The 350,557-nt window shown below is 60.8% G+C and carries 291 protein-coding genes, 1 tRNA gene, 1 other RNA gene and 1 pseudogene (1 of these 294 cut by a window edge); 110 read left to right on the top strand and 184 right to left on the bottom strand.

The window, feature by feature from the left end:
* Positions 1-163 precede the first annotated feature (163 nt).
* Positions 164-742 (bottom strand): TetR/AcrR family transcriptional regulator, encoded by a 579-nt coding sequence (locus GTP46_RS04560; protein WP_161005424.1) that lies wholly within the window; start codon positions 740-742, stop codon positions 164-166.
* Between the two features lie 94 nt (positions 743-836).
* A complete protein-coding gene (locus tag GTP46_RS04555) occupies positions 837-1,397 on the bottom strand; it encodes a helix-turn-helix domain-containing protein (RefSeq protein WP_161005423.1) in 561 nt (186 codons plus the stop codon).
* 44 nt (positions 1,398-1,441) lie between these two features.
* On the opposite strand from GTP46_RS04555, the gene GTP46_RS04550 reads away from it, so the two are divergent.
* Entirely contained in the window at positions 1,442-1,891 is a 450-nt protein-coding gene (locus GTP46_RS04550) for a GNAT family N-acetyltransferase (RefSeq protein WP_161005422.1), read from the top strand.
* Here GTP46_RS04550 and GTP46_RS04545 read toward each other — a convergent pair.
* The 15 genes from GTP46_RS04545 to GTP46_RS04475 all read right to left on the bottom strand — a co-directional run bounded on the left by GTP46_RS04545 (position 1,888) and on the right by GTP46_RS04475 (position 23,433).
* Positions 1,888-4,113 (bottom strand): DUF3141 domain-containing protein, encoded by a 2,226-nt coding sequence (locus GTP46_RS04545; protein WP_161005421.1) that lies wholly within the window; start codon positions 4,111-4,113, stop codon positions 1,888-1,890. The genes GTP46_RS04550 and GTP46_RS04545 overlap by 4 nt on opposite strands.
* 114 nt (positions 4,114-4,227) lie before the next feature.
* Positions 4,228-6,060 (bottom strand): translational GTPase TypA, encoded by a 1,833-nt coding sequence (typA, locus tag GTP46_RS04540; protein ID WP_161005420.1) that lies wholly within the window; start codon positions 6,058-6,060, stop codon positions 4,228-4,230.
* Between the two features lie 89 nt (positions 6,061-6,149).
* A complete protein-coding gene (gene truB / locus GTP46_RS04535) occupies positions 6,150-7,076 on the bottom strand; it encodes a tRNA pseudouridine(55) synthase TruB (RefSeq protein ID WP_161005419.1) in 927 nt (308 codons plus the stop codon).
* Entirely contained in the window at positions 7,076-7,480 is a 405-nt protein-coding gene (gene rbfA, locus GTP46_RS04530) for a 30S ribosome-binding factor RbfA (RefSeq protein ID WP_161005418.1), read from the bottom strand. The genes truB and rbfA overlap by 1 nt, the downstream gene beginning before the upstream one ends.
* Before the next feature lie 72 nt (positions 7,481-7,552).
* The gene (gene infB, locus GTP46_RS04525) at positions 7,553-10,414 is read right to left on the bottom strand and encodes a translation initiation factor IF-2 (RefSeq protein ID WP_161005417.1); all 2,862 of its coding nucleotides are present in this window, start codon (positions 10,412-10,414) and stop codon (positions 7,553-7,555) included.
* 46 nt (positions 10,415-10,460) lie between these two features.
* Positions 10,461-12,026, bottom strand: a complete 1,566-nt coding sequence (nusA, locus tag GTP46_RS04520) for a transcription termination factor NusA (RefSeq protein ID WP_161005416.1) — start codon at positions 12,024-12,026, stop codon at positions 10,461-10,463.
* Positions 12,023-12,511 (bottom strand): ribosome maturation factor RimP, encoded by a 489-nt coding sequence (rimP, locus tag GTP46_RS04515; protein WP_161005415.1) that lies wholly within the window; start codon positions 12,509-12,511, stop codon positions 12,023-12,025. The genes nusA and rimP overlap by 4 nt, the downstream gene beginning before the upstream one ends.
* A gap of 241 nt (positions 12,512-12,752) precedes the next feature.
* Positions 12,753-14,960: a pseudouridine synthase gene (locus GTP46_RS04510; protein WP_161005414.1), complete on the bottom strand. Its 2,208-nt coding sequence runs from the start codon at positions 14,958-14,960 to the stop codon at positions 12,753-12,755.
* Positions 14,947-15,642 carry an SMC-Scp complex subunit ScpB gene (gene scpB, locus GTP46_RS04505; protein WP_161005413.1) on the bottom strand — a complete coding sequence of 232 codons (696 nt, stop codon included), beginning with the start codon at positions 15,640-15,642 and terminating at the stop codon, positions 14,947-14,949. The genes GTP46_RS04510 and scpB overlap by 14 nt, the downstream gene beginning before the upstream one ends.
* A gap of 244 nt (positions 15,643-15,886) precedes the next feature.
* Positions 15,887-16,912: a glucokinase gene (locus tag GTP46_RS04500; protein WP_161005412.1), complete on the bottom strand. Its 1,026-nt coding sequence runs from the start codon at positions 16,910-16,912 to the stop codon at positions 15,887-15,889.
* A 198-nt stretch (positions 16,913-17,110) separates the two neighbouring features.
* Positions 17,111-18,067 (bottom strand): VTT domain-containing protein, encoded by a 957-nt coding sequence (locus GTP46_RS04495; protein ID WP_161005411.1) that lies wholly within the window; start codon positions 18,065-18,067, stop codon positions 17,111-17,113.
* 25 nt (positions 18,068-18,092) lie between these two features.
* The gene (locus tag GTP46_RS04490) at positions 18,093-19,691 is read right to left on the bottom strand and encodes an ABC transporter ATP-binding protein (RefSeq protein ID WP_161005410.1); all 1,599 of its coding nucleotides are present in this window, start codon (positions 19,689-19,691) and stop codon (positions 18,093-18,095) included.
* Positions 19,688-20,749 (bottom strand): ABC transporter permease, encoded by a 1,062-nt coding sequence (locus GTP46_RS04485; protein WP_161005409.1) that lies wholly within the window; start codon positions 20,747-20,749, stop codon positions 19,688-19,690. The genes GTP46_RS04490 and GTP46_RS04485 overlap by 4 nt, the downstream gene beginning before the upstream one ends.
* The gene (locus tag GTP46_RS04480) at positions 20,746-21,666 is read right to left on the bottom strand and encodes an ABC transporter permease (protein ID WP_161005408.1); all 921 of its coding nucleotides are present in this window, start codon (positions 21,664-21,666) and stop codon (positions 20,746-20,748) included. Before GTP46_RS04480 ends, GTP46_RS04485 begins: the two co-directional genes overlap by 4 nt.
* Before the next feature lie 3 nt (positions 21,667-21,669).
* Positions 21,670-23,433: an ABC transporter substrate-binding protein gene (locus GTP46_RS04475; protein WP_161005407.1), complete on the bottom strand. Its 1,764-nt coding sequence runs from the start codon at positions 23,431-23,433 to the stop codon at positions 21,670-21,672.
* Between the two features lie 374 nt (positions 23,434-23,807).
* Here GTP46_RS04475 and GTP46_RS04470 point away from each other — a divergent pair, with 374 nt between their 5' ends.
* The 4 genes from GTP46_RS04470 (at position 23,808) to GTP46_RS04455 (ending at position 35,740) form a co-directional block, all read left to right on the top strand.
* Entirely contained in the window at positions 23,808-26,597 is a 2,790-nt protein-coding gene (locus GTP46_RS04470) for a TonB-dependent receptor (protein ID WP_229258793.1), read from the top strand.
* Between the two features lie 201 nt (positions 26,598-26,798).
* A complete protein-coding gene (locus GTP46_RS04465; protein ID WP_161005406.1) occupies positions 26,799-29,597 on the top strand; it encodes a TonB-dependent receptor in 2,799 nt (932 codons plus the stop codon).
* Between the two features lie 387 nt (positions 29,598-29,984).
* Complete coding sequence (locus GTP46_RS04460) at positions 29,985-32,825, top strand: TonB-dependent receptor domain-containing protein (protein WP_161005405.1); 2,841 nt, start codon at positions 29,985-29,987, stop codon at positions 32,823-32,825.
* Positions 32,826-33,073: 248 nt separating this feature from the next.
* A complete protein-coding gene (locus GTP46_RS04455; RefSeq protein WP_308495413.1) occupies positions 33,074-35,740 on the top strand; it encodes a TonB-dependent receptor in 2,667 nt (888 codons plus the stop codon).
* A gap of 41 nt (positions 35,741-35,781) precedes the next feature.
* Here the strand turns inward: GTP46_RS04455 and GTP46_RS04450 are convergent, their stop codons facing one another.
* Together GTP46_RS04450 and aroG are read right to left on the bottom strand one after the other, a co-directional pair.
* Positions 35,782-38,676: a TonB-dependent receptor domain-containing protein gene (locus GTP46_RS04450; RefSeq protein WP_161005404.1), complete on the bottom strand. Its 2,895-nt coding sequence runs from the start codon at positions 38,674-38,676 to the stop codon at positions 35,782-35,784.
* A 268-nt stretch (positions 38,677-38,944) separates the two neighbouring features.
* Positions 38,945-40,024, bottom strand: a complete 1,080-nt coding sequence (gene aroG / locus GTP46_RS04445; RefSeq protein WP_161005403.1) for a 3-deoxy-7-phosphoheptulonate synthase AroG — start codon at positions 40,022-40,024, stop codon at positions 38,945-38,947.
* Positions 40,025-40,578: 554 nt separating this feature from the next.
* Here aroG and GTP46_RS04440 point away from each other — a divergent pair.
* Positions 40,579-43,152 (top strand): TonB-dependent receptor, encoded by a 2,574-nt coding sequence (locus GTP46_RS04440; protein WP_229258792.1) that lies wholly within the window; start codon positions 40,579-40,581, stop codon positions 43,150-43,152.
* A gap of 112 nt (positions 43,153-43,264) precedes the next feature.
* On the opposite strand, the gene tldD is transcribed toward GTP46_RS04440, so the two are convergent.
* Genes tldD through GTP46_RS04425 form a run of 3 tightly spaced genes read right to left on the bottom strand, consistent with a single transcriptional unit; the run spans position 43,265 to position 49,759 of the window.
* Positions 43,265-44,725 (bottom strand): metalloprotease TldD, encoded by a 1,461-nt coding sequence (tldD, locus tag GTP46_RS04435; RefSeq protein WP_161005401.1) that lies wholly within the window; start codon positions 44,723-44,725, stop codon positions 43,265-43,267.
* Positions 44,726-44,768: 43 nt separating this feature from the next.
* Positions 44,769-45,566 (bottom strand): carbon-nitrogen hydrolase family protein, encoded by a 798-nt coding sequence (locus tag GTP46_RS04430; protein ID WP_161005400.1) that lies wholly within the window; start codon positions 45,564-45,566, stop codon positions 44,769-44,771.
* Positions 45,567-45,568: 2 nt separating this feature from the next.
* Positions 45,569-49,759 carry a YhdP family protein gene (locus GTP46_RS04425; RefSeq protein WP_161005399.1) on the bottom strand — a complete coding sequence of 1,397 codons (4,191 nt, stop codon included), beginning with the start codon at positions 49,757-49,759 and terminating at the stop codon, positions 45,569-45,571.
* Positions 49,760-49,847: 88 nt separating this feature from the next.
* Here GTP46_RS04425 and glnE point away from each other — a divergent pair, with 88 nt between their 5' ends.
* The 3 genes from glnE (at position 49,848) to GTP46_RS04410 (ending at position 56,574) form a co-directional block, all read left to right on the top strand.
* On the top strand, positions 49,848-52,583 hold the full coding sequence (gene glnE, locus GTP46_RS04420) for a bifunctional [glutamate--ammonia ligase]-adenylyl-L-tyrosine phosphorylase/[glutamate--ammonia-ligase] adenylyltransferase (RefSeq protein ID WP_161005398.1): 2,736 nt from the start codon (positions 49,848-49,850) through the stop codon (positions 52,581-52,583).
* Between the two features lie 67 nt (positions 52,584-52,650).
* Positions 52,651-53,112, top strand: a complete 462-nt coding sequence (locus GTP46_RS04415; RefSeq protein ID WP_161005397.1) for a cache domain-containing protein — start codon at positions 52,651-52,653, stop codon at positions 53,110-53,112.
* Between the two features lie 528 nt (positions 53,113-53,640).
* Complete coding sequence (locus tag GTP46_RS04410; protein WP_161005396.1) at positions 53,641-56,574, top strand: TonB-dependent receptor domain-containing protein; 2,934 nt, start codon at positions 53,641-53,643, stop codon at positions 56,572-56,574.
* 90 nt (positions 56,575-56,664) lie between these two features.
* Here the strand turns inward: GTP46_RS04410 and gap are convergent, their stop codons facing one another.
* Both gap and tkt read right to left on the bottom strand, forming a co-directional pair.
* Positions 56,665-57,675, bottom strand: coding sequence for a type I glyceraldehyde-3-phosphate dehydrogenase (gene gap / locus GTP46_RS04405; protein ID WP_161005395.1), 1,011 nt, complete (start codon positions 57,673-57,675; stop codon positions 56,665-56,667).
* Between the two features lie 47 nt (positions 57,676-57,722).
* Positions 57,723-59,717: a transketolase gene (tkt, locus tag GTP46_RS04400; RefSeq protein WP_161005394.1), complete on the bottom strand. Its 1,995-nt coding sequence runs from the start codon at positions 59,715-59,717 to the stop codon at positions 57,723-57,725.
* Between the two features lie 122 nt (positions 59,718-59,839).
* Here tkt and GTP46_RS04395 point away from each other — a divergent pair, with 122 nt between their 5' ends.
* On the top strand, positions 59,840-60,565 hold the full coding sequence (locus GTP46_RS04395) for a 16S rRNA (uracil(1498)-N(3))-methyltransferase (protein WP_161005393.1): 726 nt from the start codon (positions 59,840-59,842) through the stop codon (positions 60,563-60,565).
* Positions 60,566-60,639: 74 nt separating this feature from the next.
* On the opposite strand, the gene GTP46_RS04390 is transcribed toward GTP46_RS04395, so the two are convergent.
* Positions 60,640-63,561: a TonB-dependent receptor domain-containing protein gene (locus GTP46_RS04390; RefSeq protein WP_161005392.1), complete on the bottom strand. Its 2,922-nt coding sequence runs from the start codon at positions 63,559-63,561 to the stop codon at positions 60,640-60,642.
* 890 nt (positions 63,562-64,451) lie between these two features.
* Between GTP46_RS04390 and GTP46_RS04385 the strand changes: the two genes are divergently transcribed.
* Entirely contained in the window at positions 64,452-66,089 is a 1,638-nt protein-coding gene (locus tag GTP46_RS04385; protein ID WP_161005391.1) for an NAD(P)/FAD-dependent oxidoreductase, read from the top strand.
* On the opposite strand, the gene GTP46_RS04380 is transcribed toward GTP46_RS04385, so the two are convergent.
* Entirely contained in the window at positions 66,086-67,453 is a 1,368-nt protein-coding gene (locus GTP46_RS04380) for a sensor histidine kinase (protein WP_161005390.1), read from the bottom strand. The two genes, GTP46_RS04385 and GTP46_RS04380, sit on opposite strands and share 4 nt — an antisense overlap.
* 317 nt (positions 67,454-67,770) lie before the next feature.
* On the opposite strand from GTP46_RS04380, the gene GTP46_RS04375 reads away from it, so the two are divergent.
* The gene (locus tag GTP46_RS04375; protein WP_161005389.1) at positions 67,771-70,476 is read left to right on the top strand and encodes a TonB-dependent receptor; all 2,706 of its coding nucleotides are present in this window, start codon (positions 67,771-67,773) and stop codon (positions 70,474-70,476) included.
* Between the two features lie 43 nt (positions 70,477-70,519).
* On the opposite strand, the gene corA is transcribed toward GTP46_RS04375, so the two are convergent.
* Both corA and GTP46_RS04365 read right to left on the bottom strand, forming a co-directional pair.
* Positions 70,520-71,488 carry a magnesium/cobalt transporter CorA gene (corA, locus tag GTP46_RS04370; protein WP_161005388.1) on the bottom strand — a complete coding sequence of 323 codons (969 nt, stop codon included), beginning with the start codon at positions 71,486-71,488 and terminating at the stop codon, positions 70,520-70,522.
* Between the two features lie 70 nt (positions 71,489-71,558).
* Positions 71,559-72,344: an SDR family NAD(P)-dependent oxidoreductase gene (locus GTP46_RS04365; RefSeq protein ID WP_161005387.1), complete on the bottom strand. Its 786-nt coding sequence runs from the start codon at positions 72,342-72,344 to the stop codon at positions 71,559-71,561.
* A 91-nt stretch (positions 72,345-72,435) separates the two neighbouring features.
* On the opposite strand from GTP46_RS04365, the gene GTP46_RS04360 reads away from it, so the two are divergent.
* Positions 72,436-73,377, top strand: a complete 942-nt coding sequence (locus tag GTP46_RS04360; protein ID WP_161005386.1) for a GlxA family transcriptional regulator — start codon at positions 72,436-72,438, stop codon at positions 73,375-73,377.
* On the opposite strand, the gene ntrC is transcribed toward GTP46_RS04360, so the two are convergent.
* The 4 genes from ntrC to glnA all read right to left on the bottom strand — a co-directional run bounded on the left by ntrC (position 73,374) and on the right by glnA (position 78,036).
* Positions 73,374-74,888, bottom strand: coding sequence for a nitrogen regulation protein NR(I) (gene ntrC, locus GTP46_RS04355; protein WP_161005385.1), 1,515 nt, complete (start codon positions 74,886-74,888; stop codon positions 73,374-73,376). The two genes, GTP46_RS04360 and ntrC, sit on opposite strands and share 4 nt — an antisense overlap.
* A gap of 15 nt (positions 74,889-74,903) precedes the next feature.
* Positions 74,904-76,016: a nitrogen regulation protein NR(II) gene (gene glnL / locus GTP46_RS04350; RefSeq protein WP_161005384.1), complete on the bottom strand. Its 1,113-nt coding sequence runs from the start codon at positions 76,014-76,016 to the stop codon at positions 74,904-74,906.
* Positions 76,017-76,026: 10 nt separating this feature from the next.
* The gene (locus tag GTP46_RS04345) at positions 76,027-76,509 is read right to left on the bottom strand and encodes a DUF4124 domain-containing protein (RefSeq protein ID WP_161005383.1); all 483 of its coding nucleotides are present in this window, start codon (positions 76,507-76,509) and stop codon (positions 76,027-76,029) included.
* 111 nt (positions 76,510-76,620) lie between these two features.
* Positions 76,621-78,036, bottom strand: a complete 1,416-nt coding sequence (gene glnA / locus GTP46_RS04340; RefSeq protein ID WP_161005382.1) for a type I glutamate--ammonia ligase — start codon at positions 78,034-78,036, stop codon at positions 76,621-76,623.
* 238 nt (positions 78,037-78,274) lie between these two features.
* Between glnA and GTP46_RS04335 the strand changes: the two genes are divergently transcribed.
* Positions 78,275-78,733: a rhodanese-like domain-containing protein gene (locus GTP46_RS04335; RefSeq protein ID WP_161005381.1), complete on the top strand. Its 459-nt coding sequence runs from the start codon at positions 78,275-78,277 to the stop codon at positions 78,731-78,733.
* Between the two features lie 5 nt (positions 78,734-78,738).
* On the opposite strand, the gene GTP46_RS04330 is transcribed toward GTP46_RS04335, so the two are convergent.
* The 7 genes from GTP46_RS04330 to GTP46_RS04300 form a co-directional block, all read right to left on the bottom strand.
* Positions 78,739-80,079: a TAXI family TRAP transporter solute-binding subunit gene (locus GTP46_RS04330; RefSeq protein ID WP_161005453.1), complete on the bottom strand. Its 1,341-nt coding sequence runs from the start codon at positions 80,077-80,079 to the stop codon at positions 78,739-78,741.
* 137 nt (positions 80,080-80,216) lie between these two features.
* A complete protein-coding gene (locus tag GTP46_RS04325; RefSeq protein ID WP_161005452.1) occupies positions 80,217-83,345 on the bottom strand; it encodes a transglycosylase domain-containing protein in 3,129 nt (1,042 codons plus the stop codon).
* A 354-nt stretch (positions 83,346-83,699) separates the two neighbouring features.
* Positions 83,700-84,485 (bottom strand): competence/damage-inducible protein A, encoded by a 786-nt coding sequence (locus GTP46_RS04320; protein WP_161005380.1) that lies wholly within the window; start codon positions 84,483-84,485, stop codon positions 83,700-83,702.
* Positions 84,486-84,487: 2 nt separating this feature from the next.
* Complete coding sequence (locus GTP46_RS04315) at positions 84,488-85,300, bottom strand: EI24 domain-containing protein (RefSeq protein ID WP_161005379.1); 813 nt, start codon at positions 85,298-85,300, stop codon at positions 84,488-84,490.
* Positions 85,300-86,280, bottom strand: a complete 981-nt coding sequence (locus GTP46_RS04310) for a sterol desaturase family protein (protein WP_161005378.1) — start codon at positions 86,278-86,280, stop codon at positions 85,300-85,302. Before GTP46_RS04310 ends, GTP46_RS04315 begins: the two co-directional genes overlap by 1 nt.
* A complete protein-coding gene (locus GTP46_RS04305; RefSeq protein WP_161005377.1) occupies positions 86,277-87,242 on the bottom strand; it encodes a polysaccharide deacetylase family protein in 966 nt (321 codons plus the stop codon). Before GTP46_RS04305 ends, GTP46_RS04310 begins: the two co-directional genes overlap by 4 nt.
* A complete protein-coding gene (locus GTP46_RS04300) occupies positions 87,242-88,213 on the bottom strand; it encodes a YVTN family beta-propeller repeat protein (protein ID WP_161005376.1) in 972 nt (323 codons plus the stop codon). The genes GTP46_RS04305 and GTP46_RS04300 overlap by 1 nt, the downstream gene beginning before the upstream one ends.
* Before the next feature lie 91 nt (positions 88,214-88,304).
* Between GTP46_RS04300 and GTP46_RS04295 the strand changes: the two genes are divergently transcribed.
* Positions 88,305-88,661, top strand: a complete 357-nt coding sequence (locus GTP46_RS04295) for an FKBP-type peptidyl-prolyl cis-trans isomerase (RefSeq protein WP_161005375.1) — start codon at positions 88,305-88,307, stop codon at positions 88,659-88,661.
* Positions 88,662-88,667: 6 nt separating this feature from the next.
* Here the strand turns inward: GTP46_RS04295 and GTP46_RS04290 are convergent, their stop codons facing one another.
* Positions 88,668-89,426 (bottom strand): hypothetical protein, encoded by a 759-nt coding sequence (locus GTP46_RS04290; RefSeq protein ID WP_161005374.1) that lies wholly within the window; start codon positions 89,424-89,426, stop codon positions 88,668-88,670.
* A 174-nt stretch (positions 89,427-89,600) separates the two neighbouring features.
* Between GTP46_RS04290 and GTP46_RS04285 the strand changes: the two genes are divergently transcribed.
* Positions 89,601-89,918 carry an HU family DNA-binding protein gene (locus tag GTP46_RS04285; protein ID WP_371869558.1) on the top strand — a complete coding sequence of 106 codons (318 nt, stop codon included), beginning with the start codon at positions 89,601-89,603 and terminating at the stop codon, positions 89,916-89,918.
* Positions 89,919-90,086: 168 nt separating this feature from the next.
* Positions 90,087-90,338, top strand: coding sequence for an acyl-CoA-binding protein (locus GTP46_RS04280; RefSeq protein ID WP_161005373.1), 252 nt, complete (start codon positions 90,087-90,089; stop codon positions 90,336-90,338).
* Positions 90,339-90,380: 42 nt separating this feature from the next.
* Here the strand turns inward: GTP46_RS04280 and GTP46_RS29625 are convergent, their stop codons facing one another.
* Both GTP46_RS29625 and GTP46_RS04270 read right to left on the bottom strand, forming a co-directional pair.
* Complete coding sequence (locus GTP46_RS29625; protein WP_229258791.1) at positions 90,381-91,142, bottom strand: PEPxxWA-CTERM sorting domain-containing protein; 762 nt, start codon at positions 91,140-91,142, stop codon at positions 90,381-90,383.
* A gap of 116 nt (positions 91,143-91,258) precedes the next feature.
* Complete coding sequence (locus GTP46_RS04270) at positions 91,259-91,537, bottom strand: polyhydroxyalkanoic acid system family protein (RefSeq protein WP_161005372.1); 279 nt, start codon at positions 91,535-91,537, stop codon at positions 91,259-91,261.
* A gap of 220 nt (positions 91,538-91,757) precedes the next feature.
* Between GTP46_RS04270 and fdxA the strand changes: the two genes are divergently transcribed.
* The 7 genes from fdxA to GTP46_RS04235 all read left to right on the top strand — a co-directional run bounded on the left by fdxA (position 91,758) and on the right by GTP46_RS04235 (position 98,800).
* The gene (gene fdxA / locus GTP46_RS04265; RefSeq protein WP_161005371.1) at positions 91,758-92,081 is read left to right on the top strand and encodes a ferredoxin FdxA; all 324 of its coding nucleotides are present in this window, start codon (positions 91,758-91,760) and stop codon (positions 92,079-92,081) included.
* 33 nt (positions 92,082-92,114) lie between these two features.
* Positions 92,115-93,182: an NAD(P)/FAD-dependent oxidoreductase gene (locus GTP46_RS04260; protein ID WP_161005370.1), complete on the top strand. Its 1,068-nt coding sequence runs from the start codon at positions 92,115-92,117 to the stop codon at positions 93,180-93,182.
* 232 nt (positions 93,183-93,414) lie between these two features.
* Positions 93,415-94,650 (top strand): polyhydroxyalkanoate depolymerase, encoded by a 1,236-nt coding sequence (locus GTP46_RS04255; protein ID WP_161005369.1) that lies wholly within the window; start codon positions 93,415-93,417, stop codon positions 94,648-94,650.
* A gap of 87 nt (positions 94,651-94,737) precedes the next feature.
* Positions 94,738-95,412: an electron transport complex subunit RsxB gene (rsxB, locus tag GTP46_RS04250; RefSeq protein ID WP_161005368.1), complete on the top strand. Its 675-nt coding sequence runs from the start codon at positions 94,738-94,740 to the stop codon at positions 95,410-95,412.
* The gene (nth, locus tag GTP46_RS04245; protein ID WP_161005367.1) at positions 95,409-96,056 is read left to right on the top strand and encodes an endonuclease III; all 648 of its coding nucleotides are present in this window, start codon (positions 95,409-95,411) and stop codon (positions 96,054-96,056) included. Before rsxB ends, nth begins: the two co-directional genes overlap by 4 nt.
* 95 nt (positions 96,057-96,151) lie before the next feature.
* A complete protein-coding gene (locus tag GTP46_RS04240; RefSeq protein ID WP_161005366.1) occupies positions 96,152-98,323 on the top strand; it encodes a protein kinase domain-containing protein in 2,172 nt (723 codons plus the stop codon).
* A gap of 36 nt (positions 98,324-98,359) precedes the next feature.
* Complete coding sequence (locus GTP46_RS04235; protein WP_161005365.1) at positions 98,360-98,800, top strand: hypothetical protein; 441 nt, start codon at positions 98,360-98,362, stop codon at positions 98,798-98,800.
* On the opposite strand, the gene GTP46_RS04230 is transcribed toward GTP46_RS04235, so the two are convergent.
* Positions 98,797-100,296 (bottom strand): sigma 54-interacting transcriptional regulator, encoded by a 1,500-nt coding sequence (locus GTP46_RS04230; protein WP_161005364.1) that lies wholly within the window; start codon positions 100,294-100,296, stop codon positions 98,797-98,799. The genes GTP46_RS04235 and GTP46_RS04230 overlap by 4 nt on opposite strands.
* 203 nt (positions 100,297-100,499) lie before the next feature.
* Here GTP46_RS04230 and GTP46_RS04225 point away from each other — a divergent pair, with 203 nt between their 5' ends.
* Entirely contained in the window at positions 100,500-102,446 is a 1,947-nt protein-coding gene (locus GTP46_RS04225) for an MAC/perforin domain-containing protein (RefSeq protein WP_161005363.1), read from the top strand.
* Between the two features lie 37 nt (positions 102,447-102,483).
* On the opposite strand, the gene proB is transcribed toward GTP46_RS04225, so the two are convergent.
* From proB to rplU, 4 genes are all read right to left on the bottom strand, one after another.
* Complete coding sequence (gene proB, locus GTP46_RS04220) at positions 102,484-103,602, bottom strand: glutamate 5-kinase (protein WP_161005362.1); 1,119 nt, start codon at positions 103,600-103,602, stop codon at positions 102,484-102,486.
* Positions 103,603-103,764: 162 nt separating this feature from the next.
* On the bottom strand, positions 103,765-104,874 hold the full coding sequence (gene obgE / locus GTP46_RS04215; protein ID WP_161005361.1) for a GTPase ObgE: 1,110 nt from the start codon (positions 104,872-104,874) through the stop codon (positions 103,765-103,767).
* Between the two features lie 102 nt (positions 104,875-104,976).
* Complete coding sequence (rpmA, locus tag GTP46_RS04210; protein WP_072784890.1) at positions 104,977-105,234, bottom strand: 50S ribosomal protein L27; 258 nt, start codon at positions 105,232-105,234, stop codon at positions 104,977-104,979.
* 40 nt (positions 105,235-105,274) lie between these two features.
* A complete protein-coding gene (gene rplU, locus GTP46_RS04205; RefSeq protein WP_161005360.1) occupies positions 105,275-105,586 on the bottom strand; it encodes a 50S ribosomal protein L21 in 312 nt (103 codons plus the stop codon).
* A 247-nt stretch (positions 105,587-105,833) separates the two neighbouring features.
* On the opposite strand from rplU, the gene ispB reads away from it, so the two are divergent.
* The gene (ispB, locus tag GTP46_RS04200) at positions 105,834-106,811 is read left to right on the top strand and encodes an octaprenyl diphosphate synthase (RefSeq protein ID WP_161005359.1); all 978 of its coding nucleotides are present in this window, start codon (positions 105,834-105,836) and stop codon (positions 106,809-106,811) included.
* A gap of 86 nt (positions 106,812-106,897) precedes the next feature.
* Here the strand turns inward: ispB and arsC are convergent, their stop codons facing one another.
* The 4 genes from arsC to GTP46_RS04180 all read right to left on the bottom strand — a co-directional run bounded on the left by arsC (position 106,898) and on the right by GTP46_RS04180 (position 111,438).
* On the bottom strand, positions 106,898-107,245 hold the full coding sequence (arsC, locus tag GTP46_RS04195; protein WP_161005358.1) for an arsenate reductase (glutaredoxin): 348 nt from the start codon (positions 107,243-107,245) through the stop codon (positions 106,898-106,900).
* 41 nt (positions 107,246-107,286) lie between these two features.
* Positions 107,287-109,608: a TonB-dependent receptor gene (locus GTP46_RS04190; protein ID WP_161005357.1), complete on the bottom strand. Its 2,322-nt coding sequence runs from the start codon at positions 109,606-109,608 to the stop codon at positions 107,287-107,289.
* A 122-nt stretch (positions 109,609-109,730) separates the two neighbouring features.
* Positions 109,731-111,089: a metal-dependent hydrolase family protein gene (locus tag GTP46_RS04185; protein WP_161005356.1), complete on the bottom strand. Its 1,359-nt coding sequence runs from the start codon at positions 111,087-111,089 to the stop codon at positions 109,731-109,733.
* Between the two features lie 37 nt (positions 111,090-111,126).
* Complete coding sequence (locus GTP46_RS04180; RefSeq protein WP_161005355.1) at positions 111,127-111,438, bottom strand: Fic family protein; 312 nt, start codon at positions 111,436-111,438, stop codon at positions 111,127-111,129.
* A 67-nt stretch (positions 111,439-111,505) separates the two neighbouring features.
* Here GTP46_RS04180 and GTP46_RS04175 point away from each other — a divergent pair.
* The 3 genes from GTP46_RS04175 (at position 111,506) to GTP46_RS04165 (ending at position 112,852) form a co-directional block, all read left to right on the top strand.
* Positions 111,506-111,582: transfer RNA gene (locus tag GTP46_RS04175), tRNA-Pro, on the top strand.
* Positions 111,583-111,614: 32 nt separating this feature from the next.
* Positions 111,615-112,337, top strand: a complete 723-nt coding sequence (locus GTP46_RS04170) for a hypothetical protein (RefSeq protein ID WP_161005354.1) — start codon at positions 111,615-111,617, stop codon at positions 112,335-112,337.
* On the top strand, positions 112,334-112,852 hold the full coding sequence (locus tag GTP46_RS04165; RefSeq protein WP_161005353.1) for a phospholipase D family nuclease: 519 nt from the start codon (positions 112,334-112,336) through the stop codon (positions 112,850-112,852). Before GTP46_RS04170 ends, GTP46_RS04165 begins: the two co-directional genes overlap by 4 nt.
* Before the next feature lie 5 nt (positions 112,853-112,857).
* Here GTP46_RS04165 and GTP46_RS04160 read toward each other — a convergent pair whose 3' ends face one another.
* On the bottom strand, positions 112,858-115,068 hold the full coding sequence (locus GTP46_RS04160) for a glycoside hydrolase family 3 protein (protein ID WP_161005352.1): 2,211 nt from the start codon (positions 115,066-115,068) through the stop codon (positions 112,858-112,860).
* 105 nt (positions 115,069-115,173) lie between these two features.
* Positions 115,174-118,146 carry a sensor histidine kinase gene (locus GTP46_RS04155; RefSeq protein WP_161005351.1) on the bottom strand — a complete coding sequence of 991 codons (2,973 nt, stop codon included), beginning with the start codon at positions 118,144-118,146 and terminating at the stop codon, positions 115,174-115,176.
* Between the two features lie 180 nt (positions 118,147-118,326).
* Here GTP46_RS04155 and GTP46_RS04150 point away from each other — a divergent pair, with 180 nt between their 5' ends.
* Positions 118,327-118,914, top strand: a complete 588-nt coding sequence (locus GTP46_RS04150; RefSeq protein WP_161005350.1) for a flavodoxin family protein — start codon at positions 118,327-118,329, stop codon at positions 118,912-118,914.
* 48 nt (positions 118,915-118,962) lie between these two features.
* Here the strand turns inward: GTP46_RS04150 and GTP46_RS04145 are convergent, their stop codons facing one another.
* On the bottom strand, positions 118,963-119,868 hold the full coding sequence (locus GTP46_RS04145; protein WP_161005349.1) for an alpha/beta fold hydrolase: 906 nt from the start codon (positions 119,866-119,868) through the stop codon (positions 118,963-118,965).
* A 136-nt stretch (positions 119,869-120,004) separates the two neighbouring features.
* On the opposite strand from GTP46_RS04145, the gene GTP46_RS04140 reads away from it, so the two are divergent.
* Together GTP46_RS04140 and solA are read left to right on the top strand one after the other, a co-directional pair.
* The gene (locus tag GTP46_RS04140) at positions 120,005-120,640 is read left to right on the top strand and encodes a response regulator transcription factor (protein WP_229258790.1); all 636 of its coding nucleotides are present in this window, start codon (positions 120,005-120,007) and stop codon (positions 120,638-120,640) included.
* Between the two features lie 90 nt (positions 120,641-120,730).
* Positions 120,731-121,909: an N-methyl-L-tryptophan oxidase gene (gene solA, locus GTP46_RS04135; RefSeq protein WP_161005348.1), complete on the top strand. Its 1,179-nt coding sequence runs from the start codon at positions 120,731-120,733 to the stop codon at positions 121,907-121,909.
* 33 nt (positions 121,910-121,942) lie between these two features.
* Here the strand turns inward: solA and GTP46_RS04130 are convergent, their stop codons facing one another.
* Positions 121,943-122,953, bottom strand: coding sequence for an AraC family transcriptional regulator (locus GTP46_RS04130; protein WP_161005347.1), 1,011 nt, complete (start codon positions 122,951-122,953; stop codon positions 121,943-121,945).
* A 131-nt stretch (positions 122,954-123,084) separates the two neighbouring features.
* On the opposite strand from GTP46_RS04130, the gene GTP46_RS29620 reads away from it, so the two are divergent.
* Genes GTP46_RS29620 through GTP46_RS04120 form a run of 3 tightly spaced genes read left to right on the top strand, consistent with a single transcriptional unit; the run spans position 123,085 to position 126,751 of the window.
* Positions 123,085-124,077 carry a 2Fe-2S iron-sulfur cluster-binding protein gene (locus tag GTP46_RS29620; protein WP_371869552.1) on the top strand — a complete coding sequence of 331 codons (993 nt, stop codon included), beginning with the start codon at positions 123,085-123,087 and terminating at the stop codon, positions 124,075-124,077.
* 3 nt (positions 124,078-124,080) lie between these two features.
* Entirely contained in the window at positions 124,081-125,160 is a 1,080-nt protein-coding gene (locus tag GTP46_RS29615) for an alkane 1-monooxygenase (RefSeq protein WP_229258788.1), read from the top strand.
* The gene (locus GTP46_RS04120) at positions 125,150-126,751 is read left to right on the top strand and encodes a GMC family oxidoreductase (protein WP_161005346.1); all 1,602 of its coding nucleotides are present in this window, start codon (positions 125,150-125,152) and stop codon (positions 126,749-126,751) included. Before GTP46_RS29615 ends, GTP46_RS04120 begins: the two co-directional genes overlap by 11 nt.
* Before the next feature lies 1 nt (position 126,752).
* Here GTP46_RS04120 and hppD read toward each other — a convergent pair whose 3' ends face one another.
* From hppD to GTP46_RS04100, 4 genes are read right to left on the bottom strand one after another with little or no spacing between them, the layout of a single operon-like run.
* Entirely contained in the window at positions 126,753-127,820 is a 1,068-nt protein-coding gene (gene hppD, locus GTP46_RS04115) for a 4-hydroxyphenylpyruvate dioxygenase (protein ID WP_161005345.1), read from the bottom strand.
* Position 127,821: 1 nt separating this feature from the next.
* The gene (gene phhA, locus GTP46_RS04110) at positions 127,822-128,676 is read right to left on the bottom strand and encodes a phenylalanine 4-monooxygenase (RefSeq protein WP_161005344.1); all 855 of its coding nucleotides are present in this window, start codon (positions 128,674-128,676) and stop codon (positions 127,822-127,824) included.
* On the bottom strand, positions 128,663-128,971 hold the full coding sequence (locus GTP46_RS04105) for a 4a-hydroxytetrahydrobiopterin dehydratase (RefSeq protein WP_161005343.1): 309 nt from the start codon (positions 128,969-128,971) through the stop codon (positions 128,663-128,665). The genes phhA and GTP46_RS04105 overlap by 14 nt, the downstream gene beginning before the upstream one ends.
* Position 128,972: 1 nt before the next feature.
* Positions 128,973-130,160, bottom strand: coding sequence for an amino acid aminotransferase (locus GTP46_RS04100; RefSeq protein ID WP_161005342.1), 1,188 nt, complete (start codon positions 130,158-130,160; stop codon positions 128,973-128,975).
* 128 nt (positions 130,161-130,288) lie between these two features.
* On the opposite strand from GTP46_RS04100, the gene GTP46_RS04095 reads away from it, so the two are divergent.
* Entirely contained in the window at positions 130,289-130,804 is a 516-nt protein-coding gene (locus tag GTP46_RS04095; protein ID WP_161005341.1) for an Lrp/AsnC family transcriptional regulator, read from the top strand.
* Here the strand turns inward: GTP46_RS04095 and GTP46_RS04090 are convergent.
* The 7 genes from GTP46_RS04090 to GTP46_RS04060 all read right to left on the bottom strand — a co-directional run bounded on the left by GTP46_RS04090 (position 130,797) and on the right by GTP46_RS04060 (position 142,387).
* On the bottom strand, positions 130,797-132,506 hold the full coding sequence (locus GTP46_RS04090) for a glycoside hydrolase family 9 protein (RefSeq protein WP_229258787.1): 1,710 nt from the start codon (positions 132,504-132,506) through the stop codon (positions 130,797-130,799). The two genes, GTP46_RS04095 and GTP46_RS04090, sit on opposite strands and share 8 nt — an antisense overlap.
* 56 nt (positions 132,507-132,562) lie before the next feature.
* A complete protein-coding gene (locus GTP46_RS04085; protein ID WP_161005339.1) occupies positions 132,563-134,275 on the bottom strand; it encodes a methyl-accepting chemotaxis protein in 1,713 nt (570 codons plus the stop codon).
* Positions 134,276-134,442: 167 nt separating this feature from the next.
* The gene (locus GTP46_RS04080; protein WP_161005338.1) at positions 134,443-135,237 is read right to left on the bottom strand and encodes an isocitrate lyase/PEP mutase family protein; all 795 of its coding nucleotides are present in this window, start codon (positions 135,235-135,237) and stop codon (positions 134,443-134,445) included.
* A 12-nt stretch (positions 135,238-135,249) separates the two neighbouring features.
* Positions 135,250-137,619, bottom strand: coding sequence for a DNA polymerase II (locus GTP46_RS04075; protein WP_161005337.1), 2,370 nt, complete (start codon positions 137,617-137,619; stop codon positions 135,250-135,252).
* A 189-nt stretch (positions 137,620-137,808) separates the two neighbouring features.
* The gene (locus GTP46_RS04070; RefSeq protein WP_161005336.1) at positions 137,809-140,310 is read right to left on the bottom strand and encodes a TonB-dependent receptor; all 2,502 of its coding nucleotides are present in this window, start codon (positions 140,308-140,310) and stop codon (positions 137,809-137,811) included.
* Between the two features lie 144 nt (positions 140,311-140,454).
* Positions 140,455-141,669 (bottom strand): acyl-CoA dehydrogenase family protein, encoded by a 1,215-nt coding sequence (locus GTP46_RS04065; RefSeq protein ID WP_161005335.1) that lies wholly within the window; start codon positions 141,667-141,669, stop codon positions 140,455-140,457.
* Positions 141,670-141,682: 13 nt separating this feature from the next.
* Positions 141,683-142,387: a histidine phosphatase family protein gene (locus GTP46_RS04060; RefSeq protein ID WP_161005334.1), complete on the bottom strand. Its 705-nt coding sequence runs from the start codon at positions 142,385-142,387 to the stop codon at positions 141,683-141,685.
* An 85-nt stretch (positions 142,388-142,472) separates the two neighbouring features.
* Here GTP46_RS04060 and GTP46_RS04055 point away from each other — a divergent pair, with 85 nt between their 5' ends.
* Positions 142,473-143,381: a LysR family transcriptional regulator gene (locus tag GTP46_RS04055; RefSeq protein ID WP_161005333.1), complete on the top strand. Its 909-nt coding sequence runs from the start codon at positions 142,473-142,475 to the stop codon at positions 143,379-143,381.
* Here the strand turns inward: GTP46_RS04055 and GTP46_RS04050 are convergent, their stop codons facing one another.
* From GTP46_RS04050 to GTP46_RS04040, 3 genes are read right to left on the bottom strand one after another with little or no spacing between them, the layout of a single operon-like run.
* Positions 143,382-143,972: a PqiC family protein gene (locus GTP46_RS04050; RefSeq protein ID WP_161005332.1), complete on the bottom strand. Its 591-nt coding sequence runs from the start codon at positions 143,970-143,972 to the stop codon at positions 143,382-143,384.
* A complete protein-coding gene (locus GTP46_RS04045) occupies positions 143,969-145,585 on the bottom strand; it encodes a PqiB family protein (RefSeq protein ID WP_161005331.1) in 1,617 nt (538 codons plus the stop codon). Before GTP46_RS04045 ends, GTP46_RS04050 begins: the two co-directional genes overlap by 4 nt.
* Complete coding sequence (locus tag GTP46_RS04040; RefSeq protein ID WP_161005330.1) at positions 145,578-146,822, bottom strand: paraquat-inducible protein A; 1,245 nt, start codon at positions 146,820-146,822, stop codon at positions 145,578-145,580. Before GTP46_RS04040 ends, GTP46_RS04045 begins: the two co-directional genes overlap by 8 nt.
* Before the next feature lie 91 nt (positions 146,823-146,913).
* On the opposite strand from GTP46_RS04040, the gene GTP46_RS04035 reads away from it, so the two are divergent.
* Complete coding sequence (locus GTP46_RS04035) at positions 146,914-147,639, top strand: type 2 periplasmic-binding domain-containing protein (protein WP_161005329.1); 726 nt, start codon at positions 146,914-146,916, stop codon at positions 147,637-147,639.
* A 69-nt stretch (positions 147,640-147,708) separates the two neighbouring features.
* On the opposite strand, the gene GTP46_RS04030 is transcribed toward GTP46_RS04035, so the two are convergent.
* Together GTP46_RS04030 and GTP46_RS04025 are read right to left on the bottom strand one after the other, a co-directional pair.
* Positions 147,709-148,935, bottom strand: a complete 1,227-nt coding sequence (locus GTP46_RS04030) for a M20/M25/M40 family metallo-hydrolase (RefSeq protein WP_161005328.1) — start codon at positions 148,933-148,935, stop codon at positions 147,709-147,711.
* A gap of 10 nt (positions 148,936-148,945) precedes the next feature.
* Entirely contained in the window at positions 148,946-150,154 is a 1,209-nt protein-coding gene (locus tag GTP46_RS04025; RefSeq protein ID WP_161005327.1) for a urate hydroxylase PuuD, read from the bottom strand.
* A 120-nt stretch (positions 150,155-150,274) separates the two neighbouring features.
* On the opposite strand from GTP46_RS04025, the gene GTP46_RS04020 reads away from it, so the two are divergent.
* From GTP46_RS04020 to GTP46_RS04010, 3 genes are all read left to right on the top strand, one after another.
* Positions 150,275-151,213: a LysR family transcriptional regulator gene (locus GTP46_RS04020; RefSeq protein WP_161005326.1), complete on the top strand. Its 939-nt coding sequence runs from the start codon at positions 150,275-150,277 to the stop codon at positions 151,211-151,213.
* A 72-nt stretch (positions 151,214-151,285) separates the two neighbouring features.
* On the top strand, positions 151,286-153,046 hold the full coding sequence (locus GTP46_RS04015) for an allantoate amidohydrolase (protein ID WP_161005449.1): 1,761 nt from the start codon (positions 151,286-151,288) through the stop codon (positions 153,044-153,046).
* A gap of 74 nt (positions 153,047-153,120) precedes the next feature.
* Positions 153,121-155,325 (top strand): prolyl oligopeptidase family serine peptidase, encoded by a 2,205-nt coding sequence (locus GTP46_RS04010; protein ID WP_161005325.1) that lies wholly within the window; start codon positions 153,121-153,123, stop codon positions 155,323-155,325.
* On the opposite strand, the gene GTP46_RS04005 is transcribed toward GTP46_RS04010, so the two are convergent.
* The 10 genes from GTP46_RS04005 to aptA are packed head-to-tail and all read right to left on the bottom strand — an operon-like array spanning position 155,314 to position 169,208.
* The gene (locus GTP46_RS04005) at positions 155,314-156,666 is read right to left on the bottom strand and encodes a tetratricopeptide repeat protein (RefSeq protein WP_161005324.1); all 1,353 of its coding nucleotides are present in this window, start codon (positions 156,664-156,666) and stop codon (positions 155,314-155,316) included. The genes GTP46_RS04010 and GTP46_RS04005 overlap by 12 nt on opposite strands.
* On the bottom strand, positions 156,663-158,333 hold the full coding sequence (locus tag GTP46_RS04000; RefSeq protein ID WP_161005323.1) for a putative bifunctional diguanylate cyclase/phosphodiesterase: 1,671 nt from the start codon (positions 158,331-158,333) through the stop codon (positions 156,663-156,665). Before GTP46_RS04000 ends, GTP46_RS04005 begins: the two co-directional genes overlap by 4 nt.
* A gap of 59 nt (positions 158,334-158,392) precedes the next feature.
* A complete protein-coding gene (locus GTP46_RS03995) occupies positions 158,393-159,619 on the bottom strand; it encodes a Zn-dependent hydrolase (RefSeq protein WP_161005322.1) in 1,227 nt (408 codons plus the stop codon).
* 10 nt (positions 159,620-159,629) lie between these two features.
* Positions 159,630-161,024, bottom strand: a complete 1,395-nt coding sequence (gene hydA / locus GTP46_RS03990) for a dihydropyrimidinase (RefSeq protein ID WP_161005321.1) — start codon at positions 161,022-161,024, stop codon at positions 159,630-159,632.
* A 10-nt stretch (positions 161,025-161,034) separates the two neighbouring features.
* Positions 161,035-162,519 carry an NCS1 family nucleobase:cation symporter-1 gene (locus GTP46_RS03985; protein ID WP_161005320.1) on the bottom strand — a complete coding sequence of 495 codons (1,485 nt, stop codon included), beginning with the start codon at positions 162,517-162,519 and terminating at the stop codon, positions 161,035-161,037.
* Between the two features lie 50 nt (positions 162,520-162,569).
* The gene (gene preA, locus GTP46_RS03980) at positions 162,570-163,865 is read right to left on the bottom strand and encodes an NAD-dependent dihydropyrimidine dehydrogenase subunit PreA (protein WP_202414119.1); all 1,296 of its coding nucleotides are present in this window, start codon (positions 163,863-163,865) and stop codon (positions 162,570-162,572) included.
* A gap of 13 nt (positions 163,866-163,878) precedes the next feature.
* Positions 163,879-165,234 (bottom strand): NAD(P)-dependent oxidoreductase, encoded by a 1,356-nt coding sequence (locus tag GTP46_RS03975; protein ID WP_161005319.1) that lies wholly within the window; start codon positions 165,232-165,234, stop codon positions 163,879-163,881.
* 16 nt (positions 165,235-165,250) lie between these two features.
* Positions 165,251-166,744: a CoA-acylating methylmalonate-semialdehyde dehydrogenase gene (locus GTP46_RS03970; protein ID WP_161005318.1), complete on the bottom strand. Its 1,494-nt coding sequence runs from the start codon at positions 166,742-166,744 to the stop codon at positions 165,251-165,253.
* Between the two features lie 20 nt (positions 166,745-166,764).
* A complete protein-coding gene (gene ald, locus GTP46_RS03965; protein ID WP_161005317.1) occupies positions 166,765-167,880 on the bottom strand; it encodes an alanine dehydrogenase in 1,116 nt (371 codons plus the stop codon).
* A gap of 11 nt (positions 167,881-167,891) precedes the next feature.
* On the bottom strand, positions 167,892-169,208 hold the full coding sequence (gene aptA / locus GTP46_RS03960) for an omega-aminotransferase AptA (protein WP_161005316.1): 1,317 nt from the start codon (positions 169,206-169,208) through the stop codon (positions 167,892-167,894).
* A 177-nt stretch (positions 169,209-169,385) separates the two neighbouring features.
* Between aptA and GTP46_RS03955 the strand changes: the two genes are divergently transcribed.
* Both GTP46_RS03955 and GTP46_RS03950 read left to right on the top strand, forming a co-directional pair.
* Positions 169,386-170,813 (top strand): aminotransferase-like domain-containing protein, encoded by a 1,428-nt coding sequence (locus tag GTP46_RS03955; protein ID WP_161005315.1) that lies wholly within the window; start codon positions 169,386-169,388, stop codon positions 170,811-170,813.
* On the top strand, positions 170,801-171,460 hold the full coding sequence (locus tag GTP46_RS03950) for a TetR/AcrR family transcriptional regulator (protein ID WP_161005314.1): 660 nt from the start codon (positions 170,801-170,803) through the stop codon (positions 171,458-171,460). Before GTP46_RS03955 ends, GTP46_RS03950 begins: the two co-directional genes overlap by 13 nt.
* Here the strand turns inward: GTP46_RS03950 and GTP46_RS03945 are convergent.
* On the bottom strand, positions 171,420-172,355 hold the full coding sequence (locus GTP46_RS03945) for a choice-of-anchor A family protein (RefSeq protein WP_161005313.1): 936 nt from the start codon (positions 172,353-172,355) through the stop codon (positions 171,420-171,422). The genes GTP46_RS03950 and GTP46_RS03945 overlap by 41 nt on opposite strands.
* Positions 172,356-172,417: 62 nt before the next feature.
* The gene (locus GTP46_RS03940) at positions 172,418-173,500 is read right to left on the bottom strand and encodes a choice-of-anchor A family protein (RefSeq protein ID WP_202414118.1); all 1,083 of its coding nucleotides are present in this window, start codon (positions 173,498-173,500) and stop codon (positions 172,418-172,420) included.
* A 68-nt stretch (positions 173,501-173,568) separates the two neighbouring features.
* On the opposite strand from GTP46_RS03940, the gene GTP46_RS03935 reads away from it, so the two are divergent.
* The 5 genes from GTP46_RS03935 (at position 173,569) to GTP46_RS03915 (ending at position 176,658) form a co-directional block, all read left to right on the top strand.
* A complete protein-coding gene (locus GTP46_RS03935) occupies positions 173,569-174,135 on the top strand; it encodes a GNAT family N-acetyltransferase (protein WP_161005312.1) in 567 nt (188 codons plus the stop codon).
* A gap of 103 nt (positions 174,136-174,238) precedes the next feature.
* Positions 174,239-174,493 carry a hypothetical protein gene (locus GTP46_RS03930; protein ID WP_161005311.1) on the top strand — a complete coding sequence of 85 codons (255 nt, stop codon included), beginning with the start codon at positions 174,239-174,241 and terminating at the stop codon, positions 174,491-174,493.
* Complete coding sequence (locus tag GTP46_RS03925) at positions 174,490-175,419, top strand: sensor histidine kinase (protein ID WP_161005310.1); 930 nt, start codon at positions 174,490-174,492, stop codon at positions 175,417-175,419. Before GTP46_RS03930 ends, GTP46_RS03925 begins: the two co-directional genes overlap by 4 nt.
* Positions 175,416-176,177 carry a LytR/AlgR family response regulator transcription factor gene (locus GTP46_RS03920; protein ID WP_161005309.1) on the top strand — a complete coding sequence of 254 codons (762 nt, stop codon included), beginning with the start codon at positions 175,416-175,418 and terminating at the stop codon, positions 176,175-176,177. Before GTP46_RS03925 ends, GTP46_RS03920 begins: the two co-directional genes overlap by 4 nt.
* A gap of 55 nt (positions 176,178-176,232) precedes the next feature.
* A complete protein-coding gene (locus GTP46_RS03915; RefSeq protein ID WP_161005308.1) occupies positions 176,233-176,658 on the top strand; it encodes a VOC family protein in 426 nt (141 codons plus the stop codon).
* Here the strand turns inward: GTP46_RS03915 and GTP46_RS03910 are convergent.
* Genes GTP46_RS03910 through xapA form a run of 7 tightly spaced genes read right to left on the bottom strand, consistent with a single transcriptional unit; the run spans position 176,655 to position 185,062 of the window.
* Positions 176,655-177,875 carry a nucleoside deaminase gene (locus tag GTP46_RS03910; RefSeq protein WP_161005307.1) on the bottom strand — a complete coding sequence of 407 codons (1,221 nt, stop codon included), beginning with the start codon at positions 177,873-177,875 and terminating at the stop codon, positions 176,655-176,657. The two genes, GTP46_RS03915 and GTP46_RS03910, sit on opposite strands and share 4 nt — an antisense overlap.
* Positions 177,875-178,282, bottom strand: a complete 408-nt coding sequence (locus tag GTP46_RS03905; protein ID WP_161005306.1) for a cytidine deaminase — start codon at positions 178,280-178,282, stop codon at positions 177,875-177,877. Before GTP46_RS03905 ends, GTP46_RS03910 begins: the two co-directional genes overlap by 1 nt.
* A complete protein-coding gene (gene deoA, locus GTP46_RS03900) occupies positions 178,279-179,604 on the bottom strand; it encodes a thymidine phosphorylase (protein WP_161005305.1) in 1,326 nt (441 codons plus the stop codon). The genes GTP46_RS03905 and deoA overlap by 4 nt, the downstream gene beginning before the upstream one ends.
* A 4-nt stretch (positions 179,605-179,608) precedes the next feature.
* A complete protein-coding gene (locus GTP46_RS03895; RefSeq protein WP_371869550.1) occupies positions 179,609-181,993 on the bottom strand; it encodes an aldehyde dehydrogenase family protein in 2,385 nt (794 codons plus the stop codon).
* A 27-nt stretch (positions 181,994-182,020) separates the two neighbouring features.
* The gene (gene deoC / locus GTP46_RS03890) at positions 182,021-182,983 is read right to left on the bottom strand and encodes a deoxyribose-phosphate aldolase (RefSeq protein ID WP_161005304.1); all 963 of its coding nucleotides are present in this window, start codon (positions 182,981-182,983) and stop codon (positions 182,021-182,023) included.
* Positions 182,980-184,173, bottom strand: a complete 1,194-nt coding sequence (locus GTP46_RS03885) for a phosphopentomutase (protein ID WP_161005303.1) — start codon at positions 184,171-184,173, stop codon at positions 182,980-182,982. Before GTP46_RS03885 ends, deoC begins: the two co-directional genes overlap by 4 nt.
* Positions 184,174-184,222: 49 nt before the next feature.
* Complete coding sequence (gene xapA, locus GTP46_RS03880) at positions 184,223-185,062, bottom strand: xanthosine phosphorylase (protein WP_161005302.1); 840 nt, start codon at positions 185,060-185,062, stop codon at positions 184,223-184,225.
* Between the two features lie 224 nt (positions 185,063-185,286).
* On the opposite strand from xapA, the gene GTP46_RS03875 reads away from it, so the two are divergent.
* Genes GTP46_RS03875 through GTP46_RS03865 form a run of 3 tightly spaced genes read left to right on the top strand, consistent with a single transcriptional unit; the run spans position 185,287 to position 188,260 of the window.
* Positions 185,287-186,417, top strand: a complete 1,131-nt coding sequence (locus tag GTP46_RS03875; RefSeq protein ID WP_161005301.1) for a carbohydrate kinase — start codon at positions 185,287-185,289, stop codon at positions 186,415-186,417.
* Positions 186,418-186,421: 4 nt separating this feature from the next.
* Positions 186,422-187,336, top strand: a complete 915-nt coding sequence (locus GTP46_RS03870; protein WP_161005300.1) for a pseudouridine-5'-phosphate glycosidase — start codon at positions 186,422-186,424, stop codon at positions 187,334-187,336.
* Between the two features lie 21 nt (positions 187,337-187,357).
* Positions 187,358-188,260 carry a LysR family transcriptional regulator gene (locus GTP46_RS03865; RefSeq protein WP_161005299.1) on the top strand — a complete coding sequence of 301 codons (903 nt, stop codon included), beginning with the start codon at positions 187,358-187,360 and terminating at the stop codon, positions 188,258-188,260.
* Here GTP46_RS03865 and pcp read toward each other — a convergent pair.
* The 4 genes from pcp to GTP46_RS03845 are packed head-to-tail and all read right to left on the bottom strand — an operon-like array spanning position 188,250 to position 192,885.
* A complete protein-coding gene (gene pcp / locus GTP46_RS03860) occupies positions 188,250-188,900 on the bottom strand; it encodes a pyroglutamyl-peptidase I (protein ID WP_161005298.1) in 651 nt (216 codons plus the stop codon). The genes GTP46_RS03865 and pcp overlap by 11 nt on opposite strands.
* Before the next feature lie 40 nt (positions 188,901-188,940).
* On the bottom strand, positions 188,941-189,897 hold the full coding sequence (locus tag GTP46_RS03855) for a DUF979 domain-containing protein (protein WP_161005297.1): 957 nt from the start codon (positions 189,895-189,897) through the stop codon (positions 188,941-188,943).
* Complete coding sequence (locus tag GTP46_RS03850) at positions 189,894-190,580, bottom strand: DUF969 domain-containing protein (protein WP_161005296.1); 687 nt, start codon at positions 190,578-190,580, stop codon at positions 189,894-189,896. Before GTP46_RS03850 ends, GTP46_RS03855 begins: the two co-directional genes overlap by 4 nt.
* A gap of 7 nt (positions 190,581-190,587) precedes the next feature.
* Positions 190,588-192,885, bottom strand: a complete 2,298-nt coding sequence (locus GTP46_RS03845; protein WP_161005295.1) for a TonB-dependent receptor — start codon at positions 192,883-192,885, stop codon at positions 190,588-190,590.
* Between the two features lie 458 nt (positions 192,886-193,343).
* Here GTP46_RS03845 and GTP46_RS03840 point away from each other — a divergent pair, with 458 nt between their 5' ends.
* The 4 genes from GTP46_RS03840 to GTP46_RS03825 all read left to right on the top strand — a co-directional run bounded on the left by GTP46_RS03840 (position 193,344) and on the right by GTP46_RS03825 (position 198,004).
* Positions 193,344-194,339, top strand: coding sequence for a BMP family lipoprotein (locus GTP46_RS03840; protein ID WP_161005294.1), 996 nt, complete (start codon positions 193,344-193,346; stop codon positions 194,337-194,339).
* An 86-nt stretch (positions 194,340-194,425) separates the two neighbouring features.
* Positions 194,426-195,955, top strand: a complete 1,530-nt coding sequence (locus GTP46_RS03835; protein ID WP_161005293.1) for an ABC transporter ATP-binding protein — start codon at positions 194,426-194,428, stop codon at positions 195,953-195,955.
* Complete coding sequence (locus tag GTP46_RS03830) at positions 195,952-197,025, top strand: ABC transporter permease (protein WP_202414117.1); 1,074 nt, start codon at positions 195,952-195,954, stop codon at positions 197,023-197,025. The genes GTP46_RS03835 and GTP46_RS03830 overlap by 4 nt, the downstream gene beginning before the upstream one ends.
* A gap of 7 nt (positions 197,026-197,032) precedes the next feature.
* The gene (locus GTP46_RS03825) at positions 197,033-198,004 is read left to right on the top strand and encodes an ABC transporter permease (protein WP_161005292.1); all 972 of its coding nucleotides are present in this window, start codon (positions 197,033-197,035) and stop codon (positions 198,002-198,004) included.
* Here the strand turns inward: GTP46_RS03825 and GTP46_RS03820 are convergent.
* From GTP46_RS03820 to GTP46_RS03805, 4 genes are all read right to left on the bottom strand, one after another.
* A complete protein-coding gene (locus GTP46_RS03820) occupies positions 198,001-198,414 on the bottom strand; it encodes a c-type cytochrome (RefSeq protein ID WP_161005291.1) in 414 nt (137 codons plus the stop codon). The genes GTP46_RS03825 and GTP46_RS03820 overlap by 4 nt on opposite strands.
* A 383-nt stretch (positions 198,415-198,797) precedes the next feature.
* On the bottom strand, positions 198,798-199,265 hold the full coding sequence (locus GTP46_RS03815; protein ID WP_161005290.1) for a helix-turn-helix domain-containing protein: 468 nt from the start codon (positions 199,263-199,265) through the stop codon (positions 198,798-198,800).
* The gene (locus GTP46_RS03810; protein ID WP_161005289.1) at positions 199,262-199,570 is read right to left on the bottom strand and encodes a type II toxin-antitoxin system HigB family toxin; all 309 of its coding nucleotides are present in this window, start codon (positions 199,568-199,570) and stop codon (positions 199,262-199,264) included. Before GTP46_RS03810 ends, GTP46_RS03815 begins: the two co-directional genes overlap by 4 nt.
* Positions 199,571-199,646: 76 nt before the next feature.
* The gene (locus tag GTP46_RS03805) at positions 199,647-200,225 is read right to left on the bottom strand and encodes an NUDIX domain-containing protein (protein WP_161005288.1); all 579 of its coding nucleotides are present in this window, start codon (positions 200,223-200,225) and stop codon (positions 199,647-199,649) included.
* Between the two features lie 68 nt (positions 200,226-200,293).
* On the opposite strand from GTP46_RS03805, the gene GTP46_RS03800 reads away from it, so the two are divergent.
* Positions 200,294-201,049: a DeoR/GlpR family DNA-binding transcription regulator gene (locus GTP46_RS03800; RefSeq protein ID WP_161005287.1), complete on the top strand. Its 756-nt coding sequence runs from the start codon at positions 200,294-200,296 to the stop codon at positions 201,047-201,049.
* Positions 201,050-201,167: 118 nt separating this feature from the next.
* Complete coding sequence (locus GTP46_RS03795; RefSeq protein WP_161005286.1) at positions 201,168-201,989, top strand: transporter substrate-binding domain-containing protein; 822 nt, start codon at positions 201,168-201,170, stop codon at positions 201,987-201,989.
* Here GTP46_RS03795 and GTP46_RS03790 read toward each other — a convergent pair whose 3' ends face one another.
* From GTP46_RS03790 to puuE, 10 genes are all read right to left on the bottom strand, one after another.
* Positions 201,990-203,048, bottom strand: a complete 1,059-nt coding sequence (locus GTP46_RS03790; protein ID WP_161005285.1) for a S1/P1 nuclease — start codon at positions 203,046-203,048, stop codon at positions 201,990-201,992.
* Positions 203,045-204,268 carry a phospholipase D-like domain-containing protein gene (locus GTP46_RS03785; RefSeq protein ID WP_161005284.1) on the bottom strand — a complete coding sequence of 408 codons (1,224 nt, stop codon included), beginning with the start codon at positions 204,266-204,268 and terminating at the stop codon, positions 203,045-203,047. Before GTP46_RS03785 ends, GTP46_RS03790 begins: the two co-directional genes overlap by 4 nt.
* Before the next feature lie 9 nt (positions 204,269-204,277).
* On the bottom strand, positions 204,278-205,963 hold the full coding sequence (locus GTP46_RS03780; protein ID WP_161005283.1) for a bifunctional metallophosphatase/5'-nucleotidase: 1,686 nt from the start codon (positions 205,961-205,963) through the stop codon (positions 204,278-204,280).
* Positions 205,964-206,118: 155 nt separating this feature from the next.
* Complete coding sequence (locus tag GTP46_RS03775) at positions 206,119-208,506, bottom strand: TonB-dependent receptor (RefSeq protein WP_161005282.1); 2,388 nt, start codon at positions 208,504-208,506, stop codon at positions 206,119-206,121.
* Positions 208,507-208,952: 446 nt separating this feature from the next.
* On the bottom strand, positions 208,953-210,377 hold the full coding sequence (locus tag GTP46_RS03770) for an amidohydrolase family protein (protein WP_161005281.1): 1,425 nt from the start codon (positions 210,375-210,377) through the stop codon (positions 208,953-208,955).
* Between the two features lie 14 nt (positions 210,378-210,391).
* Entirely contained in the window at positions 210,392-211,699 is a 1,308-nt protein-coding gene (guaD, locus tag GTP46_RS03765; protein WP_161005280.1) for a guanine deaminase, read from the bottom strand.
* Between the two features lie 30 nt (positions 211,700-211,729).
* Positions 211,730-212,764, bottom strand: a complete 1,035-nt coding sequence (gene xdhC / locus GTP46_RS03760; RefSeq protein WP_161005279.1) for a xanthine dehydrogenase accessory protein XdhC — start codon at positions 212,762-212,764, stop codon at positions 211,730-211,732.
* A gap of 1 nt (position 212,765) precedes the next feature.
* Positions 212,766-215,099, bottom strand: a complete 2,334-nt coding sequence (gene xdhB / locus GTP46_RS03755; protein WP_161005278.1) for a xanthine dehydrogenase molybdopterin binding subunit — start codon at positions 215,097-215,099, stop codon at positions 212,766-212,768.
* Between the two features lie 11 nt (positions 215,100-215,110).
* The gene (xdhA, locus tag GTP46_RS03750; protein WP_161005277.1) at positions 215,111-216,580 is read right to left on the bottom strand and encodes a xanthine dehydrogenase small subunit; all 1,470 of its coding nucleotides are present in this window, start codon (positions 216,578-216,580) and stop codon (positions 215,111-215,113) included.
* 7 nt (positions 216,581-216,587) lie between these two features.
* Positions 216,588-217,541 carry an allantoinase PuuE gene (gene puuE, locus GTP46_RS03745; RefSeq protein ID WP_161005276.1) on the bottom strand — a complete coding sequence of 318 codons (954 nt, stop codon included), beginning with the start codon at positions 217,539-217,541 and terminating at the stop codon, positions 216,588-216,590.
* Positions 217,542-217,650: 109 nt separating this feature from the next.
* On the opposite strand from puuE, the gene uraH reads away from it, so the two are divergent.
* From uraH to GTP46_RS03715, 6 genes are all read left to right on the top strand, one after another.
* Complete coding sequence (gene uraH, locus GTP46_RS03740) at positions 217,651-218,004, top strand: hydroxyisourate hydrolase (RefSeq protein ID WP_161005275.1); 354 nt, start codon at positions 217,651-217,653, stop codon at positions 218,002-218,004.
* Between the two features lie 20 nt (positions 218,005-218,024).
* Positions 218,025-219,518 carry a tetratricopeptide repeat protein gene (locus GTP46_RS03735; RefSeq protein WP_161005274.1) on the top strand — a complete coding sequence of 498 codons (1,494 nt, stop codon included), beginning with the start codon at positions 218,025-218,027 and terminating at the stop codon, positions 219,516-219,518.
* Between the two features lie 243 nt (positions 219,519-219,761).
* Complete coding sequence (locus tag GTP46_RS03730) at positions 219,762-221,042, top strand: HlyC/CorC family transporter (protein WP_161005273.1); 1,281 nt, start codon at positions 219,762-219,764, stop codon at positions 221,040-221,042.
* A 131-nt stretch (positions 221,043-221,173) separates the two neighbouring features.
* On the top strand, positions 221,174-222,904 hold the full coding sequence (pilB, locus tag GTP46_RS03725) for a type IV-A pilus assembly ATPase PilB (RefSeq protein ID WP_161005272.1): 1,731 nt from the start codon (positions 221,174-221,176) through the stop codon (positions 222,902-222,904).
* A gap of 10 nt (positions 222,905-222,914) precedes the next feature.
* On the top strand, positions 222,915-224,129 hold the full coding sequence (locus GTP46_RS03720) for a type II secretion system F family protein (protein WP_161005271.1): 1,215 nt from the start codon (positions 222,915-222,917) through the stop codon (positions 224,127-224,129).
* Between the two features lies 1 nt (position 224,130).
* Positions 224,131-224,778 (top strand): response regulator, encoded by a 648-nt coding sequence (locus tag GTP46_RS03715; protein ID WP_371869548.1) that lies wholly within the window; start codon positions 224,131-224,133, stop codon positions 224,776-224,778.
* Here GTP46_RS03715 and GTP46_RS03710 read toward each other — a convergent pair.
* Complete coding sequence (locus tag GTP46_RS03710) at positions 224,775-225,566, bottom strand: sensor histidine kinase (RefSeq protein ID WP_161005270.1); 792 nt, start codon at positions 225,564-225,566, stop codon at positions 224,775-224,777. The two genes, GTP46_RS03715 and GTP46_RS03710, sit on opposite strands and share 4 nt — an antisense overlap.
* Positions 225,567-225,722: 156 nt before the next feature.
* Between GTP46_RS03710 and GTP46_RS03705 the strand changes: the two genes are divergently transcribed.
* The 4 genes from GTP46_RS03705 (at position 225,723) to GTP46_RS03690 (ending at position 228,245) form a co-directional block, all read left to right on the top strand.
* Positions 225,723-226,595, top strand: coding sequence for a prepilin peptidase (locus GTP46_RS03705; RefSeq protein WP_161005269.1), 873 nt, complete (start codon positions 225,723-225,725; stop codon positions 226,593-226,595).
* A complete protein-coding gene (gene coaE, locus GTP46_RS03700; RefSeq protein ID WP_161005268.1) occupies positions 226,592-227,200 on the top strand; it encodes a dephospho-CoA kinase in 609 nt (202 codons plus the stop codon). Before GTP46_RS03705 ends, coaE begins: the two co-directional genes overlap by 4 nt.
* 106 nt (positions 227,201-227,306) lie before the next feature.
* Positions 227,307-228,062: a cell division protein ZapD gene (gene zapD, locus GTP46_RS03695; protein ID WP_161005267.1), complete on the top strand. Its 756-nt coding sequence runs from the start codon at positions 227,307-227,309 to the stop codon at positions 228,060-228,062.
* Between the two features lie 9 nt (positions 228,063-228,071).
* On the top strand, positions 228,072-228,245 hold the full coding sequence (locus GTP46_RS03690; protein WP_161005266.1) for a DNA gyrase inhibitor YacG: 174 nt from the start codon (positions 228,072-228,074) through the stop codon (positions 228,243-228,245).
* Here the strand turns inward: GTP46_RS03690 and GTP46_RS03685 are convergent.
* The 3 genes from GTP46_RS03685 to argJ are packed head-to-tail and all read right to left on the bottom strand — an operon-like array spanning position 228,230 to position 230,740.
* A complete protein-coding gene (locus tag GTP46_RS03685; protein ID WP_161005265.1) occupies positions 228,230-228,634 on the bottom strand; it encodes an NUDIX domain-containing protein in 405 nt (134 codons plus the stop codon). The genes GTP46_RS03690 and GTP46_RS03685 overlap by 16 nt on opposite strands.
* Complete coding sequence (locus GTP46_RS03680) at positions 228,631-229,500, bottom strand: ATP-binding protein (RefSeq protein WP_161005264.1); 870 nt, start codon at positions 229,498-229,500, stop codon at positions 228,631-228,633. Before GTP46_RS03680 ends, GTP46_RS03685 begins: the two co-directional genes overlap by 4 nt.
* A 1-nt stretch (position 229,501) precedes the next feature.
* On the bottom strand, positions 229,502-230,740 hold the full coding sequence (argJ, locus tag GTP46_RS03675; protein WP_161005263.1) for a bifunctional glutamate N-acetyltransferase/amino-acid acetyltransferase ArgJ: 1,239 nt from the start codon (positions 230,738-230,740) through the stop codon (positions 229,502-229,504).
* Positions 230,741-231,025: 285 nt separating this feature from the next.
* Here argJ and GTP46_RS03670 point away from each other — a divergent pair, with 285 nt between their 5' ends.
* The 3 genes from GTP46_RS03670 (at position 231,026) to GTP46_RS03660 (ending at position 234,737) form a co-directional block, all read left to right on the top strand.
* Positions 231,026-232,243: a porin gene (locus GTP46_RS03670; protein ID WP_161005262.1), complete on the top strand. Its 1,218-nt coding sequence runs from the start codon at positions 231,026-231,028 to the stop codon at positions 232,241-232,243.
* Positions 232,244-232,259: 16 nt separating this feature from the next.
* Positions 232,260-232,667: a type 2 periplasmic-binding domain-containing protein gene (locus tag GTP46_RS03665; RefSeq protein WP_161005261.1), complete on the top strand. Its 408-nt coding sequence runs from the start codon at positions 232,260-232,262 to the stop codon at positions 232,665-232,667.
* 84 nt (positions 232,668-232,751) lie between these two features.
* Positions 232,752-234,737, top strand: coding sequence for a sensor histidine kinase (locus tag GTP46_RS03660; protein WP_161005260.1), 1,986 nt, complete (start codon positions 232,752-232,754; stop codon positions 234,735-234,737).
* On the opposite strand, the gene GTP46_RS03655 is transcribed toward GTP46_RS03660, so the two are convergent.
* Positions 234,734-235,915: a sensor histidine kinase gene (locus GTP46_RS03655; protein ID WP_161005259.1), complete on the bottom strand. Its 1,182-nt coding sequence runs from the start codon at positions 235,913-235,915 to the stop codon at positions 234,734-234,736. The genes GTP46_RS03660 and GTP46_RS03655 overlap by 4 nt on opposite strands.
* Positions 235,916-235,986: 71 nt before the next feature.
* Positions 235,987-238,770 carry a preprotein translocase subunit SecA gene (gene secA / locus GTP46_RS03650; protein WP_161005258.1) on the bottom strand — a complete coding sequence of 928 codons (2,784 nt, stop codon included), beginning with the start codon at positions 238,768-238,770 and terminating at the stop codon, positions 235,987-235,989.
* Positions 238,771-238,950: 180 nt separating this feature from the next.
* Between secA and GTP46_RS03645 the strand changes: the two genes are divergently transcribed.
* Positions 238,951-239,436: a DciA family protein gene (locus GTP46_RS03645; protein WP_161005257.1), complete on the top strand. Its 486-nt coding sequence runs from the start codon at positions 238,951-238,953 to the stop codon at positions 239,434-239,436.
* A 6-nt stretch (positions 239,437-239,442) separates the two neighbouring features.
* Here the strand turns inward: GTP46_RS03645 and lpxC are convergent, their stop codons facing one another.
* From lpxC to GTP46_RS03630, 3 genes are all read right to left on the bottom strand, one after another.
* Positions 239,443-240,378: a UDP-3-O-acyl-N-acetylglucosamine deacetylase gene (gene lpxC / locus GTP46_RS03640; RefSeq protein WP_161005256.1), complete on the bottom strand. Its 936-nt coding sequence runs from the start codon at positions 240,376-240,378 to the stop codon at positions 239,443-239,445.
* 18 nt (positions 240,379-240,396) lie between these two features.
* Positions 240,397-241,239 carry a DMT family transporter gene (locus tag GTP46_RS03635; protein ID WP_161005255.1) on the bottom strand — a complete coding sequence of 281 codons (843 nt, stop codon included), beginning with the start codon at positions 241,237-241,239 and terminating at the stop codon, positions 240,397-240,399.
* A gap of 132 nt (positions 241,240-241,371) precedes the next feature.
* The gene (locus tag GTP46_RS03630; protein WP_161005254.1) at positions 241,372-242,145 is read right to left on the bottom strand and encodes a helix-turn-helix transcriptional regulator; all 774 of its coding nucleotides are present in this window, start codon (positions 242,143-242,145) and stop codon (positions 241,372-241,374) included.
* An 80-nt stretch (positions 242,146-242,225) separates the two neighbouring features.
* Between GTP46_RS03630 and GTP46_RS03625 the strand changes: the two genes are divergently transcribed.
* The gene (locus GTP46_RS03625) at positions 242,226-243,002 is read left to right on the top strand and encodes a class I SAM-dependent methyltransferase (RefSeq protein ID WP_161005253.1); all 777 of its coding nucleotides are present in this window, start codon (positions 242,226-242,228) and stop codon (positions 243,000-243,002) included.
* Between the two features lie 52 nt (positions 243,003-243,054).
* On the opposite strand, the gene GTP46_RS03620 is transcribed toward GTP46_RS03625, so the two are convergent.
* The 18 genes from GTP46_RS03620 to rnpB all read right to left on the bottom strand — a co-directional run bounded on the left by GTP46_RS03620 (position 243,055) and on the right by rnpB (position 263,328).
* Positions 243,055-243,558: a peroxiredoxin gene (locus GTP46_RS03620; RefSeq protein ID WP_161005252.1), complete on the bottom strand. Its 504-nt coding sequence runs from the start codon at positions 243,556-243,558 to the stop codon at positions 243,055-243,057.
* A gap of 77 nt (positions 243,559-243,635) precedes the next feature.
* A complete protein-coding gene (gene ftsZ, locus GTP46_RS03615) occupies positions 243,636-244,862 on the bottom strand; it encodes a cell division protein FtsZ (protein WP_161005251.1) in 1,227 nt (408 codons plus the stop codon).
* A gap of 135 nt (positions 244,863-244,997) precedes the next feature.
* Positions 244,998-246,230 (bottom strand): cell division protein FtsA, encoded by a 1,233-nt coding sequence (ftsA, locus tag GTP46_RS03610; RefSeq protein WP_092278992.1) that lies wholly within the window; start codon positions 246,228-246,230, stop codon positions 244,998-245,000.
* A 13-nt stretch (positions 246,231-246,243) separates the two neighbouring features.
* On the bottom strand, positions 246,244-247,047 hold the full coding sequence (locus tag GTP46_RS03605; protein WP_161005250.1) for a cell division protein FtsQ/DivIB: 804 nt from the start codon (positions 247,045-247,047) through the stop codon (positions 246,244-246,246).
* A gap of 7 nt (positions 247,048-247,054) precedes the next feature.
* Entirely contained in the window at positions 247,055-248,026 is a 972-nt protein-coding gene (locus tag GTP46_RS03600; protein WP_371869545.1) for a D-alanine--D-alanine ligase, read from the bottom strand.
* A 2-nt stretch (positions 248,027-248,028) separates the two neighbouring features.
* Positions 248,029-249,420 carry a UDP-N-acetylmuramate--L-alanine ligase gene (gene murC / locus GTP46_RS03595; RefSeq protein ID WP_161005249.1) on the bottom strand — a complete coding sequence of 464 codons (1,392 nt, stop codon included), beginning with the start codon at positions 249,418-249,420 and terminating at the stop codon, positions 248,029-248,031.
* Positions 249,417-250,484 carry an undecaprenyldiphospho-muramoylpentapeptide beta-N-acetylglucosaminyltransferase gene (gene murG, locus GTP46_RS03590; RefSeq protein ID WP_161005248.1) on the bottom strand — a complete coding sequence of 356 codons (1,068 nt, stop codon included), beginning with the start codon at positions 250,482-250,484 and terminating at the stop codon, positions 249,417-249,419. Before murG ends, murC begins: the two co-directional genes overlap by 4 nt.
* Positions 250,481-251,701, bottom strand: coding sequence for a putative lipid II flippase FtsW (gene ftsW, locus GTP46_RS03585; protein WP_161005247.1), 1,221 nt, complete (start codon positions 251,699-251,701; stop codon positions 250,481-250,483). The genes murG and ftsW overlap by 4 nt, the downstream gene beginning before the upstream one ends.
* Before the next feature lie 2 nt (positions 251,702-251,703).
* Positions 251,704-253,236 (bottom strand): UDP-N-acetylmuramoyl-L-alanine--D-glutamate ligase, encoded by a 1,533-nt coding sequence (murD, locus tag GTP46_RS03580; RefSeq protein ID WP_161005246.1) that lies wholly within the window; start codon positions 253,234-253,236, stop codon positions 251,704-251,706.
* Complete coding sequence (gene mraY / locus GTP46_RS03575; protein ID WP_161005245.1) at positions 253,236-254,405, bottom strand: phospho-N-acetylmuramoyl-pentapeptide-transferase; 1,170 nt, start codon at positions 254,403-254,405, stop codon at positions 253,236-253,238. Before mraY ends, murD begins: the two co-directional genes overlap by 1 nt.
* A gap of 2 nt (positions 254,406-254,407) precedes the next feature.
* Positions 254,408-255,793, bottom strand: a complete 1,386-nt coding sequence (locus GTP46_RS03570) for a UDP-N-acetylmuramoyl-tripeptide--D-alanyl-D-alanine ligase (RefSeq protein WP_161005244.1) — start codon at positions 255,791-255,793, stop codon at positions 254,408-254,410.
* Positions 255,793-257,349, bottom strand: a complete 1,557-nt coding sequence (locus tag GTP46_RS03565; protein ID WP_161005243.1) for a UDP-N-acetylmuramoyl-L-alanyl-D-glutamate--2,6-diaminopimelate ligase — start codon at positions 257,347-257,349, stop codon at positions 255,793-255,795. Before GTP46_RS03565 ends, GTP46_RS03570 begins: the two co-directional genes overlap by 1 nt.
* Positions 257,346-259,121 (bottom strand): peptidoglycan D,D-transpeptidase FtsI family protein, encoded by a 1,776-nt coding sequence (locus tag GTP46_RS03560; protein WP_161005242.1) that lies wholly within the window; start codon positions 259,119-259,121, stop codon positions 257,346-257,348. Before GTP46_RS03560 ends, GTP46_RS03565 begins: the two co-directional genes overlap by 4 nt.
* Positions 259,118-259,393, bottom strand: coding sequence for a cell division protein FtsL (ftsL, locus tag GTP46_RS03555; protein ID WP_161005241.1), 276 nt, complete (start codon positions 259,391-259,393; stop codon positions 259,118-259,120). Before ftsL ends, GTP46_RS03560 begins: the two co-directional genes overlap by 4 nt.
* The gene (gene rsmH / locus GTP46_RS03550; protein WP_161005240.1) at positions 259,390-260,352 is read right to left on the bottom strand and encodes a 16S rRNA (cytosine(1402)-N(4))-methyltransferase RsmH; all 963 of its coding nucleotides are present in this window, start codon (positions 260,350-260,352) and stop codon (positions 259,390-259,392) included. The genes ftsL and rsmH overlap by 4 nt, the downstream gene beginning before the upstream one ends.
* An 11-nt stretch (positions 260,353-260,363) precedes the next feature.
* Entirely contained in the window at positions 260,364-260,792 is a 429-nt protein-coding gene (gene mraZ / locus GTP46_RS03545; protein ID WP_161005239.1) for a division/cell wall cluster transcriptional repressor MraZ, read from the bottom strand.
* 682 nt (positions 260,793-261,474) lie between these two features.
* Positions 261,475-262,959 (bottom strand): glycerol kinase GlpK, encoded by a 1,485-nt coding sequence (gene glpK / locus GTP46_RS03540; protein WP_161005238.1) that lies wholly within the window; start codon positions 262,957-262,959, stop codon positions 261,475-261,477.
* An 11-nt stretch (positions 262,960-262,970) separates the two neighbouring features.
* An RNA gene (rnpB, locus tag GTP46_RS03535) (RNase P RNA component class A) lies at positions 262,971-263,328 on the bottom strand.
* Between the two features lie 118 nt (positions 263,329-263,446).
* On the opposite strand from rnpB, the gene GTP46_RS03530 reads away from it, so the two are divergent.
* The gene (locus tag GTP46_RS03530; RefSeq protein ID WP_161005237.1) at positions 263,447-265,150 is read left to right on the top strand and encodes a thiamine pyrophosphate-binding protein; all 1,704 of its coding nucleotides are present in this window, start codon (positions 263,447-263,449) and stop codon (positions 265,148-265,150) included.
* Between the two features lie 12 nt (positions 265,151-265,162).
* Here the strand turns inward: GTP46_RS03530 and GTP46_RS03525 are convergent, their stop codons facing one another.
* The 3 genes from GTP46_RS03525 to GTP46_RS03515 all read right to left on the bottom strand — a co-directional run bounded on the left by GTP46_RS03525 (position 265,163) and on the right by GTP46_RS03515 (position 267,396).
* A complete protein-coding gene (locus tag GTP46_RS03525; RefSeq protein WP_161005236.1) occupies positions 265,163-265,690 on the bottom strand; it encodes a hypothetical protein in 528 nt (175 codons plus the stop codon).
* A 69-nt stretch (positions 265,691-265,759) separates the two neighbouring features.
* A complete protein-coding gene (locus GTP46_RS03520; RefSeq protein WP_161005235.1) occupies positions 265,760-266,863 on the bottom strand; it encodes a porin in 1,104 nt (367 codons plus the stop codon).
* A 224-nt stretch (positions 266,864-267,087) separates the two neighbouring features.
* Positions 267,088-267,396, bottom strand: coding sequence for a hypothetical protein (locus GTP46_RS03515; protein WP_161005234.1), 309 nt, complete (start codon positions 267,394-267,396; stop codon positions 267,088-267,090).
* A 470-nt stretch (positions 267,397-267,866) separates the two neighbouring features.
* Between GTP46_RS03515 and GTP46_RS03510 the strand changes: the two genes are divergently transcribed.
* The 10 genes from GTP46_RS03510 to GTP46_RS03465 all read left to right on the top strand — a co-directional run bounded on the left by GTP46_RS03510 (position 267,867) and on the right by GTP46_RS03465 (position 278,893).
* Complete coding sequence (locus tag GTP46_RS03510) at positions 267,867-268,781, top strand: MerR family transcriptional regulator (RefSeq protein ID WP_371869544.1); 915 nt, start codon at positions 267,867-267,869, stop codon at positions 268,779-268,781.
* Between the two features lie 70 nt (positions 268,782-268,851).
* Complete coding sequence (gene ftsY, locus GTP46_RS03505) at positions 268,852-269,892, top strand: signal recognition particle-docking protein FtsY (RefSeq protein WP_161005232.1); 1,041 nt, start codon at positions 268,852-268,854, stop codon at positions 269,890-269,892.
* Between the two features lie 10 nt (positions 269,893-269,902).
* Entirely contained in the window at positions 269,903-270,559 is a 657-nt protein-coding gene (locus tag GTP46_RS03500; protein ID WP_161005231.1) for a cell division ATP-binding protein FtsE, read from the top strand.
* A complete protein-coding gene (gene ftsX, locus GTP46_RS03495; RefSeq protein ID WP_161005230.1) occupies positions 270,556-271,476 on the top strand; it encodes a permease-like cell division protein FtsX in 921 nt (306 codons plus the stop codon). Before GTP46_RS03500 ends, ftsX begins: the two co-directional genes overlap by 4 nt.
* Before the next feature lie 243 nt (positions 271,477-271,719).
* Positions 271,720-272,607, top strand: a complete 888-nt coding sequence (gene rpoH / locus GTP46_RS03490) for an RNA polymerase sigma factor RpoH (RefSeq protein WP_371869543.1) — start codon at positions 271,720-271,722, stop codon at positions 272,605-272,607.
* A 152-nt stretch (positions 272,608-272,759) separates the two neighbouring features.
* On the top strand, positions 272,760-273,257 hold the full coding sequence (locus GTP46_RS03485) for a hypothetical protein (protein WP_161005229.1): 498 nt from the start codon (positions 272,760-272,762) through the stop codon (positions 273,255-273,257).
* A gap of 11 nt (positions 273,258-273,268) precedes the next feature.
* Positions 273,269-274,999, top strand: coding sequence for a gamma-glutamyltransferase (gene ggt, locus GTP46_RS03480; RefSeq protein ID WP_161005228.1), 1,731 nt, complete (start codon positions 273,269-273,271; stop codon positions 274,997-274,999).
* 60 nt (positions 275,000-275,059) lie between these two features.
* Positions 275,060-275,737, top strand: a complete 678-nt coding sequence (gene lepB, locus GTP46_RS03475) for a signal peptidase I (protein WP_161005227.1) — start codon at positions 275,060-275,062, stop codon at positions 275,735-275,737.
* A 58-nt stretch (positions 275,738-275,795) separates the two neighbouring features.
* The gene (locus tag GTP46_RS03470) at positions 275,796-276,536 is read left to right on the top strand and encodes an ABC transporter ATP-binding protein (RefSeq protein ID WP_161005226.1); all 741 of its coding nucleotides are present in this window, start codon (positions 275,796-275,798) and stop codon (positions 276,534-276,536) included.
* Complete coding sequence (locus tag GTP46_RS03465) at positions 276,533-278,893, top strand: CPBP family intramembrane glutamic endopeptidase (protein WP_161005225.1); 2,361 nt, start codon at positions 276,533-276,535, stop codon at positions 278,891-278,893. The genes GTP46_RS03470 and GTP46_RS03465 overlap by 4 nt, the downstream gene beginning before the upstream one ends.
* Here GTP46_RS03465 and GTP46_RS03460 read toward each other — a convergent pair.
* Positions 278,881-279,687, bottom strand: coding sequence for an NAD-dependent epimerase/dehydratase family protein (locus tag GTP46_RS03460; protein ID WP_161005224.1), 807 nt, complete (start codon positions 279,685-279,687; stop codon positions 278,881-278,883). The genes GTP46_RS03465 and GTP46_RS03460 overlap by 13 nt on opposite strands.
* A 22-nt stretch (positions 279,688-279,709) precedes the next feature.
* Positions 279,710-281,272, bottom strand: a complete 1,563-nt coding sequence (gene garD, locus GTP46_RS03455; protein ID WP_161005223.1) for a galactarate dehydratase — start codon at positions 281,270-281,272, stop codon at positions 279,710-279,712.
* Positions 281,273-281,554: 282 nt separating this feature from the next.
* Here garD and GTP46_RS03450 point away from each other — a divergent pair, with 282 nt between their 5' ends.
* The 5 genes from GTP46_RS03450 (at position 281,555) to GTP46_RS03430 (ending at position 290,484) form a co-directional block, all read left to right on the top strand.
* The gene (locus GTP46_RS03450; protein ID WP_161005222.1) at positions 281,555-282,253 is read left to right on the top strand and encodes a FadR/GntR family transcriptional regulator; all 699 of its coding nucleotides are present in this window, start codon (positions 281,555-281,557) and stop codon (positions 282,251-282,253) included.
* 209 nt (positions 282,254-282,462) lie between these two features.
* Positions 282,463-285,189 (top strand): TonB-dependent receptor plug domain-containing protein, encoded by a 2,727-nt coding sequence (locus GTP46_RS03445; RefSeq protein WP_161005221.1) that lies wholly within the window; start codon positions 282,463-282,465, stop codon positions 285,187-285,189.
* Positions 285,190-285,252: 63 nt separating this feature from the next.
* On the top strand, positions 285,253-286,041 hold the full coding sequence (locus tag GTP46_RS03440; RefSeq protein WP_229258786.1) for a rhamnogalacturonan acetylesterase: 789 nt from the start codon (positions 285,253-285,255) through the stop codon (positions 286,039-286,041).
* The gene (locus GTP46_RS03435; RefSeq protein WP_371869541.1) at positions 286,038-288,635 is read left to right on the top strand and encodes a pectinesterase family protein; all 2,598 of its coding nucleotides are present in this window, start codon (positions 286,038-286,040) and stop codon (positions 288,633-288,635) included. The genes GTP46_RS03440 and GTP46_RS03435 overlap by 4 nt, the downstream gene beginning before the upstream one ends.
* Before the next feature lie 10 nt (positions 288,636-288,645).
* Positions 288,646-290,484 (top strand): glycoside hydrolase family 28 protein, encoded by a 1,839-nt coding sequence (locus GTP46_RS03430; protein WP_161005220.1) that lies wholly within the window; start codon positions 288,646-288,648, stop codon positions 290,482-290,484.
* A 126-nt stretch (positions 290,485-290,610) separates the two neighbouring features.
* Here the strand turns inward: GTP46_RS03430 and GTP46_RS03425 are convergent, their stop codons facing one another.
* From GTP46_RS03425 to GTP46_RS03395, 7 genes are all read right to left on the bottom strand, one after another.
* Positions 290,611-292,167: a glycoside hydrolase family 43 protein gene (locus GTP46_RS03425; RefSeq protein ID WP_161005439.1), complete on the bottom strand. Its 1,557-nt coding sequence runs from the start codon at positions 292,165-292,167 to the stop codon at positions 290,611-290,613.
* A gap of 2 nt (positions 292,168-292,169) precedes the next feature.
* A complete protein-coding gene (locus GTP46_RS03420) occupies positions 292,170-293,048 on the bottom strand; it encodes an SMP-30/gluconolactonase/LRE family protein (RefSeq protein ID WP_161005219.1) in 879 nt (292 codons plus the stop codon).
* Positions 293,036-294,613 (bottom strand): aldehyde dehydrogenase (NADP(+)), encoded by a 1,578-nt coding sequence (locus tag GTP46_RS03415; protein WP_161005218.1) that lies wholly within the window; start codon positions 294,611-294,613, stop codon positions 293,036-293,038. Before GTP46_RS03415 ends, GTP46_RS03420 begins: the two co-directional genes overlap by 13 nt.
* Before the next feature lie 83 nt (positions 294,614-294,696).
* Positions 294,697-295,608 (bottom strand): 5-dehydro-4-deoxyglucarate dehydratase, encoded by a 912-nt coding sequence (gene kdgD / locus GTP46_RS03410; RefSeq protein WP_161005217.1) that lies wholly within the window; start codon positions 295,606-295,608, stop codon positions 294,697-294,699.
* A gap of 142 nt (positions 295,609-295,750) precedes the next feature.
* A complete protein-coding gene (locus GTP46_RS03405) occupies positions 295,751-296,494 on the bottom strand; it encodes a FadR/GntR family transcriptional regulator (RefSeq protein WP_161005216.1) in 744 nt (247 codons plus the stop codon).
* Between the two features lie 140 nt (positions 296,495-296,634).
* On the bottom strand, positions 296,635-297,438 hold the full coding sequence (locus GTP46_RS03400; protein WP_161005215.1) for an HDOD domain-containing protein: 804 nt from the start codon (positions 297,436-297,438) through the stop codon (positions 296,635-296,637).
* Between the two features lie 7 nt (positions 297,439-297,445).
* Positions 297,446-298,849, bottom strand: a complete 1,404-nt coding sequence (locus GTP46_RS03395; RefSeq protein ID WP_229258784.1) for an MFS transporter — start codon at positions 298,847-298,849, stop codon at positions 297,446-297,448.
* 85 nt (positions 298,850-298,934) lie between these two features.
* Between GTP46_RS03395 and GTP46_RS03390 the strand changes: the two genes are divergently transcribed.
* On the top strand, positions 298,935-300,254 hold the full coding sequence (locus GTP46_RS03390) for a porin (RefSeq protein WP_161005213.1): 1,320 nt from the start codon (positions 298,935-298,937) through the stop codon (positions 300,252-300,254).
* Between the two features lie 67 nt (positions 300,255-300,321).
* On the opposite strand, the gene GTP46_RS03385 is transcribed toward GTP46_RS03390, so the two are convergent.
* The 4 genes from GTP46_RS03385 to GTP46_RS03370 form a co-directional block, all read right to left on the bottom strand.
* The gene (locus GTP46_RS03385) at positions 300,322-300,903 is read right to left on the bottom strand and encodes a TerD family protein (protein ID WP_161005212.1); all 582 of its coding nucleotides are present in this window, start codon (positions 300,901-300,903) and stop codon (positions 300,322-300,324) included.
* 20 nt (positions 300,904-300,923) lie between these two features.
* The gene (locus tag GTP46_RS03380; protein WP_161005211.1) at positions 300,924-301,619 is read right to left on the bottom strand and encodes a TIGR00266 family protein; all 696 of its coding nucleotides are present in this window, start codon (positions 301,617-301,619) and stop codon (positions 300,924-300,926) included.
* 24 nt (positions 301,620-301,643) lie between these two features.
* Positions 301,644-302,219, bottom strand: coding sequence for a TerD family protein (locus GTP46_RS03375; RefSeq protein ID WP_161005210.1), 576 nt, complete (start codon positions 302,217-302,219; stop codon positions 301,644-301,646).
* A 99-nt stretch (positions 302,220-302,318) separates the two neighbouring features.
* On the bottom strand, positions 302,319-303,368 hold the full coding sequence (locus tag GTP46_RS03370) for a DUF475 domain-containing protein (protein ID WP_161005209.1): 1,050 nt from the start codon (positions 303,366-303,368) through the stop codon (positions 302,319-302,321).
* A gap of 101 nt (positions 303,369-303,469) precedes the next feature.
* On the opposite strand from GTP46_RS03370, the gene nhaR reads away from it, so the two are divergent.
* The 3 genes from nhaR (at position 303,470) to GTP46_RS03355 (ending at position 306,677) form a co-directional block, all read left to right on the top strand.
* Positions 303,470-304,372, top strand: a complete 903-nt coding sequence (gene nhaR, locus GTP46_RS03365) for a transcriptional activator NhaR (protein ID WP_161005208.1) — start codon at positions 303,470-303,472, stop codon at positions 304,370-304,372.
* Between the two features lie 145 nt (positions 304,373-304,517).
* A complete protein-coding gene (locus GTP46_RS03360; RefSeq protein WP_161005207.1) occupies positions 304,518-305,855 on the top strand; it encodes a hemolysin family protein in 1,338 nt (445 codons plus the stop codon).
* 18 nt (positions 305,856-305,873) lie between these two features.
* Positions 305,874-306,677 carry a substrate-binding periplasmic protein gene (locus GTP46_RS03355; RefSeq protein ID WP_161005206.1) on the top strand — a complete coding sequence of 268 codons (804 nt, stop codon included), beginning with the start codon at positions 305,874-305,876 and terminating at the stop codon, positions 306,675-306,677.
* On the opposite strand, the gene GTP46_RS03350 is transcribed toward GTP46_RS03355, so the two are convergent.
* From GTP46_RS03350 to GTP46_RS03325, 6 genes are all read right to left on the bottom strand, one after another.
* Positions 306,674-307,711 carry an AI-2E family transporter gene (locus tag GTP46_RS03350; RefSeq protein ID WP_161005205.1) on the bottom strand — a complete coding sequence of 346 codons (1,038 nt, stop codon included), beginning with the start codon at positions 307,709-307,711 and terminating at the stop codon, positions 306,674-306,676. The two genes, GTP46_RS03355 and GTP46_RS03350, sit on opposite strands and share 4 nt — an antisense overlap.
* A 4-nt stretch (positions 307,712-307,715) precedes the next feature.
* Complete coding sequence (locus tag GTP46_RS03345; protein ID WP_161005204.1) at positions 307,716-308,309, bottom strand: SCO family protein; 594 nt, start codon at positions 308,307-308,309, stop codon at positions 307,716-307,718.
* Positions 308,310-308,527: 218 nt separating this feature from the next.
* Positions 308,528-309,424, bottom strand: a complete 897-nt coding sequence (gene cyoE / locus GTP46_RS03340) for a heme o synthase (RefSeq protein ID WP_161005203.1) — start codon at positions 309,422-309,424, stop codon at positions 308,528-308,530.
* Between the two features lie 13 nt (positions 309,425-309,437).
* Entirely contained in the window at positions 309,438-310,592 is a 1,155-nt protein-coding gene (locus GTP46_RS03335) for a COX15/CtaA family protein (RefSeq protein WP_229258783.1), read from the bottom strand.
* A 7-nt stretch (positions 310,593-310,599) separates the two neighbouring features.
* Positions 310,600-311,223, bottom strand: a complete 624-nt coding sequence (locus tag GTP46_RS03330; RefSeq protein ID WP_371869540.1) for an SCO family protein — start codon at positions 311,221-311,223, stop codon at positions 310,600-310,602.
* Positions 311,207-311,938 (bottom strand): SURF1 family protein, encoded by a 732-nt coding sequence (locus tag GTP46_RS03325; RefSeq protein WP_161005437.1) that lies wholly within the window; start codon positions 311,936-311,938, stop codon positions 311,207-311,209. Before GTP46_RS03325 ends, GTP46_RS03330 begins: the two co-directional genes overlap by 17 nt.
* Positions 311,939-311,970: 32 nt before the next feature.
* Between GTP46_RS03325 and GTP46_RS03320 the strand changes: the two genes are divergently transcribed.
* A complete protein-coding gene (locus GTP46_RS03320; protein ID WP_161005201.1) occupies positions 311,971-312,177 on the top strand; it encodes a twin transmembrane helix small protein in 207 nt (68 codons plus the stop codon).
* A 41-nt stretch (positions 312,178-312,218) separates the two neighbouring features.
* Here the strand turns inward: GTP46_RS03320 and GTP46_RS03315 are convergent, their stop codons facing one another.
* The 7 genes from GTP46_RS03315 to GTP46_RS03290 all read right to left on the bottom strand — a co-directional run bounded on the left by GTP46_RS03315 (position 312,219) and on the right by GTP46_RS03290 (position 318,045).
* Entirely contained in the window at positions 312,219-313,088 is an 870-nt protein-coding gene (locus GTP46_RS03315) for a cytochrome c oxidase subunit 3 (protein WP_161005200.1), read from the bottom strand.
* 21 nt (positions 313,089-313,109) lie between these two features.
* Complete coding sequence (locus GTP46_RS03310; RefSeq protein ID WP_161005199.1) at positions 313,110-313,304, bottom strand: DUF2970 domain-containing protein; 195 nt, start codon at positions 313,302-313,304, stop codon at positions 313,110-313,112.
* Entirely contained in the window at positions 313,305-313,841 is a 537-nt protein-coding gene (locus GTP46_RS03305; protein WP_161005198.1) for a cytochrome c oxidase assembly protein, read from the bottom strand. It abuts the gene before it with no gap.
* A 1-nt stretch (position 313,842) separates the two neighbouring features.
* Positions 313,843-313,950 carry a cytochrome oxidase small assembly protein gene (locus GTP46_RS29610; protein ID WP_229258782.1) on the bottom strand — a complete coding sequence of 36 codons (108 nt, stop codon included), beginning with the start codon at positions 313,948-313,950 and terminating at the stop codon, positions 313,843-313,845.
* A gap of 2 nt (positions 313,951-313,952) precedes the next feature.
* Positions 313,953-315,542 (bottom strand): cytochrome c oxidase subunit I, encoded by a 1,590-nt coding sequence (gene ctaD / locus GTP46_RS03300; protein ID WP_161005197.1) that lies wholly within the window; start codon positions 315,540-315,542, stop codon positions 313,953-313,955.
* Positions 315,543-315,557: 15 nt separating this feature from the next.
* Entirely contained in the window at positions 315,558-316,781 is a 1,224-nt protein-coding gene (coxB, locus tag GTP46_RS03295) for a cytochrome c oxidase subunit II (protein ID WP_161005196.1), read from the bottom strand.
* 340 nt (positions 316,782-317,121) lie between these two features.
* The gene (locus GTP46_RS03290) at positions 317,122-318,045 is read right to left on the bottom strand and encodes a methyltransferase domain-containing protein (RefSeq protein ID WP_161005436.1); all 924 of its coding nucleotides are present in this window, start codon (positions 318,043-318,045) and stop codon (positions 317,122-317,124) included.
* A 96-nt stretch (positions 318,046-318,141) separates the two neighbouring features.
* Here GTP46_RS03290 and GTP46_RS03285 point away from each other — a divergent pair, with 96 nt between their 5' ends.
* Together GTP46_RS03285 and trmL are read left to right on the top strand one after the other, a co-directional pair.
* On the top strand, positions 318,142-318,996 hold the full coding sequence (locus GTP46_RS03285; protein WP_161005195.1) for a ComF family protein: 855 nt from the start codon (positions 318,142-318,144) through the stop codon (positions 318,994-318,996).
* Positions 318,997-319,015: 19 nt separating this feature from the next.
* Positions 319,016-319,486, top strand: a complete 471-nt coding sequence (gene trmL, locus GTP46_RS03280; RefSeq protein WP_161005194.1) for a tRNA (uridine(34)/cytosine(34)/5-carboxymethylaminomethyluridine(34)-2'-O)-methyltransferase TrmL — start codon at positions 319,016-319,018, stop codon at positions 319,484-319,486.
* A 16-nt stretch (positions 319,487-319,502) separates the two neighbouring features.
* Here trmL and GTP46_RS03275 read toward each other — a convergent pair whose 3' ends face one another.
* The 5 genes from GTP46_RS03275 to GTP46_RS03255 are packed head-to-tail and all read right to left on the bottom strand — an operon-like array spanning position 319,503 to position 323,233.
* Entirely contained in the window at positions 319,503-320,477 is a 975-nt protein-coding gene (locus GTP46_RS03275) for a DMT family transporter (RefSeq protein WP_161005193.1), read from the bottom strand.
* A gap of 58 nt (positions 320,478-320,535) precedes the next feature.
* Complete coding sequence (locus GTP46_RS03270) at positions 320,536-321,273, bottom strand: AraC family transcriptional regulator (protein ID WP_161005192.1); 738 nt, start codon at positions 321,271-321,273, stop codon at positions 320,536-320,538.
* Positions 321,270-321,557 (bottom strand): hypothetical protein, encoded by a 288-nt coding sequence (locus GTP46_RS03265; RefSeq protein ID WP_161005191.1) that lies wholly within the window; start codon positions 321,555-321,557, stop codon positions 321,270-321,272. The genes GTP46_RS03270 and GTP46_RS03265 overlap by 4 nt, the downstream gene beginning before the upstream one ends.
* Positions 321,554-322,033 (bottom strand): D-glycero-beta-D-manno-heptose 1-phosphate adenylyltransferase, encoded by a 480-nt coding sequence (rfaE2, locus tag GTP46_RS03260; protein ID WP_161005190.1) that lies wholly within the window; start codon positions 322,031-322,033, stop codon positions 321,554-321,556. The genes GTP46_RS03265 and rfaE2 overlap by 4 nt, the downstream gene beginning before the upstream one ends.
* An 18-nt stretch (positions 322,034-322,051) precedes the next feature.
* Positions 322,052-323,233, bottom strand: coding sequence for a PilT/PilU family type 4a pilus ATPase (locus GTP46_RS03255; protein WP_161005189.1), 1,182 nt, complete (start codon positions 323,231-323,233; stop codon positions 322,052-322,054).
* A gap of 110 nt (positions 323,234-323,343) precedes the next feature.
* On the opposite strand from GTP46_RS03255, the gene GTP46_RS03250 reads away from it, so the two are divergent.
* The 3 genes from GTP46_RS03250 (at position 323,344) to GTP46_RS03240 (ending at position 325,618) form a co-directional block, all read left to right on the top strand.
* The gene (locus GTP46_RS03250; protein WP_161005188.1) at positions 323,344-324,279 is read left to right on the top strand and encodes a hydrogen peroxide-inducible genes activator; all 936 of its coding nucleotides are present in this window, start codon (positions 323,344-323,346) and stop codon (positions 324,277-324,279) included.
* A 56-nt stretch (positions 324,280-324,335) separates the two neighbouring features.
* A complete protein-coding gene (ubiA, locus tag GTP46_RS03245) occupies positions 324,336-325,190 on the top strand; it encodes a 4-hydroxybenzoate octaprenyltransferase (protein ID WP_161005187.1) in 855 nt (284 codons plus the stop codon).
* A gap of 86 nt (positions 325,191-325,276) precedes the next feature.
* A complete protein-coding gene (locus GTP46_RS03240; protein ID WP_161005186.1) occupies positions 325,277-325,618 on the top strand; it encodes an ElaB/YgaM/YqjD family protein in 342 nt (113 codons plus the stop codon).
* On the opposite strand, the gene prfH is transcribed toward GTP46_RS03240, so the two are convergent.
* Positions 325,619-326,239, bottom strand: coding sequence for a peptide chain release factor H (prfH, locus tag GTP46_RS03235; protein ID WP_161005185.1), 621 nt, complete (start codon positions 326,237-326,239; stop codon positions 325,619-325,621). It abuts the gene before it with no gap.
* Positions 326,236-327,399 (bottom strand): annotated as a pseudogene (locus GTP46_RS03230) (RNA ligase RtcB family protein); the annotation flags it as partial. The pseudogene GTP46_RS03230 and the gene prfH, both read right to left, overlap by 4 nt.
* Positions 327,400-327,460: 61 nt before the next feature.
* Between GTP46_RS03230 and GTP46_RS03225 the strand changes: the two are divergent.
* From GTP46_RS03225 to GTP46_RS03215, 3 genes are all read left to right on the top strand, one after another.
* The gene (locus GTP46_RS03225; protein WP_161005184.1) at positions 327,461-327,943 is read left to right on the top strand and encodes a hypothetical protein; all 483 of its coding nucleotides are present in this window, start codon (positions 327,461-327,463) and stop codon (positions 327,941-327,943) included.
* Between the two features lie 68 nt (positions 327,944-328,011).
* Complete coding sequence (locus tag GTP46_RS03220; RefSeq protein ID WP_161005183.1) at positions 328,012-329,274, top strand: parallel beta-helix domain-containing protein; 1,263 nt, start codon at positions 328,012-328,014, stop codon at positions 329,272-329,274.
* Entirely contained in the window at positions 329,271-330,407 is a 1,137-nt protein-coding gene (locus GTP46_RS03215) for an SO2930 family diheme c-type cytochrome (protein WP_229258781.1), read from the top strand. Before GTP46_RS03220 ends, GTP46_RS03215 begins: the two co-directional genes overlap by 4 nt.
* 6 nt (positions 330,408-330,413) lie before the next feature.
* Here the strand turns inward: GTP46_RS03215 and GTP46_RS03210 are convergent, their stop codons facing one another.
* From GTP46_RS03210 to GTP46_RS03190, 5 genes are read right to left on the bottom strand one after another with little or no spacing between them, the layout of a single operon-like run.
* Entirely contained in the window at positions 330,414-330,698 is a 285-nt protein-coding gene (locus GTP46_RS03210; protein ID WP_161005182.1) for an alpha/beta hydrolase family protein, read from the bottom strand.
* Positions 330,699-330,738: 40 nt separating this feature from the next.
* Positions 330,739-330,984: an alpha/beta hydrolase family protein gene (locus tag GTP46_RS03205; RefSeq protein ID WP_161005181.1), complete on the bottom strand. Its 246-nt coding sequence runs from the start codon at positions 330,982-330,984 to the stop codon at positions 330,739-330,741.
* Entirely contained in the window at positions 330,926-331,153 is a 228-nt protein-coding gene (locus GTP46_RS03200) for an alpha/beta hydrolase family protein (protein WP_161005180.1), read from the bottom strand. Before GTP46_RS03200 ends, GTP46_RS03205 begins: the two co-directional genes overlap by 59 nt.
* A gap of 21 nt (positions 331,154-331,174) precedes the next feature.
* Positions 331,175-331,999, bottom strand: coding sequence for a pyrroline-5-carboxylate reductase (gene proC / locus GTP46_RS03195; protein ID WP_161005179.1), 825 nt, complete (start codon positions 331,997-331,999; stop codon positions 331,175-331,177).
* Positions 332,000-332,002: 3 nt separating this feature from the next.
* Positions 332,003-332,707 (bottom strand): YggS family pyridoxal phosphate-dependent enzyme, encoded by a 705-nt coding sequence (locus GTP46_RS03190; RefSeq protein ID WP_161005178.1) that lies wholly within the window; start codon positions 332,705-332,707, stop codon positions 332,003-332,005.
* Between the two features lie 60 nt (positions 332,708-332,767).
* Between GTP46_RS03190 and GTP46_RS03185 the strand changes: the two genes are divergently transcribed.
* The 4 genes from GTP46_RS03185 to GTP46_RS03170 all read left to right on the top strand — a co-directional run bounded on the left by GTP46_RS03185 (position 332,768) and on the right by GTP46_RS03170 (position 338,046).
* Positions 332,768-333,811: a type IV pilus twitching motility protein PilT gene (locus tag GTP46_RS03185; RefSeq protein WP_161005177.1), complete on the top strand. Its 1,044-nt coding sequence runs from the start codon at positions 332,768-332,770 to the stop codon at positions 333,809-333,811.
* A 73-nt stretch (positions 333,812-333,884) separates the two neighbouring features.
* Positions 333,885-335,021, top strand: coding sequence for a PilT/PilU family type 4a pilus ATPase (locus tag GTP46_RS03180; RefSeq protein ID WP_161005176.1), 1,137 nt, complete (start codon positions 333,885-333,887; stop codon positions 335,019-335,021).
* Positions 335,021-335,506, top strand: coding sequence for a glutathione peroxidase (locus GTP46_RS03175; protein WP_161005175.1), 486 nt, complete (start codon positions 335,021-335,023; stop codon positions 335,504-335,506). Before GTP46_RS03180 ends, GTP46_RS03175 begins: the two co-directional genes overlap by 1 nt.
* A 38-nt stretch (positions 335,507-335,544) precedes the next feature.
* Positions 335,545-338,046 carry a putative bifunctional diguanylate cyclase/phosphodiesterase gene (locus GTP46_RS03170; protein ID WP_161005174.1) on the top strand — a complete coding sequence of 834 codons (2,502 nt, stop codon included), beginning with the start codon at positions 335,545-335,547 and terminating at the stop codon, positions 338,044-338,046.
* Here GTP46_RS03170 and glcF read toward each other — a convergent pair.
* From glcF to GTP46_RS03155, 3 genes are read right to left on the bottom strand one after another with little or no spacing between them, the layout of a single operon-like run.
* Positions 338,038-339,270 (bottom strand): glycolate oxidase subunit GlcF, encoded by a 1,233-nt coding sequence (gene glcF / locus GTP46_RS03165; RefSeq protein WP_161005173.1) that lies wholly within the window; start codon positions 339,268-339,270, stop codon positions 338,038-338,040. The two genes, GTP46_RS03170 and glcF, sit on opposite strands and share 9 nt — an antisense overlap.
* Complete coding sequence (glcE, locus tag GTP46_RS03160; RefSeq protein WP_161005172.1) at positions 339,260-340,324, bottom strand: glycolate oxidase subunit GlcE; 1,065 nt, start codon at positions 340,322-340,324, stop codon at positions 339,260-339,262. Before glcE ends, glcF begins: the two co-directional genes overlap by 11 nt.
* A 2-nt stretch (positions 340,325-340,326) precedes the next feature.
* Positions 340,327-341,805 (bottom strand): FAD-linked oxidase C-terminal domain-containing protein, encoded by a 1,479-nt coding sequence (locus tag GTP46_RS03155; protein WP_161005171.1) that lies wholly within the window; start codon positions 341,803-341,805, stop codon positions 340,327-340,329.
* Between the two features lie 104 nt (positions 341,806-341,909).
* Between GTP46_RS03155 and GTP46_RS03150 the strand changes: the two genes are divergently transcribed.
* Both GTP46_RS03150 and GTP46_RS03145 read left to right on the top strand, forming a co-directional pair.
* Positions 341,910-342,467 carry a suppressor of fused domain protein gene (locus tag GTP46_RS03150; RefSeq protein WP_161005170.1) on the top strand — a complete coding sequence of 186 codons (558 nt, stop codon included), beginning with the start codon at positions 341,910-341,912 and terminating at the stop codon, positions 342,465-342,467.
* 5 nt (positions 342,468-342,472) lie between these two features.
* The gene (locus GTP46_RS03145) at positions 342,473-343,027 is read left to right on the top strand and encodes a cob(I)yrinic acid a,c-diamide adenosyltransferase (RefSeq protein WP_161005169.1); all 555 of its coding nucleotides are present in this window, start codon (positions 342,473-342,475) and stop codon (positions 343,025-343,027) included.
* Here GTP46_RS03145 and GTP46_RS03140 read toward each other — a convergent pair whose 3' ends face one another.
* The 4 genes from GTP46_RS03140 to GTP46_RS03125 form a co-directional block, all read right to left on the bottom strand.
* Positions 343,028-343,762, bottom strand: a complete 735-nt coding sequence (locus GTP46_RS03140; RefSeq protein WP_161005168.1) for a M48 family metalloprotease — start codon at positions 343,760-343,762, stop codon at positions 343,028-343,030.
* Positions 343,763-343,848: 86 nt separating this feature from the next.
* On the bottom strand, positions 343,849-345,720 hold the full coding sequence (dxs, locus tag GTP46_RS03135; RefSeq protein ID WP_161005167.1) for a 1-deoxy-D-xylulose-5-phosphate synthase: 1,872 nt from the start codon (positions 345,718-345,720) through the stop codon (positions 343,849-343,851).
* Positions 345,721-346,611 (bottom strand): polyprenyl synthetase family protein, encoded by an 891-nt coding sequence (locus tag GTP46_RS03130; RefSeq protein ID WP_161005166.1) that lies wholly within the window; start codon positions 346,609-346,611, stop codon positions 345,721-345,723.
* Positions 346,608-346,871, bottom strand: a complete 264-nt coding sequence (locus tag GTP46_RS03125; protein ID WP_161005165.1) for an exodeoxyribonuclease VII small subunit — start codon at positions 346,869-346,871, stop codon at positions 346,608-346,610. Before GTP46_RS03125 ends, GTP46_RS03130 begins: the two co-directional genes overlap by 4 nt.
* A gap of 300 nt (positions 346,872-347,171) precedes the next feature.
* Here GTP46_RS03125 and GTP46_RS03120 point away from each other — a divergent pair, with 300 nt between their 5' ends.
* The 3 genes from GTP46_RS03120 to GTP46_RS03110 are packed head-to-tail and all read left to right on the top strand — an operon-like array spanning position 347,172 to position 350,069.
* Entirely contained in the window at positions 347,172-348,272 is a 1,101-nt protein-coding gene (locus GTP46_RS03120) for an aromatic ring-hydroxylating oxygenase subunit alpha (RefSeq protein WP_161005164.1), read from the top strand.
* Positions 348,273-348,281: 9 nt separating this feature from the next.
* A complete protein-coding gene (locus GTP46_RS03115) occupies positions 348,282-349,205 on the top strand; it encodes a DMT family transporter (RefSeq protein WP_161005163.1) in 924 nt (307 codons plus the stop codon).
* Positions 349,206-349,217: 12 nt separating this feature from the next.
* Positions 349,218-350,069, top strand: a complete 852-nt coding sequence (locus tag GTP46_RS03110; protein ID WP_161005162.1) for a sulfurtransferase — start codon at positions 349,218-349,220, stop codon at positions 350,067-350,069.
* Positions 350,070-350,182: 113 nt separating this feature from the next.
* Here the strand turns inward: GTP46_RS03110 and GTP46_RS03105 are convergent, their stop codons facing one another.
* Positions 350,183-350,557, bottom strand: partial view of a ZIP family metal transporter gene (locus GTP46_RS03105; protein WP_371869557.1) — the 3' portion only. It continues 336 nt past the right edge of the window; only the last 375 of its 711 coding nucleotides appear in the window; the start codon falls outside the window, past its right edge — the gene reads right to left on this strand; its stop codon occupies positions 350,183-350,185.

Genomic DNA, 350,557 nt, shown 5'->3' with positions numbered 1-350,557 from the left:
CACAACCAAGCACTGATCGCTCTCGCAAGGCGGCGCTGCGACGTGATGTACGCCATGATGCGAGACGGGACACTTTATTGCCCTGCACCTCTCGCAACTGCTTGACGAAGTACATAGGGACACCCCCCAGGTGAGTGGCAGACCTTCGTCGCGCGCATGCAGATCATGCTGCAGCGATCATCAGCGCCGCCTGCCGTGCGGCGGCGCTGATGTGATCCGAAACCGCAGCATCCTGCATCGAACGCGCCGCGATGACAGCCCCAGACAACAAACTCATCAACGCCCACGCACGCTCGGTGCGCAGGGCCGCTGTTGCGTGCGGCATCTTCAGGGCAACTTGCTCGATCACGACCATCATCTGCCTCTGATACATGCCGCGCGCATCATCGCCGGCTCGCATGATTTCCGGACCCAAGCTTTGCAAAGCACACGCCTGGCCCAAGTCACAAGTACGCTTGACGCCCAGGTAAAAATCGACAAAATGGACTATCCAATCAGCGCCGTACTCCAGCTGGAAGCCGGCAACGCCCTGAGCCAGTTCATCCATCCCATCGATAACCGCCCGCTCGAATGCCTCGGTTTTGGAGCGGAAGTGGCTATAGAATGCCCCCGAGGTGACTCCTGCCGCCTTGGCCAGTCCATCGACACCAATGCCGCTGTAACCATGCCGCCGAAAACCGCGTCCGATCCCGGACAGCAAACGCTGGCGCGCTTCTTCGCGTTGTTCATCGCTGTATTGCATAGATCACCCACACCATAAAGATAACGTACGCTATTTTACCGTGCAAGATGGCTCCGCGCCGCCCAAATCTCCCTCGCAACGACAGTCCACAGCGCTAACAAGGCAGCGTCACCAGACTGACCAGGTAGCGCGCCGGGGCGGCGCCGGGATTTTCGTAGACGATGGGCTGGCCTTCGCGGAAGGCCACGCAGTCGCCGGTCTGCAAGTGCCATTGCTGCTCGCCGGCAGTGACGATGATTTCGCCTTCCAGCAGCCAGACTTGCTGGTGGATGTCGGCGCTGTGCGGCGATTGTTCGTACGACACGCGCCGGCCCGGCGGGAATACTACTTCGACCAGCTGCATCGGCGAACGCGCGGCAGGCGACAGCTGGCGACGTGTATAGCCGGAGGCGGGATCGGTCCACACTGGCTGCTGTTGGCGCCGGCTCAGCGGCAACGGCGCGGCATCATCGCTTTCGAACAGCGAAGCCAGTGTCACGCCCAGCGCACTGGCCAGCTTGTCCAGCACGGTGGCGGTGGCGCTGCTCTCGCCGCGCTCGATCAGGGAAATGTTGGATCGGCTGACGCCGCTCCGTTCGGCTAAGGCCGCTAGCGACAGCCCGCGCGCATTGCGCAAAGTCAGCACGCGATTGGCAATGAGTTGATTGATGTCCATGAAATCCATTATACTGGATTTATTATCCAATAAAATGCCATATCATGCCGACCGCCTTTGAAACGCCCGACCAGCCAGAGGTCCACACGCTAATCGCCGAGCTGGACGCTTACCTGTTGGCGCTCTACCCGCCCGAATGCGTCTATGCATTAGACGTGCAAACGCTGCTGCAGCCCAACATCCGCTTCGCCGTGGCGCGCAATGCGCAAGGTGCGGCGATTGGCTGCGGCGCCGTCGTGCTGACCGATGCGTATGCCGAGATCAAGCGTATGTACGTGCGTCCAGCCGCGCGTGGCACTGGCGCAGCACGGGAATTGATGGGATTGTTGGAAGACACGGCGCGCACGGCAGGCTGCCCGCAAATGGTGCTGGAGACAGGTCCGCAGAACCCGGAAGCACTGGCCCTGTACACCCGACAAGGCTTTGAACGCTGCGGACCGTACGGCGATTATCCGGACGATCCGCTCAGCCTTTTCATGCAGAAGAAGCTTTAAGCAGCGGACGGCGCGGCGCCTTTCTTCTTGCGCACTACCGCCAGCGTCGGTGCCTGCGGGCCGAAGATGGCGGCGATACGGTCGAAGCGCGTTGCCGCATCGCCAGTCAGGGTGCCGGAGGCGCCTGCCACCTGGCGCACAATACCCAAGGCCGTGGCCCGCGCTTCCGGCTCTTCCGGCAGCAGCAGCGGCAGATCGTTGAGCGCCGCTTCCTCGTTCACCTGCAGCATCAGGTACTGCTCGCGCAGTATCTTCTTCAGCAAGGTCACACTCATGACCTTGTCATCCGAGGTACGCAAGTGCAGCTGGCGTATGGTGGCAAAAGCGCGCTCGTCGGCCGCGCTCATCTCCGGACTACGGAAGATGTACAGCAAGCCACGGATAATACCCTCGGTCACACCGCCCTCTTTCGTGCGCAGCGCCAGCGCCGCGCGGTTGGCGGTGATGGCAGCTTCGCGCGCAATGTCGCGGCCGATGCGGCGCGGCTTGCCGCCGTCGGTGCTCAAGCCCACCAATGCCTGCAGCACCGGCGAACCGTACACACTGAGGAAGATGTTTTCGGTGGCCTGGTCGCGCGCGTCCCGGTAGCGGTCCAGCGCCTCGACGATCTGCTTCGACCACGCTTCCTGCATCTGCAGGAACACATTGTCCTGACCGACCGGACGGCGCTCAGCGCGCACCTTCTCGGCCAGCGCCGGGATCTGGTTCAGCAGCGGATTTTTACTGGAGAACATGGTGTAGCGCATGCGCAGCGGATGCGACTCGCGCAGCTGTTCCGCGCTGGTCTCGGTCACCATGCTCTTCACCAGCGGGCTGGCAAAGGTCTGGTACAAGCCCTTGTTGATTTCCGAAACGCGTGCCACGGTAGCGAAGCGGCGCTCATCTTCCACATCGTTGCCGCCCAGCGCGCGCAGCGCATCGAGATTGCGGCGCTCGAAGCGCATCACGTAATCGCCCGCAGCCAGGTCGCCCGAGGCGATTTCGGCTTGCAGCATTTCCTCGTCCTTGTCGAGGAATACCGCCTCGTACAAGCCGGGCGGCATGATGTCGATCATGTCCATGGCGGCCGTGAATTCCTCGTGCTCCTTGTTGGCCACCGAGGCCGAAACGAAGATGCCCAAGTGGCCTATGCTCTGGTGCATGGAGTAGATGATGGTCTGGCCGCCGGAGACCAGCGCCGCATCGTCCTCGTACAGATCCAGCACCCAGCCCAGCGCCTGCTGCGGCGGCGTGATGTCATCGCCCCAGGAGCAGAACACCACGATCGGCGACTTCACATTGCGTAGGTCGATACGGTGGCCGGCGCTGTCGAGCAATGCCGCATCGCTCAGGCGGTTGCCGACGAACAGCGAGTCGGCGATGTACTGCATCTCGCCAGCGTTCAGCAGCACCGGATTGCCCCACCATTTTTCAAAGTCCAGGAAGCGGTGCGCTTCGGTGTCGATCTTGGAGTAGACGTTGTAGTTCTTGCTCCACATGGTATTGGCCGGATTCATCTTCTCAAAGTTCTCGACCAGCTGTGCACCGTCGAAGATGCCGTTGCCGAGATCGCCTGCCAGCGCCGTCATCCACGTACCGCCGAGGACGCCGCCGAGGTAGCGCAAAGGATTTTTGCCGCGCACACCGGCCCAGTACGACAGCGGCGCACCGGCCAGTACCAGCGGCCCAACCAGATCGGGATTCAGGGCGCTGGTCATCATGATTTGCCAGCCGGCCTGGCAGTTGCCGATCAGCGCAGGCTTGCCGTCCGCTTCCGGATGCAGCTCCGCCACTTTGGCGATGAACTTCGCTTCGGCGCGGCACACATCTTCAATGGTCTGGCCCGGCACGGGATGCGGCAGGAAGCCGACGAAATAGCATGGGTGCCCCGCCTTGAGCACCACGCCGATTTCACTGTCGTGCTTCATGCCGCCAATGCCAGGACCATGGCCGGCGCGCGGATCGAACACAATGAATGGACGCTTGGTCGGATCAGGCTGAACGCCATCCGGCTGCAAGATGTGCAGCAAGCCGTAGTTGACCGGACGTTCGAGGTGACGGCCATCCATCACCACGTCAAATTGGAAAGTGAGTACGTGGGGAGCGGTTTGCTCAGCGCGATGATTACGCTCGTCGCCGCGTTCGCGCAGCACATCCATGAACAGGATGGAGCGCTGGGCAGCGTCAACCCAGTAGTCGGTTGCCTGCTGGGCAAGGTTGAAGGGATTACTGAACCAATTCACGTGATCCTCCGGTGCGTTGATGTTGCCATGCACCAAAGTACCGCAGGAGAAAGGAAAAGGCAAATGAAAAAAGCCGCCCAAAGGCGGCTTCTTGCACTGACAGCGACTGGCGAATTACGCGTCGCGGGAAGCTTTCTTACGCTCGTGCTCTTTCAGGAAGCGCTTGCGCAGACGGATCGATTTAGGGGTGATTTCCACCAGTTCGTCGTCGTCGATGAATTCCACTGCGTATTCCAGCGACATCTGGATTGGCGGCACCAGACGCACGGCTTCGTCGGTACCCGACGAACGCACGTTGGTCAGCTGCTTGCCCTTGATCGGGTTCACAACCAGATCGTTGTCGCGCGAGTGGATACCGATGATCATGCCTTCGTACACTGGGTCGTTGTGGACCACGAACATACGGCCGCGATCTTGCAGTTTCCAGATAGCGTAAGCAACAGCAGCGCCGTCGTCTTGCGAGATCAGCACGCCGTTACGACGGCCGCCCAGTTCGCCTTTGGTATTGTCGACTGGTGCGTACGCGTCAAACACGTGCGACATCAGGCCGGTACCACGGGTCAGGGTCATGAACTCGCCCTGGAAGCCGATCAGGCCACGGGCTGGAATACGGTATTCCAGACGCACACGGCCTTTGCCGTCCGATTCCATGTTTTGCAGGTCGCCACGACGACGGCCCAGTTCTTCCATCACACCGCCCTGGTTGGCTTCTTCAACGTCAACCGACAGTTGTTCAAACGGCTCGTGGCGTACGCCATCAACCATTTTGAACACCACGCGTGGACGCGATACAGCCATCTCGAAACCTTCGCGACGCATGTTTTCGATCAGGATGGTCAGGTGCAGCTCGCCGCGACCCGAAACTTCAAAGGTGGTGTCGTCTTCGGTTGGAGCAACGCGCAGAGCAACGTTGGCTTTCAGTTCTTTGTCCAGACGATCGCGCAGCTGACGCGAGGTCACGAACTTGCCTTCGCGGCCAGCCAGTGGCGAGTTGTTGACCATGAAGTTCATGGTCAGGGTCGGCTCGTCAACGGTCAGCATCGGCAGCGCTTCTGGGGTATCGGTTGCGCACAGCGTCGAACCGATACCGATTTCGTCGATACCGTTGATCAGGCAGATGTCACCAGCAACAGCTTCGTCTACCAGCACGCGCTCCAGGCCCTTGAAGTTCAGTACCTGATTGATGCGGCCTTTGATCGGGGTAGCGCCTGGGCCATTGATGACCAGAACGTCCTGGCCGACCTTGACGGTACCGCGGTTGACGCGGCCAATGCCGATCTTGCCAACGTAGGACGAGTAGTCCAGCGAGGTGATTTGCATTTGCAGCGGGCCTTCTGGATTATCGTCACGGACTGGCACGTGTTCCAGGATGGCGTCGAACAGCGGCTTCATGTCGCCCGAACGTACGTCTTCGGTCAGGCCGGCGTAGCCGTTCAGACCCGATGCGTAGACGATAGGGAAGTCCAGCTGCTCGTCGGTTGCGCCCAGTTTGTCGAACAGTTCGAAAGTCTGGTTGATGGCCCAGTCAGCGCGCGCGCCCGGACGGTCAACTTTGTTCACGACCACGATCGGCTTCAGGCCCAGGGCCAGTGCTTTACGGGTCACGAAACGGGTCTGTGGCATTGGGCCTTCTTGGGCATCCACCAGCAGCAGAACCGAGTCAACCATCGACAGAACACGTTCCACTTCGCCGCCGAAGTCGGCGTGGCCTGGGGTGTCAACGATGTTGATGTGGGTGCCTTCGTACTCAACCGCGCAGTTCTTCGACAGAATCGTAATGCCGCGCTCTTTTTCGAGGTCGTTCGAGTCCATCACGCGGGTATCAACCGCTTGGTTTTCGCGGAAGGTGCCGGACTGGCGCAGCAGTTGGTCAACCAGGGTGGTTTTACCGTGGTCAACGTGGGCGATGATTGCAATATTGCGAATTGCGCGTTTAGTAGTAGACATGGTCGTTATCTTGGGGAAAAACTGCGGGTAACGTACGGGAGGTACGTAAAGCCGGCTAGTATAGCATGTTGCGACGCAACTTTATCGCTTTATTCGGCGACAAAGGCGATTAAACGTTCCGGGGCCAGGATGCTGTATTCGCCGAGGATGGCGGTACCAAGCAGCTTATCATCCAGATAAACCCGCACCCTGCCCTGCTCCTGCGGTACTTGAATGCTTGGCTCCTTGCCCAGCGGCAGACGCTGGCCGTTGAGGAAGCGCTTGGCCAGATCAGCATTCAAATACACTGCCGGGAAGCTGGTCAGCAAAGCATCCACTGGCGACAGCAGCGACAACGGCGCTTCATGTGCGACCAGTTCATCGAGCGTGATCATGTGCTCGGTAGTCAGGGCGCCGACTTGGGTGCGGCGCAGTGCGTTCAAGTGGGCGCCGCAGCCGAGCGCTTCGCCGATATCTTGGCCCAGCACGCGGATGTAAGTGCCCTTGCTGCAGGTGACCGACAACTTCAGGAACGGCGCTTCATACGAGATCAATTCCAGCTTGTGGATGATGACGTTGCGCGCTTCGCGCTCCAGCGTAATGCCGGCGCGGGCGTACTCGTACAGCGGCTTGCCGTCGCGCTTCAGGGCCGAGTACATCGGCGGCACTTGGGCGATCGGGCCGCGGAATTTTTCCAGCACGGCGTGGATCTGCTCCAGCGTGACGTTGACGTCGCGTGTGTCCACCACCTCGCCCTCGGTGTCACCGGTGTCGGTGGTCTGGCCGAGATGAACGATGGTGTCGTAAGTCTTGTCGGCTTCCAGCAAGTCCTGCGAGAACTTGGTGGCCTCGCCAAAGCACAGCGGCAGCAAGCCGGTGGCAAACGGGTCGAGGGTGCCGGTGTGGCCGGCCTTCTTGGCGTTCAGCACGCGCTTGGCCTTGATCAGGGCGTCATTGCTCGAAAAGCCAACTGGCTTGTCGAGCAGCAGCACGCCGTCCACCAGATCGCGGACGCGCTTGGTACGAGCTTGATTCATTACGCTTGGCCGTCTTCTTCCTGGCCGTCGTCGAGCGAGCGGGTGCTGTTGGCTTGGTCGATCAGCGCCGACATTGCCATGCCGCGCGCGGCCGAGGTGTCGTGCACAAAGTGCAGCTGCGGCAGCGTGTGAATGTGCAGGCGCTTGCCCAGCATATTGCGCAGGTAACCGGCCGCCGCGTGCAAACCTGCCAGCGTGTTCTTCACGGTTTCCGCATCGTCCTTCAGCATGGTGAAGAAGATTTTGGCGTGGGCGTAGTCCGGCGTCAGTTGCACTTCGGCCAGCGTAATCATGCCGACGCGTGGGTCTTTCAGTTCGAATACGATCAGTTCCGACAAGTCTTTCTGGATCTGATCGGCCACGCGCTGACCGCGCTGTGGGATAGTTTTGCTATGTTTTGCCATGATGATTCCATAAACGGCAAGTGGACGGGAAGGCCCGTCCACTTTACCAGATACTGCTGTGCTACCCCGAAATTACAGGGTACGCGCGATTTCCTGCACTTCGAACACTTCCAACGTATCACCCACTTGGATGTCGTTGTAGTTCTTCAGCGACAGGCCGCACTCCAGACCGGCGCGTACTTCTTTGGCGTCGTCCTTGAAGCGTTTGAGCGAGTCGATCTCGCCAGTCCACACCACGATGTTGTTGCGCAGCAGGCGTACCGACGAGGAACGCTTGACCACACCATCGGTCACCAGACAGCCGGCCACTGCGCCAACTTTGGACACCAGGATGACCTGGCGAACTTCGACCTGGCCAATCACGGTTTCGCGTTTTTCTGGCGCCAGCATGCCCGACAGAGCCGATTTGATCTCATCGATCGCATCGTAAATGATGTTGTAGTAGCGAATGTCCACGCCGTTCGACTCGGCCAGCTTGCGTGCCTGTGCATCGGCACGGGCGTTGAAGCCGATGATGACCGCTTTCGAGGCCACCGCCAAGTTGACGTCCGACTCCGTGATGCCACCGACCGCTGCGTGCACGATTTGTACGCGCACTTCCGAGGTCGACAGTTTCTGCAGCGAGCTGACCAGCGCTTCTTGCGAACCTTGCACGTCGGTCTTGATGATCAACGGCAGGTTTTTCACTTCGCCTTCGGCCATCTGGTCGAACATGTTTTCCAGTTTCGCCGCTTGCTGTTTCGCCAGTTTCACGTCGCGGAACTTACCTTGACGGAACAGGCCGATCTCACGGGCTTTACGCTCGTCAGCCATGACCATGACTTCTTCACCGGCTTGCGGCACTTCGGTCAGACCCTGGATTTCGACCGGGATCGATGGACCGGCTTCGGTAATCGGCTTGCCGTTTTCGTCCAGCATGGCGCGAACACGGCCATACGACGAACCAGCCAGAATCACGTCGCCGCGCTTCAGCGTACCGGACTGTACCAGCACGGTTGCAACCGGGCCCTTACCTTTATCCAGACGACCCTCAACCACCAGACCACGGGCTGGCGAATCGATCGGTGCTTTCAGTTCCAGTACCTCGGCTTGCAGCAGCACTTGCTCCAGCAGGTTGTCGATACCTTCACCGGTCTTGGCCGATACCGGCACGAATGGCGATTCGCCACCGTATTCTTCCGGCACCACGCTCTCAGCAACCAGCTCTTGCGTCACACGGTCAACGTTGCCGCCCGGTTTGTCGATCTTATTGATCGCCACCACCAGAGGTACGCCAGCCGCTTTCGCGTGAGCGATCGCTTCTTTGGTTTGCGGCATCACGCCGTCGTCGGCTGCCACCACCAGAATAACGATGTCGGTGGCTTTCGCACCGCGGGCACGCATGGCCGTAAAGGCTTCGTGACCCGGCGTATCCAGGAAGGTGACGATGCCGCGTGGGGTTTCCACGTGGTAGGCGCCGATGTGCTGGGTAATGCCGCCAGCTTCGCCCGACGCCACTTTGGCACGGCGGATGTAATCCAGCAGCGAGGTTTTACCGTGGTCGACGTGACCCATAACGGTCACCACCGGAGCGCGCGATACCGCTTCGAAGTGGGCGTGCTCACCTTGGTCAGCCAGAATTGCTTCTGGATCGTCTTCTTCGGCGGCGTGGGCTTTGTGGCCCATTTCTTCCACCACGATCATCGCGGTTTCTTGATCCAGCACCTGGTTGATGGTGCACATCTGGCCCAGCTTCATCAGCTGTTTAATGACCTCGGATGCCTTGACGGACATCTTGTGCGCCAGTTCGGCCACGGTGATGGTTTCTGGTACGTGCACATCTTTAACGATGGCTTCAGTCGGGGCCTGGAAGTTGGTTTCGCGATCATCCGATTGATGATGGCGACGACCACCCTTGCCACCGCGCCAGCTGTCGCGGCCGGTGCTTGGGCCGGTGCTACCACCACGGCCTTTGTTACCGCCCGGCGCGCCGCGTTTCTTGGCGTCGTCCTGCCAGGTCGACGAGACGTTAGCCGATTTGATCGACTTCTTGTCTGCGCCGGCCACGGCTGGTTTCTTGTCGCCTGGCTTATCGCCCGGCTTGGCCGTAGCGGTGGTCGCTGGCTTGTGCAGCGTGCCTTCCGCCACTTTCGGCTTGACCGGAGCTGGTGCTGGCTCAGGGGCTTTGATGGCGCGGCGTGGCGCGTTCATCATGGCCTTGATCTGGGCTACTTCATCAGCCACAGCTTGGCGTGCGCGCTCGGTGGCAGCAGCTTGTTCAGCGGCTTCCTTGGCAGCAGCGGCGGCTTTCTTCTTGGCTTCGTCCGAAGCGGCTTTTTGCTTGGCTTCTTCAGCAGCAGTGTCCACGGTCGGCGCGGCAGCAGGAGCGGCAGCAGCAGCGGCCTTGGCGGCAGCAGCTTTCTTGGCTTCTTCTTCGGCTTCCTTCTTGGCGGCAGCTTCAGCAGCTTCGGTGGCTTTGGCTTGGGCGGCTTTGTCCGCTTCCAGCTTGGCCAGACGCTCTTGCTTCTCGCGCAGTTCCGCTTCCTGACGTGCGATCAGTTCTGCTTGCTTGCGTACTTCTTCTTCGCGGCGAGCGGTTTCAGCCGGGTCGATCACCTGCGCGGCCGGAGCGGCAGGCGTGGTGGTCAGCGGCTCATCGCGCTGTACGAAGGTACGCGTTTTCTTGACGGCGACCTGAATCGTGCGGGCTTTGCCATTGGCATCGGCCTGCTTGATCTCGGTGGTTTCCTTGCGCGTCAGCGTAATTTTCTTCTTCTCTTCAGCACCGGCGCCGTGGGTACGACGCAGGTGGTCGAGCAGCTTATCCTTATCATCTTTCGACAATGGATCTGACGTCGAACTTTTCTCGACGCCGGCAGAACGCAGCTGCGTCAGCAGCAAGTCTGCAGGCATCTTCAGTTCGGTGGCAAATTGGGCTACGTTGTTACTCGCCATTCAGTCCTCTTTTCTATGTGTCGCGGAGATGATAAAAATAATCAAATTAAGCCTTTGCAGATTCAGTCAAACTCCAGGCCTTGGCTTGCAAGCCTTTGGCGCGGTCGTCGTACTTCGCATCAACCAACTTCATCTCATCGTCGGTCACATCTTCAAATTCACTCGTAATCAGTGCACGTGCACGGTCAGACGACAGGGCCAGAATGGCGCCGAACTCGTCATAAGCCAGGCCGGCAAACGCTTCTACCGTTTTGATACCAGCCAGGCCCAGCTTGCCAGCGGTGATGCGGTCCATGCCTTCCAGACCGACCAGCGCCTCGTCCATGCCTTCCAGGCCTTCTTCCGAAGCGATGGCTTCGGTGACCAGGGCGTCACGGGCGCGGGTGCGCAGTTCGTTGACGGTATCTTCGTCAAACGATTCGATTTCCAACATTTCGGAGATCGGCACGTAAGCGATTTCTTCCAGGCTGGCAAAGCCTTCTTCCACCAGGATGTCGGCCACTTCCTGGTCGACGTCCAGTTTTTCCATAAACAGCGCGCGGATAGCGGCGGTTTCCTGGGCTGCCTTGTCGGCCGATTCCTCGGCCGTCATGATATTGATCTTCCAGCCGGTCAGGTCGGAAGCCAAGCGTACGTTCTGGCCGGAGCGGCCGATGGCGATCGCCAGGTTCTCTTCGTCCACCACCACGTCCATCGCATGCTTCTCTTCGTCAACGACGATCGAGGACACGTTGGCTGGCGCCAGGGCGCCGATGACGAACTGCGCTGGATCTTCGGACCACAGCACGATGTCCACGCGCTCGCCGCCCAGCTCGCCGGTAACAGCTTGTACGCGCGAACCGCGCATACCAACGCAGGTACCGATCGGATCGATACGCTTGTCAGCGGTGTAGACAGCGATCTTGGCGCGCACGCCGGCGTCGCGGGCTGCCGATTTAATGTCCAGCATGCCTTGCTCGATCTCTGGCACTTCCAGTTCAAACAGCTTCATGATGAACTCTGGCGCGGTACGCGACAGAATCACTTGCGGGCCGCGCATATTGCGGTCAACGCGCAGGATGTAAGCACGAACGCGGTCGCCGATACGCAGGTTCTCTTTCGGGATCATCTGGTCGCGTGGCAGGCGGGCTTCGATCTTGCCCGACTCAACGATCGCATCGCCACGTTCCATACGCTTGATGGTGCCGGTCACCAGCGAGTCGCCGCGTTCCAGGAAGTCCGCCAGGATTTGTTCGCGTTCAGCATCGCGCACGCGCTGCAGCACCACTTGCTTGGTGTCTTGCGCAAAGCGGCGGCCGAATTCCACCGATTCAATCGGCTCTTCAATGTGGTCGTCCACTTCGATGTCAGCGATTTGTTCTTTCGCTTCGAAGTGCAGGATTTCTTGGTCCGGCAATTGCAGGCCCGCTTCGTCAGGCACCACATGCCAGCGACGGAAGGATTCGAACTCACCCGACTCGCGGTCGATCGAAACGCGGATGTCGACTTCACCCTCATACCGTTTCTTCGTGGCTTGCGCCAACGCGAATTCCAGTGCGCCGAAAACTACATCTTTATCGACGTTCTTCTCACGCGCCAGCGCGTCTACCAATAACAAAACTTCGCGACTCATGCTTTGCGTCCCTTAAAATCCACCTGTGGCACCAAGCGTGCCTTATCCACATCGGCGAGCGTAAAATCCAACTGCGCCGGACCTTCATTGCTTTCAAATTCCAACGACAAATTCTCGCCCTCAGGTTCCAACAGGACACCCGTGAACGATTTCCGGTTGTTCGTACCCGGCATGGCTGCGCGCAGTTTAATGACTACTTCGCAACCGGCAAAACGTGCAAAATCCGACAGCTTGCGCAGCGGACGATCCAGACCCGGCGAGGAAATTTCCAGACGCTCGTAAGGAATGTTCTCGACCGTCAACAAGTGCGACAGCTGATGGCTGACCGTGGCACAATCTTCCACGGTAATCAGGCCTCTTGCTTCGGCATCTTCCGCGCTGAAATCGATAAACACGCGCAGCAGTCCACGCTCGGCCCGTTCAACATCAACCAGCTCATAGCCCAGACCGGCGACGGTCTTTTCAATTAATTCCATCAGCTGCAAGAAAATTCTCCAGTTCAAGACCTGTTTATGCGGTGCATAAAACAAGCCTGTAAAAACGGTTCAACAAAAAAAAAATGGGCATCTGCCCATCTTTCTAAAACACCCAGCCAGATGAAGAGTTCCAGAGCAGTTTTGCATCCTTGAACTTCTACTAGGCTGGATATTATAACCTTATATGAACTTCGCTGCAATGCCGCACGGGCAGCATGGCAGACTTACAACAAGGCTAAAGAAGCTTTAATCAACCCTTGCGACGGCGCGGCATACCGTGATCTGCGGCGCCACCACGGGGCTGCTGGCCGCGGCGCGGCGCGCCATTGGTAGCGCCAAAACCGAAGGTGGTTTGCAGCGGATCCGGCTGGCGTGGACCACGGCTTGGCCCTTTGGCCTGCTGATCGCGGCCCTGGCCTTGACCACCTTGACCCTGACCACCCTGGCCGCGACTCTGACCGCCTTGGCCTTGACCTTGCGGACGGCCACCCTGGCCTTGCGCGCGCGGAGCCGGCGCTTCACCCAGCGGACGGCCACCGGCGTAAGCACCGATACCCTGCGGACGACCACCCGGACGGCTCGAAGTCTGGCCTTGGCCACCTTGACCACCTGGACGACCTTTGCCGCCACGGTTGCCATTGCCACCATTGCCGCCATTCCCACCGCCGTTGCCACCGAAGCCACCTTGGCCACGACCACCGCTGCGCGGCTGCTTGGCGAACGGCAGCGCGTTCGCGTTACTCAGGTCAGCACGATTAAAGTTCGGCTCATCGTCATCATCTTCGTCGCCATCGTAGACATCACGATCGTCACGACGCTCGGCGCGCTCAGCGTGCTGGTCGCGCTGTCCATTGCGACCGCGCTTTTCCGGCCCCTTGTTCTGGGCCGGCTTGGCTTGCTGCTGCGGCTTGCCTGCTGCAGGCTGCTGCTGCGACACCGGCTTGGCGCCGTCACTGACTTTTTTCTCGATGCTGTAGGCAGCCATCAGGCCGCGCACTGCATTTTCTTCCATCTCTTCCCAGCGGCCGCGTTTCAGGCTGCTTGGCAGGGTCATGGCGCCGTAGCGGGTACGGATCAGGCGCGACACGGTCAGGCCGATCGCTTCAAACATGCGGCGCACCTCGCGGTTACGGCCTTCGCCGATAATCACGCGGTACCACTTGTTAATGCCCTCGCCACCGCCGTCGGCGATTTTGGAGAATTGCGCCATACCGTCTTCCAGCTCAACGCCGGCCAGCAGTTTCTGGCGCATGCCCTCTTCCAGTTCGCCCAGCGTACGCACTGCGTATTCACGGTCGATGCCGTAGCGTGGGTGCATCAGGCGGTTAGCCAGGTCACCGGAGGTGGTGAACAGCAGCAGGCCTTCGGTGTTGAAGTCGAGGCGGCCAACGGCCAGCCATTTACCGGCCTTCATGGTCGGCAGGCGATCGAACACCGATGGACGGCCATCCGGATCATCCATCGAGACGATCTCGCCAGCTGGCTTGTGATAGATCAGCACGCGCGGCGGCTTCTTGCTCACGCGGCGCTGGATCAGCTTGCCGTTGATGCGCACGGCATCGGTCGGCAAGATGCGCTGGCCGATGTGGGCTGGCTCGCCGTTGACCGACACGCGGCCGGACACGATCAGCTCTTCCATGTCGCGGCGCGAACCGAGACCGGCTTCGGCCAGTACTTTGTGCAGCTTCGGCGCGTCGTCTTCCGAGGTCAGGTCGCGGCGGACTTGCTTGGCTGGCTGACGGCCTTTGCCATCTTCGCTATCGAAGGCGTCCGAGGTGACGTAGGAGAAGGCAGCATCAGCATCATTGCCCTTGGCGCCACCGGCGTTCTGGCCACCGCGCTGCTTGCCCTTCTTGTTGTTCTTACCGTTGCGCTGGTTATTGTTATTGCGTTGCTCGTGGCGTGGCTTGCTCTCACGCGCCACCGGTTCAGCGCCACCCTCGACAGCCGGGGCAACATCACCTTCAGCAGCAACCACTGGCTCAGGACGCGGCATCGACGCTTCACGCAGCGCACGCTGTTCGCGCATCTGGCGCGGACCGCGTGGGCGCTGCTGGCGTTCGCCACGCTCAGCGCGTTCACCGGTTTCAACTGGTGCAGCGGCAGGCGCTTCGGCAGCAGCCGGCGCTGACGCGACTACGGCAGCAGCTTCAGCGGCTGGCGCAGCAACTTTCTTGGCGCGCGGCTTCTTGGCAGGCGCTTCGCCCTCGACAGCAACAACGGCTTCGGCAGCGTCAGCCTTCTTGGCGCGCGGCTTTTTCACTGGCGCCGGTGCATCGGCAGCGGCAACTTCAGCCTCGGCGGCTTTGGTCTTGCGCTTAGGCTTGGCGGCAGGCGCTTCGCCGGCAACTGCTTGCGCAGCATTATCAGCCTCAATTTGGGCTTTGGTGCGGCGCTTAGGCTTGGCTACAACTTCAGCTGCGTCGCTGACTGTCTCAGGGGTATTAGGTTTGTTCATTATTCGTTTCTTGGTTGTGCTCAGCGTCAACCGTTAAATCTGGCGCGGGGCCGGTTTCTTGCTCAGCGCTCTCTTGCGCCGCTTTTTCAAAGTTCTCTTGCAGAGCCGCTTCCAGGGTTTCCATGGCGTTCTGACCATCACTGATTTGCTGCAAAGGCGGCAGCTGGGACAGCGAATTCAAGCCCAAATCATCCAAAAACTGCTTGGTGGTGCCCAGCAAAGCCGGGCGGCCAACGACATCACGGTAACCAATGGCGTCCACCCAGCCACGGTCCTCCAGCATCTTGATCGTCTGCGAGTTGACGGCTACACCGCGTATCTCCTCAATATCGCCGCGCGTCACCGGTTGGCGATAAGCGATGATGGCCAGCGTTTCCAGCGTTGCCCGCGTGTAGCGGGCCGGTTTTTCCGGATTCAGCCGGTCGAGATACAACTTCATCTCGGGACGGCTCTGGAAGCGCCAGCCGGTCGCCAGGCTGATCACCTCAACGCCCTTGCCGGCCCAATCGAGCCGCAATTCTTCCAGCAATTCCTTGATCGTATCGGCGCCAACGCCGGGACCGCGCGGCCTGTCTTGGTCGTCCAGTTCGACAAACAGTTTTTTCAGACTGTGGATCGATAACGGCTCACGAGCGCATAGCAAGGCGGTTTCGAGGACTTTTTTAGCCTCAAGATTATCCATAAGCAAAATCGAAAGAAATCAATCACATTCAGTGAGGCTGGTGGGAGTTACTCGCTGAAGCTGCTTTTCCGACGCCAAGGCCTATGCGCACCTGGCGGGAGAGAGGGACATGCCGGCAACGGCCTAGACCGTTGCTTTCTACGTGAAACGTGGGCAGGAAGCCAGACGTTTCATCCAACACCGCGAATTGTACCTGATAAAACCGCAAAACGCGCATTTCGACGTCATCGAAATGTAACCGAGCTTACGCGGCGGCAAGACGATCCGACAAAATTGCCGAAACACCAACGAAGGCGGGGTACTCTGCGGTGATCACAAAAGTCGGCACCGCCGACAGGTATTTATTGAAACGGCCTTTGGCTTCGAAGCGGGCACGGAAGCCGGAACGATCGAAACGCTCGCCCAGTTTCGGCACGATGCCGCCGCCGATGTAGATGCCGCCCTGCGCGCCCAAGGTCACGGCGATATTGCCGGCGATGGTGCCCAGCATGCAGCAAAAGGCTTCGATCACGTCATCGCACAGCGAGCATTCGCCGGCCAGCGCACGGCGCGAGATTTCTGCGGCGCTCAGTTTTTCCGCCGGCAGGTCGCCGTGATCGGCCAGGGCGCGGTAGATCAGTTCGATACCGGCGCCGGACATCAGGCGCTCGGCCGATACGTGTTCAAATTCTTTCCAGGCGAATTGCAGGATCGCCACTTCGGTCGGATTGGCCGGCGAGAAGGTCACGTGACCACCTTCGCTCAGCAGCGCGGTCCAGCCATCCTTGCCCGGAATCAGGCCAGAAACGCCGAGGCCGGTGCCGGCGCCGATCAGGCCCAACGGGGTACCCACCACACCGACGCCACCGCCGACTTGATGTTTTTGGGTTGCCGACAGTTGCGGCAGCGAGCTGGCCAGCGCGGTAAAGTCATTCACCACCACCAGGGTGTCGAAATTAACTTCGCGGCGCAGCGCCTCAATCGAGAATGCCCAGTGGTGGTTGGTCATGCGCACCATGTCGCCGGTGACCGGGTTGGCAATCGCAATCGCGCCATTCCGGATGCCAGTGACGCCGGCTTGGGCTACGGTTGGCGACGCCAGGTACGCAACCAAGGCGGCGGCCAGGGTCGGGTAAGCGGCGCACGCCAGCACTTCGATCGCTTCAATCTTGCCCGGGGCGGTTTCCAGCGCAAAGCGCGCATTGGTCCCGCCGATGTCCGCCAGCAGACGCGGGCCACCAGGGAATGCAGTGGTCAGGGAGGGAGGCGTTTGTACGGACTGAGCTGTCATGATGGATCGAAATTAGTTGAGGCCTAAGCTTAAGGTATTTTGCCTGCAGCAGGCAAGCGATGTTTGTAGTTTTAGTACAGTTTGCTACACAACTTTGCATTACGGGAAATTTCGCCCGTAGTATGACTACCAGCCATAAAATTGGAATCGATTCCAATCTTACCCTAAAAATACGCCGCACAAGGCGGCGCAATCTGTTTAAGCCGAGGCCGTATTATCTTCCGGCAGCGATTCAGTGGGAGCGCGGAAGGCCGCGTTCCATGCTTCCAACCCGCCATGCAGCGGACGGGCCAGATGGTAGCCGTGGCCGATCAAGCCTTTCGCCACATGGGCGGCGGTGACGTCGTTCGGGCAGCTGCAGTACACGATGATATGGCGGCCCTTGTCCAGCGCAATGATCTCGGCGTTCGGGTCGCCGCCGTTGAACAGCAGTGCGCCCGGCACGGCCGGATCCAGCATCTGTGCCGTCACGCTGCGGGCGTCCACCAGGATGGGCTCGCCGCCCTGCTCCAGCAGTTGCTTCAGATCGTCAATCGTAATGCGCTCAATATCGACCGACTGATGGAATCGCTTGCGCTCCACATATTTGAACGACACAAACAACAGCAGCAGCACGCCCAGCACGATCAGCGCGGTGGTGCCCATGGTGCTCAGGATATCCAGCACCTGGTCCACACTGGTGTGGAAGAAGGCGCCGATGGCGATGCCTGCACCGCTCCAGACCAGCCCACCCAGCACGCTGAAGCCGAGGAACACGCTGGTGCGTGTGCCCATGGCGCCGGCCAGCGGCGGTGCGATGGTATTAAAGCCGGGGATGAATTTAGCGACGATCAGCGCTTTCGGGCCCCAGCGGTTGAAGTTGTCTTCAGTCTGGCTGACGCAATAATCGGGCGACAGCGAAATTTTGCACAGCAGCTTGAGGATGCGCTTGCCATAGTAGCGCCCGGCGCGGAACCAGAAATAGTCGCTGATCAGGCAGGCAACCAGCGCCACGCCCAGCACAGCCGGCCAGTGGGCGTCGCCATCAACCGACATGGCGCCGGCCACGATCAAAACCGGGAACGCAGGAATAGGCAAGCCGATCTGCTCGACCAGCACTATCCCGAACACGATCAGGACGCCATATTCTTGCAGCAGGAGGATTAAATTCGCCATTCAGATATCTTAACTTAAAAACCGCTTAACTGCTGCCGGGGATAGCGGACAGCAAGGCCCTGGTGTAAGGGTGTTGTGGGTTGCGGTACAACGCGTCCGCGTCGGCCAGCTCGACTACCGCGCCGTGCTGCATCACCATGACTTGATCCGCCAGGTATTTCACCACCGCCAGGTCATGCGATATGAAGATGTATGACAGCCCCAGCTCGTCCTGTAAATCCTGCAAAAGATTGAGCACCTGCGCTTGCACCGACACATCCAGCGCGGAAACCGATTCGTCGCAGACCAGGATTTCCGGCTGCATGGTCAGGCAGCGGGCAATGGCGATGCGCTGCCGCTGGCCACCGGAGAACTCGTGCGGATAGCGTTTGAAGGCGGCAGCTGGCAAGCCGACTTTGTCCAGCAGGCCCAGCGCGATGGCGGTGCGCTCGCGGTCGTCGGCGCCGATGCGGTGGATGCGCATCGGTTCGAGCAGGATGTCACCGACCGTGAAGCGCGGGTTGAGCGAGGCGTAGGGATTCTGGAAGACGATCTGGATGCGGCGTTTGTAGGCCTGGAAGTCGCGCGCGGACATGCTGAGCAGGTCCTCGCCGTCGAACAGCACGCTGCCGCCGCTGGCTTGATGCAGGCGCAGCAATGTCAGGCCGACGGTGGTTTTGCCGGAGCCGGATTCGCCCACCACGCCGAGGGTTTTGCCGCGCGCGAGGGTGAAGGAGACGTCTTTGACAGCGTGGAATTCGCGCTTGCCGAACCAGCCCTGGCGTTGCGTGAAGGTCTTGCTTAAATTGCGCACCTCCAGCAGCGGCCCGCCATCGTGGCGCGAGCGTCGGGGCGGCGTGTCGAGCGTGAGCCGGCAGTCCAGCAGCGCCCGCGTGTAGGCATCGGCCGGCTCGGTCAGCACTTGCTGCGCCGGCCCAGCTTCCCTCACTTCGCCGTTGCGCATCACCACCACCTGATCCGCAATCTCCGCCACCAGACCCAGATCATGCGTAATGAACAGCACCGACATCGCATGCCGCTTTTGCAGTCGCGCGATCAACTCCATGATTTGCTTCTGGATCGTCACATCAAGCGCCGTGGTCGGTTCATCGGCAATCAGCAGTTTGGGCTCGCAGGCGATCGCCATCGCGATCATCACGCGCTGCTGCTGGCCGCCGGATAGCTGGCTCGGATACGCAGCTATCCTGACTTCCGGCTCGGGTATGCCCACCTCTTCCAGCAACTCCAGCGTGCGGCGGCGCGCCTGCGCGCGGCTCATTTTCATGTGCAGCACCAGCACTTCCGCAATCTGCGCGCCGACCGTGAACACCGGATTCAGCGACGACATCGGCTCCTGGAAAATCATCGCAATCTCTTTGCCGCACAGCGCGCGGCGCTGCTTGCCGTCCAGCGCCAGCAAATCGCGGCCGTCAAACTGGATATCGCCTTCGATGATGGCCGAGGCAGGATCCAGCAAACCCATCACCGCCAGCGAGCTGACCGACTTGCCGCTGCCGGACTCGCCCACCAGCGCCACAGTGGTATTGCGCGGCACGCTGAATGAAACGCCCTTCACAGCCTCCACGGTTTGCTTGCGGTCGAGGCGGAAGGCCACACGTAAATTGCGTACATCAAGCAGTGTCATGCTTTCACCTTGGGATCAAGAGCATCGCGCAGGGCGTCGGTGAACAGGGAGAAGGCGGTGACCAGCAGCGCCATCGCAACAGCAGCGGCAGTCAGCTGCCACCAGCGGCCGAGGATGAGTTCGTTCTGCGCCTCGTTCAGCATGCTGCCCCACGAGACCACGCCGACCGGCACGCCAAAGCCGAGGAAGCTCAGGATCACCTCGGCCTTGATGAAGCCGACCCCCAATATCGACATCTGCACCAGCGCCACATGGCTGACATTCGGGAAGATGTGACTGAACATCTTGCGCCAGTGCGAAGCGCCGATAGCGTCGGCAGCCAGCACATATTCACGCGCCTTGTGCTTGATGTACTCGGCGCGAATCAGGCGATAAGGACCGGTCCAGCCGGTCAGGCCGAGAATCAGCACGATGGTCAGCACGCCTTTCTGCTGCAGCACTGCCGCCACCGCGAGGATCATCAGCACGGATGGAATGGCCGTGAAAATGCTGTAGAACCAGTTGAAAAAATCATCCACCACGCCGCCGCAATAGCCGGACAGCGCGCCAAACAAGGTACCAAGGCCGACCGCCAGCAATGCCGCCACCAGCCCGACCACGATCGAAGTCTCGCTGCCCTTGATGGTTTTCTTGATGACGTCATGCCCCCACTTGTCGCCACCAAACGGCAGGCTCGCGCGCCGCGCCATGCCCGCCGCCGCACCGCCCTCGCCCGCTTGCGCCCGCAGCTGCGCAAGATCATCGGCCAAGGGATCAACCACGCCATACATCTCCACGCCGCCACGTAAAGCACGGATGTCATCGGCAATCGGATCGAACGGATTATCCGGCAAGGCTTGCTGCTGCGCGGATGGTGCAACCACTGCAGCTGCACCGCCAACAAACGACGGCGGCGCATAATTCACGCCGACCTCCTCTTCCCAATCGGCGACTATCAAGCCGCTGGCGGACAGCACCACCATCAACAGGAACGCCATCACCACGGCCAGCGCCACCATCGCCACCCGATCCGCGCGCAAGCGCCGCCACGCCAATGCCCACAAGCCCTGCGCCATCATGACAGCTTCACCCGCGGATCCACTGCCTGGTACAGCAAATCCGTCAACAGATTGAACACCATCGTGGCCACCGCCACGTACACCGTAATCGCTTTAATCACCGGAAAATCGCTGCGTTCCACTGCCAGAATCACCTCGCGCCCGATGCCTGGAATGCCGAAGAAGCGCTCCAGCAAAAACGCACCGATCAGCAGTGCTGGCAGGTTCGACATCACATACGTCAGAATCGGAATCGCCGCATTGCGCAGCACATGTACCCACATCACGCGCCGCTCGCTCACACCCTTGGCGCGCGCGGTGCGCACATAATCCTGCCCGACCTCATCCAGCACAAAACTGCGAAACAGCCGCAAGGTCGGTGCAACCGACACCGCCAGTCCTATCAGGATCGGCAACACCGCGTACCGCAGCCCGTCCCAGCCCTGCACCGGGAACAAGCCCAGCTTGTACGCCAATCCATACTGGAACACGATGATGTAGACCAGAATGCTGACCGACATGCCCACCGTGCAGGCAATCATCACCGCGCGATCCGTCAGCGAGCCGCGCACAAACGCAATCGCCAACGCCAGCGCGATGCCGATCAAGGTCTCCAGCACGGTCAACGGCACCAGCACCGTCAGCGACGGTCCCAACCGCGTGGCGATGATGTTGGATACCGGCTCACTGGTCGCCCAGCTCAAGCCAAAATCAAACGTCACAATCTGTTTGATGAAGATCCACAGCTGCACGTAGTAAGGCTGGTCCACGCCCAGCTGGCGGCGGATGTTGGCGATGCTGTCCGCATTCGCCATCTTGCCGGCCAAAACATAGGCAGGATCACCGCCCACCCAGTTGAACAGCACAAACACCAGCACCACCACACCCAGCATGGTCGGCAGCATCTGCCACAGGCGGCGCACTATGTAAGCCAGCATCTCTTAATCCTTGATGTCGATGTACTTCCATTCCTGATGCAGGATGGGATGTTTTTTATACCCCAGCACTTTCGGCTGTGCCAGCATATTGCGGTAGCGCGAGAAGGCCGGCATCACCGCCGCCTGCGCTTCCAGCTGGCGCGCCATCTTGCGGTACAGCGCGTCGCGCTCCGCCCCCGGCGGCATGCTGTGGCTGGCCTCAAACCATGCGTCGAACTGGGCATCCTGGTAGCAGCCGTTGTTGTTCTGGCCGATATTCCCGCCGTAGAACAGCTGCATGAAATTATCGCCATCTGGATAATCGGCCAGCCACTGGTAGGTGCGAGACTGGATTTTGCACAGCGTCTCGGCCTTCTGTATATCGCTGAAAATCATGCGCTGGTTGTTCATGCGGATGCCGAGCCGCTTGTATGTCTTGCGCCACAGCTCGGCCATCAGCACGCCGTTGGCTTCGTTGCGCGAGGTGTAGGTAATGAGCAGCGGCTTGCCGTCCGGCTGGGTGCGCCAGCCGTCGGCGCCTTTCTTGTAGCCGTAGCGGTCCAGCAGCTTGTTGGCGAGCACCGGGTCGTAGCGCAGCAAGGGCTGGTAGTCAGGATCATGGCCGGCCACGCCGGAAGGAATCGGAAAATGCAAACGCTGCGCCTCGCCGTTCAGCACCAGCCGGATTTCCTCATCGACGTCATGCGCCATGGCGATGGCGCGGCGCAGGGCAATCTTCTCCTTGCTGAAACCACCGACCACCGGATCGCGCATATTCCAGTAGTAATAACTGAGCTCAGGATCGACGATGCGCGACAGCTGAATGCCACGCGCCGCCAGCTCCGGCCGCAACTGGCCATCCACCAGCGCTTTTGGCGACAGCGCGCCCTCCAGCCAAAACACGTCCGCGCCGCCGCTGATGAAGGACAGCCAGCGCGACTGGTCTTCCAGCTGCACGCTGATCTCAATGCGGCCGATCTGCGGAATCTTCTTGCCCTGCATCTGCTGCACGATACGCTCATCGCCTGGCGCGCTGGGCGTGAAGTCCCACAGCTCGGGCCGATGGCCGGTATTCTCTTCCAACACGATGCGGCTGCCACGTATCCACTGCCCCAGCTGGTAGACGCCGGTGCCGACCGGATGGCCCGCCACCTCGCCTTTGCTGTCGCCGTACTGTTCCACCACCTCATGGGCTACGGCCGCCAGCGGCGCGTAGGCCAGGATCATGCCGAGGTTGAAATCGGTATGCGTCAGGTGGATACGCAGTGTGTACGGATCGATGATTTCCAGCCCGGCCACCGACGCGCTGTAATCGAAGCGGCCGCTCTTTTGCGCCTGCGCCGCCAGCGCATCCAGGCCCACCACTTTGCCCTCCAGCAGCCAGGCATTGGGCGAGGCCAGGCGCGGATCGAACAGGCGCTTCCATGAATAGACGTAATCAGCCACGGTCAGCTCGCGCGGCTTGCCGCCGAAAGCTGGATCGGGCGTGAAATGGCTGCCTTGTTTCAGGCGGATCAGATAGGTTTTGCCGTCCGCCGACACTTCCGGCAAGGCGGCCGCCGCTTCCGGCGCCAGCTGCACCGGCCGCGCCAGGTAGTCGTAGGTGTACAGGGTTTCGAAGATGGCTTCGGTGATGTGGCCGGTGTAGTAATCGCGCACCAGCGCCGGGTCGAAACTGGCCTCGGCGGCCGGCAAAATATAGCGCAAGGTCTTCACCGGCGCTGCCGCAACCCAGCTCGTCGCGACCATCAGCAAGGTCGCGGCTGCGGCAAATCTCAAGCACTGCATAACCATCCCCACGCCGCAAAAGTGGACTTCACAATACCGCACTTTTTGCTTGGCAGGAATGCCACAAAATGCCCCACTTTGGTGCAGTCAAGCGTATTTTGTGATGCGGCGCAGCATATTTACACGGAAAATCGCAGCACGCCTTGCGTTGCGGCGCACCATGTCTTTACAAAAAGTCGTAACTTTTTTACACAAACCGTTGTTTTTACGCGTCAAAAATCGCAATTTTGTTTGACAAGCAAGTTCCAGCGGTGTTCTGATGCGCCCCTTTCCGAAAGTACTTTATTAGTAGATATTTCGGAAAGATAAGACTTGGCGGCGGTTTTTCCCCATTTCCGGCGCCAGACTGAAGTTATTTTCTTGGAGTTTTTGCAATGATGATGGAAACGGTTTTATCCCGCTCCGTGCGCCTGATGTTCTCGGGCTCCGTAGCAGCAGCACTGGCCATGCCAGCCTTCGCCCAAAACGCCGAGCCTGCGGGCCAGATCCAGCGCGTTGAAATCACGGGTTCGAGCATCAAACGCGCGTCCGCCGAGACCGCCTCGCCGGTGCAAATGATCACCCGCGACGAACTGATGAAGTCCGGCAAAACCACCGTGGCTGAGTTCCTGCAATCGCTGACCGTGGACGGCGCTGGTTCGCTGCCATCCGGTTTCGGCACCGGCTTCGCTGCCGGCTCGACCGCCATCTCGCTGCGCGGCCTGGGCGCGACCTCGACCCTGGTACTGCTGAACGGCCGCCGCATGGCGCCTTTCGCCCGTGCTGACGACGGCCAGAAGAGCTTCACCGACCTGTCGACCATCCCGATGCAACTGGTTGAGCGCATCGAAGTACTGAAAGACGGCGCTTCCTCGACCTACGGCGCCGACGCTATTGCCGGCGTGGTCAACATCATCCTGCGCAAAGACTTTGAAGGCGTGACCATCAAAGCCGACACCGGCGCATCGCGCTACAGCGACAACAAGCAAAACAACATCGCTGTCACCGTCGGCAAGGGTAACCTGGACGACGACAAGTACAACCTGGTGTTCAACGTCGAGTACAAAAAATCCGACGAACTGGCCGCAGCTGACCGCAAAGACCGCGGCTGGATCGGTCACGGCGACATCCGTCCTTGGGGTTACCAGCAAAACACCCAGTACATGGGCGGCTACATCACCCCAGGCGCCTCGTCGGCCACCCCGACCGGCGCACTGCGCGATCCGAAGACCGGCAACTACGTGTCGCTGGGCGGCTGCTCGCAGTTCTCGCAGACCGTCAAGCAAGACCCGGCAGGCGGCTGCCTGTGGTCGCAAGACCAGTTCCGCGACCTGCAACCGAACGTTGAATCGCTGAACCTGTACACCCGCGGCACCCTGCAAGTGAACTCCGACCTGCAGGTGTACACCGAACTGGGCTACGCGACCCGCAACAGCTCGTTCATGCTGGCGCCGGTCTCGGCCACCCCGAACGTGACCTTCCCGGCCACCGCCGCCAACCCGAACGGCATCATCCTGTACAGCAATGACCTGCTGATGGCCGGTTCGCACCCGCAAAACAGTTTCGGCACCGCCACCCGCCTGCGTTACTCGATGTGGGACCTGGGTCCGAGCAACCACATCGCCAACAACGACTTCAGCCGCATCGTGCTGGGCGCCAAGGGCAGCAACTTCGGCTGGGACTGGGATACCGGTTTCACCCACTCGGAATCCAAGCTGTACATCGAGTGGACCAACCAGCTGAACATGAAAGTGCTGAAATCGGCACTGGGCGACCCGACCAGCCAGTACTTCCCGTACTACATCGGCTCGCAAGCCTACAAAAACCCGGCCTCGCTGTACGCCGCGCTGCGCATGAATGCGTCGTCGAACTCGACCACCAAGCTGGACATCGTCGACTTCAAGGCCTCACGTGAACTGTTCGCCCTGCCAGGCGGCAATCTGGGCCTGGCGATCGGCGGCGAACACCGCCACGAACAGCTGGACAACCCATCGCTGACCGGTTCGGAAGACGGCTCGACCAACATCTCCTACGTGGCCGCCAAGGGCGACACCAAGGTCTCGGCCATCTACGCCGAGGTGCTGGCGCCCGTGCTGAAAACCGTGGAACTGAGCGGCGCGCTGCGTTACGACCACTACAGCAACTTCAACTCGACCACCCCGAAACTGGGCGCCAAATGGACCCCGGTGAAGAGCTTCGCATTGCGCGGCACCTACACCGCCGGCTTCCGTGCACCAGGCGTGGCTGAAGCCAATGCCGACAGCCAGTCGACCGGTACCGCGTCGGTCGTCGACCGCGTCCGCTGCCCGGACGGCAAAACCCCGGCCGCAGGCGGCGCCACCACCCTGGATTGCAACATCCAGATCGGCGCGGTGAAAGTGGGCAACCCGAACCTGTCGCCGGAGAAGTCGAAAGGCTACACCCTGGGCCTGGTCTGGGATCCGCTGAACGACACCAACCTGTCGTTGGACGCCTGGAAAATCCGCCGCACCAACGAGATCAACCCGCTGTCGTATGTTGAAGCGGCCGCCCTGCCAACCGCAGTTCGCGCTGACAACAACCTGGTCGTCAATGGCGTGGTGATCCCGAACACCGGCACCCTGCTGATCTCCAAGGCACCGTACCAGAACTCCAGCTACACCGAAGTTAAAGGTATCGACCTGGACGTGAAACAGCGCCTGCGCCTGGGCGAGTACGGCAAAGCCACCATCAACCTGGTGTGGTCGCACACCGCGTCGTGGGTACGTGCTGACAAAGCCCAGGTATTCCAGTTCGCCGGCACCCACGGCAACTGCGATACCTCGGATTGCGCCGGTACGCCGAAAGACAAGATCAACCTGATCACCAGCTGGGACAAAGGCAACTGGAACGTTTCCGGTACCGTCAACTACCGTTCCGACCTGAAGAACATCCGTTACGAAGGCGCGCCTTGCGCGGTGCTGTTCGCCAACGGCCAGCCTTCGCCGAACGGTGCTTGCCGCCTGCCATCGTTCACCACGCTGGACCTGTCGACCCGCTACAACTGGAGCAAATCGCTGCAGCTGTACGCCTCGATGAACAACGTGCTGGACCGCATCGCCCCGCTGGACGCGCTGACCTACGGCGGCATGAGCTTCAACCCGATGGACGCTTCCGGCGCCACCGGCCGCTACGTCAAAATTGGCCTGCAGTACAAGTTTGACTAAATATAATTAGTCGGCCAATAAGAAAAGCAGCGGGCAACCGCTGCTTTTTTTTCGCCCTTAGCACAAACGTGATAATTATTTACATAAAACCGCATAAAATTTGACAAGAGTGGTCTCCAAGTGGTTTCATATCGGCCCTCGTGAGAATTGGTGAGATTCCGTCCTCATGAGTTTGAACCACTTGAGAGAGCACATTGCAACATGATTAAAGAAACAATCCTGTCCCGTTCGCTGCGCGTGATGTTTGCCGGCGGACTGGCCATGACCCTGGGCCATGCCTTCGCCCAGGACGCCACTGAACAACCGATGCAGCGCGTGGAAATCACCGGCTCCAGCATCAAACGTATCGCCGCCGAATCCTCGCTGCCGGTGCAATCGTTCAGCCAGAAAGACATTAAAAAGTCGGGCGTCACCACCGTGACCGACTTCATCCAGCAAATCCCGGCCATGCAGGGCTTCTCGGTGGCGGCCGACTCGGTCGGCGGCGGCGGCGGCGGTGTCACCACCGCCTCGATCCACGATATCGGCGCCTCCTACACCCTGGTCCTGCTGAACGGCCGCCGCATTGCGCCGTCCAACTCGGGCACCACCATCGACCTGAACTCGATCCCGCTGTCGGCCATCGAGCGCGTGGAAGTGCTGACCGACGGCGCCTCGGCCCTGTACGGCTCCGATGCGATTGCCGGCGTGGTCAACTTCATCTTGAAAAAAGGTGCGGCCCCGTGGGAGATCAACGCCAAGTACGGTTCGCCGCAAAAAGCTGGCGGCAAGAGCAACTCGATGAGCCTGAGCAAGGGCTTCGGCGACGTCGATGAAGACGGCTACAGCGTATTCGTCTCGCTCAGCCACGACGAGCAAAAGCAGCTGAAAGCCTCACAGCGCGACTTCGCCAAGACCGGCATGATTAACTTCACCGATCCAAAAACCGGCAAGGCGCTGCAATTCCTGAACGGCTCCTCGCGCGCGATCCCGGCCAACGCCGCGATCAAGTACAACGGCGCCGACGGCGCTGCGCACACCGTCAACCTCAACCCGTACGCCCTGATCAACGGCAAGTGCGCGACCGCCAACGTCGACGCCTTTGGCGATGGCCAGTGCTACTACGATTACACCTCGACCATCGAGATCAATCCGGAATCGAGCCGCGACTCGCTGTTCAGCTCGGGCAGCCTGAAACTGGGCAACAGCGGCTTCAAAGCCTTCTTTGACGCTGCCTACACCGAAGCCAAGATCACCGCCCGCATCGCACCGTATCCAGCCGACTTCTCGCTGTCGACCAGCTCGCCGCTGTTCGGCAAATACCTGCAACCGTACCTGACGCCTGAACAGCTGAACGGCGTCACCTCGGTGGCGGTCAAATACCGCCTGTACGAAATGGGCGACCGCGGCTACGAGTACGGCACCAAGGCCACCCACCTGGTGGCCGGCCTGGACGGCTCGGCCTTTGGCTGGGACATCAACGGCGCACTGACCTGGTCGCGCAACAAGCAGGAACAGAAATACCTGTCCGGCTTCCCGCTGGCGGACAAGTTCCAGGCCCTGCTCGACAGCGGCAACTTCGACCCGTTCGGCTACGCCCAGGGCGCCATGCCGCAAGCCATGCGCGAGCAGCTGAACAGCACCGGCTTCACCGGCCTGTACAACACCCAGACCGTGACCATGAAGGGCGCCGATGCCCACGCCTCGCGTCCAGTGTTTGAACTGCCAGGCGGCACCGCCATGATCAGCGTGGGCGCGGACTACCGCGTCACCAGCTTCCGCACCGACCAGCAAGACGTGGCGGAAAAAGCCCTGATCCTGTTCGACAGCCCGGTCTACGACAACCACTATGAGCGCGCCAACGCCGGCGCCTTCAGCGAGCTGCTGCTGCCGATCAACAAGAAGTGGGAAGCTACCCTGTCGGGCCGCTTCGACAACGTCGGCGCCGTCAAGGACAAGCTGCTGGGCCAGGAAGTGGGCCAGTCGGCCAGCGCCGGCACCTATAAAGTGGCGACCAAGTACTCGGCTGCCAAGAACCTGATGCTGCGCGCTGCCACCGGCACCGGCTTCCGCGCCGCCAGCATGCAGGAAATCGCCGGCCCGCTGGAAGAGTTCGGCGTCACCGGCGGCACCTACAACTGCCCGCTGACCGCCGCCAATGGCCTCGGCAACCACCCGCTGGCCAAGTACTGCGAATCGGGCCGCGGCCAGTTCGAAGTGTTCCAGGGCGGTAACCCGGACCTGAAGCCGGAGAAATCCAAGCAGTGGTCGATCGGCGCCGTGTGGGAACCGACCAACACCACCAGCGTGGCCATCGACTTGTGGAACGTCCAGATCCGCGACCAGGTGAGCTCGGTATCGGAAGGCCTGATCTTCCAGAACCCGGCCAAGTACGCCAATCTGTTCACCACCAAGCACATCGCTTCGACCGGCCTGGACGTGCTGGCCATCAAACTGCTGCCGATTAACATCGGTAAAGTGGAAAACCGCGGCATCGACTACGACTTCACCCAGAAGACCAAGCTGTTCGACGGCCGCCTGACCAACCGCCTGGCCGGTACCTACCTGCTGCGCTCGCGCTACACCACCCCGGGCACGGACGACCAGTGGGAAACCAGCCTGAACCGCTACGGTTCGAACGACAAGGTCAGCTTCCGCAACGTGATCAAGGCCAGCAGCTCGTGGGAAAACGCCCAGTGGACCCACACCCTGAGCGCCAACTACCGCAACGGTTACACCGACAAGCACCAGAACGCGGATGACTGCGCGGTGACCACGGCTGACGCGGCGCAGGCATGCTACGACATCACGCTGGACGTGCCGAGCTACACCACCTTCGACCTGCAGTCGGCGTTCCGCCCGCTGAAGAGCGTGGAACTGACCGCCGGCATCACCAACCTGTTCGACCGCAATCCGCCGTTCACACTGCGTAACACCGGTTCGCACCAAGTCGGTTACAACCCGTCGTACTCGAGCGCCCTCGGCCGCACCTTCTATATAAGCGGTTCGTATAAGTTTTAACGCTTATTAAATAAGGACTTAGCCCGAATTTGCCACCCGGCAATTCGGGCTTTTTTTTTGTCGCACAAATGTAACACTCTGTAAGTCCATGAACGCAGATTTACAAAAATTGCCAAACACCAAATTGGTGCAGCACATCCGTACTTTTCCTTGTTTTTTGACATCAAAACAATTTTTTCATCACTTTCAAACCGGTATGCACAAAATTAGAGCGTTTTTGGCCCATTTTTTGTGCTGAAGAAATGATGTTTTTTAGATACTTTTGCTGCCGCAGCCACATTGACGGCAAATCAGCCCAAATGCTTTGATGAACGCAGGCGAAATAATCGCCGCTAAAAACAAATCAAACACACCCGTTGTTCATCGTTTTATTTTGGGAGCTAAATAATGATGGTTGAAACCGTATTGTCGCGATCGGTACGCCTGATCTGCGCCAGTGGCCTGGCGCTGGGCATGCAAGCCGCCGTGGCACAAACTGCGGACGCGCCTATCCAGCGCGTAGAAATTACCGGTTCGAGCATTAAGCGTATTACCGCTGAAGGCGCGTTGCCAGTGCAAACCCTGTCCAAGCTGCAGATCGAGCAATCGGGCGCGACCAACGTCGCCGACCTGATCGCCACCCTGCCATCGATGCAAGGCTTCACCACCTCGTCGATGTCGGTCAACGGCGGCGGCGGTGGTCTGCAAACCGCATCGATCCACTCGATCGGCGAAGGCTACACTCTGGTGCTGCTGAACGGCCGCCGTCTGGCACCTGCCACCTCCGGTTCTACCGTCAACCTGGCCAGCATCCCACTGGCAGCCGTTGAGCGCGTCGAGATCCTGACCGACGGCGCCAACACCCTGTACGGCTCGGACGCGATTGCCGGCGTGGTCAACTTCATCCTGAAGAAAAACCAGACCGACGCCATCGTCGACGTCTCCTACAGCCAGCCACGCAGCAGCGGCGGCACCACCTCGACCGCCTCGATTTCCAAAGGCTGGGGCGATCTGGACAAGGATGGCTTCAACATCCTGCTGTCGGCTTCGCACGACGAAACCAAAGCATCGTGGGCACGTGACAGCGACTTCTCGCAATCGGGCGTGATTCCGTTCTACGCCAATGGCAAGGCTTACAGCCTGTACCAGCTGAGCTCGAACTCGATTCCTGGTAACGCCACCGTCAAGTACACCAAAGCCGACGGCAGCACCAGCAGCGCCGCTTTCGCGCCTAACCTGTTCGCCACCGGCACTTGCAACGGCGCCAACCTGTTCAAGGTCGGCAACCGCTGCCTGTACGATTACGCTGCCACCGTACAAAACACGCCAGGCCTGAAACGCGACAGCGGCTTCGGCTCGTTCAACTTCAAGATCAACGAAAACACCAGCTTCTTTGCTGAAGGCCTGATCTCGTCGTTCTCCAACACCGCCCAGTACGCGGCACCAGCACAGCCGCTGGGCATTCCGCTGAGCAGCGCGCTGTACGCCAAGTCGATCGCCCCTTACCTGACCCGCCTGGGCGTGCCTGCCACCGCCACCGTCAACAGCGTGACCATGAACCTGCGTCTGGTTGATGCTGGCGGCCGTGCCGACCAATACAAAACCATCGCCAAACACGCCGCTTTCGGCTTTGACGGCACCTGGAAAAACATCGACTGGCGCGCAGCTTACACCCACTCGGAAAACAAACAGACCGACACCGCCGCTGGCGGCTACATGAGCCTGAACGCGTTTGACGCCCTGGTTTCGTCGGGCAAGTTCGATCCGTTCGCACCGTCCGGCACCTCGCAAGCCGTGTTGGCACCAGCCGTGCTGCACAACCAGTTCAGCGAAACCAAATCGAAGATCGACATGCTGCAAGTGAGCGGTTCGTCGGAAGTGTTCAAGCTGCCAGCCGGTACGGCCCAGCTGGCCCTCGGCGCCGACTTCACCAAGCAAGCCTACTCGGAAGCGCCAGACGCTTACTCGCAAGGCCAGAACAAGCAACAGCCTACCTTCACCGACGCGATTGTTGGTGGCGGCGCTGGTGCCCTGCCGATCGACGCTTCCCGCAAAAACTGGGGTACCTACGGCGAGCTGTTGCTGCCAGTGCTGAAAAACATGGACCTGACCGTGTCCGGCCGTTATGACGATTTCAGCGCCGTCAACAACGACAAGAACTTTGACCCGGACGGCAACCAGATCGCCTCCGGCAAACAGGGCGAATCGGCCAGCAAAGCCACCTACAAACTGGCGCTGCGCTGGAATCCAGTGGATGCCGTGTTGATCCGTGGTTCCTACGGTACCGGCTTCAAGGCCCCGACCATGTCGAACATCGTCAAGCCACTGGTCAACGGCGGCTCGTCGCAGTTCCACGCTTGCCCGATCACCAATGCCAGCGATCCACGCTTCAAGCTGTGCAACCCTGGCTCGTCGGAATACGGCCTGCTGACCGGCGGTAACGCCGCCATCGGCGCCGGCGCCCTGAAGCCTGAAGAATCGAAACAGGCTACCCTGGGTATCCGTGTTGAGCCTATCAGCAGCCTGTCGATCGGTTTCGACTTCTGGGACGTGAAACTGCGTAACCAGATCCAGACCCTGTCGGAAGACCTGGTATTCAACAACCCAGCCGTGTACGACAGCCTGCTGCGTACCTACTACGATCCGATCCAGAAACAGAATGTGCTGGTTGCCGCGCTGACCCCGTTCAACCTGGCCAGCTCGCACTACCAGGGTATCGACTGGGATCACACCTACAAGACCAACACCTCGCTGGGCAAGGTCGCGGTACAGTGGACCGGTACCTTCATGACCAAAGCTGAACAGGAAACCCCTGCCAGCGGCGTTGAGAAGAACATCGGCCGTTTCAACTCCTACGCGAACGTGACCTTCCGCTGGATCTCGAAGCTGACCGCCTCGCTCAACACCGGCCGCTTCACCCACGCGCTGACCGCCAACTACCACTCGGGCTACACCGACCAGGTGTACACCGACGACGACTCGGTGGTGCGTGAAGTGCTGGCCGACGGCACCCTGGGCGGCTACGTGCCGATCAAGCGTCAAGTCAGCTCGTACACCACCTTCGACTGGCAGACCAAGGCTCAGCTGAGCAAGCAGTTCATCCTGACCGCCGGTATCAAGAACCTGGCCGACATCGCTCCGCCATTCACCATCCGCAACGCTGGTGGTGGTAACCAGTCGGGCTACGATGGCCGCTACACCGATCCACTGGGCCGTACGTTCTACCTGAACGCTTCGTACAAGTTCTGATCGCTTTTAGCAGTTAGTAATCCGTAGTAATCATTGCAAAAACTCTTTTAAGGGCTCCTTCGGGAGCCCTTTTTTTATCTCTGCCTATCTATCTGTAACACCTTGTAACCAACTGTTGTTTTATATAAACAGATAACATTTACATTATTGACACTCCATCGCTTGATAGTCAAAGATCAACTCCCTGCCAGCTTTTACCAAAAGCCGGTCCATAAAAATAGTGATGTTTGTTTTGGGAGTTGAGAGTAATGATGAAAGAAAAGATTCTGTCTTGTTCCCTGCGCCGCATTTATGCTGGCGGCTTGCTGGGCCTGGGATTGATTGCGCCGCTGGCGCAAGCGCAATCCGAGCAGCCGATGCAGCGTGTCGAAGTGACCGGCTCCTCGATCAAACGCCTGGTGTCGGAAACCGCCAATCCACTAACCGTGATCAAGGCTGACGACTTCGTCAAGCAAGGCCTGACCACCGCGCAGGAAGTGCTGGACCGCATTCCCTCCAACAGCTCCAGCTTCAGCTCCGGCAACGTGGTTGGTGGTAACAGCTCCGGCCTGCCGACCGGCGGCCAGGCCAGCGCCGACTTGCGCGGTCTGGGCGGCGACAAAACGCTGGTGCTGCTGAACGGCCGCCGCATCGCCAACCACCCGTACGACGGCGCCAGCGTCGACCTCAACATCATCCCGGTCTCGGCCCTGGAACGGGTGGAAGTACTGCGCGACGGCGCCTCGGCCATCTACGGTACGGACGCCATCGGCGGCGTGATCAACTTCATTACCAAACGCTCGGTGCAAACCACCACCATCACCGCTGAAGCCATCCTGCCGCGCAAAGTCGGCGCCGATGAAAAACGCATCAACATCTCTAGCGGCTTCGGCAACCTGGACGACGACGGCTACAATGTGTTCGGCGTGTTCGACCACCACAAGCTGGACATCCTGACCTCGCAACAGCGCGAGTTCTCCAAGACCGGCATCATCCCTAACCGCGGCCTGAACCTGACCTCGGGCACCACCTTCCCGGGTAACTATTTCGATCCGACCTCGGGCGCCACCGGCAACCCGGGCTTTGCCACCGGCTGCGACGCGCCAAACTCGGTACCGCGCGCCAGCAACGGCACTTGCCGCCAGGATTACACCCGCATGATCGACGATCTGCCGGAGCAAAAGCAGACCTCGTTCTTCGGCAAAGCCACCTTCAAGATCAATGGCGACCACCTGGCCTCGATTGAATACCTGCACTCGGAAAACGACGTGGTATCGCACACCGCGCCGCCGCCGCAAACCGGCCTGATCCTGCCGAAGACCAGCAAATACTACCCAGGCAATTCGGGCGGCGTACCAGCCATGCCGGGCCTGTCGGGCGACCCGCTGTCGGTCAACTGGCGTCCAACCGAAGCCGGCCAGCGCGAGATCAATTCCAAAGGCGCAGCTGACCGCCTGAGCATCGCTGCCGAAGGCTTGTTCAAGGGCTGGGACTACAAGACCGGCTTCACCCTGTCGGAAAGCCGCTCGGCTGAATACTTCACCGGCGGCTACGTCAACGACGCCAAATTCGCCGCTGGTGTCGCCAACGGCATCCTCAATCCATTTGGCAAGCAGGACGCTGCCGGCGCCGCCTACCTGGCCACCACCGCCCTGCGCGGCCAGGTGCAAAAAGGCGTGACCCGCAACACCGGCATCGACGCCAAAGCCAGCCGCGAGCTGATGGAACTGGCCGGCGGCCAACTGGCGGTGGCAGTCGGTGGCGAATTGCGCCGTGAAGAAGCCGACTTCATCGTCAACCGCGACATCGCCAGCCAGGCGTCGTCGTCCGGCCTGTCGGGTTCGCAATCGACCAACGGCGCGCGCACCATCAAGGCCGTGTTCGGTGAAGTCAACCTGCCGCTGATCAAGGACCTGGAAGTCAACGCCGCCGTGCGTTACGACGACTACAGCGATGCCGGCACCACCACCAACCCGAAACTGAGCCTGCGCTACCAGCCAACCAAGCAAGTGCTGCTGCGTGGTTCAGCCTCGACCGGCTTCCGCGCGCCGACCCTGTTTGAGAAAAACGCGCCGCTGTCGAAGAACGATACCAACAACTCGTACAACGACCCGATCCTGTGCCCGGGCGGCGTGCTGTCGTCGAACCCGATCGCCAACCCGCTGCGCGACTGCGACCTGCAACAGTTCAAACTGCAAGGTGGTAACGCCAACCTGAAGCCGGAGAAGTCCAAGACCTTCTCGTTCGGCACGGTGCTGGAGCCGATCCCGCAAGCCACGCTGGCCATCGACTACTGGAACATCAAGCTGAAGGACAAGATCAACGCGCTGCCGGAAGAAGCCATCTACGGTGACTACGCCAAATACGCCGCGCGCTTCCTGCGCAATGCCGACGGCTCGCCATACGCCATCCTCGACCTGAAAGAAAACCTCGGCAAGGTCAACACCGACGGCGTCGACCTCAGCCTGACGCTGCGTTCGGGCGCTACCCAAGCCGGCAACTTCACGCTGACTCTGGATGGCACCTACGTTCACAAATATGAGTACCAGGACGAACGCGATGGTCCGTTCATCCAGAACGTCGGCCGCTACGCCGCCAACAATCCAGTGTTCCGCTGGAAGCACAACCTGGCGCTGAACTGGCGTCTGGCTGACTGGAACGCGACGCTGGCGCAGTCGTTCAAATCGGGCTACACCGACCAGAACCTGGACATCGCCGACCAGTACAAGAACCAAGTGCCGTCGTACGCACTGTGGAACCTGTCGGGCAGCTACACCGGCTTCAAGGGCGTGACCCTGACCGCTGGCGTGAAGAACCTGCTGGACAAAGATCCACCGTTCTCGAACCAGGGCACGCTGTTCCAGAAAGGCTACGATCCACGCTACACGGATCCAGTCGGCCGCTCGCTGTACCTGCGCGGCAGCTACAGCTTCTAAGCTGCAGCAAAAAAAATCCCGGCGCTGCCGGGATTTTTTTATCAGAACTTGTAATTGCCAGTAATGTAGAACGACCGCCCGGCCGGATCGGCATAACGCCCGTCGTAACCGATCTGGTTACCGCCACCAGCATTCTGCAAAGTGAACGGCGGATCGCGGTCCAGCAGGTTCTTGATACCAGCCGTCAGCGTGAACTTGCCGAAGTCATACTTGCCCTGCCAATCGACCGTGGTGTACGACGGCGTCCACAATCCACCAAACGCCACCGAGTCGCCCACGCTGCCGTCCGGATTCACTGCGAACACCGCCGTATCAACCGGATACGCCTGATCGTGGTAACCCGATTTGTAGTGCGCAGTCAGGGTGTTGGTCAGCTTGCCGTTGGTCAGGCTCAGGCTGACATTGCTTTGCACGCGGAACACCACGCCATTATCCGGACCGAACACACCCAGGTTGGACTGCACCACCCCGCCTGCGCTGGTGGTGTAGTTTTGCTTGAGCATATAAGTGCCATTCCACGTCGCGCGCAGATCGCCGATGGCGCTACGGTTGCGGTAGCTGAAGTCCCAATCGATGCCGCGGTAATTCGCCACCCCGCCGTTGATCGGCGCCAGCAGGTAGGCGATGGTGGTGTAGCCGGCCGGATCGGGATACGGATTGACGAACAGATTTTTATACTGCTGCGGATTGGCAAAGCCCACCTGCTCCGGCACACCGGCCGACAGCACCTGGTTGCGGATCTGCACATTCCACAAATCCAATCCCAGCGACAGGCCGCGCAGCGGCTCGACCCGTCCGCCGAAGGTCCATTGCTTGGATTTCTCCGGCTGCAGGCCGGCCGCACCGCTCTGACCGTTCGGACCGGTCAGCAAATCATACTGCGCCTGGCCAACCTGGCAACCGGGCGAACCGGGGAATGGACAGGCATAGCTGCCGGCGGTACTGCCGTTAAAGGTGTTGGCGCCGGCGATGTCGCTCAGGTTAGGCGCCTTGAAGCCGGTGCCGTACGCGGCGCGCAACAGCAAGCTGTCGAGCGGCGTCCACTTCAGGCTCAGCTTGTAGGTGCCGGCACTGGACGTGTTGCCAAGCTCGCCGCCAGCCAAGCGTGGAATCAGGCCGGTGGCGTCCGGTACGGTGCCGAACACGTAGTCGCTGTGCACCTTGTCGTAGCTGTCGTAGCGGCCGGACACGGTGGCTTCCAGCGTTTTACTCACTGGCAGCAGCACCTCGCTGAAAATACCCCAGTTGTCACGCCGGGCGCTGAACGGTACCTGGCCGTAATTGCCGCCCACCGGATAGTTGGCCGATGCCGGCTGGGTCGAGAAGCCGGAATTGGACAGGATCAGCGAGCTATAGTCGATCTCGTACTTGGTCTTCGAATAATCGCCGCCGACCGAGATAATCGAGGTGCCTCCCGGCAGCGCGAACAGGTCGTGCTGAGCGCCGGCGTGCACGGTGTTCAGGGTCGACGTGGTACGCGAGAAGACGGTGCCGTTCAGCAGCGCGCCTTTCAGCTGGTCCGCGCCCTGCCCGGTCACCGGATCGTATTTGCCGGCCGCGACCAGATCGTTCAGCATGTTGAAGTCGGAATAGCCGCCGGCGGCCGTATCCTTGAGCTTGGCCTGCGACAGGATCAGCGACGCGTTGTAGGTCCAGCCCATGGCCGAGCCGTCGATGCCGGCGGCGAAGTGGCGCGCGGTGGTCTCGTACTCGTCGGCGCGGCCGCCGATCAGCACCGAGCGGTAACCGAGGGTGCCATCGCCGGTGGGATTTTCCAGGTTATTGGCATCCAAGTAGGGCTGCACGTATTTCGCATACAGCGCCGGGAAGCGCGTGGTGGAATTGACGCCCATCGGCTGCGCCGATGGCGCGTATTGCGCCGTCATCGCATATTGCGACATCACCAGTTCAGCCCAGGCCGTGGTGTCTTCATTGATCTTGAAGGTGCCCTTCAACAGGCCGCTGTCGCGACGGCTGCCCGGCACGTCTTCCACCGTGGCCGCGTAGTTGAAGCGGCACTGCGCGCCCAGCGGGCCGGCCAGCGCGCTACCGCAATTACCGTTGGCGGCAAAATAGGGATTGATGGCATAACCGGTGGTGTCCGCATCCGCCGCCGAGCCTTTGGGGCGGGCGTTAAAGGTGATATTGGCCGGTTCGGTGTTGCCGGTGCGCTGGTCGAAATAGTACTGCTTGCCGTTGGCGCCGAATTTGAAGAAGGCGCCCTTGGCCGAGAAGTCGCGCTGCAGCGCGGTGATGTGTTCTTGCTCCTCATGGCTGTACGAGGCCAGCACGTTCCAGCCATTGTTATCCAGGTCGCCCCAGCCTTTGGTGATGCCGGCGCTGCTCCACGAACCGCCGTTTTTCTTCGGCTGGCCGTAGGTGGCGTACACCTCGCCCTTAGTCATGTTTTTCTTCAGGATGAAGTTGACCACGCCGGCAATCGCATCCGATCCGTACAGGGCCGAGGCGCCGTCAGTCAGGATCTCGACCCGCTCCACCGCTTCCAGCGGAATGCTGGACAGGTTGACCGCGTAGCCGCCGCCCTGGCCGCTGCCGATGGCGCTCGGCGCCACGCGCTGGCCGTCGAGCAGCACCAGCGTGTACTTGGATGGCAGCGAGTGCAGCGAGGCCGTGGTGACGCCGGCGCCGCCGCCGTTCACGGAACTCGACGATGGCACAAAGCCCTGCATCGACGGCAGCATCTGGATCAGGTCGGTCGCAGAGGTGGCCCCGGTCTGCTTAATCTCGGCCGCAGTCAGCACCTGCACCGGCAGCGAACCCTCTTTCTGGATACGCTTGATCGAGGAACCGGTAATTTCGACCCGCTGTATCGGCTGGTCGGTGGCAGCATCTTGGGCAAAGGCGGGCAGCGCCAGCAAGACGCTGCCGGAAAACATCAGGCGCAAAGAACGGGACAGCACTCTTTCTTGAATCATGACTAACCTCCGATAATTTTTTGGATGCGACGATCCAACGCCTGGAGTCGGGTCGACCGCAGGCGGCGTATGGATTGCCGCTTGTTGGAATTACGCTAGGAAGGTGTTCAACGACACCGGCCATGTTTTATATAACATCATGGCCGGTAATTCGGTGTCAATCGAACGCAGAACAAGTTTGGCTTTCTTACCACAACCTTGATAGCCAGATGCAAATAAAAAAGGCCCCAACTCACCATTGGGGCCTTCCAATCTACAAAGTTAGTGCTTACTTAGCTGCGGCTTCGCGCTGCTGGGTGGCGATGCGGCGCTGGCGCACGGCGGCGGCCAGGCCTTGCAGCACTTGCACGCTGCTATCCCAGTCGATGCAGCCGTCAGTGACGGACTGGCCGTAGGTCAGCTCCTTGCCCGGCACCAGGTCCTGGCGGCCGGCCACCAGGTGCGACTCCACCATCACACCGACGATGCGCTGCTCGCCGCCCGCAATCTGGCCGGCGATGTCGGCGCACACTGGCACCTGGTTCTCCGGCTTCTTCGAGCTGTTGGCGTGCGAGGCGTCGATCATCAAACGCGCCGCCAGGCCTTGCGCGGCAATCGCCTTGCAGGCTTCGTCCACGCTGGCCGCATCGTAGTTTGGCGTTTTACCGCCGCGCAGGATGATGTGGCAATCCTCGTTACCATTAGTCGATACGATGGCCGAGTGGCCGCCCTTGGTCACCGACAGGAAGTGGTGTGGCTGCGATGCCGCCTTGATCGCATCCACGGCGATGCGCACATTGCCATCGGTGCCGTTCTTGAAGCCGACCGGGCAGGACAGGCCGGATGCCAGCTCGCGGTGCACCTGCGACTCGGTGGTACGAGCGCCGATGGCGCCCCACGAGATCAGGTCGGCGATGTACTGCGGCGAGATCACGTCAAGGAACTCGGTGCCGGCCGGCAGGCCCAGTTCATTGATGTCGCGCAGCAGCTCGCGCGCCATGCGCAGGCCGTCGTTGATGCGGAAGCTGTTATCCATGTACGGATCGTTGATCAAGCCCTTCCAGCCCACCGTGGTGCGTGGTTTTTCGAAGTACACGCGCATTACGATTTCCAGGTCGCCGGCCAGTTCCTTGCGCAGCTCGACCAGGCGGCGCGCATATTCCATGGCGGCCTTGGTGTCGTGGATGGAGCACGGTCCGACCACCACCATCAGGCGGTCGTCCTGGCCGTGCAGGATGCGGTGCAGCGCCACGCGGGCATTGGCGGCAGTCTGCTCCGCCGCTTCCGTGCACGCATATTCGCGGATCAGGTGGGACGGTGGCGTCAGTTCCTTCATCTCGCGGATGCGCAAATCATCGGTACGGGGCATTGCTGTTCTCCAGTTGATCTAAAAGGTAAGGGTAAAAAAAAACCGCCTCGTGGGAGGCGGTTTTTCAGGAATTTGTCGGGACTCGTTTTTGCTTCTACGTGCACCGGCCGCTAACTCCACCGCCTAGGGTTGGATAGCTAAAGTAAAACCAGCCGGTAAAGAAGAATTTAGTCATGTAACGACTATAGCGCCATTATTTACGCCTTGGCAAGCGATTTTTTTTCGGTCAGAACGCCTCCCTACAAAACTTTACATCTCCGCAGTTGTCTTTACATCTTAGCCATTGTGACCAAATGTAATCGCCAACCTCCCTGAAAATGCGGGCTGCCACCATGTTCCGGCCTTAATGCAAAAACCGGCCTTTACATGTGCATTTGTTTGCTACTGTTGGATATTTGCATAATTATCTTTCGATCATTGTTCAACCCACTACTGAATGTTTTGATGGCCATCCACAATCCCAAAACAAAATCAGGAGTGACACACCCATGATGATAGAAAGAGCTCTTACCCGATCTCTGCGCGTAATATTTGCCGGCGGTCTTGTTGTCGGCATGCACGCAGCCGTCGCCCAAACCGACGATGGCACGATCCAGCGCGTTGAAGTGACCGGTTCCAGCATCAAGCGCCTGGCCACCGAAACGGCGCTACCGATCACCAGCATCAAGGCCAGCGACTTTGAAAAACAAGGACTGACCACCGCCGCCGAGGTGATGAACACCTTGTCGATGAACCAGAGCTCGACCGGCAGCACGCAGTCGGTTGGTTCCGGCACCGGCGGCATCGCCACCGCCGACCTGCGCGGCCTGGGCAGCAACAAGACGCTGGTCCTGCTGAACGGCCGCCGCCTGGCAAGCCACCCGTTCAACGGCTCGTCCGTTGACCTGAACATCATCCCGGTCTCGGCACTGGACCGCGTAGAAGTACTGCGCGACGGCGCCTCGGCCATCTACGGCACCGATGCGATCGGCGGCGTGATTAACTTCATCACCAAGCGCTCGGTGCAAGGCGGTTCGATCAGCGTTGAGCGCTACCAGCCGCAAGCGAGCGGCGCCGGCGGCGAATCGCGCCTCAACGTCTCGGGCGGCTACGGCGACCTGAACAAGGATGGCTGGAACGTGTTCGGCGTGGCCGACTTCCACAAGCAGACCGCACTGGATGCGGTTGACCGCGACTTCTCCAACACCAGCGTGCGTCCGGACAAGGGCATCAACAACAGCAGCGGCACTTCGCAGCCGGGCAACTTCTACTCGGCCAACGGCATCACCGGCAACCCGTACTACGCCAGTGGCTGCGTCGGCAAAGGCCTGATCACCAACAGCGCCAACGGCACCTGCCGCACCAACACCGTGGCCTACATCCAGGACATTCCGAAGACGCAGCAGGAATCCGTACTGGGCAAGGCCACCTTCAAGCTGAACGAAGACGACATCGCAACGGTCGAGTACCTGCACAGCCGTTCGACCAATGCCAGCGCGATTGCACCGTCGCCGCTGACCGGCATCACCATGACCTCGGCCAGCCCGTACTATCCGGGCGGCAGCGCCGGCGTGCCTGCCGTGGCCGGCCTGACCGGTGAGAACCTGACCATCAACTGGCGTACCGTGGCCGCTGGTAAGCGCCAAGGCTATGACACCTCGATCTCCGATCGTTTGGTGCTGGCTTCGGAAGGTTTGATCGCAGGCTGGGACTACAACGTCGGCCTGACCTACGCGGTCAACAAAGCCTCCAGCGCGTTCGCGGGCGGCTACACCAACGACTCGCTGATCAAGGCGGGCGTACTGAGCGGCGTGCTGAATCCGTTCGGCGAGCAATCGGCTGCTGGCCAGGCTTACATCGATGCAGCCCAGCTGCGCGGCGAATACCTGGCCGCCAAGATGACCAGCATCGGCGTTGACGGCAAAGTCAGCCGCGAAATCTACCAGCTGCCAGCCGGCGGCGTGGGCTTCGCGATCGGCTCCGAATTCCGCCACGACAAAGCCACCTACGATGTGAACACCGACCTCGCTTCGCAAGCATCGAGCTCCGGCTACGCTGACGCGAAAGACCAGTCCGGCGAGCGCAACATCGCCGCGCTGTACTCTGAATTGAGCGTGCCGTTGACCAAGTCGCTGGAACTGTCGGCGGCAGCCCGCTACGACCACTACAACGATGTAGGCGGCAGCTTCAATCCGAAAGTCGGCCTGCGCTGGGAAGCCAGCAAGCAGCTGATGTTCCGCACCTCGTACAACACCGGCTTCCGCGCGCCAACGCTGTACGACCTGCACGGCCCGGCCACCTCCACCTTCACCAGCAATGCGTATGACGATCCGGTACTGTGCCCGGGCGGCACTGCGGCAGCGGGCGCCAATCCGAACGTGGCCTGCAACCAGCAGCAATACATCCGCAGCGGCGGCAACGCCAACCTGAAGCCGGAGAAATCCAAGACCTTCTCGTTGGGCGTGGTGCTGGAACCGATCAATAACGTCAGCGTATCGTTCGACTACTTCAACATCAAGATCCGCGACTCGATCGGTACCGTGGCCGAGTCGACCATCTTCGACAACTACGAGAAGTACAAGAGCTACTTCGTGTACTCGGCCGATGGCAAAACGCTGCAGTACGTAAACGCGGTGCTGGACAACCTGGGCGAAGTGAAGACCTCGGGCATCGACACCAGCCTGCGCTGGAAGCTGCCGCGTACTTCAGTGGGTGATTTCACCTTCCAGTTCGACGGTACCTGGGTCCACAGCTACAAGTACCAGAACGAGACTGGTGGCGAGTTTGTTGAAAACGTCGGCGTGTATGGCGACAACGCTCCCGTGTTCCGCTGGAAGCACAACGCCACCATCAACTGGAAAAAAGGCGTGTGGAGCGCGAGCTTCGCCAACAAGTACCTGAGCGGTTACGAAGATGAGAATGATGTAGCGGAGAAGTACACCCACCACGTGCGTGCGTACTCGACCTATTCGCTGTCGGGCAGCTACACCGGCTTCAAGAATATCGACCTGACGGCCGGTATCAAGAACCTGTTTGACACTGCGCCGCCGTACACTAACCAGGGTACGACCTTCCAAAGCGGTTACGATCCACGCTACACGGATCCGCTGGGCCGCACCTTCTTCGTGAAGGCGACCTACAAGTTCTAAAGTAAAACCCAATCCGGGGTCAGGTCCTCCATTTCTACACGGTCTCTGCTGTAGCGACTACTACAGCAGAGACCGTGTAGAAATGGAGGACCTGACCCCGGAGTTGCGTTTTTTACGCTGTACCGCCGACGGTTACGCCGTCGATCCGCAGTGTCGGCTGACCGACGCCTACCGGCACGCTCTGGCCTTCCTTGCCGCACACGCCGACGCCCGGATCAAGCTCCATGTCGTTACCGATCATCGATACGCGGTTCAGCACTTCCGGACCGTTGCCGATCAGCGTAGCGCCTTTCACCGGATAGGTGATCTTGCCGTTCTCGATCATGTAGGCCTCGCTGGCTGAGAACACGAATTTGCCGTTGGTGATATCAACCTGGCCACCGCCGAAGTTCACCGCATACAAGCCATTCTTCACCGACGCCAGAATCTCGCCCGGATCTTTATCGCCAGCCAGCATATAGGTGTTGGTCATGCGCGGCATCGGCAGGTGGGCGAACGATTCGCGGCGCGCGTTGCCGGTGACCGGCATCTTCATCAGGCGCGCATTCATGGTGTCCTGGATGTAGCCTTTCAGGATGCCGTCTTCAATCAGCGTGGTGCACTGGGTGGGATTGCCCTCGTCATCGATATTCAAAGAACCGCGGCGATCCGCCAGCGTGCCATCATCCACCACGGTCACGCCCTTGGCCGCCACGCGGTCGCCGATACGGCCGGCAAACGTCGACGAACCCTTGCGGTTGAAGTCGCCCTCCAGTCCATGGCCAATCGCTTCGTGCAACAGGATACCCGGCCAGCCAGGGCCAAGCACCACGGTCATCGGACCAGCCGGCGCCGGACGCGCATCCAGATTCACAATCGCCGAGTTCACCGCGTCGGTCGCATACTGGTCCAGCAGCGTATCGCTGAAGTAGCCATAGTCGTAGCGGCCACCGCCGCCCGCCGAACCGATTTCGCGGCGGCCATTCTGCTCCACAATCACAGTCAGCGACACGCGCACCAGCGGACGAATATCCGCTGCCAGCACGCCATCGCTGCGCACCACCAGCACCACGTCGTACTCGCCTGCCAGACTGGCCATCACTTGCACCACGCGCGGGTCCTTGGCGCGCGCCATCTTCTCGATGCGCTCCAGCAGCTTGACCTTGGCCGTCGCATCCAGCGACACCAGCGGATCATGTGGCAGGTACAGCGAACGGCCGCCAACGTGGTTGGTCGCGCCAGCCACTTTGATCTTGCCAGCGCCAGCACGCGCAATGGTGCGGGTCGCAGCAGCAGCATCCAGCAGCGCCGCTTCCGAGATTTCATCCGAATACGAAAACGCCGTCTTGTCACCGGACACGGCGCGCACACCGACGCCCTGGTCGATCGAGAAACTACCGGTCTTGACGATCCCCTCTTCCAGGCTCCAGCCTTCGTTCTTGGTGAACTGGAAGTACAGGTCGGCGTAGTCGACCTTGTGGGTGAACATGCTGCCCAGCGTCTTGAGCAGCTTGCCCTCGTCCAGCCCGAACGGCGTCAGCAAGATATCGCGCGCTACGGCCAGGGTGGACAAATTCGGTTCAAATGGCTTCATGGTGATGCTTTCTTGTTAGGTGTTACCGGCATTGTAGTGGATATCACATGGTCCGGTGTTTCAGCGCCGGCAGGCTGTCGCGCACGCCTTGCATGTAGCCGAGGTCGATCTCGCCGGCGACCACGCCCTCGCCTTCGGCCAGCACCGACTTGACCGCGCCCCACGGGTCGATCAGCATGCTGTGGCCCCAAGTGCGGCGGCCGTTCGGATGGGTGCCGCCCTGCGCTGCCGCCAGCACGTAGCACTGGTTTTCGATGGCGCGCGCGCGCAGCAGGATTTCCCAGTGCGCCAGGCCGGTGGTGTAGGTAAAGGCGGCCGGCACCACGATCAGCGACACCGGTCCCAGCGCACGGAACAGTTCCGGGAAGCGCAGGTCGTAGCACACCGACATGCCGACCTTGCCGAACGGCGCCTCGAACGCGCCCACATGCGTGCCCGGTACGATGGTCCTGGATTCGTTGTACGACTCGGTACCCTTGGTGAAGCCGAACAGGTGGATCTTGTCGTAGCGGCCCACGTGCTCACCCTGCGGGTTGTACACCAGCGTGGTGTTGATGACTTTTTCCGGATCATCCGAGGCCAGCGGCAAGGTGCCGCCGATCAGCCAGATGCCCAGCTCGCGTGCCAGCCCGGACATGAAGTCCTGGATCGGCCCGCTGCCCAGCGGCTCGGCTACTTTCACTTTGTCGCCATCGTTCAGGCCCATGATGGCCCAGTACTCCGGCAGCAGCACCAGCTGCGCGCCATCCTGCGCGGCCTTGGTGACGAGGCGGCGCGCGGTGGTGATATTGTCCGGCACGGACGGCGAGGAAATCATTTGTACGGCGGCGACGGTGTGCATGGCTATCCTTTCGGTGGCGCGGTCGGTTCTGTTTTAGGAGCCTCGAGCTTGGTGACCACCGGTGCTTTCCACGGGCCGGTCACCTGCATATGATAGGTCAAGGCCTTCATCACCGGTGCACTCAGGAACAGTTGCGCTAAAAAACTCCCCAAACCGATCACAGGATTGACGGCTAATGCATACACCAGCGGCGCGGTGCCGAGGTTCACTTCCGGTATCACCACCACATGCAGGTTGGTGGTTTCGTTGGCGATGTCGGCGCTGCCATCCATCAGCACGGTGGCGGCGACGCCGTGCATTTTCAAGTTGTCGGTCTTGACGATGCCACGGTTGATGCTGGCATTGGCGGTGATGCCGTCAAACGCCAGTCCTTCCGAGAAGACGTCGTGGAAGTCCAGCTTGAGCAGGCGCGGCAAGGCTTGCAGGCTCAGCACGCCGAGCAGCTTGGCGGCGCCCGGATCTTGCTTGAGGAACTGGCCCTTCTCCACATTCATGTTGATCTGGCCGGACAGGCTAGGCAAATCAAGCGAGTACGGCAAGCCCTTCCAGGCGATATCGCCTTTCAGCGAACCCTTGCCGCCTTTGAGCGTATCGGCAAAACCGAAGCGTTCCAGCAGTTTGCCGGCGTCGGCGATGTCGAGGTTGAAATCAAGCGAGGTGTTGTGCACGCCATCCTTGCTGACCCACTTGCCGGTACCGTTCAAGGCGCCGTCCGGATTGGCCAGTGACAGCTTGTTGACGCGCCACTCGCGCGCGCTAGGCAGCTGCACATTGTTGGCTTGCAGTTCCAGCCGGCCCAGCTGTTTGTTGAACAGTTCAAAGCGCTCGACCAACACGTCCAGCGCCGGGATGGTGGCGGCGGCGCTCTTGCCATCCAACAGCTCCTGCACTTCGCTGGAGGCCGACTCCGGGATCACCAGCGAGGACAGGCGCGCCGTCACCTTTCCGAGGCCAGCGCCGGTGGACGGTTCCGCCCAGGTCAGGTAGCCATTGGCCTGGGTCGAATCGATGCTGGCCTGCCAGGTGCCCTTGTAGTGGCTGACGCCGACCACGATGTTTTCCAGCTTGCGGCCGCCGATCACCAGCTCGCTGGCGCGGGTGGCAATCGCCTCCGGCACCACGTACTGCGTGAAGTCGCTGCTGTCGGACGACGATGACGTAGCCGGACCTTTGCCGGCTACAACCTCGGCAAAGTCCAGCCAGTTATCGACGTTGAGCTCGCGCATATTGAGGTGGAAGGCCAGTCCGCTATCCGGTTCCGGCGCTGGCGCATTGACGCCGATGCCGCCGCGCACCAGCTTCCAGTGCTGCTTGCTATTGCTGAGCTTCTGGCGCTGATAGCGCGCGGCGATATTGCTGCCCAGCGTGATGCGGATATCGTCATGCAGCTGGCCAACCGCGTCCGGCGTCAGGCCGCTGGTCAGCAGGAAACGCAGCGGCATGCTGTCCACAGCGGTTTTCTTCACCGGCGCCGGCAAGTCGAGGCCCAGCCCGGTGAGACTGGAGTCAACCGCCACCACCACCTGGTGGTCACGCACCGTGACCGTACCGCTGTAGCGCGTGCTGCCCGACAGGTGGTCAGCCAGGCGCTGCATGGCCGGCATCTGGTAGGTCTGGCGGAAACCGTCGGCCGTCATCAGGCCGCCCAGTTTGACAACGATGGCGTTGTCCTTCTGGCTGCCGCCGGTAATCGATACCGGACCGCCGAGGAAGTTACCGGACAGCTGGTTGAGGTTGACGCCATGCTCGTTGAATTCGATCTTGCCCTGCGAGGATTGCACCACCGGCATGTCGTTCATCAGCGTGATGTCGTTGTTCTGCAGTTGCAGCGTGCCGTTGACCTTGGTATCGATGGCGTGCGCCAGCGGAATGCGCAGGCTCAGGGCCAGCTTGCTGTTGCCGCTGGCCAGTGTCTCATCGGTGAAGTGCGAGATCCATTCCAGCACCGGGCTGGTGGCCACGTACTTGAGGAATTCCTGCATCGGCCCGGCCGCGTTGCCGTCGATTTCCAGCATCGAGTCATGCACGATCAAGTCCGGAATCACGGCCTTCACATTGCTCAGTGCAACGCCGCCGGTGGTGGCGGTGTCGCCGTGGATTTCCATGCGCGCGCGCTCGAACACAAAGCTGCCCTTGATGTGCTCGGCCTGCGGCCACAACGGCAGCGGCTTGCCGTCCTTGCCCAGTTCCTTGCCGTCGTGCAGATAATGGCCGGGCTCGTAATTCAGCTTGCCTTCGGTGAGCTTACCGGCCACGCGGAATTCGCCGCGCGCCTTGTCCGCATTGCTGTCGCCCTGGAAGGGAAAGTGCGCGAGATCGCCGCGCAGGCGCAGCGCCACGTCGGTGGCGACGCCGCCTTCCAGCGCGCCGGTCAGCCAGGCCTTGAGGTCGTGCGGCGTTTGCATCGGCAGGTAGCGGCCAATACGGTTGAGCTGGAAGCCGGTCAGCGTGCCGCTCAGGTCGGCCTTGCCCGGGCCCTTACCGGCCAGCGGAATGGTGTGCGTGCCTTGCAGCGTGCCGCGCATACCTTCTTGCTCGAAGTCCATGCTGTCGATCTGGAACAGCAGCTGGTTGTCGGCTTCAAACGACCAGCGCGCAGCGAGGTTGAGATGGTCGAACGGCATCGACGCTTCGGCGAAATAGTCCGGCATCTGCAGCACCAGCTGCTGCGAGTTCAGTTTGAAGCTACCGCCCTTTTCGGTGGCGTCAATCGAGCCGCTCAGGTTATCGAAACCGGGAATCGCCGGGAGCCCAGCAATGGCGGGCGTTTTGCCGCTTTTCGGTTGCGCCATGCGCGGCGGCTGCGGCTTCAGGCCGAGTCCGACCAGATCGCCCTTGATGCGATAAGACTGCAGCGCCGGGAAGGAGCCCTGCCATTCGGCCGAGAAGTTTTGCAGCAAGCCGCGCGGCGCGAAGCTGGCGACCATTTTGTGCTGGTGCTCGTTCAGCGGCAGGCGTTCGGCCAGGCCGGCCAAGGTTTGCAGGTCCAGCTGGCGCGCCTTCAGTTCGACTTTTTCCGGCTTGGCGCCGGCCGCCGCAGCATAGGTTTCCGACAGCGAGGTCGGCGCCATCACCAGGCCATCGCGGGTGGTCAGGGTCAGCTTGTCTACCTGCAGGCTATGGCCCAGCGCGCCGAAGCCCGGCGTAACCGCGCCCTGGCGCGCAGCCGGCGGACGGATGTCTTCATGGGCGGCGATACGGCCACTCATCTGCTGCAAATCCAGCAGCGGCAATTCCTTGCCCAGCACGGCGGTGATATTCGACAGACCGACATCGGCTGTAAAGCCGGTCAGGCGCGATTGGTCGACGCCCACCCACGCGCGCAGCGAACCACTGCCGCTGCTCAGTTGAAATGGATACGGAATCCAGGCTTTCAACGCCAGCAGGTCGGCGTTGCGCAGGTCGGCATAGACCTCGCCCTTCCACATCGAGACGTTGGAAATGCGCGCGCCAAAGGCCGGATGGGTAAAGTCGGCACGCAAGTCGAGCGGTTCGGCCAGTGCGGCCGGCGGCGTGGCGCGCAGCGACAGCTGGTGATGCAGCCACTGGTTGCGCAGCAGCACCGTCACATTGTCCAGCGCCAGCGGCGGCGCGGCGCGCTGGCGGTCGGTCCATTGCAAGCGGCCTTCGCGGATAACGATATCGCGCTGCAGCAGCAGCCAATCCAGGCCCTTGCCGTCGCTTGGCTTGTTGAGGTCTATGACCATGCCGGCTACAACCAGGCGGCCGTCGGCTTCGCGCAGGATTTCCAGATCGGGACGGTTGAACTCCAGCACGTGGAAGCGCAACTGGGCCGTCACCACGGTCCACCACGACAAGGTGGCCGACACGCTCGGCAAGGTCAGCGCCGGACGGCCTTGCTGGTCGTGCAGCACCACGTCGCCCAGGAACAGGTTGGGACGGAAGCCGTTCCACGAGGCATACACGCGCGCGATGGTGACCTGGTTGCCGATGGCCTGGCTGGCGACCTGTTCGATATCGCCCTTGTAGTGGTCGATATTTGGCAGCACCGCGTAGCGCAGCGTCAGGAACAGGATGGTGAAAGCAAAATACAACAGCAATGCCAGCTTCAGGGTGAAGCCCAGCACGTGATGGGTGGCGAGGTTGCAGATCCGGTAGGCGGCACTGAGCCGGTGCCAGCGCGCAGCCAAGGGGCCTTCGCCTGTCACAGTCTCCTCTTCTGGTTTTTGCATTAATACGCTAATAAATCAGGCCATGCGTCAAATAAATAGCAAACTCGCGCTACACTCGGTTTCCGGAGCAATTCTACCTTATCCCTCTATGAGTTCACCGTCCGTCTCCCGTTTCTACCAGCGCTGGCTGTCCGCCGCGCCCGACCGCGCTGCCAAGGTCGATCAATTGGCGCAATTATCGCTTGCCCAGATTAATCTGGCAGAATATTTACAAAAAGAAGCAGAAGGCGGCCTGCCGCTGGTGCGCTCGATGCGCCGCCTGCGCAACCTGCTGGTATGCACCCTGATCCGCCGCGACCTGGAAGGCCAGGCCAACTTGGCCGAAGTGGTGGAAACCATGACCCGCTTTGCCGACTTTGCCATCCAGAAACACATGGTCGAGCTGCACGCCGAGATGGTGGCCGCGCACGGCGAGCCGATCGGCCACGATTCCGGCCTGCCGCAGCACATGATCGTGCTGGCGATGGGCAAGCAAGGTGGCGGCGAACTCAACGTCTCGTCCGACATCGACCTGATCTTTGTCTACCCTGAGGACGGCGACACCGCCGCCGACACGGAACTAGGCCAGCGCGGCCTGTCCAACCACGAATTCTTCATCCGCCTGGGCAAAAAGCTGATCGCGGCGCTGGCCGAGATCACCGAGGACGGCTACACCTTCCGGGTCGACATGGCGCTGCGCCCGAACGGCAATTCCGGGCCGCTGGCGGCCAGCATGAGCATGGTGGAAAACTACCTGATCGTGCAGGGCCGCGAGTGGGAGCGCTACGCCTGGGTAAAGGCGCGCGCTGTCACCGGGCGCGCCGAGGATATCGCCGCGTTGGATGGGATTGTCCGGCCGTTCTGCTTCCGCCGCTACCTGGACTTTGGCGTGATTGACGCCATTCGCAATATGCATGCGCAAATCCGCGCCGAGGTGAACCGGCAGGAGCGGCTGCACCCGGACCGCAGCAACAACGTCAAGCTGGGCCGCGGCGGCATTCGTGAAATCGAGTTTTTGGCGCAGGTATTCCAGCTGATTCGCGGCGGCCGCGACGCCGCCCTGCGCGACCGTTCGACCCGCACCACCTTGCGCATCATTGCTGAGAAAGGGTTACTAAGCCACGCCATCGTCTATCAACTGCTGGCTTCCTACACCTTCCTGCGCAATCTTGAACACCGCCTGCAATACCTGGACGACGCCCAGACCCACACCTTGCCGGCCAACGACGCCGACCGCCTGACCGTGGCACAGATGATGGGCCTGCCCGACGTGGCCACCCTGCTGGCCCAGCTGGATGCCCATCGCCAGTTCGTCGCCGGCCAGTTTGACGAAATGTTCTCCGACAAGACCGAGAGCAGCGAAAATGATATTGACTTGCAGTCGAGTAACGAATGCGCTGATCCCGACAACCGCGAAGCCATGGTGGCCCGCTTCACCGCGCTCGGCTTCGGCGATCCGGACGGCGCCACCAAACGCCTGATCGCCACCTGGCAGGCGCCGCGCCTGCAATCGCTGCCGGAAGCCAGCCGCAACCGCCTGCAAGGGCTGATCAACACCGCGCTGCCGCTGATCGTGCAGGCGGCGCAGGAGTCGAGCGGCGGCAACCAGCTGGCCACCTTGGGCCGGTTGCTGGACTTCCTTGAAGCCATCGCCCGCCGTTCCGCCTATTTGTCGCTGCTGACCGAGTACCCGCACACGCTGGCGCGGGTGATCCGCATGGTGCACGCCAGTGGCTGGGCGGCGCTGTTCCTGAGCCAGCACCCGATCCTGCTGGATGAGCTGCTGGACGACCGCGTGCGCAACGCCGTGTTCGACCCAGTGGCGCTGGAAGCCGACATCGACAAGCAGCTGGCTGCCTATCCCGGCGACACCGAGCGCCAGATGGATATCCTGCGCGAAATCCACCACGCCCAGCTGTTCCACCTGCTGGCGCAAGACCTGGCCGGCGACCTGACGGTGGAAAAACTGGCCGACCACCTGTCAGCGCTGGCCGACACCATTGTTGCTGCCACCATCAAGGCGGTGTGGCAGACGGTGGCCACGCGCCACCGCGAAGTGCCGCTGTTCACTGTCATCGCCTACGGCAAGCTGGGCGGCAAGGAACTGGGCTATGTGTCCGACCTCGACGTGATTTTCCTGTACGACGATCCCGACCAGGATGCGCCGGCCCAGTACGCCAAGCTGGCACAGCGCTTCATCACCTGGATGACGTCGCACACCTCGGCCGGCATCCTGTTCGACATCGACACCGCCCTGCGCCCGGACGGCGCCAGCGGCATGCTGGTGTCGAGCGTGGGCTCGTTCGAGAAATACCAGCACAGCTCGGCCTGGATCTGGGAACACCAAGCCCTGACCCGGGCCCGCTACTGCGCTGGCGACATTTCCATCGGCCAACGTTTCGACCACATCCGCGAAGCCGTGCTGCGCCAGGAGCGGCCGACCGATGGCCCGCTCAAGCAGGAAGTGATTGCCATGCGCAAACGCATGGTCGACGCCAAGCCCAACCACAGCGCCCTGTTCGACCTCAAGCAGGATCCGGGCGGCATGATCGACATCGAGTTCATCGTGCAATTCCTTGTCCTGCAGCACGCTGCCGCCTATCCTCAATTGACGGCCAATTTCGGCAACATTGCGCTGCTCCATATGTGCGCCGACCTCGGCCTGATCGACACCGGCCTGGCCGCCAGCGCGGCCGACGCCTACCGCAAATACCGCAAGCTGCAGCACCAGCTGCGCCTGCAAGGCCAGGACCTGGCGCGCATCGACCCGGCGCTGGTGAGCAGCGACGCGGCCCAGGTCTCGGCGCTGTGGCAAGCCATCTTTGGCGATGGCGTTGCCCAGTAACAACATTTTAGTGTTGAAAAAGTGCAATACTTCAGGAGGTAGTTTTCATAACATCAAGGAGAACAAGATGAGAGGATTATTCGGTGCAGCGGCGCTGAGCTTGAGCTTGCTGGCAACTGCGGGCGCCGCCCAGGCGGCCGACAAGGGAACGCCCGACGAAGCGGTGGCAATGGTCAAGAAGGCCGTGGCGATGGTCAAATCGGCCGGCAAGGAGAAAACCTTTGCCGCCATCGCCGATCCGGCCAATACCACCTTCCACGACCGCGATTTGTATATTTATGTATATGACTTGAATGGCGTGGCTTTAGCGCACGGGAATAACCCTAAAATGGTAGGCAAGCCTTTAATTGGTTTAAAAGATAATGAAGGCAAACTGCTGATTAAAGAAATGGTCGATATTGCCAAGAGTAAAGGCAGCGGCTGGGTCGATTTTAAATGGCCGAATCCCGTTACTAAAGCAGTTGAATCCAAATCCGGTTATGTCGAGCGCGTTGACGATTTCCTGATCGGCTCCGGCATTTACAAGTAATCCTCCTGCCCGGTCCGTCCGGACCGGGCTTCCCCCTTTATCCACCGTGCTTCACCGTGGTGCAAGCATCTTCAAAATATGCCAATTTTTAGCATAAAACAACTAAAAACTGGCACTCCTTCCTAATCACTCGCCCCTATTACGAGTATTTTCCACGCGCCTCCCCTACGTAATCCGCGTACTAGCGGATTGCCAGCCACCGCTATTTATCCGCCTCCCGCCGAATATAGAAGAGATTAAAAAATATTAACTTCTGCCAAAAGTAATATTTATTCTATCTAGACCATTTTAAATATACTGCCTGCCGCATTCATCCATGTCTTGACATGAAACTGGTTTTATTGCCACTCATCAAGCAGACACATTTTGTTACATTTGTGGTGCTGTTGCTTTTTTGCGAATGTTAGGTTTTTTACGCCACTTTACGTTTACAAGATGTCTACGAAGTCGGTAAAGTTGGTCAGTTAAACCAAGAAATTTAACAAAAATAAACGGAGAGTTGTTTCAATACACCTAAGGAGTTCCGCAATGATGAAGGAAACAGTTTTGTCCCGTTCCGTGCGCATGATCTGCGTAGCCGGCATGGCGATAAGCACCCAAGTAGCATTTGCCCAAGATGCTGCCCTGCCAGACGCAGTCCAAAAAGTCCAAATTACCGGTTCGCGCATTTCGGCACCAGGCGCTGAGTCGCCATCGCCGCTGCAGATCCTGAGCTCGGCTGACATCGCCGCTTCCGGCGCCATCAACCTGCAAGACTTGCTGCAAAAAAACCCAACCATGGGTACCCCTAGCCTGAGCCGTACCAACTCGAACTTCCTGACTTCGGGTGGCGGTGTATCGACCGTCAACCTGCGTAACCTGGGCGACGCCCGCACCCTGGTGCTGGTCAACGGCCGCCGCTTCGTGTCCGGCGTGCCGGGCAGCAGCGCAGTCGACCTGAACACCATCCCAACCGACTTCATCGAGCGCGTTGAGCTGCTGACCGGTGGCGCTTCCGCGACCTACGGTTCGGACGCTGTGGCCGGTGTGGTCAACATCATCCTGAAGAAAAACTTTGAAGGCGTCCTGCTCGATGCACAAACCGGCAAGAGCGAAAAGAACGACGACTCCAAGAAAAAAATCGCCCTGACCTTCGGGACCACCAGCGCCGACGGCGCTAGCAACCTGATGGGTCACTTCGGCTACTCCAAGCAAGGTCCGGTGTTCTCGCGCGACCGCGATGCTTCGGCCATCGACCAGACCTCGTCGATCAGCCAAGGCCATCCGGAACTGGCATTCGTGCCACGCAAGCCGAACTACTCCGGCTACGCGCCACAAGGCCACTTCTACGCTGACGCGGAAGATTTCACCTACGACAAGAACGGCAACGTGATCCCTTGGAGCACCAACGGTAAAGCCGGCGTCGGCGCTACCGGCTTCAACCGTTCGGACCTGCGCACCATCGCCGTGCCGACCGAACGCTACTTGTTCTCGCTGAACGGTAACCGCACGCTGAACGAAAACCATAGCGCCTTCTTCGAAGGTACTTACGCCCAGAGCAAAGTCTCGACCAATATCGAGCCATTCCCGCTGGGTTCGGACTCCATATACAAGGGTACAGGCGGCCAAGTGCCAGCTGGCGCCATCATCAACGGCAAGCTGGTGAAAAACCCGCTGGTGCCACAATACTTGTGGGACCGTATCAGCGACAACGACGGCGACGGTATTCCTGACTACTTCTTCACCCGCCGTCTGTCCGAATTCGGCGCCCGCCACGCCGATGCCGACCGCAGCACCTTCCGTATCGCCACCGGCCTGAAGGGCACGCTGCCATTCACCAAAGAATGGAACTACGAGACTTACGTCTCGTACGGCAAAACCAAGGAAGCGCAGAGCTCGACCGGCCAGGTCAACATTCCTAACCTGCGCTACGCGCTGGACGCCATCCCTGACGGCAACGGCGGCGCGGTCTGCCACGACGCCAACGCCGTCGCTGAAGGTTGCGTACCGATCAACATCTTCGGCGCCAACACCATTTCGCCAGCTGCGCTCAAGTACGTGACCGCACCAGGCTCGCTGCAAACCGCAGTGACCCAGAAACTGGCCGGCGGCTCGATCAACGGCGAGCTGTGGGAACTGCCAGCTGGTAAAGTCGGCGTAGCTGCCGGCTTCGAATGGCGTGGCGAGGATTCGTCCTCGATCCCAGATCCGCTGACCCAGGCCGGCCTGAACGCCGGTAACGCGATTCCGCCAACCTTCGGTAACTTCAACGTGCGTGAAGTCTTCGTTGAAACCCGCGTACCGCTGCTGAAGGACAAGCCGTTCGCCAAGGAACTGACCTTCCTGGGCACCTTCCGTCACGGCGACTACTCGACCGTTGGCAGCACTAACAGCTGGAATGCCGGCGGCGAATGGGCGATCACCTCGGACGTCAAAGTGCGTGGTACCCGCGCCCAGTCGACCCGCGCGCCTAACATCAACGAGCTGTACACCGCACCTAGCCAGGACTTCCCGTCTGGCCTGGTTGACCCGTGCGAAGGCGTGTCGTCGTCGGCAACCTCCGCACTGGCTACCAACTGTAAAGCCGCACCGGGCGTCGCCGCCAACATGGCAGCCCACGGCGGTGTGTTCACGCTGAGCCAAGCCGACCAGCAAGGCATCAGCGGCTACAACAGCGGCAACCCGAGCCTGAAGGCCGAAAAAGGCCGTTCGACCACCATCGGTGTCGTGGTGACCCCACGTTCGATCCCACTGCTGAGCAAGTTCACCTTCACGGCGGACTACTTCAACATCAAGATCTCGGACGCCATCGTATCGACCGACCGCCAGTATGCTCTGGACCAGTGCTACAACCAAAACAACCAGAACTTCTGCAAATTCATTACCCGCCGTCCTGGTCAAACGGGTAACCTGAGCGCCGGCTCGATCCAGTACAGCAACACCGCTGTGACCAACAGCGGCGGTACCGGCACCGAAGGCGTCGACTTGACTGCGTCGTGGACTGACAAAGTCGGCCCTGGCCGCCTGAGCACCCAGCTGTCGTACACCTACCTGCGCGAACTGTGGAACAAAGCCACGCCGGACGCGGAGCGTAACAACGACGTCGGCGAAGTGACCTCGGCGCAAATCAACGCGCCACGCAGCAAGGCTGTGCTGAACAGCGCCTACAAATGGGGCAGCTTCGGCGCGACCTGGACCGCAACCTACACCGGTCCGGTGGCACTGGATGACCAGTTCCTGAAGAGCCTGAGCATCACCCCTGGCTCGGTGGGCGTTGGTTCCCGTACCTACAACGATTTCCAGTTCACCTATGACGTGAAGAAATCGGTGCAGGTATACCTGGGTATCAACAACGCCTTCAACGCCAAAGCGCCACCGATCATCACTGGCCTGCCAGGCGACACCACCGGTACCGAGACCGACGCATCGACCTACGATCCGATCGGCCGCCGCTACTACCTGGGTCTGCGCGTGACGCTGTAATGTATGTATGCCTGCCCTGCGGGGCAGGCAGGCATAAAAAAAACCTCGCGGTTTGCGCCGCGAGGTTTTTTTACGTCTGAAGGCCTGGGATTACTTGGCGTTCATCAGTGCAACGGTGGTATCCAGCATGCGGTTCGAGAAGCCCCACTCATTGTCGTACCACGACGATACTTTCACCAGGCGGCCCGATACTTTGGTCAGGGTCGAATCGAAGTTCGACGATGCCGGGTTGTGGTTGAAGTCGATCGAAACCAGTGGTTCGGTCTGGTAGGTCAGCACTTCTTTCAGGTCGCCTTCAGCAGCGGCCTTCATCAGGGCGTTGACTTCTTCCACGGTGGTGTCGCGCTTGGCGATGAACGACAGGTCGACCAGCGACACGTTGATGGTCGGTACGCGGATCGCGAAACCGTCCAGCTTGCCGTTCAATTCTGGCAGCACCAGGCCAACCGCGGCGGCAGCGCCGGTCTTGGTCGGGATCATGCTCATGGTGGCCGAACGGGCGCGGCGCAGGTCTTCGTGCATCACGTCCGACAGTACCTGGTCGTTGGTGTAAGCGTGCACGGTGGTCATCAGGCCGGTTTCGACGCCGATGGCGTCGTTCAGCGGCTTGACCAGCGGAGCCAGGCAGTTGGTGGTGCACGATGCGTTCGAGATCACGGTGTCGGTGGCTTTCAGTACTTGCTGATTCACGCCGAATACGATGGTCGCGTCCACGTCTTTACCGCCTGGTGCCGAGATGATGACTTTCTTGGCGCCGCCCTTCAAGTGAGCCGAAGCTTTCTCTTTGGTGGTGAAGAAGCCGGTGCACTCCAGCACCACGTCCACGCCCAAGTCGCCCCATGGGATTTCTGCTGGGTTGCGCTGTGCGAATACGCGGATCACATCGCCGTTCACGATCATATTGTCGCCGTCTACGGTCACGGTGCCTGGGAACTTGCCGTGGGCGGTGTCATAGCGGGTCAGGTGGGCATTCGACTTGGCGTCGCCCAGATCGTTAATTGCCACGATCTGGATGTCTTGTTTCTTGCCGCCTTCGTAGAAAGCGCGCAGTACATTACGGCCGATACGGCCATAGCCATTGATTGCAACTTTGATCGTCATACTTTGCTCCTGATTAGATAATAGGTAATGCAACAAGCAATTATAGATTAAGCAATGACCAATTTGACTTTCGCCACCACGTTTTCTACCGTGAAGCCGAAGTGCTTGAACAGCACGCCTGCCGGAGCCGATTCACCGAAGGTATCGATGCCGACAACAGCGCCTTCCAGACCGACGTATTTGTACCAGAAATCGGTCACGCCAGCTTCGATTGCCACACGTGGCACGCCTTTGGTCAACACGCTGGCCTTGTAAGCGGCGTCTTGACGGTCAAATACATCAGTCGACGGCATCGACACCACGCGTGCCACAATGCCTTCAGCAGCCAGTGCCGAAGCAGCAGCTTGCGCCAGTTCGATTTCCGAACCGGTAGCGATCAGGGTCACTTTGGCGTCGGCTGCTTCGCGCAGCACGTAGCCGCCGCGGGCGATGTCAGCGATTTGCGCATCGGTACGCTCCTGGTACGGCAGGTTCTGGCGCGAGAAGATCAGGGTCGAAGGACCATCTTTGCGCTTGACTGCGGCACCCCATGCCACCATCGATTCGGTGGTGTCGCATGGACGCCAGTTGTCGAGGTTAGGGATCAGGCGCAGCGACGATACGTGCTCAACCGACTGGTGGGTCGGGCCGTCTTCGCCCAGGCCGATCGAGTCGTGGGTGAATACGAACAGCGAACGCTGCTTCATCAGTGCAGCCATACGCAGCGCGTTGCGGCTGTAATCGGCGAAGGTCAGGAAGGTAGCGCCGAACGGGATGTAGCCACCGTGCAGGGTCACGCCGTTCATGATCGCCGACATGCCGAACTCACGCACGCCGTAGTTGATGTGGTTGCCTGGCTGGCCGGAACGGACTGCAACGCACTCCTTCCAGTTGGTCAGGTTGGAACCGGTCAGGTCAGCCGAACCGCCCAGGAATTCTGGCAGCACTGGCGCCAGCGCCTGGATCGCGTTCTGGCTGGCTTTACGGGTGGCGATGTTTTCTTTCTTCTCGACGGTCGAGGCGATGCCTGCGGCCAGCGCAGCGTCAAACGCGCCTGGCAGTTCACCAGCCATGCGGCGGGTCAGTTCAGCAGCTTCGGTCGGGAACTTGGCGGTGTATTCAGCGAACTTGGCGTTCCAGTCGGCTTCCAGCTTGGCGCCCTTGGCTTTAGCGTCCCATGCTGCGTACACGTCAGCCGGGATGTCGAACGGGGCGTGTGGCCAGCCGATGTATTCGCGGACAGCAGCAACTTCCTTGTCGCCCAGCGCGGCGCCGTGCACCTTGTCGCCACCTTGCAGGTTAGGCGAGCCCTTGCCGATCACGGTTTTGCAGCAGATCAGGGTAGGCTTGTCAGCTTGTTTGGCAGCAGCAATGGCGGCGGCAACCACAGCCACGTCATGGCCGTCAACCGCGCGGATCACGTTCCAGCCGTAGGCTTCGAAACGGGCCGGGGTGTCGTCGGTGAACCAGCCTTCGACTTTACCGTCGATCGAGATACCGTTGTCATCGTACAGGGCGATCAGTTTTTTCAGGCCCAGGGTACCGGCCAGCGCGCATACTTCGTGCGAGATGCCTTCCATCAGGCAGCCGTCGCCCAGGAAAGCGTAGGTATAGTGGTCAACCACGTCCAGGCCCGGCTTGTTGAATTCGCTTGCCAGCAGCCATTCAGCCAGCGCCATGCCGACCGCGTTGGCGATACCCTGACCCAGTGGGCCGGTGGTGGTCTCCACGCCCGGGGTGTAGCCGACTTCCGGGTGGCCTGGGGTCTTGGAGTGCATCTGGCGGAAGGCCTTGATGTCATCCATCGACACGGCGTAGCCTGCCAGGTGCAGCAGCGCGTAGTGCAGCATCGAGCCATGGCCGTTCGACAGCAGGAAGCGGTCGCGGTTCACCCATGCCGGATTGGCTGGGTTGTGGCTGTAATGGCCGGCCCACAGGGCGACGGCGATTTCAGCCATGCCCATCGGCATACCTGGGTGGCCGGAATTGGCCTTCTGGACGGCGTCCATTGCCAGCGCGCGGATCGCGTTAGCCATTTGGGTGGTTGGGAGCGTAGAAGTCATCGTAGATATCACGGAAGTATGGAAACTGTGAGCAAGAGCGGCGCTTGCAGAGCCCATTATTTTACCAGACGATGACAGCCACCATTTAAAATTGCAGCTCTACTTACCCGGATACCACGTTTATGCCCCGCTTCTTTTGCCCCCAGCCCTTGGCCATCGGCCAGTTCGTCGCCTTGCCCGAGGCGGTCGCCCACCATGTCCAAGTGCTGCGCCTGGCGCCGGGCGACCTGATCACGCTGTTCAATGGCGAAGGCGGCGAATATACCGCCAGCCTGAGCGATATTGCCCGCCGCAGCGTCAGCGCCGAAATCAAGGCCCACACGCCGCGCGAGGTCGAGCTGCCCTTTGCCGTGACACTGGCGCAAGCCCTGCCCGAGGGCAGCAAGATGGACTGGATTATCGAAAAAGCCATCGAACTGGGGGTGTCCGGCTTCCAGCCGCTGGCGGCACAGCGCTGCGTGGTCAAGCTGTCGGCTGAGCGCGCGGAAAAGAAGCTGGAACACTGGCGCGGCATCATCGTCTCGGCGTCCGAGCAATGCGGCCGCAACCGGGTAGCCCAGCTGGCGCCGCCGCAAGACTATAAACACTGGATCACCCAGCAAGATATGCACCGCCGCATCATCCTGACGCCGCGCGCCGAGCAGTCGCTGGCCGACTGGTCGCGCCATCACGCAGCGCAGGCAGTAACCTTGGTGGTCGGCCCCGAGGGCGGCCTCAGCGAGCAAGAGGAAGACCTGGCGCTGCGCCACGGCGCCCTACCCCTGGCTATGGGCCCGCGCATCCTGCGTACCGAGACGGCAGCGCTGGCAGCAGTATCGATTTTGAGCGCGGCCTGGGGCGGCCTCTAATATAGAGCGCGCCAAAAAGAAAAATCCCGCCCGGCCTTGCGGCCGTGGCGGGATTTTTTATGCTGGCTTGAAGATTAGAACTTCAGGCTAGCACCGAAGGTGACATAACGACCCAGTGCGTCATACGCGTTAGGGAAGGTGTTACCACTGTCCATCGAAGTGGTCGACACGTTAGCACCGACGATAGGCGGCTTCTTGTTAGCAGCGTTGTTGACGCTGACGTTGAAGCGCAGGTTTTTGTTGAAGTTCCAAACACCCGACAGGTCCACATAGTTGTAAGCGCTGATGTGCGAGTACTGTGGCAGGAAGGTGCCCGAACCTGGTTCGACATCCACTGCGCTGACATAACGCCAGTTGTAGCCCACTGCGAACTCACCCACGTTCCAGGTGGTGCGCTGGTTGAACTTGCGCTTGTACACTGGAGCGGTCGAGTTGCTGATCGAAGCGCAAGCCACCGAGTAGTAGCCAACGCAATCACGGTTAACCGAGCTTGGCGTGCCTTGGAACAGGAAGGTCTGTACCTGGTTCAGGGCGAAGGCCAGGTCGAAGTTACCGTACTTCGGATCCAGGTTCAGCTGCTTAGCCTGCAGTTTGTAGTTCACGTTCAGATCGAAACCGCTGGTCGACTGGTTACCCGAGTTCGACAGTGGGGTGGCAACACCTTTCGAGTCGGCGCCGTTGAAAGTACCGTTGGCTGGGTTACGGCCAACCAGTGCGCAAGCGTCGTTAAACGTGAAGGACGGATTGTTTTTGTAGCAAGCGTCCAGAACGTCGGTGGTGCTCAGGCTCGACACTGCTTTGTCGATCTTGATCTTGTAGTAGTCCAGCGAGATCGCCAGCTTAGGCAGAGGCTCCCACACGAAACCGATGGTTTTGGTTTTCGCTTCCTCAGGGCCCAGCTTAGGATTGCCGCCGGTCAGGTTGTTGATCTGGCCCGACGATGGCACTGGTACCGAACCCAGTTCGCTGGTTGGCACGCCGGTCAGGCGGCACAGGTTCGACAGGGTGCCGGCCTTGTTGCCGTCAGCCTGGTTGACCAGGTTGCCTTGGCAAGGATCGACTGCCAGATTCGACAGACCAGTGGTCTGTGGCTGGAACAGTTCGTTCACGTTCGGTGCGCGGGTGGCTTTCTGCACGTTGCCGCGGAAACGCAGCGAGCGTACTGGCTCCCAGTCGCCGCCGATTTTCCAGCTGCCGTAGCTTTGCTTGGCGCCAGCGGTTTCGAACGAGGATTCACGGTAGCCGGCTTCTGCGTTCAGGGAGCGCACGAATGGCTTGTCCTTGATCAGCGGGATTTGCGCTTCAGCTGCGTATTCTTTCAGCGAGAAGGTACCAACGCGGTCCGGGGTCGGCGCGCCGGTGCCCAGCACTTCGCTCTGGATCTGCGAGGCAGCGTCCGACTGGGTGCCGGCGGTTACTTTACGTTGCTCGCCGCTGATTGCCATGGTGATCGGCAGGCCAGCCAGTGGGCTGACGAACTTGTTACCGAAGTCGCCCGAGAAGTTGATCGATGCTACGTCTTGCTTGACGTTTTGCAGCAGGATTGCGCTCGAGTTGATGAAGCCCAGCTGGGCCGGGGTGATGCTGCCGGCGGCGCCGAACACGTTCAACGGTACGCAGTTGTTGGCAGTGTTGATACAAGCGGTGGTGCTAACAGCGTTCAGCGCTTGTTGGACTTTCGACAGCGAACCCCAGTTCAGACGGGTCTGGATCTGGTCGGCGGTGCCGCGGCTCCACGACGCATCGTAGGTCCAGTCCAGGATCAGGTCGCCCTTGACGCCCAAGTTGTATTGCAGGGTTTTGTTGTCAAAGTTGTTGTAACGTGGGCCCAGTTCCACAAAGCGGCGGTTAACCGTCATCGGCACCAGGGTGGTGTTGCCGACGATGCAGCTCGCTGCTGGAATGCCGCGGCGATCGCAAATCTGTTGACGCGCTGCGTCTGGAATGAAGGCGTTACCGATAGGCACGTTGAAGACGTTGCCGAAGGTACCCGATTCTGCCAGGGTCGAGCTCACTTTGCTGGTGGTGTAGAACACTTCAGCATACACGTCAGCATTGTCGTTGATCTTGTAGTGCGCCAGCGAGGTCGCTTGGGTACGATCCAGGCCAGTGGCGTAGTAGTTCAGCGGGTTGGTGTTGTACTGCACCAGTGGGCTGACCAGCTTGCCACTGGATGGGTCGATCTGCCAGTTGCCTGCCAGGGTATCGGTACCGCCGGCGCCCTTGCTGATGGCGAAGCCGGAAGGAATGGTGGTGTTGGAGCCGGTAGGCTTGCCGGTCACCGAGCTCAGGCTGGTCTTGCCGTAGTCGCGTGCACCCTGGGTCACTGGATCCGAGGTGGTTTTGCCGATGCTCAGCACCACGTTGCCGCGGCCGTCATCGAGGTTGGCGCCCATGGTCAGGTCGGTGCGCTTGCGTTTGCCGTCGTGCTGGTCAGCGGTGCCGCCGTACGAGGTGGTAACGTCGATACCGGTGAAGTTTTTCTTCAGGTTGAAGTTGACCACACCCGCCACTGCGTCGGCGCCGTAGGCTACCGATGCACCACCGGTCAGCAGGTCAACGCGGCTCAGCAGGGCGATAGGAATCGAGTTGGTGTCGACGGTGCCGTTCAGGTTGAACGGTACCAGGCGGCGACCATTGATCATCACCAGGGTACGGTTAGGGCCAAGACCACGCAGGTCGATGGTTGCGCCGCCGGCGGAACCATTGTTGGTGCCTGGGCCGATTGCTGGCACAGCAGCTGGCAGGCCTTTGAAGAACTCTTCAACCGCAACAGGCTGGGACGATTTGATTTCCTCGGCGCTCACGGAGGAAATCGGGCTGGTCGAGGTGGTGCCTGGGGTGGTAATGCGGGTACCGGTCACTTGCACCGATTCGATTTTCTGCGGTGCGGCTTCCTGTGCAATGGCGTTATGCATCATTGCGGTCATGCCAACCAGCATCGAGCCGGCGAACACGCTGCGCAAGGTACGCGACATCATCTTCTCTTGAATCATTGTAAAACTCCCATTATTGAACTCTCCGGATGGAGAGGAACCCAACCCAGTAACACGCCGGTTTTTATTTAAAAACCCGGCATATATAAAAGGCCAGCCTGAAGGATTCTTTTAACCTGTGATATTGATATAGCCTCGGGACCGAATGGCCTCTGGGTGATTATCAGGGTGCTGAATCTCGCTTATTAACACCTGGCAAAATCGTGATTTGCAGGCGCATTGCATGAAACCATTGCCTTACTAAAACTGTCAACCGCGGACGAGCAATGTTTCATGAAAACAACGAAAGACAAGCCCTGAAACAATGCAAGTATTTTACGAGAAGATTTTTGCTGCACTGCGGAATTTTTCATTAAGCATTCACCAATTCAATATGTAACAATGCTTTTATTTGTGCAAAAATGCGTAAAAACGAATTAAATGTTGTTGATTTTTGCAAAATCGTGTGTTTGTATTACCACAGTGAAATTGAGTAAACATCAATATTTGTGCGATGCATCATTACCTGTGTGTCATTATGGGCACAAAAACACAGTTGTTCGCCTACTCTGGTCCGAAAACGTCCTTATAACAAAAGTTGCTTTTTGGTATGAATGTTGTTTTCTCACAACGCACGGTTTTAGTGCATTCCTGAATAATTTGGTGCATAAGCTTATGCGTTTTTCGTTTTATAAATTAATTTCTAATTTTATTTAACGACTATTTAAATATGAATTAATCCGCCGGCCCTGGCTTTTAATATGCCGCTGGTGCCCGCTAATATTCACCCGGGGCTGTTAGACCGGGGCCGTCCGCAAAGGGTAAAATAGCGCCTGCGGCCGCTTCCCGAGGGGGATGGCCGCGCCGCTCTCCGCTAGCTACGGAGCCCTGTCACCCGCTGGAAATCCACCATGTTGAGACTGAACGAACTCAAGCTTCCACTGAACCACACGGAAGCAGAACTGCCGGCCGCCATCCTCGCGCGCCTGGGCATTAACGCCGATGAACTGCTCGGCTTTACCATCTACAAACGCAGCTACGACGCCCGCAAGAAAACCGCCATCGTGCTGATCTACGCGATCGATATCGCACTGAAGAACGAAGCAGCCGTGCTGCAGCAGCACCATCACGACGCGCACATCATGCCGTCGCCGGACACCAGCTATAAATTCGTCGCCGACGGCGCGGCGATTGCCGCCCGCGCCGACTTCCAGCGCCCGGTGGTGATCGGCATCGGCCCGTGCGGCCTGCTGGCTGCCCTGATCCTGGCGCAGATGGGCTTGCGTCCGATCATCGTTGAACGCGGCAAGATCGTGCGCGAGCGCACCGTCGATACTTTCGGTTTCTGGCGCCAGCGCAAACTGAACCCGGAATCGAATGTGCAGTTTGGCGAAGGCGGCGCCGGCACCTTCTCGGACGGCAAGCTGTACAGCCAGATCAAGGACCCGAAACACTACGGCCGCAAGGTACTGACCGAGTTCGTCAAAGCTGGCGCGCCGGAAGAAATCATCTACGTCAGCAAGCCGCACATCGGCACTTTCCGTTTGGTGAAGATGGTGGAATCGATGCGCGAAAACATCGAGGCGCTGGGCGGCGAATACCGCTTCTCCAGCAAGGTGACCGACATCGAGATCGAGGAAACGGCCGACGGCCGCCAGGTGCGCGGCATCACGCTGGAGAGCGGCGAGCAGATCGCCACCAACCACGTGGTACTGGCCATCGGCCACAGCGCGCGCGACACCTTCGAAATGCTGTATGAACGCGGCGTCTACATCGAAGCCAAGCCGTTCTCGATCGGCTTCCGTGTCGAGCACCCGCAATCGCTGATCGACACCTGCCGCTTTGGTCCGAATGCCGGCCACCCTCTCCTCGGTGCGGCCGACTACAAGCTGGTGCACCACGCCTCCAATGGCCGCGCGGTGTACAGCTTCTGCATGTGCCCGGGCGGCACGGTGGTGGCGGCGGCGTCCGAACCGGGCCGCGTGGTCACCAACGGCATGAGCCAGTACTCGCGCAACGAGCGCAACGCCAACAGCGCGATCGTGGTCAGCATTTCGCCGGAAGTCGATTACCCGGGCCACCCGCTGGCTGGCATCGCCTTCCAGCGCGAGCTCGAAGAGAAAGCCTTCCACCTGGGCGGCGGCACCTACAACGCGCCGGGCCAGCTGATGGGCGACTTCGTGGCCGGCAAGGCTTCGACCGATTTCGGCGCGGTAGTGCCGTCGTACAAACCGGGCATCACACTGACCGATTTGGCGCAGATCCTGCCGGAGTATGCGGTGACCGCGCTGCGCGAAGCCTTCCCTGCTTTCGACAAGCAGATCAAGGGCTACTTCAAGCACGACGCCTTGCTGACCGGACTGGAGACGCGTACCTCATCGCCGATCCGCATCAAGCGCCGCGACGATACGCTGCAAAGCCTGAACACCAAGGGCTTGTTCCCGGCCGGCGAAGGCGCCGGTTACGCGGGCGGCATTTTGTCGGCAGGTGTTGACGGCATCAAAGTGGCGGAAGCCGTGGCGCTGTCGCTGGCGGCAGAAAAGGCCTAAGCCTTCGCATCCCGCACCGGCAGCCGCAGCTTGATGCGGCAGCCGTCTGCAGGCGCGGTGCTGGCCACCGCGACCTGCCCTCCCATCTGGTGCACAATCGTATAAACGATATGCATGCCCAGCCCTGAACCGCCCTGCCCGCGCTTGGTCGTGAAGAACGGCTCAAACAAACGCTCGCGCACTTCCGGCGTCAGGCCGACGCCATCGTCGCAAAACTCCACCAGCAGCCAGTAGACACCGCCTTCCAGCACCCTGCGCGCCGACAGCGTCACCTTGCCGGGACCGCCGCTTGGATAGGCGTGCTTGGCCGCGTTCATCAGCAGGTTGGACAGCACTTGCGACCAGCGCCCGGAGTCCAGCCGGGTGCGCAAATCCGCCGCGATATCGACCTCGACGCTAATGCCAACCTTGCGCAGCTCCGGCCCGTGCGCCGACACCACGCTCAGCGCGTGCTCACGCAAGGCCACTTCCGTCACATGCTCGCTGCCCTGGTCCACCGCCAGCTGCTTGAAGTTGCCGATCAAATCGGCAGCGCGCGCCAGGTTGCGCTCGATCAGCTGCGCGCCTTCGCGCAAGCGCTGCGCCGTGGTCTGCAATTCGGAGCGGCTGACACGCTCGCCGTTCACGCATTTGAGCATATCTTCGGCATAGCTGACCATGGTCGAAGCAGCCGTCACCGCCACCCCGATCGGCGTATTGACCTCGTGCGCCACGCCCGCCACCAGCGCACCCAGCGCCACCATTTTTTCCTGTTCGACCAGCGTTGCCTGCGCCGCCAGCAGCGCCTCGGTGCGGCGCTGGACCTTGGCCTCCAGCAGCTGCTCGCGGTCCTGGTGCTGCAGCTCGGCCGAGCCACGCGCGGTGAAGATCGACAGCAGCGATAGCGCCAGCAGGCGCTTGTCTTCGGAAATCGGCTTGGTGTCGATGGCCGACAGGATGCCCATGGTGCGCCCCTCGGTATCGACCATCGGCATGCCGATGTAGCTTTCGGCCTTCATGTCGACCAGCAGGGTGTCTTGCGGATAGTCGGCCTGGATGCCGCTGGCGTGGAAACACATGCACTGCTCGGTCACATCCTGGCACGGCGTGTGGCGCAGGCTGTACTCCATATTGGGCAGGTAATCCTGGTCGGCCCACACCGCCAGGGTACGGATGCCTTCGTCGCCGTCGTCGAGGGTGATGACGCGGCCGGCAATCACGTAGGTGACGTCCAGCGCCCGCGCCAGGTCGCGTACCAGGATGCGCAGAAAATCGTCGCCGCGCGCGCGCGCCGTCGAGTCGGTAATCGAGCGCAGCGCAACTTCGGCCAACGTCCTGCCGTCGGCCGCATCAAACAGCGGCGCCGCCTGTTTTTCCTCGCTCATAGCCTGGCTCCAGGTCGCTAAGTCTTGCCCATTGTATCGTTATTTTGCAACGTAAACATGGTTGAATATTTACGGTACAGCTAGCACGTTTACGCCATAATCGGTCGAAAATTTTGTATTTTTGTGTAAAAAACGCGATATTTTATGCAAAAACCGTAGGAAGTGTTGTTTATTTCAAAGTTGTTACAGACCGTGGATTGACCGTCCACGCCACCAAATGGTCTGATGGCCTCGCCGTGAATAATTTTATTTATAAATTATTCATAGTGTAAGTTCCAATAATAAAGTGCCAAGAAACACCCCCCAAGGAGTTGTCAATGATGATGGAAACTGTTTTGTCGCGTTCGCTGCGCGTGATGTTTGCGGGCAGCGCCGCTCTGATGCTGGCACAACCAGCATTCGCCCAAGATGCGCCTATCCAGCGCGTTGAAATTACCGGTTCGGCAATCAAGCGTATCGACGCTGAGACCGCCGTTCCTGTGACCGTAGTGAAAATGGCTGACCTGAAAAAGGAAGGCATCACCACGGTTGAGCAAGTACTGGCCAACCTGAGCGTCTCGCAGTCGCAGCAAGGTACCAGCCAGGTAGTTGGCTTAGGCACCGGCGGCGCTTCGTTCGCCAACCTGCGCGGCATCGGCGCCAACAAGACCCTGATCCTGCTGAACGGCCGTCGCCTCGCGAACAACGCCTTCGACAGCTCGGCGCCTGACCTGAACATGATCCCATTCGCCGCGCTGGAGCGCGTTGAAGTGCTGCGTGACGGCGCTTCCTCGCTGTACGGCTCGGATGCAGTGGGCGGCGTGATCAACTTCATCACCAAAAAAGATTACCAGGGCGGCACCGTCACCCTCGGCGCGGACAATCCGCAGCACGACGGCGGCTTCACCAACAACGCCAACATCGGCTACGGCTGGGGCGACCTGGACAAGAACGGCTTCAACATCTTCGCGATGGTGGACCACCAGGAACAGCACCGCATCGGCGGCACCCAGCGCGACTTCAACACCCGCTATCCGGGTGGCCTGTCGGGCTCGACCTTCCCGGCCAACTACTACCAGACCCAGTCGGCTAACCCAGCCGGTCCTGGCTGCACCACCGGTAGCCACCTGATCTCGGCTGGCGACGGCTCCTGCCTGATGACCACCTCCTCGTTCGTGGACTACATCCCGAAGAGCGAGCGCACCACCGGCCTGGTCAAGGGTACCTTCAAGATCAATGAAAACCACGAACTGGGCGTAGAGTTCCTGTCGACCCAGAGCAAGGTCCAGAGCGCAATCGCACCGGTGCCATACGGCGGCCTGTACATCAACCGCCTGCGTCCCGACGGCTCGCTGAACCCTTACTACCCAGGCAATGGCAGCACCCCGGCTGCTGTGACGCTGGACCCGACCTACATGGACACCGGCGGTGCCAACACCGCAGGGGTACAGCCAGGCTTCGTGCACGCCAAATGGCGCGACCTGCCGAACGGCTCGCGTGCTGACGAAAACATCAACAAGCAGCAGCGTCTGGTGGTTGAGCTGAAAGGCATCGTAGCAGGCTGGGATTACCAGACCGCCGTGTCCTACAACGAAAACAAAGTCACTGAAAACCTGTACGGTTACAGCGATGGCGGCATCATCACCAAAGGCGTGCTGGATGGCGTGATCAACGTGTTCGGCGACCAGAGCGCAGCCGGCACTGCCCTGCTGAACAGCGCTGCACTGAGCGGCAACATCATGAACGCCAAAGGCACCAGCAAGGGCGCCGACTTCAAGGCCAGCCGCGAAGTGGGTGACTGGCTGAACGCCGGCCACGAAGCTGCACTGGCGGTGGGCGCGCAATACGAACACCAGGAATTCCGCAGCGCGGCTAACGCCCCGTTCGCTGAAAAAGTGATCGCTTCGACCGGTATCGACCCAGCGACCCTGAACGCAGGCACCCGTAACGTGTCGGCCTTCTTCTCGGAACTGAACCTGCCAGTACTGAAGAACCTGGACCTGACCGCTGCCTTCCGTTACGACAAGTACAGCGATTTCGGCCACACCTTCAATCCGAAGTTTGCCTTCACCTTCCGTCCGGTGAAAGACGTGCTGCTGCGCGGTTCGTACTCGAAGGGCTTCCGTGCGCCTTCGCTGTATGAAATCAACGCCCAGAACACCTACACCAACTCCGGCAACACCCTGAACGATCCGGTCAACTGCCCAGGCGGCACCCCGATCCCAGGCAAGTCGGCTGCGGCAAACTGCAAACAGCAGTTCCAGGTGCTGAACGGTGGTAACGCCAACCTGAATCCAGAGCGCTCGAAAACCGGCTCCCTGGGCGTCGTTTGGGAACCGATCAACAACCTGTCGCTGGAAGCGACCTGGTGGTCGATCCGCATGACCCAGCAGATCTCGCACCTGCAGGACTTCGACGTGCTGACCGATCCAGCGACCTTCGCGTCGTACTACCACCGTAACGCTGCCGGCGACCTGGCAACCGACGGTTCGCAGTGCCCTAACCCAGTCACCTGCGGTTATATCGACCTGCGTAACCAGAACCTGGGCGACGTCAACACCAACGGTGTCGACCTGTCGGCAACCTACAAGCTGCGCACCAAGGACTTCGGTACCTTCACCTTCTCCGACAACGCCACCTGGGTACACAAGTACGAGTACCAGAACTTCATCGGCGACGTGATGCACCAGAACGTCGGTGTATTCTCGGGTAGCGGCGTGATCTTCCGCTGGCAGAACACCGCCAACCTGAACTGGACCCAAGGCAAGTTCGGTGCCGGCCTGACCGCGCACTACAAGACGGGCTACCAGGATCAACCGGTTGAAGATCATCCAGACCACCGCGTAGCGTCGTATAGCACCTTCGACGGCTATGCTTCGTGGGAAGCGATCAAGAGCCTGACCCTGACCGCTGGCGTGCGTAACCTGTTCGACAAAGAACCACCACTGTCGTACCAGGCAACCACCTTCCAGGCCGGTTACGATCCACGTTACACCGACCCAGTTGGCCGTACCTTGTACGTACGCGCTACCTACAACTTCTAACTTGAAGTTGCTATAAAAATCCCGGCTTCGGCCGGGATTTTTTTTATAACCAGCCGGCTTTCTTGAAGCGCCGATGCAGGTAAAAACACACGCCGACCATCACTACAATCGCCATCGGATAGCCATACTTCCAGTCCAGCTCCGGCATGTATTTGAAATTCATGCCCCACAGCCCGGCGAACGCCGTCACGATCGCAAAGATCGCCGCCCATGCCGCCAGCCGTTTATTCACTTCGCTTTCCTCAATCGCCACCATCGACAGGTTGACCTGGATCGCCGTCGCGATGGTGTCGCGAATGCCGTCCAGCGACGTGCTGATGCGGTGCAGGTGATCGTGCACATCGCGGAAGTATTCCTGCGTTTCCAGACACATCGACGGCACACGGCCGCCGTGCAAACGCCCCACCGCCTCCATCAGCGGCGCGACCACGTGGCGCACCACCGTCACCTTGCCCTTCAACTCATACAGGCGCTGGATGTTGTCGCGCTGCTGGCCTTGCGTGAAGATCAGCTCCTCGATTTTTTCCAGCTCCGTCTCCAGCATATCGAGCACCGGGAAGTAGCGGTCCACCACCGCATCCATCAACGCGTACAGCACAAAGGCCGGGCCGAGGCGCAGCATGTGCGGCTCGCGTTCGGCCCGCGCACGCACGCCGAGGAAGCCTTGCTGCGCCTCGCCATGGCGTGACGACAGCACATAATTCTGGCCGACGAAAATATCGACCTCGCCCACCGCCACTTCGCCGCCGCGGCATTCGATGGTCTTCACCACCACGAACAGCGAGTCGCCATATTCCTCGATCTTGGGGCGCTGGTGGCCGCGCCGGGCATCTTCCACCGCCAGTTCGTGCAGGCCGAATTCTTCCTGCATCTGGGTCAGTTCCTCCGGCTGGGCGTCGCGCAGAGCGACCCAGACAAAGGTCTCCGGCTTCTCGACATAGTCGCTAATGTCTTCCACCGGAATGTCGGCCAGTTTTTTACCATCCTGATAGGCCACGCAATTAATCAGCATACGTCTTCCATAAAAAAAAGCCCTTGGCTTCGTCAGCCAAGAGCTTACCTCAAACCACTGCTGCGCTAGATTACGCTGGCGTTAAATAGCGCACGCCCGGCTTGTTGCGCGACAGGTTGCCGGCCAGCGCGTGGCGTGCCTGCTCCATGTTGTTGAAATCGTTCAGGTCCGGCAACGACGGCACGGTCACCAGCTCCCGCTGGTCGAAGCCGGCCAGCGCGGCGTCCACCAGGTCTTCCGGCGTCATCACCCACTCCGCTGGCAGGTTCTCGACCGCGTGGCCGGCACGGTCCCAGAACGGCGTGGCGATCGCGCCCGGCAGCACAGCTTGCACCTGCACGCCTTTGCCACCCAGTTCGTGATGCAGCGATTGGCTCAGCGCCAGCACATACGCCTTGCTACCGCCGTACACGCCGTTCAGCAGCTCCGGCTTGAGCGCCACAATCGACGAGATGTTGATGATCGCTCCTTCGCCGCGCGCCACCAGGCCCGGCGCGGCGGCGCGGGTCAAGCGTGTCAACGCGGTGACGTTCACGTTGACCATGGTATCGAGTTCTTCCGGTGTCGAATCGATCAGTGATTTGACGGCGCCGAGGCCGGCGTTATTCACCAGCATGGTGATGCTGCTGTCGCTGGCCAACCGCTGTTCGACACGGCGCAAGTCGGCGCTCACGCCAAGATCGGCGGCGATGGTGTCGACCTTGCGGCCGGTCGCGCCCTCCAATTGAGCCGCCAGTGCGGACAGCTTGGCAGCGTCGCGCGCCACCAGGATCAGGTCGTAACCACGGCGGGCCAGACGGTCGGCATAGACAGCGCCTATGCCCGAGGAAGCGCCGGTAATCAGTGCGGTTTTCATGATGTTTGTTCCTTTTCGATGGAGTTGACAAGCCCAGTGTAGCGGCGCACACTAAGGCCCATGTGACGTAGATACCTCAATTTGGGCCATCATGAAAAAATCCATCGGTTTGATGCTGTTCCCCGGTTTCCAGATCGTCGACCTGGCGGCAGTGACGGTGTTCGAAGTGGCCAACGCCATGCCGGGCGGGCCGTACTACGAACTGCAGATGCTGTCCGAGCACGGCGGCCCGGTGTTGAGTTCGGCCGGCGTACCGGTGGTGACGCAGCGTTTCGGCGCACCGGGCTTTGACACCATCATGGTGGCGGGCGCCATGGAAGTGATGCCGTCGACTCCGGCCTTCGTGGCGTTTTTGCGCGAGGCCAGCCAGGCTTCGCGGCGCACCGCCAGCATCTGCACCGGCGCATTCCAGCTGGCTGAAGCGGGATTGCTGGAAGGCCGCCGCGTCACCACGCACTGGGCACTGGCGCGCGAACTGCAACGCCAGCATCCGCGCACCCGCGTGGAAGAAGACCGCATTTTTATTGAGGATGACCGCGTATGGAGTTCGGCCGGCATGACCGCCTGCATCGACCTCGCGCTTGCGCTGGTGGAAGCGGACCACGGCGCCGAACTGGCGCGTGCGGTGGCGCGCAAGATGGTGGTGTATCACCGGCGCACCGGCGGGCAGTCGCAGTTCTCGGCACTGCTGGAACTGGAGCCGAAGTCGGACCGCATCCAGACTGCGCTGACCTACGCCAAGCGCAACCTGCGCAAGCCATTATCGGTGGACGAACTGGCCGACGCTGCACATCTAAGCCGCCGCCAGTTCACGCGCACATTCAGATTGGAGACCGGACAATCGCCAGCCAAGGCAATCGAAACGCTGCGGGTAGAAGCTGCAAAGGTGATGATCGAAGACGGCAACCACGCCATCGACGTGGTTGCCCGAGAGGTGGGATTCGACGATCCCGAACGCATGCGCCGCGCCTTCATCCGCGCCTACGGCGTGCCGCCGCAAGCAATCAAGCGCGCCGCAAGAACAAGCGCTTAATCGTCCTTGGCGCCGTCGATGCCGAGTTCGGCGATCTTGCGGGTGATGGTGTTACGGCCGATGCCCAGGCGAACTGCCGCATCGTTCTTGCGCCCGTGCGTGTGCTTGAGCGCGGTACGGATCAGCGCCGATTCAAACTGCCGGCCCAGCACCGCCATCACTTCCTGCTGACCACCACTGAGCATGCTGGCAGCCTGCGATTCCAGCAAGCCCAGCCACGCATCCGGCGAACCGGCCAGCGCGCCAGCGTCGGCCGCCGCGACCGCAGTCACCGTGCCGTGATGCGCCTGCGCGCTGTAGCTATCGGCCAACGCTGCCGGTGCTGGCGCAACCGCACCACCACCACCACCACCAGCCTGCTCCTGCGACAGCTCCAGCGGCAGATCCTTGATCTCCACCGTCTGCCCCGGCGCCATCACCGTGATCCAGTTGCACAGGTTTTCCAGCTGGCGCACATTGCCCGGCAGTTCGAGGCTGCACAGGAACTGCATTGACGCATCACTCATGCGCTTGGCTTCCACGCCCAGTTGCTTGGCACTCTGCACCAGGAAGTGACGCACCAAAAGAGGGATATCTTCACGACGCTCCCTCAAACTGGGCAGGCGCAGGCGAATCACATTCAAGCGGTGGAACAAGTCTTCGCGGAACAAGCCTTCACGCACGCGCTGCTCCAGATTTTGGTGCGTCGCCGTAATCACGCGCACGTTGGCCTTCAGCGGCTGGTGACCACCAACACGGTAGAAGTGCCCGTCTGACAGCACGCGCAGCAAGCGGGTCTGCAAGTCGAACGGCATGTCGCCGATCTCATCGAGGAACAGCGTGCCGCCTTCGGCCTGCTCAAAGCGGCCACGGCGCGTCGTCTGCGCGCCAGTGAAAGCGCCGCGTTCATGGCCGAACAGTTCGGACTCCAGCAAGTCTTTGGGAATTGCCGCCGTATTCAGCGCGATGAACGGTTGCGAGGCACGCGGCGAGTGCTTGTGCAGCGCGCGCGCCACCAGCTCTTTACCGGAGCCGGATTCACCAGTGATCAACACCGTCACATTCGATTGCGACAAGCGGCCAATCGCGCGGAAGACTTCCTGCATGGCCGGCGCCTGGCCGAGGATTTCCGGCGTTTCCGTCGGCCCCGATTCGACACTGGTTTCACGCAAGCTTTCGTCGAGTGCGCGGCGGATCAGCTCCACTGCCTTGTCGATATCGAAGGGCTTGGCCAGGTATTCAAACGCGCCGCCCTGGAATGCCGCGACAGCGGAATCCAGGTCAGAGAAGGCGGTGATGATGATGACCGGCAGCCCAGGCAGGCGCGACTTCACCAGCTGCAGCAGGTCGAGGCCGGAATCGCCCGGCATGCGGATGTCGGACACCAGCACTTGCGGCGTCTCGTACTCCAATGCGGCAATCGCGTCGCGCGCATTGGCAAAACTCTTCGTCGCCAGGTTTTCCCTGGCTAATGCTTTTTCCAGTACCCAGCGGATCGATTCGTCGTCGTCTACTATCCAGATTGGCTTCATTGTTTATGTGCATTCCTATGGCAACGGCAACAGGATACGGAAATCCGTAAATCCAGGCCGGCTCTCGCACTCGATCACACCCATGTGCTGTTGCACGAAGGTCTGTGCCAAGGTCAAGCCAAGGCCACTGCCGCCCTCCCTGCCTGAGACTAATGGGTAGAAGATACGGTCGCGGATCTGGGGTGCGATACCCGGTCCATTGTCAATGATATGCAAGTCTAATGCCAGCCCGTAGCGGACCTTGGCCAGCGTGACCTGACGCGCCACGCGCGTCTTCAAAACGATCTGCGCTTCACCCGCTTCAATCTGCGCCGATAGTGCTTGCGCGGCGTTGTGCGCGATGTTGAGCACGGTCTGGATCAGCTGTTCTTTATCGCCGCGGAACTCGGGAATCGAGGCATCGTAATCGCGCAGGATGGTCAGGCCCGACGGGAACTCGGCCAGCATCAGGCTGCGCACGCGCTCCAGCACTTCGTGGATGTTGACGTCGCCAACGATGTGCGGCCGTCGATGCGGCGCCAGCAGGCGATCCACCAGGGTTTGCAAGCGGTCCGCTTCCTTGATGATGACTTGTGTGTACTCGCGCAGCTGCACCGCGTGCAGCGCCGGCAGCTCCATCTCCAGCAGCTGCGCCGCGCCGCGAATGCCGCCCAGCGGGTTCTTGATTTCGTGCGCGAGGTTGCGGATCAGTTCCTTGTTGACCTGGCTCTGGTCGAGGATGCGCTCCTCGCGGTCCAGCTTGAGATGCTGCTGGTTTTCACGCAGCTCGATCAGCACGCCGCCCACGGGATCTTCCAGCGCCGAGACAATGCTGTGCACATGCAGCGGATCGCGACCGACGCGTTCCAGCGTCAAGTCCTGGCGCAAGTCGGAGAATTTGTGTTCACGCGCTTGCGCGCAGATGTTGTCCAGTTCCTCGGGATTGAGGAACTGTGCGCTCAGCGTCTGGCGCGACAGCGCCTTCAGCGAGCTTTCCAGCAGGTTCTCGGCAGCCGCGTTGGCATAGGCGATCTGGCCCTGTGCATCCAGCACCACCACGGCCGAGGCCAGCAGCTCCAGCCCGGCCAGTGACGGCGGGCGGTGGATGGCGGCGGCCGCACGGGCCGCAATATTACTGACTATACTCATGGCAAACTCGTCATCGGATATTCGCGATCTCACGTTTTAAAGCATCGATGTTTTTTTCCGAGCGGCTGATGCTATCGCGCATGGAGGCCACCCGTTCCTGGTACTTCGCGTAATTGCGCTCGTCGCCGCGCCGCTCCGGCTCACCGTTGTTGAACTCGCGGCGCAGGTCGGCCAGCTTTTGCATTTCGGTCTTCAGCTCCTCTTCAAGGATGCCGCGCCGGTCGGCGTCGCGCGCGCGCTGTTCGGCACTGTCGACGCGCGGGAAGGCGCCAGGCACCGTGACCGGCTGCGCATTGCGCGGCGATGGCGCCACATGGCGCAGCGGTGCCGGCACCGTCACGCCGGGCAGGTCCATCAGCTTGCAATAGCTGCCCCGATTAATGTCGGTGAATTCCACGCTGCCGCCGGGCGGCTGGCACTTGTAAATCTGCCCATGTGCTGCGCCGGAGGCGAGCAGCGCCAACAGCACACTCAATTTGAAGCTATTTGTCATTCGTAATCCGTGGGTGGAAGCATCCATCCCGAATATACAACATCCAAAGAAAAACGCGGGGAAAGCACTGCTCGCCCCGCGTTCTTTGCTACATCACCAAACTAGCGGTGATTACAGCGAGTAGTACATGTCGAACTCAGCTGGGTGAGTGGTCATGCGCATACGTTGTACGTCTTGCATTTTCAGTTCGATGTAAGCATCGATCATCGAATCGCTGAACACACCACCACGGGTCAGGAACTCGCGGTCTTTGTTCAGGTTGTCCAGCGCTTCTTCCAGCGATGCGCAGACGGTAGGGATCAGTGCATCTTCTTCTGGTGGCAGGTGGTACAGATCTTTCGATGCTGCTTCGCCTGGGTGGATCTTGTTCTGGATACCGTCCAGACCAGCCATCAGCAGCGCCGAGAAGCACAGGTAGACGTTGGCCAGTGGATCTGGGAAGCGGGTTTCGATACGGCGGCCTTTTGGATTGGCCACGTGTGGAATACGGATCGACGCCGAACGGTTTTTCGCCGAGTACGCCAGTTTCACTGGCGCTTCGTAGCCTGGTACCAGACGCTTGTACGAGTTGGTGCCTGGGTTGGTGATCGCGTTCAGTGCTTTAGCGTGCTTGATGATGCCGCCGATGTAGTACAGCGCGTCATCCGACAGGCCTGCATAGCCGTCGCCAGCGAACAGGTTTTTGCCGTCTTTCCAGATCGACTGGTGCACGTGCATGCCCGAACCGTTGTCGCCAACGATAGGTTTTGGCATGAAGGTCGCGGTTTTGCCGTAGCTGTGGGCCACGTTCCACACCACGTATTTCAGGTTCTGGGTCCAGTCAGCACGCTCAACCAGGGTCGAGAACTTGGTGCCGATTTCGTTCTGGCCAGCGCCAGCCACTTCGTGGTGGTGCACTTCAACCGGGATGCCCAGCGATTCCAGGATCAGGCACATTTCCGAACGCATGTCCTGGAAGCTGTCCACTGGTGGCACTGGGAAGTAGCCGCCTTTGACGGTTGGACGGTGGCCGCTGTTGCCGCCTTCGATTTCTTTGTCGGTCGACCACGATGCTTCATCGGAGTCCACTTTCACGAAGCAGCCCGACATGTCGATCTTCCAGCGGACGCTGTCGAAGATGAAGAATTCTGGTTCTGGGCCGAAGTAGGCGGTATCGCCGATGCCCGAAGCTTTCAGGTAGGCTTCAGCGCGCTTGGCGATGGAGCGTGGGTCGCGGTCGTAGCCCTTGCCGTCTGCAGGCTCGATCACGTCGCACTGCATGAACAGGGTGGTTTCTTCCATGAACGGATCGATGCGCGCGGTGTTAGGATCCGGCAGCAAAATCATGTCCGATGCTTCAATACCTTTCCAGCCGGCGATCGAGGAACCGTCGAATGCGTGACCCGATTCGAACTTGTCGATGTCGAAAGCCGACACAGGCACGGTCACGTGCTGTTCTTTACCACGGGTATCAGCGAAACGGAAATCAACGAATTTAACTTCGTTTTCCTGGACCATTTTCAGAACTTCTGCGGCTGTAATTGCCATGCGTATCTCCTAAAGGGAATATGTGGAACTCGTGAGGCCTAAATAAGCAGTATCCGTGCCAGCCCAAAGTGTCGTTACTGCGGATCAATCGAGCACCTTATTGGTGCATTTCCCATATTTTGCACCTTATGAGTGCATCGTGAGAATTTTTCTGAAAAGCGCATGGTTTTGGTGCATCACGGTGGCGGGCCCGCACGAACGCCATATAATAAACTTAAACTTATAACCGGAACACCTTATGAGCAAAATAGATGAGATCCTCGCCCTCGCCCGCAGCCGCCGCAAGGACTGGGCCTATGAAGGTGCAGTGACCCCGGCCGAGGCCTGGGAGTTGCTGGGTCTGGAAAACGCAGTCAAGCTGGTCGATGTGCGCACCAATGCCGAGCGCGACTGGGTGGGCCGGGTCGCCATTCCGGAGGCCCAACATAGTGCGGTGCAGTGGAATGTGTATCCGGGCGGCGTCGCCAACCACGAATTTATCGAGCAATTGAACTCGGTAGCCAGAAAGGACCAGGTGATTTTATTCCTGTGCCGCTCCGGCGTGCGCTCGCGTGGTGCAGCCACGCTGGCCAGCGAGCATGGCTACCAGCACTGCTTCGACATCCTCGAAGGCTTCGAGGGCGACAAGGACGACCACGGCCACCGCAAGAACATCAACGGCTGGTGCCACGCCAACCTGCCGTGGATCGGCGCCTAAGTTCCTTAAGCGGCCGCCTCGTCCATCAGGAACATAATCCGCTTGCGCACGAACTGGATGTGACTGCGCAAGCCATACAGGCCGTCGGCAAACGATAGCGGGATCGAGACCTGGTTGACCAGCTCCTCGATCTCGTTGAGACGCTTGAGCTGTTCCTGGTACACCTGCATGCGCGTCGCTTCCGGCGCCTCCTCCACCTTCTGCTCCACCGCCCGCAACTGGCCGTACCAGCGGTACACGCGCGAGCGGATGCGCCACACGTACAGCGGCGGGATCACCTTTGACAGCGGCAGGATCAGTGCGCCCAGCGCCACCACCAGCACCCACATGCGGTCAAAGAAGTTGGCCAGCCAGAAGGTCATGTAGCGCTGCAGGAATGGCGGGCCGCTCTTGTAAAACTTGGCCGCTTCCGGATCGACTGGAATCTCGGTGTACTTGGCCGACGGGAACTGGCCCTGCTGCTGGAACCAGCCGGCGCCGCTGTGAATGGACGCCGCCGCTTGCACGAACAAATCCTCCAGTGCGGGATGCAGGTCTTCGCGGCCGACCAGCGTGGCGGTAGGCGCGATCAGATTGTAGTCTTCGGCCGGCAGGTTACGGCCGAGATCGACAATCCCCTGTGGCAGCGTCACGTGGGTCAGGAATGGCAGCTTGCGCGAGTAGGCTTCGGCCTGGTTGAAGTCGATCAGTTTGATGCCGGGCGTTTGCAGCAGCATCTGGATCAACGGCGCTTCCGGTGCCGAGGTGAACACCAGACCATCGATGCGGCCTTCCAGCAATTCCACCGTGGCCGGCGTGTTGGCCAGCGACAGGCGCTCGACCTCTTCCTTCTCGACGCCATTCAGTTCGAGGATCTGGCGGAACAGGCGCGCCGAGCCGGCGCCTTTCGGGCCGTAGTTGATTTTCTTGCCGCGCAGGTCGGTCAGCTTGGTGATGGGCGGCTTGCCCTTTTGCTCGCGCACGAACAGCCACAGCGGCTCAACGAACAGGCTGCCGAGCGAGGACAAGCCCTCGCGCTCGGCCGCTTCTTCGTTGGTGGAGCCGCTCTGGACGAAGGCGATGTCGACCTTGCCGTCGCGGAGGTTTTTCAGGTTTTCGCTGGAACCGGCGGACGGCACCATCGTCACCTTGACGCCGTGCTTGGCCAGGGCGGCGGCGTACTTCTTGCCGAATTCTTCGTAGGCGGAGTTTTCCTGGCCAGTGCCGAGCCGCACCGAGCGCGGTGGGGCCGGGTCCACCAGCCAGTAGGCCAGCAGGCAGACGCCGACAATCAGCAGCACGGTAGGGGCTGCGGCGACAAGCAGGTCGCGCAGGGAGAACTGCGTGAACTTGAGGATCTTGGACATGTGATGGCGCATAGGTTTCATGGGCTCACACCTTGCCAAGAAATCAGCAATTACGCAAGCTTGCTAGCACAACCCTAAGCCAAAAAGGGTCTGACCCGTAGGGGTCAGACCCTGGTATGCGAAGTGCGGGGTGAAAACTAACCGCCGCAGGCCTGCAGTGGTGGCTTTACAACTTCGGGCGCTATTCCCCCGGTCTTGACGATTACGGGAGGCGTGGCGCCGGGTTTTGGCGCGGCGTTGGGTTCAATCAACGGCATCAGGTTAGGCGCCAGCACCACCAGCAATTGCACCGGCAGCGCGCTGGTGAAGTCGTAGTTCTTCGATTCCGGCCCATGCACATACGCCGTCATCGAACCAAAGAAACGCTCGCCGATGTTAAACACAAACGTCGCCGACCGGTTCACATAACGCGACTCGATCAAACGCCCACCAGCCGCATACACATCAAAGCGCTGGTCGCCCGTACCAGTCTTGCCGCCTACCGGAATAATCGAACCATCGGCCGACACAAACGCCGACTTGACGCGCTTGGCCGTACCGTCCGACACCACGCCGCGGATCGCATCGGCCACCACCCGCGCAACTTCTGCCGACAGCACGCGCTCATTGGAGGTCGGCGCCGCCTTGGTCACCAGCGTTTCATACGGCGTGCCTTTAGCAAAATGCAGCGAGCTCACCCGCGTTGAACTCTTGCGGATGCCGCCGTTGACGATAATCCCCATCATCTCCGCCAGCGCTGCCGGACGATCCGCCGACGCCCCCAAGGTCGTCGCGTACGACGGCACCAGCGATTCAAACGGATAGCCCATTTTCTTCCACTGCTTGTGGATTTCCATGAAGCCTTCCATCTCGATCAAGCCGGCAATGCGCTTGTCCTGTGCATGCTTGCGATGGGTTTTGAACAGCCATTGATAAACCTCCTGCCGCTCCTTCTCGCTGGCCGCCGTCATCTCGGTCAGCGTCGCGCCCGGATGGGTGCGCAGGTAGGCCGCCATCCACAGTTCCAGTGGATGCACGCTGGCCAGGTAGCCGCGATCAGCCAGCGACCATTTATCGATCGCATACTGGTCATACAGCTTGGCCACGCGCTCATCCGGCACTTCGTTCTGCGACGGCAGGTTGTCCTTCAGGAAGGCCGCAAACTCATCCTGCGATGCAGACGGATACACAGTGCGATGAATGACCGCCAGCCGCACCGGCGTGCTGCGGATATTCGCCAGCAGGATCTTATCCAGCTCACCTTCCGGCTTGCCCTTGTACTTGGCGTAGAAGCGCGCCAGGAATTCCTTGCCTTCCTTGTCGGCGAAGCGCGCCAGATAGCCGGCGCGGCGCGGATCGTCCGCATCTGACAACAGCGAAGCCGACGAGCCCGGCGATTGGAACATGTAGTACTTGGCGACGTCACGCATCAGGCGCACGAACACCAGGTTGGTGGAATGGCGCAGTGCTTCGGTCACGGTCAGGATCTTGAAGTTGTCCTCCTTCGAAAAGTTACCGAAGTGGTGCAAACCGCCGCCGGTGAAGAAGCCCTCGCCCGGATTGCCCGAATACTTGCGCTCCATCGCTGCGTTCAGCATCGGCGTCAGCGCGCGCTTGTCCGGATCGACCGGCAGCGCCTTGAAGTACTCGATCGCCCATTGCGACAGCTTGTCTTGCGGATCAACCCGCACCTGCCCCAGCGCCGCCGCATCCATGCCGCCGTACTTGGTGTGCAGCTGGTCGACGATGTCGAGATAGGTGATCAGCGTGCGCAGCTTGGCAGTCGAACCCAGGTCCAGCTTGGCGCCTTCGTTGATGTCCAGCGGCTGGTCGAAGTTATCAGTCTGCAGGCGCAGCAGGTTGCTCTGCTCGCCCTTCTCCAGCAAGGTAAAGCTGTACACCACATTGGCCGGGTCGCCGTTGCCCAGCATGCCTTTGCCGGTCAGGCCCGCAGCCTTGGCTTTCTCGGGATCGCGCAAATCGCGCAGCACTTGCGTGACCGCCGTTTGCGCCTGCGCATCGAGCGTGCTGACCACGCTCAGGTCGAGGCGGTCGAGGTTGTACATGCGGTTGTCGCCCAGCAGATTGGCCAGGTGATTACGGATCGCGTTCGAGGCCTTGCGGCTGACGAAGGTCTGCGGCGGCGCCAACTGCAAGCCGTTGCCGGTGGCCGGATGCAGCTTCTGCTGCAACGCCATGTCGCGCATGGCCGGCGTGATGGCGCCGTCGTTGGCGAGGATGCGCAAGTGGCTGTTGGCCAGCACTTCCAGATCAGCCGCGCCGTCGCCGAGATAGTAGCTCGGACGGCGCTGGGCAATCATCAGGCTCAGCGCTTCCTTGAACACCAGCGCGGTCTCCGCATCGGGATGATCGAGCTTGCCGTTCAGGCGCACGTTGACGTCGTCAAACGAACGGCCATACCACACCCACATGCCGTCGCCGAGACCATTCACTTCACCGTAGCCGGGCTTGGCCGACAGCGGCACCGTGTTCAGGTATTCCAGCACGATGCGGCGGCGCGCCTTGGTGGTGTCCGGTCCATCCTGATAGGAGCGCAAACTGGCCGAGACCATCTGCTGCAGCTTGTCCTTCATCGAACCAGTGCGGCCTTCGGGCGAGTGGCGATATTTTTCGATCTGCGTCGCCAGCGTACTGCCGCCGGCCGCGCGGTGACCGCCTGCTACAGCGCTCACGCTTTTCTCGATCACAGCCTTGCCGAGACGGTCCCACTCCACCGCCGGATTGCGCTTCGGATAGGTGTTATCCAGCAGCTCGCGATTCTCGATGAACAGCAGGCTGTTCACCAGCGCTATCGGCGCTTGCTCGAACTTGGTGTAGACCCGTTCCGGATAGCTGGCGGCAAACAATTCCTGCGCGCGGCAATCGACGATCGTCAGGCCGGTCTTGGTCTTTTCGCGGTAGGTGGCAAACACGCCCATGTCGGCCAGCTCGGCCATTTTGGGCGAGATGCGCGCCTGCGCTGCCACCTGGTAGTCGCGCGCGCTCAGCTTGCTGAGGTAGTCCGGCAAGCCCGCATAACCGAGCCGCTCATCGTAAGGACTGTCGTGCGGGAAGCGGATCGATTTGCTCGCCCCTGGCTCCATTTTGTAGGTCATCTTGCTGGCCAGGTCGCTGAACACGCGCGCCTGCATGGACGAGGTCAGCGTTTCACGATAACCCCAGTAGACAGCGAACGACACACCGATCAGCAGCACCAGCAGGAAGGCATTGCGCGAGCGCTTGCTCTTCTTCGGCGCGCCCGCATCCGGTGGCAGCGGCGGATCCATTTGCGCCTGCGCCAGATGGGCTTCAGTTTGTTCGGGAGTAGGAGACGGCACCACCTGCAGGTGGCGTTTGCGGCGATAACCAAATGCTGCAGCGCCTGCACGCAATTTGCGCACTGCGCGTACAACGAGACGGGGCCGGCGGAAACGACGATTGCTTAACATATGATTCAAACCGGTCGATGTTTCAGTAGAACTTACCAACTGCGCTTACACGCTTCCATTGCACCACATCACGGCGCTGCTGACCGGAGCAGACGCAGAATAAATTGTTCGTGCAGTTCTTTTTTCGCAAAAAAACAACGGCGTTCTACCCTTCGGTGGAACGCCGTTGAACCCTGGTGATAACAGCGCGCACTAAATGTTGCTGAACTCTACATTGAGCTTGCGCAGCTCGTCGCACAATTGAATAAAGGCAGTCGCCGTCTGCACCGGTTCACCTTTGACGCCCAGTTCAATATGGCGCCGCGTGTTGGCGTCGCCGACGCTCGGCAGGCTAAAAACTTTCACGCGCGGATACTGTTTTTCTAGCGCTACCATCAGCGGCGTCAGCGCCGATTCGGCGGCCTCGTAAACCATCACCGACTGCTCCATGCGCGGCTCGCGGTTGAACAGGTCGGCGTAGTGGTTGTCCAGCACCCACTCCAGCATTGGCCACGCCATCACCGGGAAGCCCGGCACGAAGTAGTGCTTGTGCAGCGCGAAGCCGGCGATGTTGTTATAGGGGTTGGGGATCAGCGCCGCACCTTCGGCAAACTCGGCCATCTTCAGGCGGTGCAGGTTCTCGGCCGAGTTGAGATCAGCCACCTGCCCGGCTTCCTGCGCCATTTGCTGGATGCGCTGCTGGATGTTGATCTTGCCCTGCTCGTGCAGCAGCAGCGGCTTGCCCAGCGCGTCGGCAGCGGCCTGGCGCGTGTGGTCGTCTGGCGTGGCGCCGATGCCGCCGCAGCAGAACACGATGTCGCTGCTGGCGAAAGTGCGTTTCAGGGTGGCGGTGATGCGCACCGGATCATCGGGCAGCACCTCGGCCCAGGTCAGCTGCAAGCCGCGTGCCGTCAGCATTTGTACGACTTTGGGGAAGTGCTGGTCGACGCGCCGTCCGGACAGGATTTCGTCGCCAATAATGATGAGACCGATTGCCATGTCTACTCCTCGATAATGACTGCCTGCGCGCGCAACTGCGCTAGCGCATCCATGCAATAGTACGCGAACCACAGGCCGGTAAAAATAAAAATCAGAACGTACAACCAGATTGAGATGGCTGCCAGGAAGGGGAACATCACCACCGCCATGACGCCTCCCAGCCAGATCGCGCCCGGCAACGCACCAGCCGCGCCCGAGATCACGCCGATAATCAGCAGCGGCCAGCGGTGTTCGCGCTGGATCTGGCGGCGCTCGTCGGCATCAGCGTAATCGGCCAGCGCGTCGTACACCATCACGCGGCAGGTAAGCCAGCCCCACAGTAGCGCCTGCACTATCACCGCCAGCGGCGGGAAGAAGTACAGCGGCAGCGTGATAATCCACAGGCCCATGAAGACCAGCATGCCGCCCAGCGCCACGCCGATGCTGCCGAGGATGGAGCCGCCCTTGCGCTGCATCAGCTGCGGATAGTGGCGCAGGCCGACGTGGCGGCCGATCACCGGCATCGCCACCACACCGATGAAGATCAGCGCGGTCAAAATCATCAGCGGCAACAAGGCCAGCATGGCAATCAGCGGCGGCACCACTGCCGTCAGCGCGCCGAGACCGAGGCTGCGCAGCCAGCTGGTGCTGGTGGCGAACAGATTATGTTCGGTGAACAACGCATGCAGCTGGTCCACCAGCGGTTGCAGGTAAAGGTACAGCAGCACCGCCCAGACGCCCAGCGCCAGCAGGAACGGCGCTATGCTCAGCAACAGCATCTTGCCGTGCCACTGCGACAGGAAAGCGCGGCTCCACGCGCGGATCACACCAACCATCAGACCACCTCCTTGCGTGCGTATTCAATCATGCGCTTCAGGCCCAGCCAGTGCTGCGACCAGAAGCCGCGTCCGTACTCGCGGCCCGGCTTGCCGTTTGCATCCGGCAGCTGGTCGCGGATGCCGGTGGCGACAAACTCCGGCGTAAAGTTCGCGGTGCGGAAAATAATGTCCCACACCGGCAGCAGCACGGCGAAATTGCAGCCGCCCAGTTTGCCATCCATATTTTCATGACCAACGCCGATGGCGTGGTGCATGCGATGATAGCGCGGCGACACCAGCAGGCGCTCGCCCAGCCAGCCGAAATGCAAACGCACGTTCGCATGCTGCAGGCTTTGCAGGATGCGCGACACCGACACCAGCAGCACATACTGCGCCGGCTCGACGCCGATGCCGATCGCGATCACCCCCATGTAGACGTCGCGCAGCAAGTCGTCCAGCAGGTGGTTGCGGTTGTCGCTCCACAGGTTCATGTTTTGCTGGCTATGGTGCAGGCCGTGCAGCGCCCACCACCAGTTGAATTTGTGCGAGGCGCGGTGATACCAGTAATCGAAGAAATCCAGCACCATGAAATACACGAAGAAGGCGCCCAAAGGACTAATGCCCGGCCACAGCGCTTCGAGGTTGAACGGGCGGAAGCCGTCGAAGCGCAGCGCCGCCGTCACAGCATCCAGCAGCGGATCCAGCGTCAGGAAAATCAGCACCGAGAAGATGCCGATACGGTGCAGCACGGTGTACAGGAAGTCATTCCAGCGCGCGCGCGGGTCGGTAATCTTCTGCGCCGGGATCACGGCTTCCAGCGGACGCAGCACCAGGAACAGCAGCACCAGCTCCAGCACGCCGATCAGCAGCCATTCCGTGCCTTCGAAAGCGTCTTCAATAAATTCGCCGAAGCCGAGCTTGAACACCAGCGGCTGGATGGCGGTTTCAAACAACCAGCCTTGGGCCAGGCCCAGCCAGTCTGAGAGCAGTTGCATCATCGTTTAAATTTGGACAGGTAGTCAGGGTGCTCGCGCAAGGTGGCAAAGCACAGGTCTTTCTTTTCCAGCCCGCTGATCAGCGGCTCCAGGTTCGCCGGCGCCCACGGATCTTTGCGCGACCAGATGCCCATGTGGATCAGGATGATGTCGCCGCCTTTGAGGTCGCGCAGGGATTTTTTCAGCAGCACGTCGTTCGGATAGGCAGAGCTGGACAGTTCGTCGCCCGAGAAACCGGCTGGTGTCCAGCCGACGTGGGCGTAGCCGCAGGACTGGCCCATTTCCAGCAGGCGCGGCGAGGTGCGGCCGGCCGGTGCGCGCCAGATTGGGTCTAGGTGCTTGCCGGTCAGTTCGACAAAGCGCTGGTCAACGCGCTGGATTTGTTCGCAGTACTGCTTGCCGCTCAAGCTGGTTTGCTGGCCGGCGCTGTCGCCAAAGCCTGGCTTGACTACGATCTTGCCGTCAGCGCCGTCCTTGGCGTAGACCACGTGGTCGAAAGTGTGCGAGCCGATGGCGTGACCTTCCGCGACGCGCGCTTTCCAGTAGGCCGACCACGAAGGATCGAGCGAGTAGTCGCCGCGCACGGTTTTCTCGTTGGCCAGGAAGAAGGTGGCTTTGATTTTGTGGCGGTTCAGCGTGTCGGCAATCAACTCGGCTTGCGACTGGCTGCCGGTGTCGAAGGTCAGGTAGATTGTGCCTTTGCAGAAGGCGCTCTTGGCGGGCGCGGCGGCATTGGCGGCATTGGCTGCATTGGCGCCGGCTGCGGCGGCACCCCCAGCCGCGCGGGCTTCGGCAGCACGCTGGGCCGGACCGTTGCGTTCGCGCGCCTGTGCATTGGCGGCGCGGGCGGCGGCGTTGACGTCGCGCGCTTCATCGTTGACGGCCTTGGCGGGCGCAGGCTCAACAGCCCGCACAGCCGGCGTCACCGCCAGCGCTAACAAGGTCAGGGCGGCGGCAGTTTTCATCAGCGTTGGGCAGAGTTAAAGAAGAACACACCATGCGGCGAGCGGCCCACCGGAATCACCTTGATCACCTTGCGGGTCGGCAGGTCAATCACCGCCACCTTTTTAATCCAGCGCAGCGTGACCCACATGGTCTTGCCGTCAGCCGTCACTTCCATGCAGTCCGGGCCGCCAGGCACATTGATATGGCCGACATTTTCCAAGGTGGTCTGGTCAATGATATTAATCGAATTGGACACCCGGTTCGACACATAGGTGTAGCGGCCATCGCCAGCCGAGCGGAAGTTGTGCGCGCCCTGCCCGGTCTTGATGCGCTTGACGGTCTTCTGTGCTTTCCAGTCAATCACCTCAACATAATCTTTGCCCATGATGCCGACCAACAGGTATTTGTCGTCCGGCGTCATGGCGATGCCGGCTGGCAGGCTGCCGACCGGCAGCGTCCACTTGACCGTCTGCGTGGTCAGGTCGATGGCGCTGACCTGGTCGCTGCCTTGCTGGGTAATGAACACCATATTGCTGGCCGCGTTGAAGGCCATGTGGCTCGGCAGCTTGGGCAGCGGAATGCGCTTGGCCAGCGTCATATTGACGCCGTCGTATTTGTAGAGGTCGACGCGGTCCAGGCGCAGCGAGTTCGACACGAACCACTTCTGGTCCGGCGAAAAGCCGATCTGGTACGGGTCGAGGATGTCCTTGATGGTGCGCTGTACCTGGCCCGATTTCGGATCGAGGAAAATCAGCTCATTGCCGACCGAACTGGCGACGATCAGCGATTTATTATCCGGCGTTGCCATCAGGTGGTGCGGCTCTTTGCCGACCGGGATGGTGGACAAATCTTTGTAGCTTGCCTGGTCCAGCAGCTGCACGGTGGCGTCACGCGAATTCAGGACAACCACGACATTGGCTTGCGCAGCGCCTACAGCCAAATTAGTCAGCACTGCGCAGGAAAGGACGATACGGCGGAAACTACGGAGCATGAAGTGAATCGCTATAGAGGCAAAACCTTATTTTACGTGCAAACCCTTGCCCCTGCTACAATTCTGGCCTGTTTCTAATGAAAGGAAGATCATGTCCACTATTACTACCCCATCGGGCCTGCAATACATCGAACTGACCGTGGGCGAAGGCGCTGAAGCCAAAGCCGGCCAGAACGTTACCGTGCACTACACCGGCTGGCTGCAAAACGACGACGGCAGCAAAGGTCCTAAATTCGATTCGAGCAAAGACCGCAACGATCCATTCGAATTCGCACTGGGCGCCGGCATGGTCATTCGCGGTTGGGATGAAGGCGTGCAAGGCATGAAGATCGGCGGCGCTCGCCAGCTGATCATCCCGTCGGATCTGGGCTACGGCTCGCGCGGCGCTGGCGGCGTGATCCCACCAAACGCAACGCTGATCTTTGACGTTGAACTGCTGGGCGTTTAAATTACTTTAACGCTGCCAGTTGCGGCGTAAAGCTTCCATCTCGGCCCGCGGGTCGAGCATGCCGCCGACGATGCGCTGGTCGATCGCTTCCAGCAGCGCCGTCGGCATCTCGGTCCCCGCCATGCGGTAACTGCCCATCGTTGGCACCGGCCGCGCGTTTTGCACCATCACCGGAATCCGCCACTCCTCATTGGCGCGGCAAGCGATGCCGACCAAATCCTGCGTCATCCCCACCAACGTAAAGCTGCGGCAGTAACTACCCTCGTTGGATAAGAAGCTCAGGCCGACGCGCACATCGCCATCGGACGGCGCGGCGCCGCCCAATTGCTGACTGAGCGCCAGCGCCAGCCTGCCCTGCGCCACCAGCAAGCCGTTGCGGCTTGCCACTTCCGTCGGCACGGACGCCGGTTCTCCGAGCCAGTTGGGCTGCCAGCGCGCCAGGCCGAACTTGCCGGCTGCGAGACCCAGCACCATCACCAGCGCCAGCGCACTCCATTCCAGCCACCCCCAATGCCGGCGCGCAGCCTTGCGCGCGGCCTGCTGAGTAGCGAGACGCTGAGCCCGCACGGCTGCCAGCTGCACCACGTTGGCGCCGTGGCCAGCGCGGCCACTGGCATAAAATTCTTCATCGCGCGCGGCGCGCAAACGCGCAACGCGGCGGACCAGCCGGCCGTCCAGACGCATGGCCGCTTCCACCTCAAGGCGGGTCGCCTCGTCCAGTTCGCCATCGGCATATGCCATCAGTGTTTCGTCTGAAAAGCTCATGGTCCCGTCCTTTACGCATTCCATCATAAACCTTTTTTATGCCGGATGCGTGTTTGATGAAAACGCGTAAGCCCTTTAAATACAAGGGTTTATTTGCGCTGCACCGCAGCGAGACAGTAAATATAAGGCGCGCTTCAGCGAGAAACCATTACATCTGACAATATTTATGCTAATCTGCGCGCTCTAATAACCAAGGAGGTAGTAATGAAAAAAGGCGAACTGATTGCAGAATTTGCGAAACGCACCGAGTTGTCCGCTGCTGCCGCCAACGGCGCAGTGAACACGCTGATCGCCATCATCACTGAGCGTCTGAAAAAAGGCGACACGGTTGGCATCACCGGCTTCGGCACCTTCTCCGTCGCTAAACGCGCTGCACGCAAAGGCCGCAATCCTGCAACCGGCGAAGCGATCAAAATCGCGGCGTCGAAAACCCCGAAATTCTCGGCTGGCGCCACCCTGAAATCGGCGGTCAACCCGACCAAGAAGAAGTAATTCTTCCGGAGTTTTAGCAGCGCCCGTAAGGGCTTCGGCAACGGCGGCATATGCGGGTGACAACCCGGCATATGCCGCCGTTCTGTTTTGGAGCCCGTCCTCTAGCGGCTACGGTTTATGATGGCGCGGTCATCCATCAATCACCAATCACCAATCAAGGAGCGCGGTATGAGTTTGCAAGAACAATTTGATCAAGCCCAGGCGGACTCGAAGAACCTGCCGGAACGTCCGGACAACCTGACGCTGCTGAAGATCTACGCCCTGTTCAAACAGGCGTCGACCGGCGATGCGACCGGCGACCGTCCAGGCATGACCGATTTCGTCGGCCGCGCCAAGTTCGATGCGTGGGCTGAGCTGAAAGGCAAAACCCAGGACGAAGCGAAACAGCTGTACATCGACCTGATCGAAGATTTGAAATAACAAAAAAAGGCCCTTACGGGCCTTTTCTCTTAGTGCGGCTGATTAAGCCTTGCGACGGCGGGCTGCGAAGCCAACCAGGCCGAGACCGGCCAACATCATGGCATAGGTTTCCGGCTCAGGCACAGCCGAGGTCAGGCTGAACGACGTGATGCGCTGGTCGGCATCGGTACCGCCAGTGCCGCCGGTGAAGCCGACGTACATCGAGCTGCCGAAATGCGCAGCCAGATTCACCGACTTGCTGTCGCTGACGCTGTACGAATGGCCGGTGCTGTTGTCGAGGAAGGTGCCGGTCAAGGTCAGGGTGTGGGTGGTGGCGTCGTAGCTGACGGTCTCGCTGCCAGTCACGTTGTTGGACGCGCCGAGGTTGAAGTCGGCCGCCTTCAGACCCTGCACTACACCGTTGGTGCTCAGGCCGTAGTCGTTGTTGTGCCAGCTGCGGATCACCGACCCCACGGCGCTCGAACCCGAGCCGCCGATATTCCAGTAGCCCACATCGCCGCCGCCGTTGCCGATAACGTTGTTGCCGACGTTCTGGAACGCCAGCGCAATACCGTCGGCCATCTTGCCGCTGTCGTTACCCAGCAGCGAGAACGAGAAGGTGGTGCTGAACGACTGGCTGGTCGAAATTGACTGCGCCACCCAACCTGCGCCCGACTGGCTGGTGTTATTGGTCAGCTGCAGCTGACCGCCGACCAGGGCAGCGCTGCCCGCGCGGTTCAACGCAGTCAGGTCGATCACGGCAGCGGAGGCCGGTACGGCAATGGCGGCGACGACAACAGCGGCGAGGGCAGGCATGAAGCGCATGTGAATTCCTTCAAGTAGTCAAAATGTGATTAGTCAAATTACATCAATGGAAACGATTATCACACGCACCATTCCTTCGCGCAATTGAATTTTTCTAATAACAATAATAATTACTTTTAATAAACAAAAACCTTCTGCATTTTCTCGGCCACCTTGGCCTTAACCATGTCGGCCATCATGCTGATCGGGAAACCCAGCGCGATTTGCAGCTGCGCCTGGTTAGGCAGCAACGTCAGCGCGCCATTCACGCCGCTACGCTCGAAACGCAGCACGTCGCCGTCCCAGCGGCAGGTCAGTTCGAACTGTTCGGCCAGCTTGTCGGCCACTTGTTGGGCGGCCGCGCGGGCCTGCTCCGGCGCCAGGTGGTGCTCCTGGACGATGTTGATGTCCGCCATGCGGATCCCCCTGCTGTAAATAAACAAAGGCGACATGATGCCAGTTGCGCGCTGGCCGCGCCAGTCTGTGCGGGGGTCGGCTGAATTTGCTTATATGTATTGTATATAAGCGCGAATTGTGAGAAATAGCGAATTACCTTAAAATACAGTGCTTTGCCGAGGTTAGCCAGGCACTGCCCCGCCACCGACGCCGCTGCACACCAACATTGATAGGACTGTTATGACCCACGTTGTCACCGAATCTTGCATCGCCTGCCGTTACACGGACTGCGTCGATGTTTGCCCGGTAGATTGTTTCCGCCAAGGCCCAAACTTCCTCGCCATTGATCCTGATGAATGCATCGACTGCGCCGTGTGCGTGGCGGAATGCCCTGTCAACGCGATCTACGCAGAAGAGGACGTCCCAGGCGATCAACAGCAATTCATCAAGCTCAACGTTGATCTTGCACGCAAATGGCCTTCGATCACCAAGACTGTCGCGCCACTGGCTGACGCTGACCAGTTCAAGGACGTCAAAGAAAAACTGCAACTGCTGGCGCGCTAAGCCGCCATCATTGAAATCACAGGAAAACCACGTATGAATAGTATCGTTACACCTACTGGCGTCATCGAAGCTGATGCCGTCATCATCGGCGCCGGCCCGGTCGGCCTGTTCCAGGTCTTCGAACTGGGCCTGCTGGAAATTAAAGCCCACGTGATCGATTCGCTGAACGCCGTGGGTGGGCAGTGCGTGGAACTGTATCCTGACAAACCGATCTACGACATTCCAGCCGTGCCATCGTGCACCGGCCAGGAACTGACCGACAACCTGCTCAAACAGATCGAGCCATTCGAGCCGACCTTCCACCTGGGCCAGGAAGTGACCAAGGTTGAGCGCCGCGACGACGGCCGCTTCGACGTGGAAACCACGCAGGGCACCAAGTTCCTGACCAAGACCATCTTCATCGCTGCCGGCGTGGGCTCGTTCCAGGCCCGTACCCTGAAAGTGGACGGCATCGAAGTATTCGAAGGCACGCAGCTGCACTACAAGGTCAAGGATCCTGCCCAGTTCGAAGGCAAGAACCTGGTTATCTGCGGCGGCGGCGACTCCGCGCTGGACTGGGCACTGAACTTCGTTGGCAAGGCTGAATCGGTGGTGCTGCTGCACCGTCGCGACGACTTCCGCGCTGCGCCAGCATCGGTGGCCAAGATGAAGGCCCTGTGCGACGACTACGAAATGCAGCTGCTGATCGGCACCGCCACCGGCTTCGAAACTTCGGCAGACGGCAAGCTGGAACACCTGAAGGTGACCGCAGCTGACGGCGTGACCCGCCGCGTGCCGCTGGACATGCTGCTGGTGTTCTACGGCCTGTCGCCAAAACTGGGGCCGATCGCTGAATGGGGCCTGGATATCGAGCGCCGCCAGCTGAAAGTGCAAAACACCGAGAAGTTCGAAACCAACGTGCCAGGCATCTTCGCCGTGGGTGACATCAACACCTACCCAGGCAAGAAAAAGCTGATCCTGTCGGGCTTCCACGAAGCCGCGCTGGCCGCTTTCGGTGCCGCGCCGTACATCTTCCCGGACAAGAAGATCCACATGCAGTACACCACCACCTCGCCGAAACTGCACAAAGTGCTGGGCGTGGAAACGCCAGTGTTCGATTAATAACACTGCAAGCAGGTGTCCTACAAAAAAGCAGCCTTTTGGCTGCTTTTTTTATTCCCTAAACAGTATTAATCTTTCTTACAAGGTTGCCTGTGGATTCCACGTAGTCGTGCGATTCTCTTGCGGTCAAGCACAAGGAAATGCTTTAACGTCACAAACACAGCGCCGACTATTTGGCTTATGATGTCAATCATTGGTGCACCGCATCAAGCTCACCACTCGGGACCGTCCTATGCTCTACCAACTCCATGAAATGCAGCGCTCGCTTCTCACGCCACTGATGCAGTGGGCGGACGCTTCCTCCAAGCTGTTCACCAACCCGGTGTCGCCATTCGCGCACACGCCGTTCTCGCAGCGCATCGCTGCCGGTTACGAGCTGATGTACCGACTGGGCAAGGACTACGAAAAACCGGCGTTCGAAATCGACAGCACCGAGATCAAGGGTGAGACGGTAGGCATCATCGAACACGTGGCAGTGAACAAACCGTTCTGCCGTCTGATTCACTTTAAAAAAGACCTGGACGATAAAAAGTTCAAGGCCTTGAAACAGCCGACCGTGCTGCTGGTGGCGCCGCTGTCCGGCCACCACTCGACCCTGCTGCGCGACACCGTGCGCGGCCTGCTGGTCGAGCATGACGTCTTCATCACCGATTGGACCGACGCACGCATGGTACCGCTATCGGAAGGTCCGTTCCACCTGGACGATTACATCTTCTACGTGCAGGACTTCATCCGTGAACTGGGTCCGGAAGTGCACGTAATTTCCGTCTGCCAGCCGACCGTGCCGGTGCTGGCCGCGATTTCGCTGATGGCCTCGGACAACGATCCGAAACTGCCAAAAACCATGACCATGATGGGCGGCCCGATCGACCCGCGCAAATCGCCGACGCAAGTCAACAACCTGGCCACCGAAAAGAAGTTCTCGTGGTTTGAAAACACCGTGATCTACTCGGTGCCGCCGAACTATCCGGGCTTTGGCCGCAAGGTCTATCCAGGCTTCCTGCAGCACGCCGGCTTCATCGCCATGAACCCGGGCCGCCACGCCGAAAGCCACCGCGACTTCTACAACCACCTGGTCGAAGGCGACGAGGAAACCGCAGAATCGCATCGCAAGTTCTACGATGAATACAACGCCGTGCTGGACATGCCGGCCGAGTACTACCTCGACACCATCAAAACCGTGTTCCAGGACTTCGCGCTGCCGAAAGGCGAATGGCTGGTGGGCGGCAAGCTGGTGCGTCCGCAAGACATCAAGACCGTGGCCCTGTTCACCGTCGAAGGCGAGCTGGATGACATTTCCGGCGCCGGCCAGACCCAGGCTGCGCACGACCTGTGCAGCGGCATTCCAGCCGATATGCAGCAAGACTTCGTCGCGCCGGGCGCCGGCCACTACGGCATCTTCTCGGGCCGCCGCTGGCGTGAGATGGTGTGCCCGAAGATTACCGACTTCATCAAGAAGCACGGCTAATCTGCTGCCGCGCCAACAAACGCCCCGCGCTTGCCCGCCGGGGCGTTTTTTATTGGATAATGGCGCTTTATCGCCATCCTCCACGCCGTGTCCACTGTCAAGTCCCTCGCTGATCGCATTGAAGACATCCTGCCGCAAACGCAATGTACTAAATGCGGCTTTGACGGGTGCCGTCCTTACGCGGAAGCGATAGCGGCCGGCACGGCCGACATCAACCAATGCCCGCCCGGCGGCGCGGAAGGTATCGAACGCCTGTCGTCGGTCACCGGCCGCAAAGTCATTCCGCTGAATCCTGTGAATGGACTGGAACGTCCGCGCGCTGTCGCCTACATCGATGAATCGCTGTGCATCGGCTGCACCCTATGCATCCAGGCCTGCCCGGTCGATGCGATTATCGGCGCAGGTAAGTTGATGCACACCGTGGTGCCATCGCTGTGCACCGGCTGCGATTTGTGCGTGAATCCTTGCCCGGTCGATTGCATCGTCATGTATCCGGTCACCGAGACCACCGGCTGGGCAGCTTGGACGCAGGCAGATGCCAATACGGCGCGCGAACGCCACGACTTCCGCGCCATGCGCCTCCGGCGCGACAAGCAGGAAAACGACGCACGCCTGGCCGCCAAGGCCGAAGCCAAAATGGTCGCCGTGCAGGCGATTGATCCAGCCGATGAAGCGGCAGCAGCAGAGAAAGAACGCAAGCGCGCCATCATCGCTGCAGCGATGGAGCGCGCGCGACTCAAAAAAGAACAAGACGCACAATGAATCCAGCCAAACGCCAAGAAATGTTCGAGCGCTTCCGCGCCGCCAATCCGAAACCTGTCACCGAGCTTGAATATACGACGCCGTTTGAACTGCTGATCGCTGTGCTGCTGTCGGCGCAAGCGACCGACGTCGGCGTGAACAAAGCCACGCGCAAGCTGTACCCGGTGGCGAACACGCCGCAAGCAATATTGGATTTGGGTGAAGAGGAGTTGAAGACCTACATCCAGACCATCGGCCTGTATAAAACCAAAGGCAAGAACGTCATCGCCACCTGCAAGATGCTGATCGAATTGCACGGCGGCGAAGTACCGGAAGACCGCGAAGCACTGGAAGCCCTGCCAGGCGTAGGCCGCAAGACCGCCAACGTGGTGCTCAACACCGCCTTCGGCCATCCGACGATGGCGGTAGACACGCACATCTTCCGCGTCTCCAACCGCACTGGTTTAGCGCCAGGGAAAAACGTGGACATCGTCGAGCAGAAGCTGCTGAAATTCGTACCGAAAGAATTCCTGCTCGACGCCCACCACTGGCTAATCCTGCACGGACGCTACACCTGCAAAGCCCGCAAACCCGAATGCTGGAACTGCATGCAAATCGACCTGTGCGACTACCGCAGCAAAACGCCCGCTCCTGCAGGCGCGTAACACCGCCGTCACCTTTAAAAAAATATAATGTAGATTTTTTAAGAACAGGAAAATATACTTAGCCTCATCCCGCCCGCCAACCAAGGAACGACATCGTGCCACAATCGCCCGAGCTTACCGAACTCCGGCCCGCCACGGCGCCGCTCTTGTCCGGGCATTACGAGGTAAGGGACTGCCTTGGCGAAGGCGGCTTCGGCACGGTATTCGCAGCATGGGATAACAAATTGCGCCGTGCTGTGGCAATCAAGCGCCTGAAAAATCTCGGCGACCCGACACAATCCGCGCGATTGGTGCAGGAAGCCCAGTTGGCGGCGTCACTCCAGCATCCAGCCTTTGTCAAAATCTATGCGCTGGAAGACAGCGGCGAGGCCCAATCCATCGTGATGGAACTGGTGCACGGCCAGACACTGAAACAATTACTGGGCCAATCGCCCATGCACGAACGGCAGGCGCTCGATATCGTGTGCCAGATCGCCGAGGCCATGCGCGACGCCCACGCTTCCGGCTTGGTCCATGGTGACTTGAAACCGTCGAACGTGATGGTGCAGCCTGAAAATACAGTCCGTATCCTCGACTTTGGTCTGGCCATCCAGGCCGACCCTCAAGCCACCACCTCCGTCTTGCAAACCGATCCACAAGGGACCATCGCCTACATGGCGCCGGAACGCCTACTGGGCCAGCCCTTGCGCGCCAGCTCCGACATCTACGCGCTCGGGGTCATCTTCTATGAATTGCTGACCGGAGCCCGTCCGTTTTCCGACCTGAACGGCCTGGCACTGGCAGCGGCCCATATGCAAACCTCGTCTGCACAATGGCCCTATCCGGCCACCGTGCGCGCCGCATTGATCCAGTTGATGCACAACATGACGGCGACGCCGGTGGAACAGCGGCTGCAAACCATGCAGCAGGTATGCGAGCGCCTGGCGATATTGCTCGACCAGCCTGCGGCCCAAACGCAATCGCCAGCGAAGCGCGTCCTCCGCTGGCAACCCGCTTGGCGCAAGCCAGTACTGTCGCTGGGCGCCGCGCTCGCACTGGCAGCGGGAGGCTGGTGGTTTGCCCGGTCCTCGCCCACCATGCTCACCTCGTTGCAGGCCGTGTTTCAACCGTACTCGGAAGCGCAGGAAATGCAGGTGGGCTTGCAAGCTCTGGCCACCTGGGACCGGCCCGGCGAGTTGGAAAAAGCGGAGAAAAAATTCACCACCATCCTGGATCAGAACCGAGACAACGTCGCCGCAATTGCCGGCCTGGCGCTCGTGTATTGCCGCCGTTTCAGCTCCGACCACCAGGATGAAATCTGGCTGCGCAAGGCCGATGCCGCCGCGAAGCAGGCCCTGCATCTCAACGACCAACTTGCCTTGAGCCATATCGCGCAAGCGGACGTGCTGGCCATGGCCGGAAAAAATGAGGCGGCGCTGACCGCGTTCGATCGCGCGCTCACGCTCGATCCGGCAAACATCTTTGGCTTGAGCGGGAGGATCAACGTGCTGCACAAGCAGCGCCAGGATGACACCGCCTTGGCCAGCGCGCAGGAGGGGCTGCGCCGCTATCCGGCGGAACGGGTGTTTGCCGACCAGGTCGGGACCATCCAGTACGCGCGCGCACGCTTCCATGAGGCCGAACTGGCATTCCGGCAAAGCATACAAATTCAGCCGGACGCCGTGTACAGCTACGCCAATCTCAGCGCCGCCCTCGCGGCCCAGGGCAAACAGGACGAAGCGCTGCATATCCTACAGCAGGGCCTGCAGATTCGCCCCAGCGCCTGGCTGTACGGCAACCTGGGGAATATCCTGTTCTTGCGCAATGACTATATCGGTGCTGCGGCTGCGTTTGAATCAGCAGTGGCGCCGACCCAAGGCAGCCCGGGCGATTATCTGGGCTGGGCCAACCTAGGCGATACCTTGTTATGGATTCCCGGCCGCGAGGCCGACGCGCGCAAAGCTTACGCCCGCGCCAGCGAACTGCTGGCGCCGCGCCTGAGCCGTTCGCCGGACGACGTCACGCTGTTATCGCGCATGGGCCTGTACTACGCCCGCAGCGGCGATAAACAGCATAGCCTGCCGTTGCTGCAACGGTCCCTGACCCTTGCCCCTGCCGCCGCCGGGGTCCAATTCCGCGCGGGCCTGGCGTATGAGCTGCTCGGCGAACGCCAGCTTGCGCTGGCGGCCATCAAGCAAGCCATCCATGCCGGCTATCCCGTCCAATTCATCGAGGCCACACCGGAGCTGCTCGCCCTGCGGCGCGATCCGGCCTATGCGCCGCGTTAAGCTGTTATTTCCTACCATCGACAGAAAGGAGTCTTCATGCGCAGTAAGCCAGCCCACTATGATGCAACCATTACTCTCGGCAAAGAATGGAATTTCGAAGGCAGCAAGGAACAGCCGGAATTTGTCAGGTCAACTAAAGACAATAGCTTGATACCCGTCTTTCAGGATAACGACACGGTCACGATCCGATTGATGGACAATCGGGCTGGCAAAAGAAAATACGAGATTGAGCTCGATACCGATGCCACGTTCGGGCACAAGCTGCCGTTTCATAAGCCACACGCAGCATTAAAATTTGAATACAGTCCCGATGATGCCGATCCTGCCCTGAACAAACTGCGCATCCACAACGCCGCCCCACACAACCCACACCATTCGGCCAGGTGGTCATTGAACATAGGGCCATGCGGCGAGAAAAAAATTGATCCGGAATTCCAGGTCGGCCCGGGCAATTCCAGCGAAGGCCAACCAGGCTAAATACCGTTTACTACCCGCAAATGCCGCCGCAAGGCTTCGGCCGGCGTTTGCAGGCGTGCCGCACAGATGTCCACATCCCCGGCGCTGCTCTCCCAGGCGTGGCGCAACTCATCCGCCGCAATCTGTTCGACACGCCGGATGGCAGGATGGGCTTCCAATAATTTGTACATGGACGGGCGCGAGACCCCCAGCGCCTGCGCCGCGTACTGCACGCACCAGGCGTTCTCGCGCATGGCCTGCAACACGTCGTGCTGGCTGACATCCTCCAGCCTGGTGCGCGTCCGGCTCTTGGCGGGACTGCTGTTGCCGGCCGCCGGCGTGACCGACGCCGGCGCCGCCGGGACCGCATCGACCAGTTCGGCCCAGCCCGGCGTTTCCCCCATGCGCAAAGCCAGCAGCGCGCGCCCAAGTACATGCTGCAATTGGCGGACATTGCCTGGCCAGTGGTAACACAGCAGTTGTCCCACCAGCGCCACTGGCAGCACCGGCGCCAAGCCACCCGCCGTACCGGCGGCTCGCAGCGCCTGCAGCACCAGCACGCCGATGTCTTCACGCCGCATCCGCAGCGGCGGCAAATGAATGACGAACCCTTCCAGCCGGCGCAGCAAGGCTTGATTAAAGCCGCTGCCATATAAATCCTGGTCGGTGGCGGCGATCAGGCGCGCGCCCGAGCGACGATCACGCTGCGCACCCAGAGGGCGATACTCGCCCGTCTCCAGCACCCGCAGCAGCATGGGTTGCACCAGCGGCGGCGCATTGCCTATCTCATCCAGAAACAGTGTGCCCGCCTCCGCTTCCGCAAACAGCCCCTCGCGCGCCATCTGCGCGCCGGTGTACGCTCCACGGCTGGCGCCGAACAGGTCGGCCGCCGCCAGCGACTCATTGAGCGCAGCCATATTCACGCTGATCATCGCTTGATCGGCTCGCCCACTCAAGGCATGGATGGCGCGCGCCGCGACCTCCTTGCCGGTACCGGTCTCGCCCAATAACAGAACCGTGGCGCCGGTGCCAGCCGCTTGCCGGATCAAGGCCCGCAAGCGGATCGCCGCACTGCCCACCCCCAGCAGTCCGGGCACCTGATTGGCTTGCGGCAGGCAGCGCATCCAGTGCAGGCATAGCAGCACCGTGCGCCCCAGGCCGATGATGACGCCGGCCTCGATCTGCGCCGTCGTCAGGCGCTGCGGCACGGTGACTTCCTGCCCCTGCACTTCGACCACCATGCGGCTGTCCGGCGGCCACAGCATCACGCCGTCCGCATCCTGCACCAGGCGCAAGGGCGCACGCGAGATACCGGCATAGCCCAAACCGGCCGGCTCGGTCTCCGGCGCGCGAAACAAGGGCAAATAGCGCGACAGCGCTACCTCGCGCTCGGCAATAAATTGCTCACCGACGCGCTGGAGCTCAGGATGCCAGGCTATCGTCAGCGCCAATAGCGGACGCTCTGCCGTCGCAGCCGCCGACAGCGGCGAAGTCAAAGTGAAATCGGAGTTGGGCATGGTGAGGGTCAACGCCATATCGACAGGGTAAGCGGCGACTGTAAATGAGCGCTGTTCACATGTCAATTACGCCGCTATTTACATCAAAAACCCCATTTTTAGCGCCAAAATCGTGATTTTTGGGGTGGTACAGCGCTTGCAAATATAACGGCAGAGCAGCAATCGTGCAGCTCTTAAATCGCATTAAAAAACAGGAGCAAGCAATGAACGACGGCATTGACGCAAACGACATCATCCTGGAAATCGGCGGCCTTAACGAGCTGGGGCGCGGGATCAACCGGCTGGACGTGGGCACCCGCTGCAAGCTCAGTACCAACCGCGTGGCCGACAGCCAGAGCGGCAACAAAACGATCATCTTCGTGGACGGCAGCAAGCAAACCACTTTCCGCATGGGCGACAAGGTCAGCTACGAGCTATCCCGCAGCGACGCCTTCTCCGAGGATATCTTCCAGAATACCGAGAGCTATCATACGAGCCTGAACGCCTCCGCCGAGGCCACCATCAACTATGGCGCGTTCTCCAGCGACTTCAAGTTCACCTTCGGCCGCGACATCGACAGCCTGCGCGAATACAGCGCCGCGCTGCATACACGCGCCATGACCTTGTGGCAGTTGACCCTGCCAGCCAATGCCGACGGCAATACCACCGACTTCAACACCAAACTTGGACAACTGCCAAAACCGTTCGATGCCAACTCGGCGGCTGTGCGCTCGGCCTACTTCAACTTCTTCAATAACTACGGCACCGACGTGGTCACCGAAGTGATCGTCGGCGGCGCGCTGAACTACGCGCTGATGATCGAAAAAAGCCATCTCAGCGATATCACCAAGATAGACTTCGCTGCCAAGGCCGAATATGCCAGCTATGTGCACGGCAAGGCCAGCGTCCAGCAGCAGGAAGAAGTCAAGAAGAACAGCCAGCACGTGATCCGCACCCTGAGCACGCGCGGCGGCAATTACAACTTCAATTTCAGTCAGGAAGCGCCCGAAAACTATCAGAAGGGCCTGGAAGGATGGCGTGCCACGGTGGCTTCAGCGCCCAGCGTGGTAAAAGTCCGGACTAAACCGATCACCGAATTCGTCGGCGACCCCGCCATCCGCAAAAATCTGGAGGACGCCTACAAGTGGTACGCCTATCGCGATCTGCTCATGACCTCGAGCTGGGACGGCAGCGTCATCGCCATTGGCGAGGTGGTCCAGAAACCTGGCCACGACGTTCCGACCGGTCCCCGCCTGCGGCTGCTGGTGCTGGATGGCGATATCAAAGTAAGCCAGGACGACCATTTCACGGCTCCGGCAAACGACGCCAGCCCAGCCGCTTTCCAGAACTTCTGGCGTAACATGGCCGAAAAGCTGAATGCCATCGATCCATCGAACGCAAAAGTCCTGCTGGCCACCGAATGCTGGCCGCGCGACAAGCGCTACACCCCAACCGTGGATATGCTGGAAGCCCTGCTCAAGCATGGCGCCAACCGCAGCACCCTGGATCGCTGGAAAGCTCTGACGAATAAAATGGCGCCTTGCCGCTTGGCGGGCCTGACTTATACCCTGGCCGGGAACCGGCTCAGTACCGCAGGCATCGATGGCCTGTCAGTTGGTTTCGCCACCCGCAACGAAGACCCCAGCGCCAATGTGACGATCTTCGGCCGCCTCTCGCGTGACGCCATGCAGTGGCTCAAGCTGACCGAGCTGAATCCAACCATAGCGTCCTCGACCACCCAGCTGCGTTCCATCAGCAACGCTCAAACCGGCCTGGCCATGGCGCTCGATCCGGACGATAGCACCCGCATCGTCATGCAAGCCGTCAACGCCAGCTCGGACGAGCAACTGTGGTTCTTCCACGAACTGGAGCCGCGTGATACCAACCCTACCTATCGCGACATCCACAATCCGTGCCTGGTCATCAACTACAAAACGGGACGCGCGTTGCAGGGCTTCCGTAACCAAACGGAATCGAAACTGCAGGATCTGCAACCCCAGCTGCAAGACGATGTCGTATGGGATCACCGCGGCGGCGACAAGAACTGCAATCTGCTGATGGTCTACTTCTGGATGGACGCGCTCAATCTGAAGCAAGAGGATAGCAGCGTCCGTGTACGGCCCTGGCTGCAAGAGCCAATGCGGTGGAACCTGACTACGGTGAGCAAGTAACTCACCGCTGCGCCGGCCATGGCCGGCGCAGCGCGTGTTATAGCAACACCAGATTGTCGCGGTGGATCAGCTCTTTACCTTCGACGAAGCCGAGGATGGATTCGATCTCGCTTGACGGCTTGCGCATGATGCGGCGGGTTTCGGCGCTAGTGTAGTTCGACAAACCGCGCGCCACTGGCACGCCGTCCGAATTCACGCAGGTAATCACCGCACCGCGTCCGAACTCGCCCTTCACTTCCGTCACGCCGATCGGCAGCAGCGATTTGCCATCGCCGGTCAGCTTCTGCACTGCGCCGGCGTCCAGCACCACCTGCCCTGCCGTGTGCAGGTGATCTGCCATCCATTGCTTGCGCGCCGTCAGGTGGCCGGTCTGCGCTGCCAGTTCGGTACCAATCGATTCACCGCTCGCCAGACGCGCCAGCACTTCATTTTCTCGGCCATACGCGATCACGGTATGCGCGCCCGATTTCGCTGCGCGCTTGGCCGCCAGGATCTTGGTCAGCATGCCGCCGCGCCCCAAACTCGAACCAGCGCCACCAGCCATCGTCTCCAGCGCAGGATCGCCCGCGCGGCCTTGCTGGATCAGCACCGCCGACGGATCTTTGCGCGGATCAGCACTGAACAAACCTTGCTGGTCGGTGAGGATAATCAGCGCATCGGCCTCAATTAGATTGGCCACCAAGGCACCCAGCGTATCGTTATCGCCAAACTTGATTTCATCGGTAACGACCGTGTCGTTCTCATTGATGATCGGGACTACGCCAAGACGCAGCAAGGTAGTCAGCGTCGAACGCGCATTCAGGTAACGCTCGCGATCCGCCAAATCGGCGTGCGTCAGCAGCACTTGCGCCGTGCCCAGTTGGTGCGCGCGGAAGCTGGTTTCGTAAATCTGCGCGAGGCCCATCTGGCCGACCGCCGCGCAAGCTTGCAGTTCGTGGATATCGGTAGGGCGAGCCTCAAAGCCCAGGCGCAGCATGCCCTCGGCGATCGCGCCGGACGACACCAGTACCACCTCTTTGCCCAATGCGCGCAAACCTGCAATCTGCGCGGCCCAGCGCGCGATGGCAGCGTGATCCAAACCGCGTCCATCATTGGTGACCAACGACGATCCAACCTTGATGATGATGCGGGTAGCTTTTTGTATGACAGAATTCATGGATGCGACAATCTTCAAAACAAGCGTAAAAAGTATGCTGTATTTTGGCAGGCGGTTGGCCCTGCTTTGCCGCGGACAGTCGCCGGCCCCGTGATGCGGGAGCGGCGCCGAATGGGAAAGGCATAATCAGCTGATAACTGATTATGCCGGTGATGCAGTGTTTTAGTCGAGGATTTTGAAGCGAGGATCGTCTGGATCGATCGACGAAATCTCACGCGCTTCTGCAACCATATGGGTTTCTTCCGCGCGCTGCTCGACGCGACGGGTTTCTTCCAGGTGCTTCTGGATCGCGTTGACCAACTCCTGCGTGCCGTCGTGGCTCAGCGCAGAGATCTCGAACACTGGACCTTTGAAGCCGAACTTCTTGACGAAGTCTTTGATCTTCTTGGCGCGTTCTTCTTCCGGCACCATATCGAGCTTGTTCAGCACCAGCCAGCGTGGTTTGTCGACCAGCTCTGCGTCGTACTTTTTCAGTTCATTGACCAGCGCCTTGGCTTCCTTCACCGGATCGACAGTCGCCTCGAACGGCGCCAGGTCGACGATGTGCAGCAGCAGGCCAGTACGCGACAGGTGGCGCAGGAACTGGTGACCCAGGCCCGCACCTTCAGCAGCGCCTTCGATCAAGCCAGGAATGTCCGCAATCACGAAGCTCTTCTCGTGCGACACGCGCACTACGCCCAGGTTCGGGTGCAGGGTCGTGAACGGATAATCGGCGATCTTCGGACGCGCGTTCGACACGGCGGTAATGAAGGTCGACTTGCCGGCATTCGGCATGCCCAGCAGGCCTACGTCGGCCAGCACTTTCAGTTCCAGGCGTAGGGTGCGGTGTTCGCCTTCCTTGCCGGGCGTTTTCTGGCGCGGTGCGCGGTTGGTCGAGGTCTTGAAGTGGATGTTGCCCCAGCCGCCCTCGCCGCCCTTGGCCAGCAGTTCCAGCTGACCGTGCTCGCTCAAGTCCGCCAGGATTTCGCCACTGACGTCATCGATGATCAGGGTGCCCAGCGGCATGCGCAGGTGCATATCATCGGCGCCCTTGCCATAGCAGTCGGCGCCACGGCCGGCTTCGCCGTTGCCAGCGCGGTGCACCTTGGAGAAGCGGAAATCGACCAAGGTATTGATGTTACGGTCCGCTACGGCCCAGATCGAGCCACCCTTGCCGCCGTCGCCGCCGTCAGGGCCGCCAAACGGGCGGAATTTTTCACGGCAAAACGACGAGCAGCCATTGCCGCCGTCACCACCGATTACTTCAATTTTTGCTTCGTCGATAAACTTCATGATGTACCGCCATAAAACTAAAAGGCTCTACCGGATGGGCAGAGCCTTTCGATTGAAGGCTTGCGCCTTACAAGCGGCCCGCATCGCGGGCCGGAGCGTAAATTACGCTGCTACTACGGTGACGAACTGCTTCGAGCCTTCACCTTTTTTGACAAACTTAACCACGCCGTCCACCAGAGCGAACAGGGTGTGGTCTTTGCCGGTGCCTACGCCTTCACCAGCGCGCACTGGGGTGCCGCGTTGACGAATGATGATGCCGCCAGCATTGATCGTTTGACCGCCGTAAACCTTAACGCCCAGGCGTTTTGATTCTGAGTCACGACCATTTCGCGTTGTGCCGCCGCCTTTTTTGTGTGCCATGCTAAAGCTCCTTGAATACTAGAGTGTGCCGAACCGGGGATTAGCCGTTGATCGAAACGATTTGGATTTCGGTGTAATTCTGGCGATGGCCTTGACGTTTCTGGTAGTGCTTACGACGACGCATCTTGAAAATTCGCACTTTATCGTGACGACCTTGTGCCACAACAGTAACCAGTACCTTAGCACCTTCAACCAGGGGAGCGCCAAACTTGATGCTCTCGCCTTCGCCAATGGCGAGGACCTGATCGATAGTGAGTTCGGAACCAATGTCTGCCGGTATCTGTTCTATTTTGAGTTTTTCACCTGCGGCAACTTTGTATTGTTTGCCACCGGTTTTTATGACCGCGTACATGATTTGAAACCTCTTCAAATGTTAAGAAAATTCCCCGTAAAAGAGGGGAACCGCAGATTATACACAGGATCAGATTTCGCGTCAAAAACTATTCACAAACGGCGGATGGCGTGGTATGTCAAACAATTTTGCCGCCTTCGGGAGCCAAACTGCTTGCCGATCAGGCAATTCCTGGGCGGTGATGCCCCTCAGCGCAAGGCCTTGTCGTATAATCCCGGCACCAATAGTCTAACTGCACAGGTTTGTCTTGTCTGCCGCCAACCAAAATACCATCATCCAAACCATTGCCGCCGATATGGACGCGGTCAATTCGGTGATCCGCCAACGCCTGCATTCCGAGGTTCCCCTCGTCAATCAGATTGCAGAATACATCATCAGCGCGGGCGGCAAACGCATCCGCCCGGTGCTGGTACTGCTGGTAGCGAACGCTTACGCCTACAAGGGCACCGATCACCACGAGCTGGCGGCGGTAGTGGAGTTCATCCACACTGCAACCCTGCTGCACGACGACGTGGTCGACGAATCGTCGCTGCGCCGCGGCCGCGCCACGGCCAACGCGCTGTTTGGCAACGCCGCCTCGGTACTGGTGGGTGACTTCCTGTATTCGCGTTCGTTCCAGATGATGGTTGGCCTGAACAATATGCGTGTGATGCAGATCCTGTCGGACGCCACCAACGTGATCGCCGAAGGCGAAGTGCTGCAGTTGCTGAACATGCACGATCCGGACGTGACGCAAGAGCGATACCTGCAAGTGATCCGCTCCAAGACCGCCAAGCTGTTTGAAGCAGCGGCCGAACTGGGCGCACTGGTGGCTGGCGCCAACGACGCGCAAATCGCCGCCGCCGGCGAATACGGCCGCTCGCTGGGCACCGCGTTCCAGCTGATCGACGACGTACTCGATTACGCCGGCGACGCCAGCGAAATCGGCAAGAACGTCGGCGACGACCTGCGCGAAGGCAAACCTACCCTGCCACTGATCTACCTGATGGAAAACGGCACGCCGGAACAGCGCGAGCTGGTACGTTCGTGCATCGAACAGGGTGACGAGCAGCATTTCGACACCATCCTGGCTGCCATCACCAGCAGCGGCGCATTGGACTACACGCGCGAACAAGCCGTGAACGCCGCCAAGCGCGCCGCCGAAGCGATTGCCGACCTGCCGGACAGCGTCTACAAAGAATCCTTGCTCCAGCTGGCGCACTTCTCAGTGCACCGCAATCACTAAGACAACGGCGCTTCGGCGCCGTTTCTATTTGCGGGAGCGGATAAAGGCGTTGATGGTGAGGCGCCCTTCTGCCGGATCGGCGCTCATCAGAGGATTTCCTGCACCAGCTCCGACGGACGGCACAGGCGCACGCCTTTTGCCGTCACCACCAGTGGGCGCTCGATCAGAATAGGATGGGCCATCATCGCATCCAGCAGCGCCTCGTCCGACAGCGCTGCATCAGCCAGGCCCAGTTCCACATACAGGTCGCCCTTGTTGCGCATGGCCTGGCGCACGGTCAGGCCAGCCTTGGCGATCATCTCCACCAAGGCCGCGCGCGATGGCGGGTTCTTGACGTAGTCGATAATCTCCGGCTCCACGCCGGTCGCGCGGATGGCTTCCAGCGTTTTGCGCGAGGTGCCGCAGGCGGTATTGTGGTAGATGGTGACGCTCATGATGCTGCCTTTGCAAACAAATCCAAAGGCAGCATTATGGCTTAAAACTTGGTCGCGAGACTCACACCAATGCTGCGCGGCGCGAGACGATAGCCTTGCACGATGGACGCCACCTGCGGGTGCTGGATGATGGTATCGGTATCGAATGCATTCTTCACAAACGCCGTGAAGGCATACGCGCCGAAGGTCATGCCCGCACTGAAATCGGTGGTGTGATAAGCCGGACGATTGTGGTCAGTCTGGTCCGGGTCCAGCGAGCCTTTGCTGGCGCCCACCCACTGCATGCCCGCCATCACAAACGCCGGACGCTCCCACGCCGAGAAATTGTAGGTCGCGTTGACGGCGGCGTTATATTTCGGCACACCCTGGATCTGCGCACCCGCTACCGCGCCCACCACGCCGTTTTCGATGCCGACGTCGTTGGACAATTCCGCCTTCACATAACCGCCCGATGCGCTCAGGGTCAGGCCTGGCAGCGGCTTGGCCTTGATGTCGAACTCAAAGCCTTTGGTGGTCGCATCGCCCGCATTGGCGTTGTAGGTGTAGGCACAAGTCGGCAGGTACACACCCTGCTGGATGTTCTTCCACTTCACATAGAACACGTCCGCATTGATCGACACGCGGTTGTTAAGGAACCGCGATTTGCTACCCAGCTCATAGCTCCACAAGCTGTCCGGCGAATACGATGGCGGACCAGCCGTAATCCCGTTCGCTTCCAGGTCCGGGCCGCAAGTAGTCGGCGGCACATAGATATTCGCACCACCAAGGCGGAAGCCTTTCGCCACGCTGGTGTAGACGGTGTTGGTCGGATTGACTTCCCACGTCAGCGCATACTTCGGCGTGAAGGCGCTGGACGAGGTATCGGCGCCGCTGTTGTTGCCCGCACCGGCGAGGTAGTTACCGTTGCGCTGTTCCAGCGTGGTATTCGCTTTCAGGTAACGCGCGCCGACGGTGGCGTGCACGGTTGGCGAAAAGTAGTAGTTCAACTCACCGAAAATCGACGCCTGCTTTTCGCGATAGTGGAACGCCCCAGCAAACGAGTTATCGCCCGGGAACTGACCAGGGCGCGCATCCGGCAGCAGGTCCGGATCCGCAATATCAAAACCGAACTGCTTGAAGGTGTCGGTCACGCCGAAGATAGGATCGTTCTCGATCACGTTGGTGTGCTGGCGCGAGAAGTAAGTACCGGCCAGCCAGGTCCACGGCGACACCTTTTCATCATACGGATGCGAAGCGAGGCGGAACTCTTGCGCGAACTGGCGCACTTGGTTATTCAGGTACACCGCCGACGGCAAGCCAGCAATCGCCGCGATCAACTCCGGCGGCGCCTTGCCGCCATCCGCTGTCGAGGTCAGGAAGGTCGACAGCGAATAGCTGTTGTAGGCCGAGCCATTCTGCGTACGATCGAACTTGCGCTGGAAGTAGCTGGTGGCCGAGGTCAAATCAAACGGACCCAGATCCCAGTTGACGGTCACGCTAGGCGCCAGCAGTTTGTCGATCGACGGCTCGCGCACCTGCTTCTGCGCTTGATACAAGGGCAGGTCCAGATTGAAGGCCGCAATATCCTTGGCGTCGATGCGCTGGTAGTAGACCGACGGCGTAATCGTCAAATCGCGCGTCGGCTTCCATTTCAACGCGGCGCGGAATTCCTGGTCGTTGATCTTGTTGATGTTGTTGGCAATGACCTTGCCGTCGCCATCCACCTGGTTGATAAAGCCGCCGGTGTGCTGCGCCTGCACGCCGATGCGCAGCGCCAGTTCATTCTCAATCAGCGGGAAGTTGGCCACCACGTTGGCCGCATAGTTTGCGCTGCCGCCCTTGGTGTTGGAACCCTCGGTGTAGGTAGTGAATTCACGTTCTTTCAGATCCGGTTCATTCGGCACAAACTTGATGGTGCCGCCCATCGAACTGGCGCCGTACAAGGTCGCCTGCGGACCACGCAGCACTTCCACGCGGTCGATATCGAAGAAGCGCGGCTCGATATTCCCCATGGTGTAGACGTTACCCACCGTGACCGGCGTATCGCCCAGATAGATGCCCACCGTCGCCGCACCCGCCGTGGAGCTGATACCGCGGATCTCCACGTTGGAAGTACCCGGCCCGGCGCCGCCATTGCCGCTGGCCGCAGTGAAAGAGATATTCGGCACCACACGCGTCAGGTCAGTAATGTCACGCACATGCTCCGCTTGCAGCTGGGAGCCAGTCACGGCGGTGATACTCATCGCCACTTTCGCCGGGTCTTCCTTGCGCTTTTGCGCAGTCACCTTCACGACTTCAATTTCGTCCGATTGCTGCTGCGCCCACGAAGGGGCGCTGAACGCTGCCAAAACTGCTGATGCGATGAGTTTGCGTCGAATATCCATGTGTGATCTTCTCCTTGGCGCCCCAAAATGAAGCATTTTGGGTCAGTTGCTTATATTAACCATATTAATGTTTTAACAAAGCAAGAAGTTTGCCAAGGCGTTGGAATCCAGCCACACCCTTTTTACAGCCCGTAATCGACGTCCTTCGGCGCCTGGCCCTCGTTCACATTGGCGATGAATGGCAGCGGCTTGTCGGCTTGTTTGTAGACCACACCCTCTTTCATCACGAAGCTGACTTTGGTCATCAGGCTGATATCGGCCAGCGGATTGCCCGGCACTGCTACCACGTCGGCGAACTTGCCAGCGCTGATGCTGCCCAGGTCCTTCTCCTGCTTCAGCAGCGCAGCCGCTTGCGTGGTCGCAGCCTGGATCGCGGCCAGCGGTGGCATGCCTGCTTCCACCATGTAGCCGAACTCCTTGGCGTTCTCACCGTGCGGATAAACCGATGCATCGGTGCCGAAGGCGATCTTCACGCCGGCCTTGTAGGCGCGGCCTGCGGTGCCCTGGATCAGCGGGCCGACAGCAGCGGCCTTCACCGCTACCTGCGGCGGGAAGTAGCCCGGCACCTTGGCTTTGCTCTCGACGTATTTGCCGGCGATGATGGTCGGCACGTAGAAGGTGCCGTGCTCCTTCATCAGCTTCATGTCCTCGTCGTTCATGTAGGTGCCGTGTTCAATCGAATCAACGCCGGCGATGACGGCGCGGCGGATCGCCTCGGCGCCGTGGGCGTGTGCGGCCACCGTCATTTCGTAATCGCGCGCGGCGACGACGACGGCCTTGATTTCTTCAATCGTCATCTGCGCGTTATCGGCACTCTTGCTCTCATCGAGCACGCCGCCGGATGGCATGATCTTGATCAGGTCCGCACCGTCCTTGTAGTGCTGGCGTACCGCCTTCCATGCGTCGGCGGGGCTGTTGATGATGCCGTCCTTGGCACCGTGGTCCGCCATCAGGTCAGCGCGATAGCCGTCCGAATCGTCGGCGTGGCCGCCGGTGGAGCCGACCGCAGTACCGGCGGTAAAAATGCGCGGGCCCGGCACCACGCCGGCGTTGATCGCGTTGCGCAGCGAGATCGAGGTGTTGGCGTTGTCGCCCAGGTTGCGCACCGTGGTGAAACCGGCCAGCAGCGTAATGCGCGCGTAGTTGGTGGAGCGGATCGCGTAGTCGGCGATATTCCAGCGGAACTGGTCGGAGTAGCCGGTGGGACTGGTCTGGCCGGTGAGGTGGGTATGGCTGTCGATCAGGCCAGGCAGGCAAGTCTGGCCTGAGAGATCAATCACCGTGGCGCCCACGGGCGCCTGGCGGCCGGCCACCACTTGCGTGACGCGTTTGCCGTCGATGAGGACCGTGGTCTCGCCGAGCAGCTTACCGGATTGGGTGTCGAGCAATTGGCCGCACTGTAATGCGACGAGGGAAGGCGCGGCGCTGGCGCAGGTAGCGAAGCAGGCGGTGGCGATAGTCAAGCCAGTATGAATACTCATTAACACTCCCGTTTTTTGGATGAGCGTAAATAGTAATTCAAACGCCCAGCACGAACCAGTACTGTGAAAATGCTTCGTACATGCAGTCAGCGACGATGTTGATAAACGGCGACAGTTCACCGTCGACATGCGCTGCATCGAGCGCAGTGTAGTACTCCAACCTCCGCTCCACCGGCAGCACGATGGGCGGATAGCCAGCCTTGAGCAACGCAAGATTCAGCAGCAGCGGCGCAGTACGGCCATTGCCATCGGCGACAGGATGAATCTTGATCGGTTTAAAGTGCTCGCGCGGCAAAGGCCGTAAGGCGTCCAATCGCTGCTTCAGCTGGTCGAGCTCACTCAGTTCCATGAAGCTATGGTACGCCTACGCGCCAGTTGATACGGGTTTAAAAATCTGATGTAATTAACATCAAAGTCGGGGCGTACCTTAGTCCGGTAAAGCGCTACGTTCGGGACGTAGAGACCGGAGGTTCGAATCCTCTCGCCCCGACCACCATCACGCTTTCCAATCACTGGAGCAATGCAATGCAGGAAGCCATCCAGGACATCGCCAAAATCCAGGGCACCTCGGCGCGGACGATCAATCTTTGTATCGGCGGCGGCGCGTTGCTGTTGGGGCCCGGCCTGGTGTTGATTGGGCTGTTCTTCGGTGGCAAAGGCTGGGAGATGGCGAAGTCGATCAGCGCGTACTACGAGTTCAGCGATATCACGCGGAATCTGTTCGTCGGCGTGCTGTGCGCGATGGGACTGCTGATGTCTGCCTATCGCGGCTGGAGCAAGGATAATCGCTGCGACCGCACCATTGCGGTCGCCAGCTGGGTGTCGGCGTGGGGCATTGCGCTGGTGCCTTTCAACTCCAGGCAATATTCGTGGCTGCACTTCAGCTCGGCCGGAGTGCTGTTTGGCCTGATGGCTGCCATGCTGTGGTGGCGCTTCACGGAAGCCACCGGCGATGCCGACGAAGCCAACCACTGCCGCTGGAAGCGGCTGCGCAACCGCATCTATCGCGGCTGCGCGCTGGCCATTCTCGTTGCGATCATCATCAAAGCCGCCAGCGAAATCAGCTACTTCGGCATCGACACCACGCAGCCAGCCAACCTGACCTTCTGGATCGAGGTGCTAGGCCTCACCGCCTTCAGTTTGGGCTGGCTCACCAAATCGCGCTTCATCCTCGGCTATCAGAAAGCCGACGGCTGGCTGCACCGCACCGAAAAACGAGAAGCCCACTGGGGCGTGGAAGCTGCATGAAACATTTCATTCTGAGCCTAGCCCTGCTGGCAGCTGCGCCCTTCATCGCCACGGCGCAGCAAATTGAAAACGCCTTTTCGCCCGACGCTAAAGCCGAGGCGCTGGTGCTCAAGGTGATCGATAGTTCCACCACCAGCCTTCGCATGGCGGCGTATTCGTTCAGCTCGCCAGCCGTGATTGAGGCTTTGCTCAGCGCGCGCAAGCGTGGCGTGGATATCAAGGTGCTGGTGGATTACAAACGCAACCAGCGGCCATTGAACCTCGCGGCGCTCAACCGCATCGCCAAGGCCGGCATTCCAACGCGCAGAGTCGCGGTGTACGCCATGCACCACGATAAATACGTCATCGCTGATGGCCAGACCGTGCAGAACGGCAGCTTCAACTACACCCACGATGCAGCGGTCTCCAACAGCGAAAACGTGGTCGTGACATGGAATTATCCGCCGCTGGCGCAATCATTCCAGCAGCACTGGGAAGACCGCTGGAACCGCGGTGTCGACTACAAGCCGCAATGATGCGTTCAACGGTAATCTAAGCCAAAGCCAAACGGATACAAGGTATCGCTGGCAGGATAACCAGGCGCGTCGGGATCGTTGTCGATCACGGCTTGCAGGCGATTCGCCAGCGCAAACGGCAGCCTGCCCAGCGGTCTGGCTTGGCCGCTCAGCACGTCCAGCAGCGCGCGGTCGGATACGCCAAAAGTCGCCACCAGCGCGCCGGCATTTTTCAGGCCGCTGGCGTCATCCAACACATAGGGATTGCGGAAGTAGATGTCCAATACCGTCTTGCCCGCGCCCACTTCGCCCATCACCGCCTGGATCTCGGCCAGCGATGGCGAGATGCGCCACGACTGCGCCTGCGCCATCGTCGAGAACGACAGGCTGTTGACTTCCCACGGCAGCGCGCCGCCGAAGATCAGTCCCATCGCATGGCCAGGCACAAATTCCGCATCGTCCGCGCAGCGCGGATTGCGCGCCGGGACCAGTTCGCAGCCATCTTCCGCGCCCCATACTTTGCCGGTGCGCGGATTCAGCTTGGCCGGATCGGCGCCGCTATCGGCCCCGCGCGTGCGGTAGCCACTGGTGTTGACGTTGCTGACCAGGACGCGGATCAACGCATAGTCATGCCCCGCCGCGCTGGGCCGTGCCTGCCCCTGCGCCGCCGTGCCGTCGGTGACATGGTAGCCGTGGCGCTGCGCCTCTGCCTTGCTGACACCCACCGTGTACAGCGTCGCACCCGGTTTGAATGGCAGTAGCGCGCCACTGCCGCCCACGCCGTTTTGCAGCAAGACCACCGACTGCTGCTGCACTTTCAAGCCCGCCGCGCGATTGGCTGCGCTGCCCACCACAGCGTCGGCTTGCTGCGCATCGACGTAAGGATTTTCAAACAGGCCGAGCTGGAACTGCTCGCTCAGCAAGCGCGACACTGCGAGGTCGATGCGCTGCGCCGTCACCAGCCCGGCGTCCACCAGCGCCGACACCGTCGCGCCTTGGTGAAAGCCGGACAGCACATCCGTACCGCCGTTGACCGCCGCCGCAATCCGCTCCGGCACCGTCAGCTGCTCCAGTCCCCATGCGCGGTCGCTGACGATGCCGGTATCGGAATTGACATTACCCTTGAAGCCTAGCTGATCGCGCAGCAAGCGGTTGACCACTTGCGCGTTGAAGGCGAAACCGATCTCCTGATAATCAACGCCGTCGTAGCGCAGGCGGCGCGGCACGCCGTAGTAAGGCATGATCGACGATACGCCAGCCTTGATGGCAGCGTTGAACGGCTTGAGCGCATACTCAAACTGCCCGGCCGGATACACTTGCGACTTGCCGAATGAATAGTGCGGATCGAGCCCATCCTCTTGCGGCCCGCCACCGGGAAAATGCTTGATGGTGAGCGCCACCGCCGATGCTGGATTCAGCACCCCGCCCTGCAATCCCTCCACCAGCGCAGTGATGATGTCAGCGCTGAGATCGGCGTTTTCGCCGAAGGTTTCATGCACGCGGTGCCAGCGCGGCTCGGTCGCGAGGTCAGCCTGATAGCCGTACATGCCGCGGATACCCAGCGCGCGCCATTCCTGTCCCGTTACCCGGGCCAGCGCCCGCACCGGCTCCATGCTGCCGCTGCCTAGCGCGGCCGCCGCCATGCCCGGCTCCTTGGGAAACTCGCTCAGCACGCCTGCGCCGCTGCCGATGCCGAAGCGCGGATCCGTCTCCACGTGATTGCGCGGATTACTCTTGAACAGTACCGGAATGCCAAGCCCCTGCGACTCGGCCAAGGCCTGCACGGCGTTGGTGAAGCTGGCCATCTGGCCGGGCGTCACCGGCGCACCGTTCATGCCGCCGCCATCCGCACCGCATGCAGCGGGCGCGCCCACCACCAGGTTGCGCAAAATGAAGCGCGTCATGTGCTCGCTACCGAGCAGCGCTTGCGCCTGCGGCGGCAAGGTGCCGCCACAACCGGCGTTGAGCGTGTCGATCAGCATCATCCCGGCCTTTTCCTGCATGCTCATGCGGCCAAGCAGGTCGGCGACACGCTGCGGCACCGGCAAGCGCCAGTCCTCGTAGGGATCGAGCTGGCCATTGCCGTTGGCGTCGCGGAACGCCAGACCATCGACCTTCAACACCGCCTTGCTGCGCACGCCGATATCGGGCTGTAGCGGCACCGCAGTGACAGCACATGCTTGCAGCGCAAGGCACACAGGCAGCAAGGCCCGCAACGACAGTCGATCAGGATTCATATTTTTTACGATGAGTTAAACGTTTGACTTCAGGATCAGAATAAACCAATCCATCTCAAACCAGTAAGCGTGATTCCTGATATCAGCTATCCGGGAGCTTGATAGCTAGCGGCCGAACCAGGAACGCCGCGCCAAAGGCTGGTATGCCAGCCGGCCGGACAGCGTCAGCCGCCACACGGTGCCGTTGCGGGCCTGGCTATCCAGCAGCAGTTTGGCCTTGATCCGTTCGGCGCGCTCAAACATGCCGCAGATGCCCCAGTGATTGTCGCGTCCTCCGGCAGCGATGACCTCGGCCGGCACGCCGGTGCCGTCATCGCTTACCGTCATCTGCAATGCGCGCGCGCCGTAGTGCAGGCGCACCTCGATCCGGCTGGCCGTCGCATGAAGGTAGGCATTGGCGATAGCTTCGCAGGCAATCGCCAGCACTTCCTCATACACCAGCGGATGCAGCTGGCGCAACACGCCGCTGACCACGATCTGCGGCGGCGCGCTATCCGCCGAACGCAAGCGCCATGCCGCCATGCCGATCGCTGCGGCCAGGTCTTGCTCATGCTGATCGTTGGCGCGCAAGTCGCGCACGCGTTCGCGGCCCTCCGCCAGCGCATCGTCGGCCTTCTGCAGGGCCTCCTCTATCAGGACCCGCGCTGGTTCGGGCGGCGGCAGCCGGACTGCCGCCGCGTGCACATGCAGGATCATCCCTTGCACCGATTGCAGCAAGGTGTCGTGCAGTTCACGCGCGATGCGTTCGCGCTCCTTGATCCGCTCTTCCAGCCGCCCCGACACTTGCAGCGCGAAGTCGTGCAAGCGCCAGCGGTACAACATCCAGCATGCCGCCAGCACCAGCAATGCGCAGCTGATCCGGAACCACATGCTCTGCGTCATCGTCGGAGCGATACTGAAGTCCAGCGTGGTGGCCTGCTCGCTCCAGTCACCGTGGTAGTTGGTCGCCGCCACGCTGAAGCGATAATTACCCGGCCCCAGGTTGTTGTAGTAGGCCGCGCGGCGCGCGCCCACTTGCTGCCACTGGGTATCGACGCCCTCAAGCCGGTAGCGGAACGCCACGCGTTCCGGCATGGCCAGCGCCAGTGCGGTGTAGTCCATTTGCAGCGCGGTGGTGCCGGGCGGCAGGCGCACGGCAGACTGCACCGCACGCACCTGCCCCGGCGGGCCGATGCCACGGATCAGCACCGGCGCCGCCGGACGCGGCGGTTCGCGCAAGGCCGGATCCAGCCGGAACACACCGGCGGTGGTCGATAGCCACAGGTAGCCATCCGTCGCAAGTATCATCGACGGTACTGGGTAGCGCACCGGCGCATTGCCGACCAGGCCATCCAGGCTGTCCAGCCGCTCGTAGCGCACCCGGTAGCCCGGCGTACTTTCAAGCGGGGCGATTTCGCCGGCAGCGATCCGGTACAGGCCGGCGCCGGCGTTGAGCCACAGGTCGCCATTATCCAGCTCGACCATGCCGGACACGCCTTCAAAATTCACGCCATCGACCCCGCTCACCGGCAAGAAGCGACCGCCTTGGCGCAAGGCCACGCCGTTTTCGCCGCCAGCCCACACGTGCCTGCCCTTCAGGTGCAGTGATTCCACCATGCCGATATTTAAGCCATCGTCACTGCTATAGCGATGCCAGTGACCGTTATGTAGCTGCAGCACGCGGCTGCGCGGATAGCCGAGCCACAAGCCCTCTTCCGCCGAACTGGCCAGCACGCGCGGCGTCTCGCCGGGCAGCCCGGTATCGGCGGCTACGTCGTGCCAGTCGCCCTGGGCATCGCGGCGGTATAAGCCGTGCGGCACGATGGCCGCCCACAGCTCGCCATTGTCGTCGCTGCTCATGGAAGCGATCATGCCGGTCTCCAACCCGCGCGGCAGGGCCAGCTGGCGGTGCTGTTTGCCGTTGACCTGCCACAGCCGACCATAACTGGCAAGCCACAAAGCACCGCGTGGATCAAGGTACAGGCACACCGGATCGCCGCCCCAGCCGGCTTCGGTCTTGGGCCACAACGTGGTGGTGACAAACGCCGCCCCGTCGGCCGGGGCCAGGTGGTGACGTCCCACCCAGACCGCGCCATTGGCATCGGCCGCCAGCGGGTTGACGTCGGTCACCTCCGGCAGGGGCACGGCGGCAATGCGCTTGCGCCGATAGCGATCAATGCCGGTGGCAGTCGAGATCCAGATACTGCCCTCCCGGTCCTCAAACATGGCAGCCACCCAGCGCCCGCTGAGTCCGTCGGCCTGCCCGCTTTGCTGCACCTGCTGGCGGGTGTGATATTCCACGCTGGCCAGGCGGCCTACCCACAGGTCGCCACGGCTATCGAACAGCAGGCTCGCCACATCGCCGTGCACTGGCCAGTTGCCGGCGCTGTTGCCGGCCAGTTGGCGGAAGCGGTTGCGCGGCGCATTCCAGCTCCACACGCCGCCGTCGGGCACCTGGAACAGCACGCCGGTACCGGCGTCCGGCGAGCTCTTGATAAACTGGCGCGCGCCGCGCTTCAGCGTGTAGACGCCCTCATCGCCTTGCGCCCACAGGTTGCCGTCGCGGTCGCGCATCAAGGTCTTATAGGCGGCGACTGGGGCAGCGAACGCGACGCCAGCGGCCAACCAGTGCTCATGTTCCAGATAGAACAGGCCGCGCGTGGTGGCGGCCCACATGCGGCCACTGCCATCCTGCTCCAGCCCCCACACCGGCGCGCTGGCCGGCAGGCCGTCTCGCTCGCTGTAGTTGCGCAGCCGCCCTTGCGACAGCACGCTGGCGCCACCATAACGGTAGCCTATCCACAGCGCGCCATCATCGAAGGCGTTCAGGATGCTGATGCCGGCCGAAGGCAGCGGCTGGCCGGGCTCGGCGTAGCGCTCAAAATGGCTGCCGTCGAAGCGATACAGGCCATGCGCGCCACCCAGCCACAGCCAGCCGTCGCGCGTCTGGGTCATGGTCATCACCATTTGCGGCGCACCCTCGCGCGCGGTCCAGCTCATGTGATGCAAGTCGATCGGCGCCGGTGCCGCACCATAGGCCGCCGCTGGCGCCAGGCACGCCAGGAGCAAACGCAGAATGGAGAGGCTACGACCGAACATGGTATGCCGTTTCTTTTTCAAATCCGAACATTCTATATCGAAATTGCAAGCCAAAAAATTGCGGCCGGTCTTGCCGCGCGCGTAGCTCTGCCATAGGAGGGAGACTACCCTATAGTGGGTATGACACCCCTGCCAATCACCCTATGCTGTACGTTCTTCCTCAACTACAAGGAGTACAGCATGACCAAAGCAATTGTCGCGGTGGTGTATCACTCGGGCTATGGCCACACCAAGCGCCAGGCGGAAGCCGTCCACTACGGCGCCAGCCAGGTGGCCGGCGTCAGCGCCGAAATCTATGCGGTGGATGGCGCCGATGCGCCGTGGGCCGAACTGGAAAAAGCCGACGCCATCATCTTCGGCGCACCGACCTATATGGGCGGCCCTTCGGCGCAGTTCAAAGCATTCCAGGACGCCACCTCGCACACGGTGTTTGCGGCCGGCGGCAAATGGAAGGATAAGCTGGCAGCCGGTTTCACCAACTCGGCCTCGCGCTCGGGCGACAAGCTGGCGACGCTGCAGCAATTCTTCATCTTCGCCGCGCAGCATGGCATGCACTGGGTGAACCTTGGTCTCCCGCCGGGCAACAACTCTAGCAAGGGCAGCGAGGCTGATTTGAACCGGCTTGGTTTCTTCATCGGCGCTGCGGCGCAATCGAATGCGGACCAAAGCGCTGAACTGGCGCCATCGGAATCCGACCTGAAGACTGCCGAACACCTGGGTGCGCGCGTCGCCAACACCGCACTGCAATTCGTCCGCGGCCGCGAGTAAAACAAAACGGGCCGCCTGCACAGGCGGCCCGTCATCACGCTACCTGCATTACTTGAGGAACTGCACCAGCTTAGGCACCACTTCGCTGGTGGCCTCTTCCATCAGCCAGTGACCTTTGCCCTTGATCTTCACACCTTCCACTTGCGAGTCGACCAGCTTGGCCTGCTCGATCAGCACATCGCCCGAGGCGCGCTCGCCGGCCAGTACCAGCATTGGAATCGCCAGCTTCTTCTTGCCAAACTCGGCAAATTCAGCGGCGTCTTTTTCAAACGCGCGGAACACTTCAAAGCCGGCGCGCATGTGGTCAGGCTTGGCGTATTCGAGCGCGTAGAATTTGCGATCGGCTTCGCTCAGCGATTTGGTGCGGTCGGCAGCAAAGTCATTCCAGAAGTGTTCAAGATAAGTGCGCTCACGGCCTTTCACCAGCGCCAGCGGCGTCTCGCCGTAGAAGTGGAAGTGCCACAGGTCGCGCAGCAGCCAGACCTTGGTCCAGTCGCCGATGCCGGGCAGGAAGGCGTCCATCAGTACGATCTTGTTCACTTCCTGTGGATACTGGGCCGCGTAGGCATAGGCCACCATCAGGCCGATGTCGTGCCCCACCACCTTGGCCGATTTGATGCCGAGGCTGACGGCCAGCGCATGCACGTCTTGCGCCATCACCGACTTGGTGTACGGGCCCTGCGGCACTGCCGATTGGCCGAAGCCACGCAAGTCCGGTGCAATCACCAGATGATCCTTGGCCAGCTCGGCAATCAGGGGACGCCACATATGGCTGGATTCGGCAAAGCCATGTAGCAGAATCACCGGATCGCCCTTACCAGCCGACAGGTAGTGCAGGCGCACTCCGTTCACTTCGGCAAAATTGCTCTTGGGTTCTTGAGCGTGCGCTGGCGCAAGCATGGCCAGCGCCAGCAGGAAAGCGCTGCCGAGCCGCTGGATAAATGAGAAATGCATGATTCAACCTCCGTAGTTGTCAATAATTTGGAACAACCATCGTAGGCTGCTAGCGGTGCGCAACCTACACCCGAACGGGGTAGTATCGGCTGCCACCTTGCGTGCTACACTCGACCGCATCAAAAGGAGCGAGGCCATGTCTGACCACAGCGAGGCAAGCATACGGGTGATGATCGCCGACGATCATCCCTTGCTGCGCAGCGGCATCTCGGCCGTGCTGGCGCGCGACGCCCGCATCCACGTGGTGGCCGAAGCGGAAAACGGCGACATGGCAGTCGAGCTATTCCAGCGCCACCGCCCCGACATCACGCTGATGGATTTGCAAATGCCAGGCCGCTGCGGCATCAAGGCCATCGAAGCAATCCGCGCGATTGATGGCCGCGCCCGCATCATCATCCTCACCACCTTCAGCGGCGACGCCCAGATCATGCGCGCGCTGCATGCCGGCGCCAGCGGCTACCTGTTGAAGAACATGGCGCGCACCGGCTTGATCGAGTGCATCGACAGCGTCCACGGCGGCGCCCAGTTCCTGCCGGTGGAAGTGGCGCGCGCGGTGGTGTACCAGCCGCCGGCCGATACCCTTTCCGCGCGTGAGATCGAAGTGCTGCGCCTCGTTGCGCACGGCTATTCCAACCAGCGCGCCGCGCAGCAACTGGGCCTGAAAGAAGACACCATCAAGGCCCACATGAAAACCATCTCGTCCAAACTCGGCGCACGCGACCGCACCCACGCCGTGACGATTGCCCTCAAGCGCGGCTATTGGGAGGTGTAGGGATCCGGCGATTAAATCCAGTCTTCATTAGCGGCCCCATGCCATCAAGCTGCATGCTCTGTTAAATTGCGGGTAACGAGGAGAGTTTGCATGCATTATGAAGTGATAGTTGTAGGCATGGGCGCGTTTGGGGCGGCGACTTTGTATCAGTTGGCACAGCGTGGTGTGCGGGTGGCTGGAGTGGACCGGTTTGCGCCGCCGCATGATCAGGGCTCCAGCCACGGCGATACGCGCATCACGCGGCAGGCGATAGGCGAAGGTGCGGCGTATGTGCCGCTGGCGCTCAACGCGCACCGCATCTGGCGTGATCTGGAAGCGCATAGCGGCGTGCCGCTGCTGGAGGCTTGCGGCATGCTGATGCTAAGTGATAGCCGCGTCGCTACGCGCGGCCATGGCACTGCCGATTTTGCCGGCGAGACGGCGGCGATGGCGCGGCGCTTCGGGATTGAACATGCGCTGCTTGACGCGGCGGCGATCGCGCAGCGTTTTCCGCAGTTCACCGGCTACGGCCCGCATGCGGTAGGCTACTACGAACCGGGGGCTGGTTATGTGCGGCCGGAGCGCGCCATCGAGGTGCAGTTGAAATTGGCGCGGCAGGCCGGCGCGGAGCTGTTCACGAATACGCAGGTCACTGCGATCGAGTCATATGCCGGCGGTGTGCGCGTGCGCACCGCGACTGGCGTGCTGACGGCGGACCGCGTGATCTCGTGCGCGGGCATGTGGAGCGCCGGTTTGCTAGGCGGGCCTTTCCCGCAACTGCTCAAGGTCTGTCGCCAGAAGCTGTATTGGTTTGAGCTGGATGAGCCGGAGCGGTTTGCGACCAATGCACCGGTCTACATCCTGCTCGACGGCGGCGCCGATACCAGCAGCTGCTACGGCTTCCCGCCGGTGCGCGGCGAGAATGCGATCAAGATCGCCACCGAGCAGTATGCAGATATTTGCGATCCGGAGAATCTGGACCGCCACATTACCCAGGCCGATGCCGAGGCGATGTATGAGCAGCACGTGGCCGGGCGGCTGGCCGGTGTGTCACGGCGCCTGCTCAAGTCCAAGGTCTGCACTTACACCATCACGCCGGACTTTAACTTCCTGATCGACGAGCATCCGGAACTACCCGGCGTGACGGTAGTATCGGCTTGCTCCGGCCACGGCTTCAAGCACTCCGCCGCCGTTGGCGAGGCGCTGGCCATGCGTTATTGCGGCGACAGCCGCGCTGCCGATTTGTCGGCCTTCAGCTTGAGTAACGCAGCCGGCTGGGCGACGCGGTAGGTGCTGGTGACGCGGATGTATTCTCCGGTCTCCTTACACCCGATCGCGGAAGGCGGACGGCGACAAACCGGTCCAGCGGATAAAGGCGCGCCTGAAATTGGCGGTGTCGGTGTAGCCCAGCGAGAAAGCTATTTCATCGACAGAAAGTTTGCCGACTTTTAAATGTTCCACTGCGAGCAACTGGCGTACTTCATCGATCACGTCGCGGTAGGACGTGCCCTCTTCCACCAGCCGCCGGTGCAGCGTGCGCGAGGTGACGTTCAGCAGGCGCGCCGCCACGTTCAGCGAAGGGAACGTGCTCTGCGTTTCCAGCAGCAGCCGTTGCAGCTTGCCGGCCCAGCTGTGCTGGCGCGAGGTTTTATCGAGCTCCTTCTGGCACACCTGTATCGCCTGCCGCTGCGTGATCGGGTCGGCCATACTGAGTGGAATGTCCAGCGCATCGGCCGGGAATACGAAACCGCACCACGCCTGCTCGTAGCGCACCGCGCAGCCGAACATCTCGCGCGCCAGCGCTGCATATGGCGGCTCGCTGAACGGGAAGCTGGCGTACACGGTGCGCGCCGCGCCGGCGGTGATGTGGTCGAACAGGTTCTTGATGGTCAGGACGATGGTCTCCAGCACCGAGCGCCGCACCAGCGGCAGCTGCAGCGGGATGGCTTCCTCGAAGCTGAGATGAATCTCAGCGCCCACGACGGCGTGGCGCACGCGGACCAGCAAGGTGCGGATTTGCAGGTACTGCTCCATCAGCGCAATGGCTTCGCGCAGGGTGGCGCTGTTCATGGCAGCGTAGCCCAGCATACCGTGACTATTGATTTGCATACGGTCACCCACCAGTAGCCCGAACGCCGGTTCGGCGGTGGTGGTGATGGCATCCTGCACCAGCTGTTCAAACTCGCCCAGCGGCAGCAGCTGCACGTCGCCCGACGGCATGCCGTCCCAGTGCTTGCGGCGGAACGACGCCGGCATCTCCGCATTCATACGCGCGACCTGGTCGGCGATCTGGCGGATGTATTGGACGGGGAGTGCGAATTCTTGGGAGCGCATGATTCATTGTCAATAAATGACTATTTAATGTCAAGAGCCCACCTCGCGCCGATGTCGCCCTCGCCCTACGATGTTGAGGTCACATCACAACACTAAAAATTATGTTTTCGTTTTTAAGAAAGCAGGAGACGGTGACAGCGCAGGTCAATGGCTTGCCAGTCACGATACAAGCGGGAGAGACGCTGCTGCAGGCCGCCCTGCGCAGCGGGATCGCTTTTCCACATAGCTGCCGCGTAGGCGGCTGCGCTACTTGCAAATGCCGGCTGCTGTCCGGCCGCGTGAAGGAATTGACGCGGCCTGGCTACGTGCTGTCCGACGATGAGCTGGAGCGCGGCTACATCCTCGCCTGCCAGTCGGTAGCGCTGACTGATATCGCGGTCGAGGTGGACCTGTCGGCGCAGCAGGCGCGCAGCAAGGTGGCGGGCCGCGTGATTGGCCAGCAGCGGCTGACGCATGACATCACGCAGTTGCGCATCCAGCTCAGTGAAAGCTTGCAGTACAAGGCAGGCCAGTTCGCGCAGCTTAGCCTTGCGCCGCTGGGTGAGCTGGAACGCAGCTATTCCTTCGCCACGCCGGTGCAGCCGGATGCGCAGGTGCAGTTCTTCATTCGCAAAGTGGTTGGCGGTGCGCTGTCTACGCTGGTCAATGAGCGCAGCGTGGTCGGCGAGGAGGTCGTGGTCGATGGGCCGCTGGGCGATTTCTGGCTGCGCCCTGCCGATGCGCCGCTGCTGTTCATCGCCGGTGGCAGCGGCCTGGCGCCGGTGTTGGCGGTGCTGCGCGACGCGCTGCATGCCAGCGTGCGCCGTCCTGCCACGCTGCTGTTCGGCGCACGCGAGGAACACGACCTGTATGCGCTGGAAGAGATCAAAGCCATCGCGCAGGACTGGAGAGCGGCGTTCGAGTTTGTGCCGGTGTTGTCCGGCGCTGCTGCAGACTCCAGCTGGAAGGGCCGGCGCGGCATGGTCGGCGACTATCTCGCACAGCATGCAACGCCCGAATCACACGCCTACCTGTGCGGCCCACCCGCCATGATCGATGCTTGCAGCGCCACGCTGGCGCAATGCGGCGTCGACTCCAAACACATACACGCAGACCGATTTACAACAATATGGGGAGACAAATAAACCATGCTGCATTACCTGAAGTTCTTTCTATTCCACGCGATAGGACTGGCGTCGCTGGCCGCGCTGTACGCTGGCGGCACAGCCACCACCATCGGCTTGCTAGCGGTGCTGGGCATCTACATCCTCGGCGATGCGATCGGCGGCGATGATCTCAGCACGCCGAAGTACCGCCATCCCCGTATTCTGACGTTCCAGCTGTGGCTTGCGCTGCCGCTACTAGCGACGATTGTGTACGTTGCCGTGACGAGCACGCACTCGGTCGCCGGCGTAATGCTCACCGGCCTGATGATCGGCATGGTCGGCACCATCACCGCGCACGAACTGACGCATCGCACGTGGGATCCGGTGTCCATGCTGATCGGGCGCTGGCTGCTGGCGTTCAGCTTCGATACCATCTTCTCGGTGGAGCATGTGTACGGCCACCACCGCTACGTCTCCACGCTGGACGATCCGGCCACCGCACCGCGCGGCCGCAACGTCTACTTCCACATCGTCGCCTCCACCATCAAGGGCAATATTAGCGCGTGGGAGATTGAGAAGAAGCGCCTGAAGCGCGAACGACGCAGCGCGCTGTCGCCGCACAACGCGGTGCTGCGCGGCCACGCCATGAGCGTGCTGCTGGTGGCTGCCGCGTGGGCCGTCGGCGGCTGGGCGGGCGCTGGCTACTTCGTGCTGTGTGCACTGACCGGCAAGGCGCTGCTGGAAGTGGTCAACTACATGGAGCACTACGGCATCGTGCGCGATCCGGCCACGCCGGTGCAGCCGCGCCATTCGTGGAATACCAACCGCCGCTTCAGCTCATGGACCATGTTCAACCTGACGCGCCACTCGCACCACCACGCGCAGGGCGAAGTGCCCTACCAGGACCTGAAGCCATTCACCGATGCGCCGATGATGATCAGCGGTTATCTCACCACCATCGCGGTGGCGCTGGTGCCGCCGCTGTGGCATCGCTTAATGACACCGAAGGTGCTGGCATGGGACCGCACCCACGCCACGCCCGCAGAGCGCCAACTGGCGGCACAAGCAAATGCCCGTAGCGGCATGAAAGCATTCAACACAGGAGACATGCATGGAATTTGATTTTGTGATCGTAGGAGGTGGTTCGGGTGGTGCAACGCTGGCGTCGCGCCTGACCGAAGATCCAGCCGTATCGGTATGCCTGATCGAAGCAGGCGGCGATGGCCGCAGCATCATCGTGCGCGCGCCAGCCGCGATGGTGGCCATGGTGCCGGGCCGGCCGAAGATCAACAACTATGCTTTCGAAACCGAACCGCAACCAGGGTTGAACGGACGCCGTGGCTACCAGCCACGCGGTCGTTGCCTTGGCGGCTCCAGTGCCCTGAACGCCATGCTGTACATTCGCGGTCAGCGCCAGGACTATGACAGCTGGGTGCAGCAAGGTGCGAGCGGCTGGTCATTCGACGATGTTTTACCTTACTTCAAACGCTCCGAGGGCAATGAACGCGGCAACTCCGAGCTGCATGGCGGCGATGGTCCGCTGAAAGTATCCGAGCAGCGCGCTCCCCGTCCGGTGACCGAGGACTTTGTGCGCGCAGCGATGGAGCGCGGCTATCCGCGCAATCCCGATTTCAACGGCCCGGATCAGGAAGGCGTGGGGCACTACCAGGTCACGCAATTCCACGGCGGGGCGCGCAATGGCGAGCGCTGTTCGGCGGCGGCGGCCTATTTGCATCCGGTGATGGACCAGCGCCGCAACCTGACGGTGTTGACGAATACGCAGGCCACGCGCGTGCTGTTCGACGGCCGCCGCGCCAATGGCGTGGAGATTCGCCGCGACGGCGTGCTGACGCCAGTGCGTGCGCGGCGCGAGGTGATCCTGTGCGGTGGTGCCTTCAACACGCCGCAGCTGCTGATGCTGTCCGGCGTCGGTGATCCGCAAGAGCTGGCGCTGCACGGCATTCCGGTGCGTCACGCCCTGCCCGGTGTCGGCAAGAATTTGCAGGACCACGTCGATTATGTGCTGGTCTACCGCTGCAAGGAAAAGGATTTGTTCGGTCTTTCGGTGACCGGCATGGGGCGCATCGCCAAGGCGGCGAATGAGTGGCGCAAGACCGGCAACGGCATGATCGCTACGCCATTTGCGGAAGGCGCGGGCTTCATCAAGTCAGAGGCGGGAATGGAGCGGCCGGATTTGCAGCTGCACTTCCTGATCGGCGTGGTGGACAACCATGCGCGTAACCTGCGTTACGGCTACGGCTATTCGTGCCACGTGTGCGTGCTGCGGCCGAAGTCGCGCGGTGAGGTGGGACTGCACGATGCGAACCCACATTCGGCGCCACGCATCGATCCGAAATTTCTGTCGCACCCGGAGGACATGTCGCTGCTGATGAACGGCGTGCGCAAGTCGGTGGACATCATGAACTCGCCAGTGTTATCCAAGTATGCGCACCGCGACGTCTACCCGGTCGACTACAACAACGATGCGGCGCTGGAGCAGATGATACGCTCGCGCGCCGACACCATTTACCACCCGGTCGGCACCTGCCGCATGGGGACGGACGAGATGGCGGTGGTAGATCCAAAGCTGCGCGTACACGGATTGCAGAACCTGCGCGTGGTTGACGCATCGGTTTATCCCACGCTGATTAGCGGGAACACCAATGCGCCGACCATCATGATTGCCGAACGCGCGGCGGAGTGGCTACGTTAAATCAGATTACGCCGCGGCGTTTCTGGTCACGCTCGATGGATTCGAACAGGGCTTTGAAGTTGCCCTCGCCGAAACCATCGTCGCCTTTGCGCTGGATGAATTCGAAGAACACAGGACCCAGCTGGGTTTCCGAGAAGATCTGCAGCAGCAGGCGCGGTTTACCGTCTACCACCGAGCCGTCCAGCAGCAGGCCGCGCGCTTTCAGTTCAGCGGCGTCTTCACCGTGGCCCGGTACGCGGCCTTCCAGCATTTCGTAGTAGGTCTCTGGCGGTGCAGTCATCAGCGGAACGCCGGCTTTGCGCAGGCTATCCACGGTGGTGATCAGGTCTTCGCTCAGCAGCGCAATGTGCTGGATGCCTTCGCCGTTGAACTTCATCAGGAACTCTTCGATCTGGCCGCCGCCTGCCTTGCCCTCTTCGTTCAGCGGGATGCGGATCTTGCCGTCCGGCGCAGTCATGGCGCGCGAGGTCAGGCCGGTGTATTCGCCCTTGATATCGAAGTAGCGGATTTCCTTGAAGTTGAACAGACGCTCGTAGAACGATGCCCAGTAGCTCATGCGGCCGCGATAGACGTTGTGGGTCAGGTGGTCGATGATTTGCAAACCATGGCCCGGTGGATTGCGGTCGACGCCTTCCAGGAATTCGAAGTCGATGTCATAGATCGATGCGCCATCTTCAAAGCGGTCGATCAGGTACAGCGGCGCGCCGCCGATGCCTTTGATGGCAGGCAGTCGCAGTTCCATCGGGCCGGTATGCATCTCAACGGCTTGCGCGCCCAGTTCCAGTGCGCGTTTGTAAGCCTGGTGCGAATTGCGGACGCGGAAAGCCATGCCGCATGCCGACGGGCCGTGTTCTGCCGCGAAGTAGGCGGCCGGGCTGTTAGGCTCGTGGTTGATGATGAAGTTGATGCCGCCCTGGCGGTACAGCACCACGTTCTTGGAGCGGTGCACCGCAACTTTGCTGAAGCCCAGCTGCTCAAATACGGTCTCCAGCAGGCCTTCCACAGGCGAGGCGAATTCCACGAATTCAAAGCCCATCAGGCCCATAGGATTGTCGAACAAGTCTGCCATTTTATTTTTCCTTTTTAACGTTGTGATAGCTGCCGGTGCCGCGCGTCGTCAGCACGTCTTCAGGCAGGATGGTGCCCGGTTGCAGTACCGGGCGTTGTTGGACTTGCGCGTACAGCGGGTCGAAATCGGTATGCGCCAGTTGCAGCAGTTCGTCGAGGTCGCGGATGACGAAATAGGTTTCCTGGAAATCGTCGATGCGGTAGTCGGTCTGCATCACGCGCGCGAGGTCGAACTGCACGCGGTTGGGCGAGGCGTCGTCCAGCGCGAAGATCGATTCGGTGTAGGAGGACACGATGCCCGCGCCGTATAAACGCAAGCCGTCCTTCTGCTGCACCAGGCCGAATTCCACGGTGTACCAGTAGACGCGCGCCAGCAGATCCAGCACGCCCTTTTCCTTGGCGCGCAGACCGCCCACGCCGTAAGCCTGGATGTAGTCGGCGATGATGGGATTCATCAGCAGCGGCACGTGGCCGAACACGTCGTGGAATACGTCCGGCTCTTGCAGGTAGTCCAGCTGGTCGGCGTTGCGAATGAACTGGCCAGCCGGGAAGCGGCGATTGGCCAGGTGTTCGAAGAAGACTTCATCCGGCACTAGTCCCGGCACTGCCACTACTTGCCAGCCGGTGTGCTGCATCAGCACTTCGCTCAGTTGGCGGAAGTCGGGGATCTGGTCCGGGGCGATTGGCAGCGCGCGCATGCCGGCCAAAAATTCATCGCAGGCGCGGCCTTCCAGCAGTTTGCTCTGGCGCTCGAACAGCGTTTTCCAGACGGCGTGCTGCTGCGGCGTATATTGGTCCCACTGCTGGTCGATGGTCCAGTCGTCGCGCTGGCCCGGCGGCAGGTCAGACAGCTGCATGGCCGAATCCCTGGGCGATGCTGTCGCAGAACTGCGCCATGTCGAAGTCACGCTGCGTCAGGCCGCCCGCATCGTGCGTAGTCCACTTGATCTGCACCTTGTTGTAGACGTTGAACCACTCAGGATGGTGGTTGCGCTTTTCCGAGGTGATGGCCACGGCGCTCATGAAAGCGAAAGCCTCCACGAAATCGGCGAATTTGAATTCGCGGTGGATGGACAGGTGGTCGTTGGACAGCGTCCATGCGGGAGCGGTGGCCAGTTTTTCCGGCAGCACCTTGGTGTCGATTTTTTCCATATCAGTTCTCCGTCATCACTTGCACGACGGCGCGCGCTACCGGCGCTACGCCTGCACTGCTCAACGCGGCCAAACATACGCGGCCCGATTCGATCAGGTACACACCATGCGCATCGCGCAGCTTACGGATTTGCGCCACCGGCAAACCGGTAAAGCTGAACATACCCTGCTGGATGCGCAGGTATTCAAAATCGCCACCCGGCAGTTGTGCTTTCAATTGCGCATACAGCTCGCTGCGGATCTGCTTCATGCGCACGCGCATGGCGGTCAGTTCGGCTTCCCACTGCGCGCGCAGCTGCTGATCTTCCAGTACGGTAGCGATCACCCGGCCGCCGTAGGCCGGAGGGCTGGAGTAATTCTTGCGCACGGCCGATTGCAGCTGGCCGAAAATCTTCTGCGCTTCGTCCGCATCCTTGCCGGTGACATGCAGCGCGCCGCAACGCTCGCCGTAGATGGCAAAATTCTTGGAGTAGGAAGAAGCGACCAGCAAGGGGATATTCTGCTCCGCAAAATAGCGGATCGCAAATGCATCTTCGACAATGCCCTCGCCGAAACCTTGATAGGCGATGTCAAAGAACGGCAGCAGGTCGCGCTCCTGTACCACCAGCGCCAGCTCGCGCCACTGCTGCTGGCTGAGGTCCGCGCCGGTCGGGTTGTGGCAGCAGGCGTGCAGCACGATGATGTCGCCGGCCGGCAGTGCGCGCAGTGCGGCCAGCATGGCGTCGAAGGCCACGCCGTGCGTTGCAGGCGAGTAGTAAGGGTAGGTGCCAACTTCGAAACCGGCGCCGCCGAAGATACCCTTGTGGTTGTCCCACGTTGGATCGCTGACCCACACGCGGGCTTGCGGGAACCAGGCTTTCAGGAAGTCAGCGCCCACTTTCAATGCGCCCGAACCGCCCAGCGTCTGGATGGTGGCGATGCGTTCGCCCTGCCCTTCGCCGAATACCAGGCGGCGCGATTGTTCGCGGTAGGCTGGCAGGCCGGCCATCGGCAAATATGGATGCGGGTTGATGGACTGGGCCAGGCGCACTTCGGCGGCTGCCACGGCGCCCATCAGCGGGATGCGCTGCTCGTCGTTCAGGTAAACGCCGATGCTCAAATTGATTTTGTCCGCGCGCGGATCGGCGGCGAATTGTTCGTTCAGCGTGAGGATAGGATCCCCAGCAAATGCTTCGATGTGCTGAAACATTTTACCTCCTGTTTTTATGGTGTAAACAGGAACAGCTTAATCCTCAAAAGCCGGGAAAAGTAAGCATATTTAACGGAGTTTTGTATAATCTGCGCACAGAATATTCATAAAACTCGCCGGAGATGCACATGACGATCACAACCATCGACAAGTTCGATTTACATCTGCTGACCGAGCTTCAGCGCGACGGCCAGGCCACCAATAGCGCCTTGGGCAGCAAGATCCATTTATCGACCTCGCAGGTGAGCCGGCGCGTGCTGCGCTTGCAGGAAGGCGGCGTGATCGACCACTATGCGGCCATCATCGATCCGGTGGCGGTGGGGTTGGACGTGATGGCCTTCACCGAGGTGACGCTGGACCACCACAGCCCATCGGCCAGCGAGCGTTTCGAGACCGAGGTGGCCGGACTGGTGGAGGTCACCGAATGCTACACGCTGGCCGGACGCTCGGACTATCACTTGCGCGTGGTAGCACCGGATTTGTCGGCGCTGTCCAAGTTCATGACCGAGAAGATCCTGCGCATACCCGGTGTAGCGCAGGTCAAGTCGACCATCACGCTACGCAAGATCAAGCACACGCACGTGCTGCCGCTCGATCACGTGATGCAGCCGACCGAGAACCGCAAGCGCATCCAGTTCACTTGATCGCCTGGAGCGCCGCCGAAACGTAGACCAGCGGCGCATTCCAGTTGATCGCGATCTCGTTGCTGGCGTAGGAGCAGGCGTGGTCCAGCCACGACTTGGCCGGCAGCGATGATGGATACGGCACGCTGCAATCTTTCTTGTCCTGCTGTCCCGGTTGTGGGCCGCCGACCAGAAAGCCCGGCACCGGCGCATCGATACCATCCGCCACCGATGGACGATGATGGGGATGCAGCGCGGAGCGCGTGCCCTGCCCTGTCACGAACGAAGTATCGACGGCGTTACGGCCCAACACATAATCGAGGCCCGATTGCGCGGCGTCGAGATATTCGCGCTTACCAGTCAAGCGGTAGCCGTGCAGCAGCACCATCGACTGGTTCAGCGCAACGGCGCTGCTGCCCCAGACGTAGTCGCCGGTTTGCATGACGATGCCGTAGGCCGATTGCTTCCATTGATTCGCCAATCGTTGCGACAAGGTGGTGACGCGGCTGGCGATCAGTTGCTGGTCTGCCGCGCCGGTGAGCTGCTGGCGATGGCGCGCCAGTGACAACCATGCGAGGCTGCGCACGTCGCTCCACGTTGGCACCGTGGCTTGTACCTCCGGTGCGTGCATGGCTTGGTAGTAGGCGTCGTCGCCGGTGCTGATGTAGAGCTCTGCGGCGGCCCACGCGAATTCGTCGCTCACATCCTTGTCGCCGTAATCGCCGGTGCTGACGTCTTTCGGCTGCTGGTAGTAGTCGCGCGGATGCGCTTGCGCCCATTGCCATGCCGCTTTCGACGCGGCCAGCATGCGCTGCGACAGCGCCTTGTCAAATGGCGCGTAGACCCGGCTGGCGGTTGCCATTACGGCGGCGAAGTCCAATGCGGCGGCGGTGGATTTCTGCACCACGTAGCGCGGCATGATGGCCTTTTCCGGCATCACCATGCCGTCGAAACTCAGGTTGGTCAGCTTGTGATAGACGCCACCGTCATTGGGGTCCTGCATGGTGAGCATCCACTCGAGGTTCCACAATGCTTCGTTGAGCAGATCCGGTTTGCCGTTGCCGCTCTCGGGGATGTTGAGGGTTTGCTTGCGGAAGAAGTCAGGGAAGTCTTCGTACGCTGCCAGTAGCGTGTAGGTGGAGATGCCAGAGTTGACGATGTATTTGTTGTAGTCGCCGGCGTCGTACCAGCCTTTCGGGCTGGAGATCACGGTGCCGGCAGGACGCGCCGCCGATGCAGCCGATGCGTGGACCAGCACTTGCGTGTCCGGATGGCCGGCTGCGCGCGCATAAATGCCTGCGTGCTGCGCATCCAGCGCGATGCTGGCGCGATTCAGGTAGTAGGCACGAATCGATGCGGCGTTGAGCGCCGCGTACGCGTTAGCGCTAACTTCAAACGGTAGTGAATCAGGCATGCCTTCTACGCGCAGCTGGTAGCGGCCTGGCGTTTGCAAGCCACTGAAGTCCGCCAGACGCACGCTCTCGCCAGCATCGGACGACCACTGTGCGACGCCCAGTGTGCCACTCTGCACCACGTCGTTGCTGCCTGCCTTGATGATGGCAAACTGCCGCGCCCCGTTCTCGGTGCCGGGCACCACCGCCACTTTGGCCGATGCGGGCAAATAGCCCAATTGATTCAGTTTGATCTGCGCGGCAAACGAGGAAGCCGGCAACGCGGACAGGCCCAGTGCAATCAGATTGATCGCACGTAAAAACATCATCATTCGCATCGGAAAACGCTCCACGTGGACATTTCAACGTGGAGCATCTTACACCAGTGTCAGAACTCCTCCCAATCGCCTTCGGCTGCGGCCTTGGCTTTGGCGGTGGGACGCATGAAGGCCACCGTCGCGCCGCTCGACTGCGTCAACTGCGGACGCGGTGCAGGCGCCGGTGCCGGCGGCCGCGCAGGACGCGCCATCGCTGCCTGCGACGACCCGCCCGACTGATCGAGCTTGAACACACTCACCACGCGCGACAGGTTTTCCGCCTGCTCCTGCATCGACGCCGATGCCGCTGCTGCCTGTTCAACCAGCGCAGCGTTTTGCTGCGTGACCGTATCCATCTCCGAGATGGCCTGGTTAATCTGCTCGATGCCGACTTCCTGCTCCCGGCCGGCGTTAGTAATCTCGGCCACGATGTCGGACACCTTCTTCACGCTGGACACCACTTCATCCATCGTCTTGCCGGCCTGGTGCACCAGCTTGCTGCCCGCCTCCACCTGCGCCACCGAGTCGGTGATCAGGCTCTTGATTTCCTTGGCGGCGCTGGCCGAGCGTTGCGCCAGATTGCGCACCTCGGACGCCACCACGGCAAAGCCGCGCCCTTGTTCGCCGGCGCGCGCCGCTTCCACCGCAGCGTTCAGCGCGAGGATGTTGGTCTGGAAGGCGATGCCATCGATCACGCCGATGATGTCGACAATCTTGCTGGACGAGGCGTTGATCGACCCCATAGTCTCCACCACCTGCGACACCACAGTGCCGCCTTGCAGCGCGATGCCGGAGGCCGAATGCGCCAGCTCGTTGGCGCGCCGTGCGTTGTCGCTGTTTTGCTTGACGGTGGAAGTCATCTCTTCCATCGACGAAGCGGTTTCCTCCAGCGAACTGGCTTGCTGCTCGGTGCGGGCCGACAGGTCCAGATTACCGGTGGCGATTTCGCTGGCAGCAGTCGCAATCACATCGGTTCCGGTACGCACCTGGCCGACAATATTTTGCAGGTTGTCGTTCATCTCCTTGAGCGCGGCCAGCAGCTGGCCGGTTTCATCGGTGGTGTTGACCTCGATCCTGCTAGTCAGGTTGCCGGCGGCGACGGTTTGCGCGATCTGCACCGCGTTCACCAGCGGCCGCGAGATCAGGCCGGAAATCCATATAGCCTGCACCGTGCCCATCGCAATGCACAGCGCGATGATGGCGATGATCCACCAGCGTGCCGAAGCGTACAGCGCATCGCCTTGCTCGCTGGCCTTGACGCCGCCGTCGATATTCACTTGCGCCAGTTTTTCCAGGATGTCCGTCGCGGAATTGAACATCGTGGAGGAATTGCCACGGATAAGCGTCTTGGCCTCATCATCCTTGCCGGACCGCGACAACTTTTGCACTTGGGCGCTGATGCCCATGTATTGCTCCCACAGCCGACTGAACTCGGCGTAGCCGGCGCGTTCCTCCGGCTCGCTGATGAGTTTTTCATACTCGGCGCTATGGGCTTTGAGCTTGCCGCTAAAGTCGGCCATGCGTTTTTCGTACTTGGCGAAGTCAGCCTCGGAGGTGGACAAGATGTGTTGAGTTTCCTGGGCGCGGTAACGGGAGACGTCGTACTTCATTTCCAGCAGCACGCGGACGCTGGGCATCCAGTTGGTTTCAAGGTCGGTCGAGGTTTGGTTGACTTTGCCAAGCTGGACTACGGAGAAGATACCGAGGCCGAGACACAGCACCAGCACCACAGCAAACGACAACAATAATTTAGAGAACAGCCGGAGATTCAGGAAGGCGCGCATTTTCAACTCCTGAGCAGGGTTTGAGGCGGAAGGCGCGGGGTCGGGGCGCAGATGTCTGTGCATAACCAAAAGTTGCTATTTTGGAATATAACAGACATGCAAACTGCTAGGGATTGTATGTTTCTATGAGAAAGCGGCAAGCCATCGCTTAATGCCGCTCCCCGGGCCTACGATTTAACGAACAGTGCTTGCAGATCGCCGTAGGGCATGGCTTGGGCGATCAGTGGGCCGGCGTTGCCGGTGGCGAGAAAGTCTTTGGCCATGCCGGCTGCGACTGCCCACAGCGCCTGCGAGATGCCGGAGCCGGCGCTGAAACGGGCGACACCCAGCTGGTGCAGTTCTTCGTTTGATGGCAGGCCTGGCCAGTCCATCACGTTGAGCGGCAGGCCAGCGCTGGCGGCGACGGTTTTGATCTCCTCTACTTTGCAGATGCCGGGTACGAACAGGCCGTTGGCGCCAGCCGCCTGGTACAGCGCAGCGCGGCGCAGGACTTCGGCCACACGTTCGCTCTCCGGCGCCAGGCCGCGCAAATAGACGTCGGTACGGGTGTTGATGAAGATGTCCTTGCCCGATTGCGACGCCAGCGTTTTGATGGCGCGGATTTTGTCGGCCAGCAGTTCCGGCGCATCGTTGCCGTCTTCCAGGTTGATGCCGGCCACGCCCACTTCGATCAGGCGTAGCACGTTGCGTGCGACCTGCTGCGGATCGGACGAGTAGCCGTTTTCAAAATCGATCGACAGCGGCACTGTCAGCACGCGCGCGATGTTGGCGGCGACGGCGATGGCGTTGTCGACCGGCAGATGGTCGTTATCGGCATAGCCTTGCGCCCACGCGACGCCGGCGCTGGTGGTGGCGATGGCCGGTGCGCCCAGGCTTTCGAACAAACGGGCGCTGCCAGCGTCCCATGCGTTGGGCAGGTTGAGCAGCTTGCTACCGTCGTGCAGTTTCTTGAACTCGTTCATGCAATCTCCTATTTAGAAAAGACTGGCTTGTGCCGTGGTCAGGCTGGTAAAACTGTCGTTCATTGGCAGCAGGATCGAATCGGCGATCGGCTGCAGTTGTTTGGTCAGGTAATGTTCGTAGTCGATGTGCGAGCGCACCACTTCCAATGGCTCGGGGCCGCCGGTGGTCATCACGTAGCTGATCCAGCCGCCATTCTGGTAACGCAGCGGGCGATGCTGTGATTGATTGTACTCATCGGCCAGGCGCGCCGCGCGCACTTGCGGTGGCACGTTGACCTTGTATTCCTCCAGCGGCTGGCGCAGGCGCTTGCGGTAGACCAGCAGGCTATCGTAAGCGCCGGACATGGTCTTTTGCGCGTAGTCGCGCACGAAGTCCTGATACGGTTCGTCCTTGAAGATACGCTTGAACAGGCCTTGCTGGAATTGCTGCGCCAGCGGCGTCCAGTCGCTGCGGGCGACTTCAAGGCCACGATAGATCACTTCTTCCTCGCCCTTGCCGTTGATGATCAAACCGGCGTAGCGCTTCTTGCTGCCCATGTCGGTGCCACGGATGGTCGGCATGAAGAATTTTTGATAGTGCGAGTCGAACTCGATTTCGAGATGACAGTCGAGGCCGTGCTTTTCCTTCAGCATGGTGCGCCACCAGTTGTTGATGTACTCGGCCAGTTCAGCGCCTATCGCCAGCGCCTCATCGTTGGGGTGTTCTTTTTTCAGCCAAATGAAGATGGAATCGGTATCGCCGTAGATGACGTCATAGCCGCGCGCCTCCACTAGTTCACGCGTCTGTTTCAGCATCTGGTGGCCGCGTAGCGTCACCGAGGACACCAGGCGCGGATTGAAGAAGCGGCACTCGCTCGCACCCAGCACGCCACAGAAGGAGTTCATCAGCAGCTTGAGTGCGGTCGACAAGGGCTCGTTCTTGGCGCGCTTGGCGGCGTCGCGCTGTTTCCAGATTTCCGTAGTAATGGCGGGCAGGCAGTGCTTCTCGCGCGAGAACATGGTGCCGTTGACGCCTTCCACCAGCACGCTCTTATCCTCCGCCGCTTCGCCTTCGATCAGGCCGACCGGATCCACCAGGAAGGTGCGAATGATGGAGGGGTACAAGCTCTTGTAGTCCAGCACCACCACCGAGTCGTACAGGCCGGGCTTGGAGTCGAACACAAAGCCGCCCGGCGAAGCACTGCCGGAGATATCGCCGACATTCGGCGCGACATAGCCTTCGCGGTGCATGCGCGGCAGGTAGTGATGGGAGAAGGCGGCAATCGATCCGCCCAAATGGTCGGCCTGCAAGCCGGTCACGGTGGCGCGCTCGATCATGAAGGCCAGCAGGTTGGCCTTGTGGAAAATCCGCGTGACCAGTTCGCAGTCTTTGAGGTTGTAGGTCGCCAGCGCCGGCTTGTCTTCCTGGAAGCGGCGCTCGATTTCGGCCATCTTGTCGTAGTCGTCACCGATCTCCTTGCCCTCGCCGAGCATGGCTTGCGCCACGTTTTCCAGCGAGTAGGAAGGGAACAGCCACGAGGCGGCCTTGAGCGCATCGATGCCGTCGAGGATGATGCGGCCGGGGACCGGCGCAAACCAGTAGTCCTGCTTGCCCGGATGCTCGCGCCACTCGATATTCTTGCCTTCGCGGCCCAGCGCCAGCGGCACCTTGAATTTGTCGGCGTTCTTTTGCAGCACGCGCAAGTCGAACTGCACCACGTTCCAGCCGATGATGACGTCGGGGTCATGACGCGCCAGCCAGGTGTTCAGGCGTTCGATTAACTGGCGCGGCGCGGCGCAGTATTCAAGATTAAAGTCGACCACCGGTGCTTGGTCCGGCGTCGCGCCCAGCATATAGACCTGGCGCTGACCGCAGCCTTCCAGTGCGATGGAGTACAGGTCGCCGAAAGCACTGGTTTCAATGTCCAGCGAAACCATCTTCAGCGTGGGCCGGTACTCGGGTGCAGGCTTGAGTTTGCAGTTGTGGATGACCGGGCCGCTGGCGTGGCCGCCCTCGGTCTGCACGGTGGCGGTGATGAAGCGCTCCATCAGGTAGCGCTCGGGCGGACGGATGTCGGCCTCGAACAATTTGATACCGTGGTCGCGCAGCGAGCGCTCCAGCGCCGTCAACTGCTTGTAGCGCGAGGCATAGACGCCGATCACCGGCTGCTGCTGGAAAGTCTTGAGCTGCAGCTCGCGCAATTCGATGCCGGCATCCGGCGTAATCTGCGCCTCAATGGCCGTGCGCAGGGAAGCCTCGGCGAAAGCCACCGAAGTTTGCGCGGTGAGTCGGACTTTCCTGGGGCCGGCGTCAGTCGCCAGCCAGAAATCGATCTCCGTACCACTAGGCGTATCGCGCCAGTGGCGGGTCAGGATGAAGCCGGTATGTGCGGTTTGCGTCATGCCAGAATTATACTGTATGCACATACAGCCAGCATCACACTGGCGCAAGGCAAAAAAAAGCCCGCTACAGGAGCGGGCTAAATCTATTTCCTTGGAGGAGAATAGAGGAGACAACTGAATGATGAGCCATCCTCAACTATTAATCCAATTTATCTTTCTGATGCCAGAGATTCACGCGGCGAATATCACTTAGTATTTCACATCCAGCTTCACGCTGAAGTAGCGGAATACGTCACGCGGCGGCACCCAGCTGTTGGCCGTAACTTGCGGCGAGGTTGCGGTTGGCCCGTTGCGGAACGACGATGGGCCGCTGGCGTTCGCATTCGGGATGTAGAAACGGTCGAACAGGTTGTTGATGCGGAAGCTCAGCTTGTACTTGTCGTCCGAAGTCCGCACGCCGAAGCCCAAATCGGTAATGCTGTAAGCCTTGTTGCGCGCATTCGGGTCGTTGTTGATGTTGGTAAGGTAGTCGCTTTGATAACGCACATTGGCATTCACAAAGCCCTTGTATGGCAGCGTCGGAATGCTGAAGTCATAGGTGGCGCCCACGTTCAGCTTGATCTTCGGCGTGCCCGGGAACACTGAGTTGTTTAGATTCTGCACACCGGTGGTCGAGCCTGCCGCGATCGGGAAGCAGGCCGAGTTCTGGCCCGCGATGGAACCGTTGGCCGCCAGCTTGGTGCCACTCACCGCCACGTTGGTCGAATCCGCATAGCACGGACCGTTGGCCCACTTCTCGATGGTCGGCAAGGTGAAGGCCAGCGACGCGTTCACGTTCAGGTTGTTGGCCACCAGTGCGTTGGCGTCGATCTCAAAGCCGTGGGTGGCGATGTGCGGAATCGAGTTCAGCTGGCTGTAGATGGTCGGGTCGTTCGGCAGCACGTAGGTCACGTTCTGCTGATAGCCGAAGAAGTCCGAGTTGTAGTACGTGGCCGCAATCGACAGGCGATTGTTGAACAGGTTAGCCTTGGCGCCGATCTCGAAGCTCTGGCTGGTTTCCGGCTTGACCGGGAACGCCGCTACTGCTTTCAGGCCCGAGGTCACGTCATACGCTTCGCCCTTGTAGCCGGTCGAGGCCTGCGTGTAGACCATCCACTCTGGCGTGATCTGCTTCTGCAGACTGACCTTGCCGGTGGTGGCCGGGTCGCTGTTGCCATAGCTTTGGAACTGGTCCACGCCCACCGGGCCCGGCTTGAAGGAGGCTTCGTCCAGCTGGTCGGTGTAGAAGTTGCGCTTGTAGTGGTAGCCCGAAATCTCCTGGTTGAAGCGCACGCCAGCGGTCACAGTCCAGGTTGGCAGGAACTCCCACGAGGCCTGGCCGAACACCGCCTTGTTGGTGTTGTAGATGTCGGTGTAGTAGTTGGTTGGGCTCGATGGCGAGTTGGCGTTGCAGGTCATCGGCGCCACGCAATAGCCGCGGATGAAGTGGCGGTAGATTTCATTATGCGCCAGCCACAGGCCGGCCACGTACTTGAACGTGCCGGTGTCCGGCGAGACGTAGCGGAGCTCCTGCGTCTTCGAGCGGATGTCGTACGTGCCGAACTGGTAATTGCCGATGGTCGGTACGGTCGAACCGGCGGCGGCGATGGTCGGCTGGTCGGTGAAGTCCTGGTCGCGGAAGTCATTGGCCAAGTATTTGCTCCACGAGGTGATCGACATCAGCGTGGCGTCGTTCGGCAAGGTCCACGACACCTTCAAGCCGAGGCCTCGGTCGCTGGATACCAGGCCGGTCGGGAAGTCGCGGCGCACGTTGCGGTTGTTTGGATCGTTGACGTTGATGCCCTTCATCAGCACCGATGCAGGCAGCTGCGGATTGCCGTTCAGGTAGACGCCGTCCAGGCCGATCGGTGTCGACACCAGCGTGCCCGCAGCGGCCGAGCCAGTGCGCAGGAAGAAGCCGTTCACTGCGGTCACCCCGCGCGAGTTTTCCTGGTAGTTGTAGCGCGGCGTCAGGTCCACCTGTACGCTCTCGATCGGATTCCACTGCAGCTTGGCCATGAAGGTGTTGCCGCTCGAACCGTTGACGTCCTTACCGTCGGTGAGGTTGTGGAAATTGCCCGGCATGCGCGTCTTACCGGCGTAAAGGCGCAAGCCGAAATGCTCATCCAGCTGGCCGCCGGCCGATGCGTTGACGCGCCACTCATTGTCGTTGGTGAGGTAAGTGCTGGCACGGTACACCATCGGGCCGGAGATCGGCTTGGTGACGATGCTGACCGCCCCTGCCACCGCCGATTTACCGAACAGCGTGGACTGCGGGCCTTTCAGCACTTCGATGCGCGAGACGTCGGCCAGGTCTTTAAACGCCTGGAACTGGGTGGCGATAGGAATGTCGTCGATGATCACGGCCACGTCCGACTCGACGCCGATGCCGACCGACACCGTGCCAATGCCGCGCATGAAGATGGCGTTGTTGGCCGAGGTGGTGCCGGAGTTCAGCGTCAGCGACGGCATCATGGCCACCACGTCTTCAATCTCGCGGATGTTGGTACGCTGGATTTCCTGCTCGCTCATGACGGAAATCGCCATCGGCACGTTTTCCAGTTTTTCGACGCGCTTGTTAGCGGTCACCACCACGGTTTCCAGCGTGCCCGGTTTGGAGGTGGATTCCTCCTGTTGCGCTTGCGCGTTCATGGACAGTAAAGCTACGGCGAGCGCCGCCGCCATCGGCGTGAGGGGGATGGTCTTTTTCATGCTTGTCTCCTGCTTATAGTTTTAGTTAATCGTTTAACTTAAGTGACGAGCAAGATTAAACCGGCATTCAAAAGAAGTCAACAGGAGTGGGAAATCCGCGCAACACATGCGCGGAAAACGATTACCTTAAGCCGCACAATTGGCTTATTTATAACGGGCGAGTTCCATCTTGCCGATTTGCGAACGGTGCACCTCGTCGGGACCGTCGGCCAGGCGCAGTGAGCGGGCGCTCGCGTAGGCGTGGGCCAGGAATGGATCGGCCATGCCGCCGCCGCCCTGCACCTGGATGGCCCAGTCGATCACCTGGCAAGCCATGGTCGGCGCGGCCACCTTGATCATGGCGATTTCCTTGGCCGCGACCTTGTTGCCGACCGTATCCATCATGTAGGCCGCATTGAGCACCAGCAGGCGGGCCTGGTCGATCAGGATGCGGGCTTCAGCGATACGCTCCAGCGTCACGCCCTGCTCCGCCACCGGTTTGCCGAAGGCCACCCGCGATAGGCTGCGCTTGCACATCTGTTCCAGCGCGCGCTCGGCCAGACCGATCAGGCGCATGCAGTGGTGGATACGGCCCGGGCCAAGGCGGCCTTGGGCGATTTCAAAACCACGGCCTTCGCCGAGGAGCAGGTTGGAAGCCGGCACGCGTACGTTGTCGAACACGATTTCGGCGTGGCCGTGCGGCGCGTCGTCAAAGCCGAACACCGGCAAGTGGCGCAAGATGTTCACGCCCGGCGTATCGCGCGGCACCAGGATCATCGACTGCTGCTGGTGGCGGCTGGCGTTATCAGGATCGCTCTTGCCCATGAAGATGAACACCGCGCAGCGCGGATCATTGGCGCCGGACGACCACCATTTGCGGCCATTGATCACGTAATCGTCGCCGTCGCGCACGATGGAGCTGGCGATGTTGGTGGCGTCCGACGATGCCACCTCCGGCTCGGTCATGCCAAAGCAGGAGCGGATGCGGCCATCCAGCAGCGGTTCCAGCCACTGCTTCTGCTGCGCCGGCGTGCCGTAGCGCGCCAGCACTTCCATGTTGCCGGTGTCCGGCGCGGAGCAGTTGAACACTTCCGGCGCCCAGTGCACGCGGCCCATGATTTCGCACAGCGGCGCGTATTCCAGGTTGGTCAGGCCGGCGCCCAGTTCGGACTCGGGCAAGAACAAATTCCACAAGCCGGCAGCGCGCGCTTTCAGCTTGAGTTCTTCCATGATTTTGGTGGCGACCCACGCATTGCCGGCGGCGCGGTTGGCGTCGATCTCGGCATGGAAGGCGGCTTCGTTCGGATAGATGTGTTCATCCATGAAGGCGGTGAGTTTGGCCTGCAGTGCCTTTACTTTCGGGCTGTATTCAAAATTCATGATGCTTCCTCGGTTATCGGTAGGTGACGCTGCCTTGCTGGCCTAGCCATTCAAGGTGCGAATAATTATTCAGATAGCTCAGCGTGAACTGGCCGGGGCGCTGCAGCAGTTTGGTGACGGCGCAATTGGCCAGCGTCCAGTTCAATTCCATCACTTGATAATCCTGTAGCCCCAGCAGGTGCTGCATCAGCGTGGCGATCACGCCGCCCGATGTGAACACGATGGTGGACTGGCCACGGTCTTCGGTGTCGAGACGCTCCAACGCGCGCACGCAGCGGCGGCGGAAGTCGGGCCACGGTTCGGCGTAGTCGCTATCGTGCCAGCCGCTCATCCAGCGCTGCATGGCGGCGCGGAACAGATGCTCCAGCGCGCGCGATGGATCGACGTGGTTGGCCAGCAGCGCCTTGAAGGCGGCAGCATCGGCGTACTCCGGGCAGTGGCGCAGCAGCACTTCGTGGTGATCGAATTCGGCAAAGTCTGCGTCGGTGATCCATTCAGTATCGGCCAGCAGTGGCTTGGGCAGCTCGGCCATGCAAGTGTCGGCGGTCTGGCAGTGACGCACCATGCCGCCGGTGACCACCTTGCTGAACGGTTGATAGCTGTTGGCGTACCACTGCCCCAGCAGGCGCGCCTGCTCGTAGCCCAGCTCCGACAGTTGATCGTAATTGGCGCTACCGAACGAGGCCTGCCCGTGACGCACCAGTAAAATTTGTCCCATATCGCTATCTCTCCTGAGCCTCTCAGCTTAGCGCCTGGCCTATAATTCATCAAATGAATAGAATTAATTGAACCGGATAAATCCTGTGCATATATCAAAAGTTGATCTCAACCTGTTCATCGTGCTGGAAGCGATTTACGCGGAGGGCAGCATCACCCGCGCCAGCCTGAAGATGAATTTGACGCAGCCGGCCATCAGCCATGCGCTGAACCGTTTGCGCCAGCTGTTTGATGATCCTCTGTTTGAACGCCAGGGCCACGTAATGACGCCAACGCCGCTGGCCCGCTCCATCATCGAACCGGTGCGGCGTGCGCTGCGCGGTTTTGAAGTGACGCTGAGCGGCGCGGCGCGTTTTGATGCGGCCAGCAGCGAACGCAGTTTCTCGCTCGGCGTGCGCGATGTGCTGGAAGCCAGCGTGCTGCCGCCGCTGATGGCCGGCATCGCACGCGAAGCGCCAACGGTCACGCTGAATACTTTGCAGGTCAGCCGCCGCGAGCTGGAAGGTGAACTGGCGGCCGGCACACTGGACGCGGCAATCGACATCCTGCTGCCGCTGTCAAACGACATTCGCCGCACGCAGCTGGCGGGTGACAAGACGGTGGTACTGGTACGGCGCGACCATCCACTGGTGAAGCGCCGCAAGCTGACGCTGGAGACTTATCTGCAACTGGAACACATCCAAACCAGCTCGCGCCGCCGTGGACCGGGACTGGAGGATGTGGAACTGAGCCGCCAAGGCCTGCAACGCCGCATCCGACTGCGCTGCCAGCACTACTTCGCCGCCTGCCGGGTGGTGAGCGAGACCGACCTGGCGCTGACCATGCCCGAGCGACTGGCGCGCATCGTCAACCAGCAATTCAACAACCAGCTGCTGCCCTTCCCGCTCGACATGCCAGCGCTGGACATCTACCTCTACTGGCACGACAACGTCGACAACGATCCCGCCAACCTGTGGCTGCGCGAACAAATCGCCGCCGCCATGCAGGCTTCATAATCAGCAGCCGGCTTTGGCGCCAGAAGCCAGCGTGCGCACAGCTTTGGCGATGTCGGTACTGATGCGGATGACGGCGCGGCGGTGGCCTGCGACTAGTTCGTCGTAGCCGGCACTTACTGTCTCCTGCGCCACGCTGCGGCAAGTCAGCACTTGCGTGCTGCCGACCAGACGCACGCTCCAAACAGCGTCGATCAGTGCGTACTGGCCAGGTGCCGATTCGAAGCGCTGCACGTTGGTGCTGATGCGGTAGACCGGCGCCTTGTCCGGCGTCGGCGTGCGGAACACGTCGATGGTGCCCAACTCGTTCGATATCGCCAGCGACAGCGCTAGTCCGATTTCCGATGACGGCGGCGACACCCAGCGCTCCTGTTCCAGCAGGTCGACGCGGCCAGCGCCTGTCGTCACCACCAACTGATTGCGCGCCACTTGCTGCGGCACTGTCACTGCCGGCAGTTCGATGTAATAAGCCGGCGCGGACTGCGTGGCGTGTGGTGCGCCCATGCCGGAGCTGAGGCTATAGAAGTGTTCCGGCGGCGCGCTCGCGCAACCGGCCATCAACACCACTGCGGCGGACAAAATCACACGCATCATTTCTGCTCTCCTTTTTGCTTGCCACGTATCAGCGACTCAGGATGCCGCTCCAGATAATCCGACAGCGCATTCAGCGACTGCAAGGTTTGATTCAACTGCTGCAAAGCTTCGCGCAAGTCCGACTGTACCGGCGAATCCTTTTGCAGCAGCTGGTCCGCTTCGTTGAAGGTCTTGCGCGCCGCCGCCAGCGTGCCTTTCATTTCCGGCACCACTTGCGCGTCCAATTGCTTCATCAGCACATCGACGCTCTTCAAGGTATCGCGCAGGTTCTTGCCGATTTCTTCGAACGGCACCTTATCCAGCTTGCGCGCGATGCTGGAGATTTGCGTCTGCAATTCATCGAGGCTGTTCGGCACTGTTGGCATCTCCGGCACTTCAGCCGTCATATCCACCTTGGCCGGCGCAGCATTCGGGAAGAAGTCCAGCGCCACGTACAACTGGCCGGTCAGCAGGTTCCCGGTCCTTAGCTGTCCACGCAAGCCACGCGCTACCAGGCGTTCCATCAACTGCGGCCCCGCATTGCGTTCCTGGTCGTTGGCGATGGTCTGCGCAAAACTGCGTCCCAACCGCGCCGGATACATGTCCACTGTGACCGGCATGCGGAAGCTCTTCTTGACCGGATCAAACTCCACGCCGACCGTCCGTACCTCGCCCATCACGATGCCACGGAAGTCCACTGGTGCGCCCGGCGACAAGCCGCGCAGCGACTGGTCGAAATACAGTACCGTGGTAATCGGCACACCGTCCGGTTCGCGCATCGCGCTGTCGCGGTCCGCGGCCAGTAAAAATTCGCTACCGGCCGGCGCTACGTTGACCGGTTTCTGTCCGCTCATCGATTCGAACGCGAGACCACCCACCAGCAACGTCGCCAGCGATTGCGTGTTGACCTTGAAGCCATTGGAATCCAGCCTCACGTCGACACCGCTGGCATGCCACCAGCGCGTGCTCTTGCCGACATACTGATCGTAAGGCGCACTGACGAACACCGACATCCGTACGCCGCGCCCTTTCTCTTCCAGATCGAAGCCGGTCACCTGTCCTACCTGGATGCGGCGATAGAAAATCGGCGAGCCAACATCGATGGAGCCCAGCGTATCGCCATGCAGCGTATAGCTTGTGCCCTTTTCATCGCGTGTCACCTGCGGCGGCTTTTCCAGCCCAGTGAATTCGGTATGCGTTTCTTCCGACTTACCGGCATCGACGCCGATGTAGGAGCCTGACAACAGCGTATTCAAACCCGACACACCACTCGCGCCGATGCGCGGCTTGACTACCCAGAAACGCGTATCGGCCGCCGTGAAGCGCTTGGCCTCCTTGCTCATGTCGATGGTGACCAGCACCTTGGACAAATCGCGCCCCAGCGAAATCGAACGCACCAGGCCAATATCCACGTCCTTGTATTTGACCTTGGTCTTGCCCGGCTCCAGCCCATCCGCGCTGCGGAAGCTGACGATTACTGTCGGCCCCTGGTCGAGCACCGACTTGGCTACCAGCACTACGCCGATCAGCGCAGCCAGCAAAGGAATCAGCCATACCAGCGACGGCAGCCAGCGGCTGGCTTTATCCACATTCGGTTCGGGCAGCGGCGGCGGGCCGCTCTCGTTTTCAGACATGCTTTTCTCCACGGTTTTCGACAGGATCCCAGATCAGTCGGGGATCGAACTGCATGGACGCGATCATGGTCAGCACCACCACCGCGCAAAACGCCAGCGCGCCGGGACCGGCCGTGATCACCGCCAGCGACTGGAAGCGCACCAGCGCCACCGTCAGCGTAATCACAAAAATATCGAGCATCGACCAGCGGCCGACAAACTCCACAATGCGGTACAACATCGTGCGCTGCAAGGGCCGCCAGCGCGAGCGCCGCTGCGCGGTCCACGCCAGCAGGGCCAGAGACGCCAGCTTCAGCACCGGCACCACGATGCTGGCGACAAAAATAATCGCCGCCAGCGCCGGCGAGCCGCTAGTCCAGAAGTAGACCACGCCGCTGATAATGGTGTCGTCCTCTTTGCCGAACAGCGAATGGGTATACATCACCGGCAGCAGGTTGGCGGGAATGTAGAGGATTGCGGCCGCCAGCAAGAAGGCCCAGGTGCGGCCCACACTATCCGGATGGCGGCGATGCAGCCGGGTGCCGCAACGCGCGCAATGCCGGTGGTGCGCCGGCTCCACCAGGCCGCAGCTATGGCAAGCCAGCAGCTGCGCCTTATCATCGTGCACGACCTGCTGCGCCGGGCGGCGCGGACCCGGTAAATGCTCTCCAAGATTCCACAGAATTTTCGGATCGAAGGACACTACGACCGCTAGCATCAGCGTCAGCGCACCGAATGCAAACAGGCCCGGTTGCACCACCACTTCCGCAAGGCTGGTCATCTTGACGATGGTGATCAGGATACCGATCATCAGCACCTCGGTCATGCCCCAGCGCCGTGCCATGCCGACCGCGCGCAGCAAATGGTCGAAGCCCGGTGGCCGATGGCCGGCGCGCAACGACAACGTCACATACAGCAAAGCCCCCAGCTCCACCGCCGGCAGCAACATCGTGAACAGGAATACCACCACCGCCACCAGCTGCATCTGCTCCGTCCACAGCACGTGGATAGCGCCCAGCAGCGTGGCGCTGCTGCTGTAGCCGCCCACTTCGAGTTCGACGATAGGGAAAAACTGCGCAATCAAAAAGGTGAACACCGCGCCCAGCGTGATGGCTGCCATGCGGCTGGCGTCGGAATGGATGCCGCGATACAGGACCGAGCGGCAGCGCACGCAGCGCGCCTTCTCGCGCGGGCGTACCGGGCGGCGCCGATGCAGCACACCGCAGTCATGGCAACTGATTAAATCGTATCGATGCACAAGGCTGGCCGTTGTATCTATGATGGAGCATATGATACGGCAAACCCGGATCGGCTATCATAGAGCACGATTTCTATTCCGGAGACAGCCCATGCCCCGCTGTTGGCCCGTATTGCCGGCGATCGCCATCGCCCTGTGCGCGCCCGCACTGGCGCAAGGACCGGACACGCTGATCTTCGGCACCACACACGATCCGGAAACCGTCGTGTACAGCTATGCGCTGGAATATCTGGAGCAGCTTTGCGCCGAGGTTCGCCAGCGCTGCCAACTACGCAATTTGCCGGGCCGGCGCGGCTCCGCCATGCTGGCCGACGGCAGCATCGCCGGTGAAGTAGGCCGGGTGCGGCAATACAATGAGAAGCGTCCGGAATACCATCGCGTGGAAGAAGCGTTCATCACTTCACGTACCTTTGTGTTCACGCGCACTTCACGGCCGGCGATTAGCAGCTGGGCGGAACTGGCAAACAAGGCGCGGACCATCAGCTACAAGCGCGGCGTCTACATCTACCAGCAACGGCTGGAGGCCATGTGGCCCAATGTACAACCGCATGATGTGCAATCTGTGCCTGCGTGCCTGGAGATGGTGCTGGCAGGCCGCGACCAGGCATGTGTTTTCGACGATGGCAGCTTGAACGCCCAGTCGCGGGCACTGCTGCGCCAGGGACACATCGGCAAGCAGCTGGATGAGTTCAATCTCTACATCTATCTCGGCAAGGACTATGCCTTACTGGCGCCGTCACTCACCGAAGCAGCCAGGCGCCTGAACGCTCAAGGCCTGAATGCCCGGCTACAAAAGAAGTACTTTATTTCGCCTTGACGCTGGAAGGCAGCTGCTCGAAGTCTTCAGTTTTTTCCAGTAGCGGCCATCGGCTTTTTAGAAAACATCTCACGCTCCGAGGAAGTCAAATAAGGTGCTTGCTACCACCTTGGTCGCTTTCCTCAGGTCTTCCAGATTGAGACGTTCATCGGCTTTCTTGGCGTTGGACTCGGGCACGGTGCGCGGGCCGGCGCCGTACAGCACTGCTGGAATGCCGTGTTCACCATACAGGCGCGCGTCCGCATACAGCGGCGTGCCTTGCGCCGGGATTTTCTCGCCGATGAAGGTTTCCGCATTCTGCTGGATGCTGGCCACCAGCTTCTCCGTGCCCGGACGCTCGCGCAGTGCGTGCGACAGCAGCAGGCGCTTGATCTCCAGCGTGATGCCGGGCACGCCCTGCACCGCGTTCTCGATCAGCGCGCGCACTTGCGCTTCCACTGCTACCGGATCTTCTTCCGGAATCATGCGGCGGTCCATCTTCAGCGTGACTTTGCCCGGCACCACGTTGGTGTTGGTACCACCATCGATGCGGCCCACCAGCATGGTCGGCGAATCGATGCCGGCGATTTTCGATTTGATCTTTTTCAGTTCCGGCAGCTGGCCGTAGATGGCGTTGAGGATGCGAGTTGCCGCCTGCAGCGCATCGTGGCCGGTCTCCGGCATCGCACCGTGGCCGGACTTGCCGTGCACGGTGATCTCCAGTTGCAGGCAGGCGTTGTGCGCGGTGACGATGTTGTAGCTGAAGCCAGCCGCGATCACGTAATCAGGCTTGGTCAGCTTTTGTTCCAGCAGCCAGCCCGGCCCGAGCAGGCCGCCGAATTCTTCGTCGTAGGTGAAGTGCAGTTCCAGTCCGCCCTTGAGCGGCACGCCCAGCGCTTCCAGCGCGCGCACCGCGAAGATATAGGTGGCAAAGTCGCACTTGGACACCGCCGCAGCGCGGCCGTAGATAAAACCGTTATCGACTACGCCGCCGTATGGCGGGAAAGTCCAGTTATCACCCGGCGGCACCACGTCGCCGTGCGCGTTCAGCGCCACAGTCGGACCGCCCGCCGCGTAAGGACGGCGCACGATCAGGTTGGTAATGCTCTCCATGCCGTAATCGCGCACGGCTTGTTCCGGCACCGCGTGCTTCTCGGCGGTCCAGCCATAAGCCTTGACCAGGTCTGCCACCACCTCCGCATGCGGCGCGTTGTTGCCGGGCGGCGTATCGGTCGGTACGCGCAGCAGCTGTTGCAACACGCCGACTTCTTCATCAAAGTGCGCATCGATCCATTGCGCCAGTTTTTCCTTGCTCATTTCAGTTCCTTCATTGTGCGCCGGACTCGTACCACGCTGCGATTTGCGCGCGTTCGGCGTCCGTCATATTGGTCAGGTTAGCCAGCGGCATAGCCTTGGTCTGTACTACCTGCTTGTAAATTTTTTCCGCGTTCTGGTGCACTTGCTCTGCGCTGTCGAAGGCCACGCCCAGCGGCGGCGCAGTGAAGCCAGCCTGGGTTGGGTGCATCGAGTGGCAGGACAAGCAGCGCGTATCGATCACCGTTTTTACCTTGGCGAATTCCGCCGCCGGATCGGCAGCGGCAACTACCGGCGCTGGCTTAGGCGGCGCAATCGCCACCGCCACAGCGGCCAGCAGCGCCAGGCCAATCGCCGGATAGCGCCATTCCACGCGGCCCTTGTGGCGCAGGTTGAAGAAGTGGCGAATGAACACACCGGCTGCCATGATGAAGGCCAGTACCAGCCAGCCATGGTCGTTCCGGTAAGTCATCGCATAGTGGTTGCTGATCATGATGAACAGCACCGGCAGCGTGAAGTAGTTATTGTGGACGCTGCGCTGCTTGGCCTTCTGGCCATGCACCGGGTCCGGCATGCGGCCGGCCGACATGGCCTCTACCATCTTGCGCTGGCCCGGAATAATCAGCATCAGCACATTGCCAACCATGATGGTGCCGATCAGCGCACCGATATGAATGTAGGCGGCACGGCCGCTCAGCACATGCGTAAGGCCATATGCGGCAGCGGTAATCAGCGCGAAGATCACTACGCCGAACGCCGCATCGTGCTTACCCAGCGGCGAGCGGCATAGCAGGTCGTACACGGTCCAGCCGACCACCAAGGTGCCGATGCCGATGCCGACGGCTTGTAAGCTGGTGAGGTCCGCTACCGACTTATCGATCATCATCGCTTGCGCGTTGAAGTAGTAGGCGATAGTCAGCAGCGCAATGCCGGACAGCCAGGTGGAATACGCTTCCCACTTAAACCAGTGCAGATCTTTCGGCAGCTCGGCCGGTGCGACCAGATACTTTTGCGGATTATAGAAACCACCGCCATGCACCGCCCACAGCTCGCCCGACACGCCCTTCTTCGCCAGCTCCGATCCCGGCGCCGGCGGACGGATCGAATTATCCAGCCACACAAAATAAAACGAGGCGCCTATCCATGCGATGCCGGTGATGATATGCAGCCAGCGCACAAGAAGGTTGGCCCACTCAAGGCCGTACGGGATCAGGTATTCCATGTATTTTTTTATCGGGTCAAAGATGTGGCTAATTTACAGAAGATAAACGGATTTGATTCCTGCTACATGAACATTAGAGTATATTAGACATATTCGATCCCGTATAACGTTAGCCTGCTCATGTCCGCTTTGCCGCAACATCTGGACCTCCACCTGATCCGCATCCTCTACCTGCTGCTGGTCGAGAAAAATGTCTCCCGCGTCGCCCTCAAGTTGAATCAGCCGCAGCCCTCGATCTCGGCGTCGCTGCGCAAGCTGCGCGAGCTGACCGGCGATCCGCTTCTGGTGCGCGGTGCGCGCGGCATGGTGCCGACCCAGCACGGTGAAAGCCTGCTTGCACCAGCAAAGCGCATTCTGGACGAAACCGAGAACCTGTTCTTGAAGAAGGCACCTTTCGTGCCACAGGAAGAAGCGCGCACTTTTCATGTGGCCGCGCCGGACTATCTGGACAGCCAGTTCCTGCCGAATCTTGTAGCGCTGCTGCGACGCGGCTCGCCGAATAGCCGGATCAAGATTCACGGCCTTGGCGCGGGTTCGGACTATGTGCGCCTGCTGTCGGACGGCGACATGGACCTCGTCATCGCCAACTGGGACGAGCCGCCCGAGCACCTGCACATGTCCAAGCTGTTCGAAGATCCCATCATCTGCGTGATGCGCGCGGACTGTCCATACGCACTGCGCACCGCCAGCGACAAGATGACGATGGAAGACTATCTCTCGCTGCCGCACGTGGCGCCGACGCAGATCCTGCCCGGCTACCTTGGCGTGATCGACGATTATCTTGAGCGGCAAAACCTGCAGCGCAACGTGGTGGTGGAATCGGCCTACTTCGGCCTGATCCCCAATATGCTGGCGCAAACCGATTTGGTGCTGACCACCGGCACCCAGTTCGTGCGTCACTACGAAAAGCAGATGCCGCTGAAGAAGTTCACGGTACCAGTGAAGTTCCCGGCGATGCGCTTCTACCAGCTGTGGCACGAGCGCGTGCACCAGGCGCCGGAACACAAATGGCTACGCGAACAGGTCACTGCCGCCGCGAAGTCGCTGCTGCAAAAGTAAGCGCAGTCTTATAAACCTTAGGCCATACCGCATATATTGCGGCGACGCTGGCGCGTTATGATGTGAGCCATGATGACCACACTCCATGAACTGAATAGCTGCGACGCCGCCACCTTCATCGACCGCCTGCGCGGCATCTACGAGCATTCGCCGTGGATACCGGAACGCGCGGCGGTCCAGCGTCCTTTCGCCAACGAGACGGCGCTGAAGCTGGCCTTGCAGTCAGTGGTCAGCGCCGCCACGCTGGATGAGCAGCTTGGTCTGATCCGCGCGCACCCTGAATTGGCGGGCAAGGCTGCCGTCGCCGGACAGCTCACCGCCGAATCGACCAGTGAGCAAGCCAAGTCCGGCCTGCACCTTTGCAGTGCAGAGGAATTCGCCGTGCTGCACCAGCTGAATGCAGACTACAACGCCAAGTTCGGATTCCCCTTCATCCTCGCGGTCAAAGGCCCGACCGGGCAAGGGCTGACGCGGCAAGCCGTTATCGCTGCCTTCAAACGCCGTTTGAAGAACCAGCGCGCTGATGAAATTGCGGAATGTCTCCGCCAGATCAAACGCATCGCCGAGATTCGTCTTAACGACCTGCTGTCGGTTCAGCTGGAATTCGGCCCGGCCATCATGCAGTGGAGCGAAGAACTGGCCGCGTGGAGCGATGACGACAGCGGCCCGCTAACCTGCGCCTACATGACGCCAGCCCATCGCCAGACCGCCGCGCAAATTCTGGAGTGGATGCGCGCCGCCGGCATGGACGCGCACATCGACGCCGTCGGCAACGTGGCCGGCGTCTATCGCTCCGACGCGCTGAATGCGAAAACGCTGATGACCGGTTCGCACTACGACACCGTGCGCAACGGCGGCAAGTACGACGGCCGTCTCGGCATCCTGCTGCCGATTGCGCTGGTGCGCCACCTGCATCAGCGCGGCGAAAAACTGCCATTCCATTTTGAGATCGTCGCCTTCGCGGAAGAAGAAGGTGTGCGCTTCAAGAGTACTTTCCTCGGCAGTACCGCAGTGACGGGCCACTTCGACTTGTCGCTGCTCGACCAGACCGATGCCGATGGCGTCAGCATGCGCGATGCACTGCTGGCCGCTGGTCACGACGTGACGCGCATTTCCGCGATTGCGCGCAATCCAGCCGACTTGCTGGGCTTTGTAGAAGTCCATATAGAACAAGGTCCGGTGCTGCTGGAGCGCGATCTTGCGCTGGGCGTGGTGACGGCGATTGCAGGCAGCTCGCGCTACCTGGTCGACCTCACCGGCCTCGCCAGCCACGCCGGCACCACGCCGATGACCATGCGCAAAGACGCTGCCGCTGCGGCAGCGGAGATCGTGCTGCTGGTCGAACAGCGCTGCGCACAAGCGCCATCGTTGGTCGGCACCGTCGGCCAGTTGCAGGTGCCCGGTGGTTCGGTCAACGTGATTCCCGGCGCATGCAAACTGTCGCTCGACATCCGCGCTGCAGATGATGCGGTCCGCGTCGCGGCGGTGAAGGATGTATTGGACGGCATCGCCGCCATTTGCGCGCGCCGCCAGGTGGAAGTCAGTTTGCAGCAAATCGTCGACGCCAAAGCCGCACCGTGCGCGCCGCGCCTGATGCAGCAATTCGGCGATGCCATCGAACGCGCCGGCTTGCCACGCTACGACTTGCTGTCCGGCGCGGGGCACGATGCCATGGCGATGGCTGCCGTCACCGACGTCGCCATGCTGTTCACGCGCTGCGGCAACGGCGGCATCAGTCACAATCCGCTGGAAACCATGACCGCCGACGACGCCGACATCGCCGCCCGCGTGCTGCTGGACTTCCTCCGGCAATACAACCACCACGAAAAATAGTTTATTGACAACGAAATAGACGTACAATCCGAGCCTGAAGCATTTTCGACGTACTCTCAGACTCGGAGGTTTCAATGGCTACTGCTTGCAACAAGCTAATCCTGCGCTGGTACACGGGCGCCCTGCTGGCTCTCATGGCGCTGCCGACACTGGCGGACAACCTGCCCACCGCAGCGGTGCGCAAAGTGGACGACACTTACTACGGCACCACCATCAGCGATAACTACCGCTACTTCGAAGACGTCAAGAACACAGAAGTCGCAACGTGGATCAAAGCCCACAGCGACCATGCCTACAAAACCCTGAACCACATCAATGGCCGCGATGCGCTGCTGGCTGACCTGAGCAAGCTGGAAGCCTCAGTATCGGGCCGCGTCTACGCCGTCAATCGCGCGGCCGGCGACACCTGGTTCTATGAAAATCGCGGCGCCAACGATAACCAGTTCAAGCTATGCATGCGCGTTGGGCTGAACGGCAAGGAAGTGGTGCTGGTCGATCCGGACAAAATCGCCAAGCGCACCGGCAAGCCACACGCCATCAATTACTCCATGCCTTCGCCGGATGGACGCTATATTGCATACGGCCTGTCGCAGCAGGGTTCCGAGAGCGCCAGCCTGTATTTGCTGGATGTACGCACTGGCCGCAATATCGGCAAGCCGATCACCCGTGCGGACTTCGGCTGGCCTGACTGGGCGCCCGATAGCAAATCACTGCACTTCATCCGCCTGCAAGCACTCAAGCCCGGCGCGCCAGCGACCGATAAATTCCTGCACGCAGCGGTATGGCGCGTCGATCTGCCGAACGCGAAACTGGCGCCGGCGCCGCTGATCAGCGACCAAACACCCGGCATTGACATGCGCGCCGAAGAGACGCCTTTCTCCGACACCAGTGCCGACGGCCGCTGGGTGTTCGCCAGCGTCGTCAACGGCGTGCAGCGCGAGCGCAAGATGTATGTGGCGAGTGCAGCCGACGTCAAGGCAGGCAAGCCTCCCTGGCGTAAGCTGATCGATTATCAGGACGAAACCACCAATGTCGTCTACATGAACGACAAGATATACCTGGTCTCCCACAAAAAAGCGCCACGCTCGGAGGTCAAGGTGCTGGATGTGACGAAGCCCGGCGCCATACCGGAAACCTTGATCGCAGAAAGCAAACGCGTGATCGTCAGTATCGGCGCGGCTGCCGACGCACTGTATATCGAATCACGCGAGGGCAATATCAAGCGTTTGTCCAAACTGGACTACCAGGCCGGCGCCCGCCAGCAAGATGTGAAGCTGCCATTGGATGGCACTTTTGTACTCGATGAAATGGAGAGTAACGGCGGCGCAGCCAATCCGCGCTTCCCCGGCGTGGTGCTGGACTTGCAAAGCTGGACGCAGGCGCGCCAGCTGTACAGCGTGGCGGCGGATGGCACTGTGACTAACACCGGCTTGCAACCGATTGGTCCTTACGATGCCCCCTCCGACATTGAGACACGCGAAGTGCTGGTGCCCAGCCATGACGGCGCGCTGGTACCAATGTCGATCATCTATCGCAAGGGAACCAAGCTGGATGGCAGCAATCCCACCCTGCTATACGGCTACGCCGCCTACGGCATGACCGAGGAGCCACGCTACTCGCTATATCGGCTGGCGTGGCTCAATCGCGGCGGCATCTGGGCGGTGGCAAATCCGCGCGGCAGCGGCGTGTTTGGCGAAGAGTGGTATCGCGGCGGCTACAAGGCCACCAAGCCAAACACCTGGAAAGACTTTATCGCCTGCGCCGAGTACCTGATTGCACAGGGCTATAGCAAGCCGGCCAAGTTGGGCATCTACGGCGGCAGTGCAGGCGGCATCCTGGTTGGACGGACGATGACGGAGCGCCCCGACTTGTTTGCCGCCGTGGTCTCCGCCGTCGGCGTCAACGACACGCTGCGCTTCGAGTTCACCTCCAACGGGGTGACCAACATCCCGGAATTCGGCAGCGTTAAAACCGACGCTGGATTCAAGGCCTTGCTGGCGATGAGCACACTGGCCAATGTCAAAGATGGCACCGCGTATCCAGCGCTGCTGGTGTACGGCGGTTTCAATGATCCCCGTGTGGAAATCTGGCACAGCGCCAAACTGGCTGCGCGCGTACTTGCGGCCAGCACCAGCGGCAAGCCGGTATTGCTACGGGTGGACTACGATTCAGGCCACGGCATTGGCAGCACCAAACAGCAGCAACTCGCGGAGCGTGCGGATATTTTCGCCTTCCTGCTATGGCAATTTGGCCAGCCGGAATATGCACTAAAGCCGTAACGCCGCCAGCGCTTCCGCCAACTGCGCGATGACCGGCGTCCAGCCGCCGTCGCGCGGCTGGCGAAACAGGCGCATGGTGGGATACCACGGCGTGTCGTTGCGATCTGCCATCCATCGCCAGTCGCAGCGATAGTCGGGCAGCAGCAGCCAGCATGGCTTGCCCATCGCGCCGGCGAGGTGCGCCACGGCCGTGTCCACGCTGATCACCAGATCGAGATTGGCAATGACGGCGGCAGTGTCGGCGAAATCGCCCAGTTGCGATCCGATCGGATGCAGCGACATGCCCGTTGGCGGCAACAGCGCTTCCGCCTCGCCCGCGCCTTTTTGCAGGCTGACGAAATGCACTTGCGCCGCAGCGAGCGGCGCGAGCGTCATCAACGATGGCAGTGAACGGTCTGCGTCATTTTCGAAGTTACCGTTGCCGCGCCACGCGAGACCGACGCGCAAGCCTTGCTGCGGCAGTTGCTCGTGCCAATGAGCCGCCAACTCCGGTTGCGCGTGCAGGTACGGCACCGTCGCTGGAATCGACGACATCGTGGTGCCGAACACTCCCGGCAAACGCATGGGCCGCGTCCAATAATCCCAGCCTCCCGGCAGCGCCTCGCCCAGCGCGTACACATGGTCTGCACCCGGCAGTGTGGCGAACAAGCGCCGCAAGGCCGGATGGCACACTACCGACACCGTCGCACCACGCGCCTTCAGCTGCGCGGCATAACGGCAGAAATGAATCATGTCGCCATGCCCCGCCTCCAGCCCGATCACAATGGACTTGCCGTCCAGCGGCTCGCCTTCCCAGAACGGGCAATCGAAAGACAGTGGGAAGTGGTCGAACTGCCAGCGCGCATCGAGCATGCGCCAGCCCTCTTCAAAGCGCGCCTGCCGCAGCAGCAGGTAACTGAGATTGAACTGCGCCCGCGCATGATCCGGTTCCAACGCCAGCGCGCGCCGGTAGCACGCCTCACCTTCCTGCTCGCGATGCGTACATACCAGCAGCACGCCAAGCTGGCTCCACGCCGTCGGCGAGTCGGGCGCCAGCTCCACCGCCGCGCGCATGGCCACCTCCGATTCCGCAAAGCGCTTTTCCTTCAACAGCAGCGCACCAAGATTCTGCTGTAGCTGCGCGTGATCCGGCATCAGCGCAATCGCCTGTCGATAGTGGAACTCCGCCTCCCCCACAGCGCCCTGCAGCTCCTTCAGATAACCGAGATTCGCCCGCGCAGCCGCATGCCACGGTTGCAGTTCCAGCGCCTGCAGATAGCACGCCTCCGCCGCTGCGAGGTCGCCGGCAGCCATATGGTGATTGGCATCGAGGTAGAGTTGCTGTGGATCTGTATGCGTCATGAGAAAAACACAGCCAGCCGGTCTTCCGGCAGCGGCTTGCTGTACAAATAGCCCTGGTAGTAATGACAGCCTTCATCCATCACAAACGCCAGCTGCTCCGGCGTCTCCACACCTTCGGCCAGCACCGACATGCCCAGCGTTTTTCCCAGGCCGACAATCATGCGCACGATGGCGGCGCCGTGGCCTTCCTTCTGCGCGTCCCAAATGAAGGAGCGATCGATCTTCAATTGCGACAGCGGCAAGCGATGCAGGTACGACAGCGACGAATAACCGGTGCCGAAATCATCCACCGCAAAGCGTACACCCACCTCACGCAGGCGCTGCATCTTTTGGATCGTGCCTTCGACGTCCTTGATCAACAGGCTCTCTGTCAGCTCAAGCCGCAGACGGTCCGGCCGCGCGCCGGTTTGCTTCAGCACATCCAGCACCTGCTCGACAAAGTCCGGCCGATGGAATTGAACGGGGCTGACATTGACCGACATCTCCAATCGCGCCGTGCGCTCATCGTCCGCCCAGCGCGACAGCAAGCCGCAGGCTTCCATCAACACCCAGCAACCGAGATGCAGAATCATGTTGGTTTCTTCCGCCACCGGGATGAACTCCACCGGCGGCACCATCCCGCGCTGTGGATGGCGCCAGCGCAGCAGCGCCTCCACGCCGGCCAGCTTGCCGTCGATAGTGGCCAATGGCTGGTAGTGCAGCTCGAATTCCTGATTCGCCAGCGCGCGCCGCATGTCAGTCTCCAGCATCGCGCGCGCCGACACGCGCGCCTCCATTGCCGGATCAAAGAACGACACGTTGTTGCGGCCAGCCGCCTTGGCCTGGTACATGGCCAGGTCGGCCCGTTTCAGCACCTCTTCAATGCCCAATCGTTCGCGCCCGAACAACGCTACGCCGATACTCGGTGTGCTGTAATGCTCAACACCGTCCACATTGAACGGCGCATGGAACGCCTGCAGCAGCTTGGAGGCGATGTCGCGCGCCACCGCCGGCGCGTCCGTGCCCAGGTCTTCCAGCAGCACCACGAATTCATCGCCGCCGAAACGCGCCACGGTATCGCAGCTGCGTACCGCCGCATCAAGCCGGTCGGCTACTTGCTGCAACAGGATGTCACCCTTGTCATGCCCGCGGGTGTCGTTGATGCTCTTGAAGTGATCAAGGTCGATGAACAGCGTGGCGCCGGGACGGCCGGTGCGCTGGCCCAGTGCCAGCGCGTGTTCAAGACGATCCAGCAGCAACTGGCGATTCGGCAGGCCGGTCAGCTTGTCGTAGAAGGCCATGCGATGGATTTCCGCCTCCGTCGCCTTGCGGTCGCTGATGTCGCGGAAGTAGATGGTCAGGCCTTCTTCGGATGGATAGGCGCGAATCTCGGTCCACAAATCCAGCGGCGCGTAGTGTTCCTCGAACGACACCTGCTCGTTGGTGTCTACCGCCTTGTGATAGGCGCGGTAATATGGACCGCCCACAGCTTCCGGGAAGACGTCCCACAGGCAGCGTCCCAGCACTTCCTCGCGCACGACTTTCGTCAGCCGTGCCGCATTACCATTCATGTAGCGGATTTCCCAATCATGGCCGAGCATCAGGACCGCATCCGAGATGCTTTCCAGCGTGGCCGTCAGGCATGCCGCCTGCAGCGCTTCGGTATGGGATTTCAATGGGTCTTGCATGATGAAAGCGGCCAGGATCCGATATGAAACTACCAGTATGCGCCCCAGCCGCCCTGAGGTCAAACGACGCGCGCGCGCTCCAGCATGGCGTGCAGCAAGACGTTGCAGCCGGCTTCCAGGTGCTCTGCCTTGGCATCCTCGATTTCATTGTGGCTGATGCCGTCCTTGCATGGCACGAAGATCATGCCGGCCGGCGCCAGGCGCGCGGCGTAGATGGCGTCGTGTCCTGCACCGGAGACCACGTCCATGGTCGAATATCCCAGCTTGGCGGTGGCGCTGCGCACCGCGTCCACGCACTCCGGGTGGAATGGACATGGCGGATAGTAGGAAACGCGCTCGATAGAAATCTTCAAGCCTGTTTCGCTGCGCGTCTTGTCGATAAAGGCCAGCATCTCTTCATGCATGGTGTTGAGCAGCTGATCGTTTACGTTGCGCAGGTCGATGCTGAATTTGACTTCACCCGGAATCACGTTGCGGCTGTTCGGGAACACCTGCACCATGCCCACCGTGCCGCGTCCATACGGCGGATAGCGGTTAGCGATGGCCACCACTTCTTGCATGATGCGGGTTGAGACTTGCATCGCGTCCTTCCGCAGGTGCATCGGCGTTGGGCCGGCGTGGGCTTCCATGCCAGTCACCACGCAGTCGTACCACGAGAGGCCCATCACCGCGGGCACCACGCCGATTACCTTGTCGGCGTCTTCCAGCACCGGGCCTTGTTCGATGTGGGTTTCAAAGTAAGCGCCAATAGGATGATCGCCCGGAACTTGCTGGCCTTTGTAGCCGATCCGATCCAGTTCTTCGCCAACCGACTTGCCATCGACATCGCGCGCCGCGTACGCCGTCTCCAGCGAGAACGCGCCACAGAACACGCCGGAGCCCATCATCACCGGCACAAAGCGCGAGCCTTCTTCGTTGGTCCAGAAGGCGACTTCAATCGGCGCCTCGGTTTTGATTTTGAGGTCGTTCAGCGTACGCACCACTTCAAGGCCGGCCAGCACGCCGTAATTGCCATCGAACTTGCCACCGGTCGGCTGCGTGTCGATATGGCTACCGGTCATCACTGGCGGCAGCGCGTTGTTGGTGCCATCGCGGCGCATGAAGACATTGCCAATCTGGTCGATCGTGATCGACAGGCCGGCATCCTTGGCCCAGCCGACAACAAGGTCGCGGCCTTGTTTATCAAGGTCCGTCAGCGCCAGTCGCTTGACGCCGCCCTTTTCCGTTGCGCCGATTTTGGCCAGCTCCATCAGCGATGCCCACAGGCGGTCACCATTAATTTTCATCTTAAACTCCTTAGCGCGCCGACGTTGCTTTGAACGCCGGGCGATTGATATAGCGGCCAGCGCCCTCCACTGCCATCAGCACGCCGCGATGGAACACGACGTTACCGGCAGACAGGGTGGTGCTCGGGATGCCACGCACGGTACGGCCTTCAAATACATTGAAGCCGCCTTTTGCAAACTGCGTCAGTGCGGAGATGGTGCGCGTGCCTTCGGGATCCCACACCACCACGTCCGCATCCGCTCCTGGCGCAATCACGCCCTTGCGCGGATAGATGTTGAAGATTTGTGCCGCATTGGTGGACGTCACCTTGACGAACTCCGATGGCGTCAGCAAACCGGAATTCACGCCCTCGTCCCAGATCACCGACATGCGGTCTTCCACGCCGCCGCAGCCGTTCGGGATCTTGGTGAAGTCGTCCTTGCCGGCCGCCTTCTGCTCGGCGCAGAAGGTGCAGTGGTCGGTGGCGGTGGTGTGCAGGTTCCCGCCTTGCAGCCCTTGCCACAAGGCCTTCTGATGATGCTTGCTGCGGAACGGAGGGCTCATCACGTGGCCTGCTGCGAATTCCAGGTCGTCACTCTGATACACGCTGTCGTCCACGATCAGGTGGCCGGCCAGCGCTTCACCATACACGCGCTGCCCGTGCGCACGGGCGCGCGTGATGGCTTCCAGCGACTCCTCGCACGAGACGTGCACGATGTACACCGGCGTATGCAACACGTTGGCGATGGCGATGGCACGGTTGGCTGCTTCCGCCTCCACTTCCGGTGGCCGCGATAGCGGATGCGAACTTGGCCCGGTCAGGCCGCGCTTGAGCAGGTCCTGCTGCAGCTGATAAACCAGTTCGCCGTTCTCCGCGTGCACGGTCGGCATCGCACCCAGGTCCAGGCAGCGGCGGAAGCTCTTCACCAGCGTTTCGTCATCCGCCATGATGGCATTCTTGTACGCCATGAAGTGCTTGAAGCTATTGACGCCGTGGTCTTTCACGAGGATGCCCATATCGCGGTGCACGGTGTCGTCCCACCACGTAATCGCCACGTGGAAGGTGTAGTCGCTGGCCGACTTCTTGGCCCACTCGCGCCACTGGTGATAGGCCTCGATCAGGTTCTGCTTCGGCGCTGGAATCACAAAGTCGATGATGGTGGTGGTGCCACCGGCCAGGCCTGCGGCGGTGCCGGTGTAGAAATCATCCTGCGTCACCGTGCCCATGAACGGGAGGTTCATGTGCGTGTGCGGATCGATCCCGCCCGGCATCACGTACTGGCCACCGGCGTCGATCACCTTGGCGCCGGCCGGTACGTCCAGGCTCTCGCCAACTGCGATGATCTTGTCGCCGTCGCATAGCACGTCGGCACGGAAAGCGCGATCGGCATTGACTACGGTGCCGCCACGGATGATTGTTTTCATAAGCGTCTCCTTACGGGTGAGCCGGCGCGCGCACTGCGGGCACGGTCTTCCCTTTCATCATAAGCCCATACACGGCAGCCGAAATGGCAATGCCGACGAACCATGCATAGGTATAAATCGTTTTAAACGTTTCCGACACATCCGGGAAGGAGGCCGGGAAAGCGGCATTCAGGAAGCCAGGGATATTCGGCACCACGCCGATGATAAACGCCACCAACGCCGCCGTATTCCAACCGTTCCCGTACGAATACTGGCCGTTTTCGCGATACAGTTCAGTGACGTTCAACTCCGTCTTGCGCACGAAGTAGTAATCGACAATCAGCACACCGGCGATAGGACCGAGCAGCGCCGAGTAGCCGATCAGCCATGTGAAGACGTAGCCCTGGGTCGATTCCAGTATCTTCCAGGGCATCATCAGGATGGCGATGCCTGCGGTGATGTAGCCACCGGTTTTGTAGCTGATGGTTTTCGGCGCCAGCGCCGAGAAGTCGTAGGCCGGGCCGACCAGGTTGGCGGCGAGGTTGACGGACACCGTATCGATCAGCAGAATCAGCAAGGCCACCAGCACGGCGGCGCCAGTCATGCGGCTCGACAGCTCAACCGGATCCCAGATCGCCTTGCCATACAAAACCACCGTGGCCGAGGTCACGATCACCGCCAGTGCGGCCAGCAACCCCATAGGCACCGGCAGGCCGACAGTCTGGCCGATCACCTGGTCGCGCTGCGTTTTAGCGAAGCGGGTAAAATCGGGAATGTTCAGCGCCAGCGTAGCCCAGAAACCTACCATCGCCGTCAACGAAGGCCAGAAGGTAGACCAGAACTGCCCGGCCTTCTTGCCGCCTTCCACAAATTGCGACGGTGCGGACAGCAGCTCACCAAAACCGCCAGCCTTGCTGTGCACCCAGGCCAGCAAAACGAAGCAGATCACAATCTTCAGCGGCGCGGTGTAGGTCTCCAGTTTGCGGATCGCATCCATGCCGTGCACGATGTAGTAGAACTGGATGGCCCAGAACGCGAGGAAGCAAAGCAACTGGCCGCCGTTGATGCCGAGACCCGCGATCTTGTCGCCACCGATATCGCCGCCCGCCATCACGCCCAGCAGCGTGTAGATCATCGAGCCGCCGAACCAAGTCTGGATACCATACCATCCGCAAGCGACGATGGCGCGCATCAGCGCCGGCAGACGCGCACCGGCGGTGCCGAACGAAGCACGCGCCAGCACCGCATACGGAATGCCGTACTTGGTGCCTGCGTGGCCGATCAACAGCATCGGCAGCAGCACGATGGCGTTAGCAAGAAACACCGTCAACACGGCCTGGTAACCGGACATCCCACCCTCGATCAAACTGGCCGACAACGTGTAGGCCGGTATGCACATCACCATGCCAACCCACAGCGCGGAAAAGTGATACCAACGCCATGTGCGCTGTGCCGCCGTTGTCGGCGCGAGGTCTTCGTTCCAGAGTTGCGTGCTGCCAGATGATTCTGTGCTCAAGGCGTTCTCCAAAAAGGTTATATGTACCTTTAACGCTGCAAGTTCCGTACCTAAGCTGCTTCAACCACCTTGACATTTTCCGCGCGCGGATTGCGCGGGTCCTGCGTCCAGTTCATGTATGGTTTGCCGGTATCCTGCGGCACCATCGTGATGCAGCCCTGCACCGGACAGGTGATCTCGCACAGATTACACCCAACGCATTCTTCTTTGTTGACTTCATACGTACGCACGCCGCTGGCCGCGTCGATCAGCTGGTTGATCGACTGGTGCGACGTATCTTCGCACGCCACGTAGCAACGGCCGCACTTGATGCAGTCGTCCTGGTTGATCTGCGCGATGACCTGATAATTCATGTTCAGGTATTTCCAGTCGGTGGTGTTAGGCACCGCCTTGCCGGAGAAGTCGCTGATGTTCTTGTAGCCCTTCTCGTCCATCCAGCGCGACAGCCCATCCTTCATCTCTTCAACGATGCGGAAGCCGTGCAGCATGGCGGCTGTGCAGACCTGCACGCAGCCAGCACCGAGCGCCATGAACTCCGCCGCGTCACGCCAGTTGCCAATGCCGCCGATGCCGGAAATCGGCAGGCCCGCCGTCTGCGGATCGCGCGCAATCTCGGCCACCATATTGAGTGCAATCGGCTTCACGGCAGAACCGCAATAGCCGCCGTGCGTGCTGGCGCCGCCGACGATCGGGAAGGCCACCATCTGGTCTAGATCCAAATGCGTAATCGAGTTGATGGTGTTGATCAGCGAAACCGCATCCGCGCCGCCAGCTTTCGCTGCACGCGCCGGTGCACGCACGTCGGTGATGTTCGGTGTGAGCTTGACGATGACCGGCAGCTTGGTATTCTGCTTGCACCAGCGCGTGACCATTTCCACGTACTCCGGCACCTGCCCCACTGCCGCGCCCATGCCGCGCTCCGGCATGCCGTGCGGGCAGCCGAAATTCAGTTCAATGCCATCTGCGCCGGTAGCTTCCACCAGCGGCATGATGTCGGCCCACAGTTTTTCTTCGCACGGCAGCATCAGCGACACGATGATGACGCGATCCGGCCAGTCCTTCTTCACCTGCGTAATCTCTTGCAGGTTGATTTCCAGCGAACGGTCGGTAATCAGCTCGATGTTATTGAAGCCGAGGACTTCGCGGTTCTTGCCGTAATGCGCCGAGTAGCGCGACGACACGTTGACGGCAGCAGGATCTTCGCCCAGCGTTTTCCACACCACACCGCCCCATCCCGCTTCAAATGCGCGCACCACGTTATAGGCCTTGTCCGTCGGCGGCGCGGAGGCCAGCCAGAATGGATTGATGGACTTGATACCGCAAAATTCTATGCTCAGGTCAGCCATGATTCAGGCTCCTTCAAACGTTGATATCGGCATGGATGGCGTGTGCCGCCAGCTTGCCATGTTGGACCGCTTGCACGGTCAGATCCTGTCCAGGCGCCACACAGTCGCCGCCGGCGTAGATGCGCGGCAGGACTGTGCGGAACTGATCGTCGACGTGGATTTTGTCACCGTCGCGTTTCAGCGTTTTCGCCAGCGGATCGCTGATGCTCGTTGCGTCCATGCTTTGGCCGATAGCCTTGAAGATCGCGTCAGCTGCAATTTCAAAGGTCTCACCGGTGCCGGACAGGCGGCCGTTCACCACCGCCGTTTTTTCAAAACGCATGCCGCGCACACGGCCCGTCTCATCCAGCAACACTTGCTGCGGCTGCGCCCAGGTACGCATGCGGACTTGGTTTTCTTTTGCGATGTGCTGTTCGTGTTCGGTGGCGCTCATGGCTTCGAAGCCACGGCGATAGACCAGCGTCACTTCGTCCGCGCCGAGGCGCTGAATTTGCACCGCCATATCGATAGCTGTGTTACCAGCGCCGATGACGATGGCGCGCGATGGCACCGGCAGCTTGCTCAAATCGTCCGACTGGCGCAGTGCGGCGATGTAGTCGACGGCGGCCAGCAGGCCCGGAGCATCTTCGCCGGTCAGGCCCATTTGCTTGCTGGCGCCGAGGCCAAGGCCGAGGAACACTGCGTCATATTGCGCGTGCAAATCCTTGAGCTGCACATTGCCACCCAATGTCTGCCCATGCTTGATGGTGATGCCGCCGATTTGTAGCAGGAAGTCCACTTCCTTCTGCGCGAAGTTATCGGTTAATTTGTACTTGGCGATGCCGTATTCATTGAGGCCGCCGGATTTTTCTTTGGCTTCGTAGATCACCACGTCGTTGCCCAGCATGGCCAGGCGGTGCGCGCACGACAGGCCTGCGGGGCCTGCGCCTACCACGGCGATTTTCTTGCCAGTGGATGCGGCACGCTGGAACGGATGCTCTTCGAACTTCATGTTGTCGATGGCGTAGCGCTGCAGCAGGCCGATTTTCACCGGCTGGCCTTCCGCATCGTGATTGCGCACGCAGGCGTCCTCACACAGGATTTCGGTCGGACAGACGCGCGCGCAGCTGCCTCCAAGGATGTTCTGTTTCAGGATGCCGGCTGCGGCGCCATTGATATTCTCATCGTGGATATTACGGATAAAACTCGCCACATCGATGTCCGATGGGCAGATGCGCGTGCACGGCGCATCGTAGCAATACAGGCAGCGCGAGCTTTCAATGGCAGCCTGCCTCGCATTCAACGCAGGCGCAAGGTCAGTGAAGTGTTTCGCCAGTGATTCATTGGCTTCCTTCGATTTCGGCAGGTAGCTAAGCGATTCGAGAATCATGATAGTTCCAGGTTATTTATTTCATCTGAGGGAATGCAAATTCTGCGCCAGCGCTGGCGGTATTCGGCCAGCGCTGCATCACTGCTTTGTGGCGCGTGTAGAAACGCACACCTTCCGGACCATATGCGTGGTGGTCGCCGAACAGGCTGCGCTTCCACCCACCAAAACTGTTGAACGCCATCGGCACCGGCAACGGCACATTCACACCTACCATACCGACTTGAATTTGCCGCACAAATTCGCGCGCCACGCCGCCGTCGCGCGTGTAGATCGCTACGCCGTTGCCGTACTCATTGCGGTTGATCAGTTCCACCGCGCTGCCCACATCAGGAGAGCGCAGCATGCATAGCACCGGTCCGAAAATCTCTTCCTTGTAGATCGTCATATCCGGCGTGACGTGATCGAACAAAGTGCCGCCTACAAAGAAGCCGTTCTCGCGTCCAGGCACTTTGAGATTGCGTCCATCGACCACCAGTTTCGCGCCTTGCTCAACACCTTCGCCTATCAAGCGCTCTATGCGCTGCTTGGCTGCGTTGGTAACGACAGGCCCCATTTCGGCATCGCCTGCCATACCGTCGCGCACTTTCAGTGCAGCGGTGCGCTTTGCCAGTGCATCGACAATCTTGTCGCCGGCATCGCCAACTGCGACGACCACAGAGATGGCCATGCAGCGCTCGCCGGCCGAGCCAAATGCTGCGCCCATCAGCGCATCCACCGTCATCTCCATATCTGCATCCGGCATGACGACCATATGATTTTTCGCTCCACCCAATGCCTGCACGCGCTTGCCCGCTGCACTGCCACGCGAGTAGATGTATTCAGCAATCGGCGTCGATCCGACGAAGCTAATGGCTTGCACCACTGGATGGTCGAGCAGCGCATCAACCGTAACCTTATCGCCTTGCACGACATTGAAGACGCCATCCGGCAGGCCAGCTTCTTTCAACAAACGTGCATGCAGCAGCGACGGCGACGGATCGCGTTCCGAAGGCTTCAAAATAAAAGTATTCCCGCATGCGATGGCAATCGGGAACATCCACATTGGCACCATCACCGGGAAGTTGAACGGCGTGATGCCGGCCACCACGCCCAGCGATTGGCGCATCGACCACGCATCGATGCCGCGTGAGATCTGGTCGGTGAATTCGCCCTTCAGCATTTGCGGTATGCCGACCGCAAATTCCACCATCTCGATACCGCGCGCCACTTCGCCTTGCGCATCGGCGAAAGTCTTACCATGCTCGCGCGTGATGAGCGCCGCAAATTCGTCGGTGTGCTGCTGGCACAGTTGCAGGTACTTGAACAGCACGCGTGCGCGCGTCAGCGGCGGCGTGGCGGACCACGAAGGGAATGCTTGTTCAGCGGCGCGCACGGCGGCGTCAACTTCTTCCGCCGTGCCCAGCGCCACTTTGGCTACCGGTTCACCCAATGCTGGATTGAACACGTCTGCATGGCGGCCGCTTTGCGTATCGACGGTAACGCCGTTGATGAAATGGGTGATGGTATCCATAATGCTCTTTCAAAAAACGTTCAGCCCAACAGGCTGTCCGCGTCTACATAGGTATAGCCAAGACCATGCGCCACTGCTTCGTAAGTGACGTGCCCCTGGCAGACATTCAAACCGTTCTTCAAATGCGGGTTGGCTTTCAGCGCTTTCTGCCAGCCCTTGTCAGCCAGCGCGACTGCGTGGCCTATCGTTGCGTTGTTCAATGCGAAGGTCGAGGTGCGCGCCACTGCGCCCGGCATATTCGCCACGCAGTAGTGCACTACGCCATCCACCACATAGGTCGGCTGCTCGTGCGTGGTGGCGTGCGATGTTTCAAAGCAGCCGCCTTGATCGATCGCCACGTCCACCACCACCGCGCCTTGCTTCATGCGCGCGATCATGGCCTTGGTCACCAGCTTGGGCGCCGCTGCTCCCGGCACCAACACGCCGCCGATCACCAGGTCCGCATCCAGCACCGCTTCCTCGATCGAGTGCGCGTTGGAGAACATGGTGGAGATGCGGTTGCCGTACACGAGGTCCAACTGGCGCAGGCGGTCGATGTTCTTATCCAAAATCGTCACGCGCGCGCCGATGCCAACTGCCATCTGCAAGGCATTGGTTCCGACCACGCCGGCGCCGATAATCGCGATATGACCTGGCGCCACGCCCGGCACGCCGCCCAGCAGCAAACCCATGCCGCCCTTGGATTTTTCAAGGTGCGCAGCGCCAGCCTGGATCGACATGCGCCCCGCCACCTCGCTCATCGGCGCCAGCAGCGGCAAGCCGCCGTTTGCCCCGGTGATGGTTTCGTACGCGAGGCAAACCGCACCGGATTTGACCAAAGCGCGGGTCTGCTCCGGGTCCGGCGCAAGATGCAAATAGGTGTACAGGATCTGCCCTTGGCGCAGCATCGCGCATTCCTGCGGCTGCGGTTCTTTCACCTTCACGATCATCTCGGCGCGGGCGAAAATCTCGGCCGCCTCGGCGACGATGCTGGCGCCGGATGCTTCATACATCGCATCCGAAAGGCCGATGGCCGCGCCAGCGTTTTGTTGTACCAGTACTTGATGACCACGCAAAACGAGTTCCTTGACACTGGCCGGGGTAAGGCCAACACGGGACTCCTGGTTCTTAATCTCTTTTGGGACGCCGACCAGCATGGTTGTCTCCTTCAGTTTAGGTTTTTAAGTACTTCCCTCAGCTTTCCAAACAATTCATCGATGTGCTTTTTCTCCAGCACCAGCGGTGGCGACAGCGCGATGATATCGCCCGTCACGCGGATCAAGATGCCGTCTTCAAATGCCTGCTTGAAGGCGGCGAAGGCACGTGCACCGGGCTTGCCTGCAATCGGCGCCAGCTCGATACCGGCGATCAGACCAATGGTGCGGATGTCGATCACGTGCGGCAGGCCTTTCAGCGAATGCACCGCATCGGCCCAGTACTCGGCCATACCAGCTGCGTGTTCGAGGATCTTCTGTTCCTTGAATACTTCCAGCGTGGCCAGCGAAGCGGCGCAAGCAACCGGGTGGCCCGAGTAGGTGTAGCCGTGGAACAGTTCAATGCCGGCCGGTGCATCCATGAAGGCGTCGTGGATATGCTTTTTGCTGAACACCGCGCCCATTGGAATGGTGCCGTTGGTGAGACCTTTTGCAGTGGTCATCATGTCCGGCTCAACGTCGAAGTAGTCGCCGGCGAACGGCGTGGTCAAACGGCCGAAGCCCGTAATCACTTCGTCGAAGATCAGCAGGATGCCGTGCTTGGTGCACAGTTCGCGCAGGCGCTTGAGATAACCCTTCGGCGGAATCAGCACGCCGGTGGAACCAGCCACCGGCTCAACGATCACCGCCGCGATGGTTGATGCGTCGTGCAGTGCGACGATGCGCTCCAGTTCATCGGCCAGGTTGGCGCCGTGTTCCGGCTCGCCGCGTGTGTAGGCGTTCTTATCGAGATTATGGGTGTGCGGCAGGTGATCGACGCCCGGCAGCATCACGCCATACGGCTTGCGGTTGCCGGCAATGCCACCCACCGAGATGCCGCCGAAGCCAACACCGTGGTAGCCGCGCTCACGCCCGATCAGGCGCGTGCGGCTCGCTTCACCGCGCGCCTTGTGATACGCCAGCGCCATCTTCAACGCGGTATCCACCGCTTCAGAACCGGAGTTGGTGTAGAACACATGGCCGTAGCGGTGGTTGGTGTACTCCATCAGCTTTTCGGCGAGATCGAACGCGGCCGGGTGGCCCATCTGGAAGGTCGGTGCGAAATCGAGCTGGCCGACCATCTCGCGCACGGCGGCGACAATCTTCGGTTGCGCGTGGCCGCAAGGCACACACCACAAGCCCGCCGCGCCATCCAGGATGCTGCGGCCGTCGACGTCCTTGTAGTACATACCTTCCGCCGATACCAGTAGACGTGGGTTCTGCTTGAAATCGCGGTTGTTCGTGAACGGCATCCAGAAGGACGCCATCGATTCGGGGCGAGACTCGTTCATGCACATCTCCTATGAAACAACTGCTTTCGGATTTTTTTGACAGACCGTAAAAAAATTTACCAGTTGGCAAAATGATGATGCAATAATAGACAGCAGGACAACTATGGCACAGATACACATTTCATCAAACTGTCCAACCGTACTGGCAACAAAAACACTACAGTTTTGGAGTTGAGGATGGAAGAAGGAAGTTGGCCCTGCGTCGCTATTGAGCGCAGGCAGAAAGGTAGCCTGGTCGAGCAGATCGTTGCGGCGATCAGCAGCATGGTCGCGCGCCGTGAGTTGCGTGTTGGCACCAAGATGCCTTCTGTACGGCAGTTTGCAAAGTGTAATGGTGTCAGTACCTTTACAGTTGTGGAGTCCTACGACCGGCTGGTAACGCTTGGACTGCTATCCTCGCGCCGAGGTTCCGGCTATTTTGTGGCGCGGCAGGATTTGCCGGCCACGCTGCTGCCGGCCGCGATGCAGGCTACGCCGCACGCCATCGATGCGCTCACGCCCGAGCTGTATTCCGGCGTGTCCGAAGCGCTGCCGGTGGGCGCGGGCTGGCTGCCACCCGAGTGGTATGGCGAGGACACCATTCTCGACGCCGTGCGGCAGGCCATGCGTATCCCGGCCAACCGTCTGCGCGGCTACGGCCATCCGCTCGGCTTCCCGACTTTGCGCCAGCAGATGGCGGCGACACTCAGCGACGAGCTATTCCCGGTGGAGGCGGAGCAAATCCTGCTCACGCACGGCGCCACCCATGCCTTCGATCTGGTGCTGCGCACACTCACCAAGCCGGGCGACACGGTGTTCGTGGAAGATCCCGGCTACAGCAACCTGCTGTCGCTGATACGCCACCACGGCTGCGTCGCGGTCGGCATTCCACGCGGTGAAAACGGACTCGATCTGGACCTGCTGGCGCAGCAGGCGGCGCAAGCGCAGCCAAAACTCATGTTCGTCAACACGGTGCTGCAAAATCCGCTCGGCACCTCGCTCAGCGCGGCGCAGGCGCACCGCTTGCTCGCCTTGGCCGAGCAGTTCGATTTCTGGCTGGTGGAGGACGATATCTATCGCGAGCTGGCGCCGCGCGGCGAAGCCTCGCTGGCGGCAATGGACGGACTGCGACGCGTGATCCGCGTCGGCAGCTTTTCCAAGACACTGTCGCCGGTGCTGCGCGTGGGTTCGATCTGCGCCTCTGCCTCACTGATCCCTGAGCTGCTGCGCGTGAAAATGCTGGCCGGCCTCACCACTTCCGAAATCAACGAGCGCGCCGTCTACCACGCCATCACCGCCCGCCCCTACAAGCGCATGGTGGACAAGCTGGTGACGCAGCTGGACGCCGCCCGCGAACGCGCCGCTACCAGCTTGCGCGACGCTGAGATGGAGCTGCTGGCGCGGCCGCGCGGCGGCATGTTCGTCAGTGCCGGCTGGCGCGATGCGCCCACTGCCGAATGGAATGGCAAGACCATCGCCGACTTAGCGCTCAAGCACGGCATCCTGCTATCACCGTGCGACTTCTTCATGCTGCGCGCGCCGGAATCGATCTGGTTCCGTTTCAACGTGGCTTACGCAGACCACCCACAACTGCTGAATTTCCTGGGACGCCTATGCCGACCGTAAAAATCAATCGCCGTCTGCTCAACCGCGACAAGCTGGAAGCCGAGATCACCGCCGAAGCCGTGCGCGTGTTTGCCGAATGCGGCTACGAGGGCACTTCCATCGCCACCGTGGCGGAAAATGCCGGCCTATCGAAACAGAACCTGATGTACTACTTCCCCACCAAGCAAGCCCTGTATCAGCGCGTGCTGGACGAAGTACTGGACGACTGGCTGGCACGCATGGAAAGCCTGGCGGCGGCCGACCAGGATCCGCGCGAAGTGCTGCGTACCTACGTGCAAGCCAAGCTGAAATTCTCGCGCGAGAATCCGTGGGCCTCGCGCGTGTATGCGATGGAAGTGATCAGCGGTGCGCCGCTGTACGGCGGCCAGATCCAGAGCCGCGTGGTGCCGCTGGTGCGCAAGGATATCGAGGTGTTTGAGCAGTGGATCGCTGCGGGGAAGATTGCGCCGGTCAATGCGACGCATTTGCTGTTTGCGATCTGGGCGATGACGCAGTCCTATGCGGACTTCTCGGCCCAAATGGCGCTGGTCCTGAACCGCAAACAGCTGACCAAAAAAGACTTCGACGATGCCGAGAAGGTCATCGTCGATATGGTACTGGCAGCGATCAGCGTGCCGCCGTTGCCTTCTGGCGGCGACGCGCCGTAAAGCCGATCATGCCCAGGCCGGCCAGAAGCATGGCATAGGTTTCCGGTTCCGGCACAGCCGAGACGTAGCCATTCACGTTGATGCCTTTGAAGTAGTTGCTGGCGTTGATCTGCACTTGCGAGGACCACGCGTTGACCACTACGTTGCCGTTGATGACGCCCTGGCCGCCGCTCACTACAGCCTTAGGTGCGAGGACGCTGACGTTGGCGCCGGTGTTGAAGGCGAGCGAAGTCGCATCGCTGAAGTTGAACAGCACGTTGTAACCATCAAACGCCTGGTAGCCGCCCTGGAATAGCGCCGAGCTACCGGCCACGTTGACGATCAGGGTCGCGCCCTTGGACATGCCCGAGATATCGAAGTAGGTGCTGTTTTTCAGCGAGCTGGCATTGATGTCGATGATCTCAACCGACTTTTTGCTACCGGTGATGTAGACGCCGCCCCATTTTTCGACCGCAGTGCTGGTGGTGGCAAGTTTGGACAGCGATTGCGAAGTCTGGCTCAGTGACGCTTCGGTCTTGGCAAAGTTTACCGGCGATTTTCCGCCCTGTACCGGCGTGGCAGTGGTGGCATTGGTGATTTTGCTGGTGCCGCCGACATAGGTGTCGCCGTTCAGGATGTCGCCACCCTTGAAGGTCAGGTTGCCACCCGCGATCAGCGCGTAGTGGCCGTAGGCATCTTTGTTTTTCAGGTTGACGGTGTAAGAGCTGACCGAAACGTTGCCGGCGGCAACGATGGAGCCTTCCACGTCCGCGCTCGGGGCGCTGAAATTGGTGTACGAGAACACATTGGCGCCGCCCATCAGCGAGCTCAGGTCGAGCACACCAGCCTGCGCGGAACCCAGCGAAGCGAGAGTCAAAGCAACAGCAGTTACAGCGGTTTTGATGCTAGCAGCCATGTGATTTCCCCGTGAGCAATTTAACTTACCCACAGGATATCACAATTAAAACTTTCTTTTATTTATTTTACGTGTTTTTCACGGGCGCTAATTACGCCCAACAGGCCCAGGCCGGCCAACAGCATGGCGTAAGTACCCGGCTCCGGTACCGCCGGGATGTTGCCGGTGTAGGCTTTCAGGTGGATTTCCGCATGCTGGTCCAGCGAGTTGACGAAGACGCCGCCCTCGATGTTCTGGTTGTTGGTCAACGCTGCCTTGGTCGCGAGGATGGAGCCGCCGAACTGGTTGTTCACGGTCAGACTGGTGGCGTTGTAGAAGTTCCAGATCATCTTAGCGCCGTAGTTAGGCGCTGCACCGCCCAGGAAGTCATCCGCTAGGGTAGCGCTAGTGACGTCGGTGTTGAAGATCACGCTAGTGGCGCCGCCCAGGCCGGAGAACGAGAAACGCTTGACCGCGCTGGAGAACAGCGTGGTATCGATCGCGGTCAGGTCAAACACGGCCACGCCGTCTTTGACCACGGCAGTAAAGTTGGCCTGCTCGCCGACTATGCTGACGGTGCTACCGGTCGAGGCCAGCGATTTCAGCTGGGTCGACAAGCCGCCCAGCACGCTGGCGAAATTGGTCGAACTGGCGGCCAGGCTGTTGGTCTCCTGTACCGAACCCGCGTAAGTAGACGCGGTGATCTTGGTGACGCCTTTATTGCCGCTGCCAGCGGTGCCGGTCACGTAGTAGCTGCCGCTGCCGTTGAAGTTGGTGCTGTCGGTGTTGCCGTAGATGGCGCTGTTGCCATTGTTGATGGTCAGCTTGCTGGTGTTACCGTACACTACAGCGCCGTTGTCGGTCACTTGCGCATCACTAACCGCGTTAGCGCCGGACGCCACGCCTACGCCCATCACGGTCAGGCCGGCGTAGCTGGAAGCCGGCGTGTCGCCCGGGTGCATGTCGAATACCGGGCTGTTATGGCCGGTCAGCGAGCCGCCGATCCAGGTGCGGCCGTCGATGTGCGATTCGCTCTTGGCATTGGTCAGCACCACGGCGTTGAATTGCTTCAGCGTTTGCAGGGCAGTCAGCGGTGCAGGGGCGGTAGCGGCTTGGACGGAACCAGCCAGCATCAGGGCAGTAGTCAGGGCAACAGCGCGCGTCATATCGGTCCTTAAACAATAGTAAATTAGAAATATAATTGTTTTAAGTGTATCACTAGTTTCCAAATTTTATGAATATTTTTTCATCGGTCGAACTAATTACCTCGCGCCTGAAGCTGCGCTTTGTTGAGCCGGAAGATACGGACGCCCTGTTCCGCCTGTTCTCCGATCCGGCGGCGCTGCGCTATTGGAGCAGCACGCCGTGGCTGCACATCGCCCAGGCTACCGACAACATCGAACAGACGCTCAAGGCCTACCGCGACGGCACTGCCCTGCGGCTGGCCATGATCCTGCCGGATGGCGAACTGATCGGCACCGTCACGCTGTACGACTTCGACCGCCGCAACCACCGCTGCCAGGTTGGCTACATGCTGGCACGGCCGCACTGGGGCCAACGCTACATGCAAGAGGCACTGCCGGCGCTGATCGGCTACGGCTTCAGCGCGCTGGAACTGCACCGCATCGAGGCCGATATCCATCCGGCCAACATTGCCTCCGAGCGCATCCTGGAAGGCCTGCATTTCCAGCGCGAAGGCCATTTGCGCGAACGCTGGTTTGTCGGCGGCGAAATTTCGGATAGCATCATCTACGGCCTGCTACGCAAGGATTGGGAAGCCGCCATTCATCCGCCGCGCTGACCGGCCATACCCGCGAAAATGCAGTTGATCGGAATTCGCTGCCTTATCAAGCAGGCGCTTGCTAAAGTGTCTCCATCGCAACACTTATTTAAGGAGATGCCAAATGGATAAAGTCACTGCCCTGTTCGACGAGATTTACCAAGCCTTCATGCGCACGCTGCGCTTTGGCGTTGGGCTGATCGGCCGCATGTCGCCGCAAGCGCTGCTGGGCGCGGCGCTGGTGCTGGCGTTTATTTGCTCGATCCTGCCGTTGGCGCTGGTGCTGTTCACGGTATTCCTGCTGCTCAAGCTGGCAGTGGGCGTGTGCGTGATCGGCAAGCGCCGCCAGCGTGCCACCCCGTACAAGGACGTCGAATGAAAAAGAATCGGCTGGCCCAGGCCGGCTACAACAATGCCAAAAGCCTGCTCGACATCATCCGCGAGATAGGCGAAACCGCAGTCAGCCTGTGGTGGCATTTTTTTGACTGGCTGGCGCAGGTTGAGTGGCGCAAGTTGCTGATTATCTGGTTGCTGCTGTTGATTATGTCGGCCTCGCTGTTTCATATCACCGAGCAGGCCTGGGGCTTTATCCTGCTATCGCTGGCCTTGAAGGTACTGGCCGGCGGCAAGCGCAAGGCCGAGCTGGAGGCGCGCCACGCGTCCAGCCACGCCGACGAGGAAAGCATCGAACGGCGCGTGGTCGAAGCGCGCATGGCGGCCCTGCAAGCGCAGGTCGAGCCGCACTTTTTATTCAATACGCTGGCCTTGATCGGCCAGCTGATCGAGACCGATCCGCCGCAAGCGGCGCGCATCCACCAGAACCTGATCGACTACCTGCGCGCCACGCTGCCGCAGATGCGCGCCAAGGGCGCGGGCACGCTGGGCCGGCAGATTGAAATGTCGCGCGCCTATCTGGCCATCATGCAGGCGCGCATGCGCTCACGGCTGGCGGTGTCGATTGACGTGCCGGACGACATGGCCAGCGCCACCTTCCCAGTGATGATGCTGCAAATCCTGATTGAGAACGCCATCAAGCACGGGCTGGAGCCCAAGATCGAAGGCGGCCGCATCGATATCCGCGCTGCGGTCGATGGGCAGATGCTGCAAGTGGACGTGCTGGATGACGGCGTCGGCTTCAATCCGTTTTCCAGCGATGGCGTTGGCCTCGCCAATGTGCGCGAGCGCTTGCGCATCCAGTACGGCAACCGCGCGCAGCTGGTGATCGAAGCGCCGCTGACCGGCGGCACCCGCGCCAGCATCCGCGTGCCGTACGCGCCTGACATCTTTGCCGGGAGCGCCAAATGAGTCGCCCTACCGCCCTCATTGCCGACGATGAAGAAGGCATGCGCCAGCAACTGCGCAGCCGCTTGCAGGAGGCGTGGCCGGCGCTGGAGATCGTGGCCGAAGCGGCCAACGGTATCGAGGCCGTGGCGCTGGCTGGGCAGTATCAGCCGGACATCGTGTTTTTGGATATCCGCATGCCGGGCCTGTCCGGCATTGAAGCGGCGCGCATGCTGTTCAACCGCTGCCATCTGGTATTCGTCACGGCTTACGACCAGTATGCGATTGAAGCGTTTGAACAAGGTGCGCTGGATTACCTGCTCAAGCCGGTCGGCGGCGAGCGCCTGAAAACCACGTGCACGCGATTGCAATCGCTGATCGGCCAGCAGCCGTCCAATATCGAGCGGCAGCTGAGCCAGTTGCTGACGCATCACGACAAGCCGGCGGCCAAGCAGGAATACCTACGCTGGATACAGGCCGTGGTCGGCACCAACCTGCGCATGATCTCCACGCGCGAAGTGCTGTTCTTCCAGGCTGATGAAAAATACACGCGCGTGCAGACCGAACAATCGGAAGTCCTGATCCGCAAGACCTTGAAGGAGCTGGCGGACGAACTCGATCCGAACGAATTCTGGCGTATCCACCGCTCCACGCTGGTGCGGATAGATGCGATAGCAGAAGTCACGCGCGACTTGCGAGGGCGGCAGATGGTCCGCATCCGCAACCATCCGGAACTGTTGGAAGTAAGCCGCGGCCACGCACATTTATTCCAGCAAATGTAATGGTGTGCGCTGGGCATCGGCGTATACTTGATCTCTTCTGTGAAGGGAGCGAACGATGTCCAGCATACCCAAGCAAACTCTCTGCAGCGTGATCCCGTGCATCCGCTACCGCGACGCACCGGCCGCCATCGAATGGCTACGCGGCACCTTCGGCTTTGACGTGCAGTTCGTGGTGCCGAGCGAGGATGGACTCGTGGCCCACGCACAGCTCCGCTTCGGCAACGGCATGGTGATGCTGTCTTCAACCTTCGACACCGAATACGGACGACTACTCAGGCATCCCGCCGACAGCGGCGGCTTCGTCACGCAAAGCACCTATCTGGTCGTGAACGACGCAGATGAAGTGTACCGTCGCGTAAAAGAAGCCGGCGGCGCCATCCTGCTGGACATCAAAGACGAAGACTACGGCGGCCGCGGCTTCACCTGCAGCGACCCCGAAGGCCACATCTGGAGTATCGGAACCTACGATCCCTACGCTTAAACGAGGGCGCTAACCAGCGCGGCATCGGCCACTTGGGTCGGACGAATGCGGATGATGTTGCGGTAGAGAGGCGGCATAGCGGCGCAGACGGCGGCCAGTTCCGCTTCCGGCAGCGAGGGCTGCACATATTGGAATTGCGCGGGATTTTTCAGTGGCAGCGGGCCTTCCATCGTCGAGCCGTAGGCGCCGAGATTCATGAAGCTGACCGCACTTGCATCCGGCCCTTTGGCAAACACGAAGGTGCCGTCTTTCGGATGGCCGAGGTAGTGGCGCACTTCGTTTTGCTGTTCCGGCGTGGCGCCGTTCATCAGCTTGTAGCGCAGCTGCGCGTAGGCGCGCGTGGTTTCCATGAAAGCGCTGCGGATGCCCGATTGTGCCGTGCGGCCCGGCATACACAGCAGCAGGTTGCCGAAGGAATCCAGCAAAGCCACCGCATCCCCTGCTCCACCATATTCGCGGTCACGCGCCATCGCTTGTTTCAGAAACGGCGCGAGGCCAGCATCCGGCTGGTGCGGTTTGCAGCGATAGGTCAGCGCATCCGGATAGTGCTGTTTGAGCACGGACACGAGGGCGTGACTGGCCGGCAGCGTCGCCGGATCTTTCAGTACTTCCTGCGGCAGGTCAGTGTTGAACATTTCCATCACATCGGCCGATGTAGCCTCGAACACCAGCGAGCATAAGGCTTGCGTCGGTTCGGAGATGGTTTTCCCGATGAAGAAGGACTTCGGCGTCGCGCCCGTGCTGGCGCGCGCGTACAGCGAGGTGCCGAGAATGGCGGGATAACTGAAGCTCGCAGAAGCCTGCGAGCGCAAGGCTTTCGGCAGCGCGTGGAAGTCTGCGCTGCTGTCGTAATTGAGGCCGGCGTTCTTGTCCGGCGCGGCCACCACCACGTTAAAGCCACCGGCCAAAATCGCGCCGCTGCACATGCAGCATGGATCGAGCGAGGTGACGATAGTGATGTCCTGCGGCTCCGGCAATTCACGGCCCTTGGCGCGTTCGGCGTAGTACCAGTCGATCAACTGTCGCTCGCCGTGCGCGGTCGGGTCGTAGATCAAGCCGTCCTTGATGACGTTGTTGTGCAGCGACTGCAGCACGTTGCCGTGCTGGTCGAGCATCAAGCCACCGACGCCGAACGTACCTTGCGTCTTGGCTGCGATAGCTTCGGCCGCCGCGATGGCGACAGCCGCCTGCACATCAATCGTCTTCTTGTGCGCCATTACTTCTTCTTGAGATCCTGGCCGCCAAATGCGTTCGGCAGCTGCTCGGCGGCGGTGGTCTCGTAGATGTCGCCTTTGAGGTTGGTCAGCAGGACCGGCAGCTCGTTGCCACCCAGTTCAAGAATCACCTGGCGGCATGCGCCGCATGGTGCGATTGGACCGTCGGTTTCGCCGATGACCACCAGCTGGCTGAAATCACCTGGCTTGTAGCCATGCGCGAAAGCGCTGAACAAGGCAGTACGCTCGGCGCAATTGCACAAACCATAGGACGCGTTCTCCACGTTACAGCCGTGGAAAAGCTTGCCATCGTTGGTCAGCAGCGCCGCACCGACCTTGAAGTTGGAGTACGGTGCGTAAGCCTTCAGCCGCGCTGCTGCGGCTTCGGCGATCAACTCTTGTTTGTTCATGGGCGGATGGTCCGGTAGATAACTTGGTTGGCTGCAGGTGCAGCATCAGCGATCTGGTAAGCCGCCTGGATTTCGCGAATGGCTTGTTCGGCCGCTTCCTGCGTGCGCGCGTGCACCATTGCCAACGGCTGGCCGGCTTGCACTTCATCGCCAAGGCCAACGAGGTCGGTCAGACCGACCGCGAAGTCGATAGCATCGGCAGCACGGCGACGGCCGCCGCCCAGCGACACCACCGCCAGGCCGATTTCACGGCAGTTGGTCGATGCCGCGTAGCCCGATTTCAGCGCCGGAGCAGGCACGATGATCGGCGAACGTTCCAGGTACTTGTCCGGATTCTGGATCAAGTCCGCAGGACCGCCCAGCGCCACCACCATGCGTGCAAAACGCTCGGCCGCTTCGCCGCTGTCCAGCGAGGCTTGCAGCTTGGCGCGCGCTTCCTCTTCGGTCGCCGCCAGTTTGCCCAGCACCAGCATCTCGGCGCACAGCGCCATCGTGACTTCGTGCAGGCGCGCAGGACGCGACTTGCCGGTCAGGTAGTCGATCGCGCCGCGTACTTCAACCGCGTTACCAGCGTAAGGCGCCAGCGATTCGTTCATGTCGGTCAGGATGGCGGAAGTCATCATGCCAGCGCCGTTACCGACTTTGACGATGCTCTCAGCCAGTTCCACCGATTTGCCATAGGTCGGCATGAAAGCGCCACTGCCGACTTTAACGTCCATCGCCAGTGCATCCAGGCCTGCCGACAGTTTTTTCGACAGGATGGAGCCGGTGATCATCGCCACCGATTCCACCGTCGCCGTCACATCACGTACGCCGTAGAACACTTTGTCCGACGGTGCCAGCGACGAGGTCTGACCGATGATGGCAACGCCGACTTCCTTCACCACCTTGCGGAACAAGGCGTTGTCCGGCACCGTGGTGTAGCCGGGGATGGAGTCGAACTTGTCCAGCGTACCGCCGGTGTGGCCAAGGCCACGGCCTGAAATCATCGGCACGTAGCCGCCGCACGCAGCGACCATAGGTCCCAGCAGCAGCGACACTACGTCACCAACGCCGCCGGTGGAGTGCTTGTCGACCACCGGACCATTCAGGTCCAGCGAGCGCCAGTCCAGCACTTCACCGGAGTCGCGCATGGCCAGGGTGAAGGCCACGCGTTCGTCCATGCTCATGTCTTTGAAATAGACCGCCATCGCCAGCGCGGCGATCTGGCTTTCGGTCACACGGCCGGAGGTGATGCCGCCAACGAAGAACTGAATCTCTTCGGTGGTCAGCGCCAGGCCGTCACGCTTTTTGCGGATAATCTCTTGAGGTAAGTAAGACATAAGCTTAAACGCCGTAAGGAATCCAGATGTTTTTCACTTGCGATGCATGCGCCAGCACTGCGCGGCCGCCCGCTTGCGCGGTGCTATACCAATCGCGGCCTTTTGCACCACCAACCCAGGTGCGCTTCAACGAAGTCGCCGACAAGCGCTCAACTTCAGCGCAGCCTTCAGCCGAACCGTCGTGACGCCACACCGCATCGATGTCCGAGTGGGTCGCCAGCGTGCGCGCCAGTTCATCAGCCGAACCGGTGATGATGTTGACCACACCAGCCGGCAGGTCCGACGTATCGAACACTTGATACAGATCGGTCGCCGACAGCGGATGCGCTTCCGATGGCACCACCACCACGCGGTTGCCCAGCGCGATAGCTGGAGCGACCAGCGAGATGAAGCCCAGCAGCGGCGCTTCGTTCGGGCAGACGACGCCGATCACACCCAGCGGCTCATTCAGCGCCACGGTGATGCCATGCATCGGCGGCTGGTGCGCCAGGCCGTCGTACTTGTCGGCCCACGCGGCCCAGTAGAACAGGCGCTCGATCGAAGCTTGCACTTCTTTCTCGGCGTTTTTAGTACCGGTCATGGCGGCGATACGGGCTGCGAATTCTTCGCCGCGCGCGGCCAGGTTTTCAGCGATGTAGTACAGCACTTGCGCGCGGTTGTGCGCAGTGGCTTTGGTCCAGCCGGTGGCCTTGTGCGCAGCTTCCACGGCGTTGCGGATGTCCTTGCGGTTACCCTCGCCGACTTCGGCGATGAAGGAACCATCGGCGCCGTGAATCGCGCGGCTGTAAGCGCCGTCAGGGCGCGCTTGCTTGCCGCCGATGTACAGCTTCGCAGTGCGGTCGATCGCGAATGCGCCACCGGTGGCTGCCGGTGCAGCTTTCGCTTTGGCTTTCGGCTCGATCACTGGTGCGGCAGGACGTGCGTCTTCCGCTTTGGAGGTCAGGTATTCATACATTCCTTCGCGTCCACCTTCACGGCCGTAGCCGGATTCGCGGTAGCCGCCGAAGCCGCAAGCAGCGTCGAACTGGTTGGCGGTGTTAATCCACACCACACCGGCCTTGATCGCAGGTGCGACGTCCAGCGCCAGCGAAATGTTCTCGGTCCACACGCATGCGGCCAGGCCGTACACGGTGTTGTTCGCCAGCTGCACGGCTTCCGGCGGAGTGCGGAAGCTCATCGCCACCAGCACTGGGCCAAAGATTTCAGCTTGCGCCACGGCAGCCGACGTCGATGCGCCAGTGATCAGGGTTGGCGGGAACCACGAGCCGTCGGCTGGCAGTTCGCATGCTGGCTGGTACACGGTGCAACCTTCGTCGCGCGCCGATTGCACCAGACCTTCAATGCGCTGCTTCTGCACTGGATCAACCAGTGCGCCGATGTCCATCGATTTGTCCAGCGGCGAGCCGAGGGTCAGCTTGTCCATGCGGGCGCGCAGCTTGGCCAGGAATTTCTCCTGCACCGATTCCTGCACCAGCAAGCGCGAACCTGCGCAGCAAACCTGGCCTTGGTTGAACCAGATCGAATCGACCAGGCCTTCAACCGCAGCATCCAGGTCCGCATCTTCAAACACGATGAACGGCGACTTGCCGCCCAGTTCCAGCGACAGCTTCTTACCGCTGCCTGCCGACGCTTCGCGAATCAAACGGCCAACTTCGGTCGAACCGGTGAAGGCCAGCTTGTCGATGCCTTCGTGCTTGACGATGGCTTCGCCCACGCGGCCATCGCCGGTGACGATGTTGACTACACCAGCAGGCACGCCAGCTTGTACGCAGATGTCTGCGAACAGCATCGCGGTCAGCGAGGTGAATTCTGCAGGTTTGAACACCACCGTGTTACCGGCAGCCAGCGCAGGTGCGATTTTCCACGCCAGCATCAGCAGCGGGAAGTTCCACGGCACGATCTGGCCGACCACGCCGACAGCGCGGTAGTCCGAGAATTCTTCGGCTTGCAGTTGCGCCCAGCCGGCGTGGTAGTAGAAGTGACGCGCTACCAGCGGCAGGTCGACGTCGCGGGTTTCGCGGATGGTCTTGCCGTTGTCCAGCGTTTCCAGCACCGCAAACAGGCGTGCGTGCTTTTGCATCAGGCGCGCGATCGAGTACATGATCTTGGCGCGGCCATGGCCGCCCAGTGCTTGCCAGCCCGGTTGCGCAGCGCGTGCCGCAGCAACAGCGCGGTCCACGTCAGCGGCGGTGCCTTGGGTCAGGTCGGCCAGCTTGGCGCCATTGGCCGGGTTGATGGAAGCGAACAGCTCACCAGCTGCGCTCCACTCGTTGTTGATGAACAGGCCGAATTGACGGTCGCGCTGCTCCAGCCACGCTTGCGCTTCTTTGGTGCTTTCCGGTGCTGGGCCGTATTCCATAGTGTTCAGGATCTCTTTGATGGTTGGCATGACAGTGTCCGTAATTAAGGTTGCGCGTTAAGGTTGAGCATGACGATGAGCGGCCGAGTAATTGCCGGTCACGTAATGTTCCAGCTGACGCTCAATGTCAGTCAGCAGGCTCGATGCGCCAATGCGGAACAGGTGCGGTTCCAGCCACTCGTTGCCCAGTTCTTCCTTCATCAGGGTCAGGTACTGCAGCGCAGCCTTGGCCGTGCCGACGCCACCCGCAGGCTTGTAGCCGATCTTGAAGCCGGTCTGCTCGTGGTATTCGCGAATCGCGCGCACCATCGTCAGCGACACAGGGATCGTAGCGTTGACTGGCTCTTTACCGGTCGAGGTCTTGATGAAGTCCGCGCCAGCCATCATGCAAACCCACGAAGCCTTGGCCACGTTTTCCAGCGTGACCAGTTCACCGGTCGCCAGAATCGCTTTCACGTGCGCTTCGCCGCAAGCCTTGCGGTAAGCCAGCATCTCGTCGTACAGCGCTTGCCAATTGCCAGTCAAAACGTGCTGGCGGGTGATGACGATATCGATTTCGCTGGCGCCAGCGGCCACCGACAGTTCGATCTCGCGCACCTTGGTTTCCATGCTGGTCAAGCCAGCCGGGAAGCCGGTCGACACGGCAGCGATAGGCAGGCGGCCTTGCAGCACTTCCACCGCAGGCTTGATCATCTCGTGATACACGCACACCGCACCGGTGGCGAGGTTGACATCTTGCAGGCCCAGTGCTTCCACCAGGTCGGTGCGCAGTGGACGCAGCGCCTTGCGGCACAGACGTTCAACGCGGCCCGGCGTATCGTCGCCCGACAGCGTGGTCAGGTCGATCAGGCCGATGGCCTTGACCAGCCATGCGGCCTGGTATTCCTTCTTCACCGTGCGGCGGTTCGCCAGGCTGGCGGCGCGGCGGTCGGCGGCGGATTTGTTGACGTGGATGTGGTTAATCCAGCCCAGGTCCAGTGGGACCGCTTCGTTACGTTTGAAGTCGGTAATGATGCTCATAGCAGATTCGTTCCGTTGGAAAGTGGTTTCACGCCGAGGTGGTGGGCCAGCGTCTGGCCGATGTCGGAGAAGGTTTCGGAAATGCCCAGCGACTGCGGCTTCACATTCGGGCCGAAGAAAATCATCGGGATGTGTTCACGCGTGTGGTCGGAGCCCGGCCAGGTTGGATCGCAACCGTGATCGGCAGTGATGACCACCAGGTCATCCTCTTGCAGACCGGCGATGAACTCCGGCAGGCGCACATCCATTTCGTGCAGCGCGTTGGAGTAGCCGTTGACGTCGCGGCGGTGACCGAAGGCCTGGTCGAAGTCGACGAAGTTGACGAAGGTCAGCGACTTGTCGCCCGCTTCCTTCTGCACCTTCAGCAGCGCGTCGAACAGCGCCATATTGTCCTTGCCCTTCACCACGCGCGATACGCCTTGCGCCGCGAAGATGTCGCTGATTTTGCCCAGCGCGATCACTTCGCCGCCGTCATTCTTGACGTGGTCCAGCAGCGTAGGCGCCGGCGGTGCGACAGCGTAGTCGTGACGATTGGTGGTACGGGTGTAGTTGCCGTTCGCGCCGAGGAACGGACGCGCGATCACGCGGCCGATGTTGTACGGCTCAACGAGTTTAAACGCGATCTCGCACACTTCGTACAGTCGCTCAAGGCCGAACGATTCTTCGTGCGCTGCGATCTGTAGCACCGAGTCGGCCGAGGTGTAGATAATCAGTTTGCCGCTGGCGACGTGTTCATCACCATGCAGGTTGATGATCTCCGTGCCCGATGCGTGGCAATTGCCGAGGAAGCCCGGCACGCCGGTCAGCTCTTGCAGCTTGGCGGTCAGGTCGGCCGGGAACGACGGCACGGTTTTCGGGAAGTAGCCCCAGTCGAATTCCACCGGCACGCCGGCGATTTCCCAGTGGCCGGACTGCGTGTCCTTGCCGGTCGAACGCTCGCGCGCCGCGCCGTAGGCAGCGGTGAAACCTTCGCGCTTGGTGAAGCCGGCAGCCCACTGGCCGCTGGCCAGATGCGCGGCGGCGGTCAGGCCGAGTTTTTCCATGTTCGGCAGCGACATCGGCTTGCCGCTTTTGGCGACTTGCTCAGCGATGTGGCCGAAGGTGTTGGCGCCGACGTCGTTGTACTTCGCCGCGTCGGGCGTGGCGCCCAGGCCAAACGAATCGAGCAGCAGGATAAATGCGCGTTTCATAACGAACTCCTAAAAAGCAAAAGGGCGGACTAGCCGCCCCTTGGGTGTCTTACGCCTGCGGCGTTTTTGCTACATTCGCGAGGAAGCCCAGAATCACTTCCACCAGCGAGGTCGCTGCAACGGCAGCGTACTTCAAGGTCTGTTCATGCGACAGCGGGAACGGCGACAGGCCTTCCGCCAGATTGGTGATGGCCGATACGCCCACCACTTTCAAACCGCAGTGACGCGCCGATACCACTTCCGGCACCACCGACATGCCCACCACGTCCGCGCCCAAGGTCTTGAACGCGCGGATTTCCGCAGGCGTTTCAAAGTTAGGACCAGCGTAGGCGATGTACACACCTTCGTGCAGGGTGACGTTTTTCTCTTTAGCCGAGGATTGCAGCAGCGCGCGCAGGTCCGCATCGTAGGCGTTGGCCATGCTGAAGAAGCGTGGACCGAAACGTTCGTCGTTAGGGCCCATCATCGGGGTGCCCGGCAGGAAGTTGATGTGGTCAGTCAGCGCCACCAGCGAGCCGGCATCCACTTCAGGACGCAGCGAGCCGGCCGCATTGGTCACGAACAGCATTTCGCAGCCCAGCAGCTTCATGGTGCGCACGGCGCTGGTCATCACGCCCAGGCCGTAGCCTTCATAGACGTGGCCGCGGCCCTTCATGCACACCACCTGCACGCCCGACAGGGTGCCGATCACCAGTTCACCGGCGTGGCCGTGCACGGTGGAGATCGGGAAGCCCGGCAGCTGGTCGTAGCTGATGGTCACTGCGTCGGTCATTTGTTCCGCCAGCATGCCCAGGCCCGAACCGAGGATCATCGCTACGCGCGGCTTGAAGCCAGCTGGAAGACGGGAGCGAATAATGTCGGCTGCCTGGAATGGGGAATTATTAGACATGGAAATCCTCTGATTTTTTGATGTGGCTGGGGAAGCTGACACTATGCATCATGGTACATATGTATGACAAATACCATTTTTCTTCACCATTTATACAAAAGTTATATAAATAAGGCGTATTATAAATCAAGGCAAACTTAGCTGCCGCGCAGGTTTGACTGCTTATTTGACTCATTAAGGACAAATGTTTACCATAGTCGACAAATGTTTTTAAGGGCACTACCGTGACCGACTCCTCAAAAAAGGAACAGCTCTACCAGCTGATCCGCGCCAACCCCTTCATTTCCCAGCAAGACCTGGCGGTCGAGCTACGCCTGTCGCGCTCGGCTGTGGCCGGCCATATCGCCGGTTTGATACGCGAACGCCGCCTGCTGGGCCGCGCCTACGTGCTGCCGGATAAAAGCCCGGTGATGTGCATCGGCGCCGCCAACCTGGACCGCAAGCTGCGCACCATCGCCTCCATGCAGCTGGGCACCTCCAATCCTGCCACCGCCGAGGAAGTCTACGGCGGCGTGGCACGCAACATCGCCGAGAACCTGGCCCGCCTGAACCTGCCGACCGCCCTGTTGACCGCCGTCGGCGACGACGGCGCCGGCCGCAGCCTGCAGGAGCACGCCGAGCAAGCCGGCATCGACACGCGCGGCAGCCTGAAACTGCAGGATGCCGCCACCGGCACCTACACCGCCATCCTCGACGACAAGGGCGAGCTGGTGGTGGCGCTGGCCGACATGGCGCTGTACGAGCGCATCACGCCTGAATTCCTCGCCAGCCGCGCGCCGCAGCGCTTGGCCGCCGCCATGACCGTGGCCGACCTCAACCTGCCGGCCGATAGCATCACCCTGCTGCTCGGTAGCGCGCGCAGCGACAACGTGCCACTGGTGATCGTGGCCGTGTCGCAGCCGAAGATGGCGCGCCTGCCGCAAGACCTGAACGGCCTTCGCCTGCTGATCCTGAATCGCGGCGAACTGGAAACCCGCGCCGGCCGCGCCCTGCCGACCGAAGCCGATGTGCGCGCCGCCTGCCGCGAAGTGCAGGCGCAAGGCGCGCAGGATGTCATCGTCACCTGCGGCAGCCAGGGTGTGTACCACACGCAGGATGGCGAGCTGGTTTGGCTGGCCGCACATCAAGTGGACGTGGTCGACGTGACCGGCGCCGGCGATGCCTTCTCGGCCGCCGTCTGCTGGTCACTGTACCAGGGCAGCGGTGATCTGACGCTGGCCTGCCGCCGTGGCCTCAAGGTGGCCGCGATGACGCTGGAAAGCGCGGAGACGGTGTCGCCGGTCCTTGCCGCCGATATCCTCGACGAAATACACGATTTTGACCTGAGCGCCCCGCTCTTCCCGAATAAAGGATAAGACCATGCACCAATACCTGCTGTTCTCGCCGGAAGTGGCCGCCGCCCGCGCCGCCGGCAAACCTATCGTCGCTCTCGAATCGACCATCATTTCGCACGGCATGCCGTATCCGCAAAACGTGCAGATGGCGCGTGAAGTGGAACAGATCATCCGCGACGGCGGCGCCGTGCCAGCCACCATCGCCATCATCGGCGGCAAAATCTGCGTCGGCCTGTCCGACGAGCAGCTGGAGTTGCTGGGCACTTCGCCAGATGCGATGAAAGTCAGCCGCCGCGACCTGCCGTTCGTACTGGCGCAAAACAAACTGGGCGCCACCACCGTGGCTGCGACCATGATCTGCGCTGAACTGGCAGGCATCAAAGTGTTCGTCACTGGCGGCATCGGCGGCGTGCATCGCGGCGCCGAGACCAGCTTCGATATTTCGGCCGACTTGCAGGAACTGGCACAGACCTCGGTGGCGGTAGTCTGCGCCGGCGTCAAGTCCATCCTCGATATCGGCCTGACGCTGGAGTACCTGGAAACCCACGGCGTACCAGTGGTGAGCGTGGGCCAGCGTGGCTTCCCGGCTTTCTTCACGCGCGAGAGTGGCTTCAATGCCGACTTCCAGCTCGACACGCCAGCCGAGCAAGCGGCCTTCATCCACACCAAGTGGGAGCTGGGCCTGAAAGGCGGCGTGGTTGTCAGCAATCCAGTGCCTGCGGCGGAAGCGATGCCGAAAGAAGAAATCGACCGCATCACCGGACAAGCCTTGCAGGAAGCCGATGCGCAAGGCGTCACTGGCAAGAACGTCACGCCATTCCTGCTTAGCCGCATCAAGCAGCTGACCGAGGGCCGCAGCCTGGCGACCAATATCGCACTGGTGAAGAACAACGCCCGCTGCGGCGCCGCGCTGGCGGTGGCCCTGCACACGACGCACTAACAACCCACATTAGCCGACGCCATGTCCATCGATCTGAAGCAACTGAAGTACTTCCTCGCCGTCGCTGAAGAAAAAAGTTTCAGCCGTGCCGCCGAGCGACTGCACATTTCGCAGCCGCCGTTGAGCCAGCAGATCATGAAACTGGAAAGCGAACTGGGTGTGAAGCTGTTCGCGCGCACCACGCGCACCTTCGAACTGACGGTGGCCGGCAAGGCGCTGATGGCCGAAGCGGCCGACTTGCTGGGCAAGATGCGCATGACCATCGACACCATCCGCCAGATCGACCGCGGTGAAGTGGGCCGGCTGCGCGTGGGCATCGTCGGTTCGGCGATGTGGGGGCCGATTCCCAGCCTGCTGGAAGAATTCCAGACCAAGTTCCCGCGCGTGACGTGGACCATCCATGAACTGGGTCCGACCTTGCAGTACGACGCCCTGCGCGCCAAGCAGATCGACGTCGGCTTCTGGCGCGAGCCCAAGCTGAATGAAGACGATCTGAAAAACGACAACCTGCGGCAAGAACTGTGCTTCCGCGAAGACGTGTGCGTGGCCATCAACGAGCACCACCCGCTGGCCAAGCAGGATGCGATTGAACTGACCGACATCGCCGACGAACCGATGCTGACGCTGGCGCTCGACAAGTCATCCTTCCCGCGCTACCTGATCCAGTGCTGTGTGAATGCCGGCTTCCAGCCGACCATTTTCCAGGAAGCGTCCGAACCGCAAACCCTGCTGGCGATGGTGGGCGCTGGACTGGGCGTGACGCTGATCCCCGAGACCACCAGCCGTATCGGCTGGCCAGGCGTGGTGTTCCTGCCGATCCGCACCAATCCACCATCGGCCAACCTGTACATCACCTACACCACCACCGACGATGCGCCGGTGGTGCGGGCCTTCCTGAATATTTTGAATCCGCTTAGTGCGTAAGGCCACCGGCCTCGCGCAAATCGACGGTGTGGGCGAGCGTGGTGCGGACGGCAATGCGCAGTCCTTCCACCACATCTTCCAGCTTCATGCTGGCGGAACCCGGATGCTGCGCCGCTTGCTGCGGCGAGTAAGGAATGTGAATGAAGCCGGCGCGCATGGTGGTGCCCCACTCGTGCGCCTGATGCATCAAGCCGTAGAACACGTGGTTACACACAAAGGTGCCTGCCGTCTGCGACACCGAAGCAGGCAAGCCCGCCTCTCGCAGCTCGTGCACGATGGCCTTGATCGGCAAGGTGGAGAAGTAAGCTGCGGGACCGCCGTTCACAATCGGCTGGTCGACTAGCTGGCGTTGCTGGTTGTCGGGAATGGGCGCATCGTCAACGTTGATCGCAATGCGCTCCACCGACATATCGACACGGCCGCCGGCCTGGCCGACTGCAATCACAATACTAGGCTGCAGTTCTTCCACCGCCTGGTGCACGACCTTGAGCGCGTGCCCGAACACCACCGGCAGCTGACGCGCGTGCACGACGAAGTCGCCCTCATGCCAGCCATCGAGATGGCGCACCGCTTCCCACGAGGGGTTGGTGGTCTCCTTGTTGAACGGTTCAAAGCCCGTTAACAATATTATCTTTTTCATCTTGACAGCTCCGCGGTAATGCACTAACTGCGGAAGCGTCTCACATATTCATCAAAAAATAAAGCAGGGAAATATTTACTAACAATAGTGGCAACGCCGTCCCCACCTGCATTTTTACCACCGCATTTTTGTCCGGCAGCTCCAGCAGCGCAGCCGGCACGATGTTGAAATTGGCCGCCATTGGCGTCATCAAGGTGCCGCAGTAGGCGCTGAACATGCCGATCGCCGCCATCACCGCCGGATTGGCGTGGTACACGCCGACCAGCACCGGAATGCCAACGCCGCCCGCCATCACTGGGAATGCAGCAAAGCCATTGCCCATGATGATGGTGAACAGCGCCATACCGATGCAGTACACCGCCACCGCCACCAAGCGGATGTCCATGTTGATGTAAGACGTGACCACATGCGCCACCGCCTTGCCCATGCCCGCTTCGGTGAACAGCAGGCCAAGCACCGCCAACATGTGCGGCAGCACCACTGCCCAGCCAAGATGATCGATCAGGCGGCGCGATTCGCGCATCGCTTGCATCGGCGTGGAGCGCGTCAGCCAGCACGCGGTGGCCACGGCAAACAGCGAGCCGCAACCGAGGCTGACCAGCGTCAGGTTTTTGGGATCGAGCAGGAACAGGCCATCCCACTTGACGTCCTTGAACAGGGTGGAGCCGATCACGGTGGTGATGGGAATCAGCAGCGCGGGAATCAACAGCTTGTGGCCAAGGCGTTGTGCGCTGCTGCGGCGTTCTTCTTCGGTGCGGTCGCCGTAGCGGCCCAGCGTGACGCCGCCGAAACCGGCGATCAACGCCATCAACACCATCAGCAAGCCCGCAGCGACGGGCGGCAACTGCTCGCCAGCCAGATAGATCACGGCGTACAAAGCCCAGAACAAGGCGCTGCTATAGCGCTTGGGATTATGTTTGTCGCGCAGCGCCATCCACGCCACCATCAGCAGCATGGCGCCCAGCATGTAGTAGAAGAAATCGAGCTTCAGTATCATTTTGCGCTGCGCGCAATCTGCGCGTCCAGTCGATACAAGCGCCACGAGTGGATGATGAAGGCGCATATCGCAGTCGGTATGCCCCACAAGGCCATGTGCAGCGGGTCAACGTCCAGACCTTCGCCGTGCAGGATGGTTTGCATCAGCACAATGGCGCCGAAGGCCACGAAGATATCTTCGCCGAAGAACAGGCCGACATTGTCGGTGGCCGCCGCCATGGCGCGGATGCGGTAGCGCATCTCCTGCGGTACGTTCGGATAGCGTACTTCGGCAGCGCCCTCCGCCATCGGCGCGATCAACGGCCGCACCATGTTCGGATGGCCGCCGATGCTGGTCAAACCGAAAGCCGCACTCAGTTCGCGAATGGCGAGATACACGATCAGCAAGCGGCCAGTGGTGGCCGAGCGTATGCGCGCGATGGAAGCCTGCGCATGCTCGCGCAAGCCGTGCCGCTCCAGCAGCCCAATGGCGGCAATCGGCAACAGCAGAATCAGGGGAAGATTACGGGTCTTGATGAAGGCCGCGCCCAGCGTGGCCAGTAGTTGGTCGACCGGCATTGCCGCAGCAATGCCGGTGACGGCGCAGGCAGCGATCACCACCAGCACCGGATGGGCCCTGAGGGCGAAGCCGACGATGATGACGGCGACGCCCAGCAAAGGCCACAGATTTACAGCGTGTTGCACTTAGAACTTAGAAGTTGACTTTGAAGGTCGCGCCCCAGGTACGTGGTTCATTCAGCATGCCGGTCAGGTTATCGAAGTCGATAGCGCCGAGGATGACCCGCTTGTCGGTAATGTTGCGGCCGAACGCTGCCACTTCATACTTGCCGTCGCCCCATTTGTAGCCCAGACGCGCGCCACCTTCGGTGAGCGGCTTGGCCTTGTACTCAGGCGCTTCGTACAGGAAGAAGTTGTAGCTGCTGCGGTAGGTCCAGTCGGTGTAGGCATAGAATTCGCCATTGCCGATGTCGGTGCTGTACTTGAGCGTAAAGTTGGCTTGCGACTTAGGCGCGCGTGGCAGCGGGTTGCCGTTGATCTTGGACGTGCCAGGGAACGGACCAGCCGCATTGGTCGGGGTGCAACCGCTGGCAGCGTTGTTGCTCACGTTACCGCAGTACTGCACGAACAGGTTAGGATCCTTGATCTCGGTATCGTTGTAGCTGTAGCCCAGCGAGCCGCTAAAGCCACCGCCCAGGTTGGCCTGGAAGTCCAGCTCCACGCCCTGGCCAGTCACCTTCTCAGCGTTGATCAGCTGGTTCATGTTGACGGTGCCGTTACCAGCGGTCAGCTGCTTGTCTTTCACGCGATACTGGAATACCGAGGCGCTCAGGCGCGCGCGCTTATCGAACAGGTCTTGCTTGACGCCGGCTTCATACGACAGCGCGCGTTCAGCGTTGGCGAACGATGGCTTGTCGGTCAGTCCATTCAAACGGCCTTGCATCGACGGTGCGCGGTAGCCGGTAGCAACGCGGGCGAACAGGTTGGTGTTCTTGTCGACTTCATAGGTGCCGCTCAAGTCCCAGCTGACGTTGTGCGAGGTATTGTCGATGTTGAACGGGCCGGAGCTCAGTGGCGGTTCTACGCGCAGGGCCGAGAACTCTTTCTTGTCGCTGGTGTAGCGCAGGCCGCCGCGCACCTTGAACTTGTCGGTCACGGTGTAGTTCAGCGAGCCGAATGCGGCCCACGACTTGGCGTTCTGGAACTGCTGCGCGTAGGCGGCGTTCTGCGGGTTGCCGGCGGCGAAGGAGTTGAAGCTGATCGAATCGATCTGGATGCTCTCGTCGAAGAAGAACAGGCCACCGATCCACTGCAGCGGGCCGGCGTAGTTCGACTCAGCGCGGAACTCTTGCGAGAACTGCTTGTGGTTAGGCAGCAGGTCGGCGGTTTCGACCGGGAACGGGATCACGCCCGGGCCACTGCCCAGCGCTGCTTGTGCCGGGCCGCAGAACAGCGTGCAGCCGTAGCCGCCATCCACGTCGGCGCGGCTGTTGAATTTCAGGGTTTCATAGCCGGTGATCGAGTGCAGCGTGATGTCGCTCAAGTTGTACTTCAGGCGGATATTGCCGCCCTTGGTTTCCAGCTTCTGGTAGTTGACGCCGTCGGTTGGGTAGGAGGCGTAGTCGAAGCCGTCCACCAGATCGTTGGTGCCCTTCTTGATGATGTTGGCGCGGAACAGGGTGGCGCTGCCGTGGTAGTCGCGCTCGTGGTAGTTGAACAGCGCGCTGAAGTCCTTATTCGGCTGCACCAGTGCTTGCAGGCGGAAGGCGTTGTCGCCGTAGCCTTCAAAGTCCTGGGTGCCGGTGTTCTTGGTTGGATTGGTGTTGTGCACGCGGTCGCCGCGGTGCTGGCTGGTGCCCGAGAAGCGCAGGGCCACGGTGTCGCTGACCGGTACGTTGAACACACCTTCGGCGGTCTTGGCCGAGAAGTTGCCCACGCCCAGCGTCAGGTAGCCTTCGGTCTTGAAGACCGGCTTGGCCGAGTCGAACTTGATCACACCGGCCGGGGAGTTACGGCCGAACAGCGTGCCTTGCGGGCCGCGCAGCACCTCAACCTGGTCCACGTCGAACACCGGGAAGCCCTTCAGCATGGCGTTTTCCTGGACGATGTCATCCATCACCAGGCCGACTGGCTGGGAAGCATTCAGGTCGAAGTCGGTATTGCCCAGGCCGCGAATGTAGAAGCGCGGGAAGGTACGGCCATAGTCCGACTCAACGTTGACCGACGGCGAGCGGCCGGCCAGGAAGCGGATGTCGGCAGCGCCCGAGGTCAGCACGTCCAGCTTGTCGCCCTTGAGGGTAGCGATCGACATCGGCACGTCTTTGATGTTTTCCGCGCGGCGCTGGGCCGTCACGATCACGGTTTCCAGCTGGTCCTTGCTGGCGGCGGTAGCGGTGGTGTCCGGCGTATCTTCAGCGTGCACCAGTGGGAAGGCGCTGGCGACGGCCAGGGCGATCAGCGATCGCACTGCGAAACTGCGTTGCTTGCTCATATGGTCCTGCTCCCTTAATTGTGTAGTGAATTATTTTTTCTTATTAAATGCATATCGAATATGAACTAATTCGGCATATCGATATACAAATTACCAATCATGCTAGCACGGAAAAAAACCGGCTTGATTCATATCTATTTTATATAAATAGCCAAGAAAAAACGAATTTGTCCTACATATCGGCACTGGGGCATAGTGTTGGATTGTCCTGAACGTGGGGCGTAGCGCCACTTCTCCTATGAAAGCGCACACGCAGTCACTCCAGGCAGTACCGACGGGGTTTTTCCAATCGGACAAAAAAGCAACAATACAAAAATATTTAGTTTGGCGCGGATGTTGTTGCGGTGCGACATGCAGTCCTGGCAAGCGAACGCAAAAGGTTAGAGGGATTCAACGGCGCGAAATTACATGCTTCGGCCAATAAAAATATACAATGTCGATCTTCCAGGAGCCTATTCATGAAACTTTCACAACTTAGTTTGACGGTTGCAGCACTGTTTATCGCTGCCAGCGCGTCCGCGGCTGACCCAAAGCTGGGCATCGTGTATGACGCAGGCGGCAAGTTCGACAAGTCGTTTAACCAGTCCGCTTTTGAAGGCGCATCGCGCTTCAAGAAGGAAACCAATATCAATTTCATCGAGGTGCAAGCCTCCAGCGACACTCAGGCTGAACAGGTGCTGCGCGGCCTCGCCCGCAAAAACCTCGACCTGATCGCTTCCATCGGCTTCGCCCAACAGGCAGCTGTGCAGAAGGTCGCCAAGGAATTCCCGAAAGTCCGCTTCGTGCTGATCGACGGCGTGGCGCAAGGCGCCAACGTCAACTCCATCACCTTCAAGGAAGAAGAAGGTTCCTACCTGGTGGGCGTGGCAGCGGCCATGGCCTCCAAGTCCAAGAAGCTGGGCTTCATCGGCGGCGTTGATATCCCGCTGATCCGCACCTTCTCGTGCGGCTACGCGCAGGGCGCGAAAGCCGTCAACGCCAAGGTCGACGTGACCTCCAATATGGTCGGTACCACTTCCGATTCGTGGAACAACCCAGCCAAGGGCGGTGAACTGGCGCGCTCGCAATTCGACCGCGGCGTTGACGTGGTGTTTGCCGTGGCCGGTGGTTCGGGCCTGGGCACGCTGCAAACCGCCAAGGAAAAAGGCAAGCTGGCGATCGGCGTCGATTCGAACCAGAACTCGCTGTATCCGGGCACGATCCTGACCTCGATGGTCAAGCGCGTCGACAACGCCGTCTACGAGTCCTTCATGCAAATGAAGAACGGCACGTGGAAAGGCGGCGTTACCGCCAAGGGCCTGAAAGAAGGCGGCGTCGATTGGGCGCTGGACGAGAACAACCGCAAGCTGATCACGCCGGAAATCGAGAAGCGTGTGATGGGCGCGCGCAAGGACATCATCGACGGCAAGGTCAAGGTCATCGATATCCGTTCGGGCGCAGCCTGCCCGGTTTAACAGCTGTTTAAACACAGAGCGCGCCGCCTCGGGTTTTCCCGCGCGGCGCGTTTAGCATTTTAATTAACCGCATTAAAAACGATCCTATGCAGCCAGCAGTAGAATTTCGCGGCATCTCCAAGCACTTCGGAGCTGTAAAAGCGAACACGGACGTCAGCTTCACCATCGCCAAGGGTTCGATCCATGGCCTGGTGGGCGAGAACGGCGCCGGCAAGTCGACCCTGATGAGCATCCTGTACGGATACTACCGCGCCGATGGCGGGGAGATCCTGCTCGATGGCCAGGCGCGCCGCATCCACAACAGTCAGGAAGCGATTGCGCTCGGCATCGGCATGGTGCACCAGCACTTCATGCTGGTCGAGAACATGACTGTGCTCGATAACGTGATGCTGGGCAGCGAAGGCGGCTTCCAGCTGAAGTCCAAGCGCGCCAAGGTGGAAGCGGAACTGCGCGAGATTTGCACACGCTACCGGCTCGACGTCGATCCGCTGGCCACCATCCACGATTTGTCGGTGGGCGCGCAGCAGCGCGTGGAGATCCTCAAGCAGATCTACCGCAGCGCCAACATCCTGATCCTCGATGAACCGACTGCGGTGCTGACCGCACAGGAGACCGAATCGCTGTTCGAGATCCTGCGTTTGTTCAAGGAACAGGGCAAGACCATTATCCTGATCACGCACAAGCTGCAAGAGATCCTCGACATCACCGACACCGTCACCGTGATGCGCGGCGGCCGCGTGATCGGCGCCGTGCCGACCGCCGGCACCACCAAGGAAGAACTGGCCAATATGATGGTCGGCCGGCCGATCGAGAACAACCTGCCGCGCAAGCCATACAGCCCGGGCGCGCCAGTGCTGCAAGTCGACGGCCTGCAGCTGCTGGACGACCAGGGCGTCAAGCTGCTGGCCGATATCGGCTTCACGCTGCGCGCCGGCGAGATCGTCGCCGTGGCCGGCGTGTCCGGCAATGGCCAGAGCGAGTTGATGGAGATCTTGTCGGGCATGCGCCTGCCCTCCTCCGGCAAGCTGGAATACCGGGGCAAGCCGCTGCCGTTTGAAGGCCGTTCGGATGCCGATGGCCTGCCGCTGAAATTCCGCGAGCTGGGCATCGCCCACGTGCCGGAAGACCGCTTGCGTGATGGCGTGATCAAGGCCTTCTCGGTCATGCACAACACCATCTTCGGCTACCAGGACAAGCTGAAAAATCGTTGGGGCCTGCTCGACTTCAAAGCCATCGCAGCGCGCTGCGCGGAGCTGATGAAGAACTTCGACGTGCGTCCGAATAACCACGACCTGCGTATCGGCCTGCTCTCGGGCGGCAACCAGCAGAAAGTGGTGATCGCGCGCGAAGTGCTGGCGCAGCCGAAGCTGATGCTGGTCGGCCAGCCGACGCGCGGCGTCGACATCGGCACCATCGAGAGCATCCACACCCAGTTGCTCAAACTGCGCGATGAAGGCGTGGCGATCCTGCTGGTCTCCGTGGAGCTGGAAGAAGTGCGCGCGCTGGCGGACCGTATCCTGGTCATGTGCGGCGGCCGCATTACCGGCGAACTGAAAATTGAAGAATTCGACACCACCCGTATCGGCCTGCTGATGGGCGGGATGCACAAATCATGAATAAAGACCTCCCACGCTGGGCCACTGCGTTTGTCATGCCCGTTCTAAACCTGTTGTCGGCACTGCTGGTGACCGCACTGGTGATCCACCTGCTGGGCGAAAGCCCGATCGAATCGCTGGCCATTTTGGTCAACAGCGCCGTGATCAATCCGGAAGGCTTGAGCTACACGCTGTTCTACGCTTCGACCTTTATCTTCACCGGCCTGGCGGTATCGATCGCCATGCAGGCGGGCCTGTTCAATATTGGCGCCGAAGGCCAGATGTACTTTGCGGGCCTGGGCCTGACACTGGTCATGCTGGGCTTCGACAGCACGCTGCCGTTCTGGCTACTGATCCCGCTCGGCATGCTGGGCGCAGCGCTGTTCGGCGCACTGTGGGCCTTCGTGCCCGGCTACCTGCAAGCGAAACGCGGCAGCCACGTGGTGGTGACCACCATCATGTTCAACTACATCGCCGCCTCGCTGATGAACTCCGTGATCGTCAAGATGGTGCCGCCGGGCGAACAGAATCCGGCCAGCCGCGTGTTTGCTGCTGCTGCTGAAATGCCGCGCCTGAACCAGTGGTTCCCGATCCTGGGCGAGACGCCGCTCAACATCAGCTTCTTCATCGCGATTATCGCGCTGGTGATTTACGGTGTGGTGGTAACGCGTTCGGCGTGGGGCTTCAAGCTGCGCGCCACCGGCTTGAACAAGCACGCCGCGCACTACGCGGGTGTTCGCATCAGCAAGATGATCATCGTTGTGATGCTGATCTCTGGCGCGCTGGCCGGTCTTGGCTCGGTCAACTCCATCATGGGTTCGACCCACTACCTGTCGCTGGGCTTTGTCGGCGGCGCGGGCTTCATCGGCATCGCGATTGCGCTGATGGGCCGCCAGCATCCGGTCGGCATCTTCCTGTCGGCGCTGCTGTTCGGCGCACTGACCCAGGGTGGCCTGGACCTGTCGCTGGAAAAGCAGAACATCCCACCGGAGATGGTGATCTTCGTGCAGGGTGTGGTCATCCTGTTCTGCGGCGCGATGGAATACCTGTACGCACCGGCCATCGCCAAAATGCTCCAACTGAAGAAGTGAGAACGATATGACTTTTGATGATCTCCATATCGGCAGTATCCTGGTGTCAACCGTGCGCAATGCGCCGGTGCTGATTTTCGCCGGCATGGCCGGCCTGTTCGCCGAACGTTCGGGTGTGATCGACATCGGCCTCGAAGGCAAAATCCTGGCGTCCGCGTTTGTGTCGGCCGCTGTCGCATTCACGACCCAGAACCCGTGGTACGGCGTAATGGCTGGCGTGCTGGTATCGATGCTGCTGGCCAGCCTGCAGGCTTACATCGCCATCACCCAGAAGGGCAACCAGCTGGTGGCCGGCATCGCCATCAACATCGCCATGAGCGGCCTGACCTTCGTGGTGGCGCAGTACATCTTCCAGCAAGGCGGACGCACGCCGGACCTGGGCTCGGCGCGTTTGTTCGACGTGGTGCTGCCTGGTTCTGCGGCGGTGGAAAACATCCCGTTCATCGGCTGGCTGTACGCGCACCTGATCGGCGGCCATTCGGTGCTGGTGTACCTGGCGTTTGCGCTGGTGCCGCTGGTGCACTGGATCGTCTACCACAGCCGCTTCGGCCTGCGCCTGCGCGCTTGCGGCGAGAACCCGCATGCGGCCGATGCAGCCGGCGTCAGTGTCGAGCGCCAGCGCTATATGGCCATGATCATTGCCGGCGTACTGTGCTCGTTCTCGGGTGCTTACCTGTCGATCGTGCAGAGTGGTTTCTTCCTGCGCGATATGTCGGCTGGTGCCGGCTATCTGGCGCTGACGGCGATGGTATTTGGTAACTGGCGTCCGCTGCACACCTTCCTGGGCTGCCTGATGTTCGGCTTCTTCGGCGCCGTGCAAATCCAGATCGAAGGCGTGGAACTGCCGCTGGTCGGCCGCGTGCCGGGTGCGCTGATCCAGATGGTACCGTACGTGCTGACCGTGATCGTACTGGCCGGCCTGATGGCCAAATCGGTGGCGCCAAAAGCCTTGGGCACCCCGTTCGTGAAATCGCGTTAAAACGTCTTCAAATAGGACAGCAGGTCAGCGACCTGCTGTTCATCTTTAATTCCCCAGAAGCGCATCGTCGTCCCCGGCACCACATCATGCGGCGCGCGCAGGTAAGCGGCGAGCGTCTTCTCATCCCAGGTCAGTCCCGACTTCTTCATCGCCTCGGAATATTTATAGTCCTTGGTCGACGCCGCGCGCCGGCCGACAATCCCATTCAACTGCGGCCCATAGCCCGCACTCGCATACTTCCCCACCGCGTGACACGACGCACAGCGCTGGAACAAGAACGCCCCGTTCTTAGGATCGCCAGCCGCGCTGGCCTGCCCTGCCGCCAGTAGCAACAGCAAAAACCATCGCTGACAGTTCTTCAATTGAACCCGGGCGAAGCCACCAGTATTATTGCCTAAGGATTGTTTCATGCGACGTAGGCGCCCAAGTGTTCAATATCGAGGAGATGTTTTTGCATAGCAGCACTTTCGGAGGCAACGGCGAGCTTCTTCATTTCAATTAGTGATGCTGGAGATGCGATCCAAATCGAAACAGCTAGCAACTTTCCAGGAACAGCTAATTGTGCAACGCTTTCATAACTTGGACCATCTATATGCGGCGTTAAAATTTCTGCATAGTGCTTCGTTTTTAATTGCAATTGCGCATTGGGTAACCTAGCCGAACTAACGCTTCGCAAATACGCATCGCGTTCTCCTCTGTAGGATTCACCAACAAATCCATATCATCAGCAATCTCTTCGTTTGAGCCAGTACAAATAAGGTTGTCGCCAATTGGGTTCACGTAACCCACCGAGTCATTTATATACACTCTTAGAGCCTAATATTTCAGTCACTAAAAACAGCTGCGGCGTTACGTGAAAATACTCTGCCAGTTTGTTCGCCAATGTAACGTCGATTTTTTTTTGGCCCGCAAGTATTTCTGCCAATAGATCACTATCCAGTATTTCCGCCAGATCAGCTGCATTACGCTCACCTTGCTCCATCATGAATGCAAGCATTTCGTGGGGTTCGCTTTGCGGCATTGGATAGCGCTTCTTTTCGTAGTCGCTGATCATGATTACCAGCAGTTCAAACAAACTTGCAAGCGGATGTGTCACATCTTCACCTACGACGTCCCACATTACATTCACCAAGTTCAGCGCATGAAGATGATCTTCATCAGTTTTCAGTGCACGCAGCCGAGCGATCCGCTGAAATGCTACCCATGCCGCTTGAAGCTCATCAACGTCAGGCTTTAGGGTTCCGTCCGAGAGATTATTCATAGCTTTGTTTTCCTACTGCGAAATTGTCGCGCCCACTTGTCATACTCGGCGTGCGGAAATACCCAACGGATCTCCAGTGTATTCGTTCCGTACTTAACGCTGGAAATGACCCGGTAGTTATTGCCTCCAACATTGAAGATCGTGAATGGTGCAACATAATCAGCGTGAGGAAATATCTTCTTAAGCTGCTGAAAGCTCAAGAAACTAAAGGCTGACGACACTTGCATCCAGCGGGCAAGCGACACCCGCGCATTGGGATGCCGCAAGCAAAATTGGTCTATCAAGTGAGTGGCAATGAGATTCATGCCTCACTGTATGACTCTAGCTCATTCGCTGATTGAGCGCACTCAAAGAGTGTGGCTGAGGCTGCGTATTTTGCCCTCAGCGCAGCAAGTGCAGCGCTGCGTATTGCAGCAGCATGATAGTTTTGCCGTCTGCGATGCGGCCGTCGGTGATCATTTGCAGGGCTTCGGTTATTGGCAGTTCCAGCACTTCGATGTCCTCGCCTTCTTCGGCGATGCCGCCGCCATTACCGGTGCGTGACGACGCATCGTATTCGGCGACGAAGAAGTACAGGCGCTCGGTCACCGAGCCGGGACTCATGAAGGCTTCGAAAACTTTGCGCACTTCGCCCACGCAGTAGCCGGTCTCCTCTTCCACTTCGGCCTTGATGCGCTCTTCCGGCGAGGCCTGGTCCAGCAGACCCGCCGCAGTCTCGATCAGGAAGCCGTCATGGCCGTTGCCGTAGGTAGGGAAGCGGAACTGCCGTACCAGCAGCACGGTGCGCTGCTCGCGGTTGTACAGCAGGATGGTGGCGCCGTTGCCGCGATCGTAGGTCTCGCGCGTCTGGCGCTGCCAGCTGCCGTCGCTGCGGCGGTAGTCGAAGGTGGTCTTTTGCAGCAGGAACCAGTCGTCGGACAGGGTCTCTACTTTGTGGATGCGAATTCGGTCTTCCGGCATGTCGTCCTCCCGTTGCGTTCATTGACGATATCATGCAATATCGTGCAATATCAAGAAAATTCACGCACATGCTGACACGCCAACGCAAAGAACTCCTGCTGGACCGCCTGCACAAGGACGGTCAGATCGTCGCCAAATCACTGAGCGAGGAGCTGGGACTATCGGAGGACACGATACGCCGCGACCTGCGCGAGTTGGCCAGCGAAGGCTTGCTGCAGCGCGTCCACGGCGGCGCCCTGCCCGCCTCGCCCGCGATGGGCAACTTCGCGCAGCGCCAGCAGATTTCCAGCGACGCCAAACCGGCCATCGCGCGCGCCGCCGCTGCCATGGTCGAACCGGACCAGGTGATCTTCATCGACGGCGGCACCACCGCCGTGCAGCTGGCGCGCGCGCTGCCGCCGGATTTGCGCTGCACCGTGGTCACGCACAGCCCATCGGTGGCAGTGGAGCTGGTCGAACATCCAAACGTGGAAGTGATCCTGATCGGCGGCCGTCTGTTTAAGCATTCCATCGTGGCGATGGGGCCATCGGCGCTGGAAGCAATCGCGCAGATCAGCACCGATATCTATTTCATGGGTGTGTGCAGCCTGCATCCGGACACCGGCATCAGCACCGGCGACTTCGATGAAGCAGGCGTCAAGCGCGCCATCAGCAACAGGGCGCAACGCACCGTGGTGCTAGCATCTCCGGAAAAGCTGGACACTGCATCGCCCTACCAAATTGCACCGCTCTCGCAGGTCAGCACCATCATCGTCAACCACGACGCACCAGAAACGCTGCTCGCGCGCTATCGCAACATGGGGATCGCCATCACTATGGCATAGGCGTTTAATGTGGCAAACTAGCTGGATGACGATATTGACTGCATTAAGAATTCCTACTGCCTGGCGCGTATTGGGGGTGGCATTGTGCCTGGCCGCGGGCAGCTGCAGTGCGGCCGCCATGCGCGTGGTATATCCCCTTACCGCGCTGGACGAAGTCGATAGCCGCTACGAGTACGATTGGGCTGTGCTGCGCATGGCGCTGGAAAAAACCGAGCCGCGCTACGGCGCTTTTGAGATTCACCAGTCGAGCCACGCAATGTCGTCACAGCGCGTAGCGCAGGAGTTGCTGATGTCGGGCGGCCGTATCAACATCTTCGCCCGTGCCAGTTCAGCGCAACTGGAGCAGCAGTTCATACCAGTGCGTCTGCCGGTCGACAAAGGCTTGCTCGGCTACCGCATGTTCCTGGTACGCGACGCCGACCTGCCGCGCTTCGCAGCCGTGCGCACGATCGATGACCTGCGCAAGCTGCGCGCCGGTTTGGGCAAGGACTGGATCGATGTGCCGGTGCTGCGCAATGCCGGCATCCCGGTGGTGGAAGGCACCAACTATCCGGGCCTGTTTGCCATGCTGGCCGCCGGCCGCTTCGATTTCTTTTCACGCGCGATTGACGAAGCGCAGCGCGAATTCAAGGAACGCCGCACCACCTATCCGCACATGGTGATCGAGCCGACGCTGCTGCTGCGATATCCGCTGCCGAAGTACTTCTTCACGCGGCGCGATGCCGAAGGCAAGCTGCTGGCGCAGCGCATCAACGACGGCATGGAAATGATGATCAAGGATGGATCGCTCAACGTCTTGTTCGAAAAATACAAGGGCGAGAGCATCCGAGCCGGCGGCCTGCAGCATCGCCGCGTGCTTCAGGTGCAGAATCCACACCTGGCGCCAGAGACACCGCTGTCTCGCAGTGAACTCTGGTTCAATCCCATGACGGGAAAATAGTTAAGGCCAGATCGCCTTCAACACAGCGGCCAGATGGTAGCCGCCCTGGATCAACTGCGACTTGGCCGCCGCCGAAGATGGCACCGGATAGTTATCCGGAATCGCCAGCGGCCATACGTTGTATGCCTCGCCGGTGGTTTTGCTGACCTGCTGCGCCATCGCGCCCGGCGTTACATCGGTGTACGCCAGCTTGGAGACAACCAGCGTCTGGTCAGCCCACTCGTAAGGCCAGGTCACCGGATCGCCGCTGTTCGGCGCCACCACAGGGCTGCTGGCGATAACCATCTGCGCAAACTGCTCTGGGGTACGCGCGCCGATGCGGCGGAAGGCGTAGTTCACCACCGTGGTGTCCCAGTAGGAGTGGAAGGCGCGCGTGGTCTGCGGCGCGCGGCCCGGCATGGCCGGCGTTGCTGGCTTGTCGTCCGCAGGAATCAGCTGCGAACTATTCGCGGTCAGCTTAATGTCGTCCAGCTGCAGGTTGTTGCCGCCCTGCGTGGCAAAGGCTTCCTTGTCATCCAGCTGCTTCTGCGTTGGCAGCACGAAGCCGCCATTCTTGCCGACGTAGCCTTCACCCACGTGCAGCGGCTGCGCGATATCGCCGCTCAAGTGCGTCAGCATCAACAGCGCCTGGCGCGGCGTAAAGTGGTGCGGATTGGTGGCCGCATCGCCCTTCCCTTGCAGCACTGCGATGCACTGCTTCAGCGTCTGCACGATGTCGTGATCCGTGGTGCCGACGCCATGGTCTTCATAGTGCGTCAGCTGGTACGGCACATCGGTGTAGTGGTACTCGCTGTGCTTGGGATTGGCGCTGGTGTAAGCCACCATCTCCGGCGTTTGCGGACCGCAGTAAGTGCCCTTCACGCAGTCCGCCCACGAGGCGACGCCGGCCAGGCTCTCGCCCGGCAGCAGCAAGGCTTGCACCTGCTTCTCGGCGTTGCTGCCCTTGATCAGCTGGTCGGCAATCGCGCCTACCGCGCGGTGGCCATCGTTGCCCCATGCGTGAGCGTTAAACGAAATAAAGGCGCTGCCCAGCGCTAGGATACATGCGAGCTTTTTCATTCAGGACTGCCTTTCGACGGCTTGGGATATTGTTTGTTGATGTCGAGGACTTGTGCGTACGACGAACTCCAGGTCTGCTCCTGCAAAGCCGCCAGCCGCTGCGCCATCTTCTCGTTACGCAGCACCACTTCCAGATTGCGCGACAAGTCCATATAGCCACCGCTCCAGTTGCTGGTGCCGACCCATGCGACGCGGTTATCTATCACCATGGTCTTGCTGTGGATGACACGCGCGAACGGAATAAAGCCGCTCGACGCCACCGGCAAAGTCACCACGCGCACTTCCACGTTGGGCAGCACGGCCAGGCTTTTCAGGTAAGGCAGCGGGGCGCTTTCGAGGTTCCAGTTGGAGACCATCAGCTTGATCTTCACACCGCGTGCCGCTGCCGCGCGCACCGCGTTGTCGATCACGGCGTAATAAGGACGCGTACCTTTCGGGCCGTAGCTCAGCGGCGCGTAGTCCAGCAGCTGGATGCGCACTTCGCTCTTTGCTTCCGCCAGCAGCGCCGGCAGGCCGGTCTCGGAATCGCCTACGCCCGCAGGGTTGAACTGGTTAGGGCTGGACAGCAGGAAGGCTTGCTGGCTGGTGTCTGCCGCAACGGTGTGCGTGTTCAGCGCAGGTGCCGTCTGGCCTTGCGAGGTCAAAGCCTGCGCGCGCCAATCCTGGTTGAAGATCGCCAGCACCTGCCCCACCACTTTCTGGTCAGTGATGCGCAAGCCGGTTTCGTGGATGTGTTCAAACGAGCGCCAGTCGAAATTCTGGCTGCCGATGTAGGCGGTAGCGCCGTCCACTACCAGGTATTTGGCGTGGATAATGCCGTTGCCGGTCAGCTTATTAAAATCCAATACGCGGAATTCCAGGTTCTGAATCGCCTTCAAGCGCGCGATGCTCGGCTGCTCCGACAGGTTCACGCCTTTCTGGTCCAGCAGGAAGCGAATCTTTACGCCACGCTTGCCGGCGGCTTCAAGATGCTCGATCACTTTATCGAACACGCTACCCGGCTTGATCACCGTGTAGAACTGGCCGATGACGATTTCGCTTTTGGCGTTATCGAACATCTCGGTCCACACTTGCGCGGCGCTGCGCAAGTCGTCGCTGTGCAGCGGTGTTTCGACCGGCGCGGTTTGCACCAGCTCATAGCCGGGGATGGAAAACTCCGCGCGCGCCGACGCCGACAGCAGCGCCGCCGAGACCAGCAGGGAAATTGAAATACGACGCATGATGACTCCTTATTGCATGCTCTTGTAGCGCACCAGCGGCGCAGCGGTGCCGGCGGGCTTCTTGTCCTGATCGCGCTTGGCCAGATAGCTGGTCAGCGCATCGATGTCGCGGATATTGGTCGGTGCGCGGCTCGCGCCTTTGGTGAAGGTTGAGAAGCCGTCGCCGCCTTCGGCCAGGAAGTTATTGGTCACCACGCGGTAGGATTTATCCATCTCCAGCGGAATGCCGTTCAGTTTCACGCTGCCCGCGACGATCTTGCGGCCTTCAGGCTGCGCCGGGTCCCATTCGTACCAGAAGCCTTCCGACACTTGCAGCAAACCGCGCTTCGCATCACGTCCGCCTGCCCACTGCTCTTCCAGCAGCGCGACGATTTGCTCGCCGCGCAGGTTCATCGCCACCAGCGCATTCCCGAACGGCAGCACGGCCATCGCCTGGCCCAGTGTGACGCGGTTGCCGGCGGCGGTTTCCAGGTCCTGGCGGATGCCGCCCGGATTTTGCAGCGCGATCTGCGCGCCGAACGAGCGGCCCGCGTACAGCATGGAGTCCGCCACCAGGTCGCCCAGCGCCGATTCACGCGCATGCTCTTTCTCGCGCTTCACGCTTGGCACAGCCAGCGTAGCAACAGGCTGCGCCAAGGCGGAGACACTGCGTTCGCGGGCTTGCTTCAGGTAGGCGTCCAACGCCGGATCGGCCGGCCACGTACCCGGCACCATCACTTCCTGGCGCGCGCTGATGTTGCGCACGCTGTTGGTATTGGTGTCCACAGTCAGCTTGATGCGGCTCATCACGTGGCCGCCCATGTCAGACTGCGTGACAGTGCGGCCATCCACCTTGCACAAGTAGCCCTGATGCGAGTGGCCGGTGATGACCAGACGAATCGCAGGATCGAGGCGCTTGACCACATCGGTGATCGGCCCTTTCAGGTTGGCGCAATCCTGCTGGTCGAATTTATCGGTCGTGCGGCCGCCCTGGTGGATCAACACCACGAACACGCCTACGCCTTGCTGGCGCAGTTCCGGCAGCTGGAGATTGATGGCGTCCGCCTCGTCAATGAACTGCAGTCCGGCGATACCCGACGCCAGCGACGATTCAGCCGCCTCGCGCAGCACGGTGCCGATGAAGGCAACCTTCACGCCGTGCGCGGTTTCGACTTTATAAGCTGGCAGCACCGGCTTGCGCGTGACCATGTCGATCACGTTGGCCGCCAGGTACTGGAACTGCGCGCCCTGATAGGTGCCTTCAAATTTGCAGGCCTTGTCGGCGCGCGGCGAAACGCAGCCGCCCTTCTGCTGGCGCAGCAGCTCAATGCGCCCTTGGTCGAATTCGTGATTGCCCACCGAGGTGGCGCGCAAGCCAAGTAAATTCATCGCGCCGATGGTCGGTTCGTCGGCCCACATGGCCGAGATGGCGGGACTGGCGCCAATCAAATCGCCGGCGCCGACCAGCAGCAATTCCGGGTCCTGCTTGCGCCACGCTTGCAGCGCCGCGCCCAGCGTGTCGATGCCGCCGGCCTGGATCACCCGTTCGCCGCCGCCGGCTGCGCTGTCCCAGGTGTATTTGCTGGCTTCGAGATTGCCGTGAAAATCGTTCAGCGATACCAGCTGAATCTCGGTCAGGTTGGATGGCGGTGCGGGCTGAAACCATGCGCAACCGGCCAGCGAGGCAACAACCATAAGGCTTAGATATTTTTTCATGGGGTCATTGTACCGTTCAGCGACAACTCTGCGCAGCGCGGAAAATATTACGTTACAAACGAAGCTCAAATAAAAACGCACCCTATAAGTCCGAGAACTTATAGGGTGCGATTCGTGCACTTAAGACGGGCCGTAGCCCGTCCTTGAATGAACGATTAGAAGTCCACCGACAGGGTCGCCGATGCGAAGCGCGGTGCAGCCATGTAGTAACGGCCAACCGAAGAAGCCGCCACACCTTGGTATGGCTGTGCGTTGATCACAGTGGTCGACGACGGGTTACGGAATTGCTTGTCGGTGATGTTGCTGATGTTGAAGGTCAGCTTAGGACGCTTCAGCCAGCCGAAGTTGGCGAAGGTGTAGCCACCGTCGAAGTCGAAGGTGGTGTAGCCTGGCGCTACTTCGTCGTTCAGCAGCGAGGCGTACTGCTTGCTGGTGGCACGTGCCTTGGCGCGAACCCAGAATGGACCATCCTGATATTCCACCGACAGGCCAGCCTTGCGGCGTGGCGCGTTAGGCGCATCTTTGCCAGCGGTTGGCAGCAGCACTTTGGTGGTGCCGATGAAGCCGTACTGGTTGTCTTTCAGTTCGGTTTTCAGGAAACCCAGGGAACCGTAGAATGCCCAGCCGTTGATCGGGGTGTTACCCAGTTCGACCTCCAGGCCGCTGTGCTTCTCGCGGCCGATGTTCAGGTAGGTGTTCTTGGCGGTTTCAGGGTCGAACGAGCTGGCTTGCTTGTTCTTGAAGTCCGTGTAGAACGCAGTGACGGTGGCGATGAACTTGTTATCCTGGTGACGATAGCCCAGGTCGCCGCTCCACGAGGTTTCCGGCTGGGTGTCTTTGAACGTCACTGGCAGGTTGGTGGCCGCGTCCACGATCACGTTCGAACCAATGTTACCGAAGATGAAGTTCGGAGGAGCCTTCATGTTCTTGGCGACCGAAGCGAAGACCTGGTCGTCGTTGGTGATGCGATAGCGCGCGCCCAACTGTGGCAGAACTTCGTTGTAGGTCTTGTTGAACTGGAACGGCTTGACGGTGTTGTTCTCGTCACCGAAGTTGGTGAAGTCACGCTTGATGTACGGGGTACGCACGCCAACGTTGATCTTCAGCTTGTCGTCCGCCAGGCTGATGGTGTCTTGCAGGAAGGCCTGGTAAGCGGTCGATACCGAGATCCAGTCGCGGCTCATGGCAGGGTGGCCATCAGGACGGTCGATCTGACCATCTTGCAGCCAGATGTCTGCACGGTTGCCGTCGTTACCCAGCGCCAGCATTGGGCCGGTTTGCTCGTGGCGAGCACGCTCCCACCATACGCCAGTCTTGATTTCGTGGTTGTCGGTGGTGTAGATGAAGGCCAGGTTGGCGCCCGGACGCACGGTGCGGGTCACGCTGGCGCTAGCTACCAGGACGGTGTCCAGGGTGTCGCCGTCGCCGTTCAGGTCAACGGTCTGGTCGCGCTTGCCGGTGGCTGGGTTGTAGAAGCTTTTTTCCGACTGGGCGCGCTGCTGGGTACCGCCGTTGCCGAAGCCGTACCACATGTATGGGGTGAAGGCCACGTCCAGGTTATCGGTCAGGCGGAATTTGCTGACTGCCGATGCGATGATGTTCTTGAACGGGTTAACCGACAGGCCGTAGTAAGCAACCGGCGTCTGGGTGGTTTCCACTTGCGCGGTGCCCTTGACTGGGGTCAGGTGACCTTTGAAGGTGTCGGCGTAGTCGAAGTAGTAACCATTGGCCTTCAGTTCAGCCAGGGTCGGGTTGTAGATGTTGTTGTTGACGGCCTTGTTGAACAGGACGGTCGCGTGGATGTAGTTGAAGCGGTCCCAATCGTAGTTCACACCGAGGTCGATGTGGTTACGGTTAGCTTGGCCCTGGCCCTTCCACTTGTCGGTCTGCGCGTGCGAAGCCGAGATGAAAGCGGTCAGTTTGCCATCCAGCATAGCGCCAGTATCGTAGCGCACGAAGGTTTTCCACATATTCAGCTGGCCAGCGGTCTGCATCACGCGCACGCGCTGGGTTTTCTCTGGTGCGCAGGTGGTGATGCCGAAGTTACCGCCGGTGGCGCCAACTTGTGGCGAGTCCACGTCGGTCGAACCCTGGGTCACGAATTGCGAGCAGGTGTTTTCCTGGTCAACGTATTCTTGTGGGTACACCGCGAAGTTACCGGAGTCGTTGACAGGCACGCCGTTGATGGTGGCGCCGATCTGGTCGGAGTTGAAGCCACGCAGGGTCATGCCGCCGCCGAACAGGCCGGTTGCGTCGTAGTTGTAGCTGTTAACTGCTGGCAGCATTTCCAGTGCTTGATAAGCATTGCCGGTTGGGCGCTGCTTTTCCAATTCTTCCGCAGTAATGGTGGAACGTGCTTTTGGCGCGTCTTCCGTTACCATCAGGCCCATACCCAGTTTTTTACCGGTGATGACCACCTCGGACTTGGCTGGAGCGGCAGTATCTGCCTCCTCAGCGAAAGCAGCGCCTGCCGTCAGCGCAGTCAGGTGTGCCGCCACGGCGATTACGCTCAAGCGCAAGACCGGAGATTGTTTGGATTGCATTCAAAACCCCTTAAGAGTGTTATTGTGAAAACTTTAAAGAACTAACGAAATCGGGTGTGAAGAGCCGTTTTTCCTCTGCACCAACGTGAGAGTTTATCTGTCTTAAATGACACTGGTATGACAGTAAAAGTTGTCAATTTGCTCTAACTGACTATAACTATTGCATGGCGCTACACCCGCGACAAATACGTTTTTACTAAGCAATTAAGTGGAAAAACATATAAATGAACGTGAAATGCTAACTAATTAGCAATTCTTGAGGGAAGCAGAGGCTAGATTCGGGCGGGATTATAAAAGCTTATGCGGCACATGAATTTCGTTCATGGCAACATTTAGAGAGTTTTCTCGGAAATGTAGTAAATCCGAGACAGAAAATACAGGCAATTTTGACAAAAAAGAAAGCCGGCGGGGAAAACCGCCGGCTTTCTTTTTATTGGAGATGGAAATTAAGGTTTGGCGCCGGCGATTTCTGCCTCAAATTTGGCGAATTTACCGTCCAGCGCCTTCAAAAGACGTTGTTTGTCCGCATCAGCCAAGAAAGAATAGCGAATACTGTCGTAGGACAGTTTTTTCACTTCCGCATAACTTGGCTGGTAACGGGCGGCGTACAGCACATATTCCCCCGACAGATTGTTGCGCGACACGCCGGCGTCGTCAGTCGACAACACAAACGGCACGCCATATTTGCGGTACAGCGTAACCGGGTGCGCCTGCTCCTTGATGCCGAGGATGAAGTCGTTACTGCTCAGGTTGACCTCGACCGCGATCTTCGCATCGTGCATTTTTTTCATGATGGCCAGCGGATTGCTCTCGTGGGCAATATCCATGCCGTGGCCGATGCGGCTGGCGCCGGCAACGTCGATGGCATCCTTGATGTGGAAGGTCAGGCCTTCCGGCGGCACCATCCCCAGCGACAACTCACCGGCGTGCAGCGCCAGTTTCACGGTCGGGTATTTGGCTTTCAGGAACCGATACATCTGCATGTGCAGCGCGTAGTCGCGCATGGAGACGTGCACGCTTTCCTGGCCAACAATATTGATGCCGACGATTTTCGGATGGCTGGACGCCAGTTTGAAGCTCGACAGGATTTGCGAATACACCTGCGACGGCGACAGGAAGCGCAGCGCGAACGGCTGGTAGCGCAGCGTGAACTGGTCGTCGTCGATGCCGGCGCCGGACTTGTTCACGTTGTCGATGTAGCCGGCGATCCAACCGTTGAAAGCCGGGTCCTGCTCCAGCTTGGCGCTCAGGGCGGCGAAATCGGCATCGGTGACGCCGCCGCTGGTGGCCTTCTTGTCGAAGTCCGCATCCTGCGCAATCGGTGCGATCTCGAAGATGGTTTCGATATAGCTCAGGTTTTCCTGAATGGCGCGCTGCTTCAGGCGCAGCAGGCCGTCGGCGGTATTGGTCGATGCCACCGGGCCAAAGTAGGCGAAGGTGTCGAAGAACTGGCGGTCCGGCGGCGACTGGATGCCACTGTGATTGTAAAAGTCCTTGTCCGACCAGCGCTGCAGCAGGTTGGCCAGCAGCGTGTTATCGTTCATGACGTCCTGGCCGGACACGCATGCGCCAGCCGGCTTGTTTTTCTCGATGGTGTAGTTGGCCTTGTTGACGCAGAAGCCTTCCTTGTCCACCCACTCCAGGTACTGCTCGGCGTAGATCGCGCCTGAGTAGTGGTGATGCAGGTCGCCGCCTTTCGGCATCATGGTGAAGAACATCGTCAGTTCGGCCAGCTTAGGCTCTTTGCCCGGCGCAACCAGCGACGCGAAGTGGCGCTTGGTGGCTTCCTCGTTGGCGTTGGCAGCCTGCGCTTGCGGCAGTGCGCACAACACGGCGGCGGCCAATGCGATGGCTGTGATGTTCTTCTTCATGTGTCGTTCCTTAATTAAGTCGTTTCGCGGACGTGTACCTGCTGGCCGGCGGCATAAGTGGCAGCGATGGCGCGATCGTCACCCAGCAAGGCCAGTGCGAACAGCAGCTCTTCCAGGCTGTCGCAGTGCGAGGTGCGACGCTGCAGCAGCGGCGTGGCTTGCGGATCCATGACGATGAAGTCCGCTTCCGCCCCCTTGCTGAAATTACCGATCGTGCCTTCCAGCTGCATGCTGCGCGCGGCGCCTAGCGTGGCGAGATAAAACATGCGCAAAGCCGGCAAGTAACTGCCCTTCAAGCGCGCTACTTTATAGGCTTCATTCATCGTTTGCAACATGGAGAAGGAGGTGCCGCCGCCGACGTCGGTGGCCAGCGAGAGCAGCACGCCTGCTTCATCGGCGCGTTCGAAGTCAAACAGGCCGCTGCCGAGGAACAGGTTGGAAGTCGGGCAGATGGCGGCGGCAGACTGGGTTTCGGCCATGCGCTGGCGGTCGCGCTCATTGAGCCAGATGCAATGTCCATACATGGCGCGCGGACGCATCATGCCATAGCTGTCGTAAACGTCGATGTAGCTGCGGGCTTGTGGGAATAGCTCGCGCACCCACGCGCATTCGGCTTCGTTTTCCGAGACGTGAGTCTGGATGAAGGTGTCCGGATAGGCGCGCGCCAGTTCGCCCGCCAGCTGCAGTTGTTCGTTGGTGGACGTCGGCGCGAAGCGCGGCGTGATGGCGTACAGCGCGCGGCCGCGCTTGTGCCAACGCTGGATCAGGGCTTCGGTATCGCGCGCGCTGGATTCGGCGGTATCGCGCAGGAAGTCGGGGCAGTTCCGGTCCATCATCACTTTGCCGGCGACCATGCGCAGGCCGCGCTGCTCGCTGGCGGCAAAGAAGGCGTCCACCGATTGCGGATGCACGGTGCAGTAGACCATCGCGGTGGTGGTGCCGCAGCGGAGCAGTTCATCGAGGAAGAACTCGGCCACGTTGGCGGCGTGCGTGGTGCCCTCGAACTGGCGCTCGGTCGGGAAGGTGTAGGTCTCCAGCCATGGCAGCAGGCCTTCCGACGGCGAGGCGATCATGTCGGTCTGCGGATAATGCACGTGCGTGTCGATAAAACCGGGCATCAGTAGCTTGCCGCTGTAGTCATGCACCACCGTGCCTGCGGGGAGCGTGGCGTGCAGCGCGGCGTAGTCGCCGGCGGCTTGCACTTTGCCGTCTGCGATGATCAGAAGGCCGTCTTCGTGCCATTCATGCGCGTTGGCGTTGAAAGCCGGATCGGCGAAAAAGTGCAGCAAGCTGCCACGGTAGGCTTGCAGGTTGGAGGTCATGTCGGTCTTTCTTAAATCTGAATTCGAATATTAGCGCGATGCGAGGCGGAGTGCCGGTTCGCTGTCATTGAGGGCAGCGATTTGCTGCGCTTCCCACACCATCAGCAATTGCGCGCACACGGAGGCGGCGATGGCGGCGGGGAGTTTGCTGGTGATGCCCGGCAGGCCGATGGGGCAGACCATGTTGAGGATGCGCTCTTGCGGCAGGCCACGCGCGGCCATGCGGCGCTCGAACTGCACGCGTTTAGTGTGGGAGCCGATCAAGCCAAACCAACCGACATCTGCCCGGCCGAGTATGGCCTCGCTTAATCGCTGATCCAGCGCATGGCTGTGCGTCATCACCAGATAGCTTGCGTTGGACGGCGCATCCGCCACCGCAGCTTCCGGCATATCCGTCGCTTCGATCGTAACGTTGGCGGGTACGCTAGCAGGGAACATATCCTCCCGCTCATCGACCCAAGTGACCGTGCAGGGCAGCTCCCCCAGCATGCGCACGATAGCCGCACCAACATGCCCAGCACCGAACAGTACGAGATGCGCGCGCGGAGCCAAGCAAGGATCAGCAAGCCAACGCCGCCCGCTAGCATCGCGCAAAATATGGGTACCGCGCGCATGGTCGAGGGCCGGCACGCCAACGATGCCCTCGCCCGCTGCCGCACCGGCGACGATTACGCCGTTGGCGTCGAGCAGCCGCGCGACCGGGCAGCCATCGATCGCGCTCAGGCGCCAACTGTCTTCGCGGCGGCGCGCGTGCAGGCTGGCAAGCACGCCGGCCAGCGACGCATCGACCATCTCAAACGCCAGATACACCACGCCGCCGCAGCACTGCCCCAGCGTCGGCCCGAGCGCATATCGCTCCAGCCTTGCGGCCGGGGCGCCGGCCAGCATTTCGCGTGCAAGCTCAATCGCGCACATTTCCAGATGGCCGCCGCCGATGGTGTCATGCTGGCCGCGCGCCGTCACCAGCATCTTGGCGCCGGGCTCGCGCGGGCCGGAGCCCTCCACGACCGCCACGGTCACCAGCACTGCCGGTTCCGACACCTGCGCTGTCAGCCACTCATTCATCTCAAGCCGCCATTTCCACTGCGGATACCGCCCGCAGAATCTCTTCACTGGTCGCCGGTGCATTCAACGGCGGATTCACACGATGCCCGCCCACAGCGGAAATTGCATCGCGAATCGCAAAGAACACCGAGAACGGCAGCAGCAACGGCGGCTCACCCACCGCCTTGGAACGGTGAATACTGTCCTCCACGTTCCCGTTATCAAACAGCTTCACGCGGAAGTCCTCGGGACAATCCGAAATCCCCGGAATCTTGTAGGTCGAAGGCGCATGCGTCATCAGCTTGCCCGCAGCATTCCACCACAACTGCTCCGTGGTCAGCCAGCCCATGCCCTGAATGAACGCACCCTCCACCTGGCCGATATCGATGGCTGGATTCAGCGAACGCCCCGCATCGTACAAAGCATCCGCGCGCAACAGCTTCCATTCGCCAGTCAGCGTATCCACCACCACCTCAGACACCGCCGCACCATAAGCGTAGTACGAAAACGGATGTCCGTTCATCGTCTTCGGATCCCAGTGCAGGCCCGGCGTCGCATAAAAACCATCGGACCACAACTGCACCCGCGCCAGATACGCCTTCTGCACCAGCTCCGCAAACGGCACCGAATGGCCGTTGACGTGAATCGCGTTATCGTAGAAGCGTACCGGCTGTCCATCCTCATCGCCATACAGCTTGACCGCATACGCCGCCAAGCGCTCACGAATCTGCCGCGCCGCATCCTGCGCCGCCTTGCCGTTCAAGTCCGCGCCGGTGGATGCCGCCGTGGCCGAAGTATTCGCCACCTTGCTGGTGTCGGTGGCCGTCGCGCGCACGTGCGACAGATCGATGCCCAGTTCATGCGCCACCACCTGCATCACTTTGGTGTTGATGCCCTGCCCCATCTCCGTGCCGCCGTGATTGACCAGCACCGAACCATCCACATACACATGCACCAGCGCGCCCGCCTGATTCAAGTGCGTGACGTTGAACGCAATGCCGAACTTCAGCGGCGTGAACGCCAAGCCTTTCTTCAGCACCGGGCTGCCCGCATTGAACGCCTCAATCGCCTGACGGCGCGCGCGGTACTCGCTGGTCTGCTCCAATTCCGCAGTCAGCGCTTCAATCACGTTATCGACAATCTCCTGACCATACGGTGTGACATTGCGCTCGGCCTTGCCGTAGAAATTCAGGCGACGGATATCCAGCGCATCACGTCCAAGATTGCGCGCGATTTCGTCGATGATGTATTCAATCGCAATCGCACCTTGCGGGCCGCCGAAGCCACGGAACGCCGTATTCGACTGCGTATTAGTCTTGCCGCAACCGGCGCGAATATCAACGTCCGACAGGTAGTAAGTGTTATCGAAGTGGCAGACCGCACGCGTCGCCACAGGTCCCGACAAATCGGCCGAGAAGCCTGCGCGCAGAGTCATGTCCACCTTGGCCGCGAGGATTTTGCCGCTGTCGTCATAGCCAACTTCATATTCGTAGAAGAAGCAGTGACGCTTGCCCGTCACCAGCATATCGTCATCACGGTCCGCGCGCAGCTTGACCGGACGGCGCAACTTGGCCGCTGCAATCCCTGCCGACGCAGCCCACAACGCCGACTGCGACTCCTTGCCGCCGAAGCCACCGCCCATGCGGCGGCACTCCACCTGCACCTTGTGCGAATGCACGCCAAGGGCATGTGCCACCACGTGCTGCATCTCGCTCGGGTGCTGAGTCGAGCACTGCACCAGCATGCCGTTGTCTTCTTTCGGGACGGCGTAGGCGATCTGGCCTTCGAGATAGAACTGCTCCTGGCCACCGACGAACAACTGGCCCTTCACCACGCGCGGCGCGCCTTCAAACGCCGCCTGGTAGTCGCCGCGCTTGAGCTGCATCGGCGGCAGCACGTACGAACCGGCGGCCTTGGCTTCCTGCGGCGTGAAGATGGCCGGCAGTTCCTCGTACGTCACCAGCGCCTTGCGCGCGGCACGGCGCGCATTGTCGTGCGAGTCCGCCACCACGATGAAGATCGGCTGGCCAACATACATCACCTCTCCCGCGCTGAGGATAGGATCGTCGTGAATAATCGGACCGCAATCGTTGGTGCCGACGATATCGGCAGCCGTGTACACCGCCACTACGCCCAGCGCACTACGCACCGGCGCCAGATCCATCGCCGTGATGCGTGCATGCGCCTTCGACGACAAGCCTAGCGCCGCATGCAATGTGCCTTGCAGCTCGGGGATATCGTCAGTGTAAGTGGCCTGGCCCAGCACATGCAGCTCGGCCGATTCATGCGGGCGTGCGACGCCCACGGCTTTCCATGCCGACTCCGCAATCGCGGATGGAGCAACTGGTTGATTCATGATGGCTCCTTTCAAGCGCGGCAAGCGAAGGCATTGACGGCATCGGCCGCAAGCGGCGCATCGGTGCGCGTTTCAAACCAGAAGCGGCGCAACAGATTCTGTGCCGTCTGCATGCGATAGGTATTGGAAGCGCGCATATCCGACAGCGGCGCATAATCCTGCTGCAGCAAATCCATCGCCACGCGCAGGTTGGATTCATTCCAGCCCAAGCCAGTCAGCGCGGCTTCGGCACGCGGTGCACGGCGCGGCGTAGCCGCCATGCCGCCAAACGCGATGCGTGCATCCACCACCTTGTCGCCATCGAGCGTGAAGGCAAACGCCGCGCATACCGCCGAGATATCCTGGTCGAAGCGCTTGGCCAACTTGTAAGTACGGAACTGAACGTTGGCACGCGGCAGCGACACGCGCACGGCGGCGACGAATTCGTCGGCCTGCATATCCTTTTTCTGATAATCGAGATAGAAGGCTTCCAGCGCCAGCACGCGCTGGCCGGACGGGCCTTGCAGCACCACCTCGCTACCCAGCGCAATCATCCACGGCATCGAGTCGCCAATCGGCGAACCGTTGGCGACATTGCCGCCCAGCGTGCCCGCATTCCGGATCGGCAGCGAGGCAAAGCGCTGCCACAACTCGCCCAGCTCCGCCGGATACAGCTTGCACAGCGCTTCATACGCATCGTTCAACGATACGCCAGCGCCGATTTCCAGCATGCCATCTTTCTGCTGCACGCTTTGCAGCGCGCTCACATGGCCGAGGTAAATGATGTCGCCCAACTCGCGCATTTGCTTGGTGACCCAAAGGCCGATATCGGTGGAACCAGCCAGCAGCGTGGCTTTCGGATGGGCAGCGCGCAACGCTACCAGTTCATCCAAAGTGCGCGGTGCGTGGAAGGACTGGCCTTGCGCCGTGTAGGTCGAACCAGCGTCGCGCTGCAAGGCTTGCAGCTGCTGCGTCAAGGCGGCGCGGTCGAACGCTACCTTCGGCAGCTCGGTCATACGGTGTGCGGCATCAATGATCGGGCGGTAGCCAGTGCAGCGGCACAGGTTACCGGACAGGCAGTCGTCAATCTCCTTGCGTTGCGCCGGCTGACCATCCTTGTCGAGATACATGCCCCACAGGGACATGACGAAACCGGGCGTACAGAAACCGCATTGCGAACCGTGGCACTCCACCATCGCCTGCTGCACCGGATGCAGCGCGCCATCCGGCTGCTGCATGTCTTCTACCGTGAACAGCGCCTTACCGTCCAGCGTAGGTGCAAACTGGATGCAGGAATTCACCGCTTTCATCTCCAGCTGGCCGACAGCATTCAGGCTGCCGACGACTACCGTGCATGCGCCGCAATCGCCTTCCGCGCAGCCTTCCTTGGTGCCGGTGCAATGCAGGTCCTCACGCAGGTGCTGGAGCACGGTGCGGGTTGGCGCGGCGTGATGAATCTCTTGTACTGCGCCACGGTAGTAAAAACGAATCGGTTCAGACATCACAATCTCATTCAGCAAAAGGGTGCGTTTTACGCCAGTGTTCAGCGATATCGATGCGGCGCGTGATCCAGACGTTATCGTGCTGCTGCACGTAATCGAGGAAGCGCGCCAGCGATGCCGCGCGCGCCGGCCGGCCGACGATGCGGCAGTGCAGGCCGATATTCAGCATCTTCGGCTGGTTCAAGCCATTCGGATCGCCCTCCGCGTACAGCACATCGAAAGCATCTTTCAGATAGTCGAAGAACTGGGTGCCGGAGTTGAAGCCCTGCGCGGCGGCGAAGCGCATATCGTTGGTGTCCAGCGTGTACGGCAGGATCAGCTGCGGTGCGCTGGCGGCCCGGCCGTCTTTATCAGTGTAGTCAACCTTTTGCCAGAATGGCAGGTCATCGCCGTAGTGATCGGAGTCGTAGCGGAAGCCGCCGTGTTCCATCACCAGCTTGCGCGTCTGCGGCGAATCGCGGCCGGTGTACCAGCCTTGCGGCGCGCTGCCGGTCAGTTCGCGGATGATGTCCACCGCTTCCTTCATGTGGGCGCGCTCGGTAGCTTCGTCCATGTTTTGATAAGTGATCCAGCGCAGGCCGTGGCACGCGATTTCGTGGCCCAGCTGTTTGAACGCGGCCACCGCCTCCGGATGACGCTTCAGCGCCATCGACACGCCGAAGATGGTCAGCGGCAGCTTGCGCTCCTCGAACATGCGCAGCAAACGCCACAAGCCAGCGCGCGAACCGTACTCGTATAGCGACTCCATGCTCATGTGGCGATTGCTGAACGAGGCCGCGCCGATGATCTCGGACAAAAAGGTCTCGGAACCGGCATCACCGTGCAGCACGCTGTTTTCGCCGCCTTCTTCGTAATTCAAGACGAATTGCAGGGCGATGCGGGCCTTGTTGGGCCATTGGGCGTGCGGCGGTTTGGGGCCGTATCCGATCAGGTCGCGCGGGTAGTTATCGTAGGTTGTCATGGCGCTGGCTAGTCTATGGGGGTTATATCTCTAATCATATATGCCTGCGTGCGTGGCAGTATATGATTTAGATAATAGATACCTGTTACAAGCAAATATAGGACCAATCATGGGCAAACTCAGTACGCACGTTCTCGATATCACTCAAGGCAAGCCGGGCGCCGGTGTCAAAGTGGCTTTATATGCGGTTGGGCCGCAAGGCCGCGAGCTGCTGAAGACCGACGTTACCAACGCCGACGGCCGCTGTTCCACCCCGCTGCTGGAGGGCGATGCACTGAAACAGGGCAAATATGAACTGGTATTCAGCGCCGGCGAGTATTTCGCCGCGCAGGGCGTGGAATTGCCGGAGCCGCGCTTCATCGACGAGGTGACGCTGGCTTTCGGCGTGGCGCATGCGGACCAGAACTACCACGTGCCGCTGGTGGTGTCGCCGTGGGCCTATTCGACCTATCGCGGCAGCTGAACTGATAAGATGCGGCCACTATGACAGAAACCTTGGCCGCATCCCTCCTTCAACAAGCCGTCGAACTGCACCAGCAAGGCCGGCTCGAACCGGCGCAGGCACTGTACCGGCAAGTCCTGGAACTCAATCCGCGCCAGTTCGATGCGTTGCATCTGCTGGGCGTAATCGCGCGTCAGCAAGGCGACTTCGGCGCCGCCATCGAACTGATTGGGCGCGCGCTGGCCGTCGACAATGCGCAGGCGGCTGCCCATTGCAATCTTGGCGTAGCCCTGCTGGATGCCGGCCGCGCCGATGAAGCGCTGGCCAGCCACGAACGCGCGCTGGCGCTCAATCCTTCGTATCCACTGGCATGGAGCAATCGCGGCAACGCGCTGCGCAGGCTCGTGCGTCCGGCCGATGCGCTGGACAGCTACCAGCGCGCGCTCCAGTTCAAACCTGATTACGCCGAGGCGCACTGCAACCGTGCCATCGTCCTGCAAGACATGGGGCGCTATCTCGACGCGCTGGGAGCGGCCGAAGATGCGCTCAACATCAAGGACCACTACGCCGATGCATGGCTCGCGCGCGGCAACGCCCTGCACTACCTGCGCTATCTGCCGGAAGCGGTGGAGAGCTTCGACCGCGCGATCCACTTGCGTCCCGACTGGGCGGAAGCCTACAGCGCCCAAGGCGCATCGCTATTCAAGCTAGGTGAATTTGGCGCGGCGCTGGACAGCTACGACCAGGCGCTCAAGCACCGCCCGGATTACGCGCTGGCCCACTACCATCGTGGCAACGCCTTGCGCGCCCTGGATCGGCGTGAAGAGGCCATCGCCGCCTATCGCGCAGCGCTGGCGCATGGCGATAATCCCGAAACCATCGCCTTCGCGCTGGCCTCGGTGGGCGAAGGCGAAACGCCGGCCGCGCTGCCGAACGACTACGTGCGCTCGCTGTTTGACCAATACGCCAACCACTTCGACCAGCACCTGACCGAAGTGCTGGACTACAAAACGCCGGCCGTGCTGGACGCGCTGCTGCGCCACGTCGCCCCATCTTCGGATTTGAAGACGGTGGATCTGGGCTGCGGCACTGGCCTGTGTGCGCCCTACCTGCGCGCGTACTCGCAGCGCCTGCACGGGGTCGACCTGTCGCAGCAAATGCTGGACAAAGCCGCCGAGCGCAATCTCTACGACGAACTGGCGTGTGCCGACTTAACTGGCTACCTCGCCGGCCGCGAAGGCGCCTACGACCTCGCAGTGGCGGCCGACGTCTTCGTCTACATCGGCGACCTCGCTCCCGTATTCCGCGCCGTGCACGCTGCGCTACGGCCGGGTGGCCGTTTCTGCTTCTCGGTCGAAGCGGGCGATGACGCCGACTACGTGCTGCGTCCCTCCAACCGCTACGCCCACACACCGGACTACCTGCAACGGCTGGCCGCAGCAACCGGCTTCACCGTGCTAGCCTCGCAAGCCATCGAAGCCCGCCAGGAAAACGGCTCCCCAATCGCCGGCCACGCGCTGCTGCTATGCAAATAGCAATCGGGGTCAGCTCTGTCATTTGGACAGTCGCGCGTAATGCTTGAGAAATCTCAAAGCATTCCGCAAAAACGCTGCTATATAAAAAATAAAGTGTGATAACAGGAATACTTCGACCGCTTTGATAAACATCAAAAGTGCGAACTGCCTGTCCAAATGACAGAGCTGACCCCGAATGCTGAACTTGCATGGGGCTCGGCATTCCCTTAGAATTCAAAGCTCTTCCCATCACCTCTATCCCCCTTGGATACCGTGCCCTTTTGGGTGCAATTTCTTGCACTCTTCATCCTGATTTTATGCTCGGCCTTCTTCGCGATGGCTGAAACCGCCCTGATGGCGGCCAATCGCTATCGCCTGCGCCACGAAGCCAAACGCGGCAGCCGTCGCGCCATCACGACGCTGTGGCTGCTGGAACGCACCGATAAACTGCTGTCGCTGGTACTGATCGCTAACACGCTGTTCAATGCCGCCGCCACCGCGCTGGTGACGTCGATCGCCATCCAGACTTTCGGCCACGACGACAATGTGATCACGCTGTCGACCGGCGGCGTGGCCTTCCTGCTGATTGTGTTCGCGGAGATTTCGCCGAAAGTCATCGGCGCCACCTTCCCCGAAAAAATCGCCCTGCCCACCAGCATGGTACTGAAGCCGCTGATGGCGGTGTCCAAACCAGTGATCTGGTTCGTCAACCTGTTCGTGTCCATGCTGCTGAAAGTGTTCGGCATCACGGCCGGATCACATGCGCACGATCCGCGCCTGTCGCCGGAAGAGCTGCGCTCGATCGTGCTGGAAGGCGGTAACTTCATCCCGCAAAAGCACAAGTCCATCCTGCTCAACCTGTTCGACCTCGAAACCGTTTCGGTCGAAGACATCATGACGCCGCGCTCGCAAGTGGAAGCGCTCAACCTCGAACTATCGGTCGAAGAAATCAAGCGCGAGCTCACTACCTGCTACCACAACAAGCTGCCCGTTTACGAAGGCGAGATCAACCGCATCGTCGGCATTCTGCACGTGCGCAAGGCCGTAGCCCTGCTCAACCAGGAAGAAGAGCTGACCACCGAGCACTTCCGCGAACTGCTGACCACGCCCTACTTCATCCCGCAAGACACGCGTTTGTTCACCCAGCTCCAGTACTTCCAGGAGAACAAGGAACGGCTCGGCATCATCGTCGACGAATACGGCGAAGTGCAGGGCCTGGTCACCTTGGACGATATCATCGAAGAGATGATCGGCGAGTTCACCACCTCGACACCGGGCGCGGCCAAGGCCGACAGCTTCGGCTGGGACGCCAACGGCGAGTGCCTACTGGACGGCGCCACCCCGCTGCGCGACGTCAACAAGCGACTCGGCCTGAACTTCCCACTGGACGGCCCAAAGACCTTGAACGGCATGCTGCTCGAACTGTTGCAAGAAATTCCAGACGCGCCGATCAGCCTGAAGGTCGACCGGTGCATCATCGAAGTGGTGCAAGTACACGACCAGGCCATCAAAGTCGTCAAATTACGACGCCCGGCGGCCCGCTAACGCCCGTAAAAGCAAGCAAACGCGTGGGCGCATGCAACAGAGCGGAGTAAAATTGTTTCACGGGCTTTACAAAAATAGTGCCTGAGAGCATTATTTGGGATCGCCCTCCCTCCAACCTGACCCACGCGACTATGGCAGCAGTCCTTCCGAACACAGCGCCAGGCGCCCCAATGCCGGGGCTGGCGAGGGCATTGCTGCAAGCGGGACGTTTATCCGCCGCGCAAGCCGAGACCTTGCAAAAAAAAGCCGTCGCAGAAAAGCAGGCGTTCATCGACGTGCTGCTGTCGAGCGGCACCATCGATTCGAAAACGCTGGCCGCCTTCTGCGCCGAAACCTTCGCCTATCCGCTGCTGGATGTCAGCGCGCTCAACATCGAGACGCTGCCGCCCAAGATCATCGACAACAAGCTGATGCAAACCCAGCGGGTGATCGCGCTGGCCAAGCGCGGCAACAAAATGTCGGTGGCAATTTCCGATCCGACCAATATCCAGGCGTTGGACCAGATCAAGTTCCAGACCGAGTCCACGGTCGAACCGGTCATTGTGCCGCACGACGCCCTGCTGCAACTGCTGGCGCGCATCAGCAAGAGCAGCGAGCAAAGCATTGCCGACCTGGCCGGCGAGGAAGCAGATATCCAGTTCGCCGAGGAAGAAGAAGCCCCGGCCGCTGCAGCCGAGGCCGGCGCCAACGATGTGGAAGATGCCCCGGTGGTGCGTTTCCTGAACAAGATGCTGATGGATGCGGTCAACCTGGGCGCGTCCGACTTGCACTTCGAGCCGTTTGAAAAGTTCTACCGCATCCGCTTCCGCGTCGACGGCGTGCTGATGGAGCATGCGCAGCCACCCATTTCGATCAAGGAAAAACTGGTCTCGCGCATCAAGGTGCTGGCCAAGCTGGACATCTCGGAAAAGCGCGTGCCGCAGGATGGCCGCATGCGCCTGATCGTGTCGCCGACCAAGACCATCGACCTGCGTATCTCGACCCTGCCAACGTTGTTTGGCGAAAAAACCGTGATGCGTATCCTGGACGCCACGCAAGCGCAGATGGGCATCGACTCGCTTGGCTACGATCCTGACCAGAAAGAGATGCTGCTGGACGCCATCCAGCGCCCCTACGGCATGGTGCTGGTGACCGGCCCGACCGGTTCCGGCAAGACGGTGTCGCTGTACACCTGCCTCAACATCCTGAACAAACCCGGCATCAACATCTCGACTGCGGAAGACCCAGCCGAGATCAACCTGCCCGGCGTCAACCAGGTCAACGTCAACGACCGCGCCGGCCTGACCTTCCCGGTGGCGCTGAAATCGTTCCTGCGGCAAGACCCGGACATCATCATGGTCGGCGAGATCCGCGACCTTGAAACGGCTGACATTGCCATCAAGGCCGCACAAACCGGCCACATGGTGTTCTCGACCTTGCACACCAACGACGCCCCTTCCACACTGACGCGCCTGATGAACATGGGCGTGGCGCCGTTCAACATCGCCTCGTCAGTGATTTTGATTACCGCCCAGCGCCTGGCGCGCCGCCTGTGCAACTGCAAGCAGCCGGTCGATATCGCGCCGGACTTGCTGCTCAAGGCCGGCTTCAAGCCGGAAGAACTGGATGGTAGCTGGAAACCCTACGGCCCGGTCGGCTGTGAGCGCTGCAACGGAGGCGGCTACAAAGGCCGGGTCGGTATCTACCAAATTATGCCGATCACGCCCGCGATCGAAGCATTGATCCTGGCCCACGGTAATTCGATGGACATCGCTGCCCAGTCCGAGGCAGAAGGCGTGAAGTCGCTGCGCCAGTCCGGGCTGGTGAAAGTCAAAGGCGGTTTAACCAGCCTCGAAGAAGTGCTGGGCTGCACCAACGAATAGGAAAGTGATCATGGCGACATCGGGCAATCAGGTCAAGGAATCAGTCTTTGCCTGGGAGGGCAAGGACAAAACCGGCAAGACCGTACGCGGCGAGCTGCGCGCCGGCGGTGAGGCTGTGGTTAATGTGACCCTGCGCCGCCAGGGCATCATGGTCACCAAGGTCAAGAAAAAGGCTTACCGCTCGGGCAAGAAGGTCAGCGACAAGGACATCACCCTGTTCACGCGCCAGCTGGCCACCATGATGAAGGCCGGCGTACCGCTGCTGCAATCGTTCGACATCGTCGGCAAGGGCCACGCCAACCCGTCCGTGTCCAAGCTGGTGATGGATTTGCGCGCCGATATCGAGACCGGCACCAGCCTCAACCAGGCGTTCCGCAAGTTCCCGCTGTACTTCGATCCGCTGTTCTGCAACCTGGTGGGGGCTGGCGAACAGGCCGGTATTCTGGAAGACCTGCTGACCCGCCTCGCCATCTACAAGGAAAAAACGCAGGCCATGAAGGCCAAGATCAAATCGGCGCTGATGTACCCGGTGTCGATCCTGGCGGTGGCGTTTATCGTCACAGCGGTGATCATGATCTGGGTGGTGCCGGCTTTCAAGGAAGTGTTCGCCAGCTTTGGCGCCAACCTGCCGGCGCCGACGTTGTTCGTGATGGCGCTGTCGGAATTCTTCGTGAAGTGGTGGTGGCTGATTTTCGGCGGCATCGGCGCGGCCATCTACTTCTTCTTCCGCGCGTGGCAGCGCTCGCTGCAAATGCAGCGTTTTATGGACCGTCTGCTGCTCAAGCTGCCGATCTTTGGCGAGGTGATCCGCAAAGCCACGGTAGCGCGCTGGACCCGCACGCTGTCGACCATGTTTGCGGCCGGCGTGCCGCTGGTGGAATCGCTGGACTCGGTGGGCGGCGCGGCCGGCAACGCCGTGTACCTCGACGCCACGCGCAAGATCCAGAACGAGGTCAGCACCGGCACCAGCCTGACCGTCGCCATGCAGAACGCCGACGTGTTCCCGAATATGGTCACGCAGATGGTCTCCATCGGCGAAGAGTCCGGCTCGCTGGACGCCATGCTGGCCAAGGTGGCCGACTTCTACGAGGAAGAAGTGGACGACGCCGTGGCCTCGCTGTCGAGCCTGATGGAACCGGCCATCATGGTCATCCTAGGCGTGCTGATCGGCGGCCTGGTGGTGGCCATGTACCTGCCAATCTTCAAGCTCGGTTCGGTGGTGTAAGGTGGGACCAATCACCGTGATGACGGCGGACGACCACCCGGTGTTCCGCCAGGGCATCGCCAGCGTGCTGGCCAGCGATGCCGGTTTCAAGCTGGTGGCCGAGGCGGCCGGCGGGCGCGACGCCATCGCGCTCTACCGCAGCCTGCAGCCCGACATCGTGCTGATGGATATCCAGATGCCCGATCTCGACGGCGTCGAAGCCACGCACATCATCCGCAACGAATACCCGCACGCCGCCATCGTGGTGCTGACCACCTATGAAGGCGATGCGCTGGTGATGCGCGCCATCAAGGCCGGCGCGTCCGGCTATTTATTGAAGAATGCGGCCCGCCGCGAAATGTTGGACACCATGCGCGCCATCCACGGTGGCCAGCGCCACGTGCCGCCGCTCCTGGTGCAGGCAGTGGCGCGCCAGTTGCCGGGCGAAGCGCTGACACCGCGCGAAGTCCAGGTGCTGGAGCTGGCCGCGCTGGGCAAGAGCAACCGCCTGATTGGCCGCCAGCTGTGCATCGCCGAGGAAACCGTCAAGGTCCACATGAAGAACTTGATGGCCAAGCTGCAGGCCAACGACCGCACCCACGCCGTGCTGATCGCGCTGGGACGCGGCATCATCGGCGTGCGCACACGGCCACGGCCGGTGCTCAGCTAGCCCTGCGTTTCAGTACGTCCCATCCATGCCGCAAAGCGATAGCGCCAGCCATGCGGGCGCGGCGCCTGGTAGCAAATTTCGCCCGCTACCTTGAGGATCACTTCCGTGCCCTGCTCCGGCAAACTCAGCACCTCCAGCGTGCCAGCCAGATGCGCGGCGCGTGCACGCATGCCGGCCAAGCCGCGCGGCGGCTGCGCCATGCCCTTGCCATCGTCGCGCACATAGATCACAAAAAAATCGCAACCGTACACCAGCTCCAGCTCCACGTTGCTGGCCTGCGCATGTTGGAAGGCGTTGTACAGCACTTCACGCACGATGCCGTAGATTTCCTCGCTCCGGTCGCCGTTGATGGAGGCCGTCTCGCCGCTGGCCACCATGCGGAACGCCGTGCCGAAACTCTCCTGCAGGGATTGGCCGATGGCCGCCAGCGCCTGGCTCAGGTTGTCGCCATAAACCACCGGCATGCGTAGCGCGAGTATCTGGTGACGGCCTTCGGCCAGCACCTCGTCGGCTTGGTCGAGGATGTGCTCAATGGTGGCGCGCTCAACGCTGTCCGCCGCCAGCCGATGGCTCACGCCCTGGAAGCGCAGGATCAAGCCTTGCATGCTTTGCAGCAGGGTATCGTGCAAGCCGGTAGCCACGCGCTCGCGCTCGGCCAGCAAGCGCAAGCGGGCCTCGTAACCTTCGCGCACGCGGCGCTGGCAAAGTACGAAGACAGCAAGGAACGCCAAGCATGCCAGCAGCAGCCCGAGCATCAGGAATACAGGTGTCTGGGAAAACGACGACAAGGGGCGCTCCGCGCGGAAAAACAGAGCTATCACCTTGCCATTGTTCCAACGTTTTGCCCATCTCCCCGAGGGTATAAGGGCAGCTGGAAAAAGCAGCCGCAATGTTGCTGTAATGCTTTAAACTGAGCCCGTGATTATTTACGCCTATTGACGCCCATGTCGGAATCTACCCTGTTGTTCGCCCCTGCCGGTGTACTGGCCATCAGCCTGATCGCCGGCCTGTTCGGCCTGCTGTTCGGCAGCTTCCTCAACGTGGTGATCCATCGCCTGCCGATCATGATGCAGCGCGAATCGGATAACTATGTGGCCGCCGAAAGCGACCAGCCACTGCCGCACACCACGCGCTACAACCTGGTGGTGCCGCGCTCGGCCTGCCCGCACTGCAAGCACCAGATCACGGCGGCGGAAAACATCCCGGTAGTGAGCTGGCTGGTCTTGCGCGGCAAGTGCAGCAACTGCAAGGCGCCGATCTCGGCGCGCTACCCGGCGGTGGAACTGCTGACCGGCGTGCTGTCGGCGCTGGTGGTGTGGAAGCTGGGTAGCGGCTGGGCCGGGCTGTCGGCACTGTTCTTCCTGTACTCGCTGATCGCCATGACCTTCATCGACGCCGACACCCAATTGCTGCCGGATGACCTGACCTTCCCGCTGCTGTGGGCCGGCCTGCTGATGAATGTGAACGGCACCTTCGTGCCGCTGCAGGACGCGGTGATCGGCGCGGCGGCAGGCTATCTGGCGCTGTGGACCATCTACTGGCTGTTCAAGCTGGCCACCGGCAAGGAAGGCATGGGCTACGGCGACTTCAAGCTGCTGGCCGCACTGGGTGCGTGGATGGGCTGGGCCATGCTGCCGACCATCATCCTGCTGTCCTCGGTGGTGGGCGCGGTGGTGGGCATGGCCCTGATCGTGTTTGCCAAACGTGGCCGCAACAACCCGATTCCATTCGGCCCCTATCTGGCGGCGGCCGGCCTGATCGCACTGCTGTACGGCGGTCCGCTGTCGGCCTTCACCATGAACGTCGTCCATCCATGAGCGCACAGCCCTTTGCCATCGGCCTGACCGGCGGCATCGGCAGCGGCAAAAGTACCGTGGCCGACATGTTTGCGGCGCGCGGCGCCACCATCATCGACACCGACCTGATCGCCCACAGCATGACCGCGCCCAACGGCCCGGCCATGCCGGCCATCGTGGCCGAATTTGGTCCCGAGTTTGCGGATGCCAGCGGCGCCATGGACCGTGCCCGCATGCGCCAGCTGGTGTTCGGCGACGCCGGCGCCAAGGCGCGGTTGGAAGCCATCCTCCATCCACGCATCCGCGACGCCGCACTGGCGGCCGGCACGGCAGCCACCGGCAGCTACGTGATTTACGCCGTGCCGCTGCTAATCGAATCGGGCACATGGCGTGCACGGGTTGCGCGCCTGTTGGCGGTAGACTGTCCGGAAGAAGTGCAGATCGCCCGCGTCATGGCGCGCAATGGCCTGCCGGAAGCGCAGGTGCGGGCCATCATGGCGGCGCAAGTGAGCCGCGCCGAGCGGCTTGCAGCAGCGGATGATGTTATTGTCAATAATGCAGGAATCGACGCTTTGGCAGCGCAAGTAGACCGTTTGCACGCCTCATATCTGCAAATTCGCTGGTAATTTCGCGTAGAACGGCAATAATGCCTTCGCAACGTTTGTATTTTTGCTTGGCTTGCTTCAAAATCACGAGAATTCTTTGCAAGTCCATCTATAGAGGGATGTTATTTTGATCGTCTACGAATATCCTTTCAACGAGCGCATACGCACGTTGCTGCGCCTGGAGGATTTGTACGAGAAATTCAAGTTCTTTGTGCATCAAGAACATCCCATGCAACATCACGTTGCGCTGGCTACTATTTTCGACATGCTCGAAGTGGCCGGCCGCGCCGACCTGAAATCCGACTTGCTGCAAGAACTGGAGCGCCAGCGCCAAACGCTGCTGGGCTACCGCATGAATCCCAATGTGCAAGCTGAAACGCTGGACGCCATTCTCAACGAGCTCGATGGCGTTAGCAGCGCGCTGGTTGCCGCGCAAGGCAAGACCGGCCAGAACGTGCGCGAAAATGAATGGCTGATGAGCATCCGCGGCCGCACCATCATTCCGGGCGGTGCTTGCGAGTTTGATTTGCCGTCCTACTACGCTTGGCAGCAGCGTCCGGCCGAACAACGCTTCAATGACATCGCCAACTGGTTCGCACCGCTGGCGCCGCTGTTCGATGCGCTGGGACTGGTACTGCGCCTGCTACGCGATTCCGGCGGCCCGATCAAGATGATCGCCGTGGCCGGCAGCTACCAGCAGATGTTGCAGGGGAAGGTGTACCAGATGCTGCGCCTGACCTTGGATGCATCACAGGGGGCGATTCCGGAAATTTCGGCCAACAAGTACATGCTGTGGGTACGCTTCACTTCGCAAGGCGGTGACCTGAAACCCAAGCCGCTGGAAGATGATGTACCATTCGAGCTTACCCTTTGTAACTTCTAACGTAAGCTCATGACCACTGTTGTTGAATGCCCGACCTGCTCCGCCAAAGTGGAGTGGAAGCCGGAAAACAAATTCCGCCCGTTCTGCTCGGAACGCTGCAAAAAAATCGATTTAGGCGCGTGGGCCGAGGAAAAATATGTGATTCCTGCGGCTCCACCTAAAGATCCTCACGAAGAAGAGTAACGAACCTGTTCCAGCCATTCCAGCAATGGAATCGTGGCTGGCAGCAGCGGCTCTACGCCCACCGTTCCCTGCCACGCAAACGCCTGCCCTTCGAGGCTTTGCGGCTCGCCCGACCAGTCGCGGCTGATGTAGAAATGCAGCCGCACGTGCGCGTGCGGGTAGACGTACTCCACGCCGCACCACTCTTCCGCCGAGTGAATGACCAGGCCCAGTTCTTCGACGAATTCACGCTTCAACGCTTCGAGAATGGTCTCGCCCGGATCGACTTTACCGCCTGGGAATTCCCAGTAACCTTCATACGGCTTGCCAGTCGGACGCTGACCCAGCAGCAGATCGCCATTCGGCTTAATTAACACGCCGACTGCCACATCAACAGGCTTGTTGCTCATGCCAGCTTCCCTGCGTAGTCCTTGGCGAACTGCCACGCCACACGGCCCGAACGCGAGCCGCGCTGCAAAGCCCAGCGCAAGGCATCGCCACGCGCCACTTCAATCTGCGCCTCGCTGCAGCCGAGCGACGACAGCCAGTGACCAACGATGGCCAGGTAATCATCCTGCTTGAACGGGTAGAACGTCAGCCACAGGCCGAAACGCTCGGACAGCGAAATCTTCTCTTCCACCGTCTCGCCGGGATGCAGGTCGCCATTCTCGTCGTGCTTGTAGCTCATGTTGTCGGACATACGCTCCGGCAGCAGGTGGCGGCGGTTCGAAGTCGCATAAATCAGCACATTGTCCGACTGCGCCGAGATGCTGCCATCCAGCGCCACCTTCAACGCCTTGTAGCCGCTCTCGCCCTCTTCAAACGACAGGTCGTCGCAGAAGATGATGAAGCGCTCCGGACGGCCAGCGACCAGGTCGACGATATCCGGCAGCTCGGCCAGATCGGCCTTGTCCACCTCGATCAAACGCAGGCCATCCTTGGCGAACTGGTTCAAACAAGCCTTGATCAGCGACGACTTGCCGGTGCCGCGTGCGCCGGTCAGCAGCACGTTGTTGGCCGGTTTGCCGGACACGAACTGGCGGGTGTTCTGCTCGATCTGCTCTTTCTGCGGGCCGATGTGCTGCAAATCGTCCAGCGCAATCGACGACACGTGGGCTACAGCCTGCAAGTAGCTCGGGCCGTTGGCGCGCTTGCGCCAGCGGAAAGCAAAGCCGCGGTCCCAGTCAATCTGCGGCGCGGCTGGCGGCAGGATCGACTCTACGCGTGCCAGCAGCGCCTCGGCGCGCGCCAGGAATTGTTCGAGGGCGGCCGACATCTCAGGAACGGTAGTCGGCGTTGATCGACACGTAATCGTGCGACAGGTCGCAGGTGTAGACCGTAGCCGTCGCCGCGCCGCGCGCCAGCTTGACGCGTACCGTGATCTCGCTTTGCTGCATCACGCGCTGGCCGTCTTCTTCCTTGTAGTCTGGATTGCGGCCGCCGTTTTTGGCGACCCACACATCGTCCAGGTACAGGTTCAGTTTCGACACATCCAGATCATCCACACCAGCGTAGCCAATGGCGGCCAGGATGCGGCCCAGGTTAGGGTCGGATGCGAAGAAGGCGGTCTTCACCAGCGGCGAGTGGCCGATCGAGTAAGCAATCTTGCGGCACTCTTCCACGCTGCTGCCCTCTTCCACGATGATGCTCATGAACTTGGTCGCGCCTTCACCGTCGCGAATGATGGCTTGCGCCAGGAACAGCGACAGCTCGGTCAGGGCGTCGCGCAGCTGCGCGTATTCCGGCTGGTCGACCGAGGTGATTTCCAGCGAGCCGGCGCCGGTGGCGATCAGCATGAAGGAATCGTTGGTCGAGGTATCGCCGTCGATGGTGATGCAGTTGAACGAGTGGTTGGCAGCGTGCTTGACCAGCTGTTCCAGCACCGGCTGCGCCACTTTCGCGTCAAACGCCAGATAGCCCAGCATGGTCGCCATATTCGGCTTGATCATGCCCGCACCTTTCGAGATGCCGGTCAGGGTCACAGTATGGCCGCCGATGGTGACGGTGCGCGAGCCGGCTTTCGGCTGCGTGTCGGTGGTCATGATGGCTTCGGCCGCGTTGTACCAGTTGTCGGCTTTCAGGCCGGCCACGGCTTGTGGCAGGCCGGCGATGACTTTGGCGGCCGGCAGCGGCTCCAGGATCACGCCGGTCGAGAACGGCAGAATCTGCGCTGCATCCACGCCCAGCTGTGCCGCCAGTGCGGCGCAAGTCTCATTCGCCAGCGACAGGCCCAGCTCGCCGGTGCCGGCGTTGGCGTTGCCAGTGTTGACCAGCAGCGCGGCAATCGGCTTGCCGCTGGTTTGCGCGGCCGCCAGATGGGCTTTGGCGATCTGCACCGGCGCGGCGCAGAAGCGGTTCAGCGTGAACACGCCAGCCACGGTGGCGGTCGGCGCCAGCTTCATGACCAGCACATCTTTACGATTTGGCTTCTTGATGCCGGCTTCGGCAAAGCCGATTTCAACGCCGGCAACAGGCTTCAGTTCGGCGGCGACAGGCAGGGGGGAATTGACGGCCATAATTCTTGATCTCGTGGGTGGAAGGAGGAAGCCGCTATTGTAATACCTGCCGCGCCACCTGCGCATATTGTCAAAGATATCGTACAACTAACTGTTTTTTCAGACTTTTTAGTGAAAAAACCACAGAAATTAGCACAATCGTTCGGTTTAACGTTTTCCCATTTCATGCTTTGGGGCAATTTAGTCTACAGTATGAACCGAATGCCCCATCCCCGCATTGTCAAGAGACGCACCTGACGGCACAACCGTCATACCAACAATAATTCCCCCCATAGGACTAAACACATGAAAAAGCAATTGTTAGTAGCCGCCGTACTTGCCGCCACCGCCGCCATGCAGGCGCAAGCTGGCGCCCTGGATGACGGCAACCTGAGCATCAGTGGTTTCGGCACCGCAGCTGTCGCCAAGAGCAATACCGATGAAGCGAAATTCGCCCGCTACAACCAGGCTGATGGCGTCGGCGACAGCGCCCGCATTGGCCTCGACACCAACCTCGGCCTGCAAGCCACCTACAAAATTAACGACTGGCTGTCCGGCACCGCGCAAGTGCTGACCCGCAAAGCCACCCAGAACACCTTCACCACCGACCTGACCTGGGCCTTCCTGAAAGCCCGCATCAACGATGAAGTCTCGGTACGCGTTGGCCGTGTAGTGGTGCCAACCTTCCTGATTTCCGACTACCAGAACGTCGGCTACGCCAACACCATGATGCGTCCGCCGATCGAAATGTACGGCCAGGCCCCGATTGAAAACTCGGACGGCGCCGACATCAACTACCAGCACGCTTTCGGCGACCTGAATTTCACCGCCCAGGCCTTCGCTGGCGTTAGCCGCGGCAAGCTGTTCGTGTCCTCGGGCGCCGGTTCGACCGCGACCTACCGCGCTCCAGCAGCCGGCCTGAGCCTGACCGGCGAATACGGTCCGTTCCTGCTGCGCTTCGCCCACGCGCGCGCTGACATGACCATCAACGACCTGCAGCCCATCAATGCCCTGACCAACACCCTGGGCGCCATCGGTTTCGGCCAGCTGGCGTCGGACCTGAGCTTCACCAGCGGCAAGAAGATCGCCTTCACCTCGATCGGCGGCACCATGGACTGGAACAACATCGTCGGCCAGGCGGAATACGCCCAGCGCCGCGCTAAAGAAGCCGTCTACCTGCCGGACACCAACGCCTGGTACGCCATGCTGGGCTACCGCGTCGGCAAAGTGCTGCCGTACTACGCACACGCTTCGGCCAAAGGCGCTGGCAGCTCGGTCACCGTACCTGCCGCACTGGCCAAGATTCCTGCGCTGAACGCCGGCGTCAACGGCCTGCTGGCTTCGTCCGAGCAAACCTCCGACATCATCGGCGTGCGTTGGGACTTCGCCAAACAACTGGCGCTGAAAGTACAAGTGGATCGCGTGAAACCAGGCGCCAAATCGGGCCAGCTGATTAACGTGCCGGCCGCCGGCTACAACAAAGACGTGACCGTAGTAGCGGCCGGCGTCGACTTCGTATTCTGATCTGGAGACCATAATAATGAAAAAAATCGCAAGCGCTCTCCTGCTGTCCGCAATGGCTGCAGCTGCCGTACCGGCATCGGCTGAAATCGTCGTCATCGTCAGCAAGCAAAATCCGGCGACCCGCATGTTCTCGGAACAGGCATCGCAATTCTTCCTCGGTAAATCCAACCTGTTCACGCCGGTTGACCAGGCCGACGGCTCGGCCATCCGCAACGAGTTCTACCACAAGGTGGCGGACAAAGATGCGGCGCAGGTCAAGGCCCTGTGGTCCAAGCTGGTGTTCACCGGTAAAGCCACGCCGCCGAAGGAATTCCCGAACAGCGCCGAGGTGAAGAAAGCAGTTGCTGCTGATCCGAAGGCAATCGGGTATATTGACAAGTCGGCAGTTGACGACACTGTCAAAGTAATTTTGACCCTGCCTTAACCCCAGGTCGCCCTGCCAGCCTGCCGCGCTACCCGCGCGGCAGGCGCGTGAGCTCCTGCCATTGCCCAACAAGGAGTGAACGTTTTGAGTCTTTCGTTACGCGCGCGGTTCCTGATGCTGAGTGCAGTCATCCAGGCACTGGTGGTCGGTGTCCTGATCTGGAACAGCCTGCGTTTGATGAACCATGCGGTCAACACCAATGCCGAGCGGGTGGCGCAAGAATATGCGGTCACGCTCAACCTCTCTCTTAGCTCCTACGCCGTCAACGGCCGCTTGCCGGAGCTGAATTCCTATCTCGCTGAAATGCTGTCCGATCCGGACGACAGCTTCCTGCGCTACCTCACCATCCTCGACGAAAACGACCGGCCTATCATTGCCGTGGGCAAGCGCGACATGCCATTGCCGGCGATTTTAAAGCAAGGTGGAGGCACCAGTTTCAAAGGCGTACGCACCATCATCGGCGACGCCACCCTGCACGCGCGCTCGCCGCTGCTGCTGGAAGATAACCGCATCGGCAGCATCAACTTCGGCCTCTCCACCAAGGATTTGCAACAGGCGCGCGATGAAGTGCTGATCCAGGGCGGCGTGATTTCGCTGATCGGCTTTACGGTCGGCATGCTCATGTTCTTCGTCTTCACGCAAGGCATAGGCCGGCGACTGGAAGCGCTGACCGACGACGCACAGCAGATTGCGCAAGGCGATTACAGCAAGGCGCTGCCGGTGCAAGGCGACGACGAGATCGCCGTCTTCTCGCGCACCCTGAACGCCATGAGCGCGGCGCTGCGCGAACGCATCGCACAGCTGGAGCAATCGCAGCAGCGCTTGTCGGAATCCGAGGCACGCTTTAAAACCCTGTTCGATATGGCGCCGCTGCCACTGACCGTGTCCGACCGCGATGGCCGCATCATGGCTGCCAACCGCGCGCTGGTGCACACCTTCGGCCCCACCGCGACCCAGCTGATCGGCAAGCGCAGCGACGAAGTGCCATTCTGGGCCAGCCCGATAGAGCGCGACCGCATCTGGAAAATGTACCGCGACGAAGGCGCTGTGCATGGCGCGATTGCCGGCGTGCTGCTGCCTGATGGCAGCGTTGGCAGCGTGGCAATCTGGTCGTCCTCGCTGACCTTGGACGGCAACGCCGCCATCATCTGGGCGCTGCTGGACCTGACCGAAGAACTGAACGCCAAGCGCGAACTGAAAGACCTCAACGTCTCGCTGGAAAGCCGCGTGCGCGAACGCTCGGCCGCGCTGGAACGCGCCAACGCCGACCTCAGCACCGCGCTGCAAACGCTGCAGCACACGCAGGATGAACTGCTGGCATCGGAGAAAATGGCGTCGCTGGGATCACTGGTGGCCGGCATCGCGCACGAACTGAATACGCCGATCGGCAACAGCCTGCTGGCCTCGACCGCGCTGCGCGACCGCGTGCAGGAATTTGATGCCCACGTCGCCGCAGGCGCCCTGCGCCGCTCCGAGCTGACCGCACATCTGGAAGAAGTGCGCATGGCCAGCCAGCTGATCTCCGGCTCGCTGCACAAGGCGGCCGAACTGATTTCCTCGTTCAAGCAGATTGCGGTGGACCAGACCAACGACCAGCGGCGCAGCTTCAACCTGCTGTCAGCGGTGCATGACACCGTCGCCACCTACATGCCGCGCCTGCGCCGCGTGCCGTGCGAGGTGGTGCTGCAAATTCCTGCCGATATCAGCTTCGACTCGTACCCAGGCGGCCTGTACCAGATCCTGAACAACCTGATCAACAACGCCATCAACCACGCGTTTGAAAACAGCCAAGGCGGCACGCTGACCGTCCGCGCCGAAGTGGTGGACGACGAGATCATCGAACTGCTGTTCAGCGACGACGGCTGCGGCATGGCGGACGATGTACTGAAACGCGTATTCGATCCCTTCTTCACCACCAAGATGGGCCAGGGCGGCACTGGCCTGGGCATGAACATCGTCTACAACATCGTGACGGGCATCCTGGGCGGCCGCATCACCATCGACTCGGCACCGGGCATCGGCACCGCAGTGCGCATGCTGCTGCCGCGCAGCGCGCCTCAGCGGACTTAAGAAAGATCAGCGCTGTAAGAACGATAGGTAAAGGTCGTCGCACTGTCAGTGGAAACGACTTCTAATACGCCGCCGTGCGAGATGGCGATTTCCGACGCGATAAACAAGCCGAGCCCCAGACCCTGACCAGCCGCAGCCTGGCTGGCACGCCAGAAAGGCTTGAAGAGCTGCGCCTGCACGCCTTCCGGAATCGCAGGACCGCTGTTGGTCACGGCCAGTTCGAAAATGCCATTCGACTGGCGGACAGTCACATACACCGGCGACAAGGGATCGCCGTGCACGATGGCGTTCTTCAACAAATTGGATAGCAGCTGGACCAGGCGCGAGGCATCGCACAACAGCGCCAGCCCTGGCGGTAGCTCGGCGATGATCTCGCGTTGCGGATGCACGCTGCGCAACTCCGCTATCGCTTGTTGCAGCGGCACTTCCAGCTGGCTCTCATGGCGCAGATTGAGCGAAATACCGCCGCCCATCCGTCCCCGCGTAAAATCCGTCACCTCGTCCACCAGCGTGGCGATGCGCTGGCTGCTGCGCTTCATGGTATCCAACAGCGGCTTCAGCGACGGCGGCGCGTGATGCCGCAAGATTTCCGTGCCGTTCATCAGGGTGCTCAATGGCGTCCTGATGTCATGTCCCAGCATGGCGATGAACTGCTCGCGCATCTTGGCAGTTTTCATTTCATCGCTGAGTGCCGCCTGCGCTTCGACCAGTACCACTTCGCTCGCCAACTGGCGGCTGATCAACTCGGCGAACAGCATCAAGGTATTGCGCGTGGTCGTCTCCGTAAGTTCAGCCTTGACCGGATCGAGCCCGCACAAGGTACCAAAATATTCGCCGCTTGGACGGAACAACGGTATCGAGAAGTAGCTTTGGAAGCCGTACATCCTGGGCGTGTGATGGTCGCGATACAGCTCGCTATCCTTCACCGAATCAATGATGACCGCTGAACGCGTATCCCGGACTTCTTCGCACAAGGTAGTGGTCACATCCAGCGCGGCCCCCACCTTCAGCCCGAAGTTCAACTTATCCAGCACCGCACAGGTGTGCCACGAGTCCGCCGTCACCCGCGCGACGCAAACGAAGCCTAGGCCCGTCATCTCGGCCACCGCCTCCAGTATGGTCGGCACCGCGCTGATCTTTTCTATCGTCGCGATATCCGCGTCCAAGGACTGCCCCATACTCGCCTCCGCTAATAAAAAAACCCGTAAAGCTTCGCAACTTTACGGGTTTATTTTTGTACGTCTGTTTGTTATGCCAGCTTGCCGTGGCAGGCTTTGTATTTCTTGCCGCTGCCGCATGGGCAAGGATCGTTGCGGCCGACTTTCAGGCCCAGCTCCATCAGCTGTTCGCCCGTCAGGCTGGCCAGCTCCGGCGGCAGGCCGCTGAATTGCGGCGGCGCCAGCAGGTCTTCCGGTGCGGCGTTCGGGTTGAAGTCGGCGTGCTGGTAGCTCACGTTCTCAACATGCGACTGCTGCATTGCGGCTTCCGCTGCATCGATCTCTTCACGCGACTGGATGCGCACGGTCATGATCAGTTTGACGACTTCGTTCTTGATCATGTCCAGCATCTGGCCGAACAGTTCAAACGCTTCTCGCTTGTACTCTTGCTTCGGATTCTTCTGGGCGTAGCCACGCAGGTGGATACCCTGGCGCAGGTGGTCCAGCGCCGCCAGGTGCTCACGCCAGTGCGAGTCCACCGATTGCAGCATGACGTTGCGCTCGAAGCCGCCAAACGATTCCTTGCCGACGATGTCCACTTTCGACTGGTACAGCGCATCGGCCGCAGCCAGCACGGCGTTCAGGATGTCTTCGTCGTTCAGGTTAGGATCTTTTTCCAGCATGGCGCGCAGCGGCACGTCGATCTGCCACTCGGCAGCCAGCACCGCTTCCAGGGCCGGGATGCTCCACTGTTCTTCCACCGATTCTGCCGGCACGTATTCGCGCACGATGTCGGTGAAGGCGCCGTGGCGCAGCGACTGGATCAGTTCCGAAATATCGGCCGCTTCCAGCAGCTCGTTACGCTGTTGATAGATGACTTTACGCTGGTCGTTAGACACGTCATCGTATTCCAGCAGCTGCTTACGGATATCGAAGTTGCGCGCCTCAACCTTGCGCTGCGCCGATTCGATCGAGCGCGAAACGATGCCCGCTTCAATCGGTTCGCCTTCCGGCATTTTCAGGCGGTCCATCACGGCGCGCACGCGGTCGCCCGCGAAGATGCGCAGCAGCGGATCGTCCAGCGACAGGAAGAAACGCGACATGCCCGGGTCACCCTGGCGTGCAGCACGGCCACGCAGCTGGTTGTCCACGCGGCGCGATTCGTGACGCTCAGTACCAACGATGTGCAGGCCGCCCGCAGCCACGACTTGTTCGTGCAGCGCTTGCCAGCCGTCGCGCAGTGCTTGCGCTTGCGCGGCCTTGTCGGCATCGCTCAGGTCCGGGTTGGCTTCGACGAACTGGATTTGTTTTTCCACGTTACCGCCCAACACGATGTCGGTACCGCGACCGGCCATGTTGGTGGCGATGGTGATGGCTTTCGGCGAACCCGCCTGGGCGATGATCTCTGCTTCGCGGGCGTGCTGTTTCGCGTTCAGCACGTTGTGCGGCAGGCCGGCGCCGGTCAGGATGCCCGACAGCAGTTCCGAGTTTTCAATCGAGGTGGTCCCCACCAGCACTGGCTGGCCGCGGTCGTAGCACTCGCGGATTTCCAGCATCATGGCGTTGTACTTTTCCTGCGCCGATTTGTACACCTGGTCCTGGCGGTCTTTACGCTGCGACGGACGGTTAGGCGGGATCACCACGGTTTCGAGGCCGTAGATTTCCTGGAATTCGTAGGCTTCGGTATCAGCGGTACCGGTCATGCCGGACAGCTTGGAATACATGCGGAAGTAGTTCTGGAAGGTGATCGAAGCCAGGGTCTGGTTCTCGTTCTGGATCTTCACGCCCTCTTTCGCTTCAACAGCCTGGTGCAGGCCGTCCGACCAGCGGCGGCCCGTCATCAGGCGGCCGGTGAATTCGTCGACGATCACTACTTCATTGTTCTGCACTACATAGTGCTGATCCTTGAAGTACAGCGCGTGCGCACGCAGCGCCGCGTACAGGTGGTGCACCAGCGTGATGTTGGCCGAGTCGTACAGCGAAGCGCCTTCTGGCAGCAGACCCATCTTGGTCAGGATGGCTTCGGCCTTTTCGTGGCCGGCTTCGGTCAGCAGGACCTGGTGGGCTTTTTCGTCCTTGGTATAGTCGCCAGGGACTTCAACCTTGCCTTTGCCGTCTGGCGTTTCTTCGCCAACCTGCAGGGTCAGCAGGCGTGGCACTTCATTGATCTTGTAGTACAGGTCGGTGTGATTCTCGGCCTGGCCGGAGATGATCAGCGGGGTACGGGCTTCGTCGATCAGGATCGAGTCAACTTCATCGACGATGCCGAAGTTCAGCACGCGCTGTACGCGGTCCTTGGCGTCGAACACCATGTTGTCGCGCAGGTAATCGAAGCCGAATTCGTTGTTGGTGCCGTAGGTGATGTCCGAACCGTAAGCTTGCTGCTTGTCGGCGTGCTGCATCTGCGACAGGTTGATGCCGGTGGTCAGGCCCAGCCAGCTGTACAGCTTGGCCATGGTTTCGGCATCGCGCTGCGCCAGGTAATCATTGACGGTGACGATGTGCACGCCCTTGCCGGACAGCGCATTCAGGTAGGCTGGCAGGGTTGCGGTCAGGGTTTTACCTTCACCGGTGCCCATTTCAGCGATTTTGCCGTAGTGCAGAACCATACCGCCGATCATCTGCACGTCGAAGTGGCGCATTTTCATGACGCGCTTCGAGGCTTCGCGGCAGACCGCAAAAGCTTCCGGCAGAATCTGGTCCAAGGTTTCGCCATTGGCGATGCGTTCCTTGAAGGCGGGCGTCTTCGCTTGCAGCTCGGCGTCGGACAGTTGTTCCATCGCTGGTTCGAGCGCATTGATCTCGCGTACCGTTTTTTGGTATTGCTTGAGCAGTCGCTGGTTGCGGCTGCCAAAAATCTTGGTCAGTAAAGACATGCTTGAGAAGGCCGGTTAAAAGGGTTCGACTACGACAAAGGACGATGATTTTATCACGCGCCCGGTGCTACATTGGGTTATTGCCTTGGATAACAATAGCCGAGGCTACCATAATGTCACAAAATCAACCGATTTTACCCGGTGGTGACGATTTTGGGGGGCTGTGATAAGGTTCGCCGCATGCGATTCAACTCCTCCAATATCTCGCTCAAACGCCCAACGGCGGTGGGTGCCACCGATTTCCTGCGCCGGAACGACCGCATGGCCGCCCTGCTGCCGGCCGTTGAGCGCATGGCGCGCCTGCAGAAAGACTGCGCCGACTGTCTGCCGGCCATGTTCAAGCACTGCGAAATCCTGGCGTTTGAGGATGGCCAGCTGCTGCTATCGCTGCCGACCACGGCGCTGGCAGCCAAGCTCAAGCAGCAATTGCCGAAGTTGCAAGATACGCTGGCCCGGCGCGGTTGGCAGGTCCTCGGCGTGAAATTGAAAGTGCAGATGGCCAAGCCGGCCGAGATCAAGGAAAAGATGCGGTCGCTGGAGTTGCCGCCGGCTGCCGTTGAGGCGTTTGACCAGCTCAGCGAGGAACTGGAAGCCAGCGCACAGAACAGCGCGCTGATCGACGCGGTGAAGGCCATGGTGGCCCGTCGCCGCGCCGGCGGCGGTTAAATCAGCTTAAGTTAGCGCCCACTCGCGCGCCATCTGGCGCACGTAGGATTGCGGCGCCACTTCCTGGCTTTCGAAAGTCACGATTTCGTAGGCATCCGGGTGCTTGAGCAATTCCAGCAGCAGCTGGTTGTTCAGCGCGTGGCCGGATTTGTGCGCTTCATAGCTGGCCAGCAGCGGGTGACCGACCAAATACAGGTCGCCGATCGCGTCCAGAATCTTGTGGCGCACGAACTCGTCTTCATAGCGCAGGCCGTCCGAATTCAGGATGCGATACTCGTCCATGACGATGGCGTTTTCCAGCGAACCGCCACGGGCCAGGCCGATGCCGCGCAACATTTCCACGTCTTGCATGAAGCCGAAGGTGCGGGCGCGCGCGACGTCGTGCACATAGGAGACATCGCCGAAATCGACGTGGGCGCGCTGCTGCGTGCCGTCCACCGCCGGGTGGTTGAATTCGATGAAGAAGTCGAGCTTGAAGCCGTCATGCGGCAACAGGCGCGCCCATTTTTCCTTGTCGCCCGTGCCTTCGCGGATTTCGACCGGCTTCAGCACGCGGATGAACTTCTTGGCGGCCGGCTGTTCCAGCACGCCCGCCTGTTGCAACAAGAATACGAAGGACGAAGCCGAACCATCCATGATTGGGATTTCTTCGGCGCTGACTTCGATGTACAGATTGTCAATCCCGAGGCCAGCACAGGCCGACATCAGGTGCTCGACGGTCGACACGCGCGCGCCATCCTTGACCAATACCGAGGCCATGCGGGTATCGCCCACGGCCATGGCGCTGGACGGGAATTCCACCATCGGCTGCAGGTCGACGCGGCGGAACACAATGCCGGTATCCGGCGCGGCCGGACGCAAGGTCAGCTCGACCTTGGTGCCGGAGTGCAGGCCAACACCTGTGGTGCGGACCAGTTCTTTGATAGTGCGTTGTTTTAACATCGGGCAATTATAGCGTGATTAGGGATGCTCGGCTTCGGCGTGCACCGCCTCGCGCCGCACCAGATAGATGCCGCTGCCGATGATGATGCCGGCGCCCAGCAAGGTATAACCGTCCGGCAGGACTTGCCATAACAGCCAGTCGATCGCCACGCCCCAGGCCAGTGCCGTGTACTCGAACGGCGCTACCACCGAGGCCTTGCCAGAGCTGAATGCGCGGGTGATAGCCAGTTGACCGAAGAAGCCGCTCAAGGCCAGCGCCAGCAGCACCCAGCCATCCTCGGCGCGCACCGGCACCCAGTGCTGGACCGACATGCTCAAGCCGCCCACCGACATCAGGATCAAATACCAGAACATCATCGATTCGTTGGAGTCCGAGCGCGCCAGCACGCGGCTGACAATGGCGGTGGTGGCGTAGCACGCGGCCGACGCCAGAATCGCCAGCCCGCCTATCGACAGGAAGCCGGTACCTTCGGGACGCAACACCACAATCACACCGATCAAACCCACCACAATGGCAACCCACTGGCCCTTGCCAACCTTCTCCTTCAGCACAAGCACCGACAGCGCGGTAATCAGCGCCGGCGCGATAAAGAAGATCGAATACGCCTCGGCCAGCGACAGCATACTGAGGCCAAATGCAAACATGGTCAGCATGCCGACGCCGAGCACGCTACGGAACAAGTGCAGCGGCCAGCGCACCTTGAAGATGCCCTTGAACGCGCCGCGATACAGCATGTACGCGCACAGCAGCGGCAGCGAACTGAGCGCGCGCATGGCAGTCACCTGCGTGGCGGGATAGTGGGCGGACAGCAGCTTCATGGTGGTATCCATGAAGGAAAACATGGCGACGGCAACCAGCATCGCGTAGATGCTGTGCAGGTTTTCGTTACGGCTGGACAGGGGAAGCTCCTTGACGGAAGAACGTCATCATGGCGACGTTGGGAGCCAGGACGGCGCGAGCCGCACCATCAGTTTCGATTATAGCAAGGCTCACTATGGAAGCAGGATCACCAGTTTCATGTCATACCGCTGGGCCATGTGCAGCGTGACCTGGTTGAAACTGAGTTCGCCGGCGCGCGGATGGTGAAATCGGCGCTGTCCGCCTTCGCGGCTGACCACGTCCTGTGATCGCCACAATTTGCTGAATTCGGCGCTGTCTCGCGCCAGCTCGGCGATCAAGGCGGCCAGCGGCTGCTGGGCGGCGTGCTTGCCGGTGTCGGCGCGGAACTCGGCTACCAGGCGGCGCGCGCGTTCTTCCCAGTCGATGATCAGGCCGCGCGCGGCGGGGCTGCGGAACATGAAGCGCAGCAGGTTGGGCTTGGCCGGCGCGGTCCCCTCCACATCGAGCCAGCCGCCGAACAGGGCCAGCGCGTGTTCGTTCCATGCCACCGCATCCCACTGGCGATCCAGCATATAGGCCGGGCCGTCGATGGCGTCGACGATAGCTTGCAGCGATTGGTCCGCGCTGGCCTCGTCTTCGTCGTGCTGCGGATCGAGGCGCTCGGCCAAGCTAAACAGGTAAGTGCGTTCGGCAGCGGTGAGGTGCAGCACTTCGGCGATGCGCGCCAGCAGCTTGCCGGAAGCCGACACACCCCTGCCCTGCTCCAGCCACGTCAGCCAGGTCGGGCTGACTTCGCATAGCTGCGCCAGTTCTTCACGCCGCAGGCCGGGCGTGCGGCGGCGGCCTATGGATGGCAGGCCGACACTCTGCGGCGTAGTACGTTCGCGGTGAGTGCGGATGAATTCGCCTAGCGTGGTAGTCGTCATACTGGGATAAGTCCTTGTCTTGTTACAGGATAGCGATCCCTCTATTCTGCACTGACTTACCCATCTTGAGGAGAGAGATCATGCAACAGCAAGCCGTCGTCGCCCAGCAGTTCGGCAATACCGCCAGCGCCTACCTGACCAGCAGCGTCCACGCACAGGGTGCGGACCTGGTGAAGCTGCGCGAGATGGCGGCAGCGCTGCCCAAGCGGCCGGTGGTGCTGGACCTCGGCTGCGGCGCCGGCCACGCCAGCTTCGCGGTGGCGCCGGTGGCGGAATCGGTGACGGCCTTCGATTTGTCGCCCGAAATGCTGGCGGTGGTGGCCGGTGCTGTGCAAGAGCGCGGCTTGCAAAACATCAGCACGCAGCAAGGCAATGTCGCCAGCCTGCCGTTTGATGACGCCTCGTTCTGCATGGTCGTAACGCGCTTCTCGGCGCACCACTGGCTGGACGTGCCGGCCGCATTACGCGAAGTAAAGCGCGTACTGAAAGCCCGCGGCGTACTGGCCATCATCGACATCACCGCGTCGGAAGCGCCGCTGCACGACACCACCTTGCAAGCAGTCGAACTGCTGCGCGACGCCTCGCACGTGCGCGACTATCGTCCGTCAGAATGGCAGCAAATGCTGAGCGACGCCGGCTTCAAAGCCGAGCGCATCGAGGACTGGAAACTGGAAATGAAATTCGACGACTGGACCGCCCGCATGCGCACACCGGCCGAGCGCGTGACCGCCATCCGCAGCCTGTTCCGCACCGCCCCGGAAGAAACGCGCCACTACTTCGCCGTGCAAGCCGACGACTCCTTCACCATCGACTCCACCCTGTTCCGCGCCAAGCACGACTTCGGCGATATCTATTAAAGCGAAAACGGCGCCGCAGCGCCGTTTTATTCATTCGCCGATTGGCAAATGATTACAGCTGACCCAGCAGGGTTTCTGCGTTGGAGACTTCGAACTTGCCGCCTTGTTCGATGTTCAGTTGGGTAACCACACCGTCCACGGCCAGCAGCGAGTAGCGCTGCGAGCGGGTGCCCATGCCGAACTTGCTGAAGTCAGCATCCAGGCCCAGTGCTTTCGAGTAGGCGGCGTTACCGTCAGCCATCATGCGCACAGTGCCGGTGGCTTTTTGATCGCGGCCCCATGCGCCCATGACGAACGCGTCGTTGACCGATACGCACCAGATTTCATCCACGCCCTTAGCTTTCAGCTCAGCTGCCAGCTTGACGTAGCCTGGCACGTGCTGTGCCGAGCAGGTTGGGGTGTAAGCGCCTGGCAAGCCGAAAATGGCGATCTTCTTGCCCTTGACCAGATCCTGCACGTTGAAGGTGTTCGGGCCCAGCGAGCAGCCTTCGGTTTCGGTTTCGATGAATTCGGACAGCGCGCCTTCTGGCAGCTGGTCACCAATCTTGATGGTCATGGATAAACTCCTTTTATAAATATAAAAAAGCCGCACCAAGGTGCGGCTCTTCCCTCGGATAGAACCCGAAGTATGCCTTAATCGGCCTGTTTGCGCAGGAATGCAGGAATGTCGTAGGTTTCCATACCGTTCTTCTCCATCGCGCGCACTTGCTCCGATGCCGACTCGCGACGCCATACTGCTGGCGCCTTCATGCCGTCGAACGCTGGCGATGCACCGCCGCCCATGCCGCCGGCCGCGCCCATCGACAGGCCTTGTGCAGCAGCCGCGCCACCCATGGCAGCCGATGGCATCATCGGGCTGTTGTGGGTGCCGGTGCGCAGCATCTGCTGCGGTACCAGTTGCACGTGCTTCTTGGCTTTACCCAGGCCGGTAGCCACCACGGTCACGCGGATGTTGTCGCCCATGTCGTCGTCGTAAGCGATACCTTGTGCGATCGACGCATCCGGTGCGGCAAACGCGCGCACTGCAGCCATGACTTCCTTGATCTCTTTACCTTTCAGGCCGCGCGATGCGGTGACGTTCACCAGCACGCCGCGTGCGCCCGACAGGTCGACGCCATCCAGCAGCGGCGAAGCCACGGCTTGTTCAGCAGCGATGCGTGCGCGGTCCACGCCGGAAGCGGTGGCGGTGCCCATCATCGCTTTGCCCTGCTCGCCCATGATGGTTTTCACGTCGTTGAAGTCGACGTTGATGTGGCCTGGCACGTTGATGATCTCGGCGATACCGGCAACGGCGTTGTTCAGCACATCGTCAGCGTGTTGCAGCCATTCGATCAGCGATTCATCTTCGTAGATCTCTTCCAGCTTTTCGTTCAGGATCACGATCAGCGAGTCGACGTTGGCCGACAGCTGTTCCAGACCTTCGTCCGCGATGTCCATGCACTTCTGGCCTTCGTGCGAGAACGGCTTCGATACCACCGCCACGGTCAGCGCGCCCAGCGACTTCGCTACTTCAGCGACGATCGGTGCGGCGCCGGTGCCGGTGCCGCCGCCCATGCCGGCAGCGATGAAGACCATGTGCGCGCCGCGCAGCGAATCTTCGATACGCTGACGCGATTCTTCCGCCAGCTTGCGGCCGACGTCAGGCTTCATGCCAGCACCCAGACCGGTGTCGCCGATCTGGATCACATTGTGCGCCTTGGAAGTCGACAGCGCTTGCGCGTCAGTGTTGGCGGCGATGAACTCCACGCCGGACATGCCTTTGTTGATCATGTGCTGCACCGCATTGCCACCCGCACCGCCGACGCCAACGACCTTGATGACGGTACCCAAAGCTGCGTTATCGACCATATCGAACTCCATGATGTACTCCCTATCAGAATGCGGTTTTCAAGCGCCAGTCCTCATAATTGTAGGAGAACTGGGGATTGAAAACTGCGGTTTAATATAAATAATTTAGTTGTTTCGTACTAGTTTCGTGCTGATCTCAGAAATTCCTCAGAAATTCCCGAGGAACCATTCCTTCATACGCTGCCAAACTGCCTTAACCGATCCATCCTGCCGCGTGACGATGTGGCCACGCAGGTACTGCTTTTTCGCTTCCAACAGCAGGCCAAGCACGGTCGCGTAGCGCGGGCTGCGCACCACGTCGGCCAACTGGCCACGGTAATCCGGCGTGCCCAGACGCGCCGGCTTGAGGAAAATGTCTTCTGCCATTTCGACCATGCCCGGCATGATCGCGGTACCGCCGGTGAGCACGATGCCCGACGACAGCACGCCTTCGTAACCCGACTCGCGCACCACTTGATGCACCATCGCGAACAGCTCTTCCACGCGCGGTTCAATCACGGCGGCCAGCGCCTGGCGCGACAGGTTGCGTGGACCACGGTCGCCGAGGCCCGGCACTTCCAGCGATTCACCCGGATCGGCCAGCACCTGCTTGGCCACGCCGTAGCGGATCTTGATCTCTTCCGCTTCCGTGGTCGGCGTGCGCAGCGCCATCGCGATATCGTTGGTGATCTGGTCGCCGGCAATCGGGATCACAGCGGTGTGACGGATCGCGCCGTCGGAGAACACCGCCACGTCGGTCGTGCCGCCGCCGATATCGATCAGCACCACGCCCAGCTCTTTCTCGTCGCCGGTCAGCACCGCATCGGCGGAGGCCATCGGCTGCAAAATCAGGTCCGACACTTCAAGGCCGCAACGGCGCACGCACTTGACGATGTTCTGCACCGCCGACACCGCGCCGGTCACGATATGCACCTTCACCTCCAGGCGGATGCCGCTCATGCCGATCGGCTCGCGCACATCTTCCTGGCTGTCGACGATGAACTCTTGCGGCACCGTATGCAGCAGCTGCTGGTCGGTCGGAATGTTAACCGCCTTCGCCGTTTCAATGACGCGCGCTACGTCAGTCGCCGTCACTTCCTTATCCTTGATCGCCACCATGCCGCTCGAATTGAAGCTGCGGATATGGCTGCCCGCAATGCCAGCATAGACATTACGGATTTTGCAGTCGGCCATCAGCTCCGCTTCTTCCAGCGCGCGCTGGATCGATTCCACGGTCGCTTCGATGTTGACCACCACGCCCTTCTTCAGGCCCTTGGACTCGTGCTGGCCCAGGCCAATCACTTCGTGGCGTCCATCGCCCATCACCTCGGCCACCACGGCCACCACCTTGGAGGTGCCGATATCGAGGCCGACGATCAGGTTTTTCGCGTCTTTAGTCATTTCTCTTTGCCTGCTAGTTATGCTTGGTGTCCGGTTTCTTTACTAACGATTTTGGTTTCGCGCCCTCCGCAGGAATCTTCAATCCCTGCGCGCTGAGCGCCAAACCGTTCTGGTACCGCATGTCTATCGTGTCTATATTCGGCAGGTGTTCCACCAGCTGGGGATAAATTCCCACCAGGCGGTCCACTCGCTCTTTCAACGTGGTGCTGGTCTGTTCCCGTCCCAGCGCCACGCTCATTCCATTATTCAGCTTCACTGTCCACGCATAACGGCTGGATAGCGATAGCGTTTCCGGCACTAGCTTGAGCGGCGCAAACCATGTTCGCAACTCGCCGTAACGCGACAACACTTCCTTCTCGCTGCCGTCCGGTCCTTCAAACTCCGGCAGCGCATGATCCTCTTCCGCTTCAGCCAAATTGGCGGTAAACACATCGCCCTTGGTCGATAGCAGCCTTCCGTCCTCGCCCCACGTGCCCAGCGCCTCATGCTCTTCCAGCGCCACAATCAGCTGGTCCGGCCATTCGCGGCGTACCGTTGCGCGGCGTACCCAAGGCACCGACTCAAACGCCTGGCGCACTGCATCCAGGTTGGTAGTGAAGAAGTTGCCCTTGATTCGTCCCAGCGCGTTGTTGCGCAGCGTCAGGTGATTCACATGCTTCAGATCTTCGGTACTGACTATCGTTTCAATACGAATCGTGCGCAGGTTAAACATCGGCCGCTGCGACACCCACCACACGCCGGACGCTATGCATGTCAACACGGTCAGCGCAAACAGGCCGCTGGCGGTTGCATTCAAAGCCTTCACGTCATGCCACATCTACCACTCAGCCCTTCATCTTCAAACGCGCACTGCGCAGGATTTCCACGCACAGGTCTTCATAACTGATGCCTTCCGCGCGCGCAGCCATTGGTACCAGCGAGTGGCTAGTCATGCCCGGCGAAGTGTTCACCTCCAGCAGGAACGGCTTCTGGTCACGTTCGCGCAGCAGCACGTCGACGCGCCCCCAGCCCTCGCAACCGAGTGCGCGGTAGGCTTCCACAGCGATACGCTGCATTTCTGCGGCCAGCGCGTCAGGCAGCGCGGCTGGGCAGAAGTACTTGGTGTCGTCCGTGAAGTACTTGTTCTGGTAATCGTAATTGCCTTCCGGCGCCACGATCTCCACGATAGGCAGCGCGCGGGCAGTCGCGCCGCTGCCCAGAATAGCGACGGTGAATTCACGGCCGGTGACAAATTCTTCGGCCAGCACCGAGTCGTCCAGCGCGGCGGCAGTGTCGTAAGCAGCCTTGAACGCAGCGGCTTCGCTCACCTTGGTGATGCCGATGGTCGAACCTTCATGCGGCGGTTTCACGATCAGCGGCAGGCCGAGATCCGCAGCGACGGTATCCAGATCCGACTGCGCGTTCAGCACCGCATAGCGCGGAGTCGGCAGGCCTTGATGCAGCCACACGATCTTGGTGGTGATCTTGTCCATGCCCACCGAGCTGGCGGTCACGCCGCTGCCAGTGTAAGGAATGCCCAGCAGTTCCAGCGCACCTTGCAGGCTGCCGTCTTCGCCGAAGCGGCCGTGCAGCGCGATGAACACGCGGTCGAATTTTTCCGCAGCCAGTTCGGCCAGCGAACGTTGGCCCGGATCGAAAGCGTGGGCGTCGATGCCTTTGCTTTGCAGCGCGGCCAGCACGCCGGCGCCGGACATATTGGACACTTCACGTTCCGCAGAACGGCCGCCAAACAGCACGCCGACTTTGCCGAAGGCTTTTGCGTCTTGTGCGTTGAATGGATTAACGATGGTACTCACGTTCAGACCTTTGGATAATTAGTCAGTTTGGCTGGGACGCCGCTGATCGAGCCTGCGCCCATGGTCATCACGACGTCGCCGTCGCGTACCACGCCCATAATGGTTTCCGGCATATCGCCGATCGCTTCAACAAAAATTGGTTCGGTCTTGCCGCGGGCGCGTACTGCGTGCGCCAGCGCGCGGCCGTCCGCCGCAACGACTGGCGTCTCGCCGGCGGCGTACACTTCGCCCAGCACCAGCACGTCCGGCGCGCCCAGCACCTTGACGAAATCTTCGAACAGGTCGCGCGTGCGGCTGTAGCGGTGCGGCTGGAATGCCAGCACCAAGCGGCGGCCCGGATAAGCGGCGCGGGCTGCGGCCATGGTCACGTCCATTTCCAGCGGGTGGTGACCGAAGTCATCGACCAGTGTGAACGTACCACCGTTCGGAATCGCCACATCGCCGTATTTGGTGAAGCGGCGGCCCACGCCCGCGAAGCCCGCGAGGCCCGCTTGCGTTGCGCTGTCTTCGATGCCGATCTCGCGGGCAATCGCCACGGCGGAGCAGGCGTTCTGCACGTTGTGCAGGCCCGGTTGGTTCAGCACCACGTCCAGGTCTGGATAGCCTTCCTGCTTAACGGTGAAGTGCATCTCGACGCCAACGGCACGCGCGTTCACGGCACGCACTTCAGCGTCTTCGGCAAAGCCGTAGGTGGTCACTGGCTTGGTCACGTGCGGCAGGATCGAGCGCACATGCGGATCGTCAATGCACAGCATGGCGCGGCCATAGAACGGCAGGCGGTGCGTGAAGTGAACGAAGGCCTGCTTGAGCTTTTCGAAATCGTGCTCGTAGGTTTCCATGTGATCGGCGTCGATGTTCGTAATGACTTCGATCATCGGCGTCAGGTTCAGGAACGAAGCGTCCGATTCGTCGGCTTCCGCGACGAGGTATTCACCAGTACCCAGCTTGGCATTGGCGCCCGCTGCGGTCAGTCGGCCGCCGATGACGAAGGTCGGATCGAGGCCGCCCTGCGCCAGCACCGACGCCACCAGACTAGTGGTGGTGGTCTTGCCGTGCGTGCCGGCGATGGCGATGCCGCGCTTCAGGCGCATCAACTCGCCCAGCATCACTGCGCGCGGGACGATAGGAATCTTACGGCTGCGTGCCGCTACTACTTCAGGGTTGTCCTGCTGTACAGCGGTCGAGGTCACGACGGCATCGGCTTTGCCGATGTTGGATTCCGCGTGGCCCTGATACACAGTCGCGCCCATGTCGGCCAGGCGCTGGGTGACAGCGTTGCTGCCCAGGTCCGAGCCGGACACGTTATAGCCCAGCGTGAGCAGCACTTCTGCAATGCCGCTCATGCCGCTGCCGCCGATGCCGACGAAGTGTATGTTCTGTACTTTATGCTTCATGCTAATTCTTCCAATACTTTTGCGATCGCATCGTTTGCGTCACGTTTGCCGACTTCACGCGCTGCGTTGGCCATGGCCAGGCAAGATGCGCGGGTCAGCGTTTCCAACAGCGTCGCAACGGATTGCGCGCTCAATTCCGTTTGCGGCATGTGAATCGCCGCCTTCTGTTTCGCCATCCACTGTGCGTTGTCGCGCTGGTGGCTGGTAGTCGATGCCACGAACGGCACCAGCACGCTGGCCACGCCCGCCGCAGTCAACTCGGACACGGTAATGGCGCCAGCACGGCAGATCACCACGTCCGCAGCACTGTAGGCAGTCGCCATGTCGTCGATGAAGTCGACCACATTGGCCGTTACGCCAGCCTGCTGATACGCCGCACGCAGCGCATCGATATTCTTCTTGCCCGACTGGTGGGTCACCAGCGGACGCTGTGCTTCCGGGATCAGCGCCAGTGCCGCAGGCAGCGCATCGTTCAGCGCTTTCGCACCGAGGCTGCCGCCGACTACCAAAATACGCAGCGGGCCTTCGCGACCTTCAAAGCGTTGCGCCGGCGATGCCATGTCCAGGATCTCCTTGCGTACCGGATTACCAGTCACCACTGCTTTGGCGGCAGCGTTACCGAAGTTCGCTGGGAAGCCGAAACACACGCGCGAAGCCACAGGCACCAGCGTTTTATTCGACAGCAGCAGCGCCGCATCGGCGTTCACCAGCACCAGCGGCGTGCCGCGCAGGCGCGCCATCAGGCCGCCCGGTACAGTCACATAACCGCCCATGCCCATCACCACGTCCGGCTTGCGGCTGCCGATAAAGCTGAAGCAGTCGGCAAACGCCTTCACCATCTTGAACGCACCGCCCACCGTGTGCTTCAGGCCTTTGCCGCGCATGCCGGTGAAGTTGATGCTATCCATCGCAATGCCGCTCTTCGGCACCAGATCCTGTTCCATGCCGGTGGAGGTACCCAGCCAGCTTACTTCCCAGCCGCGCGCGCGCATGGTTTGCGCGATCGCCAGGCCTGGGAAAATATGACCGCCCGTACCGGCCGCCATAATCATCAATCGTTTCATAGTCTGCCACCACGCATCAGGACTCGGTTTTCGTAGTCGATCCGGAGCAGGATCGCGAGTCCGATGCAGTTAATTACAACGCCCGTGCCGCCATAGCTCATCAGCGGTAGGGTCAAGCCCTTGGTTGGCAGTAAGCCCAGGTTCACACCCATGTTAATAAACGTCTGCACGCCGATCCAGATGCCGATGCCTTTAGCCGTGAGGCCGGCAAAGGTCTGGTCGATGGCGATGGCCTGACGGCCGATATCGAAGGCGCGCTTGATGATCCAGTAGAACAGCGCGATCACCACCAGCACGCCGGCCAGGCCCAGTTCTTCGCCGATCACCGCTAGCAGGAAGTCGGTATGCGCTTCCGGCAGGTAGTGCAGCTTTTCCACGCTGCCGCCCAGTCCAACGCCAAAAATCTCGCCGCGCCCGAAAGCGATCAGCGAGTGGGTCAGCTGGTAAGCCTTGTTCAATGCGTTGTCCTCTTCCCACGGATTGAGGTAAGCGAAATAACGCTCGCGGCGGAATTTCGACAGCGCGATGATGGAGCCGAAGATCAGTACCAGCACTGCGCCGATGCCGCCAAACCAGACGGCGTTGATCCCGCCGAGGAACAGGATGCCCATGGCGATGCAGACGATCACACCGAAGGCGCCGAGGTCTGGCTCCAGCAGCAGCAACAGGCCGACGAAACCAACCGCTGCCGCCATCGGCATAAAGCCCTTGGTCAGCTTGTGCATCACCTGCTGTTTGCGCACGGTGTAATCGGCGGCGTAGAGCACGGCGACGACTTTCATCAGCTCCGACGGCTGCACGTTAAATACTTTCAGCGACAGCCAACGACGGCCGCCGTTGACCACCACACCAATACCGGGAATCAGCACCAGCACCAGCAGCACCAATGTGCCAATAAACAGATACGGTGCCGCTTTCTGCAAATCCGAAATACGGATGCGGAACACAAACAGGCCGACGATCATCGACACGGCGATGAACATCATCTGGCGCTGCAGGAAGTAGGTGTTCTGCCAGCGCACATAGTTGGCGAACTTCGGCGAATCCGGCAGCGAGATCGACGCCGAGTACACCATCACCATCCCGAGCAGCATCAGCAGCAGCGTGACCCAGACCAGCGGCTGGTCGTACTCCATCATCTTCGACTGCCGCGCGCGACTCTCCATCGGCGTTTCAGCCGACTTGGAGCCAAAGCGGAACGGCAGTTGCAGGGCCATGGTCAGATCTCCTGTCCGGCGTCGAGCGCGATATCACGCACGGTGTCGATGAACACCTGGGCGCGATGCGCGTAGTTCTTGAACATGTCCATGCTGGCACACGCAGGCGACAGCAGCACGGCATCGCCGGCTTGCGCCAGTTCGCTCGCGCGCTTGACGGCGTGCGGCAGGTCGGTGCCGCAGTCTTCCAATTCGTATGCCAGCACAGCGCCCTGCTCGCGCGCGGCCAGTTCCAGTGCGGCGCGGATTTGCGGTGCGTCGCGGCCGATCAGCAGCGCGGCGCGAGCGTAGCGGGCGACTGGGTCGGCCAGTGGCGCGAAATCCTGGCCTTTGCCGTCGCCGCCGAGGATGACGACCAGGCGCTGGCTCTCGCCGGTGAAGGCTTTGCCGAGGCCATTCAGCGCAGCCACGGTGGCGCCGACATTGGTGCCTTTGCTATCGTCGTAGTATTCAACTTCGTTGATGGCGCTGACCAGTTCAACGCGGTGCGGCTGGCCGCGATATTCGCGCAGGCAGTGCAGCAGTGGTGCCAGTGGCAAGTCGATGGCGCGGCACAGGGCCAGCGCGGCCAGCGCGTTGGCGGCGTTATGGACGCCGCGGATTTGCAGCGCGTCAGCAGGCATCAGGTTCTTGACCATGCACTCCACTGGTGGCGGCGGCGGATCGTTTTTCTTGCGCTTCTTCGGTTCGCCCTCTTCTTCCGCCGGCATGGCGGTGGCGAGCCACAGCACGCCGCGTTCGTTGTTCAGGCCAAGGTCGTCGCGCAGGACTGGCGCGTCGGTGCCGAAGGTGACGTTATGGCCGGTGGCGCTGGCCATGCGCATAGTGGTGGCGTCGTCGCGGTTCAATACGCGCACGGTGTTGGCGGCGAAGATGCGGTGCTTGGCGGCAGCGTACGATGGCATGTCGCCGTGCCAGTCCAAATGATCCTGCGTGACGTTCAACACGGTCGCCGCGTCGGCTTCCAGCGTGAAGGTGGTCTGCAATTGGAAGGACGAGAGTTCGAGTACCCAGACTTCCGGCAGCACATCTTTGTCGAGCACTTCGCGCAGCACGTCCAGCGCGGCCGGGCTGATGTTGCCGGCGACGCGCACGGTCTTGCCAGCGCGTTCGCACAGTTGGCCAACCAGCGTGGTCACGGTGGTTTTACCATTGGTGCCGGTGATGGCAATGATCTTGGGCTGGTAGCTGTGCGACGCTTTCAGCGATTCCAGCGCCTGCGCGAACAACTCGATCTCACCCCACACTTCAATGCCTGCGGCAGCAGCAGCCGGCGCAATCTCTGCCAGCTCGCGGTTTGGCGCCAAGCCAGGGCTGACGGTGACGAAGTCCACGCCTTCCAGCAGCGATGCGCCGAACGGACCGGCGACGAATTCCGCCGACGGCACAGCGTCACGCAATGCAGACAGGCGATCCGGCGCTTCACGTGTGTCGGCTACGCGCACGCGCGCGCCGCTGCGGGCGAGCCACAGCGCCATCGCCAGACCGGATTCACCCAGTCCGAGTACCAGTGCGTTTTTGCCTTCGTAAATCATCAGCGCAGTTTCAACGTCGAGAGTCCAACCAGTACCAGAATCATCGTCACGATCCAGAAGCGAACGACGACCTGGGTCTCTTTCCAGCCTTTTTGTTCAAAGTGGTGGTGCAGTGGCGCCATCAGGAACACGCGACGGCCGGTGCCATAGCGCTTCTTGGTGTACTTGAACCAGCTCACCTGAATCATCACCGACACCGTCTCCGCAACGAAGATGCCGCCCATGATGAACAACACAATCTCTTGGCGCACGATCACCGCAATCGTCCCCAGCGCGCCGCCCAGCGCCAACGCGCCAACGTCGCCCATGAACACTTGCGCCGGGTGGGTGTTAAACCACAGGAAGGCCAAGCCAGCGCCAGCCAGCGCGCCGGTGAAGATAATCAGTTCGCCCGCGCCGGGGATGTGCGGAATGAACAGGTACTTCGAATACGTGGCGCTACCGGTCAGGTAAGCGAACAAGCCGAGTGCCGAACCAACCAGAATGGTCGGCATGATCGCCAGGCCATCCAGACCGTCAGTGAAGTTAACGGCGTTGGACGAACCGACGATGACACAGTAGGTCAAACCGATGAAGCCCCACACGCCCAGCGGGTAGCTGATCGTTTTAAAGAACGGCACAATCAAGTCAGCTTTCGGCGGCAGGTCCATTTCAAAACCAGAGCGCACCCACGCAAAGAACAGCTCAAAAACTTGGGCGGTGCTGGTGGCCGATACCGAGAACGCCAGGTACAGCGCAGCGGCGATACCAACCAGCGACTGCCAGAAATACTTCTCGCGCGAGCGCATGCCTTCCGGGTCCTGGTACACCACCTTACGGTAGTCATCCACCCAGCCCACTGCGCCGAAGCCCAGCGTGACGATCAGCACAGGCCAGATCAAACGGTTCGACAGGTCGCACCACAACAGCGTCGACACAGCGATCGACAGCAGAATCAGCACGCCGCCCATGGTTGGGGTGCCGTGTTTTTTCAGGTGGGTTTGCGGACCATCGGTACGTACGGCCTGGCCGTATTTCATGGCGGTCAGCTTGCGGATGACGAACGGACCAGCGGCCAAACCCATGAACAACGCCGTCGCGGTGGCGAACACCGCGCGGAACGTAATGAAGTTGAAGACACGGAGTATTCCGACGTCCTGCTGGAAAAACTGTGCGAGCCAGAGCAGCATGATTAGTGACCTTCCTTGTTAGCTTGTTGCGACCCAATCAAATGCTGCACGACCCGCTCCATCTTCATAAAACGGGAGCCCTTGATTAAAACCGTTGCATCCGGCGACACCGCTGCGTCCACCGCAGACAGCAACTCGCCAAAGTTCTCAAAATGACGAATGTTCGCGCCTTGCATGTGCGCGGCCAGTTCGCCTGTTACCAGCACCGTTTCGATGCCCTTGTCCTGCGCGTATGCGCCAACTTCCTCATGGAACTCGCGGCCTTGCGTGCCGACTTCACCCATGTCGCCCAGCACCAGCACGCGCGGTAAGGCGGCATTCGACAGCACGTCGATGGCGGCGCGTACCGAGTCCGGATTGGCGTTGTAGGTGTCGTCGATCACCACGGCGCCATTGGCTGCCTGCTTCTTTTGCAGACGGCCACTGACCGGCGCAAAGGTGTCCAGTCCCAGTTTGATTTTTTCCAGCGACACGCCGGCGGCATAAGTGCATGCCACCGCCGCCAGCGCATTGCGGACATTGTGTTCACCAGCGGCCTGCAAGCGCACGAAGAACTGGCGCGGATCGGCCTCGCTCTCGCAGATGGTGACGAACATCTCGCTTTCGAAATCGCTGGTGCGGAAGGTGCAGCTCACTTCCGCTTCCTTGGTCAGACCGAAGCGCAGCATGCGGCGGCCGGCCGACAGTTCTTCCCAGATGCCGGTGAACTCATCGCCATGCGGGAATACAGCCACGCCATCAGTCGGCAGCGCGGCCAGCACGGCGCCGTTCTCGCGCGCCACCGCTTCTACGGTATGCATGAATTCCTGATGCTCGCGCTGGGCGTTGTTGACCATGGCGATATTCGCGCCGGCGATGACGGCCAGACGACCGATTTCGCCCGGATGGTTCATACCCATCTCGATCACCGCCGACTGCTGTTGCGCGTCCATGCGGAACAGCGTGAGTGGCACGCCGATTTCGTTATTCAGGTTGCCGCGCGTGGCCAGGCGGCCTTCTTCGCCATGTGCTGCGGCGAGGATCGCGGAGATCATTTCTTTAACGGTGGTCTTGCCGTTGCTGCCAGTGACACCAATCACCGGAATGCTGAACTGCTTGCGCCAGTAATTAGCGATCTGGCCCAAGGCCACCAGCGTGTTTGGTACGACGATGGCCGGCAGAGGGAAGCCTTCCGGCAGTTCTTCTACAACGACAGCGGCAACGCCCTGCTCCGCCACTTGCGCGAGGAAGTTGTGGGCGTCGAAAACTTCGCCGCGCAAGGCGATGAACAAAGCACCTGCGGCTACGCTACGGCTGTCGGTCGACACGCCGTTAAAAGCAACTTCACCAGCGCCTACAAAACGGGCGCCGGTCAGGAAAGGCAGAATTTGTGCGACTGCTGCACGCATTAATTCGTCCTCATCATGGTTAAACGTGCCGACAGCGCCAGTTGCGCGTGATCGGCGTCGGAGAATGGCAGTTTCTTGCCTTTGATTTCCTGATACGGCTCATGGCCTTTACCGGCCAGCAGGATCACATCCGGCTTGCCTGCATGCTTGATCGCCGACAGGATGGCGGCGGCGCGGTCGTCCAGCGCCTGCACCGTCGATGCCGGATTGTTCTGGTCCATGCCGGCCAAAATCTGTTCGATGATCGAGTGAGGCTCTTCGCTGCGCGGATTGTCGCTGGTGACCAGCACATGATCAGCCGACTGCGCGATCTTGCCCATCTGCGGACGCTTGCCCGGATCGCGGTCGCCGCCGCAGCCGAACACGCACCACAGCTGGCCGCCGCGATCGGTGGCTACTGGACGCAGCGCAGCCAGGGTTTTCTCCAGCGCGTCCGGCGTGTGCGCGTAGTCGATCACGATCAGCGGCGCTTCGTGGCCGCCAACTTGCTGCATGCGGCCCGGCGCTGGTTCCAGCGCTTCTGCTGCGTCGATGGCGGCGCGCAGGCCGAGACCTTTGGCGATCATCGCACCCATCACGCCCAGCGCATTGCTGATATTGAAGCCGCCCACCAGATGCGTGCGCACTTGCGCTACGCCCAGCGGGCAGTCCAGATGGAATTCGGTGCCGCCGCTGCGGCCTGCACGCAGTTGGCTGGCGCGCAGCATCAGCACACCGTCGATGTCCGGCTGCGCAGCGCCGTCTTGCAGCGTGTAGCCGATCAGCGGAATATTACCGGCCAATGGCGCTTTTGCTTTCAGGTGCGCGATCAAACGCAGGCCTGCTGGATCGTCCAGATTGACGACGGCAGTTTTCAAGCCGGGCCAGTCGAACAGCATGACCTTGGCCGCCTCGTAGGCTTCCATCGTGCCGTGATAGTCAAGGTGATCGCGGGTCAGGTTGGTGAACAGCGCCACGTCGAAGTGCATGCCCGATACGCGGCCTTGCACTAGACCGATGGACGATACTTCAATCGCCAGCGCAGTCGCGCCCTGGTTCCGCAGGTCGGCGAGGTTACGCGCCAACAGCACTGCATCCGGCGTGGTGTAGCCGGTGACGTCATATTCCACTTCGCCGCGCGGACGGAACACGCCCACGCCGAGCGTACCGATGACCGCTGCCGGTTCGCCGGCGCGCGACAGGGCTTGGCCCAGCCATACGGCGCTGGAGGTCTTGCCGTTGGTGCCGGTCACGCCGACGGTGAACATGTTCGCATCCGGCTGCTGGTAAAACACATGCGCGATGGCGCCGGCGTTGGCCTTCAGGCCTTCGACCGTCAGGTAAGGCACGGCCCACTTGTCGTTCCAGGTAAAGCCGGCAGGATCGAGCACGATCAACGCTGCGCCCTGCTCGATGGCGCTTTCGATGAAGCTGCGCCCATCACCGGCGTCGCCTGGATAAGCAAAGAACACATCGCCCAGCTTGACGCGGCGCGAGTCCGAGGCCAGGTGCGCCGTTGGCGCCAGCTTGCGGATCGCGTTCGCGATAGCTATCGGGTCGAAAGTAGAAGTCGTCACATGTTCCCCTGTGCTGCTGATTCAGGAATGATGATATGGGTCAGGTCCGAGTCCGGCGCAACGTTCTTGGCGCGCAGTGCCTGCGCTGCCAGGGTCGAAAACACCGGGCCCGCCACGTCGCCGCCGACGTGCACCGGGCCACCCGGTTCGTCGATCATGACGGCGATGATGAAACGTGGGTCCGACATCGGCGCCATACCGACGAAGTTACCGATATATTTGGTCTGCGAGTAGCGGCCGTTGAGGAACTTCTGCGCCGTACCAGTCTTGCCGCCAACGCGGTAGCCCGGCACCTGCGCCTTGACGGCGGAGCCGCCCGGCTGCGTTACCATCTCCAGCATCTCGCGCATTTCAGCAGCGGTCTTGGCGCTTACCACTTGGGTGCCGTGTGGCGCTTCATGCAGCTTCTGGAACGACAGCGGAATGATGTCGCCGTCGCGGGCGAAGATCATGTAGGAACGCGCCAGCTGGATCAGTGAAACCGAGATACCCTGGCCGAAGCTCATATTTGCCTGCTCGATAGGACGCCAGGATTTATAAGGACGCACGCGGCCGGCCACCGCGCCGGGGAAGCCCCATTTTGGCTGCTGGCCGAAGCCGACTTTGGTGAACATCTCCCACATATCTTCGGCCGGCATGCCCAGCGCGATTTTGGAGGTGCCGATGTTGGACGATTTCTGGATGATGGTCTGCACGTCGATCAGGTAGTGCGGATGCGTATCGTGGATCACGCGATCGGCAATGACAAACGAGCCGTTACCGGTATCGAACATGGTGTGCGGCTTGACACGGCCTTCGTCCAGCGCCAGGCCCACGGTGAACGGCTTGAGCGAGGAACCCGGCTCGAAGGTGTCGGTCATCACGCGGTTGCGCAGCTGTTCGCCGGTCAGCTTGGAGCGGTCGTTCGGGTTGTAGGTCGGCCAGTTGGCCAGCGCCAGCACTTCGCCGGTGTGCACGTCCAGCACCACTGCTGCACCAGCCTTGGCGTGGAACTTCTCCACCGCGTCTTTCACCTGGGTGAAAGCGATGTACTGAATTTTGCTGTCGATCGACAGCATGAGGTCCTTGCCGTCGTGCGGCTCGCGCACCGATTCGATATCTTCAACGATGCGGCCCAGACGGTCCTTGATCACGCGGCGGCTGCCGGTAATGCCTTGCAGCGTTTTTTGTTGCGCCAGTTCCATCGATTCCTGGCCCTGGTCTTCCACGTTGGTGAAGCCGACAACGTGGGTCGTCACTTCGCCTTGCGGGTAGAAGCGCTTGTATTCTTTGCGGGTCTGGATGCCTTCGATACCCAGCTTGGTGATCTGGTCTGCCACGTCCTGCTCCACCTGGCGTTTCAGGTAGACGAAGCTGCGATCAGAGTCCAGTTTCTTTTGCAGCTCGGCGTCACTCATATCGAGCAGTTTGGCCAGCTGTTTCAGTTTCGCCGGGGCGGCTTCCTGCACGTCGTCAGGGATCGCCCAGATGGCTTTAACCGGTACGGACGATGCCAGCACCTGGCCATCGCGGTCGGTGATCTTGCCGCGCGTAGCTGGCAGTTCCAGCGTGCGCGCGTAGCGGATCTCGCCCTGCTTTTGCAGGAACTGGGTCGACAAGCCTTGCAGCCACAGAGCACGGCCAGCCAGTGCGGCGAATGCGGCAAACAATACGAACAGCACAACGCGCGAGCGCCAAGTTGGCAGACGGACTGCCAATACTGGGCTCTTGGAGAAGGCCACGCCTTTGGCGGCGGCCACGCGCGAGGTGTTCACATTGCTGCCGCGGCTCATTTGGAGGCCTCCGGCGTCAGGTACTGCGTGCGCGCTGCGGTCAGCGGCGTCATATTCAATTCACGGCGGGCGATGTCTTCGATACGCGCGTGTTTGCCCAGCGTGGATTGATCCAGCTGCAGCTGCGCCCATTCGATATCCAGCTGGCGCGCCTGCGATTGGGTGCGTTCCAGTTCGATGAACAAATGGCGTGCTTGATATTGGGCGTTCACCAGCGACAGGCCGCAAGCGACCAGCAAGATCGTCAGCACGAGATTGATCTTGCCGCTCATGCGCCCTCCGGAATTGGGAGGCGGCGGGAGACGCGCATCACCGCCGAACGGGCGCGCGGATTCTCATCGACTTCTTTCTCGGATGGCTTCATCTTGGACAGCAGCTTGAGTTCCGGCTGCGGCAGGTCCACCGCGCGGATCGGCAGGCGGCGGTCCGGCTGCTCGACGTTGGCCTTGGACGCGAAGAAGCGCTTCACCATGCGGTCTTCCAGCGAGTGGAAGCTGATGATGGCCATGATCGCACCCGGCGCCAGGCATTCGTAAGCGCGGTTCAGACCGATCTCAAGGTCTTCAAGCTCTTTATTGATGAAAATCCGGATAGCCTGAAATGTGCGGGTTGCCGGATCCTTGCCCTTTTCCCGAGTCTTGACCGCGCCTGCCACGATGCCGGCAAGCTGTCGTGTGGTTGAAATTGGTTCGACTGCCCGGCGAGCAACAATCGCCTTTGCAATCTGAAAAGCAAACCGTTCTTCCCCATATTCCTTTATCACCTTTTCCAGTGTCTCTGCGGTTTCAGTGGCGAGCCACTCCGCCGCCGACATGCCGCGCGTGGTATCCATGCGCATGTCCAACGGGCCATCGTTACGGAAGCTGAAGCCGCGCGCGGCGTCGTCCACTTGCGGCGATGAGATGCCGAGGTCGAGCAGGATGCCGTCGACTTTATTGATGCCGCGTTCCGCCAGGGCTTCGCGCATGGTGGCGAAACTGTCGTGAACGATGGTGAAGCGCGGGTCCTTGATTTGTTCGGCGGTGGCGATGGCTTGCGGATCTTTGTCGAACGCGATCAGGCGCGCATTGGCGCCCAGTTTCGAAAGGATCAGGCGCGAGTGGCCGCCGCGGCCAAACGTGCCGTCGACGAAGACGCCGCCGGCGCGCGCGCCATCCAGCGCCAGCGCATCGACTGCTTCGTCTAGCAGCACCGTGCGATGCTGGAATTCAGGCACCGTTGTCGTGGTCATGTGACAGGGCCTTAGAAAGAGAAATTAGCGAGTACATCGGGGGTGCCGGCTTCCATAGCCTGCAGCTCTTTTTCCGCCATCTTGGCGGCGTCCCAGATCTCGAAGTGCGAGCCCATGCCCATCATCATGACCTCTTTGTCCAGGCCGACAGCGGCGCGGAGTTCAGGCGATATGAGGATGCGGCCGGCGGTGTCCATTTCCACGTCGGTAGCGTAACCCAGGAAAATACGCTGCCAGGCGCGCGCTTGCATGGGCCATGCGGAGATCTGTTGACGGTGTTGTTCCCACACAGGACGGGGGAACAGCATGACGCAGCCGTCGGGATGGCGCGTCAGGGTGAGGCGGCCTTCGCATTGGATCGAGAGCGCGTCACGGTGCTTGGCAGGGATAGACATCCTGCCTTTGGCATCGAGACTGATTGCGGACGCGCCTTGAAACACGTGATTACCTTTTTACCTCTGTTGGTTAGCGGAGCATAAAAAACTGGCCTGTTGGTTTGGATCTTCCCTGTCCGCTAAGTCAGGCAAAATCTCCCACAAAAAGACACTTTTTCACACAGATGCCCACTTTAGAGGATGCAAGAATAGTGGTCAAGCGCTTTCAGCCAATCGAAACGGGGATTTTAGTAATGAAATTAAGGACTTAGCGCGATTCCTTGAAGCCAGCTAGAAATAAAATAACTCAATAAATTAAGTACTTATGAAAGGTTGTGAATGTGTCACCTCAGTTGTACCCATGTGTTTCGAATTGAAAATGCTTATATAAAAAAATTGAATTAAAAGCATAAAGTTGCAAACAGCCAACATTGCAGTATCAAATCGGCAACAGGGGGATGAGAGTGGAAAACGCAGGTATTGGAGAGGGAAAACGCCAGTATGGCGCGCCAGAAGCGCGCTCAGGAGGAATGAGGAACTTTCACAAAACAAGCACAACGAACTTCAACATTTACTTCACAACAACAGCGGCAGCGCAACTTGTCTATACAAATTTTACACCGCATTAGCGCCATTATACGCCTTCCAAAAACCAAAATCCGGGGTCAGGTCCTCCATTTCTACACGAGCCCGGCCTTAGCGTTTGCTACGGAGCAGACCGTGTAGAAATGGAGGACCTGACCCCGGATTAAATCTCCCAGCCGCGCGTGCGATCTACGGCACGGGACCATTTAGCGAGGAGTTCGGCGCGGCGGTCGGCGCTCATTGAGGGTTCGAAGCGGCGTTCGCTAGCCCACTGGGCGGCGATTTCTTCTTGCGTTTCCCAGAAGCCGACGGCCATGCCGGCCAGGTAGGCGGCGCCCAGCGCCGTCGTTTCGGTGACTTTGGGACGGACGACTGGCACGCCCAGCAGGTCGGCCTGGAATTGCATCAGCAGGTCATTGCGGGCGGCGCCGCCGTCGGCGCGGACTTCGACCAAGGGCATGGACGCGTCTTTCTGCATCGCCGCCATCAGCTCGGCGCTTTGATAGGCGATGGCCTCCAGCGCGGCACGGGCGATGTGGGCGCGGGTGCTGCCCCGGCTCAGGCCGAACAGCGAGCCACGTGCGTATGCATCCCAGTGCGGTGCGCCGAGGCCGACAAACGCCGGCACCATGAACACGCCATCGCTATCCGGCACGCTGGCCGCCAAGGCTTCCACTTCGGCCGATGACTTGATGATGCCGAGACCATCACGCAGCCACTGCACCGTCGCACCGCCCATGAAGACGCTGCCTTCCAGCAGATAATCCGTCTCGCCATCAACGCGCCAGCCCACCGTGGTCAGCAAGCGGTTATGCGAGGCCACTGGGTGGCGCCCCAGATGCATCAACATGAAGCAGCCGGTGCCATACGTGTTCTTGACCATGCCTGGCTTGTGACAAGCCTGGCCGAAGGTGGCGGCCTGCTGGTCGCCCGCAATGCCGGCCACCGGAATCGCCGTACCGAACAGGCTGTGGTGCGTGTTGCCCACCTCCTCGCTCGACGACACGATCTGCGGCAGCATCGCTTCCGGAATGCCGAACAGGTGCAGCAGGTCGTAGTCCCAGCGCATCAGGTGGATGTTGAACAGCATGGTGCGTGCCGCGTTGCTGACGTCGGTCACGTGCTGGCCAGTCAGCTTGTACACCAGCCAGCTATCGACCGTGCCGAATGCCAGCCCGCCCTGCTCTGCCCGCGCGCGCGCGCCCGGCACGTGATCGAGCAGCCATTTCAGCTTGGTGGCGGAAAAATAGGCATCCAGTTCCAGTCCGGAGATGTCGGTAATTTTTTTGGCTTTGCCGTCGGCGCGCAAGGCGTCACATAAGTCGGCGGTGCGGCGGTCCTGCCAGACGATGGCAGGCGCGATCGGCTCGCCGGTCTTGCGGTCCCAAACGACGGTAGTCTCGCGCTGGTTGGTCACGCCAATGGCCAGCACATTGTGCGGATCGACGTGATTATCAGCCAGCACCTTGCGAGCGACGTTGAGCTGGCTGTGCCAGATATCCATCGGGTCGTGCTCGACCCAGCCGGGATGGGGGAAATGCTGGGGGAACTCCTGCGCCGCGCTGCCGCAGATCTGCCCCTGATGGTCAAACAGGATGGCGCGCGAACTGGTCGTCCCCTGGTCCAGCGCGAGTATGAATTTTTTCATCTCGTAGAATTAGTTGAAGCAAGCCGATAGGCCGGATTTTGTTACGGCACAGGCGAACCTGTGCTATGACAGCCATTCCTCTAGGCGCTGGATTGCTCCAGCGCTCAAGCTTCCTACCCGCACGCTCCGCGAGCAACATCATCGCGTGCCTATTTGGAATTGCACCAGGTGGAGGTTACCGCGTTTCACCGTAACTTAATACGCTCGTCTCTGTGGCCCTATTCCTCGCCTTATATCCCCCTCCAGCGTACAAGTACGCTGGAGTAGGACTTTCGACGGACGGCCGTTAACCGTCACCCCGCTCTATGGAGTCCGGACCTTCCTCCCGTCAGGCATTACGCGCTGACCAGCGGCTGTCTGGCTTGCATCAGCCGCTATTGTACCAGCCTGCCCCGACAAATCTGAAATTTGGTGTCGCCATTCCAAAAGCCGCCCTTTCGCCGCCCCCGTAGAATGCTTGGATAATTCACCCACGAGGCTCACAATAATGACGCAACCATCCCGCACCGGCGGCCAGATTTTGGTCGATGCCCTGAAGATCCACGGCGTAGACACCGCTTTCGGCGTACCCGGCGAAAGCTATCTGGACGTGCTCGACGCCCTGCATGATTCCGATATCCGCTTCATCATCAACCGCCAGGAAGGCGGCGCCGCGTTCATGGCTGACGCCTACGGCAAAATGACCGGCAAGCCGGGCATCTGCTTCGTCACCCGTGGCCCGGGCGCGACCAATGCCTCGATCGGTGTGCACACAGCGTTCCAGGATTCGACCCCGATGATTCTGTTCATCGGCCAGGTCGGCAGCGACTTTATCGACCGTGAAGCCTTCCAGGAAGTCGACTACCGCCGCATGTACGGCCAGATGGCCAAGTGGGTGACACAGATCGACCGCGCCGACCGCATGCCGGAATACATCGCGCGCGCCTTCCAGATCGCTACCAGCGGCCGTCCTGGCCCGGTGGTGCTGGCGCTGCCGGAGGATATGCTAACCACCAAGGCCAGCGTGGCCGATACCCGCAGCTACCAGCCGGTGCAAGCCTCGCCGTCGGCTGCGCAAATCGACACCGTGCGCAGCATGCTGGCCTCGGCCAAGAAGCCGCTGGTACTGCTGGGCGGTGGCGGCTGGGATGAGCAAGCTTGCGCCGATATCCAGCGCTTTGCCGAAGCCAATCAGCTGCCAGTATCGTGCGCCTTCCGCTTCCAGGATTTGCTGGACAACGACCACCCTCACTACATCGGCGATGTCGGTATCGGCATCAATCCGAAGCTGGCGGCACGAGTGCGCGAGGCGGATGTGATTTTGGCCATCGGTCCACGTCTCGGCGAGATGACCACCAGCGGCTATTCGCTGCTAGCCTCCCCGGTGCCAGCCCAGCGCCTGATCCATGTGCACGCGGATGCAGAGGAACTGGGCAGCGTTTATCAGGCTGAGTTGATGATCAACAGCGGTATGCCGCAAGTGGCGGCCATGCTGGCGGCCATGCAGCCGGTCGACGCGGCGGCGTGGGCCGGCAGCGTGGCGGAAGCGCGCGCGGACTACGCGGCATGGAAGCAGCAGCCAGCCATCTTCAAAGACGGCAAGGCGCCGCTCGACCTGTGGCAAGTGGTGCAGCAAATTGAAAAGCTGGCGCCGCACGACACCATCATCACCAACGGCGCCGGCAACTACGCCACCTGGGCGCATCGCTTCCACAGCTACGGCGGCATGCGCACGCAGCTGGCGCCGACCAGCGGTGCAATGGGCTACAGCGTGCCGGCCGGCGTGGCGGCCAAAATCATCGCGCCTGAGCGCACCGTGATTACCTTCGCTGGCGACGGCGAGTACATGATGAACGGCCAGGAGCTGGCAACGGCAGTGCAGTACCAGGCGGGCGTGGTCATCATCGTGTTCAACAACGCCATGTTCGGCACCATCCGCATGCACCAGGAGCGCGACTATCCGGGCCGCGTGTCCGGCACCACGCTGCACAATCCTGATTTTGCGGCACTGTCGGTGGCCTACAGCGGTAGCGGCGAGGTGGTGACCAAGACCGAGGAATTCGCGCCGGCACTGGAGCGCGCGCTGGCTTACACGCGTGAGAAGAATCTGCCGGCGCTGATCGAACTGCGTTACGACGGCAATCTGATCACGCCGGGCGCGACGCTGGAGACTATCCGCAAGAACGCGGAAGCAGCCAAAGCGGCGAAATAAACCAAGGCCGGCTCACAGGCCGGCGGTAACCGTGGAGCCGGTGTCGATCACCGGCTTTTTTTCTTCTTCTTTTTCCTTCTTCGCTTTCGGCGCGGGGCAGGCACGGCAGGTGCCGGCCTTGCGGCTGAAATCCGTCACCACCGGCAGGCGCATCGGCACCGACTGATCTTCGCAATAGCCGCCTTCCAGCACCAGCGTCTTGCCGTTATCGGCCAGCTTGCCACTGATGGTGCGTTCTTCTTCATCCGGCGGCTGCACCGTGAAATAAAACTGCTGGCCGCGCGGATCGATAGTCACGTCGCTGGCCACCACCGGCCAGCTTATGCCGCCGGCCGTGTATTCGTACAGCACCGTATCGACTTCGGCAAAGCGCTGCAGCGTGATGCGCTGGCCGCCAAATTCACCGCTGTCCGCATGGATGCATAAATCGGAAAACACCACCATGCCGTAGCGCGGCAGCGCACCCGGCTTCTTCGGCGCGGCCAGCACGGCGCAGGATGCCAGCAAGATGGCGCCGGCAAAAAAGGCTCGTCGAATCATTTTCACTTCCACAAAAGAACAACGGCTGCACCAGGCAGCCGTTGTGGATTCAAACCTGATTAAATCAGATTAGAACGAGTGACGCAGGCCCAGATTGAAGGCTTTGTCGCCCGAACCGGCTTCGGTGTTGTTACCAACGGTGTAGCCAGCGCCGTTTTTGTTTTTGATCTTAGCGTAAGCAACGTAGGTGCTGGTGCGCTTCGACAGAGCGTAGTTGTAGCCGATTGCCCACTGGTCAGCGTCACGGTTAGCAACTTCTTTGTCGTTTTTGCGGATGTACGAAGCCATCACGGTGCCCGAAGCCGATACTGGCGCGGTCAGGCCGATCAGAGCGTCGGTGCTGTCTTTCGACTGAGCGAAGGCGTAACCGAAAGCCGAGGTGGTTGCGGTTGCGCTTGCTGCACCGTTGATTGGTGCGCTGCCTACGCCTTTGTCTTGCGAGTAAGCGGCGAATACTTTAACTACTTTGAAGTCGTAGTTAGCAGCGATCAGGCCGTTGTGGCCAACGCCAGTGTTCACAGCTGCTGCGGTCGAGGTAGCGGCCAGGTCGTTGTTTTTCATGTTGTAAGCAACAGCAACGTTCAGAGGACCGTTGTTGTAGCCCAGCGATGCGCCAACTTGACGGGCAGCCGACGAGTCGCCGTTTTGTTCGCCCAGGCTGTACGAAACCGCGCCGGTGAAGCCTTCCAGGTTAGGGGTTTTGTACACAACCGCGTTCGAGTTACGGGTCATGAAGCTAGCAACTGGGAACAGGTTTTTCGCGGTACCAGCGTAGCCCATTGCGAATGGATCGCCAACGTCGCGCAGGGTTTCGTAGTACGGAGTGTACTGACGACCCAGGGTCAGGGTGCCGGCGGTTTTCGACGACAGGCCTACATAGGCTTCACGGTTGAAGATGGTGTTGGTCGCGTCCAGGGTGCCGTCGTCGATTTTCGCGCCGGTTTCCAGTTTGAAGATCGCGCTCAGACCGCCGCCCAGATCTTCAGTGCCTTTGAAGCCAATGCGCGATGCCGAAGCTGCGCCGCTGGTGACTTTGCTGACGCTGCCAGCTGCGCCGCCGCGTTCAGCGACGATACCTGCATCCAGGATGCCGTAGATGGTGACGTTCGATTGAGCGAATGCTGCGGAGCTGGTTGCTGCCAATACGGCGATAGCGATAAGGGATTTTTTCATTACGTGTTTCCTTCAGTTGTGTTGCTGTAAAAATAAGCCAGTAGTACGGCGTGTTCGGTGCTTCTCGGCTAAAGCCGTTTGTGCGTGAGGGCAAACTCCCCAGCTGCCACTGTGCACCCCAAGCGGGATGCGTTCACTGTGTTGCGGCCGATAAATCTACGCCGGCTTTGTCGCGACGCTCTCGTGGAGCGCCGGAGGCGGCACTATACTGATGCTCAGAAACTTCAACAAGTGTAAAACCATTCATACAGAACAGCGAAATTCTTGTCGTTTTTCCAAAGCAACGGCATTTTACCGCATCGCAATATTTCCTGCCGAGCAAGCGAAACGGGCCGGGATCTCCGCACGAAAAACACGGTGGCGATACCACTGCTCTTCGGACCAAGTAAAAATAGCCACATTGCTATTTCTGACGCTATTTTATACTGAACCCCTCGCGCACTCTTCTCTACCAAATGGTAATAAGCTAACAACCCGAGAGTTTGTTCGGTGCGTTTATCCAGCAAAATAGCCCGGAAACCAACTTTGCTCACAGTGATACTGCTTTACTTGTGTAGCAAATTCAGTAAAAACCGCCGTAAGTTGCATGTGGTTACCGATTTGTAAGAAATTGCTACCTGTTGTGTATAGGAGACAAAATAGTGCGTGACCTTGCTTTTACGCACTGGTTTGGTGCATGAAAACGATTCATTCAACGGCTTGATCGTGCCCCGCCATCCTCGCAAGTTCCCTCATTGCAACACTTATGGCAATAATTTTTTCTCTAAATGGAAATATTTTTGTCCTGTACAAACAAAGGGGAAAGACCGGATTCATGGAAATAGTTCTGGATGCCAACTGTGTGTCGTGGACAAGCTCTTACCTGCAAGTTCCACACCGCAGAACACGCTAGGCACGCGGTGTTTTCGGGTGTAAAACGAAGGTAGAATGCGAAGCGCCTACCGTCTGCCCCAACCCTGCAGTCGCCAAATACCCAATGACTAATATAGTTCCCTCACAACTTGTGCCGAGCACCATCAGCGACGTCGAACGCGACACCGGCGTGGCCAAGGAAACCTTGCGCGTGTGGGAACGCCGTTACGACTTCCCGCAGCCCTTGCGCGATCCCAATGGCGAACGCGTGTATCCGCTCGAGCAGGTGCACAAGCTGCGGCTGGTCAAGCGCCTGATCGACCTCGGCTTCCGGCCCGGCAAAGTGATCCAGTTCAGCGCCGACGAATTGCAGGCGCTGACCGGCAAAGCCACCGGCAAGAATCCAGGCCAGCCTGCGCCCGAGCTGCAAAGCTACCTCGATTTATGCAAGAGCCATCAAATGGAAGCGCTGCGCCGCAAGCTGTCGCAGGCGCTGCTGATGATGGGCCTGAAGAGTTTCGTGATCGAACTGGTGGCGCCGCTGACCACCCTGATTGGCGAAGCCTGGGCCAGCGGCCAACTGGCCACGTTTGAAGAACACTTATATACCGAGTCGCTGACGGTGGTGATGCGCAGCGCGATTTTCGCCATGCCGCAAGCGAACGCCAGCAATGTGGGCACGCCGCGCATCTTGCTGACCACCTTGCCGCAAGAGCGTCACGGGCTGGGCCTGCTGATGGCCGAGGCCATGTGCGTGGCCGAAGGCGCGCAGTGCATTTCGCTGGGCGTGCAGACGCCACTGCTCGATATCGTCGAGGCGGCGCGCGCGCAGCGGGTGGATGTGATTGCGTTGTCGTTCTCGGTGGCCATGAATCCGCGCCAGGCGCTCGATGGGCTGGCCGAGCTGCGCAACCGGCTGGGCGGCAGCGCCGAGCTGTGGGCCGGCGGCAGCAATGCCGCGCTCAAGCGTCGCCGCCAAGCGTTTGTGCGGGTATTTGAACTGGCCGATTTAGCCGGTGCAATCGGCGAATGGCGCACGCGCAACGCAAGCTTGTCGGCCGGCTAAGCGCTGGGCGCCACGGCGCTCTGGTAAAATAGCCCTACTTCGTGCTGGCCAGCACCCCAAATACATATCCATGTTCAGCTTCTTCAAGAAAAAACCTGTCGCTCCCGAAGCGCCTGCGGCGCCTGTCGTCGCCCCGGCTTCTGCCCCCCCTTCTGCCGCGCCTGCCGCCGTTCCCGATCTGCCTGACCTGCTGCCAATTGAAGAGCCAGCTCAGAAGCAATCGTGGATGTCGCGCCTGAAGGCCGGCCTGTCCAAGACCTCCAACAACCTGTCCATCCTGTTCGTCGGCGCCAAGATCGACGACGACCTGTACGATGAACTGGAAGCCGCCCTGCTGATGGCCGACGCCGGCGTGGACGCCACCGAATACCTGCTCGCCGAGCTCAAGCGCAAGGTCAAGGAAGACAAGCTACTGGACGCCGCCGCCGTCAAAGCCGCGCTGAAACAGCTGCTAATCGAATTGCTGACCCCGCTCGAACACCCGTTCGAACTGGGCCGCCACACCCCGACCGTGATGATGATCTCCGGCGTCAACGGCGCCGGCAAGACCACCACCATCGGCAAGCTGGCCAAGCATATGCAGACCCACGGCCAGTCCGTGCTGCTGGCCGCCGGCGACACCTTCCGCGCCGCCGCCCGCGAGCAGCTGATGGTCTGGGGCCAGCGCAACAACATCACTGTGATTTCGCAAGCCTCGGGCGACCCGGCCGCCGTCTCGTTCGACGCCGTGCAGTCCGGCAAAGCCAAGGGCGTGGACGTGGTCATGATCGACACCGCCGGCCGCCTGCCGACCCAGCTGCACCTGATGGAAGAACTGAAAAAAGTCCAGCGTGTGATCGGCAAGGGCATGGAAGGCGCACCGCACGAAACTCTGCTGGTTATCGACGGCAATACCGGGCAAAATGCGCTGGCGCAGGTGAAGGCCTTCGACGATGCCCTCAAGCTGACCGGCCTCGTCATCACCAAGCTGGACGGCACCGCCAAGGGCGGCGTGCTGGCGGCGATTGCGCGTGTGCGTCCGGTACCGGTGTACTTCATCGGCGTCGGCGAAAAGATTGAAGACCTGCAGCCGTTTGTGGCTGCCGAATTTGTAGAAGCACTGCTTGGATAATCAGACCTCTATGATCGAATTCCGGAACGTCTCTAAACAATACTCTTCCGATGTGACGGCGCTGCGCGACGTGTCATTCACAGTAAATAAAGGCGAACTGGTTTTCCTGGCCGGCCCCTCCGGCGCCGGCAAATCCACCCTGATGAAAATGATCGCTGCCATGGAGCGCCCGAGCGCCGGGCAGGTGATCGTCAACGGCCAGGACATCAGCCGCATCAAACCGGTGGCAGTGCCCTTCCTGCGCCGCAATCTCGGCCTGATCTTCCAGCAGCAGCGCTTGCTGACCGACCGCAGCGTGCTGGCCAATGTGATGCTGCCGCTGCTGGTGACCGGCGCCTCGCACGGCCAGGCCGAACAGCGCGCGCGCGCCGCGCTTGACAAGGTCGGCCTCGGCAACCGCGCCGACGCCCAGCCGCTGGCCCTGTCCGGCGGCGAGCAGCAACGGGTGTCGATCGCGCGCGCCATCGTCAACCGCCCGCAAGTCATTCTGGCCGACGAACCGACCGCCAACCTCGACCGCGCCAGCGCCAACAAGGTGCTAGATGCGCTGAAGGCTTTCAACTCGGTCGGCGTCACTTGTTTGATTTCCAGCCACGATGAACAGATGCTGGACTCCGCTGCGCGCGTGATCCAACTTAAGCAAGGCCAGCTGGAGGTGGCGGCATGACTTACTGGTTCCGTCAACACCGCTACGCGCTAGCCGCCGCACTGGTGCACCTGCGCCGCTCGCCGGGCGGCTTTCTGTTCAACATCCTGGTGGTGGCGATTGCGCTGGCCCTGCCCTTCATGGGCGTGACCCTGCTCGACAACGTGCGCCCGATGTCGGAATCGCTGTCGGTCGATCCGGAGATCAGCATATTCCTGAAACTCGACACCCCGCGCGAGCAAGCCGAAGGGCTGGCCGTGTCGCTGCGCCAGGCGGTCAAAGACAAGCAAGCCAAAATCATCTTCACGCCGCGCGAAAAAGCGCTGGAGAACCTGAAAGACAAGAACGGCCTGGCCGACGTGCTGGCCACGCTGGGCGACAACCCGCTGCCGGATAGCTACGTGCTGAAGCTGGACGCCTTCCGCAACGCCCAGGCCGGCGGCGACGTCGACGCGCTGGCCGAGCAGATCCGCCAGCTGCCCGGTGTCGATACCGTGCAGGTCGATTCGGCATGGGTGAAACGCCTGGCCGCCCTGCTCAACGTGCTGCGCCTGGCCTTGCTGCTGCTGGCGGCGACCCTGGGCACGGTGGTGGTGGCGGTGATCTTCAACACCATCCGCCTGCAAGTGCTGACCCAGCGCGAGGAAATCCTGGTGTCCAAACTGATCGGCGCAACCGACAGCTTCATCCACCGCCCGTTCTACTACACCGGCGCCCTGCTCGGTGTGTGCGCCGGCGGCGTGGCCCTGGGTGCGGTAACGCTGGCCCTGCGCCCACTGAACACCGCGATTGCCGAATTTGCAAAGTTGTACGCCTCGGAATTCCAGCTGGCGCCGCTGCCACCGCTGGCCGTCGCCGCCCTGCTGGCCCTGTCGGCCGGCCTCGGCCTGATTGGCGCCCGCCTGTCGGTCAAACGCCATACCGCGCGCCTGAACTAAGTCCCTCGCCCGTTCCGTGCGTCCTCGTACGGAACGGCGCATCTGCCCGGCCTACGATGATTTTTAGCGTTAAGCCAGCCCTAAGCTCCATCAAGCATCCTAAATACAACAGAAGGCCCCATAGCATTTTTGCTATGAAGGTCATAGATTTCGGACGATTGGCACTCATCGACAGAGAGTGCTAATATATGTTCGACAGAGTACGTTAGTGCTCAAAAGCAATCTCAAGCGAAGGAAACGAAAATGACTATGATGTCCGTGGTACCTGCAAACAACAGTGCTCTGGGACTCGGGTTCAGTGGCAACCTGGGCAACCTGGATGCTTACATTTCGGCCGTTAATCGCCTGCCGATGCTGACGCACGAAGAAGAAATTTCCCTGGGCAAGAGCCTGAAAGAACAAAACGACCTGGCCGCCGCTGAGCGTCTGGTGATGTCGCACCTGCGCCTGGTGGTGTCGATCGCGCGCGGCTACCTCGGCTACGGCCTGCCGCACGGCGACCTGATCCAGGAAGGCAATATCGGCCTGATGAAGGCGGTGAAACGTTTCGACCCGGATCAGGGTGTGCGCCTGGTGTCCTACGCCATGCACTGGATCAAGGCCGAGATGCACGAGTACATCCTGAAGAACTGGCGCCTGGTCAAAGTGGCCACCACCAAGGCCCAGCGCAAGCTGTTCTTCAACCTGCGCAGCCACAAGCAAGGCCTGGATGCGATGACGCCGGCCCAGATCGACCAGCTGGCCAAGACGCTGGACGTCAAGCGCGAAGAAGTGATCGAGATGGAAACCCGCCTGAGCGGCCGTGACATCGCGCTGGAATCGCCGACCGATGATGAAGATGACAAGTTCGCGCCTATCGCCTACCTGTCGTCCGACGCCACCGAACCAACCCGCGTGCTGGAAGCCGAACAGGTAACCCGCCTGCAGTCGGAAGGCCTGGAAGAAGCACTGGGCAAGCTGGACGCCCGCTCGCGCCGTATTATCGAATCGCGCTGGCTGGCCAACGACGACGGCTCGGGCGCCACGCTGCACCAATTGGCTGAAGAGTTCGGCGTATCGGCCGAGCGCATCCGCCAGATCGAAGTGGCTGCGCTGAAAAAAATGAAGGGCGCGCTGGCTGCCTACGTGTAAATTCCCCCGCTCTCCCCGGAATGCCGCCGGCCTCAGCGCCGAGCGGCATTTTTTTTGCGCGTCCTTTGATATGGCGCTGACGGCGTGCCGTTCGTGCGCCGCCGTTATGGCATTTTTGTTAAGCTTGCCTACAAAGGATGCAGGAGTATCAGATGAAAAAACCTATCTTGCGGCAGCTCGTCGTGCTGCCAATGCTGGTGGCCGTCATGGCCGCGCTGCACGCTTGCGGCAGCGCCGGCGACGTGCAGCGCGCCGTGCCGCCCACACCATTCAGCCAGACCTACGTGCTGCAACAAGGCGGCAGCGCCACCATCGTGCCCGCCGCTACCGCTTCGGCCGGCGGCAACGCCAGTGTGGCTCACATAGCGCCGGTGGTGCGGCTGGACCGCGTCAACGACAGCCGCTGCCGCACCGGTGCGGTATGCGTCTGGGCTGGCTACATTAGCTTCAGTTACACGCTGCTGCAACCAGATGGCAGTACCAGCAGCTTCGTCCTGTCAGACAATATGCCCAACGGCACAGCCAGTCTCACGCGCGATGGACTGAACTTCGCGCTCGCTGGTTTCACGCCGTCGCAAGTCCCTGCAAAAGATGAAACCACGCCAGATTATCAGGTAAGCTTAAAGGTGAGCAACATTAACTCACCTTGAACCTTGCCCACATGACCACTCTTCTCCGTCCCGCCCGCACCGTTCTCGTTTCCTCCATCATTCTCTCCCTGGCCCTGCCTGCCGCCGCCAAGACCCCAGTAGCTACTGGCACCGGCGGCGCGGTTGCCACCATCAGCGAGCAAGCTTCGCTGGCGGCCATTGCCATCCTCAACCAAGGTGGTAACGCGGTCGATGCAGCTGTCGCAGCGGCAGCCACGCTGGGCGTGACCGATCCGTTCAGCTGCGGCATTGGTGGTGGCGGTTTCATGGTGATTTATCTGGCCAAGGACAAGCGCGTGATTACCATCGACCACCGCGAAACCGCGCCGGCCAGTTTCACGCCAACCGTGTTCCTGAAAGACGGCAAGGAGATGGACTTCGACACCGTGGTCGCCAGCGGCCGCTCGGTCGGCGTGCCGGGTACGGTGCGCGGCTGGCATGAGGCACTGGACCGCTACGGTTCGATGTCGTTCAAGCAGGTGCTGGCGCCGGCCATCGATGTGGCCAGCAAAGGCTTCAAGGTCAACGACACCTTCTCGCATCTGGTACAAGATAACGAAACCAAGTTCGCGCTATTCCCCGCCACCGCTGCGCTCTACCTGCGCAACGGTAAAGCCATTCCGGCCGGAACCACGCTGCGTAATCCGGACCTCGCCAAGGCTTACCGCGAACTGGCTAGCGGCGGCGTGAAAGCCTTCTACAGCGGCAAGATGGCGCGCGCAATTGTCGATGCGGTCAACAGCAACAGCGGCAGCATCACGCTGGCCGATCTGTCCAACTACGAAGCGCGCCTGCGCCAGCCGGTGCACAGCACTTATCGTGGATATGATTTATACGGTATGCCTTTACCTAGCAGCGGCGGCGTCGCCGTGGCCGAAGCGCTCAATATCCTGGAAGGCTACGATCTCAAATCGCTACCGCGCGCGAAGGCCGAGCACCTGTACCTGGAAGCCAGCCGCCTCGCCTTCGCCGACCGCAATGCCTACCTCGCCGATCCGGAATTTGTCGATGCGCCGGTAGCGGGTCTGCTCAATAAAGACTACGCCGCGCGCCGCCGTGAGTTGATCAATCCCACACAAGCCAGCGCGCAAGCACCAGCCGGCGATCCGTATCCGTTCCAGAACGATATGAGCGTGCCGCTGCGCCCCAACGCCAACAAGCTGATTGCGGAAGGCGCGCACACCACCCACCTCACTGTGTCCGACAAGGACGGCAACATCGTCTCCTACACCTACACGATTGAAGCGTGGGGCGGCAGCGGCATCGTGGTGCCGGGTTACGGCTTCCTGCTGAATAACGAGATGACCGACTTTGACTTCTCCGGCCCAGCGCCCAACGTGCCAGAAGCGGGCAAGCGTCCACGCAGCAGCATGTCGCCGACCATCGCCTTCAAGGATGGCAAGCCAGCGTTCTCGATCGGCAGTCCAGGCGGCGCGACTATCATCACCACCGTGCTGCAAACGATCTTCAACTACGTCGATCTTGGCATGTCGATGCCGGATGCAGTGAATGCGCCGCGCCTGTCCGAACGTAACGGCATGGCGACTGATGTGGAGCCGAATTTCACCGGCAGCGCGCAAGCGCAAGCGCTGGAGAAAGCCGGCCAGCACTGGAGCAAGACGCCGGAAGAAATCGGCGCCGCCAACGCGCTGGTGTTCAATCCGGACGGCACGGTGACCGCAGTCAGCGAAGGCCATCGCCACGGCGTCGGCAGCGCGCGTGTGCAAAAAAGCGCGCACTAAGCCCGAGTTAAGAATATGCTCACATTATGAGTGCACCAAAACTCATAACGGGAGAAAAACATGAAAAACTGGGTACGTGCCAACAAGGGCTTTTTGCTGTTCCTGGCGCTGTTCGGTATTTTCCGCACTGCGGTCGCCGACTGGAATCCGATTCCGTCGGCCTCCATGCATCCCAACCTGCTGGAGGGCGACGTGGTGTTCGTCAACCGCCTCGCCTACAACGTCAAAGTACCGCTGACCGACATCGTCATCAGCCCGACCGGCGAACCACAGCGTGGCGACATCGTCACTTTCTCCTCGCCCGTCAACGGCACGCGTCTGATCAAGCGCGTGATCGCCCTGCCCGGCGACCGCGTCGAAATGCACAACGAGCAGCTCATCATCAACGGCCAGCCGGCCGCTTACAACACCATTAGCCATAGCCTCGAAAACATCAAGGGCGTGGGCGATCTGGCAGCCGTGCGCGTCGACGAATCGCTGGGCCAGCACAGTCACGCTATCCAGTTTCTCCCGCAGGTAAAGGCGCGCCGCGATTTCGACGCAGTGGTAGTGCCGTCCGGCCAGTACATGATGCTGGGCGATAACCGCGACAACAGCGAAGACTCGCGCTACATCGGCCTGGTACCACGCGCCCTGCTGATCGGCCGCGCCGAACGCGTGCTGGCCTCGGCCGACATCAAGGGCAACTGGATGCCGCGTACCGAACGCTTTGGCATGAGTCTCTATCCCAAGCAGTAAATCCCGCACCGGCAGTGTTATGATGGAATAGTAAATTCATAATATTTCCGGTGCCATCATGATTGAGTTCCAAAGCCTGTCCAAAGTCTACGGCAGCTTCAATGCCGTCAAGCCGCTGTCGCTGACCGTGCAACGCGGCGAAGTGTTTGGCTTCCTCGGCCCCAACGGCGCCGGCAAGACCACCACCATCCGCATGATGATGGGCATATTGGTACCGAGCGGCGGCCATGTGCTGATCGATGGCCTTGATTGCCACGCCGATCCCGCCGAAGTAAAACGCCGCGTCGGCTACTTGCCCGACACGCCCATCTTCTACGACTACCTGCGCGGCCGGGAGATCCTGCAATTCGTCGGCGAGATGCATGGCTTTTCACGCGCTGAAGCGGCCGAGCGCAGCACGCGCCTGCTGGCGGAATTCGGTCTGCAGGAAGCCGGCGAAGACTACGCCGTCAACTACTCGCTCGGTATGAAGAAGCGCCTCGGCCTGGCCTGCGCGCTGATTCATGATCCCAAAGTGCTGATCCTCGATGAACCGATCAACGGCCTCGATCCGCGCGCCTCGCGCGATGTGCAGGAACGCTTGCTGGCGGCGGCGGCGCGCGGCGTCACCATCTTCGTCTCCACCCACTTGCTGGACATGGCGGAAAAGCTGTGCGATCGCGTTGGCATCATCCACCACGGCCAGCTGGTGGCCACCGGCACGCTCGATGAAATCCGCGCCGAAGCCTCGGCCAGCGGCTCGCTGGAAGACGTGTTCCTGAAGATCACCGACGAAGCCGCCGAAGAGACTGCGCAATGAGCGCGGTCCACACCATCTGGCTGATGACGCGCATGCGCCTCACACGCCAGCGCAATATGTTCTTCAATAACCTGTTCCGCTTCAAGAAGAAAAAACCTCGCGACGGCAATGCGGGCAAGCGCAGCAACCTGTGGATACTGACTGCGCTAATGACGCTGCTGATGGCGTTCTCGTTCACCACCATGTCAGTCAATGTGCTGCTCAATATGCAGTGCCACCTCGATCCGGCTAGCGCATGCGTCTACGTCGACAAAGATGGCGACCAGCACAACAACCAGCACATCGCAGTCAAGGAGCTAGCCGCCGCGCCGTTTGCAGCGCCGCTGCTGAACGGGCTGACGATGGAGCTCACCGCCCTGTTCCTGATCGCCGTGATTATGCCGCTTGGGAATAAGGAGATGGCCCAGCCGGACTGGGATCTTGAATGGCTGGTGACCATGCCGGTCGAACGCGGCACGCTGCTCTGGGGGCGCGTGCTGGAACGCAGCGCCAGCAACATGATAGGCTGGTTCGCGCTCATGCCGGCCCTCGGCGTCATCGCCTGGCATTCGGGCCACACTTGGACTGCACTGCTGGTAGCTTTGCTGGCGGCCCTCGTGCTGCAGCCGCTGGCCGCGATGCTCTACACGCTGCTCGACACCGGCCTGCGGATGTGGCTTCCCGCTTCGCAGCTGCGCAACCTGCAGGCGGTGGCTGGTTTGCTGAATCTTCCGCTGATCTACTTCGTCATGGCGCTTGGCATGCCGCAGGCGAACGGCTTTGTAATGGATGGCGCGCGTGCGTTTCCGGCATGGGCGGGTTGGACGCCACCGGGCCTGGTGCTGCAAACGATACAAGCACAAGACGTCGCACAGTTCATCGCCCGCGCCGCGCTGCTGCTGGCCGAAGTCGTGGTGCTGATGTGGGCCGGCATGACGCTGCTGCGACACCAGCTGCGCCACGGCGTGGTCAACTCGGGTTCGCGCGAAAGCGTGCGCCGGATGCCGCAAACTGCCGCCTCGCTAACGACCGCTCCGCATGGCCTGCGTGGTTGGCGCGCCTGGCTGGCGGAGGGCCTGTCGCCCATCAAGCGCCGCGAACTGCGCCTGCTGAGCCGCGACCGCAACTTCATGTTCCAGACCTTGCTGCTGCCGGTAATTATCATCGGCAGCCAGATGGTCTTCAACGGCAAGCTGAATAGCCTCTCCGAACTGGGCGAACACCACACGCTGGCGGCTGCGATTGCGTTTGGCCTCGGCGTCTACGTGTTGATGCTGTCGGCTTTCCAGACGCTGAACAACGAAGGCCATGTCCTGTGGCTGCTGTACACCGTGCCGCGCTCCGTCGAAAGCGTGTTGAAGGAAAAGGCGCAGCTTTGGGGCACGCTGACCATGCTCTATCCCGCTGTAGTGTTAAGCGTCTGCGCGTGGTACACCACGCAATTCGACTGGAGCATGCTGGTGCTGGTGCTGACCGTGGCCGCCGGCATACCGATCTACTCCATGATCGCCGTCTCGCTGGGCGTATTCGCCTGTGATCCGCAAGCAGTGGACGTGCGCACACGCGTGCGGCCAACCTACGTTTATTTGTACATGCTGCTGGCCAGCTTCTACACCTGGTCGATCTACAGCAAAGTGTGGTCGCAAAAACTAGTGGTGATGGTGCTGACGGCATCGATGGCGCTGGCCTTGTGGCAGAAGGCGCGCGACTCGTTGCCCTATCTGCTCGATCCTGCTGCTGCGCCACCGCCACGCGTCTCCACCGCCGATGGCCTCATCGCCGCTACCGCCTTCTTCATCTTGCAAGGCCTGGTGTTGCTGTTTGCAGACGAACTGGATATGCAAGCCGTCGCCATCGCCTTTGGCGCCTCCGGAGTGACCGTGTATGGTTTGATGCGACTGGTCTACTGGCGCAGCAAGGCAGCCGGCGTGCCGGCCATCGTGCGCGGTATGGATATGAAGGTGTCGCTGCGCAGCGCGGCCATCGCAGCCACCGTAGCGTGTAGCGCTGGCGTGGCCTACATGATGGCCATCCAGCACACCGCGCTGTGGGAGGAAGTGCAGAAGGCAGCGATTAGCAGCTCGCGCGGCTGGATACTGGCACTGGCCGTGCTGGCAGCGCCGCTGTGCGAAGAATTTATTTTCCGTGGCCTGATCTACGGCGGCCTGCGTCGCTCAATGCCGGCGTTACCAGCAATGGCGATGAGCGCTGCGATCTTCGCGGTGGTACATCCACCGATATCGATCCTGCCCGTATTCGTGCTGGGCCTATGCACCGCATGGACCTATGAACGCAGCAAAACCCTGCTGGCGCCCATGCTGGTTCACGCGGTGTACAACGCCACCATTCTAGGCTGGCAGTTTAGTCAGTCCTTGTAGCGGATCTCGGCCAGCGCGAAGCCGCCGCCGTGGTAGGTCACGGAGGCGTTTTGTGCTGGGTACTCGCCGCTGTCCGGGAACTTGGCGTCGAATTGCGATGAGCTGTCCTTCGGCTTGTAGCCGATGTGCGATGCCTTGCTGTTATCCCACCACGCCACGTCGTTGTTCGACATGCCGAACAGGATGCTGAAGCCAACACGCGTTGCAAACAGCGAGCGATGCAGCGCTTCCACCAGATCGTCGTAGCTCAGCCACGTGACCATCATGCGGCGATCAACCGGCTCGGGGAACGAGGAGCCGATGCGCAGGCACACGGTCTCCAAGCCAACGCGATCCCAGTAGTAGCTGGCCAACTGCTCGCCGAAGCATTTGCTCACGCCGTAGAACGAATCAGGACGCGTCGGCGCAGTAGCGTCGATATAGTCGGTATTGCGGTAGAAGCCCACGGTGTGATTCGAACTGGCGAAGATGATGCGCTTGACGCCCTGCTTGTGCGCGGCCTCGTACAGATTCGCCGTGCCCAGGATATTCGCCTGCATGATGTTCTCGAAAGTGTTCTCGGTCGAGATGCCGCCGAAGTGCAGCACCGCTTCCACGCCTTCCATCAGCTGCATCACGGCGGCTTTGTCGGCCAGGTCACACTGCACGATTTCTTCGCCTTCGCCCGCCACGCCCATGTCGGCGATATCGGACAGCACCACCACATCCGCCCAAGGCTTGATGCGTTCGCGCAGGATCTTACCCAGGCCGCCGGCAGCGCCGGTCAGCAGCAATCGTTTGAATGGTTTTGCCATGTTTGTCTCGCTTGTTTTTTTATCAGGTCACTGGGGCCGGGTTGAACAGCACCAGTGCGTTATGCAGCTTCCATTTTTCGGCGTAGGTCTCGCGGCCGCTGGCCACGTCCAGCAGCAGCTGGAACATCTCCCAGCCCACTTCCGCAATCGTCGCGTCACCGCTGGCGATGCGGCCGGCGTTGATGTCCATCAGGTCGTGCCAGCGATTGGCCAGGTCGTTACGCGTGGCGACTTTAATCACCGGCACTTCGGCCAGGCCGTAAGGCGTGCCGCGTCCCGTGGTGAAGATGTGCAAGTTCATACCAGCCGCCACTTGCAGCGTGCCGCAAATGAAATCGCTGGCCGGCGTGGCAGCGTAGATCAGGCCTTTCTGCGTCAGCTTCTCGCCCGGCGACAGCACGCCGGAAATCGGCGAGCTGCCCGACTTGACGATCGATCCCATCGCTTTCTCGACGATGTTGGACAAGCCGCCCTTCTTGTTGCCGGGCGTGGTATTGGCGCTGCGGTCTACGCCGCCGCGCTTGAGGTAATTGTCGTACCATTCCATCTCGCGGATCATGGCTTCAGCCACTTCCGGCGTGGTGGCACGCGATGTCAGTTGGTCGATGCCGTCGCGGACTTCGGTCACTTCCGAGAACATCACGGTCGCGCCGGCGCGCACCAGCAGGTCGGTGGCAAAGCCCACTGCCGGATTGGCGGTCACGCCGGAGAAGGCATCGCTGCCGCCGCACTGCACCCCCACTACCAGCTCCGATGCCGGCACGGTTTCGCGCTGGCGCTTGTTCAGTTCTGCCAGATTGGTCTCGGCCTGCTTCATGATCGACTCAATCATCGACATAAAGCCTACGTGATGCGCGTCCTGCAAACATACCAGCCCAGGATCGGCGCCGCCTGCGTTCTGGATCGGGATCGAGCCTTTCGGGAACAAGCGCGTAGGCTGTAGCTTCTCGCAACCGAGGCTGACCACCATTGCCTGTCCGCCGAAATTAGGATTCAGCGCGATATTGCGGATGGTACGAATCGGGATGTTGGCGCCCGGCGCGTCAATCGCCACGCCGCAGCCGTAGGTGTGCTCCAGTCCCACCACGTCGTCGACGTTGGGATACTTCGGCAGCAGCTCCGCCTTGATGCGCTGTACCGCGAAATCCACCACGCCCGATACGCATTGCACGGTGCTGGTAATCGCCAGGATATTACGCGTGCCGACGCTGCCGTCCGGATTGCGGAAGCCCTGGAAGGTGTAGCCCTCCAGCGCCTCCATCGGCGGCGGTTTGACGGTGGCAATCGGCAGGCCATCGAGTTCGCGCGCGGGCGGCATCTCGACATTGTGCTCGGCCAGCCAGCTACCAGCCGGCAGGTCCTTGGCCGCAAAGCCGATGGTGACGTTGTAGCGGATCACCGTATCGCCTTTGCCCAAATCACGCAGTGCCACCTTGTGGCCTTGCGGGACCGCTTCCAGCAGCGTCAAACCATTCGGGAAAACAGCGCCGGCCGGCAGGCCGCCGTCGTTGACGACAATTGCGACGTTGTCGTTGTCGTGCATGAGGATGTAGCGCGGGGTATTTGCGCTCGGCGTGGTGGTCATCTGGCGTTCCTACGTTGTTTTTTGGTCTCGTAAAGTGGTCTGACCACTTCTGTCATTGGCCGGCCAATCCAGTTTTGTGGCCTGCGCGCCACAGTCTGAAACCCGCATGTTTTCAAGGGCTTAAGCCTTGTAGCCACAGGGTATAGACGGCTCCTCCATGAATTCAGTATGCCATTTAAAAATTAATTTGGCTAGTCCACATTGCGCATTTGGTCTGACCACCTTAGAATGGCCTGACCAGATGGCAATCCGATAAGCCACACAAGAATTAACGAGACAACAATGTTGAAAAAGACTGCACTTCCTGCCGATAGCAACGCCCACGAACCGCGCTTGTACCGCGTTGTGGCCGACCGCATCCAGGAATTGATCCGCAACGAGAACATCGCCGCCGGCGAGCGTCTGCCGTCCGAGCGCGACCTGGCCACCAAGCTGAGTGTCAGCCGCGCCTCGCTGCGCGAAGCACTGATCGCGCTGGAACTCGGTGGTGTGATCGAAGTGCGCGGTGGCTCCGGCGTCTACGTCAGCGAGCTGCCGGAAGCGGCCGCCCTGCCGGAAGCCGGCCCTGGTCCTTTTGAAGTGCTGTCCGCGCGCCGCCTGATCGAATCGGAGATCGCCGCCATCGCCGCGCGTGTCGCCACCGACAGCGCCATCGACGCCATCCTGCAAGCAGTGGTCGAGATGGAGAAGCACCACTCGGATTACTCCAGCAACGAACACTCCGATCGCAACTTCCACCTCGCCATCGCGCGCGCCACCGGCAACAGCGCGCTGGTGGGATCGCTGAACTACCTGTGGGACCAGCGCGGGCGCCTGTGGCACAAGCTCAAAGAACACTTCCAGACCGAAGAACTGCGTCAGGAAACGCTGAAAGATCACCGCCGCATCCTGGAGGCGATTGCCGCCCACGATCCGGCAGCGGCGCGCAAAGCCATGCGCGCCCACCTGGAACGCGTGACCCGCACTTTCTCGCGCGGATAAGCAGTACCTGTAGTAGCGCAGGTCCGGCCTCGATGTCGGCCGCGACAATAAAGTAATCAAGTTATCGACCGGCTCGACCTCGGCCCACCTGCACCACGCAGCGCAGCGGCCCTCGTCACAGCGGCACGGAGTACGCGAGGTGCTCCACTCACGCAGGCGCTTTCCAGCGCTGCGTATAACTTTATTCAAGAGACGAAGGAGACAACACCATGAAGTCCGAGCACCCGGTCCAGAACCGTTCCGCACAACCACGCCTGCTGCTGTCCGCCATTAGCCTGGCCGTGCTGACGCTGGCCAACCAAGCAGCCGCGCAAACCGGCGGTGACGATGCCAACATGACCCGCGTCGAAGTGACCGGCTCCAGCATCAAGCGCGTCGCCAGCGAAGCATCGCTGCCAGTTACCAGCATCAAGGCCGAAGACCTGGTCAAGCAAGGCATTACCACTCTCGCCGACGTCATGATGGCGCTGCCGCAATCGGCATCGCTGGCGCCGTCGAACGCCGGCTCGGGCACCAATATCAACCTGCGCGGCCTCGGTGTGAACCGCACGCTGGTGCTGTTGAACGGCCGCCGTCTCGCCAATGAAGCTATCGCCGACGGCTACGCCAACCTGGACGTGATTCCAATGAGCGCCATCGCCCGCGTTGAAATCCTGCGCGACGGTGCATCCTCGATCTACGGCTCCGACGCTATCGGCGGCGTGGTCAACTTCATCACCAAGACTTCCTTCGAAGGCGCATCGATCACCGCGCAAGCCGTGCAGCCTGAGAAAAAAGGCGGCGGCGACGAACAGCGCCTGAGCGCCACCTGGGGCAAGGGCAACCTGGAACGCGACGGCTGGAGCTTCTACGCCACCGTTGACGCGCACCAGCGTACCCGCCTGGCACAATCGGACCGCGCTTACCTGAGCTCCGCCGACATCCTGACCGGCCTTGGCCGCGCACCGACGCTGGGCACCGGCGGCAACGCCACCCCAGCCAACTTCACTACGCCGACCAACAAAACCGCGCAGAACCCATACGGCACCACTGGCTGCCTGGCGCCATACTCGATCAGCGGCCAGAAAGGCACCTGCGTACTCGATAACAATACCTACGGCACCGCGCTGTATGCCAACCAGCAGGTCACCTTCTACGCCCGCGGCGCGAAGAAAATCAGCGAAGACCACGTCGTCACCATCGACTACTCGCGCGGCGAGGAATTCATCCTCGGCACCAAGAACCCGACCAATGCGGTGGCAGTCAGCGGCGTCAACGCCATTCTGCCTTCGACCAGCAAATGGTATCCGGGCGCCAGCGGCGGTGTACCTGCCGTGGCAGGCCTGAACGGCGCCCCACTGACCGTGACCTGGGCCGTGGCTGACCTGGGCATCGCTACCACCAAGGACGTGCAGCTGAACCAGCGCGTCGCCATCAGCGATGAAGGCACGCTGGCAGGCTGGGATTACAAGGCTGGCCTGGTGGTCGGTGTTTCGAACCGCGATAACTACTACTACTCCGGCTACGTCAAAGGCCAGGGCCTGCTGGACGGCCTGAAAAGCGGCAAGCTGAATCCATTCGGCCTGCAAGACGCGGACGGCAAGGCTTACCTGCAATCGATCAGCGTGGACGGCGCCAAGAACCGTACCTCGAAGTCGACCTTCACCGGTGTTGACGTTACCGCCAGCCGCGCGCTGATGGAACTGGAAGGCGGTTCGCTGGCACTGGCGCTGGGCGCAGACTTCCACCGCGATACCACCGAAGATACCAAGCTGCCGATCAGCGGTGAAGTCACCTACGCCAACTCCAGTGCATCGCACGGCGAAGGCCAGCGTAACGTCGCCGCGCTGTTCGCGGAGATCAACGCGCCGATCACCAAGAAACTGGAACTGAACGCCGCCGTGCGTGACGACCATTTCAGCGACTTCGGTAACACCATCAATCCTAAGATCAGCTTCCGCTACGAAGCCACCAAGGCGCTGATGTTCCGCGGCTCGGCCAACACTGGCTTCCGCGCACCGACCCTGTTCGACCGTTACGGCTACCGCCTGCCGGGCGCCACCACCACCACCGCCGCCAAGTGGGACGATCCGGTACTGTGCCCTGGTGGTACGCCAGGCGTAGCCGGCACCGGTACCGCGCTGCCAGGCTATGTGGCATCGACCGTCTGCAACACCACGCTGCCAAAACAGACTGGCTCCAACGCCAACCTGACGCCGGAAAAATCCAAGGGCTACACCCTGGGTGTGGTGATGGAACCGGTGAAGGACGCCATGGTGTCGCTGGACTACTGGAACATCAAGATGACCAACATGCTGGCCAACTTGCCAGAGCAGGTCTACTTCCTCGATCCAGTGAAGTATGCATCGTACTTCGTGCGTAACGCCGACGGTACCATCGCCTACATCAATAACACCACCATGAACCTGGGCGGCCAGAAGGCAGCTGGTGTGGACGTATCGGCTTCGTATGCGTTCCCACGTTCGTCCAAGTACGGCGACTTCAAGGTGTCGATCGACGGTACCTACCTGACCCAGTTCGACAACCAGCTGTATAACGGCAGCCCGTTCGCATCGAACATCGGCCAGTTCGGTTTGGCCAGCAACGGCACCACTTCCAGCTTCCCGATCATCACCTATCGCTGGAAGCACACGGCGAAGATCAACTGGGCCAAGGGCAACTGGAATATGCAGCTGACCCAGAACTACAACTCCAAGTACACCGACCAGAATCTGGTGGCCAAGCAGTACTGGCGCAACATCAATTCGTACAAGGCCTGGAACTGGACGACGACGTATAACGGCTTCCAGAATATCCAGCTGACCGCTGGTATCACGAACCTGCTCAACGCCGCGCCGCCAGCAACCAACAGCAGCTTGTACACCTACGGTTACCTGAGCAGCGCAGCTAGCCCGATCGGCCGCGCTTACAACGTACGCGCAACCTACACGTTCTAATCCCCTGCCTGACTATGGGCGCCGGACCGACACCACGGCCGGCGCCTTTTTTTTTGCCTGGACATGATGATGAAACACCTGATTCCTTCTTTCGCCATGGCGGCAGCGATGCTGGCCGGCGGCGCGCACGCGGCGGACAAGCCGGTGCGCTTTATTTTGGTTGGCGATTCGACGATGGCCAATACCAGCGGCTACGGCGACGCCTTCTGCGCGCGCGTCAACCGCGCCAACACCTGCATCAATCTCGCCAAGGGCGGCCGCAGTTCCGGCAGCTTCCGCGCCGAGGGGCGTTGGGATGAAGTGGAAGGTTTGCTACGCGGCGCAGCTGCCTACAGCACGACCTATGTGCTGATCCAGTTCGGCCACAACGACCAGCCGGGCAAGCCGGGACGCTCGACTGATTTGAAAACTGAATTTCCCGTCAACATGGTCCGCTATGCGCAGGAAGTGAAAGCGCTGGGCGGCGTGCCGGTGCTGGTGACGCCGCTGACGCGCCGCACTTTCAAGGACGGCATTTTGGAAAACAACCTGGCGCCATGGGCTGATGTGATCCGCGCCACCGCCGCCGCGCAGAAAGCGCCGTTGCTGGATCTGAACGCAGAAAGCTACGCTGCCGTGCAGGCGATGGGCCAGGACGAAGCGGACACGCTGGCAATGGTGCCGCGTCCCGCAGGCTACGACGCACCGCCTGTTGCCGGCAAAGTGGAAGTGGCAGGCGCCCCAAAGACAGCCTTCGACCGTACTCACCTCGGGGCCAAAGGCGCAGCCTACTTCTCGCGCATGGTGATGGAAGAAATCAAGCGCACCATCCCGGAAGCCGCCGGCCACTTCAAGCCGGAGAGTGAGCAGTGAAGACGCATCGAATTATTGCGGTACTCGCCACGTTGCCGATCGCTGGTGCAGTGCACGCACAGGACACGCGCAAGGTCGTTGAGCCCTCGCCGCCGCCGGTGTGCGTGGTGCTGAGCACCAGCGCACCTAATGCGGCAAGCAGCGACGACACCGCGCGTATTCAGTTCGCCATTGATGCCTGCCCTGCCGGCCGCGCCGTGCGCCTGTCCGGCAGCTTCATCTCCGGCCCGCTCAAGCTGCGCTCCGGCGTCAGCCTGCTCGTCGGCGACGGCGCAGTACTGCAAGCCAGCACTAATCCCAAACTGTACGACCGTGGCGCCAACACCTGCGGCACTATTGACAAACTGGGGCGCGGCTGCAAACCATTCATCACCATCGACAACGCCAAATCCAGCGGCATCTATGGCAACGGCGCCATCGAAGGCCAGGGCGGCCGCATAATCGACGGCGGCACTGAATCATGGTGGCAACTGGCCCGCCGCGCGCAGAAAGAAGACGCACGCCAGAACGTCCCGCGCCTGATCGAAATCACCAACGCGCAGGACATCACCCTGCACAAAATCACGCTGCGCAACTCGCCCAACTTCCACGTCACGCTCAACAAAGTAGATGGCTTCACCGCATGGGGCGTGCGTATCGACACACCAGCCACCGCGCGCAACACCGACGGCATCGATCCCATCTCCTCGCGCAACGTCACCATCGCCTACAGCCATATCCGCACCGGCGACGACAACGTCGCCATCAAGGCTGGCAACAACGGCGCAACCGAAAACATCTCCATTCTGCACAACCGCTTCTACAGCGGCCATGGCATGTCCATCGGCAGCGAGACCAACGGCGGCTTGCGCCGCATACTGGTGGAAGACCTGAGCATGGACGGCACCACCTCCGGCCTGCGCATCAAGAGCGATGCTTCACGTGGTGGCGTGGTCGATCAAGTCAGCTATCGCAATGTCTGTCTGCTCAACGTCAAGACGCCGATCGACATCAGCACCCGCTACGAAAATCGCACCGAAGGCACACAGATCCCGGTCTACACCAACATCGACTTCGACGATATCCACGCCGTGACGCCAGGCCGCGTTCTGGTTCAAGGCTACGACGAGCAACGCCCTGCGGAGATCAAGCTACGCAACGTCAGTATCGCCGGCAAGGGTGATCGAAAAATCGAATTCGCCAAATTGTCCGGCGATGCGATCAGCGCCAACGACACCAGCACTTGCGCCAACCGTTTCGCACCTTTCCCGGATGCGGCAAGCAGCATGCGCCCGCAACTGCCGCTGGAACAGGCCAAGCAATACAGCTACAGTGAAGTTCTGAAGTACGTCGGTACGGCGGGCAAAGAGAGCATCGATCCGTGGGATCCGCTATCCGATCCGCTAGCCAAAGGTGCAACGTTCACGCCCGACTACATCATCAATAAAGCTGCAAGCGCCGACGGCATCCGCATTTTCAACACCGTACAGGAAGCCGTCAGCCGCGCAGTGCTGGACAGCGCAGCACATCCGGCCAAGCGTTTGTACATGCTGCTGAAACCGGGCGTGTATCAAGAGCTGGTCTACGTCCCCGCCTCCGCCGCGCCGATCACGCTATACGGTGAAGGCAAGGATGCAGCAGCCACGCGCATCATCGCCAAATTGGATGCATCCAACACCGGCACAGCCTACGACGCGCAATACGGCCCCCAATTCGCCAAAGCCGCACCGGCAGTGCAAGCCATGTACACGACCATCAAGGACCGCGCGCAGATTGGCACCTTCGGCACGCAGACCGTCTGGGTGCAGAACAATGGCTTCCAGGCGCGTAACCTGACCTTCGAAAACGGCTACAACAAGGACACCGGCAACGCCCGCGCCGAAGAACTCCCCAACATCAACAATGTCCACCATCAAGCGCTTGCATTGAGCGTGGACAGCGCCGACAAGGCGCAATTCGAAAACATCCGCCTGATCGGCTTCCAGGACACGCTGTATCTGAAGTCGCCGCAGGTAGGCAGCACGGTGCGCAGCTTCTTCAACAAATCCTACATCGAAGGCGATGTGGATTTCATTTTCGGCGACAGCACCGCCTACTTCTACCAAAGCGAAATCCGCACGCTTGGCGACCGTGGTGTGTCGTATGTCGCCGCGCCGGACACACACGTCAAAACCAAATACGGCTTCGTGTTCGACAACGTACGCTTCACGCATGAAGGTGCGAAGACGGGCAACTTCTACCTGCTGCGCCAATGGTTCCACAGCTCGCGCTGCACGCCTTACGCGCCGCTGGCGGTGGAGGGCTACAGCTGCGCCTACGGCCCTACCAACGGCTACAAAGCACCGACCGGCACCGTCGCCCGCACATCGCTGGAAGCTGTCGGCAAAATGGTGGTACTGAATTCGCGCATCGGATCGCACATCAACAAACAGCAGCCATGGGCCGACTGGAACAAGAAAGGCACGATCTCCTATCGCCCCGTCCAATTCAACTCGGACGACCACTGGAACAACCTGATTAAAGCCGGCATCGATCCCGTCAAGGATCTCGGCTACACGCAAGCACCTTCGCCGGCCGACGTCTTCCTCGGTGAGTTCAATAATTCGGATGAATAAGGATCACAGCATGACCATCAATACCCAGCGCCGCAACCTGATGAAAGCCTTGCCTGCGGCAGGCATCTCATTCAGTTTTCCCGCCGTCGCAGCCACCGCGCCGGATCCTTGGCTGCAGGCGCAAGCCATCATCGACCGCGTATCGAAGCCGCTTACCTTCCGCAAGGAAGACTTTAACATCACCGCCTACGGCGCCAAGACCTGCAAACTCACCAAAGTGAAAGCGTGGATCTCGCACGAGGAGCAGGATGATCTGGGCACGCCAACCGCCGATGCGCCGGACTGCTACGCCGCCATCAAGGCCGCAATCCAGGCTTGCCACGATGCGGGCGGCGGCCGCGTTGTGATCCCGGCCGGCGACTGGTTTGTGGCCGGCCCTATCGTGCTGCTGTCGAACGTAAACGTCCACCTGAGCAAAGGCGCGCACGTCTACTTCAGCCACAATCCAGCGGACTTCGCCAAGTACGGCGACATCGACTGCGGCAAGCACGGTAAGCTGACCATCTCGCGCTGGCAGAGCAACGACTGCCTGAACTACTCGCCGATGGTGTACGCCTACGGCCAAAACAACATCGCCCTCACCGGCGACGACTGGACCGCGATCCTTGACGGACAAGGCGGCGTGCCATTCAACGACGCCGGCGATTGCTGGTGGACGTGGAAAGGCAAACAGAAAACCATCAACTCCATCGGCCAGGGCACCACGCCCAACTTCAAGGCCGGCAAGATGTCGGAGAACACGGTGAATCCGCTGAATCCAGCCTCGCTATCCACCGTCGCACCAGCGCTGACGGAAGCGGAGCGCCTGCTGATTCAGGGCGAAGGCGATAAATGGCGCGCCGATGCGCAGTATCTGCCGGCGTTGTCGGAAGCGGGCGTACCGCTGTCCAAACGTATCTTCGGTATCGGCCACTTCCTGCGCGCGCCGATGATCCAGATTATCGGCTGCACCAATGTGCTGTTGCAGGGCTATCGCGTGCAAAACACGCCGTTCTGGCAGCATCACCCGGTTCACTGCCGCAACCTCGCGATCCGCAACGTGGAGATGCACAGCCACGGTCCTAACAGCGATGGCTTCGATCCGGAAGCTTGCGATCACGTGCTGGTGGATGGCTGCACCTTCGACACCGGCGACGACTGCATCGCCATCAAGGCCGGCAAGGATCTCGATACGCAGTATGGTCCTTCGCAGAACATCGTCATCCAGAACAGCATCATGCACAGCGGCCACGGTGGCGTCACGCTCGGCAGCGAGATGGCGGGCGGCATCCAGAACGTGTTCGCGCAAAAGCTGGTGTTTGAAAACGCTAACTGGCAAACCAATCCGCTCAACACCGCGATCCGTATGAAGACCAATATGAATCGCGGCGGCTTCCTGCGCAACTTCTACGTGCGCGATTGCACGGTGCCGAATGGCGTGCAGATTTCGCCGTCGTTCTATGCATCGCTGCCAGGTTCGCCGATTCAGTCGAAGACCGTGGCCACGGCGGCCGGCGCCATCGTCACCTTCGATTGCGACTACACGCCGATCAGCGACAACGTGCGTACCCGCCCGCCGGTGGTAGACAACATCCAGATCTCCAACATCAGGGCTGGCAATGTGACCAAGGATGGCAAGACCGCGTCGTGCTTCCAGGCGATCGTGATTCTTGGCCCGGTGGCGTCGGACTACAACGGCCCGCTGCCAGTGCCGCCGGTGCTGCCGGTGACGAATGTGTCGATCAGCGACTGCGATTTCGGCACGCCGGTGAACGCGGCTGCGCCATGGTTCTTGTACAACGTGAAGGGCATGACACTGAAGAACGTCACCATTGGCGGCAAGGTGCACAACACCACTTTGTCGGCATAGTTAACATATACTGTTCCAATGGACGCAGGACGGACCCGATTACGTCGGCGAGACGATTTACTACTACGACTGGTCAGCAAAAGTGGTGAGCTACCTGTACGTGGAAAACGGCGGAGGCTTTAGTGATCAGGGCGTGACGCGGAAGTAGTCGATGTCGACGTGGCCGCCCACGCCTGAGCTGAAGAGGCCCATTTGGGCGCCGACCCAGCGCCCTATTTTGGCGGTGAACTGGGCGCCGATGGGCGTGTACTTGGTGCCGTCAGCGCTGTAGGAAAATTGGGTTACGCCGCCGGCCAGGACTTGCATGCGCAGCCAGACTTGTGGCGATGGCAGGTCGACACCTGCCTCTTGCTGTTCATGGCAATTGGCGTCGGCCTTGTAGCAGCTGACCAGCGCCAGCTGGGTTCTGCCGTCGTTGCGGCGCGTGCCTAGCCAGGCGTAGTCGGAACCGTACATGACGAGGCCTGCTACGCCGCCTTCCGCCAAACCGGATGCATCCAATTTCGTCGTTACGGTGAAAGTTTCGGCTGGCAGTTTTTGCAGCAGCAGCGATGGCACGTCCCACAGATTACTCGTGCGAGGCTGCGAGAACAAACGCAACTTGCCGTCGTTTAGTGCGTACCACGATGGCTGCCAGTTCGCGTTCCACTGCCATTGCAGGTCTAGCGTCGCATCATTGAATTCATCACTGGTCGGCGGCGCGGCGGCCGCGTGTCCGCTTACCGGTATGCGATAGCGCGACACTGGCTGACCTGCAGCGCCGCCAACGTCCTCTCCGATCAGCGGCCAGCCATCGCGCCATGTCATCGGTTGCAGGTGCACCACGCGACCATACGCGCGCTTGTCCTGGAAGTGGATAAACCAATCTTCGCCTTGCGGCGTCTGCACCCACGCGCCTTGATGCGGACCGTTCACCGGCGAGCTGCCTTGCGCCATGACGATGCGGTCCTCATACGGTCCGTCGATGCTGCGCGAACGTAAGGCCGACTGCCAGCCGAATTCCACACCGCCCGCCGGTGCGAACACGTAGTAGTAGCCATCGCGCTTGTAGAACTTCGGGCCTTCCAGTGTGGTGTAGTTGGGCCGCTTGTTACCGTCGATGATGATCTTGCCTGCATCGTCGAGCAGGCGGCTGGCGTCCGGCGCCATGTGGCGCAAGGTCAGCACGTTGGCGAAACCGGCGCGGCTCTTGGCCCACGCGTGTAAGAGATAAGCTTGCCCATCATCGTCCCACAGCGGCGCGGGATCGATCAGGCCTTTGCCTGCGACCAGCAAATGCGGTGCGCTCCACGGGCCAGCAAACGAGGTAGCCGTCATCACGTAGATGCCGAAATCCGGATCGGGATAGAAGATCCAGAACTTGCCATCGTGGTAGCGCAGGCACGGTGCCCACACGCCCTTGCCATGCTGCGGCTTGGCAAAGACATCGAACGGCACCAATTGCGGCAAGGCGTGGCCGACCAGCGTCCAGTTGACGAGGTCCGCCGACTGCAGCAGCGGCAAGCCGGGAGCACTGTTAAAACTTGAGGAAACGAGGTAATACATATCGCCAACGCGGATCGCATCGGGATCGGAATAATCAGCGTGGATAACCGGATTTTGATACTGCAGCGGCGCAGTACTGCACGCAGCCAGCAAGGCCGCAAACAAAAAGGGCAGACACCGTAACAGTATCCGCCCCATCATCACGCTCCGAACGGCGTTTCAGCCACGCCTTTAACACCGGGCCGCAGCAGCACTACCGAACCGCCCCACTCCGCATCTTCCGGCTTGCCGGAGACGATGGAAGTGATCAGCAGCGTATCGAGATCCTTGCCGCCAAAGGCGCACATGGAAGGCTTCAGCATCGGCACATCGATGCGGCGGTCTACTTTGCCTTCCGGCGTGTAGCGCAGGATGTAGCCGCCGTCGTTACCGCAGATCCAGTAGCAACCATCGGCATCCACCGCAGCGCCGTCAGGACGGCCGGCCTGGCCCGTCATGTCGGCAAACACGCGGCGATTGCCAGGCACACCATCAGCGATGTCGTAATCGAACGCCCATACCATGCGCCGCTGCGGATGCGAATCCGACAGGTACATGGTGCGGCCATCCGGCGAGAACGCCGTGCCGTTCTGCGTCAGCAGTTCCGACACCAGCGGTGCTGAAATACCACGCGCCGCATCGTAGCGATACAACTGGCCCACCGCGCGCGCCGCGCCCATGTCCATGAACATGGTGCCGGCCAGGAAGCGTCCTTGCCGATCGCAGCGCCCATCGTTGAAGCGCATGCCTTCACCGAGGCCGGAAGCCGGCGTCGCCAGCTTGAACGCCGACGCGTTTTGTTCTGCGCCCAGCTCCAGACTGAAGATGCCAGTCTCCATGCCCGCAATCAGTCCACCGCCAGCCTTGGCCGCCACGCAGGCGACCATCTCGGCGTTGTCCCAATAACGGGCGGCGCCGGTCGAACCATCCATGCGCCACACGCGGCGCGCAGGAATGTCGACCCAATACCATGCGCCTTCGGCCGCGCTCCACGTTGGGCTTTCGCCCACCGTGCAGCTCACGCCATTTACGCGTTCCATACCAGATCGCCGTTCACTACGCGTGGGATCTTCTGTGGATTAGCGTCTTGCAGCGACTCAGGCAGCAGGAACGCAGGCACGTCCTGGTAAGACACTGGACGCAGGAAGCGGTCGATTGCCGACGCGCCCACCGAGGTGCTGCGACTGTCCGAGGTCGATGGGAACGGACCACCGTGCACCATCGCGTGCGCGACTTCCACGCCGGTGCCGAAGCCGTTGAACAGAATGCGGCCCACTTTGCGTTCCAGCACAGGCAGCAGCTTGGTGGCCAATGCCTTGTCGTCAGCGGTTGCGTGCACGGCGCCGGTCAGCTGGCCTTCCAGGTGCTCGGCAACGGCCAGCAGTTCTTCTTCGGTTTCAGCCACGACCAGCAGCGAGGTTGGGCCAAAGATTTCGCCTTCCAGCGCTGCATCGGTCAGGAAGCGCTTGGCATCGACTTGATACAGGAACGCTTGCGCGCCGCATGGCAGGTCGTTGGTCTGGCCGGCAGCAACTTGCTTCACGCCTTCCACGCCAGCCAGGCCTTTCACGCCGCTGGTGTAGGCTTTGTGGATGCCCGGGGTCAGCATGGTGGTGGCGGTTTTCGCGCCGATGGTGCCAGCGGTGGCGTCCACGAAGGCTTGCAGCTTGTCCGATTTCAGGGCGATCAGCAGGCCTGGGTTGGTGCAGAACTGGCCCGAGCCCAGGGTCAGCGAATCAGCAAACGCTTGAGGCAGCTTAGGATTGTCCAGCGCGCCTGGCAGCAGGAAGACCGGATTGATCGAGCTCATTTCTGCGTACACAGGGATAGGCTCTTTACGGGCAGCGGCGGTGTGCATCAGCGCCACGCCACCAGCGCGCGAGCCGGTGAAGCCGACAGCCTTGATGAATGGGTGAGCCACCAGGTTCTGGCCGATGGTCTGGCCCGAGCCGATCAGCATCGAGAACACGCCTTCAGGCATATTGCACTCGGCAGCGGCTTGAGCCACTGCCTTGCCGACCAGTTCCGACGTACCCAAGTGAGCCGAGTGCGCTTTGACGATTACCGGGCAGCCTGCAGCCAGTGCCGAGGCGGTATCGCCGCCAGCCACCGAGAATGCCAGTGGGAAGTTCGATGCGCCGAACACGGCCACAGGGCCGAGGCCGATTTTGCGCAGGCGCAGGTCAGGACGTGGCGCAGGTGCGCGGTCCGGCAGCGCGCTGTCCAGCGTCGCGGTCTGGAAGCGGCCATCGCGCACCACTTTGGCGAACAGGCGCAGCTGGCCGCAGGTACGGCCACGCTCGCCTTCGAGGCGGGCTTGCGGCAGACCGGTTTCCTGCATCGCGCGTTCGATCAGGGTTGGGCCCAGATCCATGATGCGGTCAGCGATGGTTTCCAGGAATTTGGCGCGCTCTTCCAGGCTGGTAGCGCGATAAACGTCGAACGCAGCGTTAGCCAATTCGGCCGCACGTTGCAGATCAGCGACACTGGCCAGACCGAACGATGGTTCGATTTCCACATTGCGAGTAGGGTCAACCGCCTTCATCGAACCTTCTTTACCGAGGACCGCATCGCGGCCAATGATCATTTGTCCTGCTACTTGCATTTTTAGGCTCCGTTATGTGTGAAAAGCGCGGACTTGCCGCGCTTTTTTGATTAGTTTTCTGCTTTAACTAATAGCTTACCCGATTATTGGGCGCCTTGCTTGAGCATCAGCTTATGCAGCATATCGATTTCTTCGGCGTTCAGATCGGTCAACGGTGCGCGCACCGGCCCTGCATCGTAGCCCGCCAGTTTGGCGCCGGCCTTGACGATCGACACGGCGTAGCCAGCTTTGCGGTTGCGGATGTCCAGGTAAGGCAGGAAGAATTCGTCGATCATGCGGTTCTGTTCGGCGTGGTTGTCCGACGCGACGGCGTGGTAGAAGTCCATTGCCAGTTTCGGCATGAAGTTGAACACGGCCGACGAGTACACCGGGGTGCCCAGCGCCTTGTACGCTGCGGCGTAGACTTCTGCAGTTGGCAGGCCGCCCAGGTAGCTGAAGCGGTCGCCCATTTTGCGCCAGATCGAGACCATCAGTTCGATGTCGCCGATACCGTCCTTGAAGCCGATCAGGTTCGGGCAACGGTCAGCCAGGATCGCCAGCGAGGTTGGGCTCAGGCGGCAGTTGGCGCGGTTGTAGACCACCACGCCCAGGTTGGTGGCTTTGCAGACTTCAGCCACGTGTTCGATCAGGCCGTCTTGCGATGCTTCGGTCAGGTAGTGCGGCAGCAGCAGCAGGCCTTGCGCGCCGGCTTTCTCGGCTTCTTTAGCGTAGGCAGCAGCCACGCGGGTTGGACCACCAACGCCGGCCAGGATCGGTACTTGGCCACGGCAGGTGTCGACGGCAGTCTTGATGATCTCTGGGTATTCTTGCGGGGTCAGCGAGAAGAACTCGCCGGTGCCGCCGGCGGCGAACAGCGCGCTCGCGCCGTACGGGGCCAGCCATTCCAGACGCTCAATGTAAGTCGACTTGCGGAAGTTGCCTTCTGCATCGAAGTCGGTCACCGGGAACGACAGCAGGCCGGAGGAAAGGATTTTTTTCAGGTCATTCGGTTGCATTGATAGTCTCCAATATTGACGTCTGGTGAGGATGAGGGCGACATCCCGTGTCGCGTTGTATGACATCGTACAACTAGATCTAAACAGAAGCAAGCGATTTCACATCAACTGTGACCTTGCTTGCCGTGGCGTTGCGACGTTGTTACTGCGTGTTGACCTCTTGCTGCGCGCGGCGCAGGCGCTCGCGGCTGTTGCTCAGGTGGGTACGCATGGCGGCGCGGGCCGCTTCAGCGTCCTTACGCAGGATGGCATGGTAGATATCGTCGTGCTCGCGGTTGACGCGCTCCTGGTAAGCCACCGGATCGTCATGCGCCAGCTGCGCCGAGTCGAGGCGCGCGCGTGGGATGATGGTGTTGCCGAGGTCGCTCAGGATATCGACGAAATAACGGTTGCCGGTCGCCTGCGCAATCAGCAGGTGAAAGGCCTTGTCAGATTCCACCGCACCCTGGCGGTGTTGCGAGGCGACGATGCGCTTGAGCGCGGCGTCCATCAGCTGCACCTGCTCTTCCGTGCGGCGGGTGGCGGCCAGCCATGCGGCTTCCGTTTCCAGGCTGATGCGCAACTCCAGGATGGACAGCACATCGCCGATGGTGCGGATGGTATCGGACGAGAAAATATTCGCCGGCTGCGGCTCCAGCACAAAAGTGCCGATACCGTGGCGGGTCTGCACCAGTCCGGCAGCCTGCAGGTGCGAGATCGCCTCGCGCACCACGGTGCGGCTGACGCCGTGCATTTCCATGATCACCGACTCGGTCGGCAGCTTCTCACCCGGTTTCAGCGTGCCGGCCTGGATGCTGGTCGTGAAGCTTTCCACCACGCCTTGGGCGAGGTTGCGGTGCTTCTTCTTGGGCGGGGCGACGGCGGCCGGTGTTGCGATCTGATTCATGGCTATTTTACTGTTGTATGACGACTATAAGGATACACGCAATGGCGCATATCACGCACATCAGCGATGCGCATATTGCCAGAGTTTGGCACCGAATTGTGTCTTCAACATCATTTTCGCCACAGATTAGAGGCTAAAACTTAAACTAGTAGAGCGCTCGATAAGGAAATGGCTTCCGCCGCAGCCTCCCGCCGGTCGTCGTCGTCGATCAGGCCATCCAGCGCGGCGCCCTCTTCGTCTGTCGCGAATGGCGATGGCACCTGCGCCAACCGCTTGGCCAGCAGCAGCGTGTCGCGCAGACCGATCGGCGGCGGCGTCAGGGTGGCGCCGCGCAGCGAGACGATGGCTTGGCTGACCGGCTCGGGAATGGCCATCTTCTTCATGACTTCTCGCGAGATGATTTCCTGCGCTGCACCCAGCCACTCGCCTGGTTGGTCCAGCAGGCCCGGCGTCTCGTCGGCGCGCGACAGCAGGTAAAAGCCGCCGGACTCATGCACGATGCCCGCAAACAATGCCGTATCGGGATCGGTGGAGGTCAGTTTGCGGGCGATCACGCAGGCCAGCGCCGCCGTGTGCGCCGTGTGGCGCCACAGTTGGTCAGCCTGACGGCGCAAGCCGTCGTCACGGATCCGCGCACCAAACTGGCGCACCACCATCGCGGCAGCCATCGAGTACAGGTTGCGGAAGCCCACTCGCTGCACCGCCGCGCGCACGCCGGTGATCGGTACGCCGGTGCGATTAAACACCGCAGCATTGGCCAGCGCCACCGTGCGCGCCGCCAGCAGCGGCTCGCCCAGCACCTTGCGGACCACGTCGTCCAGCTCGCAATCGGGATCGGCCAAGGCCAGCTGCAGGCGCAATACCGCATTCACGCTGGTGGGAAAAACCAGCTCGCCGCGGGCGGCCTGCTCCACAATCTGTGCGTAATCTCTAAGTTTTTCCATGGAAATATTATAGCGCGGCTCCGGCGTTACGCTGTAAACGTAATGCATCGATCAATCCAAGTAGACTCACCAGCGCAACAAGCAGGAAGGCCAAACGGTAATCGATGGCCGGCCAGTGGGCGATGCCAAGCAGCTGCGCGCTCCAGTGGCCGAGGCGCACGCCGGTTGCGCCCAGCGCCACGCCGAGGCCCAAGGCGACCTGGAAAGCGGTGCTGAATAGCGTGTTGGCCGCCGCCATGCGCGGCTGTGGCACGTCGGCAAAGGCGATGGTGTTCAAGGCGCTGAACTGCATCGAGCGCGTCAGCCCGCCGACGAACAGTATCGCTGCGATCAGCCACACCGGCGTGGCCGGCGTCAGCAACGCGCAAGCAGCCAGCGCGCTGACGTTGGCCATGCCGTTCACCAGAATCACCGGCTTGAAGCCAAAGCGGCGCAGGATGGGCGTAGTGGCCGGCTTCATCATCAGGTTGCCGGCAAAGACTGCAATCACCAGCAGGCCGGAATGGAAGGCGTCCAGGCCAAAGCCCAGCTGGAACATCAGCGGCAGCAGGAACGGCACGGCGCCGATCGCCATGCGGAACAAGGAGCCGCCGACGATGGTGATGGCAAAGGTGGGAATCGCAAACGACGACAAATCGATCAGCGGATGCGCGGCGCGCTTCAGATGCCAGCCCAGCGCAAGCAGCAACAGCGCGCCCACCAGCAAGCAGGCGCCAGCTTCGTTCCAGTCCGGATGCTGGCCGCCGATGACTTCCGCACCCCACGTCAGCAGGAACAAGGCGCTGCCGCTCAGCAGGAAGCCGGGCCAATCAAACGGACGCCTCTCTGCAGCGCGCTGGTCAGGCACCAGCCACCACGCCAGCGCCAGCGCAATCACACCGAGCGGCAGGTTCAAATAAAAAATCCAGCGCCACGATGCGTAACTGGTGATAAAGCCGCCCACCGGCGGCCCCAGCACCGGTGCCACCAACGCTGGCCACGTCAACGTGGCGATCACGGCAATCAGGCGCTCCTTGGGCGTGTTGTTGAGCACTACCAAGCGGCCGACCGGCACCATCATCGCCCCGCCGGCGCCTTGCAATACCCGCAGCCAGACAAACTCCGTGAGGCTGTGCGCCATCCCGCACAGCACCGAAGCTAGCGTGAAGATAGCCAGCGCCGCCGCAAACACGCGCCGTGCGCCAAAGCGCTGCGCCACCCAGCCGCTGATCGGGATGAGCACGCCTAAGGTCAGCAAGTAGGCGCTGACGCCGATGTTGAGCGCCAGCGGCGCCACGCCAAACGAGCGCGCCATAGCCGGCACTGCCGTGGTGATGACGGTGCCATCCAGGTTCTCCATGAAGAAAGCCCCAGCCACCAGCAAGGCTATCCATTTACTACGATCGTCTAAACCGTTTAGTGTGTTTTTCAAACCACGCTCCGAAGCGAACATACGTGCGAATTTTACGACACTGCTATAAAGTCCATCTTACAAACACAACAACGGAGACAACCACATGAAGAGAAATGCCGCCTACGCAGCGTGCCTGTCCGCACTCGCTATCATTTCGGGCCACGCTGTGGCGCAATCCTCAGTCACCATGTATGGCACGCTTGATGTAGGCCTCGACCGTGTCGATAAAAGCCAGGGTAATGTACAAGGGACCGTGTTCGGCGTCAGCGGCACCACGCCAGTCCCTAACAGCATCGCTTCGCCAGCTACCGTGACCACGCGCCTGACTCCTTCGCACACGCGCCAGAGCAATATCGGTTTCAGGGGTGTGGAAGACCTGGGCGGCGGCTACCGCGGCCTGTTCGTGCTGGAAGGCGGCATCACCATCGATAATGGCGGCCTCGCCAACGACAACCGCCTGTTCGGCCGCCAGGCCTACGTCGGCCTGACCACGCCAGCCGGCGAAATCAAACTGGGCCGCCAGGCCAGCCCGATGCTGATCTCCTACTATCTGGTGACGCCGGAAGCGCTGGGCTCGACCGACTTGTTCGGCGCTGGCTTGGTGGTCAACACCGTGCAGACCTGGCAGGACAACCAGATCAGCTACGCGATCAAGAAAGGCCCGTGGACTGCGATCCTCTCGTACGCCACCAACTCGGGCATCGGCAGCGGCATCAGTGCAGCGCGCGCGACCGCCACCTCGTCGACGCCAGTGGCTTCGGCCACCACCGGCCAGATCGTCGGCGGTTTGACGGCCGGCGCCGAAACTGCCAGCGGCCGCGGCAAGACCACCGGCGCCATGCTGGCCTACCGCACCGACGACCTGGTGGCACTGACCGCCTACCATCGCAATAACTTCGACAACGTGCCGATCGGCGTAGTGTCGGGCACCACGCTGGTACCGCTGTTCTACGGCGAGCACTTCACTTCGTTCATGGCGGCGGCCAAGTACACCTTCCCGGGTGTCGGCACCTCGATCGCGGTGGCCGGCCACAACGCCCAGTTCACCCTGCGCGGCAATACCGATCCTGAAGTGCGTACCTGGACCGCCACCCTCAAGCATCCGGTCGGCGCCTTCGACTTCACGGCAGTGTTCCTGAACACTTACTTCACCAACTACACCAAGGGCAAGGATCGCGGCATCATGCTGGGGGCGGATTACAACTTCTCCAAGCGCACCGCGCTGTACACCCGCTTCGGCGGCATCAAGGATAAACGCGGCAACACCGTCGTCAGCAGCGCCACCCCGCTGCCGCTGGCCGGTGGTCCGGGCGCCATCCTGATCCCGCTGGGTACGCAGGAAGTGCCGCTGTTCTCAGGCGCCGGCCAGAACATCGATGCCCGCACCACCATGCTGAGCATCGGTCTGCGTCATTCGTTCTGACGAAAAAAAACGGAGCACTGCCGGTACAGTGCTCCGTTAAAGACTACTCACAGCCGAAGTCGTTAACTCATAAGTGCACGGCGATCTGCGGCAGCAGGTCGTCGAAAGTCCGTCCGTTACCGTTCTCGCCGATGGCGTGCATTTTCCACTCGCCGTTGTGGCGGTAGACCTTGGCCATGATCTGCGCCGAGTGCGGCCCCTGTACTGACAGGTTGAAGCGCGCTACCTCGCGGCCATTTGCTGCATCCAGCAAACGGCAATACGCATTCTCCACCTGCGCGAAGGTCTGGCCGGTGAAACTATTCACCGTGAACACCAGGCTCTTGATATTCGAAGGCACGCCATTCAGGTCGACGTTGATCTGCTCATCGTCGCCATCGCCGGCGCCGGTGCGGTTGTCGCCGGTGTGGACCACGCTGCCGTCCTTGCTTTTCAGCTGGCGGAAGAAAATCACATCCACCGGACGATGGCCTTCGTCGAACAGCACGCACGAGGCGTCGAGGTCGACCGCTTCGGTCTTGGCGCCGAAACCGAGGAAGCCCTTGGTCTTGATGGCATCCCAGCCGAGGCCCATGGTGACGCGGCCCAATGCTCCGCCGGCTTCCTTCTCCAGCGAGATCTTCTGGCCCTTGCTCAAATTGACTGACATAGAAACTCCTTGTTGTACGCTTATGCGGATTGACGCAGCAACCACGCCTGGAACGAAGTGCTGTTGCGCGAGCAGATCAGGACCTTGCCCTTGCCCGAGAAACGCAGCACCATGCCCTCGCCGCTGGTCTGGCTGTTCACCAGGTTGCTGAGGAATCCGCTATTGCCGCCCGTGGTCACCGAGATGTCGTAGCGCAGCGCGCTATCCCATGCCACCACGTGCGAGTTATCGATAATGATGTCGCGGCCCGGCTCCACTTCCAGTTGCGAAATCCCGCCGAAGCCGGACACCGCCACCTGGCCCACACCGCTGGTTTCGGTGATGAAGAAGCCGCCGCTTTGCGCAAACAGCGCATTGCCGACGCTTTGCGTGCGCACCTTCAGTTCAACGCTGGAAGTAGCGGCGACAAACGCGCCGTCGCTCAGCATGTACTGCTGGTTGCCCACGTCCAGAATCTGCATCGCACCGGGCAGGGTTGGCGCCAGCAAGCAATCGCCGTCGCCGCGCACTGCCTCGATGTGCTGCTGGAAGAAGGACTCGCCGTTGGCAAAGCGGCGCATAATCGCAGCGCCGATGCCGCCGGTGATCTTGCCCTTTAAATCGAGCGCGGCTTCCATCATCACCATCGCGTCCGATTCGCAGTAGATTTTTTCACCCTGCCGCATCGAGACATGCAGAAAGGGATCGACGTCACCAGTGATCGAAAATACAGGCATGATTACGAGTCCTTTCCTTGTTAATTAAACGCCGACGCCGAACGAGCCAGCCAGCGGACCGAGGCCGCCTTTAAAGCCCTGGCCGACGGCCTTGAACTTCCAATCGCCGCCGTTGCGATATACCTCGCCAAAGATCATCGCTGACTCGGTCGAACCATCTTCCGACAAATCGTAGCGGGCGATTTCAGCATTGCTGCCAGCGTTCACGGTGCGGATGAAAGCCTTCTGCACCATGCCGAAGTTCTGGCGGCGCTGGTCGCCTTCGTGGATGGTGGCGCAGATTGCGATGCGCTCCACATCGGCCGGCACCTTGCTCAGGTCGATGGTGACGGTTTCGTCGTCGCCATCGCCGGCGCCGGTGCGGTTGTCGCCCGAGTGAGCGACCGACTGGTCGGACGATTTCAGGTTGTTGTAGAAGATGAAGTCGTTGTCGTTGCGCACTTTGCCATCCACTTTCAGCAGGAAGGCCGAGCCATCCAGGTCGAACGCGTTGCCGTCGGTGTTGCGCACATCCCAGCCGAGACCGACCACGATCTTGGTGAGGCCGGGAGCTTCCTTGCTCAGGTTGACGTTGCCGCCTTTTTGCAGACTGATTGCCATTTGTGATACTCCTAAAAATGAAAACCGGACTTGGGTACTAGGTACCAGGTACTACAAGGCGGCGAGCCGTTGTCCGTAATAAACGGCCCGCCGTATTCTTTACGCCGTGACGGCGAGGGTTTCTTGCTGGCGGCGATGGCGTACCGAGGACCACACCGAAGCTCCGATGAAGGCCACACCAATCAGGCCGGTGAAGATTTCAGGTACATGGAACTTCATGCTTGCCAACATAATCGCGGCCAAAATACCGATCGCATAGTGAGCGCCGTGTTCGAGGTACAGGAACTTGTCCAGCGTGCCTTTCTTCACCAGGTAAATCGTCATCGAGCGAACAAACATCGCGCCAATCGCCAGGCCCAGCATGATGATCACAACGTCAGTGGTAATCGCAAACGCGCCGATCACGCCGTCGAAGCTGAACGAAGCATCGAGCACTTCGAGGTACAGGAAGCCGCCGATACCGCCGCGCTTGACCATGTCGCCCACATTGCCGCCGCCTTCTTCTTCCTTCTCCAGCAGGCTGCTGATGCCGTCAACACCGACGTAGATCAGGATGCCCCACAGGCCCGAAATCAGCACTACCAGCTTCTGGCCTTCTTCCACCAGACCCATACAGCCCAGCAGCACGGCGATCGAAATCATCACTGAGACCGAAGAGATCTTGCCCAGCGCGCCGAGCTTCTTCTCGAAGTTACCGAGCCAGTGCGTTTCCTTCTCCGAATCCAGCAGGAAGTTCAGGAACACCAGCAGCAGGAACATGCCGCCGAATGCCGCCACTTCAGCGTGGTGATTGGTCAGATGCATCGAGTACGTTTTGGGATCATTCAGTGCCAGCGTCCACACATCAGCGATGTTGAGGTCAGCCGCCACCGCCACAATCACCAGCGGGAACACCAGGCGCATACCAAACACCGCGATGATGATGCCGATGCCGAGGAACAGTTTCTGCCAGTATTCATCCCAGTTCTTCAGCACGGAGGCGTTCACCACCGCGTTGTCGAACGACAGCGATACTTCCATCGCCGCCAGAATCAGCGCCACGCCAAAGGCAGACAGCGCACCGCCCCACCCTGCTAGCTCATAGCCCCACCAGCCTGCCAAGCCTAGGCAGATAAAGCTGACGAGGAAAGAAATTCTGAAGTGCTTCATCGTTTTCTCTCGTAGTTATTAATCGATGGACGCAGTGTAAAGAAAACCGACACTTTAAAAAATAGAAGATAATTGAAGTATTACTTCGAAAAAACAGAACCATGAAACACAGTGGATTGAATTTCAGACACTTATATTTCTTCTGGACCGTGGCAAAAGAAGGCGGCGTGACGCGCGCCGCCGAGAAGCTCGGGCTGGCGGTACAGACCATCAGCATGCAACTCGCCTCGCTGGAACAATCGATCGGCAAGCAGTTGCTTGAACCCCAGGGACGCCGTTTGGTGCCGACCGAAGCTGGCCGGATGGCGCTCAGTTATTGCGACCAGATTTTCGCGTTGGGCGACCAACTGCAAGACGCATTGGAAGAAGCCGACACCGGCAAGATGCGCCTCACCGTCGGCATCTCCGACTCGCTGCCCAAGCTGATCGCCTACCGCCTGCTGCAGGCGACGCAGAACATGGGCAAGCAAGTGCGGCTGGTGTGCATGGAAGATGAATTTGAAAACCTGCTGGCCGACCTCGCCTTGGGCAAGCTGGACGTAGTACTGACCGACCGCACCGTGCGCGCTGGCGGCAGCTTGAAAGTATTCAGCCACCTGCTTGGTGAAAGCGACATGAAACTATTCGGCACGCCCAAGCTGGCGCGCAAATACCGCCGCAACTTCCCGGCCAGCCTGGACGGCGCACCGCTACTGCTGCCGACTCGCAACAACGCCCTGCGCGGCCGCATCGACGCCTGGCTGGTGCAGCACAACGTGCGCCCGGAAATCGTCGGCGAGTTTGAAGACAACGCCATGCTCAACACTTTCGGGCGCAATGGCCTCGGCATGTTCTTTGCCCCCTCGGCGCTTGCGCAGGACATTGAAGACCAATTCGGCGCCGTGCTGATCGGCGACGCCCCCGAGCTGCGTGAGCATTTCTACGCCATTTCCAGCGCCCGAAAAATCACCCACCCGGCCATCGAAACCATCCTCAACGAAGTGCACTCAGGCCTGTTCGCTTAAATCCGGGGTCAGGTCCTCCATTTCTACACGGTCTCTGCCGTAGCGATCGCTACGGCAGAGACCGTGTAGAAATGGAGGACCTGACCCCGGATGACAAATCGTTTAAGATGCAGGTTTCAACTACGTAAAGTGCCGCTCGGCCCCTATGCAAAACTTCCTGCTTGTCGTTCTCGCCATCCTTCTGGTTGCTTTGAACGGTTTCTTCGTCGCTGCTGAATTCGGCATCGTCACACTGCGAAAAACGCGCGTTCGCGCCATCGCTAAGACACAGGGAATCAAGGGGCGCATCCTCGGCAAAGTCCACGGCGAGCTGGACGCCTATCTGTCCGCTTGCCAGCTCGGCATTACGCTGGCCTCGCTGGGCCTCGGCTGGGTCGGCGAGCCGGCGTTTGCCGGTTTGCTGGAGCCGCTGCTCACTTTCATCGGCATCACCTCGCCTGAGCTGGTACACGGCATCGCCTTCGTGTTCGCATTCGGCGTGATTTCCTTCCTGCACATCGTGGTCGGCGAACTGGCGCCGAAGTCGCTGGCGATCCGCATGCCAGAAGCAGTCGGCTTGTGGGCGGCGTTGCCGCTGTATGGCTTTTATTGGGCCATGTACCCGTTCATCTACCTGCTTAACGCCAGCGCCAATATGGTGCTGGGCCTGGCCGGCTTGTCCGGCAAAGGTGGTCACGACAGCCACTACTCGGTAGATGAGCTGAAACTGATTTTGCGCACCAGCCAGCCGGGCGAGAAATTCAACGAGGACGAACGCAACATCCTGGCCCACTCGCTGGATTTCAGCGACCTGTCGGTGTCTGATCTGATGCGCCCAATTAATGAAGTGATCGGCCTGCACGCGACCCGTCCACTCAAGGACAATCTGGACACCATGCTGCGCAACCGCTTCAGCCGCTATCCCTACTACGACAAAGATGGCGAAACCGTGCTGGGCGTGGTGCACCTGAAAGATTTGTTCTTCGCCATGCAGTCCGGTAAGCAGATCACCGACCTGGTGCCCTTTCTGCGCCCGGTGGAAACGATTTCCGCCCGTACCCCGGCGTTGGAACAATTCCGCCGCTTCCGAGACGGCGCGCCGCACTTTGCAGTCATCGGCGAAAAAGGCAAGCGCCCGCTGGGCTTCATCACGCTCGACAACCTGCTGGGCGCCATGGTCGGCGAAATCCACGACGAATTCCGCCTCAATGAAAACGACTGGCTCAAGCAGGAGGACGGCACCCTGGTCGGCAAAGCCAGCCTGCCGATTTTCTCGCTTGAGCGCACCCTCGGCATCGATATTGAAAATGAAGAACTGGGCCTGGAAGAGGTAGAATCGGTAGGCGGCTTGATTATGCTGAAACTGGGCGATATCCCGAAACAGGGCCAGCGTATCAGCTTCCGCAGTTTCGACATCGTCGCCAAGAAAATGAATGGTCCGCGCATCCTGCTGGTCAAGGTTATCCCGAAGGACGATACTGAGGATAACGCCGACCAGGACTGACCGGCCCACGGAGGAGATATGTTAGCCCGGCTTATCCTGTCCGCCGCCCTGCTCGGCCTGAGCTCCACGGCCGGCGCCGAAACCAGCGGCGCCTGCGGCCACCTGCGCAGCGCCTTCTACGAGTACGGCGCGCTCTACTATAAAACTGCCGACGGCCACTGGACCGGCATCGACAAGGATGTGGTCGACGAAGTGGCACGCCGGCTCGGCTGCACCATCGACCCCAGCACCGATTCGCGCGTGCGCATCTGGGCTGGGCTGAATGGCGGCACCATTGATTTGTCGGTGTCCGCCATGTCGACGCCGGAGCGCGAGAAGTACGCGCGCGTGGTGCCGTATATTTCGGAACGCAACTACGTGTTACTCCACAAGGACGTCAGCACCAGCATCCGCAGCATGGACGACTTCCTGGCCGATCCCACCATCAAGATCGGCGTGATCAAGACCTTCCGCCACGGCAAAGTCTACGATGCGTGGCTGGAGCGCCTGCGCGCCAAAGGCCGCGTGTATGAAGCGCCCGACTACGAAGCCATGCTGCGCCTGTTCAAGGTAGGCCGGGTGCAGGCGGTGATGGCGATCAGCACCGGCTGGTATCCGCTAGTCAAGCAGGAAACCATGGCGGGCAGCTACCGCATCATGGATTGGGCGCCGCCCAAGGATACGGTAGTGGGCGGCCTGATCCTGTCACGCCAACATGTCGATGAAGCGCTGGCGGCGCGTGTCAGCCAGACCATCCGCGCCATGCGCGAAGACGGCACACTCAAGCGCATCTTCGAACGCCACCTCGATCCTGAGCTGGCGGCGCGGCTACTGAACTTTTAAACCGCGTTACCAGTCCAGCTGCGCAGCAGGCCGAGGCCTACCGCCAGCAAGGTCGGACCGATGAACAGGCCGACAAAACCGAACGCCAGCACGCCGCCCATCACGCCCAGCAGTACCAGGATAAACGGCAGGCTGCTGCCGCGCGAGATCAGCACTGGCTTGACCACGTTGTCGACGCCGCTGATCACGAACATCCCCCACACGAGCATGAAGATGGCCCAGCCGGTGCTGCCCTGGTTGAACAGCCAGATGGTGGCGCCCCCCCAGATCAAAGGCGGGCCGACCGGAATCAGCGAGAACAGGAAAGTGGCGACCGACAGCAGTGCCACCGCCGGCACGCCTGCAATCAGGAAGCCGACTGCAGCCACTGCGGCTTGCGCCAGCGCCGTGCCCAGCAAGCCATACATCACGCCACGCACGGTGCGGCTGACGGTGTCAGCGACTGCCACGCTCTGCTCGCCGATCAGCTTATCCATGCCGCTGGCCAGCGCTTGTACGATGGCTTGCCCATCGCGATACAGGAAGAAGCTGACGAACACGGCCAGGCTCACCTGCGCCACGCCGCTGCCCAGCACCATGCCGCCGCCGAGCAGGATACGGCGTCCCGGCTCCAGCAAGTTCTTGGCGACGTTCAGCAACTCCTCGCGATTATGCAGCAGCTTGGCGAGATAGTTGTAGGCGGCTTCGCCGGCCAGCGGGATATCCTTCAGCCACGCAGGTGGATCGAGCGTACCGCTACCCAGGCCTGCTTTCACCTGGTCATAAAAATCGGAAGCGTTGTCGGCGATATTCCACGTCACCAAAGCCAGCGGCACGATGATCAGCAAGGTCAGCCCCACGCTCATCGCCAGCGCGGCAATGGTGCGGCGCTGCTTGAGGCGCGCCAGCAAACGCTGGTACAGCGGCCAGCTGGAAATCGTGATGGCGGCGGCAAACAGGATCGCGGCAAGGAACGGCCGCAGCACGATCAGGCAGCCGATCACCAGCAGGATAACGGCGGCCAGGCGGGTGTAGGGCTGGAAGCGCTGCTGCATGCGATCAGCCCAGCAACAGCTTGATGTCGTGCACGGCCGGCGCGACGCCTTGTCCGTTACGCAGTAGCAGGCGCAGCTTGCCCTGTTTGTCGAACACATAGCTGGCGGCGCTGTGGTCTACCGTGTAATTGTCCTTGCTGCTGCCCGGCACCTTGGTGTAAATCACCTTGAACTCCTTGCCGACAGCGGCGGTCTGTTCCGGCGTGCCGTACAGGCCGATAAAGCGCTTGTCGAAGGCCGGGACGTACTGGGCCAGCAGCTCCTGCGTATCGCGCTCAGGATCGACGGTAACGAACAACACCTGTACCTGATCCGCTTGCGGGCCGAGCTGCTTGAGCACCTCGGTCAATTCCGCCATCGTAGTCGGGCACACGTCGGGGCACTGGGTATAGCCGAAGAACATCACCACCACCTTGCCCTTGAAGTCCGCCATTGTGCGCGGTTTGCCGGTGTGGTCAGTGAGCGCGAAGTCCTTGGCGAACGACGCGCCGGTGAGGTCAGTGCTCTGGAACGCCAGCTTCGGCGCCTCCACCTTCTTCTCGCCGCAGCCGGCCAACAAGGAAACAGCAATCAAAGCAAAGGCGAGAACTTTTTTCATCAGGGCGGATCTTTCAGTTGAACTTGATCGAGCTAGAGCTGGTCTAAGCAACATGATACCGTCTGGGACAGCGAAGTGGCTGCCCTTTTGGGATGAATTGGAATCAGGCTCGCTACGCTTGCGGCACGCGCGACAGCGCTGCCGAAAATGCTTTGGGGACGTAGATCGGTGGGGCGGTATCGATAAAGTGATTAACGTGCACACCGCCCTACACGTTCTTAGAATCTGAGGTAGTGGTCGACCAGCAGGGACAGGAACAGCAAGCCGAGGTACATGATGGACCAGGCGAACGCTTTGCGAGCGATCTGGTCGGTGTAGTGGCGGTAGACTTTCCACGCGTGGCGCAGGAAGATGGCGTTCAGGATGATGGCGCTGACGAGATAAATCAAGCCGCTCATTTGCACCGCGTACGGCAGCAGCGTGGTCGCCGCCAGCGCAATCGAATACAGCCAGACGTGGAACTGGGTGAACTTCATGCCGTGCGTGACCGGCAGCATCGGCAGGCCGGATTTGGCGTAGTCGTCGCGGCGGTACAGCGCCAGGGCCCAGAAGTGCGGCGGAGTCCAGACGAAGATAATCAGCACCAGCAACCACGCCTGCATCGGCACATCATTGGCCACGGCCGCCCAACCCAAGGCCGGCGGCATCGCACCCGACAGGCCGCCGATCACGATATTCTGCGGCGTCGACGGCTTCAGAATCATGGTGTAGATAATCGCGTAACCGAGGAAGGTGACAAAGGTCAGCCACATAGTCAGCGGATTGACCAGCGCGTACAGCATCCACATGCCGGCGCCGCCGATCACCAGCGCAAACACCACGGTCTGCGATACCGAAATATTCCCCAACGCCATAGGACGACGCGCCGTACGCGCCATACGCGCGTCGATCTCGCGTTCGGCCAGACAGTTGACGGCAAACGCCGCCCCCGTCAGCAGCCAGATGCCTACCGTTGCATACAGCACCAGCGACAAACTCGGCAAGCCATCCGGCGTGCCAAGGAACATGCCGATGACGGCACAAAACACGGCCAGGATGGTGACGCGCGGTTTGGTGAGCGCCCAAAATTGCGAGGCGCGGCTCTGAGATTTGCTGCTTACAGTTTGCGTGGTCATGAGAGGTACTTAATCAATGCCGTACCGTCGACGTGGGAGGATGCGAGGCGCTCGATGCTGCCTTTTTTGCAATGTCGTACTGGTACTTAGCCTTGTAGTTTAACATGGTCAGCAAAAGTACCAGCATCGCCGCCCCGGCGTTGTGCAGCACGGCGATGGCCAGCGGGAAGCTCAGGTAGATGGTGGCCACCCCGGTCACGATCTGCGCGCCCAGCGTGAATGCGATGTAGCGGGCGATTTTGTGCAGGTCGTCATGCCCCCATGCGCGCCACGCCGTGTAGCCCGCCACCAGCGCTACCAGGATGCCGAAATTGCGATGCACCCAGTGAATGGCCGTCAGTGCCGAGAACGGCAGGTAGTGGCCAGCGGCAGTCTTGCCCAGCTCGCGCCACAGGGTAAAGCCGTGTTCAAAGTCCATCTCCGGGATCACCTTGCCGCTGCACAGCGGGAAGTCCGGGCAAGCCATTGTCGCGTAATTGGTGCTGGTCCAGCCGCCCAGCGCCAGCTGCACCAGCAGCAGCGACGACGCCACACCAGCCAGCACGCGGATGTTGCGTATGGCCGGCGGCGAGGCGCTGACCAGCGTGCGCGGCGCATGCAGGTGGTTCTGGCGGCCGCCGTACCACGCCAGTATCGCCAGCAAGCCCATCCCCAGCAGCAGGTGGGTGGTGACGATCACCGGTTGCAGCTTCAAGGTGACGGTCCAAGCGCCAAACGCGCCCTGCAGGCAGACGAAGAAGAACAAAGCGGTCGGCAGCCACGGCGCATATTCCTCACGCCGCGTCTTGTGCCACTGATACCAGGCCTGCGCCATCATCGCCACGATCAGCACGCCGATAGTCATGGCGAGGTAGCGGTGAATCATCTCAATCCACGCCTTGACCACGGTTACCGGGCCGGTTGGCATCAGCGTTTCCGCCGCCACAATCTGCTCATGCGCCAGGAAAGGATTGGCGGCGCCGTAGCAGCCCGGCCAGTCCGGGCAACCGAGACCGGAATCGGTCAGGCGCGTGAAGGCGCCAAACACGATCAGGTCAAACGTCAGGAATACGCAGACCCATACCAGCTTGCGGTATTTATTCGCGTCCGACGAAGTCCAGACGATGGCGGCCGGCAGCAGCGCAATCAGCAGCGCCGTGATGGCCATTTGGGCAAGAGTGAGATGCATACAATATTTAACCTATGGCCGAAGCCTTCAACAATTTCGCGATGTCCTTCTGGACCCGCTTGACCTTCTCGATATCGCTGGACACCGCACCTTTCGGGAAGCGCATCATCAGATTGCCCAGCGGGTCGATCAAATACACATGATCCGACGCGCGGTCCGCCGCAACACCCTCCTCCAGTGGCAACCATTTCTCCAGCACGGCGGCCGGCGCGCGCAGCATGCGGGTGCCGTCGTTCACGCGCAGCAGCATGGTTTCCAGCGGCTGGTCATCGGTGATCAGCCACACGCGCTCGATGCGCTCCATCTCCTTGCCCTGCATGGTGCGCAGCTGGCGCATGGCGAACAGCTGGTCCTGGCAGTCCTGCTGGCAGTCGGATGGTCCCACCTTCAGCATAATCCACTTGCCCTTGAAATCTTCCAGCTTGGCCGGCTTGCCGTCCAGCGTGGTGCTGGCCATGGCAGGAATCGGATAGTTGCGCGGATCGATCAGCGCGCCGTAATTGGTCACGCCGCCTTTCGGCTTGACCACGTAATAGGTGAAGTATGACGCAATCAGCGGCGACGCGCACACGGCCAGCACCGCGAACAACTTCCAGCGGCTGCGTTGTTGTTGCTTATTTGGTTTTTCCACGCCTGAATCCATTTGCTACAAAAAAGATAACCGCCATCGCCGCCAGCGCATACCACTGGAAGGCGTAGCCCTGATGTTTTTCCACGCCCAGCGACGGCGCCGGCCAGTCGCGCACCATCTGTGCATCGTCGCCCGATGGCCGGGCCGGCGCGTCCTGCTCCACCACGAACGGCTGCATGGTCAGGCCGCTGTCCTTGGCCAGCTGCAGCGGATCGGCGTTCTGCACGATGGCGTTGGGTGTCAGCGGCGGCGCGGTCCCCAGCTGCATCACATGACCGGCGTTGAGACGCGCCACGCCTTGCACTGTGACCGGGCCCTCGGGCGTGGCATAGCTGGGCAGCTTGTCGCGCACCGCCGGATCGCGCGGCAACCAGCCGCGCGCCACCAGCACGTGCATAGTCGAACCCGATATTTTAAACGGCATCAGCAGGTAGAACCCTGCCTTGCCTTGGTACGGCCGGTTGTCCAGATAGACTGGCCAGCCGCGCACGAATTCGCCGCTGACGGTAACGCGGCGGTAGGCCACGGCATCGGCCGCCACGGGCGCGCCATCCAGCGCCACCGGCGCAGCGCGAGAGCCTTCAGCCATTTTGGCCTGCAGTGCGATTTTCTGTTCAGCGCGGCGCGACTGCCAATTGCCGAGTTGTACGCCCAAGGCCACCACCAGCACCGTGGCCACGAAAGGAATCAATTTAAAGCGGAACGCCATTACAATGGAACCTCGATCAAATCATCACTCCTCATGCTATGAAAATTGCCGTTGCCATCGCGTTCATCCTGATCCTCGGCAGCCTGGGTGCGGCGTTCTTTTTCCTGATGCGCGACAAGGGCCGCAGCAACAACACGGTGCGCGCGCTGGCGGTACGCGTGGCGTTGTCGATCACCCTGTTCCTGCTGATCCTGCTGGCCTACCGCATGGGCTACATCCACCCGACCGGCATCCGCACAGGATAAAAAAAAGCCGCACCGGAGTGCGGCTTTTGCGTCTCTGGATATTACAGCCAGTAGACCACAACGTACAGGCCCAGCCAGACCACATCGACAAAGTGCCAGTACCATGCCGCGCCTTCAAACGCGAAGTGGTGATCCGGCGTGAAGTGGCCTTTCAGCAAGCGGTACAGCACCACCGACAGCATGATCGCGCCCATCGTCACGTGGAAGCCGTGGAAGCCGGTCAGCATGAAGAAGGTGGAACCGTAGATGCCCGAGGTCAGCTTCAGGTTCAGCTCAGTGTAAGCGTGGTGATACTCATAGGCCTGGAAACCCATGAACACTGCGCCCAACAGGATGGTGGCAAACAGCCAGATCGCGGTTTGGGCGCGATGGCCAGCACGCAGCGCGTGGTGCGACAGAGTCAGCGTCACGCCCGAGGTCAGCAGCAGCGCGGTGTTAATGGTCGGGATAGGGAACGGGCCCATGGTCTTGAACTCTTCCACCGTACCGGCCGGCGTCGCGCCGCCCCAGTGCGCGGCAAAGTCCGGCCAGATGAATTTGTGATCAAGGTCGCCCAGCCACGGCATCGAAATCGTGCGCGCATAGAACAGCGCACCGAAGAAGGCGCCGAAGAACATCACCTCCGAGAAGATGAACCACCCCATCGACCAGCGATACGAATAGTCGATCCGTTGGCTGTACAAGCCGCCTTCCGATTCCTTGATGGCGTCGCCAAACCAGAAGTACAGCACGGTCAGCGTGAACAGGATACCAATCAGGTTAGCCGCCGGTCCCCACGGTGCATCATTGACCCAGCCGGAAGCACCGGCCATCGTCAGCAACATGGACAAGCCAGCCAGCAGCGGCCAGCGCGATGGACCGGGCACGTAGTAGTACGGTGCTGCGCCGCCGTGCGTATGTGTGGAACTCATCTTCATCTCCCTAATCAACTTTTATTTAGCTACTACGAGTTTGACGATAGTTATCAGTAATCCTATGAACAGCGCCACCGCCAGCAAGGCCGCGACGATGATGTGGAGCGGGTTCATGCCCTGCTGGTCCTCATCAAAATCGCGCTTGCGGCGCAGGCCGACAAACGACCACAGCACCGCCTTCACCGAATACAGGAAGCCGGGCTTTTTGCTCATCTAGTTGGCCGCCGTCTTGACCAGACCGCCACCCACCTCGAAGAAGGTGTACGACAGCGTGATCGTCTTCACGTCCTTGGGCAGTTTCGGATCGATGTAAAACACCACCGGCATCTGCCGTGCTTCACTAGCCTTCAAGGTTTGCTGCTTGAAGCAGAAGCACTCCACTTTCAAAAAATACGGCATGGCGCTTTGTGGCGCGTAGCTTGGTATGGCTTGCGCGTTCATCTCGCGCTTCTGGGTGTTGACCACTTCGTACATCACCGTGGTCAGCTCGCCCGGATGCACCGTCATGCTGTTGACCGTCGGCCGGAAGCGCCATGGGCCTTGCGCGTTGCCGTCGAATTCGATGGTCACGTCGCGGGTCTTGTCCACCTGCGTGTTCTGGTCAACAGTGACAGTGCCGTCTTTTTGCGTCAACACGTTCAGCCCCAGTGCTTCACAGATCTGGCGGTAGAACGGATTGAGCGCGTAGGCAAAGCCGAACATCGCGACTGCAATGATCAACAGCTTGCGCAGCAGGATGCGGTTATCCATCTCAGCTCAACCACATCCGTTTGACAAACACCGACACGAAGAAAAACAAGGCTACCCCGCCCAAAATCAGGGCGGTGCGCAGGTTGTTCGGCTTAGGTTGGCCGCTCATGATTATTTGAACTGCGGTGGGGTTTCAAAGGTGTGGAACGGCGCCGGCGACGGCACAGTCCACTCCAGGCCTTCCGCGCCATCCCAAGGCTTGGCTTCCGCTTTTTTGCCGCCACGGATGGTCGGGATGATCACGCCGAACAGGAAGAACACCTGCGACAGGCCGAAACCAAACGCGCCGATGGTGGCAATCATGTTGAAGTCGGTGAACTGCGCCGAGTAGTCGGCATAGCGGCGCGGCATGCCGGCCAGACCCAGGAAGTGCATCGGGAAGAAGGTGACGTTGAAGGTGATCAGCGACAGCCAGAAGTGCGCCTTGCCCATGGTCTCGTTGTACATATGGCCGGTCCATTTCGGCGACCAGTAGTAGAAGCCGGCGAACAGCGCGAACAGCGAGCCGGCCACCAGCACGTAGTGGAAGTGCGCCACCACGTAGTAGGTATCTTGCAGCTGGATGTCGATCGGGGTCACCGCCAGGATCAGGCCGGTGAAGCCGCCGATGGTGAACACGAAGATGAAGCCCACGGCAAACAGCATCGGGGTTTCAAAGGTCATGGAGCCGCGCCACATGGTAGCGATCCAGTTGAACACTTTGACGCCGGTCGGCACCGCGATCAGCATGGTGGCGTACATGAAGAACAGTTGCGAGGTCACCGGCATGCCGGTGGTGAACATGTGGTGAGCCCAGACGATGAACGACAGGATCGCGATCGACGCGGTGGCGTACACCATCGAGGCGTAGCCGAACAGCTGCTTGCGTGCAAACGCCGGCAGGATCTGCGAAACGATGCCGAACGCCGGCAAAATCATGATGTACACCTCCGGGTGACCGAAGAACCAGAAGATGTGCTGGTACATGACCGGATCGCCGCCGGCGGCCGCGTTGAAGAAGGAGGTGCCGAAGTGGCGGTCGGTCAGCGTCATGGTGATGGCGCCTGCCAGCACCGGCATCACAGCGATCAGCAGGTAGGCGGTAATCAGCCAGGTCCAGCAGAACATCGGCATCTTCATCAAGGTCATGCCCGGCGCGCGCATGTTGAGAATGGTGACGATGATGTTAATCGAACCCATGATCGACGAAGCGCCCATCAGGTGCATCGCGAAAATACCCATGTCCATGCCCATGCCCATTTGCGTCGACAGCGGCGCGTACAGGGTCCAACCAGCAGCGGTAGCACCGCCCGGCACCAGGAAGGACGTGGCCAGCAGCAGCGCTGCCGGTGGCAGCAGCCAGAACGAGAAGTTGTTCATACGGGCAAACGCCATGTCCGATGCGCCGATTTGCAGCGGGATCATCCAGTTGGCGAAGCCGACGAAGGCCGGCATGATGGCGCCGAACACCATCACCAGGCCGTGCATGGTGGTCAGCTGGTTGAAGAACTCCGGCTGGAAGAATTGCAGGCCCGGCTTGAACAGCTCGGTACGGATGCCCAACGCCAGCACGCCGCCCGACAACAGCATGACGAAGGAGAACCACAGGTACAGCGTGCCGATATCCTTGTGGTTGGTAGCGAACAGCCAGCGCGACAGACCATGCGGATGGTCATGTGCGTGGTCGTGGTCGTGTGCGTGATCCAAAGTGCTCGTGCTCATGTGTAACGCTCCTGATTACTTACGTGCAGCCACGACTTCGGCTGGTTGAACGATGTTCTCGGCGGCCTTGTTCGACCAGCTATTGCGGGTGTAAGTAATCACAGCCGCGATATCCGTATCCGACAGTTGCTTCCAAGCTGGCATTTCGGCAGGATATTTCCCGCTCTTCTTACCGTGCAGCAGAACGTTGATCTGTTCAGCCTTAGGACCATTCACCACTTCCGAGCCATCCAGCGCAGCGAAAGCAGCCGGCACACCCTTGCCGTTAGGCTGGTGGCAGACCACGCAGTTGGTGTTGTAGACTTTTTCGCCTTTGGTTTTCAGCTCATCGATGGTCCAGGTTTTGTTTGGATCATCCGCCAGTGCGGCCATTTCTTTTTTCTTGCCATCGACCCAGGCGGTGTACTCGGCGTCGGTGACCACGCGCACCACGATCGGCATGAAGGCGTGCTCCTTGCCGCACAGTTCCGAGCAGTAGCCGCGGAAGGTGCCGGTGTGTTCAGCCTTGAACCAAGTGTCGCGCACGAAGCCAGGAATCGCATCCTGCTTGACGGCGAAGGCCGGGATCGACCACGAGTGGATCACGTCGTTGGCAGTGGTGATCATGCGGACCTTGCGGTGCACTGGCACCACCACTTCATTGTCGACTTCCATCAGGTAGTTGTCGCCGCGCTTCTCGGTAGGCTCAAAGCCCGGTGCGCCGACTTGCGCGCGCGGAGTGGACAGGTTGGACAGGAAGGAAATGCCTTCGCCCTCGCCCTTCAGGTAATCGTAGCCCCACTTCCACTGCATGCCGGTGACCTTGATGGTGATGTCGGCGTTGGAAGTATCCTTCATGCCGACCACAGTACGGGTAGCTGGCAGCGCCATGCCGATCACGATCAGAAACGGCACGATGGTCCACGCGACTTCAACCGCCGTCGATTCGTGGAAAGTAGCTGGCTTGTGGCCCAGCGACTTGCGGTGCTTGAAGATGGAATAGAACATCACGCCAAACACTGCAACGAAGATGACCAGGCAGACGCCCATCATCCAGTTGTGCAGGCTATAGACTTCGGTGGCGATTTGGGTGGCGGGAGGTTGCAGGTTCAGTTCATTGGCGATTGGTCCGCCGGTGCCGCCTGTCGCTGCGGCGTAGGTGCCAGTGCTTGCTGCGGTCTCAGCTGCCCACGCTGGCATACCGGCTGCCAGCATCGACAGTCCGAGCATCAACGCTTGAAGTCGCTTCGCATGTTTCATGTTTTCCCCAACTGCCCAAGAAATTAAAATAATTTTTTTAACGTCTTACCGGCTGATCGGTGAACTGAACCGGCGACGCTCCTTAAACAACTTACGCCGGCCTGTCCGTACTGCTGGGGAACAACCCTGGCGCTCGATTCTGCTTAATGCAACTGCTCGTTCGTGCTCGATGTAACCTGATTTCGCCGGGGGTCGCGGTTTTATAGCTGGCGACGTAACATGCTGGCAAAATTAGTGAATGATTATATAGAACAAAAACGATGCACATCAACAAATAATCGATTTCACAACTTTGGTGTTGCCAAGGGCTTTACGCCGCATGGCAACATACCTTCCCCTCTCAGCGCGGCTTGCGCGGGGGATCAAAACGGATAATGGCTTCGCCCTTGGAAGTCACCTTTGGGGCCGGCCGGAAGGCGTGACCGTAGATAACTTCAAAGGTCAGGCCGAGTTTCCCATCGGAACGACGACCGCGTTCCAGCGCGTCCAGCATGCGCTGCCAGGCCTGTTTGCCCATCATGCTGCGGCGCAACGTTGTCAGCGGATTACCACCCAATGCGCGTACGTCAGCCAGCAACGCTTGTGGCGTATCGTAGGTCACCGTGATGGTTTCCATGTCCAAAACCGGGGTCGAAAACCCGGCTTCGACCAGCTGATCGCCAAAATCGTGCATATCGACGAAGGGCAGCACGTGCGGCGCCAGGTCAGCTTCGGCAAACGCAGTGCGCACTTCGCGCAGCGAGTCGGGGCCGAAGGTGGAAAACATCAGCAGGCTATTCACGCGCAGCACGCGGCGCCATTCGGCAAACACGCGGTCCGGCTGCGGATGCCAGTGCAGCGCCAGGTTGGACCAGATCAGGTCCAGCGAGTTCGGGCCCAGCGGCAGCTCGGCGAAATCGCCGCACAACAGGTCGACGCCGCTTTTGGACGGTAGCAGTTTGCTCAATAGCTGGTTCAGCGAGGACGACTTGGCGCCCGGGCCCTGCGCGGCGCGCAGCATGGCTTCGGCGGCGTCCAGGCCGAGGATTTGGGCAGCGGGATAAGCTTTTTGCAACAAAGGCAGGTCGGCGCCGGTTCCGCAACCGGCATCCAAAACGCGCTGAGGCGCTATTTTAATCAATTCCAGCCGGTCGAACATGCGCGAAGATACCTCACGGCGCAGGAAATCGGCGGTCTGAATGCGTTCAGGGCGGGAAAACAGCTTGCGCACGCGTTCAAGGTCGATCGGGGCGCTGAGTTTGGGGGGATTAGCGGGGACTTGCATGGCGATGAGTCGTTGTAATGCGATAATGTCGGCAGTGTACATGGTTGCACGCCATCGCGACGACGGCCGGGCCGGTTTTCAGCGCGGAGGCATGGCATGAATGATAAGATAAACCGGACGACAACGGCTCCGGCCGGGCTGCGGCAGTGGCTACAGCGGCACGCCGGCGCGCTGCTGGGACGGCTACTGCCGAACAACTGCGCCCTATGCGGCGGAGACAGCGACGACGCGCTGTGCCCCGGCTGCACAGCCCAGTTCTTCGGTCCGACCGCCGCCATCGCCCGCTGCCCACGCTGCGCCAACCCGCTACCAGAGCGGCCTGAACATTCGGGGTCAGCTCTGTCATTCGGACACGAGCTCGACCGAACTCCGGGGTCAGGTCCGCCATTTCTACACGGGCTCGACGCTCAGTTGTGCGGCAGCTGCCTCGCCGAGCCGCCCGCTTTCGACCGCACGCTGGTCGCTGCCGACTATGCTTTACCGGTCGACCAGCTGGTTTTGCAGCTAAAATTCGGCCATCGCCTGGCGCTGGCCCCGCTGTGCGCCCGCTTGCTGCGCGACGCCGTGTTGTCCCATCCGGACTACACGCTGCCCGCCCTGCTCTGCCCGGTGCCGCTAGGACCGCGCCGTTTGGCCGAGCGGGGCTACAACCAGGCGCTGGAAATCGCCAGGCCGCTAGCACGCAGCATGGGGGTAGCCTTGCATGCGCGGCTGGTGGTCCGCGTACATGAAACCGCCGCCCAGAGCAGCGTCACGCCCGAGCGGCGCCAGCAGAATATCGCCGGCGCTTTCGCCGTGCCGGACGCAGCACTGGTGGCAGGCCGCCACATCGGCGTCGTCGACGACGTGATGACCAGCGGCCGCACCCTGAACGAACTGGCGGCGACATTGAAACGCCACGGCGCGGCGCAGGTGAGCAACCTGGTGTTCGCCCGCACGCCGCCGCATTGATTTAACAAAGGAAGAGCATATGTTCCACGTAGTCCTGGTCCACCCAGAAATCCCGCCGAACACCGGCAACGTCATCCGCCTGTGCGCCAACACTGGCGCGCAGCTGCATCTGATCGAGCCGCTAGGCTTCCCGCTGGAAGACTCCAAGCTCAAGCGCGCCGGCCTCGACTACCACGAGTACGCGCGCATGAAAGTGCACAAGGACTGGGATGCCTTCCTGGCCGAGATCCAGCCGGACACCAGCCGCATGTACGCCATGACCACCCACGGTTCGTCGCCGTTCGGGCAGTGCAGCTTCCAGCCGGGCGACGTGTTCGTGTTCGGCTCCGAGACCGCCGGTCTGCCGGTGGCGCTGCGCGAAAGCTTCCCGCCCGAGCAGCGTATCCGTCTGCCGATGCGCCCCGATAACCGCAGCATGAATTTGTCGAACACCGTGGCAGTGGTGGTGTTCGAAGCCTGGCGCCAGAACGGCTACGCCGGCGGCGCCTGAAGCGTATTGAGTTTGCTCAAAGATCCTGCTCGCGTGTCCGAATGACAGAGCTGACCCCGAATTGGGGGCGCGCGTGCAGCCACACCGAGGCTGCCACGCCGGCAATCAGCAAGATGATCGCGCACAGCTCCAGCGGACGTGGTGCCTGATGCTGGTACAGGAAGCCGTACAACAGGCCGAATAAGGTTTCAAACAGCAGCAGCTGGCCGGATAGCGTCACCGGCACGCGCCGGCTCGCGAGATTCCACAGCTGGTTGCCGATCACCGACGCGCCCAGCGCGACAATCGACACCACGCTCCAGAAACGCAGCCAGTCGCGCACCGCGCCGCTTTCGCCCGGACCGCCGGCCCAGCCGCCGCAGTAAGCCACGACCGCCAGCAACAACGCCACCACGCCGGTACTCAGCCCATACAAGCCCGACCACTCCGCGCCACTGAAATGCGGATTCCGCTTGAGGAAGCGAGCGTTGTCCACTGCGTACCACGTCCAACACAGCAGCGCGCCAAATGCGCACAGCATGCCCAGCGCGACAATCGGCCACGTCTGGCCGCCCACTGCGGCGTGCGTGAACACATCAACGTTGATGCAAACGATGCCAGCCACCACCAGCGCCAGCGGCCACGCCAACTGACGCAATGGCAGCGCGCCATGGTCGCGTCGCCCCAGCAAGGTCACGCTCAACGGCAGCAATCCGATAATCAGCGAAGCCGCCGCCACGCCCGCCAGCTGCACGCCAGTCGACAACAGCAGGTAGTAGACGATATTCCCTGCCAACGCATGGCGCAGCAGCACCCAGGCATCCTCACGCGTCAGGCGGCGTAGCAGGCCGCTCAAGCGCGGCATCAACAGCACCAAGGTAATCAAGCCATATGCCAGATAGCGCCCCAGCGCCAGCTCCACCGGCGAGAACTCCGCCAGCCAGCGCGGCATCACAAAAATCATGCCCCAGAAGGCACCGGCCGCAAGGCCGCATAAAACGCCATACCACATAACAATCCCCTTTCAAGGGATAGTGTGGCGGTAAGCGGCAGCGAAAGATTGTGCAGGACTAGCGGATTTTTGTCTGATTCTGCTTGCGGTAGGCGAGCGGCGTGATATCCATCGCACGGCGCATGGCGTGCGTCAGCGCGCTCTGGTCGGCGTAACCGGCCAGCGTGGCCAACTGCGCAATCGGCAGCGAGGATTCCACCAACTGGCGGCAAACGAAACGCAAGCGCATGGCGTTCAGCCAGGCCAGCGGCGTAGTATCAAGCTCATAGCGGAACACGCGATGCAGGCGGCTCACGCTCAGGCAAGCCACTTGCGCCATGCTCTCGGCATTCCACGGCTTGCCGGGCGATGCTTCAAACTGCGTCAACGCAGCTTGCAGGCGCGAGGCCAGACGTATCGGCTGCTGCGTCAACGACTCCAGCAGCAACGGCGTCCAGTTAGCCAGCACGCCCACACTGGCCGCGCCCTGCGCTTGCAGCATGCCCATGAAATCAATCAGCTTGGAGGCCGCAGCGCTGACCGGCGCAAACGGGCGTGCAGCCAGCAAGCCCGCCGTCTCCGGCTGCACGGCGGACAAATCAAAATCGAGAATCAACGAAGCATTCGGCTCATGCGAAAACTGCGTGTGCACCAGTCCCGGCGCGATGAAGGCGGCGCGCAGCGGATGCAGCAGCTCGCCCTGACCATTGATGTCCAAGGTCAGCTTGCCACGCAACGGCAAAACCATCTGAGCGAAATCGTGCGCATCCGAGAACGGATCGTCGTAGCTGCGCAAATCGATTTCGGTCGGGTTCATCGCCGTGCGCCCCACATGGCCAGCAGCGCCAGCAAACCCGCGCCGAGCACGCCGACCAGCAGCGTGGTGCCGGCCATGATGGCGGCGGGATTACGCAAGCCGGAGAATTCGGCAGCAAACGCCAGCACCACCGCTGTCACCAGCTGCGCCGGCAGCACGAAACGCAGATTGCGAAACGCCCACGGATTCTCGCGCAACCAGAATTTGCGCGCCACCATCAGCGGCGGCCCCCACAGCGCCAGCAGGAACGCCAGCACCGCCACCAGGATCAGGATGATCCTCATTTGAACGAGCGCACTCTGGCTAACAACTTGGTGGTCGAGCGGTCATGCTCGAAGTCGATCGCCACCGCTTCGCCGCCGTAGGCGATTACCGCCTTGCCTTCCGGGATCGCATCCATCTGGTAATCGCCGCCCTTGGCGTAGATTTCCGGACGCGCTTCCTGCACCACTTCCAGCGCCGTGTCCTCGTCAAAGTCCACCACCAGGCTGACCGATTCCAAGGAAGCCAGCACTGCCATGCGATCACCGCAGTTGTTCAGCGGACGATCATCGCCCTTGCCCAAGCGCTTGACCGACGCATCGGTATTTGCCGCCACCACCAGCGACGCGCCCAGCGCGCGCGCCTGCGCCAGATAGGTCACGTGACCACGATGCAGGATGTCGAACACGCCGTTGGTCAGCACCACCGGTTTCGGCAGTGCAGCGACACGGGCGGCCAGTTCGGCGCGGGTACAAATCTTGTCTTCAAATTGAGGCATAGTCTTAAGTTTTAACTCTTAGGTCTTAGGTTCTTCGTCTTCAGTTTTTTCTTCTTCGATGCTCAGCGAGCCGAACGCGCTGCCACCTTCGCCCGGTTCGGGACGCCCGCCATGCAGCTTGATCTGCAAACGCAGGCCGTTGGCTGAATCGGCGTTGCGCAGCGCTTCTTCATACGCGATGTAGCCCTTATTATAAAGTTCGAACAGCGCCTGGTCGAAAGTGCACATGCCCAGCTCGCGCGACTTGTGCATGATTTCCTTGATCGCCTGGAAGTTCCCCTTGAAGATCATCTCGGCAATCGTCGGTGTGTTGAGCAGGATTTCAATCGCCGCCTTGCGCCCTTTGCCATCTTCGGTACGCACCAACCGCTGCGACACAATCGCCCGCAGGTTGGACGACAAGTCCATCAACAGCTGGTTGCGCCGCTCCTCCGGGAAGAAGTTGATGATGCGGTCCATGGTCTGGTTGGCGTTATTCGCGTGCAGCGTACCCAGGCACAGGTGGCCGGTCTCGGCAAATGCAATCGCATGCTCCATGGTTTCCGTATCGCGGATCTCGCCGATCAGGATCACGTCCGGCGCCTGGCGCAGCGTGTTCTTCAGCGCGTTGTGCCACGAGCGCGTATCGACGCCCACCTCGCGGTGCGTGATCAGGCAACCTTTGTTCTTGTGCACATACTCAACCGGATCTTCCACCGTGATGATGTGGCCAGCCGAATTGGCATTGCGATAGTCGATCATCGCCGCCAGCGTGGTCGACTTGCCGGAACCGGTCCCACCCACCACCAGCACCAGCCCGCGCTTGGTCATGATGATGTCCTTCAGCACCTCCGGCAGCGCCAGCTTTTCCAGCGACGGAATCTCGGACGCAATGGTACGGATCACCATCGCCACGTTCTGCTGCTGCACAAACACGTTGACGCGGAAGCGGCACACCTCCGGCAAGGAGATCGCGAAATTACATTCCAGCTCGGATTCAAACTCCGCCTGCTGTTTCTCGTTCATGATCGACAGCGCCAAGGCGCGCGTCACGCTGCCAGTCAGCTTCTGCTGGCTGAGCGGCTTCATCGCGCCTTGCGATTTCATACTCGGTGGGAAATCTGCAGAGATGAACAAATCCGACCCGCCCGTGTGATGCATCACCTTGAGCAGTTTGTGCAGGTAAGCCTGCGCTTCTTCAGGACCAAATGTGGAGGACATACATCGCCTTTCGAGATTTACGCTGCATTATATCGACAGCATTCCGCTACAATAGCTCAACTTGGCGTTCCTATATTGCATCCCAGCATCGCCTGTGTTCAAATACATTCATGACTCTGACCGAACTGAAATACATTGTCGCCGTTGCCAGGGCGAAGCACTTCGGACATGCGGCCGAGGCCTGTTACGTTGCCCAGCCGACGCTCTCGGTCGCCATCAAGAAACTCGAAGATGAATTGGGCGTGGTCCTGTTTGAACGGGGCGGCGCTGAAATCTCGGTCACCCCGCTCGGCGCGCAAATCGTCGCCCAGGCCGAGCGCGTGCTGGAACAAACCGCCGCCATCAAGGAACTCGCCAAGCAGAACAAGGACCCACTGGCCGGCCCGCTGCGCCTTGGTGTGATCTACACCATCGGTCCGTATCTGCTGCCGCCGCTGGTCAAAGGCATGATCGACAAAGTGCCGCAGATGCCTTTAATCCTGCAAGAGAACTTCACCGTCAAGCTGCTGGAAATGCTGCGCCAGGGCGAGCTCGACGCCGCCATCATGGCGCTGCCGTTGCCGGAACACGGTATGGCCATGCAAGTCTTGTATGACGAGCCGTTCGTGGTCGCCATGCCGTCCCAGCACCCGTGGACCAAGCGCAAGAGCGTGCCGGCCGACGATCTGAAAACCGAAAATATGCTGTTGCTTGGTAACGGACACTGCTTCCGCGATCAGGTACTGGAAGTATGTCCCGAGATGGCCCGTTTCTCTGCGCCGGGCAATGGCATGCAGCGTACGTTTGAAGGTTCGTCGCTTGAAACCATCCGTCACATGGTGGCCAGCGGCATCGGCCTGACCGTGCTGCCACGCGCCTCGGTGCCGGACATGGAGACCAAGGAAGGCATGCTGCAATTCCGTCCGTTCGACGATCCCGCGCCATCGCGCCGCGTGGTCATCGTGTGGCGTAAAAGCTTCACCCGCAAGGCCGCCATCGATGCGGTGTGCGAGGTGGTGGCATCGTGCAACCTGCCGGGCATTACCACCCTCTGCGCTGAACAATGACGAGCTTGGGCAGGATTTGCGATAATCACCGCTTTCCTGTTTCCTGACCTCGTCCCATGAACAAGCTGCAGCTCTACTTCCGCCTGATCCGCCTGGACAAACCCATCGGCACCGTCTTGCTGCTGTGGCCTACGCTGTCAGCGATGTGGATGGCATCCAACGGCGTGCCGGACTGGCATCTGCTGCTGATCTTCACGCTCGGCACCTTCCTGATGCGCTCGGCCGGCTGCGCAATCAACGACTACGCCGACCAGGACATCGATAAATTCGTCAAGCGCACCGCCCAACGGCCGATCACCAGTGGCCGCATCAGCGGCAAGGAAGCGCTGGCGATTGCCGCCATCCTGACCATCATCGCCTTCTGCCTGATCCTGCCGCTGAATGCGCTGACCAAGCAGATGTCGGTGGCGGCAGTCATCCTGGCCGGCAGCTATCCTTACTTCAAACGCTTCTTCGCGATCCCGCAGGCTTACCTTGGCATTGCGTTTGGTTTCGGCATTCCGATGGCGTTTGCCGCGATACACAACCAGGTACCGCCGCTGGCGTGGCTGCTGCTGATCGGGAATGTGTTCTGGACGCTGGCCTACGATACCGAATACGCCATGTGCGACCGCGAGGATGACCTGAAGATCGGCATCAAGACTTCCGCGATCACCTTTGGCCGTTACGACGTCGCCATCATCATGCTGTGCTACACGCTGCACCTGGCGATTGTGCTAGTGTGCGGCTGGCAGCAAGGCTTGCGCTTCTGGTTCGTGGGCGGACTGGCGGTGGCAGCGGGCCTGGCCATCTACCACTACACCCTGATCCGCAACCGCGACCCTGCGGCGTGCCTGTACGCCTTCCGCCACAACAACTGGCTGGGCGGCGTGGTCTTTGCCGGCGTGGCGCTGGACTACGCGCTGCGCTAAGCCGCACGATTGAGCGGGCGCAAAACGGCGACATCAACGATACTTACACTGGCTGTTTTCTCCCCCGTGAACCAGAGGCCATTATCATGGAACCGACCAACACCATCGCCGAATCCCAAGCCGCCAGCAGCACCATGCGCGACCGCCTGATGGACGATCTGCAGCACACCATCGGCGAAGCCGAGCAATGGCTGCAGGACAGCGCCGGCGAAACCGCAGGCGGCGGTAGCTCCGAAACCCGTTCCCGTTTCGACGACACCCTGCGCACTGCGCGCAGCGACCTGCACAAGCTGGAAGACAGCATCCTCGCCCACGGCCGCAACGCCGCCGACAACGTCAACATCTACGTGCAAGACAACCCGTGGAAAGCGGTCGGCATCGGCGCCGCACTGGGCGTCGTCATCGGCATGCTCATCTCGCGCAAATAGTCACATCCGCTCCACGAAGCCCGGGCCGACGAAGGTGCGCTGGGCATTACCGCGCTCGGCTTGCTTGTGCTGCAGATGACGCTCGGTACGGCTGCGCTCCCCTGCCGCCACAGCCAGTTCCGCCAGCTTGATCGCCAACAGTTGGGCAGCAAGCTTTTTGTTGGCATGCTGGCTGCGCTGGGATTGCACCTTGACCGACAGTCCACTTGCCACATGGGTGGCACGGATTGCGCTATCAGTCTTGTTGACGTGCTGCCCGCCTGGTCCAGATGCACGCGTTGCCTCGTAGCGGATTTCACTATCACTCGATGGCAGGGCAGGAGGATGCAACGCCGCACCTTGCAGGAACCAGTTCTTGCGCTTGTGCTGCTTGCGATAGGGACTGTCACACACCCACAAAATACTGCCGGTCCAGCGCTGCGCCAGCGTGTTTGCGGCATCTCCCTCCAATTCCAGCAACACCGAACGTAGCGTGCCGCCGACGGGGCCGTCCGCCTGCTCGATCAGCGTGAGGCCTACGCCAGCAGCATGGGCCTCTTCCTCCAGCCGCTTCAGCGCATGCGTCACGCCGAGGCAACACTCGGCCGGTCCCGTATTCGCGGTTAAATGTAGCCAGCTCATTCGCAGCACTCCCCACGTGTTTTGTACGTCAATACCGGCTTGCTGCGATAGACCACGCGAACCAATCCAGCGCCGACCAGGCAATCGAGCACGCTGTCGACGTTTTTATATGCCTGCGCCGCCTCCTCGTAAATCAAAGCACGGTCATTGCAAATCACGCGTCCACCCAGCGAAGTCCGGCTCAACTGGGCCGGCGTGGCGATCTTGAACAAACGGCCCTTGCAATCCGAGCGCTGCCACTTGCGGCCTGCGCCATGTGCCAGTGAGTACAAGCTGGTTGCACCCTGCCCTGCGAGCGGTTCCAGCATGTAGCTGTAGTCGTCACGCGAGCCGGGCAGCATCACCAATCCCTGGTCGCTGGGTGTTGCGCCCTTGCGGTGCAGCCAGCCTTGCTGGCCGTCGATATGCGCAGGCGTGACCGTATTGTGATTGACGTCCAGTAGCAGCTCGCTTCCGCAACGCAAGCGATGCAGGATGCGGGTGCCGATCAGAATGCGGTTTAGTTCCGCAAACTGCACGGCGGCATCATGCTGCCGTAGGTAAGCGGCCGCCTCGCCGGCCGCCAAGCCGGCATGGCCGGCAGCTTCCACGTGAGCGGACAAGATGGCCTGCCCCAAGCCACGCGAACCGCTGTGCACCAGCAGCTGCAAGCTCTTGCTCGCCACACCGGCGCGTGATGCGGTGTCGGCGCACGCCATCTGATCGACGACCTGGAGTTCCGCAAAATGATTGCCACGGCCGATGGTACCGAGCGAGCGCAAATGCGACACATCAAGTCCGGCGGCGATGAGCGCGCGTGACAGCGCATCGCGCCGCTCCAGCAGCGCAGGATCGAACTGCACCAGCGCATCCCACTCGTCATCGTCGACCAGCGCATCGAGATTGCCGATTTGTTTGTCGATCTTGTCGAGCTTGGCCTTGCCGGCCAAAATATCCGTCTGCCATAGCGCCATGCCGCAGCCGATGTCATTACCAACCAGCGCCGGATACAAATGGCCGACGCTGAAGAACGCCGCACCGACTGGATAGCCGCGCCCCGGATGCAAGTCCGGCAGGCCGACTACTCGCATCATGCCGGGCAAATTGGACGTTGTTTTTGTTTGCTGTAGTGCTGCATCCTCAAGCCACAGGCGATCGGATGCGATGACCGATACACGGTCATGCTATGCTGGTCTAAACCACCACAATGGGGACAATGGCATGCAGGCGATACAGGGGCGAATGAAATACCTGCGCAATGCGGAAGCGTTTTGCGCGGCGTTCTTGCCGCTGCTGTTCTGGTGGGATTGGGCCAGGTCCGACACGCCGGTGGCGTGGGAGGTGCGGATCGCCGCAACTACGTTGATGAGCGCCATCCTGCTGCAAGGGGCGCTGTACTGGCACCTCAAGCTGCAAGCCTTCAAGCTGCACCAGTCCTTGCCAGGCTGGTTCCAGCAGCTGTACACCGCATTCAAATACGCTAACGTGATGGGTATAGCCGCCGTGCTGGCACTGGTCGCCAGCCGCAGCACAAGCGTCACCAACGAAGATCTGGGCTGGGCTGGGTGCGTGCTATTGCTGGTGGTGGCGGAGCAAATCAACTACTACCACTACCAGCTGATGTACGACACCCGAGGCGCCTTCGCCTACCTGCGTCGCCACGGCCGCCTGCGCGAAGCCGCCCTCGCTCTCGACCTCAAACGCAGCAAAACCAACACCATCTAGTTTCATCAGTTTGCGCAAAACATACTGTTATACTCGATTCATAAAATCAAAATTTCGGGAGACTGTAGATGAACAAGGCGTTACGCGCGGTTGTACTATGTGGTTCCATTGGCGTTGTCGTCAGCGCCTGCACCAAGACCGATGGACCGGCTCCTTCAGCCGATAAAGTCAGCGCCGATGCGGCGTTCCAGAAGAAGCTGCAGGAGCAGCTGCTGGACGCTAAACCTGGCAGCGTGATCGAGATCCCGGCCGGCACTTATCACCTCACCTCCGGCCTCACCCTGCGCGGCGACGGCGTTACCATCCGCGGTGCAGGCATGGAGAAAACTGTCCTGTCGTTCAAAGGCCAGGTCACCGGACCGGAAGGCTTGCTGGTCTACGGCAACAGCTTCACCATCGAAAACCTCACCATCGAAGACTCCAAGGGCGATGGCCTGAAGATCAACGACGGCGACACCATCACAGTGCGTAAAGTCAAAGTGCAGTGGACCGGCGGCCCGAAAGTGACCAACGGCGCCTACGGCATCTACCCAGTCAAAACCAAGAACGTGCTGATCGAAGACAGCGTGGCCATCGGCGCATCTGACGCCGGCATCTACGTCGGTCAGTCGAACGGCGTAATCGTGCGCCGCTCGCGCGCCGAAGGCAATGTGGCCGGCATCGAAATCGAAAACACGGTCAACGCCGACGTCTACGACAACGTGGCGACCAACAACACCGGCGGCATCCTGGTGTTCAACATGCCCAACCTGTCGCAGCCGGGACACAGCACCCGCGTGTACAAGAACAAGGTCGACAAGAACAACCTCGGCAACTTCGCCGCGCGCGGCACCGCTGTGGCCAGCGTGCCGGCCGGTTCAGGCATCGTCATCAACTCCAACTCCAAGGTGGAGATTTTCGATAACGACGTGACCGAGAACCAGACCGCCAACGTCATCATCTCCAGCTACCACTCGACTGGCTACTTCACCGAAAAAGGCGTGTCGGCGAATTACGATCCGTATCCGAAAGCCATCTACGTCTACGGCAACCGCTTCAAGGGCGGCGGCGATTCGCCGGATGGCCTCGACCTGAAAGCGCTGAAGATCGCCATGTACGGCCTGAGCGGCCACCTGCCGGACGTGCTGTGGGACGGCTACGTCGACACCAAGCTGATGGTTAAAGGCGTACTGCCAGCTGAGCAGCGCATCTGCGTGCAAAACGACGCCGCCGTGCTCAACGCCGACGGCCCGAACAAGTACAAAAATCCAAGCAAGGACGCCGCGCCATTCCGCTGCGAACTGGCCAAACTGCCACCTGTCTCTATCGTTCAACTCGCCGCACAGTCATGATGTTTAAACACGCAATTCGTCCGCTGCTGGCGGCGGCGTGCGCGCTCGCCCTCTCCGCTTGCACGCAAAGCCAGAAGCCGGTCAACTTCATCGCCGAAGGCAATCCGGAAAAACTCAGCGACTGGCATTTGATGGCCGTCGCCAGCAGCAAGCTGCAACTGAACAAGGACGTGGTGCCGTACGACCTGAACACGCCGCTGTTCACCGACTACGCCCACAAGCTGCGCACGATCTGGATGCCGAACGGCGGCAGCGCGGTGTACAACGCCGATACCTCGTTTGACTTCCCGATCGGCACCATCATCAGCAAGACCTTCTACTATCCGAAAGGCGCGGACGGCAAGACCGTGCTGGCCAATTACGATAGCGACGGCGACCAGCTCGACACCAGCAAGGTGCGCCTGATCGAAACCCGCTTGCTGGTGAAACGCACCAACGGCTGGATCGCCCTACCCTACGTGTGGAACGCCGACCAGACCGACGCCGTGCTGTCCCGTACCGGCGACCAGATCCCGTTGGAAGTCACCCACGAAGACAAGAGCGTCAACAAGCTGACCTATGTAGTGCCGAATGTGAACCAGTGTGCATCCTGCCACGTGGCCGATGTGAAATCGCGCCAGTTCCAGCCGATCGGCCTGAAAGCACGCCACCTGAACCGCGACTACACTTACGACGGCGTCAGCACCAACCAGCTGGCCTACCTGGCCAAGATGCACTACCTGAGCGGCGTGCCGGACGATGTCGACAAAACCGCGCCGCACAACGCCAACTGGCGCGACACCACGCAACCCGTGGACGCGCGCGCCCGCGCCTACCTCGACATCAATTGCGCCCACTGCCACAACGACAAGGGCGCGGCCAACACCACGGCGCTGCACCTGAACATGGGCGCGCCGGCCGACCTGCATCTGGGCCTGTGCAAACCGCCGGTTGCGGCCGGCGCCGGCACCGGTGGCCGCAGCCACGACATCGCCCCCGGCAAGCCGGACGACTCCATCATGCTGTATCGATTGATGTCGGCCGAACCCGGCGTGATGATGCCGGAACTGGGACGCAGCTCGGTTCATCAGGAAGGCGTGGCCTTGATCCGCGAATGGATCGCCGCCATGAAAGAAGGCTGCGACAGCAAATAACCGTGCCTACGGCGCGCGCTTGTTCTTGAAGAAGGCCCAGGTCTCGTCGGCGAATTCCAGGTCGCCGTTCTGCTTACCCAGGATCACGCGCAGCACCCACGGCAGGGTGTGCGCGATACTGGGCTGAACGTGGCCGGCGTTTTCCATCTTGCGGAATTCGACTTGCGTCTGGCCGGGATCACTGCCCCAGACGTAGCGCACCAGCGAGGTCGGTTCAGACGCATCGCGCTGCGGCACTTTGCTCATCACCGGCGACGCAGGCAGTTGCGCTAGCTCGCGCCAGAACTTCACCGTCTCGTCGGCGCTCAGTACCGCGCCGCGCCCATAGAAATCAACATCGGAAGGCGCGCTTCGGCGCAGGGCAAAGGGATTTGACCGGCATCAGCATGCTCGACACGGCAACCGCTGCAAGGCGCGGTCCCAGCTCGATGGCGGCACGGTAAGCCATGCCACCGCCGTTGGTCATACCGGAAATGTAGATGCGGGCAGGATCGGCGTTGTAGCGCGCGACCGCTAGATCAATCAACGCGGCCAGCAGGCCGACGTCGTCCGATGTCGGCGGATGAGGTATGTCCATGCAGCAGGATTATCAACGGCAGCTTGCCCGCCACTTGCGCTGCCGGACGCGCCAGCAGGTAGTGGCGGGCGCCCTCTGGCCGCTGCACGGTGTCATCAACGAAGGTGACAGCAGCGGCCGGTAAACCGGTCAGGGCTGCAAGCAAGGGGAAGTATCGGAGTACTGGCATGCTGCAGCCTTGGGTTTAGGTTTAGTTGGCGGATCCCATTTCGTCGCCCATCTCCTTGCCGCGCGCAGCAGCGGCTTTCATGGCGCTGACGATGGCAGCTTTGACGCCGCTGTTTTCCATGCTGGTCAGCGCGGCGTAGGTGGTGCCGCCTTTCGAGGTGACACGCTCGCGCAGCAGCGACACCGGCTCGGTCGAGCGGTTGGCCAGTTGCGCCGCGCCGGCGAAGGTAGCCAGCGCCAGTTGCGTGCCCTGCTCTGCGCTCAGGCCCATCTCCTCGGCCGCTTGCTGCATCGCCTCGATGAAGTAGAACACATAGGCCGGGCCGCTGCCCGACACTGCCGTTACCGCATCAATCTTGCTCTCGTCATCCAGCCATACGGTTGGGCCGACTGCGCGCAGGATATCGTCCGCCGCCTTGGTTTGCGCCTCGCTCACGCCGGGCATGGCAACCATGCCGGTGATGCCCATGCCGATCAGCGCCGGCGTATTCGGCATGCAGCGTACGATGGCGCCGTAGCCGCCCAGCCAGCGCGACAAATCCACACCGCGGATGCCGGCCGCAATCGACACCACCAGTGGCTGCCTGGCCTTATCGATAAACGGCAGCAGCTGCGCGCTCACTTCATGCATGTTTTGCGGCTTCACCGCCAGCACGGTCACGTCCGCGCCCGACAGCGTTGCATCGGCCACAGCCGACGTGGTCACGCCATACTGCTTGTGCAAACGTCCCAGCGCTTCCGCGTTCGGGTCGATCACGTGGATGTTGGCGCCGTCCGTCAGTTTATTGGCCAATCCTGCGATCAGGGCCGCAGCCATATTGCCGCCGCCGATAAATGCAATTTTCATGTCTCAAGCCTTGTTATAGTTTCGTGCGCCAAAAATCGCGCTGCCGACGCGCACAATGGTTGCGCCTTCGAAGATCGCTGCCCGCATGTCGGCTGACATGCCCATCGACAGCGTATCGAGCGCCAGCCCGTCGGCCCGCAGTTGCTCGTACAACGTACGCAGGCGGGCGAAGGCCGCGCGCTGCTGCTCAAAGTCATCGGCCGGCTCGGGGATCGCCATCAGGCCGCGCAAAGTCAGGTTCGGTAACGCTGCGACCTTATGGGCCAGCTCCGCCACTTGTTCCGGGGCGATGCCGCTCTTGCTGGCCTCGCCGCTGATATTCACTTGCAGACAAATCTGCAGCGGCGCCATGCCTTCCGGCCGCTGCTCGGACAGCCGCTGCGCAATCTTCTCGCGCTCGACTGTGTGTACCCAGGCGAAGTTCTCCGCAATCGGGCGCGTTTTGTTGCTCTGGATCGGGCCGATGAAGTGCCACTCGAGCGCCGGAGCGCCGGCATCATTCAGTGCACGGATTTTATCCAGGCCTTCTTGCAGATAGTTCTCGCCAAACGCGCGCTGGCCCGCTTCTGCGGCCTCTTGCACCGCTTCCGGACCAAAGGTTTTGGACACGGCCAGCAGCTGCACCGACTCCGGCTGGCGGCCCGATTCTTGGACTGTGGCAACAATTGTCGCGGTGATTGCTTGCAAGTTCTGGCGGATCAGGGACATAATCAATGAGTAAAAAACGTTAAACCGGCCAATGGCGGCATCATTCAGCAGGGATTATAAATGGACATCTCCGAACTACTCGCATTCTCTGTCAAGAACAAAGCCTCGGACTTGCACCTGTCGGCCGGCCTGCCGCCGATGATACGGGTACACGGCGACGTACGCCGCATCAACCTGCCGCCGCTGGAGCACAAGGACGTGCACAGCATGATTTATGACATCATGAACGACGGCCAGCGCAAGGTGTACGAGGAGATGCTGGAGATCGACTTCTCGTTCGCGATTCCGGGACTGGCCCGCTTCCGCGTCAATGCCTACAACCAGGAGCGCGGGGCGTCGGCGGTGCTGCGGACCATTCCATCCAAGATCCTCAGCCTGGAAGACCTGAACGCGCCCAAGATTTTTGCCGAATTCGCGCTGAAGCCGCGCGGCCTGGTGCTGGTGACCGGCCCGACCGGCTCCGGCAAATCGACCACGCTGGCAGCGATGGTCAACCACCTCAACGAAAACGAGTACGGCCACATCCTGACGATTGAAGACCCGATCGAGTTTGTACACGAATCCAAGAAATGCCTGATCAACCAGCGTGAAGTCGGCCCGCACACACTGTCGTTCAACAACGCGCTGCGCTCGGCGCTGCGCGAAGACCCGGATGCGATTTTGGTGGGCGAGCTGCGCGACCTGGAAACCATCCGTTTGGCGCTGTCAGCGGCGGAAACCGGCCACCTGGTCTTCGGCACCCTGCACACCTCATCGGCGGCCAAGACCATCGACCGTATCGTCGACGTGTTCCCGGCCGATGAAAAGGAAATGGTCCGCGCCATGCTGTCCGAATCCTTGCAAGCCGTGATTTCCCAAACCCTGCTGAAAACCAAGGACGGCGCCGGCCGCGTGGCCGCGCACGAAATCATGGTAGCAACGCCGGCCATCCGCAACCTGATCCGCGAAGCCAAGATCGCGCAAATGTACTCGGCGATCCAGACCGGCAGCGGCGTCGGCATGCAGACGCTAGACCAGAACCTGACTGACCTGGTCCGCCGCAACATCATCAGCGCCGCCACCGCCCGCAACGCCGCCAAGACGCCGGACAACTTCCCAGGCTAAAACCCGGGGTCAGCTCTGTCAAATGGACAAAATGTCCATTTGACAGAGCTGACCCCGAATTGAAGGATTTAATATGGAACGCGACCAGGCCTCTAAATTCATGTTCGACCTGCTGCGCCTGATGCTGGCCAAGAAGGGTTCGGACTTGTTCATCACCGCCGGCTTCCCGCCTGCCATCAAGATCGATGGCAAGATGACGCCGGTATCGTCGCAGGTGCTGACCTCGGCCCACACGCTGGACCTGGCCCGTTCCATCATGAACGACAAGCAGGCTGCCAATTTCGAGCTGACCAAGGAAGCCAACTTCGCCATCAGCCCCGGCGATATCGGCCGCTTCCGGGTCTCCGCCTTCGTGCAGATGAGCTCAGTCGGCATGGTGCTGCGGACCATCACCTCGGAAATCCCGAAACTGGAAGACCTCGGTCTGCCTGAAGTACTGAAGGATGTGGTGATGTCCAAGCGCGGCCTGGTGATCATGGTCGGCGCCACCGGCTCCGGCAAATCGACCACGCTGGCCGCCATGCTGGGCTACCGCAACGAAAACAGCTACGGCCACATCATCACGATTGAAGATCCGGTGGAGTACGTCCACCCGCATAAGAATTGCATCGTCACCCAGCGCGAAGTCGGCGTCGATACCGAGGACTGGGCCGTAGCGCTGAAAAACACCCTGCGCCAGGCGCCGGACGTGATCCAGATCGGCGAGATCCGCGACCGCGAAACCATGGACCACGCCATCGCCTTCGCCGAAACCGGCCACCTGTGCCTGGCCACCCTGCACGCCAACAGTTCCAATCAGGCGCTGGACCGCATCATCAACTTCTTCCCGGAAGAGCGCCGCGCCCAGCTGTTGATGGACTTGTCGCTCAACCTGAAAGGCATGATTTCGCAGCGCCTGGTGCCTAAGAAGGAATCCAAGGGCCGCGCGGTCGCCATCGAAATCATGCTCAACTCACCGCTGATTTCCGACCTGATTTTCAAAGGCCAGGTGCACGAGATCAAAGAGCTGATGAAGAAATCCCGCGAGCTCGGCATGCAAACCTTCGACCAGTCCCTGTTCGATCTGCATGAAGCCGACCTCATCACCTACGAAGACGCCTTGCGCAACGCTGACTCCGTCAACGACCTGCGCCTGGCCATCAAGCTGGAAGGCAAGGCCGCGAAAAACCGCGACCTCTCCGCCGGCACCGAACATTTAGGCATCGTTTAATGACCACTATTTTCGATCTCTCCGCCGACAGCTTGTCCGGCCCATCCATCGACCTGGCCCAGTACAAGGGCAAAGTACTTTTAATCGTCAACACCGCCAGCAAGTGCGGCTTCACGCCGCAATACAAGGGACTGGAGGCGGTGTACCAGCAATTTAAAGACCGCGGTGTCGAAGTGCTGGGCTTCCCGTGCAACCAGTTCGGCGCGCAGGAGCCTGGTCAGGCCGAGGAAATCGGCGCCTTCTGCGAGAAGAACTACGGCGTCACTTTCCCGCTGTTTGCCAAGATCGACGTCAACGGCGCACAGGCCCACCCGCTGTTCCAGAAGCTGAAGAAGGACGCGCCCGGCATCCTCGGCACCGAACGCATCAAATGGAACTTCACTAAATTTCTGATCCGCAAGGACGGCACCGTCTATGACCGCTACGCTCCGGCCACCAAACCGGAGCAGCTGGTCGCGGACATTGAAAAACTGCTGGCCGAGTAATGCCCTTGCTGGGGAAGCTCATCTCGCCTTGGTTACGCATGGGGATGTATTCCCGGCTGTTCGTACCTATTTTTGTCATCATCGCGGTGGTGGTGGGCGTGCGATACCAGCTGTTGCTGGAGTCTGAAACCAGCTACGCCAACGCGCGCTACCAGAAGGATGCCGGCGAACTGGCCGCGCATTTGCGCAAGACCTTGCAACCGCCGCTGGCCACGCCGGACCGCGGCAGCATCGACGCCGCGCTCTCCTCTGCCTTACTGCTGAATGCCGACCTGGCGGCGGCGCGGCTCGATTATGCCGGCGGCCATCTGGAAGCCTTGCGCAACGCGCCGCCACAAGCGGCGTATCCGGCTTGGTTCACGCGCCTCAGTCCCATCGCCGCCATCAACCAGAATAGCCAGATCGGCAGCGCTACGCTGTCGCTGAGCTTTGAACCGACGCTGCCGCTGATGCAGGTGTGGCGCAATGTGCATCAGCAGGCAATGCTCTCGCTGGTCAACATCACCATCATCTACACGCTGCTGGGGATTATCATCTTCGCCAACAAGCGCATGCTGCGCCGGCTGGCCGACGCCACGCATCGCTTCCAACAGGGCGAGCACGATGTGCGCCTGCCGGTGCGCGGCACGCTGGAGGCGCGCATGCTGGCCTCCACCTTCAACAACATGGCGCAGCGCGTGCAGGCGCTGGTGCACAAGCTGCAGCAAAGCCAGGATGACCTGAGCGCGCAGTTGGCGCGCACCGTGCTGGCGCAAAAGCAGCTGCAAGTGGAGAAGGACCGTATCGAAGTCACGCTGACATCCATCGGCGATGCCGTCATCACCACCGACCTGACAGGCCGTATCGAAACCATCAACGAAGTGGCACAGCAGCTGACCGGCTGGGCAGGATCGCGCGCACGCGGCATGGAGCTGCACCAGGTGTTTGTGTTGGCGAATAACTTCGGCCAGCACTCGCTGCTCAAATCGATGAAGGCGATTTACGCCGGCGGCGAAGTAATCAAGGTGAGTAATCAAAGCCTGCGCAACCGCATGGGCCAGACGCGCACCGTGGAGTACACGGCCAACGCCATCCGCACGCCGCACGGCGAAGTGCAAGGCTCGGTGCTGGTGTTCCGCGACGTGACCGAGCGCCGCCAGTTGATACAGCAGATTTCGTGGCAGAGCAATCACGACATCCTCACCGGCCTGCCCAACCGCGCCGCACTGGCGCAGCGTTTCGAGCAGGAGGTCGCGCGGGCGCGCGAGCATAATTACCTGCTGGCCGTGTGCCTGTTCGACCTAGATCACTTCCAGCATGTGAACCAGTCGCTGGGCCAGGCCGTGGGCGACGAAATCCTCAAGCAGGCCGCCAGCCGCCTGCACGACTTTGCGGGCCAGCGTCACTACGTGGCGCGTTTGGGTGGCGATGAATTCGTGCTGCTGCTACCGGAGCTGGACAACCGCGCTGCCATCGACACCGCAATAGGTAATTTGATGGCCGACCTGGCGCGCGACTATCTCTGCGACGGCGATGCGGTGAGCATGTCGGCCAGCGTCGGCATCGCGGTCTACACCGGCAGCGACATCAGCGCCGACAGCCTGCTGCGCCACGCGGACCAGGCGCTGTACCAGGCCAAGATCACGGGCCGCAATCGCGCGCACTTCTTCGACGCCGATCTCGATGAACAAGTGCGCACGCACCACAACCGCCGCACCGAAGTGCGCAACGCGGTGCTGGCCAATGAGCTGGTGCTGTACTACCAGCCGAAGCTGGATATGCGCAAAGGCCGCATTATTGGCATGGAGGCGCTGCTGCGCTGGCAGCATCCGCAGCGCGGCATCATCGCGCCGGGCGAGTTCCTGCCCATCGTGGAGCACAGCGATGTGATTGTCGATATCGGCGAATGGGTGCTGCGCGAGGCGCTGCGCCAACTGCAATCGTGGCGCGCGTTCGACTCGCTCTGGGTGATCAGCGTGAACATCGCGGCGCGCCATTTCCAGCGCCATGATTTCGTCGCGCGGCTGACGGCGATACTGGCCGAATTCCCGGACGTGCCGCCGCATATGCTGGAGCTGGAGATCCTGGAATCGTCAGCGCTCAGCGATATCGCCCATGTACGCGGCATCATGCAGGATTGCCAGGCACTGGGCATCAGCTTTGCGCTCGATGATTTCGGCACCGGCTATTCGTCCATGTCTTACCTCAAGCGCCTGCCGGCCGATATCTTGAAGATCGATCAAAGCTTCGTGCGCAATATGCTGGTGGACCGCGACGACCTGCATCTGGTGAGCGCAGTCATCGGGCTGGCGCGCTCGTTCGGCTTGGGCGTGATTGCGGAAGGTGTGGAGACCATCGAACACGGCGCCATGCTGATGCGCCTTGGCTGCGACCTGGCGCAAGGCTACGGCATTGCCCGCCCGATGCCGGCGGATGACGTGCTGTCATGGGTCGCCAGCTTTAACACCGCCGCTGTGTGGCAAGCCGCCGCCAGTCTGCCGCCGATCACCAGCCTGCACGGCGAGCCAGCCGGCGGCACCGCGCAGATGGCCTTAATTTAAGGCGCGGTCTATCAGTTCGATCCAGTGCAGTACTGGTGTTTCGGTGCCAGACTGCAGGTGTGCGGTGCAGCCGACGTTGGCGGAGACGATGGTTTGTGCGCCGGTGTCTTCAAGATTGGCGAGCTTGCGGTCACGCAGTTGTAACGAGAGTTCTGGTTGCAGCAGCGAATAGCTGCCGGCCGAGCCGCAACACAAGTGGCTATCGGCGCACAGCACCACATCAACACCGACTGCACGCAATACGCCTTCGACTTTGCCGCGTATCTGCTGGCCATGCTGCAGCGTGCAGGGAGGATGATAGGCGACACGTCCTGTACTACTTGCACGTACGCGCTGCGCCAGTTCGGTCTCGAACTGCGGCATGATCTCGCTCAGGTCTTTAGTCAGCGCGGAGATGCGCGCGGCCTTCGCTGCGTATGCGCTGTCGTGCGCCAGCAGATGGCCGTACTCTTTCACCGTGACGCCGCAGCCTGATGCCGTCATGACGATGGCCTCGACCGCGCCGCCGTCCGGCTGCACGTAGGGCCACCACGCATCAATATTGCGGCGCATATCCTCCAACGCCGCATCCTGCTCGTTCATGTGATGTCGCAGCGCACCGCAGCAGCCGGCCTTTGGTGCGACGATCAGCTGCACGTCCAGCACATCCAGCACGCGCGCGGTGGCGGCGTTGATATTCGGCGCCATCGCTGGCTGCGCACAGCCTTCCAGCACCAGCATCTTGCGCGCATGCTCGCGCACCGGCCACACGCCTGCATTCTGACGCTTTGGTACCTTGTCCTGCAAGGCCGGCGACAGCAGCGGGCGGAAGATCTGCCCTGCCCTCAGCGCCGCGCCAAACAAGGTCTTGCGCGTTAAGCCTTCAATCAGCAGCTTGCGCTTGATGCGCTCACCCAGCGGCCTAGGCACACGCTCCTCCACCACCTTGCGGCCGATGTCCACCAGCCGGCCATACTTCACACCGGACGGACAGGTGGTCTCGCAGTTGCGGCAGGTGAGGCAGCGGTCGAGGTGCGTCTGCGTGCTGGTCGTGACCTCCGCGCCTTCCAGCACTTGCTTGATCAAATAAATGCGGCCGCGCGGGCCGTCCAGTTCATCGCCCAGCAACTGGTAAGTTGGGCAGGTCGCGGTGCAAAAACCACAGTGCACGCAGGTGCGCAGGATGGCATCGGCCTCTTCGCCTTCGCGCGTGTGCTTGATGAAGTCCGCAAAATTAGTTTGCATACATGCGCCCAGGATTGAAGATTCCCGCCGGATCAAACGACTGCTTGAGCCGCTCATGGATTTTCGCCACCGCCGGCGCCAGCGGATGGAACACGCCCACGCTCTTGTCACCGCCACGGAACAGTGTCGCATGACCGCCTGCTGCGGCGACGCTGCGGCGTATGGCTGCCGCACGCTCCGCGACGTCGGCCGCATCATCATCGACCTTGAGCCAGCGCTGTGCGCCGCCCCATTCGATCAACTGCTCGCCGCGCAAAATAATCGCACTGGCGTGCGACGGCACGGACATGCGCCACAAACTACCGCCATTGAAATATCCGTGCGTCTGGTCGCGCAAGGAGGCCCAGAACGCCGACGCTTCGTCACCGGCCAACGGCTGCCCGCCCAGTTTTCGCTGCGCCGCCTCCACTGCCGCATCCGCACCGGACAAGCGCAACGACAGCACGCCTTGATGCCAGCAGCTGGCTGATATCGGCAATGGCTGTCCGGCCCATTCATTGAGCCGCGTGAGCGCATCGATTTCGCTGATCTCAAATCGTATACTGGCTTCGCGCAGCGGCACCGGCAGCACCTTGAGCGACACTTCGAGTATCAGTCCCAGCGTACCGAGCGAACCAGCCAGCAGACGCGAGACATCATAGCCGGCCACATTCTTCATCACCTGCCCGCCGAAGCGCAGCACCTCGCCGCGTCCATCCATCAGCACCGCGCCGAGCACGAAATCACGTACCGCACCGGCGCTGGCGCGGCGTGGGCCAGACAGCGCGCTAGCCACCACACCGCCAATGGTCGAGCCTTGGTAGCGCGGCGGTTCAAACGCCAGCATCTGCTTGTGCTGCGCCAGCAGCGCCTCGATCTCCGCCAACGGCGTGCCGCAGCGCGCGGTAATCACCAGCTCCGTAGGCTCGTAAGACACAATGCCGCTGTTGATGCGCGTGTCGAGCACTTCGCCGTCCAGCGCCTGCCCGTACCAGTCCTTGGTCCCGCCGCCGCGTATGCGCAGCGGCGCCTTGGCGGTGCGAATGCGATCAGCAAATTCGTCGTAAATGGTCATCTTCAAAAACGAGGGAGGTTGGAGAACGGCAGCGCGCCACCGTTGACGTGCATCTTGCCGAATTCGGCGCAGCGGTTCAGCGTGGGAATCGCCTTGTCGGGATTGAGCAAGCCGACCGGATCGAAACTGCGCTTCACCGAGAAGAAGGCTTCCAGTTCGGCGGGTTTGAACTGCACGCACATGGAATTGATCTTCTCGATACCCACGCCATGCTCGCCGGTGATGGTGCCGCCGACTTCCACGCATAGCGCCAGGATCTCTGCGCCAAACGCCTCAGCGCGGTGAAACTCGTCCGGGATATTCGCATTGAACAGGATCAGCGGATGCAGGTTGCCGTCGCCCGCGTGGAACACGTTGGCGCAGCGCAGGCCGTACTTGCTTTCCATCGCCGCAATGCCCGCCAATACCTCGCCCAAACGCTTGCGCGGGATGGTGCCGTCCATGCAGTAGTAGTCCGGCGAGATGCGTCCCGCAGCAGGGAAGGCGTTCTTGCGGCCGGACCAGAATTTGAGGCGCTCCGCTTCCGACTGCGACACGGCAATCGCAATCGCGCCCGCCGTATGCAGCACCGCCGTCATGCGCGCGATGTCCTCTTCCACTTCCTCCATCGTTCCATCGGCTTCGCACAGCAGGATGGCGGCGGCTTCGGTGTCGTAGCCAGCTTTGACGAACGGCTCCACCATGCGCGAGGAAGTCTGGTCCATCATCTCCAGACCGGCGGGGATAATGCCCGCAGCGATCAGTGCCGCCACGGCATGACAGCCCTTCACCACTTCATCGAACGACGCCATGATCACACGCGCGGTAGCCGGCTTGGGCACCAGCTTCACCGTCACCTCGGTGACGATGCCCAGCATACCCTCGGAGCCGATGAACACCGACAGCAGATCCAGCCCCGCCGCATCCAGCGCCTCGCTGCCCAACTCCACCACCTCGCCATCTATCGTCACCATGCGCACACGCAGCACGTTATGCACCGTGAGGCCATACTTCAAACAATGCACACCGCCCGAGTTCTCGGCCACATTGCCGCCGATGGTGCAGGCAATCTGCGACGACGGATCCGGCGCATAGTACAAGCCATGCTGCGCGGCCGCTTCCGAAATCGCCAGGTTGCGCACGCCCGGCTGCACCACCGCCGTCCGCGAATACGCATCCATGCGCACGATGCGGTTGAGGCGTGCAGTCGACAGCACCACCCCATCCACAATCGGCATCGCACCGCCGGACAAACCAGTCCCCGCGCCGCGCGGCACCACCGGCACGCCAAGCTCTCTGCAGACATTAAGCACCGCGACAACTTGCGCCTCGCTATCCGGCAGCACCACTATCATCGGCAGCTGGCGATACGCGGCCAGGCCGTCGCACTCATACGGACGGGTATCCTCCACCGCCGACAACACAGCCCGCGCCGGCAGCACCTGCTGCAAAGCCGCCGCCACCTGCGCCCGCCGCGCGCCAAGATCAGTAACAGTGTTCATGGGATCGTGTACCTGAAAACACAGATTGAGACACGATTGTAAGCACAAACGCTGATTTGTTGTATTCTTTCGGGCGCAGCTACTTCAATGACTGGAACAAGAGTATGGAACACAATTTCGAACAGGCTTGGCTCCTGGCGCTGGAAGAACGGTTCGGCGTGCAGGCCAAGATCGGCCAGTTGGCGATGGATAACCGTCCGCGCATGCTGGTCTACTATTTTGAGGATTTCCCGGCCAAGGACATGACCACCGCCGTCACCGCCGGCCTGTCCAACGCCAACCACCCGAACTGGAAACACGGCAAGCCGGAACTGTGCTTTGCGCTGCACACCAAAGATCCGGGCTGGGGCAGCGCCGCCGCCTACATCGCGCAATCGTTCTTCAACGATAGCCCGTTCAATTACCAGGCCTCGTTCAAGATCGACCAGCCGATGTCGAAGGACAGCGCCATGAACGCCTGCTTCGTCTACCGCCCGCAGTTCATGAACGAAGAGCAGGTCAAATTCGAACTGCCGGACCGCACCATCTTCCTGGCCGGCCTGTTCCCGATGTATGACGAGGAAGTGCCGATGTACGAAACCAAGGGCATCGAAGAATTCTGGAACACGCCGGGCTTCGATGCGTACAACCCGCGCCGCGCCAGCATCGTACCGAAGGGCTGAATATCATGGGCAACCGACTCTCGAAAATCGCCACCCGCACCGGGGATGGCGGCACCACCGGCCTAGGTGATGGCAGCCGCACCGACAAGGACAGCGTGCGCATTGACTCCATCGGCGAGGTGGACGAACTGAATTCGCATATCGGCCTGCTGCTGTGCGAAGACATGCCGGCTGACCTGCGCGATGAACTGGTCACCATCCAGCACGATCTGTTCGACCTGGGCGGCGAGTTGTGCATCCCCGGTTACCAGATGATCAAGGAAGCGCACGTCGAACGCCTGGACACGCTGCTGGCGAAATACAACGCCACCCTGCCACCGCTGACGGAATTCATCCTGCCAGCCGGTTCGCGCGCAGCAGCACAGGCGCACGTGTGCCGCACCGTGTGCCGCCGCGCCGAACGCGCGATTGTCACGCTGGGCAAAGCGGAGACCATCCACGAGCATCCACGCCAGTACGTGAACCGTTTGTCGGATTTGCTGTTTGTGCTGTCGCGCGTGTTGAATCGCTACGCCGGCGGTAGCGACGTGCTGTGGCAGCACGAGCGCAAACGCGGCTAATCAATCATCAAACAGCCTTGCCATCCCTTGCGCCATGCTGAGGCGCGAGGCGCTGGCCGGGTAGGCGCTGCCCACCAACGCCGACTGTTCGCTATCCGCCAGCTTGCGGTAGAAACTCACCATATCGGTTGCCGCCCATCCGGCGCGGTGCGCCAGTACCATCCCCAGTTGATCGGCCTCGGATTCCTGCAGGCTGGATAATCCCGACAAACGGATTTGCAGCGACAGATCGCTGTCCAGGCGCGCCATCACCACTTCCAGCGGCACGGCCGGCAGGCGATTCAGCAGCATCGCTTCGGAAAAGGTTTCGCGCGGGTGTTCGGCCACCACGTGGGCCACTTCATGCGCCAGCAAGCTTGCCAGTTCGCCGTCAGTGAGCGCCAACTGGCGCACGAACGCGCTGCCGACCAGGATCTTCCCGCCGGCCATGCAGATGGCGTCGATATCCGGATCGCTGGTGGTGTGGACTTCCCATTGCCATTGCTCGGCCTCCGGTTTCAGCTCGATGGCGACGCGGATCAGCTCCGCGCTGATGTAGCGCAGCCGTGCCAGCAGCGCACGGTCCTCATCCAGCTTGCCGGCGGCCGCCAGGTCGACGGTGCGGTCGATGTAGCGCGCCTCCATGCCGGCATCCACTTCGTCCGCGCTGAACGCCATTTCCTGCGTCCGGCCGGACTCCGGCACTTGCGCGCAAGCCACACCGCAGACGACCAGCAAGATAGCGAAGGCATACATGGCGATATAAACGGCATAAACTGTTTATATCAATGTAGGACACGAAATAGGGACAAGCAAGAAAAAACCGCCCGAAGGCGGTTTTTTTAGGCGTTATTAACAACGAGTCGCGGCTCGTCGCCCGCATAACGCTGTTTGATCGACGCGGTAATGCCCGCTGCATCCAGCCCCACGCTGGCCAGCAGCTTGGCTGGGTCGCCATGGTCGATGAACTTGTCCGGCAGGCCAAGCATCAGCATTGGCTTGGCGATACCTGCCGCCGCCAGCGCTTCCGCCACGGCCGCGCCGGCGCCGCCCATGATGCAGCCCTCTTCCACCGTCACGAAGTAATCGTGGTCGGCGGCCAGTTGCTTGACCAGCTCCACGTCCAGCGGCTTCACGAAGCGCATATTGGCCACGGTGGCGTTCAGCGTTTCGCCGGCAGCTACCGCAGGCGCTACCATCGAGCCGAAGGCCAGGATGGCGATCTTCTGGCCGGTACGTTTAATTTCGCCCTTGCCGATTTCGATCGAAGTCAGTTCTTTCGCGATCGCCGCGCCCACGCCTGCACCGCGCGGATAGCGGATCGCTGCCGGGCCGTTGTAGTGGTAGCCGGTGGTCAGCATCTGGCGGCATTCGTTTTCGTCCGATGCCGCCATCACCACCATGTTCGGGATGCAGCGCAGGTAAGCCATATCGTAGTTACCGGCGTGAGTAGCGCCGTCCGCGCCCACCAAGCCTGCGCGATCCAGCGCAAAGGTCACGTCCAGGTTTTGCAGCGCCACGTCGTGGATCAGCTGATCGTAGCCGCGCTGCAGGAAGGTCGAGTAAATCGCCACCACCGGCTTCAGGCCTTCGCAGGCCAGGCCTGCGCCGAAGGTCACCGAGTGCTGCTCAGCGATGCCAACGTCGAAGTAACGGTCCGGATACTCCTGATCGAAGCGCACCATGCCCGAACCTTCACGCATGGCCGGCGTAATACCAACCAGCTTGTTGTCGGCGGCAGCCATGTCGCACAGCCAGTCACCGAATACTTCGGTGTAGGTTTTCTTCGACGGCGCGGCGGCAGGCTTGATGCCCTCTTCAGGATTGAACTTGCCGGTGCCGTGATACAGGATAGGCTCGGCCTCGGCCAGCTTGTAGCCCTGGCCCTTCTTGGTCACCACGTGCAGGAACTGCGGGCCTTTCAGCTGCTTGATGTTCTGCAGAGTTGGAATCAGCGAATCCAGGTCATGGCCGTCGATCGGGCCGATGTAATTGAAGCCGAATTCCTCAAACATGGTGGCCGGAACCACCATGCCTTTTGCGTGTTCTTCCAGCTTCTTCGCCAGTTCCAGCACGGGGCCCGGCAGCACGGATTTGCCAACGTTCTTGGCGGCGGCGTAGAACTGGCCGGACATCAAGCGCGCCAGATAGCGATTCAGCGCGCCCACTGGCGGCGAGATCGACATGTCGTTGTCGTTCAAGATTACCAGCAGGTTGACGTCTTCCTGCACACCGGCGTTGTTCAGCGCTTCGAACGCCATACCAGCGGTCATCGAACCGTCGCCGATGACGGCGATGGCGTGGCGATGCTCGCCCTTGATCTTGGCCGCTTGCGCCATGCCCAGCGCTGCCGAGATGGAAGTCGACGAGTGCGCGGTGCCGAAGGTGTCGTATTCCGATTCGTCGCGTTTCGGGAAGCCCGAGATGCCGTTCAACTGGCGCAGCGTGTGCATGCGGTCGCGGCGTCCGGTCAGGATCTTGTGCGAATAAGTCTGGTGGCCCACGTCCCACACAATGCGGTCGTGCGGCGTGTTGAACACGTAGTGCAGCGCCACAGTCAGTTCCACCGTGCCCAGATTGGACGACAGGTGGCCGCCGGTCTTCGACACGGAATCCAGCAGGTAGGAGCGCAATTCATGCGCCAGCGGCGTCAGTTGGCTGTACGACAGTTTGCGTACATCGGCCGGGGAGTCTATTTTTTCGAGCAAGTTCATTTAAGCCTTCCGCTGCACGATCAAATCCGCGAGTTCGCGTAATCGCAGAGCTTTTTCTCCAAACGGTGCGAGCGCTGCGTGCGCATCGAGCCGCAATTTTTCCGCCAGCGCGCGCGATGGTTCCAGGCCGAGGATAGACACATAGGTCGGCTTGTTATCGGCGGCGTCCTTGCCGGCGGTTTTGCCCAGCGTGGCCGAATCGGCCGTCGCGTCGAGCACATCGTCCACCACCTGGAACGCCAGGCCGATGGCGCGCGCGTAAACATTCAGCGCGTTCAATTCTTCTTCCGTCAAATCCTTGCCGGCCAGCGCGCCCAGTACCACGGATGCGCGCAGCAGTGCGCCGGTCTTCAGCTGGTGCATCTTCTCCAGCTGTTCCAGCGTCAGGCTGATGCCGACACTATCGAGGTCAATCGCCTGACCACCGCACATGCCGGCCGAACCGGAGGCGTGGGCCAGCAAACGCACCATCGCCAGCACGCGTGCCGGCGGAACCTGGTCCGCTGCCGACAGCACCATGAAGGCTTGCGATTGCAGCGCGTCACCGACCAGCAGCGCGGTTGCTTCATCGTAGGCCACGTGCACGGTTGGCTTACCGCGGCGCAGTTCATCGTCGTCCATGCACGGCATATCGTCGTGCACCAGCGAGTAGGCGTGGATCATTTCCACTGCGGCTGCCGCGCGGCTCAGGGTCGCCGCATCGGCGCCGAACAACGCACCGGCCGCGTACACCAGCAAAGGACGCACACGCTTGCCGCCGCCGAGCAGCGCATAGCGCATGGCTTCGTGCAGCTTGGTCGGGATAACGTCAGCGGCAGGCAGGAAACCGGATAAATCGTTTTCGGATCCGGCCTGCACGGTTTTCATCCAGTCGTCGAAGGCGGCGTTCATTGTTCGCCCTCGCCGGTGACTACGAAGGGTTTGAGCATCTCGCCTTCCAATACTTTGACTTGCGACTCCACCTTTTCCAGCTGGGCGGCGCAGAACTTCACCAGCTCGGAGCCGCGCGCATAGGCGGCGACCGAAGCTTCCAGTGGCAGTTGGCCCGCCTCCATTTGGGCGACCAGCTGCGCCAATTCAGCCATCGCCTCTTCAAACGAAGCGGGAGCGATGGCAGCGGCGGTCGCGTCAGCAGTTAATTTCTTAGACATAGTCACTCAGTTATCTTAGCCCGATATTTTAGAGCAAACCACCTGATCCGGTGGAACATTAGAGGCCAACCATGGATTTTATAGTAATTCGGGGTCAGGTCCGACATTCGGACACGGGCCCAGCCGTTGGCGAAGCTACGGCTGGGCCCGTGTCCGAATGTCGGACCTGACCCCGAATTACTGAAAAGACGGTATAATCGCCGGTTCTGTCCTAAATACCACCTCAACGCATTCGAATGCGGGTCGTCTTTACGGATTCTGTCTCTTCTTGGTTTGATTCTTTAATTAAGGGGGGTTTGGATGTCCGATCTGGGTACCCACGCCAAGCTAGCGCGGCCAACTGCGCAACTTCCGGTTAACGTCTATTTTGACGAAACGCTACTGCAGCGCGAAATGCAGCAATTATTTAAAGCCGGCCCGCGCTACGTCGGGCATGAGCTGATGGTGCCGAATGTCGGCGACTACGCCACCCTGAAAGCCGAAAACGAAGGCCGCATGCTGGTGCGGAACGCCAATGGCCTGGAGCTGTTGTCGAACGTGTGCCGTCATCGCCAGGCGTTGATGTTCAATGGTCGTGGCAATGCTAACAACATTGTCTGCCCGCTGCACCGCTGGACCTATGACCTCAAGGGTGAGTTGATCGGCGCGCCGCACTTCCCTGAAACGCCTTGCCTGAACCTGCCGAAGACCCAGCTGCAAAGCTGGAACGGCTTGCTGTTTGAGCAAAATGGCTACAACGTCATGGAAGAACTGAATAAGCTGTCCGTCACCAAGGACCTGGATTTCAGCGGCTACATGCTGGATCACGTGGAAGTACACCACTGTGATTACAACTGGAAGACCTTCATTGAAGTCTATCTGGAGGATTATCACGTCGAGCCGTTCCACCCAGGCCTGGGCAGCTTCGTCACCTGCGACGACTTGCGCTGGGAATTCGGCCGCGAGTACAGCGTGCAGACCGTGGGCGTGCACAAAGGCTTGCAGAAATCCGGCTCGGAAGTCTACAAGCACTGGCAAGAGCAGGTACTGAAGTTCCGCGGCGGCGAACCGCCTCCGTATGGCGCCATCTGGCTCACGCTCTACCCGAACATCATGGTGGAGTGGTATCCGCACGTGCTGATCGTCTCGACCCTGTGGCCGGAAGGTCCGAACCGCACCAAGAATGTGGTGGAGTTCTACTATCCGGAAGAAATCGTGCTGTTCGAGCGCGAATTCATCGAGGCCGAACGCGCAGCCTACATGGAAACCTGCGTCGAGGACGATGAAATCGGCCAGCGCATGGATGCAGGCCGCAAAGCCCTGATGGAGCGCGGCGAAACAGACGGTGGGCCGTATCAATCACCGATGGAAGACGGCATGCAGCACTTCCACGAGTGGTACCAACGTAAGATGAGTTTATAAGGTTTCACAATGCAGTCACTTTGGATGTTGTTTGCGAGTTTCATGTTTGCCGTCATGGGCGTTTGTGTGAAGCTGGCCTCCGTGGAGTACTCAACATCCGAGTTGGTCTTGTACCGGGGCGTGGTCGGCGTGATCACCCTCGGCTTGATCATCAGGCTGTCCGGCGCATCCTTCCGCACTTCCATGCCGGGTGCGCACTTGTGGCGTGGCCTGATCGGCGTGACCTCGCTCTGGCTGTGGTACTACTCCATCGGCCAGCTGCCGCTGGCCACCGCCATGACCCTCAACTATATGTCACCGATCTGGATCGCCGTCTGGCTGTTCGCAATGGGTTGGTGGCACGCCAAAGGCGATATCAAATGGCCACTGATGCTGGCCGTCGGCATGAGCTTCATCGGCGTCACGCTGCTGCTGCGCCCTGCTTTCAATGCCAATCAACTGACGCCGGCCCTGATCGCACTGGGCTCCAGCGTGATTACCGCCACCGCCTATATGCAGGTCCGCAAAATGGGCCTGGCCGGCGAGCCAGAAAACCGCGTGGTGTTCTACTTCACCGTCATGAACCTGTTGGCTGGCATCGTCGGTGTGTTCGTCACCGGCGGCAGCGATGGCCCGGTGTGGCATCCGATTAATAGCTGGCGCAGCGCCTTGCTGCTGCTGGCCATCGGCGTGTGCGCCACCAGCGCGCAGATCGCGATGACGCGCGCTTATCGCTTGGGGAATACGCTGGTGGTGGCGAATCTGCAGTACACCGGCATCGTGTTTTCCAGCGTGTGGGGTGTGTTCATTTTCGGCGACGTGTTCGACTGGCATAGCTGGGCGGGCATAGTCATCATTCTGGCGTCGGGCATGGCCGCGACGTTCTACAATACGCGCAACACCGAACGCGGTAAGGCGATTGCCAATACCGATCCTATTGCTAGCGAAGTTTGAGGAAACCAGTCCATGCACACTACCCTGATCGACGCCGTTACCCTGTCCCAGCATCTGAATGATCCAAAGTGGGTCATCCTCGATTGCCGCCATGATTTGATGAATCCGAACGCGGGGCGCGACAGCTTCGCCATCGGCCATATCGAAGGCGCGCAGTTTGCGAATGTGGATACGGATTTGTCGGGCGCGAAGGTGGGTGTGGATGGCAAGTTCCTCGGCCGTCACCCGCTGCCGGGCCGCGCGGCGCTGATCGAAACCCTGCGCAGCTGGGGCATCAATGACGACACGCAGGTGGTGGCTTACGACGCGCAGGGCGGCATGTTCGCGGCGCGTTTGTGGTGGCTGCTGCGCTGGGTGGGGCATTCAGCGGTAGCGGTGCTGGATGGCGGCTTGGTGGCGTGGCAGGCTGCGGGCCAGACGATGACGACGCAGACCGAAGGCCGCGCAGCGGGCAGCATCAGCGACAAACCGTCGCTCGTGACCACTGTCTCGGTGGACGAGGTGCTGGCCAACGTTGAAACGCAAGCGCGTACCGTGGTCGACGCCCGCGCCAACGACCGCTATCGCGGCGAGAACGAGACGATTGATCCGGTGGGCGGCCACATCCCTGGAGCCAAAAACCGCTTCTTCAAGGACAACCTGACGGCCGAAGGCCGCTTCAAGGATGCCGCGCAACTGAAGGCGGAGTTTGCGCCGCTGTTTGCCGATCCATCGAAAGCCATCATGCAATGCGGCTCCGGCGTCACCGCCTGCCACAACCTGCTGGCGTTGGAAGTAGCCGGCCTGCCGGGCGCCGCGCTGTATCCGGGCTCCTGGAGCGAATGGTGCGCCGACCCAAGCCACCCAGTCGCCACCGGCTCCTGAAATTCGGGGTCAGCTCTGTCATTTGGACACGCAGCGCGCACTTTTGATATTGCTCAAGCACGCCGCTATTTGTCCGAATGACAGAGCTGACCCCAAATTACTAAAACGCAGGCTTAGTGGTGGTGCTCACCGCCGGTGAGGAAAAGGACGATCGCTACGCCAGCGGCGATCAGCAGCACTTGCGGGATCGATTCACGCAGCGTGGCGCGGCGCTGCATCTGCGGCATCAGGTCGCTCACGGCGATGTAGATGAAGCCGGATGAGGCAAACACCAGCACGTAAGGAATCAGGCTGCTGGCGCGCTCCAGGGTGTAGTAGCCGAGCAAGCCGCCAGCAATCGCCAACAGGCTGCACAGCAGGTTGTAGACATAGGCCCGGGTACGCGAGAAGCCGGCATTCAGCAGCACGATGAAGTCGCCGATTTCCTGCGGAATTTCGTGGGCGATGATGGCCAGGCCGGTAATCAGCCCCAGCTGCGGATCGGCCAT

It is taken from the genome of Duganella flavida, from assembly GCF_009857445.1.
Lineage (GTDB): Bacteria > Pseudomonadota > Gammaproteobacteria > Burkholderiales > Burkholderiaceae_D > Rugamonas > Rugamonas flavida.
This window is presented reverse-complemented; position numbering and strand designations above follow the sequence as displayed.

What these genes read in the sequence shown, in the direction of transcription:
- GTP46_RS04155 (WP_161005351.1), bottom strand. Translation starts at nt 118,146, where the DNA reads ATGTTCGGTCGTAGCCTCTCCATTCTGCGTTTGCTCCTGGCGTGCCTG.
- fdxA (WP_161005371.1), top strand. Translation starts at nt 91,758, where the DNA reads ATGACCCACGTTGTCACCGAATCTTGCATCGCCTGCCGTTACACGGAC.
- GTP46_RS03320 (WP_161005201.1), top strand. Translation starts at nt 311,971, where the DNA reads ATGAAAATTGCCGTTGCCATCGCGTTCATCCTGATCCTCGGCAGCCTG.
- GTP46_RS03190 (WP_161005178.1), bottom strand. Translation starts at nt 332,707, where the DNA reads ATGTCCCTGATCCGCCAGAACTTGCAAGCAATCACCGCGACAATTGTT.
- obgE (WP_161005361.1), bottom strand. Translation starts at nt 104,874, where the DNA reads ATGAAGTTTATCGACGAAGCAAAAATTGAAGTAATCGGTGGTGACGGC.
- ald (WP_161005317.1), bottom strand. Translation starts at nt 167,880, where the DNA reads ATGCTGGTCGGCGTCCCAAAAGAGATTAAGAACCAGGAGTCCCGTGTT.
- GTP46_RS04460 (WP_161005405.1), top strand. Translation starts at nt 29,985, where the DNA reads ATGATGGTTGAAACCGTATTGTCGCGATCGGTACGCCTGATCTGCGCC.
- GTP46_RS04190 (WP_161005357.1), bottom strand. Translation starts at nt 109,608, where the DNA reads ATGGATATTCGACGCAAACTCATCGCATCAGCAGTTTTGGCAGCGTTC.
- GTP46_RS03705 (WP_161005269.1), top strand. Translation starts at nt 225,723, where the DNA reads ATGTCGGAATCTACCCTGTTGTTCGCCCCTGCCGGTGTACTGGCCATC.
- GTP46_RS03925 (WP_161005310.1), top strand. Translation starts at nt 174,490, where the DNA reads ATGAAAAAGAATCGGCTGGCCCAGGCCGGCTACAACAATGCCAAAAGC.
- GTP46_RS03185 (WP_161005177.1), top strand. Translation starts at nt 332,768, where the DNA reads ATGGACATCTCCGAACTACTCGCATTCTCTGTCAAGAACAAAGCCTCG.
- GTP46_RS03385 (WP_161005212.1), bottom strand. Translation starts at nt 300,903, where the DNA reads ATGTCAGTCAATTTGAGCAAGGGCCAGAAGATCTCGCTGGAGAAGGAA.
- GTP46_RS03120 (WP_161005164.1), top strand. Translation starts at nt 347,172, where the DNA reads ATGTCCGATCTGGGTACCCACGCCAAGCTAGCGCGGCCAACTGCGCAA.
- GTP46_RS03920 (WP_161005309.1), top strand. Translation starts at nt 175,416, where the DNA reads ATGAGTCGCCCTACCGCCCTCATTGCCGACGATGAAGAAGGCATGCGC.
- ftsX (WP_161005230.1), top strand. Translation starts at nt 270,556, where the DNA reads ATGACTTACTGGTTCCGTCAACACCGCTACGCGCTAGCCGCCGCACTG.
- GTP46_RS03940 (WP_202414118.1), bottom strand. Translation starts at nt 173,500, where the DNA reads ATGACGCGCGCTGTTGCCCTGACTACTGCCCTGATGCTGGCTGGTTCC.
- GTP46_RS03570 (WP_161005244.1), bottom strand. Translation starts at nt 255,793, where the DNA reads ATGCGTGCAGCAGTCGCACAAATTCTGCCTTTCCTGACCGGCGCCCGT.
- GTP46_RS03350 (WP_161005205.1), bottom strand. Translation starts at nt 307,711, where the DNA reads ATGCAGCAGCGCTTCCAGCCCTACACCCGCCTGGCCGCCGTTATCCTG.
- GTP46_RS03315 (WP_161005200.1), bottom strand. Translation starts at nt 313,088, where the DNA reads ATGAGTTCCACACATACGCACGGCGGCGCAGCACCGTACTACTACGTG.
- GTP46_RS03180 (WP_161005176.1), top strand. Translation starts at nt 333,885, where the DNA reads ATGGAACGCGACCAGGCCTCTAAATTCATGTTCGACCTGCTGCGCCTG.
- GTP46_RS03655 (WP_161005259.1), bottom strand. Translation starts at nt 235,915, where the DNA reads ATGGGGCAGTCCTTGGACGCGGATATCGCGACGATAGAAAAGATCAGC.
- garD (WP_161005223.1), bottom strand. Translation starts at nt 281,272, where the DNA reads ATGACCACCACGCCGAGCGCAAATACCCCGCGCTACATCCTCATGCAC.
- GTP46_RS03670 (WP_161005262.1), top strand. Translation starts at nt 231,026, where the DNA reads ATGAAAAAGCAATTGTTAGTAGCCGCCGTACTTGCCGCCACCGCCGCC.
- GTP46_RS04160 (WP_161005352.1), bottom strand. Translation starts at nt 115,068, where the DNA reads ATGAATCCTGATCGACTGTCGTTGCGGGCCTTGCTGCCTGTGTGCCTT.
- GTP46_RS03285 (WP_161005195.1), top strand. Translation starts at nt 318,142, where the DNA reads ATGAATGATAAGATAAACCGGACGACAACGGCTCCGGCCGGGCTGCGG.
- xdhB (WP_161005278.1), bottom strand. Translation starts at nt 215,099, where the DNA reads ATGAATCAACCAGTTGCTCCATCCGCGATTGCGGAGTCGGCATGGAAA.
- GTP46_RS04260 (WP_161005370.1), top strand. Translation starts at nt 92,115, where the DNA reads ATGAATAGTATCGTTACACCTACTGGCGTCATCGAAGCTGATGCCGTC.
- GTP46_RS04120 (WP_161005346.1), top strand. Translation starts at nt 125,150, where the DNA reads ATGGAATTTGATTTTGTGATCGTAGGAGGTGGTTCGGGTGGTGCAACG.
- GTP46_RS03825 (WP_161005292.1), top strand. Translation starts at nt 197,033, where the DNA reads ATGACTTTTGATGATCTCCATATCGGCAGTATCCTGGTGTCAACCGTG.
- glcF (WP_161005173.1), bottom strand. Translation starts at nt 339,270, where the DNA reads ATGCAAACTAATTTTGCGGACTTCATCAAGCACACGCGCGAAGGCGAA.
- GTP46_RS04280 (WP_161005373.1), top strand. Translation starts at nt 90,087, where the DNA reads ATGAGTTTGCAAGAACAATTTGATCAAGCCCAGGCGGACTCGAAGAAC.
- GTP46_RS04015 (WP_161005449.1), top strand. Translation starts at nt 151,286, where the DNA reads ATGACCACACTCCATGAACTGAATAGCTGCGACGCCGCCACCTTCATC.
- glnE (WP_161005398.1), top strand. Translation starts at nt 49,848, where the DNA reads ATGAGTTCACCGTCCGTCTCCCGTTTCTACCAGCGCTGGCTGTCCGCC.
- GTP46_RS03420 (WP_161005219.1), bottom strand. Translation starts at nt 293,048, where the DNA reads ATGGAACGCGTAAATGGCGTGAGCTGCACGGTGGGCGAAAGCCCAACG.
- ntrC (WP_161005385.1), bottom strand. Translation starts at nt 74,888, where the DNA reads ATGAAGCCAATCTGGATAGTAGACGACGACGAATCGATCCGCTGGGTA.
- GTP46_RS03530 (WP_161005237.1), top strand. Translation starts at nt 263,447, where the DNA reads ATGACGCAACCATCCCGCACCGGCGGCCAGATTTTGGTCGATGCCCTG.
- GTP46_RS04360 (WP_161005386.1), top strand. Translation starts at nt 72,436, where the DNA reads ATGAAAAAATCCATCGGTTTGATGCTGTTCCCCGGTTTCCAGATCGTC.
- nth (WP_161005367.1), top strand. Translation starts at nt 95,409, where the DNA reads ATGAATCCAGCCAAACGCCAAGAAATGTTCGAGCGCTTCCGCGCCGCC.
- infB (WP_161005417.1), bottom strand. Translation starts at nt 10,414, where the DNA reads ATGGCGAGTAACAACGTAGCCCAATTTGCCACCGAACTGAAGATGCCT.
- GTP46_RS03525 (WP_161005236.1), bottom strand. Translation starts at nt 265,690, where the DNA reads ATGATTCGACGAGCCTTTTTTGCCGGCGCCATCTTGCTGGCATCCTGC.
- ftsL (WP_161005241.1), bottom strand. Translation starts at nt 259,393, where the DNA reads ATGAGCGGCAAGATCAATCTCGTGCTGACGATCTTGCTGGTCGCTTGC.
- GTP46_RS03405 (WP_161005216.1), bottom strand. Translation starts at nt 296,494, where the DNA reads ATGAATCAGATCGCAACACCGGCCGCCGTCGCCCCGCCCAAGAAGAAG.
- ftsA (WP_092278992.1), bottom strand. Translation starts at nt 246,230, where the DNA reads ATGACTAAAGACGCGAAAAACCTGATCGTCGGCCTCGATATCGGCACC.
- pcp (WP_161005298.1), bottom strand. Translation starts at nt 188,900, where the DNA reads ATGAAAAAGATAATATTGTTAACGGGCTTTGAACCGTTCAACAAGGAG.
- GTP46_RS03310 (WP_161005199.1), bottom strand. Translation starts at nt 313,304, where the DNA reads ATGAGCAAAAAGCCCGGCTTCCTGTATTCGGTGAAGGCGGTGCTGTGG.
- GTP46_RS03450 (WP_161005222.1), top strand. Translation starts at nt 281,555, where the DNA reads ATGTTGAAAAAGACTGCACTTCCTGCCGATAGCAACGCCCACGAACCG.
- GTP46_RS04045 (WP_161005331.1), bottom strand. Translation starts at nt 145,585, where the DNA reads ATGTCTGAAAACGAGAGCGGCCCGCCGCCGCTGCCCGAACCGAATGTG.
- GTP46_RS04095 (WP_161005341.1), top strand. Translation starts at nt 130,289, where the DNA reads ATGACGATCACAACCATCGACAAGTTCGATTTACATCTGCTGACCGAG.
- GTP46_RS03770 (WP_161005281.1), bottom strand. Translation starts at nt 210,377, where the DNA reads ATGAAGAAGAACATCACAGCCATCGCATTGGCCGCCGCCGTGTTGTGC.
- GTP46_RS03780 (WP_161005283.1), bottom strand. Translation starts at nt 205,963, where the DNA reads ATGAAAAAATATCTAAGCCTTATGGTTGTTGCCTCGCTGGCCGGTTGC.
- GTP46_RS03290 (WP_161005436.1), bottom strand. Translation starts at nt 318,045, where the DNA reads ATGCAAGTCCCCGCTAATCCCCCCAAACTCAGCGCCCCGATCGACCTT.
- GTP46_RS03250 (WP_161005188.1), top strand. Translation starts at nt 323,344, where the DNA reads ATGACTCTGACCGAACTGAAATACATTGTCGCCGTTGCCAGGGCGAAG.
- GTP46_RS04080 (WP_161005338.1), bottom strand. Translation starts at nt 135,237, where the DNA reads ATGAACGAGTTCAAGAAACTGCACGACGGTAGCAAGCTGCTCAACCTG.
- GTP46_RS04500 (WP_161005412.1), bottom strand. Translation starts at nt 16,912, where the DNA reads ATGACAGCTCAGTCCGTACAAACGCCTCCCTCCCTGACCACTGCATTC.
- GTP46_RS03335 (WP_229258783.1), bottom strand. Translation starts at nt 310,592, where the DNA reads ATGCATCTCACTCTTGCCCAAATGGCCATCACGGCGCTGCTGATTGCG.
- GTP46_RS04270 (WP_161005372.1), bottom strand. Translation starts at nt 91,537, where the DNA reads ATGGCGGACATCAACATCGTCCAGGAGCACCACCTGGCGCCGGAGCAG.
- GTP46_RS03355 (WP_161005206.1), top strand. Translation starts at nt 305,874, where the DNA reads ATGTTAGCCCGGCTTATCCTGTCCGCCGCCCTGCTCGGCCTGAGCTCC.
- GTP46_RS04375 (WP_161005389.1), top strand. Translation starts at nt 67,771, where the DNA reads ATGATGATGGAAACTGTTTTGTCGCGTTCGCTGCGCGTGATGTTTGCG.
- GTP46_RS03500 (WP_161005231.1), top strand. Translation starts at nt 269,903, where the DNA reads ATGATCGAATTCCGGAACGTCTCTAAACAATACTCTTCCGATGTGACG.
- GTP46_RS03905 (WP_161005306.1), bottom strand. Translation starts at nt 178,282, where the DNA reads ATGAACAAACAAGAGTTGATCGCCGAAGCCGCAGCAGCGCGGCTGAAG.
- GTP46_RS04415 (WP_161005397.1), top strand. Translation starts at nt 52,651, where the DNA reads ATGAGAGGATTATTCGGTGCAGCGGCGCTGAGCTTGAGCTTGCTGGCA.
- lepB (WP_161005227.1), top strand. Translation starts at nt 275,060, where the DNA reads ATGAAAAACTGGGTACGTGCCAACAAGGGCTTTTTGCTGTTCCTGGCG.
- hppD (WP_161005345.1), bottom strand. Translation starts at nt 127,820, where the DNA reads ATGGCAGACTTGTTCGACAATCCTATGGGCCTGATGGGCTTTGAATTC.
- GTP46_RS03845 (WP_161005295.1), bottom strand. Translation starts at nt 192,885, where the DNA reads ATGAGCAAGCAACGCAGTTTCGCAGTGCGATCGCTGATCGCCCTGGCC.
- argJ (WP_161005263.1), bottom strand. Translation starts at nt 230,740, where the DNA reads ATGGCCGTCAATTCCCCCCTGCCTGTCGCCGCCGAACTGAAGCCTGTT.
- GTP46_RS04385 (WP_161005391.1), top strand. Translation starts at nt 64,452, where the DNA reads ATGTTGAGACTGAACGAACTCAAGCTTCCACTGAACCACACGGAAGCA.
- GTP46_RS04105 (WP_161005343.1), bottom strand. Translation starts at nt 128,971, where the DNA reads ATGGAAAAAATCGACACCAAGGTGCTGCCGGAAAAACTGGCCACCGCT.
- GTP46_RS04325 (WP_161005452.1), bottom strand. Translation starts at nt 83,345, where the DNA reads ATGGATCCGCCGCTGCCACCGGATGCGGGCGCGCCGAAGAAGAGCAAG.
- rfaE2 (WP_161005190.1), bottom strand. Translation starts at nt 322,033, where the DNA reads ATGCCTCAATTTGAAGACAAGATTTGTACCCGCGCCGAACTGGCCGCC.
- GTP46_RS03910 (WP_161005307.1), bottom strand. Translation starts at nt 177,875, where the DNA reads ATGGCGCACAAGAAGACGATTGATGTGCAGGCGGCTGTCGCCATCGCG.
- preA (WP_202414119.1), bottom strand. Translation starts at nt 163,865, where the DNA reads ATGGCTGACCTGAGCATAGAATTTTGCGGTATCAAGTCCATCAATCCA.
- rsmH (WP_161005240.1), bottom strand. Translation starts at nt 260,352, where the DNA reads ATGACCACGACAACGGTGCCTGAATTCCAGCATCGCACGGTGCTGCTA.
- aptA (WP_161005316.1), bottom strand. Translation starts at nt 169,208, where the DNA reads ATGAACGAGTCTCGCCCCGAATCGATGGCGTCCTTCTGGATGCCGTTC.
- glnA (WP_161005382.1), bottom strand. Translation starts at nt 78,036, where the DNA reads ATGGCAATTACAGCCGCAGAAGTTCTGAAAATGGTCCAGGAAAACGAA.
- GTP46_RS04075 (WP_161005337.1), bottom strand. Translation starts at nt 137,619, where the DNA reads ATGACGCAAACCGCACATACCGGCTTCATCCTGACCCGCCACTGGCGC.
- GTP46_RS04310 (WP_161005378.1), bottom strand. Translation starts at nt 86,280, where the DNA reads ATGATGCAACTGCTCTCAGACTGGCTGGGCCTGGCCCAAGGCTGGTTG.
- GTP46_RS03485 (WP_161005229.1), top strand. Translation starts at nt 272,760, where the DNA reads ATGAAAAAACCTATCTTGCGGCAGCTCGTCGTGCTGCCAATGCTGGTG.
- GTP46_RS03665 (WP_161005261.1), top strand. Translation starts at nt 232,260, where the DNA reads ATGAAAAAAATCGCAAGCGCTCTCCTGCTGTCCGCAATGGCTGCAGCT.
- GTP46_RS04430 (WP_161005400.1), bottom strand. Translation starts at nt 45,566, where the DNA reads ATGCACACCGTCGCCGCCGTACAAATGATTTCCTCGCCGTCCGTGCCG.
- GTP46_RS03930 (WP_161005311.1), top strand. Translation starts at nt 174,239, where the DNA reads ATGGATAAAGTCACTGCCCTGTTCGACGAGATTTACCAAGCCTTCATG.
- GTP46_RS03110 (WP_161005162.1), top strand. Translation starts at nt 349,218, where the DNA reads ATGCACACTACCCTGATCGACGCCGTTACCCTGTCCCAGCATCTGAAT.
- lpxC (WP_161005256.1), bottom strand. Translation starts at nt 240,378, where the DNA reads ATGTTAAAACAACGCACTATCAAAGAACTGGTCCGCACCACAGGTGTT.
- GTP46_RS03150 (WP_161005170.1), top strand. Translation starts at nt 341,910, where the DNA reads ATGGAACACAATTTCGAACAGGCTTGGCTCCTGGCGCTGGAAGAACGG.
- GTP46_RS04550 (WP_161005422.1), top strand. Translation starts at nt 1,442, where the DNA reads ATGCCGACCGCCTTTGAAACGCCCGACCAGCCAGAGGTCCACACGCTA.
- rbfA (WP_161005418.1), bottom strand. Translation starts at nt 7,480, where the DNA reads ATGGCAAAACATAGCAAAACTATCCCACAGCGCGGTCAGCGCGTGGCC.
- xdhA (WP_161005277.1), bottom strand. Translation starts at nt 216,580, where the DNA reads ATGTCTGAACCGATTCGTTTTTACTACCGTGGCGCAGTACAAGAGATT.
- xdhC (WP_161005279.1), bottom strand. Translation starts at nt 212,764, where the DNA reads ATGAATGAGTGGCTGACAGCGCAGGTGTCGGAACCGGCAGTGCTGGTG.
- GTP46_RS04225 (WP_161005363.1), top strand. Translation starts at nt 100,500, where the DNA reads ATGAACGACGGCATTGACGCAAACGACATCATCCTGGAAATCGGCGGC.
- GTP46_RS04180 (WP_161005355.1), bottom strand. Translation starts at nt 111,438, where the DNA reads ATGGAACTGAGTGAGCTCGACCAGCTGAAGCAGCGATTGGACGCCTTA.
- GTP46_RS04005 (WP_161005324.1), bottom strand. Translation starts at nt 156,666, where the DNA reads ATGACGCATACAGATCCACAGCAACTCTACCTCGATGCCAATCACCAT.
- GTP46_RS03445 (WP_161005221.1), top strand. Translation starts at nt 282,463, where the DNA reads ATGAAGTCCGAGCACCCGGTCCAGAACCGTTCCGCACAACCACGCCTG.
- deoA (WP_161005305.1), bottom strand. Translation starts at nt 179,604, where the DNA reads ATGTCTTACTTACCTCAAGAGATTATCCGCAAAAAGCGTGACGGCCTG.
- nhaR (WP_161005208.1), top strand. Translation starts at nt 303,470, where the DNA reads ATGAAACACAGTGGATTGAATTTCAGACACTTATATTTCTTCTGGACC.
- xapA (WP_161005302.1), bottom strand. Translation starts at nt 185,062, where the DNA reads ATGTCTAATAATTCCCCATTCCAGGCAGCCGACATTATTCGCTCCCGT.
- GTP46_RS03370 (WP_161005209.1), bottom strand. Translation starts at nt 303,368, where the DNA reads ATGAAGCACTTCAGAATTTCTTTCCTCGTCAGCTTTATCTGCCTAGGC.
- GTP46_RS04060 (WP_161005334.1), bottom strand. Translation starts at nt 142,387, where the DNA reads ATGGGACAAATTTTACTGGTGCGTCACGGGCAGGCCTCGTTCGGTAGC.
- GTP46_RS04090 (WP_229258787.1), bottom strand. Translation starts at nt 132,506, where the DNA reads ATGATGATGTTTTTACGTGCGATCAATCTGATTGCACTGGGCCTGTCC.
- GTP46_RS03470 (WP_161005226.1), top strand. Translation starts at nt 275,796, where the DNA reads ATGATTGAGTTCCAAAGCCTGTCCAAAGTCTACGGCAGCTTCAATGCC.
- puuE (WP_161005276.1), bottom strand. Translation starts at nt 217,541, where the DNA reads ATGACAACCTACGATAACTACCCGCGCGACCTGATCGGATACGGCCCC.
- GTP46_RS04130 (WP_161005347.1), bottom strand. Translation starts at nt 122,953, where the DNA reads ATGCGCTCCCAAGAATTCGCACTCCCCGTCCAATACATCCGCCAGATC.
- GTP46_RS03440 (WP_229258786.1), top strand. Translation starts at nt 285,253, where the DNA reads ATGATGATGAAACACCTGATTCCTTCTTTCGCCATGGCGGCAGCGATG.
- GTP46_RS04470 (WP_229258793.1), top strand. Translation starts at nt 23,808, where the DNA reads ATGATGATGGAAACGGTTTTATCCCGCTCCGTGCGCCTGATGTTCTCG.
- GTP46_RS29610 (WP_229258782.1), bottom strand. Translation starts at nt 313,950, where the DNA reads ATGAGCGGCCAACCTAAGCCGAACAACCTGCGCACCGCCCTGATTTTG.
- GTP46_RS04070 (WP_161005336.1), bottom strand. Translation starts at nt 140,310, where the DNA reads ATGAAAAAGACCATCCCCCTCACGCCGATGGCGGCGGCGCTCGCCGTA.
- GTP46_RS03605 (WP_161005250.1), bottom strand. Translation starts at nt 247,047, where the DNA reads ATGTGGCATGACGTGAAGGCTTTGAATGCAACCGCCAGCGGCCTGTTT.
- GTP46_RS03620 (WP_161005252.1), bottom strand. Translation starts at nt 243,558, where the DNA reads ATGACCATCAAGATTGGTGACCAGCTGCCAGAAGGCGCGCTGTCCGAA.
- GTP46_RS03795 (WP_161005286.1), top strand. Translation starts at nt 201,168, where the DNA reads ATGCGCGTGGTATATCCCCTTACCGCGCTGGACGAAGTCGATAGCCGC.
- GTP46_RS04140 (WP_229258790.1), top strand. Translation starts at nt 120,005, where the DNA reads ATGTCTGACCACAGCGAGGCAAGCATACGGGTGATGATCGCCGACGAT.
- GTP46_RS03130 (WP_161005166.1), bottom strand. Translation starts at nt 346,611, where the DNA reads ATGAACGCCGCCTTCGACGACTGGATGAAAACCGTGCAGGCCGGATCC.
- GTP46_RS03810 (WP_161005289.1), bottom strand. Translation starts at nt 199,570, where the DNA reads ATGAATCTCATTGCCACTCACTTGATAGACCAATTTTGCTTGCGGCAT.
- GTP46_RS03270 (WP_161005192.1), bottom strand. Translation starts at nt 321,273, where the DNA reads ATGAACCCGACCGAAATCGATTTGCGCAGCTACGACGATCCGTTCTCG.
- GTP46_RS03460 (WP_161005224.1), bottom strand. Translation starts at nt 279,687, where the DNA reads ATGGCAAAACCATTCAAACGATTGCTGCTGACCGGCGCTGCCGGCGGC.
- GTP46_RS03975 (WP_161005319.1), bottom strand. Translation starts at nt 165,234, where the DNA reads ATGATTCTCGAATCGCTTAGCTACCTGCCGAAATCGAAGGAAGCCAAT.
- GTP46_RS04490 (WP_161005410.1), bottom strand. Translation starts at nt 19,691, where the DNA reads ATGACACTGCTTGATGTACGCAATTTACGTGTGGCCTTCCGCCTCGAC.
- glcE (WP_161005172.1), bottom strand. Translation starts at nt 340,324, where the DNA reads ATGACCATTTACGACGAATTTGCTGATCGCATTCGCACCGCCAAGGCG.
- phhA (WP_161005344.1), bottom strand. Translation starts at nt 128,676, where the DNA reads ATGCAGCTGTCTGACCTGCCGCCGGGCCAGCGCGACGACTGGACCATC.
- GTP46_RS03820 (WP_161005291.1), bottom strand. Translation starts at nt 198,414, where the DNA reads ATGAAACAATCCTTAGGCAATAATACTGGTGGCTTCGCCCGGGTTCAA.
- GTP46_RS03305 (WP_161005198.1), bottom strand. Translation starts at nt 313,841, where the DNA reads ATGGATAACCGCATCCTGCTGCGCAAGCTGTTGATCATTGCAGTCGCG.
- rpmA (WP_072784890.1), bottom strand. Translation starts at nt 105,234, where the DNA reads ATGGCACACAAAAAAGGCGGCGGCACAACGCGAAATGGTCGTGACTCA.
- GTP46_RS03255 (WP_161005189.1), bottom strand. Translation starts at nt 323,233, where the DNA reads ATGTCCTCCACATTTGGTCCTGAAGAAGCGCAGGCTTACCTGCACAAA.
- GTP46_RS04295 (WP_161005375.1), top strand. Translation starts at nt 88,305, where the DNA reads ATGTCCACTATTACTACCCCATCGGGCCTGCAATACATCGAACTGACC.
- GTP46_RS29625 (WP_229258791.1), bottom strand. Translation starts at nt 91,142, where the DNA reads ATGCGCTTCATGCCTGCCCTCGCCGCTGTTGTCGTCGCCGCCATTGCC.
- GTP46_RS03215 (WP_229258781.1), top strand. Translation starts at nt 329,271, where the DNA reads ATGATGTTTAAACACGCAATTCGTCCGCTGCTGGCGGCGGCGTGCGCG.
- GTP46_RS03125 (WP_161005165.1), bottom strand. Translation starts at nt 346,871, where the DNA reads ATGTCTAAGAAATTAACTGCTGACGCGACCGCCGCTGCCATCGCTCCC.
- GTP46_RS03170 (WP_161005174.1), top strand. Translation starts at nt 335,545, where the DNA reads ATGGGGATGTATTCCCGGCTGTTCGTACCTATTTTTGTCATCATCGCG.
- GTP46_RS04010 (WP_161005325.1), top strand. Translation starts at nt 153,121, where the DNA reads ATGGCTACTGCTTGCAACAAGCTAATCCTGCGCTGGTACACGGGCGCC.
- GTP46_RS04450 (WP_161005404.1), bottom strand. Translation starts at nt 38,676, where the DNA reads ATGATTCAAGAAAGAGTGCTGTCCCGTTCTTTGCGCCTGATGTTTTCC.
- GTP46_RS04330 (WP_161005453.1), bottom strand. Translation starts at nt 80,079, where the DNA reads ATGTCCAAGATCCTCAAGTTCACGCAGTTCTCCCTGCGCGACCTGCTT.
- GTP46_RS04025 (WP_161005327.1), bottom strand. Translation starts at nt 150,154, where the DNA reads ATGGAATACCTGATCCCGTACGGCCTTGAGTGGGCCAACCTTCTTGTG.
- GTP46_RS03415 (WP_161005218.1), bottom strand. Translation starts at nt 294,613, where the DNA reads ATGCAAGTAGCAGGACAAATGATCATTGGCCGCGATGCGGTCCTCGGT.
- hydA (WP_161005321.1), bottom strand. Translation starts at nt 161,024, where the DNA reads ATGAAAACAATCATCCGTGGCGGCACCGTAGTCAATGCCGATCGCGCT.
- GTP46_RS04305 (WP_161005377.1), bottom strand. Translation starts at nt 87,242, where the DNA reads ATGAAAACTGCCGCCGCCCTGACCTTGTTAGCGCTGGCGGTGACGCCG.
- GTP46_RS03865 (WP_161005299.1), top strand. Translation starts at nt 187,358, where the DNA reads ATGTCCATCGATCTGAAGCAACTGAAGTACTTCCTCGCCGTCGCTGAA.
- cyoE (WP_161005203.1), bottom strand. Translation starts at nt 309,424, where the DNA reads ATGACCACGCAAACTGTAAGCAGCAAATCTCAGAGCCGCGCCTCGCAA.
- truB (WP_161005419.1), bottom strand. Translation starts at nt 7,076, where the DNA reads ATGAATCAAGCTCGTACCAAGCGCGTCCGCGATCTGGTGGACGGCGTG.
- GTP46_RS03895 (WP_371869550.1), bottom strand. Translation starts at nt 181,993, where the DNA reads ATGCCAACCATCAAAGAGATCCTGAACACTATGGAATACGGCCCAGCA.
- GTP46_RS03775 (WP_161005282.1), bottom strand. Translation starts at nt 208,506, where the DNA reads ATGCAATCCAAACAATCTCCGGTCTTGCGCTTGAGCGTAATCGCCGTG.
- GTP46_RS03345 (WP_161005204.1), bottom strand. Translation starts at nt 308,309, where the DNA reads ATGAAAAAAGTTCTCGCCTTTGCTTTGATTGCTGTTTCCTTGTTGGCC.
- GTP46_RS03785 (WP_161005284.1), bottom strand. Translation starts at nt 204,268, where the DNA reads ATGCGTCGTATTTCAATTTCCCTGCTGGTCTCGGCGGCGCTGCTGTCG.
- GTP46_RS03995 (WP_161005322.1), bottom strand. Translation starts at nt 159,619, where the DNA reads ATGAAAATTAATGGTGACCGCCTGTGGGCATCGCTGATGGAGCTGGCC.
- GTP46_RS04165 (WP_161005353.1), top strand. Translation starts at nt 112,334, where the DNA reads ATGAAACATTTCATTCTGAGCCTAGCCCTGCTGGCAGCTGCGCCCTTC.
- kdgD (WP_161005217.1), bottom strand. Translation starts at nt 295,608, where the DNA reads ATGCAACCGAATGACCTGAAAAAAATCCTTTCCTCCGGCCTGCTGTCG.
- ftsZ (WP_161005251.1), bottom strand. Translation starts at nt 244,862, where the DNA reads ATGGAGTTCGATATGGTCGATAACGCAGCTTTGGGTACCGTCATCAAG.
- GTP46_RS03840 (WP_161005294.1), top strand. Translation starts at nt 193,344, where the DNA reads ATGAAACTTTCACAACTTAGTTTGACGGTTGCAGCACTGTTTATCGCT.
- GTP46_RS04380 (WP_161005390.1), bottom strand. Translation starts at nt 67,453, where the DNA reads ATGAGCGAGGAAAAACAGGCGGCGCCGCTGTTTGATGCGGCCGACGGC.
- GTP46_RS04170 (WP_161005354.1), top strand. Translation starts at nt 111,615, where the DNA reads ATGCAGGAAGCCATCCAGGACATCGCCAAAATCCAGGGCACCTCGGCG.
- GTP46_RS03800 (WP_161005287.1), top strand. Translation starts at nt 200,294, where the DNA reads ATGCTGACACGCCAACGCAAAGAACTCCTGCTGGACCGCCTGCACAAG.
- prfH (WP_161005185.1), bottom strand. Translation starts at nt 326,239, where the DNA reads ATGAGCTGGCTACATTTAACCGCGAATACGGGACCGGCCGAGTGTTGC.
- GTP46_RS04050 (WP_161005332.1), bottom strand. Translation starts at nt 143,972, where the DNA reads ATGATGCGTGTGATTTTGTCCGCCGCAGTGGTGTTGATGGCCGGTTGC.
- GTP46_RS04185 (WP_161005356.1), bottom strand. Translation starts at nt 111,089, where the DNA reads ATGAGTATTCATACTGGCTTGACTATCGCCACCGCCTGCTTCGCTACC.
- GTP46_RS04000 (WP_161005323.1), bottom strand. Translation starts at nt 158,333, where the DNA reads ATGCAAGACCCATTGAAATCCCATACCGAAGCGCTGCAGGCGGCATGC.
- GTP46_RS04465 (WP_161005406.1), top strand. Translation starts at nt 26,799, where the DNA reads ATGATTAAAGAAACAATCCTGTCCCGTTCGCTGCGCGTGATGTTTGCC.
- GTP46_RS03145 (WP_161005169.1), top strand. Translation starts at nt 342,473, where the DNA reads ATGGGCAACCGACTCTCGAAAATCGCCACCCGCACCGGGGATGGCGGC.
- gap (WP_161005395.1), bottom strand. Translation starts at nt 57,675, where the DNA reads ATGACGATCAAAGTTGCAATCAATGGCTATGGCCGTATCGGCCGTAAT.
- GTP46_RS04475 (WP_161005407.1), bottom strand. Translation starts at nt 23,433, where the DNA reads ATGCAGTGCTTGAGATTTGCCGCAGCCGCGACCTTGCTGATGGTCGCG.
- GTP46_RS04300 (WP_161005376.1), bottom strand. Translation starts at nt 88,213, where the DNA reads ATGCTCCGTAGTTTCCGCCGTATCGTCCTTTCCTGCGCAGTGCTGACT.
- GTP46_RS04345 (WP_161005383.1), bottom strand. Translation starts at nt 76,509, where the DNA reads ATGACAAATAGCTTCAAATTGAGTGTGCTGTTGGCGCTGCTCGCCTCC.
- GTP46_RS04495 (WP_161005411.1), bottom strand. Translation starts at nt 18,067, where the DNA reads ATGGCGAATTTAATCCTCCTGCTGCAAGAATATGGCGTCCTGATCGTG.
- tldD (WP_161005401.1), bottom strand. Translation starts at nt 44,725, where the DNA reads ATGAAGCCATTTGAACCGAATTTGTCCACCCTGGCCGTAGCGCGCGAT.
- guaD (WP_161005280.1), bottom strand. Translation starts at nt 211,699, where the DNA reads ATGACCTCCAACCTGCAAGCCTACCGTGGCAGCTTGCTGCACTTTTTC.
- GTP46_RS03225 (WP_161005184.1), top strand. Translation starts at nt 327,461, where the DNA reads ATGAAATACCTGCGCAATGCGGAAGCGTTTTGCGCGGCGTTCTTGCCG.
- GTP46_RS04560 (WP_161005424.1), bottom strand. Translation starts at nt 742, where the DNA reads ATGCAATACAGCGATGAACAACGCGAAGAAGCGCGCCAGCGTTTGCTG.
- GTP46_RS03735 (WP_161005274.1), top strand. Translation starts at nt 218,025, where the DNA reads ATGACAGAAACCTTGGCCGCATCCCTCCTTCAACAAGCCGTCGAACTG.
- GTP46_RS03950 (WP_161005314.1), top strand. Translation starts at nt 170,801, where the DNA reads ATGCCGACCGTAAAAATCAATCGCCGTCTGCTCAACCGCGACAAGCTG.
- GTP46_RS03805 (WP_161005288.1), bottom strand. Translation starts at nt 200,225, where the DNA reads ATGCCGGAAGACCGAATTCGCATCCACAAAGTAGAGACCCTGTCCGAC.
- GTP46_RS03380 (WP_161005211.1), bottom strand. Translation starts at nt 301,619, where the DNA reads ATGCCTGTATTTTCGATCACTGGTGACGTCGATCCCTTTCTGCATGTC.
- rplU (WP_161005360.1), bottom strand. Translation starts at nt 105,586, where the DNA reads ATGTACGCGGTCATAAAAACCGGTGGCAAACAATACAAAGTTGCCGCA.
- pilB (WP_161005272.1), top strand. Translation starts at nt 221,174, where the DNA reads ATGGCAGCAGTCCTTCCGAACACAGCGCCAGGCGCCCCAATGCCGGGG.
- GTP46_RS04235 (WP_161005365.1), top strand. Translation starts at nt 98,360, where the DNA reads ATGCGCAGTAAGCCAGCCCACTATGATGCAACCATTACTCTCGGCAAA.
- deoC (WP_161005304.1), bottom strand. Translation starts at nt 182,983, where the DNA reads ATGAGCATCATTACCGACTTCAAACGTAACGAAGCGGTCCCACTGGAC.
- corA (WP_161005388.1), bottom strand. Translation starts at nt 71,488, where the DNA reads ATGCTGATTAATTGCGTGGCCTATCAGGATGGTAAAAAACTGGCCGAC.
- GTP46_RS03885 (WP_161005303.1), bottom strand. Translation starts at nt 184,173, where the DNA reads ATGAAACGCGCATTTATCCTGCTGCTCGATTCGTTTGGCCTGGGCGCC.
- GTP46_RS04395 (WP_161005393.1), top strand. Translation starts at nt 59,840, where the DNA reads ATGCCCCGCTTCTTTTGCCCCCAGCCCTTGGCCATCGGCCAGTTCGTC.
- GTP46_RS04410 (WP_161005396.1), top strand. Translation starts at nt 53,641, where the DNA reads ATGATGAAGGAAACAGTTTTGTCCCGTTCCGTGCGCATGATCTGCGTA.
- GTP46_RS29615 (WP_229258788.1), top strand. Translation starts at nt 124,081, where the DNA reads ATGCTGCATTACCTGAAGTTCTTTCTATTCCACGCGATAGGACTGGCG.
- GTP46_RS03935 (WP_161005312.1), top strand. Translation starts at nt 173,569, where the DNA reads ATGAATATTTTTTCATCGGTCGAACTAATTACCTCGCGCCTGAAGCTG.
- proB (WP_161005362.1), bottom strand. Translation starts at nt 103,602, where the DNA reads ATGAATTCTGTCATACAAAAAGCTACCCGCATCATCATCAAGGTTGGA.
- GTP46_RS03115 (WP_161005163.1), top strand. Translation starts at nt 348,282, where the DNA reads ATGCAGTCACTTTGGATGTTGTTTGCGAGTTTCATGTTTGCCGTCATG.
- murG (WP_161005248.1), bottom strand. Translation starts at nt 250,484, where the DNA reads ATGAAACGATTGATGATTATGGCGGCCGGTACGGGCGGTCATATTTTC.
- GTP46_RS04335 (WP_161005381.1), top strand. Translation starts at nt 78,275, where the DNA reads ATGAGCAAAATAGATGAGATCCTCGCCCTCGCCCGCAGCCGCCGCAAG.
- GTP46_RS03155 (WP_161005171.1), bottom strand. Translation starts at nt 341,805, where the DNA reads ATGAACACTGTTACTGATCTTGGCGCGCGGCGGGCGCAGGTGGCGGCG.
- GTP46_RS03915 (WP_161005308.1), top strand. Translation starts at nt 176,233, where the DNA reads ATGTCCAGCATACCCAAGCAAACTCTCTGCAGCGTGATCCCGTGCATC.
- GTP46_RS04230 (WP_161005364.1), bottom strand. Translation starts at nt 100,296, where the DNA reads ATGCCCAACTCCGATTTCACTTTGACTTCGCCGCTGTCGGCGGCTGCG.
- GTP46_RS03220 (WP_161005183.1), top strand. Translation starts at nt 328,012, where the DNA reads ATGAACAAGGCGTTACGCGCGGTTGTACTATGTGGTTCCATTGGCGTT.
- GTP46_RS03630 (WP_161005254.1), bottom strand. Translation starts at nt 242,145, where the DNA reads ATGACGACTACCACGCTAGGCGAATTCATCCGCACTCACCGCGAACGT.
- GTP46_RS03790 (WP_161005285.1), bottom strand. Translation starts at nt 203,048, where the DNA reads ATGAAAAAGCTCGCATGTATCCTAGCGCTGGGCAGCGCCTTTATTTCG.
- GTP46_RS03200 (WP_161005180.1), bottom strand. Translation starts at nt 331,153, where the DNA reads ATGCCAGTACTCCGATACTTCCCCTTGCTTGCAGCCCTGACCGGTTTA.
- GTP46_RS04035 (WP_161005329.1), top strand. Translation starts at nt 146,914, where the DNA reads ATGCCCCGCTGTTGGCCCGTATTGCCGGCGATCGCCATCGCCCTGTGC.
- mraY (WP_161005245.1), bottom strand. Translation starts at nt 254,405, where the DNA reads ATGCTGCTCTGGCTCGCACAGTTTTTCCAGCAGGACGTCGGAATACTC.
- coaE (WP_161005268.1), top strand. Translation starts at nt 226,592, where the DNA reads ATGAGCGCACAGCCCTTTGCCATCGGCCTGACCGGCGGCATCGGCAGC.
- tkt (WP_161005394.1), bottom strand. Translation starts at nt 59,717, where the DNA reads ATGACTTCTACGCTCCCAACCACCCAAATGGCTAACGCGATCCGCGCG.
- GTP46_RS04365 (WP_161005387.1), bottom strand. Translation starts at nt 72,344, where the DNA reads ATGAAAACCGCACTGATTACCGGCGCTTCCTCGGGCATAGGCGCTGTC.
- proC (WP_161005179.1), bottom strand. Translation starts at nt 331,999, where the DNA reads ATGAAAATTGCATTTATCGGCGGCGGCAATATGGCTGCGGCCCTGATC.
- secA (WP_161005258.1), bottom strand. Translation starts at nt 238,770, where the DNA reads ATGTCTTTACTGACCAAGATTTTTGGCAGCCGCAACCAGCGACTGCTC.
- typA (WP_161005420.1), bottom strand. Translation starts at nt 6,060, where the DNA reads ATGTCTACTACTAAACGCGCAATTCGCAATATTGCAATCATCGCCCAC.
- GTP46_RS04485 (WP_161005409.1), bottom strand. Translation starts at nt 20,749, where the DNA reads ATGATGGCGCAGGGCTTGTGGGCATTGGCGTGGCGGCGCTTGCGCGCG.
- scpB (WP_161005413.1), bottom strand. Translation starts at nt 15,642, where the DNA reads ATGGATAATCTTGAGGCTAAAAAAGTCCTCGAAACCGCCTTGCTATGC.
- GTP46_RS03360 (WP_161005207.1), top strand. Translation starts at nt 304,518, where the DNA reads ATGCAAAACTTCCTGCTTGTCGTTCTCGCCATCCTTCTGGTTGCTTTG.
- GTP46_RS04255 (WP_161005369.1), top strand. Translation starts at nt 93,415, where the DNA reads ATGCTCTACCAACTCCATGAAATGCAGCGCTCGCTTCTCACGCCACTG.
- GTP46_RS03140 (WP_161005168.1), bottom strand. Translation starts at nt 343,762, where the DNA reads ATGTATGCCTTCGCTATCTTGCTGGTCGTCTGCGGTGTGGCTTGCGCG.
- ftsY (WP_161005232.1), top strand. Translation starts at nt 268,852, where the DNA reads ATGTTCAGCTTCTTCAAGAAAAAACCTGTCGCTCCCGAAGCGCCTGCG.
- GTP46_RS04145 (WP_161005349.1), bottom strand. Translation starts at nt 119,868, where the DNA reads ATGCATTTCTCATTTATCCAGCGGCTCGGCAGCGCTTTCCTGCTGGCG.
- nusA (WP_161005416.1), bottom strand. Translation starts at nt 12,026, where the DNA reads ATGAGTCGCGAAGTTTTGTTATTGGTAGACGCGCTGGCGCGTGAGAAG.
- GTP46_RS04150 (WP_161005350.1), top strand. Translation starts at nt 118,327, where the DNA reads ATGACCAAAGCAATTGTCGCGGTGGTGTATCACTCGGGCTATGGCCAC.
- GTP46_RS03815 (WP_161005290.1), bottom strand. Translation starts at nt 199,265, where the DNA reads ATGAATAATCTCTCGGACGGAACCCTAAAGCCTGACGTTGATGAGCTT.
- GTP46_RS03690 (WP_161005266.1), top strand. Translation starts at nt 228,072, where the DNA reads ATGACCACTGTTGTTGAATGCCCGACCTGCTCCGCCAAAGTGGAGTGG.
- GTP46_RS04440 (WP_229258792.1), top strand. Translation starts at nt 40,579, where the DNA reads ATGCACGCAGCCGTCGCCCAAACCGACGATGGCACGATCCAGCGCGTT.
- GTP46_RS03430 (WP_161005220.1), top strand. Translation starts at nt 288,646, where the DNA reads ATGACCATCAATACCCAGCGCCGCAACCTGATGAAAGCCTTGCCTGCG.
- GTP46_RS03240 (WP_161005186.1), top strand. Translation starts at nt 325,277, where the DNA reads ATGGAACCGACCAACACCATCGCCGAATCCCAAGCCGCCAGCAGCACC.
- coxB (WP_161005196.1), bottom strand. Translation starts at nt 316,781, where the DNA reads ATGAAACATGCGAAGCGACTTCAAGCGTTGATGCTCGGACTGTCGATG.
- GTP46_RS03425 (WP_161005439.1), bottom strand. Translation starts at nt 292,167, where the DNA reads ATGGGGCGGATACTGTTACGGTGTCTGCCCTTTTTGTTTGCGGCCTTG.
- GTP46_RS04480 (WP_161005408.1), bottom strand. Translation starts at nt 21,666, where the DNA reads ATGCTGGCTTACATAGTGCGCCGCCTGTGGCAGATGCTGCCGACCATG.
- GTP46_RS03645 (WP_161005257.1), top strand. Translation starts at nt 238,951, where the DNA reads ATGCGATTCAACTCCTCCAATATCTCGCTCAAACGCCCAACGGCGGTG.
- GTP46_RS04510 (WP_161005414.1), bottom strand. Translation starts at nt 14,960, where the DNA reads ATGAACAAACCTAATACCCCTGAGACAGTCAGCGACGCAGCTGAAGTT.
- GTP46_RS03945 (WP_161005313.1), bottom strand. Translation starts at nt 172,355, where the DNA reads ATGGCTGCTAGCATCAAAACCGCTGTAACTGCTGTTGCTTTGACTCTC.
- GTP46_RS03685 (WP_161005265.1), bottom strand. Translation starts at nt 228,634, where the DNA reads ATGAGCAACAAGCCTGTTGATGTGGCAGTCGGCGTGTTAATTAAGCCG.
- GTP46_RS04100 (WP_161005342.1), bottom strand. Translation starts at nt 130,160, where the DNA reads ATGTTTCAGCACATCGAAGCATTTGCTGGGGATCCTATCCTCACGCTG.
- GTP46_RS04555 (WP_161005423.1), bottom strand. Translation starts at nt 1,397, where the DNA reads ATGGACATCAATCAACTCATTGCCAATCGCGTGCTGACTTTGCGCAAT.
- murC (WP_161005249.1), bottom strand. Translation starts at nt 249,420, where the DNA reads ATGAAGCATAAAGTACAGAACATACACTTCGTCGGCATCGGCGGCAGC.
- GTP46_RS04390 (WP_161005392.1), bottom strand. Translation starts at nt 63,561, where the DNA reads ATGATTCAAGAGAAGATGATGTCGCGTACCTTGCGCAGCGTGTTCGCC.
- GTP46_RS03855 (WP_161005297.1), bottom strand. Translation starts at nt 189,897, where the DNA reads ATGATACTGAAGCTCGATTTCTTCTACTACATGCTGGGCGCCATGCTG.
- GTP46_RS03520 (WP_161005235.1), bottom strand. Translation starts at nt 266,863, where the DNA reads ATGAAAAAATCCCTTATCGCTATCGCCGTATTGGCAGCAACCAGCTCC.
- GTP46_RS04290 (WP_161005374.1), bottom strand. Translation starts at nt 89,426, where the DNA reads ATGAGCTTTTCAGACGAAACACTGATGGCATATGCCGATGGCGAACTG.
- arsC (WP_161005358.1), bottom strand. Translation starts at nt 107,245, where the DNA reads ATGAGCGTCACCATCTACCACAATACCGCCTGCGGCACCTCGCGCAAA.
- GTP46_RS03265 (WP_161005191.1), bottom strand. Translation starts at nt 321,557, where the DNA reads ATGAGGATCATCCTGATCCTGGTGGCGGTGCTGGCGTTCCTGCTGGCG.
- GTP46_RS04315 (WP_161005379.1), bottom strand. Translation starts at nt 85,300, where the DNA reads ATGGTTGGTGTGATCCGCGCGTGGAGCCGCGCTTTCCTGTCGCAGTGG.
- GTP46_RS04455 (WP_308495413.1), top strand. Translation starts at nt 33,074, where the DNA reads ATGATGAAAGAAAAGATTCTGTCTTGTTCCCTGCGCCGCATTTATGCT.
- GTP46_RS03465 (WP_161005225.1), top strand. Translation starts at nt 276,533, where the DNA reads ATGAGCGCGGTCCACACCATCTGGCTGATGACGCGCATGCGCCTCACA.
- GTP46_RS04425 (WP_161005399.1), bottom strand. Translation starts at nt 49,759, where the DNA reads ATGCAAAAACCAGAAGAGGAGACTGTGACAGGCGAAGGCCCCTTGGCT.
- GTP46_RS04030 (WP_161005328.1), bottom strand. Translation starts at nt 148,935, where the DNA reads ATGAGCAAGGAAAAACTGGCGCAATGGATCGATGCGCACTTTGATGAA.
- GTP46_RS03375 (WP_161005210.1), bottom strand. Translation starts at nt 302,219, where the DNA reads ATGGCAATCAGTCTGCAAAAAGGCGGCAACGTCAACCTGAGCAAGGAA.
- trmL (WP_161005194.1), top strand. Translation starts at nt 319,016, where the DNA reads ATGTTCCACGTAGTCCTGGTCCACCCAGAAATCCCGCCGAACACCGGC.
- GTP46_RS03970 (WP_161005318.1), bottom strand. Translation starts at nt 166,744, where the DNA reads ATGGATACCATCACCCATTTCATCAACGGCGTTACCGTCGATACGCAA.
- GTP46_RS03835 (WP_161005293.1), top strand. Translation starts at nt 194,426, where the DNA reads ATGCAGCCAGCAGTAGAATTTCGCGGCATCTCCAAGCACTTCGGAGCT.
- GTP46_RS03635 (WP_161005255.1), bottom strand. Translation starts at nt 241,239, where the DNA reads ATGCTGGTTGCCGTCGCCATGTTTTCCTTCATGGATACCACCATGAAG.
- ftsW (WP_161005247.1), bottom strand. Translation starts at nt 251,701, where the DNA reads ATGGCCCTGCAACTGCCGTTCCGCTTTGGCTCCAAGTCGGCTGAAACG.
- GTP46_RS03680 (WP_161005264.1), bottom strand. Translation starts at nt 229,500, where the DNA reads ATGTCGGCCGCCCTCGAACAATTCCTGGCGCGCGCCGAGGCGCTGCTG.
- GTP46_RS03175 (WP_161005175.1), top strand. Translation starts at nt 335,021, where the DNA reads ATGACCACTATTTTCGATCTCTCCGCCGACAGCTTGTCCGGCCCATCC.
- GTP46_RS04085 (WP_161005339.1), bottom strand. Translation starts at nt 134,275, where the DNA reads ATGCGCGCCTTCCTGAATCTCCGGCTGTTCTCTAAATTATTGTTGTCG.
- GTP46_RS03830 (WP_202414117.1), top strand. Translation starts at nt 195,952, where the DNA reads ATGAATAAAGACCTCCCACGCTGGGCCACTGCGTTTGTCATGCCCGTT.
- GTP46_RS04065 (WP_161005335.1), bottom strand. Translation starts at nt 141,669, where the DNA reads ATGAATTTTGAATACAGCCCGAAAGTAAAGGCACTGCAGGCCAAACTC.
- ubiA (WP_161005187.1), top strand. Translation starts at nt 324,336, where the DNA reads ATGAACAAGCTGCAGCTCTACTTCCGCCTGATCCGCCTGGACAAACCC.
- uraH (WP_161005275.1), top strand. Translation starts at nt 217,651, where the DNA reads ATGGGCAAACTCAGTACGCACGTTCTCGATATCACTCAAGGCAAGCCG.
- GTP46_RS04320 (WP_161005380.1), bottom strand. Translation starts at nt 84,485, where the DNA reads ATGGCAATCGGTCTCATCATTATTGGCGACGAAATCCTGTCCGGACGG.
- ctaD (WP_161005197.1), bottom strand. Translation starts at nt 315,542, where the DNA reads ATGAGCACGAGCACTTTGGATCACGCACACGACCACGACCACGCACAT.
- GTP46_RS03560 (WP_161005242.1), bottom strand. Translation starts at nt 259,121, where the DNA reads ATGAGCCGCGGCAGCAATGTGAACACCTCGCGCGTGGCCGCCGCCAAA.
- GTP46_RS03870 (WP_161005300.1), top strand. Translation starts at nt 186,422, where the DNA reads ATGCACCAATACCTGCTGTTCTCGCCGGAAGTGGCCGCCGCCCGCGCC.
- aroG (WP_161005403.1), bottom strand. Translation starts at nt 40,024, where the DNA reads ATGCCCCGTACCGATGATTTGCGCATCCGCGAGATGAAGGAACTGACG.
- GTP46_RS03625 (WP_161005253.1), top strand. Translation starts at nt 242,226, where the DNA reads ATGCAACAGCAAGCCGTCGTCGCCCAGCAGTTCGGCAATACCGCCAGC.
- rpoH (WP_371869543.1), top strand. Translation starts at nt 271,720, where the DNA reads ATGACTATGATGTCCGTGGTACCTGCAAACAACAGTGCTCTGGGACTC.
- GTP46_RS03955 (WP_161005315.1), top strand. Translation starts at nt 169,386, where the DNA reads ATGGAAGAAGGAAGTTGGCCCTGCGTCGCTATTGAGCGCAGGCAGAAA.
- murD (WP_161005246.1), bottom strand. Translation starts at nt 253,236, where the DNA reads ATGATTTACGAAGGCAAAAACGCACTGGTACTCGGACTGGGTGAATCC.
- ggt (WP_161005228.1), top strand. Translation starts at nt 273,269, where the DNA reads ATGACCACTCTTCTCCGTCCCGCCCGCACCGTTCTCGTTTCCTCCATC.
- GTP46_RS03275 (WP_161005193.1), bottom strand. Translation starts at nt 320,477, where the DNA reads ATGTGGTATGGCGTTTTATGCGGCCTTGCGGCCGGTGCCTTCTGGGGC.
- GTP46_RS03400 (WP_161005215.1), bottom strand. Translation starts at nt 297,438, where the DNA reads ATGGAAAAACTTAGAGATTACGCACAGATTGTGGAGCAGGCCGCCCGC.
- dxs (WP_161005167.1), bottom strand. Translation starts at nt 345,720, where the DNA reads ATGAACTTGCTCGAAAAAATAGACTCCCCGGCCGATGTACGCAAACTG.
- GTP46_RS04020 (WP_161005326.1), top strand. Translation starts at nt 150,275, where the DNA reads ATGTCCGCTTTGCCGCAACATCTGGACCTCCACCTGATCCGCATCCTC.
- GTP46_RS03390 (WP_161005213.1), top strand. Translation starts at nt 298,935, where the DNA reads ATGAAGAGAAATGCCGCCTACGCAGCGTGCCTGTCCGCACTCGCTATC.
- glpK (WP_161005238.1), bottom strand. Translation starts at nt 262,959, where the DNA reads ATGAAAAAATTCATACTCGCGCTGGACCAGGGGACGACCAGTTCGCGC.
- glnL (WP_161005384.1), bottom strand. Translation starts at nt 76,016, where the DNA reads ATGAGTATAGTCAGTAATATTGCGGCCCGTGCGGCCGCCGCCATCCAC.
- GTP46_RS03205 (WP_161005181.1), bottom strand. Translation starts at nt 330,984, where the DNA reads ATGGACATACCTCATCCGCCGACATCGGACGACGTCGGCCTGCTGGCC.
- solA (WP_161005348.1), top strand. Translation starts at nt 120,731, where the DNA reads ATGCATTATGAAGTGATAGTTGTAGGCATGGGCGCGTTTGGGGCGGCG.
- GTP46_RS03720 (WP_161005271.1), top strand. Translation starts at nt 222,915, where the DNA reads ATGGCGACATCGGGCAATCAGGTCAAGGAATCAGTCTTTGCCTGGGAG.